Origin of the sequence: Leptolyngbya boryana PCC 6306, assembly GCF_000353285.1 — a bacterium.
Classification (GTDB): Bacteria; Cyanobacteriota; Cyanobacteriia; order Leptolyngbyales; family Leptolyngbyaceae; genus Leptolyngbya; species Leptolyngbya boryana.
Map to the genome: position 1 here is coordinate 4,652,057 of NZ_KB731324.1, position 452,835 is coordinate 5,104,891.

The following is a 452,835-nucleotide window of genomic DNA, read 5'->3' on the forward strand; positions in this document are numbered from 1 at the left end:
TCAAATCAGGAGATAAAGTTTTTAAAGAAGGCTTTGTTATCAGAACTGAGAGGAGAAATTATTGTTTCATGATGAATAAAGTTGAATTTTTTGTTCATCTTAGACACAATTTAACCTTCTAATTCTTTTGTCTCAGCCACTACTTTTTTCAACCAGCATTAATGAGATCAATAGGCATAAGATACAGCAAAGCAAAAGGCGCAGTTAGTAAATTCTTTCAAGCCACTTAGTCGTTCAACCGCTCGCAATTATAGGCATTTGTGTATGCTGAGTAGCTCTATTCCCGTTACGATCATTACAGGTTATCTTGGCTCAGGAAAAACGACACTGCTCAATCACATTCTTCACTATGAACATGGCAAAAAGGTTGCTGTGATTGTGAACGAATTTGGAGATGTGGGAATCGATGGTCAGCTTGTCTTGAATGCAGATGAAGAAATCTTAGAAATGAATAATGGCTGCATTTGTTGTACAGTCCGGGGGGATTTAATTCGCATTATCGGCAGCTTGATGGAGAAGCGCGAAAAGTTTGATCATTTGGTGATTGAAACAACTGGGTTAGCTGATCCAGCACCTGTGATTCAGTCATTTTTCGTCGATGAAACCATGCGATTTAAAACTCACTTAGACGCAGTGGTCACGGTTGTCGATGCTAAACACATTGAGGAACATTGGGACAGCAGTGAAGCTCAAGAACAAGTCGCTTTTGCAGATGTTATCTTACTCAACAAGATTGATCTCGTTTCTCCTCAACAAATCGAAACAATAGAAAACCGAATTCGATCGATGAATGCCTTTGCCAAGATCTATCGAACTCACAACTGCGATGTAGAAATTGACTCGATTTTAGGAGTCAAAGCCTTTGACCTCAAGAATGCTTTATCAATTGATCCAGAGTTTCTCAATGAAGCCGCGCATGAGCATGATGACACTGTTTTCTCGATTTCGATCGTTGAACCGGGGGTCGTCAATGGCGATAAGCTCACCACTTGGCTCAATCAACTCATTCAGATGCAAGGGCAAAATATTTTTCGGATGAAAGGCATCTTGAATGTAGACGATGAAGATCGACGGTTTGTGCTGCAAGGGGTTCATATGCTTCTAGAAGGAAGACCGGGACGCCCGTGGAAATTTGACGAACTGCGCCGAAATGAGATGGTTTTCATCGGGCGGGAGTTGCCGGAATCAGAACTGAAAAGTGGATTTCAATCATGTTTGTCCTAAGTTTCGCTTAGGCAAGGTTCTCTAAATCATTCACAAACAGGAAGTAAGGGTATGAAAAAGCTAGATGCGTATAGTGTCAGTATTGGTGCTTTAGGAGCATTGGATACTTATCTCACAGCAACGTTGATTCTTGTCCCCGTGTGGGTGACATTTATTGCTTGGGCATCCTTCTTTATCTTAGGGGGCAAATCTTCTGGCTTAAAGCAGAGCATTGCTTCTAACCTCACCGGAATCGCGATCGCATCTTTGACACTGCTCTCGATTTCAGCCTTGGGAAGCAATCCTTTGATCGCGGCGATCTGCGTTGGTATCGGCAGTGCGGCGATGGTGCAGGCTTCCAAAGTTCCTCTACTTAGGGCGATTCCTGCCATTGTTTGGGGATTTGCCTCGACCGTTGGAACTACGATTGCAACTGGGAAAGCGATTACAACTCCAGGACTAGAAAATCCAGCACTGGTCGCAGCAGCAGCAATGATTTTAGGCGGAATCTTCGGCTATCTCTCCGAAATGTGGGGAGATGCGATGACCACACAACCCATCTCCGCCAGAGAGCAGTCCCGCGTTTAGATAAATCGTGATTCACCTTTGCGTGTTCAATTAGGAGAAACGAAAAAATGAAGCTACAGCACTACCTGGGTGGACTTGAGGGACTTGAACCTTCTAGCTTTGAAAAGCGAGTCTTTGTGCAACCTTGGGAAGAGCGCATCTTTGGCATTCATGTGGCAATGATGGCGTTAAGTAATCATCTAGAAGCAGTCAAGACAGTTCCGACTCAGTTTAAGAGTTTCTGGACGTGGGGACATCTTCGCAAAGGTGCTGAAGGTTTAAACCCCTTCGACTATTTCAAGTACCGCTACTACGAAAAGTGGCTCGGTGGCATCTCTGGTTTCTTTGTTGAATCTGGCTATGTTTCTAAAGAAGAACTGGATTCAAAAACAGCAGCTTACCTAGAACAGCTAGATGCACCGCTCCCTCAAGCAGAAGAACCTGCGATCGACGATCAAGTGATGGAATACTTGCGGGTTGGAGATTCGCCGAAGTGTGACGTTGCCATTCAGCCGAAGTTCAAGGTTGGCGATGTGGTCACGGTCAGAAATCCACCTCCAACCGATCACTGCAAGCTACCAGGCTACCTCCGCACGAAGCAGGGAGTGATTGATGTGGTCTATGAAGGGGCTTATAACTATTACTTCCCAACAGGCGATGGAGTCGGCGATCCGATGCCCATCTACAACGTCAAATTTGATTCTCACGAAATTTGGGGCAATTTGACCGAGCCAAAAACATGGATTTACGTCCAAATTTTTGAAGGCTATCTAGAAGATCCGGCTTAATTTGGGTGCGCTTGATTTTGTTTGATTAAGGATGTGAGACATGGCTGATAGCATTGATCGCGAAACTTATAGTGCTGCTCGTGTGAGAGCGTTAGAGTCGTTGCTAATTGAGAAAGGGGTCATTACCAGTGCAACGGTTGACAAGGTAATCGAGTTTTTTGAGAAAGATATGGGACCGTTTAATGGTGCCAAAATTGTTGCAAAAGCCTGGGTTGATCCAGAGTTTAAGCAGCAATTGCTCGAAGATACGCCGTCTGCGATCGCAGTGATGAATTTTCCGCGTGGCATGGCAGGTGCAGAAGGTGAACACATGAAAGCAGTTGCGAATACTGATGACGTTCACAATCTCATTGTTTGTACGATGTGTTCCTGCTACCCTTGGCCTGTGTTAGGACTGCCGCCCTACTGGTTCAAAGATCCGACGTTTCGAGCGAGAGCAATTCGCGAACCTCGCAAAGTCTTGCAAGAGTTTGGGCTAGACATTCCCGAATCGACTGAAATTCGAGTCTGGGATACGAGCGCCCAAATCCGATGGTTTGTGGTTCCAGAACGCCCAGATGGAACCGAGGATTGGACAGAGGAGCAGCTTGCTGCCATCATTACCCCTGAATCAATGCAAGGGGCAGCTAAAGTTGTTGTTCCCGCTTAGAAAGCGGAGGGAGAGTTAAATGCAGGTCAAATTTGAGCAGTTTGCGGCTGCGAGTATGTTAGTTGATCCGAATGCTCCGCCTCGCAGCAATGGAGAACTTTTATTTGCAAGACCTTGGGAAGGGCGCGCGTTTGGCATGGCGATCGCGCTCTCTAAAAAAGGACACTATGAGTGGGAAGATTTTCGCCAAGGCTTAATTACTTCGATCGCAGAGTGGGAAGCAACACACTGTAAAGACGATCCGGATTGGGACTATTACATGCGTTGGCTATTGGCTTTAGAGCGATTAACGTTAGACTCTGATCTGATTTCGCCAGAAGAACTAGAGCAGCGAACGGCTGAAATGATTGCTCAAGAGAAGACTGCTCTCTCTGCAATTCAATAACATCCTAAGTACGATACATGAGGTCAGAATGATCAATCAAAGCAAGGTTTCTAGACTAGCTTCCTTCAGTCAACTTCTGCAACCAAAGCGAGTCCTTCTTCTAAGCATCGCCAGTGTTTTACTGATCGCATCTCCCGCAATGGCTCACCATGCGATGGACGGAAAAATGCCGAGGAACTTCTTTGAAGGCTTTCTGTCGGGGCTAGCACACCCTCTCATTGGCGTGGATCACTTTGCATTCGTCGTCGCGATCGCACTCTTAGCTGTCGCGAAACGACAGGGGATTATGATTCCAATCGCGTTTATCTTGTCGGCAATGCTAGGAGCAGGACTACACCTGATTGGACTGAGTTTGCCAGGGGTTGAACTCCTGATCGCTGCATCCATTCTCATTGTAGGCATCTTGCTGACTCGAAAAGACGACCTAAATAGTACAACAGTCTTTGGACTGAGTACGATCGCAGGAGTCTGTCATGGCTATGCTTATGGCGAGGCAATTTTTGGAGCACAGATGACTCCGATGCTCGCCTATTTGCTCGGCTTTACTTGTATTCAGTTGGGGGTAGTCCTGGTTGTCTTTAAGTTAGGGAAACGTTTGCTTGAGCAATCACAGGTTTCTGCTAGCTTACGCTCTACTGGATTTGTAATTTGTGGAATTGGTATCACGTTTCTGTTTTCCCAAATTATCGATGTCCTTGTCCCATTACCCAAAGGGTAACTCAGCGAAATCCTTGTAAAACGACTTTCAGAAATAAGAGCGCAGCACCTCCACTCAATCTCATCATTGAGTGGAGTATGATTGTTGACTAATCCGCTAGCAATTTCCGTTCAAGTTGCAGAGATAAAATCATGCGAATTGCCGATGATGTCACTGATCTTATTGGTCGGACTCCCCTCGTCCGACTCAAGCGCATTCCTCAAACAGAAGGGTGCATCGCACAGATTGTGGCGAAGCTAGAAGGGATGAATCCCGCCGCTTCTATCAAAGATCGCATTGGGATCAGCATGGTTGAAGCGGCAGAAGCCGCAGGTCTGATTGAACCCGGTAAAACGGTTTTAGTCGAGCCAACGACGGGCAATACTGGAATTGCGCTTGCAATGGTTGCCGCTGCTAAAGGATATCGCTTGATTGTTGCCATGCCAGACACAATGAGCATGGAACGGCGGGCAATGTTAAAAGCTTACGGAGCGGAGTTAGAACTTACACCCGGTCATCTATTTAGCCAGGGAGCCGTCGATCGAGCCATGGAATTAGTTGCGACGATTCCCAATGCGTTTATGTTGAATCAATTTAAAAACCCGGCGAATCCTAAAATTCATCGAGAAACAACTGCCGAGGAGATTTGGGCAGATACCGATGGACAGGTTGATATCGTGGTTGCAGGTGTCGGAACAGGCGGCACGATTACGGGATTAGCAGAAACCCTCAAACAGAAGAAACCAGAAATTCAAGCGATCGCAGTCGAGCCGCAAAATAGTCCTGTGCTATCCGGTGGGCAAGCAGGAATGCATAAGATTCAAGGCATTGGAGCAGGATTTGTGCCGGATGTGATGCGACTTGAACTGGTTGATGAAGTCATACAAATTAAGGATGAGGATGCAATCTACTATAGTCGTCGCTTAGCTCGCGAAGAAGGATTATTGTCAGGCATTTCTGCGGGGGCGAACTTGAGTGCAGCAATTCAGCTAGCAAAACGTCCGGAGAATGTTGGAAAGTTAATTGTCTTTATTCAGCCAAGCTTTGGAGAGCGATATCTGAGTACAGTGCTATTTCAGGAGGGGTAACTCATCGAACAGATCGCTCTAACCTAAAGTCATCAAAAGTAGGAAGGTGAGATAAATTGGAAGATTACCGCTCTGGTTTGCGTCCCGCCCCGGAATGAAATTCCAGAGCTAACTGTACGAAGTGGGTTGAAACCCACTGAAGAAGGTGTGATCATTGGCTGTTAGTCCCTTGAGTGGACTTCGTTCAACTAGCCCCGAATTCATTCCGGGGTGGGTCAGTAACGAAGCAAGAGAACTCACCGAACTGATGTTTAATTATGCCTATCTATTTATGGTGTCTAGAACAATGTACTTAAAACGAGATTTACATTCCCTAAAGCTGTTTTGGAATGGACTCGCTATCTTTTATACATTGAGCAGTTATAGTACAGGAATTGGGCTTCTCTTACTGCCTGCTAGTTGGCTGAACATTGTTGGCGTGTTACTTCTCACTCACAGTTTAACGTTAGCAACATATCTTGCACATGAGTTTATGCACGCTAACGTTTTCTCGCATCTGCGCTGGAATGCGTTTGGAGGCAATGTGATGCTGTGGCTGAATGGAAGTTGCTATGTGCGATTCTCTGAGTTAATGAAGATGCACATTGCTCATCATACCGATCGCATTGACTATTGCCGATTCAATCTCGTTGCGTTTCTTGACTCGCTACCATCGCTCCTCAGATTTACTTTTTTGGCAAGCGAGTGGCTCTACATTCCCTCGCTCGCATTCTTCTTGCGAATTCGTTTGATGCTTGCTCCTTTTAGGCAACTTGAGCGCAGACACGATCGCATTCGGGTTGTCTCGATTTTTTTGATTCGCAGCGCTCTCTTTGCTGTACTCGGGGCGATTTCTCTCAAAGCGCTACTTCTATATTTAGTTGCTTATATCAGCATGATTCACATCCTACGGTTAATGGATGCGTTTCAACATACTTATGAATCGCTACCTGTAGGAGTTCCCTTACCTCAAAAGTTTCAAAACATTTCTCGCGAGGAAGCCAATATCTATGAGCAAGCGAACACTTTTTCTAATATCATTTCTCATCAATATCCCTGGCTGAATTTAATTCTGCTCAATTTTGGGTATCACAATGCTCATCATGCAGATATGACGTGTCCCTGGTATTCTTTGCCCAAGCTCGATCGACAACTTTATCCAGATAGTCAGAGCCATTACCTCATTTTGCGATCGCTCCTCAGGAACTATCATCGCTTTCGCGTCTCGCGCATCTACAGTGGACAAGGAGAAGTCTTGACACAACACGGCAATCTTCAGTTCGACAAATTTTATGGAGCAACAGAAGTCTCTTTTTTAGTCGTTCCGTCCTAAGTTTGGATTTCAACAGCACAGTACTTTTTTACGGGATTTTATAACCTGTCACTCTTACAGTTAATTCTCCCAAACGCGGATCGCGCTGAAACACAAATGCGCCTTCTTCCTTCTCATCTTTCGACAAAAAATCAATCTGTTGATCCCCTGCTTCAACAATCTGATTGTTCACTCTCAATTCTGCAATCACTTGCAGCGACTCTACAGTTTCTCCACCTGTATTCGTCACCGCAAACGGAACATAGAACTTACCCTGAGTTTGCCGAATCTCTTGAGTCTGTTCGATTGAAATCGCAGGCGGCTCGTGGCGCTCAGAAGCCCAAACATAGATCACAAGTCCCGCGATCGCGCTCAATATCGAACTGGCAATCCCAAATGTCACCCACTCCGCGATCGTTCTAGGTTTCCGGTCTGTCATCTCATCCTCCTAAGCTGCTAACCGTCCTGCTGCTCCCCCCACCGCAGCAGGCAGTCCTAATAAGATCGTGTATCTCAACCAAAGCTGCCACGGATCATCGAAGTGCAGCTTTTGGAAAAATACTAGCATTAACATGGCAGCAAACAGAGAGACTAAATAAGCGGCGATCGTTTCTCCGAACGGGCGCTGAAACACCCCCTGATGCTGATATCGTTGAGCTTGCCGACCAAATCCTGCTGCGAACACAATGCAATAGGAAATCACCAAAGAAGCTGCCATCATTGCGAGTAACCAACCGCCTGTTGCTGCCGAAGCGAGCATCGGAATTTCATCGGTCGGCGCAATGTTAAATGCAATAATCAGCGCACCAATCAAAGTAGCTGAAATATCTGATAAAGTTGCACTGCCTTTTTTCGGGTTGGTATGGGTTTCCGATCGCGATTGATCTTTGCCCAAAAACTGATTTGCCAATGCGACCCCAAGCGTAAAAGGCACACTTTCATAAATCAGCTTTCCTAACGCTCCTGAAAGCGAGACATTGAAGGTAATTTCTTGCAAGAGAACTAGTGTCAAACCACTACACACAATCCCGATCGCCAAAGCTTCAACCGAATCTTTCAAAGCATCAGAAGTGCGTGTCGTCGTATCATTCCTGAATCCTGATGTTTGGTTGAGAAGAAAGACAATTAAAAAGGTGAATCCCAGCGCAAAGAGCATTCTCAAAGGGCTAACATATGAGCCAATCCACCAAACTTCCATCGTATAAAGTAATGGAATTCCGAATAAGAAGCCGCCCGATGCACCCCGTACTAAATCTGTAAGCTCGGTTTTCCACTGCTTCTCAACTTGCATCTTCAGCATGAGCCTTTTATCCGAAAGCGTTAGAATCTAAGCTAGTCGATTGAGCAGTTTAGTGTCATTCCTCTGCGGGTAGAACTATGGTGATTGAATGGTTGAAAGTGAAAGTTCCGATCGAGCTAAGAGAAACTTATATTCAAAAAGATGCCGAGATTTGGACAGCGACACTTTCAAAGTATCCAGGCTATGTTGGAAAAGAAATCTGGTTGAATCCGCAGGATGAATCGGAATTAACCATGGTCATTCATTGGGAAACAAAAGATGCGTGGAAGAATGTTCCGGCTTCGGTCTTAGAAGAGACTGAACAACGGTTTGTCAAAGCGATGGGACAAAGCTTCCCATTTTTAGAGCAAAAAGAATATCAGGTTCGTAAATTTAACGCACATTCCGTGAAGTAAAGCTACCGATAGTCATGCCAAATTGTCCTCGTTGTGGTCAATCGATGCCCTCTAACGCGATCGCCTGTTCACGCTGTCGCACACCGCTCAAAGCCTATGGACATCCCGGTATTGTCCTACACCGTGCTACCGGAACTGAATCGCTGTGTAAAACCTGCATTTATGACGCAGATGATTCTTGTAACTATCCACAGCGCCCAGAGGCACGGGAATGTACCATGTACCACAACATTACCGTGCCGCTCCTGAGTACACCCACTCGATATGAGATGCAGCCCGGAGTCTGGCTTCGTCGTAATGCGGGTTGGATCGCATTAATTGCGTTAATCGTTTTAAGTCTCGGTTTGGTTTTGGCAAAACGTTAGACAGGTTAGACAAAGTGATAAGGCGGTAACGCCTCACCTAAACCCAATTCCCAATGCGGATACTGCTGCTGCCATTCATCCAAATGCTGATATAACTCCATCTCTTCTTGCTTATTTACTAATAAATAGAGTTTCTCCACTCCATCAGACCCCGCCTTCAGCATCGTATCGGGATAAATCTGTTCGATCTCAGTCAGAATTCGTTGAAATTCCTGCCGCTGCAATTCCTGCTGATCGAGTTGTAACTGGAAATGCTGTCGCTTCGCCTCAAAATACTCTCGTCCCTTTAGTTTGCCGTTCATCTCTGGATCATTCGGTAACTCGATCTCGATCGGCGTTAATTTCAATCGATACTCTGCTTTTCCTTCAAGCTGATTCAGCTTGTCTAAATATTGGGTTGCATTCTTTGATAAGTGTTTGAGTAAGCGATCGCGCGATAAAAACTGCGTCCCAAATCGCAGCGGGAGAATTGTCACCTGCCAAAACAAATCGCAGATCACGCGATCGTGCGTCAAAACAGCTTGGACTAATTGCGTATCATCCTTCTCGATCGTCTCAAACTCGAAATCTGGTTCTACTAAAGCAGACAAACCCTGAATCGTAATGATTTCCAGTCTTCCGGCGATCCCTTCACTCAACTGTAGGGACGAACTTGGTGTTTTAAAGAAAGCGTAGGTATACATTGCGAGGCTTGATCGATGCTCCATCCTGAGTCTATGCGATCGACAAAGAATCCCACGGAAGTGCATACGAAAATTTGAAAATTAGGATGCGGCTTGAAATTTACAAAAGATGCTACAACTCTAAAATTAAAAATTCCGTAAAGATACGGATGTAGATCGGCAGAGCCACCCTTTCTCAGTGTTGAATGAATTGGATAAACAGGAAAATCGTACCTGTGGCAGATAAAGCGGGACGGAGAAATATGCGGTATGTTCTTTTGATCGGGCTAGCATCAGCTGTTTTTTTGCTCAGTGCACCATTTGCCGGAGCAAGTACCCGCTCTAACGCACCCATTGAGGATGAAACGCGTGATTATTGGCGAGAAGCGCATCGATTGACCCAAGACCAAGTCAGATTGCTCGATCGTGTGGAACGCTCTGCAGCGACTCCCGAAGCAACGCGTCTCAAAACGATCGGTGGACAAATTTTGCTCCATATTTCTGCGGTTGAGCGCTTTCTCAAATCCAATTATCCCAAGCCGGATTTCCTTTGCTCACCCCCTGCAGAACTTGGAGAAGTCGCAGGAACCGACGGCGCAAGCTTAGAACAAGTGCAAGTATATTGCGCGCTGCACCAATCGACGCATGACTTCACGACAATGCGATCGCAAGTCGATCGTCAAGCAAAGCTCATGAGCGCTCCCGTCGTCACCGCGAAAGTGACTCAACCTCTCAATCCTCGGACGATGAAGACCGGGCTATCTCCATCTGCACCCAGTCCTTCCACAGGATCAGTCACGACAAAGGGCGAAGTTCTCAGTCTAGTGCACTCGTCGCGGCAGCGATTAGCCCAAGTGCAGCCCGCATTCCCCGAGGCATTACAGTTCTCGATCGTGCCTAGCCCGGCAAATTTCTCCCCTCAATCTGCCGATTCGCGATCGCGCTAATGTTTCAGAATGTTTCAACCTGTGAAGCCAATCGCTGAACCGTTCAGATAGCGTAGTAAATTGGGGAAAATTGACCATCGTGTGGCAAATCTGGCATCATCCGCTCTTGCATTTGATCGCCACACTGAGTCCGTTAATTTTCAAAATAAAGGGAAAAGAACAATCATGGTTCAACGTGGTTCTAAAGTCCGCATTTTGCGCAAAGAGTCCTACTGGTATCGCGACATCGGCACAGTTGCGTCGATCGACCAAAGCGGTATCAAATATCCAGTGATCGTCCGTTTTGACAAGGTGAACTATACCGGATACAGCGGTACTGCCAGCGGTGTCAATACCAACAACTTCGCCCTTAGCGAACTTGAAGAAGTCGAAGCACCCAAGAAAGCTCCTAAAGCTGCGGCAAAATAAGCAAAGGGCGAGAAATCGCGGCTTTGTAATTGATACAATAAATCGGGCAAGAACGTTTCTTCTGTTTGTTCTTGCCCGATTTTTTATTCCCCGTGAGTTTTCTGTGCCAGAACTGCCTGAAGTCGAAACTGTGCGATTAGGACTCAATCAGGTGACGCTCCATCAACCGATCCAAGGCGGAGCCGTTTTACTCGATCGCACGATCGCTCATCCTTCATCGTCTGAATTCATCGACGGTCTGATCGGATTATCCATCCGAGAATGGCATCGCTACGGAAAATATCTGCTTGCCAAACTCGATCCGGTCGGTTGGTTAGGCGTGCATTTGCGAATGACCGGGCAGCTTTTGTGGATGAATCAAGCTGAACCGTTACAGAAACACACGCGCGTGAGATTCTTTTTTGAGCACGATCGAGAATTACGCTTTGTCGATCAGCGCACGTTTGGGCAAATCTGGCATGTCATCGGGGAACAAGACCCCAAAACCATCATCACAGGCTTGCAACGATTGGGTCACGAACCCTTTTCGGCGGAATTTTCAGACGAGTACTTTTACGCGCAGTTGCAGGGACGAAAACGCTCAATTAAAACAGCTCTACTCGATCAAATGCTTGTCGCAGGAGTCGGCAATATCTACGCCGATGAAGCCTTATTTTTAAGTGGAATTCACCCAGAAACGCTCTGTGCTGATCTCGATCCTGAGCAAGCCCAACGACTGCGAGCCAACGTGATCCGAGTGCTCACAGATAGCATTGCCGCGCGCGGCACGAGTTTTAGTGACTTTCGAGATGTATCGGGTGTGAATGGTAACTATGGCGGCATCGCTTGGGTATATGGGCGAGAGGGCGATCGCTGCCGAACCTGTGAAACCCCAATCGAGCGAGTCAAATTAGCCGGGAGATCGGCACATTTTTGTCCGAACTGCCAGCCGCCGTTTTCTCAGGCGGTTCGCAAACCGTAACGATGATTCACAAAAGCGGTAAATCTTTGTAGAGAAGCGATGTTGCTTTTTTGGCTTGCGCTATGCTGAAGCGATCGTAAAATCGGAAAGATTTTCTATTTTGCGATGAATTTAGAATTCGAGCTTAGAAAAATGCCGAATTCTGATATCCTATAAAACCTGTAATCGGCAAACTCCGTTCCTTTCAAAAGCTGATCTTAATTAATGGCGCGTATCATCGTAATTACCTCCGGAAAAGGTGGAGTCGGCAAAACCACCACAACTGCCAATCTCGGCATGGCACTTGCAAAACGGCGACGCAAAGTGGCGGTCATTGATGCTGACTTTGGGTTGAGAAATCTAGACTTGTTACTGGGACTGGAAAATCGGGTTGTCTATACTGCGGTCGAAGTTTTGGCAGGTCAATGCCGCCTCGAACAAGCCTTAGTCAAAGATAAACGCTTTCAGAATTTGGTCTTACTTCCGGCGGCTCAAAACCGCACCAAAGAAGCCGTGACTCCGGATCAAATGCGGCAACTGGTGAATGCATTAGCACGGGTGTATGAATATATCTTGATCGACTGTCCCGCTGGGATTGAAATGGGATTCCAAAACGCGATCGCGGCTGCGCGTGAAGCAATTATTGTTACGACCCCGGAAATTGCGGCGGTTCGAGATGGCGATCGCGTGATTGGACTGCTCGAAGCGAGTGGCATCAAACGGATTAACCTCATTGTCAACCGGATCAGACCAGGCATGGTACAAGCCAACGACATGATGTCAGTCGAAGACGTGCAGGAAATTCTGGCAGTGCAATTGTTAGGCGTCGTCCCAGATGATGAAAAAGTGATCGTCTCAACGAATAAAGGTGAGCCGCTGGTATTATCAGAAACACCCTCACAGGCAGCGACTGCTTTTGACAATATTGTGCGTCGTCTGGAGGGAGAACGAGTACCCTTGATGAGTCTCGAAGCTCCACCCGAAGGCTTCTTTTCACGTCTCTTCGGTAAATTTAAGAAAAAATAGTGCCTGTGTTTTGGGCCGTCCTTGTTCGCTTATCCCGTTTGCATCTTTAGCCAATGATCACCGAATTTCTAGAACGAATATTTCCTCGCGGGTTCGACAATAGCCGCAATGATGTCAAACGGCGATTGAAGCTAGTCCTCGCCCACGATCGAGCAGATTTGCCGCCGCATTTAGTTGAAGAATTACGTAAGGAAATTCTAGATGTCGTTTCGCGATATGTGGAATTGGATGAGGGTACGGAGTTCCAACTCGAAAATCATCAGCGATCGACTTCGCTAATCGCAAATTTGCCGATTCGTCGAATTCGTCCTATTCCAGATCCGACTCCCGAAGAAATGGCAATGGCTGTTCCAGATTTGACGCTGACTGAAGCAACGTTAACTGAAGAAGACTCTGATCATAAGCAACTCGATTTGCTCAAGCCTGAGAATGAAGCAAATAACGGGTAAAACGAAACTTCTGGGGGTGATTGGCGATCCGATCGAGCATTCTCTCTCCCCAATCATGCACAATGCTGCGATCGAGAAGATGGGCTTAGATTTTATCTATGTTCCATTTCGAGTTCGAGATTTGAAACCTGCGATCGCAGGTTTTGCCGCGATCGATTTGCAAGGGTTTAGTATTACGATTCCGCACAAGCAGGCAATCATTCCTCTGCTGTCTGAAATTACGGATGCAGCCAAAGCCATTGGTGCAGTCAATACCGTGTGGAAAGGGGAATCGGGCTGGATTGGAACGAATACCGATATCACGGGGTTTCTTGCGCCATTGCGATCTCACGCCCCCTCGGTTGCAGTTGTCCTAGGAAATGGAGGTGCGGCGCGGGCAGTTGTTGCCGGATGTGCTGAGTTAGGATGTTCTGAAATTCATGTAGTGGGACGCAGTAAACTTCAGGAATTTCAGGCAGCTTGGAACTTAAGCGCTTTGAAGACGCACACTTGGGATCAGCTTTCTGATCTGTTGCCTCATGCCGATTTGATTGTCAATACAACGCCGATCGGCATGTCGCCGAATTTTGATGATTCTCCCATCACGGATCACCAAGCAGAACGGATTCAAGAAAATGCGATCGCATATGATCTCATCTATGTGCCGAATCCGACGCGATTTTTAAAACAGGCACAGCAACAGGGAGCAACCGCGATCGACGGATTAGAGATGCTCGTTCAGCAAGGTGCAGCAGCATTGAAAATCTGGACTCAGCAAGAGGTTCCAGTCGAGGTGATGCGACAAGCTTTACAGAACCATTTGGGGTTAGCTCATTCAAGCTAGAGACTGCGATTAACGCGCTCAATCCGTGAATTGAGCGCAGTTGAATCCCCAACTAAGCTTCTTCTAGCTGGCTCACACGTCGCATATTCAGCACGTCTGTCATTTTCTTAATCTGAGCAAACGTGCGTTCAAGCTGAGCATGATCACAAATATCAATACCCAAATCAATTACCGCCGTTTGATCCGGGAAGGTTTTGACTTGGGCATTGCGGACGTTGATATTGTTATCCGTTAAGCGAGACAGAATATCTTTGAGGACTCCAACGCGATCGATGACTTCAATTTGAATATCAATCGGATAAGTTTGAGCGCGTCCTTTCGCAGGTTCGACTGGATTCCAACTCAGCGGCACTAAGCGATCACCCGGAATCGAATCCACGTTCGGACAGCCTTGACGGTGAATGGAAATCCCGCGATTACTACGAGTGACCACGCCAATAATCGGCTCTCCAGGAATTGGGTTACAACATCCCGCCATATGGTGCAGTAGATCTTCAACACCTGCGATCGGATGTTTTGTCGTGGGAGCCGGAAGCGATCGCGGCGCAGACGGGAGCGGAATCACACCACTATTCAAGCTATCCGAGGGGGCAGGAGCGGGATTAGCCAGAGACTGCTGAGCTTTGACGGCATCGCGAATCCGGTTGAGTGCCAGGTTGAGAGTGATTTCGCCATAACCGACTGCGGCAACGAAATCCTCAACATTGTGATAGTTACATCGCTCAGCCGCTGTCAGCATCGGAGCCGATTTCATTAAAGCTTCAAAGCCATTTTTGCCGAGTTCTTTCTCCAGCATTTCTCGACCGCGCAAGACATTCTCATCATGATGCGATCGCTTATAAGCCTGCCGAATTCGATTTCTTGCGCCTGCTGTCACGACAAAATTCAACCAATCCAAACTAGGACGGGCATTCTTTTGCGTGATGATTTCAACAATATCGCCCATTTGCAGCGGGGTATCGAGTTGAACCATCCGACCATTGACTCTTGCACCTGCACAGTGATTTCCCACTTCGGTGTGAATCCGATACGCAAAATCTACCGGAGTCGATCGTGGACTGAGTGAAACAACCTCACCTTTGGGCGTGAAGACAAAGACATCGCCATCAAATAAATTGTCTTTGATGCCATCGAGATATTCTTGAGCGTCTTTGAGGTCTTTTTGCCAATCGAGTAGCTGACGCAGCCAGGTAAACTTCTCGTCGGTTTTCGTCAGTTGGGACGTAGAGCCACCCGACTCTTTATATTTCCAGTGAGCCGCGATCCCATATTCCGCAACATGATGCATTTCTAGGGTGCGGATCTGAACTTCTAAAGGCTGACCCGTTTCACCAATCACAACCGTATGCAACGATTGATATCGGTTCGGTTTGGGTAGACCAATGTAATCTTTGAAGCGTCCAGGAATCGGACGAAATGTGTCATGTACGATCGCGAGGGCACGATAACATTCATCATTGCTCTCGACAATGATCCGAATTGCAGCGACATCATAAATTTCGTCATAGCCTTTTTGCTGACGCTGCATCTTTTGATAAATGCCGTACAAGTGTTTCGGTCGTCCGCTCACTTCGACACAGCGCACACCCACTTCTTCCAGTCGTTTCTTAAATGCGGCTGCAACTTCACTCAGGCGAGATTCACGATCGGCTCGTTTCTCGGATACTAATTGCTGGATTTCTCGATAGCCCTCAGTTTCAAGATACTTAAAGGCGAGATCTTCGAGTTCCCACTTGATGTTCCCAATCCCCAATCGATTCGCGAGCGGTGCAAAGATTTCGCGAGTTTCGAGGGAGATGCGGCGTTGCTTCTCCGGAGCAAGATGTTCGAGCGTCCGCATATTGTGTAAGCGATCGGCAAGCTTCACCACAATCACGCGAATGTCTTGCGCCATAGCTAAGAACATGCGGCGGAAATTTTCAGCTTGTCGCTCTGTTTTACTAGAAATATTGAGTTTTGAAAGCTTGGTTACGCCTTCGACCAAACATCGCACTTCTGAGCCAAAGCGTTCTTCAATTTCTTCGACGGTAACGTCTGTGTCTTCAACGACATCATGAAGAAAGCCCGCTGCAATCATGACGCCACTGCCACCGAGATCCCGGAGAATCCCTGCTACCGCAACTGGATGAGCAATATAAGGTTCTCCAGAAGCGCGGGTTTGCCCTTCGTGTAGTTTGTAGGCAAACTCGAACGCGCGGCAAACTAGACTCGGATCGTCGTCTGAAGGGTCGAGAAAACACTCCCGTAACCAATCCGGTAAAGCAAAATCAATGGTGGGTAGAGATGCCGCTACATTCATGTGTTTCGCGTGACTAGAGTGCAGTTTCAGATTGTGAATTTATGAAATTGAATAAAACGTATCGTCCTATACAAAGTTTAGAAGTAATAGAGAAAGAGTCTAGCATGAGGAACCTGCCCATCTGCTAGACAACAAAGTTAAAATGAGCAATCGATAAACTGTAAAACAGCCTGTTCAAGTCACTTGGACTTGAAGAAGTTGTTCAGAGATCGATGCCGGAGGAAGATTGAGAGTCTGCCTTAAACTTGGTTAAGACGATCGCACGTACCGTTCATTTTATCAATGGCGATACGTTTCTTCCCAAAGATCCTCGCTAGAATTGAAAATTTTTGATCGAATCTAACCCAGTGAATTCTCACGGTTATGAGTCTGTACTCTACACGATGTCTCCGGTTTTAGCTCGAATTTACACTGAGGTTTATCGCATTCTACGAAAACAAGATTTTGCGTAAGTCTTGTGGGGTCAGTGATCCCCGTTTTTATACTGAATTGAAAAAGTTTAGATATGTTAACAGAGAACCAAGTACATTTATTTCGTGCGTTTCACACTGGATTAGGATCGCTCAATCAATTGTTAAACTCTCCCGAATTCGATCGACAAATCTTTGCTCAAACGTGGCAGTCACTTCAAAAAATCTTTTCAGAAGAAATTCAATCCATCCAATCGGATGTCTACCGAATCCATTCAGTTTTGGTTGAAATCAATAAACAGATGAGGCTGTTAGGAATGGATGCGATGTTTCTCAAGACAGCACGACAGCCAGAGACGGTGCAAGGTCGGGTTGGACAGATTCGCGATCGAGTGACTTTACTAATGAACTACTGCACTGTACTTTTGGAGTCGGATGGAATTTGAGGTCGCGTGATGCAGTGTCCTAAAGAACGGAAAATTACGCTAAACGATGGGCGATTGGCTGAGTCGTTAGAGGTGAAGGAATGCCCAGAGTGTCAGGGAGCGTGGATTCCACTGGAAAATTATCAGGTGTGGCAAGCAGAACGCGAACGACCGAAAACGGTTGCAGACTTGATCCCAAAAACATTAGATGTCGAATTTACTCCATCGCCTCATGATGCGAAGGCGGCTTTTTGTCCTGAGTGTGGCTGTTATTTGGCGCGGGTCAAAGTGGGGATGAAAAATCCGTTTTATGTAGAGCGGTGTTTGAGTTGTGGAGGAATTTGGTGCGATCGCGGAGAATGGGCTGCACTGGAAACGATGGGCTTGAATATTGCGATCGAGCAACTATTTTCAAGCGAGTGGCAGGTTTTGTCGAGAGAGCGAGAGCATTTGGCGATCGAGAAGCAGGCGACTATCGATCGCTTGGGAGAGGATTTAGCACACCGAGTGTTTGCGTTGGCAGAAGAGTTGGAGAAGCATTCGCACGGGGATTTTGGGGTTGCATATTTGATGCGACGATTTGAGAATTTTACCCAGGAATTAGAGCGGGCGAAGAGAAAGAGTTGACCATAAGGGATGATGGCTCTAGTCGTCAATTGCATTTATGTTGTGGAGCGGGTAGAGAGGGGAGAGAGATGCTAGAAATGATAGTTCTTGCTCCCCTCATCTAAAACTTGAGAGAAATCTAAACTATGAGATCGACTACTTTAGATCGACATTAATTAGTGTTCTTACAATTAGCACTTGCATAGTTAGAATAAAGCATGCTTCTTTTCAAGCTAAAGCATATTAAAGTCGATTCAATTTGAAATTTCACAAGTTTTAGAAATTTAAAATTAAAGAATTTCATCTATTAACTCAAGTGAAAAGCCTCAAACAAAATCAAAGCAGGAAGTGCTACTAGCACTAAAAGAAATGCATCTTAATTAAGATAGTGGCATTTTACTTAATTAGCGCAGATTGTTAAGTAGAAAAAATGCATAAGTTGATCACTATCTTTAAGTCAGGCTCTGAATATTCGCTGAAAAGAAGACCTTGAATTATACAGATTCTTTAAGTATCAGCCTTGATTTTACCTAAGTGCTTCAATTATCCATGCGGTGTACCGTATCTCTGAGTTGAGCGTATCTTCCTCTGTCTGTTCAGTATTCTTAGCTGCCCTACTCAGCTTTGCTTCTGAGTACATTTCCTAATTTTAGATATCCCTGACTAATTATTCTATGGGCTGGGAAATATATAGTTTAGAGCCTATCCAAAATCTGCAGAGGCAGATTTTGACACAACCCAGTTTAATATCTCCCAGCCTCAAGTAAATTCCGGAAAACTGAGTGATTTTTATATTTTTTTGATCTATGACTTGATTCTATAAATCTCAAAGAGTTGAGTCTTTATTAATTTGAGTTCGGGAATTCTCGTTGTAGGAAAGATGCGATAGTCTCCCTACTTTCTTCAACTTTACAGAAAACATATGCGCACTGCTCTTCAAGATTGTCTCATTCACCAATTGGTTGAATCTCAAGTCATTCGATCTCCGCATGAGATCGCTGCCATCTTTGATGAAGAAACAATCACTTACCAAGAACTGAATCAGCGTGCCAACCAACTCGCACATTACTTAAGGTCAGTTGGGGTAGCGTCAGAAACATTCGTGGGTATTTGTGTTGAGCGATCGCTGAAAATGCTGATCGTCATGCTCGGCATTCTCAAGGCTGGCGGAACCTACATCCCCCTTGATCCGAACTATCCTGCTGAACGTCTGACGTTTATTGTAGAGAACTCAGAACTCTCGATCGTCATTACCCAATCTCATCTGGCATCTTTCTCAAACTGCCAAACTCTCGATATTGACGCAGACTGGGCAACTATCTCGCAGCAACCAACTCACAACCTAGAAATCACAGGTCATTCTGATCACCTTGCTTATGTGATCTATACTTCTGGCTCTACAGGCAAACCGAAAGGGGTACAGATTACTCATCGAGGAGTTGTAAATTTTCTGCTTTCGATGCAGCAAGAGCCAGGGATTTCATCTGACGATCGTTTGCTTGCGGTTACGACGATCTCCTTCGACATCGCAGTTTTAGAACTCTTTTTGCCGCTAATCGTTGGAGCTTGCGTCAATATTGTCCCGGCTCAGATCACAGCAGATGGGCAACGTCTGATTCAACTCCTCGATACTTTCGAGGCAACCATCATGCAGGCAACTCCAGCAACTTGGCGACTTCTCTTGCAATCCGGTTGGCAAGGTCGTCCAACCCTGAAGATGCTCTGTGGCGGCGAAGCAATGACTCGATCGCTTGCCAATCAACTCTTAGACAAAGGTGCGTCGCTTTGGAACCTGTACGGTCCAACTGAGACAACGATCTGGTCTGCACTACATCGAGTAGAACCTGGCACTGAGTCCGTTCCCATTGGACACCCCATTGCCAACACGCAAATCTATCTCATCGAGACGAAATCGCGACGAAAAACTGATCCAATTATTCCAGTCCCGGTCGGTGTGGCGGGCGAATTGTGTATCGGTGGTGAGGGAGTTGCAAGAGGTTACTATAAGCGTCCAGAACTCAATGACGAAAAATTCATTGCTGATCCATTTAGCACCAGAACCGGAGATCGATTGTATCGAACTGGAGACTTAGCGCGGTATCGAGCAGATGGCACAATCGAGTTTATTGGTCGCATTGACCATCAAGCAAAAATCCGGGGCTACCGAGTTGAACTCGGCGAGGTCGAAGCTGCCATTAGTCAATCCTCGATCGTGCAAGAAACAGCAGTCATCGCAAAAGAAGATAGTTCTGGAAATCAGCGCTTAATTGCTTACATCGTCTCAAAAGAAAGCGAAGAAAAAACACTGCAATTTCAGCAAGTTGAGCACTGGAAAACCGTATGGGATCATGCCTATCAACAGACGACTCCAGTCGAAGATAGTACGTTTAATCTCCAAGGCTGGATAGATAGCTACACGGGATTACGAACAGACGCACAAGTCATGCAGGAATGGCTTAATTTGACGATCGATCGCATTTTGGCACTCCGTCCAAAACGAATTCTAGAAATTGGGTGTGGAACAGGTCTACTTTTATTCCGCTTAGCTCAGCACTGCGATCGCTATCACGGAATTGATGTGACTTCAGAAGCCGTGAAGTATATTCAACGCCAAGAACTCAACCAATTGGGCAGACGGTCACATGTGACCGTTGCTCAATGTGCTGCTCATGAAATTGACGATTTAGAAAGCTTTGACACCATTATTATCAATTCTGTTGTGCAGTATTTTCCAAATGCACAATACTTGACAACAGTGATTGAGAAAGCAGTAAAACTTCTGCAACCTGGGGGACGCATCTTTATTGGCGATGTGCGTAGTTTGCCTTTACTCGAAACATTCCACACGTCAGTTCAGCTTAGGCAACCTGTTGACTCGGTGACGCAACTTCGATCGAGAGTATACGATCGCATCATTCAAGAAAAAGAATTAGTCATTGATCCTGCATTTTTCCAGAATCTTGTTCAGCGTATTCCCCACCTCAAGACTGCTGAAATCGAGCTAAAACGAGGTCGATCTGACTCTGAACTGAACCGATTTCGGTATGATGTCACCTTACACCTTGAGTCCGAACAGCCTAGTATCTCTCAATTTCATCAATTGGATTGGGTGCGAGATCGAGTCAGCTTAGCAACGCTGCGATCGCATTTTGGAAAAATGCCGCTCAGGATTACTGGAATTCCAGATGCTCGCCTACAAGCAGACTTACAAGCAGTAGAACTGCTCAAAAATGCACAGGATTCTGCCACGATTGAGCAGTTGCTTACAGCCCCCCAAACATATTCTGGGATTCATCCGGAAGACTTAATCAGCCGAGCATTCGGCTACAAAGTTAAGCTGATGTGTTCAGACCAGCCTGGATTCTACGAGGCTTGGATTTATCAATCTGAAGTCTGTCAATTTCCAAGTGCAGTATTTCCGATTCCAGAAGCTTATACGAATTCTCCACTTCAGGTCATTGAGAAACCTCAACTCACGCTACAACTTCGCCAATTTCTTCGCGATAAACTGCCCAGCTACATGATTCCGTCAGTATTTGTGTGGCTAGAAAAACTTCCACTCACGCCAAATGGAAAAATTGACCGTCGTGCGTTGCCAGAACCCAAAACTGTGCACGCAGAACGCAGTTCATCTGCTCCCAAAACTCCTCAAGAGCAGCAAATGGCAGCAATTTGGGCAGAGGTGCTAGAAACCGAAGCAATTGGCATTGAGGACAATTTCTTTGAAGTTGGTGGACATTCGCTGTTGGCAGTTCAGCTTCTAGCACAGGTCAAAGCAACTTTTGATGTTGAAATTCCGTTGTTTTATTTATTCAAAGATCCAACTATCAAAGGATTGCTCAATGCGATCGCCCAAATTCAGTCCTTGGATATCAGCCTGCCCCACAGTCTACTCGACTTAGAAGCTGAAACTCAGCTAGATCCCAAAATCAAGCCTGAAACAGAATTCATCCCAACGACTCCAACTGGAATCTTTCTCACAGGTGCAACAGGCTTTCTAGGCGCATTCTTGCTCTATGAACTCCTCCAGCAAACTTCTGCTAAGCTCTACTGTTTAGTTCGCGCTTCCAATGCCAGAGATGGATTCGCTCGAATTCAGGCGAATCTAGAACGGTACTTAATTTGGAATCAGGAACTCAGTGATCGCATTATTCCAGTCATCGGCGATTTGACCCAGCCCTATCTTGGACTCTCAGAATCTGAGTTTCTGACCCTAGCAAGTCAAACAGAAGTTATCTATCACAGCGGTGCGTTAATTAATCTTGCTTATCCATACTCTGCACTGCGAGCCAGCAATGTTGGAGGGACAGAAGAGATTTTGAGACTGGCAAGCTGGGTCAAACTCAAATCTGTTCACTTTGTTTCCACGTTGGATGTGTTCCAATCGCCAGCCTATTTCCAGGATCAGCCTATCTTTGAACAGACTCCCCTCACTCACGGTCATGAACTTTATCGCGGCTACGCTCAAACAAAATGGGTCGCAGAAAGACTGCTACAGACAGCCCGCGATCGCGGAATTCCAGTAAATATCTATCGTCCAGGAATGATCTCTGGACATAGCGAAACGGGCGTATCACCCGTCACTGATTTACTATGTCGGTTCTTAAAAGGCATCATTCAACTGAAAACTGCCCCGATTCTTGACCGACCCATTTCAATGGTTCCAGTCGATTATGTGAGTAAGGCGATCGTGCATCTCGCACAACAATCGACCGAATGCGGACAAGTTTTTCACCTGACCAATCCCAATTCTTCACAGCTTGGGCAACTCGTTCATGACCTCCAGCAATTCGGCTACGAGATTGAAGAAATCCCCTACGATCGCTGGCTGTCTCTTCTGAGAGATCTCTCAGAAGAGAATGCGCTAGCTCCACTCGCTGCCCTTTTCAATGAACGCTCAGACGTCCATCAAACTTATTTAGAAACGTCGCTGTTGAGTAACCAGCATTTCGATTGTCAATCTACTCTCCAAGGCTTGCGAGGGACTTCCATTGTCTGCCCTGCTAGTAACACTCAGTTGTTGAAAACTTACTTTGACTATTTCGATCGGACTAAATTCCTAACTCAAAACCAGTCCCACTCCTCAGTGCGCTGGATTCCAAACCTCGCAACTGAATCGCCATCATTTTCGAAAACACCTACTAGGTAGGTGTTCCCGACTCCGGAATGTTTATGAGTTGAATTAGGGAACATTGTGGTAAGCATTCTCACCTTGACTATGAAAAAAGCATTGCGACACTCAATTGGATCGAACTTATTTATCTATGTTTTGAGCGGTGCATTGATTGGACTGGGCGGCATGTCCTACTTCTTTTATAGGACTTTGGAGAAGAATGCTGAAAGCGAGATTCAAAGCCGTCTCAAAACACAAGTTCGATCGATTGAATCCCAGTTAGCCAAAGTTGAACAATCGACTGAAGATTTAGAAGCTAGTGTTCGCACGCTTCACAATCTTGGAGTAAAAGACGCAGATGCCTATAAGCAGCTTGTCTTTGAGCTCTTCCAACGACGTTCACCCTTAACAATGGCTTTCGGGTTTGGGCAACTTTCTAATCAGGTTGTGCCTGATCGTCAATGGTACTGGCCTTACTTCTACGTTGATCAGAAAGCACCCGGTCAAATTGGTCAATTACTTCCCGCTCCAAATCAACACATCCGGTTTGCCGATCTCTTTCAAGATGACGACTATCCCAACAAAGCTTACTACAAAGATGTCATTCGGGCTGGGCAGGACATTTGGCTAGAACCCTACCTTTGGTATGGTCAAACGCTAACGACATTTTCGAGCTTCATCTTTGATGACCAAAATCGGGCAATCGGGGTCACGGGGCTGGACATTAACGTATCTGTGCTGAGTGAACAGCTATATACTTCAGTCAAGAGTGGTGGAGGCTACTTCGCGATTTTAAGTGAGAAAGGTAATCTTCTGACTTATCCACCCGATCAAGCGAAAGCAAAAAAACTGGCATCCCATAAAGATGTGCCAGAACTCGATCGAGTCTGGCAACAAATTCAGGGGCAACAAGCTGGGATTTTACAAGCTGAAGGTTCGTATTGGGCGTATGAGCGGGTACGCGGCACAAACTGGACGATGCTCGCTTCTGTTCCTCGATCAATTATCTTACTGCCTGTTTTATCAATTACAGTCGGTGGGGCAGTCGGTGCAGGAACTGTTTTAGCGATCGTCGTTTTTCTGTTTGTGCGCCGTCTTAATTCCCGATTAGAACCCATTCTAGTAGGGTGTAACCAACTTGCAGAAGCCGATGCTCAGCGCCTTTCGCGCTTAAATAGAGAGCTGACAGAAACTGAGACTTCAACTTCGAGCATCCAGCATGCGGACGAACTGGAAGTTCTAGAATCTGCGTTTCAACGAATGGCGGCTCAGATCAACGAATCATTTGAAGAATTAGAACTCCGAGTTGAGGCAAGAACGTCTGAATTAAAGCACGCCAAAGAACTTGCAGATAGTGCGAATCGCGCCAAGAGCGAATTTTTGGCAAATATGAGCCACGAACTGCGAACGCCGCTCAACGGGATTTTGGGATATACCCAGATTTTGCAGCGATCAACGCGTCTCGATATTAAAGAGCAACGTGGAATTGGCGTGATTCACCAATGTGCAACTCATTTGCTCACCCTCATCAATGATGTGTTAGATCTGTCAAAGATCGAAGCGCGCAAAATGGAGTTGAACTCAGTTGACTTTTCACTCTCTTCTTTCTTGCAGAGTGTAGTCGAGATGTGCAGCATTCGGGCAGAACAACGTGGCATTGAGTTTCGATATCAGTTTCAAAGTACACTGCCCAAGTATGTTCATGCAGACGAAAAGCGACTTCGACAAGTCTTAATCAATTTATTAGGCAACGCGATCAAGTTTACCGAACAAGGGAAAGTGACATTTTCAGTCCTTACCTGCTCTGAAGGTAGCCCTTATAATTTGAGGTTTGAAGTAGAAGATACCGGATCAGGCATGACTCCTGAGCAATTGCAAAAAATCTTCCTGCCTTTCGAGCAGGTTGGAGGCGTTGAGAAACGCTCAGAAGGAACTGGGCTAGGTCTAACCATCAGTCAGACGATCGTGCAATTGATGGGCGGAACTATCCAAGTTGAAAGCCAATTGGGTCAGGGTAGCCGATTCTGGTTTGAAATTCCACTCGCCGCTGCGATCGACAATGTTCCACAGACTCCTGACTTTAACGCGAGTCGGATTATCGGTATGATTGGCAGCCGACGCAAAATTCTCATCGTTGACGATCGGGAAGAAAATCGATTGGTTCTGCGAAGTCTACTAGAACCGATTGGATTTGAGATTTTTGAGGCAGAGACCGGAAGAGCTGGACTCAATGAAGTACTGCGAATTCATCCTGATCTCCTCATTACAGACCTGATGATGCCTGAGATGCAAGGTGACGAACTGCTCATACAGATTCGGAAAATGTCAGAATTTCAGGATTTAAGAGCGATTATGTCTTCGGCCAGTGTGTTTGAAGAAGATCGCCAAATCAGCGTAGATGCAGGCGCAGATGCTTTTCTGCCGAAGCCGATCGAAGCTTATGTGCTGTTTGATTTACTTCAGCAACTGCTTCAGCTTGAATGGATTTACGACGACTCTAAATCAGAAAGTGAACTTGCTCAGCCGCCTGAATCACCGACTTCAGATGCAGTGGAACTGCCTGATCCATCTGTATTATCCGGACTCTACGACCTTGCTCGCAAGGGCTTGCTGAATGATCTCACTCAACAGCTTGAGACCTTAGAGAGCGCTAATCCAATGCTGAAACCGTTCTGTCACTTGATCAGCACTTGGGCAGAAGATTTCCAGTTAAAAAAGATTCGTACATTTTTAGAACAGCACTTAGTAGATAAGGAGAGATCATGAAGTCTGCCGATCAAAGTATTCTTATCGTGGATGATAATCCGACGAATCTCAAGGTACTATCCGAAGCGATCACCAGTGAGGGATTCCAAGTTTCGGTTGCTTTAGATGGCGAGAGTGCCTTAGAGCAAATGGCGTATCATCAACCTGCTTTAGTCTTATTAGATGTCATGATGCCGGGAATTGATGGGTTTGAAACTTGCCGCCGAATGCAGGCGAATCCGATTTTCCAAGATATTCCTGTGATTTTCATGACCGCTTTATCTGAGACTGAACATAAAGTAAAAGGGCTAGCCGTTGGAGCAGTCGATTATATTACCAAACCTTTTCAGCATGAGGAAGTATTGGCGCGCGTAAAAGTGCATCTACGATTGCGCCATCTGAGCCAACAACTCGAAGTTCAAAATGAGGTGCTGAAACAATTTAATGAAACACTAGAAGAGAAAGTTGAGCAGCGTACAGCTGAGCTACAGCAGGCTCAGATACAACTCATTCAACAAGAAAAACTATCATCTTTAGGGCAAATGGTTGCAGGTGTTGCGCATGAGATTAACAATCCTGTGAACTTTATTTATGGCAATGTTGTTCCGGCTCAACAGTATGTGGAAGACTTGCTAAGTCTTGTAAATCTCTATCGCTCTCAGTATCCTGAACCGAATTCTGTGATTCAGTCTGCACTCGAAGATCTCGATTTTGATTTCATTGCCGTGGATCTCCCGAAGCTGCTCAATTCGATGCAAGTTGGAGCAGATCGGATTCACGACATTGTGCGATCGCTCCGTAATTTTTCCCGACTAGATGAGGCAGAACGCAAATGCGTCGATCTGCATGAAGGAATCGAAAATACGTTAATGATTTTGAGCCATCGTTTGAAGGTTCAGACAACACAACCCGAGATTAAATTGTTGCGAGAATACGGTGAGATACCCAAAGTCGTTTGTTTTCCGGGACAGCTCAACCAAGTCGTAATGAATCTTCTAGCGAATGCGATCGATGAGTTAGAAAGTAAACGTATTGCCCAGCCTGAGATTCGGATTCAGACTGAACTTGCTGGTGCAGATTCGGTTAGAATTCGCATTATTGATAATGGTGCAGGTATTCCAGAAACAATTCAACAAAAGATTTTTAATCCATTTTTCACAACGAAAGAAGTTGGCAAAGGGACAGGATTAGGTTTATCGATTAGCCATCAGATTGTTGTTGGCAAGCATGGCGGAAATTTGTATTGTCGATCGAGTCTGGGGCAGGGAACTGAATTTGGGATTGAAATTCCGATCCATCAGCCCGAATCGGACTCCGAACGCTTATTGAGTTGTGGAATGCAGGATTCTGCCGCATAGAGCGGGAACACAGTGAGATTACAATGATCACAGGTGTTTTAATCGGTTGATGAATTTGTGTATGATTGGCTATGTCTGCTCGAAAGCTGCGAAAGTACGAATACTTGGGCATTAGAACAACTTTCTCAGTTAAAACATGGGGATGTAGTATTTACCCGTGAGCAGACCGCAGGACGGGGACAGTTTGATCGCGTCTGGCATTCACAGCCTGGAATACTCACAGCCAGCTTTGTACTAGATTTACCAGTCACGCAATTATCTGGATTCAGCCTCATTGCTGGTCTTGCTGTGATTCAAGCCATTGAATCCCTACTGCCCATTAAGCTTCAACTCAAATGGACAAATGATGTGTTTGCAGCAGGTCAAAAGCTAGCAGGAATTTTATGCGAATCACGCCTGCAAGCAGATCAAGCGCGCCTCGTCGTCGGAGTTGGATTAAATCGCATCAGTGTTCCAGAATTCGTCACTCAAGCCATTAGTCTCAGCCAGCTTTCAGCAACCGTGCCAGACGAGGAAGAATTACTCACTCACTTGCGCGACTCTCTCTTGCGATTCAGTCAGTACTCTTTAGCAGAATTACTTCCAGAACTTCGAGCTAAAGATTTTCTATATCGACAAATCATTGAATTTCAAACCTCAAGTGAAATCTTAATTGGAGAAGCAGCAGGAATTGATGAAGAAGGACGGCTCCTGATGCGATTACCAAACGGGATAGAAGCCTTTCGATCGGGGCGAGTTTTGAGAATTCACAAGTCCGAATGGGAAAACCAAAGGAAATAAAAAGCTCGCTGGAAAGACACAATGTCTAGGCACGTCAAAAGCTTCAGCCATAAGATTAACAGGACATTGATCACTCTCAATTCCCAGAGGGAACAGAATTCATCATTTACATCCCCTCACAACTGTAAGAATTGATAAGCCATCACTCAGGATTCTTCTCATTCCAAGGCGCAAAAAACGGGAGCAGCAACAACCCCGGAATCGCCGCCAAAATTGTAGCCAAGAAGAAATTGCTCCAGCCCATCGACTTCGAGAAAGCCCCCGCCGGAGAAGCCATAATATCGCGGCTCACTGCCATCAAACTCGACAACAGCGCAAATTGCGTCGCCGAAAACTGCGGATTACAAACCGTCATCATAAAACCAAGGAATCCTGCTGTCCCTAAGCCTGTACAGAAATTTTCAATAAAAATCGTCGCTAACAGCCCCAAATCCGTTTGATACCAACCGATCGACATTGACTGATCAAAAATCAACATCGGAATCCACACCATGATTCCACTCTTGCCCAACATTGCCAGCAGCCAATAAGCCACATTGCTCAACGCTTGCAGAATCCCAAAAATCCACAGCGACTTATTCACCCCAATCTTGCTAAAAATTCCACCCCCCACGATCGTCCCCCCGATCGTCGCCAAAATTCCCAAAAATCCCTGAATCGCTCCAATATCACTCTGGCTATACTTTGCTCCCAACAAAAACGGCACAACCATCACACTGAGTAAAGCATCGCCATACCGATACAGCACCACAAATGCCAAAACGGCCAACAACCGTCCCCAACCCAACCGCCGAATAAAATCCTGAAAAGGCTGAATAATGGCTGCCTGCATTGTTGTGGGTGGCGCGTAGTTTTTCGGTTCCGGCGCGAACACTGTAGCTATAATCCCGATCGCCATCAATCCTGCCATCAACAGATAAACCTGCGACCATGCCCAATGCCCAGGATTCTTCGGATCTGCAATCATCAGCGCAATCCCACCCGCAATCACCAGCGCAATCCGATACCCTGTCACAAAAAAAGCCGCACCGCTTCCCATCTGGGCTGGATTGAGCACATCCGTGCGGTACGCATCGGCACTAATATCCTGCGTTGCACTCAAAAACGCGACCAATAAAGCAATCTGAAAAAATGCACTGGGAATCAGCGTCTTAAACGATTGTCCAAACTCACACAAACCTTTGACCGCTGAACTTGCACAAACCTCAGTCGAAGCGACCCCCAGTTGTGTCAGGCTCATCGGATCTTGCCGACTCAACAGCAAAATCGCTGCCACCAGTGCAATCTGCGTCAAAATTAACCAACCCCGTCTTCTGCCGAACAGCGGTGGTATGGAGCGATCGAGAAACGGTGCCCAAAACACCTTCAATGAATAAGGCAATGCCGCCAGCCCGAACAGCCCAATCATCGTATCCGAAACCCCCGCCGTCTTTAGCCAAGCCTGCAACGCTCGTCCCGTCCCCGTCAACAGAAATGGCAGACCAGATGAGAAGCCCAACAAACTCAGAGCCGCCATTTTTCGACTCCGAAACACTTTAAGATACGGTTGAATATTCACAACATGCAGCGGATTGCGAGAACGTTAGTCATCATCTCACAGTCTTTCTTCTGCGTCATTTTCTGACTGTGCCAGTTCAAACTCAAAGAAATCGTTTGTGTAGTAAATCAACTTTTGTTAAGTTAAACTAATCTTTAAAGCAGCAATCCCCCAGCTATAGCTGAGGGATTGCTTGTAATCAAGGGTTATGCCGTGGGGTTGTTGATTCAACCCTACTTTTTTGATTAGCCGTTGATTGCAGGTGCTTGAACAGCAACCGGAGTTGCATCACTTGCAGCCAAGTCGAGCGGGAAGTTGTGAGCGTTACGCTCGTGCATCACTTCCATACCCAGGTTCGCACGGTTGATCAAGTCTGCCCAAGTCGAAACCACACGACCTTGAGAATCCAAGATCGATTGGTTGAAGTTGAATCCGTTCAGGTTGAACGCCATCGTGGACACGCCCAATGCGGTGAACCAGATACAAACGACCGGCCATGCACCCAAGAAGAAGTGCAGTGCGCGAGAGTTGTTGAACGATGCGTATTGGAAGATCAACCGTCCGAAGTAGCCGTGTGCTGCAACGATGTTGTAGGTCTCTTCTTCTTGTCCGAACTTGTAACCGTAGTTTTGGCTCTCAACTTCAGTGGTCTCACGTACCAACGAAGAAGTGACCAACGAACCGTGCATTGCCGAGAACAAGCTACCACCGAATACACCAGCTACGCCCAACATGTGGAAGGGGTGCATCAAGATGTTGTGCTCTGCTTGGAACACGATCATGAAGTTGAAGGTTCCAGAGATTCCGAGGGGCATACCGTCGGAGAACGATCCTTGCCCAATCGGGTAGATCAAGAAGACTGCGGTTGCTGCAGACACCGGAGCGCTATAAGCAACACAGATCCAAGGACGCATGCCGAGACGGTAGGAAAGTTCCCACTGACGTCCCAAGTAAGAGAAGACACCGATCAAGAAGTGGAATACAACGAGTTGGTAAGGACCACCGTTGTACAACCACTCATCTAAGGATGCTGCTTCCCAAATTGGGTAGAAGTGCAAGCCAATTGCGTTCGAGGAAGGAACAACTGCACCAGAGATGATGTTGTTGCCGTAGAGCAAGGAACCTGCAACAGGTTCACGGATGCCGTCGATGTCCACAGGAGGAGCAGCGACGAAGGCGATGATGTAGCAGATGGTTGCAGAGAGCAAGGTAGGGATCATCAATACGCCGAACCAACCTACATAAATGCGGTTGTCGGTCGAAGTGACCCAGTTACAGAAGCGCTCCCACACATTGCCGCTTTCGCGTCTTTGTAATGTTGTGGTCATGGTTTTAATAATTACTGGAGGTACAAGAAATGAATTTTGGTAAATTTTGAAATCCGCAATTTACCTGACCTCATCTTATGGAAATCTATCTTCATTTTTCTAGTGTTTAAGTGTGAAATTTTATGGCAAAAAATTTCATGTTTGTTCATGACTTAAAACAAAAGTTTGTTTAGTCAGGATTGTTGCCCTCGGATTTGATTAAGGAAAGTAAATCCGATGAGATTGATGCCTTTTAATCCGTTAGTCTAGTATTATTACAGCAGTGATAGAAATATAAATTTACAGATTTAGTTTAAATATCTTCATGAACCTCAAGTTACAGAAATTGGATCAAATTATTAAATTTAATTCGAGTAATACTGTTAGTTTGCTTAGGGTTTTTAAGCAAAGCTGATTTGTGAAGGGTTTTAAGGCTTATCCATAAAAAAGAAGGCAAGATTCTGCCTTCCAGTAGAACGTCACAATTCGTTTGAAAAGGGTTAGACAAGAGTCGGCACTGCTTTCAAAATTCCTTCAAACAATGCAAGTCCGTCTACTTGTCCTAATGCTTGGTCTGAAGCGCGCTCTGGGTGTGGCATCATGCCCAAAACGTTACCCTGCTGATTGCAAATGCCTGCAATATTATTCAGCGAACCATTTGGATTGCCCTCAGTTGTAATATTGCCCGTTGCATCCGAGTAACGGAATAGAACTTGCCCATTGTCTTCGAGTGCTTTCAGCGTATCGGGATCTGCATAGTAACTTCCTTCTCCATGCGCGATCGGCAATTCAATCACTTGCCCCGATTCATATCCCTGTGTCCAAGGTAAATCTGTTCGCTCGACTCGTACCGGAACGCGATCGCAAATAAAATGCAAATCCCGATTTCGCACTAATGCACCCGGCAGTAATCCCGCTTCGGTTAACACTTGAAATCCGTTACAAATCCCCAAGACGAGTTTTCCAGCCTTGGCATGATCGATCGTCGCTCGCATCACGGGAGAGAACCGAGCGATCGCGCCACATCTTAAATAGTCTCCGTAACTAAATCCACCCGGAACGACGACCACATCAATATCAGACAGATCACTTTCTTCATGCCAAATCATCCGAGTCGGCTGATTCAACAATCCTTGAGTCACCCAGAGAATATCGCGATCGCAATTCGATCCTGGGAACACCAAAACTCCAAACTTCATCGCTTTCTCCTAGACGGTTGCAAGAGCTTGCAATTCGATGCGGTAATTTTCGATTACCGGATTTGCCAATAGCTGGTCACAAATCGTATCGAGTTGCGATCGCGCTGCCGATTCACTTTCGGCAGTCAACGATAATTCGACATATTTACCAATTCGGATCTGCTCCACATTGGTATATCCCATGTGGGCGAGTCCTGACTGTACCGCTGTTCCCGCCGGATCTAAGACCGACGGACGGAGAGTAACATAGATCTGAGCCTGAAATTTTTGAGTCACAGTCGTTGTCCTGAACGTGAAGAAGGTTCCAAAGCTCATCTATTCTAAGACTGCGACGGCTCAAAACGTACAATGTTAAAGGTCTGATCTTCTTTCTTTGCTATGAAATCCCACCGAACCCGCAGCCAAGATCGCATTCTCGATATTTTGAAGCATTTAAACCGACCGATTTCTGCTCAGGATCTTTATGTTGAGTTGCGAAATCGCGATCAGAGTTTGGGTTTGGCAACGGTGTACCGAGCATTAGAGGCATTGAAACTCGAAGGAATGGTACAGGTGAGAACGTTGGCGAATGGAGAAGCGCTCTATAGCTTGATTCAAGAGGATCGCCATCATTTGACTTGTTTACAATGTGGCAACTCAATTGCGATCGACGAGTGTCCGGTTCACGATTTAGAAAAGCAGTTGAATCAATCACATCGGTTTAAGATTTACTATCACATGTTGGAATTTTTTGGCATGTGCGATCGCTGTCAGGCGAAAGAGAGTTGAACACTTGAATGAAATATGTGGAAATCGAGATTCAGGCTCAGTGCGATTTCTCAAAAACGATTAGCCATCTTCGAGGCATGTCTAATCGGATTAGTGTCAGGGGTGGCAGCGGTTGTTTTAAAACAAGGTGTGAACTGGCTCGGCAAGTGGCGACTGTCAGCCGCAACCGATCATCCAGATTGGATGGTACTCCCTTTTGTGGGACTCGTAGGCGGATTGCTCGCCGGATGGTTGATCGAGCAGTTTGCCCCAGAAGCAGCGGGCAGCGGCATTCCGCAAGTGAAGGCTGCCTTGGGTGGCGTTTCAAGCGCGCTGACAATAAGAGTTGCGATCGCGAAACTGGTTACAACCTTACTGTCATTAGGATCGGGATTAAATTTGGGACGGCAAGGTCCGACCGTTCAGATTGGAGCCGCGATCGCTGCCCAGTTGAGTGACTGGGTTCCGACTTCGCCTGTGCATCGTAGGCAATTAATTGCCGCCGGAGCCGCCGCGGGATTAGCCGCTGGATTTAATGCCCCGATCGCGGGTGTGTTATTTGTCGTCGAAGAATTGCTACAAGATGTGTCTGGACTGACGTTAGGGACTGCAATTTTAGCGTCATTTGTCGGGGCAGTGGTTTCGAGGTTGTTAGGAGGCAATGGATTTAATGGTGCATCTTCCTCGCTAGAGTTGATGACGAGCTTTAATGTTCAGGCAATTCCAATTCTGTTGATTGTTGGAATATCGGCAGGCGTGCTGGGATCGCTGTTTATGCGCGGCATTCTTTTGAGTGTAAGGATGAATCGCAAAGTGCTGAAGTGGAGTTTGCCGCTGCGGATTGCTTTTGCCGGAGGAGTGTCAGGACTTGTGATCGCCATCCTTCCTGATGCACTGCGGAGCACAGCCAGTCTTCAAGAAGTTTGGCTCACAAGCGAATTAGGCTGGAGGATTACGGCAGTTCTTTTTATGACTAAATTTGTGCTCACGTTATTGGCTTTTGGGTCAGGCGCACCCGGAGGACTATTTGCACCCTCACTCATTTTGGGATCTGCCTTGGGCTTTTTGATTAGCTTTGGCGCGCAAAGTCTAGAAACGATGGGAGTTCCACTCGGTTTAGATCTGACTCAAGCGTTTACAACAACGGCTGCTCTAACTGGGATGGCAGCATTTTTTAGTGCGGTCACTCGTGGACCCATTACGGCAATCGTCATTGTCTTTGAGATAACCACAGATTTTACGATTGTATTGCCGCTGATGATCGGCTCTGTGAGTGCGTATCTGGTCGCAGAAAGTCTTTTTAGTGGATCAATTTATAAACACTTACTGGCTTCTAATGGCATTCACCTGAGTGCAAATTTAGAAATCGAAAATCGATTATCCGGTTTGACAGCAAAAGATTTAATGCAGCCACGAGTCGAAACGTTGTCGAGCCAGATTAGTTTAGATGAAGCGATGCAAGCATTTTCGCGATCGCATCATCGCGGCTTTCCAGTGATCGAAGACGGCGTTTTAGTTGGAATTGTCACACAAACAGATTTAGCGAATATCGCAGATAAGCAGCAACGGCTGAGTGAGTTTATGACAGCGCGCCCGGTCACAGTTCATCCTGACGATCCACTCAGCCAAGTTCTCTATCTTCTCAATCGCTATAAAATTAGCCGCTTGCCTGTTGTTGATCGTAAAAAATTAGTCGGCATCATTACTCGCGCCGATATTATTCGAGCGGAGTCGGATAAGCTAACCAATCTCGGATCTCAAAAAGAGCGATCGTATGTGGTTTATCAAACCCGTGCGCCGGAAACCGGAAAGGGTCGAGTTTTAGTGCCGATCGCGAATCCTCAAACTGCCGGAAGTTTACTGCAAATGGCGGCTGCCATTGCTCAAGAGCGAGGATATGAATTGGAATGTTTACAGGCAATTCCGATCGCGCGTCATTACACACCTGCCGAAACGCCTGTCTCAACTGCAATCAGTCGAAAATTATTAAAGAAAGCAGGTCGGCTTGGCAAACAATGGAACATTCCCGTTCATACCCAAGTGCGGGTGACGCATGACATCTCAGAAGCAATTCTAGAAACAATTAAAGAACGTCATATCGACCTCTTAATCATGGGCTGGAATGGCGAAACTTCTACACCAGGTCGAATTTTTGGCAATGTTGTCGATACGATGATTCGCCAAGCGAGCTGCAATGTCGTTCTTGTCAAGTTTGGAAAACGCCCTGCCCTCGATCGCTGGTTAGTTCCGACTGCGGGTGGTCCAAATTCTCGGCAAGCCATTCGGCTGTTACCTGCGCTGACAAAACTAGCAGAACAGCCTGAAATTTGTTTATGCCAAGTGCATCACCCGCAACGCGAACTACCCGATCTCAATGTCTTGAATGAAGCGATGGAATTTTTGGGCGATCGCTTAACTTGCCCGATCGCATTAATGCCTGTCTGCGCCAATGCGGTTTCAACCGCACTAATCGATTTGGCACAGAAAGATCAGTGTGATGTGATTGTGCTGGGAGCAACGCGTGAAGGGCTATTACAGCAAGCGATCCAAGGAAATATTCCAGAAGCGATCGCCAAACGCTGTGACTGCACCGTCATTCTCGTCCGGGGGGCAAGCTCTTAAACAAAACGAGTGAGTTGTACTCGGTAACGGTCTTTCTTGGTGACCATTACATCTCCAACCTCAACACGCCCTTTCCCTCGAATCGCAATCAGATCCCCTGCTTTGACTGAGTAACTAGACGATGTGATTTCTTTCCAATTGACACGCACATCGCCTGCTGTGATCAAGTCTGCCATCTTACTGCGGGACATTCCAAAGCCAGCCGACGCGATCGCATCTAATCGCATCGAAGCTTCAACCGTTGTGATTTCTTTCTTTTTCGGCTCCCGGATCTTCAATTCCTCAAACGGAATGGGTTGAGTTTTCACCGGAACCGATCGCACTTGGGTTAAAGCAGTTTGCAAGAATTCTCCGAGTTCAGGAGTGACGATCGCTTGTGCTCCTCGTTCTCCGAGCACAATAATGTCCCCAACTTTATCGCGGACAATTCCGGTTCCTAAGATTGCACCGAGAAAGTCGCGATGCGTTGCCGGATCGAAGAGGAAGTTTCCAGCAATGTCTAGGGCAACCAGTTCAACTTGAGACGGATCTAAGGGAATTTCAGATCGAGCGATCGCGAGTCTTTGCCGTTCTGCCTGGGGATATCCACCCCATGCGAGAAGCTGAACTTCGGTCAGCCGACTAAACGATCGTTGAATCTCTGCGAGTTCTGGAGGCGAAAGAAAGTCACTGGTGACCACTTCCCAAGTCTTGATCGCTTGTTCAGCCTGATCAATCACTCGCGCGATCGCCTCTCGATTTTCTACCCCTTTCAGAAGGTCTTCCCTTGGTAACATAACAATATCGACTTAGAAAATCCCATTTTATCGAACTTAGACCTGACAATCAGACTCATGTAAATTTGGGCAATTGAGCGGAGTGACTCAAAATCCTTCGCCCATGATGTCAGTCTTAGAATGAACCGCAGAAGCAATCTTAAAAGGTAGAAAATGACTTATCTCGTTGCAGTTTTGAAAGATCGTATACAAGCCGAAGCAGCCTACTCAGCCTTAGAAACAGAAGGCTTACCGATGGACAAAGTGGCAATTTTGGGTCGAGGCTATCAGAGTGCTGATGAATATGGATTGATCGATCCAAATGAACAAGCAAGAAAGCAAGTTCGATTGATGGCATCTTGGCTTGTGCCGTTTGGGTTTGTCGGCGGGAGTGCATTCAATCTGATTACCGGATTAGATACATTTGCTTGGGCAGGTGAGATTGGTAGTCCTTTGATTGCTGGCGTTTTAGGTGCGCTGTCAGGACTGATGGGCAGTGTCTTTGTCGGAGGCGGAGTTGGTTTAGTCATCGGTGGCGGAGATGCTTTGCCGTATCGAAATCGCATCAATGCTGGAAAGTATCTGATTGTTGTGAATGGGTCAGATGTGTTAGTGCGGCAAGCTACTCGAAGTCTCAGAGCATTTGATCCTGAAAGTCTGCAAGGCTATGCAGAGCCGGGGGTTGTATGATGCATGGGTTTATCCCGAGCGATCGCTATTTTCCTTATCTCACTTGGACAGATATCCAAGCAATGCCTAATAAGGAGAATGTCGTGATTGTGCAGCCGATGGGTGCGATCGAACAACACGGGGCACATCTGCCTTTAGCCGTTGATTCTGCGATCAGTGTCGCCGTTCTTGGCAAAGCATTAGCGCAGTTAGATCCAAGCATTCCAGCCTATGCTTTGCCGCCGTTGTACTATGGCAAATCGAATGAGCATTGGCACTTTCCAGGAACGGTTACGCTGAGTACACAGACCTTACTCGCAATTTTGATGGAAGTTGCAGAAAGCATCTATCGAGCTGGATTTCGTAAGCTCGTGTTCATGAATTCTCATGGAGGACAGCCCCAAATTCTCGAAATTGCTGCACGGGATTTGCATCAGCAGTACGAGGATTTTGCAGTTTTCCCGTTGTTCACCTGGAAAGTTCCGACCATTAGCGCGATCGCGACCGAGCTGCTCACGCCGAAAGAATTAGAGCTAGGAATTCATGCGGGTGATGCCGAGACGAGCTTGCTGCTCTCGATTTTGCCGGATCAGGTCAAAATGGATCGCGCCGCCGCAGAATATCCGCTCGGTGAACCACAAAACGGTGTGCTGAGTATGGAGGGGGCGCTTCCGTTTGCTTGGATGACTCGCGATCTGAGTAAAAGTGGCGTTTTAGGAGATCCCACAACTGCATCTAAAGAAAAAGGCGATCGTCTTTTAGCGGCACTGGTAACGGGATGGATACAAGTCATCACGGATATTTATGAATTTTCGTTACCGAATGCGTACAAACTTCAATAAGTTGGAGAATTTGTAGCGCATGTCACATCGTTTTTTCTAAGACGAGTAAAATGGTGTCAAACCCAAATCTCTAGAACACATAGAGGTGTTGTATGGCAGATGCACAGGTCAGACCCGTTCTCCACACGCTACAGGAAGTCGATGAAGCGGTAAGACGCTACAACGCAACAGATTGGCAAACTGAAGAAGAATCCCTCCCCCTCTGGCAAGCGATTCGAGACGCTTCTCTCGAACAACTGCCCAGTCAGAAAGATCCCTTCAAAGTGCCCGGAGAAGATAGCTATTAAATCTACTCAACTACGTAAAGCGCGATCTTCTCAGTGAGAAGATCGCGCTTTCTCTCAATTGCATCGTGCTAGACTGCCATATCACCGGAGTCAGGAGAAGATCCGGTTGAAATGCCAAGCTGCTTACGGCTTTTCTTCAACTGTTTCCACAGCGATCGAATTTCTTGATAAGACTCTTCTGGCGTCATCTTACCGCCTGTCTCTAGACAGCAGATATACGACACTCGCTGAGAAAATTCTTGCAAGTTCGCATTAAACACCAAGTTCTCCGGTTTAACTTGACCCCGGTAGCGACTGCGGGGGTAAAAGAAATTGTGTTGGTCTGCCATCGTTCTTATCTCCAAATGCCAAAATTTAAACTTGCGCTTCAATGGGCGATTCAGCTCATTGGGTTGCACGGTGCGAGTAACTCCTACAACAGAGGAAGAAAGGATCTCTGAATCTATCAAGATTTTCAGTTTAACCTCTCTTAATCAGATGTTAACCTAATCATTTATGAAGATTCTGTAACTCAGATCACGACTGAGATTAATCCTAGTCAATCCCAGACTCGATTTACATCTGCCGTTTAGGTTAGCGTTGAGGTTAAGTAGAAGTTAACGAGGAATTTCGCGGACGGCAGCTTGTGCTTCTCGACGCAATCCTTCTGCAATCCGAAACAGTTCGCGCCCATTGCGAAGATGATGATCGTCATAATTATTCGTAAAGTAGAATAATTCATCAATACCATCGCTGAGTTGATTCAAGCAGTAATAGAGATTGGCTGCAGCAGCGGCGGCATTCGGGGGATTAGGAGTAGACTGAAATGTTTTTTGCGCTTTGCCTAGCAACTCTTGACATTCTTCTAAGTACGTTTGAAAGTTTTCCATCAACTCGTCATCAAATGGATCGGCTGCGAGTTCATTAATTTGAGACTTTAAAGGACGAATAATCTGATTCAGAACACGATTGATCGATGTGTGCGCTTTTAACCACAGTTTTAACTGATTGTCTTCGTGCTGCTCGGCTTGTCTTTGCTTGCGATAGTGAGCTTGCGCAGCTTCGGTGCGTTCTTTTCGCGATCGCACACCTGCTTCTGAGTAGCCGACCTCTGCATACTGAAGCTGCTGATCGTAAGAACGCCGTCTTTGGGGATCGCCTAAAACTTCGTAGGCTGCATTGATCCGAGAAATTTTTTCATGACTTGAACTGACCCGATTGGTATCGGGGTGAAATTCCTTTGCCAACCGCCGATAGGCTTGCTTAATCTCCGCTTGCGTCGCGGTTGGTTGGAGGTCAAGAACTTGGTAGTGAGTAAGAGTGATAGCCATATCGTTATTATGCGACACCGAGCTATCTCTCTAGCTGTCGATCACGAGATCGATTGAGATCAAAATTGCTGGAAATGCAATTGCCTCAATCGTTCCAGTTGTAGCTGCCATTCTCAGAAATCCGAAACTCCATTGGCAGTTACAGTTTTTACACTCATTTTGCGATCGCTAGACTCATAAGACTTGCAGCGATAATCTAAGACTCAAATTACAGCTTTTGGATTTTAATAGTAAACTCGTTCTTACTGCTCATGGATGGATGCAATGCCGCGATTTTTACATTTGGCTGATGTTCATTTGGGGTTCGATCGCTACGACAGCAAAGAACGCACGAAGGATTTTTACTTGGCGTTCGAGGATGCACTACAAAAATATGCGATCGACACTCAAGTTGATTTTGTGATCATTGCAGGCGATTTGTTTGAGCATCGGGTGATTCAGCCGAATATTCTCAATCAGGCGAAGATTTGTTTTCAGATGTTGAAAGCGGCTGGAATTCCAGCGATTGCGATCGAAGGAAATCACGATAATCGCCCCTATGGAACTGTGACCAGTTGGCTGAAATATCTAGCTGAAGATGAATTGGTCATTTTGCTAGAACCTGACCGAGTAGACGATCGCATTGTTTACGAACCGTGGGATGGCATTGCGGGTGGATATTATGATTTGCCTTGTGGCGTGAGAGTTTTAGGCTCGCGTTGGTATGGAGCATCTGCGCCGAGAGCAATTTTGCAATTGTCAGAAGCAATGCAAGCGCTTCCGCCGAGTCCAGGGCATACCGTAATGCTGTTTCATCAAGGGCTAGAAGGTCAGATTGCGCGATATCAAGGCGCATTAAAGTATAACGATTTGCTGCCGTTGAAAGAGGCAGGCGTAGATTATCTGGCTTTAGGACATATTCATAAAAGCTACATTGAGCAGGGATGGATTTTTAACCCTGGATCAACTGAGACAAATAGCGTCGAAGAAGCAAAATACGATCGCGGTGTTTTCCTTGTTGAACTGAGCGAACAAGGCATTGATGCTCAACTGAAACAAGATTATCAGCAGCGGCGATGGGTGCGATTGAAATTGAAAGCACGCGGGCAGGAAAGTTTAGAGCAGATTCAGGAAAATGCGATCGAACTCGTCCAATCGGCAATTCGATCCAAAGAACTGAATCCCGATGTGCGTCCAATGGTGGAATTGCGAATTGAAGGACAGGTTGGATTCGATCGCTTAGATCTCGATGTGCGTAAACTTCAGCAAGAGCTACAGCAACTGAGTAACGCACTCATTTTCTTATTGAAATATGAGGCAGAGTCCGTGGAGTTTGCTTCTCCGATTCCAGAAGATGCAAGTCGGACTCAGATCGAGCAAGAGATTTTCACAGATTTGCTGACAGCGCATAATCACTATAAAAATCGTGCGCCCGAATTAGCAAAGGGATTGATCGGACTGAAAGAAATGCAATTAGAAGAGCGATCGACCTCTGAACTGTATCAGTTTGTCGAAGAACTATTAGAGACTTCAAGCAATTCAGGGTAATAGCAGGGCAAGAGTGCAACTGCTCAAATCGAGATTTGCAAGAAATCTTCTGGCATCATTGCCGGAATGATACTTTGGCGAAAATCCTTCGTATTGCGAGTGACAATAATTTCAATCGATGCTGCCTGAGCCGCAGCATCAGTTACTGCATCTTCAAAATCAGAAATTGGACTCGCGATCGCAATCTGAATCACTTCGTGTGTTACTGAAGCTACTCTCACTTTCTCCAACAAGATCGAGAGTAATTCTCGGCTTCTCTCGCTTCCTAAAGGCTTCCTCATGAGGTAGAAGAGGTTCGTGATGGCATGTCCAGATACAAATCCTTCAACGTTTCCTCGCCCAACCCGATCTAATGCTGAAGCAGAATTTATGAAGAAGGGTTGTCGGTGTAGAAAGACATCCAGCAGCACATCACTATCAAAAATCACCCGCTTCACTTATATTTTTCCTCTAAATAGTCAAGGTACTGCTGCCGCAACGTTTCATCGTCCAGCACTTCAGTTTCCTTGCCAGAAGTCCCAACCAAGCTTTGAGTCCACGGAGACAGTTCTAGGGATGAATCTTGATTCGGAATCTGACCAATTAAAGCTGCGATCGCTTCATTCACAGACATTCCTCGACTCTCTGCCCAGCGATTCACTTTCTGGAGCAGTGCTGGATCTAATTGCAGTGTGAGTTCTGCCATATTTCTGTATCGATTGAATTGCTTCTATTTTAAGCGCGATCGACAAACACCCTCTCCAAAAAATCCGCCAATCTCAAACAACTCCATTACAATGATCTGACTCGAAAACCATCGGGACGGTGAATGATAAGCCTGTCTTTTTTGGAGTCAACATATGAGAAAGATTGGCGTAATCTTGAGTGGAATATTGCTGATGGCGGCTCCGGCTCAAGCCATTCCAGGACAAACCCTCGACGAAGCTGCCGTATGGATGAAATCAAATTCCACGGTGCGACCGAACCAAAATGAGAAATTTTTAGTGCGGCGCATTAATTCGTCCGCGCAGCAGTTTACATTTCATGCGTCGTTAAATCCTCCGGGACAATTGGCGCGCTTTGCCCCCGGAAGACGTATCATTCGCAGTGAAACTCTCTCTCTGTTTGATATGCGAAATGGCGTAACCCTAGCTCGACTCAGAGAATCCGTGCGATCGATCTACGGATTTGAAATCGCCCGTGACTTTGAGCAAGCAAAGATCGTCAAATCTTATCCCACAGACTCCCGAATTCAAGAAGCGGTGCAAAAACAAAACCCTCAAATTGCCGCTTTGCAAGGAGAATTACGGCAGGGAGAACAATTTGCCTACTGGCTTGAGATTGCTCAAACCGATGTCGGCAAAGCTTACTCAGGACAATTGACGGTGTTTCTACTCGATGACTTGGAAAAATTGCGATCGGAGTTAGCAAATCGATGAACTGGCGGCACTTCATTCCGTTTTTTGACACAACTGCAATGGACTGGGCAGTCACGCCTCGCTTGTTGCGCTGGCTGACCTTTGTGTGGTTGTTTGTAGGATTGGCGGTAATGTTTAGTGCCTCATATCCTGTCGGAGACGCGATCGGCGATGGGTTGTACTACTTCAAACGGCAACTAATCGCGATCGCGTTAGGTATGATTCTGTTTAACGTCCTAATTCACGCTCCCTTGCGCTACATTCAGGGCGTTTCAAGTTTAGGATTTATCTCGCTGCTCGGCGGAATTTTTCTGACAACTGTGATCGGGCGAGAAGTAAACGGAGGACAGCGTTGGTTTGAAGTCGGTCCATTTTTGATTCAGCCTTCGGAGTTGATTAAGCCATTTCTGGTCTTGCAGAGCGCTCGAATTTTTGGACAATGGGAACGACTGACTTGGCGAGTGCGACTGACTTGGATTGGACTGTTTGGACTGATGCTGATCGGAATTCTCCTTCAGCCGAATCTCAGTACTACTGCTCTTTGTGGAATGGCATTATGGCTCGTTGCTTTGGCTGCCGGATTACCCTATCTCTATTTAGGCGGAACAGCGGTTGGAGGGCTATTTTTGGCGACCTTGAGTATTAGTATTCGAGAGTATCAACGCCGCAGAGTCATGTCATTTCTCAATCCTTGGTCTGATCCCTTGCAAGATGGCTATCAGCTCATCCAAAGTTTGTTAGCGATCGGCTCAGGAGGATTCGCCGGAACAGGATTTGGGCTTTCTCAACAGAAATTATTTTATTTGCCGATTCAGTATACCGACTTCATTTTTGCAGTCTTTGCTGAGGAGTTTGGTTTAATCGGGTGTTTTGCATTTATGGTGATGCTAATTGCTTATGCGACCTTGGCATTAGTTGTGGCAAAACAGGCGCGAAATGCCATTCATCGATTGGTCGCGATCGGGGTCATGGTGATTATGGTTGGTCAGTCTTTGCTGAATATTGGTGTAGCAACAGGTGCATTGCCGACGACTGGATTACCTCTGCCGTTGTTTAGTTACGGTGGGAGTTCAATGATTTCTAGTCTCGTCTGTGCAGCATTGTTGATTCGGGTCGCACGAGAAAGCAGTGAAGCAAGCGTATCTCCGATCTCCGAAAATCCCAAAATTGTTTCATTTGCAGAAGCGAGAACCCGACGAATGAAACCCAGACCGTCGCGCTAAATCGGTAGAATGGGAAAGGCGCTTCGGATTGCTTAACCATGTTTGATACGTTCCAGACTCAACTTTATGAGCTTTCGCAATTTGCCGATCGCTTAGTTTCTAGCCAATTGACGCATATTACTCCGGTCAGTATTGGGGTAATTTTTGCGGCAGGATTGCTGACGAGTTTAACGCCTTGTACGCTGTCGATGTTGCCGATTACGGTGGGCTATATCGGCGGGTATGAAGCAAAATCTCGGGTACAGGCTGCGGCGCAATCCACCTGGTTTGCCCTAGGATTGGCGACGACCTTAGCAGGACTGGGCATTGCAGCAACGCTATTTGGCAGAGTGTATGGGCAGGTTGGGACAGGTTTACCGATCGTGATTAGCGTTGTCGCGATCATCATGGGATTGAATTTATTAGAAGCGTTGCCGTTACAGATGCCGACGATTGGAGGAACAGATTGGATCTCTGAAGAATTGCCGACAGGTGTGCGATCGTATCTATTAGGAGTGATGTTCGGTTTAGTCGCGTCGCCTTGTAGCACCCCGGTTTTGGCGACAATTTTAGCTTGGATTAGTACGACAAAAGATCCGATTCTGGGTGGATCGCTTTTACTGTGTTACACGGCTGGATATGTTGCGCCGTTGATTATTGCTGGAACGTTCACCGCAGCGATTAAGAAATTATTGGAGTTGCGGCGTTGGTCGGGTTGGATTACGCCAACAAGTGGTGTGTTGCTTGTGGGATTTGGTGTGTTTTCGTTAATGTCGCGATTTGTGTTTTAGAAGATGACTTTTACAGAATTAGTGAACGCTCCCAAGCGGTATTTGAAAAAAGAATTGCTGCCCGTTTTAGCCGATTTGAGATTAGCGATCGTGCTTTTACTCGCGATCGCGGTTTTTAGTATCGCTGGAACAATCATTGAGCAAGGACAATCCGTTCAGTTTTATCAAGCGAATTACCCTGAAAAGCCTGCTCTCTTCGGCTTTCTCACTTGGAAAGTTCTGCTGACAGCCGGACTTGATCATGTGTATCGAACTTGGTGGTATTTAGCGTTACTGATTCTGTTTGGAGCGAGTTTGACCGCTTGTACATTTACGCGCCAATTGCCTGCGCTGCGCTGGTTTTCGCGAACTTGGAATTTCTACAGTCAGCCGCGTCAGTTTCGCAAATTTGCGTTAAGTGCCGAGTTCCCCAAAGCTGGAATTGATCAGCTTTTACCGCTGCTGGAACAGCGCAAGTACAAAATTTTTCAAGACGGTGACAAGCTTTACGCGCACAAAGGAATTGTTGGGCGAATTGGTCCGATCGTGGTTCATGCCGCGATGTTGCTAATTCTGCTAGGCGGCATTATCGGTGCGATGACGGGCTTTATTGCTCAAGAAATGGTTCCCAGTGGAGCCACATTTCAGATTGACAACGTAACGGATGCGGGAATTTGGGCGGCTCCGCAGATTCCGAAAGATTGGTCTGTGAAAGTCAATCGATTTTGGATTGATTACTTGCCGACTGGAGAGATCGATCAGTTTTACTCGGATCTTTCTGTGCTCGATCAAAACGGAAAAGAAGTCGATCGTAAAACCATTCACGTCAATGAACCCCTGAAACACAAAGGGGTGACGCTCTATCAGGCAGATTGGTCGATCGCGGCAATTCAAGTGCGACTCAACAACAGCCCAGTCCTGCAATCGCCGATGGCAAGAATTGACCAGGGCAGCGGGCGAATTTGGGGAACCTGGCTGCCGTTGAAGCCCGATATGAGTGATGGCGTGTCTCTCGTTGCCAAAGATTTACAAGGCTTGCTACTGGTCTACGACATGGATGGCAAGCTGATCGCAACCGTGCGTAAAGGCATGGCGGTTGATGTGAAAGGGTTGAAATTATCGATCGTGGATCTGATCGGCAGTACTGGACTGCAAATCAAAGCTGATCCAGGAATTCCCATTGTCTATCTCGGCTTCGGCTTACTGATGCTCGGTGTGATTATGAGCTATGTTTCTCACTCGCAGATTTGGGGATTAGAGAAAGATGGAGCCATCTACATTGGAGGCAGAACCAATCGTGCTCAAGTCACCTTTGAACGAGAATTTTTGGGCATTCTGGAAGCGATCGATCAGGGTAAATCTGAATCGACTCCAACCCAACTCGCCCAAACTTAAACTTTATGCCTTACCGTCTTGCGGTGCTGCTGACCATTATCGTAATTGTTCCACTGGGGTACTTCGCGCGATTCACAGCGGCGTTGCCTGGGTGGATAACGGATATTGCAGGCAGTTTGGCTTATCAAATTTTTTGGATGGCGTTGGTGCAGTTTTGTTTTCCAAAACTCTCGATCGCCAAAACTGCGATCGCAGTGTTCTGTTTTTCTTGTGCGATTGAGTTTCTGCAACTTTGGCAACCTCCTTTTCTGCAAGCGATGCGTGCTACATTGCCAGGTCGTTTAGTCCTCGGAAATACCTTTGTGTGGTCGGATTTTCCGCCTTATGCGATCGGGTGTTTTTTAGGATGGCTTTTGCTGAGTGGAGTGCGGCAATTGCGATCAGAACCTGCGCGATCGCGAGTCTAGATTACGATCATCGCCACTCTGGGGAACTCTGGCTATGATGAACAGGTTCTAATGGAGCTTCCCCTATGCGCGATCGAATTGAGCAACTCACACAACACTTAGCAACCGCGATCGTCGGTAAAGAAGAAGCGATTCAACTCGTTTTAGTTGCGCTGCTTTCTGGAGGTCACGCGCTGCTTGAAGATGTGCCTGGAGTTGGAAAAACTTTACTGGCAAAGTCTTTAGCGAAATCGATTCAAGGCAAGTTCCAACGGTTGCAATGTACTCCCGATTTACTACCAACCGATGTGACTGGGACAAACGTTTGGAATCCGCGCACGGGCGAATTTGAATTCATGGCAGGTCCGATTTTTGCCAATGTTTTGTTAGCCGATGAAATTAACCGAGCCACGCCCAGAACTCAATCGGCATTGCTCGAAGTAATGGAAGAACATCAAGTGACGATCGATGGAACCTCGCGCAAAGTTCCAGAACCGTTTTTCGTCATTGCAACTCAGAATCCGGTGGAATATCAGGGCACGTTTCCGCTCCCCGAAGCGCAAATGGATCGATTTGCGTTGTCACTTTCTCTGGGTTATCCGACGGAAGCAGAAGAACTGAAAATGCTGGAGCGGTTGCAATCAGGACGGCGCGTTGAAGAGTTGCCGCCTTGCATTACGCTGGATGAGATTCGAGAACTGCAACAGCAGTGTGCTTTAGTTCGAGTGGAATCTTCGCTTCAGCAGTATTTATTGAACATTGTGCGATCGACGAGACACGATGAAGAAATCCTTCTCGGAGTCAGCCCCCGTGGAACAGTTGCGCTTCAGAAAGCAGTTCAAGCCTTTGCATTTCTAGAAGGCAGAGATTACGCCATTCCAGATGATGTCAAAGCGATCGCACCGCATGTGTTAGCCCATCGGATGATTGCAGCGAGCGGCAGACGATCACATGAGATTGTGGCGCGGCTGTTGGGGTCGATCGCGATCGGATAAGAGCCGTTTGGATTTGCTCAATGACTCGTGTCTCCAAGCACACGAAGCAGTGGTATGAGAGTTCAACACTCGTAGCCAAGAAAGTGTAGCCTGAAACATTTGGGATTGAGCGATCGCAATCTGCAACGAATCATTTGAACCGGGAAAGAGCATCTATGATAATGGTCATCACCTGATAGAGACAATGTGTGATTCATGGCGATGCTCCCCGGATTAAGCGATCGAGAAGTTCGAGATCAACAGTTAGCAGGCAATACGAACGACGTAAAACTGCCAACCAGTCGATCGTATGCACGCATCCTGCAAGAAAACCTGTTTACCTTTGTTAACGCCGTCTTTTTTGCGATTAGCGGCGTTTTCATTCTGCTACAACGCCCGAGTGATGCCGTCTTCGTAGCGGTGATTATTTTTAGCGGCGTTGTAATTGGAATCGTGCAAGAAATTTGGGCAAAGCAAAAGTTAGACGAAATCGCCTTGCTGAATCGACCTCATGCAACCGTGATTCGCAACGGGCAGGAGGTGAATATCGATCCCTGTGCAATCGTTCTCGGCGATGTACTGGTGCTGCGCCCAGGTGATCAAGTCCTCGTCGATGGACAAATTGTTGGAGAGGGGCGAGTCGAAATTGATGAATCTTTGTTGACTGGAGAATCAGATCTGATCGTAAAAGTCGCAGAGAAACCTGTCTATTCGGGCAGCTTTTGTGTCAGTGGAACGGCTTGCTATGAGGCGCAGAAAGTTGGAGCGGATACGGTTGCCTATCAGCTTACAGTGGGAGCGCGAGAATTTCGCCAAGTGTATACGCCGCTGCAAGCTGAGATTAATCTCATCATTCGGATTCTGCTACTCTTAGCATCGTTCTTATGGTTGCTCGTTGGCATTAGTTTTATTAGTCGATCGCAAACTCTCAATGAAGTTGTGCAGCGTGCTGCCGTGATCGCTGGATTGATTCCAGCCGGATTGTTATTAGCAATCACGCTTGCATATGCCATGGGTGCAATTCGGATGTTAGGACAAAATGTTTTGATTCAGCAAACGAATGCCGTCGAGTCACTCAGTAATATTGATGTCTTGTGTTTAGATAAGACGGGCACATTGACCACGAATCAGATTGAACTTCATTCTCTCCATCCATTAGGAATTCCTGAGGAAGAACTGAAATGGTTGATTGGGGATTTTGCGGCGAGTACTGCGTCTGGAAATCGGACGAGTGAAGCTGTTTTAATTGCCTGTTCTGGATATGCAAAGCCGATTCGGAATGAGATTCCCTTTTCATCAGCGCGGAAATGGAGCGCGATCGCATTTGAAAATCTCCCTGGAACCTACGTGATGGGCGCGCCAGAAATCCTCATGAAGTCGATCGCGGTCACAGATGAAATTCTGAACTATATCGATGAACAGGTAAATCAGGGATTTCGAGTCGTTTTGTTTGCCCATACGGAATTTGAAATCGAGACAACTCTTCCGCCGCTCAACCCGCTAGGAATTCTCTGTTTTTCGGATCAACTTCGCCCTTCTGCACAGGAAACTCTACAAGGCTTTGTCAAAGCAGGCATCACGCTCAAAATCATTTCAGGAGACAATCCCCAAACCGTTGCAGCATTAGCAAAACAGGCGGGCTTCACCGACGAGGTTCGAGTCATCTCCGGGGCAGAACTGGCTCAAATGGATGACGCTCAATTTGTGCAGGCGGCAAGAAATTACAACGTATTTGGGCGCATTACACCTCAGCAAAAAGCACAACTCGTTCGCAGCCTGAGACGCAGCGGTTCTTATGTCGCGATGACTGGAGACGGTGTGAATGATGTGCTGTCGCTGAAACAGGCAAATCTCGGAATCGCAATGGAGAGCGGGAGTAAAGCGACTCGCAGCATTGCGGACATTGTGTTGCTCAAAGATACATTTGAAGCGTTACCGCATACTTTTTTGGAAGGACAACGGATTCAGAATGGCATTCGAGATGTCGTTAAGCTCTTTATGGTGCGATTGAGTTGTGTCGCGTTGTTGATTTTTGCGATCGCGATTGTCTCAGATAGCTTCCCCTTATTAAACAAACATAGTGCGATCGTCACGTTGATTGGAGTTGGCATTCCAACCACTTTTATTCCAATCTGGGCGCAACCGGGAGAATGCCAGAAACGGAGTTTAGTCCGATCAATGCTCCATTTTGTGATTCCTGCGACAATTACCATCACTTTAGTGTCACTGACAGTGTATCTATTTTATTTAGTCAGCGCTGCTTTAGACTTACCTCCGAATATTGGTCTAACTAAGATCGAATTCAATATTCCTCGGACTGCACTTGTAACCATTTTAGTATTTTGTGAACTGCTGTTAATCCCATTCTTAAAACCACCGACAACCGCTTGGGTGGGAGGAGAACCGCTGAGCGGAGATTGGCGCTATACCTGGGTTGCGTTAGCGCTGCTGGTTGTTTATTTACTCATTTTATTTATTCCGCCGCTCCGAACGTTTTTTGAGCTTTCTCAAATTAGTGTGCAGGACTGTCTCTTCCTAGGATTAGTTGCGCTAGAGTGGGGATTGATCGTGCGACTCGCTTGGCGAACTCGGTTTCTCGATCGCTTTTTAGGCGTGGATTTGGAGTAGCCCTCATGAGAGAAGTACCATCTAGAATTCCGCAGTACAAAGTCTCGATTTGGGAAACGGTCGCGATCGTACTCGGCGCGATCGCCACATTAGGAGTTGGTTTAACAGGGTTAGCGCTCAAGTTTTTGAGCAATGCGGCAACCCCCCAACGGGCAGAAGCGATCGCCAGCAATATTATGAGTTATTCACTGCCAGGAGCATCACAGGGCTTATTGGGCGTGAATCTTGCAGGGGCGAAAGTGGCATTGATCGCCAGTGAAGGAGATGAACCGGACATTCAGCTCTTAGTCGCACGGGTTCCCATCGAACAAGAATCGGGACGCAAGCAAGTCGATCGCATTTTAGATAGCATTGCCTTGGGTGCGGATGAGGAAGAACTGAAGATTAAATCCGTGCGGGTGGAGAACAAAAATCTCTGTGGCACGTCTACCTCAGTTGTGATTCGCGAAGGGCAGTTGAAGTACCCCGATTCTCCTGAGCAAGCTACCGTGATTTATCGCGCTAGTGTGAATTTAGAAGATAGTCGGTATGTTGTGAATTTGCTGACGAATGGACAGGATCTCAAAACGGCAGCAGAAAAAGCCTCGACTGTATTTGATTCGCTTCAGTGTAAACAGTAGCGCGCTTAGATTTTAGAGGTTGATTTTAGATTGTGAAGATTATTCGTCGTGTCGTGCGAGTCTCACGTAAAACAGTGTTATGGTTGGCGATCGCGACTTTTGTCTTTGCGATCATGTCTCATTCGGTCGTTGATGCGATCGCATCTGCACAACCCGATTGGATCAAGCGTAGCAACGAGAATACAAATTTATTGACCGAAGCCGAATCAGCCAAACAATGTAGCGATTTAGCCCTGAGCAAATCCCTGCTGCAACTGGATTCAAACTATGGACAGTGCCGTGAGAAAGGCATCAATACTCTCCTTCAAAGGTTTCAGACGAAGCTCAAACAAGAACGCGATCCTGCCGTAAAACTCGATTTAGAAATTCTGATCCAGTCTGCAACTGAATCATTGAAATCAGATAAATTCCATCGCCAACTTCGCCTACCTTATGTCGATTTAGCTAAAGAGATTCACAATAGCTTAGATGATTTGAGCAGACCGGATCTCGTGAAACTATTGCAGCAATTGAATGGAGACGAAACGGGAAAACCAGCGATCGCGACTTTAGCCATTCAAAATCTGCGCGGATCTGTGTCTCGTCCCAATATTTTCTTTCCCTCTAAGTCGCAAATCGAGAAGGATTTATCGAATACATCCTTTCAACTAGAGCGAATTCAGAAACGCTTAGAGCAACAGAAAATCGATCAAGAAAGTTATACAAAGCTGAAAGCTCAAATCACAGAATATACAACTTTTGTCCGACAAGAAATTTTACCGAAATCAAGATTAGATTTTCGATTGTCACCAGAACTTTACGCACTGGAATTACAAGAACGAGGTGTTGAAATCTCGATCGATGAACTGCTCAAGCAAGCTCACACTGCATTTGAATCCATCCAACAAGAAATGGATGTCCTCGCGGCTAAAGTTGCGAAACAAAAAGGCTTACAAACCACAGGATATCGAGAAGTTATTCGCAGTTTGAAAAAAGAACAATTACCCGCAGACAAGATTCTGCCTCAATATGAACAACGCCAAAAGGATCTTGAAGCGATCATTCGACGAGAAAAGCTTGTCACATTGCCAAAACGAAATCTGACCATTCGCTTAACCAACGATCGAGAAAACACCAATTTCCCAGTTCCCCAATATTTCCCGCCCAAATCCTCGCAAAAAACTGCGGGTGTGTTCATTGTTCCACTGCTAAAACCTGACAAACAGCCGCGAGCTTACGATGACTTTACCTATCCCGCCGTTGCCTGGACACTGACCGCACATGAAGGTAGACCCGGACACGATTTACAATTCACGACGATTCAGGACAAAGGCACGTCAGAAGCGAGATCGCGCTTTGGTTACAATCCTGCAAATCATGAAGGATGGGCACTATATGCAGAAGCAATTACGTTGCCATTTATGCCGATCGAGGGGCAATTTATTTCGCTCCAGTTTCAGTTACTCCGAGCAGCACGAGCATTTCTGGAGCCAGAACTGCATCTCGGAAAAGTCTCGATCGACGAAGCCATGCGAATTCTGACTGAAGATGTTGGATTCTCAAAGTTCTTTGCTCAGCAAGAAATTAATCGTTACACGGTGAAACTTCCGGGTCATGCGCCTTCTTATTTCTACGGCTATCAGAGGCTCATGCAGCTTCGTCAAGAAGTCGAAAAACAGATGGGTCAGCAGTTTGATCAAACTGCTTTTCACGATTTTATTTTGGCTCAAGGTTTTATGCCGCAACAGTTACTCCGCCAAACCGTGTTAGAGCAATTTGTAGCCGCAAAAACCAAATCATTTCCTTCTTATCTCAGATAGTGAACTTTTCTGAAGCATTTGTCAGGATCAGCCCCCCGTCATACTTACAATGGTCTCGAATTCTTTTTGTTCTCTTCAGAATCATTAGGAAATATTAAGATATGGCTGACGAGCTTATTAAACCTTACAACGGCGATCCGTTCACAGGACATCTCTCGACCCCTATCAGTGATTCTGGCTTCACCCGCGCTTTCATCGGTAACCTCCCGGCTTACCGGAAAGGCTTATCGCCCCTGTTGCGCGGTCTTGAAATCGGAATGGCACATGGGTACTTTTTGGTCGGTCCTTGGACGCTCCTAGGTCCTCTGCGTGACTCTGATCATGCAGCAGTTGGCGGATTAATTTCTGCAATTGCTTTGATCTTGATCGCAACGGCTTGCCTATCAACCTATGGCTTAGCTACTTTCCAAGGAGATAATGACTCCGCTACAGATTCGCTACAAACCTCTGAAGGTTGGAGCCAATTTGCAGGTGGATTCTTCGTCGGAGCAACCGGTGGCGCAGCCGTTGCCTTCTTGCTGCTATCGAATTTCCCGATCATCGATAAAATCTTCACGGGCGCATTTAACTAGAGTTTAACTAGAGTTCTACCCGTACTGAAATATCTTGCCAATTTAGCTCGATCGCCTTTGTCGATCGAGCTTTTTTGTGCTGCCTTACCTACAGCCCTGAAAAGATAAGCGCTTGCTCTTTCTCCCCACTCCCCACTCTCTCACTTAAAATCAATGCAATAAATTCGCCAAAATCCGCCAGACATGGTATACCCTGTTAACTGCAAATTCTGGTGAACGCCTCTTTACCGACCTATGCCTGACATGCAACCCTGGGAATTTTTAATTCAGCAAGATGGCGATCGCGCTTGGCTACCGCTCGACACCGCCGATGTCGAGATTCTCGAAGGTCGGTATCGCATCGCCGCAAAATCTCCACTCAAAAACACCTCGGTTTCAGTCCGAGTCCGCTACGATGCGATCGACGAAATTCCTCCCAAACGCCGGACTCAGACTCGCACTCAGCAGACCAATCAGAAAGGACTGATGGTAGTCATTCCCTACACAACCCTCCTTCCCGGTTTCTGGGAGTTTCAATGCACCTCTGAAACAGGAACCGTGCAGTCAATGCAGTTGAAAGTTTTATCGATCGCGGCTGATCTCGTCGAAGATTGGAACCCTGACTGGGAAGACGCAGAGCACGCCACGCTCGAATTTGTCGCCCCTGCTTTAGAATCCGACCTGTTAGAACCCAAAGAAACGTCTGCTGATTTACTTTCTATCGATGATATTCTGCAGGATGCCGAATCCGAATCCGGCACGATCGCAGACGAGATTTTACGAGAATATGGCTTAGTTTCAGAATCGCCTTATGAAGATTTCAGAGTGCCACAGAATCCGATGTTGCCGGATTCTGTTGTGGCGATCGCGCTCGTGCAAGACACCTTTATTGCTAATCGCGGTGAACCGTTAACGATCTCGGGGCAAATTGCGTCTGAAGAATTGACCGAAATCGCTCATGCAGAACTGCGAATCTGTCTGCGTGATCCCCAAAGCTCGAAAATGCTTCTAGAAACCCGCGAAATGCTTCAAAACGAAGCTTTACCCTTTCAGTTGAAGTATCGCGTCACCTTGCCGATTGAACTCAAGACTCAGGTCATTTTGGGCGAGATCACCCTGCACGATCTCAGAGTGGAAGGTCATCCTGCGTTAGCAACCCAATCTTTTAGTTTGATGTCTGCTGTAGATGAGCTAGTCGATGCGATGCACGAAGCGAAGCGAAGCGATCGCAACATGGCAGAAGACATGCTCGATCTCCCGACAACTCGCCCCACTGCTGCACATCCCCCGCTCAATCTCACGTTTCTGAATTTCGTCACAACTGCCAAAGAATCTGAAGGCACAAACTTTACGGTCAAAGAATCTTCCAGTTTGCCGCCGCAACTGCGCCAACCCAATCCGTATGTCCGCCGCAAACTCGACCTTCCTACTTTTGGCATTCAGCCTGATGTCGCGAACCCGGAATACACCGATGGAACTCAGCTAGAAATTCCGCTCTCTGGCGCATTTGTCCCACTTGAAGTCACACCAGACCCAATTCAAGAGCCAGAACCGATTCAAGAGCCAGAACCGCCTAAGGTAGAAGATCTCTATCTCGCGCCGCTCGAAGAATCTGCACCTGCCAGCGACCTCAAAGTTCAAGCAGACGATCGAGATTCTATCCCCGAAACTGCCACACTCAATCTTCAGCCTAGTTCTGATGAGGTCGTCAATGAGTTTGTGGTTGATGACGAGCCGATTTTACCTCTGAATGATCTGATTATCTCGCGTCGTAATCACTCGATCGCATCTGAACGTGCCCGTAATCCACTGCTGCTGCCTGAAACGGAGCCTGTCCCCGATCCAATTGTTCTGATTGCTGAACCAGAACTCATCGGTGGAAAATCAACGACTGTCCGCCTCAAACTCCCAGACATTGTGCCGAAAATTTATGCCAAGCTCTGGGTGAGCGATCGCCAAAATCGCAGCTTAATCGAACCCTCACGCTGGATCATCGACTTCAAACCGGACGGACATGGCAACCTTGAAGCCACCACCGAAATCAAAGTCCCCTTTGAGTGTGTTGAAATTCAAATCGAAGCGATCGCCGTTGAAGTGATGACGAATCGAGAAAGCCACAAGGTTATTGTGACTCGCCAAGTTGTCCCGGAAGAACTGCCGGACTTATGGCTCGACGATCTCGATACGGACTCGATTTCCTTATAGCTCAGCCCAAGTCTGACAAACCTAACCTGAAACCATTGAGCTTTTCCAAAAGCAGTTGTCCCTGTCAGAACGTCTTCTAATGTTAAGAATTCTAAGAGCAACGCGCTCAGCGTTACCCAAGGCATGTAAATTCACAAATGGAATCATCTAACGAATAGGAAACTTTTCTTATGACAGGTTCATATGCAGCTTCATATCTGCCTTGGATTCTCATTCCCGTTGTGACCTGGTTACTTCCCACGGTTGTCATGGGCTTGTTGTTCTTGTACATCGAACGTGAAGATCCAAGCGGCATCTAAGCCTCTTGGTTCCAAACGCATTAGCAAAACAAAGCCGCCTAGTACTAGGCGGCTTTTTCTTATCTTTGAATGAACTTACAGCGAAGAGCCAATGCTGGTATAAGAACCATAGAAAAACAAGCTCATTACACCGATCACGCCCAAGCCTGCAACAGTTGCTACAAGCCACAGGGGAATTCTTCCACCAGTCTGCACGGTCTTACCTCCTAACTAAAACAGCAATCTGAACAATCAAACACTAATTGAAGAAATAGCTAGAGAACAAAATTCCCAGCGTAAAAATCAACAAAAGCCCCAAATACAGAGAAGTCCGGTTAAGTTCAACGGGCTGCTTGTTAGGGTTGGGAGCGCCTTTAATTCCTGCCACGGTTCAAACTCCTATCGTTGAATAAATTGCATCGACGCGATCGCGCCAATGAAGAAGATCGCTGGCACAGCCAAAGTATGAACTGCCAACCAGCGGACTGTAAAAATCGGATATGAAATAGGTTCGTTCGGGGTGTTGCCTGTCATAATTTTCTCAACCTTTTTGACTCAAAACTACTTTCCAACTTGCGAAGCAAATTTATCCACTTGCTGTTTTGCAGCCGAGCGGTTGCTGACGATCGGAAGCTGCTCTTGACGTGCAGTTGGATAGTATTCGTTCGGGCGAGGCGTGCCAAACACGTCATACGCCAATCCCGTACTGACAAACAACCATCCCGCAATGAACAATGCCGGAATCGTGATGCTGTGAATAATCCAGTAGCGAATGCTAGTTACAATGTCGCCAAACGGGCGCTCACCAGTAGTACCTGCCATGTTTGCTCTCTCCAGAAGTCAACGAACAAAAGCCTTATCTGTATCATACGGGACGGGAGATGCCCTCACAAGTCGATCGTTAAAATTTGATCCCGTGTTTCTCATAATTGGGGAGATAGGGAGTGGGGGAGTTTATAAAATAGTCACCCTTCACTCCTTCCCCTATTCCCCTAATTTCTAAGCCACCGGCTCATATTTCAACAACGTGCCGCGTTGCCCCATAATGAAACCTGTCTTCGAGTCAAAGAACATAATCCTGTAGAGGTTCGCTGGAATGTTCTCAACATCGCGATCCTTTTGCCAAGATTTACCGCCATCGAAGCTAGCTAACAGGTTGCCACTGCCACCGACGACCCAGAGTTCATTCGGTGTGCGATAGCCGAGATCCAATAAACCCCAACTGGTTGAGAATTCAGGATTCTGTGCTTCTGACCAGTCTTCAGGACTCGCTGAATTTGTGAATTGAATCTGCCCGCCTCTTGCCAACATCCACAGCCGACCATCTGGCGCAAATCCCATATTTTGTAATTTGCGTGAGCTATTCCGGTTGAAAGGCTGCCAAATGTCTTGACCGGGTTCCCAAGTTGAGAAGAAGTTTCCGGTCGAAGATACTGCAAGGTATTTTCCGTCGGGAGTGCGATCGATACTCCGCATCACCCCAAACGCTTCTTTCACCAAAGCTTTCCAGTTTTTACCACCGTCCGTTGTGCGATACACTGCTCCAACGTCCGTGGTCATCTCAGCCGTATCTTTGCCCAATGCAACGATCTTCTCAGGAGAGCCAGGAAGCTTGCTGCTCAATGGCAGACGTGCCCAAGACTTACCGCCATCACCCGTATGCAGCAGAATCGAAGGCTGTCCAGCAATCCAACCATCATCTCCAGAAAAATTTACTGAAGTCAGACGATAGGACTGCTCACCTAAATTCAGAATCTTTTGCTTCCAGGATTTTCCGCCATTTGTAGTTTCGAGCAATGCCGTATTGGTGCCGACCATCCAGCCATGCTGCTTGTCACCGGTGAAGCTAATATCGAGCATATTTTCTTCGATCGGTAACGGAACCACCTGCCAGGGATTATTCACAACCGCTGGCAAAAACCCTTTACATCCAGTCGCCAGGAAGACAACTGCCAATAATATTACAAACTGTTTCCAGGCTCTCAAAATCCGATACATTGCACTTGATCTCAATAAATAAAAGGGTTCGTTACTGTAAGCCATAAAGACTTAAAAAGAAAATAAATCCAACAATCAGCGCACCGAAAATTAGCAGGTTTTTCTGCCCCGGTGTTAAGGTATTCACCCCAAACCCATATCCCAAATTTTGCTTAAATCCAGACGGAGCATTGAGCGGACCAATATTCTGAAAGCGTTTCTTAGGAGCGCCACAGACTGGGCATTTCCAGGTAATTGGCAATTCCTCAAATGCAACACCTGCAGCGATGCCTGAGCGATCGTCGCCTTTGGTCGGCTGATAGATATATCCACAAGCCGCACACTCATGTTGATCCATATCTTTTGGCTCAAGCGGTGCAGGCGTTTCGACGGCATTCTCTTGGGGTTCAACAGATTCGGTACTCATGGCAAACGTCAGGGAGTTACCCAAACCTTAAAATGTACGTTAATTATTATGACATTTTGCGATCATTCTGAACGTCGATCGAGGGATTGCGTATCACATATACTGATCTGGGAGTTGAATCTGATTCTGATAGATTTTTCTTGATGGCTTCGATTTAGAAGCGATCTCTGAAAGTTCTTGATTTAGTAAGTATTTCAGCGCACCATGAGAAATTGCAGCACACTATAATAATGAGAGTGTAAAGCGCGAAGTCCATTTTTGTAGAACGAGAGGCGGCGAATACCTGTGTATGTCCTAAGTGGTTATGAATATCTTTTAGGCTTTTTGCTGATTTGCAGCTTAGTTCCGGTTCTGGCTCTTCTGGCTTCTAAGCTAGTTCGCCCTAGCCGTCGAGGTCCTGAACGCCGTACGACGTACGAATCCGGAATGGAGCCAATGGGCGGAGCCTGGATTCAGTTTAATATCCGTTATTACATGTTTGCCTTGGTCTTTGTGATCTTCGACGTGGAAACGGTGTTTTTGTATCCCTGGGCGGTCGCTTTCAATCGTTTAGGCTTGTTAGCGTTTATTGAAGCCCTAATTTTCATTGCAATTCTAGTTGTTGGACTCGTCTACGCTTGGCGCAAAGGAGCATTGGAATGGTCATGAATCCAGAAGCGGCTTCGCTCAATGGCGGGTCGATTATTAATCCGATCGAGCGTCCTAGTGTGACGCAAGAATTGTCGGAAAATGTCATTTTGACGACGGTAGACGATTTGTATAACTGGGCAAGACTTTCGAGTTTGTGGCCTTTGTTGTTTGGAACCGCTTGCTGCTTTATCGAATTTGCAGCTTTGATTGGTTCAAGATTTGACTTCGATCGCTTTGGATTGGTTCCGCGATCAACCCCTCGCCAAGCAGATTTGATTATTACGGCTGGCACGATCACGATGAAAATGGCTCCGGCGTTGGTTCGTCTTTATGAACAAATGCCTGAACCAAAGTATGTGATTGCAATGGGAGCTTGCACGATCACGGGTGGAATGTTCAGCGTAGACTCACCGACCGCAGTGCGAGGCGTTGACAAACTGATTCCGGTGGATATTTATTTACCGGGTTGTCCTCCTCGTCCTGAAGCGATCGTGGATGCGATCATCAAATTGCGCAAAAAAGTTTCTAACGAATCGATTCAAGAACGTGCCCAGTTGCGTCAAACTCATCGCTACTACAGCACGACTCACAGCATGATTCCTGCTGAGGTAATTCACGATGGGAAATATCTCCAAGCTGAAAGCCGGATTGCGCCGCCGCGTGAATTGGCTGAAGCAATGGGTCTAGAAGTCCCGGCAGTCTTGCAAGAAGCAAAGGAGGGTGTCGATCGTGGCTGAAGAACAACAATCAACGATCGTTGAAGCGGGTAAAACCTCAAAGTGGCTGACTGAGAACGGGTTTGATCATGAATTCATCGGCTTGGATGCAAGCGGTGTAGAAATGATCAAAGTTGAGCCAGAATTGCTGATTCCTTTTGCAACAGCACTTCAAGCGTATGGGTTTAACTGTCTTCAGTGTCAAGGTGCTTATGATGTCGGTCCTGGCGATCAGTTGGTGAGTTTCTACCATCTGATTAAGGTGAGCGACAATGTGGTCAAGCCGGATGAAGTTCGGTTGAAAGTCTTTTTGCCGCGTGAAGATCCGAAAGTGCCTTCGGTCTTCTGGATTTGGAAAGGAGCAGATTGGCAAGAACGTGAATCTTACGATATGTATGGGATTGTCTACGAAGGACATCCGAATCTGAAGCGATTGCTGATGCCAGAAGATTGGGTCGGCTATCCACTTCGCAAAGACTACATCGCGCACGATTTCTACGAACTTCAAGACGCCTACTAAGCTTCTCGAATTCGACTTTAAAAGCTCTCTTGAATACTCAGGAGAGCTTTTATGTTTCAGAAGTCTTCTACACAGATCAGGTTTTCACTCTCTGAAAACTCCTTCAAAATCCATTGAGGTGAAGTATTTATGATCCGATTTTTTTTAGCGTCAGGAGCGATTCTGGCAGGCTTGTCAGTGGCTTTCGGTGCTTTTGCAACTCATGCTTTACGAGCCAAATTAGACGATCGAGCTTTAAGCATTTTTGAAACTGGGGCGCGCTATCAGATGTATCACGCGATCGCACTGATTCTCATCGCCCTATTCATGAGCCGCGTTGAACTAAGTGAAACCCTCCTCACAACTTCAGGCATTGCATTTATCAGCGGCATTATTCTTTTTTCTGGCAGTCTTTACGCGCTTTCTTTGTCCGGTGTGAAAATTTTGGGAGCTGTTGCACCTTTGGGGGGAGCAGGATTTTTGATTGGATGGGCATGTCTTGTGATCGCGGCTTTTCAGTGGAAACCATAATTAAAAGGTTTGTGTCACCATGAGAAAGTTCGATCGATGAGTTTCATATGTGTCGATTACTTGGCTATTTCGGACAGCCTGTCTTGCTGGATCGCTTGATTTCTCAGCCTGATCATTCTCTCGTTGTCCAAAGCTATCAGCCCAAAGAAATGACCGCAGGATTGTTGAATGCGGATGGATTTGGAGTCGGTTGGTATCATGCGACGCGCAAAGCAGAGCCTTTTACTTACCGAAATACGCTACCCATTTGGAATGACTTGAATTTGCAGAGTTTGAGTCGATATGTCGAATCAGGCTGTGTCCTAGCAAATGTTCGTAGTGCAACCGCAGGATTAGCGACCGATTTGAGTAATTGCCAACCCTTTCAACATGCATCGCTTCTAGGCATTCACAACGGATTCATCAAAGACTTTCGGCAGACTCTATATCGTCCGATGCGCGATCGCTTAAGTGATCTGGCATATCAATTCATTCAGGGATTGACGGATTCAGAGCATATCTTTGCAACCGTAATTGATGAACTAGAAACCAGCGCAAATCTCACTGAAGCACTGCATCGCACTTTGAAGGTGTTGATGGAATTGGGTGAAGCCCATCAAACTCCGTTTTCTGCCAATCTGATTTTGAGCGATGGCAATCAGCTTGTCGCATCTCGATATGCTCAGGGTGTACCAACTCCAACGCTCTATTACTTGCAAGATTCTGGCTCAGTCTTAGTTGTTTCTGAACCAATGTTTGATGGAAACTGGAAAGCATTGCCCGATCGCTGTTTGTTGACTGTTCATCATGACCTCAAGCTTGATATCACTCCAATCTGAAATTCGTTCTGACATGCAGCAGTGTCGATCGCGAACCTTAGAGCGAATTCGATCAATTGATTACGACACGTTCTGCACCCAGGCACATGCTGATTTCAGCCCGATCGGATGGCATGTGGGACATATTGCTTATACGGAAGCACTTTGGATTTTGCAGCGTTTAGCAGGGTATCCGCCTTTGATGCCGGAATATCATCGCTTATTTGCTCAAGATGGATTGCCGAAATCTCAACGGGTGAAATTACCAGAGATTGCGACTGTTTTAGAGTATTTGGAACTTGTGAGATCGCAAGTATTTGAGTATTTAGCGATCGCGCCCCTCGAACAGCAAGAACGACTGTGGAAATGGTTGATCCAACATGAATGTCAACATGCAGAGACAATTGCGATCGTACTGGCGTTAATTGAGAGTTCCTCGCTGCGATTTGGGCAGATTCAGCCCCCTAAGTCCCCCATGTATGGGGGACTTCAAGCCGGATGCTCTAGTTTCAAAGTTCCCCAGAATGGGGGATTTAGGGGGCATTCCCAAGCGAGTCATACCTCAGAGAAATTCAACAACATGATCCTGATTCCAGCAGGAAATTTTATCCAGGGCAGTCATGAGATCGAAGCCCAAGACAATGAGCGTCCAGCACATTCAGTCTATTTAGATGACTATTGGATCGATCGCCATCCTGTCACCTATGGAGAATATCGAGCGTTCATTGAAGCGGGCGGATATCAGCAGCCCGAATATTGGACAGCAGAAGGGTGGGACTGGGTGAAATCCAACGAAATCACGCAGCCGCTTTACTCTGGCAAAGCAGACCAGCCCGTTTGTGGCGTAAGTTGGTACGAAGCAGACGCCTATGCGCGATTCGTCGGCAAGCGTTTGCCCAGCGAGGCAGAATGGGAAAAAGCAGCCAGATCTCAAAATATGCTAGGTGAAGTTTGGCAATGGACATCAACCTGGTTTGCGGGCTATGCCAACTTTGAGAGCTATCCTTACCCAGGCTATTCCCAGCAGTACTTTGATGGAAAACATCGAGTCTTAAAAGGAGGAAGTTGGGCAACTTTCCCTTGGGCGATGCGCAATTCCTTCCGAAACTGGTATTATCCCCAAGTTCGCGAAATTTTCGCTGGATTTCGCTGTGTTGTGGTGAAAGGAGCTTAGTTCGGATGTCTGCGTCTTATACGTCTCAATTGTCTGATCGGATTCATCTTGCTTATCTCGTCGATCGCTCAACCCCGTCTGAAGATGAATTACATCCGGGGAGTGATGTGGTTCGCGGACTCAGCCAGACTCCGAAAACACTACCACCTCGATATTTTTATGACGATCGCGGTTCTCTGCTGTTTGAACAAATTACTGAACTCCCCGAATATTATTTAACCCGCACCGAAACTGAGATTCTGAATACTTGTGCGCCCGAAATCGTTGACATTACAGGTGCGTGTGAGTTGATCGAATTAGGCAGCGGAAATTCAACCAAGACGAGAATTTTGCTTGATGCTTATCGATCTGCGGGACATCCTTTAATTTATTGTCCGATCGATATTAGTGCAGGAATTTTAGAAAGCAGTGCCCAAAGTCTTTTAATCGATTATCCAGACCTAGAAGTGTATGGATTAGTTGGAACTTATGAACTGGCATTGAAAAAGCTCCCTTATGCTCAACTGCCGACGAGACTGATCGGATTTATTGGCAGCACGCTTGGTAATTTGAGTCCTGCCGAATGTGATCTCTTTCTCAGCCAAATCACGGCGGCTTTAAATCCTAAAGAATATTTTCTGTTAGGAATTGATCTACACAAATCCAGCGCTCAATTAGAAGCGGCATATAACGATCGACAAAGCATCACTGCCGAATTCAACTTAAATATGTTGCGCCATTTGAATCAGCGATTTCAAGGAGATTTTGATCTCGCACAGTTTGCGCATGTGGCAATTTATAACGAGCGCGATCGCCAAATCGAAATGCATTTACAGAGTTTGAGCGCGCAAACTGTCCATCTCCAATCGTTAAATTTAACGGTAGAATTTCGCGAGGGTGAAACAATTTTGAGTGAAATCTCACGCAAATTCGATTTAGAAGAAATGAAAGAATTACTCTCTGCAAAAAACCTTGATTGTGTGCAAGTTTGGACTGATCCGAATCAGTGGTTTGCCGTTCTCCTCTGCCAACGGGCATAACTTCAAAAAGTAGAGTTTCTTCAATGAAAGGGCACTCTAGTCTCCAGCGAAAATGATGCAAATTCAATCAACCTAATCATTAAATTTGTTAGGAAATGCAACTTTTTATCGAGATCTGGATAAACTGATATAGACAAATTGGAGATTCTGTCCTTGAATAGGTAGAGGAATTACTGAATGAGGTGGCAAAGTCACCCATTAATTCATCCGAAAATCCTGGATTGAGTCACAATACGCAGAATACTGTTTAGGAGATCGCACCGGAGCATCGCAATCCAGTATGAGAAAGGTGAAGGGGAGATGAGTGAAACGACATCATTTTTAGGAGGAGCGGCACTCGCAGGTCTTGCGGCTGTCGTTTTGTTGAAAGGAGGCGTGAGTACAAACTCACCCACACTTGCCCCAACTCAACCCCTTCCCAATTACGGCTATCCAGGTGTTGCGCCAGGTGCGCCCGTTGGTGTAGCTCCAACTGCGCCGCCCGCTCCTGTGGATACTGAAAAGCAGCGAATTGAAACTGAGCAATTAAAGGCTTTGGTCGAGCAGCAACGAGTTCAGACTGAGCAACTGAAGACTCAACTTCAAAGCCAGCAAGCCCTGATCGATACGATGAATGCTCAAAGCAAGTCGAACTTGACTTTGCAAAAGCCTGGAGCTGCGAATCCAAATTCGTCGATCGAAGAGAACCCCGTGTTCTCGAATTTACTTTGGATGCTTGGGGGCGTGATTCTCGCATTTGGAGGCGGAATTGCTTTAGTGGGGATGTTCGTTTTATTTGCGAAACAGCAACGTCCGTCTCGAACGATCGAAGTGATTCACGATGAATATCCGGGATATTTGAATCGTCGCCGGACGCAAGTTTTACCAGCTCGACGGGCGATTAGACGAGTTGAAGCAGAAGAAATCGATTAGAGGTAAAGTGTGAGTTGGCTTTTCGCAAACTCATACCCGATGAATAAGATATTTCTCGAAAGCTGGTATCCGATTCAGAGGCGACTCACGCCTTATTTGTTTCTGTTGCCTGCTTTGATTGTGTTGGGGCTAACGGTTTTTTATCCAGCACTGCAAGCGTTTTATCTCAGTTTTACCCGGTACGATCTGATTGCGCCGCCGGAGTGGATCGGGTGGGAAAATTTTAAGCGGTTGAGTGGCGATCGAGTGTTTTGGCAAACGCTCCGCAATACGATTTTGTATTTGGTTTGTGTCGTTCCAGTTTTGGCGATCGCACCTTTAGCTTTAGCGATTTTAGTCAATCAGAAACTCAAAGGGATTCGCTGGTTTCGGGTGGCTTACTACACTCCGGTGATTATTTCGATGGTCGTCGCTGGAATCGCTTGGAAATGGCTCTATGCGGACAATGGCTTATTGAATCAATTTCTGCGATCGCTGGGGCTTTCTGGAGTTCCCTGGCTGACTGATCCAAATTTGGCACTTTTTAGCGTCATGGCAGTCACCATCTGGAAGGGATTGGGCTACTACATGGTGATCTATTTGGCAGGATTGCAGTCGATTCCAGAAGAACTCTATGAAGCGGGAGCGATCGACGGTTCGGATGGGATTCGGAAGCATTGGGATATCACTGTGCCATTGATGCAGCCTTACTTGCTCTTAGTTGCAGTGATCAGTGCGATTTCTGCAACGAAGGTCTTTGAAGAGATTTTTATCATGACCAAAGGAGGGCCGCTGAATAGCTCTAAGACGATCGTGTATTACGTTTATGATCAAGCCTTTGGGGAATTGCAGATTAGTTATGCTTGCACGATCGGACTGGTCATGTTTTTGATCATTTTAGTGTTGTCGATCGTGCGGCTTGCAGCACAGCGATTGACCGAAACAGAAAATTTCTAGCCAAAGCTGTCCGCTCCATAAACGCTGCTACTCGACGTATCCGTCATCAAGAAGAAATCGCCTCCAGAATCGCTTCCCAAATCGCTGCTCTGGCTGGTGGCAATTCCATGATTGAGAACTTGGAGCAATCGTTGAGGCATCAATGAGTCGAGTTCGACTAGATTGCCTGCTTCTAGCCACTGCACTTCTTGAGGTGCTAAAGATTGGCGTGCCTCACTAGAGAGGGTTTGAGAGGGAGAAGATTGGATGACTCGGAATCGTTTGCCTTTCAGTACTTGATAAGGTGAAAGTCCTAAATCAAAAATTTGAATTGGTTGATCCCCAAACCAATTCGGCTCAGTTCGCAGTTGATGGACTAAGTTCACGCCTTTTGCATCAGCATTGTGAATGGCATACACTTTTAGCTCCGGATTGCGTTTGAGCATTTCCATCACAGTTGAGAAAATATCTTGTGGATAGCCATCAATGCTAAGAACAGCACAGTTGTTTTCAAAGTGGAAATTGTTTGCAATGAGAAATTGAGCAATCTCATCGCGATCGCAGATCACGGCGCGATCGAAACTATAAGCACTGACATCGGGACTAATCGATCGCGGTTGAGCGGACTGTGCAAGAGGTGGTAAAAGCAACGTCGTATCGCCGTTAATCGTTTGCCAGCGACGCAGCCATTCTCGAACTTGAGGCAGCGTAATCAGTTCGGGGCGGGGGTTTCTTCTTTCTTGAAAGCTTTTCCAGGCTCCAGATAGTAGGGAAGCTGAAACGAATATTCCAATGATAGTAATCACCGGATTTGCGAGGAACAAAAAGATAGAAATAACAATAACAATGAAACTGAAAATGAGTAAAACAATGGGATGAAAGCTAGTCAGTTTGTTTAATCGTCGATCGAGTAAGTATTGAAGCTGTCTAGGGGTGAAATGGATCGTTCCGTTATTTGAGATATCTTGTAGTGCTTTTTGGAAGAAGGCATCGGTAAACTTTAAGCGGGGATTACTTTCGGCACTTGGCTCGAAGACAAATGGATGATTGCATTTTTTGCAGCGACCGGAGTTTCTTGTGCGATCGCGCAGATCATTATCGGTATTACATTGTATGCATTTCATGCCCATAGCTATTGCTCCTAGTATCGATCTCGCTTTGTTGTTAGCGGCTTGTGTTTCCTGAATCGCCCAAATTTAGGGGATTTGGAATGATTGACATACTTTGATTTGATGAAATCATCTGAAGCTAACCAAAACTATCTGCATAATAGGTAGAACTATTGCTCCAATCATTTTCTTCAAACTCAACTAGAGTATCAGAATTGTTTGGCTCGAAACTTTTTGCAATTCCTTGGGTGACAACTCGAATAATGCGGCGAGGTGAGAAAGATTCAAGTTCGACGTAATATCCTCGATCGAGCCATTCCAATTCTGCTTTTGATAAAGATTGGCGAACTGATTCCGGAAGTAATTCTGCTTCTTGAACAAAGACAGCTGATTGATTGACAATCATTTGTCGTTTTCCGATCGCTTGTCGAGGTAAAAGCCCTAATTCAAAATATCGTAGGGTCTGATTTTCAAACCATTCAGAACTGGTCTTTAAGGTATGAATTAAACTGATTCCTTGCGGTGTTGCGTCATGTAAAACATAAACTGTTAAATCTGAATTTCTTCTCAACATTTGCATCACTGTGTCAAAAATTGCAGCAGGATAACCATTTAGGCTGAGAATCGCACAGCTATTTTCAAAGTGGACATTATTTGCAATTAAAAGTTGTGCGATCGTAGCGCGATCACAAATAATCACTCGATCAAAGCTATACGCACTCACCTCGTCGCTGATTGTTGCTGCTGCTGCTGTAAGCTGAGGTGGATCTAAAAGCTTATCGATCGAATTGCCCACAAATTTCCAGCGTTCAATCCAGCCATGCAATTCTGCCTCCGTTACTGAAAATTGCTTCTGTCTTCTATTTCCAAACAATAAATCAGCAGCATATATCAAAGGTGAAGCAAATAGACTGAACACAAAAGATAAAACCAGAATTGCAATAAGATTATCAGAAAATGGAAGCTCACGAATTTCAGAACTTGTAAAACTAATAACACTTAAAATTATAAAAATTACTCCAAATGTATTGATTGAAGTCGGAATTTTATCTTCTGCGTCAGTGATTTTATAACGAGCTAATCTACGATTTATTGCATATAAAAACTGTTTCTCTGTAAAGAAAAGAATATCACCACTAGAGATTGAAGAAATTGTCTCCTTAAAATACTGATCTGTCATTTTCGAGCCTTCCATATGCACAGGCTCAAATGCAAATTGATGTTGACATTTTTTACAAAAACCTTGATTTTTTGTGCGATCGCTTAACCAATTATTTGTTCCACATTCAATACATTTCATCTCTGTCCCCCTAGCAAAACCGAATAATCTTCTCGATCTCGAATCAATCGATGTATCTGATTTTCCAGTAAAACTTCCGCAGGTCTAAACCGATGTAAGAAATGCGAAGACATTGCATAACCGTATGCTCCAGTGTCTAAAATCGCAACACAATCGCCAACGCTAAGTGCAGGCAATTGACAACTCTTTCCCAAATAGTCCCGCGAATAAGTTGTATTCCCACAAATATCGGTTAAGTAATACGCTCCCTCCTTCCAGCTCACAATCTCGCGATAGCCACCATGCACAGCTAAAACTGCTAAATTCGCGATCGACGTATCGACTCCAACAATCTGCTTTTCTCCCTGCCATTTCACTGAAACGACTTTTGCAAGAAGACAACCTGATTCCGCGATCGCGGCTCTCCCCGGTTCAATAATCAATTCCACATCGCTCAACTTCTCACTCAGCACTGTGCCAAATTCTTGCCAATCAAATCGCGCGCCGTCTTTGCGATAGGGATATCCAAATCCTCCGCCAAAATCTAGCACCCGCCAATCTGGAAGCTGTTGAGCCACATTAATGACAGTATCAATCACTTGAGTAAATGCCTCAGTCGCATTCGTGCCTGTGCCGCGATAGAAATGCAATCCGGTAATCGGAAATTTAGAAACTGCGATCGCATCTCGAAACTCATCAGGATGCACCCCAATCCGGCTTTCTCCCGTAATTTCAGGTAAATTCAAGCGGAGTCCTAGCTCGATCGGAACTTGAGCAAGCTCACAACAGTGCTGAACTTGCGAAACACTATCGAGATTAATCCGCCTTATCCCCCAGTCAAAAACCTGCTCAAAATCCTCACGGCTCAAGTTACTGCCGCTATACACAATCTGATGCGGCTCAAATCCAGCATGAAGCCCTAAATACACATCTCCAGGCGTATTTGCGTGTAGCCCCCAACCCGCTTTCAGAAATCGCTTGAGGAGCGCGAGATTTCCATTCGTAACGCTGGCAAAATGAAACTTTGTTTTTGGATAAGGAATCGCTTGGGTAATTTCAGCGATCGTCGTATCTAATCGCTCTGCCTGATAAACATATAACGGCGAACCATAAGTTTCTAATAATTCCTGCGCCAATGCGTTTGAGAATGGAATCGCCATTATCATTGCCTTCAATTGATGCGATCGACATTCTAACGGAGCGAATATGTTCTACTCTCAAATCTTTTTAATCTCTTTGGAGTTGCTTTTAGGGTTGATAGTCGTACTCTTGTTTCAACCTCGTTGGCTGTTGAGAATCATTGAGAAGCTGTCTCCAGGAGTGACCTACTTTTTTAAAACCCAGGAACGAATCGTAGCTTTATCGATCGATGATGGACTCGATCCAGCAACCACTCCGAAAATCCTCAGCGTGCTAGAAAAGTATCAAGTTCATGCCACATTTTTCTTGATTAGTAGCAGAGTCGAACCCAATCCAGAGTTGATAACTGAACTACTCGATCGAGGACATGAAGTTGGCAATCATCTCACCCAAGACGAACCGAGCGTTTTGCTGTCAGAAATAGAGTTTGAAGCAGCAGTCATCGAAGCTGAGAATATTCTGTCCAAGTATACACGCCCAAAGTGGCTTCGCCCGGGTGGAGGTTGGTACAAGAAATCTACGATCGACATCGCTCAGAAGCATGGATATCGGGTGGTTTTAGGTGATATCTTTCCCTACGACACGCATATCCCTTCCTCCTGGTTTGCAAGCTTGTTTATTCTCTGCAATATTCGTCCTGGGTCGATCATCATTTTGCACGATACCGGAATGTGGGGAAAAAGAACTGCTACGACTCTAGAAAAGATTTTACCGATGCTCGATCGTCAAGGCTATCGAGTTGTCCCACTTTCAGAACTCGCGCATTCTCCCTGAAAGTGCTGAGCCAAACTTGTTTGTATTGATGCTAGATGAATTGGCTGGAAGTAAAAAGGCAAGACTGATTCACCTCAGTGTCAGCGTCCGTAGAAAATAGAATATCTGAGTAATCTCTATCACTTCTCCTCACAACTTCCTCACAGTCTTATTCAAGAATGCAGTTGGATTGAAAGAGGAGGTTATATGAGCCACGATTTAGTGCGCGACTACTTAAAAACAATTGGCAAGGTGCCTCTGCTCAGTCGATCAGAAGAACAACAATTCGCCCAACAAATTCAGGTCATGCAGTCTTTGTCGGAGATTCCTGAAGACCAGCGGACTCATGAACAAAGGGAACTCATCCGAGTTGGCAATCGAGCAAAGCAAGCAATGATTAAGGCAAACCTACGATTGGTTGTGAGTATTGCAAAGCACTACACCTATCGCGGACTCGATATGATGGATTTGGTTCAAGAAGGCAGTCTGGGACTGACCCGAGCAACCGAGAAGTTTGATCCGACGCGAGGATATAAGTTTTCAACTTATGCTTACTGGTGGATTCGCCAAACAATTAGCCGAGCAATCGCAACTCAATCGCGATCGATTTGTCTGCCGACCTCGGTGATCGAACGCTTGAACTGCCTAAAAAAGACTTATCGATCGCTGAGCCAGACTTTAAAGCGGCAACCAACTCAGCAAGAAATAGCAGATGCGATGGACATAGACAGGAAAGCCTTCGAGGAACTGCTCGCTTACTCTCATCATGTTGCTTCGCTCGATCAACTGGTTGGATTTGAGGAAGATACATCGTTAGGGGATTTACTAGCCGATGATGTCGCTCCGCTCGAAGAGCAAGTCGAGGAGAGAATTTTTAATCAACAGCTCAAAGATTTGCTCTATTGTTTAACGCCTCGCGAGCGAGCAGTGATTCAGACTCGATATGGATTAGAAGATGGCAATCCCTTGAATCGTGCTGCTACTGCACGAAAATTAGGAGGACTCAGCCGGGAACGGGTACGTCAACTCGAAACCTCTGGACTGCGAAAACTCAAAGCCGCTTTAGCTCGGCATAATCCTCTCAAGAAAGCACGAGCAAGCTAACCTAATCAAGCCGCCTTCTAAGTTCAGAAGGCGGCTTGAGCATTTGCGCTTCAGATAACAGGTGCTCCTAGTACAACTAACCAAACAAGCAAGACTAAAATTAGCAGGATGATATTGCTCCAAACATGCACCTGCTCATGCGAGAGATGGAAAAATCGATGAAGCATACGTCACCTCCATTAGCACGGCTCACCTATGAACATCACCAGATTGGCACTTCAGTCCTCCCAAAATCAATTAGAACACAGTGAAGATGTTCTACCTTGAAGGTAACTGAAGCTTGTGAGGATTTCGTGAGTTTTTTACAGTGGACAGGTTTATTCGTAAGGTATGTCAGTACCTATCAACTACAACTGGCTAGACTTTAGCGATCGCTCAAAATTCCAATTGCACAATTGCTGAGGGGCAGTCATTTCAGGCTTGGGATAAAGATAAAATGACTGAAAATTTAAGGTTGCTTGCTGAAATAAAATCCAGTGTGCTTCAGATTGACCATCCTGCTCATGCCGAACTACTCTTCCTTGTGCAAGCTGAAGCTGTTGTTCCTCATCCCAGAAAAATGCTTTCTTTTCAGGAGTTCCCCATTGGCTCCCTTCCCAGGAGACGAGATAACCCTGTCCAACAATGCGGCGATCAAGATTCAGTTGCCCCCGCAGACAAACAAACGCATCCGAGTGCGGATAGCCATAATAGCCCTCAATCTGCTGGTTCTGCTTCCGAAACACAAAACAGACTCCTTCGCCTTGTTGCCACCCTTTAGGCGGCGGTTGAGTGCAAATCTGATAGTCTCCATCGCGGAGTTGCGCCAAAGTTGGGGATCGAGCTTGACTCATTTGAAGCATCGAAAATATAGCAATGCAGGAGAGTAATGCAACTGCACCGTTTAAGAATCCTTTCATTGTCTCGATTCCCGTATGAATCAAACTTCAGTCAAAGCGCGATCGCGAATCTCAGTCGATTCTTGTTTTTGCGCAGCAGACACCAAGAAGACTGAACAAGAGGCGTGTTGAGTCACATAAGCACTGACGCTTCCCATCATCCAGCCCGGAAGTTGGCTTTGTCCTTGTCGCCCCATCACAACGAGATCAGCCTTCCATGCCCAGACCCAATCGCAAATCACATGCCCAGGATTGCCATAGCTTTGGGATGCTTCAGCGGGGACACCAAGGGCGCTTGCTTGCTGTACGTAAGATTGCAATCGCGTTTCCCATTCAGTTTGATAGGTTTGCCACGCCTGCTGAAACTTTTGCCCTACTTGAAAGCTCATTGACTGATCAGCCTTCAAGAATTTTTCTAGTGGAAGCCCTGCTTCATCCACTGCTAGAACGTGAAGAATCATCAGGTGAGCATTCATCGCCCGTGCGATCGCCAACGCTTGTTCTAATACGATCGCGCTCATTGCAGAGTCATCTAAAGCAACTAAAATCTTTTTCAGCATTTGTCCACTCCTAGCTGTCAGTACTGCCGGATAAAAGCTGAAATTCGTAGTTATTCTGAAGGGTCGATTCAGCTCCTATAATTCTTGTTATACAGCGAAATGTTGAAGAAGGTGTGAGGGTGAAATATTACGTTTCAAAGTGTTTTACAACGCAGAGGGGATCAATCACAATCGATTAATCCCCTCTACCAACTGAACTATTCAAGATTAGGTTCCTCCGTAACCTTGGATGTCGGATCTCGTACTTCCCCTGAACCTTCGCAGTCAGAACTTGACTTTGGGCTAGCTAACACACCAATGCTCGCTATCAATGGTTGAGCTATTTGCTTTTAGGTTGGAGACTCTTTACGAGTCCACCTATATAATAGCACTTTGGATTGCAATGGATTTGTATTTTTGTTGCATGATTACTGGTTTAGGGATTGATTTCTAAAACGGCTGCACCTTGAATTTGTCCATTGCGTAATGCTTGTAGAGCTTCATTTGCCTGAATCAGTGGAAAAGCTTGCACTTGCGTCTGGATAGGGATTTTGGGAGCCAGTGCTAAAAATGCTTCTCCATCTCGGCGCGTTAGATTCGCAACCGATCGCAAGACTCGCTCTCCCCACAATAAGTCATAAGAAAAAGCAGGAATCTCGCTCATATGAATTCCGGCACAGACGACAACTCCGCCTTTTGCAACGGCTCGAAGTGCCGCTGGAACCAGAGAACCAGTCGGCGCAAAAATAATCGCTGCATCGAGTAATTCTGGAGGAACTTGATCAGAAGCACCAGCCCAAACTGCTCCTAGCTTCTTTGCGAACTGTTGACCTGCCTCATCGCCGCTACGGGTAAACGCGAAGACTTGACGACCTTCGTAGCGGGCTACTTGAATTAAAATGTGAGCCGCTGCTCCAAATCCATAGAATCCAATCCGCTGGGCATCTCCAATCATTTGATAAGCTCGATATCCAATCAATCCGGCACACAGCAATGGAGCAGCCTGTAAAGCAGGATAAGTGTCAGGAATCGCAAAGCAGAAGCGGTGATCTGCGACGGTGTACTCTGCATATCCACCATCAATCTGATAGCCAGTAAATTCAGCTGTATCACATAAATTTTCTCGTTGGCTTTGACAGTAGCGACAGTGATTGCAGGTATGACCAAGCCAAGGTACACCAATGCGATCGCCGACCCGAAACTGCGTCACCTGACTTCCCAGTGCTGCAATCGTTCCAACAATCTGATGCCCTGGAATCAGAGGTAGCTTAGGCTGCGTTAGCTCTCCATCTAGAATATGCAAGTCTGTGCGACAGATCCCACAAGCATTCACGTGAATGAGTACTTGCTCAGGATTAGGGGTTGGAATCGGGCAGTCGGTGAGCTTGAGCAAGGTATTAGGCGTATGTAAAACCATTGCACGCATAAGTTATCCTCAGATTTTTTTCACAGTTATGATTGACAGCAGAGAAGACAGAGATTAGAAGTTCACGATTAAGGAGTAGGCAAGAGCACCACTTCACACTTGGATTCTAGAGTTCTGAATAGCCTTGCTCACAAGTTCCTCAACTTTGTTATCTATAACTTGAAGTGTAGAAAATTCCTGAGACTCAAGACGAGTAAGTGAGATTAAACTATGTTTCGCAAAATTCTAGCCGCGATCGATGATTCTGACCTCAGCCAGGCGATTTTTGAGCAGGCTTTATCACTGGCAAAGACCAACCAGGCAGAATTGATGCTCCTGCATGTACTCGAACCCTTTATGGAGAGTTATCCGGGTGACCCATATGTGGGAGTCTCCGAGTCGGCAATGCAAGCGTATTGGAAACACTGGCATGAACGCGAGCAAGCAGGGTTGAACCGATTGAAGCTACTAGAAGAACAGGCGAGACCAGCAGAGGTTGCTCTAGAGTTCTCGCAAAATGTAGGCAATCCTGGCAAGGTCATTTGTGCTACTGCAAAAACTTGGAATGCCGATCTGATTATCGTCGGACGACGAGGATTCAGGGGTCTCCAAGAGTTTTGGATGGGGAGTGTCAGTAATTATGTATTGCATCATGCACCTTGTCACGTCCTGACGATTCAAGGCGTTCCTCAGTCTCAAAGCCAATCAGAAATGGCGAACGCTGTGAGTGCAACGTAGAAAAACCTGAATGTCGGATGAGTTTCGTGATTCGGCTGCTTTGAACATAGATTTTAATTGGGGTGTAGACGGCATGATTGAACCGTCTACACCATCAATGCTTTCCAAATGAGAGGTGAGGCGATACGATCCTAGTCCACTAAAGTGCACTAGAAATTTGAAAATGGTGAGGATTACGAATCCGCCTCTCTGCTCGTCATCCGTCCCGTCATTTCGGTCGGCTGAACCCGATAGACCTTAATGGCTTCAGCCCTACCTTGAGCATCGATCCAAGTGCGATTGATTGCAGGCGATAGGCTAGAATTCCGTGCCTTGGCGAGATGCATAACCTGATCGATATCGGATTGCTCTGTCAGACGCTCCGCTTCACCTGTGACGATCGCACTTCGCCAATGTTCTAGATCCTGAACTTCTTCAACCTGCAAACATAGCGCAGGATTGGCATCTAGATCATGCGTCTTCATACCTTCGGTTGTAAACAGGTAAATCGCTGAGTCTTTGAGATAATACTGCATCGGAAGAACGTAGGGTCTTCCTTCATGAATACAGCCTAAATGACCATATCCGACTTTTTCTAAAAGTTCAAAAATGTCTTTTGAATTCATTTCATCAATATCTATCATCGTAATTATCCTCGTGTAATCAACAAAGCTCCGTCTGAATCTTGAGGCGCTACTTTTAGAATTTGCGCACACTATTCAGACTAGATGGCAAACTTGAGGAACTTGTGAAGATGCTATGGCTTGGGCGGTGCAAGCATTTTTTCATCCTCGAAATTTTGTCGATTGGGTCGCTTGTTTCCCCCATTTTGCCTGACCTAGCTGTTAGCGCTCTAGGTTAGAGTTGATCTGCCAAATACGTTCTAGAAATTCTCGATCGGCTTCTAGCTGTTCTACTTCACGCTGATCTCGACGATGGACAACACTCGCAATTAAGAAAAACATGAAAAATACTAAGAAAAAGCTCCCTGCAACTGCGGTAGAATCAACCGGGGTAGGAAGTTGCGATACAAATCGAGCTTCTGCTTGGATAGTAGGGTAAAAATGAGTCATTGTATATACAGCCCCTTCTTGTTCTAGTTTAACGAATCGAGAAAAATAAGTCACCAATCGGGATCGAGGCAGAAGTCGCAGCTTGAGTGAGGAGAGCCAACAAAACGACAAATTGTCACGATTTTTGAACTTCTTCAAGCACAGATCAGATTCCTCGAAACACTTCTTTTCATCGAGCTTCTACAGAGTTCACTTTAATCCAGCAAGTTGAGGAACTCGTGAGGATGAATAATAAATCGTTTGCACAAGTTCCTCATTTTTTGAACCCTCGACATCCAGTTTTGCTGACTTCTTCCCAAGCCCGAGTGAGATGGATTGCTCAATTTATCTGCATTGCAAGCATCTAGAGGTTTTCTGATTCTGATGGTGCAGATGGTGCAGTTAAATGACTCGCTAAGGATTGGATCTCGGTTCGTAGCGCTGCAATCTCCACGTGTAAAGCTTGAATTGATTTTGTCCCGGCAATCTCGGCGGCATCATCTTCAGCATCTCGATCGACAAAAAAAGTTGCGATCGTAGCTGTGACATATCCAAACACTGCAAAACCATAGACTGCTAGGACAAAGCACAGAATTCGTCCTTCTGGCGATCGCGGAAAGTAATCTGATCCCATGGTCGTTAAGAGCATTGCCGTCCACCATAAGGCAGTTCCGTAATTCTGTAATCCATTTGGCACTTCTCGCTCAAATGCGTACATTCCCGCAGCACCTACTAAGATTACGATCGCGGTTGAAGCAATAACATAACCAAATCCGCGTCGTTGAAAGCTAGTACTCAGTGATTTCATGCCGCGATTAGTGCGTGTCATAATGCCTAGCAATCGGATTCCCCGCGCTGCTCGTACTACTCGAAAGACTCGCAAAATGCGTAGCGCTGGCAATGCGAGTGAGCAGACGGTTAACCAATTCTGTCGAAGATAGACGCGCTTATACGGTGCGATCGCAAACTCTAATAGAAAATTGAAGATAAAGAGCAGCCAAATCGTAGTCCCCGCGACATCTAGGAATGGATTCAGTCCCACAATAAGTTCTACAACAAACAAGGCTAGCCAAACAAAGCTCAGGACTAACATTGGAATATCGAGCCATTCTTCGAGTTGTTGTAAAATCTCGTTCCGGGCTTGAGAGAGGGAGTGTTGATGATGATTCATACGACTGCCAATGTTACTGGTACGCTGCTTGCAACTTTGCTCTCACTGATGAGAGAGGCTTACTACTCTATGTTGCAATGATAGGTCTTTCATCTGGCGTAGGCAGTAACATGCCAAACCACAAGAACACCCAAACTTTCTACAAAATAACTCCCGGCGGCAATGGCACAATCCCCGGTACTTCTCCTCCTAGCATTGCTGACTGATAATCAATCATCGTTGCCCCATGCTCTCGAAACACCGCTAACAACGATCGCTCAGCCCGGCGAGGTAACATCGTCCGCCAAGTTCTCAACGCTTCCAATACATTCCCCAGCCCATTAAAGCGATCGCGATCTTGCACTGCCACTCGATCATTCTCACCCCGCCAACTCCGAGGCACATATCCCATCGGAAATAGCACATTGTTTTCAACCCGTTCTAAGAGCGATCGCAACCCTGCAAACCGCCGCGCATGATAGTCATTCGGATTGGCAACGAGCCAAGCACTTACCGTCGGATCATTAACGACCTGATCGCGAAACTTGCGAATTGCACCAAACAACGCCTGATTAGAATCTCGCACACAAGAAGTCGAAGGAGTCACAACCGAAGCTCCGTTTCCATCTCCCGATCGATATCTTGCCTCCATATAAGCTAACTCTCGCTTAATCAAATTCAATGGATTAAACGTATAACTTCCCATCTTGTATGCAACCAATTCCGGCATTCTCACCAACACATCCGACACCGGAATCGTATACATCCAACCCCGCTGCAAACTGCCCATATAACAATGCCAACTCTGTGCTCCAGACACGATCGACAATGGACTATGTGCATAAACCTGTCGATAAATTAACCGAAACCGCAACGCCCCAGTAAACTCATCCGGCAGCAGCTTCGCAAACCCAAACGAGAAGTGCCCTGTCACGATCGGTATCTTATTCGCCCGCGCCCCTCCTCGCCACCCAAACGTATGCAGCACCAAAGCTTCATCCCCACGCTGCCATAACTCTCTCGTTCGCCGCTCAAGTAAACTCACTGTTCTCTGAGTCGGTGGAACGACCTGTCCATTATTGTCTACTAGCGTCGAATTCACTTGATGTAGTGGCATCTGCTTCCACTTGTCTCGATCGACATAGTTCTGTGTTTCCTCCCGTCCAATCACCATCTGCTCTGGTGGCAATCGCAGAATCTCAGCAGGTTCCAATGCCTGCACCATAAACTTTCCATCACGACCTCTTGCACCATAGATGTACCAGCCATTTGCATTCAGAGGCAACTTCTCAATATTCACGATCGAGCTTTGCTCCAAATTAAACTTCGGATTCAGAGTCCCGGATGCAGGCAAACTCACAATCTCTTCCGCACCTTCAAACCGACGACTCGTACGATCGTAATGTCGCACCCGATAGTCTTTCCCACCCACAGGCGCAACAAACTGCACAAACCCGCGTGCGATCCCCTCAATCTGAATCGGTTCATCATTAATCCGAATAATCCAACTTTCTGCTTCTCGATCGACAGACACCACATCCAGTTCGACCTGCATATCATCTTCTGCCCTTGCTCCAATCAGCGACTCCAAAGGGCTAACTTGCTGCCATCCATCTAATCGAACCGGATGGATATTGCCTTTCGCCTGACTATCGCGCGTAATTTGATCAAATCGCAGATCACGCGTTGCTTTCGCGAGCCAAGGCTGATGAATCGAATCTCGATGCCACGTCAACCAAACTTGCTGACCTTTCAGGTGAGCCTGGCTCGCTGGCACATTTTGAATTTCAATAAACACGCCTCCATCCTGCCGCCGTTGCTGAGTTTGCGGCAAAATCAGTCGTCCAGTCCAAGGCGCGATCGGCAAATAATAACCATCTAGATTCGAGATCGTGAGCTTTTCCATGTTGAGTTACTTCTGATTCTGAAATGATTCGGACAATTCAAGACAATGCAGCCTATCTCAACGTCTAAAAAGTTAGGCTATCAAATCGCCCAGAATTGCGACATCGGAAGCAACAAAGCGTTCTGACAAAACAAGAAAGCCCATCACGTCCAGGTTGGACAACAGCTTCACTCCTCTCAATTACGGCAACTGAGTTGCAATCGTCTCTCTTCTTCAACGCTAATTGGAACAGAAAGTCAATCGAGCAGTCTTCAGCTCTAGTACCTCTTAAACCCTGGACGCTTACATATTTCAAAATTTCCTCTCCGGAAAAATTAGATTAAATCTATAGGGAGATATCTCAATACTGGTCAATCATTAGCATTACAATGCTTTGGACATATACACAGATTGAATCGTGAGTGAATCGTGTCGATTCAGTCTCAATTGACGAATTTTTCCAGTCTTGAGCTTGCGCGATCGCATTGTCTAGCCTCTGCGATCGTGGCTAAGACGACCTGCTTATCTTTACAAGAGTATTGTGCCGAATGGAACCCGTGATCGAAAAGTCTGAATTTGTGCTGACCCCGTACATGAAAAGCAACGACTGGCGAGCAACCTTCCAGATTCTCAACACCGTTGTTCCTTATTGCCTGCTGTGGTTTCTCACGGTCAAAGCTGCTGCCATTTCCGTCTGGCTTCTTCCACCACTCATCATCCTGATGACGCTATTTTCGCTGCGCTGCTTCTCTTTGATGCACGACTGCGGACATTACTCACTGTTTCGATCGAAACAAATCAACCGCATTGTCGGATTCCTGCTGGGGATCATCAATGCGATCCCGCAATATGCCTGGTCAAGAGATCATGCCTACCATCACAAAACCAATGGCGATTGGGAACGCTACCGTGGCGTAGCAGACTTCCTCTCTACCACCGAATTCGCCCAACTCACGCCATCACAGCAAAAGACTTACGAAATTCTTCGCCATCCCCTCATGGCTTTGCCCGGCGGTTTCTTCTACCTGGCTCTCCAACCTCGCCTATCCCTAATCGCCGGAATCTACGGCTTTATTGTCCATGCTGCTACCTGCTTAAGCACAAATCCGCGCATCCATCTATCAGAGATTCTCTCAACTCATCAATCAAAGCATTGGAAGTCATCTACCGAATTTTGGGATCTCTTGCTGAACAATGTTTGTGTGATCAGCAGTTGGATCATTCTTAGCTCTCTACTCGGAGCAAGCTTCTTTTTTAGTATCTACTCCAGTGTTCTCACCTTATCGGCGATGATTTTCATCTGGATTTTCTTCATGCAGCACATCTTTGAAGGCTCCTATGCGCATACAACAGAAGGCTGGAACTATATTACTGGAGCGATCGAAGGCAGTAGCTACTTACAACTTCACCCCATTCTCAAATGGTTCACAGCCAATATTGGTTACCACAACATCCATCATCTTTCCGAGCGGATCCCAAACTATCATCTAGAAGCTTGCCACAATCAAAATATTCACCTGCTCTCCAAGGTCAAAACGCTAACCATCGGTAAGATGTTTACCTGTGCAAAGTTTATTCTCTGGGATCCCGATTCAAACTCTTTAGTTTCGATCGCATCTTTCCGCCAATCTCAGGCAATCCGCTTAGTCCAGACTGGCATCCCATCTCAACTCAAGTCTTAGTTCCAAGTCTCACTCCTCACACTCTATCTTCTAATTCTGCCGACGGGATCAAGCCACTGTAAAACCACCTGCTCTAACTGTCGTAACTCTCGATATACCTCTTGTCTCATCCACTGCCCGATCGCATCAATTGGCGTAAATGATCCCCCAACCTGCCACTTGACATCCGGTCCGAGCGGGGTCACATGCGTCCCTTTCAACCGCCGTGTCGCAATCATGCCTGGAAAACTCTCTTCTAACAACTGCGCCAACCCCAACGATTGATCGATCGAATCATCCGCAAACTTAATCAACAAATTTCGTCGAACTGCGTAGCGATCGCGAATCAGTGCATTCGTCTCGACAGGTGACGGAGTAAACTCGACGGCTACTCCTTGCGGCTTGAAAAACTGTGAAAACTGCTCAACCAAGGGCACTGCATCCCGTGCCGCATAGTTATTAAACGAAATCAGCACATTCCCTGCTCGTTCTACCGCAAACAGACTGCCAATCAACAGATGCAATTTGCACCCCATACTGTGCCCAATCCCATAAATGGGTAAATATCGCACTGAGACACGCGATCGCACATTTTCCATTGCCCGTTCAAAACTGACTAAAACTGACTTGGCAATCTCCGTATGATCAAACGTATTCACAAACGGAGTTGCCACGACCAAGTATCCCTGCTCGCCTAAAAACTCTAACAATCGCCGATACGTTAACTGCGGAGCCGTCGCCACAAACGCCCCACCTAAAAAATGAACGATCGCGATCGGACGATCCGGAATCAAAACCCAATTCCCCGAAATTTCCTGCCAATCCATGAGCAATCTGCACGCGCGAAGGGTATCTATAAGTCAATTCTATTGGATTCGTAGAGAGGAGGGAGCGAGGAATAAAGGAGTCTTCCCACTTCCTCAGCGGCAATTGCGTCCATTTAGGTTCGGTTCTACGATCTACCCTAAGTCCGAAAAACCGATACTCTCTAAATAAGTCGCCGTCAACAGTCGTGATATGTCTGAGTGGATCTTCCCAACGTTAAGCGAACTTCTGTCTCGTGAAGTTCCAGAATCGTCTCACCCTCCCAGTGCAGCCCTGCGACAAATCAAAGCAGAGCGCGAATGGTTTAGCGCGATCGCGGCTCTAGAATCCCTTCTCTCATCTACTGAAGGCGTACTCTTCTCCGCCCCTCTACCAATTCTCAGCCAGCCAGAAAGCTTTCCCAATATCACCACCTACTCCTTCACCCCGAACGCCCTATTTTCAGGTTTTTCCTTTCAGCTTCCCTCTGCAAACGGTGAAACTTCAGAGTGTGAAACCAATACCCTCGGTCTTTTCCCCGGCGATGCACTTGCCGCCGAAGCCTTTTGCCTTGCCCTGACCTCAAAATTCAGTCTTCTCATGGTGCTCGGCGAAGACCGTGCCAAAAATCCTGCCTTTTTCTTCTCATTTGACCCCGAAGAGATCACTAAAGCTTGGCAAGTTCTGCGCCTGCGTGTTGTCTTGATGAATCCTGGACATTTGCAAAAGCTCGATCGTCTTTACGCAACCTTCCCCCCGATCGCACCTAACTACAAACTGATTACTCAATTCAGCCATGCGTTGCTCAGTCATCTGCCTGACCCGATCGCTGAATCTGAGAAACGTACCATTCGCGATCCTAGACCCTTACAAACGCCGACTGCTGATGTCCTAAAAAGCGCGGATGTAGAACTGCTGCAAGCGATCGCGCATGAAGTCCGCACGCCTCTGACAACAATCCGGACGCTAACTCGCCTCCTGCTCAAACGCCGCGATCTGCCAGCGGATGCCGTCAAACGGCTTGAAATGATCGATCGCGAATGCAGTGAACAGATTGATCGCTTTGGCTTAATCTTTCGCGCCGTCGAGCTTGAAACCTCAGCTACAAAAGTCTCCTCGCTCGCCACAACTTCTCTCGAAGAAGTCTTAGAGCAGAGCATTCCACGCTGGCAAAAACAGGCAAACCAGCGCAACCTCACACTGGATGTCATCTTGCCGCAGCACATTCCATCGGTCATGAGCGATCCGACGATGCTCGATCAAGCATTATCGAGTCTGATTGAGCGATCGGCACGTAGTCTGCCCGCAGGCAGTTCAATTCAAGTCGAAGTTTCGCTCGCCGGACATCAACTCAAACTTCAACTTCAGGCGCAAAAAGATGATCTCCCCCATGACACGCACCAGATGCCACTGCTCAAATCTCTCGGTCAAGTGCTTGTCTTTCAACCTGAAACCGGAAGTCTCAGTCTCAATCTCAATGTAACTAAGAATATTTTTCAGGCATTAGGCGGAAAGCTGATCGTTCGAGAACGACCCGAACAAGGCGAAATTTACACGCTCTTTCTCCCGCTAGAACCGAGCAAAAATGCGTCTGGAATGATCGTTTAACTCAACCCGTTTGCGTTTCAAAATTGGTAATCTCGTTCTGAACAGCAGCGTTGAGTGACTAAGCTAAGCGATATCTTACGCTTCTCAATGCTTATGCTGCAACATCTTGTCAATTCAACGCTGCTTGGGTGTCTCATGCTGACGAGTTCTGGCGTTGCGATGCACTCCACAGTGGCATCAGCACCCATCATCGATTCATCATTCAATTCACCCGACCCGAAGACGATCGCCGAACAAGTTCGCCAAGATGCGATCGCGAAAGAGAAACTCGATCAAACTGCAAAAGCCAGGATTGAGCGAGTCGGACGAGAAATCTGGATGTACAATCCTGTGCCCTATTGGAAGGTGACGATCGCAGATCAGCGTCAAACGCTCGCTTATCTCACAACTCAGGAAGGTAGGTTCAGAGTCTTAATGTCTCGAAATGGACAACCCACCCATCCCGTTGGAAAACCGGCTCAAGAAATTGCTCCTGCTGAGATGAGGACTACAGCCTTAAACAGCGCGATCGCGCAGTGGGACTATCCAGCAAAACACCTACCTCAAATTCTTTCAGAGAAAGTGACTTGGACAAGTGGTTGTGAAAATGTTTCGGCTCCCTTTGCCTGTGATCCAGTCTTACACCAAGGCTGGAAAATCACGATGCTACGACAAAACGCTCGATGGGTGTTTCGGGGCGAAACTGCACAAGATCTGCAACTCATCGAACGCACGTCAGGAGTTGAACAACGCTTACCCGCTAACGTGCGGGATGAGATCAAGCGCATTGCAGGCAATCACTTTCAACTTTCACCCTCTGTCGTGTTGATTACAAACATTGATCTCCAAACTTTTTCAGATAGCTGCCTCGGTCTAGGAGATTTAGCAGAAACCTGTGTGCGTCAAGATCTCAAAGGATATCGCGTGACCGTCACAGGTCAAAAAAATCAACAGCAAATTTATCGCATTAGCAATAATGCAAAATTTCGCAGGACTGAAGCGATCGCAGGTTTGCCTACTCGCACCGATGAATTACCCACAGCGATCGCTCACAAAGTGTTCAGCACTGCTCAGAAAGACTTGCAGCGACCTATTGCAAGCCTCAAAATCACGCAAGTTGCTCCTACTTTCAACTGTTTCCGCTCTCCGACCGATCCCCCAAACACACCCTGCCTGCCCACAAAATCGATGAATGGCTGGAAAGTCACTGTGACAAACAACCAGAAATCACTCACCTACACGCTTAGTCTCAACGGCAGCATTCTCGGCAAGCACTAAATCTTTCTCGCTCGCTTAATCCATTTTTAATGAGAAGTATTTGCAAATAATATGCAATTCGGGTATGTTTGATTTCAGGAGCTATTGCATATTATTAGCAATAACCTAGGACGCATTCTCCGTAAAACCATGACTCAAGACCAGCGATCGACAGAATTTTGCTTTTCGGGTAAGTTTCTCGGCTACGTCTTCAAAGATGGCTACAAAATCAAGCGCCTCAACCTTGCCACTGAAAATGGTGAATATTCCATCAAAATGACTAAACTTGCCCGAGCAACCCTCGGTCAAACGCTCTTACCCGGTGATCAAATTCAAGTCGGCGGCTGGCAAAAATACGATCGCTCCGAAAACGCCTTCAAGTTCAAAGCCTATTGGATCAAACCTGTAAACTCGGTCGCTCAACTCGAACTTCCGGCTCCTCAAGCCTCAAGCCCCAAACCCAAAAAACAATCGATTCTCGTCTGCCAGAAATCAAGCTGTATGAAACGAGGCGGCAAAGCGATCTGCGGCGCGATCGAGCAAGCTTTAAGCGATCGAGGTCTCGAAGATCAAGTCACCCTCAAAGGGACGGGCTGCATGAAAGCCTGCGGCAAAGTCCCCGTCGTACTCGACAAAACTCGCTACACCAAACTCAATCCCAAAGATGTGGCGACGCTCATCGATGAACATTTCGCCCCGGCAATTGAACCCACACAGCCTGAAATTAACCCGATCGCTCCTCAACGAGAGATTGAAGTCCTGCCAATTTCAGCCTAAAAATACTCGTTTTATCTTTAACCGGATTCGCTGCCTCACATTTAGCGAATCCGGTTTTTTACAGATCTCAAGGCTCGACAATCACCGGAGTCCCGATCGACACTTTCTCAAACAGCGCAACCACATCTTTATTCTTCATCCGAATACATCCATGCGACACTGCCTGTCCAATCAACTCAGGCTGATTCGTTCCATGAAATCCTAGCTGCGTCTTGCCATCCGTCCAAAACCCAATCCATCTCACACCTAATGGATTGTCCGCACCCGGCCGAATCACATTTCCCGTCTTAAAGTTCTTAAAAACCGGATTCACTTCCTTAGAAAACACCTGATACTGTCCGGGCGGAGTCTCCCATCCTTTTTTGCCAACCGCGATCGCAAAACTCGCAGTAATCACATTTCCCTCATAGACATAAACCCGGCGCGCTTTCGTCCGCACGACCACTCGCATCAAACTCGGCTGCGGCTCAGACAGCACAATCTCTGCCGTCTCTCTCCAATCCGCCCGTACTGGAGTCATATCGGCAATTGCGCCACCGATTGTTAGGGAACTGACTAACACCAAAATCCATTTCATATCACACTACTTTCACGCTTCTTAAGATAATTCCTGCAAACTTCACTAAAATAATCAAGCTGCGATCGCACTGCATCTCATCATCAGCCGGAAACCCCGATGGATGAGTAGCAAGATAGAATAAATCCAGCAAACCTTCTTTTGCAGTGAAAGGTTAGAGAAACGAATGGGTAGAGTCGTTGGAATTGACCTCGGTACAACTAATTCAGTCGTGGCAGTCATGGAAGGCGGAAAACCCGTCGTCATTGCCAACGCCGAAGGAATGCGAACCACCCCCTCCGTTGTGGGTGTCAGCAAAGAAGGGGAACGCCTCGTCGGTCAACTTGCCCGTCGCCAAGCCGTTCTCGACCCCCAAAACACCTTTTTTGGGGTCAAACGCTTTATGGGACGAAGATATGCCGAACTCAACCCCGAATCCAAACGAGTTCCCTACACCATTCGCAAAGACGAATCGGGCAACATTAAGCTGAAATGTCCCAGACTGGAGCGCGATTTCGCCCCTGAAGAAATCTCTGCCCAAATCCTCAAAAAACTTGCCGACGAAGCAGGGCGCTACCTGGGCGAAAAAGTCACCGGCGCAGTCATCACCGTTCCCGCCTATTTCAACGACTCCCAACGTCAAGCGACCCGCGATGCCGGAAGAATTGCAGGCTTAGAAGTCAAACGAATTCTCAACGAACCGACCGCTGCTTCTCTCGCTTACGGTCTCGATCGCGTTCAAAGTGAAACGATTCTCGTCTTTGATCTCGGCGGCGGAACGTTTGACGTATCGATTCTCGATGTGGGCGATGGTGTATTTGAAGTCAAATCGACCAGTGGCGACACCGAACTCGGCGGCGGCGAATTCGACAAAAAGATCGTCGATTGGCTCGCCGAACAATTTTTAGAACAAGAAGGCATCGATCTCCGTAAAGAACGTCAATCCTTGCAGCGTCTGACTGAAGCAGCCGAAAAAGCAAAAATCGAGCTTTCGGGTGTAGGCGTCACAGAAATCAACCTCCCCTTCATTGCAGCCGATCAAAACGGACCCAAACACTTAGAAACTCGCTTAACGCGATCGCAATTTGAAAGCCTCTGCGGCGATCTGCTCTCTCGTCTGAGAGAACCGCTCCGCAATGCCTTCCGCGACGCAGGACTGTCTCCTCGCGACATTGATGAAGTCGTGCTGGTCGGTGGCGCAACGCGAATGCCGATGGTTCAAGAAGTTGTACGATCGCTGATTAACCTCGAACCGAATCAAAACGTCAACCCCGATGAAGTCGTTGCAGTTGGCGCAGCAATTCAAGCTGGAATTCTCGCAGGCGAACTCAAAGATATCCTGCTCTTAGATGTCACTCCGCTCTCGGTTGGTTTAGAAACGATCGGCGGAATTATGAAAAAACTCATTCCCCGTGGCACAACAATTCCGACTCGTCGATCGGATACGTTTTCAACCTCTGAGGACAATCAAACGGTCGTTGAAGTTCACGTGCTTCAAGGTGAACGCGACATGGCATCCGGCAATAAATCGCTGGGTCGCTTTAAACTCATGGGCATTCCCCCCGCACCTCGTGGGATACCGCAAATTCAAGTTGCTTTCGATATCGATGCCAACGGAATTCTTCAAGTGACTGCGATGGATCGCACCACTGGACGCGAACAAAGCATCACGATTCAAGGCGCTTCCACTTTAAGCGATGAAGAGATCAAGCAAATGATCCGCAACGCTGAAGAATTTGCCCAAGTTGATGAACTTCGCAAACAAAAAGTGGAAAAGCGCAACCGCGCCGAGGCGATGACTTTCCAAGCCGAGCGGCAACTGCGAGAAGCCACACTCGATTTCGGCTATCAATTTGTCACGCCATATCGCAACCGGATCGAACCCCTAGTGCAACGTCTACGGCAAGCTCTCGCCAATAATGACGATCGCGGAGTCGATATTGCAGAAGCCGATCTCAAAGATGCCATCTACGATCTCAACCGCGAAATTTACCAGCAAAACAAAATCGAAGAAGGCGAAGGCGGCATTCTGCAATCGATCAAAGACTTCTTCCTCGAAGACGATGACGACTATTACTACGACAATCGCCGCGACTACTACGATTCTTCTCGTCGAGATGACTATTGGAGCGGTGGACGCAGCGGCTATGCCCTAAATCCGTCGCGCGAACCTGAAATCTATCCCCGCCGAGACGATTATCGCGATCCGTACAGCGCAAATCCACCGCGCAACAATGCCGATTTCACCACTCCACCCCGTCGTAATCCTGACGCATATGGCAGTGGTTCTGATTACAATCCGCCACGCCGTAAACCAGATCCTTACAGCGGGTCTGACGATTACAACCCACCGCGTCGTAAACCAGATCCTTATGGCGGCTCCGACGATTACAATCCACCGCGCCGCAATCCAGATCCTTATAGCGATCGCACATCCACCCCGCCGCCGCGTCGTAACCCAGATCCTTACGGTAGCCCAAGCTCTGGCGATTCTGAGTATTACGATTATGGAACTCCGCCCCGACGCGAGAATTACGACAAACCAACGAATCCGCCGCGTCGTGATGATTACGAAGACGATTATTACAACGATCGTCAATCTCGTCGTGACGATACCCCGCGCAAACGTCCCAACCGCCCTGATTATCGCCAAGATAACTGGGACGATGAAGACGACTGGCTGTAAGAGAAAACTAGAGGAGAGCCAGACTGCTCTGATTTCTCAAAACAGTGTTACACTCTACTCCCTAAGCCGCTTTCCTAGCCGTTCTTTTCTATGCAAAGTTTCCGCAATTATTACGAGATTTTGGGCGTTAACAATAGCGCACCTGCTGAAGACATCAAACGTGCTTACCGTCGCTTAGCACGCCAGTATCACCCTGATCTCAATCCCGGAAACAAGACAGCAGAAGAGAAATTTAAAGCCCTCAGCGAAGCGTATGGTGTGCTTTCTGATCCTCAAAAGCGCGCCAAGTACGACGAGTTTGGCGGCTTCTGGAAACAGCGGGGGTTCCAAAACGGGCAAAAAGGACGGAGCAATGAATCGAGCTACAGCAAATGGAAAGATTTCCATGAATTCTTTGATGAAGTCTTGAGCCAGCGCACGCCAAACCCTGAACCGATGTTTGAGGAGATTCCCATTCAGCGACCTCCTCGTACGGCTTCTCCACCTCCCCGAAGAGAACCCGACCCATTCCGCCCGGGTACGGTGAAAGAAAGCTATACCGTTAAAAAACCAACTCCACGAGATGCAGAGGCGCGTTTGACAGTTCCGCTCGAAAAAGCCTATGCCGGAGGACGAGAGCGAATTCGACTCGAAGATGGTCGATCGTTAGAAGTCAACATGCCCAAACATATGGTGACCGGTCAAAAAATCCGCCTGCGTGACCAAGGCGTGAATGGCGGCGATCTGTATCTCAAAATCGAAGTGCTTCCCCATCCATTTTTCAAAATCGATGGCTCAGATATTAGTTGCCTTCTTCCCATTACGCCCAGTGAGGCGGTGTTAGGCGCACCTGTGGAAGTTCCAACCTTAGACGGCCTAGTGAAAATGAATATTCCTCCAGGAGTCCGCTCCGGTCAAAAACTTCGTTTAGCCAATAAAGGATATCCAGATTTGAACGGCGATCGCGGTGATCAGATCGTTGAACTCACGATCGTCATTCCCAAAGAACTCAGCGATCAAGAACGCGAACTCTACGAAAAGCTCCGTCAAATCGAGCAATTCAATCCTCGAAAAAATCTTCCTGTATAACTCAAGAACTCCGAGTTTTTTGAAAAACTCGGAGTTCTCACCTTACAACAATCTTGTTCTACTCTTCTGGAATAACCCATTGCGGCGGCGCAGACATCCGCTCCATCGCTTTTTTCCGTACTGCCTCTTCCGCAATTTCCAACATCTTATCCAACGGAGTATCACTAATAAACTGACTCGCTTGCTGTGTATACTCGCGATTCGGACATTTATCTCCTAAAACGCAGCCGTTTTGGCACATCTCGGCACAATTAATTTCTGTACTTTCCGTCATAGTCTCTCCAGAGTCTTGTTATATGAGTTCTCCTAGGACACATCTAGCCCTTTGTTATTCTAACGAGCATCTGCAACCTCTTCCTCTAACTCCCCAGCTTAAATGCCTCGAGAAATAGGCTATACATTACCCCAATCTTTAGGGAATTCAGAACATCCGCAATCAACGATCGCCGATACCGTTCACTCCCGCCATAAGCAAGCCAGCTAATCACTTCTATCACGAGCACAATAACAGCGGCTGCAACAATATCCAACTCAGCCTGCTGCCCTGCAGTCGTTGAGATTGCGCTTCCCAGAAAAAATCCCAACAGCCAACTAATCAACAGCAGCGAAATCCGTCGCCAAGGATTTTGAAAGGTTTGATTTAGCTGTGCGGCGGTTGTATTGACGATCGTACTAAGTCGAGTATTCTGCATCGCATCTGCCCAAAATTTAGCGTGAAAGATATTAGACCGATCTCCGAATCAAGCGATCGACCTCGATTTCTACATCCAAAAAAGCCAATGGTCGAATCTTGCCTGCAATCAATTTTTGCTCGGATCGATAATCACCCTCGACTGGATCGCGGTAAACAATCAATTCCATCTGCTGCAAGTTCACCACCCAATACTCTCGAATTTCGGCTGCTGCATAGATTTTCCGCTTGGATTCCGTATCTTTATTCAAGCTTGAATTTGAGTATTCAATCACCCAAAAGATATTTTCTGGATAGGGATGATGCTGAAAATAAATCTCTTCATCCGCATCTACGATCGCAATATCGGGTTCGGGTTCGGACGCACTTTCAGGAATTGTGATCGGCTTGCCTTCTCGAATAAAGGCGCGTTCTCCCAGCAGCTTTCTAATGTAGTTCGCTCCACTACTGCTCAAACTTGCATGAGGCAATCCCTCTGGCGACATCGTCACTAATTCTCCATTCAACAGCTCCACAGGCTGATCGTCGAAAATGCCTGCTTCTACGGCTTGATGATAGCGATCGAGCGTCCAGCGATAAGTAGTAACCGTCATCGAGATCAGTCTCCTGCCTTGACCTACTGCAATTTTACCGTCCAAACCCCGCAGATTCCCCACCTTCGACTTTCCCAACTTTCAAGGCTCACCGTAAACGCACGGAGGTACATCTAGATCTTGCAGGCATATTGGTTGAAGTTTTCAGCTTCAGTCGCATCCTAGGAGAACCACCAATGACGAGCAGCGCCGCATCCCCAGACCAACTTGAGAAGATTCGGCAGCAGTTTGAATTTGAACCTTATCCGCGCATCCCGATCGAAACTTCGCCCCAAGGCAATGCAAATCTGCTGTTTATTCACAATCTAATGACAGCATTCTATCGAAGAGATCGAATGATGATCGATCCCTCAACGGCTTGCATTTTAGATGCAGGATGTGGAAGTGGCAGTAAATGCCTGTCTCTAGCGTTAGCAAATCCAGGAGCAAAGATTGTTGGAGTCGATCTCTCTGAGAAATCGATCGAGCTTGCCCGGAAGCGCCTCGCGTATCACGGCATTGAAAACGCCGAATTTCATGTCCTCTCGATTGAGGAACTTCCCCAGCTTGGCATGGAATTTGATTACATCAACTGTGATGAAGTCCTCTACTTATTTCCAGATATTGCAGATGGACTCAGAGCAATGAAGTCTGTGCTGAAACCACGCGGCATCATTCGCAGCAATCTCCATAGCGAGCTTCAACGGTTTATGTACTTTCGAGCGCAAAAGCTATTTAAATTAATGGGGCTAATGGAAAACAACCCAGAAGATTTAGAGATTGAAATTGCACTCGAAACCCTAAAAGCTCTCAAACCAGAGGTTTCACTCAAGACAACGCTTCGCCATAACCCAGAGGGCGACGGGCGGAACGAATGGGTGTTAATGAATCTGCTTTTCCAAGAAGACAAGGGTTACACCATTCCAGACTTATTTGATGGATTGCAGCGCGCTGATCTCGGCTTCATTAGCATGGTGAACTGGCAGCAATGGAATTTGACCACTCTTTTTCAAGAACCAGATAATCTTCCCCCTTTCTTAGCAATGGGGTTGCCGGGATGCTCTATTGAACAACAACTTCATCTATATGAGCTTTTTCATGCAAGACATCGATTATTAGACTTCTGGTGTGGTCATTCCAATTCAACAACACCCAAACTTCCGATCGCAGAATGGGACATCACTCACTGGAAAGAATCGACCCTTCACCTTCACCCCCAACTCAAAACTTCAGAAGTTCGCGAAAGCTTAGAACAATGCATCGAGCAACAAGCTCCATTTTTAATCACACGCTACCTGACTGCCTCAGTACCCGACGGAGAGAGCTTATTTATTGATGGTGCGATCGTTGCTGCATTATTACCCCTTTGGGACAGCCCTCAGCCCTTTACAGCCGTGCTCGATCGCTATTTGAAAGTTAGACCCGTTCATCCTGTCACGCTAGAAGCAACTTCAGTAGAAACTGCAATTGAACAGCTGCAACAGATTATTCAGCAACTTGAATCCTATCTATACCTGCTATTGGACTCGCCCAATTGAAATAGAAGATCTTTTTGGCAGGTGATATGAAACTTGAAACTGTTGGGCAAGTTAGATTCAGGCGTTAGAAGTTCAAACAAACCGCACCTTAAAAGGAGAAACCTTTCTCATGAAATCCGAACTCAAAGCAAAATTCTTGACCCACTTGCTCTCCAAAAAGAAAGACGGTGGTTTCACCCTGATTGAATTGCTCGTTGTTATTATCATCATCGGCATTCTCTCAGCGATCGCGCTTCCTTCCTTCTTGAACCAAGCAAACAAAGGTAAGCAATCCGAAGCTAAAACCTACGTTGGTACTCTGGTTCGGACTCAGCAGGCATTCTACTTGGAGAAAAGCGCATTTGCAACTGACTTAACCAAGCTGTCGAAGCCCATTGCTTCCGAAACTGAAAACTATCTCTACGCAACTGGCGGCGGCACTACCACCACCAGCTTGAGCACTGGAACTTCCAAAAAAGATCCGCTCCGCTCCTATGGTGGCACCGTATTTGTAGAAACTGATGCTACCACCAGCGAAACTAACACGACCGCAGTACTCTGTGAAAGCGACGCGCCTACCAAAACCGCTTTGGCAGCCGCTACTAACGTAACAACTTGTGCAGCTGGCTCTTCCGTCATCAAGTAATTTAGCTTAGCGCTGAAATTACTCAAATGCAAAGTGGGTAGATTCTCTCTATCCACTTTGCATTTTTTAGATCATGATCTGCCTGATTCCCCATCACTGTTAAATAGACTGAGAGACAACTTATGACAATCTTTATGCCCCCCGCTAGTTTGTCGCAAGATTGGCAGCAGCAAGCCAAGTTTTACATTGAGCAAGGCAGATTTGCTCAAGCCGCAGAGCTGTATGAGAAAGCGATAGAAATAGAGCCTGCTCAATATTCATACTACTGGCAATTAGGATTGCTGCTGCTGCTACAAGAGCAAGAGCAAGAAGCACAAACGATTTGGTTATTCGCACTATCAGAGATCGATGCAAACCAAATCGATGCAGCGATTGCAGAATTAAGTGAGATTTTACACCTTGAAGCGGAGCGACGTGTAGAGAAGCAAGAACAGACTACAGCTTGGGCAATTCGACAGCACTTACGAGAAATCTGCCCAACCAATATCACTAACCTACTAAGCCTTGTTTCACTCTCGATCGATCTCGAACTTCTCACCGATTCAACCTTTGAGGAAATTGGACTGATTCAGCAACTGACAGATCCGACAGAAGAAATTCCACTTCAATATCTTCTCAATGTCTTTCAGAAGTTGCTACAGACTGCCCCTGCCTCTCCATCACTGATCAAATTTGCTGAGGTTGCGACCGTTCTTTTGCAAGATACGATTGGTCTAGTCGATGCTATCTTATCGGGAATACTCCGATTTGGCTTTAGTCATCGTAATAGTAAATTCGCGATCGAACTTGCCGAATGCGCGTTAAAAATTAATCCCGATCACACTGAAATTCTAGGATTAGTTGCCTCTCTACATCAAATCGCGGGCAATTATGACAAAGGAATTGAGATTGCACGGCGGCGATACGAGCTTTCCCACACTCTCCCTGAACAGATCTACTCCAACAACTTGCTTCTGCGGGGATTTCTTGAAACAGGAGGGCGATGGCAAGAAGCTGTAGAAACCGCTCAGCATCACAGAGAATTACTTGCAGCCATTGTCAAACAGCAGCCAGAAAACCTCGGATCAACTTATCTAACACGATTGCTGAATTCAGGATACTATCTTGTCTACCTTCAGGATCAACCGAAACAGTGGCGAACTCTCGAAAATCAAGTTCTAGAATTTGCCCAGACAGAACTTCAACGTCACGCAACGGAAAACGGAAAGCAATACATCCATCACAAACGAGATCGAACAAACAAGCCTCTCAAAATTGGTTATCTCTCTCACTGCATGGCAACCCACTCAGTCGGATGGCTAGCCCGCTGGCTATTTCAACATCATGATCATAACCAGTTTGAAATCTATGGCTATTTTCTCGGCTATCGAGAAGTATATGATCCATTACAAACCTGGTATGTTGATGCCGTTGACCACGCGTATAAATTCAATGCAGGCGGTGCTGATACTCATCTAGAAATTGCTGATCAGATTTACCGTGATGAGATTGACATTCTCATTGATCTCGATAGCATCACTCTAGATATTAGCTGCCAAGTCTTATGTCTCAAGCCTGCTCCTATTCAAGTCACTTGGCTCGGTTGGGATGCGTCTGGGCTTCCAGCGATCGATTATTTCATTGCTGACCCCTATGTCCTCCCGAATGATGCACAGAGCTACTACAGTGAGAAAATCTGGCGCTTACCTCAAACCTATATTGCAGTCGATGGCTTTGAAGTCGATCCCCCGACTTTGCGCCGCGAAGATTTAGATATTCCTGAAGATGCAATTGTCTATCTCAGTGCTCAACGCGGCTATAAACGGCATCAAGATCATGCTAGAACTCAGTTACAGATCATCAAGCAAGTTCCCAATAGCTATTTCTTAATCAAAGGAATCGCTGATACGGCTTCAGTTCAAGACTTTTTCTATAAACTTGCTGAAGAAGAGGGTGTATCGCGAGACCAGCTTCGGTTCTTAGAAGGTGATCCGTCTTGCCAATCGCATCGGGCGAATTTGCAAATCGCGGATATTGTTCTTGATACGTTTCCCTACAACGGCGCAACGACAACTCTAGAAACGCTTTGGATGGGCATTCCAATCGTAACTCGCGTGGGTGAGCAATTTGCCGCTCGCAATAGCTACGGCATGATGATGAATGTTGGAGTCACTGAAGGCATCGCTTTTAGCGATCGCGAGTATATTGAATGGGGAATTCGCTTAGGCACAGATGCCGCTTTGAGACAAAGTGTCATCTCTAAGCTACATCAAGCGAAACGAACTGCTCCTTTGTGGAATGGTAAGCAGTTTGCCCGCGAAATGGAAGGCGCTTATCAAGCGATGTGGAGAACTTATCTAGAAAGCTAGTCTTTCTGGATGAACCACTGGCAACGGAGCATCCCGTTCTTTGTTTTCCCACCCGAAAAAACAAGATACCGCTTGTTTACGTGACGAAACCTTTCAAGATTAGAAGGCAACGCTCAAATTGATAGCATAACGATTTGAGCGTTGCCTTCAGCTAAACGAAGGCTTCCGTTTAAATTACTAATTTTGCGCCTTGACACAAAACTATTTATAAACTCTGAACTTTTACAAAAGGCTTCAGTTCGGCAATCAGAGTTCTTGCCTCTTCCGTCTGCTCTAATCCTGAAATTTGCTCCAAGCTTTCAAGCATATCAGTTGCAAAGTTGTAGCCGCTGCCATGCTGCAAGGTTAGAGTTTTTAAAAGTTCCAATGAATAATCTACTAACTCAAGCGCATCCGCAATGCAAGCTAGCTTAAAAGCTTGTTCAGGAAATTGAAAGCTATCATCTGCATTTTGCTGAAGATCACGTAAATAGATTGCATCTCCCCAAAGCGGCTGTCCAGGGCGATTTACCGATTGAATCATCGATCGAGGACGACGAGCAACCGTGACATCAAATAGCGAAAATCCTTGTTCTCTAAGGTAGAGATCAACATCCGCGAACAGAGGTTGTCCAATGTACAAAGGCGCATACTCAATCTCAACCTGAATCGCTAAAACACTGCTGCTTAAAAGATGCTTCGCTCCTTTAAGAACCTGAAGATCTGCTCCTTGAACATCAATTTGTAAAAAATCAATGCCACCGATTTCTTCTGAAGCACAGAACTCGTCCAGGCTCACAGTTTCTACTTGAGCCGTGCGATTCAATGCCATCACCGATAAACTTGCGAATTTTTTTAGAAAAGCCTCGTTTGGTGGATAAAGCGAACTACACATTGGATGCTGAGTAATATACAAAGTTGCCGCTTCAGATTTTTCAGCGATCGCAACTGGGAGATGGAACTCGTTCCAATCCGCATTTTTCGCTTCAAATTGCTGATTCGCAGCATCACAAGCATCTGGATCTGCATCAAACCCATAGATCGTTAATTCTGGGGCAAAAATCTGCCAAGCCTCACCATAATCATCTGCCATGGAAATTTTACGCGAACCAACATTGCAGATCGTCATATCAAGGCGCGCTAAGTGACCGCTTTCTTTCAGTTTCGGTAGAAAAAATGGCATGTTGGACTCCTTCCGTATTTGTATCAGCCTTTTCAAAAAAGTGATTCTACTGGCTGACTTAGCGATATAAAGAATTAGCGTTTAGCGATTTCTCAAACTGAAACTGATTTACCGCGACATTCTTCGTTTTTATTAAAGCTTGCTTCCTCTAATTTGCACCACAAGTTTAAACAGAAGCAGAGAGACAATTGAAATAATGTGTAGGAGACCCATCGTATGGATTCGATTAAATTACATCTTGGCGGAAAAGAGGTTCATTCAGACTGGAAAATTTTTGATATCGAAGCTCGCCCAGAAGTTGATTTTATTGGAGACGCAGGCGATCTGAGCCAGTTTGCAGACAACTCGATCGAAGCAATTTATGCAAGCCACATCCTAGAGCATTTTCACCATAGCTTGAACAATGAATTGATTAGAACATTGACAGAATGGCATCGTGTGCTCAAACCCGGTGGACAACTGATGGTCAGTGTTCCGAACCTACAGATTCTTTGCTGGTTATATCTCAATCCAAATCTTTCTATCTACGATCGCCATCATCTGATGAGAATCATGTATGGTGGGCAGACCAATCCGTATGATATTCATCGAGCCGGATTTGATCCAGACACATTAGCAGCATTTCTACAAGAAGTCGGGTTTGTCGATTGTACTTGTGTTGAAGAGTTTGGCTTGTTCAATGACTGTAGTACGATACGTTTACTTGGCACTCTCATCAGTGTCAACATGATGGCAACGAAATCCGTTAAGCCAAATGAGCAGAGAGAAGCAATCTAAACTGTTTTGAAGCGATCTCACTACGTTAGATCGCTTCAAGCTTAACAACTACAAACTTGCTGTTTTCCCCGTTTCCGCTTGTGATTGTACCGGCTTCACATCGGTGTAACCCATCTCGCTTGCTAGCTCTCTCAATAGCGAGATCTGCTGCTCAAACTCAAACGATTCGAGTCGTCTCAACAAGTTTGTAATCTTGTCCGACGCAGAATACTCAGCAGGCATTCCCACAACAGATTCTCCCATCGCGACCGCCCACACATACCAAACGAGTAACTGATTATTCTCCTTCAGAGCACCATAAGCGCGCGAATATTCACTATCTGTACGATTAGCAATATCGCGCATCACTTGCAGTTGATCCTGATGGGACAAATTATAAAAATCTCCCAGCAGCATTGGTGCTAATTCAGGCTCAGCCGCTTGTGGAGCCGCAGGTGTAATTGAGTCACCCATCTTTTCATAAACGTAATAAAGCAACGCCAATTTATCATCCACTTGAAGCTGGTTAAAGTCTGAAATGGCGCTGGTAATTGCATCTCCTAAATACTCAGACGGATCAACGTTCTGACTTGCTGACTGAGGCATTCAATACTCTCCTATAGTAATTCGATCTACAACAAGAGGTATCAGGCTTTACGATTCCAAGTCTCCCCTCTAAAGACCGACTTTCAAGATCTGCCTTTCGATCGTTTAAGCGGTAGCCAAAATTGCGTAAGTTATCAGCATTGCAACTGCAATCCTGATAGGAGAATTTTTATGTCCGAACTCAATACAGAAAACCAAACACATGACGCTCAACTCGCAGCTGAAGAAGTTGCTAGCGGCGATCGTCCTGAGCCGAAAATTAATGTTTCTGCTGACTACGAAGCGGCTCAAGAATTTAGCACCAGCAGCATTGACGGCACTGAAGCAGGTAAAGAAGCTGCAGAAGAAGCAACTGCACCACAGTTTGAAGTTCATCGCCCCGAAGAAGTCGAAATCCCAACTTCAACGCTTGACTCAACAGGTGATCCAAACGATTTCAAAGACCTTGCAAAAGAAGTCAATCCGATGTCTGGAACCGCTGGAAACGTTGACGATGATCTCGTAAAGAAAGCGATCGAACTCGGCAAGCCCGGTGACAAATAGAGACTGCTAAAACAAATAGCGCTGGTTGTATTGAGGCAGATTTTCAGTCTTAACTGGAACAATCAGCGCCTTCAATTGCGATAAATTATGCTGACTAAACGCGATCGCAGTTTTCTCCCCCAAGTCAGTCCGTAAATCTAACGCCTGTTTCAGCAAATCATATCCGAGCGTCACTTGTTCTTGGCAAAACGCTAATGTTCCTAGCTGGTGTAGTGCCCAAGCTTCTGCCCCCTCATCTTCCAACGCCCAGGCAGCCTGTAATCCCAAGTTCAAGAGTTGCTCCCAGGCTCCCCAAAACTTCGCGATCGCAAACACCTTCTCCGTCGATTTCACCATTCTCAGCACTTCCGCCCATCGCTTCTGCTTCACATAGGCTTGCAAGGTTTCCCTCAGCAATCTGCTCTCTGCAAAAATCGCTTCAGGGTCACGATCAGCACGAATCTGCGGTTGGCATGATCCCTCATCCAGCCCGGAAACCTCGATCGCACAATCCGCCTGAAAAAATCTTCGTTTACTCGAAGCCACCACGAACAGACTTTCCGGCAAGATTTGATTGATTTGATTGAGTTGTTCAAGCTCAGATCCCGTTAAAGTTGGATGATTCAGCAAAACTAGAACCTGTCGGTCACGCAATCCCGCCCGAATCTCTGCTCTAGAAGCCTTGACATCGGCAGGAACTCGATACAACTGCTCAAATATCCACTGCAACACATCTTCGAGCACATCGGCTTGCTCAACATACAAAACAACATGTTCCATCTCAAACTGATGTGCCAGCGATCGTAATAAAAACGATGACTCAGCGTTGGAGCATCCAAAAATCTCGATCGACTGATGCGCGTCTAATGCCCCTAAAACCTGTTGTACGATAGCGTCATCCTGTCCAAAACTTGCATACACTTCCATTGTTGGCAGAATTGGCTCAAACGATCTGAGCGCCATCTGCAATGGCAACAAAATGACACCATAATCTGAACCAATCAGCAACTCGCCTTGCTCAAGAACGAATCGAGCAACAACTTTGCCTGCCAATGCCATCTCAATTGTGCTGGAAAGGGCAGAACTGGACATCAGTCGCAATAGATTTCAAAGCAACAGCATACTAAGCGAATCGCGAGAACCACGTCAACACTGAGACAAAAAACTTAGTTCAGTGACGGCGTTTGTGTCGCAGCCATTTCAGGATCTTCACGTTCCGGCAAACGATTGACCCGTTCTAGGGTTGCCAAAAATTCATGCACATTTTCAAATTCACAGTATACCGAGGCATAGCGAATGCAAGCCGCCTCACTCATTGCCCGTAGCTGCTGCAGCACCAACTCACTAATCTCACGACTAAAGATCTCACGATTCGTTCGCTGCTGCAACATTCCCTCGATCGAACTGACTAATGTTTCAATCTGCACTTCTGAAATTGCAGTCCGTTCGCAAACTCGCATCAGCGATCGCACTAACTTTTCTCGATCAAACGACTCGCGATTTCCGTTCTCCTTCACCACCACAAGCGGCGCAAACTCAACTCGCTCGTACGTCGTAAACCGATGATTACACTTCAAACATTCCCGCCGTCGTCGTACACTCTGACCACTTTCCGCAGAGCGCGACTCCAGCACCCGGTTTTCGAGATGATGACAAGCAGGACAACGCATAAATTTTGTCAATGGATGATCAGACACATCATACCGCTAGTGTAGCAAGTCTGATTATTTTTTTCAGATCCGCTACGGGCAGGGGGCAACTTTATTATTCGCGGATAGGACTCTTCACAATTCCTTTGTATTTCTGCTGATCACCAACACCACAAGCCCTGATCACGATCCCCATCTTTTGCGATTTAAATCACACGGATTATGAGCAAAGACGTTAGAAATTCCCTGATCGAGGGCAACTTTACTAAAGCGAACTGCGTTAGAACGTTCCCTGAACTGACGTAGTTCCAGCCCAATCGTAAAGTCTTTTACTGGGCGCACTCCATAGCAGGTTGGCAGCTGGCACATGAAATCTCGTGACATTCAAAAGCAGAAATTGCTCGTCGTCGATGATGAACCGGATAATCTCGATCTTCTCTACCGAACATTTTATCGAGAATTTAAAGTTTTGCGGGCAGAAAATGGTCCCACAGCACTTGATATTCTTGAGAAAGAAGGCGATGTCGCGGTGATCATTTCAGATCAACGAATGCCCATGATGAGTGGGACAGAGTTCCTGAGCCTCACTGCTACTAAGTATCCGGACATTATCCGGATTATTCTCACAGGCTATACCGATGTTGAAGATCTCGTCGAAGCCATCAACTCCGGCAAAGTCTTCAAATACGTCACGAAGCCTTGGAGCGATATGGAGCTGCGCGACGTTGTTAAAAGCGCGATCGATACGCATACCCTATTAAGAACCCGCACCGAAGAACTCCGGCGCACCCTTCAGCGTGAATCGCTACTCAATGCAGTCACTAGCACCATTCGGAGCGCATTGAGTTATGACGAAATTCTGCAAACGATCGTCGAGACCATTGGCAAAAATTTTGGTGTAAGTGGTGCGATCGTCTGTCCCTTTCAAGACGGCGAAATTCAGGAAAATAGCTTCACCTACTGGAATCATCCGGAACTGCCACAGCCCAATCTCGTCCCCACAATTTGGGAAACTTACGAAGTCGAAGTCATTCCAGATGTTCAAGTCTGCGATCGGATCGAGGAAGATCCCACTCGTCATGCAGCTTACGCAGACGCAGACATTCACTCAACTCTCATGGTTCCGCTGATCTGCCAACAGAAACTCATCGCCGTGCTCGCACTGCATGAATCTGGAAAAAGCCGCATTTGGCAACCTGAAGAAGTCGATCTAATTCACGCGGTTGCCGATCAAGCCGCACTCGCACTCTCGCAAGCCCATGCATACGAGCAAGTTCGCGCTTTAGCCAAGCGCGAAGCCTTGATCAATACCATTACAACCGCTATTCGATCGAGCCTCGATCCCCAAGAAATCTTTGCCGCCATTACTCAACAACTGGGGCAAGGCTTACAAGTCGATGGTTGCGCGCTTTCACTGTGGAAAGAAGGCGACGAATTTGTGCAATGTGTGGGACTCCATGATTCAAGTTGGGAACACAAGACTCCCCCAGAATCTCACCTGCCGCAATCTTCGGTTCCTATTGAAGGCAATCCCGTTCTGAAGCAATTGATCGTCACGCAGCAGCCGATCGTTCTCAGCGATTTGAAGCAGCATCCACAATTCAATATTTCAGAATTTCGGACTCCTGCCCGGGCCTTGCTCGTTGTGCCCTTAATTGCAGATGGCAAAATTATCGGCAGTATTTCACTCCGCCAAAACCATCGCACCCGCAACTGGCAATCCTCTGAAATTCAGCTCGCTCAATCCGTTGCATCACAAGCCGCGATCGCAGTTCAACAATCTCGGCTCTACCAAACCACACGTCAGCAAGCCGAAAAACTCCTGCAACTCGACCAGCAAAAGACCGAGTTTTTCCAAAACATTTCGCACGAATTTCGCACTCCTTTGACTTTAATGGTCGGTCCACTGGAAAGCGCAGTCGCCACAGGTCAAGGACTGTCTGCCGAACAATCGGCGATCGCATTGCGAAACTCTCGCCGACTCCTGCGATTGGTCAATCAACTGCTCGATCTCCAGCGCTTAGATGCAGGACGGATGCAGCCGAAATTCCAGGCATGTGACTTAGTAGAATTTGTCAGCCAAATCGTAGACACGTTCCGTCCTTACTGCGAAAAGAAAGGGCTGAGCCTGATCACTCAATTAGAGCCTTGTGCTCCTGTGTATCTCGATTTAGAGAAGTTTGACAAAGTGCTGTACAACCTGCTCTCGAATGCGATGAAATTTACGCCCGCAGGACAGAGCATTAGTGTATCGCTAGAAATGATCGACGATCGCTGTCGCTTAAAAGTGCGCGATACCGGCATCGGTATTCGAGAAGACCAAATCCCCCATCTATTTGAGCGATTCCGTCAGGCTGAAGGTTCAGAAAACCGCAGCTTTGAAGGGACAGGTCTAGGATTAGCTCTCGTCAAAGAATTAGTCGAACTGCATAGCGGTCAGATCAACGTGGATTCGACCTATGGACAAGGCACGACATTCACGATCGACTTACACTCCGGTGCAGAGCATTTGCCTCCAGAGCAAGTCAGCCATGCTCAGCACGAACTTCAGGCAAATCGAGCAGCGGTCGAACTAGCGGATATTGAAGTCGAACTTCAAGAAGATTACGAACCTGAACCCATTCTTGAGGTCGGTGAAAACCATGCGAGAGTGCTCGTTGTGGATGATAATCCAGATCTACGCTCGTATGTCTCTGGCATTCTCAGGGGTCAAGGCTATACCGTTTTGACTGCCCGGAATGGGGCAGAAGGATTTGAACAGGTCAAGACCCATCGTCCATCGTTGATTGTGACTGATTTAATGATGCCGATTGTGTCAGGTCTAGACATGATTCGGATGATCCGTGCTCAAGACGATCTCAAAGGCACTCCCATCGTTTTGCTAACTGCCAAAGCGGATGAAGACACGCGACTTGAAGGAGTCGAACGCGGTGCAGATGCCTATTTGTCGAAGCCATTCAACGATCGAGAATTGTTAGCGGAAGTGCGAAATTTACTAGCACTCAAAGAAAACGAGCAGCGCGTCTCGCGCATCAATTCTTATCTGACAGATTCGGTCTTGAGTCGTTTCTTGCCGCAAACCTTAGTCAAACGGGCGGCTCAGGGTGAATTAACCCTCGATTTGCGTCCTGAACCTCGCATGATCACGGTTCTATTTAGCGATATTGTCGGTTTCACGCAACTCTCGAACACATTGCGATCGCGGCGAGTTGCAGAACTCCTGAATGAGTATCTAACCGCAATGACTCGCTGCGTGTTTAACAACGGCGGGACAGTCGATAAATTTATGGGCGATGCAATTTTGGCGATTTTTGGTGCGCCAGAAGAACTCACCCCTAATGAACAGGTTCGACGTGCGATCGCAACGGCTCGAGAAATGTACAGTATTCTGGACAATCTGAATAACCAGTGGATGGCACAAGGGATCGATCGCGTTCAGTTCCGCTGTGGAATTCACCAAGGAACGGCTGTGGTGGGAATGTTTGGCGGCGAAGAGCGATCGGACTATACGGCAATTGGTCCAAGTGTCAATATTGCAGCTCGACTGCAAGAAGCAGCGGCTCCGGGTGCGATTCTCATTTCCGCAGCAGTAGCAGATTACGTTGATGAAGATAACATCACCAAAGAAAGTCCGCTCAAGCTGAAGGGAGTAGATGAAACAGTTCTAACCTTCTCGGTCAGCCCTTACCCTGACGCAGTTCCGACACATCACTAAAATCGCCGGAAAAATGAGCCATGTTCGGAACTAATTCCTCCCGATTCCAGACGAAAAGCTAGGATATTAGGAGTGATCCCCGTGGCTCTTTGTGTGGGTAAGTGTTCAGCATGGCGTTTTCTCTTTCCAATTCTCGATCGCGATCGCAAGAGTCTCCGATGCTATGGCTTTCGGTTTTAGCAGGTTCGCTTGCGCTGCATCTTGTTTTGCTTTTAGTCGGACGCTGGTATCTGAGCCAATCCGCAGAAAGCCGTGCGGGGGGTGGTTCTCAAGCACCTCTCGATTTTATTGAAATCGATCCGAATGCACCCCCTTTGAAACGAGCGATCTCACCTTCTACAACTGGCGCGGAAAATGGCACTGTTACGAAAGCTGCTCCTGACGCAGCAAATTCTGAGCAGTCTGGGTCATCTTCAATTCAGAATTTCACTCGTCAGACTGCGCCAACGCCAACACAACCCGAAAATTTACCCCAACCTGATCCAGTTCAATCAACACAGCTAGATCAGCGTCCTGCTGCTAATAATTCGTCCTTAAATTCACCCCGAGCGAATCGCAATCCTACAACACGCCCCAAGTCAAATTCTTCAAATCCCACATCTGGCTCCTCTAATCCTGAAACAAATCCAACTGCCCCTAACAACTCTCCTACGACCACAAGAAACGCTTCTGATCCAAACCCTCCAAACTCTTCAAATCCACAGCCTTCCAACCCAGCATTACCTGACAACAATCCTAAGCCTCCGTCTGATCCAGTCAGATCTAATAATCCTCTTCCTGCCCCTAATCCGGGAGACAATAGAAATGCGACTGGGGTAGAAGGTGCTATCTCTGGTGTGATATCAAATATTGAGCCTGATCGAAGTGAATTACAGGATGACAGTAAGAATAATGTTGTTACCTTTAGACAGTCACAGATTCCCCAAATCTCGCTAATACTAGAGCCTGAAATGAGGAGAGCGTTAAGCCCTGAGCTAGTTTTTACAGTCGCAGTCGAGATTCGCAATGTAGATGGTACAGTGCTGAATGCCAAGAATATGCCAGACAGTCCTGCTCTCGCAAAACTTCCACGGGAAGAAGCAGATGGTCTTGTTCTAGCGCTACTCACGTCTCCAGATCTTGTGAATCCGGACAAAGCAATTAGTCTATTTAATGTAGAGGTAAGACCCTCTGCTCCCGGTAAACCAACTACTGAAGGAACATCTAGAATAGTTACGCTTCGCATTGCAATTAATAATTAAAGCAGCAATACTTATCGCTTAGAGAAGAAAGGTGGCAATTTGCTCGCCATCTTTCTATCCCGAACAGCTACTCATTCTCTATTTTTGCTCTTCGAGTCCGTCTACGTCGCGGACGACCTGAATCTCTTTGGCTTAAAGCCAGGTAACGCTTCAATGTAGACGGACTGATCTCTATTCCTTGTTTTGCTAGGACTTCAGCAAGTTCTTCATAGCTATATCCTTTATCGAGTGAAGTCCGAAGATCGTCTTGTAAAAGTTCGATCGCTTGTCGGAGAGAAACTGTCGCTTCAGGTTTTTCGGGCAGTTCATCCAGTAAGGATGCCGCTTGATCAAGCATCGTTGTTTTTACTTTGACTGCCGCATTAGATTTTCTATCTACCATATGCGTCTCAAGATTATTACTTCGTTAATTCATTCATATTGTAAGGGCTGAGTTTCTGATTTATCGCTTAAATGTAACAAGTTCTGTTAATTATTTTGCGTATTGCTCAATCATTCAATGATGCTTCTAAGCTAATAGATACAAATGTGCGCAAATAATCACTCCGCAGAATGATGACAAAAAATTGCCCTAAACTTCAATCAAAGTTTAGGGCAGTATTCTTATTTGCAATTCAACAAGCGCAGTTCAGAAATTAATAGCTTACTAAGTGCAAAATATCGCGGACAACACTAAAACCTGCAATATCCCACAACAGATAAGCTAAAAATCCAATCATGGCAAGGCGACCATTCCAAAGTTCAGCTTGAGGATTCCAGCCAAATAGAAAGGCATTCCGGTCTTTGCCGTTGTACTCGGTAGCAACAGGCGGTAAATCAGTGCTATTTCGTGTTTGCATTGTAGTAGCTCCAAATTTCGTTTCTCTATACTTCTAAGATAAAGGCGCGATCGCAGTTTGCCTTACATCTATGGGTCGAAGCTAGTAGTCCGACCGATGATAGAGCTTTTCTAGAGCTACTCTGTACCTTGTGCTGACGCAGTAAGTTCTACACGCCTCGATTTGAACTGGGAAGTGCAGATTGCAAATTCTGAGTAGGAGCTTGAGCGTTGAGTTGACGCGCCTGCACTAATCGAACTCGTGCTGCTTCTAGTTGCCCACCTGGATCAACTGGAGTCCAGCCAGAATTGGTCTTCTGGCGTGCTTCATAATGCAGATGAGGTCCCGTAGAAAGCCCAGTACTTCCAACACGCCCAATCACAGTTCCAGCCTCAATCCGTTGACCTGGACGAACTAAGATTTGCGACATATGGGCGTAGAGCGTGTCTTGCGATCCGTTTGGCTGTTCCATCACCACAGCTAGCCCATAGCCCCCCATGCGATCGGCGGCTGTGACTCGTCCTGAATGCGAGGCAATAATCGGTGTTCCTTGACCTGCACCGAGATCGACTCCAGCATGGAAACGACGCACGCCTGTGACCGGATGCCGTCTCCATCCAAATCTAGAGGTGACAGAAACCGGGTCAGGCAGCGGATAAACCAGCTGATCGCGCGACGTAGGCTTCGGTAAATTGCGATTGAATGCTTGGAGATCTTTCGCAGTGTTCATTTGATCCACAGAACTGCTAGTTCGATCGACAGAGCTGCCAATTTGATCAATATAGGATGAGTCAGAACTCTCTTTGGCAATGGGCTTAGCAGGGAGATTGTTCGCTGCGATCGCGCGCCGCTGAACTGGCAAAGACTTAACAACTTGTGGAACTCGAATCGTAATCGTTTGTTGTGAAGGTCCAGTAATCGATGGAACTCCTCTAAAGATGGCGGGTGGTTTTTGTGCAGTCACAGTTCGAGCAGGCGGAACTGGCTTGGCGACTGTTGACGGTTTTACAGGCGGAAGACTAACTGCGCGGTTTGCAGCTTCTAACGCATTGATATTATTCAGAATCTGCGATCGCACATCTGCCGAAATCGTCGGATTTTGTAGCAGCTTTCTTGCTTGTGCATACTGGCGCTGCGCTGCATAGTCATAAGCACGCGAAACAAGCTTATCTCTTTGTTGAGTTTGTGCTTGCGCTTGTTGAGCTTGTTTTGCAGCTCGATCTTTTGCCACGATATCGGCAAGACGTTGTTCTAAGAGCTGGCGCTGAAGATTTGAGGCGGTAGATTTTGGAAACACTTTTGGAACGGGAATGTCGATCGCAGATGCCGCAGAAGAATTCGCTTCAGGTTGGGCTGATGTAGAATTCAGCGCTGAATTCTGCTGTGAGAGCTGCGGTAGTCCTGAAGGGGCTTTCGCGCTAGGTTTGTCAACTGGTTTTGGAGTTGTTGGTTTTTTAACGGCTGTAGATGGGGTTTGGATCTGAGAAATTGCAGGTTGGGGGGCAAGTTGTCGTTTGAGGGGAACTGGAGGGAGTGGAATCGGGGAAGTCGCAACTTGAGGAGCAGCAGAATCCGCTTGAACAGAACCAGAATTTGATGGGGCAGGTTGCGGAATCTCAAGCGGTTTCGGTGAAGTTACCAACGCAGCAGGAACAACGATAGGTTCTGGAGTCGCTACTGCAGGAGTCACCTCTACAGGAGCAGCAGAGGCAGCTTTTGTTTGCGTCTGAGCAGGGGTCTCGATCGGTTGTGCCGGGGGCGCTACTTGCTTTGATTGTTGAGCAAGTAGCGTAGGGATGAGTTCTAACATACAGAAATCAGCCGATGGAGGGACATCCAGCTAGTACGCATTTCTGCGGAGGTTTCAGGAAAAAAAGAACAATTTCGATGAAGAATGCGTATTTCTTCACTTCGTCTTCATACGATCTTTGACAAAATTACGGAAATTCATCATATGAATTGAGTAACCTTTGTTATCGGTTGCAAACTTATTCAGCCGATCGACGATGAGAATTAGTTTGGCTCACTGAGTCATAAACCGTATCGTGATTAGACGGAATACAGAAGTTATTCAAGTTTCAAAATTCATCATGGATCTCTGTCTGTAGCTAGAGCGATGTCTTCTAGAAAACCCATATATGTAAGATGGGTTCCCATCTATATCAACCACTTTTCTTTAAAAAGCCGCCTTTTAAGATCATGCTAACCAGTCACCACCGTATTCTTGTCGTAGACGATGTTGCAGATAATGTATTTCTGCTCCAGACTGTCTTGGAGTCTGAAGGATATACTGTTGAAACTGCTTTGAACGGCAAGAGTGCACTTGAGAAGATTAACGATACCGATCCTGATTTAGTTTTGCTAGATATTATGATGCCAGAGCTAAATGGGTATGAGGTGACGCAACGGGTTCGTCAAAATGAACGCTTTGCTGAATTGCCGATCGTGTTTTTGACAGCACACGATGAGTGTGAACAAATGCCGTATATAGAGATCGGTGCGAACGATTTAATTCGTAAGCCCGTTGACTTTGATGAGCTGTTAGATAAAGTTGCAAAATACACTCATGCTTATCCATCTTCAGCGCATTCCTACTCAAGTGTGAGTTAATCGAATCTCTGCAGGTTGATGAGCGATCGCACCAGCTTCTGCAAGTTGAGCAACCGCACTTCCACCCCAGGTCACACCGATTGAAAGCCGGGTCAACCGGACATCAGCAAGCGTGTCTCCAATCATTAGCGTCCTGTGAGGCTCAACTTTCAGCGATCGACAAGCAAGAGTCAGGAGGGCTGGATTCGGTTTACTGATTCCTACTTGCGCTCCGATGATCGTCTGGAAATAGTTGGAGAGTTTGTAGTGATCTACAAACTCTTGAATATTGTCGGTACTATCGCTGGAAAGAACTCCAAGTTTGAGTGATGTGAGCGATTCTAGTAATTCCACAATGCCTTCAAACGGGGGAGTTAGCGGTGCTTTTCGTGGAAGCTGCTGATCGGCAAGTTGAAAGCTCGATTGGGCGATCGCTTTTGCTGCGATCCAGTCATAGCCCGTTTGAGCAATCAGAGCCGCGATCCCGATTTCATTTTCTTCGCGAGTTCCGACGGCAAGTAGTCCCGAGGGATTGAGATTATGTTGCTCGAATCCGAAGGTAGTCAGGATTGAAGGCTTGAGATTGGGAACGATCGCTGTAATACAATCTGCGCGTTTTTCACCGAGATACTGTAGAAATTGGTAAGAATTTGACAGAGTGCCATCTTTGTCAAAGAGAATGGCATTGATTCCATCAAACTGCACACCATTACAGAAAATTGTCGCCATAACTGTGTAATAAAAAAGAGGGATTTCTCCCTCTCTACAGGTTTCAATTCAACTGAAATTATTCGACATCTTCCGTCGCGTCAGGAATTTCCTCGACTTCTTCCAGTGCAACCGGAACTTCTTCAGCGACTGGGAGTTCCAGCGCAGCCGGAGCGCCTTGCTGTTGCTGCTTCATGTTCTCGCGATACTTCGCTGCCATTTCTTCAGCCTTGTCATACACGACTTGCGGGTTCTTCACCATATCGCCGGGTTCTGGCTCAAGTTGCTTGGTCGAAAGCGAAATCCGACCGCGCTCAGCGTCCAGATCAATGATCATCACTTTCACTTCATCATTGACGTTAAACACGCTATGCGGCGTATCAATGTGATCGTGAGAGATTTCGGAAATGTGCAGCAGACCGCTGACTCCACCGATATCGATGAATGCACCATACGGCTTGATGCCGCGTACTGTTCCGATGACGACTTCGCCCACTTCTAGGCGGTTCATCTTGCGTTCAACTAACGCACGACGATGGCTGAGAACTAGACGGTTGCGCTCTTCGTCCACTTCTAAGAATTTCAGGGGCAATTCTTCACCCACTAAATCTTCTTTGGGTTTGCGGGTACTGATGTGAGATCCGGGAATAAATCCACGCAAGCCCTCAATCCGAACCAGCGCACCGCCTCGATTCGTGGCAAATACCAGCGATCGCACAGTCGCGTCTTCTGCTTGAAGTTGGCGAACCCGTTCCCATGCCCGCATATACTCTATGCGGCGGATCGAGAGGGTCAACTGCCCATCCTCATTTTCATCAGCCAAGATGAAAAACTCGCGAGTCTCGTTAGACTGTAAGACTTCTTCAGGAGCATCAATCCGGTTAATTGACATCTCCTGAATGGGAATATAAGCTGCCGTTTTCGCACCGATATCAATCAGAGCGCCTCTCGGCTCCAGACTGAATACGGTTCCTGCAACTACATCTCCAGGACTGAAGTGATAGTCATACTTATCCAGTAGAGCCGCAAAATCTTCGTGGGTAAAACCAACATCCATTGCTAAAGTGTTCTGATTGGTCATGCTAAACGTTTCCCAGTTGTCTCCGCTAAAATTTGCCTCCTCTCGATGCAACGCACATATCGAATGATGTGCAGCCTACACCTTCGACCAAGTTGCGACTTGATCGATTTAGACGCATTTACTAAGTGTACAGAAGCAACATCATAACTCAATTTGAGAACAACCGGATCGCTGTTTCTCAAGTTCTTGCCATCGATTTTTTGTGTGCTTTGGCAGTTGAAATCAGATTTTTTCGCAAAATTCCCCGAAAAGGTATGGACAATTTCATACTACGCTTGTAGTAGTTGAAGCAATTCTAAAACCCTTGATTTACCGGGCTTCTTGGAATCATCTTGCAGAATATAGACAAAATCTAGACAAGTTCCAAATCGGTCGCGCTGTCCGAAATTACGGGTGGAACCCGACATCAAGCCGCGTGTAACCGCTCGGAACTGGGAACACTTTCGTTTTCCGTGTTGAGGTGTCCCCCGACGGGAGCGATATTTTTGTTATCGTCGCTGTTTTTCCCTCGGTTAGGCAGGAATAGAGCGTGTCTTTGATAAATGTTGGCGCACCGAGCGGAAACGACTCCAAAAGCGGAACTTCCGTCTCAGTCGCGCCATCCCAAAAGAGAACCTGAATATCTAGTCCAATGGATCGGGTGTAAATCGCCGTACCAGCCTTGGGATCAACAAAATCGGGTCGCCCGTTGATGTAATTAAGCGGGCTTTCGCCGAGGCTACCGTAAACCTCCCCCGCATAAATAAAGGTAGTGTCATCGCCGCTACCGCTGAAGAGAGTCCACAATCCCGTCTGAGTCCACAAGACTGGTCGTGGACCAGCCAAGGAACTCAGTCGCGGATCATCCATCCAGATCTCCCAAAGCGTACCAACCCCGGATTGAAGAACCACGATCCCTGTGCGATCGTTACCGATTAAAACAAAAGTCACGATCCACTTATCCCCGTCCCCTTTGTTGACGATGCGACTCAGATCAAAATCAAGTCGCGCCCCTTCGGGAATCGTGTAGATGCGTTTCGGATTTGGACGATCGCCACCAATCCAAAGCCCTCCATCTTTAAAGCAGAGAATCTTCACTTTTCCGGGTTCGACCGGACTCGATTGGGTTCGCGTCTGAACATGCGGCATCGCGTCCGCAAATCCGCCCTGGTTGCGAACGCGATCGCCTTTTGCAATTCCCCCGTTCGTGATTGGGTCAACCGTTGTTTCTCCCTGTCCCACTGTCACAACGCGAATCTTTCCATCCTGGCTGCCCACAGCAAACGACGGCGGTGGCAGTAAATTGCGCTGCTCAGCTTCTTGAATCAGCTTGTCAATTCGGTCAGCACTCGCCTGGTTAATGCGTTGTTTGTTGCGGCTTTCTAGACTCATCTCGGCATGGTGTCAATTTGTGGAACTCCACCCGCTGTCAAACTCAGCCCGATCTTGTCGCCGATTGCGGTCGCTCCATTTGAGAGCGAAACGCCGTGATACACGTCGCCGGCGACGGTTTTAACGATGTGCCGACCATCCCGAAACCCCTGATAAAAGGCACTTGTGGGCGGCGGCTGTGTTTGGGAAACAGCGGCATCGTAATTCGCTTTATTCGTGAGGACGCGATCGCGATTTCGTTGCTGTAGACTCATGGGTTCGTCAAATTAGCGGTACTTCTGCCCAAGGTTGGGAATAGGGTGATTGTCCGGCTCTCACCGGGCAAGATTTGTTGAGCGGATAGCTGCTCAGCATAAACAAGCCGTCCTTGGCAGTTACGAACTCGGACGGGTAAAATTCCAGTTCCGCCGAAATCAATTACTCCGTCTTCATCGCTGAGCTGAAAATCATTCGTCGTCGCGTTCGTGACAGTCAGCAATAGTCCAACAAGTTCTGTGGGAACAGTCCCACCCGTGTCGGCGGTGAGGCTTACAAGATCCCCGTCGCTCAGCCCATGACTCGAGAGCGTAATTCGATTCATTGCCGCGTTCAGGCTGTCAATTAATTTGTTCGCCCAGGTTGAGGTGTCTGCCAGAAGTGCGATCGCGTTAAACGTCAAGGTCGGCTGGTTGCTTGCCACAGTAAATGTTGCGGATAGACCGGGAACTTCAGCGCGGTCTTGTCCTGAATCAAATGTCGCGGTTGGCGATGCGATCGTCTTGCGGCTATATGCCCCGGTTTCAGGTCTTTCGAGATTGACAATCTCTTGGACTCCGGGATTACTTTCGATCGACGGCGCATCGAGCAAAATCATGCGGCAGTCTTGCCCAATCATTGCTTCGAGTCCAATTTCTAAACTACTGCCAAAGAATTCGCCCATAAATTAATCCCTCACCGGATGTGTAACTGCAAAATTGCCTGATGGGATTGGATCACGCCACTCGATTCGCACATCGTCCCAATCAGAAAGCGTGAGCCTGAGTCGCTTTGCAACGTGACCTAAAACCGAATCCTCACAGTGGATTAGAGTCGAGTCGCGTTCCTCCCACGGAAACGCAAAATCCCGATATCGATAGTAACGATATCGGGAGTGTTTATAAGTCTCGTCTTCTAGGAAACCTGAGTCTAGGATTCGTCGAATCGTTTCGATGGGGAAGAACACGCAGCCGCCCCGAACGATCGGCAAACCTTGCCGATTCTGATAAGTGATCGTCCCAGCGATGTCGCCCTTTGGGAAACTCTGAAACGCCCGCCACATCCGCGCATCGGCATCGAATTTCACAATATGCGATGCCCCAGAGTCGATCGCCATCTGCATCCATCGCTGTGTCCAATAGGTTCCAGCTAAATGCTTGAGTCGTTCCCCTTCAAATGTCTGTATCCCGTTAATTTGCGGGACAGGGACACCATCCCCGATCGCTAAAATTGGCACTCGCGGGTAGAACGATCTGAGCGATCGGATTAATTGCTCGAATGCCAGATCATCCTTATAAAGGTGAGCCACGAAGAGTAGGTTAACTTCCCCCACCTGCGCCTCCCCCAATGGGATACCATTCCGTTGTGGTGTTACCCACGCGAGCGTAATAGAGCATATCGGTAACGGTATCAATACACTGATCGCCTGGGCAGCGCGAGGTTACGAACCCAGTTGGATCTCCTGAGTACAGGAACGGGACAAACGCAACGACGATAAATTCTGTTTCTGTCCCTACTCGGACGCAGCGACTAGCAGGGAGTCCGCCACTTTCGGGAGCATCTTCAAACCACGTCTCTCCCTCAAACTCAGGATCAACGGTTGGCGCAGCAGTGCGGTACTGCACTCTCGTATCTTCTAATGTTCTATGGCGGACTTCAGACATATCTACTCCGTTACGAAGTTATCAAGTTCATCGACGATCGCATTCCCCAGTTCGTCTATGACAGGGGCGCGATAAATCACAACGAAATTGCCGAATTCATCGACTACTGGATTGTCAAATTCATCGACAACCAAACCATCAGGGAAATTTGTATCAGAGATCGTAGTTCTTCCCCCTGATTTCGCGCCCCCACGATAAGAATTGCTGTAAGTTTGGGGACTGTAAGGCAACAGCGAGAAGGTTCCGCCGCCTCTCGCACCCCCGCGATAGTTGGTGTTAAGAATTGGCGGAGTCGAGATCGCTAAATCCCCTTCGACCGTGACTGAATAATAAGGAGCCTCAAATCGGTCAGGCTGTCCGATTTTCCCAGTGCCAAGCCAGATGCCCGTAAACCCGACGATCGCTTGATTGGGATCGTGACTGATTTGAATTCCGTTGGTCAGAACTCTCAGAGCCGTTCCATCTGGCTCAATCACGTCCAATACGATAAACGGACTCCAATTAGACAGGAATAAATCGAGCAGCGGGAGTTGCAATGTGATCCCCTGTGCCTGCCCAATCAGTTCAACTCCCTTGATTTGGGCGATTTCGCCTAACTGTTGTTTGGAGACAACACCCACATCAAGCTGAATCACTCGCTCACGCTCTTGGTGCAGCGCATCTAAAGGTGCGATCGCGAATCTTGTTTCAGCTTCGATTGGTTCTTCTTCCTCACTCCACCGCTCCGGTTTGCGTTCCGCTTGCGGCGGGTTGCATTGCCCCGAGTCTGATCCTCTGACCTTGCGCGATTTGGTGATCAGTGCCAACTTCTGAAAGAGTCTGTCGAGTGCCGATGCGCCTTCATCCGGCTCAAGATTGGGAAACGCCCGCGCAACGACCTGGATCAGCGTCTCAATAATCTTGCCGACACGGGGATTTTTGCGCTGATATTCAACGGTTTCGATTTCACTGATATCGAGATTAATCGGGAATTGAGTTTCTTCAGCTCCTACGATCGCGGATCGCGGCTCGCGAGTGGTGCGCGTCGTTTTCTCAACTAATTCATCCTTGGTGTATTTGTACTCAAATACAGCGGCGTTAGCGATAATGACTTCTCTCCGCCAGAACGCTTGGCTTGGAGCGCTGAGGGCTTCAAAGTATTCGGGTGCAGCCACCGAGAAAAAGCGCCGAATCGTTGTCAAAATCTGCCAGAGTTTCGGTGCGTCTTTATCCGAATCTTCGCCTGCTGGTCCATCGATTGGGGAAGTAGTGCGCTGTCCGAAATCCTCATAGCGGTGTTCTTCTTCGGTATAGCTATCGAGGACAATTTCAAGGCTTCTCGGAAATACATCGGGAGAAACAATGCCCGCAGGTGCAACAATTAACTCTGTTCGCTGCTTACCGTCCTCATTCCGGGTTTCTTTGGTTTCGACTCGTCTAAGTAGGATGATATCGCTTCCCGCACTGGGATTAACAACTGAGGCGGGTCCATACTCCTCAGAGAAGTTTTCCTCTGTTCCCCAGTTGTCGGTCAGTTTCTTTAGAACGCCGACGCACTTAATCACTTCGCAAGGAGTTTCACTTCCCTCACTCGCTTCGTAGCTGACTTCATCGTGACCAATCTCGATCGCAGTAGACGATCCCCCATAATTCAGCCGATTCGAGACAGCGCGAATGAGTCCGTTGCCGTCTTGGTACAAACTCTTCAGCCCACCAAACGCAATCTGCCCTGCCTGATCAACATAGGAGCCGCCCTGTTTTGGTTGTCGCGTCCTTAATGGGTAATCGTCGATCGCGTCCACACAGTTCGGGCATCCTGCTGCTGACAGTAATGAATTGACGATCGCGGTTCGATTCGTGACGTTCCCCGGCACAACTCCCGACTTATCATCATCCGGCTGAGCGAAATTTCTCAGGCTCAAAATACAGCCAAGCTCTAGCCTCAAGATTCCATTCTGCGGCGGTAGAGGGGCTTTGAGAATGTAGAGGTGTCCGTGTCGGTGCTTTACCTCGGTTCCCGTTGAATCCGTTACCCAAATCTCAACAAGTTGACCGCGCCACCAACGATTTCGCCCGTCTGCACTTCTAGGATTGAGAGATCCGGGAATTCCGATCACATTGCCAAGCTCTAATGTTCCTGTGGTCAGAATCAGCCCGCTATTGCTGCGCTGATCCTGGCCCGCGTCAAACGAAACAAGAGATCGGCTCCAATCTTCAGAGCCGATCTCAATTCGTAGTTTATGGGCCGAAGCATTAGCTGCCATATCAAACGGTCATGGGACAATCCGGGATTGACTCAGCACAAACAGGCTGACCCTCTGCGTCCGTGTGGAGCTGTGAGCCGCAGCGATCGCAATAAGGAATCCCGTTTTTCTTGAAGTACTCCGTCGCGTAAGTTCCTTGAGGTTGCTGATCCAAGACCTCGGAGACAACCTCAAGTAATTCAGGAAGCGTCTCCGTTGGCTCTGCGAGTTCAACTAACTCTGACAAGGCGGAACTATCCGAACTTTCAGGAGTAGATTCTGGCTCTGTAAGTAATTCAGGAAGCGTCTCCGTTGGCTCCGCAAGATCAGCTAACTCTGGCAGTGCAGAGCCTGAGCGATCCAAGCTTTCGGGGGTAGGTTCCGTCTCTGTCTCTTGCTTCTTTCTTGTTGCCATAAGATTCTCCGGATACTCCACCCGGCTTACGGGTGGAGGGTTCAAGGATTTACACCGCCGTCAATGTCGTCCGCAGTTTCATGATCTTCGCGGTTTCGCCAGAGTCAACCAAGGAGCCAAAGCCCTCATCCGAAGTCCAGATATAGCTCTCGCCCATATTGAAAGGGTTGACCCCAGACGGGCGAATCTCAACCGGAGAAGATATACCCCGACCGATCGCGCCCGGAGCAAGCAAGAATCCGTCGATCGTGCGAGTCGCACCCACACCTAAAGTTGAGTCCTGCACCGTTGGGTTAGACGCTCCCGGCGCGCCTTTGCCGAAGCTGTTACCCATGAAGACGTGAACATTCTCGATCATGCCGAGGTATGTACTAGCTCGAATTGCAGGCGTAATCCCCGTCGCAAGCCTCAGCATGTTGGTGATTTCCATCCGCTCGTCCGCAGTCGGAGTTGCAAGATCATCGCCCATCTCAGCCTTGAGCTGCTTAACCTGAACGGCGTTGAAGTAGCCGAGGTAGCAGCCATCCGGTAGAGACTGATGCCCAGCGTTTACAAACTCGGTATAAGCATCGCGCAAGAAAGCGCGAGACATTGTACCGTCATCGCCCGCATCCACATCACCAGCGGTTGCTGAAACGTTTCCATTGTCGTTATAGCGGATTGCGGTAGAAGCAATCATCAGACCGAGTAAGCGACGCTCCTCATAGCGGTAGTAACTCGCCATCAGGCGGGTTTCTAGTGCCGTCATCAAATCAACCAGCGCGTGAGCTTGATGGAACTCAGGAATCATCACTGGGCGAGAACCCTCGGACACCCCACGGCCCAAGCCACGACGCTCTACAGTCAGCGAAACAGTTTGCATTCTCAACGCTTGAGAATCACTGTTCGTTCCGATCGAATAGCCAATCGGATTGTAAACACCTGTTCCCGCAATCAAAAGCTCATCGTCGCTATCCGGATCAGGAAGGAAGTCGAAGCGAGGAACCAGAATGTTTTTCGAGGGGGCTGAGGTTGGATCAAAAACAGTCGTAGCAAACTGCCACGCAGCATTAAACTGGGCGGAAGTCGATCGCATCATGTCAGACAGAACATCCAAAAAGGCGTTCGGCGCTGATCCGGATGCTCCGGTTGTTGGCCCCGCCGCTTTGTTTGATCCGCCCAAAAATCCGAGGGATTTCCCGAATTCTTCAATCTGATAGTAAAGCTCAGTCTGCTCAAGCGCTTTGCCCTCAGCCTGAAGGTAAGAGCGAATCCAATCAATCGGACCTTGACGCACCAAGAAGGTTTGAGTGCTGTTATCGAAGTGGTAGCCGCCAGCTTTTGCAGAGTCGCGGATACCAAGCAGTTTTTGCAGTAAGTCTCCGGGTGAATCATTCGAGCGGGTTTGGGTGTTCACCATCGGCGCTTCAACAATTGATTTACCCATTAACCGCCCCAAGTCTTCTAGAGTTTTCGCGTCTTTCTGCGCTTTGGTCAGTTCCTGAGTGCTTTGCGCGGCTTGTTGAGCTAACTGCTCGTTCTGCGATCGCAGTTGCTCGTTCTCTTGCCGAATCTGCTCTGCCTCAGCGTCTTTTGCTTGTAGTTCCTGCTGATGCCGCTCATCAAGCACGGTGAACATTTCCTTCATCTGGTCAACCGGAATTAGCTCTTTCGCCTGAGCAATCGTAAATGTTGCGGGTTGTGGCAGGGTGATAGGCTCCGCAAGTTCCTGTAATTGTTCTGGGGACTTAACCTCTACCTGCTCTAGGGGTTCGTCCAAAGACTTTTCGACCTTGACCGTTGCGGTTGCGGTCTTTGCAAATCCAACAGGCGTTTTTTGCTTCTTCGCCTGCACCAATTCCTTGAGTTCGGCCTCACTGGTAATGCCAGCCGAAGTAAGTTCAACGATCGCCTTTTTCATTGCTTTTGTGAGTTCAAAATTCTCGTTTCAGCGTAGAAGCGATACTCGATTTCAGATAAAAAAAGCTGTTGCAAAAACAAGTAAAAACCCATTCTTGCAACAGCCTCCAAGCTACTCAGACCTCAAATCTAAAAACCGCGCATGACCCTCGCCGCAGGGAGGCAGCCTGCGTTAACGATGCTTAGCTCGATCGCGTCATACTGCCCATCGTTAATGATGTAATCGGCAAAGTTTGCGTCCTCATCATCACCGAGCCACATAAGCAAGAAGGGGTAAGGCGGTAAGTGCGGGCAAACATAGCGATCTTCTTTGTCCGTGTCCCAGAAACCAACCTCGTACCCCTTCTCACGGGAGCAGTTCGGGCAGATTTCCCGCCAGTTACGAATAATCCCGCCCGTTGAGCAGTTATCCAGCGATCTCTTTCTTAAGCCTTCAATCACTGGGCTGTCTGAGCTAATTGCTGTCCAAACAATCAGCCGAACTAATCCCATCTCGTCCACGATTTCTGCGTTGTAGTCCGCGTAGAGCGAATTGACAATTTCTGGATCGGGATTGTCTTCTAGAATTAGCGCAGTTTCAAACGCAAATCCAACCGCAGATTTAACTTCACGCTGATTGTGATCGGTCATCAAGACGCGCCCAGCCTGCCCCCGCGTCATCTGCTGCAAGATATTGAGATGCCAGCGCTCGCGAGAGCGATCGACTAAATTATCCGAAGCGTGCCACGCGCAAACAAACCATTCCGAAGCTTCCCAAGTTTCGCCCGTGTATTGATTAATCTTCTCAAGCTGCTGCGGAGTTGGCTCGCCCATGTGCAAATCAAGTCCGCTCGTATCTGTCGCCTGGGCGATTCTAAGCGGGATCTCTTTCTGAACAGGGGTTTGTTTTAGGTAGTTCCCGACGAGCGCTTTCACGTCCTCGAATAGTTGCTCTTCTGTGATGGCTTCCATAGTTACAGCTCTACTAAGTGAATTGAAATCGGACAGGCTGTCCGTTTTAGACGGGGACTTTGATTTGATTGCGGACAGAACGAAGCTCGACTGCTGCATCCCACAGCCGCCGAAAATCTTGATCTGATACTCCGTCTGACATTCTGAGATTGAGTGTGAGCAGTGCCGCATCGATCGCGGGTAAGTCCTCCACCGATGGATCTCTCAGGATCAGCGAAGCATTAAGCAGCGCCTGCTCTGTTGGAGTCGGTTGAGACGATTGCTGCATCTGCTCAAACCCTGTTACAAACCAATCGCCCCAAGCAATATCAAAGTACTGCCCATCAGATATGTAAAAATCCCATCCTTTTTTGAGGACGATTTCAACGCTAACCGACCATTTAATCTGCTCTGAAAGGTGCGATCGCAGATTGGCAATCATACGGGCGTAAGCAAGTGCGGGCTGATTCGCAATCTCCTTGCCTGAGTTTGACTCTAACCCCAGCCCAGGGAACAGATAGTGCGGCAATCCCGGCGGGAGCATTTGATAGCGCAGGCTCAAATAGTAATCAACTAAAGGCTTAAGAACATTCACCCCGCTCATTGCTTTGCGGACATCTGCCCCGCTCAGCAGATAGAGATTCGTAACAATTCCATCATTCAAAAGTGACTCATGGCGCTGCTGATACTGCTCTCGGTAACGCTCATCTTTATCGGGCGGCATGACGTGAAGCCACGGCGCGATCGCAACTTCTCGCGCCGCGTCTTCGAGATCTGGCGAAGCCGCCTTAATCTTGCGCCACGGTTCTGAGCTTTGGAAGCTAATCGGATTGCCATAGAGCCGATCTTTCTCGTAAGAGAACTGAAGCATTTTAACGGGGTGAATTAAACGATCTGTATCGCTCGGCGTTATTCTCTCCTGCTGGCGGTACATCCCAGGCTCCTCATGCTCGTCTTCATCGACAAACATCGAGAGCGAGGGTAGATAGAGCGATCTTGAAATTCCCCAGTCGTTCGGCCCGATCCCTTCCCGCTCGATCGCAAATTCTAAAAAGCCGTCCCCATAGCTCATCATGTCCCGCGCGGCCCGCTGTAAGCGATCTCCGCCAAGAACTAAGGTTTTCCCATTCCGCCGAGCAGCTATATCTCGCCCGATCGCAATCACATCCGGGTGGACCTTCCGCCCGTCTTCTAACGTCTCAGCAATTCGCCATGAAGCGGATCGCCCGTCGATTTGCTGAAAGCAGTCTCGCGACAGAATTGAAATCGAGTGGCGCATCTCATAGCTCCACGTCCGCATTTCAACTAATTCTTGGGAAATACTCAAATCACCATAAATCGGGCGAATTGGTTGCTCTGGTAGCGGCAGAGTTGATCGCCTGCGCTGCCGATTGCCGATCGGGTACTGTGATCCTTGCAGCGAACTGTTATCCGCTGATGTGAGTGTGCCTGCCGTAAAGAAGCTCCACAGGCGTTGAATAAGGTTGCGTCTAGTGGGTGTTGCCATCCCAGTATTTTGAGTTGGGATAATGAGATCGCATCTCTAACGCCCGTTGCAAAGATTTTTACAAAATTTCAGCCGCAACTGAAATTTCTTGGACGGATTTGGGTTTGATAGCAAAAGGCGAGATCGTGGAGCAAACACAAATGATCAGTTTTGTTCGCAATCTAATCTACTCAGTTCAAGTTGATCGCGAGTTCCAGCAGCTCGTAGAGTCGCAGCCCCAAGAAACCCAAGAGCGTCTTCGCATTCAGAATCAACTCATTCGGCAGGGTTACACGATCGTAGAAGCTCAGCATGCCTACGATGAAATGATGGGCAATGGAAAAATCTGGCAGTACTGGGCGGAAGACTAGCTTGCAACCTGACCACCGAGCAGGCATGAAACGATCATCCTTTGCCGATGTGCGATCGACGATTGCAATTCCGAAACCTTCCCCTGATACTCTTCGATCCGCTTCAAATCCGCCTCAATGCTGGCTAGCTCCGCGAGTACTTTCTGATTAAAGTCGGGGTCGATTTCAACCGGAGAAACAGAAAGGCTTTTCGCTACCTGAGCAATCGTGTAGCTACTGCACCTCGTTTTCCCCTGCTCTAATCGGCTGAGGGTAGAGGCATTAACAAAGGCGCTACCACCTAAGCGGCGGAGTGATAGACCCTGCTGAATCCGAAGCTCTTTAATGCGAGAACCGGGGAGTTGACTACGCTGCATAAGATCGCGGTCTGTACTGGTGAAAGAAGGTGAGTAGATTGTCGAGCTGAATACTGCCAGTCGTTCGCTGGTTTTCCAAATTTAGCAGGAGTACCGGATTTTGATACTCGACTTCGTATTCTCCATCCACCTTACGCCGCTTAACACCGTTTCCTGCGTCTGTTTGAGTCAGGATCAGAACCTGCCCGAACATCTGTTTAATCCGAATTACCTCGGCCTCTTCACTCGTAAAATCGAACCCCGCCCAGTAATCAATTTGAATTGCAGGAGTTTGGGGCCGCTGTGTGGGCCGGGTGCGACGTGGGCTTGAAGAATAAATCCCCGCTGGCGCGGCTGAGTAAAGCGAGGGCTGTAGTAACCCGTACCCTAAAATCTGCAGTTCCCCCGTCTTAGAATCAATCTCAGCTTGTTCAGGATCAAGGTCAACCCACCCAGCAACAGGCGCGTCTAGGCTGTAGCTCGGCAGTGTTCCGCCTCGAATCTTGACGCGGATCGGAGTCTCTTCAGCGATCGGTAAAATCGGCAGGTTTGCGAGGTACGCTCTGCCGTCACCGGAGAGATTTAGTGTTTCAGTAAACTTTGTAGGACTCAGAGGGCGATTCGCGCCAAGGACGCTTTCGATTAAGAACTGTGTTGAGACGATCGCGCTTTCGAGCGCCGCCCCGTATAGGCTCAGCGCAGGCGCGTAGGTTAATGCTTCCGATGCTTCAATAATTGTTTTCACAAGCTTCGCTGTCCTGCTCTCAAGTATTGCGCTGTGGCGCAAGCAATGGAATTCATATTACTCGCGGAAGCTTGAAATCGGTCACGCTGTCCGATTTGGGAAGATCAGCGATCATAGCTTTCACCGTTACTTCCCAAAGTACAGCAGGAACCCATTACGCCAGCTTTTACAGGGGCTTCCAAAGTAGCCACTAAGCGGTACAAGCCCAACGATTCCCCACCCCAAAAACTTGCCGCCGTCACTTTCATCACTTTGTACGCGGCACAGGCGGATGAACAGCCATTGCAAGACATAGAAGTTTAGAAAATGCATCACGTTACGCTTACCTCAAAAAAGCTCGAATACCCCGTGAATCAAGAATCGCCTTAGACGAATAACGTAAACCTTGCAAACCAAAGATAAGACCGATCGCTCCTAATCCAAAGCTCAGGCTCTTCTAACAAGAACTCATGGCCAGAGTCAGCCTTAATCCTGATGGGGGATAGCGCCTTGATTTCGCTCTCTAACTGAAGCCTGTCAGAAGTGTAACCGCCCATTGCTGGCAGCGCCTGCTTAGGATCAAAAGTGAGAGTGAATTTTGTCTCCGCCGAGGCATCAGCATCGCACAAAAGCAGGAAATCTTTAATAATCTGCTTGCGATCGTCGGGAACCGCCGCGTCACTAAACTCAACTTCTCTAATCTCGACGTAAGCCATAATTTCTCTAGTAAATCAGCAATCGGTGAGGAAAGCCCGGAAGCGTAGGGCTAAGAGTATTCTCGAAGATAAGCGCCCTAACTCGAACATCTATCGATCTATCCTCTATCGCATTCCGATCTCGCTCAACCCGCTCTTTGTTAATTGCTAGGCAAATCTGATCGAGGGTTGGCAACTCACTCCAGACTCCTAAAGTTACTCGATTAATGTGGTCATAAAGCTCGGCTTTTTGAATCACTGGAAGTTGCCTTCTGACCTCAGTTAGATGTCGATCGTAGTTTTCGGCAATCTCGATCACACTTTCCCCGCTAAACAGGACAGTGAGTTTAATTTCTTGACTCATAATGCGATCCTCCGGCTTTGGGAAGCGATAGCGCAAGTCGGACAGCGTGACCGATTTGCGCGGATTTGTAGACACCACAAAATTCAGTAATTACGCCCAACTATCTTGGAGCGGTGGACACTACAATAAAAGCATGAGGGAAAACAGTTTATCCCCCTCAAAGGAGAGGTTAACAACATAGTTCAGTCCAATGGAAACGGGAACGGTTCTCAAGACTACAACCCGTCGAAAACTTTCCACCACATCTACGAAGATACCTGGCTGGAAGATAACGACGAGGAACCGGGTCAAGAGAAAATCGTGAGTACAGACGACCTGTTAAAGGAAGTCGGTGACGACGATGACTCTGAAACGCGGGATCTTAAGAACCGTAACTAGACCGTAAACAAGGCTCCCCAACTCGCACTTGGGGGGCTTTCCTAACCGGAGAATACCTCAGATGACACGAATTATCTACCCTAGTTATTTTCGAGTTGTGAAGCGAGATCGAGAGGGGTGGCATTTTCGCCACGGCAAAGTGTTCTACGGCCCATCTGATCGATCTAGCGACTGGGTTGAAAATCGAGAGCAGCTTTTTGGGCTGAGTGACGAGACGATCGCGGTAGAGCTATTCCGCCTCAAGCTCGGCGCGGAAGGTTACTATCTCGCAAATTTGCGCGATCGACAGTATTACTACTGCGGCAGTGATCTCTCAGATGTTGCCGCCACTTTACGTCAATTTGGAATTGGTCGGGGTGAGCCGACGGGAGATACGCATGAGTGAGGAGCCAAAGCGGGGGCGTGGTAGACCTCGCAAATATGAGAACTCCAACGATCGCCAAGTGGAGTGGAAAAAGCGCACCGACTTTGAGAAGTCAGAGAAACGGCGCAAGTATAAAGCAGAATGGGCCGCTCGTAAGCGAAGGCAGCAAGCTGGGGAGCAGTGACTCAAATCGGTCAGCGTGACCGATTTCGAGATCTTACAGATCCAATCGGCGCGGACATCTCATGACTGACCTCAGAGATCGGCATCACCTTCGATATGAAATAGCCCGAAGAATCATTAAGGTGATCAAACCCCTGTGTCTTATCCGGCTGCCCATCTTTCCAAACCTGCTGCTCTAGGCACTGCACATACTCAGGACACCGCAGCGCGTTCACTCGATAGCGGCGCTGCCCCTTCGCATTGCAGAAGGCCGCGTTCATTGCATTAATGCGATCGCGCACTGACGGATTTGTCTTATCTACAATGACCTCGAAGCCCGCCTGCTTCAATAGCGCGATATCAGACTCAGAAGCGTTCTTAGTGCTGCGATTATTCCCGCTCGCGTCTGGATAAACCTTGATTAATCCTTGCTTCGCGTGGTCTGGGTAGCGCTCCTTAATCGCGACAATCATCGCAGGTGTGTCTTGAAGATTCACAAATTCATCCACGGCCCGCGGCTCCTGCATCCGAAAAACATGAACGACCGCCGCCATTTTGCCCACGTTGAAATCCATGCCGAGATGTAGGTATTCGAGATCCGGTTCATCCAGGCAATTGTTCAGCGCGCGATCGAAGCTGGTATAAATCGCGCCTTGGGTCAGGTTTACAAATTCCCCATTCAGGTAAGCGCGAATCAGTTGCGGCGGATAGTTTTCGAGCAGCGACTCGATAAAGTCCTCCGGCAGAAACGGATTATCGGTTGATTTGGCATGAATAAGTCTGCGATCGCTTTTTCCCGCCGCCTCTTTCACAAAGAACTCCCACAGCAGCCCGAAACCTTCGGGCGTACTGACGACAGCCACTTGCCGCACCTTACCGACGCGAATCCGCCCCATTAGCAACTTGAACGCGGGTTTACTAATACGCGGCTCAACCACGTCAATTTCATCAACACAAGCAAAGCTGAGGTTATTGGCCCGAATCCGCCGCCAGTTCTCAAAGCTGCGAACTAAAACGCGAGTTTTACCATTCGGGAAAAACAGGGTGTAGGACGGCAAGGGAGACGCACGAAATTTGTAGGGGATACCCAAAGCCTCAAGCTGATCATCCATCTCAGGAATCAGCGTGTCATTTGCGAGGGTATGCGTTGGACTGTAGAGCGCTCCATCCGTTCCGACATTTTTTGAGGCTAATAGAATCGTTTTCAGGATTAGGCTTTTGGTCTTTCCTGCTCCAAACCCTGCGACCAACGCGAGATATTTACTCGTGAAATCGTTGCAGAAACTAAGCTGATGCTTCAGAACTTGCGTCTTCGCTATCGTCATCGGGTGTAATTAGTTCTAACTCAATACCATCGGGGGCAGATTCTTCGACTTGTTCTTTGAATATTCCGAAGCGATCGGCAAGTTTTTCTAAAGCTCTCAATTTATCGTGCATCGCGATCGTCGTTGTTACTTTTTCGATTGGATTCCCGTCCTTTACTGGAATCGTCATCGTCGTTACGCTAATCGATTTAATCGCGGCAGTGACATCTTTACCAAGTGTTGCTGAGTCTTTCAGCTTGACCCCGCTTTCGTTAAAACTAATCACATCAGTGATGTCACACAAGGCAATGCGGATAAACTCTGTGAGGACACGATCGCTGTCAATTTGCAGTCTTTCCGCTTGTCTTGCCTGCAATTCGGCAAGATAAGCCTGAACGTTAACATTCGCCAACAGCCTAGAAGCCGCAGACCGCCCCGCTTTGTCGTTTTTGGGTTGGTATCCTGCCCGTCGATACGCAGCAGCGGCATTGAAATCGATCGCGAATTGTTCTGTAAATCGTTTCTGTCTCGGGGTCAGCATTACTAAAGGGTCTATTCTTCGGTGCTTCCGTTATACGTTAGATCATTGTTTTCTGAGACATGCAGCAAGCCATCTTCGATTAACTGGCGTTTTACTGCATTACGAATGTAGGTTTGTCGATCGTTGATCTTCGACTTATCCCTCAGAATTTGTGTGACTTCACTTGGAAACCGCACGGTAATAGGATCTTCCTTGCGAGAGGTTCCAACCCCGAAACCTTGGAACTGATGATCTTCGATCGGCATTTTTCAGGTCTATTAAACTTCTTGTCTAGGGTAGCGTGTATACACGTGGATAAGCTCAGTGTTTGTACGTTACTCAGCTTTGATTAAGTTCCGTAGTTCTATCGCTCTCATTTAGCGTGTGTACACGGCAAGATGGGCATATCAGCAACTAGGAAAAACGATATGTTCACCAAATCCGCAGCAAAAAGAATCCTCGCAAGCCTCGCTACTAAAATCGAAGCAGTTCGCGAACTGAAGAACGTCGTTCAAGTTACCTACAGAACCCGCAAAGGTCGCTGCTCTACCTTCATCAGCAAGAAAGCATTCGAGCGGGATTTCGTTGAGTTTCGCAAGGCTGGCGCAAAATCACTCATTGTTGAGACTGTTAAATTTCAGTCTGGCGTTTTCAATGTCTACAACACGGAAAAGAAATCCCAGTACGTTGTGAATACCCAGTTTGCTTGCACCTGCGAAGATTACCAGCAACATCAAAAGCCCTGCAAGCATGTGTATGCGGTTCTTGGAGTGGGTTCTCTTGCTGATGCGATCGCGGCTTAAGGAGTACAAATCATGACAACTAAGCAACAGCAACTTTTAGACTTACAAATCAGCATCGCTCGTGAAGAATGCCAAAAGCAATTACGGGAACTCGTCAAAGACGCAGTAGTTGAACCGGTTGAAAACGGCTTTGTGGTTCACAACTATCGCGATCGTAAAAAAGGAAAACCTAAAGATGCTTGGATTCCAAGTGCTCAAACATTGATTAGTCAGGATTTCTGGGTATGTCACCCCTTCCCTGAGAATCTTTACCAGTTTGTAGGCGAATGGCTTAAAGAGAATTGAAATCGGACAGGCTGACCGTTTTCAAATATCCAAACTCAGCACAACTCTGTGAAACCCTTCAGAAGATTCTGTGCTGCTCGACTTAGCTCAGGTTGCACCCAGACGGGAAGTTCTAGATTATTCGCGATCGCGTATTGCTTGGCTTCTTTCAACACTGCATATCGTTGCGACGGAACCGCGCCGCGAACATAACCTCTCAGGATTTCAGCCAATCTCTTCTTGACTTGTACTTGGGTTGGTTCGGGAGCAATCTGGCGAAGGTGGGGCAACATTTTTCGGTCTTGTTTTGTGAGGTTCTCTTATACCTCACGATTCTCTGTTCGGTTTGGATTTTGCAAAGCCGCACGAATCTCCAAGAACGGAACATTGTCCGAACTGCCCCAACCGTAGTTTCTATCCCAGTAAATGAAGCTTGACCAACCGCTTAGACGATCGACTAAAATCCAAGTCGGAACTTTCCGGCGCTTGCGAACACTCCATCCGCGCGATCGTAAATAGCTCATCACGCGCGGATCAAGTCCGTACTGTGGCAAGTAGCAGTAATTTGACATACTTTCGACTACACAATGACAACACAAACGAGGCGGGAAATTCAGCGCATCGCTGAACAAAACCTTAACTTGGTTCGCAAAATTGCCAGCAGGTTTAGCAGTGAGGCTGAGACGTTTGATGATTTTGTAAGTATTGGGACGATCGGCTTAATGAAAGCTGTCGAGCGATTCGATGAATCGAAAGGGTTTGCGTTTAGTACCTTTGCAGTCCCGTACATCAAAGGCGAAATCCTCCACTACATCAGAAGCGCTAAAGGAGAGTTGATCCGACATCGCCGAGGTGAACGACGGCAATATATTCAGAGCCTTGATGCTCCGCTTAGCTCGGATTCAGAAACAACTCGACTAGACATCGTTGCTGACGATCTTATTGTTGTAGAACCCGATGACGAGCAAGTTCAACTCAAGGCAATTCTGAATCAATTAACTTACCCGTCACGTGAAGTCCTTCTCCTAACTCAATTAAACGGACTCCGAAAGAAAGAAGCTGCTGCATGGTTTGAAGTTGATCCGACGACAATTCAGCGCTGGTTAAGCAAAGCACAGGTCGAAATTGAAGCAGCCAAACAAGATCATCGGTTCAAGACTCAGACCTACAAGCGAGAGCGTAATGCACTGCCTTATCGTGACGACATTAGCAAAGAACTTGTGTTCCCTGAATTCAAATCACGCTGTCAGGTTTGCGATCGCATATTTGCGCTCTGGAAGAAACCAAGTCGCATTCCCCAAACCTGCTCTAGTGTTTGCGCCCGCAAGCTCTCTGCACAAGCGAATTCTATAAACATATGGAGCGATGCCGAACTAGATTTTCTTAAATCAAGAATCGGCAAGATGCCCACAGCAAAAATCTATGAGTCATTCCACGTCGCGGCTGCTCACCACGGATGGACAGATCGCACTGATGTTGCTCTAAAAGTTAAAATTACGCGCCTTGCAAAATCCGTGAAGTGTGTTGATGACGGATGGAGCATGACCGATCTCGCTAAACGGTTAGATGTCCCAGTAGATCGTATTCGTGTCTGGAAAAAGCGCGGACTCAAAACAGAGATGGTTGCGCGAGGCATAACAGGTCAATGTGTCATTTATCGAGTTGCGCTACATGAATTCTGCACTGAGCATTTTTGGCGGTTCTCAGGCATTGATATCGATAGGTTGAGCGAGATTTTAGGAGATCGCGCTCTTGCTGAGAAATGCGCGGCTCAACCCCTGAAAAAGAAGCGTGTTGAGGTACAAGATCTTAGATCGAAGAAGATTTACCGGAGTGCCCGCGAAGCTGCGAGAGTATTAGGGGTTGAACGTCAGTTTGTGCTGCGTGAGATTAAGCGAGAGGAGAACGCACTGCTTAAACAAAGCCACGTCGAAACGATTGGTCATTCTGAGCTTGTTCCATCGATCGATGAACTGAAAAGGCGAACCTCGCTGATTGATCCATCTCTACCAATGAAAGTGCGCGTGTTCCGTTCTCCTGACGGCAAACTATACGAAACCAATAATCTCAACTGGTTTGCACAGGTACATGGTTTACAATCTCCTTTACTGTCATCGCTTGCAAACGGGTTTCAGGATTCTCATCTCGGTTGGACACGTCCTTTTGGTTCCTATCAACTGCGGCTAATTACTCCATCCAAACGAGAGGATGTGGTGGTGCAGGAAGGTACAACAATTTTTGATCTAAATGATCCGGGTGATCGGCTGCGAGCTTATCTTACTCCAGATGAAGGGATGCAAGTTTTCGTGATGCCAGAAAGTACGATCTTGAAAGATCCCGAAACCAAGCTACGGGAATACGCGAAGCTGCACAGACTTGAAATTATTTGTTGCAAAAAGAGAGGCTGAAATCGGTCACGCTGTCTGATTTGATGAGTTTCCAGGTTGCAAGCTCCAACCCTGCTTCCAATGGTTTTCGATTACGACACCTTTCGCTCTGAGTCGATAGATATATTGCTTTGCATCATCAATTGTCGAGACTCCTAGAAACTCGCGAATCTCTGAAGCAGTTAAAATTCGCTGTGAATTATCAACAAAGAATTGATACAACTGCCTTTGTCTCTCAGATCTGAAACGGTTCTTTTCTTCCGGGATTTCTTCGACTTCTAAAAGATGCCCTAATGCAGCGTTGATCCTGAGCATCACCTCACAAAAATCAAACGGCTTTTTGATATATTCGATCGCTCCATTACGAAACGCCTTTGCAATCTCGTAATCGCACTCATCACCAATTACAATTTTGGGGGTTTTCCGAGAAATACTTTTGATCTTTGGAGCATCTATTAACGCTGCAACGATCGAATCTTTATCGAATCTCGAATTCCAATCAACAAACTGAAAGTCAAGACAATATCGACTCAGATACTTCACCAGCTTGTTGTAATCCGTGAGAACAAGAATGTCTCCGCTCTTAGCCACGATCTCTTTCACTTGATAATCCATCGCCAGCGCTCCGAGTTTGGATTTCTCGGAGCCGCCGGACGCTGAAGAGATTTACTCTTGCTTTTCTATTCCTGGCAGCCCATTTACCGCCAGTACAACCTTGCTCAAGTCCAGTTCCTTCACCTGCTGAGTGAAAATCTCCCCAGTTTGAACTTTAACTTCTGTGCGGCGGGGCTGATAGCCGTAGTTCTTTTTCCCGTCCTCCTCGGACACTACTGCCCAGTCAGAGGTTTCATACTCGACTTCGCAGACCTCTTCGATCGTGACTTTGTAATGCAGTGTCTTTCTGTTCATTGTTGATATCCTTGATTCTTAATCCACACCCCGATCGCTTCCTTGTTCGCAATCCACCCGCGCAAAACAGTAGACATATCTAAGCCGTGTCGATCGCACCATTGCTCAAAGTCCTCTTTTCCAGCCTGCTCAATGTAAAAGCTCAGCTTAGCTTGATTTTCACGCTTCTGTGAGTTTGTGTTGCTCATTTCAGGAGCATTTCGGGATTAGTTCGTGAACATTTTGAACTATAGCCGCTAAATCGCCATTAGAAAGGGTCAACAACTTTTGAACCCCAACCTATTATGACGATTCGCAACTTTGAAGCAAAAGGCTTCTTTACCGACAACCCAGTCATCGGACCTGGTTCCACTCCAACACAGAAAGCATTAATCGACCTACCGATTATCAGTACTACCATCTCGAAAGAAGTCGAAGAAACCGAAGTCGAGGGAACCGTGGACGGAACCTGTGAGGTACAAATCCTCGATACCATCATCACGAGATCGACTTGGAACGTTTCGTTTGAAGTTCAGAAACTTCGCTCTGATGCGATCGCTCTATTGATGGGCGAAACTTGGGCGGCTGCTCCAAACAGCAAAATCTCTAACTTCAAAATGACCTCAGTGCCCGTGATCGGAGATCCTGAAATCACTGACACGAAGCTGGTAGACGCTGAAGTTGATGATGTCAAAGTCTCTGTTTATGCAGGTGGCACTTGGGGTTTACCTCGCTATTTAGAAGTCGTCACGACTGGAACTCCGACCGTCAATCAGGTTCTACTTGACGACACCGCTGGGACACTCACCTTTAACGCAGGACTCGCAGGCGCGCCGATTAAGTACTCGGTCGATGAAATTGTCGCATCGGGTCTAGAATCCCTCGGCATTGCTGATTCGCCACGGCGGTTGAATAACCTGTTATTCCGCGGTGTTCTTTGCTCGACTGAGCCTGAAATCGTCATGGTTGAGATGGACTTATCTCCCTCCGGTGGCTTCGAGCTTCCGATCGGTGGAGATCCCGGAGTGACACTCGAATATCGCGCTGTGGTCAAAGGCGCAAATCGTTCACCTGTCCGCATGTTCCGAAAGGCTGCATAATTCCTAGACGGTGGCGCACAGCATTCCTCGCCACCGCCTGAACTATGGCTATTCGAGAATTCTTTAAAGACGAAATCCACTGGCGCGATCGCACGGGTAAACTCCGCATTATTGAGGGTCTGTCTCTGCCCAACCGACTGCGGTTTTTAGAATACCGGGCGATCGCTTGGGGCATCATTCAAGCCAGCCCCGATTTACCAGGGTCAGTGCTGTATGACTCGAACCGTGAGTTTCGCGATCGCGCAAATTCAATGCTGTTACTTGCAGGCGTTGATCCGGAGTGGTGCAACTGGGAATTACTCGAAGGACTGCTATTTCGGCATGAGGGCAATGATGGTCTGATTGTTCAGATGGAGTTTCCCGCCACTGATCCAGAAGCAAAAATTGTCGAAGATCCCTCGAATCAGTATCACCGCGCGATCGCGGCTTTGATGCTGCTAGAGATGGACTTTGCCAAAGCGAAACAAACTGTTGATTCAACCCCGTGGAATGAATTGCAGGGCGTTTTAGAGCAATTCTCAGCAATGCGATCTGGAAAGCCGAAACAGGCAGAAATCAAAGATGAAGATGTCCTGAAAGCCTGGGGAATGACCAGACCAACCGAGCAGCAAGCAGAACCCATTACCTCATTCGAGCAGATGGGATTTCAAGAAATCACAATTTGAAAACGGACACGCTGTCCGATTTGAAGTATGGAGATTCGATACAGGCGGACGGACTATGTGGCAAATCGATTTAAATCGTTACTGCCGCAGATTCAAGACGCGATCGAAACTCGTTTTATTGATGCTGCGGCAACCCTGCAATCTGACACCCCGCAAGATACGGGGAAAGCGGCAGGGGCGTGGGATATCAACACGCGCTTAAAAGGCAAAGATATTGAACTCACGATCGTCAATGACGCTAAAACCGAAACCGGACAGCCTTACGGATTACTGGCTTTAGAGGGTCGCGCACCGGGTAAATTCCCGCCCTATGGCGACACTTCGCATTTAGCAAGGTGGGCAAAAGTTCGCGGGATTCCGCCTTTTCTCGTCGCTCGTAAAATTGCTCGCGAAGGAACTGAGCGTTTCAAAGATGGACCGCATCACTTTAGTCAGGATGGTCAGCCCGTTGAAGACGGGGCGATCTCAACCGCGATAAAACTGGTAAAACAGGACATTCAACGGATTAAGGAAAAATCATGACCGAGCATTTAGAGCAACTGACAACCATCAAAGCCTATCTTGCTGATGCCCTACTCACCGAGCGCCCAGCGATTCCGCCCAGTATTGATGAATCCCTCGCGATTTTGCAGCAAGCGCAGGAGCAGACCGATCCCAACATCGCGACCTTAATGACCACGATCGCTTCTTTACTATCTGCTAATGCGGTACTCAATGCGACAAACGCTTCCCTTCAGCAGCAGGTGAATCAAAAGGATTCATTCATCGCTCAAGGTCTGCAAATCCTGGAAGAGTTGGTTCCGACCGATGTTTGATGCAGAGTTCCCCAAGTTTCGATTCACCGATCGCGACGGGTGGAGCCGCATTATCCCAGGCATCAAAGCAACCCAATTCGATGAGTTCCGCGAACTCTATCGATTGTTCTGGCGGCGCTGTCCTCAAGGGGTGAACTTTATCGAAGCAATCTCGCGGGATGAAGAACTTTATAAAATCGCGCTCCATCTCTGTGAACTCGCAAACATTAAGCCCGAATGGTTAAGCCCACATATTGTGGCGGGCTTAGTTCACTCCTACACCGACTCAACTGGAGCGCAGCATTTCGGGGTGCTGCAAAAGCTCTATTTTCCGAACCCTGACGATGTGATCCCTAAAGGTTAAGAGCAATGGCAGTTTCAGAAGAAATTTTCGAGTTTAAGACCACTGGCTTAGGCGACATCATTAGCGCTTACCGCCAGATTGAGCAGGCTCAGAAATCAATTGAAACTGCCACAAAGCAGGCGACCGCAGTACTAGAGCGGCAGGAAGCGGCAATCTCGCAATTAGTTCGAGGCGGGCAGGAACTAACAAGGTCGAACAGCGCAGTTACACGATCGCTCAAAGATGTCCAGTCTGGATTATCTGACCAGCTTGCGCTTGAACGCCAACTGGCCCAACAAATTCGAGCCACGAATGGAGCCTACCGCGATCGCTCTGCCGCGTCAAACAATCCTGATCCGCTCGGAATTAGCGGGGCATTGACTGATTCGATTACCAGCTCGATTCAAAAGGGCTTTGAGAATCTAAAGCAGGGCAACATCTTAGGGACACTGGGCAATATTGCCGCCGCGCCGTTTAGCGCGATCGGATCAGTAGCCTCGACTGCTCTATCAGGGATTGGGTTTGGTCTAGTTCAGTCGATTACGAACCCAATCGGTGCTAAGTTCGGGCAGGGGTTATCGAACGCTTTAGAAAACTCACTTTCTCAGAGTGTGGGGAGTTCTGAACTACTGGCTGAGAAAGTAGGAGGCGCGATCGGATCAGCGATTACGGGCGCGGTTTCATCTCGGCTGCAAGGACTGCCGGATATTCTTGAGGCGCAAATTGCCAAAATTGACGACAAAGAACTTCGTAAAAAACTAGAGAACGTCTTAGCGCAAGTTCGGGAAGCGCCGGGGCAGTTACGGCAAAGTGTCACCGATACGATCGGGCAAGACAACATTTTGCGAGAAGGGCTTGCGGTGCGCGGCACTCAGCAGCAATCACGCGAAGCTCGAACCCCGCAAATTCGGGAGCAGGCGGTACAAGAATGGCGGCAAGCTATCGAGCAATTAAGCCGCATCGAAACCGCCGCAACTCAAAGACTCGCTGCGCTAGAACAGCAGATTCAAGAGCGCCAGTCTGAATTTAATCAGGCGCAGAAACGCTATCAGAAAATCAATCAGAAACTAGATGAGGCGCAGAAGTCCGGGCAGTCAACCGAGGCAATTAGCGCGATCGCAGAAGATCTGAGATTTGCCGGGGCTGATTTACAAAGCCTCTCGCAGACGATTACCGCGCTGTCTAAGTCTCGTCAAATTGCAACTCGCGCAGTTGAGGAGGCGCGCCAAGCGAGTATCACAGCGAGGGGACGCGTTGAGCAGGTTTTACCAGAGCGACAATCCCAAGCGTTTCTAGATGTTGCTCAAGCCACGCTTGGAAACATTAACCCTGAAAAGCTTCCCCGCTTAGTCGTGAATGATGCGTTACTGAAGCGCGAGAACGCAGCGTCACTCTACCAACCTGCGCTAAACGCGATCGTTGTTACTGGGGAGATGTTTGAGGCGATTCAAAAAAATAGCCTCACCGAAAAACAGATCCGGGTCTTATCCGAGGAACTCGCGCACGCTCAAGATTTTGACTTTGGCTCAGCCCGTGGAATTGATGCGGCAAGACAAAACCGTGTCGTTACAGAGCGTCAGGTGCAGGCGACTCAGCAAGAGCTTTCACAGATTGCGCCTGAGCTAGGAAGATACGCGGCGGAGCGGCGCGCAGTAGAACTTAACGCAAAAGTTCAGGCGAGTCGCGGAACTGAGCGGGTCTTGCAGCAACGTCAACAACAGCAGAATTTACAGGCAATCACCGATATTGCTGCGCAGCAAGATATCGCGCCCGTAAAACAGCAGTTTTTGACCGCGATTAAACTTCTACAAAGAACCGCGGCGGAGCAAGGAGCAGACTTAGGGCAAACAATCGCTCAGTACATCCAAATCTACGAACAGCAATTCTCAAAAGTTCGCGCAGTTTCAGAAAAAGCAGCTCAGCAGGCGGGAACCGCAACTGAGGCGGAGATCGCCCAGTTGCAGGCGGAGTTACAGCAGGCGAACACCGCCGTCAAAGCCGTCATCACTTCGATTATCGGCAAAATCGAGAAACTAAAAACCCCAGAACCCCTACAAATCCCTCTCGATCTCAAACAGAATGAGCGCGAACTTGTCCCAGTTGAGCCTCGCGCCCAGGCGGAGAAACGCACTCTCAGACAAGATCAGCCCACAATTCGAGAGCGGGCTGCATCCGTTGCGGAAGGGGCCGGGCAAGCTGCTCGCGCCGTAGCGGAGGGAGCGCAGAAAACCGTCTCTACAATTCGTCAGGTCGGGGAAACGCTTCAAGCTCCAGCAGCGGCTTTAGCTCAGGGCGCGGGGGCAGCGGCCAAGGCGACAGTTGCGATCGCGAAAACAGGGTACAAAGTCGCGGAAGCGATGGAAGGCTTGGCGCTGGATATTATCCCCGCTGGTCGCACCATTAAATCAGTCGGTAAAAATGTCGCCCTTCCCGCCGCCGCATTCGGAGCGGCAACCGCTCTTTTACCCGGCGGCGCTGCAACAGTCGGAGCAGCTACACAACTTGCATCATCCGCGCTAGTTCCGCTCGGAAACGCAGCAAGTGCGTCTGCCGCAAGTGCGATCGCGGGAGCAGTGCCGAATGTTCTCGGATTACAAGGCGCGATCGCGGGATCTGTTACCGCCGGGATTGATGTTGCCGTTGCAGGCGCATCCGTGGTTTTAGCAAAAACAGGTGTAGCTGTAGTGGGCGGGCGCACTGTTGCCGCTCTTGCAGGGCGAACAGCGCGAGTGATTACCGACGCGGTAAGTGATGCGATCGACAAAGCGGCGGTCGCAACTGATGCGGTTAAGGTCAAAGCTGATACCGCAGAATCAAGAGTGCAGAACCGCGGGGCGATTGATGTCGCCGCAACCTCTGTTCAAACCGGACAGGCTGACCGAATTGAGCCGAAAGCAACTCGCCGAGAAATTGACGGCGCGATCGCACAAGCGAAGAAGTTAGACCAAGAATTTGCCGCAGCCTATCAAAAACTGAAAGAAGCGATTAAGTCTGGAGACGCTCGATTAGTCAATGCTTACGAAGAAACGATTCAGAAACTTGCGCTCAACGCAAAGCGCGACATTGACGGGCTGATTGAGCAACTGAAATCAGCGGGGGATAACTCTGGGGCGATTGGTCAACTCGGGGGCGTGAAAGGTCGGCTCTCCCGAAAAGAAGGATTAGTCGCCAAAGAAGTTGGCAAGTTCCGCAAGGAACAGGCTGCAAGAGGCGAAGACCTCAACGCCCAGGCGTTAGATCTCTCGGTCGGACTGGGCAATCTAGATGAAGGGCTGTTGGTACTCAAACGGGCGGCGGCTCGAACCGCTGATGCCCTCAATAGCGCGATCGCATCTTTCGCAGAAATTGAGAAGCAGAGCAAGCTCAGCGACACCGTTAGAAACGCCGCTCAAACTCCCAAGGTTCAAGCCGTAGCCAAAGACTTAGCGGTGAATACAGCAGGCTTCGCCGCCTCATCACTTGCCGCGAATCAAGGGAGTGTTGCAGGGCTGGCAGCGGACGCGATCGGAGCATTAGCCGCTCGAACCGCAATCAACACCCTCAGCCCGCTCGCGCAGGCATACATAGAACTTCGCAAATCTGTCGAGTTTCGCGAGAAGTCGAACGCGGAAAAGATTGACGCGATTCGCAATTTAGTCGAAAAGTATCGCGTCTCAGAAAAACAGCAGGCGGATGAACTGTTCGGGGATATTGCCGGATTTGGAGTCGGGAATTTAGCGGCCCAGCTTCCGATCCCTGTTCCGCTCAAGGGCGCGATCGCAGCGTCTGCCGCTGTTCCCAAACTGCAGGCCCTTCGCGATCGCATCTCCGCCCAAACCCGACAACCGGATATCGCAAGAGGCGAGGATCTTAACGCTCAGGCTCTAGATCCGGGTCAGGTGTTTTCGTCGATTGATGGAAAACGTAGACGGCTGCTTGAGACACTGGAATTACAGCTTTCAATCGCGATCGACAAATTACAAGATCGCTTCAGAAAAGTAGGAGACACGCCGGAGCTAGACGAGAACCTAGTCAATGCGGCGGTTAATAATTACACGAAGCTGATCGATAAACTGACTAAAGCAAAAGTAGATCAAATCGATCGGATTGACGAGCAGCTCTTTAAGCGGTTTATCGAGGCAACGCAGAAGCAAATTACATCAACGCAAGGAGTCATCGATCGGCAAACGACACGGGGAACAGGCGGTGTCGATGTCACAAGCGTTCTCGACGATTTGGTTCAGAAAGAGTCTCAGGATTTAATTCGTCAGAACCAAGAAAACCTGAGAAAAGCGCAGCGCCAAGCCTTTGAAAATGAGCGCAAAGGTCTTGCCGCAGTCGAGGGAGATTTAGCACTGTTGCGGGTCGATGATCCGGTTGAAGGTCAAAGCCTCGTCAGGCAGTTGAAACTCTTCTACGGGCGGCTCACAGCGGACATTCAGGAGAACGTTCGTAAACGACTGGATTCGCTTCTCACTGAGTCGCAAACCCTTGGCGCTGATATCGGTACAAGTCAGGCTGTATTCACCCAAAGGGGTGATACAGCGCAAGCCCAAAAACTAGGGCAGGTACAGCAAAGATTGAGTGCGGCGCAATCTGAAGCGCAACAAATACTGATCAAGCCGAGAGTTGAAGTCACTGACAAAGATTTAAATCGGCTCAAAGATTTAGAGCGCGAGATTCGAGACGTTTACAAAGCGGTCAACCTTCCCCCGCCTCCGGGGGGTGGGTTCTTAGGCGGCATTGGTGAAGACGCGGCGCTTTCAGGCGGGAAACTGTCCGGTATTGCCGGGTTGGGCGCGGCGGCTGTGGGCTTGGGCGCGGGTCAGTTTGCTCAGCAGGCTCTCGGTGCTACCGCGCGACAGGCGACCGAAACGTTCAAGGAATTTGCGAATTTTGACCAACAGCTAAGAACGTTTGGGGTGGTTTCGCAGGCGAGTCAAGAGCAGGTTGGAAAATTAAGAGCAGAAGTTGATCGACTTGCTGGTTCGACCACCTTCGGGAACAAGGAAATAGCGGCGGCTTCGATTAATTTGGCAAAACAGGGTTTCAACGCAGATCAAACAACTAAAGCCTTGAAAGGCGTAACGCTGTCAGCAAGCGCGTCTGGTGAGTCCCTAGAAACTACGGCGCAGGTAATTGGCGTTGCTCTGAACCAGTTCCAGCTAAACGCCACTGAATCCACAAAGGTTGCTGACTTACTCACTCAGGCTTCTAACGCTTCCGCCACCGGAACCGCTCAAATTGGCGAATCACTGAAATACGTGGGTGGGCAAGCGAAAGCTTCCGGTCAAAGTATTGAAGAGACGATCACTGTCCTCGCGTTAATGGCGGCTTCTGGGTTAGACGCTTCCAGCGCGGGCACAGGGCTTGCAGAGGCGCTGAAACGAATTAACCTTGCCTCCGCAAGTGCGACAACCGAGATGGAGGAGCTGAAGTCTCGCGGGTCAAAACAAGCGATCGCCGCGTTCCAACTCCTAAACCAGGAAGTGCGCGGGGCTGACGGCAAACTCCTCCCGTTCACTCAGGTTCTACAAAAGCTAAAAGCGAATCTACAAAACTTCCCGAAACCAGAGCAGGAGTTAATTTTAAGCGCTTTGTTTGGCGTTCAAGGATCACGCGCTGTGCTTTCAGTGATTGGTCAAACCGACGAGAAAATCAAGTCTACGATCGGGACAATGCAGGAGTTTCAGGGAGCGTCCGAGAAAGCTGCGACCGCGTTAACCCAAGGGGCGCAAGGAGCGATCGAGAAATTCACGGGCGGTTTAGAAAAAGTAAGAATCCAAGCTGGTGAAACAGCGGCGATTGCGTTTGTCCCCCTATTAAACGCGGCTTCAGCCCTGATTGACGGATTTACGTCTCTTCCCGCCCCGGTTCAGCAAATTGTGATTGCGGTCGGCGGACTCGGAACCTCAATCACTGCTGCAACAATTGCGATCGCTGCATTCAACATTGCCAACAATTCAATTATCGGAACTGCGGTTAGATCTGCGGCAGCGTTAGTTGCTGACACGGCGGCGACAGTAACAAGTGCTGTTGCAACAAAAAGCTTAACGAGCGCGAAAACCGCACTCGCGATCGCGACCGGAACAGCAACTCAAGCCCAACTTGCGAGCGCCGCCGCGTTTGGAAAAATGGCACTGAGCGCTGGCCTAGCGGTTGCGGCAGTGGCGGCGGTTGCGGCAGTGGCCGACACCTACTCTTCGATTCGCAGCGGGGCGGAGGACGCGGTAAAAGGGCAAGAAAAGCTAACTGAAGCTCTCCGCGTATACAACTTGGAGAACGGCAAAACCAAGCCACCAAAGAACACAGTTACACCCCAAACTGAGCAGCAAGGTGTTGAGCAGGCAGGCAAGGAGTTAAACCCGTTCCAGCAGGGTTTAGATGCCGTTCGAGGCGGACTTCGCGATCTAACTGGAATTCAAGCAATTTCGACTGCCGCTCAAGAGCGCTACAACAATAAGTTGGTTGAGTTTGGAGATTTGCTAACTCAATCGGACTCGATTATCCGAACAGTTCAAGATTCACAGCGTAAGCTCGCAGCACTTCAGAAAAAAGTTGCTGAGGGGACAGCAACCCCAGAGGAGCAGAAACAGCTCAACGCTGAAATTGAGCGTAATAAGGAGCTTGTGAACGCTGCTGTAGAGTCTGTCAAAGGTGCTAAAGCTCCAAACGCTCAACTTGAAGCTATCCAGAAAAATCAGCTTGAAACACTGAAGGGTCTAAGCGAAAGCTTAGATAAGGCTGGGCAATCCACCCAGAAAGGGACAGTTGCTATTCAGGGGCAAACCAAGGCGAACAAAGACCTTGTGGACTCAATTAAAGACCGCCTGGACTTAGGTGAGCTAACGCAGCAGCAGGCTTTAGCAGAGCTTGAAGCGGTTCAGGCGAACACAAAGAACAGTCTTGACCAACGCCAGAAGGCTAAAGCCGCGATCGACAAAATTCGCAAGGACGAGGTTGAAGGGGCTAAGAAGGCTCAAGAAGAACAGCTAAAATCTCGACAGTCCGCAATTGAAGCTGAAATTACTGCTATTCAAGCAGGACAGGCTCAGATTGAAGCACAGCAAATCGCAGGGAACCTCTCGGAAGCCGAAGCGGACAAGCAGTTAACTGCGCTAAAAGTTCAAGAAATCCAGAAACGGATTGAGGCTGCTCGCGCAGTCCAAGAACTGGGAACCGACGAAGAAAGGCAGAAAGCTGTATCTGAAGAAATTAAGTTGCAAGCCGAAATCGCTAAGGTGCAAGCTGAGGCGCGTAAACGCGAGCAGGAACGCCGACTCAAAGATATCTTGGAGGCAAACGCCAAGGTTGAGGCTGCAATCAAACAGTCTCAAACCGCTCGAATTACGGCAACCCGCGAGGCTGAGTTAGCCGCACTTCGGCAAGGTGGGGCGAATCGCGAACAAATTGAGCGCGATACCCAGAAGCAAATTGCCGCGATTCAGCTCGAAGGAACAAGCCAAGAACTCGACGCGAAGAAGAACGCCCTCGCGCAGATTCAGAAAGCTCGCGCCGCTGGAACTGTTGACCAGAAAGCAGCTGCTGATCAGGAAAAACAACTGATTAATGAGATTTCGCAGCTCAATCTACAGCGGCTCGACGCTGAGAAAGCTGCATTGCAAGCGCTTATTGCTGAACGGGTTCGAGGAATTGAAGTTGAACTCCAGCGCGCCAAACTTCCACTCGAAGCTCAAGCCGCTGGACTTGGAAACGTCAACACACTACTTCAGCAGCAATCGAACCTATTGGCCGCGCAGCAAGGCTTAGAATCCGCAATTTCTAACTTGAGATTGCAGCGGTTAAACTACGCCTTAGAAGATGCGAAAGCCGCGGGTAAGTCCGCGGACGCGGCTGCAATTCAAGCCTCAATCTTTGCTGAACAAAACGCTCAATTAGAACTGCAATATCAGCAAAAACTCGCACAGTTAGAACTAAGTGAAAAAATTAAGGCGAACGAACTTGAAATCGCCAAACTTCAGGCGGATATCGCTGTTTTAGATGCGAAAGCGGCAGTTCAAAAAGCCGAGGCTGAAGGTAAATCTAGAGAGGAAATTGCGGCATTACAGCAGCAGCTAGATCTCAAGCAAAAGATTCAAAGTCTGAGTCAAAAAGCTATTGATAATCAATCAGAAATTAACGCCCAGGCTCGTGAGCAGTTAGCCGTTGAGCAGCAAGCGGCGAGAGAGCGCCAGTCTCGCGAGCAGCAGAAAGCGGCTCAGGAAGCACAGAAAGCCTCCATCTCTCAAGGCGGGGGAGGTTCAGCGGGTGGGGGATCTGTAAAACGGGCGTTCAATCTATCCGGAGAACAGGTTGGGCAGTACGATCGTGCTGGTCAAGCTTTCTCTCAAATCCTTGCGAACAATCAAGCCAGGGATGATCAGCAAATCGCGCTACTTAGACAACTGACAAGTGGAGCGCTAGGTAGTAACGAGAAGGCGTTTCTATCTGCGAGGGCAGAGGACGCTGGATTTAAGGGGGTTTCTGAGCTAGCTCAACAACTGCAAAAGATTGATCCGTTTAAACTGGATGCCACAATTCGGAAAACTCAAGAAGCGGGCGGCAATGTTATCGAGGCGCTGCAGGCTTTGACCAAAGGGGCAGACGAGGCTTCTGGAAAGTTGGGCGGGTTACCCAGTCTCAAAGCGCGCCGTGATGGCGGTTCAGTTCAGGCAGGGCAACCGTACCTTGTCGGTGAGGAAGGGCCAGAGCTGATCACTCCAACCCGTAGCGGCTGGGTTCACACCGCGCCTGAAACCTCTCGGCTACTGTCTGGATTTATGCCCCGCGACATTGCCGCGAGCCACAGCCTGCCTGTTGCGACGGTGGGGGATAAGTCGCTACTGAAAGAAATGCAGCGAATGAACGGTTTTATTGAATCGCTTGCGAATCGGGCCTCATACCCGCGCACGTTGGTTGTGCAGTCTGAAGCCGCTCCAATTAGCAGCGCCGCTAAAGTTTGGTCGGATATCTCTAAACACAACTTGCAACGGAAAGGGTTTTGATTTCGGACACGCTGACCGATTTCTATTTTCGAGTTTGACCTTGTCTGTCGATTTCATCACCAATTGCTTTGCAAGCACGGACATTTTCTACAGACATGCGGTTCGTCTCGCGCAAACCCTTTGTGCATTTATCGAAAGCCTCTTGCCCTGGTGTTGATTTGAAAACACCAAGACCATACAGCGCAAGGCAAAGTACCGTCGAAAAGCCAAATATGATCGCGATCGCCGAAAGAAAGTTTGGTTTTTGTTCCGAGGAGGAGTTGGTTGTCATTGAGTTTAAGAGATCTGGGTGATTTCAGAATTCCCGAGATCGCGCTAACCACAACTCCCGCAAAAGGGTGATCACCGCCCTGCCCTCAAAATCTGTCCAGCCGTCAGTTGCAGGCCCGGAAACACGGGAGACACAACCACCTCATCGCCTCGAAATTCTCTCGTTCGATAAGTTCCATCCTCAAGTTTCAGCACCGTCACCACTGCTCTAGTGGGGTCAACTTGCCAAAACTCAGGGATTCCCCGCGCGGCATACTCACGCGGTTTCTCGACATAATCACGATCGTAATTATCACTTCCAGGATTGCCCGGTGAAACGACCTCAACCACCAATGCTGGGGCGGGCATTTCTGGCATGATAATGTCGCTTCTGGCTCCCTCCAACGCGATCGCACACTCTTCGGTTAACACAACAAAGTCGGGTTCCCTTGCCGTTACCTTACGGCTTGTAATGGCAATTTGCGTTCCAATCGCAAGCAAATCCGTTGGAATGCCAAATCTGACGAATGCGCCAAATAGAAATGAGGCAATTCTGCGATTAATCGGTCTTTCTGGAGGCATCTCTACCAGCACCCCATCAACCAATTCATAGCGGGTGTCGGTTCCGTCTTCATAGTCAAGATATTCTTCGATGGTTCTGAATCGCGGCTTCGCTTGAGTCATGGCGTTTTATTTTTAGATTAGCGCGCTGTCAACTTGTGCGATCGGAAGTTGAGGAAACACATGAAAGAGCAAGAAGATTGACGATATCGATCAACCGTCAAATTTCACCCCAAAATCAGTGTCTAGCGCCCGTTCGATCCCCCTTAAAACGTCCTCCGTAATGTACTGGCGCTTACCTTTCTCGATCTCGTACCAATAGGCGGTTGAAATTCCCGCCTCAGTAGCCAACGCCTGAGCGGATCTACCACTAGCCTCTCTAAGCTCTTTGATCCGCTTCTCTAAGTCGGGAACCGTTACTCGAATCTGTCTCACAACATCCACTAGCATTTCTTGAATTCTCCTTGTTGATTCTACGCTTCTATTTTATATCATTTATCTACTGGTGTTGACAACTGTAGTATTAAACTCTAGTATAGAAGACAAGCAAAGAGAAAGCGCCCCGGTCTGGACAACTGAAAGCGCTTCCCTAAACCCCTATTAAGGATTTCAACTATTATGGCTCAACTAATTGGTAATCTCCAAACCCTGAATCGCGATCGCCGCGTCGAAGTCAGTCACACACTAGGCAAGATCACAGCCATCCAGCATGGTTACGCGACAACCTACACACTAGAGTGGAGCGGTCACTATCTCGGCGAAACAGTTCAAGGTGCTGACAAGCTCTTCTACGTTGGCACTGGTCAAGGCTACACGTTACCCGAAGTCGCTCACTATCTTCTGATTCAGTTCCTCGACAAAATTCGCCTCAGCAATGAGTGGGCGTTCAATCAGCTTATGCAGCAAGAATCTCTGCCTGTTGCTGCTTAACCTATCCGGGGCGATTAATCATCGCCCCGCACTCACCATACCAATTCGGACAGCGTGTCCGATTTCAAAAAGGAGCATCATGGCGAAATACAAGTTTTTGGAAGAACTAGAAGCGGTCGAAACGAAGTACAAGCGGTTAATCGAGATGCCGCCGAGCAAGCCTAAATATCGTTTGTGGCAGGTTGTTGAGCACGATCGCGGATACGGCAAAAATAAGGAAACGTCTCTCGGTCGAATTTGCGGGTTTCATTTTGTGCGAGTTGCGATCGCGCTTTTGGAAGGAGAAGGCTGCGAACCCGGCTGGCGCTATCACGTCGAGACTAACGAGGACATCCTAATTCTGCAAGAGTCCAATATCAAAAGAGTGGTGGAAGAACCGACTCAGCTTGAGAGGGAGGCTGAAGATGAGCAACCCGAATAATGCTGTCTACGTTTGGAACAATCCGATTTATCGATGGGGTTCCGGTTTTGTGTACCGAGGTTATTTCATTTGTCCTGTCGATAGTGGTTTTGATTGCCTACTTGGAGTTGCAGTGTTTGACCCTTTCGGGCAGGAGCTTGCTGACGAAACGACACATCAGCTTGTTTCTTCGATCGAAGAGGTTTGGCAAGTTGGGAAAACCTTTGTTGATTCAGAATTGCGGCGGCTCACTGAAGAGTCTCCCAATCTTGCCAAAACAATTTTGCTTGCATCTGAGAGGGAGGTTTGCTATGTCTAACTTTCCAGACTGCCGATTTCAGATTGGACAACGGGTGAGAGTGAGTGACCAGGGTGAAGAACTTTCCGGTGAAATCAAGGCGATTCTTTACGCTGAAACTGTTCCAAGTTGGAGTGAAGGTTGCGCGTGGTCGCGTCCTGGGTTCACTTACTTTGTTGAGTTTGATAGACCGAGGGCGATTCACGATATCGCGCATGAAAGCGAGTTAAACGAGGTGGAATGATGGCTCAAAGAACTGTCACAGTTACAACTGAATTACCTGTAGAACTGTGGCAGTTCGCGATCGACGTTTCTAAGCTAGTCGAACCAGCCAGAGTCGAGTATCTCAATCGGAAGCTAGCTGGTGACGACGAAAACAGTATTGTTCGAGAGCTACAACCAAAGTACGGAATTAACAAGCGCCAGGTAAACGCGATTCGCTCCGAGGTCAGAGGCGCGATTTCATGCGCAAAAGAAAGTCGGAAACTCCACATCAACACACTGGAGCTGCAAATTAAGTCTACAAAAGGGTGGCTAAAAACCGCGGCGAAATCACTTGCAAAACTGCCCGATGCTGTTGGGTTGCAGCATGGTCAACATCTTAGAGTTCAGAAGCGCTTCGCGATTCACCACAAGAAACGCCGGCTCCATCTGCTAGAGAAAAAGCTAGAACATTTGAAAAGCAAGCCGCTGCGTGTGTCGCTAGGTAACAAGGGTACGCAGTACCTTACGATTGGTACAACCAAGGAAAGCTTTGGTAATCATATTGCCCAGTACGACGGCGGCACAATCAAGTTTCGGGTTCCCTATGCGTTAGAAGCTAAGTACGGCAAAGCGATCTCATCCCCACTTAGATTTGAGCATGAACAAGGTCGGCGGTGGATTAATGATGCCATTCAAGCAAATCGCGCCCTGTCTTACCATATTTACTGTAAGGGCTTTCGTTGGTTCATCGCCTGTTGGATCAGTGTCCCAGAGCCACCCAGCCAATCACTTCCTCGGCAGTACGGCTGCATTGGAATTGATATCAATCCGGGCGTGATTGGTTGGGCTTACGTTGACTCGGATGGCAATCTCAAGCGCCACGGACAATTTAAGTTGAATCTACACAGCCGCAGGCGTGGTCAAATTGAGGCGGTACTTCATGACGTTACAAGGCGAATCGTGACAATCGCAAAATCACTCTCATGCCCCGTTGTCATCGAGGCCCTCGACTTTACTGCAAAGAGGTCACAGCTAAGAGAGCGAGGTAGGAAGTACGCTCGAATGCTTTCGGGGTTTGCCTACAGCAAGTTTGCTAAATTTCTTGATCAGAAGTGTCAACTAGCAGGTATTGAGTTAATCAGTGTAAAGCCCGCCTATAGCTCGACTATTGGACTCGTCAAGTTCATGCGGCAGTATGGGCTAAGCTCCGATACCGCCGCGGCCATCGTTCTAGCGCGTAGAGCGATGCGATTATCAGAGCGTATTCCTGACCACAACGCCTATCCGTCCGTGAAGGCTGGAAAGCACGTATGGTCCGCATGGAACGCGCTAAATAACACGCTGAAGTCTCTTCCAAGGCATCAGCACTTTACGCGACCTAACAGGTCACTAGAGGCCACGCCAGTTTGTGGGTCGCAAGACGGGCTTGCTGGCAAGCGAAATCGCACTTCTAGACGCGGTGAAACTCCGCAGCGGAATCGTAAAGCTGCCGTTAGCGATACGTGCCTAGACGTACACGGTTTTATCCAGCTACGTATAGGCTTTAATTAACGGAGTTAGTTTTTAGTCTTTGAAATCGGACACGCTGTCCGTTTTGACCCATGCCAGCAATTGTTCCGCCTCACTCTAAAACAGTCGCCTTTCAACTTGCGATCGCTGACTATCTCCAACAGCAAACCGGAATTGACTGGCGAGAGTTTAGCGATATTCTGCCTGTGCAGAAGTCAGGCGGACTGAACTACTCCGCGCTGGTTAGCTTTACTCAAAAAGAAAGCGATCGGGGGGATGAATATCTAACAAATAAATATCGCGTTCAAACGCGGTTCCGCTGCTCTGGTAACGATAAACGAGTGGTAGACGAGTCTTTGGGTGATTGGTGTGATTTTCTGGACGGTCTACTGCTTCGGTGCGTTGATATTCGCGGCACATTTCGCAGCGTCAATCTCTACGCAAAGATTCGGCTAGAGCCGCGATCTCCGTGGATTTTGAATATTAAAGAGAACCAAGACGAGGGAGCAGCGGGTACGATTTACCGCACTTGGGAACTAGAAATTTAGGAGTTGATCGTGGGCTATATTGCAATTTCTCTCGGAACCCGCACTGTTACTTTTCGCGGAATTATTGGCGGGTTTAAACCGCCGCGAGTCAGATCGGCTATGCCCGAAATCGAGAGATCGGCATCGGGGAATACGATTGTCAGAGGCGCTGTCACAGAGCTTCCGCACTTGTGGGAGTTTCAATCTGTGCTATCAAAACCTGACTGGCTGATCTTGGAAGCGATCGCGTTTGACTATGATGAGCGGCGGCGCAATTTCCAAGATTTCAAAATGCTGCTGACCGATACTTTTTTCGAGCATATTGAACGTGCCCCACGCACTCGCGCCACTGCTCCGGCTCCGCTAAATCAGGTTACAACGATCGGGGATTCTATCAGTTACTACGCTCAGTTCTACGCGCTGTTTGCGAAGATGCCTGAAGCTGTACAAACCGGGCGACTGTCTAACAGCGAAGAATGCGTGGTCGTCTCAGTAATCCTTGAGGAAGATGTCGAGAAAGTATCGCCAACCTAGCGCCCAGCTAACTTACTCTCAGCCTTGAATTATCCTGAGAAAATTAATTCCCAAATTACCCCAGATCCGTCTTGCTGAACCGGAGTCGCTTGCTCGATCGTATCTCCCTCATAAAGTTCAAACGCTCGATAGCCACCAGCGGAGCTATCACTATCGAGTCGAAAAGCAGCCATCTGAGGTGGAAGCTGCTTATCGAGATTTACAAAATCTAAGTTCAGCCCTTGAAAGTTTTCGCCTGCTTTTATCCAGTAAGTCTTATTAGTACTGGGGCGTTCCTCTGCCGCACAGCGGCAGTACCAAACCTGCGCGGGGACTTCACGACCTTGCGCTAGATACAACCCTTGAATTCGGGTATCGTTTTTCTGTTTAAGAATGGGGGCAACCATAGAGATCGCGAATACAATGCACTAAGATTTTGCACGATTGTTACTGTGACAGACCGAATTGTTTACGGCAAGCTTGAAAGATTGGACGGTTCCCCGTGGGGAAACGCCCCGCTTGTCTTTGAGCTGATTTCGGGGTCATACACTCTAGACGCGCTCCACCCCAGAGATCGCCGAAGTACTAAGACCAATACTAGCGGCGAGTTTGCAAAAGGACTGTGGTGTAGTGGTGAAGGAGTTGTACCCGCAGAGATTCGCTGCTATCTTCCTTCAGGCGAAACAGTTAGCTTTATCCTTCCTGCGGGTACAACCCCGATCAATATTTCAGCGCTGCTGGCGAATGGGCAACCTGTTCCGCCAGAGCGGCAACCAACGATCGTTGAATTAATTGACGATCGGATTGCTGCCCACAACTCAGATCCGAATGCGCATCCTAAGACTCGGCAAGTTTTATCGATCGATACTGACGGCGTGACAAGTTTCACGCTCAGCGAAGCGCCGAGCCTACCGCATCTTTCTGAGCTTTTCCTAAATGGCATCAAAGCGACTTACGGCGTTCACTACAACATCAACGCCGCTCAACTCAATTGGACTGATCCAATGCAACTTGAATCCACCGACTCTCTAGAGGTACTTTTCAGATGAGTTTTCTAACTCCCGCAAAGCACATTGACAAAATTATTGCGGCTTCGATTCGGCTATCCGGTGTTTCGGCGGCTGGTAACTCTACAGTTGTCACTTCTCAAATCACAACAGCGCTCAGCACGGCAGGCGATAAAGGGGTAAGTGTTCCACTCCAAATTTCAAGCAGTGGTGGACTAGGTGTCATTGTTACGCCGCCGAGCAACCGCTGCGAAATTTATAACGCTACCTCGAAGGACAAAATTAGCAGCGCGTCTGGGGAAGAGGTTTATGCACGGCTCACTCAAGCGAGTGGAGTCTACACGCTGAGTTTCTACACGCTGGAAAATAACGGCACTGAAACTGCGTATAGCTTCGGCTCATCTACACCAATCGACATTGAATTTAATTATCGCTTCGACTTTCGACGATTGCCCGCAGATGCAATTATCGGGATTCCGACTCGTAATATCTCCGAAGATCCGACTACTCCAACCGGGCAAACCCTGTTTCGAGAAAAGCTGAATGTGACGGGGACGAACACGATTGATCCTCTGAGCAAAACACCCGTCAATGCAACGGCAATCTTTTTAATCGTGAATCAGACCACGCTTGATGCGTTCGGCGGAAGCACCGCCGCTTTTGCCGTGAACCTAAGCACGAAGGAAGTGACATGGAACCCTGCAAACGCTGGCTACGATTTGGATACGACCGACCGAGTGATTGCTGTTTATTCAACAATTGAGTAATGCCAAAACCGAAGCAGATTAGCATCAAGGACGCAGTATTTCCGAACACGCAGATACTCACTGCAGCAAGCACGATCTCGGTTCGAGCAGGGTTTGCCGAAGACATTATCACGGTGAGTTCAGCGGCGAATGTCACACTGACGAGTAATCCGCGAATTCAGACGAGCGGGGTGAGCGATCGGCAGCAAATCACGATCGTTAACCTTGGTAACTTCAGTATCACCATTCCGAGCGGCGGCGCGGTGAGTTCGGCAGGATTGTCGATCGTCATTCGTAGCGGCAGAACTGCCACGTTTATCTATTCCGCGACACTGAGCCAATGGATTGCGATCTCTTCTGGATCAATGGCATTACAGCATGCGGATGCTGTAGACATCTCGGGCGGGAAGATAGCTGGAGGACTTGTTTATTCTGGGTCGGGCGTAAACTTTAATAATCGATCTCTGTTTCAAATTCTGTCGGGATTTGAAACAGCAGACAACATTACTAGCGATACATTTCAGGCTCTATCGAGCCAAGCGCAACTCAAAACAAACCTGTGGACAATTCAAGCAAGGCTCACAGCGTTTCCAACCGTTAGCCAGCTTCAGGCTTTAGTCCAGCCGTACCGCGCTACGACTCCCCTCGACTTCTTGCAGTCGTTCTTTACGGTCGGTAGGCTCGAAGACTGTATCGTTTTAGTGAACATCGGAACGCCGTCTGATGGACTCTATTATCTGTTCCAAAACTCAGCTAATAATCAGTTTTCGATTCTGCGCGTTCCTGACTCAGCTATCACTCTCAATGCGGGAGACTTAATTTACGCAAGAGCTGATAACAAGCTTTATCAAGTTGCCTCGATGAGTTATGGGGTAGATCCGCTTGACCCATTTGGGAACGAATATTTTTATCCAGTGGTTCAACCTGCGATCGACTTAACTGCGATTACGACTGAGCTAAGCAATCAATCGAACGCGATCACTGAATTGCAATCTCGATTGATTAAATTGGGCTACGTCTCTCCAACGTTTGATCACCCATCAACCAACGAGATCAAGAATTTGATGGCTGTCTCTGATGGAACAGATCCGGATGAATGGCTATTAATTCGGGCATCTGTTCCTACGTCAGGGCCAGGAAGCACTGTTGTTTGGACTCCAAACGGCATTTTTTATAAAAACGCTAGCAACAATCTGGTCAAAGTTCCGGCTTACGAATCGATCGGGTCGATTCCTGAAGGTACGCAGATCTTTTCTAGGCTTTCGTTCCGGTACTACGCAACAATCATCTTGACCGATAGTCCAACACGCTACTTTTTCGAGGAAGTCACCCCGATCGTTCAAATCAACGGCAGTGACGAAATCCTCGTCAACAATGACGGGGGAGATGTCACGGTTCAATTGGAGTCAGCATTCCTTGAGCGGATTGACACGATCGAGCAGGGTCTTGGAGAGAAGGCTAGTCTCGCGGATGTCGAATCTAGTTTTGCGGCTCCCCCTCCAATCGGATCAGAAACACCAAATACCGGAGCGTTTACAACAGTTGAAGCGGATTCGATTGATCTGAGATCGGGTACTTTCAAGTCAACGATCGACGCTGCAACACTCACTGCGGATCAATCGATCTTTGCTCCGGATGGCTCAGGTCAAATACAGTTGTTCCCGTCGGACTTCCCCCTACCCACGATATTCTCACACTTTATCGAGGGGGTAACTACGCCATGGGGAGCCTCCAACAGCGGAACGGGGTCGATCGTTGATCTTAATACGAGTGAGCCCGGGATTACGGGGGTTGCAGTGCTTAACGCTGGTAGCACCACCACGGGGCGGGCAACATTAACCAGCCGATTCTCGGGGACTTCAGTAATCCCGGTGTTTAGTTTCGCGGCTCACAAACAGTGGGAGTTTGCCTGTCGCTTCAAAATCTCAAACCTCAACGACGGCGTGAATGACTTTAATTTACGGTTAGGTTGTATGGATGTTCTGCCGGGAACTCCGACCAATGGGTTCGGGTTCTGGTATACGCCTGGTCAAGCGAGCTGGCAAATCTTCAGTGTTAACTCCGGCACTCTAACTCAAGTGAACACCAGCGTCGTAGTTAATACAAATTGGAATATTGTTAGAATTCGCAGATCTGGTCTGGGGGAAATCTCGTTTTATATGAATGATGTGTTAGTTGGAACAATATCAACCAACCTCCCAGCGTCAGCCGGAGCTGGAGCGATGCTAGTGAAAGCGAGTGGTACAACCCCTAGAACTGTTCCCCTAGACTGGATGTTTGCTGGCGCAAGAAGCTAGTTAGAGTACTATTGCGTTAGCTTTTTAATAAAAGGTAGTCATGGGAAATATTATGTACGACGGGGTTGAACTCCCTGAGTCTTTTCGATCGCAAGCGTGGCTCTTAGATCTGATCACAAGAGCGCGGGTTGGGGACAACTCAGCAACTCAAGTTTTAGGGGCGCTGCAAGTTGAGGTGCGCGACGTGAATAATGTAGTTTGGTTTACTTACACCGAACTGCCCGGATTCTAATCGTATCCAAGCTCTCCCGCGTACTCAGCTAGGGTATACAGGGAGAGTTTGGATAGACAGAAAATATTGCGGAATTCTACGAGATACGATCGCGAAAATGCAGCGCATAATTGAGGCACTGTTACTAACCCGTAACAATGAAACGTCACGCACCCGTCCGTAGTGTTCCCTTTAGCTTTATCGAAACTGCCATGAGAACCCTTTCTGATCTACTCGCGCTCATCCGTTCCGCTCTCTCTAGCAAAGACTCTGTTATTGCTGCAAAAGACGCTGTTATCGCGGCTCAAGCTGCTGAAATCGAGCGTCTGAAGTCTGAAGATGCAATCGAGGATGCAAATTACGAAAGTACGATCGCGACTTTAACCGATCGCGTTACTTCTCTTGAAGAGAAAGACGCGGCAACCCAAGCAGAAATTGACGCTGCTTACGACGAGTTCGACGGCGAACCTGTCGAGGAAACTTCCGGTGATGAAGTACCTGGTGATGAGGCTCCGGTAGACGAAGCACCTAGCGACGAAACGCCTGGTGATGAAGTACCTGGTGATGATGCCCCGGTAGACGAAACGCCCGAAGTGGAAGTTGAGGAAGTTCCTGCCGAGGAATCCCCAAGCTTCTAGATTTGTCACTCTGCAATCCGAAAGATCAGCCCGCCGAAAGGTGGGTTTTTTCTTGCCCAAATCGGTCAGCCTGTCCGAAATCAGGGTTGTATTTTCTCCGCTGCTTTTCTTAGTCGAGAGGCAACCACTTCCAATGCTTCCGCTACTAACTCATGCTCGTTGCGCGATCGAATCTTCCATTCAATCGCCAAATAATTATCAAGAATATCTGCAATCCTTTTCACAGAGACTGCTCTCTCTGATACCGGATCTTCCGTCTTAAGTGCGTCCGTTGCCATTAACTTGCCCGATCGTCTTGCTTTGATTCTAGCGATCGCTGAGTCATTAGTTTAGTATGCAAAGTTTTCATAAAGACAGTAAATGATCCGTAACCCTACTTGGTTCATTTTGTAATTCTTAAGAAACAATGAAGTCAGTTATAATAACCCCCGACACAAGCAATGAACGGTCCGAACAAGTCCTCTGAATATGCTGCTTTAGCTGAGGTTGTCAGCCAGTTAAAACAGTACTTTGACCGTTCGGATGCTAGATTCGACCGGTTGGAAATCACAATTCAAAGAAACAACGATGCCTTAATAATGCGAGTCAATTCTGTTGAGCAAGACCTGGAAGAAAAGATCGAGAAGCTTGAAGCGGAAGCAAAACAGCGAGATATCACGATCGCGAAACTAGAGACTCAACTCCACACCCTGAATCGAGTCTGCACCGCTGCCGCCGTTGCAATTTTTGGCGCGACTGTCGCGATCGTGGTTCCGAATTGGTTTCGACCCAGTAATGCTAAGACTCCAGCACTAGAACGCCCCAGCGAGAAGAAACAAACGGCACACTCGTATTTGTTTCTCTAGCACTTGATTAAGGTGCATGGGTTCACTAAGGTCCAGGCATCACCCATTCTTCGTCTGACTTCTATGTGCAAATGTGGCCCAGTCGAAAAACCAGTGCTGCCCACTTCCGCGATCGCATCTCCCGCTCGAACTTCTTGACCTTTGACTACAAGAATTCGATGAGCGTGAGCGTATAGTGTTTGGAAGTCTTCGCTTTCGACAATTACCGTGTTTCCAAAAGTGCCATAGCTCTGCGCGATTTTAACAATCCCGTCATGAGCTGCGAGAATCGTACTGCCTTGTGGAGCCGCGAAATCAGTTCCGCGATGAAAGCGCCTGCCGCCGTCGATTGGGTGAGTGCGTGGTCCGTATGGGGAAGATACGATCGCGCGTTTCGCTAACGGGTATTGCAATTCGGAAGCTTGAGCAACGATCGCCGGAATATCCAGGAACAACGGGAGCATCAAGGTGATGGTTTTACATCGGATTCGTTACTTTATATTTTGTTTATATTTATGAAGTAAGCTTGCGTGGTGTTGCGGAGAAATCGGTCAAGCTGACCGATTTGACTCCAAATGCCAGTTATCGAATTCATCTTTGATCTTGAAAGTACCGCCGTCTTTAGACTTGCGCGTTTCATCAAATAGAATTGAATCGCCATTGTGCACGATCGCTTGTGTTCCGCCTTTGTCTCGAAGTTCCTCCGGGAACAGAACGTCACTGTCATATCTGACAATTCTTATCTTCCCTAATGATTTACGTAGCCCAAAGCATTGATTCGCTAGCTGGCTGAACTCTTCAATCACAGCGCTGAATTTGTTGCCTGTTGGAGTGTAGAACTTTGCGGTTCCATGTTCGTAATCGATTTCGTAGCAGTAAAACGAGTAAGCCATAGTTTATCTCCTTGGACATTGAATAGAAATCGGTCACGCTGACCGATTTGGTTAACTGTCGTCCCCCACATCCAGATCGAGCAACCGATTCAGATCCTCAATGCTTGGAATTTGTTCACTTGGAGGATTCGCAGCGCCGATCGGATTCCCGTTATTGTCGAGTTCAGGAATGCTTGCCGCGAACCAGTCGCCATCGTGGTAGACCAACGCAGGGTATTTAATCCCTTTGAGTTGGCTAATTAAGCGATCGCGGATATGTTGATTGCTTCTCGCTCCTAACTTCAACATTTGAGTATCTTTCATCGCTTTGGCAATTCCCTGCGCGCCTGGGAAAATTAGCGTGATTTCGTCGCGAGTTTCAGCATTTAGACCGAGCACAGAGCTATTCATGTTTGTGGATACTAAGCAGAGCCGCCGCCTAATTTTGCGCGTGACTGACTCATAGTTCAGTTTCCAGTCTTGAACGATTTGCCCCGGTTTCTTCCCTGGAATTTTCAGCTTTTGCAATCGTCCGATCGTTGCTTTACCTTCTTCTAAAACAAAGAGCTGAGATCTAAAGTCACGCTTCCCGTTGCGGTATGCAGCAATATCTTGCTCAATCCCCTTATTGTCCTGCTCCATCCGCAGAACCATTTCCCCAAAATCAAACAGCACTTCGCAGCCCGACCAATCCTGTTGAGAGCCATAGATATCAAACACTGTGACCGAGCCGCCGAGGATATGCTTGCCCAGATATTTAGCTAAGAGTGATTTACCGCCGCCCATTTTGGCGATTAATCCTAGAATCGGATGTCGATCGGCATCCTTCAAACTATTCCAATCAAACAAAGCAGTTTCTGCGGTTGGATTGAGTCCAGTCGGGTCAGGAGAATTGGCGATCGTCTCAGGAGAACTGGCAGCACTCACCGGAACCGGAACCGGATAGAGCACCTGTCTCATTTTCTGAAGCTCGATTTGAGCGGGCAGAGTTCGGCGCAATGCTTCCGCTTCGATGTTGCAGCGCCGCTCATACGCCATCAGCTCGCGCTCAATGTCGTCTGATTCTTGAATTTCTTCGAGTGCATTTTCCCTTTCTGCCTCTAGGCAAGCTAATTCAGCAGCCCGATCCATTGCCTCGATCGTTGCAGGTTGGATACCCTTCTGAGCGCAGTACACCACACTACTTGCGAGTCCAAGCGTGATCGTGAGTGGAAGAATCCTAAAAGGTTTCGGAGTTGAAATCGATACCCCGATCCCAAGAATCGTGAAAATCATTAGCGCGGAAGACTGGATCAAGGATTTCCGAGACTGGCTCACAGTAGCAACCTCCAAAGCGCAACAACAACGATCGTCATAGCCACTCCGATCAGTACAGAATCAGCGCAAAAGTCGAGAACGTCTCGAATCGGATCTTTTCTCAGTGATTCAAGCTTGCGATTCAGTTCGGGTCGGTATCGCCGAATTTCAATCGCTTCGATTCGTAGTGCCTGGGATTCAGAAGAAGTCACGCGGTAATGCAGCCTCACTCCAAAACGCCGACTCAACTCAGCAAATTTATGGTGTTCACCCCATCGACGCGAGTTCCACCGCGCTTGGATGTTGCTACTCACGCCGATGTAAATCGGCTTGAAGGGATTCCACCACTGAATTGCATAGTAAACTCCGGGCTGGGCGGGAAGTCGGTTCTTATTGCGAAGGGCGACTGATGGGCGAAAAAATGGAGGGATTTCGAGTAGTCGCATATTAAAGACTCCAGACTACTATCCCGAGCACCATCACCCCGCAAAGTAAAAAACCGTAGGGCTGAAGATGGTCTTCGAGAATAAAGCTAACCAAAAACACAATGAACGCGATCGCGTGAAGCAGGAACGCCGCGCGATCTAGTTGGGCAAGGATGCCGTGTAGTAAAGCGAAGAGTGCTACACCTGCGAAAAAGGAACCTGCTAGGCGCAGGCTTGAAAGCAGATCAACCATATCAGCCTGCCTTGCGTCCGAACCTAATTACCCGTCCTGGAGTTGGCGCAAAGCTCGGCTCTTTCTGGGTTGGATTCGCGGCTTGCTCGCGTAATGCTCGATAGCGATCGACTAGAGAAGCCTTGCGAGCAGTGAGCCTAGCTGTTTCAAGTCCGGCTTGTTCCCCAAACTGTGCTTGCTCAAAATCACGATTGTTATTGTGCTTGTGATCTTCGAGCTTGATGCCCAACTCCATTTGCAAGCGGGCAAGATGCTCAGCGTTTGCGTTCCGCCGCTGTAGAATGCCCATTTGAGAATTGTGCTTGTACACTGCCTCAGACAGTTTCAAGTCATTCTGAGCGTCGTTATATCGAGCACTAAGAACTGATTTGCCAAGCTCTAATTTCTCTTTCTGAATTTCGGCAAATGTCTCTAAATTCTGCTCTTGAGTTCTGCGGTATTCCTTCCAGTACTCAAGCTGTGCTTGCAATGAAACGCGATCGCCCTTGGCATCATTAACGGTCTGTGCCGATAGCTCTCCCATTGGGAAATCCCACGGCAAGCCGTTGGCAAATTTCTCAACGTCTGACCATTTCGATCCCGACATTCCGAACGGCTCTGATTGCTCTCCGTTCAGTCCGACGACAGTTAGAGATTTAAACCGGTTAAACGCGCCTGCAAGACCCGCAAGTGACTTAAACATAATTTCCTCACTGTGAGCAGAATGCTAAACACTTCGAGCCAGATTGATTTTGCGCGGGAGCAGGAACAATAACGATCGACGGTTGAGGTTGTTGCTGCTGGACTTGCGGAACAGGCGCGGGCGGGCGAGCTAAAAGCATTCCAAGAATCACCAGCCCAATCGCACCCAAACAGCCACAAGCAATTACGAAGATCCGAACCGCTAGTGGATCGCCCATCACTACAGGCGGCTGGGTTGTGATGCTTGATTCCTCGATCGGAATCAGAGTGAGTGAGCGGTCTGGTTCTAGTTCGTCAATTTTTACGAGTTTGGGCGGGGAGACTCTGACGAGCATTGCATTTCTCCTGTAGTTGGTTGATTTGATACCCCTGAACAATCGAAGCGAGTGCAGCAAGCGCGGCTGTTCCTGTTACTGCTACCAATGCCAAGCAGCAGTAAGACTTCAAAGAAGCGATCGCTGATCTCAGCTCGGAAATCGTTTTTTCGGATTCCGCCTTCTGCTGCTGTCTCAGCTTACTGAGTCCGTTGAGATGCTCAATGATTTGAGCATTGGACTCAGTAAGTGTTTGAATCTGCGTTTCGTGGTCGATGATTGCAGCTTCAATTGAAAAGTCATGCAAGGACGATCGCGGCTGATTCAAATCGGTCGGGCTGTCCGGTTTGCGGTTGGTTGGTTTGGCGTAGGACCTCATAGCCACCTGAAACTTTTTTAATTGCGGTGTGTTCAGCCAAGAACTCTAGATAGAAATCGCCGTCGCTGGACGTGACCGTTTTCACCTTGCACCGAGATTCCGGCGCTTCCTCCTCGGAGTGCTGCGAAATCAGAGTTTCCCCTTCACCCATCAAGTCCTGAGTGAGAAAGCGAGTCTGAGTAAAGTCGTAATCCTCGACGGCGACAATTACGCCGTCTCGTCGATGCACGAACAGCAAGCGATGCTGACGGCTCCCCAGAGCCGCAGGCACAATCAGCAGGGACAGGGTTGAACGATCAGTTTTGACGAGTAATTTCTGAGTTGCGTTGATCATGGTTTGGCTCCTTGAGTGATCTGACATTTGGGCTGTACTGCAATCCAGGCGGTGCAGAGCGAAACCCCTAGCACTAAGCCCAGAACAAATGCAGCCAACACCCAAATTCTTGATTTCAGCGCAAAAATCGCACTCATGAACGCCAATCGCATCTGCCATTCGTGGCGAATCAAATCAAATTGAGTCGCTTGTTGCTGCTGCGCTTGCTCGATTTCTTGGCTGATTAGTTGCGATAGCTCATGGTCGGTCATGCCATTGAGATTTCGCAGAATACTAAACTCGATCGCGGCTTGTTGCTTCGCAAGTTGACCTGTGGACTCACAAACCTGCTGAGTCCGACTGGAAGAAACTTGCTGCAAATAGCGATCGTAATAGGTCATAGGTCGATGCCGTATTCCTTGAGAAATTCAGACGCGATTTGCCTGGAATCTTGAACCGCTTCTTTTACGGATGCTTTCGTAACTTGCAATCTTCGAGCGTTTTCGGCTTCGGTTAGAGGGAGTTGAGCTTCAACCTTGGTCGCAGCTTCTACCTCAATCATGGCGGGGACAGCGTTGTAAACACTAGCAACGATATCGGATGTCTCACCCACAATCGCGCGGGCATTCTCGATCGCGCTATCAATCTGCAATGCGCCCTGAGCAGCGAGCTTGCGACGGGCAGAATCTCCCTTTTTGCCGCGCTTGGGAGTATTCGGAACTGGGATGTTATTCTCTTGAATCGCGAGGTCGGACATCAAATTCCTCCAAAATTCGACGATGGACAAGTGGATAAAGCTCTTTGTAGCCTCTTCCCGTAAAACTTCGAGCGCCAAAGCGATGTAGTAAGGCGCAGGTGATTAGTCCTGACAGGATCGCCAGCGGCGCTGAATCTTCAGATTTTCCCGACACACAAAACCGAGCGCACCACCGCGAAAAGGTCGGGGCGGGGATGGGTTTACCTGCAACCGCATTACAGCGATCGCGGATGTAAGCGATCGAGATCTGAAGCTCGGTTGTCTCAGTTTCATGTGTGAAAGTTTGAACCATTTCCACCGATTTACTTGGGTTTGAGACTTTCATGTGTGAAAGTTCATTAAAAGACTAGCACATAATTTCCCTAAGAACGTACCTTAGTGAGTACTCAAAAGGTATATTTTGAATACAGTCTCAATGAGCGCGTATTATGACTAACGAAGCGATGCCCTTAGAAGCCCCTATCGACATGCCAGAAACCGACGCGCCTAAAATGGAAGTGGTTAAATTCTCTGTGCCAGCCCCTTTACTTGAAGAGGCGCGAGAACTCGCAAAGGCAGAGGGATGGAAACCCGCAGAGTTAGATCGAATTTTTTGGGAAAGAGGTTTCGCTGCGTATGCGGAAGGAAGCAACAAGCGCGGCGTAAACCGAAATTTACGGAAGCAACGATCCGAAGAATCGCCGTGACGCGATCGATAAATTATCAATGTCAGACAGAGAAACTAAATTCAGCTATTGGAGAAACACAGTGTCACAGCAAGCAAAAGTAGCGGGCGGTCTTCCTCCTGATCCTGATAACCCCGGCTGGGTGAAGGGGTGGGGAGTAGTCAGAAACAGTCCTTGGCATCTGTACGCAGTTTGTGTGACCGAGGGCGAGGCTAATCAAGCCTTGGAAGAAGCAGGGAGCGAATACCAAGTTATCTATGGATCGCATGAACTTGGCTACGACAGTTTTATGTCTGAGAGTTCTTCGATCGGGCGCTGAGCAAAAGTCGATCGACAAATTAACGGTCACGCCAAATCGGACAGCGTGACCGTTTTCTATTGGGAGCGCTATCGAACAGCTATCGAACAGCTATCGATAGCTAAATCACTGTTACAAGCTCAACTCTTTTCCCGCCCCGCCTAACCTCTGGCTGTCACAGTCCTCCCAAACCAGCGCCGCAGCTCGAAGTCGTCCTTCCAGGTGAATAGGCAGGCGCATTGTTTTAGTCGGCGTTTTAAACTTGTGACACGCCGCTGGAACTTCGACCCAATCGATCGGAAGAATTGCGAAGACATCATCGACTGAAATGCAGACCCCGCCGGATTCGTGCGCTCCAAGATACTCGGCAGTCTGACCAGCAAATTCGCCTTTGATTACTGTTACACTCATTTTTTGCTGAAGTGAGAGAAGCCTTTACAGGATATGCGTTGCGTTTAATTTTGGAACTGTGACAGGCGCTTTTGAAGTTGCCCAGAAAACGCATGGCGACTCTCCGATATTGGACTCAGATAGACAGCTCGAAGGTTTACAGCTTAGAGGTGTCCATCTAGTTCAAATTAACAAGATAAATAATGCGTAACTTTGCACCCCTCCTAATCGCCTTGGCGATACTCAGCTCTGATGTCCGCGATCGCATTTCGGACACTGCCGACACCGCAAGAGACATTTTGTTGATATGTATGTTGCTAGAACCACCGAAGCCACCGAAGCCACCGGTCGATCGCAATAAACGTAAGTAGTCTCGTCAAACACCCGTCCTCATTTTTGAGGACGGCTCTAACACAACTCAAGACCTAGATGAACGCCTTAGCAGTGAGTCTCTAGGTCTTTTTCATGAGAACCCTTTCATCGATCGCGCTAACCTTCCATCTTCTTGCTCCAGTCAACGATGCTTTTCAGGTCATCCCACCCCCGATCGTCGAAGTCGCGCAGTCTGCGATCGAGCTAACTGTCGAAGTGCAGGAAAGAAAACGTCAGCTCGACTACCTGTCAGATCAATAGCTTCGAGTTAAGGGGGATTCATCCTCCTTAAAATACTCTTAGTGAAAAATTTTAGTATTACGCTAAGCTGCTTGAGCGGGTTAACACTTTTGAATTCTTAATCCACTCAAAAATTAAACGGTTGATTAGCTATGAGTGATTTAGTCTCAGCAATGATAGGCGTAATGGGAACCCTTTTAGTAAAGGGTGAAGTATACAAATTTTTAGCAACTGTCTTCGGAGAGTCGGCAGAAAAAGTCTCTGAAACTATTGCCAATGAGATTAGATGTTTTAACATGCAAAGAACAGCAGAAACACTACTGAAAATCTGTGAAAGCTTCAATCAGGCCGGGATAGAAGCTCAATCAGTTCCACTCAAGAATTTAATTCCACTACTTGAAGGTATCTCTATAGAAGAAAACCCAACACTGCAAGAATGGTGGGCCAACTTACTAGAGTCAGCCATTGCAAAAGGTGGAATACATCCAAGCTATACATCAATTATGAAAGACCTAGATGCTTTAGATAGCAGGATCTTAGATCTGATGTTTTTGGAAAACAAAACGTTAGATCAGGTCAAGAAGCACGCGAAGGACGGTAGTCTTACAGCGTTAGGCAAAGCTATAGGCGTGGATCGCGAAACGCTTATTGAAAGAATTCAAGTCGATGAAAACTCGATAGAAGTCAGTATTGGTAACTTGGTTCGTCTCAACTTATGCACAGAAAAACACTTTTCAATAGATGGGGAGCTTGCCCCGCACCCCGCACTAGACAACAGAATTCTCTTGACTTCTTTAGGTGAAGCCTTCATCAAGGAAGCAACACGCGATCCGTAAGCTATAAGCGCGCAACTTCTTCTGAAAGCTCATTCGTTGCGAGGCTGGGATACAAGTGCACGTCATCATCCAGCCCGTAACCTGTCTCTAACCAGTACTCAGCCTGCGATCTCGCATCCGATAATTCATCCCGCGCGATCGCATTCTGTCTGATTTTCCAGCAAGGTTTTTGCTGGTAGTGTTCTAGATGTGTGGGCATAACGTTATACTGCTCGCCCGAACTCATGACGATTGATGAATAATCCAATCACAGTATCATGCATCTTCTCAGTCTTGGAAAAACAGATCGTCTTTCTGGCAAGCCGCTTGATCCGAGTTCTCAAAGTTAGATGTTTCCGCTCAATGCGCTGTGTGTTGGCTTTGCCAACCGTATGGTGCTGCTCATCTAGCAATCGCAAGTAAGCTCCCCAACTATCGGTGTAAAACCGTTGAATCGAAAAAGGAGCTAACAGTTGCTGAAGTTGCTTAAGAGCTGAGTCTTCATGGGTGGCTAGCACATAGGCAAGGACTTTTCCAGTTTGATGGTCAATCGCGTGCCACAACCATCGTTGATGCTGCTTTGACTCGACAAAACTCCACATCTCGTCCATCTCCGCCGCCTCGACTCTGACGACCATGACTGCCGTGTTATCCGGTTGGTGCTGTTCGAGCAGACTTATGTTTACTTGTTCAAGTTGACTTGACTTTTTTTCAGCGTTTCAATCACAGTCGTTGGGCTAATCTTCAACACTCTGGCGGTATCACGAATACCACTGCCGTTGATTGCCATGTCGCTGATTTGCGCTTTGACTTCAGGCAGTCGTCCTCGATAGCTAAAGTTCAAGATAAATGATCGTCTCGAACACTCTAAGTTACGGCAACAATACCGTTGTTTTCCAGCAGCACTGCGACCATGCTTAACGACATCCACACTCTGGCAATCGGGACATTGAACAGGTTCTAGGACCATCTCGACTCAGCCCTCTAACACATCGTTTTCATTCTGCCATATATCCACATATCTAGAACACTACCGTTTTTGCTCGTACTGGATGCGCCGAAGTCGAGCGATCGTTTGTCCAATGTGGTGCGGTTTTCTACTCATTGCTTTTGTTGGCGGTAGGAGTTTTAGCTCGAATCAAAAAGCGCGCTTGCCCTCCAAATTGTTAAAAGACAACTCCTCATAGCCGAGCGACCGCCGCAGCTATTCTGCCACTTGTTTGCACTTTTGATTGAAATGCAGACTCCGTTTGTATCGATCGCGCCAAGATACTCGGCGGACTGACCTGCGAATTCGCCTTTAGCAACTGTGACAGGCAAGATTTTTAGAACCAAAACAAACCCCCTCTAATTCACGCCAGAGGGGGTTTGTTTACTGCTTTCTCAAGGCGGCTGGAGACAAGCCAATCGATCGTGAGGTTCTATTGCTCTGGCTGATGTATTGGGATCTGAATCACAAATTCAGTACCCTTGCCCAACGTCGAGAAACACGTCAGTTTGCCACCATGTTTCTCTGTGATGATTTGATAGCTGATCGACATCCCCATGCCCGTTCCTTTCCCGATCGGCTTGGTGGTGAAAAACGGATCAAAAATTCGGCACTGAATCGCTTCAGGAATGCCTGTGCCATTGTCTGAGATCGCAATCTGCACCCATTTACTATCAATTACAGAAGTCCGAATCGTAATTTGGCTAGGATTTGCCTGGATTTCTGCAAACGTTCGTCCAGCATTGAATTCATCCAAAGCATCGATCGCGTTTACGAGAATGTTCATAAACACCTGATTGAGTTGTCCGGCATAGCACTCGACCACGGGTAAGGTGCTGTAGTCTTTGATTAATTCGATCTCCGGGCGTTCTGGACGAGCTTTGAGCCGATGTTGCAAAATCATCAATGTGCTATCGATTCCCTCATGCAAATCGACCGCTTTACAATCGGCTTCGTCTATCCGTGAGAAGTTTCGCAGGGACAAAACAATCTGGCGAATGCGATCAGTACCCATTCTCATCGAAGACACGAGCTTGGGAAGATCAGTGTACAAAAATTCTAAATCGATCTGCTCAGCCTCCGCCTGAATTTCGGGAACAGGATTAGGGTAATGCTGTTGATAGAGTTGGACAAAGTTTAACAAATCCTGGGTGTACTCCTGCACATGGAAGAGGTTCCCGTAGATGAAGTTGACTGGATTGTTTATTTCATGGGCAACCCCAGCGACGAGTTGCCCCAAGCTTGACATCTTTTCGCTCTGAGCCATTTGGGTCTGAGAGTGTTGCAGTTTCTGGAGGGTCTGTTCTAGTAACTGGTTTTTTTCTTTTAACTGCGTTTCAGACTGTTGCAGTGCCGTTTGCGATCGCTGCCGTTCTGCAATTTCTGCTTGAAGTTGAGCATTGAGACGCTTTTGTTCCTCGGTTTGCGCTTCCAGGTCTAAATTCTTCAGCAGGTTATCTGCCATTTGATTAAAGGTCGTGGCAAGTTGTCCAACTTCATCCGTTGCGAAGACTTCAGCTCGGATGTGCAAGTTCCCAGAACCAAGTATTTGCGCGGTTTGCTGCAAGCGTCGGATCGGTTCAACGACCGCACAACTGAGCAAGATCGCTAATCCCGACCCGCCGATCAGAATCAGCAGAGAGACGATGAGTTGAACGGACAGACTATTTTTGAGCAAAGCATTAAGGGCATCCTCTGGCGTTCCTCGAACCAGCACGGCGACTGGCTCTCCAGCAAAGTTGAGGAGCGCTTTCGCGGCGATCGTATAGGTCTGAGTGCCCATGCGATCGCGCCCGGTCACAATCTTGCCTTGAGCCGCAATTGCCGCTTGTAGCAAACGCTCATCCATCACAACAGGATTGAGCGGCTGAGTTGCCAATGCTGAAGGGGCGGGATCGCTAGCGGCTTCCAGTGCAGCGACCAAGTTAAATTGTCCCGAAGGCAACCGCAGATAAACTCCACTGTAGCCGCCGTTCAGCGTTTCTAACGTCCGTTGTACGATCGGGCGTTTTCCATTGACCACATCTCCAGAAATCAATACGCCTACGACCGTGTTGGTTTGACGATCGCGCACGGGAGTCGCCGTGTAACGAATCAGCGCATTTTCAGCCTTGATTTCAGAAAGAAGCGGTGGAGCCTCTTGCGTTAACTCTGCACGGCTAACGATTTCGCTCGTCTTAATTTGCTGAGGCTGTTTCAGCGCTTGACTGACGAGATTGTTGGGATTGAAGATTTGACCAGCGCGATCGACACCTGCATTAACGATAATTTTCAAATCCCGTCCTACAAGCGTGGCATACTCAATCTCTCTCGCTTTGATTTCATTTTGCAGAATTTGCTTAACTTGCTGCTGTAATGCTGGATCTAAAGGTTGTCCCTCGCTATATGATTTTGCGGCTGCGATGATTGCTGGATTATCTGACTGCCCCCGAAATCCAAAGCCCATTTGGTTGATTTTGATATCGTACTGAATGGCAGTGACCGCTAACTCGGATGTTGCCTGCTGAACCAGTTGTTTCTGTCCTCCGGTGACAATCAAGTAAGCCCCAATCCCCACTAGACCACCGATGGACAGTGCTTGTAGGGCAAACAATCCAATCAGTTGCTTTTGCCGAATGGGGCGATTATAAAACCACTTGAGAACGCCTAGCTTCTGTGGAAGTCTTGTCCCATCATTGCTTAACCGAACCGATTTAAGTTGACGAGAACTCACGTTACAACTCCTTTGCCATCTCTACCAAAAAATGCTCTTCCCGCAAGGTACCCCAATCTAGGCTCAAGCTGAACACTAGACATTGCGTGATGTCTTGACTATCAGCATTTTTGTTTCAAATCGGACACGCTGTCCGTTTTCAAAATCCTTCTGGGTATCCACCACAGCCTGCTTTCGTCCGGGAATTCGCAGAGAACAATAGCCGTTCCTAACTCTTTGACGATCGCCCGTCTGCCAGATGGGGTTATCACGTGATCGCCGATGCTAAGCTGCATTGTTTCTGATTCTGAGGTCGATCGCGTTACCTTGTTCGTCTGTCACAATCTCAATGTCTGAGCAACCCTTAGCCCACTTGATCGCAATCAGTCGGCGCTTAAGATCGTGAAACCGTTGAAGCATACCCTCTAGGATATCGTCCAAGGTCCTCTGATGTTTCGGTTCAGCTTCCGCTGCTACCTCCGGCAGCGTCGCAAAAAACTGCCTGCTTGCGGCTAACCACTCCGAATCGGTGATACCGATTGCAACTTCAGGTGATGGTGGTCTACTCAACGCTTCTCGATGCGAGATCGCGATCGCTTCTTCGATAAACACGATCGGAGCAGGAAATCTTTCTTCTGTCCAATCGCAGAAGATACTTTTGCAAACCTGGGTGAAGCGCTCAGCGGAAATGTCTTTCAGAAATTCGTAATAGGCATCAATCAGCTCAGCAGACACATCGGGGAAGCGGAGCGCGAGATATTGCATTTGATTGCGAAATTCTTCGATATTCATGATGTTTTTAAGAGGAGATATCGTTAGGGGTGGAAGAGTGGGAATCGCGGTGAAGGCTTCTTGTTCTTCTGAACTAAGCTGCATTTTGAGACTTGTCCAGTGCTCTTAACTCGATCGCGGTATTGATGAAATCTTTGGGAGAGGGGAAGTGCGCGATACAGAAGAAATAATCCGCAATCTCGATAAATTCTTCGGTCGTGATTGGCGTTGCCAAGGCTTCTGCTGCTCGATTTCCTGATAGCGACTCGTAGTAAGCAGCAAGGGTCTCGGCTTTCAACAGCGGTCTTTGATTCAGGTCGCAGAGCAGAGCCATTTTCTCGAAGAATACATCCTTGTCAATCCCTTGATGGTTATGCAGCATAGTCCTGCTCGTTCTGAGTTTTTAGGTTAGCTGCCGGGTCGATTTCGCTTAGTCTCTGCCCTTCGGAGTTCATATTCATACCAAGGCTAAGTCCCTTGATTTTTTCAAAGAATTTTTTACGCTCAGCCTGCCAAGCAGGATCATTCGTGTCAATTTCTGCTTCTGGTAGCGCTAGCAGCTCATTCTGGCGGCGATAAACGTGTCCTAGGTCAATTAGTTCCTTCACGGACGGGAACGCGGATCCATCGCGGAATATGCGGCGAGCAGCAAAAGTGAATTCTTCATCACTCAACCCGCTAAGTGCGGAGTAGTATTCCGCGATCGTAGGTTCGCTGAAATTCCGATTGAATCGCTCGGTCAGGATGAGAAAGTATTTTTGAAAAACGTGCGGTGTAATCATAGCGCTGTAAGTTCGGTTGAGTTGTTTACAGAGGCAATGGACGCAATCGCTCGTCCGATGTGGTTGTAAGTCTCCAAGCCTTTTCGGTTGGCAGTGTTCAATCCTTGGGTGAAGTCGCCGTTCTTCATCTCAAGAAAATCATCCCAGTCGAGTTGATTCTTCTTGATTCCTTTCTCGGTTTCCTCGTTGTTCAAGATGTGCCTTGCACCCTTCGAGCGAGCGGGCATATCACCAGGGGGGAATCGTCTTCCAACAAACTCAGCAAACTCTGGGTCAGGCTGCCCGTTAGGTTGCTGCCAAGGGTGCAAATTTCCTGAAATGCGCTGGTGAAAGCGAATCGTCGGCGAAATGTAATTCGATGATTTTTTTGGCGGCGCGGCGGAAATTTGGTCATCCCGAACTAATTCAGTTTCACAACGAGCGGACTGATGTGGGCTTGGAATCGAAGCGAATGTTTCGGGGTTGGTCTCAAGTTTGGTTTTGTCGATCGTTGGCAAACTTTCTTCCCCCTCTCTTTCCCCTTGGGGGGTTAGGGGGGAGTTATTTGTTATCTCAGTACTTGTTGGAATAGTACTTATTATGTGATCCGGTTTTCCGTCGATGGAAAACCCGGACACGGAAAACCGGGTTATGGCTTCCGGCTCCATAACCCGGTTTTCGGGTTGTGGCTCATCATCTTCGATTGACGCAGGTTGCTCCCTGACGATGGATTCCCAGTAAAACTGCTTTGTTTCAGGATCTTTCCTTCTTTCTCGTGAGATATACCCTGATTCTTCCAGTTCTTTCAGTGCCGACGCGATCGCGGTTTTCCCGTCACACTCTGATTCACTTTCGAGATGCTTAATGTTTACCTTCCAGTCGTCTGGATAGCTCAGTAAAAGGTGATGCAATCCTCTAGCCTTAAAGCTTAGTTTTTTGTCTCTGATTGCCCGATTTGATATGACCGTGTAAGATTTTTCGTGCTTGATCCGCAAGATACTCATACAGCGCCTCCATTGATTCTTGCGATCGCTTCTCTGCCCAAAGCCCGAAAAACAGGTATGATCTTGTGATCTCGATGGTGTCTCATGTTATTTTTTAAGTAATTGTGGTCTGCAAGTTGTGGTCTGCAAGTTGTGAACAGCAAGTTGTGCCTCGTGTCTCATGAACTAAGCATTGTGAATCGTGCTTTGCGAATCGTGAATCGTGATTAGCAATTAGCTGCTGAGTGATTGGTAACTGTTTCCGCGCTTCTGTACTTTTGGATTTCTAAGTTCCTGACCCGATCGTTCTAAGCGATCGGGTTTTTGATTTTTAGTCCTTCGATAGTTCGTAGTGCTAACCTGATTAGACAGATTAGCAAGAAATCTGATTGTCGATCGACAGTTAATCTTGCGGCTCAATCCCGAATACGGAAGTTCTAAACTGGGGCAGGTCAACTGCCCTTTTCTGTGGCTAGCTCCGACTCGTGAGCCACATCTTGAAAACGCTTCGCCCGATCGCTGAATTCCACAAAATAAGTGAAACCCGGATACTTCCAAAATGTATTGCTCACTGTTTCGGCATAGAGAATCGCTTGAACAATGCCTGATTCGCGATCGCTCGTTACAACCTGCTGTCCGACGGAGAACTGCGGCAGCAGAATCGAAGTACTACCCGCCTCAGCGATCCCGTCAATGTCGTCTTGGTGAATGATGCTGATTGAGTCTTTGCCTTCCAAGTGATAATGCCAGCCCGGATAGCTGCTCTCAGCAAAGGCAATTTCGGGGCGGGTGAAATACATCCCGCATATTCTGGCTGTTTTCTTGCCGAATCGAACGGTCTGCCAAAGGTGATATTTGGGCGCGGGAAAGGGATGATCCAGCAGGGCTTTGAGGTTTAACTCGAATTCGGTTAAGTTGGATTGAGACATAACGACCTCGGTTTGTTTTGTTGAGAAGGCGCGATCTTGTAGTTGACGCTAGATGCGATCGCGCCCATTTCGGACACGCTGTCCGATTTGATTGAGCAGCTAATCGTCGAAAACTTCTTCGGGTGGCTCCAAACCAATTTGCAAATCTTCTTCCTCGCTCTCGATCGTTGCTCCTTCAATCAGAATTGCTCCCGAAGATCTCGGATACACATCGCCAAACGGTTTTGAGGTTTTGGGATTGTGCAGTCGGATATCAGAAAGCTTTTTCCGAAACGGGCGCGGACTAGATTCGGAAACGATTAACACCTCTCCGATTCGGGGTCGTAATCGACTAGGAATTGAAATCGACTTGTTGCTTGGGTCGAAGATGGAATACCCACTGATCCAATGCTCTACAATTTCGCGGGTGTTTAAGTCAGAGACACAGTGACGGACATCGACCTTGGTTCCTGGGCTGAAATTTGACATAGAAAACTTACCCCTCGGTTGAGGGGTTCGATTGTGAGATTTAAGGGAGTTACGCGATCTCTTCTACGCGGCCGGATTGGCAGTGGTACAAGTCAATCCGGGTGTAACTGTTTTCAGGACTGTTAGGCGCGATCGACTGATAGCGATCAATCACCCATTCGTTCGGCGTGACCTTCATGACCTCGCTTTCAATGTCATCCACGACGATGTATTTCTGCCCGGTTCCCTCATAATCAGCCAATCGTTCACCAATACGATTCTCAGCCCAGTCCGCGTCACTGATTCCCCACTCCACAACGTGTAGGTCTGGGGTTAAGCAAAACGATAGAGCCGCTTCTGGGAAGAACTCTTTTCGGATTTCGGTACACCAAATTTCTGCGGGCGGGGTTGGCAGGCTGGCTAAAGCGATCCAAGCAACAGAGAGGATGCCGTATTGCTCAACACTGATCACTCTCCACGGTCTTAGACTGCCAATTAAAACTTCGTCTCCAACTTGAGGTGGGGACTGTTTCAGGAGTACGCCAGGTTCTTCATTCAGGCTCTCATCCCGCTGTTTCTCGACAAGCATCTCATAGAACACGAGGCTAGTTGTCTCGTCCATAACGATCATCTCCGTAGTAGTTATCTGTTGCATCCGACCCTTCAAAAACACACTTCCAGGAGAGTGGACCTCCAACACGCTCTGTTTTCCGTAGTCTGAGCTGTCTCCCTTCATTTTTAAATCTTCGTGCCATGTCTTGGCATCCTTGCTCGGTCGCGGCGTAATGCACCTCTCTTTGCCCTGGGATGTTGCCAGGATCTTCAGAGATATTGAAAGCTGGCGGGGCGATCGGCGCGGATCTTGATGGAGCATCCGAATAGCCGCTGCCCCCACCTCCGACCGGAACGGGTACGGTGAATTCGTTCTTCTCGCAGGCGGATAGCAGAAGAATTCCCGCTATTAAAAAAGCGGGCTTTGGTGCAAAAATAGACACAAGACCTCCTTAAGGTTGATGAAGGCGATCGCGACTCTTTGGACGGATGAGCGATCGCTTTTTGATTGGGCTAATTTTTGGGGCGCGACTTTCTAGTTGGCGGAAAATTCAACGCCGAAGTCTGTGTTTAAAACTTTTTCAATCAATCTCAATGTTTCAACAGACAGAGATTGTCGCTCATCCTCAATGCGATACCAGTTCTGAACAGACATGCCAGCGGCAGCGGCAATCTGCGTAACCGCTCTACCATCTGCTTTCCTGGCCGCCCTAATTCTTTTTCCAAGTTCAGGGACTTCAATCTCGACTGTTTTGTAAACAGTGGTAAAGCCCTTGGATTCGATAGATGCTCCGTTTAGTGGTGGGCTGAAATGTCCTATCAGAGCTTTTTCAACTTCAGGCAGTAATGAGGAGTCGCTAACAGACAGGTATGCGATTCTCGAACCCGAAGACTGATTTAGCTGGTCAAATCGGTGATGCTGCTGCCACCTGTGGCGAAGGTTTGACGCTCGCCCGATGTACTGCACTGCATCTTCACCGTCGATCGCGAAGTAGATGCACGGTGTTTCCGGCAACTGCGATCGCTGCTCTAGTGGAACGAAAGGTAAATCAAGAGGGTTGATTTCTGTGGGATTCATAACTTACTCTCTCGGAACTTTGATGAGAAGATCCCCTACTTCGATACCGAAAAAGTCGCAGATCACAACAAGCGTGTCCGCGTCAAAACGTTTTGTAGTGTTATCGCATAGTCCGCGAATTGCCGCGGGTGTTAAACCTGTCTGCTCTGACAGGGCAGAGCGTGTTATCTCCTGAGCATCCAAATACTCTTGGAGACGGCAATAAACCTTGTTCTTTGACTGGCGCACGGCTGGTCTATCGTCTCTTTTGGTGAATTTGGGAGGAACAGGAGGAGTCATTAGCGTCGAAACCATAAGCTTTTTTTCTCCTGTCTATTGTCGATTACTATATTAGCCTGATTATCGATTTGTCAATAAATGCTTTTATTCGTTTAACCACTTGACGATTAATCGACAAATCGCTTACTATTAAAAACAAGAGAGGGCAGTTGCTTCCACCGCCAAGTTTTAGCAACCACCCTCAAGTTCTGACCCCTAAACAGGAGTTATTCCAATAATGCCACAAACAACCGTTCTACTCGACAGACCCAAGCACATCGCCGCTGACGCGCAGTCAGCACCGACGAACCGTCTCGAAATCGACCACACGCTAGGCAAGATCGCAGCTATCAAACACGGCTCTGCGACGACTTACACGCTGGAATGGGGCGGTCACTATCTCGGAGAAACGGTTCAGGGCGCTGACAAGCTTTTCTACGTCGGTACGGGTCAAGGCTACACGCTACCCGAAGCCGCTCACTATCTTCTGATTCAGTTTCTCGACAAAATTCGCCTGAGCAATGAGTGGGCTTACAACCAACTTATACGGCAAGAATCTCCGGCGACCGATACCGAGATCGAGCAGTTCTGCAGGTAATGTCGCTCCACCCAGTCGGGCACTGGATCTCGTTATCTAGTGCCCTCACAGAACTCGAGTCCTGGGAACGCGAAGCAAAACTTCTCGGCTTCGGCTCCGCTTACCTCGGATTCAACCGCCGTCACTGGACAGTGTTAGCCACGCCAGATTTGATAAACGTCGTCTTACCCTTCTAAATCACTTCATTACTCAGACTTGTCATCATGTTGAACCCTAAAATTTTGCCGATCGCTCTCGCCGCCTTCTCGATTTTCGCTTCTGCTCCGGCCCTTGCTCAGGCTGCTCAACCTGCTAAAGTCACGGCTGACTGTAATGTGTCTCGCGATGGCACGATCGCGGTTTGTGTTCGCAAAGTGAACGGTGAGATTGTCCGTGTCCGCGCCATTGAAAACGGTAAGGAACGGATCATCTATCAGCGCGGAACTAAGCCCGCTAAATCCAAGCCCGTCCTGTTCAAGCCTATCGGTGCTCCCAAAGGCAATTAATCGCGGCTAGTTTAGCCTCCTCGTCGTGTGTTCCTGCCCCGGTCATCTACTTACAGGAAAGAAGTCATGCGATTGTCATTTGAGCCATTGATTGAAGAGCTTTCGGATGCCGCTCTCGAAGCAGTTGGACTAACTAAATCAGATGTCGAAGACGAAGACGAATAGCATTTCAGGTCAGTCGCTTTGTTCCCGCCCATCAACTACTCTCTACAGGAATTAGAAAATGAGCACGATCGCTGAACTTCAAGAACAAGTCGCTACACTCAAACAGACCTTAGAAAAGTATCGCGTCTGCCCTGTATACAATGTTTTGACTCGCCCCGCGCTCGAAGAAGCGTGGTCAGAGCAGAAAAAGATCCCTGGACTCGCGATAGGATTTCTCGACATCGATGATCTCAAGCGTATGAACGATGAGCTAGGTCAACACGAGTCGAGCCGTAGAATCGCAGAAGCCTTCGCAATGGCAAGAGAGAGCGAGGTTATTGGCAGGTTCTATAGCGGTGATGAAGTCGCGATTTTGGCTCCAGCTTCTGAAATTCTTAAGCCATGCGAACGCATTCTTTCTGCACTGAAGGAACGAGGGCTATCGGCAACTATCGTGATCGTCCCCTACAAAGGGGAAGAGTCTTTAGCGGACGCGACCAAAGAAGCGAACGACCTGAATCAAGCCTGCAAGGGAGTTCGCAAGGGCAAGATCTACAATTTCTTGTCTCAGATTGTTTAGTTCAAGTTAGCGCGATCGATAATCTTCGGATTTGTCGATCGCGCTCTATCCACATCAAACCAACCTCAAAAAACAATGCTGCACCCACAAGACTTTGAAAAACCAACTAAGCACCCTTTTGATATGCTGCGAGGCTACCGAAACGCATGTCAAAAGGAATCTCTACTCGCCTGGATGCTCTCTCAATGTGTTGAGGCTGGAGAGTGGATCGCGATTCCCTGCCAGTATCAACACGATGATTTAGTGAAAGACGAAATCCTGATTCCAACTGAACAGGAGTGTTGCTATCGTCTTAGCAAAAAAGCGAAAGGGCTGCTGTATAGCGTCTACGGCAAAGAAGATTGATTCAAAACAAGCGCGATCGATGATTTTTTGGAGTGCTAATTCATGGTAAGACGCAGAAAAAAGATTGAAGTCATCCACACTCCCTGTAAGCGTTGCGGATGCGATCTAGTAACGACTAGCAGATCAATCCATGGAGCAGACGTGCTGAAAGCCGAACTCGGCTCAATCTGTGAGCGGTGCATCACCCCAGAAGAACGTGAGCGCATTCTTCACGGGATTGCAAATCAAATTCTCAGCTAATCCCAAGCGCGATCGATAATCTTCGGATTTGTCGATCGCTTCCCCTCACTACAAACCGTTACAACCATGCAAAAAGTCACAATCAAAGCCTTGTTTCAACAGAGCCTTACAGAACTGGAAGAACAGTACAGACTGAAAGCGGACTTTCCATCAGAAGAGGGAGAAACTTGGAGTTTTGCTGCGATTTATCGCATAAAGGGCGGGCTGGATGTCTTGGTGGATCTCATAAGTTGTCCGCTGAACGCGGAAGAGATTAGTGAGGTCTATCACTGGCAGGCTGAGTTGTTTGAACTCGATCCCGCCTACCAGCGGGAAGCTGAAGCGTACAAATCCAGAAAGAAAATCTTGGAAGATTTTGTTTCTAAATTAGACGATCGATGATCTTCGGGTTCGTCGATCGCTTCCCACCTCAACAGCAAAATCAAGCTATGAGTATTAGAACCCAAGAACATTACGAAGCTCTTAGAAACTTAATCGGGTATATCGGCATGACAGAAGTTTTAGAAGCTCTGTCAGAAATCGCTCAGAGCCATGCCGATGTTCAGTCCAATACTGGTCAAAGCGTCGGAGCAAGCAAGCTGCTTGCCGCTGAACTGAGTAATCTTGCCGCACGATACGCTTACGAGCGTGGCTTTGAGATTCACTCCAGGTCGCAGGGTGGCGAAGACTAATTAGCGCGATCGATGATTGGATTTGTCGATCGCTTCCTCCAAATCGGTCACGCTGTCCGATTTCACCTGAGAGATTGAAACGTTAAACCCAATGCATCTAAGCGGGAGTGATGCCCCGCTCATCATGCCCACACTAAAGTTCTCTGAATCAACTGAAATCAAAGACCTTTATGCAGAACGCATTCCTGGTGGATATCAAATCGCATTCTTCACTTTTGAGCTAACCGAAGAGGAACAACTCATTGAGGAGACATATCGCAAGTATCCAGCTTTGCGCCCACTACCAGGGAAAAGAGTTGGCGCATCTAGTCAGAAGAAGAAACCTTCAACAATTCCACCCATTAGAACCGGGAAACGGTGGAAGCAGAACCGCAAGCAACATCGCAGGATTGTCAATCTAGTGAGACGTGCTTACCGGGATTATTCCATCCCCATCTTGCGATCCATCTACATCCAGAACAACTTAAGCGATCGCGATGATTACTACTTCAACGTGATTGAGATTCTGTAAACACTACCAGGGAGGCATGACCTCCCTTTGAGATTATGAGCAATGACCCGAAACCAAATGATTCCAAAAAGCCAGAAGGACGTACCCCGCAATGCTTAAGCTGCGGATGTCCCATGACTTGGACGTTCTACAAAGGCAAAATGCAGTGGTACTGTCACTGCTATCGATAGGTCAATCGCACGTAACCATGAAGCAACTTTCTCAAATCTTAGTAACTATGCCTACTATCAAACCTGGCGATCGCGTAACAGGAAATAAATCATGCATAAATTGCGCTCATCGCAGTCGGCTGATTAAAGAAGATTCTTCAGGCTATGAGGTCTACTGCGAGAAGAAAAACGAAGTCATCGCAGATCTAGAAAATGAAGCAGCGTTTGAAGCCGAAGCTATCACTTGCACCTTTTTTATTGATGAGGAATAGCAATGCCCACCATCAAACCTGGCGATCGCGTCACTCTAAAACGCACCCCTCTCTACAATCAGATTCCTGAGTGGGGAGACGATCGTAAAATTCCCGCCTTCCACCCTAACCAAATCTTCGAGGTCATCGACTTCGAGAAAACGAAGGTTACTTTGCAAGCGCTGGACACTGGGGAAACGCGCTTTTTCGAGTGGTTCAAGAATGCAGTCAAAGTGCTGCCAGCCGTTTCAGCGGATGATGATCCCGCCCATCCTTGTCCGAGTGCTGATATCTCGCACATAGACTTAGCGGAGTTAGAAAGCACTCGCCCTTCAGAAGCGGTCTTGGCGAATGCCGAGGCAATTTACGCAGGGTTAACTGATATCCCTAACGGTAAGCCTTACCGCCCGTCAAATGGAACAGAAGGGGAAATCTTCATGCGGCGCTGGTGTGAGCGCTGCGAGAAGGATGTTAACGAAGATTGTTCGATTCTTGCCCAGTCAATGCTTGGGGAGGTTGATGAGTGGCAGTACTGGGGCGACAAGCCACTCTGTACTGCCTGGGAAAAGCGAACCTCTGAAGTGATTGAGCAACCCACTCGGATCAATATCCACGCCAACGGGAAGATCTCGGTTCAGAGTGAGAAGCAAATTGTTCCAGTCGAGCTGCCTGAGCCGACCGGAGCACTGTTAGAGTTTCCAGACATTGCGGAAGAATTCAAGAGTGCAATCTGTCAGCACAAAGGAATTCGCTACTGGATTGCTGGAAAGTTCGAGCGGGACAAAAAGCCAGCCGAAATGTATTACTACATCGAGCGTGACGGAAAAGCCGTGAAATCCGAGCTTTCGTATTGCTCAACCGTTTTCGCTGGAAAGTGGGCAAGAGAAGCGATCGATAGATTAGTAGCACTTCAGGAGGTTGTTTAATGGTGTCAATCCACATGGGCGATCCTAACTGCCCAATCTGCAGCAATCCTACAGTTCGGTCTTATAGCTCTGTCGCTATCGGCGGAGTTGTTCTGCACTGCCAGCGGTGCGGTATGTCTGTCCCTCTCGCGGGACTCAAGAAATGGGGCACAACCCAGCAGGAGGCTGAATTTTGAAACTACTACTCATCGACTTAGACGGCACAATTCGATATGGGACAGATAACCCCAAAGGGTTCGTGAATAACCCAACACAACAGGCGATTTTCCCAGATGCCGCAAAACAACTCCAGAGCTATTACGATCGCGGTTGGCAAATCATTGGAATCAGTAATCAGGGTGGAATCGAGAAAGGCTACGTCTCCCTGGATGCTGTACTTCAAGGAATGCGGCAGACGATCAACCTTGCACCACAAATTTACGACATCTATTTCTGCCCTAGCTTCACGCCTCCAGGGACTGAGGTTTATCGATGTGGCTATCGAAGCGATACGGGCGCTTGGGGTTCTCTTCGGGTGAATTTACAGAACTATCCGGTTCGCTGTGGTTATCGCAAGCCTGAGCCTGGAATGCTGTTGATGGCGATCGAGGATTGTGTCTGCCGTCCAAGTGAAGTTCTCTACGTAGGAGATCGTCCAGAAGATGAGCAAGCTGCCGCCGCCGCAAATATTCCATTCATGTGGGCAGAGAATTGGCGGGCAGGGACTGATGACTATCGCGATATCAGTGCAGAGACTTTGTATCTAAGGCTGGAGGATGATCTGTGAGCCGTACTGACGAACTTCTGCAAGCGATTCTTGATGAACTGCGATCGCGCAATCAACTCCTCGGCTTCCACGCCCCATTCAAGAAAAAGGTGATTTATGCCAACCGAAGTTACACAGACTGTCTCTGGTACTTTTTCGATGGCGCAAGCAAAACTCACATCCCTATCGAGCATCACGCTCTGACCGGAATTATCGAAAAACTCGAAATCGAAGAGAAAGAATTTCGCGGCAAACCTGATTACAAGGTGAACCTACACATCCGCGCCGACCGCGCTTATGTCATTCAATCGGGGCATGACACCCTTTTTGCCCGTGGCTTAGTCTTTATGCTCTCAAAGCTCCCAGTCGCTGCATTTCGACAGCCAATTACAATTGCTGTCGAAGCTGGAGATACAGAACAAGTCCTGTTCTGCCGTATCTACAATCCTGCAACGGGCGAAGCCGTGTTTGCACCGTATCCGGATCAGGTCAACTGGGAACAAGTGACCGCAGTGGCGATCGACAAAATCCAACGCGCCCACGAAACCGAGAGTCAAACCCACGAAGCGCCTGAGCAGCCTGAGCCTGAGAAGTTGGATTTATCGGATGCGATCGCCGCCATTCCCGTTGAGATGGAGCGCATCGGCTGGACGAAGAAACAGGGATCAGAATATTTGCAAACCAAGTACGACAAAAAGACTCGCGCTGAGCTGGATGATCAGGAGATGTTCGAGTTTTTAAGACATCTGAGATCGTTGCCAACTCGAACTAAGGTTGCTTGAAATCGGTCAGCCTGTCCGAAATGCGCGATCGAGATCTTCAATTGTGCACTGATAAAGTTGAGTGAGTTTCAACGTCTGCCAAGGCTCCAACCTTGGCACTTCCGATCCCTCTTCCCACTGCTTTAATGTTGATTCTTCAACTTGGATCGCTTCCGCTACCTGCCGCTGCGACAGGTTGGCTTTTTGGCGTAGTGCGATCGCCGCGTTATTTGTTTGAACTTCCACAAAACACCCCCTGCTACTAGGAACTTTTCCAACCCCTAATTAATTTCGTCAGGATTAATCCGGTCAAAAGCAATACTTAAATCTTCTAGAGAGCATTGATAGAGCTTCATCAATAGGATCGTTTCACTAAATGTTAACTGGGGTCGTCGAGTGCCGCGCTCCCAGTCTGAAATCGTTTGAACTCGCTTGTTCAAACGTTCTGCAACCTGCCGCTGGGTTAGCCCCGCTCGTGTTCGTAATCCCGCAGGTGTAATTTCTTCGTTATTTTTCATACAATCACATGTATCCGCGAGAGCGATAGCGCTTAAGCGGAATACTCCTCAAAAAACGGCAATGGCTTCGAGTGATAGCGTCCCCAAAACGCCACTCGAAGCCGTTGTCATTTTCACGTAAATTTGCGTTTACGATAAGTCGTAAATTTGTGCGAGTTAGCGATACCGATTTGTCGGAAACATTTTTAAGATTTTGTTTGCGATTTTTGACAGCCCAAGCGTGTAATGATGGCTACAGCGCAGGGATCGCATAGGTCACTGTAGATCATTTCGCATCAGTCCCCAGAATGAGTCTTCAATCTGTTTTCACTGCTCGTTTTCAAGAAATCATCTGTCGAGATCGTCGTCTATCTCGCGCTTTGATTGGGTTTCACCAAGATCTGCAAGATAACGGTACGCGCATCATTTATCTCCGATGCAAACCTAATGATGTCTATGTTCTAACTTGCAGGCTACTTAAAATCACGCAGAGATTACTGGCATTAGGCACGTTTGAGAGAATTGTAATTACGGATGGATTTAGCGATCGCGTCTTTGAAGTCGCAGACCTGATTGCGCTTTGCCCCGCGATCGAAACACCCTACCTCGGTAGTCGAGATAGGGCATCGCAGATGGAGCGGCGGCGACCCGCACTTAGTGAGTGACGAGAAATTCCTGCGAGACGGTCTCACCTTGGAGCAGTCTCATCATGTCGTTGAATGAATAGGCTTCGCCGTCTGGGTGCTTTAACACCTTTGCGTTATGCAGGGCGAACAGTGTGTTGAATCCGAATTTATCAGTCCATTTAGCTGATTCGACCAAATTAATATGATGCTCTTTCGTCACAATATTTGTTCTCTCAGACAGTAGAGAAGCAAATTGCGCTTGTGTGAGATTCAGGTTTTCACGGCATCGCTTCACCGTGAGTCCAAAGGCGCGTTTACCTTGATCAGTCAATCCGCTCATGAGTTCGTGTTGTTTGGGTAGCTCTAAACAACGATCGGGCTAGAGCTACCAAAACCCGATCGCGTTAACCCTATTTAAGCAAATCTCGCCAAACTTAAATAGGGCTGTCGCGATTTTAGATGCAATCCAAAGAATTGCGGATTGAGGATTGCATTTTCAATCTAAGTACTCTAAGATCCTGTTAAAGCGGTATCGCTTGCGCGATACCTTTAGACCGTAAAACCCTAGATTTCTATGTCTTCAAGTCTCAAAACAGGTAGCCTCGCCACAGGCGTTTTCTACATTCCCCCAGAGCTTCGACCAATGGTGCAAAAGCTTTTACTGGAATACAAGCAGAAAAAAGCGATCGCACAGCTCGAAGCGATTCAGCAACAACAATCAGCTTTATCTAATTGAAAAATGCTCTTGAACTGGTTATGGCATCAAGGGGAGCAACTTTCCCGATTAAAGGAAGCCCCGCAAGAGTCCGAAGTTTCCCTTCCGTTACCGAAGTGCGAGTCTTCTCCAACCCGCACTTCGGTAATTCTCTCAATCCTCAGCCCTAGTAATCCGCGCACCCTTGGCGACATCTCTGACGCACTCAAAGAAGCGGACTTGCAAACTCCTAGAGTTTCGCTACTTGAACTGCTCGATCTCTTGGTTCAGCAAGAGCAAGTAATTCGAGACTGGGGTGAAACTGGTTGCCGCGTTTACTTCCTAAACAAAAAGCCGCCAGCGTAACTCTAGCGGCGCTCCCTTTATTTCTCAGTTGAAAGTATGACAACTTTAACACTGCCAAAAAAGAATGAAACAACTGATGAGGTTGTGATCTGCGTCAAAACACAGTTCGGAGAAGTCCACAAACGCACAACATTTGCGGAGGCTTGGACAATCAAATCGCTCGTCGTTGGGGTCGAAGCCAAATCGCTACCAAGTGAAAACGGCGTAGTAGAAAAAGACGCGATCGTCTACACGTACTGGAGCGACTTGCTCCCGAAACAAGCGCGCCGAAAGGTTCGCGAATCGACCCGCAGAAATCGACTCTATGACTTCGAGGTAAGTGCCCATCAGATCGTTCCATTGCAGCAGACAGAGGCGTTAACCCGACTCGAAACAGTTTTGCGGCGGTGGGAGTTCGGTAACTATGTCGGCACGATTTCCGAAATGTTTGAGGAAGCGAGCGTCGCCTTCGGGCTATCCCGCACTAAATATCACGATTTTGCAGTGTCCGAACGAGTGATTGCAGTGGTAAAGAGAGGTTGAACTGTGTCTAACTCTCTACCAGTTGAGTACTACGATTGCGTTGCTAATGAACTGCCCCGATCCGGAAGATTGCACCTTTCGGTACTTAGATTGATTTCGTTTCTTCCCATTAAGCACGAGATCCTATGGGGTGCTCGATGGGCATTTTGCTCAACCGACGTGCCCGATCCTCAAACCGAAATTACCTATCCTGGCTCGGCCGTAATTTGTCAGCCGGAAAACTTTCTTGAGTTGCAGAAATTAGTGATGGGGTTACAGGCTATCACCGGATTTGGAGTGGTGATTATCAAAGGTTCAGAGGGGAAGTGGCATATCTCTTACTCGCCGATTGAGCAGAGATGGTCTTACAAGTTTACGGAGAATGGATCATGCCAGAGAGGTTAGATCCCAAAATCGTCGATCGCGCATTTCAATTCATCGAACAAAAGCCCGGACTCTTCCCCTCACGACTGCGCGTCCTACTTGGATTAAAGCTCGTAAGAAACAGGACGCGGAAGAGTGGCTATCGGTACTCTAGCCTGCTCTGGATCATCATCAAACTGTTGCAGTCTCAAGGAAAGATTGAGGTCGTCAAAGATCCACTACATGACGAACCTCTGTTGTATACCAGGGGCACGGCTCCCCCGCCAAAACCCCTATTTCAGCCGAGTCGCCGCCAAGAACCAGATTGCAAAGTTTTCAAAGTTCCGCTCGATCAACTTTACCTCTACACAAAACCTGAGCCTATGACAACTCCAACGCAAGCCACACAAAAGACGATCGACCAAATTGGGAGCGCGATCGCTGAACTTCAACTATTAGGTCAGCCCTTCACGGTTGCGCGCGTCCTCGAAGTAGCGCGGGTTCACAGCTCTTTCTTAAAGAGATATCCCGAAGTTAAGCAGGACGTTGAAATCGCCGTTCGTCAGAGCGGTACAGAGTTGAAGCGAGAGAAAACGGACAGCGTGTCCGATTTGGATGAAGCTGAAGCCTTGGACGAAGTTGAGCAACTCAGACAAACGATCTCCGAGCTAGAGGAACGAAACCGCGAGCTACGACAACAGTTGAGCGGCGAAGGAGTTGACCTAGTAGCAGTTATATCGAACCAGAAATCTCAGGTTGAGGCGCAATTGAAGTCGCTGCAAGCTGAAGCTGAGGTGCTGAGTAATCAGCTTAGCAAGGCAAAGCAAAAGCTCGCTGCCCTTGACCAAATCTTGTCCATCCTCCCTCAAACCCAAAATGCCGAACCCGTTATCACTCAGAGATGAGCGCATTGAGATCTCCCCTGTAGAGACATTACAGTCTACTGTGAGCACTTCCTCGATCGAAGATAGAGCAGTCGAACTCAATGCTGAGTTAGACCAAACCGAAGCAACCTTTATCCAAGCCGGTAAAGCTGCTTTATCGCTCTATAAGCTACTCGGTGAGACGCTGACCCAGATCAAGGCTACTAAGCAGCATGGCGAATGGGGGAAGTGGCTTGCGTCGAAGTCAATTAATGAACGACGAGATCGACGGGCGCGGCAGATTGCGGCAAACTGGGAACGCCTCGAAGCGATTTCGGACAGCGTGACCGATTTGACTCTGACCGATGCACTCGAACTACTCAAAAAACCGCTCCCTGAAGCCGAGGAGCCAGAACTATCATTTGATGAAGTTCGTGAATCGTTTGCCCCGTGGGGAAGTTTTGAGCGAACCGATAGCAGTCGGTTTAAATACGTCCTCAACCGTCCCGGCGGCGCGCATTTCTTCCGGGGGTTGAATGAGGCAAGTAAATGGCGTGAGGAGCATTGCCACGAGGGGAACAGACTAGACGCGGTTAAGCCTGCGACAGGTGAACTTACAACATCCCCGTTTGTGCCTGAAATTGTGTCTCGCGCAGAATCAATCAAATCCGAAAGCCTCAAGCTTGGAGATCGCACAACGATTGACGATCGCGAATGTGTTGTTACCGAACTGCTCGAAACTGGTGACGTTGGTGTTACTGCACTTGACGGTAGCGCTGACCAAATCTACGTCAAAGCGGATGGTACAGCTACAAATGCCTTTGAAGTTGCGAGTCGATTACCTGAGACTCCCTCGGTTCGGGAACGCATGACCAGCGCTAAGACCGACGAGCATTACACGCCGCCAGAATTGCTGGAACTCGTCTATGAGTGTTTCTCCCCGCTCGGTATTGAGCTTGATCCATGTAGTAATGCTCATGGTGAAGAAGCCAATGTGAAAGCGAGTCAGTACTTCACGATCGAAGATGATGGCTTGGCTCAAGAATGGAATGCCAAAACGGTTTATATCAATCCCCCATACTCAGATGTCGCCGCATGGGTAGATAAGGTTGTTACTGAGCAAGATCGGAACAATATTGGAGATGTCTTGCTTCTGGTCAAAGCCGATACCTCTACCCAATGGTTTGCACAAATCTGGGAAAGCGCGACTGCGGTTTGCTTTCTCAAGAAACGAGTACGCTTCATCAATGCCGAGTCAGAAGGAAATGCAGCCCCCTTTGCTTCAGCGATCGCGTATTTTGGCTCAGAAATCGACAGGTTTTACTATGCCTTCGAGTCCGCTGGCTCGGTCGTTCAGTTGCTTAATCCAGAAATGTTTGGTTCCTAATCATGATCACCACATCTATCAGTACGATCGTAGAGGTGAAAGAGCCTCTGCACTCCGCTCTACAAAGATTCTTGGATACCCATTCTGACTGGGATCAAGACCGACTGCTAAACGCCGCACTCAGTTTGTTCCTGCTTCAAAATTCGCAGACCCGTGAACCCGATGCCGCGAGAATCTACCTTGATTCAATCTTCAAGCACCCCGCAGAAGACTTATAGCTTTCCTGAGCAGCGTCGTATCGGGCAGATTGGTGAAGAGATTTTAGATAGCTACTTAAAGCGATCGTACTTTCTCGAACCAGCAAATCGAACTTTACAGGACTATGAAATCGACAGAATCGCGACTCCCCTAAGTGGCGGTCGAAGCTGGTATCTGGAGTACAAGACAGATCTGAAAGCCGATACCACTGGCAATGCGTTCATCGAAACTATTGGGGCAGATGCCAACCGCAAAAATCAAGGATGGGTAACGAAAAGCAGGGCAGATATTCTTGTTTACTACCTACCGTTCTCAGGACGTGTTTACGTTCTACCAATGACGCGGATTCGCGGATTTCTCACGTATTGGACAAATCGCTACGAGGTAAAAACTGCCCAAAACGCAAAGTACCGAACTCACGGTTTGATTGTTCCACTATTCGAGTTAAATGCTGTTGGATTTCTCGCCCGCATTCGCTCGATTGATCACTCACGTTTTACCTAAATTAATCATGAAAAGAGAACAGCTTGTTTCACTCGAAACCATTGCTCGTGGCGCAGTTGCGGAGCAATTTGACTATGAACTTACAAAAGTTCTCGGCAACATCGTTGATCCGAATACGAACCCCTGCGAGGCGCGCACAATCACTATCAAGGTTGTGTTTAAGCCGGATATGCGGCGTGAGTCAGCAGCGATCAAAGCCTCTGCAAGCTCCTCGCTGGCGGCAAACATCCCAGTCACCACAACCTTGTTTATCGAGGAACGTGGTAACTCAGTGATTGCTACTGAGATGAGCGGTTACGACCAAGCCGAATTGCCGCTGAAGTAATTCTGAAAACCGCGATCGCACATTTAACTTAAGGAAAACTATGTCTGAACTTATTCCGTCCGATGCTGTCAAAGCTATTCAAGAGTCTGTTGAAACCCAGGTTGTGATGGTTGATGATCATGGATATCTCACGCGCCCGGTTCACCTTCCGCCGAAAGAGCCTGTCTGCTCCCCTGTTGCGCTGCACACGCTGACCGGATTGGTTGATTTTATCGAAAGCTCTGTCGAAGGAGATGCAATTATTCATGTGGTCAATCATTACCATGTTGAGGTGATTGGTCAGGTTCAGGGGCGTTATCAGCAACGACCGATTTACGCTGCGGCAAACTGTAAAGACATCATCGGCAACGGCTTCACCTTCGGGCAATATCAATCGCTTGAGCAGTTCGTTGTCAATGTGCAGGCTCAGTTTGTCGATACCGAGCAACGTGCTACCGTCTTGCGAGTGGTTGGAAACATTCGCCAAGAGCAGGTGAAAACTTCCACCGACGACGGCGTAACTCAGCAGGTTGTTACAAGTGCCGGAATTGCGCGAGTTGGTAATGCAGAGGTTCCAAACCCGGTGGCGCTGAAGCCTTATCGAACTTTCCCAGAAGTCGAGCAACCCGAATCGAATTTCGTCTTACGTCTAAAGCAGGCGGGTAAAGATGAACTGCCGTTATGTGCTTTGTTTGAAGCTGACGGTGGCGCGTGGAAGTTAGGTGCGATCGCAAAGATCAAAACCTTTTTGGATGAGAACTTGAACGACAGTTTTACGATCGTTGCCTAATTCGGTCACGCTGTCCGATTTGCTGTTCATGAGGTGTTATGGAAATTTGGTTTTGGATATTGGTGTTTGGCGGCTTTTCTTTCCTGTATGACCTGAGTTCGCGTTACTTCACGCATCGAGAGCGCATGGTGAAGCTGCAAATTGATCTCGAAAACAAGAAGCGTCTCGCAGCACAAGCGGAGATTGAAGCGACGCAAAGGACGATAGAAGTCGAAGATTTGCGGCTCCAGAAAAGAATCGAGCGCCTGCCCTAGAGATGAAAGAGCGACCTATCCTATTTTCGGGTGCGATGGTTTGCGCCATTCTCCGCAATGAAGATCCAAAGACTGAAACGCGTAGGTTGAACCAGCTAAAAGCTATCAATCAATCACCTGATAGCTACACACTGATTCACACCTCAATTGAGATGAAGCGCAACGGCGATATTGTAACGATCGCGAAATTCCAGCATAAGTCAAGCGGTGAAATCGTCTATGTTCCCTGCCCACACGGGAAGCCTCAAGACAGACTTTGGGTGAAAGAAACATTCTGGGTTGAGCAAGATTCCGAGTGGGATGAATGGAGTCATAAAACCTACTATTCATCTATAGACTTGAAAACTGACAATTGGGCGGATGTGAAATACGTTGCAACTAACCCTGATTTTTCAGGGCATGACGGGATAAGCACCCTGTACGAGAAGCGTCCTTCCATTTTCATGCCCAGATGGGCATCCCGCATCACGCTTGAAATCACAGATATTCGAGTAGAGCGATTGCAATCGATTTCTGAAGAGGATGCGATCGCGGAAGGTCTAACCGCGCTCTCGAAAGACGGTCAAACCGTCAAATATGGCATTCCCGATCGTGACGGTTTGCCAGGTGATGATGATTACGGCTGGCATTGGTCTAGATGGTGTATCGACCCTTGCAAAGCCTATCAGCATCTCTGGGACAGTATCAACGGTAAAACCTACCCTTGGGAGCGTGACCCCTGGGTTTGGGTTGTTCAATTCAAGAGAGTTTAGCTATGAGTACCTCCGAAATTATTCGAGAATCACTTCAAATTGAATATCTCACCCGTCAGCTCTTGATCAAAACAAACATCGCCCTTCCATTCCCTGATCCTCTGCCGCCTGGGGTGATCGTAATCGAGCATCACGACCTTGGGCGGGCCTACCGAATCGAGTCGGGTCAGGGCAAAGGAATGCTTGTACTTGCCGATGTCGCGGTCAAGGATGACGGAAAACTGTGGTATCACGTCAGCTTTAGCCGAGGCGACAGAATTCCAGACTACGAAGATAGAGCGCTAATTAAGCGCCTCTGGTTTGGTGACGATAAATGGGCATTCGAGCTGCTACCCGAAGCCTCGAACCATGTCAATATCCACCCGTATTGCTTGCACTTGTGGCACTGCCTCGAAGGTCGCCCGTTCCCAGAATTCTCTAAGTTTGGATCTATTTAGCTATGACAGAACTTGCCCAACACTATGCAATTAACTTTTGATCAAAGCACATCAACTGTGTGGCTGTTTGCCACCCCTAATGAACTGCTGCAAATAGCTGCTATGGCTCAACAGAGAATTACAGAAGCGCGACTAGGAGAATCTTTAACGATTTTTGAGGAAAGAATTAATCGATCAGACCTGGTTTTTAGAATTAGCACCAATAAAGACTCAGACAAAGATCAGCAGTAGATTTGGAGTTATTTAGTTATGACAGAAATCAGACAGGGGAAACCAACAACGCGGGATATCGAAGCTTTAAGTAATTTCATGGAATGGCTTGAAGATGAGTCTGAAGATCCCGGTGCGGTTGTACTCGCAACACTTCGCGATCGCTTTTCCGAAATCAAAGGTTGGCGCAGAGTGATTCATGGCTGCTCAACGCTCGTCGAGACTGTGTGCGATCCTAACCTCGACTACATTGACTACAAGCCCGAAATTAAGCGATGCCTAGAGCCGTCAGGGGCACAGCAAGATTTATTGAAGTTTATCAGCGATCGTAAAACTGAAATCAATCAGCGCCTCGCCAAGGATCTGGAATATTCAAATCAAGGCCCAGAGGAATTGCAAGAGAAACGAGTTAATATCGCGCACGATCAGGGAAAGCTTTTTGGTTATGCTTCGGTTGAGAGCTGGCTAAGATCCTACGGAATGAGTGATTCAAGCTGGCGAGTAACCGCAGAGGTAATACTAGAACGGATTAATCTACTTCCCAGGCTTTCGCCGGGGGAAGCGGTCACGCCTGACCGATTTCGAGAACTGATTACTCGCCAGCTTAATGCACTTGAATTCTGCCGCAACATGATTAAGCAGATGCTTGAGAAACTGGGGGTCAGCGTTAACGGGCAAGAGGATGAAGTTCTGCAGAACGCAATCGAGAAAATCGAGCATCTCAGAGACTGGAAGAAATTTGCTAAGACCTTTTGCGAGAAACTTAAAGTTCCCCGTACTGCCTTCGCAGTTCCCTCGACGGATGCGATCGATGATGCAATTGCTCGTCAAGTATCCCTAAGAAATGCGATCGCGCAGTGGGCAGGTGATTGCGCTCAGCATTGGGATTCTGACCGCATTGATATTGCCGCGACTTTAACTCAGGAGTTGCTAGTAGAAATTGCAGGCAATCCAGACGCAACCGCCGACACAATCAATATTCTGATTTCAGAAGATGAAAATCTACTGGAATACGCAATCAATGTTTGGGCGCACAACACATACGAAGAATCTTGGAGCGACGACCTAGTTGCCGCCGCTGAGAAATCAGTAATCCAGCTTCTTAAAAAGATTCGGGATATGGATGTCGAAAGCATCGGTGAGCTAAGCTTTGACACTCCACTAACAGATGCAACCGAGCCAAGCTTGAAAAGTGCGATCGCGCAGTGGGCAAAAGACGTAGGGTGGGAACACGCCGACATCAACGCAGCGGAAGATCATGTAAAGCTTTTGCTCACTGCGATTGCTGAAGGGCGAATCTCGGAAGATCCGGAAGAGGAAAGTCTTGCAGACGCGATCGCGCAGTGGGGAACGCAGCAAAATGCGGACTGGATGAAAGACGCTCGATTTGAGCAAGTTGTCTCAATTGTCGAGAAGGTTCTGCGGCAATACACGATCCGCAAGTTGGGTGTTTATGAAGCGCTTATTGGTGAGACTGGGATCTACCGTGTTCCTCACGCCGAAGAAGGAGTAAGCATTGAGCAAATCTGTCGGCTTCAGACTTGGAATCGATTTGCTGAGCATCTAACTGCTAGCGAGAAAGTGTTATCCCTCCGTCAACCTTCTGGAAACACGCTTGTCGATCGCGCAATATCTGTTCTCAACTCCTACGAGCAGCGGCACAACCAGCAATTGTCGGAGTTCCAAAACTTCCAATCGGATGTCATTAGCTATCTTCGCGCCCTGGCTCTAGTCGTTGAATCTGCCGCAAATGGTGGATCTCATGCTGAGAAGAATGCTCGATTCAGAGGAGTAATTGCACTGCTCGAAACCTCGATCGAAAAGGTTCGTGAATCCCGCAACACCTTTGTTTCCTCCTATTGGTGGAACAATCCCGATTTATTTCGCTCAGACTACCCCGTTCGCCCACTGCTCGACAAGTTGCGTGAGCAAGAGACTGAGCTTAAAAGACTGAAAGGCGAGCAACCAGCGCAGTCAAACCTAGAGGATATTTTCTAATGCTTACAGCTACTTTACCCACTGCACCCGCGATCGCGTTTCGCGCTGTCTTTCCCGGCAGGCGATTGACTGACAAGCAAGCTCGAATGCTCCTGCTCATCGCGCAGTTTAGCGCTATCCATCGCCACCCACCGAGCGTCCGAGAAATGATGACGATGCTTGGATACACTTCGCTTGCTCCTGTTCATGATATGGCACTTAGATTGCGCTCTATGGGCGCTTTGGATTGGCAGGACGGTAAGGCGCGAACCTTTAATCTATCGAAGCAGATTCAGTTTCAAGCCGTTGTACTCAAGTATCGAATCCGCTTTACATCGGGTTACTACTCCGAGCGTGAGCTTCGCACTGACGAGCCAGGGCAGGCGACATTGTTCAACAGTCAAGATGAGGCGCAAAGTTTTGCGCTTGATGAAAGAGAGTACTACTCGATCGAACAGGTTGAGTTGAGTTTGTCAGATGAATAAACCATCCTGGGCACATCTTCAGCGTACCTCCAAAGGTTTCATCGTTCGGCACTCTCACGGGCAAGTGATCCGAGGGATTGAACCTCAGCCTACCGAAGAACTAGCACTTGCTCAGCTTCAGAAGTTGCGTAGTGCGATCGATGAAGGAGTTAGGGCAGTGATAACCATTTGTGGAACATGTTGAGCGCATAAACATATTCCGCGAACGTGTCGATAAAATCGAGTTTTTTAAACATGACCCACGAAATCAAATCAGGACAAATTTATCGCCACCACAAAGGCAAGATTGCGATGGTTTTAGCGATCGCGAAATTTGTTCCAGAGCGCCGCTTCGTATTCGGCAACCCTCAACCCTATACGTACTGTCGCGCCAAAAGCACAGAAGAAGATTACGCGATCGATATCTTCTACGAAGCAGACGGGACACTTGCTCAAACTCACATCATGAGTTCCTTAGTTATCTATGCTTGCTCTGGTGAAATTTGGTTTCGCACTGTGGATGAATTTGGTGAGGTTTTAGGCGATACTCACGACCCTGTGGGTGGAACAATGTTTTACCGCTTTCAACTGATTCAAGAGTCGGAGGTGCGATCGACATGATGGACTGGCTTCAACCTTACTTACTTCGCATTGATCTCACTAAAGCTGAGTGTGACGGCGCGAGCTTGCTGGTTAGCGATTTGCTCACTTCTCGCAGAATCGAGCATGAAATTGGGTACGGCATTTGCAATCAAATATCAAGCCGACCCAAAACAACACTGCCGCACTTTTGGATCAACCTGCCAAATTTAGAGCGAATTGATATTCGATTGCGAATGCATTTTGGACAGGCGGTAGAAGTCCCGCATGGCATATTTTTGCCTGAAGATTATCCGACGATCGAGTATCAGAGTCGCGGATCTCTGAAGCCGAGAGAGCTGCGTTCGGATGAGGTGTCATGGCTAATGTCTGGGACTCGAATGCCTGAGTATCAAAGGTGGTTTGAGGCACTGAGAAAAGAACTGCTTGAGGAGTGGTTGAAAGCGAGGGTAGCCGCATCGTGAATAAATTACTAGAGCTTTGGCTGCAAAAGTGCGACCTATTTCTAATTAATGAGGAAGGCTTGCACTTTCACATCAATGAAACTATCGATTTAGGCTTCAGCACAAAAGAGGATTCCGCTGCTTTTGTCCCGAAGTATTACTACGATCGCCGTGATGACGAAAACGAGAAAATCTACATTTTCTTAGTTGCTCAGCCAAACGGAAGCTGTAAGGTTTGGTTTGATAACAAAGAGGATGGACCATGTATCGAGAAAATATTCTCGATTACCGAGGCGAATCCGACCGCGATCCTAAATTGGTTACGTCACCAAGCTGAAGCAGATGCTTTTGGGACAGCTAACAAAAGCAAGACTAATGGCAAAAAGATTTGTGAGCAATCTATATGACAAAACAAAGTGATGCGAGCCTAGCTCAGTTGAAAAAGATCCTCGAAGATGTTGTGGTGAATCACGAGTACAAGCCGCTTAACGAAAATATCAGGGCGAGGAATTAGCATGAAAATATCGATCGAGCTTCTCTATCATTACCTTAGCCATGCCTAGAACATACAGTGTCCTAAAACCCGTCACCCCGCTCAAAGTCGTAAAGCCAGTCGAGGCAATTCCGCCGGATGCCAAGCTCCATGATTTAGAAGAAACTTCTAAATTACTTACTGATCAATTCAGCGGCGGCTTCAGCGTGAAATCATTGAGGCGATTGATAAAAAGTGACTGGACTGAAGGGACTCACTATCTCTATGTTCGGAAGCGACTCAAGTTCTACCTACCCGCAATTCAAGACTGGGTTGTTTCCGGCGGCAGCGGTCGATCGGGATGATTCACCGCTCGATCGAAGACATCCAAATAAATCGCCTCATCCAACCACGCCCCGTAGACCAGCTCATGCACCTGCAAGGTGTGCCCCATCATTTTCGCCGCCGTCTTGGGTGGAACTCCACAGCGATCGCATCTCCCCGCGTAAGCATGGCGAAGGTTGTAAGCATTAAACGGCATATTGTTCTGAAACCATGCCGTTACACAGACCCCCATCTGGCGATTGCTGCTCTCAGCGGTAATCCGAACCTGCTTCGGATAGATCACTTCGCCAAGCTTCCACGCTTCCGCCCACTCTGGATAAAGTGGCTTCACCGGACGTTCCCCAGTCTTCGAGGTTTTGCGAGTTCGCAGGATTGGAAACTCTCGCAAATCGGGATAAAACACTTCATGATTGCGAAGCCCATAGACCGCAATCAATCCGTATAAATATTGCCAGCCCGGATCTTTAATTGACTCCCTCACCTGCGAGATCGTCTTATCGTCGGGAATGTCTCGCGGGTTCACTGGCTTAATTCCGATCTTCGGGGTGAGTGCTTTGATACGAGCGCTCGATATGCCCGCTGTCTCTGCCAGCAATTTACAGCAGGTCACATAATGCCGACGATTGACCGTGTGTGGGGAAGAATTCGCGGCGATGTACTGCACCAATAAATCTTCCGTGAGTTCCACATCTTTCGGCAATCCTTTCAAAACGCGCTGATAGCCAGAAAGCCACGTTGATTGGTTCGATTGATTTTTGCGATCGCGCGTGAGCCACCATTCTTTTTCAAATGCCTCAACCCAATCGCCGATCTTTTTTGTTGCTGGCGAATCCGGATCGTCAAAGTCTGAGAACTTGCGCCAGTCGAATTGCCCCAGGTTCAGATCCAACCCAACTTGAAGCGCAACTTTCTCTGCCGCATCAATTGCCGCTTTATCGATCGCCCGCATTTTCAGGGCGATTTTCGTCGAATAGGGCTTGCGGTTCTCGCCTGGTTTGGGTGGAAATGTGCCACGCAGATACAGCCAGTCGCCTTTCCCTTGTAGTACGAGCTTCACGCCAAACGCTTTTAAACGATCGTTGGCTTTCTGGAGATATTCAGCTAGATTGATCATGTGGAATTAATAGACGATCAGGGGGGAGTAGCAGGGCAGCGCTCCCCCTTTCCGTAGACAATTTATAGACAAATCGGCTGACTTGCAATGGGCGCGAACGCCTATTTTTGGTTATTCCTGACCTTGTTTGACCTTCAGGACAAAATCGCGAAATTGCTTGAAGTGTAACAATTTCAGCGATTTACTTGAAATTTCGCGATTACGCTTGTAGTATGTAAAAAGGAAATTTTTCATTGAGGAATATGATTCGTCCTACTTCGTTGCGCCACTGCCATGTCTCCAAACTGTGCCCACAGCTGTGGGGCAAATTGGGTGTGGTCATGCAACAGCCGTCAGGAGCGAATCCGGTCGCGACCTTGCTAGGACAAATCTTAGGCAATATCAGCGGCGGCTTGGGGACAGAGATTCTCCGGAGCGATCGCAGAGCTGAAATTTATATTAGCGACGAGAAATTTAATCTAGACCGAATCGACAGCGGGTGGCGTTGTAGTCGAACGCCAGTATGAGTTAGCACATCAGAGCTTTTCTGATTACCCCCGCTCAAGAGACTGAGACGGGGGTTTATTTTTTGCCAATTTCAAATGGAGCAACGCATGTTAAAGCTCACTTATACCGAATTTGGATTGCACTTGGAACGGGTGACGATTTCTCTGGAAACCTTAGTAGCTGGACGGGTAACTTTGGCGATGAGATTAGGTCAAACGCTGCATGTTGAGCCGAGCCGTGCGGCATTTTTGCTGTCAGTCCATGCACCAGGATTTGCAGAGTTAGAAAAAATGGTGCGCTTGGAACGGGCAGCAATGGTGTCGATCGTGCCCGTGGATGATGGGTTTGTGGAAGTGAGTGTTCAAGGAAGCTGGATCGCAGACACAGCAGACGCACATTCTGGAATGTTTGTAACTGCGTTAGGCGATCGAATCGAGTTCTTTGTCTACAAACTTTGGGAAGCGACTCAGTTGCAGGTTTCGCCATTAGTTTGACGAAATGGAGAGTGAAAGAACGAGGAGAAAACGGCTTTTCTCCTCGTTCCGCACTAGTTCCTGCGCAAAATCATCCAAATCGATAGCCAAATCCTCGCACTGTCATGATGTAGCGAGGTGAACTTGGATCAAGTTCTATTTTTTCTCGGAGCCATCGGATATGCACATCGACGGTTTTAGAATCTCCCAGATAGCTCATTCCCCAGATCTGTTCTAAGAGTTGTTCGCGAGAATAAACACGACGCGGATTGTTCATAAACAGTTCGAGCAACGAAAACTCTTTAGGAGAGAGATTAATTTCTCGCCCCTCGATCGTGACGCGATACTCCTGCAAATAGAGTGTGATTTCCCCATGCTGCAAGGTGGGCTGTTCTTCAGGTTGAAGATGCGATCGTCGTCTTAGCAATGCCCGACAGCGTGCAATTAATTCGCGAATGCCAAAAGGCTTGGTCAGATAATCATCTGCCCCTACCTCTAAGCCAACGACAATATCAGTCTCGCTTCCTCTCGCGCTCAGAATCAGGATCGGAATCGTGTTGCCTTCCTGCCGTAACATTCGACAGATATCTAGTCCACTGATTCCAGGGAGCATCAAATCTAAAACGAGTAGGTCGATCGCTGATTCCTCAGTTTTTGGAGCGCGCATCAATTCCAGGGCTTGTAGCCCATTATTCGCCGTTACTACCCCATAGCCTTCTTGTGTGAGAGTAGGAGTCAGAGCTTCAAGAATGGCTTCATCATCATCGACGACTAAAATACGCGCTTGAGACAAACTGAAAGAGAATCCGGAGCCGGACGATCGCATAAATAACCAAGTAACATCGGTTCTGCTGCAATCGATCAGACGATACGATGCACTGAACCAATTCTTACAATAAGCAACTTTATGGCTTTACAAGGTTAAGCGCGATTTAAAACCAAATTAATTTCTATTTATTAGGTTTCTTCAGAGGTTTTTGGAATGAGCGGTTGAACGCGATCGCGCGATTTGGAAGAGTGCCGTAATTTTCTGAGTTTGGGGGGAAACCCACCGATGAGATCATGTAACAGAACATAGAAGCACGGAATGATAAACAAGGTTAAAAGTGTCGCCAATGACAATCCAGAAAAGACGACAATCCCTAATGGTTGTAGAAATTCTCCACCTTGCCCGAGTCCCAATGCTAACGGAAACATCCCTAACACTGTTGTAATCGTCGTCATCAGAATCGGTCTTAAGCGTTGAGGAGCAGCACGCAGGATTGCTGATCGTCGATCGATGCCTTCTCGCTCTCGAATTTGATTGGCAAGTTCCACCATGACGATCGCATTATTCACGACAATCCCAACTAGCAGTACTGCACCAACAATCACCGTTGCTCCGATCGCAGTTTGCGTAACAAACAATCCTAAAATCCCACCTGCTAGCGCTAGCGGAATCGTGAACATAATCACCAGCGGATCGATCAGCGAATTGTACTGAACCGCCATGACTACAAAGACCAGAAAAGCAGCTAACCCGCCTAATAACGGCAAAGCAGATTGAATCTGTTGATTACTTTCAGCAGCCGAACTTGGCAAGCGACTGATTCCTTCAGGCATCTGAAATTGTTGCAGAATTTCGTCAACTTCTTTTAGAGCTTCCCCTAAGCTTGCCCCATCATTCAAAGTCCCCGCGATTTGATATACCTGTCGCTGATTGATGCGTTGAATTTGTCCGGGTGCTTGTCCGTTTTCGATCTGCGCTACATCGCTGAGTCGAACTAATTCATTGTTGTCAGTGAACAGAGGAATCTGCCCAATTTTAGAAGGTCGATCGATTAAGTTTTCATTCAGTTCGACTCGAACATCGACAAGCCGATTCCCCCGTTGGATTTGAGTTGGAGTTGTTCCTTCGATCGCAGTTTGAATTGTTTCTCCGATATCCTGTGTATTGAGTCCGAGAGCGGCGGCACGTTCGCGATCGCGGCGAATTTGGATTTCAGGTTGACGCTCATCGGTATCCGGGCGATATCTGGCAAATTTTGCTTGAGAAAGCTTGCCAACTAACTGTCGCCCTGTTTGTTCTAGTAATTCAGTGTTCTCACCTTGGAGAATGACATCTACTTCGGCACCTCGAACTGGAGAATTATTCAAAATCAAGCCCCGCACTTGCCCAGGACTAATTCGCAGCAAGATATCTACCAAATTGAGTTTGCGAAACTCCTGGTTCATCTTTTCTGCAAACTTTTCAACGTTCGTGTTCTGCTTTAGCGTAATGTTACTGGAAGCTCGGAGTGGATTTTCACTGGTATTACTTCCAAATAGAAAACCTCCCACTGTCGTAAACACGTATTCCGTCTCAGGTTGATTGAGCAGCAGTTCATCGACTGCTTTCATGACTCTGCGGCTCGTTTCGAGCGGAGTACCAGGAGGAAATTGAGCAAAAATATTTGCTTGTCCCGTGTTGATGCGAGGCAGGATCTCTTGGGGAATGCGGCTGACTGCAAATAAACTACTGCCACCAAAGATCAGAAAGGCAAATCCAATGACTAAAAAGCGATTGCGTAGGACTCGATCGAGCAATCGCCCATATCCCGCAGTTGCCGCTTCAAATCTTCGGTTGAATTCTCGAAGCAGCCAAAATCGCCCAACTCCGCTGGAGTAACGAATTGCTAGCAACCGCGAAGTTGCCATTGGGACAACTGTAACCGCAACTAAAATCGATGCGGCAACCGAGAAACTAATCGTCAAGATCAATTCATTGAACAATAGCGCAATGAATCCACCAATCAGCAGAAACGGTAACACCGCAACCAAGTTTGTACTCGTTGAAGCAACTAAAGCTGATTCGACAGATTGCCCACCTGCGATCGATTGCTCAATAATTTCTTCTTTCCCTAAATGACTGCGAGAACTCGTGCCAAAACCAGCTCCTAAATTATCAGAGATTGTTTCTAACATGACGATCGAGTTATCCACGACAATTCCCACCCCAAGCGCTAGACCGCCCAAGCTGAAAACGTTTAAGGATAATCCAAACAATCGCATTAAGATAATTGCAGCCAAAGTTGCCAGCGGAATCGACAACACGATGATCAAGGTCTGCCGCAATGAGCCAAGAAATAGTAATACTGCAACGGCTGCTAATGCTGCCCCGATCAAGCCTGAACTGGTCACATTGGAAATTGAATTTTGAATAAAAATAGATTCATCTAAAGTTGGTAAAAGTTGAGCATCTTGAGGAATGACATTTGACTGCCGTAATTCTTCAATTCTCTTTTTCACACCTTCGACCACTTGAATCGTATTGGCATCCGGTTGTTTCTGGATACTCACTTTCACAGCATCTTTGCCATTCAACACTGTAAAAACTCGTTGCTGCTGCGTTCCATCAATTATCTCTGCAAAGTCTCTCAGATAAACCCGTTGGGATATGCCTGGAGCTTGTGTTGTCGCTTGCGCGTCAGTTGTAGCAGGCTGAGAATCATTGACTTCAAAGGATAGATTGCGAATCTCTTGAGCATTGGCAAATCGACCAATCGTTCGAGTCAACGGCTCGGATCGATTACCTAAAATCCGTCCTCCTGAAATATCGCGATTCGTCTGCTCTAACTCATCTAAAACATCATTTAATCCAATTCCTAAAGCTTGCAGCCGATTGAGATCAACAATCACGCGTACTTCTTCTTCGACACCCCCCGAGACATCAACGGCTGCAACCCCCTGTACGACTCCTAATTCTCGCGCTAGTTCTTCATCCGCAAAAATCCGCAACTGAGAAGACTGAATTGAGTCAGAAGTCAGTGCTAATTCATAAACCGGAAGCTGAGAAGGATCGACTTTGAAAAGCCTGGGTTCTTCGATCGTATCGGGTAAGTTCCCTCGTGCCCGGTTAAATGAAGCCGTAGCATCATTTAAAGCCTGATCAATGTTGCCTCCCGGCTGAAAAAACAAATCCAAACTCACTTGCCCTTCACGAGTTTGAGAATAGATTTGAACCACACCCTCTGTTGTTGAGAGCGCTTCCTCTAGAGGTCTTGTCACTTCATCGACTGCAACATCAGGCGAAATGCCAGGAGCATTCACTCGCACACCAATTCTGGGATAGGTAATCGAGGGTAAAAGATCAACTTGAATCGAATTCAAAAAGAACACACCAATGACCACAACACACAACGTCAGCATCAATGTGCCAATGTGTTGCCGAATTGAAAGACCGCTAATACTAAAACTACTACGTTGAGGAAGGTGCTGCATGGACATGAATTCTATTCTCGTGATAAAAAGCTCAATCGTACTGGTGCGCCTGCTTTCAACTCGCCACTACTGCGAACGACAAAAGATTCACCCGGCTTTAATCCAGAGAGAACCTCAACCTGTCCATCTGCACGCTCGCCCAGTTGCACCTCTCTAGGGCTTACATTGGCTTGTTCCCCCGATCGAGTCACAACATAGATCGTCGCAGTCTTGGGTTGAGACTGATTTTGCCGATTCTGCTGCGGTTTTGTTCCAATCTGAGTTGCAGTTTCAGGCACAACAATTCTCTGACCTTGCTGCTGCTGAAAATTCACTCGCGCGAGCAATCCGCTGCTAATCTGCCCTGTCGTATTTGGAATCGTGACTTCAACCGGAATCAATCGAGCGCGGGACTGGGTTGCAGGCGCAATGCGGGTGACTCTCCCATTCAAAGTCTGATTTGGGAGTGCATCTAATCGCACCTGGGCTGCTTGTCCCACTCGAATCTGAGCGAGTTCCAATTCCGAAACCTGAACTTCGACTTTCACTTGACTAAAATCGCCCAATCTCACGACCTCGACTCCGGCTTGCGCTAAATTTCCGGGTTCAGTCGGACGTGCCAAAACAGATCCGGTCACCGGAGAAGTTAATACACTGTAAGATTGCCGCTCCCGCTCTTGCTCGACCACAGCTTGCTGAGCCGTAATCCGTCTCGCCGATGCCGCAACTGCCTGCTGGCGAGTCCCTACCTGTTTCTCTGCCGATCGCAAGGCTTGCTCGGCTGTGCCAACCCGAGTTCTTGCTGTTTCTGCCGTCTGCTCTGAGACTGCACCTTGTCGGAAGAGTTGGGCTTGCCGTTGATAATCCGATCGCGCTTGTGCTAACTCTAATCGCGCACGTTCCACTTGAGTTCGAGCCTCTTCAACATCCACTTGTAAGCTCGCAACCTCTGACTCTCTGGCTGCAACTTCTGCCTCTGCTTGGGCAACGGCTGAGTTCGCGATCGAGCCGTCTAATCTGGCAATGACTTGTCCCGCCTGCACGGCATCCCCAACATCAACTGTAATATCTGTAATTCGCCCTTCAGCTTGGGCGCGCAGAGAGACTTCTCTCGCAGGTCGAGTCGTTCCCGTATAAGTCTGTTCAGAGTTCAATGTGCCAACTTCGGCGATCGCAGCATCGACTGCAACTGCACCGCCTCGATTTTGTTGAACATTTGGCTGCTGCTGAGCATCCCCAGGTGGGATCAAGTTGCAGCTACTTAGTGCTAGCACTCCGGCAAGTCCGACATAGCTCAGAGTCAGGCGAGCAGGGAGCGGAAGTCTCATAGGTCTGAAAGATAAAAAAGCATGTTCACAATTTTTAATGATTTACACCCTAAATAAATCTTTCTAAAGGCTGAACTTGATGACTCGCCTTGGGGGTACGCAAATTCGCTTTCTTCCAAAAGAGTGACGAATTCTAAAGGAGGATTGCAAGAATCGAGGAGGTGTGGGCAAAACCTGTAAAACAATTTGATTTTAGGAAGAGAACCATGGCTGATTCACTGAGAACAATCGATGTTGATACGACGATCGCAGCCTTGCAGCAAGGTTTAACGGCGATCCCTGTTGAGCAAGCGATCGCAGTCATCGAAAGCTGGCAGCAGCAACTTCAAGGCACAGACTTAGCAGAAGACTTAGGGGATCTCAAACAAGCGTTAACCGAGGGCGATACGTCTACGATCGCTCAAATCCTGAGTGATTTAGGCGAGGATACTTCGGAAGCTGCATCTGAGGCAACAGGGAATGTCGCAGTTAAGGTCGAGCAGCTAGGCGAACTTCTATCACAAGCCGGGCAATCCCTGATGTAAGCCAACAAAAAGCGGATGTAGAAACCCACATCCGCTTTTTACTAGGGTTCTAACTCTAGAGAATATAGAGTAGCAAAAACAAAATAATCCAGATGACATCAACAAAGTGCCAGTAGATTTCTGCGGCTTCTACTCCGAAATGTTTTTCACTATTGTAGTGGTTGGGTTTGAGCGATCGCCAAAGCACCGCCAGAATCAAAATCAGCCCAAAACAAACGTGCAGCCCGTGGAACCCAGTCAGAACATAAAATGTACTTGCAAAAATGTTCGTCTTCAATCCGAACTCTAGATGAAAGTACTCATAAAGCTGACCCGCCAAAAACACAGCACCCATCGCTGCAGTAATCGCAAACCAGAGTCTTAAGCCTTTCACATCATTCTTCTTAATCGAAGAATCCGCATTATGAATCACAAAGCTACTGCCAATCAGAATCGCTGTGTTGATTCCAGGCAGTAACAGTTCCAGTTTCGGAGTTCCTTCTGGAGGCCAAACCGGGGTAACGGCTCGAAATGCCAAATACGCCATAAACAGCCCCAGAAAAATCATGCCTTCTGCCAGCAAAAACACAATCAGTCCTGGAATCCGCAGATCAGGATGCTCGTGATGTGCCTCTGCCGCAGCTTCGTGATGATAGTTGAGAGAAGTTTTTGCAGGATCGATAGTGGTCATAGCTTTGAGCAATTAAAGGGCAAAGGATGAAAAGCAAAGTTTCCATCCTGACAGAAGTTAGCGATTGTGACTTTCAGTGCCTCGATCACTCGGATCAGCGGCAACCACCGGATCAGGTTTCGCTCTCAAAGTTGAGCTTGGGCCAGCCGACAAGGCAGGATCACTCGCATCCGAAAATGGAACATCCACATCTTGCGATCGCGAACCCATGCCATAGTCATACGGACCTGTCGCTAAGACTGGATCAGCGTCAAAATTCTCAACCGGAGGGGGCGAGGTTGTCATCCATTCTAAGGTCAACCCCCGCCAAGGATTATCCCCCGCAGGCTCACCCCGCAACCAACTCCAAGTCGCATTGACAATAAACGGCAAGGTTGAAACTGCAAGCAAATAAGCCCCGATCGTACAAATCAAATTCAACGTCGCAAACTTGGGATCGTACTCAGCCACTCGGCGGTTCATGCCTTCGAGTCCCAATTTGTGCATCGGCATAAAGGCTAAGTTAAAGCCTACAAAGCTGAGCCAAAAATGCACCTTGCCCCAAGTCTCATTCATCATTCGTCCCGTGATTTTCGGGAACCAGTGGTAGAATCCGGCATATAGCCCAAACACACTGCCACCAAATAAAACGTAGTGCAGGTGAGCAACAATGAAGTAAGTATCATGGACGTGAATATCAAATGGAACAGAAGCGACCATTACGCCGCTAATACCACCCACCACGAACAGAGAAATAAATCCCATTGCAAACAGCAACGCTGAACTTCCGTCCAACTTGCCCCCCCAAAGCGTCGCCAACCAGCTAAAAATCTTAATCCCAGTTGGAACCGCAATAATCATGGTGGTGATCATAAAGAACATCCGCATCCAGGGCGGTGTTCCACTCGTAAACATGTGGTGAACCCAAACAATCAAGCCCAATCCACAAATTGCCAGACTAGAATACGCGATCGCTTTATAGCCAAAAATTGGTTTCCGAGCGTGAACCGAAATGATATCGGAGATCATGCCAAACACAGGCAAGATCATGATGTAAACAGCGGGATGAGAATAAAACCAGAATAAATGCTGATAAACGATCGGGTCTCCGCCACCCGTGGGATTAAAAAACGCCGTCCCAATCAGCACATCGAACGAAAGCAAAATCAGAGCGCCCGCTAGAACTGGAGTCGCAATCAACGCCAAAATCGAAGTCGCGAACATTGCCCAGCAAAAGAGCGGCATCTGATTCCAGCCCATGCCGGGAACCCGCATTTTCCAAATCGTGACAAGAAAATTAATTGCAGCCAGAATTGATGAAGTTCCCAGTAGAAGCACGCTGAGAATCCAGATCATTTCTCCCGCTTTGCCTGTAATCAAACTAAGCGGCGGATAGTTTGTCCAGCCTGCTTCCGGCGCACCGACGAGGAAGCTACTCATCAACATTAGCCCTGCCGGGGGAATGATCCAAAACGCCAGCGCATTCAGTCTAGGAAACGCCATATCTCGCGCCCCAATCATTAGGGGAACAAGATAGTTGCCAAAGCCACCTGTTCCTGCTGGCACAATCCATAAAAAGATCATCACCGTCGCGTGAACGGTAAACAAACTGTTATAAACTTCGCGGCTCACGAAATCCGAATCCGGAGTTGCTAATTCCGTTCGCACCATCGTTGCCAGCACACCGCCAATCAGGTAAAACGCAAACGTCGTGACCAGGTATTGAATCCCAATCACTTTATGATCGGTACTAAAGCTAAAGTAGCGTCGCCAGTTTCCGGGTTCTTGCCCGTGAGCAGGGCGATTCGCTTGTTCTTGAAATTCGGCTGCTTGTGTCATAACAAATTCTTAAGAGGAATACGCTTCTGAGCCTTCGCTCATCGGGTGAAGCTGGTGCAGCATTTCAGGAGTAACCCCTGCATCCTGAGCATAAGGAGCAAGATATTCCGCATCAGTCATCTGTGCTGGACTGAGCGCGATCGCTCGGTTTTGTTCATCTGCCTGCGCCACTTTCATACTTTGTAGCCAAGCGTCATAGCTTTCTTGCGATTCAACCAAAACATGTGTCTTCATCGCGCCATGATACGCCCCACAAAGCTCAGCACAAATGACTGGATAGTCTCCTTCGACAGTCGGCGTAAACCGAATCTCAGATTGGCGACCCGGCACCGCATCTTGTTTTAAGCGAAACTCAGGAACCCAAAACGCATGCAGCACATCGTTAGCGGTGATATTCATGACCACAGGACGACCCACGGGTAAATGTAACTCACCAGAAATAATTTCGTCTGGGTAAGTAAATAGCCAAGCATATTGCATGCCTGCTGCTGCAATCGTCAGCGGTTCTTTTCCGGCAGGAATCCTGCCAACCTTGGGAGATTCAATGCCCATCACCGGAGCATCACGACGAGCGGGAATGTCTTCTTCAACCGCATTTGTGACTGGATTTTGCTTCACGGCTGTATCTGTGGCTTGATTGGGATCAACGTCTGCGATTAAAGGAGCAGCGATTGCAGATCCCTTCATCTGATGATGTTGTCCATGCGCGACCGAATGATCCATCGGGTCGAAGCCACCTTCAGAATTGTAGATATCAAAGCTATAAATCGAAATACCTAACACAATGATGGCAGGAATCGCTGTCCAGACAATCTCGAGCGGAATATTTCCATGAACTGGATCACCATCGCTTTCATCACCTGACTTCCGACGAAAACGTAACAATGCGAACACCAATACAAAGTTAACGAGCAGGAAAATACCTGTCCCAATCGTTAACATGGCATTGAATAAATTATCGACCAGTGGCGCAGCTTCTGTCGCCGCCACGGGAAGCAGGTTATGGTTTTGACCATACCAGAGGCTGACAAGCGTCAAAACAATGCCTGCAAGAAGAGTTGAAATTTGACTAGGAATATTCACGGCTCACCCATCTTGCCTTTACGACTTCAAGAGTTCTAGATCCTGGTCTAGTCTCCTTCCACGGTAGGTCAGGTTGCCCAGAAAATGCCCACTTTCAACCTGAACTTTAAGATTTTCTTTGGGATCTAGCTGAAAGTATTACAGGATACCGATTTTGTTTTTCTCAAATCCGAAGAATTCCCAAAGGTCGCAGGCGTTCTAGGATTCCATGTCTAAAGTAGAGCTTAGAGCGGATGCTCTCGCAATTGATAAACTTTTATTTTGTTTTGGACAGTTTTAGTAACCTGCCCCGCGAAATACCTCTATGTCTGATTCATCGTTTAACCCCTCAACGCTCGTTCGACCCGCTGCGGCTCGCAGTTGGATTACGCGGCTCGTCTTTGCGCTCGCGATCTCAACGTTGTTCTTGATGGCACTGGGCAGCGCCACACGCGTCATGAACGCAGGATTGTCTTGCCCGGATTGGCCCTTGTGTTATGGCGAATTTGTCCCTCGTGCGCAAATGAATCTAGAAGTCTTTCTAGAATGGTTTCACCGATTGATTGCAACCTCGATCGGGTTTGGCGCGATCGCGCTAGTGGCAGTCGCTTGGTGGTTCCGGCAAGACCTGCCAAAATGGACACCCTGGGCAACCGTGTTTGCACTATTTCTCGTGGTTTTCCAAGGTGTTTTAGGAGGTCTAACTGTTACAGAATTGTTACGGTTTGACATTGTGACTGCACATCTTGGAACTGGCTTGTTGTTCTTTAGTACTTTGCTGGCGATCGCAACGTCTTTAATGCCCTATCAGGGAACCGGAACAGTCGGTAAGCTTCGCTGGTTCGGTGTTGCTGCAACTGGCTTTGTCTATTTTCAAAGCATTCTGGGCGGCTTAGTTTCTTCTCAGTGGGCATTGCATCAATGTTTTGGGCAATCGCAATTGTGCAGCGTGATGAATAGCCACATTGCGGGAATTGTTCCACCGACGATCGCAGTTTTATCTTTGGTGATTTTGGCTTGGCGAACTCCAGCGCTGCATCCTCTCCTCCGTCGTTTAATCAACGTAGCGGGATTGTTGCTTGTTCTTCAGTTAACTTTGGGCGTTGCAACATTCAAGCTACGGCTACAGGTTGAACCTTTGACGGTTGCCCATCAAGCTACTGGAGCCGCACTGCTTGGGACTTTACTGGTGTTTACGGTTTTAGCGCTGAGAGACTCGACTCCAGCCCTCGAAGCCGAAGCTTAAACCTATAGTTCTACTCTCTCGTTTGACCAGGTATGGAAATGCAAAATTCAGCGACAGGCGTAATTCGCCATAACCAAGATGTTCTGCAAGTGATTAAAAGCTATTGGCAGTTAACAAAGCCAAGAATTATCTTGCTGCTGCTCATCACGACTGCAGGCGGAATGTGGATCGCAGCTCAAGGTCAAGTTGATCCTGTGTTGTTGATCGTAACTTTGTTGAGTGGTACGTTTGCCGCAGGCTCAGCAAATACGATTAATTGTCTGTACGATCGCGATATCGATTACATCATGGAACGGACTCGCTCTCGTCCGCTCCCTTCTGGGCGGGTGAGTCCCCGAGATGCCTTGATTTTTGCGATTACGTTAGCGGTATTATCATTTGGCTTATTAACCTATTTCGCGAATCTTCTCAGTGCTTGCTTGGCAATGTCAGGCATTTTCTTCTACGTTGTCGTCTATACTCACTGGCTCAAGCGTCACAGCACCCAAAACATTGTAATCGGTGGTGCGGCGGGCGCGATTCCTCCGCTTGTGGGTTGGGCTGCGGTCACAGGGGATCTGAGTTGGGCAGCTTGGGTCTTATTTGCGATTATTTTTCTTTGGACACCGCCCCATTTCTGGGCGTTGGCGATTATGATTCGCGAAGATTATGCCAAAGTTGGCGTGCCAATGTTGCCCGTTGTTGATGGCAATGAACCAACCAGTAAGCAAATTTTTTACTACACGTTGTCTTTGATTCCGGTTTCGCTCTTGCTCGTTTATCCACTGCATGTGATGGGAGCAGTTTATGCGACGATCGCGCTTTTGTTGGGCGGAATTTTTGTTCAGAAAGCTTGGAAGTTGATGCAGGCTCCATCGGATTTGATGGTGGCTCGATCGACGTTCAAATATTCGATTCTGTACTTAATGCTGCTCTGTGCAGGCATGGGAATTGATTCGCTGCCGATGACGCATCAGATGGTCAGCGCGATCGCTCAACATATGCAAACGGTGATTGGCGCATTGCTTTAAAGACAGATCTCAAAACAGACACAATCCCGTCGAGTCGGAGTTTTTTTGGAAGCTCCGACTTTTGCATTTTTGCACATCGACAGAGTGCTGAATCAGGTTTTCCAGCTTCTATCCCACCATTTCCAGGATTGATTTCGCTGCTCGACGACAGGCACCAGGTTCACCTAATACTCGTCTCATTTCTTGATAATCGGCGATCGTTTTCTCCCGCTTCTCTGTCTGCAACAATTCCATTGCCGATCGCGCTAAATTCTCTGGGGTTGCTTCATCTTGCAGAAACTCCGGCACAATCTCCTTCATACCGACCAAATTCGGAGGCGATGCAAAGGGAATTTCCAATTTCAAAATATGCTCAGCCACCCAAGCCGTAAAAGGAGCTAATCGATACATCACAACTTGCGGAACATTGAGCAGCGCAATTTCAAGATTCACGGTTCCCGATTTTGTAATCGCTAAATCCGCAGCAGCGATCGCGTTCAAGGGTGAACCTTCTACAATCACCGCATTTAAGCCATATTGTGCGATCGCGCTTAAAATTTGCGATCGATACCGCTCCAACGACAAGGGAATCAGAAATTTCACATCGGGAAGTTTCGCCTGAATCTGCTGTGCCGCACCAAAAATTGCAGGCAGCATGTATTTAATTTCTTGCTGACGCGAAGCAGGAACAAGCACGATCGCCGTTTCATCGGACGAGATCCCTAACTTTTCGCGAGCAGAACTCCGATCAGGTGCATCTTTCATGCGATCGATTAAAGGATGTCCGACAAATTCAGTTTTCGCACCATGTTCGGCGTAGTATTCAGCCTCAGCAGGAAAGATCGAGAGAATGCGATCGCTGATCTGCACAATCCAATCCGTTTTCTTCTGATTAATTCTGACCACCCACTCTTGAGGCGCAATAAAGTAAACCGTTGGCACCGTCGGCAAGTGCTTGCGCACATGTAAACCAATGCTGATATTCGGATCGCTATAATCCATCATCACAACGAGATCGGGCGGATGCGCTTGGAGATATCGCTTGGCTTGTTTCTGAACTTTCAGCGTCGGCAGAAGGTAGGGTAGACCTTCAATAATCCCGATCGACCCAATTCCGACCGTATTGCCGAGAAGTTTTGCACCTGCTGCTGCCATACGATCGCCGCCGAGTGCCAGAATTTCGATATCGATTCCGAGTTCGCTGGCTTGTTCGTAGAGAGCTTTGACGAGTAATGAGCCTTGCAAATCGCCAGAGACTTCGCCCGTGCTAATAAAAATTCGCTTTTTCATAACTCCTTCTGTCTCGATCCTCTGATCCGCAAACACAGCGAATCAGTCCTTCAACGTCGCACTCGGAGTCAATCCTCTACGCCCTGGCAACATTGACAGTTGCAAAAATCGCTGAAAATGCTGGACATGCTCATTTTCGGGCAATAGATCCAATCGCTCTAACGCCTCATTCATCGCCAAGCCCGATCGAAATACAGTACGATACGCTTTTTTCAACAAACTCAAATCTTCTGACGAAAACCCCGATCGCTGCGGACCAACCTGGTGAAATGCCCGAATCCGAGACGGATTTCCCTCAACAATCACAAACGGCGGCACATCTCGATCGATGCGACTCATGCCTCCAATCATCGCATGTCGCCCAATCCAGACAAACTGATGAATGCCCATCACGCCACTCAATCTCGCCTTCGATTCAATATGCACATGTCCCGCCATCTGCACCGAATTGGCAATAATCACTTGATCCTCAATCACGCACTCATGCCCCACATGCACATAAGCCATGAGCAGATTGCCATTACCGATGAGCGTAATGCGATCGGCAAAGGTCGGGCGATGAATCGTGACATATTCTCGGATCTGGTTGCCGTTGCCGATTCTCACTAGCCCCCGCGATCCGTCGTATTTCAAATCTTGGGGTTCAAGCCCGATCGCAGCACCCGGAAAAATCTGATTCCGCTCCCCAATCTCAACCCACCCTTCAATCACCGCATGATGCCCAACACTTGACCCCGCACCAATCTTTACGTGTTCTCCAATCACAGCATATGCACCAACTTGGACGGTTGGGTGAAGTTGAGCATTCGGGTGAATTACAGCGGTCGGATGGATCAAGGTTGGGGCCATAGCGAAGGGTAGAAGGGTTAAAAGGAAGACATAGCCGCGATCGATACATAGGCTCAGATCGCACTAATCTTAATCGACTAGCGCAAACATTAAATCACCTTCACATGCAAGTTGTCCGTCAACTTCGGCACGACCGCGCATCTTTCCAAATCGACGACCCTTGACTGAAAGCAGTTCCACAGTCATAACCAGTTGATCACCTGGCACAACCGGACGACGGAATCTAACACCATCGATTCCAGCAAACATGAACAAGCCCTCTTGCACATCTGCCATTTGAGTTAAAACAACGCCACCAACCTGTGCCATCGCTTCAACAATCAGCACACCCGGCATAATCGGGCGACCTGGAAAGTGGCCTTGAAACTGAGGCTCATTAAACGAGACATTCTTAATTCCAACCGCCAATTTTCCAGGCACAAAATCGATAATGCGATCGACTAAAGCAAACGGATAGCGATGCGGCAGAAGCTGATGAATCTCCTCAGTGGTGAAGGTTTTCTTCACTTCAGGCTCAGCGGGAGTCTCAACATTTTCGAGCGGTGCAGTATGGGTTTCGATCACGGTTGTCATGGGCGGGTAAGGAGTATAGAACTAAAAATGTGCAGGTAAAATCTCAGACAGTTGACGCACGAGTTGAGTATGCAATTCATGACTCGCCTTGTACGCCAAAAAATGAGCCGTTGGCAACGTCCCCAATAAACTGAGATCTCCTATTAAGTCTAGAAGTTTATGGCGCGCTGGTTCATTTGAAAAGCGCAAAGGTGGATTTATCCATCCTTCACTACTGCAAACCAACGCATTTTCAAGTGATCCGCCTTTAATTAAACCATTCGCTCGTAACTGTTCGATCTGATGAGCTAATCCAAATGTTCTGGCTGGAGCAATTTCGGTGGCAAATGTCTCGGGATCAAATTTCCAACTGTGCCATTGATTTCCGATCGCGCTGAGATCAAAATCAATGCCATAAGAAAATCGCAGTTCGCTCGATGGCAATGCCGCCACAAATGCATCGCCATGACGCACGAATACAGGTTCGGAAATGACGATCGCAGATTTCTCTTCGGTCTGCTCGACAATTCCTGCTTGGGCGATCGCGCTTGTCCACGATCGCGCCGAACCGTCTAATAAGGGAATTTCCGCTCCATCGACTTCAATGCGAGCGTTATCAATGCCCATGCCTGTGAGAGATGCCAGCAAATGCTCGACTGTGCGAATTCTGGCATCTCCATTTACCAGTTCGGTTGACAGCATCGTTTCACGCACCGACTCAATTCGAGCCGGAATCTCAGGCGCACCAGGTAAGTCTGTCCGAACAAAATATCGTCCTCGTCCTGGCTCAGCCGGTAACACTCTCGCTGTCGTTTCTTCGCCGCTATGCAGTCCGACTCCATAACAAGAGAAGCTTTGACGAAGTGATCGTTGCACCTGTCGAGTCATGCGCCCCTGATTCTGCGTGCTGACCATGTTTAGAATCGCTCCCCGAAGCCGAAGCGAATGTTGTTGCCGCCTTGATCATTCCAACCAAAGTCGATCCGAATTGGACCTAAGGGCGATCGTACTCTCACACCGACTCCATAGCCCAAACCACTGCCAGGTTTACCCCGCACGCCTGCCGGATTTCCTGGAACCTTATCGCCTGAGCCGAGATCAGTCGCAGCATCGACAAATAGCGCGCCCGAAATAATCGAGAAGATCGGGAATCGATATTCTGCGGTCGCTTGCAAGTAGCTCTTACCGCTTCCAACATCGCCTTCATCGTAACCGCGTACCGAGTTGGTTCCACCCAATGGAAACGCTTCATACGGCGGCACATCTCCCAGGATTGTTCCACCTTGAATGTTGAACGCAAAGGCTTGGGCACAGCGCCCTTGAGGTTGGTTCTGCAAATCAACTCGACGGGTATCGCGATCGCGACATTCAGGCGTAAATTTCGTCAATCGAGTCGGAATGTAGAAGCTATAACTTCCCCGCAATCGGTTGAAGAAAATACTGCCTGACCCAATCGGTAGCGATTGTTCGGTACTAAATTGCAGAACGGAGCCGCCTGTCGGTTGCAGAAAATCATTTCTGCGATCGCGTCTCAGCACTAACTGCCCGGTGAACAAATCATCTTTACCCGAAGGATCAAAGGTCAGCGGATTACCCAATTCATCAACTCGGCGACGAATTCCATCCGCATCGGTTGCGGTGACTCGTTGATACTGTAATCCGAGTGAAGCTGTCCATTCGGCTCGCTCAAACACATTGCGCGACAGCGGACGGGCAAAGCTAATGCCGCCACCTGTACGATTAATTCTGGGTCGATCGCGATCTTCATTTCCCAGTCGAACTTCGGGATCACCCCCATCAAAAATCAGCGAAATCGTTCTGCGTCGGAACACGCTTAACGTGTAAGAAGTCCGGTACGGATCACCTGCAATCCAAGGATCAGTAAACGACAGTTCATACTGCTGATCTCGCTGACCAATTTGCACTTCAGCATTCAGCTTTTGGTTGTTCCCGCCAACGTTTTGCTGTCCATAGCTGAGACTTCCAAAGAAGCCACTAGCTGAACTAAAACCGCCCGCAAGCCCAATATTTCCGGTATTTTTCTCGACGGCATTTACGACAAGAACCACTTTTCGGCGATCTTCACCCACATCCAAAGACGGACGGAGATCTTCAAACAGTCCTAGTCCAAATAGTCGTTGGAAATCGCGCTCTAAAATTTGACGGTTAAAAACTTGTCCAGGCTTTAATTCGAGTTCGCGCGTAATAATAAAGTCCCGCGTTCTACCCCGAATCGGATTGCCTTTGGCATCGCGATCGCTGCCTTCTTTATTAATAAATCGAACCTGAATTCGCTCGATTTCGCCTTCTGCGACCTGCAAGACAACCGTTCCGTCTGGGTTAATCTGCGGCTGTTGGGCGTTAATCACCTGCGCCAAGACAAACCCACGATCTTGGTAGTATTTCGTCAGTTCTTGAATGCCACTCTGCAAATCTCGGAAGTTCGTAATCTTGCCGTACTGAGGGCTAAAGATTCGATTGACCACATCTGCGGGGACGACTTTGCTGCCTTCAAGCTGTACCGACTTCAACGGCGGATTCGCAGTTACTTCAAACGTGACCCGCACTCCAAGCGGTGTATCTTCCGGGGTCGCTCTCACATTCGAGAAAAATCCAGTCGCAAAGATGGCGTTGATATCGTTTTGCAACTGCGATCGCGTTGTTGTCCGTCCGGGCTGAGTTTGAATCACACGATAGACTTCTTGCTGCAATTCCCCGTCAACACCTGAGACAACGACTTCAGACACTAACACTCTTGGCTCAGCTTCAGCGGGAGGTTGGGTCGGTTGTCCGGGTTGGGAAGTTGGCTGCTCTGGTTGAGGAGTTGGCTGCCCTGGCTGTAAAGGCTGGGTTGGAACCGCTTCTGAAGGCGTTTCTGAAGGAGTCTGCTGTCCTTCAGGCGTAATCGGTGCGGTTTCTGGAACCGTTGGAAGAGTCGGCGTAGTTGGCGTGATGGGAGCCGTTGGATTAATTTGAATCCGATCGGGCGTTTCTTGCTCGATCGTTCCTGCCTGAGCGATTACTGGAGCCATTTTTCCGTTCAGTCGCGTCTCGACAGGCTGGCTCGTCTGCATCACAGGAGTCGTTTTCACAACGACATCTTTTGCAGAAGGTTTAGATTTGGAAACGGTCGATCGATCCGTCAATTTAGCTGGCTGAAGGGGCGATTTTGCCTCAGCAGAATGCGACAAGCCAAGCGTTGCCGTCAACGCAACCGCAGCCATCACAACAGGAGATAAGCGCATAGTATTCACAGTTTTTCGCACGTCCTCACACTCTTTCTGCTCAAAGCAGACACAACAACATCACAGAAGTTAGTCACGATCCCGCTAATCGGCAAGATTGTACCGCACCCTGAGTATCAATACCCATCCATGTGAAGGATTTTCAACTGGCTGATGCTGCATTTTTCAACATTTTGCAGATCATACCGTCTGACCTAGCACCCTTTCCATTACTTGCCGATAAGCACCTTCCACATTTCCCAAGTCCCGCCGGAAGCGATCTTTGTCTAAGACGCGACGATCGGGATCGGTTTCGGATTGATCCCACAGCCGACAAGTATCCGGGCTGATTTCGTCTGCCAGGATAATTTCTCCGCGCGAGTCGGTTCCAAATTCCAACTTAAAGTCCACTAATGTGATGCCACATTGCTGAAAGAAAGTTTGCAAGACCGAGTTAATCTGGTTTGCCATTTGAATCAGTTGCTCGATTTGCGCGGCTGATGCGAGATTGAGCACTCGCAATCGATCGGGAGTCAATAAGGGATCTCCGAGCGCGTCGTCTTTGAGGTAGAACTCGACGAGGGGGGGATTGAGGGTCGTGCCTAACTTCAGTCCTGTTTGTTGACAGAGACTTCCGGCTGCAATGTTCCTGACGACGACTTCTAAGGGGATAATTTTGACGGCTTTGACCCGCATTTCGTTGCCTGAAGTCTGCTCGATGAAATGAGTTGGGACTCCATTGGCAATCATGAGTTTGAAAAGATGGGTGGCGATCGCGCAATTCATTTCGCCTTTGCCCTGAATGCTGCCGCGTTTCTGAGCATTAAAAGCCGTCGCGTCGTCTTTGAAATATGTCAGCAAAACTTCTGGATCTTCTGTAGCGTAGAGAATCTTAGCTTTGCCTTCGTAGAGTTTTTGACCAACAGACATGGGACGACAAGAATTTTAGAACGCTCATCATTGTACAACTCCGGAACGTGGCATGAGTGAATGATGAATCTGTTCGTGCGATCGCACCCTCGATCATACGCAATAGATTTCTGCGGTTTCCGAAGTGCGATCGCGGTTCGACGTTCGGAAAACTCAAACCGATTACAATGACAGGTAACAACTTCCGTGTTTTTGAAGAGATGACACTTCAAGAGTTACAAAAACAAGTGCTGCAATTGTCAACTCACGATCGCTGGCAACTGGTACAAGAGCTTTTAGAGTCTTTGAAGCAAGAAACTGAACCGAAACCGAAACGGGGAAATCTGTCACGTCTGAAAGGGATTGCCAAAACTTCAGATGTCGAGAGCGATACTCAGGAAGAATATGTAGATTATCTGATCGGGAAATACAAGTAATGCGGGTTCTAGTTGATGGAACGATTAGAGGAATATCGGCAAGCAATTAGATCGCTGTTAGAACAGTATGCTGCTGAAGGGAATCAGGACGATCAATTAGAAACTCAGGTGATTTGCGATCGCGAAAACGATCATTACCAGTTGGTTAGCTTGGGTTGGCAGGGACAGCGGCGTTTTTATAGCTGTTTGATGCACCTGGATATTAAGAATGGCAAGATTTGGATTCAGCGCAATCAAACTGATCGATTGATTGCTCAAGAACTGGTTGAGATGGGTGTCACTAGAGAGGACATTGTCTTGGGTCTGCAACCTGCTTATGCAAGACCTGATACAGGGTATGGTGTGGCTTAGCGATCGCTGAGAGCAACGCTTCTAGAGCCGATCGATCGGCAACAGCAGATTATCTTCAATTTCCTGCCGCACCTCCTCGCTGACCTTACCCTCCTTTAGCAATTTGACTAGAAATTGATTGGCATTGTAGTACTGCCGTAAATCCTGATTCTGGGATTCGGCAAACTGCCAGTCGTGACCAATATTTCGATGTTCAATCATCGTTTGTCGCAATGCTTGAATCCACTGCTGCCCTTCGCTGTGCCACCACTGCTTGAAAGAATCAAAACGCTCTTTGGACAAGTTTTGGGGTAACTGTTCTCTAAGCTTTTGTAGCTTTTTCACTAATTCTGGATCAAGGGTACGGGCGAGGGCGAGGGCGAGGTCAAGGGCGAGAGCAAGGTCGCAGTCGAGGGCGCGAGCACGGGCGCGGGCAAGGTCGCAGTCGAGGGCACGGGCAAGGTCGAGAGCAAGGTCAAGAGCGCGGGCAAGGCCGAGAGCAAGGTCACGGGCAAGATCGAGGGCATGGGCAAGGTCGAGGACATGGGCAAGGTCACGGGCAAGGTCGAGAGCGCGGGCAAGGTCACGGGCAAGGTCGAGGGCATGGGCGCGGGCGAGATCGAGAGGAAAGTAAAGCGCTCGAAGTGCAGAAGATTTATATGGTGCGTTACTGGATTCAGCTTTCTGAGCAACCCACGCCAGAAACTTCTGGCATTTAGCATCTTGCGAGACAGATCCATCAATTGCCTGTTTAATCAGCTTGAGCAATTTGTCAGAGGGTTGAGATTTGAGGAGTTGCTCCACTACGTTTTGCCACTGACGATTGGCTATCTTGCTAGCAATTTGTTCAGGAGAAAGTTGAGTCAGCCATTGCACCGTGAAGTGTTCCTGAAAGGTGAGATGAGAAAACGACCATAGCTGATCAGCCCGTTCGACGAGTAATCCATGCTGTGCCTCGATCGCTCTCAATACCGCTTCTCCATCTCTTGAATTGTCAAGCTTGAGTATTTGGGCAATCTGCTGCGTCAAAACTTCTTGCTCAAACAACACAAAGTTCTCTGGATTCTCAAATTTCCACGCTGCAATCTCAGTAAGCAGTTGCTTTTTTTGCTTTAGATCAAGGGCACGATAGACTTCATTTCCCATCTCCCATCCAGGAATGTCTTTCCGCTCATTCCATCGTTCCAATAGTAAATTGATTCCCTGGTCATAGAGCGAAGCCTGTTGAGTCGGTAATTCTCCCGTATCTTCAAACACCCAGCACATCAAACTCAACAGCACTGGTGTTACGGTCAATTCTTTGAGAGCAGGATTTTGGTCGATTTCACCTTCAAAATTTCGCCATCGTTGATCAACTTCGTTGTCCTCCAATCCACTAGCCCGAAACCAATTCTCGACAAATCGCTGAACTTGCTCTGGATTGAAGTCTGCCACCTCAACAGCAGTAAAACCCTGCGGCATCTCTCCAGTAATAATCTGAGTCCGACAAGTCAGGATAAATCGATTTCTCGCATGTTCTGGCTTTTTAGCAAGGTCGCGCACCTGAGTTTGCACATTTGCTCGAAATGCGCTGCTTGGAACTTCATCTAGTCCATCCATCAACATGAGCAGATTCCCTTGCTTCAGAAGTTTTTCTGTTTGCTGAAGAGACAACTCTAGCTGCTCAGCGATCGCATCTAACAAGTTCCATTCTTTTGATCGAATCTGTCGCAATTCAATCAAAACAGGAATCAGATCTGATTGAAATTTCTCCTTGCTGCAATCTACTGCTAAATGCTTGAGAAACGTCGTTTTCCCTGCCCCTGGCTTTCCTAGAATCAGCAAGCGATTTCTTTGATTCGCAACTTCCATCCCGTCAGCCCGAATATCGCGATCGCCCAATCCCAAGCGATCGTTCCGCAGATCAAACAACTCCCACATCTTTGATCCGGGCTGTAATGTCTGAGTTGGACGCTTCAGCAACCAGACATCAACATAAAGCTGATCGACTGTAATCTCAGTTTGATTCAACAATCGAATCGAGTTGTACTGAGCGATCATCTTTTGGCGACAGCGCGATCGAATTTCTTCGATCGTCTCTTCCCTCTGAGATGTAGCTTTTGGAATCGAGCAAACCTCTTTCAGTTCCTTCGCTACTCTACGAATTTCTTGAGCGATAGCTAGAAATGCTTCGTCTCGATTCTCCCACTGAGTAACTGATTTTATGCCTTCACCCGGCTTGCTCGGAATTGCTTGAAGTTGATCTAAGGGAGGAAATTTCCATTCACAAGGGCGAACAATAATTGGAACAACGCGCGCTTTGCCTTGCTGATGTCGCTCGATCGCATGACTCAGTTCGGAATCGTAACAGTAGTCAGAAGCAATGAAATTTGGGCTAATCAGCAACAGAATAATTTCAGCAGTATGGAGATTACCAATCGCTTGTGCCCTATCCGTTCCGGCAGTAATATCCCTAGCGCTCCAAGTATCGATGAAGCCCTGACGTTTCAGCAAAGCAAGATGCGTATCGAGTTCATCGCAGAAGATTTCGTCTCTGGTCGCATAAGAAATGAAAAGCTTCAGGGTCATGGGGCAATACTCATCATCGATCGAAGAGAATGAGAGAATTCTTTCTTCTCAATGTAATCAATCCAAGGTCTTTCAGTCTAATTTGAAAAAATTACGATCGCGCACCACTAACCCCTGAATCTCTGCGATCACACTCATGAGTCAATTGAGCGAGCGCCATCAAAAAAGCCGCATCCTCATCAGATTGCGGCTTCTCATCACAAATCCATCCGTTGTTCTAACTCAGACCCGTTGGCTTACTGCCAAAATCTACAGAAACGGGATTGCAGCCCGGAAAATTGACCGCATCCTCATCAAGAAAACCAGCGATCGCCATTTCAATCACAGCCTCAACGGGAAAATTCACCTGCGCCGCATAAGTTAAAAGCCCCAACCGAATCTTCTCCGGCAGTCCATCTAGAAATGCTTGAGCTACCTCTGGGCTAAGATGTTCACGAGTTTGGGCTTGCATACTTATTCCTCCCGCTTCTTACGAACGTTATAGCGTGGCTGTGCAGATCGGATCATCAGTGTTTCGAGTCGATCGCCCTCTCGAAAAGACTGAATCGTGAGCAGTTCTACCGCAATACGGATATCAAAAGGACTGTAACAATCCAGAAACGCCCAAAAAAAAGCCTTATGCCCATTATCTCGAAATCGCCGCCGCAGACTCACCGCTAACCCAATATACAAGATTCCTTCTGCTCGATGGCGCACAGCATACAACCCACCGACAGCAGGCATATTTCTAAACTCACGACTTAGCGGATAGCACTCATCAAAAGGCATCAAGGATAGCCGATTTAGAATTGTTTGGGCTTCTTCCTCTAACTGCATCGTGGTAAAGCCGCCTCTTGAAATAGATGTTCGTAAGGCGCAATTTTACCACTGTAAGATTGTGGAAGAATAAACCACTTATAAAGTCACATCTACTAGCCAGATGAGAGATGAACCATGACTTCCAGCAGTATCGAATCCTTCAATCCAGAACCAGAAACCATCGAGCATTTAAGCCCAGTTGCAGCCCGAATGATGTTAGCCGCATTTCCGCCCCACATTCAGGCAGCATTTGAACGACGTGCTAAAGCCATTAATTATCCCGTAGAAGCCGTGTTAGAAATGGCGGACAGCTTCCCTGAGGAGGCAACGCAGGTTTCCTCGACGGAGAAGCTCTAAGTTTCGTCGATTGTAAACCTCGATATTAGAGTTTGCGATCGCACTCATTCGCCATTGCATCGATCGCTGAACCGTGATTTACGATCGCGAGAACGATCATTGCCAGTTGAACAGCTTGGGTTAGCAAGGATTCCAGATTAAGATGAAACTGCACGCCTATGTGACTCGATCAAATGAGCGCTCAAAACTATCCCTTTGCTCAGGAATTCATTACAGATGCGGAAGGACAAATTCGCAAGGTTGTGATTGATATTACGGATTATCGGAAGTTAATTGAAGCGATCGAAGATGAAGGACTTTATCGCGCCATGCTCGAAGCCCGTCGCGAGGAGCCTCTGAGTTTGGAAGAAGCCCGCAAGGAAATGGAAAAAGAGTGAACGTTGAATACTTGCCTAAATTTCTGAAAGACTTGAAGGCACTCAAAAGTAGCACAGGATTTGAATCTATAAATTCGCTCGTATTTGATGAGATTCCTAAATTTGAGCGATTGGAAGACATCAACAATCTGAGCAAACTTAAGGGATTTGATAATGCTTATCGAATTCGTGTAGGAGATTACCGCATTGGCTTCTTCTTTGAAGAGAACACTTTGACATTTGCTCGTGTTTTGCATCGGAGCGAGATTTATCGGTATTTTCCTTAGAAATGGCGGAAAGCTGGAAATCTATTTACCAAATCTTCGCCATCCGCAGCACAAATCCTGGTAGTTCTGGATCACCGCTCACCATCTCAGGTTGCTCCAAAATCTCAGGCGATTGACCCCGACGATAAACGTGAACCGTCGTGTTTTTGCGATCGATCAAAAACCCCAACACTGCCCCATTCTCGATGTACTCTTGCATCTTCGCTTGCAGTCTGCTCAGCGTATCACTCGAAGACCGAAGTTCAATCACAAAATCAGGACAAATCGGCGCAAACGAAGCTTTTTGCTCATCAGTTAACGCATTCCACCGCTCTGATCGAATCCAGGAAGCATCTGGCGAGCGTGTCGCCCCATTCGGCAACGTAAACCCTGCACTCGAATCAAACACCTCCCCCGTCCCATCCTGCTCAGCCCATACCTCGAGTTGCGCCGTAATCTTAGCATTTCGATTGCCCGTATCCGAGAAAGCAGGCGGCATAATAATCACTTCTCCCTTCGCCGTCCGCTCAATTCGCAAATCTCGATTCGCTAGGCAAAACTCATAAAACTGCTTGTCTGTCATCTGTACCAGCGCCGGAAAGCTAACGGTTAAAGGAATTGGCTCCGATTGAATCAGCAACGTCGTCATGATTCCTGCTCCCGACTCAGTACATTTACACTTCAAATGTAATCCTAATTCTAGACGAACTGATTCCGAACTCACGAGCCAATTGAGCGATCGCCCACCTTTCACCCAAATCCTCAGACCTTCTTGTGTAGAATCATCGCCATTACGAACCGAGAAAACTAATCATGAAAGTTTTACTTCGACTCCGGGATGCACTTCTCACCGTTCCAACGTGGAGAGATTGGCAAGAAGCGCTCGTACTCCTCACACTCTTCGGCGCAATTTATTTACCGATCGGTTTCAGCCTAAACTTCCTCAAGTTCCAACCCGAGTCAAACTGGCAAACGATCATTTCCGTTCTCTTCAGTTCGTTCTGGATGCCGGGAGTAAATGAAGAACTTTTATTTCGAGGCTTGCTGATTCCTCGGACTGGATCGCAAAAATGGGCGATCTCTTTTAGTTGGCTTTTATTTTTGGTCTATCACCTGCATCCCTTCGTGCCTGCATTCTTCCGAACACCTGCTTTTTTGATCGGCGCAGGACTTGTGGGAATAGTCTGTACGATTTCTTATCTCAGAAGCAAATCGGTCTGGACAGCGATCGTCTTGCATTGGTCGATCGTTGCTACTTGGCTGTTAGTGCTAGGTGGATTAGATTTATTTCGCTCGCAGAGGTAGCAAGCGTAGATTCATAAATTTGGCGACTTCGCGATCGCATCCAAAATATCCTGAAGATAGTCCTCCATATATCGTTGACTCACAGATAAACAACCTCTGCTAAAATCCGTTCCCCAATCCGAGGCTTCAAGCCAGATTTATGAACTAAATCCACTTTGATGCCGAGACTATCACTGAGGTAGTTCTCCAAAGTGACAAACTTCAATAAACTGGGTATCTCAGAAAACTCCACCAGCAAATCGACATCACTCGTCTCTGTCTGCTCTTGCCTCACATAAGAACCAAAAATGCCCAGTTCTTTCACTTGATAGCGCTCTTGCAGAATTGGCTTATGCTGCACCAGCCATTGTCGAATTTCCTCTAAATTTTTCATCGCATTTTATCTGGCTCATCTTCATAGATCCTAATTTATCGATCGATCGTCTACTGCGATCGACCCATTCACCCGGAAAATAGCGAATCGTAACCTGAGAGATCCTTAAGTTATGCTAGCAAAATGCTTTCACAACTTTTGATTACGTCGATCGCGCCTCAGATCACGGTATTGTGATCAATAGCGATCGAGAAAATTCTTTTTTAACAATGACCCTAGTTCCTCACAAGAAAGCAAAAGCGCTAAAACCGTCGAGCCGTCGTCCTGCGAAAGAACTGTGCAGCGAATGTGGATTGTGCGACACCTACTATATTCACTACGTTAAAGAAGCCTGCGCGTTTATCAATCAGCAGATCCCCGAACTCGAAACTCAAACGCACGGACGCAGCCGAGATCTAGAAAACGAAGACGATCTGTATTTCGGAGTCAGCCAAGACATGATGGCAGCCCGCAAAACAGAACCGATTCCCGGAGCGCAATGGACAGGAATTGTCAGCACGATCGCCATTGAAATGCTGACTCGCGGCATGGTCGAAGGGGTCGTCTGCGTTCAAAATACCGAAGAAGACCGATTCCAACCCAAACCCATCATCGCCACAACACCAGAAGAAATTCTCGCAGCTCGGGTCAATAAGCCAACACTTTCCCCGAATCTCTCAGTTTTAGAGCAGATCGAACAATCGGGAATGAAACGGCTTCTCGTCATCGGAGTCGGGTGTCAAATTCAAGCTTTGAGAGCCGTTGAGAAAAAACTGGGGCTTGAGAAGCTTTATGTTTTAGGCACACCTTGCACCGATAATGTCACCCGTGCCGGCTTGCAGAAATTCTTAGACACCACCAGTCGATCGCCCGAAACCGTAGTCTACTACGAATTCATGCAAGACTTCCAAGTGCATTTCAAACACGAAGACGGCTCAACTGAATTAGTCCCCTTCTTTGGCTTGAAAACAAACGAACTCAAAGACGTGTTTGCACCCTCTTGTCTCAGTTGCTTTGACTATGTAAATTCGTTAGCCGATTTAGTCGTTGGCTATATGGGTGCGCCGTTTGGGTGGCAGTGGATTGTCGTGAGAAACGATCGCGGACAAGAAATGCTCGATCTCGTTCAAGACCAGATTGAAACTCAACCCGTGATGTCAAAAGGCGATCGACGTCAAGCCGTCCAGCAAAGTATTCCGGCTTACGATAAAGCAGTCACATTGCCGATGTGGGCAGCAAAGCTCATGGGTGTTGTAATTGAGAAAATCGGGCCGAAAGGATTGGAATATGCGCGCTTCTCGATCGATTCTCATTTCACTCGCAATTATTTGTATGTGAAACGCAATCATCCTGAAAAACTAGAGCAACATGTTCCCGACTATGCAAAACGCATCGTCGAACAATATAAATTGCCGGATTGAAGCTGAAGCCGTTAGAAGTTGGAAGTGTTGAAGCACTCCAACTTCTAGCTCCACTGAACAAGAGCTACACCTCAACTTTTTGCGGTTGCTGTTGTTCCATGCCCAGCAGCGAAGTTGCCTCAGCTACCTGCTTCCCTTCATTCATCAAGTAGTCGTAGAAGGCTTTCGCGATCGCAGAAAGCTGCTTTCCAGACGGATGCACCACATACCAAGACCGCTCGATCGGAAATCCTTCAACATCCAAAATCGTCAGTTGATTATTTAACCCTTCCAGCGCCAGCGTATGCTTTGAGAGAACAGATAATCCCATTCCACCCGCGATCGCCTGCTTAATCGCCTCATTGCTGCCCAAATCGAGCTTCACCTTCAAGGGCAACCCGTGAGCATCAAACAACTTCTGCACCGCCTTGCGCGTCCCCGATCCGGGTTCCCGCATAATAAACGGCTCCTCACAAATCCGTGAAATCGGAATATTCTTCTCATGTGCGAGCGGATGCGTCCGGGGAGCAAGTACCACCAGCGGGTTCTCCATAAATGGCTCACAATGAGCATCCGAATCATCCGGCAACTGACTCAGAATGTACAAATCATCCCGATTATCTGCCAAGCTATCTAGCACGTACTGATGGTTCGTTACCGTCAGCGACACATCGATCCCTGGATACCGCTGACAAAACGGCCCCAAAATTCTCGGAATCACATACTTCGCAGTGGTAACGACCGCAAGGCGCAACGTCCCCTGCTTCAACCCTTTGAGATCAGCCACCGAAATCTGAAACTGATCCAGCCGTTCAAACACATCTCGACAAGTCGAGTACAACTCTTTGCCCGCTGCCGTCAGATACAGACGTTTACCTACTTGTTCAAAGAGCGGCAATCCAACTGTTTTCGACAGTTGTTTGACTTGCATCGAGACGGTTGGCTGAGTGAGAAACAATTCCTCAGCGGCGCGTGTAAAACTACTATGACGTGCGACCGCTTCAAAAACTTTTAGTTGGTGCAATGTAGCATTTTGCAAAGCGAACTCTCCTAATTCGAGAAATGGCAGATTGACAAGCGGAAAAAACTTTTAATCGGAGCATCAAAAAACCACTGTATAGAATCAAATCTATGTTTTTCATAGACAACAGTGATTTTTTCTTATAGGTTTTGTAGCTATGATAATGCATAAGAGCATATTGCTCCCTTCCAATCTGGCGTTGTACGATTCAAAGTTTTGTCGGAGCGAGTCGCAGATTGTAGTTTTTGCAGTCCGTTGCTTCCCTTCAGTCTATGGCGTGCAACGCTTTCCTTATGGCTGCTAACAGAGATTTTCTAACTGAACTGAATTAGCGTCCGGTTGGTATGTGATGCTAATGGTGTGAAAAATTCTAGCCTCCCTTTTGTCCTTTATTTTGCGATCGCACTATGGCAGACATTGTTGATATTGCAGTTGGCGCGGGTTCGTTTACGACATTAGTAACGGCAGTTCAAGCCGCGAATCTAGTCGATGCGCTGAAAAGCCCGGGACCATTTACGGTGTTTGCACCGAACGACGAAGCGTTTGCTAAGCTTCCTCCTGGAACCATTCAAACGTTAGTGCAAAACATCCCTCAATTAGCTCGCATCCTGACGTTTCATGTCGTAGCTGGTAAGTACATGAAAGCCGATTTAGAGAAACTCGGATCGCTGCCTTCGCTCGAAGGCTCACCGATTCCATTTCATTTTGAGGATGGGTTCGAGGTGAAGAATGCAACCGTCTTAGCAGCAGATATCGAGGCAGATAACGGCGTGATTCATGTGATTGATACCGTGATTCTGATGGGTTAGATATCGGGTGAGTTTGAAAGAACGATCGTCTAAATGACGATCGTTCTTTTTTGTGGAATGAAGCTACGTTGTCAGGCATATCGCCCTCTGCAATTCCTGACAACAGCGCGTCATTTTACCGATAATCCTGGCTTTGAATCTCCCGGATTCGGGATTCTGGGCGCAAGAATCGATCCAACTGAGATTCAAAGAACCGTCGATTCGCCATCAAGTGATTCGGATTTGTATCATCCAATGGATACAGCAATGCACAGCGTAATGCCTGAATCACGGCAGAGGTGACACAATACATCGATCGCTGAAAACTGACGGCAAGCTGCACCAGCATGTCATCCTCACCGCGACAATGCTGCTTGTAATAGTCCACCAAATAAGGCGGCAAGAAGTGCAACATATCCTGAGCTAAGAATGTCGGCGGAATTCCAGCCGTTCCCACTGGAAACTTGTCCGCATACAGAACACCGTAATGGAAGTCCTTTTGATCGTCAGGAACCTGTTTTGCCTGAGCGTTGTAGGACTTCGTCCCTCGGAACGGAGACGTTCTGTAAAAGACAGCTTCTACATAAGGCAACGCTGCCTCATATAACCAAGTGAATCCTTTTGACTTAGGAATAATTTCAAAGCATTCACCATCAATGTACACATGATGATAAATTGGACGACCTGCGATCGCGAAAATTCCATTCACAAGGAAGTCCATCGCTTGCGGGACAGTCGCTATCTTCCCTTCATCATACAAATCTGACATCTCGAAGAATACAGGAGCCATCACTTCCCAGAACAATCCGAGATTCGCATAGTACGATGCTTGACGGCACTGTTCCATAAACATATCTGGGAACAGCTTGTACAATCCTGCCATCACTGGATTCTTACGGAAATAAGCCTTGATGGCGCGATCGGCATTCGCCTTGTATTCATCGCTATCGAGATACGGATCGAACTGATTCACCGGAACATACATGCCACGATGCCACAACATCGATCGCATACATTCTTCCGCAAACTCCATGTTGATGCGATCGTGCCAAAGGTGATGCAACGCGCGCGGCAATTTCTGATTGAGTTCGCCCTTTTCCATAAACTCAATCAGTTCTGGATGCGCTTCTGCTGTGCCTCGCCAAATCCGCAGATCAGCGTCATCGCCTGCATAGTGATTGTGGCGCTTCATATACTCATCTGAGATGAAATATTTGAAGATGGGCAGCGGATTCAGAAACACTTGCTCACCGATATAGAGCAAATCGCGCCAGTAAAAATCCATTGGCACAGCATACGCTTTGTATAGCCCAATAATCTGCATCAGATTCTCAGGCGTATCGGGAAGCATTGCACCCCCTGCTTCCAAACGATGAATCACGTCAGCAAAAGGATGCTGTGATGGGGGCAGCTTCGTGCGAGGAGCGGGCATGTTCATGGTCAGTTCTCTCCTGGATCAAGAATGCAAATGAGCGATCGATGATGGGTATCTGACCGTACTAGGAACGATCAGCAGAATTAAAAGCAACTTGCTCGGCTTGAGGTAAAGCAGCCGTGACGAGAGCCTTGGTTGTCTGCTCACTCCAGCACACTAACCAAGTTGGCTGAATTCCAAGCCAAAAGATCAATGCAGTCAACGCTAAAGCCGGAACATACTCGACAAATCGCACCTTCGGGAAGTAAGCCGTCTTGTTGTCTAACTTTCCAAAACAAGTCCGATTCAGCAGAATCACAAAGTAAACCGCAGTCAGTCCTGTCCCCAGAATCGCGATCAAGGTTTGCCACGGGAACCGAGCAAAACTACCTTGGAACACCAAGAACTCAGCAACAAAGCCTGCTAATCCTGGAATCCCAGCACTCGCCATTGCAGCCAGAATCAACAAAGCACTGGTCAGCGGCAGCCCCCGAATCGGATTCAGCAGCCCGTTGAGAATATCGCGATCGCGCGTTCCAGTCTTCGCCTCAACTAATCCAACCAGATAGAACAAGAGCGCCAAGATCAACCCGTGAGCCACCATCTGCGACACTGCGCCCACCATTGCGAGCGGAGTCAAAGCAGCAGCACCGAGCAACACATAGCCCATATGCGCGATCGAGCTAAATGCGACCATTCGCTTAATATCATGCTGCGCGAGTGCAGACAAAGCACCATATAGAATCGAAACGGCTGCAATAATCGCTAATCCAGGACTGACAAGCTGCCACGAGTCTGGAAATAAGCCCAAGCAGAATCGAACTAAACCGTAAGTTCCAAGCTTCGCCAAAATTCCACCTAGCAAAATTGCAACGGGAGTCGAAGCTTCGACATACGTATCTGGTAGCCAAGTGTGCAGAGGCACGAGAGGCGTTTTGATTCCAAATCCAACCAGCAATAGGGTCAACAGAATTAACTGCGCGTTTTGTGGCAAAGCAGCAACATTGATATCTGCATAATCAAAGCTCGGTGCATGACTTAACCAGGTCACACCCAGGAATCCTGCCAAAATCAGCATCCCCGACATTGCGGTGTAAATCAGAAACTTCATTGCCGCATATTCGCGCTTCTGTCCACCCCAAATCAGAATCAGCAAGTAGAACGGCACTAATTCCAATTCGTAGAACAAGAAGAACAGCAGCAAATTTTGAGCTAGGAATGCCCCTGCAACACCCGCATTCACAATCAGGAGCATCGAATAAAACAAGCGAGGACGCTGTAAGACTTCCCCAGTCTTTAATCCGAACGTGCCACTAAATGCCACGAGCGCAGTAATCAAGCTGCCTAATGCCAGCAAAGGAAGAGACAACCCATCCACTGCCAAACTGTAGCTAATTCCCAACGTTGGAATCCAAGCGTGATATTCCTGCATTTGGAATCCGGGAACGCTGAGATTGAAATTGAACATTAGCACAATCGTCCAAAGCAAAATTGCGCTAGAGACTGCGATCGCACTGGTTCGAGCTTGTTTTTCAGACAAATTTGGGACTAACCCAATGACTAACGCCCCAATGAGCGGTAGCCAAATCAAAGGACTCAGCATCATAATGTTTTCCTTTCGCAGATCGGTTCTAGAGGGAATTTAGAGGCTTCTTAACGCTGAACATTCATCACAATGTCAGTCGCACTTTGAGGGAATAGCGAAATCGAAACCTGCGACAGAAAGGGCAAGCTCAACAACACGCTGATCAATGCAATTCCAAACAGAATGGTCAACATATAGAATTGCGATTGCCCAGAGTTGCTATACCGCAGATTGCGTCCACTAATCAGCGTCAGTACGCCAAATAAGTTCAATCCACCATCGACGAGATATTTATCAAACCAAGAGGTAATTTGAGAAACGAGCGCAACGAGGAAAACAACGGTGCTGCGATACAGATTTGGCGTGTAGAAGTCATACGCCAACAAATCTTGCACTCCTTTCCAAGGCAGAACCACAGGTTTCGCAATGTTCTTGTTGAGATAGACGATCGCGCTTGCGGCAATTCCTGTCACCGTTGACCAAATCAGCAGCAATGCCAAATCTGTATTCACTTCAGCCCAGCTTGGCAACAGATTCAAGGCTTGCATAATCAACGGCAGATGCAGGATAAAGCCCATCAACACGATCATCGGCAGTGCCATCCAGTAGTGAATTTCTGGCGATCGCTGAGCCATCTGTTTCGACTCGCCTTTGAACACGAGACAAAAGACTCGCGTCACACCAAATGCGGCAAAAGCATTCACTAATAGAACCACACCCACAAGCCAAGGCTGCGTTTCCCAGATTCCGGTCGTGATTTTGAGCAATGCCCAGAAACCGCCCAACGGAGGAAATGCAACTAAGCCCGCTAATCCAATTAAAAAGCTCAATCCAGAAACCGGACGACGCGACCACAATCCACCCAACTGCGTGACATCTTGCGTGATGCTATTCCAAACGACTGCACCACTGCCCATGATCAACAGCGCTGATGCCAAAGCGTGAGACAAGACCAACAGCAAAGCAGCATCCGGTTGCTGCGTTCCCACAGCAATGAACACCAAGCCCATGTATGCCGTCACGAGATAAGATTGCGTCCGTTTGATATCAATTTGCGCGATCGCGATCAACGAACCCCCGATCGCACTGACTGCACCAATAAAGATCGTCACGCCTAACACCGTCGGAGACAACGCCAAAACGGGTTCTAACTTAAACAGCACCCAAGCTCCGGTTGCAACCACGACCGAGTTCCGCAGAATTGAAGCGGGAACTGGTCCTTCCATCGCCTCATCGAGCCATAAGTGCAGAGGGAACTGCGCGCATTTACCCATTGGACCTGCAATTAGCGCTAATCCAACCAAAGTAATCACTTTCGGATCAACCTGAGCCGTTTTTGCCCATTCTGCCAGTTCATTAAAATCCCATGTTCCTGCTAGGGGTAAGAGTGCGACCACACCCATCAACAAGAACAAGTCGCCCAACCGCTTCGTTAAGAATGCATCTCTCGCACCCGTGACGACGAGCGATTGGTTAAACCAGACTCCGACCAGCAGATAAGTCGCGAGGGTCAGAATTTCCAGAATAAAGTAGGAGAAGAACAAAGAATTGCAGAGCACTAAAGCAGTCATTCCCGCTTCAAAGAAGGCAAGCAGCGAGAAGAATCGCGCCCATCCCCAATCCATCTCCATGTAGCCAAACGCATAAGTTTGTGCCAGCAGGTTAATCCCGGTTACGAGGACGATCGCACCAACGCTAAGAGTCGAAATTTCGATCGGAATCGTCAGATTTAATCCTGCGACATCGAGCCAAGGAATCAGAATTTCCTGGGGAGGTTGGTTCCAAGTTGCAGGCAGTGCAAAAGCAGCGTGCAAGAAGGAAGCAAAAGACATCAGACCGTTAAGGTAACCGGAAGGACGAGGACCTGTCCGCCGTGTGATACCCGGAAACCAAAGGGCGGACAAAATCGCGCCCAAAAGAGCATAACAAGGGATTAACCAAATGCTCTGGAGCAAAGGGTGAGCCATCGAAATTCACCTCTAGATAGCAAGCTGAACCAGTCAGAAATTTGAAATAGAAAAAATTGCGCCGAACTCTACGCGATCGCGCTGCAGAATTAAGGTTTAGATTCCCTTAATGATTTGTGTTCCCTTAATATTTACCACACCTAAACATTGAAAGAAACCTTGCTATCGCGAGCAATCGACCGCTGAAATTCAATGGCTGCAATACATATAGTATTTAGATTATGGTTTCAATTCACCGAATCAATTATTGTCGATACTGATTTCCGAGATTGATAGATTTCTATGGTTAATCCAGAAAATAGCTTGTAGCTCAATAAATGTTTTTTTGATCAAATTTTATTGAGAAAAATCTATCAGTCAAATATCTTAATCTGATTAGAATCCGCTCTGAAAATCACGCGATCGCCATACTTTAACCCTGAAATGAAAGGAGCAATCACTTCTACGATCGAGGGATTCTGAAAATGTCCAATCTTCGTTTCAGGATGCGGATAGTAAACGAAACTCTCAAAGCTTTGATGCTGATAGATAATCTGACAGGGGACAAACGAAAAATTCTCTGGAGCAAATCCTTCTGCCCACTCAACATCTCTAAAGACATAGGGAGCAGCAAGAATTTCAAATCGTTTCGGACTGATATCAATGTTCAACGTGCCCGGAAAGCACGCGGTCAAATCAAGTCCACGTGCCTTAAAAATCGGAGTCTGCATCTCGATCGTGCCTTTCGGGTAGGGGCTATGTTCAGCTTTACCTGATGCGACCCCGTACCCTGCTTGCACAGTTCCATCAATTTGTTCAAACATCACAAGACTGGAAAGTGAGTAGCCTCGACTCTAACAATTTATCCATCCAACCTTCTAGATACCTGCGATTGATTTCTTGTTCTTTCGGATCTTGAGTCTCAATTGGATGCGGAGCCAAGCCCAAAATTGCGGCAGTCGTCACACAGAACATTGATTTCTGGAAGCTGTAACAAATTTGAACTCTCAGATCCGTTTCGCCTCTGACCGAGTGCCGATAAATCTCATGCAGATATTCTGGCAAGTAATGCGTCATATCTTGCATCAGCAAGGTGGGCGGAATTCCGCCACCCCCGATCGGTAACGGATCAGCATAAAGCGCCCCGTAAGAGAATCGCTCTTGCTCTAGCGGAATTTGGCGCGCCTGAGCATTGTAAGAAACCGTTCCCATAAACGGAAAAGACTTAAAGAAAACTGCCTCAACATAAGGCACTGCCGTATCCATCAAGAAGGTCAGTCCCGCAGATTTCGGCATGAGGTCGTAAGTCTGACCCTCAATTTCAACGCTCAGCGTAATCGGCAAACTCGCATTGTTGACTAAGCCTGCTTTGACATGATTCACGACATCCTGAATCGTTTTGATTTCGCCACGATCATAGCGATCGCTCAATTCCAAGAACATCTCACTCATGACCGTCCAGAATTGCCCAATCCCGCTGTAGTAGCAAGATAAGCGAACTTGCTCTAGCAAAAAGTCTGGAAAGACTTTTGATACACCTTGAATAAAGAGATTCTTTTTGGTTTTGGCTGCGATCGCTTTTTTTGCTAGCTCAATGAATTCAGCGCTATCGAGGTAAGCATCTAATCCACCTCCCCCGTGCCACATCATGGCTTTCATACAGTACTCAGAGAACTCGTAATTAATGCGATCGTGCCACCAATGCTTGAAAAGCTTTTGAGTTGTAATCTCGCCATCAAAGTACTTGAAGAACGGAAATAAGACTAAAAATTGCTTCTCAGCAATAAAGTTGAGATTTTTCGAGTAAGCGCCTAAGACAACGCCATAGCTTTTCAGGACACCCACAACTTCAACTAAATTCTGAGGCGACTCTGGCAACAATGCGCCACCAGATTCGAGGCGCTCAATGATGTCAGCCAAGGGATGCGTGGATTTGATCGGGGCAGCAACCATAACTTCTCTCTACTCCATCGGTAAACTTGAAACTGGTTCGATCGAGGAATGGGTTTTCGCGATCGTCGAATATTCTTGCAACATGGCAGTCGTCGTACTTTCTGTCCACCGAATCATCCAACTCGGCTGCAACCCAAACACGACAATCAATGCCGCTAACACAAACGAAGGCGCACGCTCAGACCACTGTACCGGAGGCAAATTTGCAAACTGATCGGGCAAGCGTCCAAAGAACGTCCGATTCACCAACAGCAAGAAATAAACCGCAGTTAAGCCTGTCCCAATCATGCTGAGCAACGTTTGCAGTGGAAATGCATTAAAGCTCCCTCTAAAAATTAAAAACTCAGAGATAAATCCGACCATTCCAGGAATTCCAGCACTCGCCATCACGCCCACAATCATCAAACTTCCGATAATCGGCAAGCCTTTTTCAGGAGCAAGTAATCCTTTGAGAACGGTAATATCGCGAGTCCCGGTCTTGGTATACACCACACCTACTAATGCAAAGAGCAGCGCCGAAATCAATCCATGACTGATCATCTGGAAAACTGCGCCCAACATACTCAACGGTGTTGCTGCTGCTGCTGCCAGCAAGATGAATCCCATATGCCCGACAGAACTGTAAGCCACCATCTTTTTCATATCGGTTTGAGCGATCGCAGTGAATGCTCCAAATAGCACGCTTACCACTGCCCAAATCGCTAGACCCGGAGCCAAAGTTGCCCAAGCTTGCGGAAATAGCTGCAATCCAAACCGCAGCAATCCATAAGTTCCGAGCTTCAACAACACCCCAGCCAGTAAAACTGAAATCGGAGTCGAAGCTTCGACGTGAGCATCCGGCAACCAAGTATGCAGCGGAAACAGAGGAATCTTGATGCCAAATCCGATCAGAATTGCACCGAGCAAAATAATCTGAGTGGCTAACGGCAACGTCTGAGAGAGGGTTGGATTATATTCAAACGAACTAGCTCCACTTAACCAAGTCAGACCTAAAAACGCCATCAGAATCAAAATTCCTGAAACTGCGGTGTAGATCAAAAACTTGGTCGAAGCATATCCCCGTCTCGCTCCGCCCCAAATCGCAATCAGCAGATAGAGCGGAATCAGTTCCATCTCGTAGAACAAGAAGAACAACAGCAGATTATGAGAGAGAAATGCTCCCGCAACCGCCGCATTAATCACGAGCACGAGCGCATAGTATAAGCGCGATCGCTGAACCTTCAAATCCGTTGAAAACAGTGCAATCAGCGTCAAAAAGCTATTCAGCACAATCAACGGCAGCGACAATCCATCTAGCCCTAGGCGGTAGGTCAACCCCAAAGGTTCTAACCAGGGAATATTTTCACTAAATTGCAGTCCGATATTAATCACATCAAACTGGGTCGCCACCACGAGCGAAACGATAAGCGTGAGACTGATCACCGCGATCGCGCTTCTTCTCACCACCAAATCTGAGATCGATCCTGGCAACAGTCCAACCACGATCGCACCCAGTATGGGAATCCAAATCAATGCACTTAACATAAGCGATTCCGAAGTTTAGAAAGTTACCACATCGACCAAGTGAGCAAAGCTCCCAGCAATCCTACGACCAACGCGATCGTCAACATATAAGCTTGAGAGCGCCCAGAAGCACTATATTTCAGCGTCTCACCACTCAAAATAGAAGCAAGCCCAACTAAATTCACCACACCATCGACAATATAGCGATCGAACCATGCACTAAATTGCGAAATCGAACTGACTAACAGCACAACACTGAACCGATACAGCCGATCAATATAAAAGTCATACGCTAAGAAATCTTGCACAAACCGCAGTGGAGCCTGAATCGGGCGAGTCCAAGCATAGTTGAGCTTCAGTGAGGCTCCCAACGCACAGCCTGTAATTCCTGACATCAGCAACAACCCCGCGGCTGACCAATTCATAAACTCCCAACTGGGCAAAAGCTGCAACGAATTCAAGATGACCGGAACGAGTAAGGTCACCACACTCAGCGAAATCATCGGCACTGCCATGGTCCAAGGGACTTCTGGCGCACGTCGCGTTTTTGGCTGTGGATTGCCCATAAACACTAAGCGATACACTCTCGTCAAACTCAGCGCTGTCAAAGCATTCACGGCTAAGATCACAACAATCAACCAAGGCTCGCCATACCAAAAATCATCTAAGCCTCGCTGCAATGCCCAAAATCCGCCCAGTGGCAGCAAGCCAACTAATCCTGCGGCTCCGGTCAAAAATGCGGTCGTCGTTGCAGGCATTCTCGACCACAATCCGCCCATTTCTGTAATGTCTTGACCACTGGTCGTTAGAATGATCGAGCCAGTACTCATAAATAAAAGCGCTTTCGCGATCGCATGAGCAAACAGCAAAATCAACGCGAAATCTGTCCAACCAATTCCAACCGCAATAAAGACTAATCCTAAATAAGCACTCGTCGAATGGGATAACGCTCGTTTGATGTCAATCTGAGCAAGAGAAACTAATGAAGTCCCGATCGCCGTTACTGTCCCAAGCGCCACTAAAGCAGTCGAAGCGACCGGAGACAAACTAATAATCGGTTGCAGCTTAATCAAGACATAAGCTCCACACCCCACAACGACCGAATTTCTCAAAATCGAAGCTGGATTCGGTCCTTCCATTGCTTCATCAAGCCAGAGGTGCAGCGGAAACTGAGCACATTTCCCAATCGGGCCTGAAATCAAAGCCAATCCGAGCAAAGCCGAAACAGTAGGGGACAACTCTGCATGTTCCGCCCACTCATATAAATCTGGAAAATTCAAGCTACCAGAGAATGCTGAAAGGGCAACGACACCCATCAGAAGCAATACATCCCCAACTCGTTTTGTTAGAAACGCATCTCGTGCCGCCGTCACGACCAAAGGCTGTGCATACCAGAACCCAACTAATAAATAAGTTGAGAGCGTCAGCATTTCCAACAGCGCGTAGGTCAGAAATAGTGAATTACTGATCACTAGCCCGCTCATTGCGGCTTCAAAAAAGCCCATCAGCCCGAAAAACCGACCCAATGCCCAGTCTTTCTCCATGTAGCCGATCGCAAAGAATTGAGCCAGCAAACTCAACCCTGTAATGACCCCCATCGCCCCAACGCTGATTGGAGAAAGTTCCAGCGAAAACGTCAGATCCAAATCTGCCGCCTTCAACCAATGAATATCAAAATACTGGGGTTCCTGTCCCCAGACCGCACTAAATAGTGCCAATCCATGCACAAACGCCAGCACCGTCGTCAATATATTGAGATACGCCGCTGGACGCTGACCGGAAGACTGAATCAATCCCACCGACCAAGGTAGGGTTAGGATTGCACCCAGTAACCCATAACACGGAACCCACCAGCTTGTTTCAATTAGGAACTGCTGCATCTTTCTCCGCTCACAATCGTTAAGTTTGATAAAAATGCCCCCCGACCGCTCAAACCTGGGGAGCCTCAAAAGGTTGTCTTCAAATAGAACGCTTTAAAAATGCTTGAGATTCAGCTTAGCGTCTCGACTGTGGAAAAGTAAAATGCGATCGATAGACAGAACCAATCATTGTGATTCACTTGGACTTATATAGATTTATTTTATAATTTATTAATATTTTATACATTGCCTAGAAATCGTTCTATGGTTAAAAGTTGACGAACTGAGATGCCGTTTCTACATCAGCCCAACTTATGTCAGAAATTTGCAACTATCATTGGACTTTATATTGCCAAGGGTCAGGCTCGACTCTATTCTTTTAAGTATGGCACTGTGGAAGATTCAAAAAGGCTAAGGATGATGGGCGATCCCCGTCGCTTCTTTCAGTTTAAGATGATGAATTAGTTCCACCTAACTTTTGGAGAATCGAAAATGCCGATCGCTGTGGGAATGATTGAGACGCGGGGCTTCCCGGCTGTGGTGGAAGCCGCAGACGCGATGGTGAAAGCCGCTCGTGTCACCCTGGTTGGCTATGAAAAGATTGGTAGCGGTCGCGTGACTGTTATCGTTCGGGGCGATGTTTCTGAAGTACAAGCTTCTTTGGCAGCGGGATTGGAATCAATCAAGCGCGTCAACGGAGGCGAAACTGCTTCAAGTCACATCATCGCGCGTCCACATGAGAACTTAGAATATGTGTTGCCGATTCGATATACCGAAGCGGTTGAACAATTCCGAAGTTAGCGTTTGACGCAAGTTTGTCTGGTTTGAATTGACATCGTTTTTTGATTGGAAGGGAGAATTACAATGGCTATTGCAGTTGGCATGATCGAAACGTTAGGGTTTCCCGCAGTTGTGGAAGCCGCAGACGCAATGGTCAAAGCAGCTCGTGTCACCTTGGTTGGATACGAAAAGATCGGTAGCGGTCGCGTAACTGTGATCGTGCGAGGCGACGTTTCCGAAGTGCAAGCTTCAGTCGCGGCTGGAATTGAAAATGTGAAGCGCGTTAACGGCGGACAAGTTCTGTCAACTCACATCATCGCGCGCCCGCACGAAAACCTCGAATACGTGCTGCCGATCCGTTACACCGAGGCAGTTGAACCGTTCCGTGAAAGCGTGAGCGGCATCCGTCCGTTGAACCGTCCATAATCCCTGATGCAAATTGCGAAAGTTCGGGGAACCGTTGTTAGCACTCAGAAGGAGCCGAGCCTGAGAGGGGTAAAGTTTCTTCTGGTGGAATTCCTAGATGAGGAAGGGCAGCCACTTTCAGTCTACGAAGTGGCTGCGGACAACGTTGGCGCAGGGGTCGATGAATGGGTTTTAGTGAGTCGTGGCAGTGCGGCGAGACAGGTTCCCGGTAGCGAGAACCGTCCCGTCGATGCGGCTGTGATCGCCATTATTGATACAGTGAGCGTGGATAATCGCCCGCTGTACAACAAAGGAACTCAATACTAGAAGCTTCTCCCTGCACAGATTTAGCTTGCTGAATGTGCGGTTTTGTTAGGAGAAAAGATATGGCAGTCCGTAGCTATGCGGCTCCGCCTACCCCGTGGTCGCAAACCCTAGCTGAACCGAAAATTGATGAGTCAGCGCAAGTTCACTCATTCTCAAATCTGATCGGCGATGTGCGGATCGGGGCGAATGTGTTGATTGCGCCGGGGACATCAATTCGGGCAGATGAAGGGAATCCGTTTTTCATTGGACAAAATTCCAAAGTGCAAGACGGAGTTGTGATTCATGGATTAGAGCAGGGGAGAGTCGTTGGGGACGACGGAAATTCCTATTCGGTCTGGATTGGAAACAATACTTCGATCACCCACATGGCACTGATTCACGGACCTGCCTATGTGGGTGACGGTTGTTTTATTGGATTTCGATCGACGGTGTTTAACGCCCGAATCGGAGAGGGTTGCATTGTGATGATGCACGCACTGGTTCAAGATGTCGAAATTCCGGCTGGGAAGCTTGTGCCGTCCGGTGCAGTGATTACCACCCAGCAGCAAGCCGATCGATTACCAGAAGTGAGTGAGCGCGATCGCGCCTTTGCGACTTATATGGTCGGTGTGAATTCGGCATTGAATGTTCCCAGTGCGAGAAATGCGGCTGTTCCGAGTCGGGATGCCGCGAATCAGTCCACAGCAGATGTTAAAGCTAGCAGTAGCGCTACAGAAAATGGGTCAACTATGAGCGGCGAAGTTATTAACCACGTTCGGCAATTGCTGGCGCAAGGATATCGGATCGGGTCAGAACATGCAGATAAGCGGCAGTTCCAGACCAGTTCTTGGAAAAGTTGTGCGCCGATTCAAGCAACAAACGAGTCCGGTGTTTTGGCAGCATTACAAGCCTGCCTTGCAGAACACAGTGGCGAGTATGTTCGCTTGATCGGAATTGATACGAAGAATAAGCGACGAGTTTTAGAGGCAATTATTCAGCGTCCAGGAGACAAGCCTGTATCGTTGGGTGGCGGCTCAGGCTATGCGGCAGCTCCGTCTTATAGCAATTCGTCTTACAGCAGTCAGCCTGCTTCTAACGGCAATGGCTATAGTGCAGGCGGTTTAGATTCGGCAGTTTTGGCTCAAATCCGCCAAATCTTGTCGAGAGGCGGACGCATCGGAACCGAACATGCTGATAAGCGGCAGTTCCAAACTAGCTCTTGGAAAAGCTGTGCGCCGATTCAGTCTACGCAAGAATCTGCGGTGGTCAGTGAACTGCAGCGCTGTTTGGCAGAGCATAGCGGTGAATATGTTCGCTTAATCGGGATTGATACTCAGAATAAGCGTCGGATGTTGGAAACCATCATTCAACGTCCGGATGGTAAGCCTGTCGCTCAACCGACTTCGCATGTTGCGGCTCCGGCTTCTGCGCCTTCAGGTGGTAGCGGCGGTTCGACTTCGGGCGACGTTGCTGATCAAATCAATCAACTGCTAGCTCAAGGTGCAGTGATCGGTTTGGAATTTGCGGATGAGCGACGCTTTAAATATGGCTCTTGGAACAGTGCACCTCCGATTCAGGCGGGTTCTGCTTCGCAAGCCTTGGCTTCTCTCAATGCTTTCTTACACGAACACAGCCATGACTATGTTCGTTTAGTTGGCGTTGATCCGAGACAGAAAAAGCGTGTTGCTGAAGTCGTGATTCACCGTCCGGGAAAAGCTCATGCTTCTAACGGCAATGGTTACAGCGGTTCTGCTGCTTCTGAGCCTCCGATGTACAATGCACCTGCAAGCTACAAGTCTGAGCCTCCGCTTTATACGCCTTCTAGCAATGGTAACGGTCGTCTAAGTTCGGATACTGTGGATCAGATTCGTCAGTTTGTGCGTCAAGGCTACAAGATTGGGGTAGAGTTCGCGGATCAGCGACGCTACAAGACCAGTTCTTGGCAGACTGCGACTTCGATTCAGACGAGCCGCGATGCTGAGGCAATCTTAGAGGTTGAAGCTGCGATCGCGAACTATTCTGGTCTGTATGTTCGTTTAATCGGAATTGATCCGAAAGCAAAGCGACGTGTGGCTGAGTTAGTGATTCAACAGCCAGGTAAGTAGTAACTCCAATGCAATCGCCGCCCCTACAACTATTGCCCGTGAGTACGACCCACTATTATGTGAGTGGTGATGTCACGATCCATGCAGGGGCAGCGATCGCACCTGGAGTTTTGCTGCAAGCTGATCCGGGTTGCAGCATTGTCATCCATTCAAGCGTTTGTTTGGGTCTTGGATCGGTGATTCATGCCCATTCGGGAGCGATCGAAGTCGGTGAAGGAGTGATCGTTGGGGCCGGCGTGTTGCTGGTTGGCAGTTTGATTGTTGGCGATCGCGCTTGTGTCGGATCGGGAACGACGGTGATGAATCGATCGATTGAGAGTTTGTCGATCGTACCTCCGGGATCTTTGATGGTTCAGCAAGCGAATGTCGAGGAAGTTGCAGAGCCAACTGAAGAAGTATTTGAGCCTGGATTTTGCCCGCCTCCACCTGAGCAAAGCAGTGTGGAAGAGGCTCCAAAAGATAATAATGGTTCAGCACCAGCAGTAGAGACGGCTGAGACGAATGAATCGAAACCGGATGCTGAGATGAATGGATCGAAGCCGACACCAGAGCCGCAGGAGTCGGATGAGATTGACTCGCCTAGTTCGCAAAATGGGCAGGTGTATGGACAGGCGTATGTAAATCGGTTGTTAGGGAAGATGTTTCCGAATCAACAGCGATTGGATGGAAATGGTCGATCTTCTCAATGAGTCTAATTTTGTCTCTAGAGTCGTCTAATTCTAGTATTTCACAACTCTAATTCCCAGGATTGATGCATATCCAAAACTGAAAACCTTGATCGTTATGCATGTAAAAGCTAGTTTTTTAGACTACATTAATGTAAACAGAATCTGTTGCAACTACGGAATCTCTGTAGATCGCATAGCACTCTACATAGTGCTTCCCTTTATACAAAGTCCACTCAAACTTTACTCCATCGCCTTTATCGTTTTCGAGTTGCCCTCTCATAGCATTGTACCGTTTAGCCTCACTACCACTATTTTTAACTTTCCATTTGAAAAATATCCCTTGCGGTAAGTTACTTTTGTTCCTATTGACCATAAATGTAAGGCCTTCGTTTTTTCTATAAACATATGGTCGGAATCCTCCTGATGATCTGTCAGGTGACACTGCTATTTTCAAGCTCCACCGATCATCTAGATTCATTGGGAACTGTTCGCTGATAAATTCTTCCTGATTAATCCTTGAATCGTGTCGAGAAGCTTTTACATCAAAGCTTTGATAAGCAGAAAAGCTAGCCATTGTCTTCTGAATTTCGCCAAAGTCTTCTCCGAATATTTTTCTCCATTTCTTTACAGCTTCATTGATATCACTCTCTTCATATGCGTCGTTAATCCACGTGTTGTAGTTGCTAATCTTGTTTCTAAAATTCGAGTATCGATCTTGATTCCAATGTCTGTTAAAAAATTCTGTTGGCAAAACAGGATTGACTAATATTTCATCTGTTAGATTTGGTCTATTCTGCAAGTAGTCATTGAGCCTATTGAATAGAGTTTTCAAACTTGTAGACAGGTTCTTATAACACTCTGGATTAAAATAATTATCGTATTCGTTAACTTGTCGCCCTATCAGAGAGGTTAGAAGTACAGACTTAATTGAAAAGGTAAGCTTTGAATCTCGCAAATACTTCACCAATCTCACAACTTTCGTTAAATACTGGTTAGTAGTGATCAAGTTTTTCTTTTCAAACCACTGCGCGTAACTATCTCCGTCAGTGTCTTCAAACTCATTGCTATTTTTATTCATGACCTTGCCTACACCATAAATTGAAATAGATGGCACTAGGTCAATATGAAAATCGTTTGCATAATCAATAGTTACACATCGAGATTTACCTCTTCTATCCACTAAATCTGCGTATCTTATAGTACTCTTGAATTCTTGATGTAGATTGTTTAAATAGTCTTTAGGTTCCCATCCATCAAATTTACGAAGTGAGATTAACAAATCCACGTCAAAATCTGAATCACCAAATGGTTTGATAATTGTCTCCTGCCTGTATGATCCCTGCGGCGTTATGTCTATAATGCTGTCTTTAAATAGGTCATTTCTTCGTAGGAAGTTCTCCATAGTTTTGATACCCGCCTTAGCTACTTCAAGTCTAGTCGGATTGAGATTCACTTCGTCTTTAAGAAAATCTCTAAAGAAATCATTAATATTCTTCATCTATTTCCTCTGATTTAAAAAGTGGGAAGAAGTCTTTAAGTTTTAAGCGAGAAAGCTTTGAATATTATTAATTTGATATGTAAAAGTTTGATCTGCTTTACTTTTTAGAGAATCTAATATACTTAGACTGTCCATAGCTAGTTTCACATCGCTGTTGAAATTCAATCTGAGATATTGATCATCTCTCAAAACTAACTTGACCATGTTTTCAGAAGAAATCGATTGTAGATTTAGAATTGTGTCAACTAATTTACTGCCTTGCCAGCCGTTAGATAGCCCCCATTTTCGATCCTCAGCCCCATCAATCTCATAGTAGCGATGTCCAATTCCAGTCCCAACAGAAAGAATTTTTACTTGGTCTTTGTCAATTTTAAGTTTACCAATCGCTTCAATCAGACCAACTAAAGCGGGGTTATTAGCCCACAAGCCACCATCTACAAGTAAGTAATTATCTACTCTACTGGGATCAAAATATGTAGGGGCAGAGCAAGAAGCCAAAATGGCATCGACAATTTTAGTATTTTTATCTCTTATAAACTCATCTAAATATGATGATTTAAAGACGAAAACCTGACCGTTAGCTATGTCTGTCGCAGGGATAACTAATCGAGTATCTTGCACGTCAGAAAGCGTTTTATTTCCTAGCGCTTTATTCAGAATTTTCTCTAAATATCTTCTTGAGTATTTGCTTTTATAGAGTCCATTTAGACTAAAGCTATTAGGAGAAAAAATCTTCTTGCCCTCAACCTCGTAAAGCATTACTACCTTTTCAATTGGATAATTAATTGCGAGAGCGCTAGCAATTATTGATCCAGTGCTAGTACCAATAATCAGATCGAAATGTTTGGAGAAAACAATTCCCAATTCCTCATGAATTCTTTTAAGTATATAAGCAGCGTACAACCCTCTAATGCCACCACCATCGATAGCTAAGATCTTGAATGCCATTGATCACTTTGAACGAAAGAACAAATCTACTAAAGAATAGCACTTTTGTTCAGATACATGAACACTGTAATGCGTGAAAAGATAAAAACATCCTTAAGGTTAGTGAAGGTAGTGTTCTAGATGTGTGGATATATGGCAGAATGAAAACGATGTGTTAGAGGGCTGAGTCTAGAGATGGTCCTAGAACCTGTTCAATGTCCCGATTGCCAGAGTGTGGATGTCGTTAAGCATGGTCGCAGTGCTGCTGGAAAACAACGGTATTGTTGCCGTAACTTAGAGTGTTCGAGACGATCATTTATCTTGAACTTTAGCTATCGAGGACGACTGCCTGAAGTCAAAGCGCAAATCAGCGACATGGCAATCAACGGCAGTGGTATTCGTGATACCGCCAGAGTGTTGAAGATTAGCCCAACGACTGTGATTGAAACGCTGAAAAAAAGTCAAGTCAACTTGAACAAGTAAACATAAGTCTGCTCGAACAGCACCAACCGGATAACACTGCAGTCATGGTCGTCAGAGTCGAGGCGGCGGAGATGGACGAGATGTGGAGTTTTGTCGAGTCAAAGCAGCATCAACGATGGTTGTGGCACGCGATTGACCATCAAACTGGAAAAGTCCTTGCCTATGTGCTAGCCACCCATGAAGACTCAGCTCTTAAGCAACTTCAGCAACTGTTAGCTCCTTTTTCGATTCAACGGTTTTACACCGATAGTTGGGGAGCTTACTTGCGATTGCTAGATGAGCAGCACCATACGGTTGGCAAAGCCAACACACAGCGCATTGAGCGGAAACATCTAACTTTGAGAACTCGGATCAAGCGGCTTGCCAGAAAGACGATCTGTTTTTCCAAGACTGAGAAGATGCATGATACTGTGATTGGATTATTCATCAACCGTCATGAGTTCGGGCGAGCAGTATAACGTTATGCCCACACATCTAGAACACTACCGGTTAGTGAATTAAGACTTATTTTTCAAATACTCTTCAACATGAAATAAAAATCTAAGATTAGATGCCTATCTTGAAGAACCTGCGGTTTTTACGAAAGCATTCGCAGGAGGATGAGGCGAGTTTAGTGGAGAGGTATAAGGTGTGAAGTGCGAGGGTCCAGACATGAGGCAATTGTACGATTTACAATCGCAGATTGATCGATTTAACCGGTTGAGTTGTGATCGCAAACTAACCTGCTAGAGCATAAAACTTAAGAAACTACGGGGCGCAGGTGCGAGATGATCGCTCAATCAGCTAGACACCTTGACTTCTCAGTAACCAAAACCCCGTATAGGTCATGCCTGAATCATCAGGTTCAACTAACAAAAAATGTAATTGCTTACTTTCTTGCTTCCGTTGTTCAAACAATTGAGCAGCACTTCGCATTTCTGGATCATCAAAGGTCGCAAGAATCCAACGATCGAGTTCTCCCGCATACAAAACTAGCCCGTCTGGTGTTCCTGCGATCGCATTCATTGATCTCGGATCATTGGCTTGAATCCAACGGGCTAATTGCATCGATCGTCGTCCCCCGTCAATCACGACACCCGGAATTTGTGCCGTTGATGCAACTCCTAAATTCAAAGGATGCAAAGCTTCAGGCATATCTACGATCGGGATTGTCCGGTTGGAAATTGTTTCAACTAAATCACTCGATCGTAGAGAAGCAAATCGCCACTGTTCTCCCCAAAGATTATCGGGCAAGGGCTGAGGAGGATTACGCATAAACTAGCAAAGTGCAGAACAGAGCCTATTCTACCTGTTTCTTAGGGTTGCTAGGCGATCTATCAACTTTGCTCGATCTCAGATCGGCATAATCCACAGAATGAGTCTCGACTTTATCCCTAAGTTGAATAAAGTCGAAACCTACTATGAAACGGCTGGCTTCGGCTTGTAAGTAGAAGCAACTTGTAGTTCTTTTAACTGCTTCTCATCAACACTAGAAGGTGCACTGGTTAACAAACAACGAGCCTGCTGTGTTTTCGGGAAAGCAATCACATCGCGGATTGAGTCTTCACCTGAGAGCAACATGACCCAGCGATCGATACCATAGGCAATCCCACCATGAGGAGGTGCGCCGTATTCAAATGCTTCGAGTAAAAAGCCGAATTTGTTTTGTGCCTCTTCTTCAGAAATTCCGATCGTTTCAAACACTTTCGCTTGCAGATCCGGTTGGTGAATCCGAACACTGCCACCACCGACTTCAAAACCATTGAAAGCAAGGTCGTAAGCTTGAGCGCGCGCAGTGGTCAAATCATTTACATCATCGGGATGGGGAGCCGTAAACGGATGGTGCAATGCTTCATATCGCTTCTCGTCAGCATTCCACTCGAACATTGGAAAATCGACAATCCACAGTAAGCTGAGCTTGTCAGGATCGATCATGCCGAGTTCGTTGCCGAGGTATTGACGTAAGCGATCGAGGGTTTTATTCACCGTATTCGCATCGGCAGCAGCAAACAGTAGAAGATGTCCGGGTTTCGCATTTGTGCGTTTGAGGATTTCTTGCTTTTGTTCTTCGGTGAGATTGTCTTTGATTGCGCCGATCGTATCGATCTCGCCATCTTCACGCACTCGAATGTAAGCGAGTCCACGCGCACCCGCTTCGGACGCTTCTTTGAACACATCTCCGCCAGGCTTAATCCGAACATTGGAAATTGCATCGTTGCCATTCGGAATCGGGAGGATTTTTACTAATCCACCTTTTTTCACGGCATCCGCAAAGACTTTGAATCCGGAATCTTTCACGACATCGGAAACATCGACCAGCTCTAAGCCGAAACGAGTATCGGGCTTATCACTGCCATAGCGATCTATTGCTTCGGCATAGGTGAGACGCGGGAAAGGACGAGGAACTTCGATGCCTTTCATGGTTTTGAGAATGGTACAGACTAGGCGTTCGTTCAGATCCAAGATTTCCTCTTGGCTCATGAAGCTCATTTCCATGTCGAGCTGCGTGAATTCTGGCTGCCGCTCAGCCCGCAAATCCTCATCGCGGAAACAACGCGCAATTTGATAATAGCGATCGAGTCCTGAGACCATTAGCAATTGCTTAAATAGCTGAGGCGATTGCGGTAACGCATACCATTCGCCCGGATTAACGCGCGAAGGGACGAGATAGTCTCGCGCTCCCTCAGGTGTAGAACGAGTCAGAATCGGCGTTTCAACTTCGACAAAGCCTTCTTGATCTTCGAGGAAACGTCGCATCGTTTTGATCAATTGGTGGCGAAGTTGTAGATTGCGGCTCATGCGATCGCGGCGCAAATCGAGATAGCGATATTTCAAGCGCAATTCTTCGCGAACGGATTCTGTCTCAGCAGCAGAAACTTGGAAGGGCAATTGTTTGCGAACTGTGCTGAGAATTTCAATCTCATCTGCATAGATCTCGACTTCGCCCGTGGGAATCTTCGGATTCAGTGATTCATCAGGGCGCTTGGTCACACGTCCAACAATCTTGATCACATACTCATTTCGCAGATCGCCCGCAATTTTGTAGGAATTCGGCGTGCGTTCTGGATCGCTAACGACTTGAACAATGCCTTCGCGATCGCGCAAATCGATAAAGATCACGTACCCGTGGTCACGTCGCCGATCCACCCATCCGAAGAGGGTGACCGTTTCACCAATATGATTCGCTCGAAGTTGACCACAGTACTGGGTACGCATATCTCAGAAATAAGGGGTTTAAAAATTAGAAAACCTCCTAATTATGCCGTAATCGGGGAACGATCGCGAGTGATATTTAATCTTTAAGAATTTTCTTGAACGCTGAATAGATCAAACGGGAGATCTAATTGATCGATCAGCGAGAACAGGTTGGGAACCTCGAAGCTGATCTGATCGGTTGCATTCACTTGCATCGAAAATAATGGATAGAAGCTTTGGTTCTTGTCTTCTAAACGAGATTGCCGAGTCGGTGGAACTCTCTCCACAACACAAGCGGGATCTTTGAGCGGAATGGCAGCATTGAGAGCGTCGATCGCAGAACTTTGACGAGCCGCATCTGCACTATCAAATTTTTTAGACCAACTTAAGCCAAACTGATCCCGCTGGTTGCGTTTCGCCCAAACAGTATCTGCATTTTTGAGAATGAAAGCTTTGTACTGCGCTTTAGGAGACGTTTCTTGCAGGTAAGCTAGATTACGCATGAAGATGCCCTTGAACTGTGGACCATCATCTCCACACTCAGGTTCACAGTATTCGATCAAGATGCCCTTGCGAGAGAGGTGCTTGATCGTTGCAGTAGCGATCGCATGTGCCTGCTTCAAGTAAGTCTGATCTTTTGTACTTTTATAGAAATCAACTAATCCCCCCATCACAACGCCTTGGTTGTAAGTCCAAGTAACATCGCCATTGTTGCGACAGTGATCATTTAATCCATCATTGACCAAGTTCTGCTTGTTGATCATGCCGGACTTTTTGAACCAATTCCAGCCGTGTTTTGCCCAGTCGATGTAACTGCCTTTGCCATAGTCATTCACGGTGCGCTGATGCAGCCGAATCGCGATCGTAAAAAATAGTCCATTGGTAATCGCATTTTTATACTGGCGATCTTTGCGCCACCACATTCCACCCCCGCATTTAGAGTCCCAGCCTTTGGTCATGTCTTTGAAGATGGATTTTGCTGTGTCGAGATAGCGTTTCTCTCCAGTCAAATCGTAGGCTTTGATCCAAGTTAGTGCCCACCACCCCTGATCGTCATAGACATTTGCCTCCAGAAAGCCTTGTGACTTATGCTTTTCGTAAGTATTCACGATGATGGGATGATATTTTTTCTGCTTCGTGAGGCGAGAGTAATCAATCGTTGTCTCCAGTGCATTCGCTGCATTCCACCAACCCGTCGAGTTCCAAAGTCCGGTTGTAGAACTATAAAAGACTTGTAGTGCAGCCATTCCTGCTGCTGCGGTAGCGTGACAAGCTCCGGGCAATACCATGCGATCGCGTCTCCTTAGATTTCTATCTCAAGCGATCCAAGGTACTGCCTGGTTTTATTCGTTAAACACAACCTATTGATTTATTTCTAGTCGGTAACAGCATGTTGCTTTAAATCATTCAGAGAGACAAACTCTAATGCAGCCGCGTGAGTTGCGGCAAGAACGACCGGAGGTGCAACCCCTGCATCTAGGGCTTCTTTCCAGCGAGAGGCACAAAGACACCAGCGATCGCCGGGTTTAAGCCCAGGGAAGTCGTAAAGCGGCATGGGCGTGACTAAATCATTGCCTTGGGCTTTGCTAAATTCGAGAAATTCAGCCGTGACTTGGGCACAGACAACGTGAATGCCGACATCTCCGGCTCCCGTACTGCAAAATCCATCGCGGTAGTAGCCAGTCACCGGGGATCGACAACAGTTTTGCAGTTCGTCACCGAGGACATTTCTAGCGCGGCTCACCATAATCTAAAGTCTCCTTATTCGCTCAGGGCTTGCTGAATTTGATCTACTTTGAAGCCAACTGCGATCGCAGTTTGGTCTTTGACAAATAAAGGGCGCTTCAGCAACATTGCATCTTGGGCAAAGGCTTCAATCCATTCGGCATCTGTCCAAGTTTGCTTTTCGTCACCTAAGGCGCGGTAAGATTGCCCTGACGTATTTCGCATCGGTTTTGCTCCCAGTTCGGCGACCCATTTTTGGATGGTGGTTTTGGTGGGAGGATGTTCTTTAGTGTTGATGAATTCGTAGGCAATGTTCTGAGCATCGAGCCAGGAAATCGCTTTTTTGCAGGTTCCACAGGTCGGGATTCCGTAAACTTGAAGACTCATCAGGATTGTGTTCTAAACTGCAATGCTGTTTATCCCATGTTTTCGGAATCCTGTACAGCCTAGACAAACATATTGACTAAAACCCAGTACAGAACTAATACGCCGATCACCCCGATCCATAATTTTGCTTGGTTCATAACACTTAGGAGTAACTGTAGAGTTTACAACTAGCTTGTCACGATCAAGAAAATTCTGGCTCTATCTCAGGAGTTGATTTTCGCGATGTTGCTACTTCGCTTCCTCTAAATTAATAGACCTCCTCCTGCACGAATGCCCTCCGAATCGAATTCGCCAAGGCGCAATGATTCATCCAGGGAGTCTAATGTTCAACCAGTTCCCGAAATCGACGATCGCTCATAATCTGCTCAAATTCTGGATCGTTTTTCGCATCATCTCGATATCGAGGATTCAATCGAATTGCTTCTTCTAAATTCTCGATCGCAGCTTGGGTATGTCCCTGAAGGGCATAACAAATCGCTTTGTTGTAGTATGCCGGAGAATACTTGGGTTGAATGTCGATCGCGTTATCAAAACAGTCTAAAGCTTCGCGATCGCGCTCTAGCTGAATCAGCAAATAACCGCGATAATTCCAAACTTTGTAAGCTTCTGTGTTCAGCTTCAATGCCGCATCAAAGGATGCTAGAGCCTCCGAGTAGCGTCCTAACATCTGCAACGCCAAACCGCGATTTAACCAGGCAATTTCATTGTTTGCGCGAACTTTAACCGCTTGATCAAACGAGCGAAACGCTTCTTCATGCCGTTGCAGTTTTCCTAAGGCGACTCCGCGATCGCACCATGCTTCTGAGTAATCGGGGTCAAGCTGCGTTGCTCGATCGTAAGAGAAAATTGCTTCTTTATATTGTTTCAGACGTGCCAGTGCTAACCCGCGTTTGAGCCAAACTTCAGGATGGTTTGATTGGTGTTTGAGCGCTTGATCGTAATGTGCGATCGCGGCTTCAAATTGTCCGGCTTTAAATTGAGCTTCTGCTTGCTCCAGATCATTCGATTCAGGCGCTGTGATCGGTTCTGCGGGACGGCGATTTTGAGCTTGTTCACGCAAGCCAGACAACTGTGAAACAAATTCGATTTCTAAGCTCTGCAACTTGTTGAAAATCGCTTGTTTCTGTTGGGTTGCATCGGATTCGAGCAATCTTAGTTTGTCGAGGAAATTTGTTCGACCTTGGATTGCACTCGATTCAAGCTCCGAGAATTGTGACATGAGATCGGATTGTTTTGCTGTTATCGCATCTTTCGCCGATTGCTGATGTTGCTCTACATCAGATTGCTTGGCTGAGAGCGATGCTGCAAATTCAGTTTCTAAGTGCTCGATCCGTTCCCGCACTTGATCGCGTTGCTGTTGGGTATCTGCATGTAGAACAGAGAGTTGGGCTGCAAATTCAGTTTTAAGTTGTCCCAGGTTCTCTAAAATCTGAGTGCGCTGCTCGGCAGTTTGTGATTCGGATTCATTCAGTCGAGCGATGTACTCTTGCTCGAATTGTTCTAACCGTTCGAGGAGTTGCGCGTGTTGTTGCTCGAGGTGTGTAGCAATTTGGGCTTGCGATCGCGTTAAATGCTCTTGAGTCAACTGCTGCTGCTGAGTTGCAAACGTACCAATTTCATCGAGTTGTGACATTAATTGCTGATGCAGGTCACTGAAAGTAGTTTGAGCAGTCGCATTTTGCTCATCTACATCAGTTTGCAGCATGGATAGATGCGCCGCAAACTCTGAAGACAGTTTCTCTAATTCTCGCTTCGAGAGATTGACCTGAGTTTCTAACCCTGCCAGTAATTCGGATTGAGACTGAGAAAGCTGAGTCGTTAATCCGGTTAAACTTTCTGCATCTTCTGAAATTCTTCTTTGCAATTCTTGAACTTCAGTTTCAAGCTGCTGAATAATTTGGCGCGACTGTTGAATTTTACGTTCTGCTTCTTCCTGAACCTCGTGCAATTGATGTTCAACTTCTGACAAGTTCTGAAGCTGGTACATGCCGCGATCGACAATTTCTCGAATAATCACCTGCCGGAACCGCCACAGCGATGCCAAAATCGCGATCGGGAACAGCGTTAAGGTAATCAGCGCAACATTCAGCAGTAAGCTAGAGCGACTAAATGCCCGATCAATTTCAGATTGAACTTGAGATCGCAGTTGTTGCTCTTGGCGTAACTGGTTTAATTCTTCTTGCTGAGCGGTTTGAGCTTGTACACTTTCTGCGCCAACCGGAACAGAACAGACAAGCAAGCTACCCAATAAAAAGGCAAACACTGATTGATTCTGATGACGCATAGAAAATTGCCCGATCGCGTTGAGAGGTTGTACTATTCTCCAATTTACCAAGGCAATTGGAGAATCGACCGGAAATATCTTAACGTTGTGATCGAATTGCGCCGTTATACAGCACAGTGGTCTGAAAATCTGCCTTATCGACTCGAACTTCACTCTCGATCGAAGGTTCGATCACACCTGGAACATTCCCTTTGAACGTAAAGATCCAGTGATCCCCTTGATCCACAAACGGCGATTTTGCCGCGAATCCGTGCATTGAGAGTTCAGCACGATATTGCGATAAGCCTCCATTTTCGGTTTCAGCCGCTTGCCGCGCTAAATTTTTTGCCCGACTCAGCGCTTCGATTTCTTTGACTCTTGTTTCAAAGGTTGAGGTCTGAGCGACCGCAGGCAGACTCACAGCGCCTCCAAGCAATCCGGCAAGCAGAGCAATCGTGATCCAAGATTTCATAGTTCAGTATCAGCAAAGTGTTCAAAGATACTTGACTACAAACCTTGCCGAAAAGTTGCGATCGCTTCAAGCTCATTCGTCTCTGCCATCAACACGCATCGAGTCAGGAGATCAATATCCAAACCGGGTAGAATCCGACTCTGAACGAGACGCTGATAATTCCCATCGATAAATCCATAAAGTGCAAAGACCCCATCTTCCCAGAACCAAACTTCAGGGACTTCTAGCACTTGATACTTCGCAAGCTTCGTTTCACTGCCACTGGTAAAAACGACTTCAATCGAAAGATCAGGCGTGGATTTGCGATCGCCGATGCAATAAGATTCGTCTGCCTCGATCGCACATTCGCCTTTTTTCTCCTGTGTCATTGATCCAGTTGGAAGAAATCGAATTCCACGGTCAATGCAGAACAGCATGATCAAAAGACCGATAATGCGCGAGAAAATCTCATGATCCCGTCCAGGCATAAACAGTTCGATCTCGCCCTTGAAATAGGATAAATGCACACCAGATACACCTTCCAAGCTCTGCTGCATCAGCTTGAAATGTGCCCAAGTGCGATCGGAATAAGTGATACGCTGACCAGCTTCAATTCTTCGATTAAAAGTTGCTGTCATGGTTTGATCAGTAGCGACTTTCCACTATTGTAAACCTTCAATCTCAGCAACTCGATCTCACTTTTGTCACGAATTGAATCTCTGAATCACCGAGTTGACTGAGTGCGATTTCGATCAGGTTGGTGGGGAAATAGGAAAAGCAATTTTCAGATCACCAGAACGGGTCGCCATGACTCCCCACTCCCCACTCCCCACTTCTCTTAAATCACTCCACGAATCTCTTCCACAACGCCATCGCGCAAGAGAATCTCAACATTCATCATCTCAATCAAATTGTCACCGGGCTGAATCTGAAACACGCTGCCAATCTGACCCTGTTGCACTTCCTCATTCAATTCCAGCATTTGAATCTGCTGAAGCTGTTGTAAGCTTTGATTCTTTTGTTCTAATAGCTCACTCTTGCGCTGATTGAACTGCATCCGAATATTTTCGCTCTGCTGCAAAGCCTCTGGACTTCCAGGCTGGATCGTCTGACGTTGAACTTCCGTCAAAACCTGCTGCATCTGCATTTCAAGCTGCTGTAACTGCGTATCCGTCTGATTTAACTGTGCTTGCAGCGTTTGCTGTGCCTCTTCCTTCCAGCGAGGAGTGACGATCGCTTTCACATTAACATTGCGCTGAAGGAGCAAATGAGACTTAGAGATTTCCATACTGTGAGTTAGAAAGGGGAAACGTAAAAGTGGGCTAAACCTCGGCTGTGAACAGTTTAGCCCTGATGATTTCACACTACGGCAAAAACATCTCGTCAATCATACCTTGGTAGCGCTCCATCACAACATTGCGGCGAATTTTCAGCGTTTGCGTTAGCAATCCGTTCTCGATCGAGAATGGCTCACTCAATAATCTAAAACAGCCAATGCGATCATCCGGACGATAGGCAGGACGATCTTTGACCAATCGCGCCAATTCTCCCCGAAATAAATCCTGCACCGAGGAGCTATTTAAGTCAGTACTACCCCACTGTTCCAAAGCTTCCATGTTGGGAACTACTAACGCACCGAGAACTTTTTGATCCTGTCCCACCAACATAATCTGATCAATATAAACACTCCGCAGGCAAGCATCTTCGATCGGTTGTGGCTCAATATTTTCGCCATTGGTTAACACAATCGTATCTTTTGCCCGTCCTGTAATGATCAAATCATCGTGAGGCGTGACCATGCCCAAATCGCCCGTGTCAAACCAACCGTCTTTGTCGATCGCTTTTGCAGTTGCTTCGGGATTTTTGTAATACCCCTGCATAATCTGATGTCCGCGCAGCAAAATTAACCCTTTCTGCCCGATCGCTAAATCTTGGCGCGTCTCTGGATCAACAATTCGCGTTTCAGTCGTCGGTAAAGGTTCACCATCTGCCCCCCGAACATTCCGCCAAGGGCGACGAGCATGAGTAATCGGAGAAGTTTCGGTCAGTCCGTACCCTCCTAAAATGTTAATGCCGACAATCTCAAAAAAGTCCTCTAGGTGATCTGCGATCGAGCCACCGCCACTGACGACAAACTTGATTTGACCACCTGTGCCTGCTCTAACCTTTTGATAGACTAAGCGATCGCCCAACAGATGCAATGGAAATCGCAACGCTGCTTTCACACTTGCCGTTAACTTCTCAGTCGCAGACGGATTTAAATTATCCAAGTTCAGACTCTTAGCAGTACGTTGAGCCAAGATGTACTTCTGACTCTGTTCTAAAAAAATTTCACCAATTTTTGCTTCCGAGCAGGCTGATCGCGAAATTGTTTCTGAATCCCTTCATAAATCGACTCCCACAAGCGCGGTACACCGACCATGTAGTGCGGCTGGAATTCTTTTAAATCCTTTTTCACAAAGCGAATATTGGTATAAATCTGAGTACACCCATTCGAGAAAATAAAGTACTCAAAGGAGCGCTCATACGAGTGCCAAATCGGCAGAATGCTTAAGACTCGCTCTCCTGCTTCCGGTTGTGCCACCGCATAAGCGCCATTGATCTCATAGATTAAATTTCCATGACTGAGCATGACCCCTTTCGGCATTCCCGAAGTGCCAGAGGTATACATCAAAGTAGCCAGCGTACTGCGGTCTTGTTGAACGGGCTGAAGAGAATGCGATCGACCGAGTTCTAACACTTCCGAAAAGGTCATCACTTTGTAAGTTTCTGAAGTTACCGCTTCATCCGAGAGCAAAATCACAAACTGTAACGGAACTTCTGAGAGAATACCGCGCAATTTCTTCAAGAGTTCCGCATCTTGTAGCACGACTCCGACCGAGCCACTATGCTCCAAAATGTAGCGTAACTCGACCGGATCAGCCTGCGCTCCTCGAACCACATCCACAGCACCCGATCGCATAATGCCCTGGTCTGCCACTAACCATCTCGGACAGTTATCTGAGAACAAGGCAATCCGAGGCGGTACACTGTCTCCGTCCTCAACGCGAACCCCTAAAGCTTGAATCCCTGCTGCAAACGCCTGCATCTGATCGTAGAGTTGTGCATACGTTAATTTGACTTCTGGGCTACTGTGCGGATCATGGACGGCAAGAACATTGGCAAACTGTTTTGCCGCGATCGACCAGACCTCTGGCAGCGACTGTACGTTGGAATAGAGCGGATGAGAGGGATAGGCGAGGCTCATAGAGGGGACTCCTGTTCAAAAAAGCGGGATTGACTCTAACGATATGCCTCAGTCATTACGTTAAATCACTGAGAGCAGACAGAATTCATTTTGTCTGAGATTCGACGGAATGATTGAGAAATTGTCCGAAGTCGCTTCAAGATTTTCTAGGATAAGCATCAAGAAACTTTAAAGACTTGATAAGGCACGATTGGGTTTCTACGTAATCTCTCGGTGATTCCTGTTTAATGTAAAACCGTACATCTGAATTTCTTCAGTTCAATGGTTGCTACAATTTCTGGAATTGTCACACTTTGCCTAACGATCGGCGCAGTCGCATTTCATTTGAGTTCTTCTGTACCGGACGTGAATCGTTCAGAGTGTGAATCCTTTGAAGTCTACCGATTAAGCGATCACGCCTGTTACATTCCGCAAGGTGAGTAGAAATGTTAGGCTTTGAAGGTTGCATTGAGAGAAAACTGATGCCGAAAGCAGTTTGGAATGGAGCCGTTTTAGCAGAAAGCGAACAGACAGAAATCGTCGAAGGAAATCACTATTTTCCGCCCGACGCTCTCAAATCAGAGTATTTTCAAGACAGCAGTACGCACACCACCTGCCCTTGGAAAGGCGTTGCCAGCTATTACAGCATTGTTGTGGACGGACAAACCAATAAAGATGCGGCTTGGTATTACCCAACCCCTAAAGATGCGGCGAAAAACATTGCAGGCTACATTGCCTTCTGGAAAGGCGTAAAAGTTGAAGCCTGATCGGCTTCTTGAACGTAGCCCGGCTGGATGTTGCTTGAACTCTTCATCAAATCTGGACATACTTTGATAGCAAATTGGCGAAGCTGAGATTCATTCAGCTTCGCTTCATTGTTTTTCGCATTCGAGTCAACCACCTGTTTTTGCCAGATTTGTCTGCCCCGTTGCTCCGCGATCGTCAAGCAAATAGCGTCACGATGTCTGAGGTCAGAGGAAGATAGCGGTCAAACATCATTCCTGACAGCAGTTCGAGCAGATTGAATCTCAGCGTTTACTGGCTCCAGCAAAATCTGAGACAACACAGGAAAGTAAACGACTGGAGGATGCTCCGAGCCACCCTGCAGGATTGTCGTCATGAGAAATTCCCTGAGTGCAACCGGGAAAGGATTGAGAAGGATTAAACCTGTACTGGATTTAATCCCCACACCACTAAGCAACGATTTTGAAACGGCTAGGATTGTCTCCAACCTTCTCATACGCGCCTTTTCTCATACCGTGCGCCATCATCAAAGCAACCCGCTTGCGTGCTTCAGGCATTTTTTCGCTTTCGAGTGATCCGTAGAGAATTTGGATCATTTCGTCAGTGGTGAAGGTGTCTTTGGGGGAATCCGTCATCACTTTCAGCACAGCTTCAGCAGGAGTTAAGCCTTTGAAGTCGCGCTTCATGGTTGCATCAAAAGGAACCGAGGGTTTAACATTCCGTTTCGGCTTCTCTTCTTTGGGAGCCTTTGCAGCAGGTGCTTTCGTAGCTTTCGCAGCAGGTGCCTTCGCAGCTTTCGCAGCAGGTGCCTTCGCAGCTTTCGCAGCAGGAGCTTTCTTAGCAGGAGCGGGAGCAGGAGCGGGAGCAGCAGCAGCTTTCGCTTTGCCACGACCTTTCTTAGCAGCAGGAGCAGCAGCAGGAGCAGCAGCAACAACAGCCGTGCCATTGGGTTCAATCGTACCGCCGAGCAAACCGTTTAGATATTCCAGCGTTTTATCAATCTCAGAGGTTGCTGATGCAACAGCAGCTTCGATGATAGAAGCTCTATCTTTTTTCAAACGATCGCGTTCTTGTTCGAGATTGCTCCGAACTGATTTGTCGAGAATAGCGTAGGGCATTGTTGAAACCTCACTAGTAAATGTTTTTGATTGTAGTCCTACTTGGATCAATCAGAACACTAATTTTGCAATTTTGTATGTTTAAATTAGCAATTTCAAGGTAAAAGTCTGCGATGTTACTGAACTATCAGCAGGTACAATGCCCGATCTCTAAGTATTTCACCCACTTTTTCACCTTCTAGATAACATTGCCGCTGGCTTGAAGAAATTTGCCTGTAAGTCCAGCGGCAAGTGTTTCAGCGGATCGGAACTGTGATTATTTGGGTTCCCAATCAAAGCTGATCAACTGTAGGTGTTCAGGATGCGCGAGTAGTTCTTTGGCGAGTAGATAACCTGCGATCGTCCAAGTTTGATATCGCCGCGCTTCTTTGCCAATCAATCGCCCATCTGGCCCATCGTAGTATTCCGGAAATTGGTCTTCAACCAGACGACGTTCGGCAACTGCGATCGCATGGTGGGCAAGTTCTCCACGGTTCATCTTTTTCGCAGCGGCAGTCAGCATCCAAAGTAGAACGGGCCAGCTTCCGCCATTGTGGTACGACCAAGGGCGATTTTTCGGATCGGCTCCCGTGACAATTCGCCATTCAGCATCTTCGAGAGCAGGGTAGCAGAGCTTCATGGGCATCTGTCCGACTAAGTCCGTCCAGCGTAGTTCGATCAGGTTGAGAATCTTGTGGGATTGGCGTTCTGTGGCAAGCGCAGACACGATCGACATTAAGTTCCCCAGAGTGAAGAAGCGAACATCCATCTGAGACGGTCCTAAGTTGCCTGCCATGTATCCACCAGCTTCGGGGAGCCATTTTGCCAATCGATAGAACGGAATTGAATCTGAGTAGATATTGAACTGATTCAGAGCCTCTTCGCCGTATTCTTCGACTCGATAGCGGTAAATCACGTTCAAGCGGTCTGGATCGAGCCAATAATTCTCTCTCAGTTGCCGTCTGAGGGGGATGAGGCGGCTGTGAATCCCTTGAATCATTTTTTGATTGTCATCGTTCTCGACGAGCAGTTCTAGGCTCGCTCGCAAGGCTCCATAGAACAACGACTGAATATCGAGTGGATGACCATACATGCCCATGCGGCGATCGATCATGCTTGCACCATCGGGAACCAGTACCATCGGGTACATATCGAAGCGAGTCACGAGGCACAGTTCGAGGATGAAGCGAATGCCTTCTTGAAAGTCGGGTTGATGTGCCAAGCTGAAGTCTTGAGTCGAGATCGTATAAGCTCTCAGCAAGATAATCCACCAGAGTCCAGAATCGGCTGGGGCAACTCTGCCGATCGCATGATCTCCAAAGTCTGCTTTGAGGTATTCACCGCCTTCGTAGGCAATGATTTTGAAACTAGCAGGCATCAATCCCCGACTGGGCTTTGAGGAATCGAACTGTGTGGTTTTGGGCTGGAGTTTGAGGGTTTCTTCGAGAAAGTAGCGGACGATTTCAGTTCTGCCTCGCATCAAGAACAAGAGCGCGGATGAGATGAAATCCCGAACAAAACATTGGTCGTAGTTCAAGGCTACGACCTCTGGATCTTTTGCGGCGATCGTGCCAATTTCTCGACCTTGATAGGTCAAAATTGATTTTTCTAACAATTCCCAGGCTTGTGCTTCGATGCTCAATGTTCAAGTCCTCGTGCTCAGAACAAAGGTCTATCCTAGAGCAATTTTTCTCGATTCGAGTTGAGCATTTACGATCGATTCACATCCGCAAAATTGCTTTACTGGCTCAGCAGCTTCACTTTCGCGATCGCGAGGTCAGCATCGGGAAGTTTTCGTCCGTGTTTTTCTGCAGTTTCAATCCAGAGATTAGCCACGATTTGAAGTTCTTCCAGTGTTTCGATTAGAGTCTCTCCCTGAGCCAGGCAACCTCTAAATTCTAGAATCTCAGCAACATAACCGCCTTCATCATCAAGGTAAATTGAGATCGAATCACACATGAGTCAAGCGACAACACAAACTGTATTCGGTTCAGGCAGAAGTTCTCCAGTCGCCTGATAAGCAGCAACCAGAGATTCTAGTGCTTCGATGCCATTGTTTAGAGCATCTCGATAGGTATCGCCATGTATAAGCTTATTCAGCATTGTTCTAATTCTCTTCAATTCGGCAGCGCCCTGAAACCGAGCAATCCAAACGCTTTTGCCGTTCGGCGACGATCGCTGCTAAATCCGCTCTACCCGTCAGCTTCAATCGCCAATCTGCCCAAATCGCGTAAAGTTGATCTGCAATCCATCCGAACACTGGAATGCGCGTAATCGCATAAACCCATCCCATGCCTAACACTTCATACACTCGGCGAAAGACTTCAACATTCTTGATAGCAGTTCCATCTGGCAAGATGGCATGAATTCGACCCATTGCCGTTTCGTAGTCAATGCCACCATTGGCTTCAGACGAATAGTTCTCATCGGCAATATCTACAAATTCGACTAAGCCACGATCGCCATCTCGCTTTCTCAAGAAATTCACTTCTCGCATACATAGCGGACATTCACTGTCGTAGAGTAGCTTGATTTGCCAAGTTGATTGTGAGGAGTTGCTGACTGAATTCGACATTGTTCAAGCCTTTTTCTTCTATTTTAAGCTTTGTAACGCGCTCGATAGATTGTCAGAGCTAATTTTTAGGACTAATGTTGATCCGAAATTCTGATCAATCACCATGACTCAAGCTCGATTTCCGAAGCTGGCAATTTTGGCACTCCTCGCGATCGCAATTCTCTGGGGCTATAACTGGACGCAGATGAAGATTGCGGTTCAATATTCGTCGCCTTTCACTTTCGCAGCATTACGAACTCTCTGCGGTGGGCTGGCATTGTTTGGCGGCATGGTGATCCTACGTCAGCCTTTTCAGATCAAAGAACTCTCATTGACGTTCTGGTTGGGCGTATTTCAAACGGCTGGAGTGTATGGATTGGCATCTTGGGCATTGGTGAGCGGCGGAGCCGGAAAGACCTCAGTTCTGGTCTATACCATGCCATTTTGGACAGTCTTGCTGGCTGGATATTTTCTAGGAGAGCGGGTGAACCGAACACAATGGATCGCGATCGCCATTGCTTTCTCAGGATTGTTGATCATTCTTGACCCATTTCAGATGCAAGGCTCAGTGTTCAGTGGCATTTTAGCTGTGTTGGCAGGGTTGAGTTGGGCAGCTGGCTCGATTGTTGCGAAAAAAATTAATGCTAAAGCGCAGGTCAACTTGTTAGCGTTGACCGCTTGGCAGACCTTGTTTGGGGCTTTGCCATTGATCGCGATCGCGCTCTTGCTTCCACAACAACCGATTCAATGGACACCTGCTTTTATCGGTGCATTGTTGTATAACATTCTGCCCGGTACAGCCATTCCGATGGTGTTGTGGCTGTATGTCTTGACCCAGTTATCAGCAGGAATGTCAGGCTTAGGCATGTTGTTAACCCCTGTTCTGGGTGTGTTGTTTGCAGCCTTGCAGCTTGGAGAACAGCCCCAATTGACGGAATGGATTGGCATGAGCTGTGTGTTAGGGGGATTAGTTTTGATTTCGCTCAGCAATCGTAAATAGATTAGCGCCAGTTCGATCGATTCCAGTCATACAGACCTTGAATTTCAAATTCTTGCCCATTGTCAAATCGAACCACACAGCTTGTCTCTTGAGCATTGTCTGACTCATTCAATCCGATTACAGTACACGAGACCCATTCATTGTCATTCTCTTGTACCCATTCCCAGAGGGCACTCGAAACTTCAATGCGATCGCCGATTTTCAACACTGCTTCTGAATCTCGATAAGCAGCCAGATCATCGGCGGTAATTGAGTTTAACCATTCAATCCCGTACTCATCTCGAATGAATTGAACGGTGCCTGAATCTCGACTTTCGAGCCAATCATTCAAAATGACTGTTTTCCACTCCGCATTCTCTTGGGCGAATTGTAGGAAAGCTTGCCGCTGTTGCGGGGTTAATTGGTCGAGCGGATTGATGCGCGTGGCTTGCTTTAAGGTAGTGCGGAGTATCCATTTTTGCTCCTCACTTAAAGGATGTCCCAGCGACTCACATTGCTGGAAGGCTGTATCGAGTAGAGCATCCAGGTCAGATTCCTTCATGTCAGTTCAATCTGCAAAGCAAGTTGATAGAGGTGTCGCCGGGGGAGGTCTGTTTGTTGGGCTAACTGTCGGCTCGCTTGGGAGCGGGAAATTCCCTGCTGCATGAGTGCAAGTAATTCAGCTTTTAGAACATCCTCCGTCAGGGGCACATTGTTCGGTTCTGCACCAGAAACAATCAGTGTAAATTCTCCCTTGGGTTCAGTCGTGGTGTAATGTGCGATCGCAGCTTTGACGGTTCCTCGCCAAAATTCTTCATGCAGTTTTGTCAGTTCGCGCGCGAGAACAATCTGTCGATCCTCGCCTAAAACAGTGGCAATGTCTTGCAGGGTTTTCTGAATGCGGTGAGGAGCTTCGTAAAAAATCAGCGATCGCTCATCGGTGATTAAGGTTTCAAGATGAGTTCTGCGCTCTTGTTCTTTCGTGGGTAAAAAGCCCTCAAACGCAAATCGATCGCTCTTGAGACCCGATGCACTCAAAGCCGTCATCGCAGCCGTTGCGCCCGGAATTGGAACAATAGGAATGCCGGATTCGGCACAGGCCTTGACTAGTTCGTAACCTGGATCAGAAATTCCAGGCATTCCAGCATCGGTGACGAGCGCGATCGAGGTTCCTTGCTGGAGTCGATCGACGAGTTCTGCGGTTCGAGAATGGCGATTGTGATCGTGATAGCTAATTTTTGGCGTTTTGACTTGGAAATGTTGCAAGAGTTTTCCAGTGTGGCGCGTGTCTTCTGCGGCGATCAAATCGACTGATTGCAGCGTTTTAATCGCTCGGAAGGTCATGTCTTCTAAGTTGCCCAGTGGTGTGCCCACAATATATAGAGTTGCAGTCATGTGAGAATTATGGCAAATCGTGGGTTGTTTGTGGGTTTGGTGACGCTAGATATAATTTATCTTGCAGATGCGCCACCTCAACCAAATCAGAAAATTGTGGCACAAGAGACGACGATTGCAGCCGGAGGTCCAGCGACAAATGCAGCGATCGCGTTTCAGCATCTTGGCAATTCTTCTACATTATTCAGTGCGATCGGGTGTCATCCAATTTGTCATTTGATTGAAGCAGACTTGAAATCGATCAATGTGATGGATTTAGATCCTGATCGACAAGAGCCGCCACCCATTTCTTCGATCGTGGTCAGTCAATCGACAGGCGATCGAGCGGTGATTTCTTTGAATGCAGTTCGCACTCAGATTTCTCCAGATTGCATTCCGTCCAACCTTTTAGATGAAGTAGACATTATATTAATTGACGGTCATCAGATGGCAGTTGGAGCAGAGATTGCAAAAATGGCTGGAACTATTCCGGTGGTGATCGATGCCGGAAGTTGGAAGCCTGGATTTGAGCAAATTTTCCCGTACGTGGACTATGCGATCTGTTCTGCCAACTTTCAGCCTCCGACTGAACAATCTGTTTTTGACTATTTATATAGTTATGGAATTGAGAACATTGCGATCACTCAGGGTGAACATGCGATCGAGGTGTTCAATCATTCACAAATCACAGTACCTCAAGTGAATGTGAAGGATACATTAGGAGCCGGAGACATTTTTCACGGAGCATTTTGCCATTTCATTTTGCAGCATGACTTTGTCACAGCTTTAGCGGAAGCTGCGAAGGTTGCATCTTATTCGTGTGAATTCTTTGGCACAAGACAATGGATGCGATCAGCGCACTCTTATAATATTGAGGCTCGTTGACAACTCTGTGGACATGGAAAGTACTCAACCTCGTGTCGGTTTATCCTACAGACAGCATCTCTCGATCGCTGGTGCGATTTGGACATTTGTGGGAGCCGGATTGCTAGCAATGGGACTATTGTTCTGGTTTCATTTGCCATATCTCGGTTTTCTAGATGCTCAGCATTTAGGATTTGGCTCCCTTGCCTTGTCAGTCGGGCTAATCAAAGGAAAGTTCGTCCTCGATCGCACAGCAAACCGAGTCATTGAACGCGCCGAAACCTTACAGGAACCGAACCCAATCAAGAGTGTATTTCAACTGTTTGGCGGCAAGACGATCGCCTTAATTGCGACAATGATGCTGTTTGGCTTAGGTTTACGAATCGCAGGTGTGAGCTATGAGATCCGAGGACTGATCTACCTAGCAGTTGGAGCAGCATTGCTCTGGAGTTGTCGGCGCTATTGGAGTGCTGCGTTTCAGGGAGAGATAGGAGAATAGCCCCTCCCCACTCCCCCACTTTTCAACCCCTCTAGCATTCAGACCAATGGAACCAAACTTTGAAGGCATTTGTGCAATTGTTCGCTCAGTCGGCTGGGGCGCAGCAGAGATTCTCGCAAACCAGGCTCAGAGCTTTGAAGTTGAGAAGTCAGGGGACAGTCCTGTTACTTCGGCGGATTTAGCGGCAAATCGATATATTTTAGAAAAGCTGCAAGCAGTCTTTGATCCCCAGGTGTTTGCGTATTTAAGCGAAGAGACGTATCAATCTGAACCCCTCGAAAGTCGAATTGGGCGAGATTGGGTTTGGATTATTGATCCGTTAGATGGAACGAAGGACTTTATCAATCGCACGGGTGAGTATGCAATGCATATTGCACTGACTTATCGAGGTCGTCCGGTGGTTGCAGTTGTGGCTTGTCCAGGCTTTGGAAAACTCTATTCAGCCACCTTGAGAGGCGGAACTTGGGTAGAAAATCAGAATGGCGATCGACAACGCTTACAAGTTTCAAATAAAACTGAATTTTCTGATCTAACAGTCGTTGCCAGCCGCAGCCATCGCGATGCCAGATTTAATCAATTGATGGATCACTTTCCAGTCACGCAGCAAAAACAAATTGGCAGTGTCGGATGTAAGATTGCAGCGATCGTTGAGCAAAAAGCAGATTTATACGTGTCTCTTTCTGGCAAATCGGCTGCAAAAGATTGGGATTTTGCGGCTCCAGAGTTGATTTTGACCGAAGCGGGCGGACAGTTCACTTACTTCGATCAATCTCCAATTCAGTACAACCGCGAAGATGTCAGCCAGTGGGGCGGAATTTTAGCAAGTAACGGACAGGTGCATGGAGAATTGTGCCAAACCGCGATCGCGCTTTTGGAAGAAATCGATCGCGGTTAATGGATCGGTACTTAAAAGCATTGCGCTTCTGCTCAAATTTACAGAAGCGCAATGCTTTAAATTGAAACAAAATTCAGATTCGGCACGCGATACATGGGTTTCGTGGGTTTCTCCGTTGTGATGAACTCATCTACATTGCAAGAAAGTGCTGCTGCAATGTGCAAAGCATCGATACTGGCTAGACCGTAAGTAGAAGCGATTTGCCTCGCATCCTGAAGCAGTTTTTCGAGATTAACTGTCCAATGCGCAACTGTTGCAAAATAGGCTTCATAGAATTCAAGCTCTTGCCGTTTTTTGTGATAGGTCGCTTTCGGGAGAACTTCTAGCTGTATGAAAGGACCAGAGACAAACTCCCGATTCGTATCACTCAAGATATTCAACGCGAGAGCAGAATCCACTGTGTTACCTCGTGCTGCAATAATCAGAACTCCTGCATCTAGGAAGGTTCGTCTTATTCGTCCCAAGTGCTGATGCCTCCACGTCGTTCTGCGAGTTCTCGCTCAAGGTCTTCTCGACTAAGCAGTGGTTCACCCGATGCAACAATTTCAGCGCGAAGCTCACGCAGTCTCTTACCCAGTGGGCTAATTTCAGGCTCCTCTTTAGGTTCGGGAAGTGTGTTGATAAACTCCCAGACTTGCTGCTGCTGTTCTGGGTTGAGTCTGCGGATTTTTTCAATGACTAATTCTTCGGTGGTCATAGAAATGAGCCTCACTTTTCTCTATTTTATTCGACTCGACTCGCAATCACTGCATAAAACGGATCACCACCTCCCATCCCTAGCATTTGGAACACAGGCGGAATCTGGGATTGTTTGATAATGACTTCTGGCGCTGAGAAACCAGGTACAGCTTTGAAATAGTTTTTGACGAGTTCAACGCGATCGCGTTCTGATCCGTCTCGCCAAGCGGCGATCGCTTTTTGATAAAACATCCGATTTGAGAAGCTAATGATGACGATTCCGCCCGGTTTGAGCACTCGATGAATCTCAGTAAAAATGGCTTCAGGATATTGAACATACTGCACAGACACCGTATTCAAAACCGCATCGAAGGATTGATCCGGTAAAGGAAACTTCGGATCTAAATTCAAATTCTGCACAAAGTAATGATTTAACCGAGGATTGCGAGCGAGTTCTGCGGCATTCAATCCATGTCCTTCGATATGCTCAAACTGCACATCGTCCGGCAAATGCGACACCCAGCTACTCATCATGTCGAAAATCCGCGAATTTGGCTTTAAGCGATCGCGATACAAATCCGTCAATTGTTGAATAAACCCCGTATCGACATGCGTGACAAATCGAGGCTGGTCGTAAAACAATTTGTCATCGGTGGGATCTAATTTCTCGCGTTGATTCGGATTAAGCAGCATATTCATAAGAGGTAGAACTATAAACTTATGTTAACAAACAAGATTTGACTCGAATTGGGCAACAGGTCATGATGAGAACGGCAATGATCTAGGATGTTGGCGATATGCGTGTCCGTCAAAGCATTCCCGAACTATTCTCAACCTTTTTGCGATTTGAATCCGATCAAATCACAAGCTGGAGCACCGATTCGAGATTGCATCGCAGCATTCAGAAGCATTTGGCTCAAATGCCCGAAGAAACCGCCGATCGCTTTTGGGTAATGTATTGGCATCGCTGCTGGAGAAAAGAGGAAGCCTCTCCACGTCAGCAAATTTCAGCAGGGCATATTTCGGCTTATTTGCAAGAAGCGTGCTATTGGAGTGTGCAAAAGATTCAACCTAAAACTTCGTCGCAGCAATTTCAGCTTGCCGATTTGTTTCAAGTTGCGATCGCTGCCGTGCCTAAAATTCTCAAAGCCTGCGATCCCGACGAACGAGCCAGCCTGAAGACTTATGCCAGTTCCGCATTTGGCAACGTAGTTCGAGATTGGTTACGCCAGCGTCGAGAGATTGATCTGTGCAATCATTGGGGATTGCTCTTGAAGCTGAGCCGCAAACGCTTAATTGAAGCGCTGCAAGGATTAGATGCTTCAACGATCGAGCAATATCTCACAGCTTGGAAATGCTTTGAACTGTGTTATCTACCTGCAAAAACGCTAGGCATGAGACAGAGTGCGGCTCCCAGTGCAGAAGTTTGGAATGCGATCGTCACTCAATATAAAAAAGAAACAGGCGAAGCGGTGAGTCCAGCCACTTTGGAGCGTTGGCTAACCGATTGTGCAAATCGGGTGCGATCGCAGTCTTTTCCGACGGTCTCCTCTTTAAATATGCCAAGACCTGGACAAGACGATGGCGAATTACAAGATGAGGTTATAGATTCAAGAGATTCGCTATTAACTGAGTTGATTGAGCAAGAAGAACAGCGGGAAAGGCAGGATCAGCGATCGCAGCTCAATCAAGTCTTGGAAACTGCGATCGCCGAATTCGATGTGTCTGTCCAACAACTGTTACAGCTTTATTACCAGCAACAATTCACTCAGCAGCAGATTGCGAAACAGCTTGAGGTGCAACAGTACACAGTATCCCGAAAGTTATCGAAAGCACGGGAGGCATTACTGTTGAAATTAGTTCGGTGGAGTCAAGCGATCAATCCTGCAACTGACCCAGAAGTGATTAAGAGCATGGGTCTAGTTTTGGAAGAATGGTTACAGAAGCATTATTCGTGAACGATCTGTACTAACCTTCAGTATGGTCTAGGCTTCTAACTTCACAGAGAATAGTCTCTGCGATCGCAACTCATCACTTAATTTGAGCGAACTAGATCCACCAGTATCTCACATCCCCAAGCTCCTAACGTTTCTGAAGGGCAGGAGACAGAATTTCAGTGGAATAGACTGCACCACTTAACATCAGTTCTGTCACAACTGAATATGCTTCGCTCCATGCCTGTTCAGCGTTAGGAGTCCAAGCCTCTCCTAGACAAAGGGCAAGTGCTTTCAACAACGTGCTGCCCACCAGCGGATAATGTTCGGGCAGCACCCCGTATTGGATATGGCGAGTGCCTAAACCCTGAAGTGGGTGAGCCAAGCGATCAGGATGACGGAGACTTTCTACAACTAGGACAAGCGATTGAAAGAGCTTCTTGGCTTGGTCTTCCATATGGGTGTTTGCAAAAAGCGGCTTGACCTCTGGATAGTCGGCAAATAAATTTGTGTAGAAGTGATTCGTAAACTCAAGCTCCTGTGCTTTAATCTGCGCAAAACTGGACTCTAACAATTCAACATTTAAAGGCATACAGCGCTTCCTCTTGTTCACTTTTCACAAAGTATTAGACTCAGATGAATTAATCTATGAGGTAGCTCATTCAGGCAATAGATGAGCGATCTCGAGAAAAAATGCTGAGGAGAGTTTGACGGGCAAAATACAGCAAGACAATCTCTTCAAATTTCTCTTCAAATTTGAGTTGCTTAGGCAGGTTGAAGACCTGTCACAAATTAGATGCTTCAAACCACTAAGATCACGGCTTAATAGAAGAATAATCACGGGGATACGATCGATACAGACGCGCCCTGAAGCTTCCCCGATTCAGGCGGTGAGAAAAAACCTATGCTTTCAAGACTTCGGCGAATCATTCGGCAATTTTTTACTAGAACCAGAACGATCAATAAACAGCCCTTAAACCCGGCAAGCTTGATCGTGCTGATCTTGATCGACATCTTCATCCTTGTAAATGTCTTTACAGGACTCAATGATATTAGCAATTGGGTTCTCAGCCCCACTCAAGCCAATCCTTGCTACACGGCATGGCAAAACTATCGAGAGTCCAAAGACAAAAATAAAGATTTCAATATCGTCCGTGCTGCCGCAGATAAAGATTTCTACCCTCCAATTTCGAGCTTCCCGCCAAACTCAGCAAATCAGACCTTACAAGACAGTTATCGACAGAATTCAAGAGGACAATTGGGCGATGTATCGCCGACCTGTCAAGGGTTTGCCACCGCTGCCGATAAAGTCAATACGCCAGACAACGAAAAGCTCGTGAAATCGATTGCTCAAAAACAAGACGCGATCGCGAAACTTGAAAATAGCAATCGAAATATTCGCGCTCAATATGATTCAACTCTACTCGAAAAGATTGCAGGTCAGAATCGAGATCAATCAATCAACAATGTTGGCGCAGAAAAAGCAAAACAACAACTCGATAATAATAATCAGCAAATTGCTCAACTGAGACAAGAAATCGAGAAACTTAAAGCTGATTTGTTAGCAAAACCAGAAAGCACTGCATTTCTCAAACTTCTGAATGACGGCAACACCTTTAGTGAAGTTGAAAGAAGCTATAAACATGCTTCATTCTGGTATCCCAGCATTCAACTGACCTTACAAGCGCTCTTTCTCGTCCCGCTCTTGATTGGAGCCGCGATCGTCAATCGATTTGCCGAGCGCAAACGCTACGGATTAGTTGCACTGATTAGCTGGCACTTGCTGATCATTTTCTTCATTCCGTTGATTCTGAAAGTCTTTGAATTTCTCCAAGTCGGTGTCCTGTTCAAAGTTCTGTTTGATCTGATCAGTACAATTTTTGGAGGATTAGTCTTTCTGGTCAGTTATGCCTACATTTTGATTATCCCGATCGCAGGTTTCGCACTGATCAAACTGTTCCAGACCATTGTGAAAAAATCGAAACCTCAGCCTTCGATTTTAGTTCAACAATCTCGCTGTCTTAACTGCACCAGAGTTCTCAAAGGCGGAGAAGATTACTGTCCTCACTGTGGCTATCACCAACATCACGAGTGCCACAATTGTCACCAACCGACTTATCAGCATCTTCCCTACTGTCGCAACTGTGGTGCAGAACAAAATCCGAGTGAATCAATTTAAGAGAATTCATCTACGATCGATAAAAATCGGGTCAGCCTATGTATCCCATTCCTTCATTCTTCGATCGTACTTCTGTGAGTTCAGTGTGGCGTGTTCCTTATCAGCAACGCGCCACAGATGCAGAAGCCTGGGCAAAACAGCATCAGATCAAACCCGCTGCTGACGATCGCAAACGCATTTGTCTATTAGCGATCGATGTACAAAATACCTTCTGTCTTCCCGATTTTGAGTTGTTTGTGGGGGGTCGATCGGGTCAGGGTGCGATCGAAGACAATGTGCGGCTGTGTGAGTTTATCTATCGCAATTTAGGAACGATCACCGAGATTGCTCCCACAATGGATACTCACACAGCAATGCAAATCTTTCATCCGATTTTCTGGGTGAATGAAGCAGGAGAGCATCCGATTCCAGCGGCAACCTTAATTCAATTCGAGGATGTGCAAAATGGAGTCTGGCGGGTCAATCCCTCGGTTGCAGCAAGTTTGCAAGCAAGCTATGACAGGCTGAATCAGCACGCTTTGCATTATACGAAGCAACTCACCGACGCAGGGAAATATCCTCTAACGGTATGGCCCTATCACTCAATGCTAGGTGGAATTGGACATGCGTTAGTGTCAGCCGTTGAAGAAGCAATGTTCTTTCATTGCATTGCTCGCAGTAGTCAGACCAGTTTTGAAATCAAAGGCAATCACCCTTTAACTGAAAACTATTCTGTTCTGCGTCCTGAAGTGTTGACAACCACGGGTGGTGAATTGCTTGCACAGAAAAACAGCCGATTGATTGAGAAATTGTTGAAGTTCGATGCGGTGATTATTGCAGGTCAGGCAAAAAGTCATTGTGTCGCTTGGACGATCGATGATTTGCTCACGGAAATTCAAGTCTATGATCCTAACCTAGCTCAGAAAGTGTATCTGCTCGAAGATTGCACTTCCGCAGTCGTTGTACCGGGCGTTGTCGATTACACTGAGCAAGCAGATCAGGCGTATGAACGATTCGCAGCGGCTGGAATGAAGATTGTGAAATCGACAGATACGATCGCGGAGTGGATTTAGTGGGGAGTGGGGAGTAGGGACAAGCGCTATTGCTCCCCATTCCCTTATTTCGGTTCTGCACAACCCTCGCGGACTGTATTTCCCATCATCAAAGTTGCAGCGTAGGGATAGTTCTTATCTGACATGGTATCGCTACAGGAATCGACTTTCTTAAGAACTAAGATGTTATTGCCTTGTAAACGGTAGACTCGAACATTGTCGATCGGGCGACCCTGTGCCCCGATTGGAGCGACATACGGGAAGGTGCGCGGCTTTGTATCAGGAGTCGTATAAACAATGCCTTTTTTGCCGATCGTAATATTCCAGAATGGTTCATTTCCTCGAACGATAAACTCGCGTGCTGAATTTGCAGAAGTTGGAGCCGGAGTTTTTGCGATCGCGCTTAGAGAAACAACAGAAGCCATGCCAACAAAGGCAACACACCATAACCAAGATTTCATGATATTGAAAATACAATGAGTAAAGAATCGAGCAGCCCAAAATCGCTTGTGTGCTCAATCATTTACACAATTACCATCAACCTGATTCCGGATCTGCCTGCTCTGATCCATGGCTTGATCATAAATTAAGAGTTCAATCGCGATCGCGGATCAGGACTCATAGCTCAAAAGTTCACGAAGTTGATGATCATCGACAGGCTGTAATAGATTGAGCAAATGTCCGTCAGGAGTTCTCACCAAAGCAACTTTACCGAAAGATAGTTGGCGAACAATCCCTTCTAATCTTCCGCCCATCGCTTCGAGATCTTCGACCGTGGTATACACATCTGCCACATGAAAACTCAAAATCGGTGAACTTTCAGTTTGATATGAACGAGTTGTAGCATGTAGCGCAATCTCTGTTCCGTCTGCTTCTAGCTCTGCCCAAGTTTCCGTGACTACATTGACTTTTAGCCCCAATCCTTCCCGGTAAAACTCTACAGAAGCACTAACATTCTCAACCATGAGAATAATCTGTCTAAATTGTGTCGTCATTTTGATTGCTCCTCAAGCTGTCAACTCTAGCTCAGGCATTCGAGAAAGAGATTGCCAAAACTGCACCACTTCATTTCCAACTGGCTCTGGATGAAAAAAGTGAAAGAAATGCCTGCCCTCGGGGCATCGCCATAAGCGATCGCCTAATTTCAACATGCGGCTCCATTGAGCATGAGAGCGACGATCGATGACCGAATCATCATTGGCAGCACAGACTAATAATGGGATTTCGACTCCGCCTTTTGGCAATTGCACCAATCCGTACAGTGAATGGAGACTCGGCGATGTTTCTAAATCTCGATCGAGTAATGCCACAAACGCTTGAGTCTGGAAGGGCAGATGTGTGCCGAATAAGTTTCGTACCATTTGTCCCAAAACCTGCTGACGGCTACAGGGTAAAAGCTTCCGTTGAACGTAATAATGTGTATGCCAAGTAATTGCAGGTTGAGCAGCTACGCTGAAAAGCGTCAGTGACTTCACTTTTTCAGGATAGAGACGAGCATATAACAGTGCGACAATGCCACTGGTTCCATGTCCAAGTAGATGAACAGAATGGTGCTGAGTCTCTAAATACTGATGGAGAAGTTCAACGGCACTCGCTAAAGAACTTGCTTCGTCTAGATCTTGTTCGTACTGCCATAATGCGATCGTTGCTTGTCGAGAAAGATACTGTATCAAAGGACGATCTAAAGCTTTCACTCCAGCACTTGCACTAACCCAAACCGCATCTACCACCTGATCCATCGCCATCTCCTTAACAAATTGAATTCTAAATTGACCTGAGCTTCGACCAATCAACTCGCGCTCATGCTCATCCGCTCCGGAGTAGAATTCGAGGCAGATGAGCATCAGTGCGAGCGGCTTACCAAGCTTTAGGTCAAGTGAACTGCTCTAACCACAAACTCAGAATCAGGATTAATAATTTGTCCATCTTGGTCACTCCTAGACCTACTGTTGCAAAATCAGGCAATACAACTTAGATGCCAAATGCAGATTTGAGTTGAGTCGCCCAAGCTTTGATCCGTTCGTCTGTCAGATCGGATTGGTTATCTTCATCAATGGCAAGTCCGCAAAATTTATCTCCGCGAACTGCCTTCGATTCTTGATGCTCGTAGCCTGCGGTGGAAGTCATCCCCACCGTTTGTCCTCCGAGCCCAGAAATTTTTTCTTCCAAGATCCCCATTGCATCTTGGAAGTTATCGGCATAGCCAATCTGATCGCCACAGCCAAAGTAGGCAACCTTTTTGCCATTGAAATTGATATTGTCTAGCTCATCGTAAAAGCCTTCCCAATCGGCTTGAAGCTCTCCAATGTTCCAGGTGGGACAGCCGATGATGAGGTATTCATACGGTTCAAAATCTTCAGAACTTGCATTGGCAATATCGCTCAACTCAACGATCGAGTCTCCTCCCAGTTGAGCTTGAATTGCTTCTGCAATTGTCTCTGTGTTGCCAGTTTGCGTGCCGTAAAATAAGCCGACCGTTGCCATCGTTGATCCTTCATTCTGTGAGTTACTTAGCCAGCCTTATTGATTAAAAGTCTCAATAAGCTTCAAGACCAAGCTTACCATTTTTATTGAAATAAATTTGCATCTAAGGACTGTTAAAAAATATTAAAAAAACGAGCAAATAAGAAAAACCAGACTTTCTAAGGCTTTGAGAGCGCAAAGTCTGGTTTAAATTTGCTTGTTTAGAACTTAAGTTGTTGAGAAAAAGTCTAGGTTAAAGTGTGGCGCGATGGCAAGGTCGTTGAGACAAAGCTTTTCGGGGCCACCCAATATTCCAGCCTGATTTTGAATGCGAGGCGACTTTTTCAGGGCGTTGCATAACTGCTCATCTTCATTCGTGTAAATGAACACGATCGCTCGATGCAGTCTGATCTATTTCTTAATCTTTTTCCATCCCCTGAGCTTTGATGTTAAAAAGACTGAAACGCCCTAATTCTCAGCTTGTGATTCATTTGCTTTATTCAAATCCCTTGGTGAGAACGCTATGAAATATCCTCAATGGTTCCTACCCATTGTTCTGGTTGCCTTGCTGATTACAGTCGGATGTTCCCACTCCAATGTCACGATCTCGGCACAGGAGGATGTTCTTGCTCAAAGTCCGAGTTCTGTCCTCAAACCAGAACCCGATCGCGTGACCGAAGCGCTCGATCGTTCAGATGTGCCTGAAGCCATTCGACAAATCGAAATCCGCTGGAAAAACCAATACGAAGACTATTTTCAAGGAAAATTCAAAACCCAAATTGTGCCTGCTGCGGAAATTGCACGATCGCTGAATCAGATCAATCAACGCACGAAACGGAAATCGGCTCTATTCTATGCAATTCCAAGCGCGAACCATTTAGATTTGATGCTGGTCACTGCCAACGGTAAACCGATTCATCGCCGCATTACCGCCGCAAATCGATCTGTTCTAACTCAAACGCTGCAATCTTTTCGCATGGGAGTTGTGCGAGACGATTCTGACCCGGATGATTACTTAGTCCCCGGACAGCAACTTTATCGCTGGATCGTCGCACCCTTAGAAGCGCAACTTCGAGCCGAGGGGATCAATCAGATTATCTTCTGCTTGGGCAGTGGGCTAAGGAGCTTACCCCTTGCAGCATTACATGATGGGCAGAAATTTTTGATTGAGAAGTATAACTTAGCGATTATTCCGGCGTTTAATTTACTCGATCGACAATCGCGTACCTCTCCCAACACTGAAATTCTCGCGATGGGAGCCTCTACGTTTAGCAATAAACCGCCCCTGCCCGGTGTACCGATCGAGATTGCATCGATCACTCAAACTCCCTGGCAAGGCACATCTCTGTTGAATCAAGAATTTACGCTAAAAAACCTCAGAGCACATCGACAAAAAACTCCCTATGGCATTGTGCATTTAGCAACTCATGCTGAGTTCTCGTCTGGCGATGTGAATCGGTCTTATATTCAATTCTGGGATCAACAGTTGAAGTTGAGTCAGCTTCAAGAATTGGGCTTGCAAAATCCGCCTGTACAATTGTTAGTCCTCAGCGCTTGTCGGACTGCACTGGGAGATACGAGAGCAGAAATGGGATTTGCAGGATTGGCAGTGAAGGCAGGCAGTAAAGCTGCGATCGCGTCTTTGTGGTCAGTCAGTGATGCCAGTACATTAATGTTGATGAAAGAGTTTTATCGAGCCTTGAAATCGGCTCCTGTCAAAGCAGATGCCTTACGAGAAGCCCAGATTGAGATGATTCAAAACTCCGATCGCCTTCGGGCACAAATTCGCGATCGTCGATTGCCGGAAGAAATCAGAGCCTTGGCGGATCAGAATTTAGCGCATCCGTATCATTGGGCAGCCTTTACGCTGATTGGAAATCCTTGGTAGGTTGCATAAGTTCAGATCTTGCAACGTGAATACCGCTATGTCGCACACCCAAACGATCTTCCTATGACTTACTTAAACGCTCTAGCTCAACCTGTTCTAGAAATTCCGCCATCGATCAATGCTGCTGCTTGGCAAAATCGATCTCGCACTGCTCCGGCTCGCTGGAACACATACCTCAATCAGGTCTGTTCTCAAACCGTTTCAGATTGGCTTCAAGACGCTCGTGAAACTCTAGATCGAACTGCGTTGCAGAATCTCTGGCAATTAGTCAATGGAACATCGTTTCGGCTCAACGCGCACCGAATCATTGTGATTCCAGATAAAACAATGGATACGCGCGAATTTCGAGTGCCGCAAGAATGGGTGGATATTCCAAGTTGGGTGGGGGATTACTACTTTGCGGCTCAGGTCGATCCCGATGAGGCGACGATTTTAATTTGGGGATATACGACTCATGCTCAGTTGAAAGCTTTGGGTGAATATGATGCAAGCGATCGCATGTACAGCTTAGATGCAGAACAAATGTCTCAAGATTTTGCTGTCTTTGCACTGACGCGAGAACTGTATCCGCAAGCAGTTACTCGTGCTGAGATTGCGGCACTTGCCCCTGTTCCTGCGGTTCAAGCCGAGAATCTTGTGCAACGATTAGCAAATCCCGAAATTCTCCAACCTCGCTTAGAAATTCCCTTCCAACTCTGGGGAGCATTACTCGAGCAATCTGAATGGCAACAAAGATTAGGGCAATTGCGACAAGGCGTGAGAAGTGTATCGCTGCGCCAATGGTTGCAAAACACGATCGCAGAAGGCTGGCAAACCCTAGACAGCTTACTGGGTGATGAACCTGCTCTAGCTTATCGCTTCCGTCAAACGGCTGATGCAACTCGTCCCACGGTTCAATGTGTCAAAATTTTAGAACTCAGAGAACATACCTTCTGGTTGTCAGTGGTGATCGAGCAAGAAGAGGGCGATCGCTTATCGGTGCGGGTGCAACTGCGAGGTGCAGAACGCGATGAAATCCTACCGAGTGGAGTAATGCTAACGATGCTTTCGAGTGCAGGCGAGGTTGTGCAATCGGTGGAAGCCCGCGACCAAGATAATCTGATTCAACTCCGTCGTTTCCGATGCTCGGCGGGAACTGAATTCAGCTTACAGATTTCATTCGATCGAGTTCAAGTCACTGAAGACTTTATTGCATAGGTGCGAACAATGGATCATCTGATTGTTCTCAATCTAGGGCAAGGCAACTGGAAAGATGGATTTCCCACAGTTATTGCTCAACTGTGGGAGTCTGGACGATCGACCCCGATGCAGTTTACGGGCAGTCTGCCTGCGACTCCAACTTTAGTCGATCGCTTAACTCGCTGGCGGTCAATTTATACAGCCCTCTATGCTCACCTTGGGTTACGTCGCTCAGAATTTGAACTCGATGACGATGAACCGACTCATATCTCTGCGGCTGAATTTCATCAACTGACGCACGAAGTTCAAAGTCAATTTAATCTCTGGCTTAGTGCTAGTTCCTTTCGGGCGATCGATCGACAACTTCGCACCCGCCTTTCTCCAAAAGATTCAATTCGGCTGATGGTTGTAGCGCACGATCGACAGATTCTTCAGTTACCTTGGTGCTTATGGGATTTTCTATCAGATTATCCTTATGCAGAGGTCGCATTGAGCCTGCCGGAATTTGCGCGATCGCTGCAACTTCCGAATCCGAATCGCCGCAAGAAAGTACGAATTCTCAGCATTCTCGGCAATTCTCAAGGCATTGATGTCGAACGCGATCGCGCTTTGCTGCAAAAGCTTCCGAATGCAGAAGTTCATTGTTTAGTTGAACCAACCCCTCAAGCTTTACAAGAGACGCTCTGGCAATCGGCTTGGGATGTTTTATTTTTTGCGGGACATAGTTCGACAGATGTGAAAGGCTACATTCAAATTAATCGAACTGAAACGTTAACGATCGAGCAATTAAAGTACAGTTTGCGTCATGCGATCGCTCAAGGTCTGAAGCTTGCGATTTTTAACTCTTGTGATGGGTTGGGGCTAGCTCAGGACTTAGCTGATTTACAACTTCCGCAAGTGATTGTCATGCGCGAACCTGTGCCGGATCACATTGCTCAAGAATTCCTCAAATCGTTTCTCAGTTCATTTTCGAGTGGGCAGTCTCTCTATCAGTCAGTGCGAGAAGCGAGAGAGAAATTACAGGCATTAGAATCTGATTTTCCTTGTGCGACTTGGCTACCTGTGATTTGTCAGAATCCCTCTGAAGTGCCTCCAACTTGGCAGGATTGGTGTGGTCAAAAACGGCAGTTCTTACCCCCAATGTCGCGATCGCAGCTACAAACGATCGCACTCAGTACCCTTGCGATTACTGGATTAGTCTCAGGAATTCGCTGGTTTGGAGCAATGCAGTCGATCGAACTTCAAGCGTTTGATGTGTTGATGCAACATCGCCCAGTTGAACCACCTGACCCGCGAGTCTTGATTGTCAAAATTGAAGAAGAAGACATTCAGCGACAGCCTCAGAATGGCGGATCGATCTCTGATGAAACGCTCGATCGCGTTTTAGAAACGTTAGAACGTCATCAAGCGCGTGTAGTAGGGCTTGATCTCTATCGCGACTTTCCCACCCAACGTCCGAGCTTAAAAAAGCGCATGGCACAGATGGCACAAAATGCTCAACTCGTCGCCATCTGCAAACGTCGCGATCCTGACTCCAATGATCCGACAGGCATTGCACCGCCTGCTGAAATCAGTGCTGATGCCGTTGGGTTTAGTGACGTTGTGCAAGATCGCGATGGTGTCTTGCGGCGGCATCTTCTCTTTGCAAGTGCCGATGAGATTGGCACTTGTGCGACGGCTTATTCGCTTAGCGTTCAGCTTGCCTTTCGCTATCTCAGTACTCAACCGTCTCCGATCGCGCCAGAGTTTACTTCTGATCAGCATTTGAAGTTTGGCAGTACTGTATTTCCGGCTTTAACTGAACCGACGAGTGGCTATCAGCGCTTTGATGCACGCGGCAGTCAGATTTTACTGAACTATCGATCGACAAAATCCCCGATCGAGGTCGCGCAGCAAGTAACCGTTCGCCAATTGCTCAACGGTGAAATGAATCTTAATGCTATTCAAGATCGCATTGTGCTGATTGGCGTAACGGCTCCGAGCGCAAAAGACTATTTTGCAACGCCTTATGGCAGAGGCTTTTCGCAACAACTTCCAGGGGTGATCGTTCAGGCACATATGGTCAGCCAGATGATCAGTGCTGTTTTAGATAAACGACCTTTACTCTGGGTTTGGTCAACTGCGATCGAGGTGATTTGGATCGGAGCTTGGACAGTGTTCGGAGGCTTACTCATCTGGCGGTTTCGTCAGTTGAAATGGATCGCGATCGCAGGTGCAGGCTGCATTTTCCTCCTGATTGCTGGATGTTGGTTTGTGCTAACTCAAGCCGGATGGATTCCGCTCGTACCAGCATTGCTAGGATTTTTGCTCAATGGCGGCACAGTTGCCTACCGATTTCTTGCTTCATCTCAACCGAACTCACTCTAAACCGAATTTAAGAAGGATCAATTATGAAGTTCAAACCGTCTCAAATTGCCTTAAGCGTCTCATTGCTCAGCGTTGTCTCGATCTCTCAATTTACTTCTGCTCAGCAACGCATTCGATTTACTCCACCGCCTTCTCCGAGTACCAGTACTCCGTCCGATCGTGGCACAGGTGCAGGTGCTCGCGGATGTGATAAAGAATTTGCGGGCTTAAAAGCTTTAGTGCCATCGCCATCTCCGAATGATCAGTGGGGCTTAACGGTCAGCGATCGACCCACCATTTGGTTTAATATTCCAACCGGGGTCAAAGCAGGCACGCTTGTTGAATGGAAACTACGGAATGCTACGAATAAAGTGATTTACAGAACTACAACGCGCCTACCCAAAACAGATCCAGGCGTTGTGAGCTTTTCGATTCCTGAATCCGTTGCTCCGTTAGCAGTTTCGACCTATCAATGGGATTTTGCAATCTACTGTGAGAGTGGAACTCGTGACCCGAACAATCCGAGCGACGATATTATCGATCGACCTTTGGTGAAAAAAGGACGAGTTCAAAAAGTCTCTGTACCTCCAGCTTTGCAGCAAGAATTAGCAGAGGCTAAAACTCCATTAGATCAAGCAAAAGCTTATGCAAGATACGGCATTTGGTATGATGCTTTAACCGTCTTGGGCAAACAAATTCAAACGGCTCAAAAGCCGGATAAAGCAATCTTGGAAGCTTGGAATGAATTGCTCCGACAACAAAAACTAGAAGGCAAAGCCTCGGCAACGGTAACATCGTGCTGTAAGTTGTGAGGAGAAGAACCCAAGCAATGCGCCTGTCTACCTCATGAGTGATGCTGACGATGGAACTACGATCGATTCAAGCTACGAGATACGTCACCCCTTTACGCGAAGGTGGATCACTTCCTGCGATCGTAGAAGCTGATGATGATGGCATGTATGTCCTCAAATTTCGGGGTGCGGGACAGGGTGTAAAATCTCTGATTGCGGAACTAATCGCTGGCGAACTTGCGCGATCGCTCGGCTTACCTGTTCCAGAAATTGTATTCATTGAACTTGATCCAGACTTAGCCCGCACTGAGCCTGATCCAGAAATTCAAGATTTGATTCGAGCGAGTGCGGGTCTGAATCTTGCACTCGATTATCTACCTGGATCGATTACGTTCGACCCCGTTGCAGGCAAAGCCGAAGCTGAGCTTGCCTCTGACATTGTTTGGTTCGATGCCTATGTGACCAATATCGATCGCACGGCTAGAAACGCTAATATGCTCGTTTGGCATCGCAAACTTTGGCTGATTGATCATGGTGCTGCCTTGTACTTTCAGCATACTTGGACGCACTATCTCGATCGCAGTCTCGATCGCTTTCCTGCGATTAAAGATCATGTGCTTCTGCGCTTTGCCACTCACCTCGAAGCGGCTCATACTAAGATGACGGCGCGCCTGACACCTGATATCATCCGTCACATTATCAATCTCATCCCGGACAGTTGGCTGGTCGAAGGTTCTCCATTTACAGAGCCAGATCAGCATCGGGAAGCGTATGTTGAGTATCTACTCAAGCGCTTAGAGTCATCGCAGATATTTTTGGAGGAAGCGATTCGTGCCCAGTCACTTTACTTATGATTACGCTATTATTCGCGTTGTCCCCAAAGTTGAGCGCGAAGAATTTATCAATGTTGGGGTGATTGTTTCTTGTGGTGTGAAACGCTTTCTCGACGCTCGGATTGAGTTGGATGAATCGCGCTTACTCGTGCTTGACCCAACTCTAGATATCGAAATGATTCGCGATCATCTCGCGGTGATTCCCAAGATCTGTCAGGGTGGGGAGCAAGCAGGAGCGATCGGACAACTTCCTCATCGAGAGCGATTTCATTGGCTGGTTGCGCCCAGAAGTACGATTATTCAAACTTCTAAAGTTCATACCGGGCTTTGCCAAGATCTTCAGGCAGTGCTAGAACATTTGATGAACCGCATGGTTAGGAAAAATGCTCATGTTGAAACAGTTCACTCTTAGGACGCAGATCGGTAGGGTTGGCATAGCAATGATGCACGCATTTGCCATCGGCATTGCGGCATGTTCTTCCCCATCTGCAAATACTGCTGCGCCTGCACCTGTTGCTCAAACAACCCCAACCAATGGAACAACTCAGGGATTTCGGCAGACAAAGGTCTTAGAAGGATTAGAAAACCCTTGGAGTATGGCTTGGCTTCCTGATGGCACCATGCTCATTACTGAAAGACCCGGTCGGCTACGAATTGTTCGCGATGGCAAGCTAGATCCGACTGCGATCGCAGGTGTGCCCGAAGTCTTGGCAACAGGGCAAGGCGGATTGCTGGATGTCTCTGTTCATCCTCGATTTAGCGAGAATCGATGGATCTACCTCACCTATGCGCACGGTACACGCGACTCAAATCGTACCCGTCTTGCGAGAGCGACCTTTGACGGCAAAGCATTGCGCGATGTGCGAGTCATTTTTGAAGTCGCTCAAGCCAAATCGGGTGGACAGCATTTTGGATCGCGAATTCTTTGGTTGCCGGATAACACGATGCTCGTTGCGATCGGAGATGGTGGAAATCCTCCCGTTCAGCTAGGAAGTGAGCTAATTCGCGAGCAAGCTCAGAACTTACAGAGTCGTCTGGGCAAAATTGTGCGCTTGAATGATGATGGTTCCATTCCGTCGGATAACCCGTTTGCAGCAAATGCGAATGCAGATTCAGCGATTTGGAGCTATGGACATCGCAACATTCAAGGTCTGGCTTTTGATCCTGGCGCGAAAAGAGTTTGGTCAACTGAACACGGGTCGCGGGGCGGTGATGAATTGAATCTTATTGCAGCGGGTCAGAACTATGGCTGGCCTGTGGTTACGCATAGCCAAGAGTACTTTGGTGGTGAGATTTCACAGGAACGATCGCGACCTGGCATGGTTGATCCAAAAACGGTTTGGACTCCAGCCAAGGCTCCTTCTGGGCTTACATTTTATACGGGCGATCGCTTTCCTGGCTGGCAAGGAAATCTATTCGCAGGCGGTCTAGTATCTCAAGATGTGCGTCGAATTGAGTTAGATCAAGCTGGAAATGTCCGAAGTCAGCAATCGATCAAGATTGGGCAGCGGGTGCGAGATGTTCGGCAAAGTCCAGATGGATTGTTGTACATTCTCACGGATGCATCGAATGGTCAGTTGATTCGATTAGAGCCGACAGGTGGCTAACTTAGTAAAGCGCAGCAAGCGTGTACAGTGGTCGTGATGTGCCAATGTACCTTTAGAATGAGAAATCGTGCTTGCTGAAGCTGGACTGTGTATTTATGAGTTTGATCGAACTGAGCTTAGATGCGACTGAAGAGGCGATCGATTGGATTCGATCGCTTCTCGCAACTGTAAACTACACAGGAGAGCTTCAAATCGAGAAAGGTGAATCTCCTTGGGCGTTTCATGTTCGGTTTTATTTAAGCGATCGTACGAAATTAAATCAGATCGAACAGGCTCTTTCTTCGTTGTATCGAACCGGAATGACAACAGAATTAGAAACCGCGATCGTCGAACAAAAAATAGAATCGACTGCTGAATCTTATCGAATCGGGAATCGTTTCGTTATCGGTTCTGCCAATCAAACGGATGATATCGCGCTCAACATTCAAGAAAGTCTGGCATTTGGCAGTGGATTTCATCCCGCAACGATTCTCAGTTTGCGACTGATTGAACGGCATGTCACGCCTGGATTAGAAGTATTAGATCTAGGCTGTGGATCTGGAATTTTGAGTGTGGCGATCGCAAAGTTAGGCGCGAAAGTTTTAGCGATCGACAATGATGCGATCGCAGTTGAGGCAACTCAAACAGCAGTAGAACAAAATACAGTTCAAGATCTGGTCACGGTTCAATTGGCAAGTTTGGGAAAAGGAAGTGAGCTTGGACATTGGATGGGAGGCGAAACTGGGGAAGTGTCGGAGATCGAACCCAATGAAAATTTCGATCTGATTGTGGCAAATGTATTTGCGCGAATTTTGATTCGGTTGAGTGAGGATTTGAGAAAGGCAGTGCGATCGCCAGGGCGATTAATTTTGGCAGGATTTACGATCGAATACGAAGAGGAATTGACCGAAACATTGGGAGCGTTAGGGTTTGAGTTATGTGATCGACTTCAAGAAGGAGACTGGATCGCACTCGCTTATCAAACCTGAATTCACAACCTGAATTCCCGTTGAATACAAAAAACCCCCGACCAAATCGCCAGGGGTGAATCATCAGGGTGCATCTACCATTCCCCTATACCCAATAACCCCTCTCGATCCGGAAAATTGGCAAAAATTTTCCCCAATCAACGCTTCAATAATTCTGCCGCTTGCTTCACAGGCTCTAAGAGATCCAAAGAAACATGCAGGCTATTCAGCGATCGAAACTCATCCGTTTTCACGTCCGCAGGCATTCCGTGAAAATCACTGCCGCCCGTCATTAACAAGCCATACTTGGCGCACATCTCTTTTAACCGTTCTGCCTGCCACAACGTATGACTCGGATGAAAGACTTCCACGCCCATCAAACCCGCTTCGACTAATTCCGGCAGAATATCTTTCACAGGTCTACCTCGATACAGAAACGGATGCGCCCAAACTGGAACCGCCCCACAGTCGCGTAAAAGCTTAATGCCATCGACCGCACTAAATTTTTCATACTGCACAAATGCAGGTTGAGCATCGCCGAGAAATTCATCAAAGGCATCGCGCGTTGATTCTACATACCCCGCTTTTACCATTGCAGCCGCAATATGCGGGCGACCTGGAGCCATGCCTTCACCCATTTCGGGCAGTTCGATCGGATAGCCTAGTACTGCCAATTTATCGATCATTTCTTGAGCGCGACGTTTTCGACCTGCAAGGCGTTCGTTGAGCGGGGGAATTAAGCGATCGCGATCCGGATAAAATCCCAAAATGTGCATTGAGCGATCGCGATAAACAGTACTCAATTCCAAGCCAGGCACAATCTCCAACTCAGGAGGAGCCGCCGCGATAGCTTCATCCCAGCCTGAAACGGTATCATGATCGGTAATTGCAAGCGCCCGGACACCTGATACCAAAGCTGCTTCGACTAGCTCAGTCGGCGTGAGCATTCCGTCAGAGAAAGTTGTGTGGCAATGTAGTTCTAACATGCTTCTAAGTTAACGCATTTTACTTATGCCTGAAGGTCCCGAAATTCGCCAAGCTGCCGATCAACTCGCCGCCGCACTCGTCAATCAACGGGTGACAGAAATGTTCTTTGCGTTTGAGCATCTGAAGCCTTATGAAGCAGAATTTATCGGACATTGTGTGACGGCAGTGCGGACTCGTGGCAAAGGTATGGTGATGAGTTTTAGCAATCAGCTTTACATCTACAGTCATAATCAGCTTTATGGACGTTGGTATGTCCGCAAGTTGCATTCCTATCCACAGACAAATCGACAGCTTAGATTAGCGATTCATGCCAAAAAATCGGCATTGCTTTACAGTGCTTCTGATATCGAAGTACTCCAACATTCAGATCTGGCTACCCATCCCTTTCTGAGCCGAATTGAATTAGATGTACTCGATGAGGCAGTCACCGTAGAACAGATTGCACAACGGTTTCGAGACAAGCGGTTTTATCGACGACAGTTGCCGATTTTATTGTTAGATCAGCATTTTTTAGGTGGATTGGGTAACTATCTTCGCAGTGAAATTTTATTCGTTGCAAAGGTGTTTCCGACCTTACGCCCAGTGGACTGTTCAGACCAGCAAATTGAAGCTCTTTCGCAAGCAGTTCTATCCGTGACTCAGCAATCTTATCAGACGAAAGGAATTACGAATGATTTAGACATAGCAATGCGGCTCAAGACACAAGGCTACAAACGCGGCTACTATCGGCACTATGTTTTTAATCGAGACAATCAACCTTGTTTTGTGTGCGGAACCTCGATCGTCAAAGAAATTCTGGGCGGACGGCGACTATATTACTGTCCACATTGCCAAGCGAAGTAATCATACATCACAGCCTTCAAGGCTTAAGACTCTCTGTATTTCTCTGATTAGATCTTGGCATTTGATACAACGAATCGCTACTCTAGGGTTGCCCCTGAAATTTTCTGGAATTGATGAGCGAAACAAAAGATTTCTTTATCAGCTACAACCGGGCGGATAAACAATGGGCGGAATGGATTGCCTGGACGCTCGATGAAGCGGGATATTCGGTCTTGATTCAGGCATGGGATTTTCGTCCGGGTGGTAATTTTATTTTAGACATGCAGAGGGCAGCCGCAGACTCGAAAAAGACGATCGCGGTTTTGTCAGAGTCTTATCTTAAGTCGTCTTTTACTCAGCCAGAATGGGCGGCAGCATTTGCACAAGATCCGCAATCTCTGGAGCGTAAATTGATTCCGGTACGGGTGAAGGAATGTAAACCAGAAGGAATGCTGCGATCGATTGTTTACATTGATTTGGTGGGACTTGGGCAGGAAGAAGGTCGGCAAGCTTTATTAGATGGGCTGAAGCCAACGGGGAAACCTGCTCAAAAACCAAAATTTCCTGGAGAAGAATCACCAAAGCAAGAAGCTCCAAAAACGGTTGCATATCCAAGTGCATTGAGCCGAGTCCAGCAGGTTGTAGAAAAGGGCTTGCAGAAACGACTTGAAAGCTTAGCAGCAGACTATGAGGCAGTTGCAAATCAGATTAGCTATACCAATAATGCTGCGGATCAGAAAAGATTAGAGCGTCAATTAACTGAAATTGCAGAAAAGATGGAGAAAGTAGCAGCAGAACTTGATAGTTTGGGAAAGTAAGGTGAGCAATCTGTACCAAGTTAAGTTAGAACGATTGGCAAAGCAGAAACAACGCTTGGAGGATTTGACTGCTGATTATCAGGCGATTTCGGACGATATCAGTTCTAAAATTAGCAGTGTAGATCGTCAGCGACTTGAAAGAGATCTCAAGCAATGTGAAAAAGAGATGGAGCGAGTCGCAGAAGTTTGCGATCGACTCGAAGCAGAACTCCAGAAATTTCAGTCGAAAGTAGATGAAACGCAAACATTGATTGACCTTCTTAGCCCAATTCAGTTTGAGGTCGTCATCAAAATTTATCGAAACTGTCTCGCAGAAGGTCGCGCTCGATCGATTCCTGATACTTTAGAAGCGCTTGTTCAGCAGTTGACAGATCTTCCCAAAGACCTGCTTGTACGGTTTGTCGGTCTTCTGATTCGAGAGCCAATTGAACAAAATGCTCTAAAAGCTTGGGCGATTCAACAGGGGATGACTCTACCAGAAGCAGAAGTACGCACAGCCGAAATTTGTCTCATGATCAAGGTAAAGACGCGAGGCAATCCATCGCTTGGATATCTGGTTGAAGCTGCGATCGCTCATGATCCCGATCCCTGGGATTCCAAACTTGAACCGATTAAAACTCCAATCCCGATTCCATTCGCGCCCGACCCAAAACGCGCTCCCGGATATGCTCAAGAAGATTTGCCACAGATTTTAGATCAGCTCCTTGCAACCTGTGGAAGCCAATATCAAATTCCTTTGAGTGATTTGGTGATTCAATGGTTTCTACCGATCGAGCTAATGAGCTTACCGCTAGAGCATTGGCAAATTCAAATTGGCAGAATTCAGAAACAATGTAATGGGTTGAGGTGTAAGGCAGTGATTGTTCGGTCTTCTGATCGGCAGTATTACTTACCCGCATCAGGAGATTGGAAGAAGTATTGGCTGCGTTTGCTAGATTGTCGAGAGTCTCGCTGTGCTCAAACGCTTGAATCTTTAGACCCAATCAAAGGCAGAACGACAATCAACTGGATCAAGACGCAAGTCGTCGGCTGCAAGTTTGTCGAACATCATGAATTGCAGAAACAAGAAAGACTTTGGGATGCGCTATTGGGTCAGGGCTTGCCTGTTGCGCTTTGGATGCGTCAGTCAAAGGGCGATGCTGAGAAAGCTAAAAAAGTGATGCAATCGGTTATGAAATGCTCGATCGCTGAGTTGCCCGATTCTTTAGCAAGACATCGACAAAAGGCTTTATCTCATGACTGCGAGACTGATAGGCTAGAAGCTGCTTCGCTCTGCTTATTGCTGGATAATCCATTTCGCCCCTTTCCGACTATTGATTACCAAAGTGCCTAACTATGCCAAGCTCTAATCGACCCAATTGGAATATCTACCGGGGAGATGGTCAACCTCAAGACTCGATCCAGCTTCCTGCGCCTCCCAGTTGGCGACAGTTTAGAGATGATGCAGAAGGTGCGATCGAGCAGCAACAGAAAAAAGGCGAAACGTTTCAACCCCCTGACGTTGCGATCGAGATGGTGAATGCGGCGTTAGCCTTGCGGCGACCGCTTTTGATTACTGGAAATCCGGGGACTGGGAAATCTTCTTTAGCCTATGCGGTGGCGCGAGAGTTGGGATTAGGAACGGTTCTGAAATGGGCGATTACGACTCGAACAACGCTCAAAGATGGGCTGTATAGTTACGATGCGATCGCTCGGCTTCAAGATGCTCAAGCCAGCGGGCAAGACAATCGACAAGAAACGGGGAATTACATTACTTTGGGTGCTTTGGGAACGGCTTTTCTGGCGGCTGATCTACCGAGAGTATTGTTAATCGATGAAATTGATAAAAGCGATATTGATTTGCCGAATGATTTGCTGAATTTGTTTGAAGATGGGGAGTTTCCGATTCCAGAATTACAACGATTAGAGATGTCGGAGACTCCAGTGCGAACGCTCGATCGAGAAAATGGCAAGCAGCGCAAAGTGACGATTCGAGATGGGGTGGTGCGTTGTCGAGCTTTTCCTTTGGTGATTATGACGAGCAATGGGGAGCGAGATTTTCCGCCGCCTTTTCTGCGTCGGTGTTTGCGGTTGAGAATGCCAAATCCGAGTCCGAAAGAGCTTGAAGCGATCGTAGAAAAGCACTTAGGAGAACAAGCTGCACAGCAGTCGAAAGCTTTGATCGAATGGTTCTGTGAGCAGATTGATGCAGGCGCAATTTTAGCGACAGATCAACTGCTCAATGCGATTCATCTGAGAACTCAGGAGCGAACCAAAGCGACAAAAGAATTCAAGCTCAGCGATTTAGAGCAGCGATTGCTAAAAGATTTGAGTAGTCCAGAGGAGGTGTAAGGTTTGGACTATCCGATCGCACATCTCAAAGCGCTCTTAAGCGATCGTGTAGGACTTGAACTGAGTCCTATCGAATTAGCTGAGATTTTGTGGTTGGCATTGCAGCAAGGAGAGATTGAACCAGATGAATCGGAAACTCCAGCATTACAGACTCCAATAGAACAGAATCAAGAAGTCGAACCCGTTTCAGATCCAATTCGATCGAATTCTGAATCGGCTGCTGTGGTGACAGAACCACCAAAACCTTTGGAAGAAGAGGAAGCCGAGGAATCAGAACCGCGATCGCAAGAATCTGCTTTACCTGTGAAGATTCCAGAGTCAGTTGCATTACGAAATCGCCAAGCAATTGCTCGATCGATTCGTCCGTTGATGCGGAAAGTGGCATCGAAACAACGTAGGTCGATCGATGAAGAGGCAACCGCGATTCAAATTGCTGAAACGCAAACTTGGAGTCCGGTTGTGCAGCCTGATCCGGAGCGATGGTTAGAGTTAGCGATCGTGATTGAGGTGACGAATCTTTTGGAGGTTTGGCGGGATACGATCGCTGAATTTCAGCAATTGATGGAGCGGCATGGGGCATTTCGGACAGTACGAACTTGGCAATTGAAGCCGAATGAAGATGGAGAGCCGCAGCTATTTCTACAGACGGTAGCCGGGTTACGCAGTCGGGCGCGGAGTCCGAGAGAGCTACTGGATTCGGCTGGACGAAGGTTGATTTTATTGCTGAGTGATTGTACTTCGAGGGCTTGGCGTTCAGGAAAGATACCTGAACTCCTGGAATTATGGTCGCAGGAAAATCCAGTAACGATCGTGCAGCTTTTACCGGAGTCGTATTGGGAGCGAAGTGCATTGTCGGCAGGCTATCCGGTTGGGTTGAAGTCGAGATTACCGGGCGCGCTCAGTCGAGATTGGAGCATTGAAGGACTTTCAGCACGACAGCGACAACGATTGCCAGAGGGGTTGAATTTGCCTGTGGTGACGATGCAGCCTGAAGCTTTTCGGCAGTGGGCGAAAGCTCTCTCTGCGATGGATGAGCAGCAAACGATTGGAGTGGTTTTGAATTTACAAGCTTTTCCGATGCCGTCTCTGGCTCAAGCGGCTCCTTTAACGGCAAAACAGTTAGTTCAGCGATTTCGGTCTACTGCGTCTGCAAAGGCTCAAGAACTGGCAGATATGATGGCGGTTTTGCCTGTGAATTGGTCTGTGATTCGGCTGATTCAGAAGAATTTGCCTGCCGATGAGACAGAGAATGCATTGTATTTAGCAGAGATTTTCTTAAGTGGATTGCTGCATCCGATCGATGCTCACTACGATTTTGTCGAAGGAGTGCGGGAGGTCTTGCTGAAAACGATTCCGATTTCTGAGGCTCAGGCGGTTGGGGAAGAGGTGACGGAGGCGGTGTTTAAGCAGTTGCCGTCTGAGGTGCAAGAGCGGGTGAATGCGGATATTTCGCGCAGGTTTGGGGAGGGTTTGAGTTATTTTGAGGCGTTTTTGATTCCGGATTTGCCTTGGGGAGAGTCGGCTGCGAGTGAGATTTTTCCGTTTGCGCGGGTGGGACGGCAGGTGTTGGCACAGTGGGGGGAAGAGTATGCGGCTTGGGCAGAAGAGCTAGCAGGATCGAGTCAAGTTTCGGAAATTCCGCTGTTGCAAGAGTTTGATGAAGCAGCGATCGAGGAAGAGAATGCAGCGATCGCTTGGTTTCGAGAGCGACAATTTGAAGTTCAATCATTCCGATCGAATGAAATGGAAGTGTTCGATCGATTTGCGTTGGATCTGGGCGATCATTACGATGTGCTAGCGCCTGTTCTTATGCAGATGAGACGGGCTTTTTTGCGGAAGCAAAGAGATTTTCACTATGCTTTGGGTGAGATTTCGGAGGAGATGATTTCTCGCTGTGTTGGGTTTGGGCATAACCTTCTGAATGCAGAGTTGCTGACTGAATTTCACTACGATCGAGCAACTAAGATGATTCGAGGAACGATGGCAGATCAGCCTTATCTGGCTGAGTTTTTTATGGGCGAATGGTTTGAGCGATATATCTATCAGAAAGTTGCGAATCTGCTTCGAGAGCGAGATTTGAGGTTTAGCTCTCTGAGTCATGTAACTGTTACTTTGCCTCACCGCGATCGTTTTGAGCTGGATCTATTCTTTTTAGTAGAAGGTCAGCCACTTATGATCGAATGTTTCACTGGCAAAGAAATTGAAAATATCCTCCGCAACGCTTCTCCATATATTGGAATACTAGGATTTCCTAGTTCTCAATTCCTGTCTGTTGGACTAGATCTGACGCGATCGCAGGTTAATAATCCTCCATCTTTTTTAAGTGGGCTAATTATTGCAAATCGAGAAACTTATTTAGCTCAAATTCAAGTAATGCTGGGGATTTTGGGAATTTCTCCTGAGCCTTCACTGCCGACGTTTAGCTTTGAGGTGATTACAGTCAACGAGCGAGGAGAAGTAATCGATCGTCGTCCGGGTCAAGCCAGTTACTATCGAGAAGAACTTGCAAAAGGTGTATTTCTCGATATGGTTGAGATTCCCGGCGGAACCTTTTGGATGGGGGCAGCAGATGGGGAACTAGAAGCGAGAGATAATGAGAAACCTAGGCATCAAGTCACGATCGAGCCTTTCTTTATGGGTAAGTTTACGGTGACTCAGGCGCAATGGAGAGCGATCGCGGAATTGCCAAAAATTAATCGAGACCTTAACCCAGATCCATCGAAATTTAAGGGAAAGAATCGACCTGTTGAGCGGATTTCTTGGGAGGATGCGATCGAGTTTTGCGATCGCCTAAGTCGGAAAACAGGACAGCTTTACCGTCTACCAAGCGAGGCTGAATGGGAATACGCTTGTCGGGCTGGAACAACCACACCGTATCACTTTGGAGAGACGATTACACCTGAAATCGTGAATTATGACGGCAATTACATTTATGCAAATGCGCCAAAAGGGATTTATCGAGAACAAACGATCGAAGTAGGGAGTTTTCCACTGAATGCATTCGGACTATATGACATGCACGGCAATGTTTGGGAATGGTGTGCTGACCCATGGCATGGCAGCTATACGGATTCACCTACTGATGGTCGCGTTTGGAAAATGAGCAATGAAAATGGTTCTCGAATTTTACGCGGCGGCTCTTGGGACAACGATCCGGGGGTCTGCCGTGCTGCGATTCGTATCAGGGGCAGGCGCGGCTACTTCTACTACGGGTGGGGGTTTCGTCTTGCTCTTTCCCGCCCCAGAACTTCTTAACCTTTATTCTTTTACCCTTTTACCCTCTTCCCTTCTACACTCTTTCTTTCTTAAACTCTTCGCGCAAAGCGCGATCGAATTTTTTGGCTCGTTTCCATGTTTCGCACATCTACTTCTGGAAAGCAAATTGTTGGAGAGTTTCGATCGGCAATTTGAAATGTTGGGCAATTTCTTCGATCGTTATCCCTTTTTCTAAAAGCAATGACACTGTAATTTGTAACATTTCTTGCCGTACTTCTTCTCGTCCTGCTCTACGTCCTTCTTGTTCCGCTTCCTGATACGCGCGAGTTTTCTTCAAATCATCTCGTCCCCACATTTCGCACTCCTAATTTTGAGGAGTAAACTTTTGAATTGTTTCGATCGACAATTTGAAATGTTGGGCAATTTCTTCAACTGTCATTCCTTTTCCTAAAAGAAGAGGCACCGTCTTCTCAAGGATTTCTTCCTGACCTTCTTGATAAACGCGAGTTTTTCTAAGGTCATCTCGCCCCCACATTTCGCACTCCTAATTCTTAGAGACAAACTGCTCGATAGTTTCAACGGGCAGTTTGCAGTGTTGAGCAATCTCTTCTACTGTCATGCCCTTCTCCAGAAGTAAGGGAACAGTTACCTTTAAAACCTTTTCTTCACCCGCTTGCTCCGCTTCCTGATATGCGCGAGTCTGTTTTAGATCACCAAGTCCTAACATTTCGCCTATCTCCTGGAAATTTAGCTGTGGAAATTTATAAACAAAAATCGTCTCGATTAATTCTATGAGATTTCGCTGTGCTGTCACATCCGTAAGCTCTTGTCGAGTTCGAGCAATTAATGCCCGTCCTTTTGCTGGAGCCTGTTTTGGTTTCGTTGCGATCAGTTGCAGCAATCCTACACCTATCGATCGTTCTCCCACTTCTGACGACAACTTGTTCAAATAGATGCGCTGCACCCTTGGATTGTCTTCGTACTCTGAATAGTGTTCTGGAATTCCAGGGTCAAAACGTTTTTCAGTAAAGATCACCACTGCTCGCCAATTATGAAATGGTTTGTAGTCCTTCAGATACAGATGAATCTCCCCAAAGAAGCGATAGTAGAAGTTTTCTTCTTCTCTATAAGCCTGAGCTTCCACAAAATAGATGGGTGCTTGACGCATTCGGAGCGGCGGCATGAAAATACCATCAATAGTAAAGCTCGCTTGCTTCACTTCTTGAGAACTAAACCCATAAGTGCTAGTTCGAGGATCACCATCGCCAATCAACTCAAAGAAAGCACTCGGAGCAAGCTGAAAAATTCGATAAAAAATTGAATCCGTTTTCAAAGGTCTATCTCAAATGCAATGCAGCCACAATTAATCCTGCTTCCATAGTTTAATCGAAATTAGAACGGCAATACGATCGCAGCTCTCACTCAAATCCTCTATGTCTGCGGCACTGATGGCGTATTGAATCAAGATTTGTTCAACAAGCGATCGGAGATTCGTTATATTGGAGCCTATCGCGCAGTTTGACCCATTTGACGACCCATTTGACTATGTTGAGCAGTCCCAAAAGCCGAAGAGTTGCCGCAATCCTGGCATTAGCAGGAGCCGTTCCCATTGTGGGTGGCTTCCATCTGGTTGGATTGCATAAGCTGTATTTGGGGCAGCGCTGGTGGTGTTTGATCTATGTTGCACTGGCATTGACTGGGAGTAAAGCAGCTTGGATTGCAGGGCTGTTTGATGCAGCGTTTTATCTGATTCAAAATCCAGATGAGTTTGATGCGAACTTTAATGATCAGCCGCTCCCAGAGACGGGGACGATCGGGGGAACAAAGCCAAATGCGGTCGTTGCAGTTTCCGATAGTTTGCGAGAGCTTGATCAGCTTCGACAAGATGGTTTAATTTCAGAGTATGAATTTGAACAGAAACGGCGGAAATTGCTCGATCGAATCAAATAATCTGGTTCTCCTAAGCAAGGGGAACAGCGTTTAGGGTGTGTGAAAAGTATCAATGATTTCCTCGCTCCGTTCTATCTCGCCCTGGAATAGAATTCCGGGCTAACCGTGCGAAGTCCTTTGAAAAGGACTGAAGACCTGACCTTGATTGGCTGTTAGTCCCTTCAGTGGACTTCGTTCAACTAGCCCTGGACTTTCAGTCCGGGGGCGGGTGAATGCAATGAACGATACTTTTCAAACATCCTCTTAGGGTTTCCCCATGACCCTACCGCAGCGAATCCCTTCTGATGTGAGACAAAAATGCTAAGCTGGCTCTCTTCTTCTCTGCTCAAGTCTAAGATTCAAAACGATCCTTACTACCGCTTCCAGTCGATGGCTGAGATTAAAATCGCGGCAGATTTAGGGATACAAATTGATGTGAATCAAGCAGCAGTCGATGATTGGCTGAGGTTTCCGGGTTTGTCGATTCATCAAGCCAAAACGCTCACGCAAATGAGCGAATTCGGTGTGCAATTTCTTTGTATTGAAGATGTTGCAGCCGCATTAGGCTTATCGGTTCAGCGCTTGAAGCCGTTAGAACCGATTATGAAATTCTGTTATTACGATCCAGAAAGTTTACATCAGATTCAGCGCGTGAATTTGAACACAGCAACGGTGAATGACTTAACTCAAATTCCAGAAATTCGATCCGTATTAGCCAGAGCGATCGTCAGAAATCGACAAATTCGAGGCGAATACAAAAATCTCGTCGATCTTCAGCAACGATTGTCCCTTCCGAGTGAGATGATTGCCAATCTGATGCATTATTTACGGTTCTAAAATGCTCGAAGGCAAGGCAACATTTGAAGTCGGTTCCGCTTTTTATAATCCCAAAGCTGAAATGGTCAGAGATTTGGCAATTTTAGCGGCGGCAATCTATCGACGCGATCGCGGACATTTACGAGTGTTGGATGCGATGGCAGGGTGCGGAGTGCGATCGCTCAGATATGCCCTCGAAAGCCAAGCGGATTTTGTATGGGCAAATGATAGTAATTCTGACATTCAAGGCATTCTGCACCAGAACTTAGCGCAATTGAAATCGAAGCAGTATCGTATTAGCGATCGTGATGCAATTCGAGTCTTTTTTGATTGCTATAACCAGCAGGATTACTATGATTTAGTCGATGTGGATGGCTTTGGCTCTCCAGTTCCCTATGTTCATGCTTGCCTCAGTGCTTGCGCGATCGGGGGAATGATTTACTTAACCAGCACCGATGGGCGAACGGTGACAGGTCGTGCCGCAGACAATTGCCTTTCAGATTATGGCGCAGTAGCTCGAAGTCATCCTGCCATTCATGAACAAGGATTGAGGCTAATTCTCGGCAATGTTCAACAGCAAGCAGCCTCGCGAGGAATGGGGATTGAGCCTGTATTTTCCTACTTTACAGGGCAAACCTATCGAGTCATGGTGCGCTTAGTGTCATCGATTCAATTGAATGAAAAGAACTATGGATTTTTAGGATTTTGTCATGAATGCGGAACCTATCAAACCGTTGGATGGCGAAGTTTAGGTCGATCGCACTGTCCTCATGACCAGCGATGGCTCGTCGTTAGTGGAGCCATGTGGCTTGGAAAACTGCATGATGTTTTGCAGATTACACAAATGATTAAACTTGCAAAAGAATGGGGTTGGATCTCGCAAGTTCGCTTATTAGAACTGATGCAGGCTGAGGCAGAAATGCCGCCCTACTTTTATACCCTAGGGGAGATTGGAAGACGCGGAAAATTAGATATTCCAAAGTCAAATTATTTGATTCAAACGCTGAAAGAACTGGGATATCGAGCGAGTTTAACGCATGTCGATCGTGAAGCAATTAAAACCGATGCTGATTTAAAAACTTGTGTTCGGATAGCTCGAACATTTTCTAGTTGACTTAAATTTAGGAACGGATTACCCTGGGAGTATGGAATTGCAAAAGTTGAGATCTTTTGACAAGTCCTCGCGCTCTAAAGCTAGAGAAGCAATCAGTTAGTTTGAGATTGCTTCCGCGCCCAAAGGCAATAAACACGGTGATTTTATGTATTATCTAAAAGGAATTCCAGACATATAGCGGGCATTGTCAGGAAGCACAATTAGTTAATTGAAATTGGAATTTAAGCCATTTTGATCCCTATTCTTCGACCTGTTTTAAGGTATAGGTCGAAGGTGGAAGATTTTTACCTTTTTTCTAATTTATTAGGGTTTGATGCAAATCATTTTGCGTCCAACACTCGGTTGTGCGATCGAATATTTCACGTTTCAAGATTCGTAGCATTTGAGAAGGACAAAATTTGTATGCTGTCTATTGATGTAAACGTAGCTTATCGTGTCGCTACGTCGAAAGATATTGATGTTTTATTGCAACTGGTTGAAGAGTTTCACAAGTTAGAAAAATTGCCGTTTGATCCCGTACTCGATCGCGTTTCACTTCAGCAATTTTTGCTCAATCCAACCCTCGGAAAAATTTGGCTCATTTACGATCGTAAAAACGTGATTGGTTATGCAGCCGTTACGTTTAGCTACAGTATCGAATTTCGTGGGATCAGTGCAGTTCTAGATGAGTTGTATCTCCGTGCCGACTGTCGAGGGCAAGGAATTGGCACGAAGACGCTGAGATTTGTCGAGGAGTCGTGCCAGCAGATGGGAATTGATGTGATCTCGCTTCTCGTACATCGTGACAACGATCGCGCGAAACAGGTTTATCAAAAAGTAGGCTATGACGATCGCGGGTATCAATTGATGGTGAAAACGATCGCGTGATTAAACATGTATGAGGACTAGGAATTGGGCGGCAAAGTCGTGAAATAGAAAGTTGTCCCTCGATCGACCTCTGAGTCTACCCAAATTTGTCCTTGATGGCGTTGGATAATCCGTCGAACCGTCATTAATCCAATGCCATTACCCGGAAAGTCCTCATACGCATGCAATCTTTGAAACGCATTAAACAAGCGCCCTGATTGAGCCATGTCAAATCCAGCCCCATTGTCTCTGACGAAAAAAACCGGAGCTTTCGGCATGACTCCAAATTCAATTTCTGCGATCGCTCGGCGGCTCGTGTATTTCCAGGCATTGCCTAGTAAATTCTCTAGAGCAACTCTGAGTAGTCTTGCATCTCCATAGGCTGTTAAATCTGCCTGAATCGTAACCTCTACTTGGCGATTAGGCTGAGTCTGTTTTAGGTCTTGTACGATCGCACTGGCGATCTGGCTCAAATCGACTTGCTCGACCTGCATATCCAATCGAATGATGCGAGAGAGCTTAAGTAAATCTTCGATCAAATCTCCCATCCGCTGCACAGACGCTTGAATATAGTTCAAATAGCTTTTGGCCTCACCCTCAAGTTGCGTAACATGATCCTCAAGTAGCATGTCACTAAAACTTTTAATCCGTCTCAAGGGCGCACGTAGGTCATGAGAGACTGCAAAACTAAATGCTTCTAATTCTTGATTGATTTCAGTTAAGCGTTGATTCAATTGAGTTTGAGTATCTGCATAGTCCTGAAGCGCGATCGCCGTTTGCTTGCGGTCTGTAATCTCTTCTAGAATCAGCAACAGTCCGCTTGGAGATTGATCTTGAGGCTGATAAAACAATGGCTCAAATTTGAGTTCAAACCAGCGCTGCGATCGCTCTACTTCAAACGGAGTTAACTGCTGCAATTTTTCCTGCCATTGGTGCGGAGTGATCCAGTTGGGAACTAATTGTGATTGAAGTAGCATTCCAACTTTGACATTCAGCCAAGTTGCCGCCGCCGGATTGCAGAACCAGATAAAGCCATCTAAATCTGCGGCAAGTAACCCGATCGATAAATTTCGAGCGATCGCAGCTTGAGCCGAATGCGATCGTCCAAATTGTTCTGCAAGCGTCGCAAGTTGCTGCACTCGCTGCATCGAAACAGGTTGCTGAGAAAGTTGAGGAGAGACGAGCAAAGATTCATCAACTTGGCGAAGCACAATATCGCTATAGTAACGATTCCAGAGTTCTTGAACTTGGCGCTGTAGCATCGCATTTAAGCTGAGTCGCTCTTGGAGAATCGTAATACTGACAACTGCTAGAACAAATAAAATCGGAGTAGCAACACTGAACCAAACTGAACCGAACTTCAAAGCAAGGACACAGTAACCAAACCAAAAAATTACTAAACCTAACCCGATCCAAACTTGTGTCATCGTTTGCCAGCGATCGAGCCATCGACTCAACCCCAATCCGAAGAACACGAGCACCCCAAAGCTCCAACTCTTGGGCACAGGTTGCAGCACCTTATGCTGGAGTACATTATTGATCGCCGTTGCATGGAGATAGACCCCACTTGTTGGAGGCGCACGATTAAACGGGGTAATCAATTCGTCATAACCTGTTGCCGTCATTCCCACTAAAATAATCTTGTTCTCAAACGCTTGGATCGGCACTCGATCGCGCATCACATCGACAAAAGAATAGCTCGGAATATGCTGACTTGCTCTTGACCAGTTCAACCAGAGCGGTTGATTTGGCGGAGGCAGCGTTACATCCTTACCCATCATGAAATACCGTTCCAAAGTTGCAATTGCAAAAGATGGGCGATCCGGAGGCGAAGCCGGAATGCTGCGAGAAATCCCATCGGCATCAATCTGCTTGCGAATATGCCCCATTGCGCTAGCCTGAGACCGCAATGAATCCACTGGGAGCAACGGTACGCCAAGATTATCTTGAGCTGTTGCGAGCACTACGGCTTGATGCTGTGCGATCGCATCTGCGAGTTTTAAATCTTCTGCGCTCGGCTCTGACCAAATGATGTCAAACGCAACGATATTCTCTTCTGCTCTTGCTAGCACGTTTAAGAGTTGAGCAAAGCGATCGCGCTTCCAAGGAAACCGTCCTAATTCCGCCAAACTGCGATCGTCAATCTCCACAATTACAATTCTCGAATCCCAAGACTGCTCACCGCGAACCAGAAAAAGCACCTGATAAGCGAGATTCTCAAGCGGTTGTAAAACTCCGAGCCATGACAACGTCAAAATGAGCACGATTGAGATTAAGCCTGATCGCAATCGTCGTAAGTTATTGAAAAGCCAGCGCATAGTCACGTCGAAGTCCAAGCGGAGTCAACACCGTTACGCGCACCTGCGGAAACGATATTGCATCCAGTTCGACCCTAAATTTACCATTGCGGTCTGTGTTCTGCTCAATGTCGTTGACGAGAACGGTATTAACTGCATCGACTTGCCCGTCTAATCGCAGTCGTCTCACCCCATTCTTAAACGATTTGACAAATTCATACTTCAAAGTCGTATCGTTGCGGAGCGGAACCGGATCAGACGGAGGCTCGCCTGGAATCGTAAAATTTTGAAATCCAGCATTCACGAACACACTTTTACCTTGAGCGCTCGATTCTACACTCCCTGCGCCAGTTGCAATACTCATTTTGCCGTTCTGCTGGACATTTACCCCAAATTCAGTCCCACGCACCCCTGCAACTCCTGCTGGCGTTTCAATTTCAAGCTGCGACTCAGGGTTAGTAAATGGACGAACTTGCACTTGTACTCGTCCTGTCGTCACATTTAAGCGGGTGACTCGCCCACCATTGGAGGTAGCCTCTAGCTGACGCACATTGACTCTAGTGTTTTCGGAAAGATTGACTTGCCCAATGCCTAAATCAATCTGCAGGACTGCACTTGATTTTTTCCCAGTACTGGCTCCATCTCCAACAACTTGCAAGCGATCGCCCGATCGAGCAGGACGCGAGCCTGTATTCTGCCAATATGTGACTTGTCCTTTTAATTGTTGCAGACTCAACCATCGATTCACTCTGACGGTCACATCTCTTGCTTGAACAACTTTTATCCCAGTCAGCACCCCAATTCCACACAGCAATAAAACGCTGATTTTTGCTGATTTCTGAGCAAAAGTTAAATCCTGAAAATTCTTCATAGGGTCGTGTCAAGCTAGTGATTTCATCGTAAATTGTGCCAAAAGTACGAACGCTATACTTCTACAAGATTTACAAATGAAACGCTGATTTTATCTATCAGAAAGCATAGGATAATTAAGGTGAAAAACTGGTGAATTATGAATTTAGCGAAGTGACCAGCCTAAAGCATCAGCGACTTGATCAGAAAGCATTGCTGGATCAAAGGGCTTTTTAATCACTGCGATCGCACCAGAATTGATGGAAGATTGCAGATCTAAAACCTGAGTTTTAGCTGTTAAAAAAATAACCGGAATCTGAGAAGTTTTGGGATTTTCTTGCAGCTTTTTTAACGTCGTCAACCCATCCATATCCGGCAGCATCATATCGAGCAAAATCGCATCGGGCTGTTCAAATTCTGCGGTCTTGATTCCTTCTGCGCCAGAAGTTGCGACGCTCACTTGCATACCGCCGACCAGTTCTAATGTGGCTTTGACAACCATGCGAATATCCATTTCATCGTCAATCAGCAAAACGCGATGTGCAGCCATAGTCATAGAATTAAATCGGATCGATCGGGAGCGTAAAGAAGAATGTGCTACCCGCCCCTAATATACTCTCAACCCAAATTCTTCCACCATGCTGATTAACAATGCTTTTACAAATCGCAAGTCCTAACCCTGTGCCACCTTGCTGTCTTGAATCCGAAGCATCCACTTGCTGAAATCGCCCAAAAATTCGCTCGATCTTATCACTCGGAATTCCCCGCCCTTGGTCTTTCACAGCGATCCAAACTTCTCCAGGATGCAATGCTGCACTCAGTTCCACCACGCTCTGCGGCGCAGAAAACTTAATCGCATTGCTCAAAAGATTCGTTAAGGTTTGAATCATGCGATCGTGGTCAACACACACTGTGATGGACAGTGTGTTTGCTTTCAGTTGAACATTGGCAGCATTCGCACTCCCCTGCATTAATTGCAGCGATTGCATCATCAGATCGTTCAGGTTACAAAGCTGAGGGGAAATGTTGACTTCAGCCGCATTCAGGCGCTCAAGATCGAGAATGTCATTGATCAATCGAACTAAGCGATCGGTGTTATTCACGGCAACTTGCAGAAAAGGCTGACACGCTTCAGGTAATTCGCCCAGTCTGCCCATCAGCATCAAACCGAGCGAGGCGCGAATTGACGTTAAGGGAGTGCGCAGTTCATGGCTGACGACAGACACAAACTCATCTTTCATTTTTTCGACAGCTTGCAGTTCACTAATATCTCGAACAATCCACGATTGCCCAGTGACAATTCCTGCCGAGGATTTGACAGGTGAGATCGTTAGGAAGACATCGATCGCGGTTCCATCTTTGCGGTAGTGAACAGTCTTTTGGGTCTGCTGGTCTTTCTGTTCGTCAATGTATACGGGATTGTGCCGACAGACTAATGTTGTAATCGAGTGTCCTTGTGCTTCTTCTCGACAATAGCCATAGGTTTTTTCTGCACCCTTATTCCAACTCAGAATGATTCCATCTAACGTGGTGCTCATAATTGCATCATTGGAAGATTCGACGATCGCAGCTAACTGTTGCAACGATTCATTTGCAATTTGCAGTTCAGCAGTGCGTTGCTGGACTAGGCTTTCTAATCCTTCGTAAGCCTGACGAAGTGCGGCTTCTGCCTGTCGTTTCTGTCGTCGAACTTCCGCTTCGCGCAGTTCTCGCTCGATCGCGGGAACTAACCGACTCAGCGATTCTTTGAGGAGATAGTCATGTGCGCCCGCCCGCATGACTGCAACTGCTGTTTCTTCTCCCATGCTTCCCGACACCACGATGAACGGCAGATCTAAGTCGAAAGATTGAACGAGTTCTAGAACTTGGTGAGCCGTGAAACCAGGGAGCACATAGTCAGAGATGATCATGTCCCAAGTTTTGGAACTCAGCGCTGAGCGTACAGCTTCTAAGGAGAGAACGCGCTCAACCTCTAACTGATACCCTGCTTTGCGTAGGGGGTACAGCAGTAAAAGCGCATCCTCCTGCGAGTCCTCAACCAGTAGCAATCTGAGCGAATTTTCCATTTACAGTTGGGCGAGTTCCGAGACTGCATGTTGTTGGATCGTTTGCAGGCGAGCAAGGCGATTGAAGATTCGGGTCGCCAGGATAGACGGAACCACAGGTTTCATCAAATAGTCATCTGCACCGATTTCAAAACTTGTACTCTGAGTCTGAAAATCTTCGCAGACGGTGAGAAAAATAATGGGGAGCCAGCACCATTGCTCACTAGCACGAATCGCCTTGCACAACTCTAATCCGTTCATTTCGGGCATTTGCACATCGAGTAACACGAGATTCGGCTGTATCTCATCTAAGGTTTGCCACAGCTTCGATGGAGATGGCAGCGGAATGATCTCGACTCCTAAGGGACGCAGCACTTCTTGCAGCAGGTTCAGCAGCATTTCATCATCATCGATCGCTAAAACTTTCGCTTGAATGGGAACCGGAGTCGAATCAGAGGCAGAGAGAGGACTAGCTGCATTCTGGGAACTTGCCTCAGAAGAGGAGGCTTGATCTTTTATTCTTAAATACTGCTGTAAGTCATGAACCAAGTCTGCAATTCGCTGAATTACTTGAGGCTCATGCAACCGATCAGACTCAAACAGAATTTCGAGTTGTTGAGCAATCTGTGAACCTTCTGAGAACCCAAACATGCCTAAAGCACCTGTCAACTGATGGGCACTCTGCGTGGCGTTCGAGCGTAGCGTTTCGGAGCATTCGCCTGTCCTTAGAGCCGTTGCAGCTTGTTGTAAAACGGTCAAACGCTCAAAACTCAAGCCTTTGACCTGTTGCCAAATTTCAGCGACGAGCATTTGTGTTCGTTCCGCTTGCGGATTGGGCGGAATTTGAGGTGCATCGTTGATGGCTTCATTCGCACTTAGCCCGTAGCCTTGCCCGTATAGCGTTTGAATCAAATGCTCTGCACCGACTGGGCGCAACGCTCGGCGAATGCCTTTGATATGGGCTTTGATCGTTGATTCATCGGGCAGATCATCATCAAGTGCCCATAGTCGATCGAGGATTTCACGCCGACTGAAAATGCGCTGAGGATTGCGGAGAAATAGCTCTAGCAAGGCATATTCTTTGGGTCTTAAATTGATGGGTTGACCTGCAAAGGTGAATTTGCGATGGGCAGGTTCTAATCGCAATCTGCCCCATTCTAAAACGGGAGACGAACTGATGCCTCGACGCTGAAGTGCCCGCACCCGCGCCACCAATTCTTCTGGATCAAAAGGCTTAATCATATAATCATCTGCGCCCGCATCGAGTCCTAAAACGCGATCGGCTTGATTGCTGCGAGCTGTCAGCAGCATAATCAAGATATCGGGTTGATGCGTTCTTAATTTTCGGCAAAAGCTGATGCCATCTAGTTTGGGGAGCATGATGTCCAGGAGTACGAGGTCATAGGGAAAAAATTGCAGCATTTCCCATCCTTCCTGTCCATCTGTAGCAATATCGACAACGTGACTCTGACGAACTAATGTTGCTGCCAACACAGTAGATACTTGGGTATCATCTTCTACTAATAAAATTCTCATTGATTTATAGAGATTATCGGTGCAAGGGTCTAATCGTTGTCCTGGATCGAGTCTACATTCAAATCAATCTCATTGCTGCGTTCTTCCAAATCAATGATTGAATCTTCATCTCCTAGATTGTTGCGGCGAATCTGCTCAAATGCTTCTCGTGTAAGCTGATGTAGCTGAAGATTGTTCGCTTGAATTCCATCTAGTAATTCAATGATGATGTCGCTTTGATCAATCTTTTGATCAATCTCTAGTTCAGTTAAGGCAAAAATTTTAGATTGATAAGTCTCGCTGTCTGCGGCAGCGCGATCGCAGACCTGCTCGATTCTTTCAATCTGTTTTTGAATCCCATTCAGGCGATCGAATCGTCCCTGTCGGGTCAACATTTCACAACTGATTTTTAGTTTTGTCACCGTCTTGCGGAGCTTCTCACACGCATCATCGAGATCAGATAAGCGATCGCTTAAATCACTCTGCAAGCCGTCTAAAACCTCGATAGTCGGAAGCAATGCACGGTCAACTGGCTCCGTCCTAAAACTTGCTCCATGCTGTTCTAGGAAACGTCTTTGCGAATTGGATAGTCCTTGGTTTCCGCCAAATCGAGCTTGCTGCACGATCGCACTTTGCCAAGTCACACCGACTAAAGTTGATGCAAGTAAGTTGGCATTGTTGAGCATCGCTGCGGTGAAATCAGAATAGCTCAGATAAGTTCGGTTTAATCTTGCCCCGCGCAAGCTCGCATCCTTGAAGTGTGTTCTAAGCATAGCTGCACCACTGAGTTGAGCATTGGTCAGAATAGCATTTTCAAATGAAGCTCCGCTCAGATAAGCCCGGTTCAGCTTAATCTCAGTCAAGTCTGCTTCATGAAATGTACTATCGTTCAAGCTCGATCGTGTAGCAATCGCAGCTACTAACTTTGCACCATTCAGCGTTGCACCTGTGAAGTTTGCGCCCCGCATCATCGATCGACTTAAATCTGCGCGACTGAGATTCGCATTGCTAAAGTCAGCACCTCGCATGACCGTATCGGTCAAATCTGCGCCCCAGAGCTTTGCGGTGTTTAAATTTGCGCGGCTCAGACAAGCGCCAGCCATTTCTACTTTAAATCCGTCTGCTCCTTCTAATTCCGCCCCTTCGAGTATGGCTTCGTGCAATTTTGCTCGGCTCAATTGCACAAAGCACAGATTCGCATTCTCTAAAATCGTGCCGATTAAGCTTGCCCGATACAGGTTTGCGCCATAGAGCTTGGCACGGCGCAGATTAGCGCGATCGAGAATTGCCTCTTGCAGATTCGCTAACTTGAGATAAGCGCCTTGCAATTCTGCGCTGGTTAGATTCGCACGAGACAGACGAGCATTTTTGAAGTCTGCCCCTGCTAGAAAAGCACATGCTAGGTTTGCTTCATCGAGCAATGCGCGTCTGAAGTTAGCTTCATACATTCGTGCATCACGCAAATCTGTGCCTTTGAGGTTGGCTTCTCTCAAATAAGCATTTTGCAGATTTGCACTGCGCAGTGTAGCAGATTCGAGACAAGCAAAACTAAGATTGACGCGTTCGAGTGTCGCTTCGGCAAAGTTCGATCGCGTTAAATCTGCGCCTTCTAATTTTGCCCCTTTGAGATCGGCTCCGATAAAGACAGCGTGTCTCAAATCAGCTTGAAAAAAATTTGCCCCTCGAATCCAAGCATCACTCAAAATCGCTTGATAAAAAGTGGTTTCGCACAAGGCTGAGCCGCCTAGGTTCGCTTCTTGGAATTGTGCGTGACTAAAATTGGATTCGCAGAGGTTGGCATGGCGCAACGTTGCCTGAGAGAAATCTGCAAAGCAGCAATCAACTCGAATCATCCGAGCATGAGAAAGGTTTGCTCCTTGAAAATTGGTCACTCGCAGAATTGCGCCGCTGAAATCCGCGCCGATCAGCGCTGTTCCGGTAAAGTTTGCGCCGGTCAGATCGCAGTTTTGAAAGTTCGATCGCGTTAAATCTAACCCACTGAAATCCTGACCTCGAAGGCTTCGTCTTTCATAGTTTTCGCACACTCGCCCATTCCTCCGCTGAATTTCTCTGTGGAATTACGGAAGCAAATTGGCTTTATTCTACGAAAGATTTTCAGTCTGTGCCATGTACCAGGCTTGCAGCGCAATTCGATGCACCTCTCGCCAAGGCAACTGTGTCGCTTTCGCAAGTTTGGCGCAGTCTTCGTATTCGGGCTGCACATTGACGATCGCGCCATGCCGTGAGGCTACCTTGACCTGCACTGTCCCCAATTCGGTCTGCACCGGATCAAATCGTCGATCGAGCGCGGTTCTCTGTTGAACGGTTCGCCGAATTCCTAACGTCGTTGTTTCCTGAAACACGATCGTTTCACACCGTTCGACCTGTTCAGGCGCGCAAATCACCGTTAATAAAAGCCCAGGACGCGATTTTTTCATGCCGATCGCTTGAGTAAACACATCGAGTGCCCCCGCTTCTAGCAATTGCTCAAACAGATACCCGATCGCTTGGGGGTTGAGATCATCGACTTGAGTCTCAAGCACGGTAATCATTTCTGTATTCGTCTTTTGCTCAGGAGTCGAGTCGAGCCTGCCACTTTTGGAATCTTCCGCAGGAGAAACAGCGATGCTCTGGAATGCTTCCCGATGTTCTACTTCCCCAATCCAAATCCGTATCATATTGGGAATTTGTAAGTCGATCGATCCGGCTCCTAAGCCAATTTGTTTGACTCTCATGCGAGGAGCCGCGCCAAACTCATCTGCCAACGTCACTGCGATCGCGGCTCCGGTTGGCGTGACTAATTCTTTCTCAATGCCATTGCTATAAATCGGTACATTCCCCATCTCAAACAATTTCAGCACAGCGGGAACCGGAACGGGCAAGCGACCATGAGCCGCCCACACTGTCCCACCTCCTGTGGGCAAGGCTGAGCAAACGATGCGATCGACATCCAGCCAATCCAACCCCAAACAAGTACCCACAATATCGACAATCGCATCGATCGCCCCGACTTCGTGAAAATGCACTGCTTCGGGCGGAATTCCATGCACTGCCCCTTCCGAGACTGCCAACTGCCGAAACACTGCCAAACTCCAAGCTTCGGCTCTCGGTGGTAAGTTTGCACCCTTGATCATTTTTTCGATATCTGGCAGATTCCGTAATTCATTGTGATCATGTGCGTGATGATGCTCATGATGATGAGAATGCTCGTGCTCGTGATGATGGGAATGGTGATCGTGGTGATGATCAGAATGATGGTGCTGATTTTGATGATGAGAATGCTCGTGCTCGTGATGATGGGAATGGTGCTGCTCAGATTTCAGCATCACATGAACTTTCGTAGCGCGTTGCCCATTGCGTTGAACGGTTTCGGCTTTCAGTTGATATTCTTCTGAAATTCCTAAGCGATCGAGTCTCTCTGTCAGATAGGCTAGAGGAACACCCAAATCAACTAGTGCGCCGAGGCACATATCTCCAGCAATTCCAGTCGGACAATCTAGATACGCAATCTTGCTCATTACACTTTGAAAAGGGTGAATTGACATTTTCCACATTACACCCGCACTCGCTTATGGCAACGCTTTACCGACTCCATCCCGACAATCCCCAATCCCGCACGATCGACCAAATCGTGGCTGAACTCCGCAACGGCGCAGTCATGCTCTACCCAACCGATACCGTTTACGCGATCGGGTGCGATCTCAATTCAAAATCTGCCATTCAGCGCGTTCGGCAACTCAAACAACTCGCTAACGACAAACCGCTGACCTTCCTTTGCTCATCGCTATCGAATATTGCTCATTATGCGGTCGTGAGCGATCGTGCCTATCGCATCATGCGCAGTCTGATTCCTGGCAGTTACACGTTTCTTCTGCCTGCCACCAAACTCGTTCCAAAATTGGTGATGAGTCCGAAGCGCAGAACTACCGGGATTCGAGTTCCCGATCATCCGGTCTGTCAGGCATTGTTAAAAGCGATCGACAATCCGATTATTTCCACGTCTGCCCATATTCCTGTCGAAGATGAAACCATTCCGCTCAAAGTCCGTGATCCTGAAAATCTTTCTTTACCGGAACTTTTTGACAGTATGGATCGACTGGTGGATGTAATTGTCGATACGGGACAAGAACCGACTCAACTGGTTTCAACCATTTTGGATTTAACAAATGACGAGCCTGAAATTGTTCGCAAGGGATTAGGATGGGAAACTGCTGCAGACTGGGTGTTGGAATAACAGCCATCGCCCAACTCTCGCCACTTTGGTGACTGTCACGACTTGGGGGGTACACTCGATTCATCCTCTTATGCGATCGAATGCCCTTGAACTACGAACACTTGGAACTTTGCGACTCTCAAACGGGACAAACACTTTATACCAGCCTCACATCGTATGTAACCAGACCAGAAACTGACACACGATTTGGGAACTCTTCCCGAAGCGCTGCTGGATCTGCGTGTAGCGACTGATGTGCACTACCAAGTCAGGATTCTCATGAAAGCAAAGTCTACCCAATCTACTCCGCGCGATTCTTCTCTGCTGACAGTACCTATGCCAGAAACAGATATCGCTGCCAACGCAGTTCAAGCCCAACTCGATCGCACTGCACAGCTTGCGAGTTTGCTTAAAACCGAGATTGAAGCTGAGTTAAACATTCAATCGAATACGATCGCACAAGTCGCTCACCGCATTGCGACTGAAGTCGATCGCATTTGCAGTAAGAGCGATCGCATTCAGTCATCTGGACAGATCAGTTCATGGCGGCTGACGCTTGCCCGTTACCGTTCTCAGAAATGCGTGCATTACTATCAGCTTGGCTCTCAGCGCGGCAGAGTTGAGCTTCATAGCAACCTGAGTACCATGGTGTATCGTCCGATTGCACCTGCTCATTTGCAACTGACCTTTCAAGCTCGTTACACCCTAATTGAAGATTTCTTACAAGGGTTCTACACTGAGTCTTTAAGAGCTTTTCGGCGTGAGAATGAACTCGCAGAGACGTATCAGCCGCGAACAAAGCTAGAGCTAGCAGAATATATGGCGTTCACTGAGCAGTATGCAAAGCGCCGGATCACGCTGCCTTCTCAACATAATCAGCAGCTCATTATCTTACGCGCTCAGCGGTTTGCGAGCCGACAACCGCAAGAGATTGCAGTCGATATTGAAACTGCAATGGAAACTGCAAAAAACGATGAAGCAGACACGTACGGGCGATCTGCAGTGATGCAGATGATTCGAGAGCAGATGGTTTCGGACAAAGGCGATGGTTCCGAGTCGGTCTTGCGCGATCGAGTTGTGATGGAACTGATGCACTATCTAGAATCGCAAGATCAAAAGGACTGTGTAGACTATCTCACCTTGAAGCTACAAGACCTCTCTGTTCCAGAAATTGATGAGATTCTAGGGCTTACGCCTCGCAAGCGTGACTATCTCCAACAGCGCTTTAAGTACCACGTCGAAAAGTTCGTCACGTCTGGCAATTGGAAGCTGGTGCATGAATGGTTAGGCGCAGATTTAGATCAAAATTTGGGCTTGTCTCCGAATCAGTGGGAAATGTTTCTCGATACGCTTTCAGACGAGCAACAACAGTTGTTGCAATTAAAGCGATCGGGTGTGAGTGACCAAGAGATTGTGCAGGTCCTCAAATGCACAACCAAGCAGCTTCAGAAGCGATGGGGAGCATTGCTTGATGTCGCGAGACAACAACGCAATCAAGCCAAGTAAGCTGCTCGTTCAAGTTTGGTCTAGTTCAAGTTTGGTAGTGCGATGGGATGGAATGTCAACCATCCCATTTTTTTGCTTTAGCGACAGGTACTGGGTGCTTTGCGAGGTCCGATATTGATGCGATTGAACTCAGACAAGTTTAGGGTAGAAGAACTAAACGCATTTCCCGCATTTGACCAAGTGCCTAGTTTCAGATATCCTGGCGGATCAAACGGTTTATTTTGCCGCGATCGTCCCTCTGCATCTGAAAATCGCACAGGCAGATTTACCACTCCTGAGATGGTATTTCCTTTCACAGTTCCGGTCATACATATTGCTAGATCATCAGGGCGGGCAAAGATTCCAACAATTCGATTGCCTGCTTTAGTAAACAGAAAAGTAAAACTTCCGGGTCTGAGCTGCTTGTCAGTAACATTCATCGAAGGCGCACCGTTCCAGTATCGATATGAGCCATCGACGAGATCAGCGATCGCTGCACCTGGCTGAGGCGTGCTTGATTGAGGTGGACTTGATTGAGGCTTATCTGCTCCAACTGATCGGCAAACGAGCAAATCGTTAAACGGCTTAAACCCTTCGGGGTCAGAAAATCCGCGCAGTTCAGTAAAGAAGGTCGGATTACTCAACATTTGCTGCCGAACAGCGGGAATCGTAGAGTTGTAGAAAATCATTTTACGCGTTTGTTGGTAGTGTTCTAGATATGTGGATATATGGCAGAATGAAAACGATGTGTTAGAGGGCTGAGTCGAGATGGTCCTAGAACCTGTTCAATGTCCCGATTGCCAGAGTGTGGATGTCGTTAAGCATGGTCGCAGTGCTGCTGGAAAACAACGGTATTGTTGCCGTAACTTAGAGTGTTCGAGACGATCATTTATCTTGAACTTTAGCTATCGAGGACGACTGCCTGAAGTCAAAGCGCAAATCAGCGACATGGCAATCAACGGCAGTGGTATTCGTGATACCGCCAGAGTGTTGAAGATTAGCCCAACGACTGTGATTGAAACGCTGAAAAAAAGTCAAGTCAACTTGAACAAGTAAACATAAGTCTGCTCGAACAGCACCAACCGGATAACACTGCAGTCATGGTCGTCAGAGTCGAGGCGGCGGAGATGGACGAGATGTGGAGTTTTGTCGAGTCAAAGCAGCATCAACGATGGTTGTGGCACGCGATTGACCATCAAACTGGAAAAGTCCTTGCCTATGTGCTAGCCACCCATGAAGACTCAGCTCTTAAGCAACTTCAGCAACTGTTAGCTCCTTTTTCGATTCAACGGTTTTACACCGATAGTTGGGGAGCTTACTTGCGATTGCTAGATGAGCAGCACCATACGGTTGGCAAAGCCAACACACAGCGCATTGAGCGGAAACATCTAACTTTGAGAACTCGGATCAAGCGGCTTGCCAGAAAGACGATCTGTTTTTCCAAGACTGAGAAGATGCATGATACTGTGATTGGATTATTCATCAATCGTCATGAGTTCGGGCGAGCAGTATAACGTTATGCCCACACATCTAGAACACTACCCGTTTGTTCGATCGTCACGGGCTGACCTACACCTACTGGAGAGGGCAAATTCGTGTAAGTGACTGCTACATTTCCGTCTGAAGTAGACTCTAGTGTGAACAATGCCCGCATGGCTAACGGACTAGGCTGACCTTCGCGAGACTGAATTTGGCACTGAGTCGTGACAGCAGCTTGAGCCGGGGTAGATAGAGCGATCGCAATGATTCCTGAAAGGAAAACACTAACCTTGAAAAAATTTGACATGAATGATGATGGATGATCAAAAACCTCTGTGATAGTAAGAGATTCTAAGATCGATGTGTTGAAATTGATAAATCTCAACACATGCAATTCCAGCTTATCAATGTGCATGTCCAGCTTTTGGGGCTTGCTATCTATGCACCTAAATTAAGGCTTAGGCGTGCCTTTCAACGCTTCTTGAGCCGAGATGCCATCGCCTTGAAAGCCGAAATACGAGAGAACTGCAGCAGCTTCCGCACGGGTTACAGGGCGTTTCGGTTGAAACAGAGTCGTGTAAGCAAATGCTCGGCGGATATTCGCTTGATCGCCATTCTGAAAGTCAGCATAGACAGCTCTCAATGCTTTTGCATCAATTTTGTTCGCATCTTGGAAGCCCCAGGATTGCTTGACAGATTCGATCGTGGCATTGGGCAAAACTTGACGAGTATCGACCGGAATCTTCCACAAAATCAAATCCTCGCGCGTCAGTGGTGCATCGGGACGAAACAGACTTGCGGTTGAATCGCCAGACAAAGAGCTTGGAATCAATCCTGCTTCAGCTAAGCCTTGAATTGAAGCAAAGTCAGGATCTTTTGTGGGAACGTCTTTAAAAGCAGGCGTTGAGGATTCAACCGCTAACCGAATTTGACGAGCAGGACGAGTGCTGTAAATGCGGTTATTCGCAGCAACGAGCCATCGCGCATAGACCCGTCGAGTTACATTTTTGTTTGGTTCAAATACAGTTGATTCATTGGCTTTTGCTAAATTGCTATGCGTGAGAATCCCTAATTCAGCCGTCTCTTTGACCGCTTGGCGGAGAGCTTGCGGTGCTTTATCGAGATCTGAGAAGGAACTAGAAGAATCAACAGTCGGAGCCGGAGTGGCAGAGGGAGTCGGACTCGGCTCTGTCGTTGTTTCAGGAGAAGGAGTTGGAGAGTCAGAAGGCGAAGGACTCGGAGAAGCTTGTGGGCTAGGCGAACTGTTTGTCAGGCGCGGATCTGCGGACAACGCATCCCGAACTGAATTCGCAGCGGGTGTGTTAGAACAACTCGCGAACAAACATAAGCTTACAAGTCCAAGCGTAATCTTTTGCAACGACAGCACGATCGATTAAATCCATGACCACGTTTCAACACTAGCGCAAACTGCGATCGATGTGGGGATGATCTCTATTCGCGATCGTCATCCAAGATTTTTTGTAAGCGCGATCGCTCCAAAACGTAATAGTCTGAAAGTCCTGTGCGCGCTGCTTCGATCTCTTGAGATTCTTCAGAAAAGATCTCAAATTTTTTGATCCACCAATCGAATGCACTGGGAAATTTTACCTTTTCTTGAGCAGCTTGCAAGAGTTCTAACGCTCGCTCTCGAGTCGGGCTAGCATCGCGATCGCAGCCTGCTTCTTCAGGATGTAAGATTGCACAGGCTTGTTCTCTTAATTTCTGACGAATTTCGGAAGAAGAGAGTCTTAAACAATCCGGTGAGATATCACCGAGCAACAGTCCGCGATCGGTATAGAGGAAAATGCGAATATTGCCAACTTCAAATGCGGCATTGGTAACAGTACAGAGAAGCAGTTTGGGGCAAGAAGGCAGCTTCCGGTCTAGTCGAATTTTCATATAGAAGAGAAGGGCAAAACGATGAGAGGCTTCTAATTCTTTTAACTTAGCGGATTTAGTTTAGGAGATTGGATTTATTTTGCAAAACTCCATATTAAAAACTGTTCATTTAGATTCAGATTTTTTTATTTTCTGGCGTTTGTCTGACATTTTTGCCCTATGATCTCTCTGACGATCGATTAAAATTTCTGTCCAATTGCCCGATGCCTGACATAATACGTGACGGAATATCGTGTATTTAAGGATACTAAGTAGGTATGCAACCTGTCTCTCGATCGGATGTGCTTTATGTAATCGATCACTGCTGGATGGTCGAAGATCCAGTGATAGATGAATATGCGTATCGATTCCGATTGATTCAAGATCGGCATTGGGCAGAGTTTAATCAAGCGTTTGCCTGTACAGATGAAACTCAGTACGAAGATATGGCGCGGCATCTAGATCAAATTCGTGAAGAACGCGATCGAGCCGAAGAGATTTTGTATTGGTTATTTCTGGATTCAGAATTGCGTCGGCAGGGGAAGACTGTGCCGGATTTGTGGGAAGCACAGCAGGCGCAGGCGTAGGCGTTTTCGGGAAGTGGGGAGATTTTGAAAATTTAGTTGAGAATTAGGGCTGATTTGGGTGTAGCCTTTCTCGGATTTGATGGATGATCGGATGGTTGCCGTGCTGTTCTTCTAAGTGGTTGAGCAGTGAGATCAGGTCTATAGTGAGTGGAACTCCGAGTTTTAGGTGGTCTAAAATCGATTTCTGAGCGAAAACAGTTTGCGGAGTTCCTTCTAGGGCAAGCGTTCCTCGATCGAGCACAATCACCCAATCTGCCCAGCGATAAACCCACTCTAGATCATGCGTTGCCATCAGAATGGTTGTGCCATTGGCATGAATGGTTTCTAAAGTCTGCGCGAGCATTCGAGTGTGGAGTGGATCGAGATAAGCTGTTGGCTCATCTAGTAGCAATAACTCAGGCTTGAGAACCATGACATCTGCTAGGGAAACTCGCTTTTTCTGCCCTAGGCTCAAGTGATGAATCGGATGATGAGCGAGTTCAGTTAAACCAAATTCGGCTAGAGATTTCGCGATCGCAGGTTCGATCTCTGATTCTGTCCAGCCTAAGTTACACAATCCATACGAAATATCTTCTGCAACGGTTGATGCGATCAACTGCTGTTCGGGGTTTTGAAAGACTAAGCCTACTTTTTGCCGAAGTTCGATCAGCGATCGGCGATCGTAACTCAATGTCTGACCTTTCCAAGCAATCGTGCCGCGTTGTGGCTTGTATAAACCATTTGCCAGTAGAAACAATGTGGTTTTACCACAGCCATTTTGCCCAATCAAAGCCGTTCGTTTTGCGATCGGAATCTCTACCGTCAAGCCCTGAATCACAGGGTTTTTGGTTCCGGGATACGTATATTCGACTTGATCAAAGGCTAACGACATAGGCTGATAAGAAGCAATATGAGACATCCTAAACTAGCTTCGATCGCATAGCGTCGAGAAGGGCGATAGGTTCGTGGCGAATAGACTCGAAATTCCCCATTAAACCCTCTTGCTGCAGTGGATAAAACGAATTGTTGATAGTTCTCCATTGTTTTACGAAAAAGCTGACTGATCAGCAGACTCAAGCTATAAAACCAGCGTCGGACACTGCGATAACCATTGCGCGAATGTTGAGCAATCCAAAGTTCACGAGCAGTTGAGAGCAAAATAAAAATGAATCGGTACATCAGCATCAGCAGTTCTGTGAGTACCTCTGGACATCTGATTTGTTTGAGAACTTGTAATATTTCTGTAAATGGGGTTGTGAATAAGACGAAATATAAGCACGAGACTGTCGAAAGTGTCCGAGTCAAGATGACGACAGCTTGTAAAATCCCTTGCTGGCTCAAATAAAAGTAAGTCGATCCAATTGAGAAACCCAAAACTGCATCGCTTGCCGAGCGATCCGCAATCCCCAGGATCAAGGCTGGAATACTGATCAGCCAAAACCCGATCGCAAGACTAAGCAACCGTAAATAGATACGACAGGGAATTTGAGCATAGATGACAATCCAAATTCCTAGCCAGATTGCGATCGCGATCTGAATGATTGGAGTTGCAATCAGAGCAATCAACAGTACGATCGTTGCAAATAGTAATTTATGTTGCGGTGGTAGTTGTCGTAATCGATTGCGATGAGAAAGCGTATCCAGCCAAAGGTGCATGGTTTTATTTACCTTGCGATCGCCCTTTATACAGCCCGATAACATATCCAAGCATACCTGCCCCTAATGCCGCTTGCGATGCAAAGAGTAAACTTGCAACTTCTGTACTCGCAGGCTCAAACACGGGCTTAAACCAGGGTTCATAAGTCGGATGGCTCTCTTCGATCAGTTGTTGTGCCTGTCCATCTGCTCCATTAAACTCTGCTCGCACAAACACCAAAGGAGCCACAGTGAGGAGAATGACTGCGATCGCAAGGAACCAATTCTGTCGCGTCGATGATTGTCTCATGTCTTCATTAAGTTTAAGGTTTCCAATTCAGTCCGATTGTAGGTCTGTAGCCAATTCCAGACTAAGACCGTGAGTAAGCCCTCGCTAATGGCTAAGGGAATTTGAGTCAGCGCAAAAATTCCAGCAAACTTTAGAAATGCAGCCCATACTCCACCCGTTGCTGCCGGAAACGCCAATGCCAACTGGATCGAAGTTGTGACGTAGGTTAAAAGATTCGCGAATGCTGAAGCTAGGAAAATTGCAGCTTTTTGATTCCCAGTTCTCAGCACTAAATGATAAATACCGTATGCGACGAAAGGTCCCACGATCGCCATTGAAAACAAATTGGCTCCGAGCGTTGTCAAGCCTCCATGCGCTAACAAAACGGCTTGAAACAGCAGCACCAATCCCCCTAAAACGGTCATTACCGCAGGTCCAAATAAAATTGCGCCGAGTCCAGTTCCCGTGGGATGCGAGCAGCTTCCTGTCACGGAAGGAAGCTTTAACGCAGATAAGACAAATGTGAATGCGCCAGCTAATGCTAAGAGCAGTTTCAATTCAGGATTTTGGCGTGTAATCCGCGTCAGCGATCGCAGTCCAAACGCAAAGAACGGCAGCGAGATCGCCCACCAAAATGCTGCCCACTGAACAGGCAAAAAACCCTCTGCAATGTGCATTGCTTGGGCTGGAGTTGCTGATCCCAATACTAAATACAAACTCAGCCCTGCCATTGCAGCAAGGCTCATCCATTTCCGAGTCCTCATTCTGTACCTCGCAGAACTAACAACCGTAAAGCTGGTGGGCATTCTGGCTTAGCGAAATCTCGCTTTACAGTTGCGGGACAGCGGCAGCTTTGCACTACACTTTCCCCAATCCAACTTTATTTAAGGTGTGACTCACTGTATCACTATTAGTCGAGTTTTTTGGTAGAGTTTTGTCGAGATGTAGAAATCTTTTAATCTATGACTCCAGAGGTAGACCATCCTGTAACTGGGCTGATAATGTACAAGCACAGGAGTTGCCAGTCGCCTTATGTTAGAGCCATCTACCTTAAAATCGCCGCTGAAGCCCAATTGTTTACCTGTCTTTTTTGCATCCTCATCTTTATTTCCTGATCTTCCAACGTTCCAGCAAGCAAGTAGAACGCTCACGTTCGATCAAGCACGACTGACAACAGACTTACAACCCCCTTCGGGCAACACGCAAGTGACTAGTGCGATCGCTCAATTGCCCCCTGATTTCTCGAATTCCCTAAACCGAGAAATTGTCACGAGCGGTTTAACCGCTTCCAGCGGCGATCAAACAGATTCGGTTCAATCTGCTCAAGATATCGTTGTCTCCATCAGCAGGTTGGTCAAAGAGATCTCAGGCACAGTTCCATTCGCAGATGGCACAATCGACGTCGATCTTTCAACTTCAGCAGGAGCAGTCCAAGGCTCGATCGAGTTTGGTAATGGGGCGCTTGTGTCCAATTTAACAACGCCTTTTGGAAGTTATTTTTCATCGATCGACTTCAAATCCTCTGATCAATATCCATTCAATTTCAACGGCACTCCAGGCATTGTCAATCTAGACGATGGTTTAGTCATCTTGGATTTCCAGCCTGAAATTCAAGATGACGAAATCGCAATTCCAATTAATGCACTCAGCGGCAATGTCACCTTCAACGATGGACAAGCGATTCTGAATATTCCAACTCCTTTTGGAGCATTTGCAACAAATTTTGATCTATCAGCATTAGTCAAACCTAGCACCCTGCAAGCTTCAGGAACTGTGACTGTGCAAGATGGAACGCCTCCGATCGAGATGACGGGCGATTTCGGCATCATTCAGACCACGCTTGACGTTCCAAAATTAGTTCAAAACGCTGGCTCAATCTTTGCAACTGTAAGAGGCACGATTCAGATGACGAATGATGCGATCGTCTACGATTTCAAGACCTCCATTTCGTAAGGCATTGAATTTAGCAAATTCTATCAATAGAAAACGAGGAATGTTGTTTGTAGCTCTATTCGCTAAATTCTTAAAGAGAGATTAAAAACAGCGTAAATGATTATGGTGAATTTGAAAAAAACGATAGGAGTCTTCCTCGTGAGCGTTTCCCTCTTAATCGGAGGTGCTGCACTTACAAGTTGTGGCAGTGGACAATCTGAGACTGAGGCAAAAGAAGAGTCATCCAAGGAGCAAGAAGCCTCAAATCAATCTGAAGATGACGATGAAAAGCGCCAAGAAGACAAAGCTAAGGATAATGATAGCGATGATGAGAAAGATGGCGAGAAATCCAACGCTCGCAACAACAACGATCGAGAGAATGACCAAGAAGATCGCAAAGAGAGCAAAGACAAAGACGACGGTTAATCTATTGCTCACATGAATACAATAGTAGGAGTATAGAGCAATCAGTGATGATGCACGAACCCCTACTATTTTGCTTGGGTACAGTTGTCTGGATACAAATTGGATCGCATTCTCCTCAACCGTTGCTTATGAATCCGTATCCATTCCTAAGCGCTTCTGAATTTGCTTGATCGCTTTGTACATCTCAGACAAGTGGCTATAGACAGCAGACGATCGTAGAAAAATTCGATGATCGACCGCAGGATAACCCGATACTGTTTGTCCTGCCGCCACGCTGGCATGAACTCCAGTTTTTGCAGAGGCAACCGAACCATCGCCCATCCGGCTCTCATTGCCCACACCGACCTGACCTGCCAAAATCACGCGATTGCCCAGTACAGATCCCCCGGCGATCCCAACTTGAGCAGCAAATGCACAAGCCTCTCCAGTTTTGACTCCATGCCCAACCTGCACACAGTTATCAATCTTTGTATTACGCCCAATTCGAGTCTCACCGACAGAAGGGCGATCGATCGAAGAATTGCACCCTACTTCAACGCCATCTTCGAGCACGGTACAGCCTGATTGCTCCATTTTCAGCCAGCCTTCACGAGTCGGCACAAAGCCAAAGCCTTCTGAGCCAATCACTGCCCCTGCATGAATCACACAGTCTGCACCGATTTGAGCGCGTTCGTGAATCACACAATTGGCATGGAGAACTGTACGATCGCCAATTATCACGTCTGGGTAAATGACAACACCCGGATGAATAACAACATCATTGCCAATTGTCACGTTGGCTTCAATCACAACATGCGCGCCAATCGCAACGTTTTGACCAATCTGAGCAGACGGATCAATGATTGCAGACGGATGAATTGTTGCGGCAGGTTTGTAAGGTTGGTAGAAAAGCGCGATCGCTTGAGCAAACGCATAGCGCGGATTCGCTACAACGATCCAAGCTAAACCGCGTTCTTTCGCGATCGCTAGTAATTCCTCATTTGCAGGCAAAATCACCGCAGCAGCTTGGGTTTCGCGAAGCTGCTTTGCAAATTTCAGGCTTTCAGAATAGGTCAGCGTATTCGGCTTACTATCAAGTACTGCGGAAACTCCTGAAATTTCTAGATCAGGTGTTTCGCTACTACTCTTCACGGATTGCCCTAACTTTTCTACCAGATCCTTAAACAGCATTTACTCCTCCACTCGGTTTAAAAAAGCAGCACATTCAACATGAGCCGTCTGCGGGAAAAAGTCCGCAGGCTGAACCCGTATCAGTTGATAGGCATCATCTGCACATAACAATTTCAGATCTCGTGCTAATGTCGCAGCATTACAACTGACGTAAACAATTTGCTTAGGTTTCTGTTGTCGAAGCGTCTCCAAAACAGTTGCATTACATCCTTTACGAGGTGGATCGAGCATGACTAAATCCGGATGAATCTCAAGCGATTGTAAAACTTTTTCAACCGCTCCCACTTCAAATCTGACGTTCTCGATTCCATTCAAACTTGCGTTCTGTTGAGCTTGTTCAATCGCTTCCGGTTGAATTTCTAATCCGATCGCAGTTTTGACACGTTGTGCGATCGGTAAAGTCATTGTTCCAATTCCACAATAAGCATCAACAAATGTTTCGTCACCTTGTAAGTTTAACTGTTCCAAAACAATGTTTAACAAAGCTTCAGTTTGTTCAGTATGGACTTGAAAGAAAGTATCGGGTCGGATGTGGAACGTCAGATTTGCGAATCGTTCTGAGAGGAAAGGCTGACCTGCGATGCAATGTGTCTCTGAACCAAAAATGGCATTCGTGCGATCGCGCTGTACATTCAGCGACACACCGACTAAATTCTCATAGCGTTGCAGCCATTCCTGAGCCTGCTCTTCTAAATTCGGCAAGTCTGGATCAGCCGTAATCAACGTCAGCAAGATTTCACCTGTGCGCTGCCCAATTCTTAAGGCTAAATGCCGCAATTGACCGCGATGATATTTCTCATCATAGATTCGCCATCCCTGCTGCTGAATGTCCTGTTTGACTTCAGCCAGTAAAGGATTCAATCGCTCATCCTGAATCGGGCACTGATTCAGATTTACAATCTGATGCGTGCCTTTTTGATAGTATCCCGCTTGAACTTGTCGCGTGTTGGAACTTCCGAGTGGATAAGTCGATTTGTTGCGATAGTGCAGAGGTTCGCTCACATTCAGAACGGGATCAACTGCAATGTTACGAAATCCGCCAATTCGCTCTAATGCCTGAACGACCTGATTCCGTTTCGCTTCTCGTTGATAGTCATAATCGACATGCTGCCACTGACAGCCGCCGCACTTGTCAGCAACAATACAGCCGGGTCGAATCCGATGGGGCGAAGCTTCGAGGAGTTTGTATAACTTCGCATGAGCAAGATTCGGCTTGACGTGCATCAATCGGACTAAAGCGCGATCGCCGGTGACCGTATCGGGCACAAAGACGACCCGTGAGCCTGCGCGACCTACTCCATCACCGCGATCGCTCAAATCGGTAATCGTGACTTCCAGCAATTCACCTTGCCGCCATTCCGTAGTGTTATCGCTGAATGATGTGTCTAATTGTGTGGGCACAGTAATGTCTCGCTAATATTCTCTTAAGTGTCGCTTCTCTTTCTGTCCTATGACTGATTTCACAACCGTTCTTCAATTTATCAGCGATTTTGAACAATCTCACCCTGATGCCTCGACTTACGAGATTACAAATCGTTTACGCGGCTATACGAAGCCGAGCTATACGACGAAAGTCTGGACGGTTGTGACAGGGTTTGAGCAAGCATTTATTGAAGGTAAACTCAATCAAGATGTGATCTTAGCAGGTGCAACTATAGATTTTGGACATTTCATTGCGTCTTTGTCGGATCAAATCAATCAGCCAGGGCTGCAATGGTCAGATTTGACGCGCTGGACAGGAGATCATACTTCTTGGGCGGGTGATATTGGGTCTTCGATCGAGACGTATCGCGCCACTCCAGAAAAGTTCAAAGGCTTAGGGGATGCGCTCGATCGGTTTGCTTCAGAGTCAGATTATGCGGCAGATGTTGCTGCTTGGGTGGTTGGCGCAATGCTCAATGGAAATTCCAAGATGCTTTTATCTGAAGCGATGCAGAAATATCATGCTCAGCCTTATTCGGAGCATGTAAGAACATTTATTCAGCGCAGATTTAATGGCATCCTAGATGGTCAGAGAATTACGAATCCTGCCAAGATTGAAGCTGAAATTCGCAGTGCTACGTTTGCGTATTTAGAATTGTCTCAGAATGCAAGTTTTCTCAAGAAATTGATGAAATCGTTTACACAAAAACTGCGATCGACAAATTTAGAACGCGATTTACTCAGCGCAGATTTGCTACAAGGTTCGCTGCACTTTATGGCTCACCTCATTCGCAACGCTGATCTAGCACCTTTGAAGTTCAAACCTTATCAGCAACCTCAAGCTCCTTGGCTCGGAGTGGTGAACTATGAAGTGACGATCGACAATCCGAAATAGGTTACTCTCTAAAGCCACTAGCCCCAACTGTAGAGGTGCTAGAGGTGCGTTCATACAGGTTCCATCCGACCGAGACACTCTGTCATTAAATCCAGGCTCGTTCGTATTGCACGGGATAGACTTTTTCCTGACCTAGTTCTTTTGCTGCTTGAAGTGCCCAATAGGGATTCCGCAAGAATTCCCGCCCTATCAAGACAACATCTGCTTGACCTGCACGGATAATATAATCTGCTAGTTCAGCAGAGGTGATCAATCCCACTGCACCCGTTTGAATTTTGGCTTCTCGACGAATTCGTTCAGCAAAGGGCACTTGGTAGCCCGGAGATAGAGGGATTTTCACGCCAGGGATCGTGCCACCCGAAGAACAGTCAATCACATCAACGCCAAGAGATTTGATCTTATCGCTCAGAGAAATGCTTTGTTCAATGTCCCATCCTTGCTCTGCCCAATCGGTTGCTGAGATGCGAACCCAGAGCGAATCGCGTTCTGGTACAATCTCCCGCACTGCTCGAACGACCTCTTGGAGAAATCGAGTGCGATTTTCAAAGCTGCCACCATACTCATCTTGTCGTTGATTCACCAAAGGCGAGAGAAATTGATGCAGTAAATACCCATGTGCTGCGTGAATTTCAATGACTCGAAATCCAGCTTCTACTGATCGACGCGCGGCTTGAGCAAATGCCTCAGTCGTTTGCTGAATTTCTTCGACAGTCAAGGCTTCTGGGGTTGGATGCTTGGGACTAAATGCAACGGCACTACTCGATACAATCGGTCGCCATCCTCCCTGAGACTCGTCGATCGCATGTCCCCCTTCACTTGGTTTTGCAGTACTTGCTTTTCTGCCTGCATGGGCGAGTTGAATGCCTGCAACCGCACCACAGTTATGAATACTCGTGACAATTTTTGCTAAAGCTTCAATCTGATCATCTGACCAAATTCCTAAATCTTCAGGGCTAATGCGTCCCTGGGGTTCGATCGCGGCTGCTTCAGTAAACACTAATCCTGCTCCACCAACAGCACGACTTGTTAAATGAACCCAGTGCCAATCATTGGCATATCCATCAATGCTGGAGTATTGGCACATGGGGGAGACGACAATGCGATTGCGGAGAGTGACATCTCGAAGGGTAAGGGGTTCAAACAAATGCGACATTGAGATATTCCTAACGATCAACGCTGATCAAATCTTAGAAAATTTCCACGATCGTAGTGATCTAAGATTCTCAAAGTTCCCGAAAATGGGGAATTTAGGGGGCGGAGTTCTGCCCCTTTACAAATTGATTGGCTATGAGTTCTGTCTTTTCTTCAGGTATTGCCGAATCGAACTGACTACGCTTCTCAAGATTTCTTCTGGAGATGTCGAATTGCTTGACCGACTCGTAATTTTTAGTCCTGCGATCGACATCTCCCAACGCTGCACCTCGCAGCAGAACGCTCGATGGTCAGACATTGAGTGCAAACCGACTTAAGGAGCCGGATTGGGATATTGCGTGTAAACTTCCTCAATGTCTTTGAGAATGTCTGGAGTTAGATCAACCTTGATGCTATCGATATTTTCTCGAAGTTGGTCTAGGGTTGTTGCACCGATAATAGTACTGCTCACAAACCAACGACTCCGAACAAATGCTAACGCTAATGCTGTCGGACTAAGGTTGTGACGTTTTGCAACCTCAGCATAAGCCGCAACCGCTTCCTTGACTCTAGGTTTAAGATAACGCTGTCCAAACTGCTCAAATAGGGTAATTCGAGTCGTTCCAGGATCGCCTTGTAAATACTTTCCAGACAAAAATCCAAATGCTAAAGGACTATAAGCTAGTAAACCCACATTCTCGCGGTACGAAGCTTCTGCCAATGCAGAATCAAAGACCCGATTCAATAAGTTGTAAGCATTTTGAATTGACACCACTTTCGGTAATCCTAATTGTTGAGCAAGATAGCTAAACGTTGTAATGCCCCAAGGGGTTTCATTGCTCAGTCCCAAGTAGCGAATTTTTCCAGCCTTGATCAGATCTGCAAATACTTCCAACTGTTCAGCAATGGGAACTGTTTCCCGCTCTTGCTTGGGATCAAAAATGGTTTGTCCAAATTGCGGCACATAGCGATCGGGCCAATGAATTTGGTACAGATCGACATAATCAGTTTGGAGCCGCTTGAGGCTATCGTCGATCGCTTGTTGTACACTATTGCGATCGACTTTGTTCACCCCCTCACGTACCCATTTGAACCGTCGTCCTGCACCAATCACTTTCGTGGCGACAATCACTTTGTCTCTTTGCTGGTATTTTAGCCACTCACCAATGTAAGTTTCAGTCACGCCATGAGTTTCAGCACGTGGCGGAACAGGATACATTTCTGCGGCATCAATAAAATTAATGCCACGATCGAGAGCGTAATCAAGTTGTTGATGGGCTTCTTCGATTGTATTTTGCTGCCCAAAGGTCATCGTACCTAGGCAAATTTCAGAAACTTTGAGGTTACTTTCACCAAGGGAATTGTATTGCATAAATTCTAGTTGTGACTTGAAGGAATCATCAAATAAAGCTTGATCGGTTTGACCAAATTAACGGAATTTGCTCAGCAAAAACTAACATTTGGCGATTTTATGAAATACTACGGTGAGTTGGTCGATTCACCGTAGTATTATAGCGAAGAAATCACACAAAGATAGCATCTGCTCAAAAATAGACCTGATACCAAATTGAAGAATGTTTGCGACAAATGCCTTGCGAATGGAATTCGCGGCTACACAAACGAAGTCCGCGCAGCATTTAGCAACGCTAAAGAGCGAAGGTCTCCACAGGTTTTATATCTTCAGAGTTAAGCTGATAATGCTCTCTCTTACTATGCACGTGACATAGCACAAGTCTTTTCAAGCATTCATATCTATGTATATCTATGATCGACGCTCTAATCTGAGTTAGTTCGGTAATTGGCTATAATCCTAATTAGTTATAAAATTACCCTATTGATTGCTGAATTACCCTATGCCAAAAACTAAACCATCAAAAGCAGATCCAGCGATTCTTGCTGCTGTTGCCGACTATTTCAAAGTCTTGTCAGAGATGAGTCGGCTTCAGATTCTGACTTGTTTGCGATCGGGCGCGATGAATGTGATGGAAATCTCCGAAGCAACAGGTTTAGGGCAGGCGAATTTATCAAAGCATCTCAAAGTGCTCTATCAAGCCGGAATCTTATCGCGGGAGGCGAAAGGTACAAGTGCCTACTACGAAATCGCTGATCCAATGATTTTTGAGTTCTGCGAGCTAGCGTGCGATCGCATCAGTGAACGAGTCCAACAGCAAGCAGCAAGCTTAAAGAGTTTACGGAATAAAACCTCTATTTTTTAATCTGCAATTCACTGCTTGCAACAGCCTTCCATTCCTGAATAATCAAAGGTGAAACTGAGAGACGAACCGACTCGTCTTGAAGCGTTGGGATTGAAAGTTTGAGTGGGATTTCTGCCTGCATCTGAGGGAATACAGCCTGTAAATCGTATTGCCCAACATTCGGTTCGGGATGAATTTTATCGGTAAAAATTGCTTGATCATTTGCGTGAGCAGTCAAATTTGCGCCCAAAGAATTTGTGAGCATCAAAGGCTGAGAGTGATCAATGTTGGTAATTCCCGGAAACCCCACAAGCCTGAGATCAAAACTGGTTTGACCATTGGGATAACTGCGTTGAAATGCGATCGCTTGCCAGCGATTTCCATGCTGGTCTTGCAGCAATTGTCGAGATTGGATCACACTTTGTCCCGGTGCTTCTTCTAACTGCCGAATCTCTGCCCTTGCAGGTGAACTCATCAATACTCCTAATCCTAGTGAGATCACCATTACCCAGGTACTCAGCAATGACCAGAAAAAGAATTCTCGGATGGGGGATTTCATTCAGGCTCTCCTAAAAACTCTGGCAAGAAAGCGTCCTGGTTAGAGGACGCTCGTTGATGAAGGAAGATCAGACTAACTCTGGATGGTCGGGGCTATCAGTGCTAGCGGTTGAGCTGCACCTGATGCTAAATCAAGCGGAAAATTGTGAGCATTGCGCTCGTGCATCACTTCAATCCCAACATTTGCTCGATTGAGCAAATCTGCCCAAGTCTCGATCGTTCGCCCTTGACTATCGAGAATCGAACTATTGAAGTTAAACCCATTGAGATTAAATGCCATGGTGCTAATTCCCAGAGCAGCAAACCAAATTCCCATCACTGGAAAAGCAGCAAGCACGAAGTGTAGCCAGCGCGAATTGTTGAAGCTCGCATACTGGAAGATCAATCGCCCAAAGTACCCGTGTGCAGCGATGATATTGTAGGTTTCTTCTTCTTGTCCAAACTTATAGCCATAGTTCTGAGATTCTGTTTCTGCTGTTTCGCGAATCAAAGAAGATGTCACTAACGAACCATGCATTGCGCTAAATAATGCACCTCCAAAGACCCCGATCACCCCTAGCATGTGAAACGGGTGCATAAGAATGTTATGTTCAGCCGTGAACACAATCATAAAGTTGAACGTTCCTGAAATGCCGAGCATCAAACCATCAGAAAAGCTTCCTTGTCCGATCGGGTAAATCAGGAGTACAGAAGTTGCTGCTGCGACTGGAGCAGAGAATGCAACTGGAATCCAAGGACGCATTCCTAGGCGATAGCTCAATTCCCATTGCCGCCCCATGTAGGCAAAAATCGCAATCAGGAAGTGAAAGACAATCAATTCATAAGGACCACCATTGTAGAGCCATTCATCCAATGAAGCGGCTTCCCAAATGGGATAAAAATGTAAGCCAATTGCCGCAGAAGTTGGCACAACGGTCGCTGTAATAATGTTATTTCCGTAGAGCAATGACCCAGAAACGGGTTCTCGAATGCCATCAATATCTACCGGAGGAGCCGCAATCATCGCAAGAATAAATACGATCGCGGCGGTCAGCGCAGTCGGAATCAACAACACCCCAAACCAACCAATATAAAGCCGATTCTCGGTACTCGTAATCCAATCACAGAAGCGATCCCAGAGGGGGACACGATCACGTCTTTGCAATAGCGTTGTCATGAGTTGATAAATCCGTATGGATGAGTAAAATACAAAGTAGTCTGAATAATCAGCTATCTAACTTAATAGCTAGATAGTTATAAAATGTCAAGCCCATTTCTTGATTTTTTCGAGAGTATAGTCATGCTCGAAGAAACATCGTATCTGGGGTGGGCTGTATTCCAGCACTCACAGCATAAGATGAAGAATGAAACTACGATCGAGGAAGAGTGAACGCGATGAAAGTAGATGAGCTACTCAAACGATATAACACTGGAGAACGCAACTTTCAGCGCATTGCTTTACAAGATGCTGAGCTAACCAATGCGAACTTGAGCCGAGCCGATTTTAGTCATGCAGATCTACGTCAGACGCGACTCGGCAAAATTAACTTTCATCAAGCTTGTCTGCGCGAAGCAAACTTAAGTGAAGCAATTCTTTGGGGAACTGATTTAAGTGAAGCAGATTTATATCGAGTCAGTTTACGTGAGGCTGATCTCACGGGAGCCAAGTTAGTCCACGCTCGATTAGATGAAGCCAATTTAGTGAAAGCGAGTTTATGCGGTGCAAATCTCACTCATGCCAAGCTCTCACACGCATTGTTAATTGAAGCGGATCTTCGTCCTAGTTCTGACCAACGAACGGATCTCGGATTTGCAGTGTTGAGTGGTGCAGATTTGAGCTATGCCGATTTGGGGGCTGTGGTACTTCATCATGCGGATCTAGATGGTGCGAAGCTATGTCGAGCAAATTTGAGTCGCAGATTGCTCTGGGGAGATTTGATTACGGACTTGAGTGCATCAAGTTTGCGCGGGGCTGATTTAAGTTATGCGAACTTGAGCGGCGCAAACCTATGCAATGCGAATTTGCAAGGTGCAGATCTGACGGGAACCGATTTGACCGATGCAGATTTGCAAGGCGCAATTATGCCCGATGGAAGCGTGCATGATTAGAGCCTTTCTAGCTCGTTTGATGATTTAACGCTTTGTATTAAGTTTTGAAACGGTTTTGTAGTTAGTCAGTTTAATAACCATAGAGTGATTAAAGCAACTCACTACCCCTGCTATGGCTAGAAATACTCTTTTGCAATTCAATTCTTTGACAAACTCTCTGCCCCCTGTAGACTCACGGCAGAGAGCAAAACAATTTGTCCAGAACCTACAAGATGAAATTTGTGCTGCACTAGAGCAACTAGATGGAGAAGCAAAATTTCAAGAAGACCATTGGGAACGCACCGAAGGCGGCGAGGGAAGGACTCGCGTGATTCGCGATGGGCGAGTGTTTGAACAAGGTGGCGTGAACTTTTCTGAGGTTTGGGGTGAAAGTTTGCCCCCCTCTATTCTGGCACAGCGTCCAGAGGCTGCTGGACAGCCTTTCTTCGCCACTGGAATCTCAATGGTACTGCATCCTCGCAACCCTTATGTTCCGACTGTTCACCTCAACTATCGCTACTTTGAAGCAGGTTCGATTTGGTGGTTTGGCGGCGGTGCAGATTTAACACCGTACTATCCTTTCGCAGAAGATGCTATTCACTTCCATCAAACCCTAAAAAATGCCTGCGATGCCCATCATCCGGCTTACTATCCTGCCTTCAAATTGTGGTGTGACGAGTATTTTTACTTGCGTCATCGTCAAGAGCAGCGAGGTATTGGCGGCATCTTCTTCGATTACCAGGATGGGAATGGATCGCTTTATGTCGGATCACAATCAGAGTCACTCGCTGCACAATATAGTCAGCAAGTTGATTCTGTTCCTCGGACTTGGGAAGAACTTTTTGCCTTCGTTCAAAGCTGTGGGAATGCGTTTCTTCCTGCTTACTTACCGATCGCGCAAAAACGCCAATCAATGAACTATGGCGATCGCGAACGCAATTTCCAACTTTACCGCCGAGGACGCTATGCCGAATTTAATTTGGTCTACGATCGTGGCACTGTATTCGGCTTGCAAACGAATGGACGGACTGAATCGATTCTCATGTCATTGCCACCCCTGGCTCGATGGGAATATGCCTACGAGTCGGAACCGGGTAGCCCAGAAGCTGAACTGACCGAAGTCTTTCTCAAGCCGCAAGATTGGGCAAATCAAGCACCAGAATCGACGCTGGCACAAAAGCGACTCCAAGCCCAGCAACTTCGATTTAAGTTTGCTCATCAGCTTCGGGATGTTTATCATCAGTTTTTTGATGAGCTAGCACAAGCAGACTTACCAGACGGCGAAATTGCACATCTGAGCCAGGAACTTCTGCGATCGCGTCAAGAAGGACTGAAAAATCTGATTACTGTCGATGAACTCAATCGCTATAGCAATCTCTATCCAGAAGATGTCTAAGCGCTAAGCTTAATGCAAAAGATCATGGAGTGATGAGCATTCCATGATTCTGCTGCCATTCTTTACTGGCTAGTGATGCAGTGAATTAATGAGTTCTGAACGAGCTGTTCGCTATCCAGCGATCTCAGCACTGCGACAAGCTTCAGTAACGTCATAGGAATGGCTCTAATTGACTGATAGTGTGGTTGAGGAAGAACGTTATGTCATCTGAATCTTTATCGTCAAGGTCTAATCCGCCTTTGAATTGGGGAACCGTCGCATTTTTTGCACTGATTCATGCCCTTGCACTGCTAGCGCCTTGGTTCTTTTCATGGTCAGCTTTGGGGACAATGCTAGTGCTTCATTGGTTCTTTGGCAGCATTGGGATTTGTCTGGGGTATCATCGCTTATTGAGCCATCGAAGTTTTCAAGTTCCGAAAGGGTTGGAATATGCGATCGCACTGATTGGTGCTTTAGCTTTACAAGGCGGACCAATTTTTTGGGTAGCTGGGCATCGCTTACATCATGCTCATACAGAAGATGAAGAGAAAGATCCTTACTCTGCTCGGCGAGGCTTCTGGTGGAGCCATATGCTGTGGATCTTCTATCCTCATGCTGAGTTTTTTGACTATGAGCAATATAAACGCTTTGCGCCAGATCTCGCGCGCGATCCATTCTATCGCTGGTTGAATCGTTACTTTGTTCTCCTACAGTTTCCGCTCGGACTCTTGCTCTATATGATTGGCGGTTGGTCGTTCGTGATTTATGGCATGTTTGTCAGAGCGGTGCTGCTCTGGCATAGTACTTGGTTTATTAATTCTGTGACGCATGTTTGGGGATATCGATCGTTTGACATTCCCGATGGCTCTCGAAATTTATGGTGGGCAGCAATTCTGACCTATGGTGAAGGGTGGCATAACAATCATCATGCTTATCCTCATGTAGCGAAAGCAGGATGGCGCTGGTGGGAAATCGATGTAACGTGGTGGGCAATTTGGCTGCTTAGACAGGTTGGGTTAGCTCAAAAAGTTATCCTGCCCCCTTAGCTGCGGGAAATTCTTCCTCACAGGCTCCTTATGTCCCTCTTCTGTTCCTCTGGGAATGAAAAAATTGACGAAAATTAAATAGGTCTGCCGAGTCTGACTTTCGGGGGTGAGTTCTTACACGGATAGGGTTAGGCTATAGGTTCAGCCCATCGCGCCCTTTGATGCCTTGATTGATTGTCGATTTCAAGTCAGAATCAGTCAAAAAGATTAAGTAACCCGAAAGAATTGCCTTAACTAAAAACGCTACAACATCGGATGGATGTGAATCGGAAGTATTAAGAAGTGTTTTGATTGCGGGGCGTATGACAACAGGTAGACGCTTTTCGTAGTGAGAACCCATACACTCAAACTTTACAAAAGCCGAAGAAAGCGACATAAGAGGACTAGGAGGTTTGCGATGGTACAACCGATAGACGTTCAGCAACTACAGCAGCGGTATGAAAGTGGCGATCGCGACTTTAGTAACGTAGATCTCGCAGAAGCAGATTTATCAGGGGTGAATCTCAGTAATGCCGTGTTCGCAGGTGCTAACTTAGAAGGCGCGAGCCTAAGAAACGCGACCTTGATCAATGCTGACTTCAGCAGCACCGACCTGAGTGGGGCAGACCTAGCGGGAGCCGATTTGACAGGGGCAAATCTCAGCAATGCCATGCTAGGAGGCACGATTTTAGAAGGCGCATTGCTCGATCGTGCGGATTTGAGCAATGCCGATCTCGAAGTAGCAAATCTCATTCAAGCGACCTTAACCCAGGCAGATCTCAATCAAGCCATACTGAGTGGTGCAAACTTAGAGGCTGCGGATTTGAGTGAAGCAGACCTCGCCAATGCTGAACTAGAGCAAGCAAATCTAACAGATGCTTCTCTAGAGAATGCTAACCTGAGCGGCGCAGATCTCAAAGACACGACGCTCAAGGGCACGATGCTAGAAGGCGATGATCCTAGCCTCGCAACCTGAATGCAATTGTGATTTCAATGTGCTCTCTCTATCAGTTCTCGAAATGAGAATTCTTGAGGTAAGCCCTTGGGAGAAAGAGTGGCTTACCTCGGAGGATGAGTGATGCTTAGAAGCCCCTCGCAGCGCTTTTCGCCGAAACCGCACGAAGATCATAGCGATCGAGGTTCATCACCTTGTTCCACGCTGCCACGAAGTCCTGCACAAATTTCGGTTGCGAGTCCTCCGCGCCATAGACTTCTGCAAGCGCGCGAAGCTGAGAATTTGACCCAAAGATAAGGTCAACGCGGGTCGCAGTCCATTTGGGTTCACCCGTTTTGCGATCGCTCCCCTCGAACTCATACTCATCTTCAGAAGTCGCCTTCCATGTCGTGCCTAAGTCGAGCAGGTTGACGAAGAAGTCATTAGTCAACGTCTCGGGTCGATGGGTGAAGACACCCTGTTTGGCTCCTCCAAAGTTCGCCCCCAAGACGCGCAAGCCGCCCAAGAGAGCCGTCATCTGAGGGGCTGATAGAGACAACAATTGTGCTCGATCGACCAGCAACTCTTCGGGCGATTCGCTGTGGTTGCCGCTAGAGTAGTTGCGAAACCCGTCTGCCGTTGGCTCGAGCACAGCGAAGGACTCGACATCTGTTTTCTCTTGCACCGCATCCGTGCGTCCCGGCTGGAAGGGAACCGTTACGTCGTGACCCGCATTTTTTGCAGCTTGTTCAATGCCTGCACATCCGCCCAGAACGATCAAGTCAGCAAGCGAAACCCGCTTGCCGCCAGACTGCGAGGTGTTGAACTCCCGTTGGATCGCTTCTAACGTTTGGATTACTGTTGCCAATTGGGCGGGTTCATTGACTTCCCAATCCTTCTGCGGCGCGAGACGAATGCGCCCTCCGTTCGCTCCACCCCGCATATCAGAGCAGCGAAACGTTGATGCTGATGCCCAAGCCGTTGAAACCAGTTGGGAAACAGATAGTCCCGAAGCCAGAATCTTGCCTTTGAGAGTGGCAATGTCCGACTCATTGATCAATTCATGGTCAACTGTGGGAATGGGATCTTGCCACAAGAATTCTTCCTCAGGAACTTCTGAACCGAGATAACGCGATCGTGGTCCCATGTCGCGGTGTGTCAACTTGAACCATGCTTTGGCGAACGCATCTGCAAACTCATTCGGGTTCTCATAGTAACGCCGTGAAATCGGCTCATAGGTAGGATCCATCCTCATTGCCATGTCGGCTGTGGTCATCATGGGAGCATGCCGTTTTGATGGATCATGTGCATCCGGCACTGTATTTGCACCAGCACCATTCTTAGGCACCCATTGATGCGCGCCAGCAGGACTCTTTGTCAGCTCCCACTCATAGTTAAATAGGTTCTCAAAGTAGTTGTTGTCCCACTGAGTCGGATGAGTAGTCCATGCACCTTCGATCCCACTGGTGATTGCATCGACACCGATACCTGTGTTGAAGGTGCTCTTCCAGCCCAGTCCCTGATCGATGATAGTCGCACCTCCAGGTTCAGCACCAACATGCGATGGATCGCCCGCACCGTGACATTTGCCAAAGGTATGTCCGCCCGCCACCAGCGCGACTGTCTCTGCATCATTCATCGCCATCCGACCAAAGGTCTCGCGAATATCGCGACCTGAACCCACTGGATCAGGCTCGCCGTCTGGTCCTTCCGGGTTCACATAGATCAGACCCATCTGAACAGCGGCAAGGGGATTCAGCAGAACTCGATCGTCTTGGTAACGCTCATTGCCGAGCCAAGCTTTCTCAGACCCCCAGTAGATGTCTTCCTCGGGCTGCCAGACATCCACGCGCCCGCCAGCAAAGCCCAACGTTTTGAAGCCCATCGACTCCAGAGCGCAGTTGCCCGCAAAGACCATGAGATCAGCCCACGAGATTTTCTTGCCATATTTCTGCTTAATCGGCCAAAGCAACATGCGCGCCTTATCGAGGTTGGCGTTATCTGGCCAACTATTGAGCGGCTCAAAGCGCTGACTACCCGAGCCTGCGCCACCCCGACCATCGCCAATCCGATACGTACCTGCGCTGTGCCAAGCCATTCGGATGAAGAGCGGCCCATAATGACCGTAATCGGCTGGCCACCAGTCCTGAGAGGTCGTCATTAGCTCGTAGATATCTGCTCTAAGGGCAGCTAAATCAAGGCTCTTGAACTCCTCCGCGTAGTTGAATTCCTCACCCATAGGATTTGCCTGGGGGGGATGCTGATGGAGGATGCTCAGATTCAAATAATTCGGCCACCACTCTCGGTTTGTCGGTACATGACGAGGTTGAAGTTTCTGACCTCGACCCATAAATGGGCATCCACTTTCGCTGCTCATAGGGTTTTCCTTCTGAGGTGTGTGAATAGATTTTTTTGATGAATTGCCAGTGTTGTAGACAAATAGCACAGATGTAATTACTGGGATAATAGATGAGAAATATAATTGGAGAAGAATATAATTAACGTCATGATTCGAGACGATAGATAGTAATTTGAAGCCATTGTTTACATGAATAGCTAAAGAGCTAGCCTACCTGTGCTTTAGTTGCGCGCAGATACTACTCCGTTAAGTAGCGTGAAGACTTTCTACAATAGGAATAGAACTAAAGCGCGAGCAGAACATGACCTTCAAAGATGCAAAGAAGTTTGAAGATGGGACGATTCGGTATTACGTCTCTAATGCTTCTATCTCAACTTTTTGCCGCAACTCTTGGCTTGGGCACATCAAAAATGGACGATCGAGCAAGCTTATCAGCAACTGAAGGAAGAACTAGGGCTGGATCACTTTGCAGGGCGATCTTGGAGAAGGTTGAATCATCTAGTCCTGTGCTTCATGGCATATTGTTTTTTCAGCTTCGACGACGCACAAAAAGGCGATATTGACGCTTCATCAGTTCTTCCTCAACATACAAGCCGAAAATTTCATGGGTCAAGGCGCAGGGATTTACGCAAGAGGGCTATTTTTCTCCGCCTTAACACGCGCAGCATAGGCAGCGATGCGATCGACTAGCCCCGGCGCGATGAGTTTTACCCACGGAATTGCTTTGCCTTTCAAGGTCATCAAATGCTCTCGTTTCCGTTTTTCCATTGCACCCACAATTTGCCGCACACATTCCTCTACAGACATTGTGCCTTGTTCTTCATCGCGAGGACTCTGCCCTAGTAGTTGCCCCTTCCCATCGAAAGCACGTTCTCGAATGTCAGTTGCAACAAATCCCGGAGATACTACTAATACATCGACACCACTCCCTTGCAGTTCAATTCGGAGTGTATCGAAAAAACCTTGCATTGCATGTTTACTCGCCACATATCCTGTGCGTGTCGGAACTCCCGTTTTACCGCAAAGAGAAGAGATCGCAACTAAAAGCCCTTGACTGTGTTTGAGATGAGGTAAAGCAGAATGCGTACAATACACAGCTCCTAGATAGTTCACTCGCATAATCTGATCAAAAGTTGTCAGATCCGTGACTTCCTCAAACCGACAAATCATCGAGATGCCAGCATTGTTAATCAGACAATCAATCTGTCCAAATCTTGCGATCGCAGATTCAATCAGTTTTTGACAGGCTTCAGGGTAAGTCACATCTGTCGGGACTGCAATTGCTTGTCCTCCCTGTGCGATACACAACGCAACTGTTTCTTCTAAAGCGGTCGAATTTCGAGCAGCGAGCACTAAATTTGCGCCCTTTTGAGCGAGCACGATCGCGAGATTTTTCCCAATACCAGCCGATGCTCCTGTCAGAATGATCGTTTTATTCTGAAAATTCATGGCTTACATCCCAAAATCGTGCGATGTCGAGGATCACTTGCAACCGTTGTAACTTGCTCAAAGCCAACAGACTCTAGAGCCGTTTCAACATTAAACGTATAGTAGTCATCTGACCAAGGCTCCGTACTTTTCATCAGCGTGAAGAGTACGGGCGGTAGGTTCTGAATCACTGGCGACTGGGGATTGTTATCGACAATCCCCAGATGCCCGCCCGGACGCAGTAATCGCAGTGCTTCTTGAAAAATCGCGATCGTCGCATATCGCGGCAACTCATGCAGCACAAACTGGATCGTGATCAAATCCAATGAGCAATCGGGCAACTCGGTTGCTTCAGCATTGGCATGAATCCATTGACTGATCTCGCGATCGCCATCCCGATACTGAGCGACTGCCAGCATATAAGGGGATAAATCTAGCCCAACCGTGCGAACTTGCTGCTGCTGCCGATTCTGATAGAACCGATGTAGAGCTATAGTAGACAGTCCAATCGAGCAACCGATGTCGAGAATGTCTTGCACAGGCTGTTGAATATTTTGAGCAAGTACCTGATGGAAGCTCCCCCGCAGTCGAGCTTGAGCTTCCTCCCACGTCAGCGGTTCATCCTTCCAGACTCGGAGTGCCATCGCATGAGTCGCAGGTTCTGCCTCAAACGCAGCTTGCCAGCATAGATTCCCGTGCTCGTAAGCATGAAATGGCACTTGGTAATAATCGGGATAGCTGACTTTCTGATTGGTAAGCTGAGCAGCAGAATGTTCAATTTCAGCCGTCGCCAATTCTTCAACTCGTTTCCGCCAAGGCACACCATTTCGCTCAGCCGTTTTAATTAGGACTTGACGCGCCTGCTGTTTCATCACCGCGTAAACAGGCTGAGTCTGAATCAACAAATTGACACAGCGCGAGAGAAAATCATCGCCAGCCCAGGCAGGCTTACTTTGGAGAGTCATGGTCTTCGAGGTCGTAACGTCTACTCTCAATTAAACCGCAAAGCGCGATGCTGCAATATTAAGCCTCACAAACGAGCTTCAGATCCGGAGTGTCTACGGTCACAAAACGTTTACGGAGTTTATGAATTGCCGCGATCGCATGTTGATGTTTCGCCTGATCGCCTTGTACCGAAAACAACCAAGCGGCCTCTTTCAAATCCCGAATCGCTCCAGTTTTATCACTCACTTTACTGCGAGCTAGCCCTCGATGAAAGTAAGCCACAGCATTCATTGCATCAATACAAATCATGGCAGTAAAATCATCGATCGCACCGAGCGTATTCTCAAATTTCATCCGTGCCAAGCCTCTTTGAAAATAGGCATTCAGACAAGCTGGATCGACTTGAATGGCATAGCTAAAATCATCGATCGCGTTATTTTTCTCACCCATCTGTGCCCAAATGACACCCCGATTACAGTAAGCAATGCAGTTGCCCGAATGACTAATCACAGCCCGATTCAAATCTGCGATCGCTTCTGCGTAATTCCCCAATTCAAACTTAATCAGCGCCCGATTGTTATAAGCAATGTAATGGTTTGAATCGAGTTCAACGACTTTAGAATAGTCTTCGATCGCACCTTGAAAATCGCCCATCTCATACCGGGTGATCGCTCGATTCAAATGCGACGTTACATCTTTCGCATCGAGCATCGGCTTGTTAAAGCGATCGACTAATCCCTGAATCACCGTTTGATTTTCAGTCCGAATGCCAAATGCAACTTCAGGAAAGGCAACGCTAGCGGTCGGAATTGGTTGAATTCCAACCACGCCATAGCTGGAATCACAAACCAGGAAATTTTCATTCGTGCCTAAAATCTTAAAATGAAATTGCTCAGAATACTCGCGCTTGAGTTGGGTAAGCTGTTGCAGAATTTGCTTAATATAGCTCTTGGAGGTTGAAGGAGCTTCGCGATCGGAGATCAGTTTTGCTTGTTGCATCGCTTGCCGATCTCCCAAATGTCCCCAACCAATATCAAGCTGTCCTCCCCGATTGAGAAAGTCTTGAAAGCTTTGCATCAGTTCTGCATCTAGCGTTGCCTGGTCGGGGTAAGGGAATACCACAATCACACGAGACTGAGCCGAACTTAATGCTTCTTGTAGCACAGCGCGAGTATTTGCAAACGGATCAGATTGTGCCTGAGATAGGTTAAACATCAATTCATACTCAGATTTTGGCGTATTCACCAGGTCTGAAAGCTGAGCTTCAGTGACTTCTAAACGAGAAGTGAGATACTTCATCTGATTTTGCAATGCTTTTGCATCCAACATTTCAGGCAAACGACCCATCCATTCAGCAAGCTGTTTCTGTTGGCGATCGAGACTGCGGGTATGCTGCTGAACGCTTTCAAATTGCTCTTGCAAATGGCTCAAATGCCCATTGAGCATGGTTTCCATTTCGGTATGCATATCTTTGAGATTTGCACTTTCTTCTAACCGCGCTTCGAGTTGAGCGACGGTATTCTGCAACTGCTCAAGATTGATATTGCTCCCAGGCGAAGCCGGATGTCCGGTTGTCATCCAAGACGATAAAGTTTCCATCTGCTTTCGCATAATGGTATTTACCGATCGCATCGGAACGACTGTTTGCTCTAAAGCTTGATGTTGATGGCGGATTTTTTCAATTTCTGCCATCAGCTTTGCCATATCTCGCCGAGATACCAAATCTCCAACAATTTTGACGAGTCCATCTACTTCTTGCTTTAAAGCAGTCGCATCAAAAGGCGAGGGCAAGCTATTCAACCGCCGATGAATTTGATGAATTTCATCTTGCATCAGCCGCGGAATTACTTGCTTCTGACTGGTCGAAACCTCGCTGAGTTTCGACGCTAATTGCTCCACTTCGGTGCGTAATTCGGCAATCTCACTTTCGGCACTTTCGACGCGATTTGTGGTCACTAACCGATTCAAATACTGCGAAACGGTTGCCATCGATTCTGCTAGCTGAGAGTACTTCGTCTTCAGGTACTCTAATTCTTTTTCAAGCTGTTCATGATCCCGACTTTCGATCGCGCTCAATCGGCTGGAGACATTGTGCTGTAATTGAGCGATCGCGTTATCGTGCCGCTGCTGAATTGTTTTGCGAACGCTGGCGAGATCAACAAAGGTGGGCAGTGTTCGCACTTGCTGATCTAAAGCTTTGATATCATCGGAGAAGCGCTGGTCAAGATGAGCAATGTTACGATTTGCCGCGTTTAGGGTTTCTTTATCAAGACGACGGCGATTTGCAACGTTCAAAAGTAACAGAAAAGACACGGGAGCAGCAGTGAACGCTAATTGTTGAGATGCGATCGATGCGATCGCTCCAACTCCTGAGCCAACTAACGTTAAGGATTCAGCTAGGTTCAACCATTTTCCGTTCTTCATTGTTTTCGCCCCTGAACAAATCACTGAGTAATTAAAAGCACATCTTGATATTGTTCTCTACAGTCGCATCTTCGACGAATCAGGAAATTGATTACAAAATTCTTATGGCACTTAAGGCTCTAATTTTTGACGTGGACGGAACGCTGGCTGACACCGAACGGGATGGACATCGCATTGCGTTCAATCGTGCCTTCGCGGATTTTGGCTTGGATTGGAATTGGTCGATCGACCTGTATCACGATCTGCTCGAAGTTGCAGGAGGCAAAGAGCGCATTCAGCATTATGTGAAAACGTATGATGTGAAAACTTTTGGTGCAAAATCTCCTGAAACGGATCTAAAAGCGTTTGCGGCACAGCTTCATGCGGCGAAGACTGGGCATTATCAAACCCTAGTCAAAGAAGGGTTGATTCCATTACGTCCCGGTGTCCAGCGCTTGATTCAAGAGGCAAAAGACGCAGGCGTGAGATTAGCGATCGCGACAACGAGCCAATTTGAGAATGTGATTGCCCTGCTCGAAACAACGCTTGCGCCCGATAGCCCGAATTGGTTTGAAGTGATTGCAGCAGGAGACATTGTGCCTCAGAAGAAGCCTGCACCCGATATTTATCTGTATGCGTTGGAGCAATTAAATTTAGAGCCTGAAGACTGTATTGCGATCGAAGATTCCTATCCAGGACTGCAAGCTGCCCTGCAAGCCAATCTCAAAACGGTGATCACAATGAACGATTACACCCGCCAACACGATTTTTCTGGGGCTGCGCTCGTCGTTGATCAATTGGGAGAACCGGATCAGCCTTGTTCTCTCATTTCTGGAAGCGTGGACAAGTTCTCCTACTTATCTCTAAAGACTCTCCAAGCGATTTAGCACTCCAACGGATTGAAGCAGTGGGAGTGCTAAATCGCTGGTTGCTTTTACCAGTTTCGCCAGCCGCCGATCGCGGGTTTTTCTGACCGTTCACTGATTAACTTCTGATACTCTTGCGAACTCGCCCAGCGATCGATTTCCCGTGCTCGCAAAACTGGAACCGGATGCGATAGTTGCGCCGTCTGCAACTGCTTTAACATCTCTCCAATCTCCGTCTTGCTCACCTCGTCGTAAGCCCGCGCTTGAGCGATAAAGGCATCGAGATTCAACTGACTCGCCAACTTGGGCGATCCTCCCGTCAGCTTCATCATCACCGACATCGTAATTCTCGGATCTTGAGTCGCAAGCAAGGCTGCACGATCGCAAGTAAACTCCGCACAGCGCACCCAATTCATAATCTGCGCTTGCAATCCTTGGGTCAAAACGCCTCCCATCGGCAACTGACCTGCCGCCAAAATCAGCAGATTTGCCAACGTCAAATAAACGCTGTGATCGCACTTCAAATGCCCTAATTCATGTGCGATCACGGCTTGAATCTCTTCAAGTGTGAGCAGATCAATCAGCGATGTGTGCATCACAATAAACGGTTGCTTCCCTCTCATCGCGAAGGTATAAGCATTCGGTACAGGATGTTGACGCACATAAAGCTGCGGCACGTCTAAATCTAAAACTTTACAAGCTTCAACCAAAAGCTGGTGCAACTCAGGGAGTTGCTGCTCGCTCACCAAAATGCTGGAGGCAATATTTTCAAGATAAAAAAATTGTTCCGCCACATTCCCCAACAGAGCGCGAATTGCCAGATCCAATCCGGGCAACTGTTTCAACGCTTGGGTCGCCTCTAAATCTAGAGGGTGACGGAACTGATCAGCTTTTAGCCCAATCAGGGCTGACTTTGAGAATGACATGTTCAGGCGTACAGAATCTCTCAAAGCCAGTATAACGAAAACGCCTGAACTTAGAGGGCAGCTTTCATCGGAGCGCTGACAACTGAGGTATCGAGCGCACGCTGGATTTTTGCACCCAGTCCTCGCAGTTTCGCCTCAATGTTGTCATACCCACGATCGAGGTGATTCAACCCTTTTACAGTCGTCATGCCATTCGCTGCCAAGCCCGCAATCACTAAGGCGGCAGAAGCTCTCAGATCTGTACCTTGGACAGGCGCACCAGACAGTTGAGGCACACCGCGCACGATCGCAATATTGCCTTTTAAGCGAATATCTGCGCCCATGCGATTCAGTTCTGCCACATGCTGAAGCCGATTCTCAAACAGCGTCTCTGTAATCATGCTGTCTCCCTCGGCTAAGGTCAGCAATGACATAAACGGAGCTTGCAGATCTGTAGGAAATCCAGGGAAAGGCAAGGTTTCAATATCCGTACCCCGGAAAGTTTTGGCAGGCAACACTCGAACACAATCGGGAGCATCAATTGCCACATGAATTCCGATTTCGCTGAGTTTCGCGATCGCTGCACTCAAATGATCCGGCACAACAGGAGATAAGCTAATTTCCGATCGCGTAATTGCACCCGCCATCAAAAACGTTCCCGCTTCAATCCGATCCGGGACAACCGAATAATCAATTTCGTGCAATTTGGGAACGCCGTTGATCACAATCCGATTAGTTCCTGCACCTTGAATCTTTGCACCCATCGCATTACAGAAATTCGCCAAATCGACGACTTCCGGCTCTTGAGCGGCATTTTCAATAATTGTTTCGCCTTCTGCTAAGGTCGCTGCCATCATGATATTCTCGGTTGCACCCACGCTTGGGAAATCGAGATAAATCCGTGCGCCTGTCAAGCGTTTGCGATTTCCACGCACGTACGCATTGACAACCCCATGTTCGATGATGACTTCTGCACCTAGGGCTTGTAAGCCTTTTACGTGCAAATCAACGGGACGATCGCCGATCGAGCATCCACCCGGCAACGGCACTTGAGCAACGCCTAAACGCGCCAGCAAGGGACCAATGACAAAGAAGCTTGCCCGGAGTTTGCTAACGATTTCGTAAGGCGCTTTGGATTGGTTAATATCAGAGGCATCCAAATCAAGAATGCCAGCTTCTTGATCGTGGAGTACTTTAACGCCCAAGGCTGACAAGATCTCGCCAATGCGAGTGATATCGAGCAGCGAAGGGACATTTCGTAACCGACAAGTTCCTGAGCAAAGAATCGACCCAGCCATGAGGACAAGGGCGGAATTTTTAGCCCCGCTGATCTTGACGTGTCCACTCAGGGGTTGTTGTCCCCAAATGTGTAGTACAGAGTGACTTTCTTCAGGTGAAGAATCTTGAGACAAATTGGGCGCGAGAGTAATGGGTCTGTCCTCCTGGGTCGGCATGTTGAAATTTACGCTAAGATTTGGGACTTCAAAGTTGGTTTAGATTCTACCGGAAAGCAGGAAATTGTCCAGCATCACTCTGCACTGCCCGGCATTCCACGTCGCCCGTTTTGCGTAAACTCAGAAAAAATCAATTTCCAAAAAGATTGACAATTTCAATGCAATCCACGATACTTGGAGATCGCGACCGATAAATGCGGGACTGGCGGAATTGGTAGACGCGCTAGATTCAGGTTCTAGTGTTCGCAAGGACTTCCGGGTTCAAGTCCCGGGTTCCGCATCTAAGATAAGTGGGCTGCTCTCTTCGGAGGCAGCCCACTTTTGATATCATCCCAAGAATTTAATCTCCGGCAAATTACGGGAAATTGATCAATATATACTTATCAATTCACTGGAGTCTATGGATGAAATTTAATCGATCGAGCAGTCTATAACTGCCCCGAAATCGGTTGACAGGTATTACTTCCCATCGGCGATCGTACGGGAATCGGCTCGTCTCGTTGCAAGATCTGATTATCTGTCCCTAAAGCCCGGACATCGCAGATACCCGTTGCTCCAGATCCGACCAGCAGTAGCATTCCATTCGTGCCTGTATCTCGGAGAACCTTACCGTTATCAAAGACAACCTCGACGGCTGCAACATCGGGAGAAAAAATTTCACCATAGAACACCGTATGGCGCTCTTTAACGTTGGGATGAGTCCGTCCGACGTGGTATCGAATCAGTTTTTGCTGTTTTCCAGCAGTGGGTTTGTCAGGATTCTGATTGAAGGAACTGCCTGTCGATTTTAGGCTCCATTCCATGCCATTGCGTTTGACCACTCGATAACTGAGGGCAGGCTGAACTGAAGCTTCTTTTTGCAACGATTTGGCTTCACTCGGACAATTTCCACGCGACAAAGCTACAATGCCTTTTTCCCATTTTCGCACCGTCAAGACCTGAAAATCCTTTGCTTCAGCTTTGGATGAGCCAGGACAACTAAATGGGCGACGTAGCATTTCTTCAGGCGTTGCAGCCACGATCGAGACTGTGTATCCAACGGTTCCAAGACAAATCAGACCCACTATGCCCATCAGCCAGCGACGATTCATGTTCTTCGGTTCCTTGCGGTGACAAAAAGTTGATGAATTTCCTTTCGATAGTTTGCACTGTTTCTAAATGTTCAGACTCCCCCTACAGCGGGGTTTTTCAGCATGGTTACACTGTAGCTGCTAAAAGTTGATTTGCACGATCAATATTTTCTCGAATCGATTTTGCTGAAGTATGAAGTGCTGTTAACTCAGACTCTGTGAGATTGAGTTCGATGATTTTCTCGATGCCACCGCATCCTAATCGGCAAGGAACCCCAATGAAGACCTCGTTCAGTCCATATTCTCCTTGAAGGTACGCGGCGATCGGTAACAGGCGAGATTTGTTGTACAAAATTGCTTCAACCATCGCACAAGCTGAAGATGCAGGTGCGTAGAATGCGCTTCCGGTCTGCATTAACTCAACGATTTCTGCACCGCCATTACGGGTGCGTTCGATGAGTTTGTCGATCGTGGTTTCGGGTAAAAGTTCTGTAATTGGAATTCCATTGACAGTCGAATATCGAGGCAATGGAACCATGAGATCGCCATGCCCGCCTAGGACGGTGGCATTAATGTCTGACACTGAGACATTCAGTTCCATTGCGATAAAGGTTTGAAACCGAGCGGAATCGAGAACGCCTGCCATACCCATGACTTGATGAGGGGGCAGTTCGCTCACTGCCCAAGCGAGATGCGTCATGACATCTAGTGGGTTTGTGACGACGATGATGACGGCATGAGGAGAATGTGCGATCGCTTGTTTCACTACATCGCGCACGATTTTGGCATTGGTTAAAAGCAAATCGTCTCGGCTCATACCGGGCTTGCGCGGCAGTCCGGCTGTAATCACAATGACATCGGAATTCGCTGTGTCGAGATAGTCGTTGGTTCCAAAAATGTGGCGATCGTGCCGTTCTACCCCGCGCGCTTCCATCAAATCGAGCGCTAATCCCTGCGGACGACCCCGAACTACATCAAGTAGGACAACATCTGCTAAATTTTTCTCTGCAACTCGCTGAGCTAATGCACTCCCAACATTGCCTGAGCCAACGATCGAAACGCGGAATTGGGAGCAGGTTGGAAAAGAAGAAGACATGAAAATTGCCGCCAGTGCTTCTTGATTTCATCTTAGCGCTGTCGATCAAGAAACTAGCGGCACAATTGGAATCCTTTAAGAATCGCGCCTATTTGAAGGATTCAAGCTGGTCTTGACGCAGCCAAATATTGGGAGTGGGAACTTTGCCAAATTTGACAAAGGCATAATCGCCCTTCAAATCGACGACTTCACCCTGGGTTTCAAAGATATAGCTAGGGAAGCGCGGATCGCTTGCTTTTGCTTCGACGCTGTTTTCTAACTTCTCACGCACAACGCGTACCATCTCGCCTTTCTTAATTGGCATACCTTACCTCAGTGTTCTCTAACTGATCATTATGTTGCAAAAGCTGAATTGATTATGATGCAAGTTTGTAAGGATTTCCATAGAGAACCTTCGTATTCATCAAGTCGTTTTTTGTATAGAGCCGTCTCCCGCTTTAGGTAGACGAATTCTTACCGAGAAAATTTTTAGTTTTACGGGAGGTCATTCGCACGATCGAGGTCATGCATGAGTTCATCGAACAAGCTAGAGCCAGTCGAATCTTCTCCAGAATCTTCTCTTGAGTCACACCCGAAACGATTGCCAGTTCGCGCGATCGCGCTATTGCTAAGTTTGATCTTTTTTGGCTTTCTGGGGTATCAGGCTGAGCTTGTCTTACCGATGCGAACTCCAAATCTCAGCAGTACTTACACTCCAGTGACTCAAGCGCCGCCCAGTAGTCTCGGTTCCTACGATGTCTTGGGTCACGTGGTCAGCGCATCCGATGCGGAACAACTGCTGCAAACTGAAGCTGGAAAAGAACAACTCTCACCAGAACAAGGTGCAGTCGAGATTAATCAAGACTTGCTGACGCTCGGACGAGATAGCTTTTATCGCGAAACCTTTGGCAATGAGCGCTTTCTGACCGATGTAGTAGGAGCGTTGGATGGACCAATTAATTTAGCAAGTATTACAAAAGCGATCGTCAAACTCGCAGGACAACCCACCACGAATTTACAAGTTGCAGTTGATCGAGATGTCACTCTCGGTGGGCGAGAATTCAAAGCAGGAACCTTGTTGAATACTGGGTTAGATATTCCGGCTCGATCACTTTTACCGCTCGGAATGCGGACTGAATTATCTCAAGGTAAAGTCCGAGTTGGAATTACCTGTGCGTTTTGTCATGCAGCAGTCGATCGTCAAACAGGCAAAATTCTAGAAGGTGCGCCTAACAATGATTTGGACACGGGGCTAATTCTGGCATCTGCATCGAATTCAGCCGCGATGTTCCGACATACAGGGATCAATCCGACTCAATTGCAATTCGGCGATCGACGTTACATTGATGCCCAAGGCAACGAAGCTCAGCTACCCGATGCGAAAGCAGTAGAAGATGCGGTAGATGCAGATTTTCTCAGTTGGGCACCCGGTAACTTCGACTCAACGGGAACCATGACGAATAATCCTTCTCAAAATCCTTCGTCTTATACATTTGAGGCTTATCCTTACGGTTGGAGCGGACACTCAGCGATCGGCTGGTTTCACGGACTTACAACGCTCAATAGCAATGTTCATGCAACCAATTCTGATACGACGACTGGAGCAGATGGGAGTCAGGCATCACTTGGGATTGATAAAGAAACTTATCTCGGCATTCTGCTGCAAAATGCTTCAAATCCGAAATTTCGTCTACCCGATGGTGTGAATCCGGCTGAATTTTTCGATCAAATTGATCCAACTCCCGGCGAACCTGCAATCAATGAAGTGATTCGGATGCCTGGTTATCCGAAAGGCTCACCATTTATGTTAGATGGCTTAATGGCAAGTTCTCCAGGGTTGCCTGTAGGTCAACAACTGAATGCGATGTCTGCTTGGCAAAATACCTTAGCTCCACCTCCCTACTCTGAAGCTCAAAATTTACAGCAGTTGCAGCAAGGCGCAAAAGTCTTCGATCGAGCAGGCTGTGCAGAATGTCACAGTGGACGCACGTTTACGAATCACCACGTCATTTCGCAGCAAGAAGTCAAAACTCAGCCTTCGCGCGCGCCTGCTTTGAAAGTCTTTGCCAAAAGCTTCGTTGCACCTAAAACGTATCCCAATGGGGAATCCGTTCCCCTGCCTGAGAATCCATCTATTTTGCCTGTTCCAACGGATATTACGCCAAAGTCTGATCAACAAAGAGCGTTTGCGCTGAATGATTCATCTGGAGGGTATAAAGTTCCTAGCTTGATTGGCTTAGCAGTCACTGCTCCTTATCTGCATGATGGTGGAGTCGCAGCGAGTTCAGAAGCATTGCAGCCTGACGTGACCGGAGCTTATCAAATTACTCAAGCTGATCAAATTGGGATGGCAGGAACATTGATGCAGCATGTTTTGCCTGATCCAGCGGCAAGCTTGCGGATGTTAGTCGATCGCAATTTACGCAAACCGATGATTGAGGCAAATCGGGCAAATGCTGATTTAGTGCGATCGAACATAGATGGTAGTGGACATGAGTATTGGATTGATCAAGCTGCGGGATTCACCCCAGAGGAGCAGACTGCTGCGATTGAGTTCATGCTTTCGTTAGATGATGATCCCCAAGTCCTTCTTAACTGATGAGAATTCGATGCACCTCAAGTCAATTGGTTTAGTCCTAATCTTTCATTAGCAAGAGGAACGGTCTATTTTCGCTCGTTACAGTAAGCCTGCAAGAGTGGTTGAAACGCATCCACCGTGTCCTCGCTCTGTTTTATTCCGGGGGCGGGTGAATGCAAGGAACGATACGTTTCAAAAATCCTCTGAAATTCATCCTAATCCCGTTTCTCCTAACATTATGACTCCCAATCAAGTTACTCAAAGGAAGATTCGCTATGCTGTTGTCGGCTTGGGTTGGTTTGCTCAAGCTTCCGCACTTCCCGCTTTTGCTCATGCTGAAAATTCTGAACTCGTAGCTTTGGTTTCAGACGACCCAACAAAGCGAGAAGAAATTGCTAAACAGTATGGAGTTCAGCATACCTATGCTTATGATCAGTACGAAGACTGCCTAAACAGTGGTGAAGTGGATGCCGTCTATATCGCATTGCCCAATCATCTGCACTGTGAGTATACGGTGCGTGCTGCAAATGCAGGCATCCACGTCCTTTGTGAGAAGCCGATGGCAGTGACAGAAGACGAGTGTCAACAAATGATTGATGCGTGCGATCGCAATCAAGTCAAGCTGATGATTGCTTACCGTTTGCATCTCGAAGAAGCGAATATGCAGGCAGTCGAAATTCTCAAGTCTGGGCAAATTGGCGAACCACGCATCTTTAACTCTGTGTTTACTCAGCAAGTAAATGCGGGAAATATTCGCGTTCAGAAAGCAGTTGGTGGCGGCACGCTAGATGATATTGGCATCTACTGTATCAATGCGGCTCGCTATCTCTTTCAGGCAGATCCGATCGAGGTTTTTGCAACAGCAGCTAGTAAAGACGAACCTCGTTTTCGAGATGTTGCAGAGATGTCGAGTGCAATTTTGCGTTTCCCAGACGATCAACTCGCTTCGTTTACGGTCAGCTTTGGTGCAGCAAAAACTTCGAGTTATCAAGTGGTCGGGACAAAAGGCGATTTGCGAGTTGACCCAGGTTATTCAGGGCAAGGTGAGATTAAGCATATTTTGACGATCGACGACAAGACTCAAACTCAAACGTTTGAAGGTCACGATCAGCTTGCAGCTGAGTTTGTTTACTTCTCAGATTGCATCTTACAGAACAAAGAGCCAGAACCTTCAGGTCAAGAAGGGTTGATTGATATTCGGATCATTCAAGCGCTCTATGATTCGATTCAATCCGGTCGCTTTGTTCAGCTTCCCACCATGCAGCGAGAGTCCCGCCCTGGGCTACATCAATCGATTCAGCGCCCGCCGCTTGAGAAGCAACCTGAATTGGTCAATGCGGCTGATCCGTCGGGTCAATCTTAATTGCACAGGTTCGGAGTAGGGGGATAAGGAGCAATCTGAGTTTGGGTTCTCCTCATCTCCCAGAAGATTGACTAGAATTGCTTTTCTCAACCACTCAGCGAATCTGTCTAATTTGCCGAGTTTCCTCTAGAATGCCTTCTACATCTTCTTCACTCAATCGCCGTACATAGTTGACTTTGATCTCTTCGAGTAAATCAGTTGCTAGAGACTGAAGCTCTTGCAGCGATCGCTGATCTTGTAATTCTGTTGCTAGATTTTGACCAAAACTTTTCACGAGTTGACTGATCAATTCACCACCTTTTTTATCTTCTAGTGCCAGCACGATCGCATCATAAACCCCGCTTGTGACCTCTGCTACGAGTCTCTCATTGATCTGACGCGGTAGATCCCCTACTAATGGCATTGCTTTCAAGCCTTGATAAGCAGGCGACTGGCTGAGAATCATATCAATATTATGTCTCAGCACTGCTTCTAGCTCAGGCTTGATCTTTGGCAAAACATTGTAGACGGTCGTTTTGACTAAATGCGTTGCAAGCTCTTGAACCTCATCGCGCTGATTGAGATCAATGTAAGGACGATTCACAGATTGGATCAACCAGCGTGAAATCTCACCGCGCGCGATCGCATCTTGAAAGCGATCGATAACCTGTATGACAACGACTTCTGCCATATCTTCAGAAATGTTCGCGACAAAGCCTTGACTTGCTTGAGTCCGCACCCGCGCAAGGTTAACCATCCCGGACTGATCCAACCGAACCACAGTCGGGATCACCCGTAACCATCTGAGAAAAGGCAACAGCAAAAAGATGTCATACCATCGCCATAGCATTGCATCTAACCAAGACAAACTTTGATAGCGACGGCTGAGATAGAACGTTCGAGCAATGAATTCTAAAGCAAAAATTCCAACAAATGGTGCATCAACGAGCCAAAACCAATCAACAAATTCGCCATTCTCTCCAATGGGTCGATAGTAGTTCACAGCGATTAAAGGACGAATCTCTTGATTGAAAAACTTCTGTTCTGTGGCTACGCCTCGCTGTGCTAGATTTTCCTTGCTCCAAAAGGTTGCAAACGCTTGCTTTGCCGATTCTCCTCGACGCTGACCAAACACATGCTCTCGCATACGATTCTTGATTCGTTCAAGCGTGCCGCTTTTATTCGCAACGGCAAAAGGATTCGTGCTCACAAGTTCTGAACTGCGATCGCGCAAATCTTGCAATCGAGTCTGTACCTGCACACTTTCTAATCCAAACTGTTGAAGTTCTTGCTCTAAAGTGTCTACCGTACTTAGATAGGTTTCCGTATCGCGATGCGGCTCGATTCCCTTTATCGGATCGTAGAGGCGGGTGACGGCTGGAAAGTTGCGAAACCAGAAATCCCGCCAAGGAATATACGCAAAGTCAAAGGCAACAAGTCCCAAATTTACAAGTGTCAACCCTGCCATCGCTCTCTCAAACCAGAGATTTCGACGAGGTGGGAAACGAGAAGGAGACGATCGCATAAAATTCCAACCAGCATTCACCTTCTGAATTTTAAGCGCGATCGCTTCACAATGATAAAGACAGCAACATTTCCGTAAAAATACTCCCGCTGCTATTTCAACTTGGCTGATATTAGGTTTTAGTGTTGTGGAGACTTCAGCACGTTGAATCCCTTGAAAATCTTGAATAAAGGTAGAGCAACCTGACCTAAACGGCTCTGAGTAGAGATAATCTGTTTCGGTTTCTGTACATACTTTAGGGGACTTCCCCATAAGAAGCCAGTGTTATTACGGATAATTTATTAGTTCTTCACAGGTGGATTTGAAAAATACGGACGTATCTGACCACGTTTTCAGATAGTTCCGGCATTATTCATCACTCTGAAGAATGAAATATAGAGTGAAAATGGCTCAAACCCTCGAAAATTCGTTTTTTCTTTTCGATCAGCTTAAATCAGTACGGGTATTCGTATTTTCACGGAGATGCGACAGTCTTTACAGACTTGAATATAAAGCTTCAATGAAGTTTTATATTGTTTACGGATCGCAACGCTGCTTATCGAATATTTAAACCTCCTGAGTTTTAGCCGAAAGGCTTATCCTAGAAAAGGACTGTTGACGCGCGCTTTTTTCATATGACTGAACACTCTCCAATTCACGTTATCGGCGGTGGCTTAGCAGGCACAGAAGCTGCATGGCAAATTGCTCAAGCAGGCGTTCCGGTTGTGCTGCACGAAATGCGCCCGATGCGCCAAAGTCCGGCTCATCATTCTGAGCATTTGGCAGAATTGGTGTGCAGCAATTCGTTTGGAGCGCAGGCAACCGATCGCGCTTCGGGACTCTTACACGAAGAATTACGGAGATTGGGGTCGATCGTCATTCAGAAAGCCGATGCTCATCAAGTTCCGGCAGGTGGAGCGTTAGCGGTCGATCGCGGAATTTTTAGCCAAGATCTGACTGAAACACTCTCGGCTCATCCGCTGATCGAATTGCGGCGTGAGGAAATTACGGAGATTCCCAAAAACGGAATCGTGGTGCTGACGACTGGACCTTTAACAACCGATGCACTGGCTGAAGATTTGCGCCAATTTACAGGCATGGCGTACATGAGTTTCTTCGATGCCGCCAGTCCGATTGTGGTTGGCGAATCGATCGATTTTGAAAGGGCATTTTTGGCATCGCGCTACGATCGCGGCGAAGCTGCTTATCTAAACTGTCCGATGAGTAAAGAGCAATATCTGCACTTTTGGCAGGAGCTTTGTCAGGCAGAACAGGCAGAATTGAAAGATTTTGAGCGCGAAACGGCGAAGTTTTTTGAGGCATGTTTACCGATCGAGGAAATGGCGCGTCGAGGTGAAGATACGATGCGCTACGGCCCATTGAAACCTGTGGGATTGTTCGATGCGCGATTAGGTGACTTTCGAGATCCCGAAAATCGAGAAAAACGCCCGTATGCAGTGGTGCAACTGCGACAAGAAGATAAAGCGGGGCAACTCTGGAACATGGTCGGGTTTCAGACCAATCTGAAATGGGGCGAACAAAAGCGAGTATTTAAACTAATTCCTGGCTTAGAGAATGCAGAATTCGTTCGCATGGGTGTGATGCACCGCAATACGTTTATCAATTCGCCAGAATTGTTGTTGCCAACGTTGCAGTTTAAATCGCGATCGACGTTACTAGCAGCCGGACAAATCAGTGGAACCGAAGGCTATACTGCCGCTTGTGCAGGCGGTTGGCTCGCTGGAACCAATGCTGCTCGAATTGCGTTAGGGCTTTCTCCTCTAGCCTTGCCCGTGACAACCATGATGGGAGCGTTGTTTGATTTTATTAGTTCTGCTTCTCCCAAGCATTTCCAACCGATGCCGCCCAATTTTGGCATCTTACCGGAGCTTCCCAAGAAGATTCGCAACAAGCAAGAGCGATACGGGCAATATCGCGATCGCGCTTTTGCTGATCTCGATCAGTGGAGCGGAGTTGTGAACAACGTCAGTGCGATCGCAAGCTGATTACTCTTGTAAATTCAACCTATCACAGTGAAAGTGGGGAGTAGTTCCGTTGGTATCTCCCTACTCCCCACTCTTTTTGGCATTTATGACTCAAGCCGGATGCAATGCGGTACAAAAAATCCCAGGTACGATCGAACATGTACCTGGGATCTTCAGTTTTCAATTCAACTAGACAACTTCAACTTCGACTTGAGGCTGAGGTTGCTGAGGCTGGAATTGGAACAACGAGTAAACCACATCTCGACGGATGTTGATCATCATTTCCAGGAACAGCTCATATCCTTCGCTCTTGTACTCGATCAACGGGTCTTTCTGACCGTATCCTCGCAATCCGACCGACTCACGCAAGCCATCCATTGCTTGGAGGTGTTCACGCCAGAGGGTATCAATTCGATTCAGAATAAAGAACCGCTCTGCCTGACGCATCAATCCAGGCTGCACCGAATCTACTTCTGCCTCTTTCAAGTCATAAGCAATTCGTGCCTGCTCATGTAAGAATGCCTTCATTTCGCTCAAGGTCATGTCTGCCAAATCTTCTGGCTGCATGTCCTGAAGCAAGTAAACAAACTCTTGCACCTTGCTGACAAGCTTGTCTAGCTCCCATTCTTCCGGCGGTAGCTCTGGATTGATATAGGCTTCCACAATGTCATCCATTGTACGTTCAGCATATTCAATCACTTTCTCTTTCAGGTCTTGCCCTTCAAGAACCCGACGGCGTTCAGCGTAGATAGCACGACGCTGATTGTTCATCACTTCGTCATACTCAAAGACTTGCTTCCGAATGTCGTAGTAGTAAGTCTCGACTTTCTTCTGCGCGCCTTCAAGCGATCGCGTAAGCATCTTCGACTCGATCGGCATATCTTCTTCCACGCGGAAAGCATTCATCATGCCTGCAACGCGATCGCCGCCAAAAATCCGCAGCAAGTTATCTTGCAAACTTAGGAAGAACTTGGTCGAACCCGGGTCACCTTGCCGTCCTGCCCGTCCTCGCAACTGGTTGTCAATCCGGCGCGATTCATGACGTTCTGTCCCAATGACGTGCAATCCTCCGAGTTGAACCACTTCTTCGTGTTCGCGATCGGTAAAGGCATCGTACTCGGAGCGAATCAGCTTGTAGACTTCTCGCAGCTTTTGAATCACTAGATCAGTCGTCGGAGCTTTTTCCGCCGCCGTTGCGATCTTGTCTTCTGCTTCGAGTTCCGGCAAACTACGCTCACCATATTGCTGAACTGCAACATGCACTGCATCTTTCAGAGCTTGCTCGGTCTCTGCCGAAAGTTCGACCGGATAGATATCCGATTTGGCTTTCCAAGTTTTGATCTTGGTTGCCAGCCCAAATCCTTGACCGCCACCGCGCTGATCTTGAGCAAAACCCATGCCCGAAAAATCTTCGTCATCTTCAGGCTCAACAATGCGCGGCATGAAGTACTCACGAATCTTCAGACGTGCCATATAGTCTGAGTTTCCACCCAGAATGATGTCAGTTCCACGTCCTGCCATGTTGGTCGCGATCGTCACTTTGCCCTTGCGACCTGCTTGAGCAATGATTTCTGATTCTCGCTCGACGTTCTCAGGTTTCGCGTTCAGCAAGTTATGGGGCACATTCAACTCTTGCAGCAGTTGAGAGAGCAATTCAGATTTCTCAACGCTGGTCGTTCCGACCAGAACCGGACGACCTGTGCGGTGCATCTCATCACATTCGAGTGCGATCGCGCTCCACTTTCCGGTAATGCCCAAAACAAACAGCCCGTTTTCACCTTCTGGCACCCCTTGGCGAATCATCCGGTAAACTTCGTAGCTATTCGTCACGGTGATCATGCCGGGATGTTTTGCCTGCCGCAGAATTTCTTTGGCTTGCTCTTGGCTTTGGGGTAATCCTGGGCAAAGATTATGGGCAAGACCCTGTTTATCGAGCAGTTGAGACAAATTACTCAACGCTTCCAAGTTCATCACCCAAATCAAGACGGGGCGACCTTGCTCAGATTTCTCTGCGGCTTCGCGCGTAAAGACGGTTAAATCCCCGGCTTCGGTTTTGTACACCACATCTGATAAATCCACCCGACGGCGTTCCCGGTTGGTTGGAATTTGGGTGACTTCTAGCTTGTAAATCTTCTCAAGTTCAGCTTCTTCGGTCTTCGCCGTTCCGGTCATGCCTGCGAGTTTCGGATACAGCAGGAAGAAGTTTTGATAGGTAATCGTCGCGAGTGTTTGCGTTTCGTTTTGGATGTCCACGCCTTCTTTTGCTTCGATCGCTTGGTGCAAGCCATCACTCCAGCGCCGACCCGGCATGACGCGACCTGTGAATTCATCGACGATCACGATCTCGCCGCTACGGACGATGTAGTTCACATCATTGATAAACAGTTCTTTTGCTTTAATCGCATTAAAAACGTAGTGCGCCCAAGGATCATTCGGATCAAAGAGATCCGATACACCGAGCAGTTTTTCTGCTTCGATAAAGCCTTCATCGGTGAGAAGAATGTTGCGCTGTTTCTCATCAACTTCGTAATGATCATCGCGTTTGAGCGATCGCGCGACATCTGCCGCCTGCAAATATTTCTCAGTCGGACGTTCAACCTGACCAGAGATGATCAGCGGAGTCCGAGCTTCATCGATCAGCACCGAGTCCACTTCGTCAATCACGCAGAAGTTAAAGGGGCGCTGTACAACTTCTTCCATCGAAGTTGCCATGTTATCGCGCAAGTAATCGAAGCCCAATTCGCTGTTGGTGGCGTAGGTGACATCGCAGGCGTAGTTTTTCTGACGTTCCGCCGGAGCCATGTTTTGCTGAATCAGACCCACGCTCAAGCCCAAAAACCGGTGCACCTGCCCCATCCATTCCGCGTCTCGTTTTGCCAGGTAATCGTTCACCGTGACGACATGAACGCCTTTACCAGAGAGTGCATTCAGGTAAGCTGGCAGCGTCGAAACTAGAGTTTTTCCTTCACCCGTTTTCATTTCTGCGATTTGTCCATCATGCAGCACCATGCCGCCGATTAACTGCACATCGAAGTGCCGCATCCCCAAAACGCGCTTTCCAGCTTCCCGCACGACTGCAAAGGCTTCTGGCAGAATATCGTCGAGAATCTGCTTCTCCTCGTCGAGATTTCTTGCCTTGGCGAGTCGCGCTCTAAATTCAGCAGTCTTGCCTCTCAGTTCTTCATCTGAAAGTGGCTCAATCTCCTCTTCCAAAAGCTTGATGTCATTAACGAGTGGCTTATATTTTTTGAGCTTACGCGCATTGGGATCGCCCAGGATAGATTTAAACATGACGGGGGAAAATCAGAGATCGCTGAATGTGGGTATGGGTTCGTATCGAGACAAGAAACGCATTTTAGCGCTTCCGGATCGATTCTAATCAAAGGTATTCCAATCCTATCACCCAGAACGAAACCTGAACGGGCAAGGGGATCGGGGGAAAGCCGAACCAGTAGGTATTGTAATTCAATTCACTCGATCGACTCGATGTTACGGTGCATTTTCCCAGTCAGCGCTGAGCTTGCGGAAATTATATTGATTCGTTCCAGGATGGCAAGTGATGCAGGTTGAAAGATTGAGCGGTTTTGGGAGTTCGACTTTGGGGTGGAGGACTTTAAAGGCTTTGGATTCATTGACGCGGTAGGGAATGCGTTCATCTTCAAAGGCTTGACGCGAGAAGGTTCTCAGATATCGCCAGACGAGCGATCGCGTTGGATCGACAAGCGGAGTCAGCGTCGCGCCGTAATGCTGGGAATCTTGCAGCAAGTCGCGCCAGGTTTGAGTCGGGAAAATCGCAGGTGGAATGCCGATATGACAGGTGGCGCAATTTTGTAAATAAGCATCTTGTGCGAGTTTAAGATTGCCAGTCACAGCATCGACTGTGCCAATCTCGGCTGGCGCATTGGAGACAGGGGGGGATTCCATTGCTTGAGAAAAACCCCATCCTAAAATCAGACTCCAAATCAACAGAATTCCGATTAAAATCACAGGAGATCGTCTGCGAATCCGACGGCGCTTAGGTGAATTTGACATGCGAAGACCTTTACTGCATTGAGTCCGATGAAAGGGTGACTTAAAACAAGATTAAATTGTTTCTGAGTACTCACCTTTCACAGAATAGTTTTTAAAGTGACAAATTTGTGACTGTTACTTTTTGCCAATTCCGATACAACAAAGTTTCAACTCAGAATTTAGGACATCAGGATGGATTGCAGTCAGGTTCAGTTTTGCGATCGCAAAACTCAGATCGATCTCCAACAACTTCAAGAATTATTTCAACTTAGTGCGTTTTGGGCACGCGATCGCAAAGTCGAAGATTTAGCGATCGCCATTAAGCATAGCGACCCGGTGATTTCGGCTTGGGATGGCGATCGGTTGATTGGATTTGCCAGGGCGACTTCGGACGGAATTTATCGCGCTACGATTTGGGATGTGGTCGTACATCCGGACTATCAAGGCGCAGGATTGGGACGAAAATTAGTCCAGACGGTGCTAAGCCATCCGCAGGTGTCGAACGTAGAACGGCTTTATCTGATGACGACGAATCAGCAGGAATTTTATAAGCGCATCGGATTTGAGGTGAATCAGACAACAACAATGGTGTATTTCAATCAGCCCTTGTCGTTACCAAGTTCTGCCATTTCGGTTGAGGTCGAATGCGATATTGGGTGATTGAATCATTCAAGCCAAAAAAATTGCCCAACGGTTAGACTCGATCGTTGGGCAATTTTCTAGCATCAATTTACAATCCGTAGACTAGCTTGCGCTACCTTCAACACCTGCGCTGTAAACATTGTCATCGGGATGACCTTTGCGATGCCAGCTTCCATCTTCACCTTTCTCAAAACCTTGCTTGACACTGTTCCAAGCTACCTGCATCGCAGCCTCACGGCTCAAACCATCACTTTGAGAGTTCTTGAACGCTGCCATAAAGACTTGATCAGCACCGTCCAGTAACTTATCGGTTACTTCAGAGGGCAAGCTTTCGTTTTGCTCATCAACATCATCTCGCCCTGCTGCCATCTTATCCGCAGTTGATTTCGGTTCAGCAAGTGAGGCTTGATCTTCACCGCTACTGACCGTATTCACCTGCTCAAGCTGTTTATCTTCTGCATCGATTTGCGGATTGGCTTGAGTCCGTTCGCTTCCTGTTGGCATATGAATAACTCCTAGAATATTAAATCTGGAACTATCCTAGTCCTGTCCCACCGCTGAGGCATCTTTCAAAAGAAAGCTTCGGTGATCTATCGGGATGAGGATGCTAGCAGAATGTAGCCTGCGCGATCGCGCAATTCTACCTGTTCCCCAAGGGTGAGTTCTCCATATAGAACTTTCTCAATTTTAGGGAGCGCAACTTTCACGGGAACTGTGCCAACATTCACTGCAATGATCACGGTTTGATCCTCCAGCGATCGCTCAAACACATAAGCCGTTCCCTCGGCATGAAGCACTTGATAAGTTCCGGTTCTCAAGGCTGGATAGGCATGACGAATTGCAATCAATTGACGATGGACTTTATCAATATCTAAGTTCCAATTTTCCTCAGTTGGAAACCCCCGACGGGAATCTGGATCAATGCCACCCGGTAAGCCAACTTCATCCCCATAGTAAATACTAGGTGCGCCCGGAAAGGTCATCAGTAAGAGTGTACAAAGTTCAACACTTGCATGATCACCTCCTGCAATCGTGAGTAATCGTGCAGTGTCATGGCTCGCGAGTAGATTGAGTTGTGTAAGCTGAATTTCCCAGGGATAAAGTTCGAGTAAGCTCTGCATTTTCTGAGCGTACTCACCTGCGAATAGAGGCGGATACGGGTGATAATCGCGATCTTGAACTTGCTCTAAAACAACGCGATCACCCGCCGCGAATGCGATCGTTGGACCTGCAAACAAGTAATTCATCACGCCATCAAACTGAGTTCCATCGAGCCATTCGCGCGAATCACCCCACACTTCACCAACAATGTAAGCTTCTGGATTAATCGCTTTGACGCGATCGCGAAACTCCTGCCAAAATCCGGGAGCCTTAACCTCGAAGGGGACATCTAAACGCCAACCATCAATCCCGAATTCGATCCAATATTCAGCAATCTCCATGATGTATTCGCGCACGGCTGGATTGTCATGATTAAACACAGGCAGCGCCCGATTTCCTGCCCATCCTTCATAGTTTGCCGGAAACTCGCCCGTGTAAGGATGCAGCGGAAATTCGTGAATCTTGAACCAATCGAGCCAGGGAGAATTGCTCCCATTTTCTAGAACGTCATGAAAAAAGAAGAAGCCGCGACTGGAGTGATTAAACACACCATCTAGCACGACTTTAATATCGCGCTCGTGCGCTGCATCTAGTAAATCGCGAAACGCCTCATTGCCACCGAGCATCGGATCAACCCGATAGTAATCGTGCGTATGATAGCGATGATTACTAGCAGACTGAAAGATCGGCGTGAAGTAAATCGCATTCACGCCCAAGTCTTGAATGTAATCCAACCGTTCCATTACGCCCCATAAGTCTCCCCCTTTGTAACCTTGCAGTGTTGGGGTCGCATCCCAGTCTTCCCAGGGCATCTGCTTGAGGAGTTTCTTATACGGCTGAGTCGCCCGGGAAAAGCGATCGGGAAAAATTTGATAAAAAATTGCGTGCTTCACCCAATCCGGCGTTTGAATCTGCATAACTTCTATGGATCACATCACTTAGTAGCGTAATGATCCCCACGCAGATCGCGCTCTAACTATTGACAGAATATTACAATCCTCTTGCGGAAACCTGAAAACCGTAGTGTATAATACAAACATAAACGTTCATCTCTGGTAACTAGAGACGGAAGTAAGGAGTTCTCCTGAAGGAACGCGCCTCAAACTCACTTCATTCTTACTTTTCGAGGCGGTTATGAGACTGATTTACCGTGGTGTTGAATACGAATACGACCCAACCCAACCGCGAACCAATCCGGTCGATCGCGTTTTTAGTTCTCGCGAGCCGATCACATTGACCTATCGCGGCAATCGCTACCAAATGGATCCGACTCAACCTGCCCAACCTGCCGAAGCGCGCCGTCCGCATGAGTTAATTTATCGCGGCGTGCGATACTGGGTTGGCGCATCGGGGGATCGACCAGTGACCTCTAGGTTGAATACGATCGCCAACTTGGCTGCAACTCACCACGCGAACTTGCAACGCAATTTGCAGCACCGCATCGAAGTTGCACGTCAAAATGGCGATTACAATCTCCTCTCTCTGCTTGAAGCAGAACGCAATCAGCTTGTCTAGGTCGCTCGTTTTAACTTCGCTGAACGAGTGCTAGACGATTCACTTCAGGTGTTCACTTTTCACGCAGCCCGGAGTCTCATTGTTGAGACTCCTTTTTTATGAAAAAGCTGCATATGATACTGACACAATCTCACAATTGTGAATAAATCTACCCCAAAAAAAGCCCTGTGTGATTTACGCTAGAACTTCTAGCGTTTTTTGCGAGGGGCGTATGCCGAAATGGACAGTCACTACAGAATTTACGTTCAATGCCGCACATTGGATTCGGGATTATGACGGACCCTGTGGGCGTATGCATGGACATACTTACACGGTGAGAATTAGCGCGATCACATCTCAACTTCATGCCTCTGAATTCTGTCCCCATCCGGTCATGGTGGCTGACTTTAGAACCTTAAAATGGGCGAAAAAAGATGTGCTCAAAGGTGGCTTGGATCATTGTGTATTAAATGAAGTTTTGCCAGAAGGATACGAAACGACGGCTGAAATGATCGCCAAATACATTTACGACAAAACCAAGAAAGACCTTCCGGCTGAAATTAAGCTCAAAGTTGCAGTATCAGAAACCCCAAATTCTTGGGCAGAGTACGAAGATGATTAGGACAGAAGCACAGACTTTACCGATTGTGGAGACGTTTCACTCTGTCCAAGGAGAGGGCGCTTGGACAGGAACCAGTGCGTTGTTTATTCGATTAGGCGGTTGTGATGTTGGTTGCTGGTTCTGTGACACGAAAGAATCTTGGGTCGCAAAACGACATCCCCGTCAATCCATTCAAGAACTCGTGAACCTGGCGATCGAAGTGAACAGCGCGATCGTCGTGATTACCGGAGGCGAACCTTTAATGCACGACTTAACTGAATTAACCAAAGCATTAAAGGACGAGGGATTAAGGCTCCATCTCGAAACCTCTGGCGCACATCCATTCAGCGGGACGTTTGATTGGGTGACGCTTTCACCGAAGCAATTTAAGCCGCCGCATGAGAGCGTTTATGCTCATGTGGATGAGTTGAAAGTTGTGATTGCTCAGGCAGCAGATTTTGAATGGGCAGAACAGCAGTCTCAGCAAGTCAGCGATCGAGCAGTGCGTTACCTGCAACCCGAATGGAGCAGTCAAGAAAGCACAAGTTTAATTTTTGAATACGTAAAGCAGCAGCCAAAATGGCGAATGGGATTGCAGACTCATAAGTTACTCGGAGTCAATTAGCAAGGCGCGAAGATCCGAAAGATAAAATTGATTCACTTGTCACGTACTATCCAACATGCTATAAAAAATCCTGGATAGTACAAAATATATCCAGGATTAGTCATATAGTCTCCTAGTAGCTGTTGAACGACGATTTGACTTTTTTTCAGTCAAACAATACAAGCTACTAGGAGTATGCTTTACTCTACAGTGACACTTTTCGCTAAATTTCGGGGCTGATCCACATCTAAACCGCGTCGTGCTGCAATGTGATACGCCAATAACTGCAACGGAATCACCGTTAAGATCGGCGATAGGATCTCATCGACATGAGGCACTGGAATCAGTGTGTCAAATGTATCTGCTGCTTCCTGCTCATCCATTGGGGTAACACCAATCAAGCGAGCATCCCGCGCCCGTGCTTCCTGAGCATTCGACAACACTTTCTCAAACACAGTTCCTGGCATTGCGATCGTGACAACCGGAACCTTAGCATCTAATAATGCGATCGGTCCATGTTTCATCTCACCCGCTGGATAGCCTTCTGCGTGAATGTAGCTGATCTCTTTCAATTTCAGCGCCCCTTCTAACGCGATCGGGAAATTGATGCCTCGTCCGAGGAAAATGAAATCCTGTGTTTCTGCGAAATCATGCGCTAGTTCTTCGATATAGCGCTCTTGGCTTTCTAGAATCAATTCAATCTGAGCAGGGAGCTGCCGCAATCCGTCAAGCAACTGTTCTAAAGCTTCAGATGATCTTGCTTGGCGGCGGTACGTGAGATCGATCGCCAAACTATAAAATGCCATGACTTGTGCTACAAAAGTCTTTGTAGCAGCTACGCCAATCTCAATCCCTGCATGAGTTTCAATGATATTGGGAACGAGATGACCCAGTGAACTTTCAGGACGATTTGTAATCCCCAAGAGTCTCGCCTCAAAGCCTGAACTTAACGTCGATCGACGTTCCTGTTCCATTGCTAACGCTGCTAAGGTATCAGCCGTTTCGCCGGATTGAGTCACCCCGATCGTCAACGTATTTTTAGTTAACGGCGATGCCGAATAGCGGTACTCAGACGCATAGTGTACTGAGGTGGGAATGCCTGCTAATTGTTCGAGCAAGTATTTTCCGACTAAGCCTGCGTGCCAACTGGTTCCACAGGCAATGATCTGAACTTGTTGTAAATCATCCAACACAGCATCCGAAAGTCCAATCTTCGTTGGAGAAGAAGCTTTCGCCGCACTCCATTCTGTGTCAAAGTAAGCCTCTAAACAGGCTCGAACCACTCCAGGCTGTTCGTAAATTTCTTTCAGCATGTAGTGTTTGAAACCTTGCTTCTCCACCATGACGGGATTGACATCCAGGGTGCGGGGTTTCTTCTTCAAGCGTTGTCCTTCAAAGCTGTAAATTTCCACCCCGATCGGTGTCATTCTTGCTAATTCCCCGTTCTCCAGATTCAACACGGCACGGGTGTAGGGAATTAATGCAGGCGTATCAGACGCACAGTAGAATTCACCTTGCCCAAAGCCGAGAACGACGGGAGCCTGTTGACGGGCGACGATAATTTCATCGGGATAATCGGCGCAAATCACTGCGATCGCAAAGGCTCCTTGCAGCTTATTCACAACTGATCGAACGGCTTCGAGCAAGGGAAATTCGGCAGATTTTTCCGCTTTACTCAATTCTTCTGCGATGAGGTGCGGCACGACTTCGGTATCTGTTTCCGAGCGAAACTCACAGCCGCGTGCTTTTAGTTCTTCGCGCAATTCGCGATAATTTTCGATAATGCCATTTTGAATCACCGCAATCCGCTGTTGCATATCCATGTGTGGATGGGCGTTATATTCTTCGGGTTTCCCGTGAGTTGCCCAGCGGGTATGCGCGATTCCGGTACGAGCGGGATTGGTTTCGCCTGCTAATTTTTCTTCAAGATTGTGCAGTTTCCCTTTTGCCCGTACACAGTGAATTTCGCCTTCCAAAATCGTTGCGATTCCGGCAGAATCGTAGCCGCGATATTCTAATTTGCGAAGCCCTTCCAGCAGAATTCCACTGGCTTCTTGTGTCCCGATGTAGCCGACAATTCCGCACATATGACGTTCGCTCCTAAATGAATCGTGACGTTACCCGATAATTTATCCTGAGTTTTGTTAAGATACCAGCCAAATAACAGACTTTTCGCATTTCAGGGGTGATTTTATAAAGGCGGACGATCGCAACAGTTCAGTATATTCCGCAGAAAAAACGAATGTGTCCCAAGCAGTATTGGATGTCTGCATCAGGCTTCTGCCTATTTCACACCAAAGATTTGATCTGCGTAGCAAATTTCATCGCGAGCAAAGAATATTTCATCTGTTGGGGCAAGAGGATGCTGGAGCGATCGCGATCTACGGAGTGCTGAAGTCGGGCAAACCGTTCAGCTTGGACTATGGAAATCAGTCAGCGATTGTTTCAGCATTGCAATAAAATACACGTAATCGGAACATAAGCGTTCCGATTATTGATCACCCTAGTGTTGAGTCGTTGTTGTTCTCATCTACTTTTGACTGCTCATTTTGCTGCAAGCAAGGCATTGACGCTTGTTGAACTGTAAAATTTAAGCTGCTTGACTTTCAAGACGGTATCTGTGCTTAGAAGCTTATATTAAGCGATGAAACCCTTGATATCTCGATCGATCTAAAGGTCTGCAAAACCTCTACCCCCAGTTTGAATCTGGATGCTGCCTTTGACAATTTAAGGCTCCAGAAATAGATTCTAGAGCCTTATTGAATGTCTATCATCCTACGCTTGCAGAAGCGCTTTAGCGATCGTCAAATCGAGTTTGCGATCGAACCTTTTCAACTTGCCTCGTTGCTTGCATTTGTCCAAACAGCCGTAATGCCTGTTCTAAAGAGTTCTGGCATAGTTGCGATCGACCACTTGCTTGATAAGTTAATCCGAGTTGGAAATAGGCGTTTGCTAAATCACACATTGCTCCAATCGTTTCAAGTAGGGCAATTGCCTGCGTGTGGTACATCAGTGAAGCATCTAAAGCATTTTGGCAGCGACAAAGTTCTGCAAGTCCACTCAGCGTCTTTGCTTTGACTTGGGTGTAATGACTTTCCTCTGCAAATTCTAGGGCGCGATCGTACATTGCCTTGGCTCGCTCAAATTCTCCTAGATTCGTATAGGTTTGCCCTAACATTTGAATGAAATAAGCGAATCGTCCGCTTTGTTCGACTAATTTCTCAGTGACGATCGATTGATAAGCTGCTTCTGCTAAGTGATAAGCCGCCTCAAATCGTTCCAAATAGGAATAGGTCAGGGCTAAACAGACGGCTGCTTTTTCTGCCCAGGGATGATGAGCGGTGTTCTGCGCCAGATCAATCACTTGCTGGAAGGATTGAGCCGCCATTTCTAATTCCCAAAGATCCATTTGATACAGTCCAATGCTGAGCTGAGCATCAACTTTTAGCATTTGGAAGTAGTAAGCGGTGTGCTGACTGGATGGGGCAGCAGAACGTTTTTGCTCAGCAGTACCAATTAGAGCGATTGTTTTTTCCTGACAAGCGATCGCGTCTTGAATGCGACCCGTAATCCAGTACAAATCTCCCAGAATATTGTGAAGTTCGCTGAGTTTGGCAGGATTTTCAAGATTCGGAATCACTTGCACGATCGCGCTTAGAACAGGTTGTAACAATCCCATTCGGTAAAGCGTACTGCCGAGGGGTAAAAATTGCCGCCATTGATTGGTGCGGCTTTTGAGAATCACACCCGCTGCCGCTTCAAAGTCCTGGATCTCAATGTAGTGGTAGTGGGCTTGCAGGGCTTGTAGCGCGTCTTGAACAGTCTCGATCGTCAAAACCTGAGTCGTCCAAAATTCTGCGGCTTTGCGGTGGGCGATTTCCCAATCTGAACTTTTTCGCAGTCGAGCGATGGCTTCGGCTTGAATGGCAGGATGCAGCCAGTATTTGCCATGTTCGCACTCGACTAGCGATCGATTTCGCAGTGAGGTGAGTACCTGTCGTTGTTGATCCGGGGGCACATCCCAGAGCAAACAAAGCATTCCTTCGGAGGGAATGGCTGGGATTTCTTGGTATCGATAGCATCCCAATCGACAGAGCAACTGATAAGCAACCGGATCGAGAGCTTGCAGACGATTGATCTGACTAATCACAAGATTTTTGAGATCTCGTGTTGCGAGTAAGTCCTGCCGATGTTCCTGCCAGTAGGCTGCCATGTCTCGATCGAAGTCTTCACGAATTGCACCACATAAAATCCCCATTGCTTTGGCATTCCCGCCATAAGCTCGGTGCATCTGCTCAAGGGTCACAGCATCGATCGACATGGAGCGGCTGAAAAAAGTTTGCCATGCGGTGAGGTCGAGTCGAGGGAGACGATAGTGTTCGACTGCTAAATCAGGCTCACACAAACGATCGCGACTCGTGATCAGAGTAACTGCTTGCACTCCGGCATCGGTTAGAACTCGTAGCAATTCGACATAAGCTCGATGTGGTGGAATCAGTCGCCCTTCTGAATCGAGCGCAGGTTCGAGATTGTCAATCAAGATTCCGATGCGCCGTTGGTGCAGTTGGCGCTTTAAGCGTCCGAGCGAAATTCCGTATTCCGATCCGGCTTCTTGTTGAAAGTCTTGTTTTAACCACTCTTCGACAATTCGTTCAGCCGAAGTCATGTTCTGACTTTCTTTAGCGATTAACAATTCCAGCACTTGTTCAAACCCCTGAGTCTGGAGATAGTGCTGTGCTAGCGTTGTTTTGCCTAGACCGCCTTCACCTTGAATGACAATGACTTTGCAGCCTTGCTGAATCAGACGATCGAGATCTGCGATCGCACCTTCACGCCCTAGAAGATTGCTTGATCTGCGATCGTCGATCGGAGACGGTGCAGGTAGAAATGTTGCTGAAACCTCAAATAATGGCTGCGAATACTGCGCTAGCACTGCTCGACAGGTACTTTTAGTAATTCGCTCACCCAATAGCCCAGACAGCAATTTCCAGAGATGGGCACTCACATCTTTAATGTGTCCCTCTGTGTAACCCGAGTGCGCTGCAATCTCCAAATATTTTTGCCCGCGTAGCACCTTGCTCAGAATGTCTCTTTGTAAGACGCTAAGACGTTTCCCAGTTTTTCGAGCGAGTAGCTGATCCACCCACGCCAGTGCAGTTTCAGCTTCCATTGCGGAATCATTGATCAAGAGTTCTATCCATTCTAATCGGTCGGGCTAGTCTCTGTCTCTCCCTCCAACTTTCCGACTTTTCCGACTTCTGCACAGATTCAATTCCCGACTCTCACCGACTGACACGAAACAGCGGGATTGCTTAGGCTGTAGGCGACCGAAACTGAATCTACTACAAAATTACTTTATGACAATTGATTCTCCACTGCTGCATCACACTCCATCAAGTTCTGATCTTCAGCCGCATTTACGGGAACTGCTCAATCATTATTTTTCGATCGCCCACTTAAACGATCGGCTTCAGGACTTACCCCATCAGTTTCATCAGCCCCAACCTCGCCCTTGGAATTCGATCGATTGGCAGGCGATCTCTGTTAATCAAATTGTTGGCATCGATCCTGAGGTATTCCTGTCAATTTTGAGGGGTGCAATTAACACAGAAGCGCCGATTCGAGATTACACCCAAACCAGTCGCCAGTATTTAGAACCGATCGATGCTCGGATGGCTCGCTTTGTGGGCGGAGTTGTGTCGGCAGACGGGAAATTGCTCGAACCAGGTCTTTGGGAAAAAGAAGAGCGGCAGCACACGCCTGCATTGCTGAAAGTTTATACGCAACTTACGTCTGAAAAACCGATTGTCCAGCCTCACACGGTTCGAGCTTATCAATCGGTGAGTGATCCCGCGATCGCGCTTTACCGTCACGGATTGCATCGAGTGGCAACAGAGTATGGGGCAGCGTGTCTTTACCTTTGGTTGATGGCACAGACGACCGGAGCTTTACACGCTGTACTGCATGAACTGCTACTCGACGAAATCAACCATATGGCAAAGTTTTGGGGCTTTGGTGTTTGGGCATATCCTAACTCATCGTTACCGCGAGTGGGATGGAGTTTACTTCAAACCACAAAAGGACGAATGACGTATCAACGCGATCGCAGTAGTTTAGTCGGTACGCTCGATCGCATGACTCAGGTACTAGCCTGGCAAACTTGGTCTGCGAAAAATCGATGGACGTTTGCATTGACCTGCCTCCAAGCGCTCCATCTCTTGGGTCGTTGGAATCGAACGCTCACGCCCACATTCTTGCAAGATGTACTGGGTGAAAGCCCGTGTTACTAGGGAGATTGAACGATGAGTAGTCAAGACTTTTCAAGCTTACCTAAGAATTTAGATCCAACACGACTGCCTTCCCATATTGCAATCATTATGGATGGTAATGGGCGTTGGGCAACGCGACGGGGGTTGCCTCGCTTCGCTGGACACCGTAAGGGAGCGAATGCTCTAAAAGAACTACTACGCTGCTGCAAAGATTGGGGAATTCCCACTCTGACTGCTTATGCGTTTTCTACCGAAAACTGGAACCGTCCCCGCTCAGAAGTTCAGTTCCTCATGAATTTGTTTGAACAACTCCTCTGTCATGAACTGGCAGAAATGCAGCGCGAAGGAGTCAAAATTACCTTTATTGGGGATGTCTCCAGTCTTTCTGCCTCGCTCCGCCAGGAGATGCAACGGACTGTACAGGAAACGGCTTGTAATTCTGCGGTTCATCTCAATGTTGCAATCAATTATGGAAGTCGTCACGAACTGGTGACTGCCTGTCGTCAGCTTGCTCAACAGGTGCAGCAGGGAACGTTAGATGCTTCAGATATTGATGCTTCTCGACTAGAGGAACAGCTTTACACGGCAGGAATGCCTGATCCAGATTTACTGATTCGTACGAGCGGCGAAATGCGGCTTAGTAACTATCTGCTCTGGCAAATGGCTTACACGGAACTGTATTTTACTGATGTGCTGTTTCCCGACTTCGATCGATCAATGCTGCATGATGCTTTAGTACAGTATCAAAACCGCGATCGTCGATTTGGAAAGATTGCCTTGACTGTGCCGCAAACCCTGGTGAATGCGGTATCAAACTGAAGTTCGATCGCTGATGCTCACCTTTTCGTATCAGCCTCTGTCAACCTGTAGCCCCGTAAGGTCACAACACTCAACATCACAAGCACCGCAGCAACCAGAAATACAATCCGAACCCCTGTTGGATGCTCCAGAGAATAACCATATTGAGAAAAAATGAGCGGTATGATCAGAGTTGAGAACGAGAGTCCCATCCCGATCGAGAAAGAGAAAATACTGTAATGAAAAGCTTCTCGTCGCTGTCCTGTCACCTTAGCATCCTGCTCTACAACATCTCCCATCATGGCGTAAATTAAGACAAAATATCCGCCCAAAAAAGGTCCAAGAATACCAAAGACGATCGCAGCTTGGAGCGTACTGGAAACATTGATAAACCATCCTACTCCGGTCAGTAATGCGCTGGTGAGTGCGAACCCTAGCAGAGAGACTTGCAGCAATGCGCGATCGCGGTAAATTCGGCTCAACCGATTCCAAATCGGCGCAGCAATCAGCATCGCAATGACCACGATCGCTTGATATCGTCCTACTGCTGCCTCTGGCTCCCGCAGAATCAGAGTGACAAAGTAAGGTAGATTCGACAGCAACATTGCATACGCAGTCTGTACTAGAATCGTCGAGCTACAGAGAATCAGAAAGGGTCGATTTTGGAACATTGCGCGAAGACTTTGCCCAAAGCTCATCGTCACGGTGGCATTGTGTTTTGGATGCTCTGGGAGTACCTGCACCGTGAGTCCCGCCGTCACTAGCCCGATCACTCCAATGACCGCCCCCATTGCCACTGCACCCCAGCGACCATAAACCACACTTGCGATCACTGCACCCGCTAGCACACCAATAATCCCAAAAATGTTCTTCCACATACTGAGACGAACCCGCTCCGCTGCCGTTGTTGCGAGTTCAGCCAAGCTGCCATCGTACGGAACACCAACTAGACTAATCCCTGTATAAAAGACGATCGTCATCGTAAGAAAGTAGATCGCATTCAGCAGACTAGTACTACAGTTGTAGATATTGGGAACCCTAGAAATGTCGTGAACATTTTGGGGCTGGTGGTCGATGCTGAGTCATCCAGGTGCATTGCTACAAATGAGGACTGAGGTGCAGACATGGCTGCGTGAATTCGATGCACTGATTGCGCGAGTCGGGTATCAGTTCGGACGAGTCGAAGCCAGACAACGGATGCAGGAGTACGTTCAAGGGTTGCTGAGTCCAATTGAGCGCAAGAACGGTTGGCAGTTGTCAGAGCAATGTGGCGATGAGACACCTTATGGCATCCAACATCTGTTGAATCGGTCAAAATGGAGTGCAGATGAGTTGCGGGATGATGTTCGCAGCTATGTGGTGGAACAGATGGGAGATCGTGAAGCTGTGCTTGTGATTGATGAAACCGGATTTCTCAAAAAAGGCAAGCATTCCGTTGGGGTACAGCGGCAGTACTCTGGAACCGCAGGACGAGTCGAGAACTGTCAGATTGGCGTGTTCCTAGTCTATGCAACTCGTCAAGGACATACATTTCTTGACCGAGAATTGTACTTGCCGAAAAGTTGGACAGACGACGCGGCACGTTGTCGAGCGGCGCATATCCCCGTGGAGCGCAAGTTTGCTACCAAGCCAAAACTGGCACGTATGATGCTGGAGCGAACGTTTGAAGCACAAGTGCCCGTGGGCTGGGTGACAGGGGATAGTGTGTATGGCAGTGACTACCACTTGCGCGATTTGTTGGAACAACATCAGGTGCGCTATGTGCTGGAGGTCGCGTGTGATCACTCGGTCAGTTTCAAGTGGGAAAAACAGCGGATTGACCAAGTTATTGCTGAACTTGACTCCAGTGATTGGTCACGCCTGAGTGCAGGCAGCGGTGCAAAAGGACAACGCTGGTTCGATTGGACAGCGATTGCTATCCCGCATCCTGAGCGACCAAACTGGCAGCGTTGGGTGGTGGCACGCCGTTCTGTTGACCAACCCAATGAAGTTGCCTACTTCTTAGCATTTGTTCCGACGGAAACTCCCCTCGAAGCCGTCGTCAAGATCGCAGGCACGCGCTGGACAATCGAAATGTGCTTTCAAACTGCCAAAGGGGAAGTCGGCTTCGACCAGTATGAGGTCAGAACTTGGCAAGGCTGGTATCGTCATATCACCTTATCTTGCCTCGCTCATGCGTTTTTGACGATAGTCCGCTCACATGCATCTGAATTAGAAAAAGGGGGGCATCTATCGCGTCAGTTCTCCGCATTCAAGCGCAAGCGTGGTCTGTAATTCCAAACTCAATTGCTGAGATTCGCCGCTTGATCTGGCATTTAGGTTGGGAACTCAAACAGTCGATGTTGTTTCGATTGCATTGGTCGATGTGGCGACAACAGCATCAAACAGTGGCACAGTTCCATCACTACAAACGCCGTCAGGCTATATATTCCCAAGACTTATCACGATAGATCTACAACTGTAGTACTAGGCTGTGCAGTCGGAGGCATCCAAAGCAACAGCAGCGAGAATAGTGTGATGACGCTACCAACCATCAAAAAGGGTTTACGTCGCCCCCAACGACTGCGGGTGACATCGCTCCAATGTCCAATCCAAGGGTCAATGATGGCATTCCAAACTCGACCGATCGCAAGCAACGTGCCGACGACTGCAACTGAGAGATATTGCACCCCTGCGGTATCAGGTGGCGCGTAGTAATAGAGTAGCCAGGTAGAAACAGAGGTATTGATCAAATTGATGCCGATCGAAGTGCAACTATAGAGGAGAGTTTGCCGCAGCGTTAGAGTAGAGGGCATGAAAAAGCTCGCGAGAAACTAGAAGTTGTGTTGCCCAGCAGGAGCTAGGTTTCTCAATAGGATATATCGTTTTCTGGCGGCAGGGTGGCAATTCCTAGCTCTAGTAGCTTCGTTTCAATGCTTTTAATGAAGGCAACATCGGTTTCAGGCAACGTCACGAGATTGATTTCAGATGGCTCTAAAAAGGCGAAGGCTTGCCGGAACTGAGAGGGTGTTGCTGCAATGGGTGCATCAAAATGGCAAGGAATAATCTGGCAAAACTCCCAAGTAGCAATTTGATTTGCCCACTCAATCACCTGCTGCGGGGCTTGCGGCAAAATTAGCGTCTGTAAGATGGGAGCTACAAAGGGTCGTCCGTTGGCGCGGAGTGCCTGAAACGATCGCTGCCAATCGGCTTGCCATCGCCAGGGAAATAACCCAAAATAGACTTTTCTTGTGTGATTCGGTGCTTTCAGTGCCCCGCGAACTGCCTGCTTGAGTCCAATCGGTTCGAGTGTTGCGGGACGGAAATACACGGCAAATAAAGCAATGCGCTGCCATCCTTTGCACCGATTCGCTTCAGTATCTTCGATGGGTTCCGCCGCATCTTCTCTGGCATGAAAGAGTAAGGGATAGGGATCGAGTTGCGCGATCGTAGGTGGGTCTTCGGAGATTGAAAGAAGGGTATCGGTCAGCAACAGCGATCGTGATGCTTTGTGCAGTACTGCTACTTCTACAAACGATCCCCGACCGAGATCAATATCGAGGACTGCATAATCAAATTCGTCAGCAAACGGAGCAAGCTTGCTATCTTGCGGCAGAATCTGGGTGCGATCCTTGGGAAAGCCTAGCCAACTGAGGGGAAGATTTACCGGAAAGCTCCACTGGTGCGGCGCAACGAACACTTGAGCCGTTGGAAAACACCGCGCAAACGGGCCGACAAACACTTTATGCTCTAGCCCTGAAGCGGTCGGCAGCAGAATATACTTCACATCACCGTGCTCTGCGACCAAGGCTTTGACCAAACGCAAACATTCGGGCGTGGGAGCAACAGGCGCATAAACGAGTAACCCTCCAGCTTCGAGACGCACGACCGTCATCCGAATCGGAGTCACCGTGTAGAGAATGCCATGAAGTTGTTCAAAGCTCCAGATTGTGTTCTCCACAATTTCCCGACAAATGGTTCGGCGTTTGCTGTAGGGATAAAGTGGCAAGGTGAACCAGAAGAACCAAGACCAGTCGCGCTGATCCGGTGGTGAATGGTGGAGTAGTTTTTTTGATTTGGCTCCCCGACCGGGCATCATGCGATCGCTCCTGCAACACTTCCTTTTCTATTTTTACTGCCCTGATCGCAGCAATTGAATTTCTTTAGCTCTAAAGTTTAGACAACTTTGCGATTCTTTTGAAAAGCGTGCAGATAGTGCCTTGTGGCGGAGATCCCTCGCCATCTTCGCAAAGACGGGCAGGAGGCAAGTCTGATAGCGCAATGGGAGCCTGCGTCCACACAATTTGCGATGACGATCGAGCTTCAGACGATTTCAACTCGCACTTGCATAAGACAAAAAATAAATCGTAGAGAGCATTAGATACGCATTCTGAAAAGCTGCCTCACTCAACTCACTTAGGAGAACGAAAATGAAAATGTTGAAAGCTGGTGCTCTGTTGACACTGCTGATGGGTTTAGGTTTATCGTCGAGCCAAACTGTCATGGCTAGTAACCCTCGGCTTTGCCCGGTTGATCAACCCTGTTTCACAGAAAGTTATCAGTCAGGGAATCAGGTAATTTTCCGATTTGACGGAATTTCGGGGTGGGACTTTTACAATGTTCGCTACCGCGTGAAGGGAGGCGGTGAGAAACAAGTCGTTAACCGTTCTGGACGCTTCACGTTTAAGAATGTTCGACCCAACCGAATCTATACGATCAGTGTCCAAGGCTGTAATTCACGCTTTTTAGCTCGCTCGACCTGCTCACCTTGGGTTCAGGAATCCGTTGAGACGAGATGACCGTTGCAGTACGATCGCAAATTATCGCTGCATAATTCCCAAATTTGAATCGTACTGGTTGAGTAGAAACCACTGACACACATTCCCAAACATCCCCAAACTATGAAATCTCTACATCAGCTTTTCCAAAAACGCACGCTTGGTGTTGCTCTCTTACCGTTTACTGTTTTGCTGACTGTTGGAACGGCTCATGCCAGCCAAGTTGTTTCTGAATGGTACTTCGGTAAATGGAACTGTCGAATTGATGGACGACCTGCCCAAATGCAATGGAAAGTAGTAGATGCTCCAAACACACATTGCCAAGGCGGAGTCTGCTCCACGACTTCGGGAGTAAAAGTGGTCGGGTGGTTTAGCGACAGTGGGAGTGCTTGGGTTCCTTTAGCAAAGCGCTACAGTCGCGGCAATGATTTTGGCATTCGATATCAAGGGAAAGAGCAGGATAATTGGTTCCTTCGCTACGATCCGCAAACGCGATCGGCAACAGGTTGGACAACGTGGCGCGGGAATCGCTATCCCTTATCATGTCAGAAACGGTAGAAGCTCATCAATTTACTTGTTGGGCGAAGGTTTGAGACGCAGGCGAATCGAGTTGAATAGACTTTAGCAGGAAATCTCGCAGAATTGATTCCACCGCTGTTCTTGTGCTGGCATTTCCGCTCCCCAAACGCCTGTCTTGCAAGCCTAGTCAATTGGATGACAAGTATACGTCCACTGTCATCCCCGCACCTCGTAAGCGTTCTGCTAAAACTTCGCCCAGTCCAGTTGCGGGTGTGAGAATTCCTCCTCTTGCTGAACCTCCTGGGAGTTCATCTGCTTGAAGTGCTAGACACAAGGCAGACTCGCAGACGAATTTGACCGTTGCACGATTGCCCGGATCGCCCTGATCTCGAATCGTGGCTTGTACCTTTCGCCCGTCGCTCGCAGTTCCAATTAATTCACACGAGAACCAGCCATCATTCATGGTTTGCTCAGATGGACCACTACCAGGTTGCGGCAAGATGGGTTTTATCAGCGATCGCAATTGTGGTTGTTGGAGCACTCCGACCATCAATCCCAGTGCTGCCGTCAGTCCAAAAGCAGACAGTGGCTCGTTAAACTTCAGATACTCTTGATAGCTAAACTCTGCACCATATGACTCCTGCCAGTCTTCATACAGTCCAGCACTGCGGCGCACAATGCGAGTGTTGACTACACCCATGAAGAAAGGTGCTACCCAAGTTTTCAGGTCAGCATCAAAGAAGGGCACTTGCGGGTCATGGCTGCGCTCAATTTGGGTGGGAGACTGATTTGCGGATGGATTCAGCAAAAAAGGGCGATTCATCTGCGCCAATCCTTTTGAATCGTAGAGATTGAATGCCGATGCCAAAGTGCCCCCATTAAAACCGCCCGCCGCTTGAAAATAAGCCTTCACTTGCTGACAAGAGAGCTGGAATTCTTGTTGCAGATAGCGAACAATCAAGTAAGCGCCTAAGTCCGATGGAACCGAATCAAAGCCACAGCAGGGAATAATGCGAGTTCCGTCGAGGGCAGCTTGAGAATGATAGCGATCGATTAACGTTCTTACCCAAGGCGTTTCTCCTGTGATGTCTACATAATGCGTTTTGTATCGTATACAGGCATCGACTATTGCATCGCCATAAAGTGCAAATGGGCCTGCTGTGGTGAGAATCACTCTGGTTTGAGCCACGATCGCATCGATCGCCTGCTGATCCCGACTATCAGCAACCAGTACATCGACATTCACCCCGACTTGATCCCGAACTGCTTCTAACTTTTGCCGATTTCGTCCTGCGATCGCCCATCGTACGGTCTGAGATGCGGCATGTTTCGCAAAATACTGCACAGTCTGTTTGCCGACGAAACCGCTAGCACCGTAGAGAATGACATCATAAGACCGTTCAGACATAGGCGCAAAACTCTATCAATTTATAAAATTGCTCACTGAATCATAAGCAATCGAACTAAGACTGTGTCATAGGTACAAAGTCTCAGTTCGATCGCGACAGATTGCCAATCTGAAACTGATCTTAATGCGTGCGTCGATGTCCATCCCAAGAATTCGGCTTTCCTTAACAGACAATTTCAAATCGTATCAAACCAAATCTCGAAACGATCGCGCTACAATGATATGCTGCCTTGAATCAATTCCATTTCAAACATTATGTCATTGCCGATCGTTGCCATTATTGGTCGTCCGAATGTGGGTAAGTCTACCCTGGTAAACCGCTTAGCTCAGGTACAGGATGCGATCGTCTTTGACCAGCCTGGAGTGACCCGCGATCGCACTTACAAAAGGGCATTTTGGCGCGATCGAGAATTTCAGGTGGTCGATACAGGTGGATTAGTGTTTGATGACGACACTGAATTTTTGCCCTTGATTCGAGAGCAAGCCATGGCGGCACTTGCAGAATCGAAAGCAGCGATTTTCGTCGTCGATGGGCAGGCGGGATTGACCCAGGCAGATGAAGAAATTGCTCGATGGTTGAGACAGCAACCTGTTCCAGTCCTGATCGCTGTGAATAAGTGCGAGTCCGTGGATCAAGGATTAGTGCAGGCAGCAGAGTTTTGGGAGTTAGGACTGGGTGAGCCTTTCGCAGTTTCCAGCATTCATGGCAGCGGCACAGGGGATTTGCTCGATCGGGTGGTTGAACATTTTCCACCGACTGATGAGATCGAGGAAAGTCCTGAAATTAAAGTTGCGATCGCGGGTCGTCCGAATGTTGGTAAATCCAGTCTTTTGAATGCGTTTGTCGGTGAGAATCGCTCGATTGTCAGTCCGATTTCTGGCACGACACGAGATGCGATCGACATGCTCGTGGAACGCGATGACAAGATGTATCGATTGATTGATACAGCCGGGATTCGTAAGAAGAAGAATGTCGAATATGGCCCGGAATTTTTCGGGATCAATCGGGCATTTAAGGCAATTGATCGATCTGATGTCGTGTTGCTCGTCATTGATGCTTTGGATGGCGTGACCGAGCAGGATCAGAAATTGGCAGGGCGGATTGATGATGAAGGGCGTGCCTGCGTCGTAATTGTGAATAAGTGGGATGCGATCGAGAAAGACTCGCACACGATTTATGAATACGATCAGCAAATTCGCGATCGCTTGCATTTCGTCGAATGGGCGGAAAGCATTTTTATCAGTGCGAAAACCGGGCAGCGGGTCGAAAAGATTTTTGAACTCGTCGATCGCGCTGCTGAGCAGCATAAGCGACGCATTTCGACTTCTGTGATTAATGAAGTGCTAGAAGATGCGCTCTCCTGGCATACACCGCCCACGACTCGCCAAGGGCGACAAGGGAAGATCTACTACGGTACGCAGGTCAGCTCTGCGCCTCCAACGATCGCGCTATTTGTCAACGATCCGCATTTATTTAACGACAACTATCGGCGTTATATCGATCGTAAATTCCGCGAATCGTTAGGGTTCCAAGGCACTCCGTTGCGGCTATTATGGCGAGGTAAGAAACTGCGGGAAGTGGAACGGGGAAATAGCCCGAATCGTGCAACCAAAGTTTAAGACGGTGGTCTAAAGCATGGATTTACTGCGATCGTTGCCAATCGGGCTGTATTTGGAGCAGCCTATTACCTGGATGCACCGACTCGATCCCCGGGTAAAAATTGCCTGGTTGATGAGTTTTTTGGCAGCTCCAATTTTGGCGACAGCGGAATGGCGATTGGCGATCGTGGTCGTGCTGATTCTGCTGACGGTGGTAGCGCAGATTCCGATGCGCGTATGGCGGCAGCAGATGGGATGGTTGCTGGCTTTGGCGCTGTATGTGTTCTCGCTAGTGGCGATCGCTCCGGATGGGTTGAGTGTGGAACCGCGACCGAGATTGCCGGAGAATGAATTGGCGTTTGTGCAACAGCCTGCGACGATACCGGAACCCGCACCGCAAAAGCCCTGGTTTAACCCGTTTCAGCCGACTCCGAAGGCGCAAGAAGAGTTTGCGAAAAGCCAGAGACGACCGGAATTAAAGCAGCCGACAGATTATCGGTATGTCGTATTTCAACGCGGTCCAATTCGGGTGACTCGGCGATCGCTGGATTTGGCAATTCGAGTCAGTACTCTGCTGTTTACGCTGATTTATAGTACGAATTTATTTTTGCTGACGACTGCTCCAGAGGAAGTGACCGCAGGTTTGGAGGATTTGATGCGTCCGTTGCGACGGTTTAATCTGCCCGTGACCGAGGTTGCATTGACATTGACATTATCTTTGCGGTTCATTCCGTTGGTGCTAGAGGAATTTCAGAATTTAGTGCGATCGGTGCGAACCCGAGCGATTAACTGGAAGAAATTGGGCTTTAAGCGGACGGCGCAGGTGTGTTTGTCGGTGGCGGAGCGGTTGTTGCAGAATTTGCTGCTGCGGGCGGAACAGATGGCAAATGCAATGAAGGTGAGAGGATTTACTAGCCCAAATCAGCATCGGGTGCAGTGGCATCATTTGGTTTTGAAGCGATTTGATTGGGTGGCGCTGGTGTTGCTAGGTGGATTTTGGGTGGCGAGATTAGCGATCGGGTGAAGTTTCAGGATGATGAAGTATAAAATCATTCTTGACTGAAGCGAACTCCAAAAGATTTAAGCGACTCCATAACCTGTGTCAGGTCTAGCATAAGCAGGCTGTAACCCCAGGACGATATCCTCTCTTGGCACGCCCATCTCTACGAGTTCTTGAGCAATTAATCGATCGGTTTGATTACGTTGAATCCAGATCTTTCCACCCTTGATATCTAAGTGCATTAGACAGCTATAAAATCGTCGCTGTCCCTGCCAGCCTAAACTTACCAACTGATAATGATCATGCTCTTGATCAAAAATGACTTGAGTCTCTAAATCATCTTGATTTTCATTAGTGGCATACTCTTTGAGTAATGACCGAATTGCTTGCCGATACTGTTCTAATTTCTCCATTGCACAATCACCTCTGTCAGCACGTCATATATCAATAATTTAACTGCATACTTTTGTACCGAAGCGATCGCTAAAGGACGTTGAAAAAACTCTTCATATGCTTTTAGGGGAACTGCCAAGTAAAGTACTCGCTCAGGCTCCAACGTTTCCAGTACTAATCGATAATTGAGAAACTGCCCTAATGCCGCATGATAATCAAAAAGTGCTGACTCACTCAAAAAGCTCTTGATCTCAACTGCGATTTTCTGAGTTCCTTTCTGTGCTGCAAGAAGCTGTTCCGCACCTAAGTCAATCCTAACTTCATCCTTGTCTTCAAATTTTAATCTGAGTGGATCATCTGTAATTGTCCACTGCTCTTTAAGGAGAGCGACCTTTACAGCATTGTGATATCGATCTCTGGCAGACATCCTTTTTCTTTTGATACTGGTCTAATTGTATCAAAATCACTTGAACTGAGATTAATTCAACAGTTCAAGGATTCGGAGGAGAGCGATTTCGATTTTGTCCGATCGCTCATTTAATTCTTTACCTAAAGATGCGATCGCTTTTTCTAGTAAATAGTGATTGAGCAATCGCTTTAATTCATCACTGCTTTGAGGTAAAAATTTCCCCGACTGTGCCGTCTCAAAATATGACTTGAGGAAAGTTCCGCCTGCCCAATACTTCCAATGCTGTGCCCCTTGTTTCATCTTCTTGAGTTGGCTCGGTGAATGCTCAGCCGTGCTGATCTCATTGGCTAAAGCAATTTCAGCCGCAACATGAAACGATTGCATCATCCCCGCAGCATCTCTGAGCGGAGAACGTTTAATTCGTCGATCGCTTAAGCTCCGCAACGAATTCCCCTCGAAATCGATCAGAACAAAGTCTTTGCCCGTATAGAGCGCTTGACCCAGATGATAGTCGCCATGATATCGAGTCCGCAAAGCTGTAATCTTCTGATCTAAAATGCCGCGAAACTGTTCTAGACAAGGCTCGTATAGTTCTAAAACATCGCGCGCTAGTAACGGATCAGCAATGTGATGAAGTTGGTTTCTGAGTGCTAAAAAGACTCGTCCTGTGAGATTGCGAGCGTATTGGTAAATCGATCGCTGATACAACGACGTAAAAGGTTCTGGCTTGAAGTCAGGATGTTCAGACTCAGTAGCTAATGCAAGATGCAATTCAGCAGTTCGTTGTCCTAGGAGTTGAATATTCGCGAGATAAGTTCCGATCGCAGTTTGAATAAAATCAGGAATATCCTCTAGCGTCGCAACTTCAGGAACTTCATGATTGTTCAGCGACTCGAAGTAGGTGCGAAGACTGTCGAGAGTATAGTCCCAAGTGCTTTGCGCTCCTGCAATGAACTCTTGAAGAACCGCGATCGTCATCGGAGCGCGTCCAGGAATTTGATACTCGATCGAGCCTAGAATTCGGGGAATATGGTTGAACTTTGAATCGAGAAATCGACGGATTTCGAGATCCGGATTCATCCCCTCTTCAACGTGACGGAATATTTTTAGAAGAAGTTCAGCTTCTGCCCCAGTTTTGACAGATTCGCCGTAGAGAATCGAAGTATTGTTATGCTCGCCTTTAAGTAAACAAGCTTCAAAAGAATTGGGAAGATTGACAGTCGTTGACTTCAGTTGTCCAAACTCTCCCGTTGCTTGCACACCATGTCGCAAGAGACTGAGTAAGATAGTCAGAAAAGTTGGATCAGTCACCGCCTCAAATAAAACACCCTCCTCAAGCTGAGCAATCACAGAAGCATCGAGTTCGCGATCGCCATGCGCAATAAACATCACATACGTTTCGGGTTGCTCTTGAATGTAGCTTACTTGCAGCCAAATGAGTTGAACCTCAGGGGAGATCGGAATCATTTCAATAATTTGAGCCGATTGAACCGATTGCGTTCTCGCCTTGAACCAACGATATTGTTTAAAGTGATCAACTAGAATATTTTCTAGCTTTGCTCTGCTACTAGAACGAGCCAGCAATGTCTCCCAGGTGCTTCTAATTGTGGGAAGTTCTGTTTGAGTTGAAGAATCAACAGGCTTTAGACTGAACCAGTAGAAAGCGTAAGCTCCTAAGCTCAAGAAGTAAGGAGCCTCTTTCACCGCTGGAAACTCAGTCCGTCCAAACACTTCCACTGGAATCGAACCTGAGAAAGCAGAGAGATCTAGCTCAACCGTTTGCACAAATCGTGACAGATTTGCCACAACCAGAATACATTCATCTTTATACGTGCGAGTGAAAGCTAGAACTTTGCGATTTTCTGGGTGTAACAGTTGAAAGTCACCCCGTCCGAATGCCTGAAAGCGCTTACGAGTTGCAATGAGGCGGCGCATTGCACTGAGCAGAGAGTTCGGATTCGATCGCTGAGCTTCAACATTCACCGTCGTATAGTTGTACTCAGAATCCACAATGATTGGTAAGTATAGTTTATGAGGATTCGCGCGACTGAATCCGGCATTGCGATCGTCACTCCACTGCATCGGAGTTCTCACCCCATTGCGATCGCCCACATACACATTGTCCCCCATACCAATCTCATCGCCATAGTACAGCACAGGTGTACCCGGAAAAGTCAGTAAGAGACTGTTGAGCAGTTCGATCTGTCGTCGATCGTTACCGAGTAATGGTGCTAATCTCCGCCGAATTCCCAAATTCACCCGCATCTCTTTGTCTTGAGCATAGACCCGATACATATAATCTCGATCTTCATCCGTCACCATTTCCAGCGTCAGTTCATCATGATTCCGCAAGAAAATGCCCCACTGACAGTTTTCAGGAATTGGTGGAGTCTGTTGCAGAATGTCATTGATCGGAAAGCTATCTTCCATTCGCACAGACATAAACAAGCGCGGCATCAATGGAAAATGAAAGTTCATATGACATTCATCGCCATCGCCATAGTAGGCAGCAGCATCTTCAGCCCACTGATTGGCTTCTGCAAGCAACATGCACTCTGGATAGTTCGATTCCACATGCTTGCGTAGCTTCTTCAAGAAAGCATGGGTTTCAGGGAGATTCTCGCAGTTGGTTCCTTCTCGTTCGTATAAGTAAGGTACAGCATCCATGCGCAAGCCATCTACGCCCATCGCCAGCCAGAAATCGAGCACCTCAAAAACGGCTTGCTGAACAGCCAGATTGTCATAGTTCAAATCAGGCTGGTGAGAGTAGAAGCGATGCCAAAAGTAGGCGTTTGCGACGGAATCCCATGTCCAGTTAGAAGTCTCGAAATCTTGAAAAATAATTCGAGCTTCCTGGTACTTATCTGGGGTATCGCTCCATACATAAAAATCTCGTTCGGGTGAACCGACAGGCGCACGTCGCGCCCTTTGAAACCAGGGATGTTGATCAGACGTGTGGTTGATAATTAGTTCGATGATCACCCGAATTCCACGCGCATGAGCCGCTTCTAGAAACGCTTGAAAATCCTCGATCGTGCCATAAATGGGATTGACGCTCGTATAGTCCGAAATGTCATACCCATCATCTCGCAGAGGCGAAGGAAAGAAGGGCAGTATCCAAAGCGCAGTTACTCCTAAACTCTGGAGATAATCTAGCTTTCCAGTTAAGCCGACAAAATCTCCAATGCCATCATTATTACTATCTGAAAAAGCGCGGACGGGAACTTCGTAGATGATTGCGTCTTTGTACCATTGCGGATCGTAATTGAGTGTGGAGAACTGCATCATCGTCAAAGTTGCCTAAACTTTATCGTATAAAGCTAGTCGGTTTTGTCGGTCACTGTCTTCATCCTGAGAGAGGTTTTTAATTTCTGTCTGTGGGAGCATGACCAGTCCGCCAAAGTCGAATAGCGTTTCGATCAATGAACCAGTGATGATTTTATGTTTCAGCGATCGAGCGGTATCGTACTTCAGCCTACCAGTTTACCCAGCAAGTTTGGCATCGGAGATTTAGGACAATCCGCCTACGAATTTGTGGATTTCCTGGCAAAAAGTGGTCAGTCGCTTTGGCAAATTTTGCCTTTAGCGCCGACTGGATATGAGCATTCACCCTACACGATGAACTTCAGTGTGTTTGCCGGAAATCCGTTGCTCATTAGCTTAGAACAGCTTGCAGAAGAAGGATTGCTGAAGTTAGATGAGTTAGTTCCGCTCGAAGGCAGCGTTGAAAAAGTCGAGTTCGATCGCGTGATCCCGTATAAAACAAAGTTACTGCAATTGGCATTCAACCGCTTTGCTCCGACTCCTGAATTTGATCAGTTCTGTCAGCAGCAAGCAGCGTGGCTCGATGATTTTGCATTGTTCATGGCATTGTTAGAAGCGAATGATGGCAAGAACTGGAATCAATGGGATCGCTCGATCGCACAACGCGACCTGCAAGCGATGCGAAATGCTCAAGATGCCTTAAAACCAGCTATCCAATTTCAGCAATTTTTGCAATTCAAGTTCTTTCAGCAATGGATGAAGCTGCGCGAGTATACCAACTCGAAAAACATTCAGCTCATTGGAGATATCTCGATTTACGTTTGCTTCAATAGCGTCGATGTGTGGGCACATCCAGAGATTTTTAAGCTCGATCCTGAAACGTTTGAACCTACTTTCATCGCAGGTGTGCCACCCGATTATTTCAGTGCGACCGGGCAGCTTTGGGGCAATCCTGTTTACGACTGGGATCAACTCCAGAGTAGTCAGTATGAATGGTGGATTCAGCGCTTTCAAACCACGTTACAGTATGTCGATATTGTGCGAGTCGATCACTTCCGGGGATTTCAAGCTTACTGGCAAGTTCCGGCAGGCGAAGAGACTGCCATCAATGGCGAATGGATCGAAGCACCCGGAGCCGACTTTTTTGAAACCTTAGGGCAGCGATTAGGACAATTGCCCATCTTGGCGGAAGACTTAGGGATCATTACGCCTGAAGTGGAGGAATTGCGCGATCGCTTCAATTTTCCCGGCATGAAAATTCTCATGTTCGCATTCAGCGATGATGCGAGTAACACACACTTACCGCATCATTATGTTCACAATAGCGTGGTCTATCCTGGAACGCACGATAACGATACGGCGATCGGATGGTGGAATACCATATCTCAGTCGGAGAAAGATAGGTTAGCGGCTTATGTGGGTTACCCGATCGAAGAAATTCACTGGACATTGAATCGGATGGCATTAGCTTCTGTCGCAAATTGGGCGATCGTCGCTTTGCAAGATGTGCTTGGGTTAGATGGAAGTGCCAGGATGAACGATCCGAGTCAAAACGCTGGAAATTGGCGCTGGCGATATCGCAGTTCTGAATTGCTAACAGATGAACTGGCGGAGAAGCTACGATCGCTGACGATGCTGTATGGTCGAATTTAATGTTGAAGTGGCTGAGCCTAGCTCCTGGCTTCTGAGGCCCGATTAACGCGGTGATGTCGCGAGTGTGGAAAGAGTATTCACGATTTCATTCGGTGAGTCTAATTTGGACAGAAAACAATCAAATCCAGCCGCGAGAGCAGCATCAGCATGAACATCTCGATGGTAAGAGGTCACACCCACTGCTGGGAGAGAGCGAATCTCTGGACGTGGATGGTTGCGGATCTGTTGAATTAACCAAATTCCATCATGCGACGGTAATTTAATGTTGGCGACTAAAACGTCAGGCTGATAGGTTTCCAAGACCGCCAGTACAGATTCAGCTTCCATGCACAATCTGACCGTTGCACCTGCGCCCTGGAATATCACCAGGAGTAAATCGGCAATATCCAGCTCATCCTCGACCAGTAAAATTTGAATTCCCTTTAGCGGGTGTTGTGGGGGTGCTGCCATCGAGCGACTTTGGTGTGAAGGCATGATCACCATCCTTAGATGAGATTAATGGAATTAGTACAACACATTTTGTTTGTTGAGACATCAGACTAAATCGGTAACTCTGCTCGGTTGCTAATTTGATCTCACTAATTTCGCAAATAAAAGACTTCAAACCCAGAACTGATGCTGCTTCTAGTAGGTTGATTGTTTCCTATAGAAAGGTAGTGATTGCTATCGTCAAGCTGATGACACGATTAAGATTTTCTATTTCCCTAGTGGTTTTATTGAAAGTTGACTAGGCTGAAGAACAGCAGACGGCAATTGAATCATTGCCGTCTAGAAGAGTAAAATACGACCCCGATTTTCAAAGCACGCGTGTGATCTTCCAGCTTTTCAAATATCGAGTTCTGCGTCTGAAAGCTTTCTAGTTCATAAACTTAATCAAGTGTAGTTTCTTATTCATGCTCACTATTCATTCTGCGAGTGGTGCCTCTCCACCCCTAACAATGACCCAATTAGAAGACTTGCTGATTTATCTCAACCAATTTCATCAAGTTGATCTCACAGGCTACAAACGTTCTACTTTGATGCGTCGAATCCGGATACGAATACAGCAAATTGAGTTGGAGAATTATCAGAGCTATTTTGATTATTTGCAGCAGCACCCAGACGAGATCAAATGCCTCGTCGATACGGTTTACATCAACTACACTTATTTCTTTCGCGATCCTTTAGTGTGGCAGTACCTTGCAGATCAGGTCGTCTTACAGATGCTCGCAAATACAGCACCCAATGACCCAATTCGGGTCTGGAGTGTAGGATGCGCGTCAGGAGAAGAAACCTATGCCTTGGCAATGCTCTTCATCGAAGCTTTGGGCGTAGAAGCGTTTCAACAACGGGTGCAGATCTATGGAACGGATGTTGATTCCGATGCGATTCTGCAAGCTCGTCAAGGTCGTTATCTCGCTCATAAAATTGAACTCGTTCCGCCTGCCCTGCAAGAACAGTATTTTGAGCGCAGAGACGATGTTCACTACTGGCGACAGGATTTGTTCCCTTCGATCGACTTTCACGTTCATAATCTGATTCAAGACCCGCCTCTACCTCACATCGATCTACTAGTTTGCCGCAATTTGTTCATCTATTTCACAGAAGCAGCTCAACTTCAAGCATTGGTCAGGTTTTATCTGAGTTTGGAGGACAATGGATTTTTGTTGCTCGGTCATGTAGAGAACTTGATCACTGCTGCTGAACGATCGCTGTTCACGCCGCTGAATCGGCAACGCAAAGTATTTACGAAAGTGCCAGGTGCTCACCAAAAGAACCCCTTACTCTTGTGCCGTTTGCCATAGTTCATATCGCTGATTTCGTCGATCGAAGGCTGATGATCAACATGGCTTGGTTTACAGGAATTTGTAGCTTAATTCAGCACTTCTACTCTGTAAAGTGGACTTAGGATTGATGTGTATCCACGACAATGACAGTTACAGTCGCGATAATTCTGCCGTTGTTAACGGACAAAAATAGAAGGCGTTTTCTGTGCTTGGAACTTCTTCAGTAAGGACGACCAGTCGTTTGGCAACAGACAAGCATGATTATTAAGATTCATGATGAGTGACGAGCAAATCAGGCAGCATTTTCAAGTCATCCGACAGCAAATTGCGGCGCAACTAGGAGAAGATACGGCAGGTTGGAGGGAAGTTGATGCAGCGCTTGAGGATTTACAGGTGATCTATGAGCAGATGCAAGCGAGTTTGGAGGCAATCGAGGAAGTTGAAGCAGAACTGTTTCAGCGGCAGCAGGACTATCAAGATCTATTTCAGTTTTTCCCGATCGCTTCATTGATCACGAATGCTAACGGCTTGATTCTGGACGCAAATCAAGCGATCGCTCAACTCCTGAATGTGCCCTATAGCTACCTTGTTGGCAAGCCGTTGGCGGTGTTTGTAGCAGAGAAAGATCGCGCCCGTTTTCGGACTCATCTCAATCGGCTATCTCAAAGCGAGGGCATCCAAACTTGGCACACGCGCTTGTGTCCTCGGGATAGCGAACCCATTCTGACGGAGTTTCAGGTGGCAATCGCTCGTGATATCGAGGGGCGGATTGAACGGTTGAGAATTGGTGTGTACAACTTGAGCCAATCTCAGGCAGCGCTTGCCTCGTTGGTTGCGAGAACATCGGTTGCTTCGCAGATCCCTCAACCACTCGACGGCTTACAGGTGCTAGTCGTCGATGATGATATGGATGTCCGGGAATTTGTGACGATGGTATTGGAGACACACGGCATCGGAGTCAGGACAGTCGCAAGTGCAGCAGCAGCTTTAGAAGAATTAGAACGATTTCGCCCGGATGTGTTGATCAGTGACCTTCGGATGCCGGGTGAGGATGGTTATAGCTTAATTCGGCGAATTCGCGAACGAGAAGCCGAGCAAGGGGGGCATCTTCCTGCAGCTGCCATTACAGCTTATTTAGATGAGGATAAAGCAAAAGCGATCGCGGCTGGATTTGAAGCCCATTTACACAAATTGGTTCAACCGAGCGAGTGGGTGAAAATGGTGGCTCAACTTGCAAGACAAGCATCGAGTCCAGAGTAAGATTCTGTAGGACTCTGACATTTGCCTGCATTTTGCTGAGCGATGAATCTTGCAAGAAATCCAAAGAAGGCTGCTTTGAACTCACCTTGAAATTGCATCACGATCGAAGAGAATTAAGTATGGCGATCGCCCCTGACTGGTTCCGAGTTGTCATCTGGTCGAATTACACTACGGTACGATCGAGGGAACGAGTGAGGAAGAAGGGCAAGGAGCAACATTGACCGTCAGACTCCTACTCATCAGCCCCGCTCAAATGAAGTCAGATCCTCAAGTGCGGGAGTAACCAGCACCATGCAATGCTCCAATTCTGAAACCGCTTCTGAACCTGCTATGGCGAACCCTGTTTTGACGACTGAAGCGTTATCGCGTGCTTTGATCGCAAATCTTCCAGGGGGGGCGGCGTTTGTTGTCGATCGCGACTTGCGTTATTTGCTGGCAGAGGGAGAAGCTCTGGCAACTGCCGGATTCAAACCCGAAGATTTGGTTGGGCAAACGATTTTTGAGGCATTGCCGCCCGATCTCGCTGCAAGTTACGAGCCGCTGTACCGTCAAGCTCTAGCTGGTGAGCCGTTCGAGCATGAACATAACGCTCACAATCACACTTACATCTCGCGGGGAACACCGCTTCGGGCTGAAAATGACGAAATCTATGCGGTGCTGGTGGTTTCTTATGACATCAGCGAGCGCAAGCGCGTCGAAGACGAGCGCAAACATGCTGAAGTAGCCCTACGCGAATCGGAAGCCAAATATCGATCGCTGTTCGATTCGATCGACGCAGGCTTTTGCATCTTCGAGATGCTTTACAACGCGGTGGGCGAGGCGATCGATTTCCGCTACATCGAGACCAATCCAGCCTTCGAGCGACAGAGTGGGCGCAGACCGCAGCCGGGGCAAACGATGCGGGAACTCTTCCCGGAAGCAGAGGATATGTGGCTGAAGGACTACGCGGAGGTTGCCCGCACCGGACAGTCGAAGCGGTTCATCGACTATCACGTAGACCTCGATCGCTGGTTTGATGTCTTTGTCTTTTCCACCCACAACGGCGGAAACCAGCTTGCGGCACTCTTCAGCGATGTCACCGACGAGAAGCGGGCAGAGACTGCCCTGCGGGGGTCGGAAGCGAAATATCGATCGCTGTTCACATCGATCAACGAAGGCTTTAACCTGCTGGAAATGATTTCTGACGAGTCGGGTCATCCCTGTGATTTTCGGATTGTGGAAACGAATCCAGCCTGGGAACAACAAACTGGCTTAACTGATGCAGTTGGCAAGACGCTGCTGGAAATCGCCCCCAATTTTGAACAGCAGTTGCTTGATCTCTATGGTGATGTCGTGTTTTCTGGCAGAGGGAGGCGTACCGAATACTACACAGCATCCATTGACCGTTGGTATACCGTCTATGCCTCGCGGATCGGTGGTGAAGGAAGCCGTCAAGTTGCTGTAGTGTTCAACGATATCAGCGATCGCAAACGAACCGAAGAGCAGCAAGCGTTTCTGCTGAAATTTAGCGACGCGCTGCGGGCGGAACCCGATGCAGATGCCATCGCTAACCGTGCCATCCAAATGCTCATCGAGCATCTGCAACTCGATCGCAGTTACATCACATCGTACTATTTGGAAGATAACCGCGCCGACGTCAATTATCAAATTGGCAACGACAGCGTGCCACCGTTGCCCGATCACTTCGTTTTGTCCGACTTCTCCGAAGCTCTTAAAGCCACGTTTGAAGGAACCCTCGTTATTGAAGACGACTGGGAGAGACAGGGGTTGTCGGAAGCCGAGAAACGCAACAGCCATAATCTCGGAATGCGTGCAATGGTTGCGGCGACATTGCGTAGGGAAAACCATCCGCTTTGGTCAATGGTTGCGATCTCCTCACGCCCCCGGCGCTGGATGTTGGCTGAAATCGCTCTAGTCGAAGAAGTTGCCGAACGGACTTGGGTAGCCATCGAACGCGCCCGCGCTGAAGCAGCGTTACGGGAGTCGGAACTTCAGCGAGTGCGAGAACAATCTGAGCGTGAACAAGAACGCCAACGCGCCGAATCTCTGGCAGAACTCGATCGCGCCAAAACCCTCTTTTTCAGTAACATCAGTCACGAGTTCCGCACCCCGCTGACGTTGTTGTTAAATCCGTTGCAGGATGTATTGAGCGATCGCGCTCTGCCAACGCTTCACCGAGAACGCCTAGAACTCGCTCAGCGCAATAGTCTTCGTCTCTTAAAACTGGTGAATACCTTGCTCGATTTCTCTCGCATCGAAGCGGGTCGAATGGAAGCGAGTTATGAGCCAACTGATCTGTCTCAGTTTACGGCAGATCTTGCGAGTGTGTTCCGATCCGCGATCGAGCAAGCCGGACTCCGATTGACCGTCGATTGTCTACCGCTGCCGGAAGCAGTGTATGTCGATCGCGAGATGTGGGAAAAAATCGTGCTCAATCTGATCTCGAATGCGTTCAAGTTCACCCTAGCAGGCGAAATCATCGTCAGACTGCATCCGGTTAATCATCACGTCATTCTGGAGATTGAAGATACAGGAAGTGGCATTGCACCGGAAGAACTGCCGCATGTGTTTGAGCGATTTCATCAAGTCCGAGGGGTACAGGCACGATCGCAAGAAGGCTCCGGAATCGGTCTAGCCCTGGTGCATGAACTCGTCCAACTCCAAGGCGGAACGATTCACGTCAGCAGTACGCTCGGACAAGGCAGTTGTTTTACGATTTCTCTGCCGTTTGGTTCCGAGCATTTGCCGCTCGATCGCATCAAAGCCTCGCAATTTCTCCCCTCGATCACAATCGGGGCAACCCCTTATGTGCAAGAAGCTGAACTTTGGCGACCCTTGCGGTATCTGCGGAGCAGCGCGCATCCTCAACCGCTTCCAGATTCCTCGAATGCACGGGTTCTTTTAGTCGATGACAACGCAGACATGAGGGATTACCTGACGCGCATTTTGAGCGAATCGGTTCAAGTAGAAGCAGTTGCCGACGGCGCTTCTGCTCTGGTAGCGATTCAAAGGCAACTGCCTGATCTGGTCCTAACGGATGTAATGATGCCTGGATTGGATGGCTTTGGGTTGCTGCAAACGTTACGCGCAAATCCCCAAACTAGAGAAATTCCGATCCTTCTGCTCTCGGCGCGTGCAGGTGAAGAAGCGATCGTAGAAGGACTCGAAGCCGGAGCCGACGACTATCTGATCAAACCCTTCTCAGCACAAGAACTTATCTCTCGTGTCAATGCTCATCTGCAAATCGCCCAACTCCGCACTACAGCGCTGCGTGAGGCAAGAAGCACAATCCAAAGTCGGGATGAACTGCTCTCGACCGTTTCCCACGAACTCAACACGCCACTGGTCTCGATTCTAGGCTGGACGCGGCTCTTACGATCGACTCCACCCAGTCCAGCGATTTTGACCAAAGCCTTAGATACGATTGAGCGCAATGCGACTGTACAAGCTGCTTTAGTACAAGACTTGCTCGATATTTCCCGGATTACGGTTGGCAAACTGCGCCTCAATCCTCAGCCTGTCGAACTGAAGTCGATCTTAGAAACTGTGATTGCTACCGTTGTTCAAACGGCTGAAGCTAAAACCATCGATTTAGTTTGGCAATCTCAACCCGATTACGATGTGCAAGTGATGGGCGATCTTGATCGTCTCCAGCAAGTTTTCTGTAATCTGCTGACAAATGCGATTAAATTTACCCCCGAGGGTGGCAGCGTGACCGTCGAACTATCAACCCTGCTTGACCAAGCTGAAATTCGAGTCAGGGATACTGGAATTGGAATTGCGGCTGACTTTCTGCCCCATGTCTTCGATCGCTTTCGTCAAGCAAGACCTTCCGATGCAACAAAAGGCTTAGGGGTCGGGTTAGCGATCGCGCATCACATCGTTAACCTGCACGGGGGAACGATCCAGGCAGAAAGCGCTGGAGAGGAACAGGGAGCAACCTTTATCATTCACTTGCCACTTCTCGCGTCAATGACTGATGAGCAATTGACTCAATCAGAGGTGTAGCCCCTCACCACACACAGCACCTATTCATTGCCACGCAATTCCGTATCGCCCAGGTCAATGACCCAAAGCTGCTAACTGTGCCCGTGCCTTCTGCAACGATTCAAACCATTCTTTCTCCGGATCACTATCGGCAACAATTCCCGCCCCAACTTGTCCCCAAACTGTTGCGACTTCTCCTGACTTTGCATACAACAACGTGCGAATTAAAATATTCAAATCCAAATTTCCACGTCGATCGAGAAACCCACAAGATCCATAAAACAAACTACGCCGCACAGGTTCTAATGCTTCTACGATCTCCATACAGCGCACTTTCGGGCATCCCGTAATCGTTCCACCTGGAAACAAAGCGCGGATCACATCAATCGGTGTAAACTGCGATCGCACTGTGCCCACGACATTACTAACTAAGTGCATCACATGGCTGTATCGCTCAATCACAAGCAGCTCATCTACCTCTACCGTACCCCACTCACACACGCGACCTAAATCATTACGCTCCAGGTCAACGAGCATAATATGTTCGGCACGTTCTTTCGTGTTGTCTAACAGGTCTTGCTCAAATTGATGATCTTGTTCAATGCTCAGCCCTCGTGGACGAGTTCCAGCGATCGGGCGAGTTTCTGCAATGCGATCGCTCAACTTTACTAATCGCTCCGGAGAACAACTGATTACATCGCCCCAAGGCGTTTTCCAATAGCTTGAAAACGGGGAGGGATTAATCGATTGCAGCGCGCGATAAATGCTCCAACTCTCTGCTGTTGTTTTTGCCTCAAATCGCAAAGACAAATTTGCCTGAAAGATATCGCCTGCTTGAATGTGCTGTTTTGCTTTGAGGACGATCGCTTCGTACTCAGTCTGACTCATGCAAAACTCAGTCTGAAATGCAGTCCCCGTTTGTGCCATCTCACCCTGATTGGATGAATTAGATTGTTGCGTAGATTGTTCAAGCTGATCTAACTGAGCTTCACTCCGTGCTGCAAGCCAAAGGGTTTGTTGCTCATGATCTAGCACAGCAAAGCAGTCTGGCTCGTACCAAAACGCGACTGGAAACGGCAATTTGTCATCTTTTAAATGCGGTAGCTTTTCAATTTCCCAAGCTAAGTCGTACCCAAGCCAGCCGAGCCAACCCCCAGTAAACGGCAAATGCTCAGGTTCGGCTGAATTGGATTGTTGTTGAATCAGATCGCTGAGAAACGGCAGAATTTCACCAATGCTCGGAGTCCAAACTTGGCGAGGCGCACCTGCACAAATCGAAAATCGTCCTAGCTGCGGATAATCCGAGGAGGCAGGATAAGGACTTTCGAGCAGTGTCGCAATTTCGTGATTCAGAAAACCAGCGGCAAAGACTTCTGAGCCTGTGCGTTCGTTCAGGGGCAGCGATCGCCAAATCCAAGGAGCCAAAAAAGTCATAGGGCACAAATTAAACCAATCTGAGGATTTTAAGGCTTTATTCGGCTCGAATGGGTAAGCTCAAGGTCAAAGTTGTACTTCCGGATTGCTGGTCTAACTCGATTTTGGCATTTAGCTCGATCGCGAATCTTCTCAGCAACGCCAACCGCAAACTCGAAACATTCTGCTGGCGTTGAGAGACACCCTCCTCGGCTTGGCAGCTTGCCGACAGATGCAGTGCGGTTTCAGTTGCGGAAGTCTGCAGTTGGATCACTAATGCAGGATTGGCATGATGTAAGTGCGCCAACATCTGCGACAAGATTTTCTCCAACGTCGGTAAGTGAACCCAAATATTCGGAAGCATTTCTGAAGCGGGAACAAGCTGCACGGCAATTCCCGTTTGGCTGGCAAACCGATCGAGCACGATCGCGAGCCAATTTTGCAAATGAATCTCACTCATCGGCAGAGTATTGTTCGTAGCAGATGCAGTTTGAAACACCAGCAAATCGGTCACGAGATTATAACTTTCATGCCATTCTTGCTGGAGAATTTTCAAGTACTGTTCGAGTCGTTGATGCTGAGGATTGGGATTTTCTAGATTTTGCCCTTGTTCGACCATGCGCTGCATCAACTCGATCGCCATCCGCATATTCGTCAAAGGAGTGCGCAACTCGTGAGAAAGCGCCTCGATAAAGTCATCTTGCAGCGTTTTTAAATGCTCTAATTCCCGCACTTTTGCTTGGGCGGTTCGAGTTTGCTGTTCGGTTTGATACGCTTGGACAACTTGAGTAACAATCTCGCCGATCAAATCAGCTTTGTAATCTGTCCACAAAGTTCCTTCGGGTAAAACGAGTCCAATCTCGCCGATCGCAGTTGGCTTACCTTGAATCGGGCAGACGATCAAAGGATTCGTCGTGGCATAAACTGGAGGAATCACTTCAGGCGGTGGGCAAACCCAGCACTGCTGTCTGAACAGTTGCAAGTAAAACGCAGGAAATTCTGCAATCTCGATCGTCTCTTGCAGCCGTGAGCGCACATCGGTCTCTTGCAGATTAAATTCGCCAATGATCGTTGCCACAGTTGCGGCAGAATCGTAGAACGCGATCCAACCTCGCTCGGCTTTGAGAATGGTAACCACTTCTTGCAGCATCCATTGCAGAAAATCGCTGCGCTCTGTGTGGCACTGCTCCAGAAGATGCCGTCGCAATCGATCTGCCGCGATCGAGAAATGCAGTTGCTCCGTGCGAGATTTTAACTGCTGTGTCAGCAAACTCTGGGTTGCTTCTAAAATCTGCCGCTGGGCATCAAGTTTCGATTCGCGTTGGCGACGATCGCTCATATCTTGAAACACCATAACGCCACCGATAATCGCTCCATCTCGATCCCGAATCGGGGAGGCACTATCGCCAACGGGTCGTTCCGTTCCATCTCGCGATCGTAGAGCAGCACGACTCGGTAAGGTGATCGTATCACCCCGACACAGCGCTGCCAAAATCGGATTGTCGATCGCTTCACCTGTCTCTTCATGCACTAAGTTTAAAACACGACCTGCAAATTCCCCCAGGGCTTGTTCTTGTGTCCATCCTGTAAAAAATTCCGCCGCAGGATTCATAAAGGTAATAAATCCATCGACATCGGTCGCAATCGTTGCATCTCCGATACTGACTAAAGTTGTAGCATACCAGCGCTGAGTTGCTTTGATTGCCGCTTCCAAGCGATACCGCTGTAAAGCAACCTGAATCGCTAAATGTAGATCTGCGTCTTTGAAGGGCTTGACGAGATATCCAAAAGGAGAAGTCTTCATCGCATATCCGAGCGTCTGTTCATCAGAATGTGCGGTCAGAAAGACAACAGGAACATTCAGTTTCAGATAGAGTTCTTCGGCAGCGTATACCCCATCATTTTTTCCTTGTAAACAGATGTCCATTAACACCAGATCTGGGTGATGGGATCTGGCAATATCGATCGCTTGGCGAGCAGTTGTAGCGATCGCAATGACTTCATGACCCAAGCTCTGCAACGCTTCTTGCACATGCCAAGCCACTACGCTTTCATCTTCCACAACGAGAATTCTTGCTGCTTTCAATGTTCCACTCGCTCACTAAATTCCCATCATTGTAGGCTGTGGCGCATTTATTTCAGCAAATATTTAAGCCGCATTAAATTCTACTTTAAATCGGGTTTTCTGAGCATTTTCAACGCTAAGTTGTCCATCAATTTGATTGACAAGAGCATTCACAAGTCGCAGACCCATTGAACGAATTTTTTGCAATTGGAAACTTTCAGGTAGATTATTTCCGCTATTTTCTACCATTAGAAAAACTTGAGAAGAATGGGTTTCGAGTTTGACCGCCACCTCTCCGGTTTCCTCACCATTAAACCCATGCTTTAAGGCATTCGTCATCAGTTCATTCAGAATTAAACCGCAAGGAATCGCTTTTTCTAAGCTGACGATCACATCAGGATCGACTTGAACGATGAGATGAATTTCTTCAGGCTGCGTCCGGTAAGCATTAAATAGGCTCGATGTCAGGGTTTGCACATATTCAGAAAGATTAACTCGCGCAAAATCTTGAGACCGATACAAACTATCATGCACTAACGCCATTGAGCTAATTCGACTTTGGCTATCTTCAAAGATTTGTCGTACTTCTGGATCTTCGATGCGCTGTGCCTGCAAGTAAATCAAGCTGGAGATAATTTGAAGATTATTTTTGACCCGATGATGAATTTCTTTGAGTAGCGCTTCTTTCTCTCGTAGAGAGAGTTTGATTTGTTCTTCTGCTAATTTCTGTGCAGTAATATCTTCGATCGTTCCAAGATGTCCCTGTACGGTTCCGGCATCTGAAAAAGTGGGCGTGGTGCGAACCGAGAGCCAACACGTCTCTTTTTGTGGCGTGATCACTCTAAACTGATTTGTGTAGGGAATGCCCTTGGAAATTGCCTCTGTCCAAGCCAAGAGAACGCGATCGCAATCTTCAGGATGCAGAAAATCGCACCAGCCTTCTCCTAGCTTTTCTTCTAGCATGTAGCCGATCATTTCTTGGCAACGGGGATTGATGTAGGTACATCGTCCTTGCGCATCCGTGCTAAAGATGCCAAAAGGCAGACAAGTACTCAGGGTTGACCATTGTTCTTCAATGGTTCGCGAGATGTCTAGCGCGACAGGATTCGGCTCAACCAATGTATCCAACTGCGTCAAAATCTTGGTCAGCGATCGCTCAATCAACGGCTGATTTGCGTTGGAAACTGTATCTAAATAGTGCTGAAATTCTTGAATCTGTTGCTTGAAAGCTTGCACACGAGCTTCCAATTCAAGACCATGAGCCGCCATCTCGTCTAGTCCTACGTGAAGTCCAAAGTCTACAGCAAACTTTATCAATAATTTATTGCGTTTTCTGAAAAAGTTTTCGACTTTGGAATTCACTCAGGTTATACATGCATCGAGTTCGGAAGAATACGGCTCAGAATCACATAAAGAATTGCTGCTGAAATCACACCATTGATCGGTGCAACGCCCACTCCGGCTAAACCTGAGAAGTATGCGATCGCAGATGCAACGATGTAAGCAATGATGCCTGCCCAGTTAAAAGCTGGCAGTTGAGTATCGAGCGATGGAAATCTGCTGCCTCGACACAACCAGTAGTCTGCCATGATAATGCCGCCCACTGGAGGAATGACGGTTCCCAGAAAGAGCAGAAATGGAATTATTTTTCCATAGATGCCCCCTAATGCTAGGGCTAAAGCAAGAGTTGAGCCACCGAGAACAAACGCCGTGCGCTTTGAGGTGCGAAAAAAGTTACTTCCAGCGATCGAGAAGGCATAAATCGTGTTGTCTTGCGTTGTCCAAACATTCAGAATCAGCAAGACTAAGCCCCCAAGCAATAGCCCTTGTTTTGCCATCGCTTCAATTAAGTCGTTTGTGCCATAGACTAAGGTGCAGAATGCGCCTGTAAAGATGAGGAGTCCATTGATAAAGAAAAATGCAGCCCATGTACTCCAAACTGCATTCTTCGTTGAATCTGCGAATCGACTCCAGTTTGTTGCTTGGGTTCCACCTGAAATAAACGTGGCGATTACAATTGCGATCGCTTCATTCATCCCGAGCGACTTTGTGGGAGCTAGCGCAAATAAATCACCTGCATCCCGGAATCCCAGGGTCAAACTGAGCGCAATCAGCATCAACATCGCTGGCACTGCTAAGCGGCTCAGCCAATCCATTGCCGTATAGCCCATATACGCTGTGATACAGAAGGCATAGGTAAAAAAGATAATCCCTAGCCATTCCCAAGTCGGAGGTAAGTTCAGGAGTTTGAGTAATGCCTGTGCAATAAAGGCATTCGTCACTGCATACCAACCAATTTGAGTAAAGCCGAGGATGAAATCGACCCACCGTGACCCAATTGCTCCAAAGCTAAATCTCGCCATTAAGACGGTACTCAGACCACTTTTTGATGCAATATATGCCAATGCAGCACAATATGCACCCAGTACTGCATTCCCAATCAGCATGACCCAGATCATGTCTGCAAAGCGCAGAGAAGATCCTAATGTTCCTCCCGCCAGCAAAGTCGTTGAAGTGAGGGCGAATCCCATTAACAAGGGTGCTAGCGACCAGATAGGCTTACGATCGCTCAGGGGAACAGCAGCAAGCGGATAGTCCTGGCTTGCCTGAGTGCGATCGGCAACCTGTGATTCACCAAGAAGACTCATAGGAAAATTGCCTAGTAATTGATGCTGCTATTGTTCAATTGTTTTATGTTTTGGATAGTATTCTGGACTACGCTTAGCAAATTGGGGAGTGGAGGATTGGAACAGTAAGCTGTAGGATGCCATTGATCTCAAGTCTGGTTCTGCTGATTCCCATGACCTCAATGGAATGAACTAGAGGATGCTAGAACCTAGATTTGTTCGGCTCGATCGTCCAACACAGCGATCGATCACTTTCCGAAAGTGCAGAGTTCGTTGCCAAATACTCTTGTACCCAGCGACAAGCCGCAATCTCAGGATCAGTCTGTAACACTTGATTGAGATTCCACAAAATCACCGTATTATCGTTACTTGCAGACGCTAACAAGCCACCATCCGGATGAAACGCAACACTCCGAACTCCCTCCGTATGAGCGCTTAATGTTGCAATTAGAGCACCCTCTACCTTCCAAAGCCGCACGGTTTTATCCAGACTGGCAGAAGCAATAATCTTGCCATCGGGATTGAAAGCAAGACCGAGCACATTATCCTGATGCCCTTCTAAAGTCCGAATCAACGTTCCATCAAATCGCCACAGCTTAATGGTGCGATCGCTACTTCCTGTCGCAATCAGCGAATCCGAAAACGCGATCGCGCTAATATCTCCCTCATGCCCGACTAAGGTCGATCGCAATCTTCCACTCTTGACTTGCCACAACTTGACCGTTCCCTCAGCACCCGCTGTGGCAACCATCTGCTGATCGCGACTAAATGCCACCTTTTGAATCGGAGCTTCGTGAGCCTTCAGCGATCGCACCAACTTGCCATTCTTCTGCCAAATTCGCAGGTGCTTATCCTGTCCCCCTGCCGCGATCAAATCCCCTTTTGGACTATAAGCAATACTCTGAATCCCCTCTGCCGACGGTGTTAAAAGCGGCGCGCTCACTGTGCGATCCAAGCGCCAACGCTGCAAGGAGCCGCTTAAACCAGCCGATAGCACCTCTTCTCCATTCGGACTAAATTTCGCATCATATTTCCAGGCAAAATTCCGCACCAACTCTCGGATCAAACTGCCCCCCGGTGACCAAAGTTTAATCGACCGATCCTTACTCGCCGTCACAAGTTGCTGCCCATCGGGGCTAAATTCAACTTGATTCACATCGCTGGTATGCCCCTCTAACCGAGTCAGCAATCCATTGGCAATTCGCCAAAGCCGAGCCGTTTTATCGGCACTCCCTGTCAGGATCGAATCTCCATTCGGGCGGAATGCCACACTCCAAATCGTCTGCTCATGTCCCCGTAATGTTCTGAGCAAAATGCCATCGCGCCGCCACAATTTCAGAGCTTTATCAAATCCGACCGTCGCGATCGTTTGCCCATCTGGACTCCAAGCCAAACTCGTCAACCCATCACTCTGCGTCTGAATGGTGCGAATCAATTTTCCATCTCGTGTCCAGATTCGCATCGTATCGTCGAGGCTAACAGAGGCGAATTCTTCACCCTCTGGACTAAACGCAATGCTCAGCACTGGATCGCGATGTCCAGTCAGAGTTTTCAGTAATACCCCGTCTCTTGTCCAAAGTTTAATCGTTTGGTCATTACTCGCCGTGACCAGCCTTTCTCCATCTTGGCTGAACGCAACCGCATTCACGCCACTCTGATGCCCCATCAGCGTGCGAATCAAGGCTCCAGATCGTGTCCAGAGTTTAACCGTATGATCGGCACTTGCTGTCGCTAACACTGAACTATCTGGACTAAAAGCGACGCTTTGCACACTGCCATGATGCCCGAGCAATCGATCGACTTGCCACCCATCATGGCTCCATAATCTCACGGCATTGTCTGCGCTTCCCGTTGCAATCAGCTTGCCATCAGGGCTAAACGTCGCCGCTATAATGCCGCCTCTATGTCCTTTTAAGGTTGCCACTGGCGCACCATCGGTATGCCAAAGTCGGATCGTTTGATCCTCAGAACAGGTCGCAAAAAAATCTCCATCGGGACTAAAAGCGACACAGCGAACGCTGCCCGTATGAGCAGAAAATCGGTTCGACTCTGCGGCTGTATAAACGGCTTGTCGCAACACGCGATCGACTTCTCTGAGGGTAGTTTGATCCTGTAAGTTCAGAGCGTTGACTTTCTCACGCGCCCGCAATGCGACGACCATTGCATCTAACCCTTTGCCCATCATATAAAGCAGTTCGGCGTTACTGGTCAGGGTATTCACTTCGTTGCGCGAGGCTCTGCGATATTGCAAAAAAGCAACCGTTCCGAGCATCACTGAAGTCAAAAGTCCAGCGCTCAGGAGTGCGAGCAGTCGTCGCTGGAGTCGTGTGTTACGGTGTTCGAGCTGTAGACGGGCAGCGATCTCTTGAGCGCGATCGACTTCGAGACTGCGCCGCAACCGTTCTTCCTGAAAGGCTTGGCTCGCGGTCAGAAACCGATAATCTTCATCACTTAAACGCTTTCCGGTTGACCATTCTTTGGCATCAATCAAGGCTTGTCCATGCAACAACCGCGATGTATCCAGATACATGGATTGCTTCCACTGATTCAAAGCTTCTGAATAAGGACGCAGTTTGGCGAACTGACGGTCGATCCAGTTTGAATTAAAGACTGCCTCGTAAATTGGATTTTTGATGCGTAAATATCCATCTACTTTTTCTACTAATCCAGACAGCGTGAGGGCAATTTGCTCAGAACGATGATCGATCGCAATGCCTTGATGCCGCTGCTGAAACAGGGGATAGTCTTCCGTGTGGGGGATTTTTGGAGACTGTAAGATTTGCTGATATAGCTCAAGCAATCGCCCGGTTTGATCTTCGTTGCTCAAGAGGCGATCGCGAATCGTTCTTAAATGCTCAGGGCGATCCTGCGCTTCCCAATTCTCGATCACGCGCAGATGAAACAAATGCTCTAACGTGAGTTCTGAAATGTGGATCGGCTGAGCCACTTCGATCGCAAATGGATCGTGGTCTGTGACCTCTCGAACGACTAAATCGCACAGCTTTTGAGTCAGAAAAGGCTGTCCCCCCGTCCAGTTCAGAATATGTCGCAACACGGATTCTGGATTTTTTGCAACCCGGCTCAGTCCATCCAGCAATGGCGTTGCTTCTGCAAATTGAAACCCACTTAACTCGATCGCGCGCCCAATATTAAACGGTGTACGTTGTTTATTACTGATCAAATCTGCGGGGGTCGTCACTCCTAAGAGCGCAAAACTTAAGCGATTAAAAGCGGGCTTTTCCGATCGCTGGTCATAGCACGCCCGAATCAAGGCAAAAAAATCATCTGCCGGAAACTTCAGTGCCAGCACACTGTCGATCTCATCAATAAAAATCACAATGTTCTGCTGTACTTGCTTCAGTAACACCTCTTCAAACAAGAGTTCCAGCCGATTGACAAATGTGAGATGTGCTCGATCGCGCCACCACTGACCAAACTGAATCTGCAAATTAAAACTGCTGACAATCGAAGCCGCGATCGAGGCGTACCACTGTTCAGCACTCACCTGCTGCACTCCGATTCCGGTCATATCAACTGTACAGCACGCGATCCCTGCTTCTCGTAGTCGCTGCATCGATCGCACCCGCAGACTCGATTTGCCCATCTGTCGAGAATTGAACACATAGCAGAACTCTCCTGCTAAGAGCGCTTCATATAAGTCTTGGTCGGCTTGCCGTTGCACATAACAGGCTGAATCTGGAGGCAAACTGCCCCCGACTTGATAGCGCAAATTGAGAAGTTGAAGAGTCACGTTGTCGTGAGTGCTTGCTGAAAGTACGTCCGATACAGTTGGCAACTGGGCTGAATCATCGGGTCTTTGATCTTGACCAATCCCTTACTCTGCAATTTAAATGCCAGAATCGGCTCCAATTCAACCGCACTATCTGCCAAAACGATGCGCTTAAAGGCTGACATTAACTCTGGATACTTTTGTAAATCCCACAGTAAATTGCGCAGATGATTGGCATAAACGCCATCGCTCGTCGCAGCAGATTCGAGCAGTTCGTTAAGGCTGACAACCTGAGTACTGAGATGATGCAGTCCGACTTGTACCAGATAAGGATTGCCCCCAGTCAGGTTTAAGAGCGCTGCGGCGGTTTCTTCTGCCTGCTCGATTCCGTAGCGTTGAGCTAAATCAATCACATTTTCAAGCGTTAAGGTTGGAAGTTCGATCGCTAAACCGGCATTGAATGGAGATTGATTCAAGTTGAGCGGCACATAAACTTCGGTCGAATGCACCAGTACTAATCGCAGTTTCTGCCAAAGCTCGCTTTTCGCATCGCCGTAGCGCGATTTTTCATACCAAGCCCGTAACATCCCAAAGAAATCGGTGGCAATTTCTGGATGGTCAAACACCGCATCTACTTCATCGAGAGCCAGCACGATCGGGGCATTAATTTCTGCTAGCACGTAACTTTCAAAATAGTTCGTGCAGTTGTAGCTGTTCCCAAACAGATCATCCCAGTAGCGATCGAGCTGATTCGGCAGTCCCAAATTCTGCGTAACGATCGCACAAAACCACTGCAAAAACCGCTTCAAGTCCTGGAAAACCGACGCATCTGCCAACTGTAAACTCGTAATCGTAGTGAGAAACTGCTGTTGCTCTCTCAATTGAGTCAGTGTTCTTGCCGTTAGAGAAGTCTTCCCCATCTGCCGCGGGGCGCGAATCCGAACCAGTGCTCCAGGTTTGAGCAAAGACTCGTAGCAAATATTCTCGATCGGCGGACGATAGACGTAAAATGGTGAATCGACGGGAAGCTGTCCACTCAGTAGAATATGCTGGCGGTTACTGAGCGTTGCAGTTTCCGAATCCGTGTAGTCATCCGGCGTGAGCAACAAGTCAAACGCCCGAAAATAGTTTTCTAAAGTCTGTTGATCGACTGCCACTTTGCGGCTGCGAACCCGTGCTAGCGTATTCGGACTCAGCGCAGTGCGTTCGCTCAGGTCTTGCAGGGTATAAGACTTGCCAAAATTATCTTGAGTGACGGATCTCTGCTCAGCAGCTTGAAGGCGCTGCCAGCCTCGGGTGCTGAGGATAATTCCGCGCTTTCGCTTCACGGGAGGTCGAGGGGGCTGAGAGTGTGACATGGAGAACAACTGTGACATAGATACAGAAACCATCAAGTGAGCACCATTAGCGTAACTGTTGAGTCAACTTGACGCTTTGAGATCAATTTGCGATTGATTAAACTCAGCATTATACGCTAACTGATTTTAATTGCAGCATTTTATCCGTAAGACTTCGGAGGAGTTGATGGCTTAAACTCGCAGCTAATTTGTGAAACTGATGCGACTTTTGTCTCAAGAGTGAGAGATTGCAACATATTACAGCGTGATTCTACGGTAAATCCGGTCTCAGTTGAAATTCGTAACGAATCCGTAGAATTTCGCATTTAAATCTCTAGACTTCAAGATATTCTCGCAATCAATCGCTGTCTCAGAAAAAATCACAAATTGTGTGTTTCAAAAGGGATTAAAGGCTCGATTGGCAATTTCTGAGGACTTGGCTGAGTTCTATGACCATACAGGATCATCTGAAGATTAAATTGGTTGCTTAAGTTGTGATCTTTAGTAGTCAATTCTGGCTTTCGGGGGCAAACTAATCCAGTAGTGTCTAGTGAACTCTACTTCAGCGGTTTCATCAGCAACCTAGCGATGAACTAGAGGTGCAGAATCAGAAATATTTCTGAGCAAAAGTCAAATTTACGCTTTAATTCTGCTAGAGCAAGACACAAATAGAGTGACAACTTTCCTGAATTTTGGTGTAAATGAGTTCTATGTTATGGGGTGCAAAAAGCGTGAGTACAGTATCAAACAGGACTGCCGTGTATCGAGTGGAGCAATGGTATCAATTACACTCTCTTGATTCAGATTACAAGATAGATTAGATTCAGGGCTTTAGGCTCAGTAGGTATTGCACTTCATTCAGTTCTTGCGGAGCAGTTGAGTAACTACCTAATTGTATGATTGCCTACTTAATCTCTTTTAATTCCTTTTTAAGAAAGTTGCCGCGATGGACTTTCCTTCCCATTGATGATTCGCCAGGCTGCTCTGACCCATGAAGACCATTCTGATAATTGAAGATGATGAGTTGATTCGGAACAATCTGTTAGAGATTTTAGAGTTTGAAGGATTTCGAGCGATCGAAGCAGAAAACGGTCGAATCGGGGTACAAAAAGCTCGGGCTTACCATCCCGATTTAGTGCTTTGTGATGTCTGTATGCCGGAGTTAGATGGCTACGGCGTGCTTGAAGAGCTTCGCTCAAATGTCCAAACTGCGACGATGCCCGTGATTTTTCTCACCGCCAAGAGTGATAAAAGTGATGTGCGGCAAGGTATGAATTCAGGCGCAGATGATTATCTCATCAAGCCTTGCTCGGTCAGTGAATTGCTGGGAGCAATTTCGTCCCGATTAAAGAAACAGGCTGTTCTCATCGAACGCTACACAGAGCAGCAACAGCAGGCGACAGCGGCAATTCGGCGGGGAGCGATGTTAGATCCACTGACGCATCTACCGACCCGTGGCTTGTTATATCAGCACTTGCATCATTTAATGTCTTCATTCGCGCAGTTCCCGGATTCACGAGGGATTGCAATTCTTTGCTTAAATTTGCAGCGATTTCACTTGATTAATTCGGGGTTCGGGCATATTGCGGGCGATATTGTGTTGCAGATGGTCGCAAATCGGCTGAGTAAAGTCGTACAGGCGAATGGATTTTTAGCTCGACTGAATGGAGACCAGTTTGGGATTGTCCTGAAAGATGTGGCACAAGAGGAGCTAGGTGAGTTTGCTCAACTGTTGCTCGATCGCGTGACGCTGCCCTGCATGATTGATGGACATGAGATTCGATTTCACGCCAATGTCGGCATGACTTGGACGGATCAGCCGCAGGGGACACCGCAAGATTTACTGACGCAGGCTGAAACCGCGCAGCATTGGTGTCAGCAGCCTGGGCTGAATCGCTATCGCCTCTATGATACCGAGTTGGATGCGTTAGAGGTCGAGCGGCGCTTAATCGAGATGGATTTGACCAAAGCGATCGAACGGGCGGAGTTCCAGGTTCATTATCAGCCGCAAGTCGATCTGCAAACGGGGCGAGTTGTCGGCATGGAATCACTAGTGCGGTGGCACCATCCGGTGCGAGGGGTTGTCTCTCCCGCCAAATTTATTCCGATCGCGGAAGAGTTGGGGTTAATTGTGCCGTTGGGCGAGTGGATTTTGACAACAGCATGTCAGCATGCGAAACGTTGGCAAATTCTGTGTATGCAGCCGCTGCGTGTCTCTGTGAATCTGTCGATGCGGCAGTTTCAGCAGCCGAATTTACCGCAGAGAGTTGAAGCAATTTTGGCAGAGACGGGACTTGATCCGAAGCTATTAACGTTGGAGTTGACCGAGAGCTGCGTGATGCACGATGTCGAAGCAACAATCTTGACGTTAAAAGCGTTGAAAAAGCTCGGAATTGAGATTTCGATCGATGATTTTGGTACAGGATATTCGTCGTTGAATCATCTGTATCAACTGCCGATCGATGCTTTAAAGATCGATCGCAGTTTCGTCAAACAGATTCGCGTCAGCGCAGGTGCGATCGCAATTTCCGATGCCATTATCAGCATGGCAAAAGGCTTAAAGCTGCATATCGTCGCTGAAGGCATTGAAGACAAGGAACAGCTCGCATTTTTCCGTAAACGGGGCTGTGATGCGATTCAAGGCTTTCTGTACAGCCCACCCATTTCAGCGATTGAAATGGAGGCGTTGCTCCTGTCCGATCGCCGTCTTCATTTTGCGAGCGCTTGAGGCACAAATCCTCGATCTGTGCCTTTGTTCTGACCTCAAGTCGGTTCGATTTCAAGGCTCAGAGGTCTGACCTGCAGGAATTTCTGCGAGTTGGATATCACTCGACATAATAATTGCCGAATGCGGCGATCGCAAAGAGACCAAAATGCTTTTAATCACGACTGCAATGGGGACAGCGACAACCACTCCTAGCAGTCCTCCGACGCGTGCGCCCATCAGGATTGAAATAAACACCCAGACCGGATTTAAGCCTGTAAAGCTACCCAAAATTCTTGGCATAATCAGATTTTCAATAATCTGCTGCACAATTAAAGATGCAATCAACACTTCAACGCCTAAGCCAATATCGCGCAGCGCGACTAGGAGTGACACGATCGCAATTCCCACCGATCCACCAAATGGAATCAGTGCCATTGTTCCAATGGACAATCCAAACAGCAATCCGAATGGAACGCGCAACGTCAGAAAGATGACTGTCAACACAAAGCCCATCGACGTCGAAGAAATCAACTGGCTAAAAAAGAAATTCTGAAAACTCAGCCGTAAGGTATTGCTAAACGGATCGCGAATCTGATGCGGCAGCCATTCCACCAAACTTTGCCAAAGTCGATCGCTGTGTTGAAGTAAATAAAACGTCAGCACCAACGTCAGCAGTAAATCTAGAAGGCTCGTCACCGTAATCACTGCCAGTCCTAAAATGTCACCCGCCAATCGTTGGAGTTGATTTTTTAGGGGTGCAGTAATTTGATCGGCTAAAACGTCCAAGCTAATTGGAAATCCAGCTTTTTCGATCTGATCGTTGAGCAGAATCAATTGTCGCTGACCGGAGTCGATCCAGTCAGGCAACCGGGTCACTAACTGTTGCGCTTGTTGTAGGGCGAGCGGAACAAGCGTGACGCCGATCGCGAGTAAGACCGAGATCGTAAACAGAAAGACGATTATTGCCGCTCGTCCTCGTGTGGTTCCATGCTGCTGCATATAACTGACGGGATAGTTCAGTAAAAACGTCAGCAAAGACGCACCCACAATGATCGCTAACAGCGAATGGAAATATCCAAAAATCGAGGAAATTGCCCAGGCATTGAGAACGAGTAAGGGAGCAAACGACGCGAATGCGATCGCTTTTGACACGGGGGACAACGCATCCCACCAAATCCACAGCTTATTGCGATGAAGCATGATGCATCAATGAACAACAGTTAAATCACGAGACGATTTTGGGCAGTCTCTAGTTATTATTATCGCGTTTTGATTCGTGGTACATCTTCCTTCCCTGTGATTTAACCGATGAAAGAATTTGATGATCTCCAACTTGACGAGATTGAACCGGATGCAATTCGGCACGTGCGGCTATTTTTCTACCTTGTTCCGATTTTTGGATTTTTTCCAGCAGTTTGGACGCTTTATCGTCACGCCGGAAGTCGGCAAGAACGCGCCTTGAGTCGATTTGTGATCAAAATGGCGATGGGCTGGCTGCTGCTCTATGGTTTGCTCGGAGCCAGTGCCATCAATGCAGACTCGATTCCCCTACCGTTGCTGCTGACTGCTAGTTTTATGACTTCAGGCTATTTCGGCTTGAATGTGTTGCTCATGGTACGGCTATGGCAGCGTAAGGTGATTGCTCTACCTCTGCTTGGAAAGGTTGGTCGCTTACTGTGACATTCCCAACCCTTTCCATTCTCGCGGGAAGGATCACCTAAGCCTGCGTCAAAATTTCGTAGCCTGTGCTAGTAACGGCGATCGTATGTTCACATTGCGCTGACAGTTTGCGATCCTTCGTCAAAGCTGTCCACTTGTCGGACATCACCTCAACTTCCCAAGTGCCCTCATTGATCATCGGCTCGATCGTAAACACCATTCCCGGTCTTAACTTTTTCCCAGTTCCCCGCTTCCCATAGTGAGGAATCTGCGGTGCGGTATGGAAAATATGGCTAATCCCGTGCCCGACAAAATCTTGCACGACTGAGAACCCTTGCGATTCTGCATACTCTTGAATCGCCGCTCCAATGTCGCCAATTCTTGCCCCAGGTTTCACTTCATCCATGCCTAACTGGCGGCACTTGTCGGTGACTTCAACCAACCGACGCGCCAAAGGAGAAGGTTCACCCACGAAATACATTTTCGACGTGTCTCCGTGATACCCATCCACAATCAGAGTGACATCGATATTAATAATGTCGCCATCCTTCAGAATCTGCTTGGCATTGGGAATCCCATGACAAACGACTTCGTTCACACTCGTACAAATCGATTTTGGAAACCCGTTATATCCCAGGGGCGCACTTTTTGCGCCATGTGCCTGTGTCCATCGTTCTGCCTCGTCATTGAGTTCTAGGGTACTCACCCCAGGCTTAACAAACGGCTCTAAATGCTGCAATAACTGCGCTGCAAGCTTCCCAGCCCGACGCATTTTCTCAATTTCGCGACTCGAAAGGAGGGTAATAACTTCTTGTTCCATGTCTGTGAAGAGTGTGGCTAAGCGTTTCCGATTGTAGACGTTTTTCGGAGGCTCTTACCGAAAGCGATCAACCCAACACTGCAATTGTTCCGAAAGTTCGATTCGGGTTCTCGTCTTGGTCGCAATACAAACGTGCCGCGTCAAAGCCTTCCCAACCGACTTTGAATCCTGCATCAACTGATATCGGATCTCAAATTCACTCGGTTTGAGCAGGTGAGGAGTTAATTCGATCGTAATGAGATCCCCACAAAACATCGGACTAAAAAAATCGACTTCAGCATGAACAATCGGCACGGCAATGTTTTGCCCAGAAAAGAACGATCGCACTGAAATCCCGCTGGCAGCTAATGATGCCTCGTAAGCCTCATGGCAAAGCGTCAACACATTGGCAAAGTAGACGACTCCGGCTGCATCAGTTTCGGAGAAATGAATGGTTCGATCGTAAGTAAATCCCATAAAGGCTGCATTGTAAAAGAGAAAATCAACTCAGACGGGAATTTCTATACGGTCTGAATTCCATCCAAAATCAAACGGTAGTCTGTTTTGCTCGCCTAGAAAACCCTTGAGCGTCTGTAATGAACGTTGGGAATGGGTATGAACTGCTAGGGAAATAAGAACCACAATTATGTCCCTTGTTTTTCCTAATCTCCCCACTCCCTACTCCCCACTCTCCTACCGCACATACCAGTAATAGGTCGCCATCGGAATAATCGTTGCTGCAATCAACAATCCAATCACCCAGGGAACCGCATTACTTTGCGCTGTTTCTTCGCGCGATGCAAACGTGCCTTCTGTCTTCACGTTATCTACGATTTCTGGAGGACCTGGATCAGGCTCACCAGATAACACTGCCACTAAACGATCGCTCACATCCAAAAATGCCTGATTATAGCGATCGCCCTTTTGCAGAGGAGCCTGCATTGTTTCCTGAGCCACGCTTTTCGCAACTTCATCCGACATCAAGGCTTTTACCTCTTCGCCGGTTGCGATCGCAGAATTATTCGTCAAACTGTCTAAAACCACGATCGTCTGAGTTGCACCCGCTTCAGGCGTAGGAAACCACTGTTGGAACAGCTTTGTGGTAAAACTCTCGATCGTCTCGTCATAATCGAGGCGGCGAATCGTCACAAAATGCACTTCCTGACCTGTTTTATCTGCCAGATCATTCAGGGTATCCGTCAGCTTTCCTTCATTAAAACGGCTAATAATGTCACCTAAATCGACCACTCGTGTCTCTTCAGAGACTGGCGGCACTTCATACAAACTGGTAGCGTAGGCAGGAGCCGCAGATAGCGAGGTGAATAAAACCATTGCTAGCAGCAACCCTCTCAAAAAAGAATGGAGGAGCTTTTTCATGATTGCGATTTTTTGTTTTCTCTCAAAATACATCGCTTCTGAGAGCGATCTTCAATTCAAATTAAATCGCAGAACTAAAGAGATTACAATTTGTAAAGCAAATTAATTTTGTTCAGGAGTCAGACTCATGCCGTTAAATGTAGGCGATACAGCCCCCGATTTCACTGTCAAAGATACGAACGGCAATACCGTGAAACTCTCAGATTATGCGGGTCAAACGGTTGTGATGTATTTCTATCCGAAAGACGATACCCCAGGCTGCACCAAAGAAGCGTGCAGTTTCCGCGACAATTACGAGCAGTACACCAGCAAGGGAATTCCCGTGTTTGGAGTGAGCATGGACGATGAAGCCTCTCACCAACGCTTTACGGAGAAATTCAGCTTGCCGTTTCCCTTGTTGGCAGATACCGATGGGGCAATTACCAAGGCGTATGATGTCGATGGCGGCGGCTACTCGAAGCGCGTGACTTACGTGATTGGGTCAGATGGCAAGATTGCTCAGGTGTTTACGACGATTCAGACGGATACGCATGCGACGGATATTTTGCAGGCGATAGGGGCTTAGGGAGAGTGGGGAGTGAAGTGCTTGCTCCCCATGCTCCTATTCCCTCATTCCACCAATTTTAAGAAGAATCTGACGATCGAAAGATTTATCGATGGTCAGATTTTTTTCGCTTTCAAAAAGCATGAGTATATTAAGAGGCGAACTGGTCGGAACTAATTCAGGGATATCCACATGACTGACAGCACGATCGCGACAGAATCGCTTACATCCGGGGGCGGCAGTGCACCTCCAACTTATGCCGGACCACAAGAAGTTTTAGTGAATAAACCTGTTGTGCTTAAAGGCAGTTATGATGCCCGGCGCATCCGGCGTATCACCGTCATGGCAGAGGATAAATTCAATTTAGGCGTGACGCTGAATAATGGAACTTGGCAAGTTTCGATGCCGAGGGGATTTTCAACACCAGGCGCACGCTGGTTGAGGCTAAAAGGTTTCGATGGTAGTAATAAACTGGTTGAAAATCGAGTGTTTTACATTACCGTTAGTCGCGATCCGCTGACGGTTGGACAAGCTTTGACTGTGAAAGTGCTTCGAGATACGTTTTTCAAAGTCTCGACCGATGATTCGTCCCGGTTGAACAATCAGCAGAAAATTTTAGTCAAAGCGGGACAGACTTACACAGTCAATCGCTATGGATTTATTGATGGACATTTGAAGTTAGATCTAGCCAGTGCGATCGCACCGATCGGCAATTTCGGTTATTTCTATGAAGATCATGTCCAACTGAGCAAGGGATCGCAGATTTTCAGATTTTCGCTCGATGATGTCCCAGATATTCCCTTGGCTGCGCAGCTTTTAATTCGTCAAACAACCTTCTTAAAAACTTCTGCGGCTGATTCGTCGGCGTTAGCTGCGAATCAGAGAACCCAGGTGCTAGAAGGTCAAGTGTTCCAAATCATAGGCTATGCGTTTACGCAGGGACATTTCAGAGTGACGTTGAAAGATCCGATTCCAGGGTTTGGCAATCGAGGGTTTATCTTCTGGCAATATGCTCAGATCAAACGCAACGGAAAGGAAATTCCTTATGATTCGAGTTCTCTGACGGTGACAGCCTTGCGCGATACCATCATCAAGAAACGTCCTGTCGAGTCGTCACAACTTCAACCCGATGAGAGAGCGACCTTCAATGCGAATCAGTTCTACAGTGTCTCGAGCTACATGATCGAGGGTGGGCACATCAAAGTTTCGCTGAATGAGGAGCTTCCAGGATTTGGCAACACAGGCTATCTGTTTCCAGACTTTGTGCGAATGAGTCGAGGCAATCGATCGTTTAACCCGATCCCGGGAACGGTGGAGTTAAATGTGCCGTACTTTTCACAGCGAGACAATCCGCGTTTCTATTGGTCTACTTGTAATGTCACCTCGATCGCGATGTGCATGTACTATCTGGGAACTCGTGCGCGCTGGGGGAGCCAGCTAGAAGATGAGCTTTTGCAATGGTGCTTTAACAAAGACGGACAAGGGTCGCAGATCAATCACAATACGCTGACGAATTTGATTAATGCCTATGGATATGACGGGATCTTTAGTACGAGATGGACATTCCGAGACATTAGGGAAGAATTGATCAATGGTCGCCCCGTTGTCTTATGTGGAATGTTCACGTCCTACGGTCATATTGTGACTGTCATTGGGTACACACCCGATGGATTCATTGTGAATGATCCTTGGGGTGATGCTTTGACAGGTTACTCGAATACTGAGGGGCGTAAGTTACTTTATCCCTATGGCTACACGAATCGAGTGTGTGGCCCTGATGGAGAAGTTTGGGCGCATTTTATTCGACGGAGATAGGAGAAGACTCAGGATCATGAGTTCAACTTGCCCGACAATTTCCGGTTGATTAGCAAAATCTAGATGAATTGAATTCTTGATCCTAAGCTTCAATCTCTGAGAGTTCCATCCAGCGAATCGTTGCTGTTTCAATCTGCTCGTCGAGTTCAGCGAGTCGCTCAGAAAGTTTCTGAACTTCACTGAATCCGGCGGGTGGATTGTGATAGAGCTTTTGCTCGATCGTGGATTTTTCCTCTTCCATCTGCGGAATTTGCGCCTCTAAAGCTTCGAGTTCGCGCTTCTCTTTGAAAGAGAGCTTCCGAGGCTTGTTTGAAGCAGGCTTTGGCTCAGATTTTTTCTCGACTTGTGGTTTCTCAATGGGTACTTCTTCGTCTTTCTTGAAATCCAAGTACACAGAGTAATTGCCGGGATATTCTCGAACGGTTCCACCGGATTCGAGCGCAAAAATCTTATCTACAGTGCGATCGAGAAAATAGCGATCGTGCGAAACCACAATTACACAGCCATTGAAATCTTCCAAATATTCTTCTAAAACGGCTAACGTCTGCACATCTAAATCATTCGTCGGCTCGTCCAGAATCAAAACATTCGGCGCACTCATTAAAACGCGCAGTAAAAATAAACGCCGTCTTTCTCCACCGGAGAGCTTATTAATCGGCGCATATTGTTGATTGGGCGAGAAAAGAAACCGCTCCAACATCTGAGAAGCAGTAATGATTTCACCATCTGCCGTTTTAACTAACTCGGCTACGTCTTTGAGATATTCGATCACCCGCTGATTTTCATTAACGAGCAGATCATCCGAATGTTGATCGAAGTAGCCGAAATGAATCGTGCTGCCCGTCTCGATCGTGCCTGAATCGGGTTCGAGTCTGCCTGTAATCAAATTCAGTAAAGTCGATTTCCCCGCGCCATTTCCGCCAATAATGCCAACGCGATCTTCTGGGTTGAAATTGTAGGTGAACTCTTTGATCAGAGTACGATCGCCGAATCCCTTGGTCACTTTTTCGAGTTCAACAACTTTTTTGCCGATTCGTCGTCCGGCAGTCGAAATCTGCACTTTAGTTTGAGCTTGCTTAAACTCAGTCTCTTGCATCTCATGAACGCGATCGATTCGAGCTTTTTGCTTGGTACTGCGCGCTTTTGCTCCCCGTTTAAGCCATTCTAATTCTCGGCGCAATACCCCTTGGTGCTTGCGTTGCGAACTCGCTTCAGACGCTTCTTGCGCTGCTTTTTTCTCTAAATAGTACGAGTAATTGCCGCTATAGCTGAAGAGATCGCCGCGATCGAGTTCGATAATTCGATTCGTCACTTGATCGAGAAAATAGCGATCGTGAGTCACAAGCAACAATGCACCACGATAGCGACTGAGATAGCTTTGTAACCACTCGATCGACAATGCATCTAAATGGTTCGTTGGCTCGTCCATGAGTAACACATCAGGTTCAGCGAGCAATGCAGTTGCTAATGCGACTCGCTTACGATATCCACCTGAGAGCTTTTCAATCTTGGCTTCTAAATCTTGAATGCCTAGCTTAGACAGAATGATCTTTGCTTTTGTCTCGAGTTCCCAAGCATTGATGGCATCCATTTTTTGAGTGACCTGAGACAATCGCGCCATCACTGCATCTTGATTGCCATGCGCTAATTGTTCAGAGAGATGCTCATATTCTTTCACCAATGCCATCTGCTCGCCGCTGTCGGCAAACACTTGTTCTAAAACGGTGCGTTCTGGATCGAGGTCGGGTTGCTGCGGTAAATAAATCATCCGACTGCCAGAACTGGTGGTCAGTTGACCACTATCGATCGATTCCATTCCAGCGACCATCTTCAGCAAAGTCGATTTGCCTGATCCATTGGTTCCGATCAAACCGACCTTTTCACCAGCTTCTAGGGTGAAATTCGCATCTCGAACAATTTCTTTGATGCCGAAGTCTTTTTTAACGGATCTGAGCGCGAGTACGGGCATAGGGGGTTTGATCTAGGACTGAAGTTTGATTCTAACCTCCGGAAGCCAAAAACTCTGCTGCGCTCAGCATGAATTCTGCAAAGGCGACGGGGTGAGCATCTTTCGCTTAGCGGTTGAAACAGCAGCTACACAGACAAAACCCGCCTCCGCAAGTTCAAGAGATTTTGAGTGCTCTTAGTCTGCAACGACGGGCTTTGTTTACATTGCCGCGAATTCCATTCGCAAGGCGCAGAAACGGATCTGGATTTAATTCATGGCTCGAACAGCGGCTCTTTCATCTTTGAGCAAAACTTCTCGAATCAATCGAGCTGCCATGCGCTGCGTGAAATCTCCGACAATTTGCTGCCCCATTTTCTGAGTTTCCGGTTTTGTTAACAAGCGCGGAATCAAAGCCAGCATCTTAGTTTGATCAAAACCACGGCTCTGTCTCAAAATTTCCCAGACTTTTTTGAGGTGGTCTAAAGTGGCTTGATTCTCAGGCGCTAAAGCAGGACGTTCTACGGCTAAGCCAACTCGCTCCCGGAAACCATACGTCAAATTCTGCCAAGCCGCTTGAGACAGCGAATCTAAACTCTTGACGATTTCATTGACTAAATTGACGCGGATAAATTCACCACGATCGCTAAACAAAAATTCCGTCGCTTGATCCAATGCCTGATCCAAGTTGTAATCAGAATTGTCTTTGGCGTTTTTCAGCAAATTCTCTAAGCGATTCCAGCGGAAGCTGCCATCTTTGAACAGCAAATCGCGCAAAGATGCTCGTAATTCTGGAGCCGGATCGGTAAGCAATCGTTTAGAAACGTAAGGATAAGCCTTACTCAGTACCTTGAAGTCGGGATCAACGTTGATGGCAATCCCTTCTAGAGTGACCAGCGATCGAATAATCAAGGCAAAGAAGGCAGGCACTTGAAACGGATATTCGTACATCAATGCCGATAACTTATCCGTAATACTCTTGATATTAATTTCAGCAACGGAAGCGCCTAATGCTTCGTTAAACACTTCTGCAAATGCTGGAATGATCGGAGTGAGATCCATCGTGGGCGATAGAAATCCCAGATTGACGTAATCGTTGGCTAACCCTTCAAAATCGCGATTGACTAAATGCACGATCGCTTCAATTAATCCATATCGCTGATAGGGTTCTACCTGGCTCATCATGCCGAAATCCAGATAAGCTAAGCGTCCATCCGGCATCGCTAGCAAATTCCCTGGATGAGGATCAGCGTGAAAGAATCCGTGCTCTAGAAGCTGTCTGAGTGAACATTGCACCCCAACATCGATGAGGTGCGTTGCATCGATTCCTTGTTCACGAATCGCTTCTAGCTGAGTCAATTTTGTCCCTGTGATCCACTCCATCGTGAGTACGCGCCGCCCGGTGTACTCCCAATAGATCTTAGGCACATAGATTTCAGGCAGATGTCCGTAAAGTTCTTCAAACCGTTCAGCGTTGTGACCTTCTTGGGTGTAGTCCATCTCCTCGAAGATGCGGGTCGCTAGCTCATCAGCGATCGCGACTAAATTACTCCGTATGCGCTTAATATTCTTCATCGCCCATGCTGACAAGCGGCGCAGGATAAACATATCCAAGGCAATACTTTGCGCCAAACCGGGACGCTGAACCTTGACTGCAACCGTTTCTCCCGTTTTCAGCTTGCCTTTGTAAACCTGACCCAAAGACGCAGCCGCGATCGGCATCGGGCTAAGTTCTGCATAAATCTGATCAGGAGTTTTGCCTAATTCTTCTTGAATAAATTGAAAGGCGACTTCATTCGGAAATGGCGGCAACTGATCCTGAAGCTTTGTTAATTCTTCTAAATAAATCGGGGGCACCAGATCGGGTCGTGTCGAAAGCGCTTGACCGATTTTGATAAAGGCAGGACCCAGTTTGGTCAACATCTCTCGCAGATGTACTGCCTGTTGTTCCTGATGTGCCACACTTTGGCCCGTGATGCGATCCCACCATAACCGAGTCGCAAAAAATAAAAATGGCAAGAAAATTCCAGCCGTCCGTTGCCAAACCTTGAGCGTGCGAGTTCGGTAATAGGCTGCGATTAAATCTGGGTCATATCGCAAAGTTGTCATATCCGCCTGATTTGGGATCAGCGCGAGTTCTGACGTAATCATGCCGTTCTCTGTCCGAATAAACGGCAGAGCATCCGGGATCTGAGCTTCAGTAGAGATTGCGGGGCGTGTGGGAGTTCCATTCATCGATCGGCACCGGATACGGCAATGTAAACTATTGTAACAAGAAGCTTTGCGAGAGTTAATATTCTCAGTAAATCATCTTGTTCCAAGGATTGGGAGAAGTTTGATCGCCAGATTACCGTATCAAAACAGCAGAGAAATCCCGAAAAAGGGCGAGACCTTGAATTTTCTGCCTCATTCTCTTGACGCTTCATCAGAACGGATTTACTATTATCGAGATCAAATCTCTCTTGTACTCCTAGCCGTCCCCGCTAACATTAAAGGGTGTGGATCATCTTTTGTGAGCCTTCATGCTATTGTCTCTGCGGATCGAAAACTTTGCACTGATTGACCATCTTGACCTTACCTTTGGGTCAGGACTGCACGTTTTGACTGGCGAAACGGGCGCAGGGAAATCGATTATTTTAGACGCGATCGATGCCGCACTAGGTGGCAAGGTCACAGGTCGGGCTGTCCGAACGGGAGAGGAAAGAGCCTCGATCGAGGCAACGTTCCGCGTCAATGATCTCCTCAAATCCTGGTTTGAGCAGGAACAGATTGATTTACTCGATGAGGATATTGTAGTCTGTAGTCGCGAGATTGTGGCTCTGGGCAGTAGTCAGCGGAATCGATCGAGAATTAACGGGGTATTGGTCAACAAGCAACAAATGGAGGGATTGCGCGATCGTTTAGTCGAAATTACCGCGCAAGGGCAAACGGTGCAATTAGGTCAGCCTAGCCTTCAGCGAGATTGGCTCGATAGTTATGGGGGCGTTGCCCTGCTCAAGGCGCGTGAAGTTGTCAGTCAGGCATTTACAACTTATCAACAAGCATCTCAAGCGTTAGAGAAACGTCGCCATTCGGAACAGCAGCGTCTCCAGCAGCTTGATCTGTTTGAGTATCAGTTGCGGGAGTTGAATGCAGCGAATCTAATTGATCCTGATGAATTGGATCAATTAGAGCAAGAACGGAAGCGTTTGAGCCATAGTGTCGAATTGCAGCAGCAAAGCTATCAGGTTTATCAAGCGCTTTATCAGAATGAAAATGGCGAAGATGCTTGTGCAGATTTGCTCGGAAAAGCAGAAAACTTGCTGACGGATATGGCTCGATATGACGAGCAAATTCAGCCGATTTTGGAGATTGTCACTTCGGCGCTTGCTCTCGTTGAAGAAGCGGGACAGCAAATGAATGCTTACGGCGATGATCTCGAAACCGATCCACAACGGCTGCAAGAAGTAGAAGATCGCGTCCTCGAACTCAAGCAAATTTGTCGTAAATATGGACCAACTTTAACCGACGCGATCGCACTACAGCAATCCCTCCAATCCGAGCTGGAAGAACTAACTGGGGCAGGACAATCGATCGAAGAACTCGCTGAACTCACTGAAACTCGCAAAGCTGCATTGATCGAAGCATCTGAGCATCTGACTCAATTGCGCAAATCGACCGCACAAGGATTAGAAGCGCGATTAGTTGCCGAATTGAAGCCGTTAGCGATGGAAAAGGTGCAGTTTCAAGTTGGAATTACGCCTATTGCTCCGACTTCTGCCGGAAGCGATCGTATTACTTATCTCTTCAGTCCGAATCCTGGCGAACCGTTGCAGCCTCTAACCGAGATTGCTTCGGGTGGAGAAATGAGTCGATTCTTACTAGCGCTTCAAGCCTGTTTCTCCCAAGTCGATTCTGCGGAAACGTTAGTCTTTGACGAGATTGATGTGGGTGTATCGGGACGGGTGGCGCAAGCGATCGCTGAAAAGCTCTATCATCTTGGTCGCCATCACCAAGTTCTCTGTGTGACGCACCAGCCGATTGTGGCGGCAATGGCTGACCAGCATTTCAATGTTGCGAAGCAAGTGGTTGAACTGCACAAGTCACAGAATGGTAAGGGCGCAGATTTGCGAACGATCGTAAAAGTAACTCCCCTTGATCGAGAACAACGCCGTCAGGAACTAGCTCAGCTTGCCAGTGGTCAAGTGGGTTCGACTGAGAATGCAACCACTGAAGCAGCCGCGATCGCGTTTGCAGATTCGTTACTAGAGCAAGCTGCAAGTTTGCAAGCAGGTCAAGCTGGTTTGCCCCCAGCAGAGCAACCGAAGGCGAAGGCAAAACGGGCAAAATCGGCACGTCGATCGTAGATTGATATTGTTTCAGATCGATCATGGCGAGACTGGCTTCTATTTGGTCAATCTTAGACAGAAGCGCAATTACTACTATGGCAAGACAGGCGCGATTGTGTCGAGATATAACCATCGGAGGTCGTAATGAGTGAGGACAAGCCCAAGCGTGGTAGACCGCGTGTGCATGAAAATCGACAGCAGGAATGGAAAAAACGCACCAATTTTGAGCAGTCTGAAAAACGCCGCAAATACAAAGCGGAATGGGCAAAGCGTAAACGACAGGAAAAGAAACAAGCCGAATCTGAGTAGGTACAAAAAAGCGATCGAGGTTTTCTCGATCGCGCTCACTCAATCTGAATTACTTCTACTGAATCGCGTGGACATAGTTATGATTTGGGGCACAAGTGAAGCTGTGCGGAAACCATTCCGAGGTGCGCGGAGACCCGTAACCTCTACCCGTGTCGTCCCTGTACTCGATCGCAGTGGAGGTGACGACAACGCCAGTCGCTGCATTGTTTAGTGTTTGGCTTGACCAAGTCTCAGTTTCGTTCGGTGTCAGGACTTTGTTAAGCAGTCCTTCCGTGTAGACTGTGTTGCCACCGACTTTGTACAGCAATCGAAGCACTTTGATTGAGGCTCCCTTCTTATTTGTTACTTTCACAGTGGCTTGGCATTTGACCCCGGCTGCGGTAGCTGGCGACGTAGCGCCGAACGGCACGGTAGCGCCGAACGAGACAGCTAGTGCCATAGTAAGCGCGGCTAGTACACGGCGATGAGTAGCGTTGTGCAGCGGATCAACTCTGAATTGCGTGTTGCAGATAGCCATGAATATTTCTCCTTTTGGGACTAGATATTGTTGATAACTGGGTAGTGACCTAGGACGAGAAAACCTACCTAAAAAAGGTTTCAGCTAACAAAAGATTGAGCCTTAGATAGATCCTGTCTCGTCTGATGTTGCTACCCAACAACCTACACGGTGGACTTCTGACTTTTATGCAGCGCAGTCAGTTGCGATATCCGAAATCTTTTTAAGCAGCGATCAGGGAGATCGATATCTTGCAGCCGTTTCCTTCTCCTCATTTCCAACCGAATCCTGAAAGTTACGGCACTGAATTGAGCACAACGCCGTCAGGAGCTAGAACAGCGTGCAAGTCGTCAGATGGGTTCGCTGAGAATGCGACAACCGAGACAGCTACGATCGCGTTTGCGAATTCGCCGTGAGAGCAAGTTGCAAGTTTGCAAACAGGTTAAGCCGTTCCGCTCAAGGGGTGACAACGAAGCTAGAGAGCAGACTGGATCAAGGAAATGGCATTGAGACCTCGCTGAAAAAAGGGACGTTTTTGCGGCTTGAGTGCCATCAACTTGGTCGCCAGAGTTGACCACAATTGCAAGGGTTCAATCCACAACCTGCCATACAAGCCAATCCAGAAATTGCTATGTCGGTTTCGGGTTCGCTTCGGCTCCTTGACTCGACCGACGTAGCATTGCACTTGCTTTTGGCGAATGCGTCGTCCCTGAAGCGTTGAGAGCGAATAAGCAATGGCAATCAGAACCAGTAGTGCATTGAATCGGCGTGAATCGGCATGGCAATCTTCGAGATGATAGCCACCGGATTTGTAGTCTTTGAACAGCGGCTCAATGGAGAAGCGATTAGAGTAAGCTTTCAGAGTTTGTTCGGCACCGACGAGATTGGTCAGCAGATACCAAGCATCAGAATTCGATTGACGGTAGGCGCGTTTTTGGCGCAAGACTAAATTATGCTTGCCGAACCCGCGATTTTGCGTGACTTGAATGTGCAGATATTGCTCAGTGATTCCGGGCGTTTGTGGCAAATCGTCGAGGCGAGTAAACGCATCGCTGTCATTCGGTTTGATGGTCGTACTTTTCGGTAAACGGAACACGAATTTGACTTGTTTTTCCACACACCAAGCAGCAAGCTCGATACTGTGAAACTCACGGTCTCCGAGCAAAATGAAGCGATACTTTTTCAACAGATGAAATACCGGACATAACACTTTTCGTTGTTCAGCCAGCGAACTCTGTCCTTGCTTGTTCAGCCACATCCAGTGCAATGGGATTGCCCGCTTCTGGTATACAAGACTCACCATGATCAAGTTATGGTTTTGCCATTGCGTCCGGTCAACCACCAGGTGAAGCGGAGTTCTACCTGAGTAATGTCGTTTGATCCACTGCTTGACAATCGGAAACCAGATCGCTTGTGGAGTCAGTTGCGGCAGACTCAAGAATCGCTGAATATTCCGCCGTCTGCTCTCAAATAGAATCGGTTGCGGAAACAGGGTCGCTATCCGTTCAATCGTAATTCTTCGCTCTTTTTGCAACAGTTCGACCAAGATTTCTAGCGTCACAAATTGCGCTTCCGTTAATTGCGATTGTAAACAGGTTTGATAGAATGAGGGCAACATCTTTTAGATTGATGGGGTGAAACAAGTGGAATCACCTCATTTTTTCTGTCTCTCAATGCTGCTATCCGGCATCCTTTCTACCGTTCAGTCGTGTCGTCACCCCTTAAGGCCGTTCCGTCTTCAATAGAGCAACAGAAGAAGACAAAACGGGCAAAATCAGCACGTCGATCGTAGGGCAGCACTTAAACTTCAACAGAAATGCTGATCGATTATCAAGGTCTAAAACTCAAAATCCCCCAACTTTGGGGGACTTAGGAAGCGAATCACCTGCACACAAGGTAGGACGCGCTAAAACTGAATCGTTTCCGTCTCGGCATTTGCTGCTTCTAACCATTCCTGCATTGCTGGAAGTGCCAAAATCGCATCTGCATAAGCCTGACAAACCGCATCAAGCTTCACATCATACGTCCGAAATCTCAACACAACAGGCGCATAAACCGCATCCGCGATCGTAAACCTGCCAAACAAAAACGCTCCTCCTGCTCCATATGTTTCCCGGCAATACTTCCAAAGGGTTGTAATGCGATCGATATCTTTCTGAACTTCCGCCTGAATCTCATAGTTCGGAAAATGCTCTCGGCAATTCATCGACATTTGAGTTCGGAGCGGCAGAAATCCAGCATGCATCTCTGCACAAATCGATCGCGCCATTGCACGAGCGGAGCGATCGCCTGCCCACCACGATCGCTCAGGAAACATCTCGCTCAGATACTCGAAAATTGCCATTGAATCCCAAACCGTTCGAGATTCGTGAATCAAAATGGGAACTTTTCCATTTCCATTTGGGCAGTACTGGCGAATTTGCTCAGAAGCTTCCGGTGTATAAAGTGGAATCCGAACTTCATCAAAGGAAAAGCCAAACTGTTTCAAAGCGAGCCACGGACGCAATGACCAAGATGAATAGTTTTTATTGCCAATGATTAAAGTAAGAAAAGCCATAACTTTAGACAACTGGAGCGTTGACGGATTCGATCGAGGATTCTAATCTTTGTCGAGCTAGATAGTCAGCAAGCTGAGCTTCGATTTTAGTTCTGACCTCTTGCCGATACTCATAGAAATGCTCATTCAAAGCACAAACTGCTAGGTAATGTTCGACTACTTTGGGATTGTTTCTCAAAATGCTAAACAGATGATGCCAGAATATCCAGCGGGTTTCTCGAACGACCCCTTGTCGCCAGCAAATCGTAAGAAAAGCTTGAACTACTTTCCAGGTTACTTTTCTGAGCTTCGATCGATGTCTCGGTGCGCCTAATTTCATGAAATGCCGATACGCTCGATCGAGATAGTTCACCGGATCGTACAATCGCCAAAATCCATCAATGTATTCGCGCGTGACTTCTTCGAGCGGACGAGTCGGAACAAAGTTCATCAGTGTTGTCTGATTAATGTTCGCGACATCTTCAACCAAGCGCCCTTCCTTCTTCAAACGATGCCACAAAGCCGTATCAGGTAAAGCTTGCAACATTGAGAAAATTGCGATCGGAATTGTTGTCTGCTCCACAAATCGCACAATACGATCTCCCGCACCCGATGTTTCACCATCAAATCCAATAATGAAACCTGCCATCACCCGCAATCCTTTCCGAGCGATCGCATCGACTGCATCAGACAGAGAATCGCGTGTATTTTGATGCTTATTCGTTAAGGTTAAGCTAGACTCATCCGGGGTTTCAATCCCCAAAAACACACTGTTAAAGTTACACTCGACCATCATCTCCATCAGTTCTGGATCTTGTGCTAAATCAACAGAAGCTTCAGTACTCAAACTAAAAGGATGTTCATGCTCGATCATCCATTCTTTCAATGCCTTCAAAAGCAATTTAACGTTGCGCTTGTTGCCAATGAAATTATCATCGACCATAAAAATCGATCGTCGCCAGCCCAATTCGTATAAGCGATCGAGTTCTGCTAGCAGTTGTTCAGGACTTTTGGTTCGAGGTTTGCGCCCATAGAGCACAATGATGTCACAGAATTCACACTGGAACGGACAGCCTCGTGAGAACTGCACCGACATATTATCGTAAGCATCAAAATCTAATAGATCAAATCTGGGAATCGGTGTAGTGCTAACATCAGGTCGATCTCCACCTGCACGATAAATCCCGTGTGTCTCGCCTTTCTGCACAGCTTCGACAAACATCGGCAAGGTGATCTCACCCTCATCCAAAATTAAGTAATCTGCCTCGGCGACTTCATTCGGTAACGCCGTTGCATAAGGGCCGCCGACAGCGACCTTCTTCCCGCGACGTTTTGCTTCTCGGATTTGATCTAAAAGATCGCCTTTCTGAACAATCATGGCAGACATGATCACGAGATCTGCCCAATCCCATTCCGCTTCCGTTGCTTCGCGGAGATTGCGATCGACTAATTTAAACTCCCATTCTTGCGGTAAAATTGCAGCCACCGTAATCAATCCAAGCGGCGGTAACATTGCTTTGCGTCCGACAAGCTGTAACGCTTTTTCAAACGACCAAAAACTTTGTGGAAAGACTGGATAGAGCAACAAAACACGCATAGTTAATCCCGATAAACCTATACTATGAACTCAACGGCAAGCTTTCGCAAGCTTAACGTGATCTTCTAGCTGGCTTTCGAGACTTCGTATTTCGTAATTAAGATCCCGTAATTCGGTTAAGTTTTCTGACAAAAATTAATTTCGATTGCTGATGACCTGATTTTCAGATTGAGAATTGGTCGTAAATAACCACTCTTGCGCATCGTTCATCAGCGCATCTTCTGCAGCGCGAGGCAATTGTACATCAACGCCATTGGTGACTGCACCGAGTAGTCGCAGATTTGCATTTTCGGTGAGTTGATCGATCGCTTCTTCTAGCAAGCTCTGCTGAGTGACCCCCGGACGAGTCACTAAAATCATGCCGTCTGTATAAGGCTCCAAAATAAATGCATCGTTACACTTACTCAGACAAGGAGAATCCAGAACGACAAGATCAAAGCGCGCTCTCGCATCTTCGAGTAAGCGGCGGAGTTCGCTCGACTCCAGCAAGGAAGCCGCAGACGCTTGTGGGCCTGGACTTGCGACAATATAAAGGTTTTCGACATCAGGAGCAAGCCGAATACAGTCGCTAATTTGTCCAAAATATCGCAAGGGTTCGATCTGACTATCTGGATCAGCCGTGAGATTCACCCCCTGAGCCGATGAGGGAGAACGCAGATCAGTTTCAATTAATAAGGTACGTTTTCCAGCACGAGCCGATGCGATCGCCAAATTGTAAGCGGTCACAGTCTTACCTTCGCCGTCCACAATACTAATCATCATCAGCACTCGCAAGTTCTTCGTCTCGGTCAAGCGAAGATTACTCCGGAATCGCTCATAATATTCCGCATAAGGTGAATCGGGCTTGATCAAGATTGGCGAAGCATTTGGAATAAAAGACTTCACCTGTGGCAAAACTCCAAGAATTGCGACATCTCGCTGACGAATTGCTTCTCGTAAATCTTCTGCCGTGTAAATTGTGCCTTCGAGAGTATCGAGTAAGAAGATCAGTCCTGCCCCTGCGACTAAGCCCACGATTGCCCCGACTGCTAGCGTCATGGGAATACTTTTTGGAGCTTTGACCCCGGTTGGAGCGACACTGGGCGGCTTACTCATGCCTAAACTACTAACAATTTCGACTTCAGCCGCTTTCGCATCAACCAGCTTTTGCTGCATCTGATCATGGAGATTCTTTCTCAGTTTGACTTGATCTTCAAGCCGAGTTCGAGCCAGTTGCTTATTGGGAATGCTCGAAAACTGTTGTCGCAGTTCTTGCTCCGATCGCACACTAGAAACAATCTGCTGCTGAATGGATTCTTGCTGCGTTTTCAGATTCACCAAGGTGTTTGCGAGCTGCTGCCGTGCCGGATCGAGGCTGCTATCTTGCCGCACATTGGCGATAAAGGGAGCAGCATTTCCGTTGCCCCCGATAACTTCAACCGCTCGTTTCCGAATCTCTTCCTCATACGCTTGCTGTTGTTTCCTCAATGTTTCGACCTGCGGATGTTCAGGACGGAGATCTTTAAGTAAGACCGCCATTTGTGATTCGATTTGTTGAAGTTGTGCTCGGAGACTTGCAATGATTGGATCAGCACTCAAAGCGGAAGACACATAGGCTTGATCGGCACTGAGTCCTAGCTTTTGCTCAAGACTGGCAATTTGAGCATTAATCCCTTCTAGTTGTAATCGAAGCTGCTGTTGCTGCTGTTGGCTACCACTGATTGATTTAACAATATTGCCATCCTGCGCCGCAAAAAGCTGCGGACCTTCGATGCGATCGTATTGTTCTAAGGTTCGTTCAGCTTGGAAAAGTTCCTGCTTTACTTTAGGTAGGCGTTGTTCAATCTCAGCAATAATCGCTCGCAATCTCGCTGAATTATTCAATCGACTTTGTTCAATCAATTTTCGAGACAATAAGCTCAGAATGTCTCCAGCGCGTTGTGGATTGCTATCTGCAAAAGTTAGATTGACTTCCGCTTTTGCCGCAGCTGCATCTTTGGGATCACCTCCCCCTGTGATTTTGATGGTTAACCCTTTGACAAGGCTTTTTGGCTCAATCCCAATTTCTTTCGCGACTGCTTCTAGAACTGCATCTGTGAGTAAAGATTCTTTTGTAAAACTTTCGACCGGTTGGCGAACCTGTGCGCCGATCGTGGAAAACGTAATCGGAGGTGCATTGCCGACGAGTTGCGCTTCTCCTAGATAGCCAATGGGCGGTTCAGGCTGAACTGCAACCACTCCACTGGCTCCTAAACCCACGACACACCCTGCCGGAATCACCCATTTGTAGCGATTAACCGCGAGTAGATAACGTTTCACGATCGGTGGAACCATAAGAAGCCTTCACTAGAAAATAGGGGTAGATGATTTACTCTCGTCCAGTTGGACCAAACAAGTTCTCCGCTCCGTTTTGCAGTTCTCTGAAGAACAATAAGAAGCCCAAAACATCTCGGAATGGCTGTGTAAAGGTGTTGAGTGCGTAGGTGATTCTGCCAATCAGATTCCGTCCTACCACAATGACGTCATTGTCTTCGAGCGCAATGTTTTCTCCCATGTTGCCCTGCAAAATGCTCCGCGCATCGATGTTGCGAGTGACAGCTTTCTTCTGATTCGGGTCAAATCGAATCAAAGCGACTCGGCGCAGATTTGCGTTATCGGGACCAGGTCGCACTGCTGTGAGCGCATCGAGGAATGTACTGCCATTGGGTAAAGTCAGTGTGCCTAACCCATTGTTGGAATAGCTGAGAAATCGAACGGTAATTTGAGGTTTGACTAATGTCGATCGACCCATCAACAGTCGATCGTAATTTTGATCTTGCTCAGAAAGCTTCGGAATTACCATGACATCCCCATCTTGCAATTTCAGATCGGGCAATGGCGTTCCATCTTGTAGCGGTGTGACTAAATCTAGTTTTTCTTCTAAGACTGATCCATCTGCTAAAACTCGTTTGACTTGTACCGCTCTGAGATCCGCTCGTCCCGTTGCACCTCCGGCAAGCAGAAGCGCGGCTGAAGTTCTAGGGAGTTGCAACGTGTAGAGTCCGGGTTTAGCAATTTCGCCTGTCACGGTGACGAGAACGGGGCGCTGTCCGATTAGGGAGACGAATACAACTGGATCGATGACGATTCGATTCACAGCTTGGCGAATTTTTTCTTGCGCTTCGGAGATCGTTAAACCTTGCAGCGAGATTTTACCGAGGAGTGGAGCCGTAATATTGCCTTCTTGGTCGATCGCAGCTTGAAAATTCAAATCGGCAAATCGTTGCACTTGCACTGCGATCGTATCTCCTGCTCCTAAGCGATAGAGATTGAAGGATTTGATCGGTGGAACAGTGGGTGCGGTTGATGTAGCAGGCGCGGTCGGTGTTGCAGGAGTGTCGCGCAATTTCTGACGCGCTTGTTCGATCAGTTCTAGAGGAGTGGGGCGAGCTTGTGCGGTCGGTAAAGGTGCAGAAGCTTGAGCCGATGCCCGTTGGGTGTTGAGCCAGATTGAGAGTGTTGGCGTGAGCGTGTACACTCCTGCCATGAGAAGAGACGTAATCCATCCACGCGGAGCGGACTTAAAGAAATGGAGTTCAACTAAACGCATGGGGCAAGCTATCCAGTCAGAGCGGGGAATTTGGCTCACTACGATCGCTACATTGTATTGAGCTAACCTCAGATGGCATCCGAGATTTCCGCGCTTAGTATGCCCAGATTGGCTAATTTGAACGCAGAACTTGATTCGTCAAGGTGGATTGTACGGTTTGCACCAGGGGTTCGAGTCTGCTGCGATGCGGTTCGATGTCTTCTAAGGGTTCAATCGGTAAAATCACGCTCACGGCTACCCAAGCGGCTCGCTGATTTTGCCATTGAGCCAGTCGATCGCTGATAAACCACTGCATCGGTGCAGGATGTCCGCCGTTCGCCCAGGCATACCACCGCATCACGGCATAAGTTTGATTTTGCGTCCAGGCGCGATGAAATTCGACTGTGATGGAATCGATCTGAATCTGACGATAGGAATCAGTTTTCCACCCTTGAGAGCCTTCTAGGTCTGTCCATTCAACTTGGGGCTGGTCAATCGATCGAGCTTGCGGATAAAACAGAACTGAGGCTTTCGTTTGTGATGCGTCTTGGAGTTCTTGGTACATCCATTTGTGATCACCGATTTGGACGTTTTTTTTCTCGATCGTTTGCCAGCCTGAAATGTTCAGTCCCTCTTTTTTGAGCGATCGCAATTCCGATAAGACTTTTACCTCGGGTGGAGCTGTCCAACGCCATTTGCCGCCCGAGAGATATCCGGGGAGTGCGCCTAAAAGCACTAATCCACTCACAATCAGCAAGAGCACGACTTTCGATAAATTGACTCGTAGCGATTTAGAGAGTGAGGTGAGCATTTTAGGATTCAGGGCGATTGAACAGGTTTTCGAGCGGACTAATAAGCAGTACTAGTAAGCCCAACATTGCAGCTGAGTAGACATCTCCACCCCAACCGTCATGTAGCCATTTGAAAGCGGCATCTTGTCCGGTTCCGTGGAAAAAGGTGAGGATAGTATTGCGGATAATGTTTGCAATGACGCTGGTCAGCAGCGCGAGGCTGATGAAGGTGATGCAGAAATTGCGCGATCGTAAATTGTTTGTCCAGTACAACAGCATCAAGCTGACATAAAAACTGGTGAATAACATTTTGAGTCCAGCGCAATAGGGTGCGACTTCAACTAAGCGCTGATTGACGAAGATGTAAATGTTTTGAACCGTCACATCCATTCCCAACTGATTCAGGATAAAACCTGCAGTTCCAGCAATGAAACTTTGCAGCGGTAGGGTGTACGGGGCAAGTAAGTAAGGAATCTCGTTTGGCGTTGCGAGAAAAACGAGCAGTAGGGCGAACGATTGCAGTTTCAGACCTGGAAGACCTTTGAGCCACAAGCAAATTCCGGTCAGTAAAATCGGAAATGAAAGATTGACTGGATCAGGCAATCCTGAAAGATAAAGTACGCCTGCCAACATCATGAAGCCGAGACTGACAAAGCGAGCTGACCCAACTTCATCGGAGAGCCGTACCCAGCGTTTGCGGTTATACCAAGCAATGTAGGCAGCAAATGGGAGTCCGATTAAGCCGTGGCTGAAGTATTCGTGTTCGATGCTGATCGATTTCTTAATCCAGCCGTTGTACCAATGGATCAGAAGCGGGACATATAAAACGGCGAGAAGTCCGAGGAGAACGAATTCGCTCCAGTATCGATCGAGGAAAGATGAACGCCGGATTTGCATGATTTTGAGCAGCTAATAGAGCAGGATCGGGGTGTCAATATCAGGTTCAAGCTGACATTTTTACAGCAGCAGGAGTAGCGAGACTTTCCTCGATCGCACCGACAACTTGAATTACCTGAGCTTCACTCATACCTGGGTACATCGGGAGTGAAAGAATTTCTTTGCATAGATTTTCGGCAACTGGAAACGCTCCTTCTCGATAGCCCAGATGCTTGAATGCAGGCTGCAAATGGCAAGGGAGAGGATAGTGAATTCCAGTCTGAATTCCTTGTGCTTCGAGGCGATTTTGCAGGGTTTCTCGATCGATCGATTCTGCTTGGTCTTGCATGACTCGCATCACGTATAAATGATAGACATGCCCTTTCCCACTCAGGTTAGAAATTGGCATCAAACCGCGTGAAAGTAAGGGTTTCAACAGCGCATTATATTGTTCTGCGATTTGAGCGCGATCACGGTTCCAGCTTTTTAGGTGAGGAAGTTTTACATTCAAAATTGCTGCTTGAATTGAGTCAAGTCGGCTATTCGTGCCAAATTCGGTGTGAAAGTATTTGCGCGGCGCGCCGTAGTTTCTTAAGGTGCGGACTTTGTGCGCGATCGCTTCATCTTTGGTCACGACCATACCGCCATCACCCAATGCGCCTAAATTCTTGCTCGGATAGAAGCTAAAAGCTGCTGCTAACCCAATCGCTCCGGCTCGCACGCCTTCGCGTTCTGCCAAATGAGCTTGGGCTGCGTCCTCAAAAATAATCAGTTCATAAGTATGTGCTAAATCTCGCAAAAGGCTAGGCGAAACCATTTGTCCATAGAGATGCACAGGCACAATTGCTCTCGTTCGAGGCGTAATCGCTCGTTCTGCAGCAGCGAGATCGATCAGGGCCGTTTTCGGATCGCAATCGACTAAAACGGGGGTTGCTCCGCAACGCAATACTCCAATGAGTGTGGCAACAAAAGTATTGGCAGGCAAAAGCACTTCATCGCCTTGAGCAATTCCACAGGCTTGCAGACCGAGCGCGATCGCATCTGTGCCACAAGCGACACCGACACCATGACTCACGCTACAGGCTTTAGAAAATGCTTGCTCGAATTCCAGGACAGACTGTCCCATGACATAATCGCCACGTTGAAGTACGCCCTGAATTGCCTGTTCAATCTGGGATTGAATCGGTTGATGGAGAGGTGCGAGATCGACAAAAGGAATGGAAGGAGAGACGCTCTGCATACTTGAAGCCGCCACGAAAGATGAGCAAGCCGAGTGGAAACTCAGGGAAGTTGGAGAATGGTTTGTGATGGAGTAGGGGGTGGGGAGTGGGGGAGTAACGTTTTCGATTTCCCCACTCCCTACTCCCCACTTGAAGCTCTTAGGCTTCAAACCGGACGGTCACAAACGTCAACTGGCTCAGAGTACCCAATTTTAAAAATGGCGGTTTCAGTAAGTTCGCTAACACCAGCCTTCTTGATGGGCTTGGCGTTTGGATTGGATATTACCTAAATGTTTTTTCACAGTATCGATCGTAATAAAGAGACGTGATGCGATTTCTTTGCGCGAAAGATTACAGCGTTTTAGAAACCAGACTTCGGCTTCGCGCGGTGTTAAACCGAATTTCTTTGCCTCGGTGACAGCCAGACTTTGCAGCGATCTCTGTTGGTCTTCGAGCCGCACGAGGAGACAGGCTTGCTCAAGTTCGAGCCATTGAACCTGGATACGGTAGGTGTGATTGTCCTCGGTTTTGAGTTCGGACTCGATGACTAAAGGGCGATCGCCATACCACTGGCGGCTATCGATCAACGCTTCACAGGAACGCCAGACCTCGGTTGGATATTGCTCAGCCGGATTGAGTTGATAACAAAGCTCCGTTGCAGGTGTATTTGCGAATATGACTTCACCTTGCGGATTCAGAATTAAAATGCCATCAACTAAGCCTTCAAGCACAGACAATAAGAAATCATTGGGGGTAGTGTTAGCCATAATGTTCATCATCTTCAGGGGCAAATGAACTGTTGATAAGGCTGAATACGGTTGATGTTTTGGTTTTATGCACCCGACTCACCCTTGCCTAATCTGAAGGTACGCAATTTAAACGCGTTTGACCGTGAGAAAAAGTTAGGAGTTTAGGGTTATAAAACGTTATTTCGTGACACGGCAACTTAGCGGAAAATTAAGGTGTCCGTAATTTCCCTGACTTCGCTTGAAGCTGTCAATATCGCTCATAGCGAGAATAATCAGAAAGGGTGAACTACCGTGATTACGATCGAGAATGCACTCAGCGTGTTGGATCAGGTGTTCGAGCAGGATCGCTTGACGCATTTACAAGAGATAGTGTTTCGATCTGCCTGGGAAGGGCTGACCTATGAACAGATTGCAACCACTGAAGATTATGATCCGGATTATGTGAAGCTCGTTGGCTCACAATTGTGGCAAATCTTGTCCGATCGCTTAGGACAACGTGTCACGAAAAGTAATTTTCGGGTCGTGCTCCGGCAATGGGTAGAGGCAAAAATTCCAGCGATCCCAACCGTGATCGAATCATCGCTCGTCGATTGGGGTGAGGCAGTGGATGTGTCTAGCTTTTGTGGGCGGACACAAGAACTTAGCGCACTCGATCACATGTTGACAGCAGAGCAATGTCGATTTGTGACGATTCTCGGTATGGGCGGAATCGGCAAAACGGCTCTCTCGGTCAAGTTAGCCCAGCAGGTACAAGGGAAGTTTGAGGCGGTAATTTGGCGATCGCTGCAAGATGCGCCCCCTTTAGATGTCATCTTGTCAGACTGGATTCCATTTCTATCACGCCAACAGGAAACTGAGATCCCCGATACCGTCGATGGGAAATTAGGACGGCTGATGTACTATTTGCGATCGTCGCGCTGTCTGTTGATCCTCGATAATGTTGAATCTATTTTAGAGGGAGGAGATCGAACTGGACATTACCCGAGTGGGTATGAATCTTACGGAGAGTTATTTCGTCGGATTGGGGAAACGGTACATCAAAGCTGTCTCGTTTTGACGAGTCGCGAAAAGCCGAAAGAAGTCGCAGCATTAGAAGGTCAGTTTGTGCGATCGTTTCGCCTAGACGGATTGGATACGTCAGAAGCAGAAGAACTGCTGAAACCGAAACAGTTGAGAGTCGATTTTGCAATTTTTGCGCGATTGAACAATCTCTATGGTGGTAATCCACTCGCGCTAAAAATTGCGGCATCGACCATTCAAGACCTTTTTGATGGCAGTGTGGCGGAATTTCTGACCGAAGGAACGTCTGTATTTGGTGGAATTTCAGATTTGCTAGATGAACAGTTCGATCGCTTATCGCAGCTTGAGCAGCACATTATGTATTGGATTGCGATCAATCGCGATGGAACTGCTTTATCTGAGCTAGCAGAGGATATTGTTCCAGCGATTCCGAAGCGTTACTTAATTGAGGCTTTAGCTTCTTTAGCGCGTCGCCCGATCGTCGAAAAGCAAGGCTCGAAATTTACCTTGCAGCCTGTGGTGATGGAATATGTGATTGAGCGATTGAGCGATCGCATTTTTCAAGAGCTTTGTACCGAGAATGTTCAACTGTTGATGTCTCATGCGTTGATGAAGGCGAATGTGGAAGATCATATTCGCGATCGTCAAATTCGCATGATCCTACAGCCGTTACTCGATCGATTATTGGCTCCATTTCACTGTCAAACGGATGTCGAAGCAAAGCTCAAACGAATGCTCGGTAAGCTCCGAGAGCAAGTAGGCTGCGCGCCGGGATATGCAGCCGGAAATATTCTCAATATGCTGTGCTGTTTGAAAACGGATCTAACAGGCTACGACTTTTCAGAGCTAGCAGTTTGGCAAGCCTATTTGCAAGGTGTAGATTTACATCGCGTCAATTTTACTCAAGCTGATTTGAGAAAGTCTGTGTTCTCAGAAGTGTTGGGGAATGTTTGGTCGGTTGCTTTTAGTCCAGATGGCGAGATTTTGGCAGCGAGTGATACGGCTGGAGCCATTCATCTCTGGCGGGTTTCAGATTGGCAGAAATTACTCACGTGTGAAGGACACCAGCATTGGGTGTGTGAAGTTGCTTTCACGTCAGATAGTCAATGGCTCGTTTCAGCAAGTGGCGACAATACGGTGAAAGTTTGGCATGCAAAAACAGGCGAATGTTTGCGGACGTTCAGCGATCATCAAGACTGGGCAATTTCGATCGCGATTTCTCCTGACGATCGCATTCTTGCGAGTAGTAGTGCCGACCGCACGATTCGCCTGTGGAATCTACACACGAATCAGCCGATCCGAACACTCGAAGGTCACCAGCACTGGATTTGCAAAGTTACTTTTAGCCCGGATGGAAAATTCCTAGCCAGCGCAAGTGACGATCGCACCATGAAGCTTTGGGATGTGGAAACTGGAGCCTGTTTGAAAACGTTTGAAGGACATACGAACACCGTCCGAAGTGTTGCGTTTAGTCCTGATGGCTTGATGCTTGTTACTGGGAGTGAAGATGCCACAATCAAGCTTTGGGATATTGAAACCACTCACTGTGTAAAGACGCTTTCAGGGCATTTAGAACAAGTGAGATGCGTCACTTTTAGCCCAGATGGTCAGGCAATTCTCAGCAGTAGCTTTGATGAGACGATTAAGCTCTGGGATGCGGCGACTGGAAAGTGCCTCAAAACATTACAACAGCATCGAGGAGTCGTACGCTCTGCAACATTTAGCCCTTGTGGCAACATGATTGCGAGTGGGAGCGCAGATCAGTCTGTTCGACTTTGGCATACGCAAACTGGAGAATGTTGCAAGACGCTGCAAGGCTATACGAACTTCGTTTTATCCGTTGCATTTAGCTTTGATGATTCTCTACTGGCGAGTACTAGCACTGATCACACGGTTAATCTGTGGGATAGTTCGACTGGAACTTGTCTCAATAGTTTTTACGGTCACGAGAATTGGGTCTGGACAATTGCTTTTAGTCCTGACGATCGACTACTTGCGAGCGGCAGTTTTGATCACACGGTTCGGGTGTGGAATCGATCGACGAATCAATGCCTAAAAGTTTTACGCGGGCACACGAACTGGGTTTGGTCAGTTGCCTTTAGCCCGGATGGAGAAACGGTTGCGAGTGGCAGCTTTGATCAAACCATTCGAGTATGGAATCCTAGAACAGGTGAGTGTTTACAGATTCTTGCGGCTCAGAGTCGAATTTGGGCGATCGATTACAGTTCAGATGGACAGTTCCTTGCCAGTGGAGAAGAAAATCACAATATTCATCTCTGGAATCCCCAGACTGGGCAATGCATCAAAACCTTGCAAGGACATACGAATCGGGTAATGTCGATCGCGTTTCGAGCCGATGGCAAACAGTTAGTCAGTGGCAGTGAAGATGGAACTGTGAGAATTTGGGACATCAAATCTGGAGAATGTGTGATGGTCTTGCCAGCAGATGAGCGGATTGCTTCAGTGGCATTTTCTCCAAACGGCGATCGGGTTGCGAGTGGTGGAATTGATCAGCTTGTGAAAGTTTGGCATCTCAAAACGGGCGAATGTCGAATTTTGAGAGGACATCGCGATCGCATTTGGTCAGTTAAATTCAATAATGACGGTTCGATTCTTGCCAGTGGCAGCGAAGATCAAACGGTGCGTTTATGGAATGTAGAATCGGGGGACTGTATGAAAGTCCTGCAAAAACCACAACCTTATGATGGAATGAAGATTACTCAGGTGAGCGGGGTAACGAATGCACAAAAGACAACGTTGAAAGCTTTGGGTGCAGTTGAGTAGCGATCGTATGCTCAGAACTCTAAAATACTAAAGAGTTTGGAGTGCTGAGCATACAACATTATTCTGGATTCACGATCGAACCCATGAACAAAATTTCACCCGTTTGATTGTCTCGAATCGCGCAGAAGAATGGTCGATCGACAATCATCTTAAACGGCTCTTCTTGAATTTGAGCCGAAGTCGCAACAACTCCTACTGAGGTGACTGCCGCCGCTTCCGTTCCTTCTTCATTGACCTCAACGAACGTCTTATGTTTAACCTCATCGATTTTCGTTGTGGCTTTACTTAAATTCGAGAAATCTGCGGCATCTTGAAACGCAAGACCCATTCCTAAAGCGGACAACGCCGTTTTTAGATCCACCTCATAATCCATCTTGAATCGAGGCAGTTGAATCTGACCTTCACGACTCGAAAATTGCTTCATCCAGGTTTGCCAATTCTCAGCCGTCAAACTCTTTTGAAATGCAGTCAGATTTGACTTTGGCAAAAACACATACATGCTCATTCGCCCATTGCCATACGGCAAACTAATCGCTTGAAACTGGTCGGTTTCTGAGTAGCGATATTCTCCTTGCCGCTTCATCAGTGGAACTTGTTTCTTCGTGCCATTTGTTAGGGAAAATGGACGATTTTCTGTATTTTTCTGATCAAATTCATTCGACCATGCCCCTTTGAAATAAATGGCGTTGATCAAAAACATCATATGCTCAGGAGTAATACGATCGACAATTTTCTCAATTTTTCCATTCGTATTTTCTTTGACCCAACCGTTAATTTCATCAGATGCAGTGGGTCGTTTAAAATCTAAAGTTTTGACTTTAGCGTCATAGAATTTCTCATTTTGCTGTAAGAAGTTGAGATTAAATGCAATGCCTTCTTTTGCCCAGAGCGAATTTGCGATCGACAATTTCACTTTCGGATCAACTTGGGTCAAATTTGCCATCAAATTCCGCTGCGAATTATTGAGTTCTTCCAGCGTCATTCCCTGGAATTGCAGCGCATTTGCCATCGCTTGCTTCGTGTTGCCGTTTGCACCGTTGTAGGTCATCGAAAGCGCGATCGCAACACTAGAAGGTGAGACAAAGACATTCTTTTGACTGTCTTTTTTAAGAATTTCAGAAAATAACTTGAATCCAAACTTCGTATTCGCTGCAACTAGTTTTGGATTCACAGAAGGAACTTCAAGCGACGGTGGAACTTGCTGTTTTGGTAGGGCTTGCTTTGGATTCTGCGAATTTGCTGATGTCGAACAAGATAGCGCAGTCATTGCAAGAATTACAGCGCATGAATAGCCAATCCATTGAGATATTCTCATAGTTAATCACTCCACGAAAATTCGGAACTCAAGCGACTGAATCCCGAATAGTTTGACCTCAATCGTGTACAAATCGCCACGTTATTAATTGATACATTAGCTGCTCAATGAATTGCGTAGAGGTACCGTTACTATTTTTGCGACGGAACAGTCCACCATGCCAACGCATAAGATTGAATAGGTTCATTGGCTTTTTGACGGAAAACAACGCGAATCTTGTACCGCCCATTACTCGGAACGGGGAAAAAAATGTGCTCGACACTATCAATGCTGCTGACTGATGACCAGATACTTTTCTGAATATCGTTGTCTTCTGCGCGCATTAAGTAGATGTCTAAGTTATTCAATCCTCGATCGCGAAACGTTTCCCCTAAGTCATAAACTTTGTTGCGGTTCTTATCGTTCAATTCCACTAATCGATCCCAAGCGAGCGTTGCTGCAACATAGCTGCCTTGAAGTAACGGTCGATCGATCATGTAATCTTGTGCAGCTTTTCCGGCTTCAATCTTGCCGTAATTCCAGCCAATCACAGGTACAGGCTTATTCGGTGTCCATTGCCCTGCACTAAACTGCTGATAGGCGCGAAACGCATTCAGTTGTCCTGCACCCATCTGGATATTCAGAGGAATTTTCGGATTTTTATACGCATCAGAATCAATCCAGGTTTGATTATTTTTTTCAACGATGGTGCGCGTCATGCCCAAGGCGCGACCATCCCCTTTGTCTTTAATTTTGTCTGCGGAATTCATCAACACCGCTTTCATGACTTCGTGTCGTCGGGCATCTAATGTCCAAGGCAATTTACAACCGCCTTTACAACTTTGTCGAAGCTGTCGATCGCTAAATTCCTGCAACAATGCCACCGTTCCCGTCACATGAGGAGCCGCAAAACTTGACCCGATTGCGCTCGTCTGTTCACCTTTGAGATTTGCGACATTGATTTTACTACCGGGAGCCGTGAGAGACAGCGATCGCCGACCTCCCAAACTCGTTTCAATTCCATCATTGCGCTTCAAGAGTCGAGGATGCGTATCGCCAATATTGGAAAAATCGATCTTGGTATATTCTTCTCCGACTCGGCGGGTGAATGAAACAGTCATGCCATTAAAGTTATCCGTCGGAATCGGAATTCCCCCTTTGCCCTGATTTCCTGCCACAATAAACAGCGAATTATGGGTCTGTGAGAGCCAATCAATACATTGAGTTAAGAGCGCATTGCCGTCTAATCGCGCATTCGGGCGTGGGTCTTGCTGGAGTGCTTCTCCAAAACTGAAATTAACGGCACGGACATCCCCCCCATTCTGTAAAGCAATATGTTGAGCAGACAGACATTCCTCTGATTGTCCGCTGCGCTGTGGAGTGGCGGCAGCAGAAGAAAAGAGTCGCGCATTGGGAGCGACTCCTAAAACAGCCTTGCTATTTCCAACCATGACACTCGCAACTTGGGCGGCATGTGTATCTAAATTGGTGTTCGTCTTCGCGGGTTGATTGCGGAAAAAAGTGCGAGATAAATCAATTACTTGGTTATTCGCCCCTGCTTTATCGATGCCGAATTGCGGCGGACGACCGATTTCGACTTGTCCGATCGCGATTTTCTTTCCCGTCAAGCCATAAGGAGATTGCTGCAATCGGAGTGCGTCAATTCCTTCTTTCCCGATCGAGCTTTCCGAAACAGGCGTTGCCTGTGCCGCGATCGCGATCAAAACTCCGCCGAATCCAACCATCCACTTCATCTTTCAACCCTAATAAGTATTTATTCCTAAAAATTTGTGCAAACCCTGACCAAATTCTGAGAGAAAACCTTCACAATTTGTTAAACTGATCACACATTCTCAAGCTTTTCAAGGGGAACCAACCGTCATGTCCAATAAACCGATCGTAGTTGCACCATCGATTCTCTCTGCTGATTTTAGTCGGTTGGGCGATGAGATTCGCGCCGTTGACGCAGCCGGAGCCGATTGGATTCACGTTGATGTCATGGACGGACGTTTTGTCCCGAACATCACGATCGGTCCCTTGATCGTGGAAGCAATTCGCCCCGTGACTCAGAAGCCGCTCGATGTTCACTTGATGATTGTAGAGCCTGAAAAGTACGTCGGCGATTTTGCAAAAGCAGGTGCGGATCACATTTATGTTCACGCTGAGCACAACGCTTCGCCTCACTTGCACCGCACGCTCGGACAGATCAAGGAATATGGCAAAAAAGCGGGTGTTGTTCTGAACCCGGGTAGCCCCTTGGAGCTAATTGACTATGTGTTGGAACTGTGTGACCTCGTGTTGATCATGAGTGTCAACCCAGGATTTGGCGGTCAGAGCTTTATTCCTGGCGTATTGCCGAAAATTCGCAAATTGCGTCAGATGTGTGATGAGCGCGGACTCGATCCCTGGATCGAAGTCGATGGCGGTCTGAAAGGCAACAACACCTGGCAAGTGATCGAAGCAGGTGCAAATGCGATCGTTGCTGGTTCAGCCGTATTTAATGCCCCCGATTACGCAGCCGCGATCGAAGGCATCCGCAACAGCAAGCGCCCAACGCCTGAACTCGCAAAAGTCTAATCGTCTGAAGGAATAAGAAAAAGCCGATCGCATTGTGCGATCGGCTTTTTTTTAGGACTGATAGGAAGATAGGGAACAGTTGCTGTCTGAGTTCTCCCCACTCCCCACAACAAATTCGCTCAACGACTAGGCAGCCTCAACCAAACTAGCCAAATTACAACACCGCAACAACTCCGCGCTTTCCGGTATCAAATAGTCCTGCAACTTATAAACCTCTTGCAGCACTGCCAACTCCCGCGCGTATTCTCGTTGAACCGTTGCGATCGTCGATTCGTAGCCAATCCGTTCCGTTCTCAACAAATGCAGCGCCATGTTGATATTCGAGAGTGGATTCCGAAGTTCTTGGTAGAAATGATTGAGCAATCCGTCACGCGCCCCTGTGTCACTCGCCGAATCAGGAACTGCCTGATCCACAGGTTCTAAAGTCGCGTCAGCCTTCTGAGGTTGCGAGACTTCAGAGACCTGGCGATATCGCTCTGCCAAAGCCGCATACTTCGCCAAGCGCCCCGTCACAGCACCAAGCAAATCTGTTGCTGTACAAGGCTTTGTCAAATAATCATCCGCGCCTAGCTCCATCCCTTGACGCTGATCGGCTTTTGTTCCGCGAGCGGTCAGAAAAATGAACGGAATCCCTGCCGTATTCGGTGACTTGCGGAGTTGTGAGAGAACTGAGAAACCATCGAGATCGGGCATCGTCACATCACACAAAATCAAATCTGGATGATGTTCTTGAGCCAGTTGCACCCCGACGTTACCGTTTTCTCCCCCAATCCCATGAAATCCTTCGGCTTCCAGCAAATCTAAAATCGATTCCCGAACCGTCTGTTCGTCTTCAATAACGAGGATTGTTTTCATGCTTGGACTGTCTGTTTAACGGTAGCGTGACTGTAAACAGAGTTCCCTGATTCTCTTCGCTTTCTACAGTAATCGTTCCACCGTGTAGATCGACGCACTGTTTGACGATCGACAATCCTAAGCCCGTTCCTGGAATCGATCGCGCATTGCTCGCCCGATAAAATGACTGAAACAAGTCAGCTTGATCCCCACTGGGAATGCCAATTCCATAATCCTGAACCCAGAAAATTGCCGTTTGATGGTTCAAGCTCAGTTTAAATTCAACAATTTCTCCTTTTGGAGAATATTTCACCGCGTTCGAGAGCAAATTGGTCAAAATGTGGCGCAGTAAGCGATCGTCTACACAAAATAACGAATCGCTCGGCTCAGAGGATCGGTGTGAGAACTGAATCGATCGCTTTTCCTCGATATGAAACTCGTCTACTAATTCCTGGCAAAACTGAACTAAATTGATCGGTTGCGGAGAGAATTGCAGCTTTCCAGATTCGGTTTCGCCGACAGTCAGCACATTCGATAAAAGCTGATTCATGCGTTTGACCGACCCTTGAATGCGTTCGAGGTAGGTCTCTTTTTTTTGGTCGCTAAGTTGAGTTCCGTAGCGTTGAAGTAACTCAGTTGAAAACAGAATCGTATTTAACGGATTGCGAAATTCATGGGAAACCACTGAAACAAATCGAGACTTGAGTTCGCTCATTTCTCGCTCCTTTTCCAGGGCGGCTCGAACCGCTGTTTCAGCTTTATGTCGCGAGAGCGCAATCTCGATCGTGGTGACTAACTCTCGATCTTCAAAGGGCTTCAAGATATAACCAAAGGGTTGAGACTGTTTCGCGCGAGATAGCGTATTTTCGTCTGCATGAGCGGTTAAAAACACGACAGGGAGCCGCCACTTTTGGCGAATTTGTTCAGCCGTTTCAACCCCATCCATTTCGCCATGTAAGCGAATATCCATCAGCACAAGATCGGGTTGAAAATTTGCCGTATCATCTAGAGCCTCTTCTGAAGTCGCCGCGATCGACACCACTTGATACCCTGCTGATTGCAAACTCGTTTGAATATCCAGCGCAATAATACTCTCATCTTCTACAATTAACACCCTAGCAGTAGACATATCTAAACCCTGATCTTCTGTTCCATAAAGCACATCGTATACTGAACGCCCGAATTGCTTGTGAGGTCTATCTCCCCTCGAAGCTGTCGAATGAGAGAGCAGACAAGCTGCAAACCAAGCGATTTTGTATTACGGAAATCGAGGTCTGAAGGAAATCCTCGACCATTGTCACCGACGATAAGTTGATATCGGAGTGATTCGTGGGCATCAACTTCTTGCGCCTGAAGTTTGATATAGATCTCGCCAGGCTCACCAACTGGGAATGCATATTTCAGAGCATTGGAAACCAGCTCATTGATAATCAAACCGCAGGGAATCGCGGTATCGATACTTAGCCTGACATCCTGGACATCTAACCGGAGTTGAATGGCACGCGAATGTGCGGAATAAGACCGAAATAGAGCCGTCACCAGACTTTGAATATACTCTGAAAAATTAGTTTTCGCTAGATCTTCAGATTGATAAAGTTTTTCGTGAATCAGCGCCATTGCGCTCACCCGATTTTGGCTTTCCTTAAAGACTTCGACAATGCGTTTATCGTCAATGTAGCCTGCTTGTAACTTGAGTAAACTTGACACAACTTGCAGGTTATTTTTGACTCGATGATGAATTTCTTTCAGCATCACTTCTTTTTCTTGCAGCGATGCCCGAATTTGTTCTTCTGCCCGTTTGCGATCGCTAATATCCACGACCGACCCAATCACTTCGACCGATTGATCACTGAGTAATTTCATATCGTCTCGGAGCCAGCGATAAGACCCATCTTGATGCAAGAAACGATACTCGCACGTGGCTCCACCCGTTTCTGTGAGTCGATCGAGATGTTCTAAAACGTTAGGCAAGTCTTCAGGATGAATATGATCAATCCAAAAATGTGGATCTTTGAGATATTGCCAGATCTCATACCCCAATTGCCGCGTGATATTCTCACTCACGAAGGTACAAGCTCGATTCCGTTTCGGCTGGCAGGTATAGATCACAGAAGGACTTGAAGACAGTAGATACTTTAATCTTGCTTGAGTCGCGAGTAATGCTCTTTCTGACCATTTGCGATCGGTAATATCTCGCTGTAGCGCGACAAAGTGAGTCAAAGTCCCACGCGCATCTGAAATCGGCACAATGTTTAAATCTGCCCAGTATTCTGAACCATCTTTGCGATAGTTCATGATCTCAACTTGAATTGCTCTACCTTCGTGCATTGCTTCGCGAATTCGTGCCAATTGCGCCCGATCTGTTCGCTCTCCTTGCAGAATATGTGGCGTTTTTCCAATCACTTCTTCGGGGGTGTAGCCGGTTGATTCGATAAACGCTTCGTTGACATAGCTAATCTTGGGTTCATCAACGTCGGCATTTGTAATAATGACGGCATCATTGCCATTGATCACAACCGACTTAAATAACTTCAAGCGCTCTTCAGCTTTTTGGCGTTCTTCCTGGGCGCGGATTTTTTGCAGCACGATCGACAAATAATTCGATACTTCTGTCAGCGTCTGTGCTTCACAGAAAGACCATTGTTTTGGATAGGCAGCATTGAGTGACAAAATGGCAATCTGATCGGCGGTATGCTGCACTGCAATCATAGCGATCGCGCGTGTTCTGCGCTTGAGCATCTCAGTGGACATAGATGCAAGGGCAGGCTCTTGCAGTACATCTTCGATCAGCACCGGATTCCGTTCGGCAACCAGTGCTAAGTATTGAGGTGTGAGATAAAGTCCTTCTAAGATTCCAGTTAGAGCGGGCATCTCATCGCGCTGTGCAGAATGAAGTACCTTGATCTGCCGCGATTCGATCACGCCATAGAGCACGCGCACCTCTGGAAAGAGTTGTGCGGTTTCGTCGATCGCTAACTTGATCAATGCTTCTACCGACAATCCAGCTGTCGTTCCTTGTGAGAGGCGATTCAACAATTCCAGACAATTTTGCTTCTCGAGCAGGCTTTGCTCGATGCGTCTTCGCTGATTAATTTCTCTTTGTAAATTGATATTGGAGGCTTGAAGTTCGGCGGTACGGGCTGCCACGCGCACTTCTAAATCTTGTTTGGCTCGATACAAGGCTCGTTCAGCTTGGCGCTGAGCCGTGACATCTGTTGCCACTCCGATCATGCCGACGACCTGGTGTTGGGCATTGTAGAGGGGAGTCGCGCGGTTATCAAACGTTACGCCTCCGAAGTCTAAGACAGAACGGTGTTCTTCGCCGCTCAATACGTGATCGATATCCTGAATAATGTTGGGAAACTCTCGATAGAACTCGTAAATCGATTTGCCAACGAGATCGCTAGATTTTAGATTGATCGCGTCTAACCCTTTGCCTTCAGCCAATGTGTAAACGCCGTGTTGATCGATCGCATAGAGAATCGTTGGCGTATTGGTAACAACGGTGCGTAATAACCGTTCACTTTCAGTGAGCGCAAGTTGAGCACAGTATTGTTCTGTAATGTCTCGCGTACTAATGACTCGTCCAATCGTGATTTGATTCAGGCGTAACGGCTTCGAGAATCGCTCCAAAAATCGCCCATCCTTGAACTGGATTACCGCACGATTTTCGATTTCAAAATCTGCGTACTCAGCCTCAATTTGCTGATCTAACGCCTCTGGATTGACCAGCAGTTCACAGGATGCTTTGACAGAATCCCTATCGTTCTGCATGGGATGGTCTAAAAGCCCCCATTGTTGGCGAAATTTTTGATTGAGGCTGAGGATTTTACCGTCACAGTCGATCGCTAAAAGTCCATCGGTAATCGATTCAAGGACTGCTTGCGTCAATTCTAGAGAGTGTTTTAACCCAGTAGAGTCATTACGTTGGGTTGCATTTTGGAGGGCTGCTTCAGCTTGCTGCCGAGCGGCTCTCTCTTGGCGGAGTTCTTGCTGAAGGGCAACTATGGTCGATTCGAGTTGGGTAAAAGTCGAGTGGAGAAGCTCGATCGTAGAGGGTTCCGCGAGATTAGTATCTGAGCGGTTCAAAAGGTCGCGAAGTTGAGTCAGGGTTGGCGGCGCATCAATCTGGTGCATCGATCGTTCCAAAGAATAAAAAAAGGCAAACCAAGAATTTCAGAATTCACATGAAATTCAGACGAGTTTTCTCATGTTTGCCTTTTGCCTTGAACATAAGCGCATTATTCCCTAGATAATGGGATCTGAACCGAATTTTTCTCATAAAGCTCTCACTATTTTCCCGTACGGGCACTTACGTAAATTATCGGATGCAAGCAGTTCTTCAAACACTCGGCTCTATTTCAGAAATTCGGTCTTGGCAAGATTTGACCGAATGTCAGCAGACACAACTCTCGCGATCGCTGGTTCATCCAGATCGGATTTATTGGGTTTCTCCCGCGACAATCGAGGAATTGGGCGCGATTGTCGCCTGTGCCTATCAACATCAATGGCGAATTTTACCCTGTGGTCATGCGACCAAGTTGCATTGGGGCGGAGTGATCGATGAAGTGACCCTAGTTGTAAGTACCGAAAAGCTCGATCGCTTAGTCGAACATGCAGAAGGCGACCTGACGGTGACGACTGAAGTTGGAATTTCGTTTGCGCAATTGCAAGCGATCGTGGGAAAAGTCGGTCAATTTTGTGCGATCGATCCGCAATTTCGCGATCGGGCAACGCTCGGCGGAATTATTGCAACCGCAGATACTGGATCGCTCAGACATCGCTACAACAGCGTGCGCGACATGCTACTGGGCATTACATTTGTTCGCTACGATGGCGAAATTGTCAAAGCAGGCGGACGAGTCGTGAAAAATGTGGCAGGTTACGATCTGATGAAGCTCCTCACCGGGTCGTATGGCACGCTCGGAATTCTGGCGCAGGCGACGTTGCGAGTTTATCCCATCCCAGCAAATACCCGGTCAATTCTGGTTTATGGCGATTCAGATTCACTGGCACAAGCGGCTCAAACGCTGTTAAGTTCAGCGTTGACTCCGACCAGTGTTGATCTGCTCTCACACTCGCTCACAGAGAAATCTGCGGTGGGCTTACTCGTTCGGTTTCAGAGCATTCCTGAAAGCGTGAATTTACAGATTGAGCGGCTCACAGAAGTCGCAACTGCCCTAGGCTTATCCGTTTCAGATGCAGATCTATGGCAGACATTTCATGATCATATGGATGTCTCTGACCAAAGGAACACAATTGTTTGCAAAATAGGAGTTAGACCGTCGAGCGCAGTGACGGTTTTGGATCAACTCGCATCAATCTTGCCAGCTGCGGAAGTGGTGATTCATGCCGGAAGCGGCATTGGGCAGTTGAGTGTCACCGATGCGCGCTCTACGCAAATTCTCCAAGCGCGATCGATTTGTGCTGCGAGTGGAGGATATCTGTCTGTGTTGCAAGGCTCGATCGCGTTTAAGCAACAGCTTGATGTTTGGGGTTATTCTGGCAATGCTCTGAACGTGATGCAGCGCGTCAAAGCTCAATTTGATCCGCAAACCCTGTTTAGTCCTCATCGTTTTGTCGGCGGAATTTAAGAATGCAAACTTCTAATCCAGCTAAAAATTCTGGCGGCTTCGATGCCCAAAATCCTCCTGATCCGAAGCTGATCGATTCTTGTGTGCATTGTGGCTTTTGTCTATCAACCTGCCCCAGTTACCGGGTCATCGGTAAAGAAATGGATTCGCCCAGAGGACGAATTTATTTGATGGATGGGATCAACGAAGGTGAGATTCCACTGAACCCCGCAACGATTCAGCATTTTGATTCGTGTTTGGGCTGTTTGGCTTGCGTCACGACTTGTCCGTCGGGGGTGCAATATGACCAGCTCATTGCCGCGACTCGTCCGCAGGTGGAGCGACAAGATGCGCGATCGCTGCCGCAAAAGCTGTTACGCCAATTTATTTTCTCGGTCTTTCCTTATCCGAATCGGATGCGGGCGTTGCTGCGACCGTTGGGCATTTATCAGAAGTCGGGATTACAAAAAATCGTTAGATCGATGGGATTTTTGAGCGCGATCGCGCCTCAACTGTCTGCGATGGAAGCCATTCTGCCAGATATTCCAGCGAAAGCGTTTACCGATACCATTCCGGCTCTCATTCCTGCCCAAGGCGAAAAACGCTATCGAGTCGGAATGCTGCTCGGCTGTGTGCAGAGATTATTTAATCCAGAGGTCAACGATGCGACTGTGCGGGTTTTAACCGCAAACGGCTGTGAAGTCCTTGTGCCCCAAACTCAAGGCTGTTGTGGCGCGCTGTCTCATCACCAAGGGCAAGAAGAACAGGCGAAACACTTTGCCCGCCAGATGATTGATACCTTTGCCAACACTGAGGTTGATGCCGTTTTGGTCAATGCCTCCGGGTGCGGTCATACGCTGAAAGAATATGGTCACATTCTGCAAGACGATCCGAATTATGCAGAGCCAGCAAAGGCCTTTGTTAAAAAGGTGAAAGATGTGCAAGAATTTCTTGCCGAAGTCGGCTTAACGGCAAAGCTTTCTCCCCTACAAGCACAGCCGCTAACTCTGGTTTATCAGGATGCTTGCCACATGCTGCACGGTCAAAAGATCAGCGTTCAACCTCGACAACTGCTCAGAAAAATTCCGGGCGTACAATTGCGTGAACCCATCGATGCTGCACTCTGCTGTGGAAGTGCTGGCATCTACAATATTCTTCAGCCAGAAGTGGCGAATGAGTTAGGGCAGCAAAAGGTTGAGAATTTAACGAATACAGGTGCGAGTGTCATCGCATCGGCAAATATTGGCTGTTATGTGCAAATTTCTCGACATTTGAAACTGCAGGGCAAAGCAGTTCCGGTGCTGCATCCGATGCAATTGTTAGATTATTCAATTCGCGGCATTCAGCTATAAAAAAGGCTCCAAGATTTGAGAAATCTTGGAGCCTTAAAATCTTGACGCATGATGCTAAATCATGAGCCGTTCTAGAGCATGAGCATCGGGAATGCACAGCACATCTCGATCTCGCACGATCAGTCCTTTTTTCTCTAACTTGCTCAACACTCGCGTTACTGTCTCGCGTGCTAATCCACTCAAACTACTGAGTTCTCGATGCGGTAAGTTTGGAATCTCTGTTCCAGATGGACTGCGCTTCCCTTGACCATCCGCTAAGAACAACAGAATGTCCGCGACCCGCGATGTACTATCCGACTCGCGCAATCTCAAGCGTCGATTCACTTGGCGCAACCGTCGCGCCATTAATTGCGCCAACCGAATTCCGGCTTCTGGCTCAGACCCTAACAATTGCACAAAATCTTGAGCGGGCATATTGCCAATCACGGTGGGAGCCAGCGTAATCACATCGGTCGATCGCGGAACTTCATCGAGCGGAGCCATTTCGCCAAATAGCTCACCTTTGCCCAAAATATTCAGGGTGACTTCTTTGCCATCTAGGTTATAGGTGCGAATCTTCACCCAACCGCTGAGAATGAAGTAGACCGAGCTACCCCAATCATTCTCTAGCAGGATCACTTGATTCGCAGGATGGTTTCGCATGACGACATGGGCGATCGCTTTTTCGATCGCACTTTCAGGCAACCCCTCAAAGAACGGGGCTGAACGGATCGAAGCGTTAATCGTCGTGTCGCGGAGAGTTGTGAATCGGTCTTCCATTGAGGGTATAACCAGAGTGCGGCATGAAAATGAGCGCGAGATGACCCAAATGACATAATGAGGGACGAGGCTAGAATGCCCATTCACCTCAACGATTGCACAGCCGCGCTCCTCAGCAATTTAGACATATTTTAGATGGTTTGTAGAATTTGGCATGAATTTAGCCAAATTCGTCACCCGCCAAACCGCAAAATCTAAAATTCAACCTGAAAATTCTCCTGATTTTGGCGTAAAGCTTTGTTTCGTGAAATAGAACGATCGTGTAATTCCCTGTAACACTGGCAACAGATGACGCAGTTCGGGCAACCTTAAAGATAAGTTGAGAGTCAAGCCAAGTCCGGTCTTGCCGAATTTTTACTCAAGGGTTTTTTGTTGTGACTGCTAATCAAGATCAAATTCAGCGTTTGCTGACGGAAGTGCAAGATGTTCTCGCTCAGCGGAGTCCTCGATTGCCTTGGGGATCTGCGGCACAAATTGCCCGGCAGCGCCAAGTTCTCAAACAAGTTCGAGCTTATTTAGAAGCCGTATTATCGCACCTCAATCAAGCCGATCAGACGACGAAAACTGAGGCTCAAGCTCAGGATGTCATGCAATCTGTGATCCAAGAAATGAATGCTTTGCGATCGACCCTGCTACATCCACTGCACGCTGAAGTTGCAACCTTAATGCAGCAGCGAAACGCGCTCATCAAAGAAATTCGTCAACTCGAAGCACATCGCCAAATGCTAGAGCAACCCGCGCCGACTGAAGCAGTTTCGCAACCTGGTCTACCTGATGTGAATCAAGCTGATCAAGCGCTGACGACTTTAGATACAACTCTGCATGTCGTCTTTGAATCTCTGCAAAAAGACATTCAGGCGTATCAGGATTCTCTGTCCCAAGGTATCGATAAACTGCATAGTCTGGGACAGCAGAGTGAAGCGATGTTTTCTGGAATTGTCGGGCGATTGGCAGCCCAGATGGGGAGAGATGCCTCGACCTTTCTACAAGCCTCTGACCCGTCCATTTCACCAGAGGCTTTCAGGATGCCTTATGCCGGGACTGAATTCGTCCCGAATCAGATCAAGTCGGAACGATCGTCCTCGCTTGAAACCATTACTGTATTGACTCAACTCATCGATCAATTAGAAGTGGAAGTCGATGAATTTCCACTGTCGATTCCAGCGGCTCCGCCTCAAAACGGGATCAGCAGTGGTCGGGACATCCCATCTGACCTCAAAAGTCTGTTTCAGGCGGGTTCACCCAAGGTTGAACCGACGATCGATGCAATGGCTTATTCCGAGTTGAGCCAAGAAACCACGTTAGAACAGTTAAATCCGTCTGTCCCTCACTCGTCTCAGAGCACTCCGAGTGCTGAGGAACCCATTATTTTCACCTTGGAGGGCATCGAAAATTTATTTCTTGAGGAATCGAAAAATCCGCCTAATGGCTGAGTTGGAAGCGTTTCATCACTGAAAAGGCGGATTTTCCCTTATCAACATTCAAACTTCATACAATTGAGCGGCAGTTCAAAGTTTAGACAAACCCTTACGGGATGTCAGGTTCGGGATCAGTAGGCATGAATATAGTGACAGATGAGTTCTCCGAATCCTACTACCTGGCTATCTCCGTGATGACGTTTACTGAACTTCCTCCCTCCCACTTTCCTGCTTCTCGTCTCAATTCTCAAGAAGGTGCCTCAGCGCGCCATGCCCTCCGCCTAAGTCCTGAAGTCCGTCTACCTCATGCTTCAGTGCAGAGTAAACTCAAGCGTACGATCGACATCTTAGGCGCTGCGGTTGGCTTGTTAATCACAGGCTTGATTTTGATTCCGATTGCGATCGCGATCCAAATTGATAATCCGGGCAAAGTCTTCTACAGCCAAATTCGTTGCGGTGTAAATGGTCGTCCGTTCCGTATCTGGAAGTTTCGCTCGATGGTGACGAATGCCGAGAATTTGAAGCATCTGGTTCAGAATGAGGCGAAGGGCAATATCTTCAAGAGCAAAGACGATCCGAGAATTACTCGGGTAGGTAAGTTTTTACGTCGCACTAGCTTAGATGAGTTTCCGCAATTCTGGAATGTGTTGCGAGGTGAAATGAGTCTGGTTGGAACCCGTCCGCCGACCGTTGACGAAGTGAAAGCCTATGAAGCACATCACTGGAAACGCTTGAGAGTGAAACCCGGCATTACGGGAGAATGGCAGGCAAACGGGCGCTCTAATGTCAGCGATTTTGAAAGCATCGTCGAAATGGATTTGGAATATCAGCGCAAATGGTCAGTACTCTACGATTTGCAATTAATTTTCAAGACGGTTGCAGTTGTCCTCAAGAAGGATGGTGCTTGTTAAGGCTTGCCAGCGTTCGGTAACTCCTTTAGCTTGATAATTGGGAGAGTCCTGTTTGGATTCTTCCAATTTTTTTATGTCAATCGTTTTATGAATCTGCCAACTTGGATTACAGTGTCGCGCCTGCTCGGTGTGCCGATTTTGCTCTATGGCTTGCAGTCTCCGACGATCGAGACTCGCTGGATAATGGTCGGGGTTTTTCTCATTGCTGCTGGAACCGATTGGGTCGATGGCTATCTGGCACGAAAGCTCAATCAAGTGACGGATTTAGGTAAATTTCTTGATCCATTGGTGGATAAACTCTTGGTGCTGGCTCCTTTACTCTCGTTGGTAGAATTGCAGCAGATTCCGGCTTGGGGAGTGTTTATGATTTTGGCGCGGGAATTGACGATCGCAGGATGGCGCGTTGATCCGAATCTGCAAAAATCGGTGCAAGGAGCAAATTTCTGGGGCAAGCTCAAAACGGTGAGTCAGATTGCTGCGATCGCGCTGCTGATCGCCCCATTACCGCAGCAATGGCAACTCTTATCCGTAAGTCTGTTTTGGGTTTCGGTTGCGTTGACCTGGATCTCAGGTGCGATCTATTTATTTCCTCCGAAGACTACTTAGTGCGATTCTTCCAGAAATAATCTGCGATCTCTTTTTCTTGCAAAAATTCGACCGGAGGATTGAGCAAGATCGTAGATTGCTTGATTTTGGGCAGACGACGTGCGACTCGACTAGGAATTCCATCGCCATAAACAACATGCCCTTGACCCGCGAGGATGACCATTTGTCGATCGGGATTTTTTTTCAAAAATTGCGCGATCGCGTCTGCCATCGTTTCGTCCCATAAAACTTGAGCTTCAAAAAATCGTTCAAATCCGCGATTGTTGCCTTTTCGACTGTGAAAGCTATCGAATATTGTGCGGAGGCGATCGCGATATCGAGTTGGCTCAAGGCGAATTTCAGCAATGGGGGCAATGTAGCGCTGATCTTCAGGTGTCAGACTGTTCAGCCCTTGACGCGAAACTTTGCGAGTCACTTCAGTCGGCGCATTCAAAGCCACGATCGGGAGCTGGTTTTCTTTGGCGAAGGCAACGATCGGCGCATAAAACTCCCAGGGGAACCCCCATCGCTGATCGTATTCGGTGGATTCTCGCAGCGCTTCCTCGGTTATCGCTCCTGCAAGATAGCGATCTAAGCCTGATTGAAATGGGCGTTGAAACATTTCGAGACCGATCGCTAACTTAGGATTCTGCTGATGTAAAGCTTTCAGCAATTCTATTTGAGCTTGGTGATCTTCCTTGCTGTCATGAGTTTCGCCTAGATATATCACTCTCGACTTGGCGAGTTGCTGGATCACGGTTTGAGGGTCAAGCTGTGATTGAGTTGGGGTACTAACGGAAACCTCAGTAGAAATGGGTTGAGCACAAGCAGGTGCAATCCAGAGAACTAGCAAACTTAGGGATAAAGCGCACCCAGTTGTGAAAAAATTTCTTGCCATGAGCGATCGTAGACAAACTGCTCTCATCATGCCGTAGATTGCTCGTGCTTTTCTACCTTAAGGTACCGTCGGGCTACCTCGATCGAGGGAATTTTGCCGACCTTGATCGAGCTACTGTCAGAAACAGATAACATTTTTGGGGCGAATCGATATGGCAACCGATCCAAAAGCAGCAGAACCAGGAAAAGGGGCAGCAGGAAACGACCATTGGGCAGTTCAGACTGCACAGCCGACCGATGTCAATCCACCCGATGAGCGGATTCCGTCTGGAGTAGATGTAGAGCGGAATGTGCATGATCTTGAGGCAGCAGTCGAAGCTGAGGCGGAGACTGATTTGAAAACGACAGACGGCTATGTGATTACTGAATCGGGTCAAATCAACAATTTCGCAGTTGAGCCACCGATCTATTACGAAGATAACAGCGGCAATCGAGTAGACTTACCTGATTAATTCGTTTTTAGCCCAGTTGATGAAGAAACCGCGATCGCCTAAAGCGCGATCGCGGTTTCTTCAGGGTCTTCCCTTCCCATAAAATGGAAGATCTGTTGTAGTGGGAAAAAAGCTGTGGCGTTTAAAGTCGGTTTATTAGGATTGGGAACAGTCGGACTTGGAACAGTCGAAATTCTGGGCGATCCGGCTCAGCGTCACCCTTTAGTACAAGAATTAGTCATTCATAAAGTGGGCGTGCGATCGCTCGATAAGCCTCGTGATCCTCGGATTCCTAAAGAAATTCTCACAACGGATTTAGAGTCGATCGTCACTGATCCAGACATTGATATTGTGATCGAAGTGATGGGTGGGTTGGAGCCTGCTCGATCGTTAATGCTGAAAGCGATTCAGCATAAAAAGCATGTTGTGACGGCAAACAAAGCCGCGATCGCAAAATTTGGCGATGAGATTTTTACAGCAGCGACCGAAGCAGGAGTGCATGTCTTGTTAGAAGCCGCAGTTGGGGGCGGAATTCCTGTGATTGCTCCGATTAAACAGTCGCTTTGCTCGAATCGGATTCGCACGGTCACAGGCATCATCAATGGAACCACGAACTATATTCTGACGCGGATGCAGCTTGAGGGGGGTGATTTTGCTGAAATTCTCGCGGATGCCCAAAAGCTTGGATATGCTGAGGCTGATCCAACTGCCGATGTCGATGGATTAGATGCAGCGGATAAGATTGCGATTTTGGCATCTTTGGCGTTTGGCGGACGGATCAAATTGCCAGAGGTCTATTGTGAAGGGATTCGCCATGTGAGCGCGATCGAGATTGGCTATGCCGAGAAGTTAGGGTTTGTGATTAAACTGTTGGCGATCGCGAAACGGAAAGCGAGTGAAGAAGAGCTTGAGGTGAGAGTTCATCCAACGTTAGTTCCAAAAGCTCACCCCTTGGCAAGTGTAAATGATGTATATAACGCAATCTTGATCGAAGGCGATCCGGTTGGACAGGTGATGTTTTTCGGGCGGGGTGCGGGCGCAGGACCGACAGCAAGTGCTGTGGTTGCAGATGTCTTGAACATTGCTGCCTTGTTGAAGACTGATCTATCAGAGCTAGCAGGTCAGCCTCCCATTCTTGATCCTTTAATCGCTTGTGCGCATCAGCATTACTGTGCGATCGCACCCATGTCAGATCTTTATACGCGCTTTTATGCTCGTTTTCTAACTCGGGATTATCCAGGGGTAATTGGAAAGATTGGCACTTGCTTCGGCGATCACGAAGTCAGCCTGGAATCTGTGGTGCAAGCAGGCTTCCGAGATGGAGCCGCCGAAATTGTAGTTGTAACGCATGAAGTTCAAGAAGGAAATTTCCGCAATGCGCTGAAAGAGATTGAGGAGATGAAGGAGATCGAAAAAGTCGCTAGTGTTCTACGTGTTCTTTAGACAGCGTAATCAAACTGCCCAGGATGTTGCTCAAAATCTTTTATCTTTTGAGAAAGCTAGAGGAGTGCGATCGCGCTAAGAATCAAGTGGACTTCGCACCCCTTTTCCACCCCGATTAAGAACGTGAGTGTAAATCATCGTCGTCTTCACATCCTTGTGCCCTAGTAATTCTTGCACCGTGCGGATATCGTATCCCGCTTCCAGTAAATGAGTTGCAAAACTATGGCGAAAGGTATGACAGCCGACTCGTTTCTGAATTCTTGCAGCAAACACTGCTTGCTTGAGGGCTTTTTGCACTCCGCTTTCATGCAGATGGTAGCGATTGATTTGCGAGGTTCGAGGATCACGACAGCGACGATCTGATGGAAAAACAAACTGCCACACCCACGATCGTTCCGCATTGGGATACTTCCGGGCTAACGCATAGGGTAAATGCACAGCCCCATAACCTTGTGCTATGTCTTGCTGGTGCAATCGACGTACCCGTTGTAGATGCTCTCTCAGGGGTTCATTCAAGCTAGCGGGCAACATCGTGACTCGGCTCTCAACACCTTTTGGAGTGCGAACGATAATTTGCTGTTGAGCGAAGTCGAGATCTTTGATCCGGATGTTTAACCCTTCATTTAACCGCACCCCACTGCCATAGAGAACCTGCACCACAAGCTGATACACGCCAGACAAATTGCTAATCACAGCCCTGACTTCCTCCTTGGTCAGCACGGTCGGCAAGTAACGCGGTTGCTTAGCTCGAACGGCATCAATGGAAGCATCTAATTCTTGGCGTAACACCTCGCGGTAGAGAAACAAAATGGCGCTGAGAGCTTGATTTTGAGTAGAAGCTGCTACCTGTTCCTGTACTGCAAGATGCGTTAAAAATGCTTCAATTTCTGGACTTCCCATATCTTTGGGATGAGTCTTGTTATGAAATAGGATGTAGCGCCGAATCCATTGAATGTAAGTTTGTTCAGTGCGATATGAATAATGCTTCACCCGCAACAGGTCAGAGACTTGTTCGAGCAGTTTTCTGGGTCGTGGCTCCATCAGGGCAAATCCTAACTCCATAATTCTGTTATTCAGGATCTTAGGCAGACAGGAACAGGTTCTCTTTTGGAAGAAATACGGAAAGTTTCCGCCTAAGATCCCTGTCGAGGGGTATTATGCGGAAATCGTGTCGGGCTAAGTGGCTCAATCCGGACTTAGGCAGAAAAATTCAGGCTAAGTGCCTTAAATTGGGATCTTAGGCGGAAACTTTCAGTCCAAATAATAGTTCCACGAGAACTGGATATAAATGTTACCCATTGGGAACACTACATCCGCCCAGTTCCGTAGAACATTTCGTTGGAACCGACACGTTGAAAATAGTCGTGACGTTAACCGCACTACCAACTTTAGTTGGTGTTGCTTGATTAACTTGGTGCGGTTCAACTCAATCGTTAGCTGGCTTCGTTCTTGGTAAGAAAAAATAGTACTTAAAATTCATCTGTTTGTTTCATCACATCAAATTACGCTAATAAAACACACAGTCTCTAAACTATCAGACGCTTCAAAGGATTTGAGAAATGACAACTTTGATGATTAGGAAATATGTCCCAGAGTCGATTGATACAAGTGCAATTCAGAAGGCAATTGTAGATTTTAAAGCTCACTTTCCTAATGACCAAAAATTGCAGAACACTTCAAACGAGGAGATTGAGAGGCAGGTTTTTGATTTCATGGTTGATGAACGGCTCATCCAAGCTCCTCCAGTTCCAACCGCTAGTGCTACAGCCTATTACGAAACTGCACTCATTAGCATTCCACCTTGCGAAGAGGCAATGGCAGTCGTAATTGTTGATGTAATTTTTATGTTGCTCGGCTTCGTTGGGATACATGTAAGTGCCCAAGAAGCTGCTGATAAGGCTGTGTTAAGGCTTTTGGGATCTGAGGTTGTTGAACAGAGTTTTCTGAAATTATTTAATAGCCTAAATGCTGCAAAGGACATTTCTGCAAAAGCAAAAGCCATCTTTAGTATCGCCTCAGAAGCCTATAAAGCAGGAATGGTTAAGGCTGTAGTTGCCGCAATCCAAAGCAGCATGACTTGGTGGGATTGGACAGTTACAGGAGTGGCGGTTGTGGCTCAGGTAGCCGCACTTTTTTTGACCGATGGTTCTGCCTTCATTGCTGAAGTTGTACTAAATACAGCAGCGGTAGCCTATGTGGTTAGTGATTCAGTAAAAGCAACTCAAGCTTGTAGCAATCAGAGCGGTTCATCAGGCTCATCAAGTTCATCAGGTTTTGGATCTATACCTCCAAATGAACTCATACCTTTGATTGTTGAACGATTCAAAAAATATACTGAAATTGGTAAAGGTAATGAGCCGGGCGATCCAATGCCACCTCTTCCATTTGTTCCTAAATGTATTGGAGAAGAAGGGTTTGCCTGTATTGGGATTTCAAAACCAGATGGAAATTTGATTAGTGATTTATGGTCTAGAGAGAGCTTTGTACTAAATTTGGCTCAAATATCGACAGATGAGCAAAAGACCGTGGAGGAAGCTTCTCCACACATTACTGCCCTATTCGCAGAGCCAATTTCCTTCGATTCTGGAACGAAGTTGTGCGGCATTTCTAAGTCTTCTAAAGATCGACGATCTCGTCGTTTCTCATTACCTTGGATTGGGATCATAGATCATGTTTTATCTAAATATGAAATGTGTATTACAAAATGCCAAGTAGACACTTCAAATCCAATACTTACTCCACATACTAAAGAACCTGTTGTAGGTGGGCATGTTTGTTTATATTCCGATATTGAGGTGTATGGAAAAGCTCAACACTGGTTTCTTATGCCTATATGTAGAGATCATAATCTAGCTCACCCTTGGATTCCTAATTTTGACTTTCCTTATTGGATGAAATCAATACAGACAATGGCTGTTGAAATCTCTGTCTATCCCGAGCCTCTTGACCTTATGTCAAATGTTGCTAATATATTTCAGTTTGATAAAGAACTTGTCTATGGAAATAATCATGTTTGCTTTAATGAAACGTATACTAAAGCAGACTATAGAGGGCAAGCATTTGACGTAATCATCGCTAATCCGATGGTTTTTTTCCTCCGATTAAAATCATCATCTGATGAAACAGAAACAACGTATTTGTTTTTCAAAGGCTTTAAGGAAAATAAAGTTTATCGATTGGAATTCCAGCCATCTACACACTCCTCAGATATTTTTCCAGATAGTAGTAATAGTAGCGAAAACTCTTGTCAATGGGATGGAAAGTATCTCTGGGGAAACTCTGCCTCTTTTACAATTGACAGTGCTTGGAATGTTGAGTACAAGTACGAAAAACTCGAAGGTTCACCAGTGCCTATACCATTTGTCCCATCTGGCAAACTACTAGCTGCTAATCCATATGTAGGTGTAATGAAGTCGGGTGACTACCCTTGTTGTTTCTTTATTCAAGACATTGTACGAGGTAAAATAGTAACTTGGTATGAAAATGATTTATCTCTAGGTGGTCTTGGTTTTCGTCTTTGGCACAGAGGCTGATGCAGTTTCTCGTCTTTTTTCTATTTGAGTGCAATTACTAATCTTGTAGGTTAGTTTGAGGTTCTAAACCCAGTATCTACAGGTTTTAGCAGCAATAGATATCGAGGTTTTAATGTCTGAGCAATGCACTCACACACAGCAATCGCAAGCTAACAACGCCCATGCACGCCGACCGCCGAAAGATAATAGGTTTGATGCAAAGGTAATCTGCGGCGGGTGATGGGCAGCGTTACGTAGAAGCAAAATGGCTCTGCATCGATTGCTCAACCGCTTCACACAGCACACCTGTCTGCGACAAATCGAATTCATACCATTGGTCTTGCCAACAGAGGCGGAACTTCAATCTTGTCCAATGAGCAGGCAAACTCGGACAAGCGACAGGACCTAAGTCTGTTAAGCGAATTCCTGCAAATCCAAACACGATCGATTGCCAAAGCCCGCCCGCCGAAGCCGCATGAATTCCTTCTGAAGCATTGCCTCGCACATCTTCGAGATCCACTAATGCTGCTCGCATAAAATGCTGATACGCTTCATCCACGTAAGACAAACCACACGCTAAAATCGCATGGACGGCTGGTCCCAGAGATGAACCATAGGTATGGTCAGTACGCGGCACATAGTAATTCCAGTTTGCCTGCAACGTCTCATGATCAAACTGCTGCCGCAAGAGATACAACATCATCAACACATCAGGCTGCTTGAGAATCTGACGCTGATTGGTCGGTTCAATGCCTAATAATGCTTGCATCGATTGAGATCGCGGTTCGTACTCTTGAAGATTCACATCGATCAAATCGAAGAACCCGTCAAACTGCTCGATCAGCTTGGTTTCAGGGTCAGGATAAATTGTTAGAGATTGCGCGATCGTACCCCAAGTTTTAAGCTCCTCTAGAGTCAAATTTAACTTCTGACGCAATCGCAATGCTGTTTCCGGATACGATTTCGCGAGCCAATCCCACACGATTCGCGCAGAGCGTAAATTAAATTGCGCCATTGCATTCGTAAACGCATTATTGTTGCAATGCTCATGATTTTCATCAGGACCAATCACATCTAAAAGCTCATAGCGTCTCCCCGTCCATTTGACAGCACTTGCCCAGAACTTTGCCGTTTCAATGAGAATCTCTGCTCCACAGTTCCTCATCCAATCGTGATCGCCTGTGATCTGCCAGTATTGCCAAACCGCATAAGCAACATCCGCAGTAATGTGATGTTCAATGTCACCACACCAAATCCGAATCAATTCTCCTTTCGCACCCGGAACCCATCGCGGCGTCACTTCATCGCCTGTTGCTGCGCTCTCCCAGGCATACATTGCACCTTGATAGCCAGCTTCTCTCGCTTTCCGGCGTGCCCCTGCTAACGTGTTGTAGCGATAGGTCAGAAGATTTTCTGCGATCGCGGGCTGCGTCAAGGCAAAAAACGGCACGATAAAAATCTCTGTGTCCCAAAAAACGTGCCCTCGGTATGCAAAGCCCGACAGCGTTTTTGCAGGAATGCTCACACGATTATCGTGACGCGGAGCTGCAATCATGAGTTGAAAAAGATTGTAGCGAATACTAATCTGCGCTGTTAAATCGCCTTCAATGACCACATCACTGTTCTGCCAAGTGATTCCCCAAGCCAGCAGATGTGCTGCAAAGAGCGTTTGATAACTGGGCGACTTTGCTAGCCGTCGAAGTGCTACCGTCAGCGGAAATTCTATATCACGCGAGGTATAGATCGAAACGACTTTTTCAGCAATCACAGTTTGATTCGGTGCGATCGTCGTTGCAGCCATTAATGTGTTCGCGTGATCACGAACTGGAATCGTTTCATCAGCTTTCGTGACGGTTAGTTTTGCGGCTAGTCCTAATTGCAGCCCAGTATGCAACGTCTGGGTCGATAACCACATTAAATTGTTCAGACTGCCCGTTTTCAGGGTCATCCAATGCGGAATGGTCACCGTCGTCGGATGCGCTTCAAATCCAGCCTCGATTTCTACTGAACCGGAAAAGTCGATCGAGGTAACCTGCACCCGCATTGCCATGACATGTCGATCAGACAGACTACAAAACCGCTCAAATCGAAATGCAAAGTGATGACCGCTTGGACTACGCCATTGCACCGTGCGCGTCAGCAAGCCTGCTTTCAAATTCAAGCGTCGCTCGTAGTTGAGAATTGCTCCATGATCAAGTTGAAACTTTTCACCGTCTAACTTGATGACCAAAGGCAACCAATTTGGACAGTTGACTAATTCCGTTTGCACGATCGGAGCATTATCAAACATCCCGTGAATTAAAGTTGCGGACTGATCGCCAGGAAATCCTTCTTCAAAGCTCCCCCGTGTTCCTAAATATCCATTCCCGATCGTAAAGACAGTTTCCTGAGCATGAAGTTTTTCAGGATTGAGCGCTGTTTCGAGAATGTTCCAACTCTCTGTATCTGAAGTGACGTGATCAAACTGAGCTGTATTCAATTGCGACATTGAAACCGTAGGCATAACCGAAGACCTTTGAACTTGCAGGACAATAAATCGCACGTTTGGGGTAGATGGAGCGATCGAACAGATCACGAGTCGGTTATGCGGCTATCGATTCTAGGAGTGATTAACTCGCAAAATGTCTACCTTCATCTCTCCATTGATAGAGTTACGCAATGAATCTAAAAAATACGGACGAAGGTGTTATTCGATATAAAGCGAAATATTTTTAAATTTTGTGAACAAAACTAAATCAATGCAAAAAGCCCTCACCTGTTTGCACAAGCGAAGGCTTCGGATTCAGTTGAGCTTAATTACAGGACTTCAGCAATTTCACTATTTGGGCTGAATGCTTGGCTTCTAATCGCGCTCCAAGCAATTTGATGAGCTTTAGACTCTTCTCCATACCATTGAAGTGCAGAGTTAAATGCTACTCGATAAAAGTGTTGAGCCGGTTCAGAAAGGCGATCGCGAACACTATCCGGTAGTTCACGATTACTTTGGTACGACATTCAAGCCGCCTCCAGGAGATTGGATATCTTCGAGTATCCCCGCAATCTGGCAGTAAATCGCCTGCCCTGCGGAATATCTTTAGATTTTGGGTCAATTAGCACGCTTGCCGGGATCACTCGCTAGCTGCGGGTTCTTCTTGTTCTGCAACCGCTTTTAACTTGCTATGAAACTCAGTGCCCACCGCCGTTGGCATAAATTGATGAATGGGAGGATGCACTTCTTCTGGAAGTTCTAAAACAGATTCGGGTGCAGCTTGCCCATTTTCAATCGATTGTTCAGTTGGCTGTGTGTCATCCTGCCATTTGATTCTCATCGCTTCGTGGGATGCATTCAGGCTGGAGGTCGCTTGTTCGATTAAAGCATCTACACCTGCTTGCAGACGAGCCACTCGATTCAGCAGCATTTCAGGAGGAGCTAAGTGATCGAGTTCTAAGGGTGGAATCCCAGGCTCAGCGACTTCGGGTTCTTTTTGAATCTGCTCAGCAAGTTCTGCCCAAGCGGGGGGATCTTCGCTAACGGGGACGGGCGATCGACTGGGGGCTGGCAAAGCTGGAAGCGCGGCAACATCCACAGGCTCTTGAGGTCGGTTCGGTTGGGACAGATCGCGAGGGAATTTATTGCAGACTAGGCGTTCAAATTCGTAGTTGAAGTGATAGCAAGGTTGCTGCCGCCGCTGCCAGAGTTGCAAAATCTGCTCGACGGAGACCACTTTGTAGCGTCCCTGGTAAAGGGCTTCGATCACCGCCCAACGCACCCAACTGACAGAATAGGTAGTCTGCCAACGATCGACGAGTTGCCGCACCCGTTCTTCGCCCAAATCAAAACCGTAGTGAATTAATAAATCCACTACATGGGCTGCAGCTTCATGCCAGACGGAGCTGCCTTTATCCGAAGAATTCCTCGCTGGATCTGTTGACATAATCCGCTATTTTAGGGCAAAACCGGATTTAATTTCCTCTACTCGAACCATTCTTCTTTGCATTGTCGGAAGATTGACCAGATTGAACAGACTGTCTGCATGAATATCCTGGCGAATCGAATTCGGAAATATTCAGGCTTTGAGGCGGACTTTTAGAAGTCAGCGTCTTCGTTGAGCGTCAACGCGCCTTACCCAAATATCGCTCCAAATAAGGCGAAAACACCTCATAAATCAGCGTAAACGGTTTGCCATGATGCCAGAACAAATAATGCCGTCCCCACAGTGGAGCAGAAACCCCAAATGCTGCCTCTAATGCCGCTGACCGTCCGTAATGCAATCCTTTAATCTCGCGGTATAGCTCCATGCGCGATCGCGATAAATTCGACCAGATTGGCTGCGATCGATTCTGCAAATACTCATCGATATGGCTCGACTCCCACCACGAAGCCGCATAGCCTAACCGCTGACCTGAAGCTGTTCTTAACCAAATCTGTCGCCGCAACCGACTACCTGGAATTTGCTCGATCGCGCTCGGTGCATGATCTAACGAAAACCCGATCGACGACATATCGATGACATCTACCTCAGTCGGCTCGCCCGTTAAAAGCTGTAAATGCCGCGTCGGAGACCCATCTCCTAGTAACATCATTTGCCAAGCTGGAGAAAGCTGGCTGTGCGGTAGTCCTTGCTGAATCTCAAGTTCGCTTGCCTCCCAGATGGGGTCAAGACAGTGCCAGGTCGTTGGCAACGTTGCGCTATCGGAGGATCGAAAGGTCGCAGTCACGCTCGTTTACATAAGTTAACTTTCCTACATCATAACACCGCGCGAAGAATGAGGGGCAGAGCGAAAAATCGAGGATTTTGTATAAAAAATATGTATAATTTGTGGAAATGATAGTATAGATTTAGAAGCTACTCTGAGAGTTGTAGATTTCAACATCGGCACTCTCAAAGCCTCTGAGTTGTAATTCAGGAGATTTTTATATGTTTAGGTCAGAACAAAGTAATGAAGCCGATGACGAGATAGACAGTCGTTATCGAAAACAGTTGAACTTGGATTTGAGCCAGGAGGCTTACGCCCTCTTGCAAACCTTATCAGCAGAATCAGGGAAGAACATGGCTGAGGTGCTGCAGATGGGATTAGCACTGTACAGCGTTGCACAAGAAGCGAATAAAACAGGCTTGACGCTTGGAATTGTCCATCAAGAAAAAGTGATTCAAGAGATTACAACATCCTAATTTTTGACGATTGCAGGAGGGGCAACAATGGGTCAACAGCAGGGCTTGAACAATGAAGATGACAAAACGCCCCTCTCTCTCGATCGCTGGTTAGAACGTGAACATAACATTGGCAAAGGTAGCCTGAAAATTCAAGACATTGACGAGATCGTCGAACCGCCTCCACGCCGCAGAATCTCTACCCCTAAAAGATTTGCGCTCCCTAAAAGATTTGTGCTGCTCTATATCTGTGCCATGGTGCTCATGTTCTGGCTTGGCTATGCAACGGCTCGGATTCAGAGCACTTCGTGTCCTCCTCAGGCATCATCATCCAACGTAAACCAAATTCTATGAATCAACTTCGCATGTTTGAGAAGGTTTAGAATTTGTTCTTGGATATGGTCTAGAACAGCGTGAAATTCTTCTTGAATCCAGAGATCCCGCTGTTGTGCCGTCATATTTTCCAAAGACTGAAACATGTCTTCACGATAGGCTTGAATGTTTTTAGTAAACTGTTCTGCCTTGCGCTCAAGGACTAAATGCAGTTGATAAAAATTAGGCGAGCCAGAGGTGCGACCGATTTCTTGCTGCTCATCTAAGCCATCTTTGAAAATGTCGATCGCTTCTTGAAACAATCGCAGAGTTTCTTCCAAATCGGAAAATCGAAATTCTAAGTCTCCTCGAATTTCCTCCATGCGTTGCTGCCCATCTGCAAGTCCGTCTCGTTCTCCTCCAGCTTGACGCAGCACGATCGCAAGCTTTTCTTGTAATTCAGGAATCTGATCCGCGCTCAATCCCAAGTTGTGCTCAAATCTTGCATGGTCTACGATCGCACTGCTCAAATTAACACTCGATAAATCTGCACCTGCTAGCTCAGCCCTCGTCAAATCCGTTTCAGTCAGAATGGCATTACTCATGTAAGCTCGCCGCAGTAAAGCAGTATGGAGATTAGTTTGCTGTAAGCAAGCTCGCAGCAGATTCACACCGCTCATTTCAGCAAATGATACCTGCGCTGCTGTCAGATCGACTGCACAGCAGTAAGCTCGATTGAGCGTTGCGCCTGTGAGCGTACAATGTCGCAAGTCGGAATCTCGAAATGAGGCACGAGTTAAAGTTGCTCCAGTTAAATTAGCATCCGTTAAAGTTGCCATCATGACTCGCGCACTGCTGAGCCTAGCTCGAATTAAAGTTGCCTGCGTCAGATTTGCGCCGTTTAATTCAGCATTTCTAAGATTGGCATCGGTCAGTATAGCGCGGGACAGATTGGCAAAGGAGAAGTTCGAGCGACTCAGAGAAGCCTGCTCTAGATTAGCATTGCTCAGATCCGAGCCACGTAAACTTGCACCATCGAGCCTCGCTTTGTAGAGATTAGCAGAGACGAGCTTAGCACGACGAATCACAGCAGAATTGAGTTGAACTTGTTCTAGATTTGCATAACTGAGATCAGCTTGGCTTAACTGCGATCGCCGTAAAATTGCTTTTTTCAAAAATGCATGTTGCAAATTCGCCCCGGTTAAATCTGCTCCAAATAGCGAAGCATTCTTAAACTCTGCACCTTGCATCTTTGCGTATTTGAGCGAAGCGCCATTGAGAACGGTGCGATTTAACTTTGCCTGATGAAGAACCGCATCGGTGAGATCGCTGCCACTGAGATCGGCTTCCGTCAGATTAGCGTGACTCAGATCTGCCTTCCTTAACACTGCATTTTTCAGATCGGCTTTGAATAGCTCGATCGTATGTTGCATCTGAGCATTGCAGAGATCAACCCGTTCTAAGATGGCATGGCTCAGATCTGTGTTTTCAAAATGAGCTTCAGAGAGCTTCGAGCCTGTTAAGTCTGCTTCGGATAAACAGGCATGGCTTAAATTTGCTTTACTTAGGTTGGTTCTTCGCAGACAGGTACCTTTAAGGATTGCCCCACACAAAATGCCTTCTACTAGCCTTGCTCCTCCTAAATCAGCTTCTTCTAAGTCTGCATCGCTCAGATCGGCTCTGACAAGATCGGTACGTGGGAGATTCGCTCGACGTAAAATCGCTTTCTGAAGGTTAGCACTGCGCATCACTGCACCTCGCAAGTTTGCCTCAGCGAGATTCGCTCCTGCTAGATTCGCCCCAACCAAATTGGCTCCTGCTAGATTCACCCCAGCCAGATTCGCTCCTGCTAGATGGGCATAAGCAAGATCGAATGTATTACAGCCACTCGCAATCAATGGGAAATCTCTTCTCTCCTCTGTTGGATATTGCAGATCGCGTTCAGGGAACGTCGGTTGTCGAGGGTAATCACAGTAAAACTGAGGTGCAAAACAACTTTGATCAGAATCGCTTGCTAAATATTTCTTACTCGGCATCTCTCAGAAGCATGATTTAAAAGGACTAAATTGTGTGATTGTTAAAAAAAGATTCAATTCCAATTGTTAAAGTGCAAAAAAATATGTCTCCTCTGTATTTTCTAGGGATTTGAGTAAAACCATAACACCCTATTTTGGTTTACTGTAGGGAAATCCTAGATTAGATGAACGAAATTGATCGTTGCGCTTACGCAGGTGCTAGACCTCATCTTCTTCTCACCCCTTAGCTTTCGCTTGTTTATTTTTATGACTAAATCTAAGTTGAGTTAACTTATGCAGCATCGTTTATCTCAATCTTTTCGCCGATCGGAATTGATAGTCGGTGCGTTGATGGGTGCAGCAATTGTTCTAGGGACTGGATTTTACTGGCAACAACAACGGGCAAATCTGCATCAACTTCAAGACCAAATCAACGGATTGAGAAAGACGACACAAGCGAATCCAACCCTCCAGAAAGACTTACTAGCACTCGAAAAAGACCGCATTGTTTTAGAAAATGCGATTCATAGTAGCATCGTTCAGACTGGCGGTGGTTTTCTACTATTTTTAACTGCATTCATTTCTTGGAAGAATCTCAAAGCGACTCAAAAGAATGTTGCGATCGCGGCTGAAAAGCAAGTCGCAGAACGCTATAGCCAAGCGATTAATCACCTCGGTAGTTCAAGCTTAGAGACTCGATTTGGTGGCATCCATGTGCTCGAAAGAATCGCTCAAGAATCGCTGCAAGAACATTGGACAATCATGCAAGTGCTAACGTCTTATATTCAAGCGCGATCGCCCATAAATTCAGCTTCCTCGAAAATTGCAAGAGACATTCAAGCTTGCCTATCAGTCATCGCTCGTCGTCGCATCGAGTTCGATCCGCCTTACAATCCTTCTAGCTCTGCAACTCGCTTGAATTTAATTGAAACGCACTTGTGCAAGGCTGAATTAAGTGGGGCAAATCTGAGCAGAGCTTTACTGTTAAACTCCAATCTCAGCGGAGCCTATTTAACCCAAGTTGATTTTAGGGGTGCAAATCTGAGCTATGCAGTTCTAGTCGAAGCTTCTCTATATCAGGCGAACCTACAGCAGACCAGACTGATTGGGGCGGATTTAGAGAATGCTGACTTTCGAGGTGCGATCGGGCTAACTGTCGATCAAATCAAAGAAGCAAGAAATTGGCAGAGCGCAGAGTTTGATCCGGAATTTCAAGCCCAACTCTCAAAATAAAATCAGCCGAACAACTTCCTGAGCGAAATTTAAAACCGCAGCTATACTCATTTTCAGTTTGTAACGATCGTGTAGAAATTGCTTTACATGCGATCGCGGTGTGTCTTGAGACGGTGAATTCATGCTTCTAACCCAGACTCTTTCGGATCAATATGTGCAGGTTGGTTCTGTTAGAACTCGATTTTGGCAGGCGGGAGAAGGAAAACATACGATTCTGCTGTTACATGGGGCAGGAGGATCTGCGGAGTTCTGGTATTACAATCTCCCGGGTTTAGCTCGACAGCATCGTGTGATCGCGATCGATATGGTCGGATCAGGGCGCTCTGATAAACCCTCCGCTTCGTATTCGCTGACTTACCAGGCAGAATTTATTTTGGGGTTCATGGATGCGATGTCGATTTCATCGGCAGTTTTAGTAGGACATTCGATGTCCGGTGGAGCGGCTTTACAGCTTGCATTCATGGCTCCTAAGCGGGTTGAGAAATTAGTGCTCGTTGGCAGTTTTGGATTAGGGCAAGAAGTGACGCTTTCAGCCCGATTAGCAACCTTACCTTTTGCCGTGAGATCGCTCCAGCCAAGTCCGAAGGTCATGCGTCCGATGTTGAAGCAGAATGTCTTTGATGTCGATACGATTCCACAAGAGTGGATTGATTTGCGCTATCCAATTTTCGCGCTTCCAGGACGCAAGGAACCCTTGATCCAAATGGCGCGAACCAATCTATGTTTGCGAGGGGTTAGAGAAACTGTCTATCAGCCGATCGTTGAAAATCTGAAAAACATCATTGCGCCTGCACTGATTATCTGGGGAAAACAGGATCGCATTCTTCCGGTCGCTCATGCCCATGTTGCAGCGAAGCGACTGCCGAATGCAGAACAACCATTATTGCTCGATCGGTGTGGACACTATCCGCATTTAGAGCATCCAGCCCGGTTCAATCAAGCTGTACTCAATTTTCTGACTGGAACAAGTGGCAGTCACTGAAGTCATAGAACCAAGGTCTTTTAATCCGTTTTCCTATCGTGTTCAGACGACGATGTATTCTAGCAAAGGCTGAATTATCGATCGAGTAAAAGATTGGCAAGATATTCCAGCACCTAGCGCATTGCTAGGTGTAAATCGTGCTGTCCGAGCCAGTCAGGGTGTATTTGTTAACGCGGTTTCGTTTGATATGATGACTTGCGTATCTACCGAGGTGAAAAAATTATGCCTGCATCATAAAAGTTAGACCATGATCTTCGCATCGAATTGCTGCCCGGATTGCGGGGGTGTAGAAATCAAACCCTGCAAAAAATTGCTTGCTCAATCTAAAACTCAACTCAACGATCGTCGTAGTATCGCGCCAGAACGCCTGACCACTGTTTTATCTGATCGCTTAGAAACGATTCGACAAGACACGCAACAAGTCAAGCAAGTTTTTCTGGTCGCAAATCCAATTCAATTTGCCAATCAACCGATCTCAGCGGCATTGGTTAAGATTCGCAATCAAGCAGCCACAGAGCTAAAAACGCAAGGCTTTCCGGTTGTAATTGTACCAACCAATTTAGAACCCGCTGAAGCGATCGCTTGGATCAATCGCCGCGCCAAACCGGGAGACATCGCGTTATCGATCCGAACTGATGCTTTCTTGAACCCGAATACGAGAGGCGTGACTGCTTTTTATCGTGCAGGAGATGAGAACCGCCGACAGAAAGCACAACAACTGCTGGATCAAATTCTGGTCAATGTTCCCGCTTGGATGAGTCGGGGCACAAAGCCGGATACTGAAACAGCATTGGGGAGCCTTGATTTTATTCGCCAAATGAAGATTCCTGCGATCGTATTAACGGTCGGGTTTACTTCTAGCCCAGAAGATCGAGCTATTATTCTGAATCGCTCTCAAGCGATCGCACAAGGCATTGCCCAAGGGTTAGCACTCTGGAATCAAACGATCGTGCCGATGAGTATCAATTTGAATGGGCAAGCTTCTGATCAGCAAGGTGTGATTGTGGAAGGAAACTCATACATTCCTATTGATCTGTTAGATCAGCTTGCCATTCGAGTCAAACGTCCTCAAAATGCTCGATTGATTATTTACAACAATCAAACCTACATTAGAGCGATCGATCTCCGAAAAGTCGGCGTTTTTGTCGGCTGGAATTCCAGCGATCGAGGAGTGATTTTGCGAAACATGCTGCCTTTGAATCCAAATAAAATCAGCAGCATTATGGGACAGGGTTATCTTTCAAAAAATACGTTAGAAGCCTTTTTACAGCAGCACAATCCTCAAGCTCTCCAAACCTTCCCTAACATTGCCGAATTGTATTTAGAAGAAGCTGCGATCGAGGATGTCAACTCTGATATTGCGTTTACACAAGCCCTCATCGAAACCGATTTTTTTCGTTTTGGGAAAACCC

At 47.4% G+C, this 452,835-nt stretch carries 466 protein-coding genes, 1 tRNA gene and 2 riboswitches (1 of these 469 running past the window's edge); of the genes, 229 read left to right on the plus strand and 238 right to left on the minus strand.

The genetic code is table 11. The annotated features are described in order from the left end of the window. Positions 1 to 264 precede the first annotated feature (264 nt). The 8 genes from LEPBO_RS0123140 to LEPBO_RS0123175 all read left to right on the plus strand — a co-directional run bounded on the left by LEPBO_RS0123140 (position 265) and on the right by LEPBO_RS0123175 (position 6,689). Positions 265 to 1,224 (plus strand): CobW family GTP-binding protein, encoded by a 960-nt coding sequence (locus tag LEPBO_RS0123140; RefSeq protein ID WP_017289971.1) that lies wholly within the window; start codon positions 265 to 267, stop codon positions 1,222 to 1,224. Between the two features lie 51 nt (positions 1,225 to 1,275). Beyond that, on the plus strand, positions 1,276 to 1,791 hold the full coding sequence (locus tag LEPBO_RS0123145; RefSeq protein WP_017289972.1) for a DUF1097 domain-containing protein: 516 nt from the start codon (positions 1,276 to 1,278) through the stop codon (positions 1,789 to 1,791). Positions 1,792 to 1,838: 47 nt separating this feature from the next. Continuing rightward, positions 1,839 to 2,558 (plus strand): nitrile hydratase subunit beta, encoded by a 720-nt coding sequence (gene nthB, locus LEPBO_RS0123150; RefSeq protein WP_017289973.1) that lies wholly within the window; start codon positions 1,839 to 1,841, stop codon positions 2,556 to 2,558. Between the two features lie 40 nt (positions 2,559 to 2,598). Next, positions 2,599 to 3,207: a nitrile hydratase subunit alpha gene (nthA, locus tag LEPBO_RS0123155; protein ID WP_017289974.1), complete on the plus strand. Its 609-nt coding sequence runs from the start codon at positions 2,599 to 2,601 to the stop codon at positions 3,205 to 3,207. A 19-nt stretch (positions 3,208 to 3,226) separates the two neighbouring features. Continuing rightward, the gene (locus LEPBO_RS0123160; RefSeq protein WP_017289975.1) at positions 3,227 to 3,592 is read left to right on the plus strand and encodes a nitrile hydratase accessory protein; all 366 of its coding nucleotides are present in this window, start codon (positions 3,227 to 3,229) and stop codon (positions 3,590 to 3,592) included. 28 nt (positions 3,593 to 3,620) lie between these two features. Continuing rightward, complete coding sequence (locus LEPBO_RS0123165; protein WP_017289976.1) at positions 3,621 to 4,310, plus strand: HupE/UreJ family protein; 690 nt, start codon at positions 3,621 to 3,623, stop codon at positions 4,308 to 4,310. A 131-nt stretch (positions 4,311 to 4,441) separates the two neighbouring features. After that, a complete protein-coding gene (gene cysK / locus LEPBO_RS0123170) occupies positions 4,442 to 5,377 on the plus strand; it encodes a cysteine synthase A (RefSeq protein WP_017289977.1) in 936 nt (311 codons plus the stop codon). A 169-nt stretch (positions 5,378 to 5,546) separates the two neighbouring features. Continuing rightward, a complete protein-coding gene (locus LEPBO_RS0123175) occupies positions 5,547 to 6,689 on the plus strand; it encodes a fatty acid desaturase family protein (RefSeq protein ID WP_225903967.1) in 1,143 nt (380 codons plus the stop codon). Between the two features lie 28 nt (positions 6,690 to 6,717). On the opposite strand, the gene LEPBO_RS0123180 is transcribed toward LEPBO_RS0123175, so the two are convergent. Then, a complete protein-coding gene (locus LEPBO_RS0123180; RefSeq protein ID WP_017289979.1) occupies positions 6,718 to 7,107 on the minus strand; it encodes a TIGR02588 family protein in 390 nt (129 codons plus the stop codon). Between the two features lie 9 nt (positions 7,108 to 7,116). Next, positions 7,117 to 7,968, minus strand: a complete 852-nt coding sequence (locus LEPBO_RS0123185) for a TIGR02587 family membrane protein (RefSeq protein ID WP_017289980.1) — start codon at positions 7,966 to 7,968, stop codon at positions 7,117 to 7,119. 77 nt (positions 7,969 to 8,045) lie between these two features. On the opposite strand from LEPBO_RS0123185, the gene LEPBO_RS0123190 reads away from it, so the two are divergent. Then, positions 8,046 to 8,363, plus strand: coding sequence for a TIGR03792 family protein (locus LEPBO_RS0123190; RefSeq protein WP_017289981.1), 318 nt, complete (start codon positions 8,046 to 8,048; stop codon positions 8,361 to 8,363). Between the two features lie 14 nt (positions 8,364 to 8,377). Beyond that, positions 8,378 to 8,728, plus strand: a complete 351-nt coding sequence (locus tag LEPBO_RS41160) for a zinc ribbon domain-containing protein (protein WP_071596183.1) — start codon at positions 8,378 to 8,380, stop codon at positions 8,726 to 8,728. Positions 8,729 to 8,733: 5 nt separating this feature from the next. Here LEPBO_RS41160 and LEPBO_RS0123195 read toward each other — a convergent pair whose 3' ends face one another. After that, complete coding sequence (locus LEPBO_RS0123195; protein ID WP_051077820.1) at positions 8,734 to 9,411, minus strand: GvpL/GvpF family gas vesicle protein; 678 nt, start codon at positions 9,409 to 9,411, stop codon at positions 8,734 to 8,736. Positions 9,412 to 9,626: 215 nt separating this feature from the next. On the opposite strand from LEPBO_RS0123195, the gene LEPBO_RS0123200 reads away from it, so the two are divergent. From LEPBO_RS0123200 to LEPBO_RS0123225, 6 genes are all read left to right on the plus strand, one after another. Then, positions 9,627 to 10,337: a hypothetical protein gene (locus tag LEPBO_RS0123200; protein ID WP_144056251.1), complete on the plus strand. Its 711-nt coding sequence runs from the start codon at positions 9,627 to 9,629 to the stop codon at positions 10,335 to 10,337. Between the two features lie 81 nt (positions 10,338 to 10,418). Then, positions 10,419 to 10,745, plus strand: coding sequence for a photosystem I reaction center subunit IV (locus LEPBO_RS0123205; RefSeq protein WP_225885677.1), 327 nt, complete (start codon positions 10,419 to 10,421; stop codon positions 10,743 to 10,745). A 103-nt stretch (positions 10,746 to 10,848) separates the two neighbouring features. Further along, positions 10,849 to 11,706: a DNA-formamidopyrimidine glycosylase gene (locus LEPBO_RS0123210; protein WP_017289985.1), complete on the plus strand. Its 858-nt coding sequence runs from the start codon at positions 10,849 to 10,851 to the stop codon at positions 11,704 to 11,706. A gap of 204 nt (positions 11,707 to 11,910) precedes the next feature. Beyond that, positions 11,911 to 12,711 carry a septum site-determining protein MinD gene (minD, locus tag LEPBO_RS0123215; protein ID WP_017289986.1) on the plus strand — a complete coding sequence of 267 codons (801 nt, stop codon included), beginning with the start codon at positions 11,911 to 11,913 and terminating at the stop codon, positions 12,709 to 12,711. Between the two features lie 53 nt (positions 12,712 to 12,764). After that, a complete protein-coding gene (gene minE / locus LEPBO_RS40275; RefSeq protein ID WP_017289987.1) occupies positions 12,765 to 13,160 on the plus strand; it encodes a cell division topological specificity factor MinE in 396 nt (131 codons plus the stop codon). Then, positions 13,141 to 13,983, plus strand: a complete 843-nt coding sequence (locus LEPBO_RS0123225) for a shikimate dehydrogenase (protein WP_017289988.1) — start codon at positions 13,141 to 13,143, stop codon at positions 13,981 to 13,983. Before minE ends, LEPBO_RS0123225 begins: the two co-directional genes overlap by 20 nt. Before the next feature lie 52 nt (positions 13,984 to 14,035). Here LEPBO_RS0123225 and LEPBO_RS0123230 read toward each other — a convergent pair whose 3' ends face one another. Then, the gene (locus tag LEPBO_RS0123230) at positions 14,036 to 16,282 is read right to left on the minus strand and encodes a RelA/SpoT family protein (protein WP_017289989.1); all 2,247 of its coding nucleotides are present in this window, start codon (positions 16,280 to 16,282) and stop codon (positions 14,036 to 14,038) included. A 505-nt stretch (positions 16,283 to 16,787) separates the two neighbouring features. On the opposite strand from LEPBO_RS0123230, the gene patD reads away from it, so the two are divergent. The 6 genes from patD (at position 16,788) to LEPBO_RS38035 (ending at position 27,719) form a co-directional block, all read left to right on the plus strand. Beyond that, the gene (gene patD / locus LEPBO_RS38025; protein WP_017289990.1) at positions 16,788 to 17,138 is read left to right on the plus strand and encodes a heterocyst frequency control protein PatD; all 351 of its coding nucleotides are present in this window, start codon (positions 16,788 to 16,790) and stop codon (positions 17,136 to 17,138) included. Positions 17,139 to 17,147: 9 nt separating this feature from the next. Next, positions 17,148 to 17,744, plus strand: a complete 597-nt coding sequence (locus LEPBO_RS38030) for a TFIIB-type zinc ribbon-containing protein (protein WP_017289991.1) — start codon at positions 17,148 to 17,150, stop codon at positions 17,742 to 17,744. Positions 17,745 to 18,645: 901 nt separating this feature from the next. Continuing rightward, the gene (locus LEPBO_RS0123245) at positions 18,646 to 22,872 is read left to right on the plus strand and encodes a non-ribosomal peptide synthetase family protein (protein WP_017289992.1); all 4,227 of its coding nucleotides are present in this window, start codon (positions 18,646 to 18,648) and stop codon (positions 22,870 to 22,872) included. Between the two features lie 69 nt (positions 22,873 to 22,941). Then, positions 22,942 to 25,602, plus strand: a complete 2,661-nt coding sequence (locus LEPBO_RS0123250; protein WP_017289993.1) for a hybrid sensor histidine kinase/response regulator — start codon at positions 22,942 to 22,944, stop codon at positions 25,600 to 25,602. Beyond that, the gene (locus LEPBO_RS0123255; RefSeq protein ID WP_017289994.1) at positions 25,599 to 26,939 is read left to right on the plus strand and encodes a hybrid sensor histidine kinase/response regulator; all 1,341 of its coding nucleotides are present in this window, start codon (positions 25,599 to 25,601) and stop codon (positions 26,937 to 26,939) included. The genes LEPBO_RS0123250 and LEPBO_RS0123255 overlap by 4 nt, the downstream gene beginning before the upstream one ends. Before the next feature lie 57 nt (positions 26,940 to 26,996). Then, a complete protein-coding gene (locus tag LEPBO_RS38035) occupies positions 26,997 to 27,719 on the plus strand; it encodes a biotin--[acetyl-CoA-carboxylase] ligase (RefSeq protein ID WP_017289995.1) in 723 nt (240 codons plus the stop codon). Positions 27,720 to 27,861: 142 nt separating this feature from the next. On the opposite strand, the gene LEPBO_RS0123265 is transcribed toward LEPBO_RS38035, so the two are convergent. The 4 genes from LEPBO_RS0123265 to purS form a co-directional block, all read right to left on the minus strand. Next, complete coding sequence (locus tag LEPBO_RS0123265; protein ID WP_036044837.1) at positions 27,862 to 29,277, minus strand: MFS transporter; 1,416 nt, start codon at positions 29,275 to 29,277, stop codon at positions 27,862 to 27,864. Between the two features lie 224 nt (positions 29,278 to 29,501). After that, complete coding sequence (psbA, locus tag LEPBO_RS0123270; protein WP_017289997.1) at positions 29,502 to 30,584, minus strand: photosystem II q(b) protein; 1,083 nt, start codon at positions 30,582 to 30,584, stop codon at positions 29,502 to 29,504. Between the two features lie 479 nt (positions 30,585 to 31,063). Then, positions 31,064 to 31,762 (minus strand): phosphoribosylformylglycinamidine synthase subunit PurQ, encoded by a 699-nt coding sequence (purQ, locus tag LEPBO_RS0123275; protein ID WP_017289998.1) that lies wholly within the window; start codon positions 31,760 to 31,762, stop codon positions 31,064 to 31,066. A 9-nt stretch (positions 31,763 to 31,771) separates the two neighbouring features. After that, positions 31,772 to 32,038 (minus strand): phosphoribosylformylglycinamidine synthase subunit PurS, encoded by a 267-nt coding sequence (purS, locus tag LEPBO_RS0123280; RefSeq protein ID WP_026148867.1) that lies wholly within the window; start codon positions 32,036 to 32,038, stop codon positions 31,772 to 31,774. 102 nt (positions 32,039 to 32,140) lie between these two features. Between purS and LEPBO_RS0123285 the strand changes: the two genes are divergently transcribed. Beyond that, positions 32,141 to 32,530, plus strand: a complete 390-nt coding sequence (locus tag LEPBO_RS0123285; RefSeq protein WP_017290000.1) for a Fur family transcriptional regulator — start codon at positions 32,141 to 32,143, stop codon at positions 32,528 to 32,530. Positions 32,531 to 32,545: 15 nt separating this feature from the next. Further along, positions 32,546 to 35,131, plus strand: a complete 2,586-nt coding sequence (locus LEPBO_RS0123290) for a chloride channel protein (protein ID WP_017290001.1) — start codon at positions 32,546 to 32,548, stop codon at positions 35,129 to 35,131. Here LEPBO_RS0123290 and LEPBO_RS0123295 read toward each other — a convergent pair. Then, a complete protein-coding gene (locus LEPBO_RS0123295; protein WP_017290002.1) occupies positions 35,128 to 35,907 on the minus strand; it encodes a photosystem II S4 domain protein in 780 nt (259 codons plus the stop codon). The genes LEPBO_RS0123290 and LEPBO_RS0123295 overlap by 4 nt on opposite strands. Positions 35,908 to 36,060: 153 nt before the next feature. Here LEPBO_RS0123295 and LEPBO_RS0123300 point away from each other — a divergent pair, with 153 nt between their 5' ends. From LEPBO_RS0123300 to LEPBO_RS0123310, 3 genes are all read left to right on the plus strand, one after another. After that, positions 36,061 to 36,576 (plus strand): hypothetical protein, encoded by a 516-nt coding sequence (locus LEPBO_RS0123300; protein ID WP_017290003.1) that lies wholly within the window; start codon positions 36,061 to 36,063, stop codon positions 36,574 to 36,576. Further along, positions 36,573 to 37,397: a creatininase family protein gene (locus LEPBO_RS0123305; protein ID WP_017290004.1), complete on the plus strand. Its 825-nt coding sequence runs from the start codon at positions 36,573 to 36,575 to the stop codon at positions 37,395 to 37,397. Before LEPBO_RS0123300 ends, LEPBO_RS0123305 begins: the two co-directional genes overlap by 4 nt. Positions 37,398 to 37,489: 92 nt before the next feature. Beyond that, on the plus strand, positions 37,490 to 37,684 hold the full coding sequence (locus LEPBO_RS0123310) for a hypothetical protein (protein WP_017290005.1): 195 nt from the start codon (positions 37,490 to 37,492) through the stop codon (positions 37,682 to 37,684). A gap of 68 nt (positions 37,685 to 37,752) precedes the next feature. Here LEPBO_RS0123310 and LEPBO_RS0123315 read toward each other — a convergent pair whose 3' ends face one another. Both LEPBO_RS0123315 and LEPBO_RS0123320 read right to left on the minus strand, forming a co-directional pair. After that, on the minus strand, positions 37,753 to 38,013 hold the full coding sequence (locus LEPBO_RS0123315) for a DUF7219 family protein (protein WP_017290006.1): 261 nt from the start codon (positions 38,011 to 38,013) through the stop codon (positions 37,753 to 37,755). A gap of 267 nt (positions 38,014 to 38,280) precedes the next feature. Continuing rightward, positions 38,281 to 38,994 carry a J domain-containing protein gene (locus LEPBO_RS0123320; RefSeq protein WP_017290007.1) on the minus strand — a complete coding sequence of 238 codons (714 nt, stop codon included), beginning with the start codon at positions 38,992 to 38,994 and terminating at the stop codon, positions 38,281 to 38,283. 255 nt (positions 38,995 to 39,249) lie between these two features. Here LEPBO_RS0123320 and LEPBO_RS0123330 point away from each other — a divergent pair, with 255 nt between their 5' ends. After that, positions 39,250 to 40,521 carry a metallophosphoesterase family protein gene (locus LEPBO_RS0123330; RefSeq protein ID WP_017290008.1) on the plus strand — a complete coding sequence of 424 codons (1,272 nt, stop codon included), beginning with the start codon at positions 39,250 to 39,252 and terminating at the stop codon, positions 40,519 to 40,521. Between the two features lie 23 nt (positions 40,522 to 40,544). Here LEPBO_RS0123330 and LEPBO_RS0123335 read toward each other — a convergent pair whose 3' ends face one another. Both LEPBO_RS0123335 and LEPBO_RS0123340 read right to left on the minus strand, forming a co-directional pair. Then, positions 40,545 to 40,958, minus strand: coding sequence for a PIN domain-containing protein (locus LEPBO_RS0123335; RefSeq protein WP_017290009.1), 414 nt, complete (start codon positions 40,956 to 40,958; stop codon positions 40,545 to 40,547). Next, on the minus strand, positions 40,955 to 41,206 hold the full coding sequence (locus LEPBO_RS0123340; RefSeq protein WP_017290010.1) for a DUF6364 family protein: 252 nt from the start codon (positions 41,204 to 41,206) through the stop codon (positions 40,955 to 40,957). Before LEPBO_RS0123340 ends, LEPBO_RS0123335 begins: the two co-directional genes overlap by 4 nt. A 154-nt stretch (positions 41,207 to 41,360) precedes the next feature. Here LEPBO_RS0123340 and LEPBO_RS0123345 point away from each other — a divergent pair, with 154 nt between their 5' ends. The 12 genes from LEPBO_RS0123345 to LEPBO_RS0123400 all read left to right on the plus strand — a co-directional run bounded on the left by LEPBO_RS0123345 (position 41,361) and on the right by LEPBO_RS0123400 (position 54,747). After that, a complete protein-coding gene (locus tag LEPBO_RS0123345; RefSeq protein WP_026148868.1) occupies positions 41,361 to 41,939 on the plus strand; it encodes a hypothetical protein in 579 nt (192 codons plus the stop codon). Continuing rightward, complete coding sequence (locus LEPBO_RS38040) at positions 41,936 to 43,141, plus strand: FtsW/RodA/SpoVE family cell cycle protein (RefSeq protein WP_017290012.1); 1,206 nt, start codon at positions 41,936 to 41,938, stop codon at positions 43,139 to 43,141. Before LEPBO_RS0123345 ends, LEPBO_RS38040 begins: the two co-directional genes overlap by 4 nt. Before the next feature lie 38 nt (positions 43,142 to 43,179). Continuing rightward, positions 43,180 to 43,911: a cytochrome c biogenesis protein CcdA gene (locus LEPBO_RS0123355; protein WP_017290013.1), complete on the plus strand. Its 732-nt coding sequence runs from the start codon at positions 43,180 to 43,182 to the stop codon at positions 43,909 to 43,911. 3 nt (positions 43,912 to 43,914) lie between these two features. Next, the gene (locus LEPBO_RS0123360) at positions 43,915 to 45,285 is read left to right on the plus strand and encodes a cytochrome c biogenesis protein (protein WP_017290014.1); all 1,371 of its coding nucleotides are present in this window, start codon (positions 43,915 to 43,917) and stop codon (positions 45,283 to 45,285) included. 5 nt (positions 45,286 to 45,290) lie between these two features. Then, positions 45,291 to 45,692, plus strand: a complete 402-nt coding sequence (locus LEPBO_RS0123365; RefSeq protein WP_017290015.1) for a ribosomal maturation YjgA family protein — start codon at positions 45,291 to 45,293, stop codon at positions 45,690 to 45,692. Between the two features lie 65 nt (positions 45,693 to 45,757). Continuing rightward, positions 45,758 to 46,666: an AAA family ATPase gene (locus LEPBO_RS0123370; RefSeq protein ID WP_017290016.1), complete on the plus strand. Its 909-nt coding sequence runs from the start codon at positions 45,758 to 45,760 to the stop codon at positions 46,664 to 46,666. A 195-nt stretch (positions 46,667 to 46,861) separates the two neighbouring features. Beyond that, positions 46,862 to 49,273, plus strand: coding sequence for an HAD-IC family P-type ATPase (locus LEPBO_RS0123375; RefSeq protein ID WP_017290017.1), 2,412 nt, complete (start codon positions 46,862 to 46,864; stop codon positions 49,271 to 49,273). Between the two features lie 5 nt (positions 49,274 to 49,278). Beyond that, positions 49,279 to 49,893 carry a hypothetical protein gene (locus tag LEPBO_RS0123380; protein ID WP_017290018.1) on the plus strand — a complete coding sequence of 205 codons (615 nt, stop codon included), beginning with the start codon at positions 49,279 to 49,281 and terminating at the stop codon, positions 49,891 to 49,893. A 32-nt stretch (positions 49,894 to 49,925) separates the two neighbouring features. Beyond that, complete coding sequence (locus LEPBO_RS0123385) at positions 49,926 to 51,692, plus strand: DUF885 domain-containing protein (RefSeq protein ID WP_051077821.1); 1,767 nt, start codon at positions 49,926 to 49,928, stop codon at positions 51,690 to 51,692. A 101-nt stretch (positions 51,693 to 51,793) separates the two neighbouring features. Continuing rightward, positions 51,794 to 52,264, plus strand: a complete 471-nt coding sequence (locus tag LEPBO_RS0123390) for a photosystem I reaction center protein subunit XI (RefSeq protein ID WP_017290020.1) — start codon at positions 51,794 to 51,796, stop codon at positions 52,262 to 52,264. Between the two features lie 234 nt (positions 52,265 to 52,498). After that, entirely contained in the window at positions 52,499 to 54,448 is a 1,950-nt protein-coding gene (locus LEPBO_RS0123395) for a hypothetical protein (RefSeq protein ID WP_017290021.1), read from the plus strand. Positions 54,449 to 54,618: 170 nt separating this feature from the next. Continuing rightward, positions 54,619 to 54,747 carry a photosystem I reaction center subunit VIII gene (locus LEPBO_RS0123400; protein ID WP_017290022.1) on the plus strand — a complete coding sequence of 43 codons (129 nt, stop codon included), beginning with the start codon at positions 54,619 to 54,621 and terminating at the stop codon, positions 54,745 to 54,747. Between the two features lie 75 nt (positions 54,748 to 54,822). Here LEPBO_RS0123400 and LEPBO_RS41165 read toward each other — a convergent pair whose 3' ends face one another. The 6 genes from LEPBO_RS41165 to LEPBO_RS0123420 all read right to left on the minus strand — a co-directional run bounded on the left by LEPBO_RS41165 (position 54,823) and on the right by LEPBO_RS0123420 (position 57,130). Next, positions 54,823 to 54,942 (minus strand): photosystem II reaction center protein J, encoded by a 120-nt coding sequence (locus tag LEPBO_RS41165; RefSeq protein ID WP_071596184.1) that lies wholly within the window; start codon positions 54,940 to 54,942, stop codon positions 54,823 to 54,825. A gap of 43 nt (positions 54,943 to 54,985) precedes the next feature. Further along, positions 54,986 to 55,114 carry a photosystem II reaction center protein L gene (locus LEPBO_RS41170; RefSeq protein WP_431191177.1) on the minus strand — a complete coding sequence of 43 codons (129 nt, stop codon included), beginning with the start codon at positions 55,112 to 55,114 and terminating at the stop codon, positions 54,986 to 54,988. Positions 55,115 to 55,125: 11 nt separating this feature from the next. Beyond that, positions 55,126 to 55,260 carry a cytochrome b559 subunit beta gene (gene psbF / locus LEPBO_RS0123405; RefSeq protein ID WP_017290023.1) on the minus strand — a complete coding sequence of 45 codons (135 nt, stop codon included), beginning with the start codon at positions 55,258 to 55,260 and terminating at the stop codon, positions 55,126 to 55,128. Positions 55,261 to 55,287: 27 nt separating this feature from the next. Then, entirely contained in the window at positions 55,288 to 55,548 is a 261-nt protein-coding gene (psbE, locus tag LEPBO_RS0123410) for a cytochrome b559 subunit alpha (protein WP_017290024.1), read from the minus strand. Positions 55,549 to 55,725: 177 nt separating this feature from the next. Then, on the minus strand, positions 55,726 to 56,769 hold the full coding sequence (locus tag LEPBO_RS0123415) for a photosynthesis system II assembly factor Ycf48 (RefSeq protein ID WP_017290025.1): 1,044 nt from the start codon (positions 56,767 to 56,769) through the stop codon (positions 55,726 to 55,728). Next, positions 56,756 to 57,130 (minus strand): rubredoxin, encoded by a 375-nt coding sequence (locus tag LEPBO_RS0123420; RefSeq protein WP_017290026.1) that lies wholly within the window; start codon positions 57,128 to 57,130, stop codon positions 56,756 to 56,758. Before LEPBO_RS0123420 ends, LEPBO_RS0123415 begins: the two co-directional genes overlap by 14 nt. 285 nt (positions 57,131 to 57,415) lie before the next feature. Between LEPBO_RS0123420 and ndhC the strand changes: the two genes are divergently transcribed. From ndhC to LEPBO_RS0123465, 9 genes are all read left to right on the plus strand, one after another. After that, positions 57,416 to 57,778: a photosynthetic/respiratory NAD(P)H-quinone oxidoreductase subunit C gene (gene ndhC, locus LEPBO_RS0123425; protein ID WP_026148871.1), complete on the plus strand. Its 363-nt coding sequence runs from the start codon at positions 57,416 to 57,418 to the stop codon at positions 57,776 to 57,778. Then, the gene (ndhK, locus tag LEPBO_RS0123430) at positions 57,769 to 58,497 is read left to right on the plus strand and encodes a photosynthetic/respiratory NAD(P)H-quinone oxidoreductase subunit K (RefSeq protein ID WP_026148872.1); all 729 of its coding nucleotides are present in this window, start codon (positions 57,769 to 57,771) and stop codon (positions 58,495 to 58,497) included. The genes ndhC and ndhK overlap by 10 nt, the downstream gene beginning before the upstream one ends. Continuing rightward, positions 58,490 to 58,996 (plus strand): NAD(P)H-quinone oxidoreductase subunit J, encoded by a 507-nt coding sequence (locus tag LEPBO_RS0123435; protein ID WP_017290029.1) that lies wholly within the window; start codon positions 58,490 to 58,492, stop codon positions 58,994 to 58,996. Before ndhK ends, LEPBO_RS0123435 begins: the two co-directional genes overlap by 8 nt. A gap of 129 nt (positions 58,997 to 59,125) precedes the next feature. Then, positions 59,126 to 59,506 (plus strand): DUF423 domain-containing protein, encoded by a 381-nt coding sequence (locus LEPBO_RS0123440; protein ID WP_017290030.1) that lies wholly within the window; start codon positions 59,126 to 59,128, stop codon positions 59,504 to 59,506. A 47-nt stretch (positions 59,507 to 59,553) separates the two neighbouring features. Then, entirely contained in the window at positions 59,554 to 60,324 is a 771-nt protein-coding gene (egtC, locus tag LEPBO_RS0123445) for an ergothioneine biosynthesis protein EgtC (RefSeq protein ID WP_017290031.1), read from the plus strand. Next, positions 60,293 to 61,477 (plus strand): SUMF1/EgtB/PvdO family nonheme iron enzyme, encoded by a 1,185-nt coding sequence (locus LEPBO_RS0123450; RefSeq protein WP_026148873.1) that lies wholly within the window; start codon positions 60,293 to 60,295, stop codon positions 61,475 to 61,477. The genes egtC and LEPBO_RS0123450 overlap by 32 nt, the downstream gene beginning before the upstream one ends. 5 nt (positions 61,478 to 61,482) lie before the next feature. Next, on the plus strand, positions 61,483 to 62,496 hold the full coding sequence (gene egtD, locus LEPBO_RS0123455) for an L-histidine N(alpha)-methyltransferase (RefSeq protein WP_017290033.1): 1,014 nt from the start codon (positions 61,483 to 61,485) through the stop codon (positions 62,494 to 62,496). Between the two features lie 300 nt (positions 62,497 to 62,796). Further along, complete coding sequence (locus LEPBO_RS0123460; RefSeq protein WP_017290034.1) at positions 62,797 to 63,408, plus strand: hypothetical protein; 612 nt, start codon at positions 62,797 to 62,799, stop codon at positions 63,406 to 63,408. 39 nt (positions 63,409 to 63,447) lie between these two features. After that, positions 63,448 to 64,344 carry a carbohydrate ABC transporter permease gene (locus LEPBO_RS0123465; protein WP_017290035.1) on the plus strand — a complete coding sequence of 299 codons (897 nt, stop codon included), beginning with the start codon at positions 63,448 to 63,450 and terminating at the stop codon, positions 64,342 to 64,344. Here the strand turns inward: LEPBO_RS0123465 and LEPBO_RS0123470 are convergent. The 3 genes from LEPBO_RS0123470 to LEPBO_RS0123480 form a co-directional block, all read right to left on the minus strand. Continuing rightward, positions 64,341 to 65,453 (minus strand): hypothetical protein, encoded by a 1,113-nt coding sequence (locus LEPBO_RS0123470; RefSeq protein WP_017290036.1) that lies wholly within the window; start codon positions 65,451 to 65,453, stop codon positions 64,341 to 64,343. The genes LEPBO_RS0123465 and LEPBO_RS0123470 overlap by 4 nt on opposite strands. Before the next feature lie 118 nt (positions 65,454 to 65,571). Further along, positions 65,572 to 66,732 (minus strand): toprim domain-containing protein, encoded by a 1,161-nt coding sequence (locus tag LEPBO_RS0123475; RefSeq protein WP_017290037.1) that lies wholly within the window; start codon positions 66,730 to 66,732, stop codon positions 65,572 to 65,574. Next, positions 66,729 to 67,871, minus strand: coding sequence for a diaminopimelate decarboxylase family protein (locus tag LEPBO_RS0123480; protein ID WP_017290038.1), 1,143 nt, complete (start codon positions 67,869 to 67,871; stop codon positions 66,729 to 66,731). Before LEPBO_RS0123480 ends, LEPBO_RS0123475 begins: the two co-directional genes overlap by 4 nt. A 109-nt stretch (positions 67,872 to 67,980) precedes the next feature. Here LEPBO_RS0123480 and LEPBO_RS0123485 point away from each other — a divergent pair, with 109 nt between their 5' ends. Together LEPBO_RS0123485 and LEPBO_RS0123490 are read left to right on the plus strand one after the other, a co-directional pair. Continuing rightward, positions 67,981 to 68,625 carry a chitin deacetylase family protein gene (locus tag LEPBO_RS0123485; RefSeq protein WP_225885676.1) on the plus strand — a complete coding sequence of 215 codons (645 nt, stop codon included), beginning with the start codon at positions 67,981 to 67,983 and terminating at the stop codon, positions 68,623 to 68,625. Between the two features lie 186 nt (positions 68,626 to 68,811). After that, the gene (locus LEPBO_RS0123490; RefSeq protein WP_017290040.1) at positions 68,812 to 69,708 is read left to right on the plus strand and encodes a sigma-70 family RNA polymerase sigma factor; all 897 of its coding nucleotides are present in this window, start codon (positions 68,812 to 68,814) and stop codon (positions 69,706 to 69,708) included. 347 nt (positions 69,709 to 70,055) lie between these two features. Here LEPBO_RS0123490 and LEPBO_RS38045 read toward each other — a convergent pair whose 3' ends face one another. From LEPBO_RS38045 to LEPBO_RS0123505, 3 genes are all read right to left on the minus strand, one after another. Further along, complete coding sequence (locus LEPBO_RS38045; protein ID WP_017290041.1) at positions 70,056 to 70,607, minus strand: hypothetical protein; 552 nt, start codon at positions 70,605 to 70,607, stop codon at positions 70,056 to 70,058. Positions 70,608 to 70,627: 20 nt separating this feature from the next. After that, entirely contained in the window at positions 70,628 to 71,146 is a 519-nt protein-coding gene (locus LEPBO_RS0123500) for a universal stress protein (RefSeq protein ID WP_017290042.1), read from the minus strand. A gap of 415 nt (positions 71,147 to 71,561) precedes the next feature. Continuing rightward, positions 71,562 to 72,551, minus strand: a complete 990-nt coding sequence (locus tag LEPBO_RS0123505; protein WP_017290043.1) for a zinc-dependent alcohol dehydrogenase family protein — start codon at positions 72,549 to 72,551, stop codon at positions 71,562 to 71,564. A 210-nt stretch (positions 72,552 to 72,761) separates the two neighbouring features. Between LEPBO_RS0123505 and LEPBO_RS0123510 the strand changes: the two genes are divergently transcribed. Further along, on the plus strand, positions 72,762 to 73,268 hold the full coding sequence (locus LEPBO_RS0123510) for a universal stress protein (RefSeq protein WP_017290044.1): 507 nt from the start codon (positions 72,762 to 72,764) through the stop codon (positions 73,266 to 73,268). A 173-nt stretch (positions 73,269 to 73,441) separates the two neighbouring features. Here LEPBO_RS0123510 and LEPBO_RS0123515 read toward each other — a convergent pair whose 3' ends face one another. The 4 genes from LEPBO_RS0123515 to LEPBO_RS0123535 form a co-directional block, all read right to left on the minus strand. Continuing rightward, positions 73,442 to 73,891: a pyridoxamine 5'-phosphate oxidase family protein gene (locus LEPBO_RS0123515; RefSeq protein ID WP_017290045.1), complete on the minus strand. Its 450-nt coding sequence runs from the start codon at positions 73,889 to 73,891 to the stop codon at positions 73,442 to 73,444. Between the two features lie 201 nt (positions 73,892 to 74,092). Beyond that, positions 74,093 to 74,320: a hypothetical protein gene (locus tag LEPBO_RS42445; RefSeq protein ID WP_144056252.1), complete on the minus strand. Its 228-nt coding sequence runs from the start codon at positions 74,318 to 74,320 to the stop codon at positions 74,093 to 74,095. A gap of 343 nt (positions 74,321 to 74,663) precedes the next feature. Then, positions 74,664 to 75,470, minus strand: a complete 807-nt coding sequence (locus tag LEPBO_RS0123530) for a potassium channel family protein (RefSeq protein WP_017290048.1) — start codon at positions 75,468 to 75,470, stop codon at positions 74,664 to 74,666. 139 nt (positions 75,471 to 75,609) lie between these two features. Then, the gene (locus LEPBO_RS0123535) at positions 75,610 to 77,355 is read right to left on the minus strand and encodes a hypothetical protein (protein WP_017290049.1); all 1,746 of its coding nucleotides are present in this window, start codon (positions 77,353 to 77,355) and stop codon (positions 75,610 to 75,612) included. A 408-nt stretch (positions 77,356 to 77,763) separates the two neighbouring features. Here LEPBO_RS0123535 and LEPBO_RS44520 point away from each other — a divergent pair, with 408 nt between their 5' ends. Further along, positions 77,764 to 77,895 carry a hypothetical protein gene (locus LEPBO_RS44520; RefSeq protein ID WP_263970833.1) on the plus strand — a complete coding sequence of 44 codons (132 nt, stop codon included), beginning with the start codon at positions 77,764 to 77,766 and terminating at the stop codon, positions 77,893 to 77,895. Continuing rightward, entirely contained in the window at positions 77,883 to 79,016 is a 1,134-nt protein-coding gene (locus tag LEPBO_RS0123545) for a fatty acid desaturase (RefSeq protein ID WP_017290051.1), read from the plus strand. Before LEPBO_RS44520 ends, LEPBO_RS0123545 begins: the two co-directional genes overlap by 13 nt. A 23-nt stretch (positions 79,017 to 79,039) precedes the next feature. Here the strand turns inward: LEPBO_RS0123545 and LEPBO_RS0123550 are convergent, their stop codons facing one another. Then, complete coding sequence (locus LEPBO_RS0123550) at positions 79,040 to 79,822, minus strand: DUF1350 family protein (RefSeq protein WP_017290052.1); 783 nt, start codon at positions 79,820 to 79,822, stop codon at positions 79,040 to 79,042. A gap of 190 nt (positions 79,823 to 80,012) precedes the next feature. Here LEPBO_RS0123550 and LEPBO_RS0123555 point away from each other — a divergent pair, with 190 nt between their 5' ends. The 3 genes from LEPBO_RS0123555 (at position 80,013) to LEPBO_RS38050 (ending at position 83,420) form a co-directional block, all read left to right on the plus strand. Next, on the plus strand, positions 80,013 to 81,407 hold the full coding sequence (locus tag LEPBO_RS0123555; protein ID WP_017290053.1) for a sensor histidine kinase: 1,395 nt from the start codon (positions 80,013 to 80,015) through the stop codon (positions 81,405 to 81,407). Between the two features lie 93 nt (positions 81,408 to 81,500). Further along, positions 81,501 to 82,664 carry a hypothetical protein gene (locus tag LEPBO_RS0123560; protein WP_017290054.1) on the plus strand — a complete coding sequence of 388 codons (1,164 nt, stop codon included), beginning with the start codon at positions 81,501 to 81,503 and terminating at the stop codon, positions 82,662 to 82,664. 129 nt (positions 82,665 to 82,793) lie between these two features. Then, positions 82,794 to 83,420, plus strand: coding sequence for a (2Fe-2S) ferredoxin domain-containing protein (locus tag LEPBO_RS38050; RefSeq protein ID WP_017290055.1), 627 nt, complete (start codon positions 82,794 to 82,796; stop codon positions 83,418 to 83,420). A 67-nt stretch (positions 83,421 to 83,487) separates the two neighbouring features. Here the strand turns inward: LEPBO_RS38050 and LEPBO_RS38055 are convergent, their stop codons facing one another. Continuing rightward, positions 83,488 to 83,997 carry a L,D-transpeptidase gene (locus LEPBO_RS38055; protein ID WP_017290056.1) on the minus strand — a complete coding sequence of 170 codons (510 nt, stop codon included), beginning with the start codon at positions 83,995 to 83,997 and terminating at the stop codon, positions 83,488 to 83,490. Positions 83,998 to 84,163: 166 nt separating this feature from the next. On the opposite strand from LEPBO_RS38055, the gene dnaK reads away from it, so the two are divergent. After that, entirely contained in the window at positions 84,164 to 86,662 is a 2,499-nt protein-coding gene (dnaK, locus tag LEPBO_RS0123575) for a molecular chaperone DnaK (RefSeq protein WP_017290057.1), read from the plus strand. 90 nt (positions 86,663 to 86,752) lie between these two features. Continuing rightward, positions 86,753 to 87,730 (plus strand): DnaJ C-terminal domain-containing protein, encoded by a 978-nt coding sequence (locus LEPBO_RS0123580; protein ID WP_017290058.1) that lies wholly within the window; start codon positions 86,753 to 86,755, stop codon positions 87,728 to 87,730. 58 nt (positions 87,731 to 87,788) lie between these two features. Here LEPBO_RS0123580 and LEPBO_RS0123585 read toward each other — a convergent pair whose 3' ends face one another. The 3 genes from LEPBO_RS0123585 to LEPBO_RS0123595 all read right to left on the minus strand — a co-directional run bounded on the left by LEPBO_RS0123585 (position 87,789) and on the right by LEPBO_RS0123595 (position 89,014). Continuing rightward, entirely contained in the window at positions 87,789 to 88,004 is a 216-nt protein-coding gene (locus tag LEPBO_RS0123585; RefSeq protein WP_017290059.1) for a hypothetical protein, read from the minus strand. 85 nt (positions 88,005 to 88,089) lie between these two features. Then, complete coding sequence (locus LEPBO_RS0123590; protein ID WP_017290060.1) at positions 88,090 to 88,422, minus strand: DUF565 domain-containing protein; 333 nt, start codon at positions 88,420 to 88,422, stop codon at positions 88,090 to 88,092. A 31-nt stretch (positions 88,423 to 88,453) separates the two neighbouring features. Next, a complete protein-coding gene (locus tag LEPBO_RS0123595; RefSeq protein ID WP_017290061.1) occupies positions 88,454 to 89,014 on the minus strand; it encodes a Uma2 family endonuclease in 561 nt (186 codons plus the stop codon). Positions 89,015 to 89,190: 176 nt separating this feature from the next. Here LEPBO_RS0123595 and LEPBO_RS0123600 point away from each other — a divergent pair, with 176 nt between their 5' ends. The 3 genes from LEPBO_RS0123600 (at position 89,191) to LEPBO_RS0123610 (ending at position 93,504) form a co-directional block, all read left to right on the plus strand. Beyond that, positions 89,191 to 90,531 (plus strand): class I SAM-dependent methyltransferase, encoded by a 1,341-nt coding sequence (locus tag LEPBO_RS0123600; protein WP_017290062.1) that lies wholly within the window; start codon positions 89,191 to 89,193, stop codon positions 90,529 to 90,531. Between the two features lie 109 nt (positions 90,532 to 90,640). After that, positions 90,641 to 91,156 (plus strand): type IV pilin-like G/H family protein, encoded by a 516-nt coding sequence (locus tag LEPBO_RS0123605; RefSeq protein WP_017290063.1) that lies wholly within the window; start codon positions 90,641 to 90,643, stop codon positions 91,154 to 91,156. Positions 91,157 to 91,278: 122 nt separating this feature from the next. Further along, positions 91,279 to 93,504 (plus strand): O-linked N-acetylglucosamine transferase, SPINDLY family protein, encoded by a 2,226-nt coding sequence (locus LEPBO_RS0123610; RefSeq protein WP_036044846.1) that lies wholly within the window; start codon positions 91,279 to 91,281, stop codon positions 93,502 to 93,504. Positions 93,505 to 93,709: 205 nt separating this feature from the next. On the opposite strand, the gene LEPBO_RS0123615 is transcribed toward LEPBO_RS0123610, so the two are convergent. Beyond that, the gene (locus tag LEPBO_RS0123615; RefSeq protein WP_017290065.1) at positions 93,710 to 94,666 is read right to left on the minus strand and encodes an FkbM family methyltransferase; all 957 of its coding nucleotides are present in this window, start codon (positions 94,664 to 94,666) and stop codon (positions 93,710 to 93,712) included. A 216-nt stretch (positions 94,667 to 94,882) separates the two neighbouring features. On the opposite strand from LEPBO_RS0123615, the gene LEPBO_RS0123620 reads away from it, so the two are divergent. Then, the gene (locus LEPBO_RS0123620; RefSeq protein WP_017290066.1) at positions 94,883 to 95,443 is read left to right on the plus strand and encodes a class I SAM-dependent methyltransferase; all 561 of its coding nucleotides are present in this window, start codon (positions 94,883 to 94,885) and stop codon (positions 95,441 to 95,443) included. Between the two features lie 48 nt (positions 95,444 to 95,491). On the opposite strand, the gene LEPBO_RS0123625 is transcribed toward LEPBO_RS0123620, so the two are convergent. Beyond that, complete coding sequence (locus tag LEPBO_RS0123625) at positions 95,492 to 96,028, minus strand: orange carotenoid protein N-terminal domain-containing protein (protein WP_017290067.1); 537 nt, start codon at positions 96,026 to 96,028, stop codon at positions 95,492 to 95,494. A 171-nt stretch (positions 96,029 to 96,199) separates the two neighbouring features. On the opposite strand from LEPBO_RS0123625, the gene LEPBO_RS0123630 reads away from it, so the two are divergent. After that, positions 96,200 to 96,571 (plus strand): hypothetical protein, encoded by a 372-nt coding sequence (locus LEPBO_RS0123630; protein WP_017290068.1) that lies wholly within the window; start codon positions 96,200 to 96,202, stop codon positions 96,569 to 96,571. Between the two features lie 6 nt (positions 96,572 to 96,577). Here the strand turns inward: LEPBO_RS0123630 and LEPBO_RS0123635 are convergent, their stop codons facing one another. Together LEPBO_RS0123635 and nrdR are read right to left on the minus strand one after the other, a co-directional pair. After that, positions 96,578 to 97,642, minus strand: coding sequence for a hypothetical protein (locus tag LEPBO_RS0123635; RefSeq protein WP_026148878.1), 1,065 nt, complete (start codon positions 97,640 to 97,642; stop codon positions 96,578 to 96,580). A 74-nt stretch (positions 97,643 to 97,716) separates the two neighbouring features. After that, entirely contained in the window at positions 97,717 to 98,220 is a 504-nt protein-coding gene (gene nrdR, locus LEPBO_RS0123640; protein ID WP_017290070.1) for a transcriptional regulator NrdR, read from the minus strand. Between the two features lie 346 nt (positions 98,221 to 98,566). On the opposite strand from nrdR, the gene LEPBO_RS0123645 reads away from it, so the two are divergent. Then, positions 98,567 to 101,914 (plus strand): response regulator, encoded by a 3,348-nt coding sequence (locus LEPBO_RS0123645; protein ID WP_017290071.1) that lies wholly within the window; start codon positions 98,567 to 98,569, stop codon positions 101,912 to 101,914. 110 nt (positions 101,915 to 102,024) lie between these two features. Next, positions 102,025 to 103,155 carry a hypothetical protein gene (locus LEPBO_RS42450; protein WP_017290072.1) on the plus strand — a complete coding sequence of 377 codons (1,131 nt, stop codon included), beginning with the start codon at positions 102,025 to 102,027 and terminating at the stop codon, positions 103,153 to 103,155. A gap of 67 nt (positions 103,156 to 103,222) precedes the next feature. On the opposite strand, the gene LEPBO_RS0123655 is transcribed toward LEPBO_RS42450, so the two are convergent. The 3 genes from LEPBO_RS0123655 to LEPBO_RS40280 form a co-directional block, all read right to left on the minus strand. Further along, positions 103,223 to 103,537: a hypothetical protein gene (locus tag LEPBO_RS0123655; RefSeq protein ID WP_017290073.1), complete on the minus strand. Its 315-nt coding sequence runs from the start codon at positions 103,535 to 103,537 to the stop codon at positions 103,223 to 103,225. 253 nt (positions 103,538 to 103,790) lie between these two features. Further along, the gene (locus LEPBO_RS0123660; RefSeq protein ID WP_017290074.1) at positions 103,791 to 103,994 is read right to left on the minus strand and encodes a chlorophyll a/b-binding protein; all 204 of its coding nucleotides are present in this window, start codon (positions 103,992 to 103,994) and stop codon (positions 103,791 to 103,793) included. 148 nt (positions 103,995 to 104,142) lie between these two features. Further along, complete coding sequence (locus tag LEPBO_RS40280; protein WP_017290075.1) at positions 104,143 to 105,783, minus strand: peptidoglycan DD-metalloendopeptidase family protein; 1,641 nt, start codon at positions 105,781 to 105,783, stop codon at positions 104,143 to 104,145. A 389-nt stretch (positions 105,784 to 106,172) separates the two neighbouring features. Between LEPBO_RS40280 and LEPBO_RS38075 the strand changes: the two genes are divergently transcribed. After that, positions 106,173 to 106,583 (plus strand): response regulator, encoded by a 411-nt coding sequence (locus LEPBO_RS38075; protein WP_017290076.1) that lies wholly within the window; start codon positions 106,173 to 106,175, stop codon positions 106,581 to 106,583. Here LEPBO_RS38075 and LEPBO_RS0123675 read toward each other — a convergent pair. From LEPBO_RS0123675 to LEPBO_RS0123735, 12 genes are all read right to left on the minus strand, one after another. Beyond that, the gene (locus LEPBO_RS0123675) at positions 106,569 to 107,291 is read right to left on the minus strand and encodes an HAD family hydrolase (RefSeq protein WP_017290077.1); all 723 of its coding nucleotides are present in this window, start codon (positions 107,289 to 107,291) and stop codon (positions 106,569 to 106,571) included. The genes LEPBO_RS38075 and LEPBO_RS0123675 overlap by 15 nt on opposite strands. 58 nt (positions 107,292 to 107,349) lie before the next feature. After that, complete coding sequence (locus tag LEPBO_RS0123680) at positions 107,350 to 108,351, minus strand: 30S ribosomal protein S1 (protein ID WP_017290078.1); 1,002 nt, start codon at positions 108,349 to 108,351, stop codon at positions 107,350 to 107,352. Between the two features lie 387 nt (positions 108,352 to 108,738). Beyond that, positions 108,739 to 109,722, minus strand: a complete 984-nt coding sequence (locus LEPBO_RS0123685; protein WP_017290079.1) for a hypothetical protein — start codon at positions 109,720 to 109,722, stop codon at positions 108,739 to 108,741. Next, a complete protein-coding gene (locus LEPBO_RS0123690; protein WP_017290080.1) occupies positions 109,719 to 109,976 on the minus strand; it encodes a hypothetical protein in 258 nt (85 codons plus the stop codon). Before LEPBO_RS0123690 ends, LEPBO_RS0123685 begins: the two co-directional genes overlap by 4 nt. Further along, positions 109,973 to 110,641, minus strand: coding sequence for a hypothetical protein (locus LEPBO_RS0123695; protein ID WP_017290081.1), 669 nt, complete (start codon positions 110,639 to 110,641; stop codon positions 109,973 to 109,975). The genes LEPBO_RS0123690 and LEPBO_RS0123695 overlap by 4 nt, the downstream gene beginning before the upstream one ends. A 3-nt stretch (positions 110,642 to 110,644) precedes the next feature. Next, the gene (locus tag LEPBO_RS0123700; RefSeq protein ID WP_017290082.1) at positions 110,645 to 111,265 is read right to left on the minus strand and encodes a hypothetical protein; all 621 of its coding nucleotides are present in this window, start codon (positions 111,263 to 111,265) and stop codon (positions 110,645 to 110,647) included. A 10-nt stretch (positions 111,266 to 111,275) separates the two neighbouring features. Further along, the gene (locus tag LEPBO_RS0123705; RefSeq protein WP_017290083.1) at positions 111,276 to 111,620 is read right to left on the minus strand and encodes a hypothetical protein; all 345 of its coding nucleotides are present in this window, start codon (positions 111,618 to 111,620) and stop codon (positions 111,276 to 111,278) included. 2 nt (positions 111,621 to 111,622) lie between these two features. After that, positions 111,623 to 113,863: a hypothetical protein gene (locus tag LEPBO_RS0123710; protein ID WP_017290084.1), complete on the minus strand. Its 2,241-nt coding sequence runs from the start codon at positions 113,861 to 113,863 to the stop codon at positions 111,623 to 111,625. Between the two features lies 1 nt (position 113,864). After that, positions 113,865 to 114,257, minus strand: a complete 393-nt coding sequence (locus LEPBO_RS0123715; RefSeq protein WP_017290085.1) for a hypothetical protein — start codon at positions 114,255 to 114,257, stop codon at positions 113,865 to 113,867. Positions 114,258 to 114,306: 49 nt separating this feature from the next. Further along, on the minus strand, positions 114,307 to 116,157 hold the full coding sequence (locus tag LEPBO_RS0123720; protein WP_017290086.1) for a mitotic spindle assembly checkpoint protein MAD1: 1,851 nt from the start codon (positions 116,155 to 116,157) through the stop codon (positions 114,307 to 114,309). Between the two features lie 128 nt (positions 116,158 to 116,285). After that, positions 116,286 to 117,107, minus strand: coding sequence for a hypothetical protein (locus tag LEPBO_RS0123730; protein WP_017290088.1), 822 nt, complete (start codon positions 117,105 to 117,107; stop codon positions 116,286 to 116,288). 46 nt (positions 117,108 to 117,153) lie between these two features. After that, positions 117,154 to 118,593: a hypothetical protein gene (locus LEPBO_RS0123735; protein ID WP_017290089.1), complete on the minus strand. Its 1,440-nt coding sequence runs from the start codon at positions 118,591 to 118,593 to the stop codon at positions 117,154 to 117,156. Positions 118,594 to 118,733: 140 nt separating this feature from the next. Between LEPBO_RS0123735 and LEPBO_RS0123740 the strand changes: the two genes are divergently transcribed. Then, positions 118,734 to 118,943: a hypothetical protein gene (locus LEPBO_RS0123740; RefSeq protein ID WP_086371094.1), complete on the plus strand. Its 210-nt coding sequence runs from the start codon at positions 118,734 to 118,736 to the stop codon at positions 118,941 to 118,943. Here LEPBO_RS0123740 and LEPBO_RS0123745 read toward each other — a convergent pair. The 5 genes from LEPBO_RS0123745 to LEPBO_RS0123760 form a co-directional block, all read right to left on the minus strand. After that, on the minus strand, positions 118,940 to 119,299 hold the full coding sequence (locus tag LEPBO_RS0123745) for a helix-turn-helix domain-containing protein (protein WP_017290091.1): 360 nt from the start codon (positions 119,297 to 119,299) through the stop codon (positions 118,940 to 118,942). The two genes, LEPBO_RS0123740 and LEPBO_RS0123745, sit on opposite strands and share 4 nt — an antisense overlap. Next, positions 119,289 to 120,023, minus strand: coding sequence for a hypothetical protein (locus LEPBO_RS0123750; protein WP_017290092.1), 735 nt, complete (start codon positions 120,021 to 120,023; stop codon positions 119,289 to 119,291). Before LEPBO_RS0123750 ends, LEPBO_RS0123745 begins: the two co-directional genes overlap by 11 nt. A gap of 104 nt (positions 120,024 to 120,127) precedes the next feature. Next, positions 120,128 to 120,316: a hypothetical protein gene (locus tag LEPBO_RS43005; RefSeq protein ID WP_148664728.1), complete on the minus strand. Its 189-nt coding sequence runs from the start codon at positions 120,314 to 120,316 to the stop codon at positions 120,128 to 120,130. A 72-nt stretch (positions 120,317 to 120,388) separates the two neighbouring features. Continuing rightward, on the minus strand, positions 120,389 to 120,718 hold the full coding sequence (locus LEPBO_RS0123755) for a hypothetical protein (RefSeq protein ID WP_017290093.1): 330 nt from the start codon (positions 120,716 to 120,718) through the stop codon (positions 120,389 to 120,391). A gap of 7 nt (positions 120,719 to 120,725) precedes the next feature. Beyond that, entirely contained in the window at positions 120,726 to 121,139 is a 414-nt protein-coding gene (locus LEPBO_RS0123760) for a hypothetical protein (protein ID WP_225903968.1), read from the minus strand. Between the two features lie 361 nt (positions 121,140 to 121,500). Here LEPBO_RS0123760 and LEPBO_RS0123765 point away from each other — a divergent pair, with 361 nt between their 5' ends. Then, positions 121,501 to 121,824, plus strand: coding sequence for a hypothetical protein (locus tag LEPBO_RS0123765; RefSeq protein WP_017290095.1), 324 nt, complete (start codon positions 121,501 to 121,503; stop codon positions 121,822 to 121,824). Then, entirely contained in the window at positions 121,817 to 121,987 is a 171-nt protein-coding gene (locus LEPBO_RS43405) for a hypothetical protein (protein ID WP_017290096.1), read from the plus strand. Before LEPBO_RS0123765 ends, LEPBO_RS43405 begins: the two co-directional genes overlap by 8 nt. A gap of 10 nt (positions 121,988 to 121,997) precedes the next feature. On the opposite strand, the gene LEPBO_RS38080 is transcribed toward LEPBO_RS43405, so the two are convergent. From LEPBO_RS38080 to LEPBO_RS0123785, 3 genes are read right to left on the minus strand one after another with little or no spacing between them, the layout of a single operon-like run. Beyond that, the gene (locus LEPBO_RS38080; protein WP_017290097.1) at positions 121,998 to 123,290 is read right to left on the minus strand and encodes a phage terminase large subunit; all 1,293 of its coding nucleotides are present in this window, start codon (positions 123,288 to 123,290) and stop codon (positions 121,998 to 122,000) included. Continuing rightward, positions 123,250 to 123,810, minus strand: coding sequence for a terminase small subunit (locus LEPBO_RS0123780; protein ID WP_017290098.1), 561 nt, complete (start codon positions 123,808 to 123,810; stop codon positions 123,250 to 123,252). The genes LEPBO_RS38080 and LEPBO_RS0123780 overlap by 41 nt, the downstream gene beginning before the upstream one ends. Positions 123,811 to 123,821: 11 nt before the next feature. Further along, the gene (locus LEPBO_RS0123785; protein WP_017290099.1) at positions 123,822 to 124,055 is read right to left on the minus strand and encodes a hypothetical protein; all 234 of its coding nucleotides are present in this window, start codon (positions 124,053 to 124,055) and stop codon (positions 123,822 to 123,824) included. Positions 124,056 to 124,217: 162 nt separating this feature from the next. On the opposite strand from LEPBO_RS0123785, the gene LEPBO_RS0123790 reads away from it, so the two are divergent. Beyond that, the gene (locus LEPBO_RS0123790; RefSeq protein ID WP_017290100.1) at positions 124,218 to 124,592 is read left to right on the plus strand and encodes an SWIM zinc finger family protein; all 375 of its coding nucleotides are present in this window, start codon (positions 124,218 to 124,220) and stop codon (positions 124,590 to 124,592) included. 12 nt (positions 124,593 to 124,604) lie between these two features. Then, positions 124,605 to 124,877 (plus strand): hypothetical protein, encoded by a 273-nt coding sequence (locus LEPBO_RS0123795; RefSeq protein WP_017290101.1) that lies wholly within the window; start codon positions 124,605 to 124,607, stop codon positions 124,875 to 124,877. A 35-nt stretch (positions 124,878 to 124,912) separates the two neighbouring features. On the opposite strand, the gene LEPBO_RS0123800 is transcribed toward LEPBO_RS0123795, so the two are convergent. Together LEPBO_RS0123800 and LEPBO_RS0123805 are read right to left on the minus strand one after the other, a co-directional pair. Then, positions 124,913 to 125,149 (minus strand): hypothetical protein, encoded by a 237-nt coding sequence (locus LEPBO_RS0123800; RefSeq protein ID WP_017290102.1) that lies wholly within the window; start codon positions 125,147 to 125,149, stop codon positions 124,913 to 124,915. Between the two features lie 27 nt (positions 125,150 to 125,176). Beyond that, a complete protein-coding gene (locus tag LEPBO_RS0123805) occupies positions 125,177 to 125,428 on the minus strand; it encodes a hypothetical protein (protein WP_017290103.1) in 252 nt (83 codons plus the stop codon). Between the two features lie 15 nt (positions 125,429 to 125,443). Here LEPBO_RS0123805 and LEPBO_RS40285 point away from each other — a divergent pair, with 15 nt between their 5' ends. Continuing rightward, positions 125,444 to 127,264 carry a sigma-70 family RNA polymerase sigma factor gene (locus LEPBO_RS40285; protein ID WP_017290104.1) on the plus strand — a complete coding sequence of 607 codons (1,821 nt, stop codon included), beginning with the start codon at positions 125,444 to 125,446 and terminating at the stop codon, positions 127,262 to 127,264. Positions 127,265 to 127,270: 6 nt separating this feature from the next. On the opposite strand, the gene LEPBO_RS0123815 is transcribed toward LEPBO_RS40285, so the two are convergent. From LEPBO_RS0123815 to LEPBO_RS0123825, 3 genes are read right to left on the minus strand one after another with little or no spacing between them, the layout of a single operon-like run. Further along, positions 127,271 to 127,858: a response regulator transcription factor gene (locus tag LEPBO_RS0123815; protein WP_017290105.1), complete on the minus strand. Its 588-nt coding sequence runs from the start codon at positions 127,856 to 127,858 to the stop codon at positions 127,271 to 127,273. A 51-nt stretch (positions 127,859 to 127,909) separates the two neighbouring features. Then, positions 127,910 to 128,152, minus strand: a complete 243-nt coding sequence (locus tag LEPBO_RS0123820; protein WP_017290106.1) for a hypothetical protein — start codon at positions 128,150 to 128,152, stop codon at positions 127,910 to 127,912. After that, on the minus strand, positions 128,149 to 128,340 hold the full coding sequence (locus LEPBO_RS0123825; RefSeq protein ID WP_017290107.1) for a hypothetical protein: 192 nt from the start codon (positions 128,338 to 128,340) through the stop codon (positions 128,149 to 128,151). The genes LEPBO_RS0123820 and LEPBO_RS0123825 overlap by 4 nt, the downstream gene beginning before the upstream one ends. Before the next feature lie 96 nt (positions 128,341 to 128,436). On the opposite strand from LEPBO_RS0123825, the gene LEPBO_RS0123830 reads away from it, so the two are divergent. The 6 genes from LEPBO_RS0123830 to LEPBO_RS0123855 are packed head-to-tail and all read left to right on the plus strand — an operon-like array spanning position 128,437 to position 140,017. After that, positions 128,437 to 129,231 carry a hypothetical protein gene (locus tag LEPBO_RS0123830; protein WP_017290108.1) on the plus strand — a complete coding sequence of 265 codons (795 nt, stop codon included), beginning with the start codon at positions 128,437 to 128,439 and terminating at the stop codon, positions 129,229 to 129,231. Between the two features lie 44 nt (positions 129,232 to 129,275). Continuing rightward, a complete protein-coding gene (locus LEPBO_RS0123835; RefSeq protein ID WP_017290109.1) occupies positions 129,276 to 129,896 on the plus strand; it encodes a hypothetical protein in 621 nt (206 codons plus the stop codon). Between the two features lie 57 nt (positions 129,897 to 129,953). Continuing rightward, positions 129,954 to 130,418, plus strand: a complete 465-nt coding sequence (locus tag LEPBO_RS0123840) for a hypothetical protein (protein ID WP_144056253.1) — start codon at positions 129,954 to 129,956, stop codon at positions 130,416 to 130,418. Further along, positions 130,415 to 130,711, plus strand: coding sequence for a hypothetical protein (locus tag LEPBO_RS0123845; RefSeq protein WP_017290111.1), 297 nt, complete (start codon positions 130,415 to 130,417; stop codon positions 130,709 to 130,711). Before LEPBO_RS0123840 ends, LEPBO_RS0123845 begins: the two co-directional genes overlap by 4 nt. Beyond that, positions 130,704 to 131,054 carry a hypothetical protein gene (locus tag LEPBO_RS0123850; protein ID WP_017290112.1) on the plus strand — a complete coding sequence of 117 codons (351 nt, stop codon included), beginning with the start codon at positions 130,704 to 130,706 and terminating at the stop codon, positions 131,052 to 131,054. Before LEPBO_RS0123845 ends, LEPBO_RS0123850 begins: the two co-directional genes overlap by 8 nt. Positions 131,055 to 131,059: 5 nt before the next feature. Continuing rightward, on the plus strand, positions 131,060 to 140,017 hold the full coding sequence (locus tag LEPBO_RS0123855) for a phage tail tape measure protein (protein ID WP_017290113.1): 8,958 nt from the start codon (positions 131,060 to 131,062) through the stop codon (positions 140,015 to 140,017). A gap of 22 nt (positions 140,018 to 140,039) precedes the next feature. Here LEPBO_RS0123855 and LEPBO_RS0123860 read toward each other — a convergent pair whose 3' ends face one another. The 3 genes from LEPBO_RS0123860 to LEPBO_RS0123870 all read right to left on the minus strand — a co-directional run bounded on the left by LEPBO_RS0123860 (position 140,040) and on the right by LEPBO_RS0123870 (position 141,277). Next, positions 140,040 to 140,288: a hypothetical protein gene (locus LEPBO_RS0123860; protein ID WP_017290114.1), complete on the minus strand. Its 249-nt coding sequence runs from the start codon at positions 140,286 to 140,288 to the stop codon at positions 140,040 to 140,042. A 71-nt stretch (positions 140,289 to 140,359) separates the two neighbouring features. Next, positions 140,360 to 140,950, minus strand: a complete 591-nt coding sequence (locus LEPBO_RS0123865; RefSeq protein ID WP_017290115.1) for a Uma2 family endonuclease — start codon at positions 140,948 to 140,950, stop codon at positions 140,360 to 140,362. Positions 140,951 to 141,040: 90 nt separating this feature from the next. Next, positions 141,041 to 141,277: a helix-turn-helix domain-containing protein gene (locus tag LEPBO_RS0123870; protein WP_017290116.1), complete on the minus strand. Its 237-nt coding sequence runs from the start codon at positions 141,275 to 141,277 to the stop codon at positions 141,041 to 141,043. A gap of 168 nt (positions 141,278 to 141,445) precedes the next feature. On the opposite strand from LEPBO_RS0123870, the gene LEPBO_RS0123875 reads away from it, so the two are divergent. The 7 genes from LEPBO_RS0123875 to LEPBO_RS0123905 all read left to right on the plus strand — a co-directional run bounded on the left by LEPBO_RS0123875 (position 141,446) and on the right by LEPBO_RS0123905 (position 145,229). Continuing rightward, positions 141,446 to 141,757 carry a hypothetical protein gene (locus tag LEPBO_RS0123875; protein WP_017290117.1) on the plus strand — a complete coding sequence of 104 codons (312 nt, stop codon included), beginning with the start codon at positions 141,446 to 141,448 and terminating at the stop codon, positions 141,755 to 141,757. A gap of 79 nt (positions 141,758 to 141,836) precedes the next feature. Continuing rightward, complete coding sequence (locus LEPBO_RS0123880) at positions 141,837 to 142,178, plus strand: hypothetical protein (RefSeq protein ID WP_017290118.1); 342 nt, start codon at positions 141,837 to 141,839, stop codon at positions 142,176 to 142,178. Continuing rightward, complete coding sequence (locus LEPBO_RS0123885; protein ID WP_017290119.1) at positions 142,162 to 142,476, plus strand: hypothetical protein; 315 nt, start codon at positions 142,162 to 142,164, stop codon at positions 142,474 to 142,476. Before LEPBO_RS0123880 ends, LEPBO_RS0123885 begins: the two co-directional genes overlap by 17 nt. Beyond that, positions 142,469 to 142,699 carry a hypothetical protein gene (locus LEPBO_RS0123890; protein WP_017290120.1) on the plus strand — a complete coding sequence of 77 codons (231 nt, stop codon included), beginning with the start codon at positions 142,469 to 142,471 and terminating at the stop codon, positions 142,697 to 142,699. The genes LEPBO_RS0123885 and LEPBO_RS0123890 overlap by 8 nt, the downstream gene beginning before the upstream one ends. Further along, a complete protein-coding gene (locus tag LEPBO_RS38090) occupies positions 142,696 to 144,210 on the plus strand; it encodes an IS200/IS605 family accessory protein TnpB-related protein (protein WP_051077823.1) in 1,515 nt (504 codons plus the stop codon). Before LEPBO_RS0123890 ends, LEPBO_RS38090 begins: the two co-directional genes overlap by 4 nt. A gap of 50 nt (positions 144,211 to 144,260) precedes the next feature. Continuing rightward, positions 144,261 to 144,716, plus strand: a complete 456-nt coding sequence (locus LEPBO_RS0123900) for a hypothetical protein (protein ID WP_017290122.1) — start codon at positions 144,261 to 144,263, stop codon at positions 144,714 to 144,716. A 9-nt stretch (positions 144,717 to 144,725) separates the two neighbouring features. Further along, the gene (locus tag LEPBO_RS0123905; protein ID WP_017290123.1) at positions 144,726 to 145,229 is read left to right on the plus strand and encodes a hypothetical protein; all 504 of its coding nucleotides are present in this window, start codon (positions 144,726 to 144,728) and stop codon (positions 145,227 to 145,229) included. 29 nt (positions 145,230 to 145,258) lie between these two features. Here the strand turns inward: LEPBO_RS0123905 and LEPBO_RS0123910 are convergent, their stop codons facing one another. After that, complete coding sequence (locus LEPBO_RS0123910; protein WP_017290124.1) at positions 145,259 to 145,615, minus strand: hypothetical protein; 357 nt, start codon at positions 145,613 to 145,615, stop codon at positions 145,259 to 145,261. 45 nt (positions 145,616 to 145,660) lie between these two features. Here LEPBO_RS0123910 and LEPBO_RS0123915 point away from each other — a divergent pair, with 45 nt between their 5' ends. The 6 genes from LEPBO_RS0123915 to LEPBO_RS0123945 all read left to right on the plus strand — a co-directional run bounded on the left by LEPBO_RS0123915 (position 145,661) and on the right by LEPBO_RS0123945 (position 150,952). Further along, positions 145,661 to 146,257: a hypothetical protein gene (locus LEPBO_RS0123915; RefSeq protein WP_017290125.1), complete on the plus strand. Its 597-nt coding sequence runs from the start codon at positions 145,661 to 145,663 to the stop codon at positions 146,255 to 146,257. Beyond that, entirely contained in the window at positions 146,254 to 146,982 is a 729-nt protein-coding gene (locus LEPBO_RS0123920; protein WP_017290126.1) for a hypothetical protein, read from the plus strand. Before LEPBO_RS0123915 ends, LEPBO_RS0123920 begins: the two co-directional genes overlap by 4 nt. Continuing rightward, positions 146,982 to 149,258, plus strand: a complete 2,277-nt coding sequence (locus LEPBO_RS0123925; RefSeq protein WP_017290127.1) for a hypothetical protein — start codon at positions 146,982 to 146,984, stop codon at positions 149,256 to 149,258. The genes LEPBO_RS0123920 and LEPBO_RS0123925 overlap by 1 nt, the downstream gene beginning before the upstream one ends. Before the next feature lie 40 nt (positions 149,259 to 149,298). Beyond that, positions 149,299 to 149,490: a hypothetical protein gene (locus LEPBO_RS0123930; protein ID WP_144056254.1), complete on the plus strand. Its 192-nt coding sequence runs from the start codon at positions 149,299 to 149,301 to the stop codon at positions 149,488 to 149,490. A gap of 137 nt (positions 149,491 to 149,627) precedes the next feature. After that, positions 149,628 to 150,107, plus strand: coding sequence for a hypothetical protein (locus LEPBO_RS0123935; protein WP_026148880.1), 480 nt, complete (start codon positions 149,628 to 149,630; stop codon positions 150,105 to 150,107). Between the two features lie 440 nt (positions 150,108 to 150,547). Next, positions 150,548 to 150,952, plus strand: a complete 405-nt coding sequence (locus LEPBO_RS0123945; protein WP_017290131.1) for a hypothetical protein — start codon at positions 150,548 to 150,550, stop codon at positions 150,950 to 150,952. Here the strand turns inward: LEPBO_RS0123945 and LEPBO_RS38095 are convergent. The 12 genes from LEPBO_RS38095 to LEPBO_RS0124005 form a co-directional block, all read right to left on the minus strand. After that, positions 150,949 to 151,395 (minus strand): M23 family metallopeptidase, encoded by a 447-nt coding sequence (locus tag LEPBO_RS38095; protein ID WP_017290132.1) that lies wholly within the window; start codon positions 151,393 to 151,395, stop codon positions 150,949 to 150,951. The two genes, LEPBO_RS0123945 and LEPBO_RS38095, sit on opposite strands and share 4 nt — an antisense overlap. Before the next feature lie 87 nt (positions 151,396 to 151,482). After that, positions 151,483 to 151,824: a hypothetical protein gene (locus LEPBO_RS0123955; protein ID WP_017290133.1), complete on the minus strand. Its 342-nt coding sequence runs from the start codon at positions 151,822 to 151,824 to the stop codon at positions 151,483 to 151,485. A 51-nt stretch (positions 151,825 to 151,875) separates the two neighbouring features. Then, entirely contained in the window at positions 151,876 to 153,120 is a 1,245-nt protein-coding gene (locus tag LEPBO_RS0123960; protein WP_144056255.1) for a hypothetical protein, read from the minus strand. Next, positions 153,117 to 153,545, minus strand: coding sequence for a GIY-YIG nuclease family protein (locus LEPBO_RS0123965; protein ID WP_017290135.1), 429 nt, complete (start codon positions 153,543 to 153,545; stop codon positions 153,117 to 153,119). The genes LEPBO_RS0123960 and LEPBO_RS0123965 overlap by 4 nt, the downstream gene beginning before the upstream one ends. A gap of 1 nt (position 153,546) precedes the next feature. Beyond that, positions 153,547 to 153,777, minus strand: coding sequence for a hypothetical protein (locus LEPBO_RS0123970; RefSeq protein WP_017290136.1), 231 nt, complete (start codon positions 153,775 to 153,777; stop codon positions 153,547 to 153,549). Between the two features lies 1 nt (position 153,778). Then, positions 153,779 to 154,459 carry a hypothetical protein gene (locus LEPBO_RS0123975; RefSeq protein WP_017290137.1) on the minus strand — a complete coding sequence of 227 codons (681 nt, stop codon included), beginning with the start codon at positions 154,457 to 154,459 and terminating at the stop codon, positions 153,779 to 153,781. A 7-nt stretch (positions 154,460 to 154,466) separates the two neighbouring features. Next, on the minus strand, positions 154,467 to 154,793 hold the full coding sequence (locus LEPBO_RS0123980) for a hypothetical protein (protein WP_026148881.1): 327 nt from the start codon (positions 154,791 to 154,793) through the stop codon (positions 154,467 to 154,469). Beyond that, the gene (locus LEPBO_RS0123985; RefSeq protein ID WP_017290139.1) at positions 154,753 to 155,079 is read right to left on the minus strand and encodes a hypothetical protein; all 327 of its coding nucleotides are present in this window, start codon (positions 155,077 to 155,079) and stop codon (positions 154,753 to 154,755) included. Before LEPBO_RS0123985 ends, LEPBO_RS0123980 begins: the two co-directional genes overlap by 41 nt. After that, positions 155,072 to 155,485, minus strand: coding sequence for a hypothetical protein (locus LEPBO_RS0123990; RefSeq protein ID WP_017290140.1), 414 nt, complete (start codon positions 155,483 to 155,485; stop codon positions 155,072 to 155,074). The genes LEPBO_RS0123985 and LEPBO_RS0123990 overlap by 8 nt, the downstream gene beginning before the upstream one ends. Beyond that, positions 155,482 to 155,865 carry a hypothetical protein gene (locus LEPBO_RS0123995; RefSeq protein ID WP_017290141.1) on the minus strand — a complete coding sequence of 128 codons (384 nt, stop codon included), beginning with the start codon at positions 155,863 to 155,865 and terminating at the stop codon, positions 155,482 to 155,484. Before LEPBO_RS0123995 ends, LEPBO_RS0123990 begins: the two co-directional genes overlap by 4 nt. Further along, complete coding sequence (locus LEPBO_RS0124000) at positions 155,862 to 156,221, minus strand: hypothetical protein (RefSeq protein WP_017290142.1); 360 nt, start codon at positions 156,219 to 156,221, stop codon at positions 155,862 to 155,864. The genes LEPBO_RS0123995 and LEPBO_RS0124000 overlap by 4 nt, the downstream gene beginning before the upstream one ends. Continuing rightward, positions 156,193 to 156,546, minus strand: a complete 354-nt coding sequence (locus tag LEPBO_RS0124005) for a hypothetical protein (RefSeq protein ID WP_144056257.1) — start codon at positions 156,544 to 156,546, stop codon at positions 156,193 to 156,195. The genes LEPBO_RS0124000 and LEPBO_RS0124005 overlap by 29 nt, the downstream gene beginning before the upstream one ends. Positions 156,547 to 156,649: 103 nt before the next feature. Between LEPBO_RS0124005 and LEPBO_RS0124010 the strand changes: the two genes are divergently transcribed. Next, the gene (locus LEPBO_RS0124010; RefSeq protein ID WP_017290144.1) at positions 156,650 to 156,907 is read left to right on the plus strand and encodes a hypothetical protein; all 258 of its coding nucleotides are present in this window, start codon (positions 156,650 to 156,652) and stop codon (positions 156,905 to 156,907) included. Between the two features lie 61 nt (positions 156,908 to 156,968). Beyond that, positions 156,969 to 157,205, plus strand: a complete 237-nt coding sequence (locus LEPBO_RS0124015; RefSeq protein ID WP_026148882.1) for a hypothetical protein — start codon at positions 156,969 to 156,971, stop codon at positions 157,203 to 157,205. Positions 157,206 to 157,316: 111 nt separating this feature from the next. On the opposite strand, the gene LEPBO_RS0124020 is transcribed toward LEPBO_RS0124015, so the two are convergent. After that, positions 157,317 to 157,595, minus strand: a complete 279-nt coding sequence (locus tag LEPBO_RS0124020; RefSeq protein WP_017290146.1) for a hypothetical protein — start codon at positions 157,593 to 157,595, stop codon at positions 157,317 to 157,319. Positions 157,596 to 158,039: 444 nt separating this feature from the next. Between LEPBO_RS0124020 and LEPBO_RS43010 the strand changes: the two genes are divergently transcribed. Together LEPBO_RS43010 and LEPBO_RS0124030 are read left to right on the plus strand one after the other, a co-directional pair. Beyond that, a complete protein-coding gene (locus LEPBO_RS43010) occupies positions 158,040 to 158,207 on the plus strand; it encodes a hypothetical protein (protein ID WP_017290147.1) in 168 nt (55 codons plus the stop codon). A gap of 131 nt (positions 158,208 to 158,338) precedes the next feature. Then, positions 158,339 to 159,022, plus strand: coding sequence for an Abi-alpha family protein (locus LEPBO_RS0124030; protein WP_017290148.1), 684 nt, complete (start codon positions 158,339 to 158,341; stop codon positions 159,020 to 159,022). Between the two features lies 1 nt (position 159,023). Here the strand turns inward: LEPBO_RS0124030 and LEPBO_RS0124035 are convergent, their stop codons facing one another. From LEPBO_RS0124035 to LEPBO_RS45390, 12 genes are all read right to left on the minus strand, one after another. Next, complete coding sequence (locus LEPBO_RS0124035) at positions 159,024 to 159,221, minus strand: hypothetical protein (RefSeq protein WP_017290149.1); 198 nt, start codon at positions 159,219 to 159,221, stop codon at positions 159,024 to 159,026. 4 nt (positions 159,222 to 159,225) lie between these two features. Continuing rightward, a protein-coding gene (locus LEPBO_RS45635) for an IS1 family transposase (RefSeq protein ID WP_455565126.1) occupies positions 159,226 to 159,971 on the minus strand; the annotation gives its coding sequence in 2 pieces (ribosomal slippage) (positions 159,226 to 159,716 and positions 159,716 to 159,971; 747 coding nt in all). A 451-nt stretch (positions 159,972 to 160,422) separates the two neighbouring features. Continuing rightward, the gene (locus tag LEPBO_RS0124050; RefSeq protein WP_017290150.1) at positions 160,423 to 162,702 is read right to left on the minus strand and encodes a sensor histidine kinase; all 2,280 of its coding nucleotides are present in this window, start codon (positions 162,700 to 162,702) and stop codon (positions 160,423 to 160,425) included. A gap of 264 nt (positions 162,703 to 162,966) precedes the next feature. Beyond that, positions 162,967 to 163,557, minus strand: coding sequence for a hypothetical protein (locus LEPBO_RS0124055; RefSeq protein ID WP_017290151.1), 591 nt, complete (start codon positions 163,555 to 163,557; stop codon positions 162,967 to 162,969). Next, entirely contained in the window at positions 163,547 to 163,834 is a 288-nt protein-coding gene (locus tag LEPBO_RS0124060; protein WP_017290152.1) for a hypothetical protein, read from the minus strand. Before LEPBO_RS0124060 ends, LEPBO_RS0124055 begins: the two co-directional genes overlap by 11 nt. Further along, positions 163,824 to 164,234 carry a hypothetical protein gene (locus tag LEPBO_RS0124065; RefSeq protein ID WP_017290153.1) on the minus strand — a complete coding sequence of 137 codons (411 nt, stop codon included), beginning with the start codon at positions 164,232 to 164,234 and terminating at the stop codon, positions 163,824 to 163,826. Before LEPBO_RS0124065 ends, LEPBO_RS0124060 begins: the two co-directional genes overlap by 11 nt. Next, entirely contained in the window at positions 164,231 to 165,217 is a 987-nt protein-coding gene (locus LEPBO_RS40290) for a helix-turn-helix domain-containing protein (protein ID WP_017290154.1), read from the minus strand. Before LEPBO_RS40290 ends, LEPBO_RS0124065 begins: the two co-directional genes overlap by 4 nt. A gap of 431 nt (positions 165,218 to 165,648) precedes the next feature. After that, positions 165,649 to 166,125 carry a hypothetical protein gene (locus tag LEPBO_RS0124075; protein ID WP_017290155.1) on the minus strand — a complete coding sequence of 159 codons (477 nt, stop codon included), beginning with the start codon at positions 166,123 to 166,125 and terminating at the stop codon, positions 165,649 to 165,651. A gap of 99 nt (positions 166,126 to 166,224) precedes the next feature. After that, positions 166,225 to 166,593, minus strand: coding sequence for a hypothetical protein (locus tag LEPBO_RS0124080; protein ID WP_017290156.1), 369 nt, complete (start codon positions 166,591 to 166,593; stop codon positions 166,225 to 166,227). A gap of 49 nt (positions 166,594 to 166,642) precedes the next feature. Beyond that, on the minus strand, positions 166,643 to 167,194 hold the full coding sequence (locus LEPBO_RS0124085) for a hypothetical protein (protein WP_144056258.1): 552 nt from the start codon (positions 167,192 to 167,194) through the stop codon (positions 166,643 to 166,645). Between the two features lie 465 nt (positions 167,195 to 167,659). Beyond that, positions 167,660 to 168,202: a helix-turn-helix domain-containing protein gene (locus LEPBO_RS41870; protein ID WP_017290158.1), complete on the minus strand. Its 543-nt coding sequence runs from the start codon at positions 168,200 to 168,202 to the stop codon at positions 167,660 to 167,662. Between the two features lie 3 nt (positions 168,203 to 168,205). Further along, positions 168,206 to 168,496 carry a helix-turn-helix domain-containing protein gene (locus LEPBO_RS45390; RefSeq protein ID WP_017290159.1) on the minus strand — a complete coding sequence of 97 codons (291 nt, stop codon included), beginning with the start codon at positions 168,494 to 168,496 and terminating at the stop codon, positions 168,206 to 168,208. A gap of 202 nt (positions 168,497 to 168,698) precedes the next feature. Between LEPBO_RS45390 and LEPBO_RS0124105 the strand changes: the two genes are divergently transcribed. From LEPBO_RS0124105 to LEPBO_RS44045, 12 genes are all read left to right on the plus strand, one after another. Then, a complete protein-coding gene (locus LEPBO_RS0124105) occupies positions 168,699 to 169,058 on the plus strand; it encodes a hypothetical protein (RefSeq protein WP_017290160.1) in 360 nt (119 codons plus the stop codon). Between the two features lie 203 nt (positions 169,059 to 169,261). Continuing rightward, on the plus strand, positions 169,262 to 169,543 hold the full coding sequence (locus LEPBO_RS0124110; protein ID WP_017290161.1) for a hypothetical protein: 282 nt from the start codon (positions 169,262 to 169,264) through the stop codon (positions 169,541 to 169,543). A 223-nt stretch (positions 169,544 to 169,766) separates the two neighbouring features. Continuing rightward, a complete protein-coding gene (locus tag LEPBO_RS0124120; protein WP_017290163.1) occupies positions 169,767 to 170,267 on the plus strand; it encodes a nucleotidyl cyclase domain-containing protein in 501 nt (166 codons plus the stop codon). Between the two features lie 75 nt (positions 170,268 to 170,342). After that, positions 170,343 to 170,612 carry a hypothetical protein gene (locus LEPBO_RS0124125; protein WP_017290164.1) on the plus strand — a complete coding sequence of 90 codons (270 nt, stop codon included), beginning with the start codon at positions 170,343 to 170,345 and terminating at the stop codon, positions 170,610 to 170,612. 42 nt (positions 170,613 to 170,654) lie between these two features. Beyond that, positions 170,655 to 170,852 (plus strand): DUF2688 domain-containing protein, encoded by a 198-nt coding sequence (locus tag LEPBO_RS41175; RefSeq protein ID WP_071596185.1) that lies wholly within the window; start codon positions 170,655 to 170,657, stop codon positions 170,850 to 170,852. Between the two features lie 66 nt (positions 170,853 to 170,918). Further along, complete coding sequence (locus LEPBO_RS0124130) at positions 170,919 to 171,233, plus strand: hypothetical protein (RefSeq protein WP_017290165.1); 315 nt, start codon at positions 170,919 to 170,921, stop codon at positions 171,231 to 171,233. Between the two features lie 47 nt (positions 171,234 to 171,280). Then, a complete protein-coding gene (locus tag LEPBO_RS0124135; protein WP_144056259.1) occupies positions 171,281 to 171,523 on the plus strand; it encodes a hypothetical protein in 243 nt (80 codons plus the stop codon). Between the two features lie 124 nt (positions 171,524 to 171,647). Continuing rightward, positions 171,648 to 172,034 (plus strand): hypothetical protein, encoded by a 387-nt coding sequence (locus LEPBO_RS0124140; protein WP_144056260.1) that lies wholly within the window; start codon positions 171,648 to 171,650, stop codon positions 172,032 to 172,034. Positions 172,035 to 172,221: 187 nt separating this feature from the next. Beyond that, on the plus strand, positions 172,222 to 172,455 hold the full coding sequence (locus tag LEPBO_RS0124145) for a hypothetical protein (protein WP_017290168.1): 234 nt from the start codon (positions 172,222 to 172,224) through the stop codon (positions 172,453 to 172,455). A 2-nt stretch (positions 172,456 to 172,457) separates the two neighbouring features. Further along, a complete protein-coding gene (locus LEPBO_RS0124150) occupies positions 172,458 to 173,360 on the plus strand; it encodes a hypothetical protein (RefSeq protein WP_017290169.1) in 903 nt (300 codons plus the stop codon). Between the two features lie 172 nt (positions 173,361 to 173,532). Further along, entirely contained in the window at positions 173,533 to 174,126 is a 594-nt protein-coding gene (locus LEPBO_RS38110; protein ID WP_017290170.1) for an HAD-IIIA family hydrolase, read from the plus strand. Continuing rightward, on the plus strand, positions 174,123 to 174,887 hold the full coding sequence (locus LEPBO_RS44045; RefSeq protein WP_017290171.1) for a hypothetical protein: 765 nt from the start codon (positions 174,123 to 174,125) through the stop codon (positions 174,885 to 174,887). The genes LEPBO_RS38110 and LEPBO_RS44045 overlap by 4 nt, the downstream gene beginning before the upstream one ends. 6 nt (positions 174,888 to 174,893) lie before the next feature. On the opposite strand, the gene LEPBO_RS0124165 is transcribed toward LEPBO_RS44045, so the two are convergent. Both LEPBO_RS0124165 and LEPBO_RS0124170 read right to left on the minus strand, forming a co-directional pair. Then, positions 174,894 to 175,112, minus strand: a complete 219-nt coding sequence (locus LEPBO_RS0124165; RefSeq protein WP_017290172.1) for a helix-turn-helix transcriptional regulator — start codon at positions 175,110 to 175,112, stop codon at positions 174,894 to 174,896. 35 nt (positions 175,113 to 175,147) lie between these two features. After that, positions 175,148 to 175,384 (minus strand): helix-turn-helix domain-containing protein, encoded by a 237-nt coding sequence (locus tag LEPBO_RS0124170; RefSeq protein ID WP_017290173.1) that lies wholly within the window; start codon positions 175,382 to 175,384, stop codon positions 175,148 to 175,150. Between the two features lie 287 nt (positions 175,385 to 175,671). On the opposite strand from LEPBO_RS0124170, the gene LEPBO_RS0124175 reads away from it, so the two are divergent. Beyond that, a complete protein-coding gene (locus LEPBO_RS0124175) occupies positions 175,672 to 176,028 on the plus strand; it encodes a hypothetical protein (RefSeq protein ID WP_017290174.1) in 357 nt (118 codons plus the stop codon). On the opposite strand, the gene LEPBO_RS0124180 is transcribed toward LEPBO_RS0124175, so the two are convergent. After that, a complete protein-coding gene (locus LEPBO_RS0124180) occupies positions 176,018 to 176,329 on the minus strand; it encodes a helix-turn-helix domain-containing protein (protein ID WP_017290175.1) in 312 nt (103 codons plus the stop codon). The genes LEPBO_RS0124175 and LEPBO_RS0124180 overlap by 11 nt on opposite strands. A 234-nt stretch (positions 176,330 to 176,563) precedes the next feature. Here LEPBO_RS0124180 and LEPBO_RS43015 point away from each other — a divergent pair, with 234 nt between their 5' ends. The 20 genes from LEPBO_RS43015 (at position 176,564) to LEPBO_RS42455 (ending at position 187,933) form a co-directional block, all read left to right on the plus strand. Further along, positions 176,564 to 176,725, plus strand: a complete 162-nt coding sequence (locus tag LEPBO_RS43015) for a hypothetical protein (protein WP_017290176.1) — start codon at positions 176,564 to 176,566, stop codon at positions 176,723 to 176,725. 9 nt (positions 176,726 to 176,734) lie between these two features. Then, positions 176,735 to 177,049: a hypothetical protein gene (locus tag LEPBO_RS0124190; protein WP_172412515.1), complete on the plus strand. Its 315-nt coding sequence runs from the start codon at positions 176,735 to 176,737 to the stop codon at positions 177,047 to 177,049. A gap of 36 nt (positions 177,050 to 177,085) precedes the next feature. Beyond that, on the plus strand, positions 177,086 to 177,571 hold the full coding sequence (locus LEPBO_RS0124195; protein ID WP_017290178.1) for a hypothetical protein: 486 nt from the start codon (positions 177,086 to 177,088) through the stop codon (positions 177,569 to 177,571). Positions 177,572 to 177,909: 338 nt separating this feature from the next. After that, on the plus strand, positions 177,910 to 178,818 hold the full coding sequence (locus LEPBO_RS0124200) for a DUF6262 family protein (RefSeq protein WP_017290179.1): 909 nt from the start codon (positions 177,910 to 177,912) through the stop codon (positions 178,816 to 178,818). Further along, positions 178,790 to 180,163 carry a DNA N-6-adenine-methyltransferase gene (locus LEPBO_RS40295; protein ID WP_017290180.1) on the plus strand — a complete coding sequence of 458 codons (1,374 nt, stop codon included), beginning with the start codon at positions 178,790 to 178,792 and terminating at the stop codon, positions 180,161 to 180,163. Before LEPBO_RS0124200 ends, LEPBO_RS40295 begins: the two co-directional genes overlap by 29 nt. A 2-nt stretch (positions 180,164 to 180,165) precedes the next feature. Beyond that, positions 180,166 to 180,381: a DUF2811 domain-containing protein gene (locus LEPBO_RS41180; protein WP_071596186.1), complete on the plus strand. Its 216-nt coding sequence runs from the start codon at positions 180,166 to 180,168 to the stop codon at positions 180,379 to 180,381. Beyond that, entirely contained in the window at positions 180,326 to 180,865 is a 540-nt protein-coding gene (locus LEPBO_RS40300; RefSeq protein ID WP_017290181.1) for a hypothetical protein, read from the plus strand. Before LEPBO_RS41180 ends, LEPBO_RS40300 begins: the two co-directional genes overlap by 56 nt. Before the next feature lie 7 nt (positions 180,866 to 180,872). After that, on the plus strand, positions 180,873 to 181,190 hold the full coding sequence (locus LEPBO_RS38130) for a hypothetical protein (RefSeq protein WP_017290182.1): 318 nt from the start codon (positions 180,873 to 180,875) through the stop codon (positions 181,188 to 181,190). A 40-nt stretch (positions 181,191 to 181,230) separates the two neighbouring features. Then, a complete protein-coding gene (locus tag LEPBO_RS0124220) occupies positions 181,231 to 181,959 on the plus strand; it encodes a hypothetical protein (RefSeq protein WP_017290183.1) in 729 nt (242 codons plus the stop codon). Positions 181,960 to 181,997: 38 nt separating this feature from the next. After that, positions 181,998 to 182,213, plus strand: a complete 216-nt coding sequence (locus LEPBO_RS0124225; protein WP_017290184.1) for a hypothetical protein — start codon at positions 181,998 to 182,000, stop codon at positions 182,211 to 182,213. A 2-nt stretch (positions 182,214 to 182,215) separates the two neighbouring features. Next, positions 182,216 to 182,965 carry a hypothetical protein gene (locus tag LEPBO_RS0124230; RefSeq protein ID WP_017290185.1) on the plus strand — a complete coding sequence of 250 codons (750 nt, stop codon included), beginning with the start codon at positions 182,216 to 182,218 and terminating at the stop codon, positions 182,963 to 182,965. A gap of 2 nt (positions 182,966 to 182,967) precedes the next feature. Next, positions 182,968 to 183,402: a DUF7694 domain-containing protein gene (locus LEPBO_RS38135; RefSeq protein WP_017290186.1), complete on the plus strand. Its 435-nt coding sequence runs from the start codon at positions 182,968 to 182,970 to the stop codon at positions 183,400 to 183,402. Between the two features lie 24 nt (positions 183,403 to 183,426). Then, on the plus strand, positions 183,427 to 183,633 hold the full coding sequence (locus LEPBO_RS0124240) for a hypothetical protein (protein ID WP_017290187.1): 207 nt from the start codon (positions 183,427 to 183,429) through the stop codon (positions 183,631 to 183,633). 18 nt (positions 183,634 to 183,651) lie between these two features. Beyond that, the gene (locus tag LEPBO_RS0124245) at positions 183,652 to 185,610 is read left to right on the plus strand and encodes a hypothetical protein (protein ID WP_017290188.1); all 1,959 of its coding nucleotides are present in this window, start codon (positions 183,652 to 183,654) and stop codon (positions 185,608 to 185,610) included. After that, a complete protein-coding gene (locus LEPBO_RS0124250) occupies positions 185,610 to 186,074 on the plus strand; it encodes a LexA family protein (protein WP_017290189.1) in 465 nt (154 codons plus the stop codon). Before LEPBO_RS0124245 ends, LEPBO_RS0124250 begins: the two co-directional genes overlap by 1 nt. Further along, a complete protein-coding gene (locus tag LEPBO_RS0124255) occupies positions 186,067 to 186,258 on the plus strand; it encodes a hypothetical protein (protein WP_017290190.1) in 192 nt (63 codons plus the stop codon). Before LEPBO_RS0124250 ends, LEPBO_RS0124255 begins: the two co-directional genes overlap by 8 nt. A gap of 50 nt (positions 186,259 to 186,308) precedes the next feature. Continuing rightward, positions 186,309 to 186,674: a hypothetical protein gene (locus tag LEPBO_RS0124260; RefSeq protein WP_017290191.1), complete on the plus strand. Its 366-nt coding sequence runs from the start codon at positions 186,309 to 186,311 to the stop codon at positions 186,672 to 186,674. Beyond that, complete coding sequence (locus tag LEPBO_RS38140; protein WP_144056262.1) at positions 186,671 to 187,117, plus strand: hypothetical protein; 447 nt, start codon at positions 186,671 to 186,673, stop codon at positions 187,115 to 187,117. The genes LEPBO_RS0124260 and LEPBO_RS38140 overlap by 4 nt, the downstream gene beginning before the upstream one ends. Further along, positions 187,114 to 187,503 (plus strand): hypothetical protein, encoded by a 390-nt coding sequence (locus LEPBO_RS0124270; protein WP_017290193.1) that lies wholly within the window; start codon positions 187,114 to 187,116, stop codon positions 187,501 to 187,503. Before LEPBO_RS38140 ends, LEPBO_RS0124270 begins: the two co-directional genes overlap by 4 nt. A gap of 148 nt (positions 187,504 to 187,651) precedes the next feature. Further along, positions 187,652 to 187,933: a hypothetical protein gene (locus tag LEPBO_RS42455; protein ID WP_144056263.1), complete on the plus strand. Its 282-nt coding sequence runs from the start codon at positions 187,652 to 187,654 to the stop codon at positions 187,931 to 187,933. Here the strand turns inward: LEPBO_RS42455 and LEPBO_RS38145 are convergent. After that, positions 187,891 to 189,027 carry a site-specific integrase gene (locus tag LEPBO_RS38145; protein WP_017290195.1) on the minus strand — a complete coding sequence of 379 codons (1,137 nt, stop codon included), beginning with the start codon at positions 189,025 to 189,027 and terminating at the stop codon, positions 187,891 to 187,893. The genes LEPBO_RS42455 and LEPBO_RS38145 overlap by 43 nt on opposite strands. Before the next feature lie 242 nt (positions 189,028 to 189,269). On the opposite strand from LEPBO_RS38145, the gene LEPBO_RS0124285 reads away from it, so the two are divergent. Both LEPBO_RS0124285 and LEPBO_RS0124290 read left to right on the plus strand, forming a co-directional pair. Then, entirely contained in the window at positions 189,270 to 189,533 is a 264-nt protein-coding gene (locus LEPBO_RS0124285; RefSeq protein ID WP_144056264.1) for a hypothetical protein, read from the plus strand. 87 nt (positions 189,534 to 189,620) lie between these two features. Then, the gene (locus tag LEPBO_RS0124290) at positions 189,621 to 190,007 is read left to right on the plus strand and encodes an alr0857 family protein (protein ID WP_017290197.1); all 387 of its coding nucleotides are present in this window, start codon (positions 189,621 to 189,623) and stop codon (positions 190,005 to 190,007) included. A gap of 70 nt (positions 190,008 to 190,077) precedes the next feature. Here the strand turns inward: LEPBO_RS0124290 and LEPBO_RS0124295 are convergent, their stop codons facing one another. From LEPBO_RS0124295 to LEPBO_RS0124305, 3 genes are all read right to left on the minus strand, one after another. Beyond that, the gene (locus LEPBO_RS0124295; protein ID WP_316428379.1) at positions 190,078 to 190,779 is read right to left on the minus strand and encodes a response regulator transcription factor; all 702 of its coding nucleotides are present in this window, start codon (positions 190,777 to 190,779) and stop codon (positions 190,078 to 190,080) included. A gap of 164 nt (positions 190,780 to 190,943) precedes the next feature. Continuing rightward, a complete protein-coding gene (locus LEPBO_RS0124300) occupies positions 190,944 to 194,231 on the minus strand; it encodes an efflux RND transporter permease subunit (protein WP_239741219.1) in 3,288 nt (1,095 codons plus the stop codon). A 5-nt stretch (positions 194,232 to 194,236) separates the two neighbouring features. After that, the gene (locus LEPBO_RS0124305) at positions 194,237 to 195,532 is read right to left on the minus strand and encodes an efflux RND transporter periplasmic adaptor subunit (protein WP_017290200.1); all 1,296 of its coding nucleotides are present in this window, start codon (positions 195,530 to 195,532) and stop codon (positions 194,237 to 194,239) included. Positions 195,533 to 195,738: 206 nt separating this feature from the next. On the opposite strand from LEPBO_RS0124305, the gene LEPBO_RS0124310 reads away from it, so the two are divergent. Continuing rightward, positions 195,739 to 196,056, plus strand: a complete 318-nt coding sequence (locus LEPBO_RS0124310) for a hypothetical protein (protein ID WP_017290201.1) — start codon at positions 195,739 to 195,741, stop codon at positions 196,054 to 196,056. A 55-nt stretch (positions 196,057 to 196,111) separates the two neighbouring features. Here the strand turns inward: LEPBO_RS0124310 and LEPBO_RS0124315 are convergent, their stop codons facing one another. From LEPBO_RS0124315 to LEPBO_RS0124325, 3 genes are read right to left on the minus strand one after another with little or no spacing between them, the layout of a single operon-like run. Then, entirely contained in the window at positions 196,112 to 196,726 is a 615-nt protein-coding gene (locus tag LEPBO_RS0124315; RefSeq protein WP_017290202.1) for a cytochrome c oxidase subunit 3, read from the minus strand. Positions 196,727 to 196,783: 57 nt separating this feature from the next. After that, positions 196,784 to 198,544, minus strand: a complete 1,761-nt coding sequence (ctaD, locus tag LEPBO_RS0124320) for a cytochrome c oxidase subunit I (protein ID WP_017290203.1) — start codon at positions 198,542 to 198,544, stop codon at positions 196,784 to 196,786. 9 nt (positions 198,545 to 198,553) lie between these two features. Next, the gene (locus LEPBO_RS0124325; RefSeq protein WP_017290204.1) at positions 198,554 to 199,627 is read right to left on the minus strand and encodes a cytochrome c oxidase subunit II; all 1,074 of its coding nucleotides are present in this window, start codon (positions 199,625 to 199,627) and stop codon (positions 198,554 to 198,556) included. A gap of 304 nt (positions 199,628 to 199,931) precedes the next feature. On the opposite strand from LEPBO_RS0124325, the gene LEPBO_RS0124330 reads away from it, so the two are divergent. Together LEPBO_RS0124330 and LEPBO_RS0124335 are read left to right on the plus strand one after the other, a co-directional pair. After that, positions 199,932 to 200,852, plus strand: coding sequence for a COX15/CtaA family protein (locus LEPBO_RS0124330; RefSeq protein WP_017290205.1), 921 nt, complete (start codon positions 199,932 to 199,934; stop codon positions 200,850 to 200,852). Between the two features lie 38 nt (positions 200,853 to 200,890). Further along, positions 200,891 to 201,862, plus strand: a complete 972-nt coding sequence (locus tag LEPBO_RS0124335; protein ID WP_026148886.1) for a heme o synthase — start codon at positions 200,891 to 200,893, stop codon at positions 201,860 to 201,862. A gap of 108 nt (positions 201,863 to 201,970) precedes the next feature. Here the strand turns inward: LEPBO_RS0124335 and lpxB are convergent, their stop codons facing one another. The 6 genes from lpxB to purC all read right to left on the minus strand — a co-directional run bounded on the left by lpxB (position 201,971) and on the right by purC (position 208,686). Continuing rightward, complete coding sequence (lpxB, locus tag LEPBO_RS0124340) at positions 201,971 to 203,131, minus strand: lipid-A-disaccharide synthase (RefSeq protein ID WP_036046524.1); 1,161 nt, start codon at positions 203,129 to 203,131, stop codon at positions 201,971 to 201,973. A 42-nt stretch (positions 203,132 to 203,173) separates the two neighbouring features. Continuing rightward, positions 203,174 to 203,980, minus strand: coding sequence for an acyl-ACP--UDP-N-acetylglucosamine O-acyltransferase (gene lpxA, locus LEPBO_RS0124345; RefSeq protein ID WP_017290208.1), 807 nt, complete (start codon positions 203,978 to 203,980; stop codon positions 203,174 to 203,176). 69 nt (positions 203,981 to 204,049) lie between these two features. Continuing rightward, complete coding sequence (gene fabZ, locus LEPBO_RS0124350) at positions 204,050 to 204,553, minus strand: 3-hydroxyacyl-ACP dehydratase FabZ (RefSeq protein ID WP_017290209.1); 504 nt, start codon at positions 204,551 to 204,553, stop codon at positions 204,050 to 204,052. A 21-nt stretch (positions 204,554 to 204,574) separates the two neighbouring features. Beyond that, positions 204,575 to 205,447 carry a UDP-3-O-acyl-N-acetylglucosamine deacetylase gene (gene lpxC, locus LEPBO_RS0124355; protein WP_017290210.1) on the minus strand — a complete coding sequence of 291 codons (873 nt, stop codon included), beginning with the start codon at positions 205,445 to 205,447 and terminating at the stop codon, positions 204,575 to 204,577. A gap of 2 nt (positions 205,448 to 205,449) precedes the next feature. Further along, entirely contained in the window at positions 205,450 to 207,777 is a 2,328-nt protein-coding gene (locus tag LEPBO_RS0124360; RefSeq protein ID WP_017290211.1) for a BamA/TamA family outer membrane protein, read from the minus strand. A 180-nt stretch (positions 207,778 to 207,957) separates the two neighbouring features. Further along, positions 207,958 to 208,686 (minus strand): phosphoribosylaminoimidazolesuccinocarboxamide synthase, encoded by a 729-nt coding sequence (gene purC / locus LEPBO_RS0124365; protein WP_017290212.1) that lies wholly within the window; start codon positions 208,684 to 208,686, stop codon positions 207,958 to 207,960. Between the two features lie 56 nt (positions 208,687 to 208,742). Between purC and LEPBO_RS44525 the strand changes: the two genes are divergently transcribed. Both LEPBO_RS44525 and LEPBO_RS0124375 read left to right on the plus strand, forming a co-directional pair. Beyond that, the gene (locus LEPBO_RS44525; RefSeq protein WP_017290213.1) at positions 208,743 to 209,102 is read left to right on the plus strand and encodes a hypothetical protein; all 360 of its coding nucleotides are present in this window, start codon (positions 208,743 to 208,745) and stop codon (positions 209,100 to 209,102) included. 15 nt (positions 209,103 to 209,117) lie between these two features. After that, positions 209,118 to 209,453 (plus strand): XisI protein, encoded by a 336-nt coding sequence (locus LEPBO_RS0124375; RefSeq protein ID WP_017290214.1) that lies wholly within the window; start codon positions 209,118 to 209,120, stop codon positions 209,451 to 209,453. Between the two features lie 21 nt (positions 209,454 to 209,474). Here LEPBO_RS0124375 and LEPBO_RS41875 read toward each other — a convergent pair whose 3' ends face one another. From LEPBO_RS41875 to LEPBO_RS0124390, 3 genes are all read right to left on the minus strand, one after another. Further along, entirely contained in the window at positions 209,475 to 212,000 is a 2,526-nt protein-coding gene (locus tag LEPBO_RS41875) for a TIR domain-containing protein (protein ID WP_017290215.1), read from the minus strand. A gap of 217 nt (positions 212,001 to 212,217) precedes the next feature. Continuing rightward, complete coding sequence (locus LEPBO_RS0124385; RefSeq protein ID WP_017290216.1) at positions 212,218 to 212,451, minus strand: hypothetical protein; 234 nt, start codon at positions 212,449 to 212,451, stop codon at positions 212,218 to 212,220. A gap of 2 nt (positions 212,452 to 212,453) precedes the next feature. After that, positions 212,454 to 212,816 (minus strand): GIY-YIG nuclease family protein, encoded by a 363-nt coding sequence (locus tag LEPBO_RS0124390; RefSeq protein WP_017290217.1) that lies wholly within the window; start codon positions 212,814 to 212,816, stop codon positions 212,454 to 212,456. A gap of 117 nt (positions 212,817 to 212,933) precedes the next feature. Between LEPBO_RS0124390 and LEPBO_RS38150 the strand changes: the two genes are divergently transcribed. Continuing rightward, a complete protein-coding gene (locus LEPBO_RS38150; protein WP_017290218.1) occupies positions 212,934 to 213,155 on the plus strand; it encodes a hypothetical protein in 222 nt (73 codons plus the stop codon). A gap of 25 nt (positions 213,156 to 213,180) precedes the next feature. On the opposite strand, the gene LEPBO_RS44530 is transcribed toward LEPBO_RS38150, so the two are convergent. Then, positions 213,181 to 213,309 carry a hypothetical protein gene (locus LEPBO_RS44530; RefSeq protein ID WP_017290219.1) on the minus strand — a complete coding sequence of 43 codons (129 nt, stop codon included), beginning with the start codon at positions 213,307 to 213,309 and terminating at the stop codon, positions 213,181 to 213,183. Positions 213,310 to 213,328: 19 nt separating this feature from the next. On the opposite strand from LEPBO_RS44530, the gene LEPBO_RS0124405 reads away from it, so the two are divergent. Both LEPBO_RS0124405 and LEPBO_RS0124410 read left to right on the plus strand, forming a co-directional pair. Further along, complete coding sequence (locus LEPBO_RS0124405) at positions 213,329 to 213,532, plus strand: hypothetical protein (protein WP_017290220.1); 204 nt, start codon at positions 213,329 to 213,331, stop codon at positions 213,530 to 213,532. Beyond that, positions 213,529 to 213,798, plus strand: coding sequence for a type II toxin-antitoxin system RelE family toxin (locus tag LEPBO_RS0124410; RefSeq protein ID WP_017290221.1), 270 nt, complete (start codon positions 213,529 to 213,531; stop codon positions 213,796 to 213,798). Before LEPBO_RS0124405 ends, LEPBO_RS0124410 begins: the two co-directional genes overlap by 4 nt. Before the next feature lie 25 nt (positions 213,799 to 213,823). On the opposite strand, the gene LEPBO_RS0124415 is transcribed toward LEPBO_RS0124410, so the two are convergent. After that, positions 213,824 to 214,426, minus strand: coding sequence for a Uma2 family endonuclease (locus LEPBO_RS0124415; RefSeq protein ID WP_026148890.1), 603 nt, complete (start codon positions 214,424 to 214,426; stop codon positions 213,824 to 213,826). 164 nt (positions 214,427 to 214,590) lie between these two features. Between LEPBO_RS0124415 and LEPBO_RS0124420 the strand changes: the two genes are divergently transcribed. Beyond that, entirely contained in the window at positions 214,591 to 215,082 is a 492-nt protein-coding gene (locus tag LEPBO_RS0124420) for a CPBP family glutamic-type intramembrane protease (protein ID WP_017290223.1), read from the plus strand. A gap of 79 nt (positions 215,083 to 215,161) precedes the next feature. On the opposite strand, the gene LEPBO_RS0124425 is transcribed toward LEPBO_RS0124420, so the two are convergent. After that, positions 215,162 to 215,455, minus strand: a complete 294-nt coding sequence (locus LEPBO_RS0124425) for a nucleotidyltransferase family protein (RefSeq protein ID WP_017290224.1) — start codon at positions 215,453 to 215,455, stop codon at positions 215,162 to 215,164. A gap of 209 nt (positions 215,456 to 215,664) precedes the next feature. Here LEPBO_RS0124425 and LEPBO_RS0124430 point away from each other — a divergent pair, with 209 nt between their 5' ends. After that, positions 215,665 to 216,855 (plus strand): Coenzyme F420 hydrogenase/dehydrogenase, beta subunit C-terminal domain, encoded by a 1,191-nt coding sequence (locus tag LEPBO_RS0124430; protein ID WP_026148891.1) that lies wholly within the window; start codon positions 215,665 to 215,667, stop codon positions 216,853 to 216,855. Between the two features lie 64 nt (positions 216,856 to 216,919). Here LEPBO_RS0124430 and LEPBO_RS0124435 read toward each other — a convergent pair whose 3' ends face one another. After that, positions 216,920 to 217,873 (minus strand): LysR family transcriptional regulator, encoded by a 954-nt coding sequence (locus tag LEPBO_RS0124435; RefSeq protein WP_017290226.1) that lies wholly within the window; start codon positions 217,871 to 217,873, stop codon positions 216,920 to 216,922. 389 nt (positions 217,874 to 218,262) lie between these two features. Here LEPBO_RS0124435 and LEPBO_RS0124440 point away from each other — a divergent pair, with 389 nt between their 5' ends. Continuing rightward, a complete protein-coding gene (locus LEPBO_RS0124440; RefSeq protein WP_017290227.1) occupies positions 218,263 to 218,664 on the plus strand; it encodes a fasciclin domain-containing protein in 402 nt (133 codons plus the stop codon). A 115-nt stretch (positions 218,665 to 218,779) separates the two neighbouring features. On the opposite strand, the gene LEPBO_RS0124445 is transcribed toward LEPBO_RS0124440, so the two are convergent. From LEPBO_RS0124445 to LEPBO_RS0124475, 7 genes are all read right to left on the minus strand, one after another. Then, positions 218,780 to 220,081: a CO2 hydration protein gene (locus LEPBO_RS0124445; RefSeq protein WP_017290228.1), complete on the minus strand. Its 1,302-nt coding sequence runs from the start codon at positions 220,079 to 220,081 to the stop codon at positions 218,780 to 218,782. A 61-nt stretch (positions 220,082 to 220,142) separates the two neighbouring features. Continuing rightward, positions 220,143 to 221,663 (minus strand): NADH-quinone oxidoreductase subunit M, encoded by a 1,521-nt coding sequence (locus tag LEPBO_RS0124450; protein ID WP_017290229.1) that lies wholly within the window; start codon positions 221,661 to 221,663, stop codon positions 220,143 to 220,145. 47 nt (positions 221,664 to 221,710) lie between these two features. Beyond that, positions 221,711 to 223,609: an NAD(P)H-quinone oxidoreductase subunit F gene (locus LEPBO_RS0124455; protein ID WP_017290230.1), complete on the minus strand. Its 1,899-nt coding sequence runs from the start codon at positions 223,607 to 223,609 to the stop codon at positions 221,711 to 221,713. A gap of 353 nt (positions 223,610 to 223,962) precedes the next feature. Continuing rightward, on the minus strand, positions 223,963 to 224,412 hold the full coding sequence (locus LEPBO_RS0124460; RefSeq protein WP_017290231.1) for a hypothetical protein: 450 nt from the start codon (positions 224,410 to 224,412) through the stop codon (positions 223,963 to 223,965). Beyond that, positions 224,405 to 225,541, minus strand: a complete 1,137-nt coding sequence (locus tag LEPBO_RS0124465; RefSeq protein WP_017290232.1) for a CO2 hydration protein — start codon at positions 225,539 to 225,541, stop codon at positions 224,405 to 224,407. The genes LEPBO_RS0124460 and LEPBO_RS0124465 overlap by 8 nt, the downstream gene beginning before the upstream one ends. Before the next feature lie 9 nt (positions 225,542 to 225,550). Beyond that, complete coding sequence (locus LEPBO_RS0124470) at positions 225,551 to 227,065, minus strand: NADH-quinone oxidoreductase subunit M (protein ID WP_017290233.1); 1,515 nt, start codon at positions 227,063 to 227,065, stop codon at positions 225,551 to 225,553. A 23-nt stretch (positions 227,066 to 227,088) separates the two neighbouring features. After that, the gene (locus tag LEPBO_RS0124475) at positions 227,089 to 228,924 is read right to left on the minus strand and encodes an NAD(P)H-quinone oxidoreductase subunit F (RefSeq protein ID WP_017290234.1); all 1,836 of its coding nucleotides are present in this window, start codon (positions 228,922 to 228,924) and stop codon (positions 227,089 to 227,091) included. 471 nt (positions 228,925 to 229,395) lie between these two features. On the opposite strand from LEPBO_RS0124475, the gene LEPBO_RS0124485 reads away from it, so the two are divergent. The 5 genes from LEPBO_RS0124485 to LEPBO_RS0124505 all read left to right on the plus strand — a co-directional run bounded on the left by LEPBO_RS0124485 (position 229,396) and on the right by LEPBO_RS0124505 (position 233,188). Continuing rightward, positions 229,396 to 229,704 (plus strand): carbon dioxide-concentrating mechanism protein CcmK, encoded by a 309-nt coding sequence (locus LEPBO_RS0124485; protein ID WP_017290236.1) that lies wholly within the window; start codon positions 229,396 to 229,398, stop codon positions 229,702 to 229,704. A gap of 63 nt (positions 229,705 to 229,767) precedes the next feature. Next, positions 229,768 to 230,109, plus strand: coding sequence for a carbon dioxide-concentrating mechanism protein CcmK (locus LEPBO_RS0124490; protein ID WP_017290237.1), 342 nt, complete (start codon positions 229,768 to 229,770; stop codon positions 230,107 to 230,109). 6 nt (positions 230,110 to 230,115) lie between these two features. Next, complete coding sequence (locus LEPBO_RS0124495; protein ID WP_017290238.1) at positions 230,116 to 230,415, plus strand: EutN/CcmL family microcompartment protein; 300 nt, start codon at positions 230,116 to 230,118, stop codon at positions 230,413 to 230,415. Positions 230,416 to 230,474: 59 nt separating this feature from the next. Next, positions 230,475 to 232,499, plus strand: a complete 2,025-nt coding sequence (locus LEPBO_RS0124500) for a ribulose bisphosphate carboxylase small subunit (protein ID WP_017290239.1) — start codon at positions 230,475 to 230,477, stop codon at positions 232,497 to 232,499. 8 nt (positions 232,500 to 232,507) lie between these two features. Next, on the plus strand, positions 232,508 to 233,188 hold the full coding sequence (locus tag LEPBO_RS0124505; RefSeq protein ID WP_017290240.1) for a hypothetical protein: 681 nt from the start codon (positions 232,508 to 232,510) through the stop codon (positions 233,186 to 233,188). Positions 233,189 to 233,303: 115 nt separating this feature from the next. Here the strand turns inward: LEPBO_RS0124505 and LEPBO_RS0124510 are convergent, their stop codons facing one another. Both LEPBO_RS0124510 and LEPBO_RS0124515 read right to left on the minus strand, forming a co-directional pair. Continuing rightward, the gene (locus tag LEPBO_RS0124510) at positions 233,304 to 234,665 is read right to left on the minus strand and encodes an SMODS domain-containing nucleotidyltransferase (RefSeq protein ID WP_017290241.1); all 1,362 of its coding nucleotides are present in this window, start codon (positions 234,663 to 234,665) and stop codon (positions 233,304 to 233,306) included. 42 nt (positions 234,666 to 234,707) lie between these two features. Then, positions 234,708 to 235,613: a CBASS cGAMP-activated phospholipase gene (locus tag LEPBO_RS0124515; protein WP_017290242.1), complete on the minus strand. Its 906-nt coding sequence runs from the start codon at positions 235,611 to 235,613 to the stop codon at positions 234,708 to 234,710. A gap of 174 nt (positions 235,614 to 235,787) precedes the next feature. On the opposite strand from LEPBO_RS0124515, the gene LEPBO_RS45640 reads away from it, so the two are divergent. Then, a protein-coding gene (locus LEPBO_RS45640) for an IS1 family transposase (protein ID WP_455565126.1) occupies positions 235,788 to 236,533 on the plus strand; the annotation gives its coding sequence in 2 pieces (ribosomal slippage) (positions 235,788 to 236,043 and positions 236,043 to 236,533; 747 coding nt in all). 325 nt (positions 236,534 to 236,858) lie between these two features. Here LEPBO_RS45640 and LEPBO_RS0124530 read toward each other — a convergent pair. The 11 genes from LEPBO_RS0124530 to LEPBO_RS45110 form a co-directional block, all read right to left on the minus strand. Beyond that, positions 236,859 to 237,329, minus strand: a complete 471-nt coding sequence (locus LEPBO_RS0124530) for a Tab2 family RNA-binding protein (protein WP_017290243.1) — start codon at positions 237,327 to 237,329, stop codon at positions 236,859 to 236,861. Between the two features lie 144 nt (positions 237,330 to 237,473). Further along, complete coding sequence (aspS, locus tag LEPBO_RS0124535) at positions 237,474 to 239,270, minus strand: aspartate--tRNA ligase (protein ID WP_017290244.1); 1,797 nt, start codon at positions 239,268 to 239,270, stop codon at positions 237,474 to 237,476. 83 nt (positions 239,271 to 239,353) lie between these two features. Then, positions 239,354 to 240,538, minus strand: a complete 1,185-nt coding sequence (locus tag LEPBO_RS38155; protein WP_017290245.1) for a glycoside hydrolase family 76 protein — start codon at positions 240,536 to 240,538, stop codon at positions 239,354 to 239,356. Between the two features lie 86 nt (positions 240,539 to 240,624). Beyond that, positions 240,625 to 240,996: a DUF2237 family protein gene (locus LEPBO_RS0124545; RefSeq protein WP_017290246.1), complete on the minus strand. Its 372-nt coding sequence runs from the start codon at positions 240,994 to 240,996 to the stop codon at positions 240,625 to 240,627. Between the two features lie 14 nt (positions 240,997 to 241,010). Further along, positions 241,011 to 241,361: a Spx/MgsR family RNA polymerase-binding regulatory protein gene (locus LEPBO_RS0124550; RefSeq protein ID WP_017290247.1), complete on the minus strand. Its 351-nt coding sequence runs from the start codon at positions 241,359 to 241,361 to the stop codon at positions 241,011 to 241,013. A 319-nt stretch (positions 241,362 to 241,680) separates the two neighbouring features. Next, complete coding sequence (locus LEPBO_RS0124555) at positions 241,681 to 243,645, minus strand: tetratricopeptide repeat protein (protein WP_017290248.1); 1,965 nt, start codon at positions 243,643 to 243,645, stop codon at positions 241,681 to 241,683. 79 nt (positions 243,646 to 243,724) lie between these two features. Beyond that, positions 243,725 to 244,096 (minus strand): hypothetical protein, encoded by a 372-nt coding sequence (locus LEPBO_RS0124560; RefSeq protein WP_017290249.1) that lies wholly within the window; start codon positions 244,094 to 244,096, stop codon positions 243,725 to 243,727. Between the two features lie 35 nt (positions 244,097 to 244,131). Further along, positions 244,132 to 244,713 carry a Uma2 family endonuclease gene (locus LEPBO_RS0124565; protein WP_017290250.1) on the minus strand — a complete coding sequence of 194 codons (582 nt, stop codon included), beginning with the start codon at positions 244,711 to 244,713 and terminating at the stop codon, positions 244,132 to 244,134. A gap of 200 nt (positions 244,714 to 244,913) precedes the next feature. Continuing rightward, positions 244,914 to 245,363, minus strand: coding sequence for a YlqD family protein (locus LEPBO_RS0124570; RefSeq protein WP_026148894.1), 450 nt, complete (start codon positions 245,361 to 245,363; stop codon positions 244,914 to 244,916). Between the two features lie 76 nt (positions 245,364 to 245,439). Then, positions 245,440 to 246,375 (minus strand): AMP-binding protein, encoded by a 936-nt coding sequence (locus LEPBO_RS45105; protein WP_263970834.1) that lies wholly within the window; start codon positions 246,373 to 246,375, stop codon positions 245,440 to 245,442. A gap of 20 nt (positions 246,376 to 246,395) precedes the next feature. Continuing rightward, a complete protein-coding gene (locus LEPBO_RS45110) occupies positions 246,396 to 247,322 on the minus strand; it encodes an AMP-binding protein (protein WP_263970835.1) in 927 nt (308 codons plus the stop codon). Positions 247,323 to 247,583: 261 nt separating this feature from the next. Between LEPBO_RS45110 and LEPBO_RS43020 the strand changes: the two genes are divergently transcribed. Both LEPBO_RS43020 and LEPBO_RS0124580 read left to right on the plus strand, forming a co-directional pair. Then, positions 247,584 to 247,745: a hypothetical protein gene (locus tag LEPBO_RS43020; protein WP_154660839.1), complete on the plus strand. Its 162-nt coding sequence runs from the start codon at positions 247,584 to 247,586 to the stop codon at positions 247,743 to 247,745. Between the two features lie 38 nt (positions 247,746 to 247,783). Further along, positions 247,784 to 248,068 (plus strand): DUF427 domain-containing protein, encoded by a 285-nt coding sequence (locus LEPBO_RS0124580; RefSeq protein ID WP_026148895.1) that lies wholly within the window; start codon positions 247,784 to 247,786, stop codon positions 248,066 to 248,068. 221 nt (positions 248,069 to 248,289) lie between these two features. Here the strand turns inward: LEPBO_RS0124580 and LEPBO_RS44545 are convergent, their stop codons facing one another. The 6 genes from LEPBO_RS44545 to LEPBO_RS0124615 all read right to left on the minus strand — a co-directional run bounded on the left by LEPBO_RS44545 (position 248,290) and on the right by LEPBO_RS0124615 (position 251,717). Next, entirely contained in the window at positions 248,290 to 248,421 is a 132-nt protein-coding gene (locus LEPBO_RS44545; RefSeq protein ID WP_017290254.1) for a hypothetical protein, read from the minus strand. Between the two features lie 73 nt (positions 248,422 to 248,494). Then, positions 248,495 to 249,163, minus strand: coding sequence for a hypothetical protein (locus LEPBO_RS43410; RefSeq protein ID WP_017290255.1), 669 nt, complete (start codon positions 249,161 to 249,163; stop codon positions 248,495 to 248,497). Positions 249,164 to 249,419: 256 nt separating this feature from the next. Further along, positions 249,420 to 250,784, minus strand: a complete 1,365-nt coding sequence (locus LEPBO_RS0124600; protein ID WP_017290256.1) for a glycoside hydrolase 100 family protein — start codon at positions 250,782 to 250,784, stop codon at positions 249,420 to 249,422. Positions 250,785 to 250,882: 98 nt separating this feature from the next. Continuing rightward, positions 250,883 to 251,101, minus strand: a complete 219-nt coding sequence (locus LEPBO_RS0124605; protein ID WP_017290257.1) for a type II toxin-antitoxin system HicB family antitoxin — start codon at positions 251,099 to 251,101, stop codon at positions 250,883 to 250,885. A 3-nt stretch (positions 251,102 to 251,104) separates the two neighbouring features. Further along, the gene (locus LEPBO_RS42460) at positions 251,105 to 251,245 is read right to left on the minus strand and encodes a type II toxin-antitoxin system HicB family antitoxin (RefSeq protein ID WP_017290258.1); all 141 of its coding nucleotides are present in this window, start codon (positions 251,243 to 251,245) and stop codon (positions 251,105 to 251,107) included. 4 nt (positions 251,246 to 251,249) lie between these two features. Beyond that, on the minus strand, positions 251,250 to 251,717 hold the full coding sequence (locus tag LEPBO_RS0124615; RefSeq protein ID WP_026148896.1) for a thiol-disulfide oxidoreductase DCC family protein: 468 nt from the start codon (positions 251,715 to 251,717) through the stop codon (positions 251,250 to 251,252). A 103-nt stretch (positions 251,718 to 251,820) separates the two neighbouring features. Between LEPBO_RS0124615 and LEPBO_RS0124625 the strand changes: the two genes are divergently transcribed. Then, on the plus strand, positions 251,821 to 252,696 hold the full coding sequence (locus tag LEPBO_RS0124625) for a DMT family transporter (RefSeq protein WP_017290260.1): 876 nt from the start codon (positions 251,821 to 251,823) through the stop codon (positions 252,694 to 252,696). Position 252,697: 1 nt separating this feature from the next. On the opposite strand, the gene LEPBO_RS0124630 is transcribed toward LEPBO_RS0124625, so the two are convergent. Further along, positions 252,698 to 253,237, minus strand: coding sequence for a type 2 periplasmic-binding domain-containing protein (locus tag LEPBO_RS0124630; RefSeq protein ID WP_017290261.1), 540 nt, complete (start codon positions 253,235 to 253,237; stop codon positions 252,698 to 252,700). After that, positions 253,234 to 254,070, minus strand: coding sequence for a 16S rRNA (cytidine(1402)-2'-O)-methyltransferase (rsmI, locus tag LEPBO_RS0124635; protein ID WP_017290262.1), 837 nt, complete (start codon positions 254,068 to 254,070; stop codon positions 253,234 to 253,236). Before rsmI ends, LEPBO_RS0124630 begins: the two co-directional genes overlap by 4 nt. A 9-nt stretch (positions 254,071 to 254,079) precedes the next feature. Here rsmI and LEPBO_RS0124640 point away from each other — a divergent pair, with 9 nt between their 5' ends. The 3 genes from LEPBO_RS0124640 to LEPBO_RS0124650 are packed head-to-tail and all read left to right on the plus strand — an operon-like array spanning position 254,080 to position 256,307. Then, on the plus strand, positions 254,080 to 254,934 hold the full coding sequence (locus LEPBO_RS0124640; protein ID WP_017290263.1) for a sugar kinase: 855 nt from the start codon (positions 254,080 to 254,082) through the stop codon (positions 254,932 to 254,934). 13 nt (positions 254,935 to 254,947) lie between these two features. Further along, positions 254,948 to 255,412 carry a hypothetical protein gene (locus tag LEPBO_RS0124645; RefSeq protein ID WP_017290264.1) on the plus strand — a complete coding sequence of 155 codons (465 nt, stop codon included), beginning with the start codon at positions 254,948 to 254,950 and terminating at the stop codon, positions 255,410 to 255,412. 46 nt (positions 255,413 to 255,458) lie between these two features. Continuing rightward, a complete protein-coding gene (locus LEPBO_RS0124650; RefSeq protein WP_017290265.1) occupies positions 255,459 to 256,307 on the plus strand; it encodes a 3'(2'),5'-bisphosphate nucleotidase CysQ family protein in 849 nt (282 codons plus the stop codon). Between the two features lie 56 nt (positions 256,308 to 256,363). Here the strand turns inward: LEPBO_RS0124650 and LEPBO_RS0124655 are convergent, their stop codons facing one another. Genes LEPBO_RS0124655 through LEPBO_RS0124665 form a run of 3 tightly spaced genes read right to left on the minus strand, consistent with a single transcriptional unit; the run spans position 256,364 to position 257,684 of the window. Further along, positions 256,364 to 256,771, minus strand: coding sequence for a type II toxin-antitoxin system VapC family toxin (locus LEPBO_RS0124655; protein ID WP_197693243.1), 408 nt, complete (start codon positions 256,769 to 256,771; stop codon positions 256,364 to 256,366). Continuing rightward, complete coding sequence (locus tag LEPBO_RS0124660; RefSeq protein WP_017290267.1) at positions 256,759 to 257,004, minus strand: hypothetical protein; 246 nt, start codon at positions 257,002 to 257,004, stop codon at positions 256,759 to 256,761. The genes LEPBO_RS0124655 and LEPBO_RS0124660 overlap by 13 nt, the downstream gene beginning before the upstream one ends. A 26-nt stretch (positions 257,005 to 257,030) precedes the next feature. Continuing rightward, positions 257,031 to 257,684, minus strand: a complete 654-nt coding sequence (locus tag LEPBO_RS0124665) for a class I SAM-dependent methyltransferase (RefSeq protein ID WP_317135192.1) — start codon at positions 257,682 to 257,684, stop codon at positions 257,031 to 257,033. A 98-nt stretch (positions 257,685 to 257,782) separates the two neighbouring features. On the opposite strand from LEPBO_RS0124665, the gene LEPBO_RS0124670 reads away from it, so the two are divergent. Next, positions 257,783 to 258,943 carry a sigma-70 family RNA polymerase sigma factor gene (locus LEPBO_RS0124670; protein WP_017290269.1) on the plus strand — a complete coding sequence of 387 codons (1,161 nt, stop codon included), beginning with the start codon at positions 257,783 to 257,785 and terminating at the stop codon, positions 258,941 to 258,943. A 124-nt stretch (positions 258,944 to 259,067) separates the two neighbouring features. Here the strand turns inward: LEPBO_RS0124670 and LEPBO_RS0124675 are convergent, their stop codons facing one another. Beyond that, positions 259,068 to 259,511 (minus strand): globin family protein, encoded by a 444-nt coding sequence (locus tag LEPBO_RS0124675; protein ID WP_017290270.1) that lies wholly within the window; start codon positions 259,509 to 259,511, stop codon positions 259,068 to 259,070. A gap of 312 nt (positions 259,512 to 259,823) precedes the next feature. Here LEPBO_RS0124675 and LEPBO_RS0124680 point away from each other — a divergent pair, with 312 nt between their 5' ends. Next, entirely contained in the window at positions 259,824 to 261,098 is a 1,275-nt protein-coding gene (locus tag LEPBO_RS0124680; RefSeq protein WP_017290271.1) for a hypothetical protein, read from the plus strand. Positions 261,099 to 261,136: 38 nt separating this feature from the next. Continuing rightward, positions 261,137 to 262,150 carry a cysteine hydrolase family protein gene (locus LEPBO_RS0124685; protein WP_017290272.1) on the plus strand — a complete coding sequence of 338 codons (1,014 nt, stop codon included), beginning with the start codon at positions 261,137 to 261,139 and terminating at the stop codon, positions 262,148 to 262,150. A 44-nt stretch (positions 262,151 to 262,194) separates the two neighbouring features. On the opposite strand, the gene LEPBO_RS0124690 is transcribed toward LEPBO_RS0124685, so the two are convergent. From LEPBO_RS0124690 to fldA, 4 genes are all read right to left on the minus strand, one after another. Next, positions 262,195 to 262,590, minus strand: a complete 396-nt coding sequence (locus LEPBO_RS0124690; protein WP_017290273.1) for a COG3650 family protein — start codon at positions 262,588 to 262,590, stop codon at positions 262,195 to 262,197. Between the two features lie 150 nt (positions 262,591 to 262,740). Beyond that, the gene (locus LEPBO_RS0124695; RefSeq protein ID WP_017290274.1) at positions 262,741 to 263,124 is read right to left on the minus strand and encodes a VOC family protein; all 384 of its coding nucleotides are present in this window, start codon (positions 263,122 to 263,124) and stop codon (positions 262,741 to 262,743) included. A gap of 12 nt (positions 263,125 to 263,136) precedes the next feature. Then, on the minus strand, positions 263,137 to 263,868 hold the full coding sequence (locus LEPBO_RS0124700) for an alpha/beta fold hydrolase (RefSeq protein WP_026148898.1): 732 nt from the start codon (positions 263,866 to 263,868) through the stop codon (positions 263,137 to 263,139). A 232-nt stretch (positions 263,869 to 264,100) separates the two neighbouring features. After that, the gene (fldA, locus tag LEPBO_RS0124705) at positions 264,101 to 264,613 is read right to left on the minus strand and encodes a flavodoxin FldA (protein ID WP_017290276.1); all 513 of its coding nucleotides are present in this window, start codon (positions 264,611 to 264,613) and stop codon (positions 264,101 to 264,103) included. 502 nt (positions 264,614 to 265,115) lie between these two features. Between fldA and LEPBO_RS0124710 the strand changes: the two genes are divergently transcribed. The 8 genes from LEPBO_RS0124710 to LEPBO_RS0124745 all read left to right on the plus strand — a co-directional run bounded on the left by LEPBO_RS0124710 (position 265,116) and on the right by LEPBO_RS0124745 (position 274,204). After that, positions 265,116 to 266,480, plus strand: coding sequence for a CHAT domain-containing protein (locus LEPBO_RS0124710; protein ID WP_017290277.1), 1,365 nt, complete (start codon positions 265,116 to 265,118; stop codon positions 266,478 to 266,480). A 63-nt stretch (positions 266,481 to 266,543) separates the two neighbouring features. After that, complete coding sequence (locus tag LEPBO_RS0124715) at positions 266,544 to 267,677, plus strand: DUF1822 family protein (protein WP_017290278.1); 1,134 nt, start codon at positions 266,544 to 266,546, stop codon at positions 267,675 to 267,677. A gap of 9 nt (positions 267,678 to 267,686) precedes the next feature. Beyond that, positions 267,687 to 270,026 (plus strand): CHASE2 domain-containing protein, encoded by a 2,340-nt coding sequence (locus tag LEPBO_RS0124720; protein ID WP_017290279.1) that lies wholly within the window; start codon positions 267,687 to 267,689, stop codon positions 270,024 to 270,026. 23 nt (positions 270,027 to 270,049) lie between these two features. Beyond that, positions 270,050 to 270,817, plus strand: a complete 768-nt coding sequence (locus tag LEPBO_RS38165; RefSeq protein WP_017290280.1) for a DUF928 domain-containing protein — start codon at positions 270,050 to 270,052, stop codon at positions 270,815 to 270,817. Between the two features lie 41 nt (positions 270,818 to 270,858). Continuing rightward, positions 270,859 to 271,650: a HipA family kinase gene (locus tag LEPBO_RS0124730; protein WP_017290281.1), complete on the plus strand. Its 792-nt coding sequence runs from the start codon at positions 270,859 to 270,861 to the stop codon at positions 271,648 to 271,650. Beyond that, complete coding sequence (locus LEPBO_RS0124735) at positions 271,628 to 272,041, plus strand: DUF3037 domain-containing protein (protein WP_017290282.1); 414 nt, start codon at positions 271,628 to 271,630, stop codon at positions 272,039 to 272,041. Before LEPBO_RS0124730 ends, LEPBO_RS0124735 begins: the two co-directional genes overlap by 23 nt. Positions 272,042 to 272,069: 28 nt before the next feature. After that, positions 272,070 to 273,236, plus strand: a complete 1,167-nt coding sequence (locus LEPBO_RS0124740) for a PQQ-dependent sugar dehydrogenase (protein WP_036044875.1) — start codon at positions 272,070 to 272,072, stop codon at positions 273,234 to 273,236. Between the two features lie 95 nt (positions 273,237 to 273,331). Further along, entirely contained in the window at positions 273,332 to 274,204 is an 873-nt protein-coding gene (locus tag LEPBO_RS0124745) for a 50S ribosomal protein L11 methyltransferase (RefSeq protein ID WP_017290284.1), read from the plus strand. A 137-nt stretch (positions 274,205 to 274,341) separates the two neighbouring features. Here LEPBO_RS0124745 and LEPBO_RS0124750 read toward each other — a convergent pair whose 3' ends face one another. After that, on the minus strand, positions 274,342 to 275,169 hold the full coding sequence (locus LEPBO_RS0124750) for a PHP domain-containing protein (protein ID WP_026148901.1): 828 nt from the start codon (positions 275,167 to 275,169) through the stop codon (positions 274,342 to 274,344). A gap of 25 nt (positions 275,170 to 275,194) precedes the next feature. On the opposite strand from LEPBO_RS0124750, the gene nei reads away from it, so the two are divergent. The 5 genes from nei to LEPBO_RS44550 all read left to right on the plus strand — a co-directional run bounded on the left by nei (position 275,195) and on the right by LEPBO_RS44550 (position 282,396). Next, positions 275,195 to 276,013 carry an endonuclease VIII gene (gene nei, locus LEPBO_RS0124755; protein ID WP_017290286.1) on the plus strand — a complete coding sequence of 273 codons (819 nt, stop codon included), beginning with the start codon at positions 275,195 to 275,197 and terminating at the stop codon, positions 276,011 to 276,013. A gap of 113 nt (positions 276,014 to 276,126) precedes the next feature. After that, a complete protein-coding gene (locus LEPBO_RS40305) occupies positions 276,127 to 276,810 on the plus strand; it encodes a TIR domain-containing protein (protein WP_017290287.1) in 684 nt (227 codons plus the stop codon). Between the two features lies 1 nt (position 276,811). Continuing rightward, entirely contained in the window at positions 276,812 to 278,143 is a 1,332-nt protein-coding gene (locus LEPBO_RS0124765) for a VMAP-C domain-containing protein (RefSeq protein WP_017290288.1), read from the plus strand. 2 nt (positions 278,144 to 278,145) lie between these two features. Continuing rightward, positions 278,146 to 279,141, plus strand: coding sequence for an AAA family ATPase (locus LEPBO_RS0124770; RefSeq protein WP_017290289.1), 996 nt, complete (start codon positions 278,146 to 278,148; stop codon positions 279,139 to 279,141). 3 nt (positions 279,142 to 279,144) lie between these two features. Beyond that, the gene (locus tag LEPBO_RS44550; protein WP_017290290.1) at positions 279,145 to 282,396 is read left to right on the plus strand and encodes a formylglycine-generating enzyme family protein; all 3,252 of its coding nucleotides are present in this window, start codon (positions 279,145 to 279,147) and stop codon (positions 282,394 to 282,396) included. A 109-nt stretch (positions 282,397 to 282,505) separates the two neighbouring features. Here LEPBO_RS44550 and LEPBO_RS0124785 read toward each other — a convergent pair whose 3' ends face one another. The 3 genes from LEPBO_RS0124785 to LEPBO_RS0124795 are packed head-to-tail and all read right to left on the minus strand — an operon-like array spanning position 282,506 to position 283,690. Next, positions 282,506 to 282,712, minus strand: coding sequence for a hypothetical protein (locus LEPBO_RS0124785; RefSeq protein WP_017290291.1), 207 nt, complete (start codon positions 282,710 to 282,712; stop codon positions 282,506 to 282,508). Between the two features lie 9 nt (positions 282,713 to 282,721). Next, the gene (locus tag LEPBO_RS43415) at positions 282,722 to 282,892 is read right to left on the minus strand and encodes a helix-turn-helix domain-containing protein (RefSeq protein WP_017290292.1); all 171 of its coding nucleotides are present in this window, start codon (positions 282,890 to 282,892) and stop codon (positions 282,722 to 282,724) included. 9 nt (positions 282,893 to 282,901) lie between these two features. After that, positions 282,902 to 283,690 (minus strand): Rpn family recombination-promoting nuclease/putative transposase, encoded by a 789-nt coding sequence (locus LEPBO_RS0124795; RefSeq protein WP_017290293.1) that lies wholly within the window; start codon positions 283,688 to 283,690, stop codon positions 282,902 to 282,904. Positions 283,691 to 283,902: 212 nt separating this feature from the next. Between LEPBO_RS0124795 and LEPBO_RS0124800 the strand changes: the two genes are divergently transcribed. The 4 genes from LEPBO_RS0124800 to LEPBO_RS0124815 all read left to right on the plus strand — a co-directional run bounded on the left by LEPBO_RS0124800 (position 283,903) and on the right by LEPBO_RS0124815 (position 287,083). Continuing rightward, positions 283,903 to 284,307, plus strand: coding sequence for an SHOCT domain-containing protein (locus LEPBO_RS0124800; RefSeq protein WP_017290294.1), 405 nt, complete (start codon positions 283,903 to 283,905; stop codon positions 284,305 to 284,307). Between the two features lie 297 nt (positions 284,308 to 284,604). Beyond that, complete coding sequence (locus tag LEPBO_RS0124805) at positions 284,605 to 285,123, plus strand: ComEA family DNA-binding protein (protein ID WP_017290295.1); 519 nt, start codon at positions 284,605 to 284,607, stop codon at positions 285,121 to 285,123. Position 285,124: 1 nt separating this feature from the next. Next, on the plus strand, positions 285,125 to 286,216 hold the full coding sequence (locus LEPBO_RS0124810) for a hypothetical protein (RefSeq protein ID WP_017290296.1): 1,092 nt from the start codon (positions 285,125 to 285,127) through the stop codon (positions 286,214 to 286,216). 402 nt (positions 286,217 to 286,618) lie between these two features. Continuing rightward, positions 286,619 to 287,083 (plus strand): GNAT family N-acetyltransferase, encoded by a 465-nt coding sequence (locus tag LEPBO_RS0124815; protein ID WP_017290297.1) that lies wholly within the window; start codon positions 286,619 to 286,621, stop codon positions 287,081 to 287,083. 17 nt (positions 287,084 to 287,100) lie between these two features. Here LEPBO_RS0124815 and LEPBO_RS40315 read toward each other — a convergent pair whose 3' ends face one another. The 7 genes from LEPBO_RS40315 to larC form a co-directional block, all read right to left on the minus strand. After that, complete coding sequence (locus LEPBO_RS40315) at positions 287,101 to 289,380, minus strand: CHASE2 domain-containing protein (protein WP_017290298.1); 2,280 nt, start codon at positions 289,378 to 289,380, stop codon at positions 287,101 to 287,103. Beyond that, positions 289,361 to 290,230 carry a FecR family protein gene (locus tag LEPBO_RS0124830; RefSeq protein WP_017290299.1) on the minus strand — a complete coding sequence of 290 codons (870 nt, stop codon included), beginning with the start codon at positions 290,228 to 290,230 and terminating at the stop codon, positions 289,361 to 289,363. The genes LEPBO_RS40315 and LEPBO_RS0124830 overlap by 20 nt, the downstream gene beginning before the upstream one ends. Positions 290,231 to 290,374: 144 nt before the next feature. Further along, on the minus strand, positions 290,375 to 290,764 hold the full coding sequence (locus tag LEPBO_RS0124835; RefSeq protein WP_239741222.1) for a response regulator: 390 nt from the start codon (positions 290,762 to 290,764) through the stop codon (positions 290,375 to 290,377). A 4-nt stretch (positions 290,765 to 290,768) separates the two neighbouring features. Continuing rightward, positions 290,769 to 292,274: a sensor histidine kinase gene (locus LEPBO_RS38195; protein ID WP_017290301.1), complete on the minus strand. Its 1,506-nt coding sequence runs from the start codon at positions 292,272 to 292,274 to the stop codon at positions 290,769 to 290,771. Further along, positions 292,275 to 293,789: a response regulator gene (locus LEPBO_RS0124845; RefSeq protein ID WP_017290302.1), complete on the minus strand. Its 1,515-nt coding sequence runs from the start codon at positions 293,787 to 293,789 to the stop codon at positions 292,275 to 292,277. Between the two features lie 29 nt (positions 293,790 to 293,818). Then, complete coding sequence (locus tag LEPBO_RS0124850; protein WP_017290303.1) at positions 293,819 to 295,813, minus strand: pentapeptide repeat-containing protein; 1,995 nt, start codon at positions 295,811 to 295,813, stop codon at positions 293,819 to 293,821. Between the two features lie 57 nt (positions 295,814 to 295,870). Beyond that, complete coding sequence (larC, locus tag LEPBO_RS0124855) at positions 295,871 to 297,286, minus strand: nickel pincer cofactor biosynthesis protein LarC (RefSeq protein WP_017290304.1); 1,416 nt, start codon at positions 297,284 to 297,286, stop codon at positions 295,871 to 295,873. Positions 297,287 to 297,339: 53 nt separating this feature from the next. On the opposite strand from larC, the gene LEPBO_RS0124860 reads away from it, so the two are divergent. Both LEPBO_RS0124860 and LEPBO_RS0124865 read left to right on the plus strand, forming a co-directional pair. Beyond that, positions 297,340 to 298,002 carry an L-threonylcarbamoyladenylate synthase gene (locus LEPBO_RS0124860; protein WP_017290305.1) on the plus strand — a complete coding sequence of 221 codons (663 nt, stop codon included), beginning with the start codon at positions 297,340 to 297,342 and terminating at the stop codon, positions 298,000 to 298,002. A gap of 258 nt (positions 298,003 to 298,260) precedes the next feature. Further along, the gene (locus LEPBO_RS0124865; RefSeq protein WP_026148904.1) at positions 298,261 to 299,487 is read left to right on the plus strand and encodes a HetZ-related protein; all 1,227 of its coding nucleotides are present in this window, start codon (positions 298,261 to 298,263) and stop codon (positions 299,485 to 299,487) included. Between the two features lie 77 nt (positions 299,488 to 299,564). Here the strand turns inward: LEPBO_RS0124865 and LEPBO_RS0124870 are convergent, their stop codons facing one another. After that, positions 299,565 to 300,155, minus strand: a complete 591-nt coding sequence (locus tag LEPBO_RS0124870; RefSeq protein ID WP_017290307.1) for a hypothetical protein — start codon at positions 300,153 to 300,155, stop codon at positions 299,565 to 299,567. A gap of 79 nt (positions 300,156 to 300,234) precedes the next feature. On the opposite strand from LEPBO_RS0124870, the gene LEPBO_RS45645 reads away from it, so the two are divergent. Beyond that, positions 300,235 to 300,980 (plus strand): IS1 family transposase gene (locus LEPBO_RS45645; protein ID WP_455565126.1). Its coding sequence is split into 2 segments (ribosomal slippage): positions 300,235 to 300,490 and positions 300,490 to 300,980, totalling 747 coding nucleotides; the frame shifts between segments, so codons are not numbered across the junction. A 2-nt stretch (positions 300,981 to 300,982) separates the two neighbouring features. On the opposite strand, the gene LEPBO_RS0124885 is transcribed toward LEPBO_RS45645, so the two are convergent. The 3 genes from LEPBO_RS0124885 to LEPBO_RS0124895 all read right to left on the minus strand — a co-directional run bounded on the left by LEPBO_RS0124885 (position 300,983) and on the right by LEPBO_RS0124895 (position 302,844). Continuing rightward, positions 300,983 to 301,252: a hypothetical protein gene (locus LEPBO_RS0124885; protein WP_144056266.1), complete on the minus strand. Its 270-nt coding sequence runs from the start codon at positions 301,250 to 301,252 to the stop codon at positions 300,983 to 300,985. Between the two features lie 144 nt (positions 301,253 to 301,396). Further along, complete coding sequence (locus tag LEPBO_RS38200; RefSeq protein ID WP_017290309.1) at positions 301,397 to 302,332, minus strand: S-layer homology domain-containing protein; 936 nt, start codon at positions 302,330 to 302,332, stop codon at positions 301,397 to 301,399. 65 nt (positions 302,333 to 302,397) lie between these two features. Then, positions 302,398 to 302,844, minus strand: coding sequence for a hypothetical protein (locus LEPBO_RS0124895; RefSeq protein WP_017290310.1), 447 nt, complete (start codon positions 302,842 to 302,844; stop codon positions 302,398 to 302,400). Positions 302,845 to 303,101: 257 nt separating this feature from the next. Here LEPBO_RS0124895 and LEPBO_RS0124900 point away from each other — a divergent pair, with 257 nt between their 5' ends. Then, entirely contained in the window at positions 303,102 to 303,410 is a 309-nt protein-coding gene (locus LEPBO_RS0124900) for a hypothetical protein (protein WP_017290311.1), read from the plus strand. Between the two features lie 43 nt (positions 303,411 to 303,453). On the opposite strand, the gene LEPBO_RS0124905 is transcribed toward LEPBO_RS0124900, so the two are convergent. The 4 genes from LEPBO_RS0124905 to LEPBO_RS0124920 all read right to left on the minus strand — a co-directional run bounded on the left by LEPBO_RS0124905 (position 303,454) and on the right by LEPBO_RS0124920 (position 306,077). Continuing rightward, the gene (locus tag LEPBO_RS0124905; RefSeq protein WP_225903969.1) at positions 303,454 to 304,308 is read right to left on the minus strand and encodes an energy-coupling factor ABC transporter ATP-binding protein; all 855 of its coding nucleotides are present in this window, start codon (positions 304,306 to 304,308) and stop codon (positions 303,454 to 303,456) included. Beyond that, entirely contained in the window at positions 304,272 to 305,045 is a 774-nt protein-coding gene (gene cbiQ, locus LEPBO_RS0124910) for a cobalt ECF transporter T component CbiQ (protein WP_017290313.1), read from the minus strand. The genes LEPBO_RS0124905 and cbiQ overlap by 37 nt, the downstream gene beginning before the upstream one ends. 4 nt (positions 305,046 to 305,049) lie before the next feature. Continuing rightward, positions 305,050 to 305,334 (minus strand): energy-coupling factor ABC transporter substrate-binding protein, encoded by a 285-nt coding sequence (locus LEPBO_RS0124915; protein ID WP_017290314.1) that lies wholly within the window; start codon positions 305,332 to 305,334, stop codon positions 305,050 to 305,052. Then, positions 305,331 to 306,077 carry an energy-coupling factor ABC transporter permease gene (locus tag LEPBO_RS0124920; RefSeq protein WP_026148905.1) on the minus strand — a complete coding sequence of 249 codons (747 nt, stop codon included), beginning with the start codon at positions 306,075 to 306,077 and terminating at the stop codon, positions 305,331 to 305,333. Before LEPBO_RS0124920 ends, LEPBO_RS0124915 begins: the two co-directional genes overlap by 4 nt. Beyond that, positions 306,066 to 306,205: riboswitch (adenosylcobalamin (AdoCbl) riboswitch) on the minus strand. It overlaps the preceding gene by 12 nt. Positions 306,206 to 306,345: 140 nt before the next feature. Between LEPBO_RS0124920 and LEPBO_RS0124925 the strand changes: the two genes are divergently transcribed. Then, a complete protein-coding gene (locus LEPBO_RS0124925) occupies positions 306,346 to 307,266 on the plus strand; it encodes a hypothetical protein (RefSeq protein ID WP_017290316.1) in 921 nt (306 codons plus the stop codon). A 138-nt stretch (positions 307,267 to 307,404) separates the two neighbouring features. Beyond that, positions 307,405 to 307,671 carry a hypothetical protein gene (locus LEPBO_RS0124930; RefSeq protein ID WP_144056267.1) on the plus strand — a complete coding sequence of 89 codons (267 nt, stop codon included), beginning with the start codon at positions 307,405 to 307,407 and terminating at the stop codon, positions 307,669 to 307,671. 126 nt (positions 307,672 to 307,797) lie between these two features. On the opposite strand, the gene lpxD is transcribed toward LEPBO_RS0124930, so the two are convergent. Then, positions 307,798 to 308,841, minus strand: a complete 1,044-nt coding sequence (gene lpxD, locus LEPBO_RS0124935; protein WP_017290318.1) for a UDP-3-O-(3-hydroxymyristoyl)glucosamine N-acyltransferase — start codon at positions 308,839 to 308,841, stop codon at positions 307,798 to 307,800. After that, the gene (rlmD, locus tag LEPBO_RS0124940) at positions 308,842 to 310,242 is read right to left on the minus strand and encodes a 23S rRNA (uracil(1939)-C(5))-methyltransferase RlmD (RefSeq protein WP_017290319.1); all 1,401 of its coding nucleotides are present in this window, start codon (positions 310,240 to 310,242) and stop codon (positions 308,842 to 308,844) included. A 49-nt stretch (positions 310,243 to 310,291) separates the two neighbouring features. On the opposite strand from rlmD, the gene LEPBO_RS0124945 reads away from it, so the two are divergent. Then, entirely contained in the window at positions 310,292 to 311,158 is an 867-nt protein-coding gene (locus LEPBO_RS0124945; RefSeq protein WP_017290320.1) for a hypothetical protein, read from the plus strand. A gap of 85 nt (positions 311,159 to 311,243) precedes the next feature. Here the strand turns inward: LEPBO_RS0124945 and namA are convergent, their stop codons facing one another. Continuing rightward, positions 311,244 to 312,311, minus strand: a complete 1,068-nt coding sequence (gene namA, locus LEPBO_RS0124950; protein ID WP_026148907.1) for an NADPH dehydrogenase NamA — start codon at positions 312,309 to 312,311, stop codon at positions 311,244 to 311,246. Between the two features lie 85 nt (positions 312,312 to 312,396). On the opposite strand from namA, the gene LEPBO_RS0124955 reads away from it, so the two are divergent. Next, on the plus strand, positions 312,397 to 312,627 hold the full coding sequence (locus tag LEPBO_RS0124955; protein ID WP_026148908.1) for a hypothetical protein: 231 nt from the start codon (positions 312,397 to 312,399) through the stop codon (positions 312,625 to 312,627). Here LEPBO_RS0124955 and LEPBO_RS0124960 read toward each other — a convergent pair. Then, positions 312,624 to 313,661, minus strand: coding sequence for an NADP(H)-dependent aldo-keto reductase (locus LEPBO_RS0124960; protein ID WP_017290323.1), 1,038 nt, complete (start codon positions 313,659 to 313,661; stop codon positions 312,624 to 312,626). The genes LEPBO_RS0124955 and LEPBO_RS0124960 overlap by 4 nt on opposite strands. Positions 313,662 to 314,142: 481 nt before the next feature. Between LEPBO_RS0124960 and LEPBO_RS0124970 the strand changes: the two genes are divergently transcribed. Further along, positions 314,143 to 314,505 (plus strand): ArsR/SmtB family transcription factor, encoded by a 363-nt coding sequence (locus tag LEPBO_RS0124970; protein WP_017290325.1) that lies wholly within the window; start codon positions 314,143 to 314,145, stop codon positions 314,503 to 314,505. Here LEPBO_RS0124970 and LEPBO_RS0124975 read toward each other — a convergent pair. Both LEPBO_RS0124975 and psbA (LEPBO_RS0124980) read right to left on the minus strand, forming a co-directional pair. After that, on the minus strand, positions 314,495 to 315,043 hold the full coding sequence (locus LEPBO_RS0124975) for a DUF3122 domain-containing protein (RefSeq protein ID WP_036044882.1): 549 nt from the start codon (positions 315,041 to 315,043) through the stop codon (positions 314,495 to 314,497). The two genes, LEPBO_RS0124970 and LEPBO_RS0124975, sit on opposite strands and share 11 nt — an antisense overlap. A gap of 72 nt (positions 315,044 to 315,115) precedes the next feature. Next, entirely contained in the window at positions 315,116 to 316,198 is a 1,083-nt protein-coding gene (gene psbA, locus LEPBO_RS0124980; protein ID WP_017290327.1) for a photosystem II q(b) protein, read from the minus strand. Between the two features lie 218 nt (positions 316,199 to 316,416). Between psbA (LEPBO_RS0124980) and hetL the strand changes: the two genes are divergently transcribed. The 4 genes from hetL to LEPBO_RS0125010 all read left to right on the plus strand — a co-directional run bounded on the left by hetL (position 316,417) and on the right by LEPBO_RS0125010 (position 320,485). Continuing rightward, the gene (hetL, locus tag LEPBO_RS0124990) at positions 316,417 to 317,130 is read left to right on the plus strand and encodes a heterocyst differentiation pentapeptide repeat protein HetL (protein ID WP_017290328.1); all 714 of its coding nucleotides are present in this window, start codon (positions 316,417 to 316,419) and stop codon (positions 317,128 to 317,130) included. A gap of 112 nt (positions 317,131 to 317,242) precedes the next feature. Then, entirely contained in the window at positions 317,243 to 318,505 is a 1,263-nt protein-coding gene (gene hemF, locus LEPBO_RS38205; RefSeq protein ID WP_017290329.1) for an oxygen-dependent coproporphyrinogen oxidase, read from the plus strand. A gap of 200 nt (positions 318,506 to 318,705) precedes the next feature. Next, a complete protein-coding gene (locus tag LEPBO_RS0125000) occupies positions 318,706 to 319,530 on the plus strand; it encodes an acyl-CoA desaturase (RefSeq protein ID WP_026148909.1) in 825 nt (274 codons plus the stop codon). Between the two features lie 397 nt (positions 319,531 to 319,927). Continuing rightward, the gene (locus tag LEPBO_RS0125010; protein ID WP_017290332.1) at positions 319,928 to 320,485 is read left to right on the plus strand and encodes a pentapeptide repeat-containing protein; all 558 of its coding nucleotides are present in this window, start codon (positions 319,928 to 319,930) and stop codon (positions 320,483 to 320,485) included. Positions 320,486 to 320,591: 106 nt separating this feature from the next. Here LEPBO_RS0125010 and katG read toward each other — a convergent pair whose 3' ends face one another. From katG to LEPBO_RS38210, 4 genes are all read right to left on the minus strand, one after another. Beyond that, positions 320,592 to 322,820, minus strand: a complete 2,229-nt coding sequence (gene katG / locus LEPBO_RS0125015) for a catalase/peroxidase HPI (RefSeq protein WP_026148910.1) — start codon at positions 322,818 to 322,820, stop codon at positions 320,592 to 320,594. Between the two features lie 606 nt (positions 322,821 to 323,426). Continuing rightward, positions 323,427 to 324,251, minus strand: coding sequence for an SDR family oxidoreductase (locus LEPBO_RS0125020; protein WP_017290334.1), 825 nt, complete (start codon positions 324,249 to 324,251; stop codon positions 323,427 to 323,429). After that, positions 324,248 to 325,195: a class I SAM-dependent methyltransferase gene (locus LEPBO_RS0125025; RefSeq protein WP_017290335.1), complete on the minus strand. Its 948-nt coding sequence runs from the start codon at positions 325,193 to 325,195 to the stop codon at positions 324,248 to 324,250. Before LEPBO_RS0125025 ends, LEPBO_RS0125020 begins: the two co-directional genes overlap by 4 nt. Positions 325,196 to 325,253: 58 nt before the next feature. Then, entirely contained in the window at positions 325,254 to 327,599 is a 2,346-nt protein-coding gene (locus LEPBO_RS38210) for a tetratricopeptide repeat protein (protein WP_017290336.1), read from the minus strand. Positions 327,600 to 327,703: 104 nt separating this feature from the next. Here LEPBO_RS38210 and LEPBO_RS0125035 point away from each other — a divergent pair, with 104 nt between their 5' ends. Next, entirely contained in the window at positions 327,704 to 328,465 is a 762-nt protein-coding gene (locus tag LEPBO_RS0125035; protein WP_017290337.1) for an HAD family hydrolase, read from the plus strand. A gap of 47 nt (positions 328,466 to 328,512) precedes the next feature. Here LEPBO_RS0125035 and LEPBO_RS0125040 read toward each other — a convergent pair whose 3' ends face one another. Beyond that, entirely contained in the window at positions 328,513 to 329,370 is an 858-nt protein-coding gene (locus LEPBO_RS0125040; RefSeq protein WP_017290338.1) for a M48 family metallopeptidase, read from the minus strand. A 50-nt stretch (positions 329,371 to 329,420) separates the two neighbouring features. Next, positions 329,421 to 330,803, minus strand: a complete 1,383-nt coding sequence (gene murA, locus LEPBO_RS0125045; RefSeq protein ID WP_017290339.1) for a UDP-N-acetylglucosamine 1-carboxyvinyltransferase — start codon at positions 330,801 to 330,803, stop codon at positions 329,421 to 329,423. Between the two features lie 196 nt (positions 330,804 to 330,999). Here murA and LEPBO_RS0125050 point away from each other — a divergent pair. Continuing rightward, a tRNA-Leu gene (locus LEPBO_RS0125050) sits at positions 331,000 to 331,083 on the plus strand. Positions 331,084 to 331,231: 148 nt separating this feature from the next. Here LEPBO_RS0125050 and LEPBO_RS0125055 read toward each other — a convergent pair. The 3 genes from LEPBO_RS0125055 to ndhO form a co-directional block, all read right to left on the minus strand. Continuing rightward, positions 331,232 to 331,894, minus strand: coding sequence for a hypothetical protein (locus LEPBO_RS0125055; protein ID WP_017290340.1), 663 nt, complete (start codon positions 331,892 to 331,894; stop codon positions 331,232 to 331,234). 106 nt (positions 331,895 to 332,000) lie between these two features. Then, a complete protein-coding gene (mdh, locus tag LEPBO_RS0125060; RefSeq protein ID WP_017290341.1) occupies positions 332,001 to 332,969 on the minus strand; it encodes a malate dehydrogenase in 969 nt (322 codons plus the stop codon). Positions 332,970 to 333,057: 88 nt separating this feature from the next. Continuing rightward, entirely contained in the window at positions 333,058 to 333,273 is a 216-nt protein-coding gene (gene ndhO, locus LEPBO_RS0125065; protein WP_017290342.1) for an NAD(P)H-quinone oxidoreductase subunit O, read from the minus strand. A gap of 204 nt (positions 333,274 to 333,477) precedes the next feature. Here ndhO and LEPBO_RS0125070 point away from each other — a divergent pair, with 204 nt between their 5' ends. Then, the gene (locus LEPBO_RS0125070) at positions 333,478 to 335,547 is read left to right on the plus strand and encodes a hypothetical protein (protein ID WP_017290343.1); all 2,070 of its coding nucleotides are present in this window, start codon (positions 333,478 to 333,480) and stop codon (positions 335,545 to 335,547) included. Between the two features lie 97 nt (positions 335,548 to 335,644). After that, the gene (locus LEPBO_RS0125075; protein ID WP_263970836.1) at positions 335,645 to 336,889 is read left to right on the plus strand and encodes a Gfo/Idh/MocA family protein; all 1,245 of its coding nucleotides are present in this window, start codon (positions 335,645 to 335,647) and stop codon (positions 336,887 to 336,889) included. Between the two features lie 94 nt (positions 336,890 to 336,983). Here the strand turns inward: LEPBO_RS0125075 and LEPBO_RS0125080 are convergent, their stop codons facing one another. Then, a complete protein-coding gene (locus LEPBO_RS0125080) occupies positions 336,984 to 338,645 on the minus strand; it encodes a hypothetical protein (RefSeq protein WP_225885675.1) in 1,662 nt (553 codons plus the stop codon). A gap of 362 nt (positions 338,646 to 339,007) precedes the next feature. Between LEPBO_RS0125080 and trmFO the strand changes: the two genes are divergently transcribed. Continuing rightward, positions 339,008 to 340,378, plus strand: a complete 1,371-nt coding sequence (gene trmFO, locus LEPBO_RS38215; RefSeq protein WP_017290346.1) for an FADH(2)-oxidizing methylenetetrahydrofolate--tRNA-(uracil(54)-C(5))-methyltransferase TrmFO — start codon at positions 339,008 to 339,010, stop codon at positions 340,376 to 340,378. Between the two features lie 168 nt (positions 340,379 to 340,546). Here trmFO and secA read toward each other — a convergent pair whose 3' ends face one another. After that, on the minus strand, positions 340,547 to 343,648 hold the full coding sequence (gene secA / locus LEPBO_RS44050) for a preprotein translocase subunit SecA (protein WP_017290347.1): 3,102 nt from the start codon (positions 343,646 to 343,648) through the stop codon (positions 340,547 to 340,549). Positions 343,649 to 343,846: 198 nt separating this feature from the next. Beyond that, complete coding sequence (locus LEPBO_RS0125095; protein WP_017290348.1) at positions 343,847 to 344,389, minus strand: hypothetical protein; 543 nt, start codon at positions 344,387 to 344,389, stop codon at positions 343,847 to 343,849. Between the two features lie 171 nt (positions 344,390 to 344,560). On the opposite strand from LEPBO_RS0125095, the gene LEPBO_RS0125100 reads away from it, so the two are divergent. Continuing rightward, positions 344,561 to 345,028: a GNAT family N-acetyltransferase gene (locus LEPBO_RS0125100; RefSeq protein WP_017290349.1), complete on the plus strand. Its 468-nt coding sequence runs from the start codon at positions 344,561 to 344,563 to the stop codon at positions 345,026 to 345,028. Positions 345,029 to 345,112: 84 nt separating this feature from the next. Here LEPBO_RS0125100 and LEPBO_RS0125105 read toward each other — a convergent pair whose 3' ends face one another. Then, positions 345,113 to 345,514 (minus strand): ChaB family protein, encoded by a 402-nt coding sequence (locus LEPBO_RS0125105; RefSeq protein WP_017290350.1) that lies wholly within the window; start codon positions 345,512 to 345,514, stop codon positions 345,113 to 345,115. A gap of 86 nt (positions 345,515 to 345,600) precedes the next feature. Further along, positions 345,601 to 347,028, minus strand: a complete 1,428-nt coding sequence (locus LEPBO_RS0125110) for a glycoside hydrolase family 13 protein (protein WP_017290351.1) — start codon at positions 347,026 to 347,028, stop codon at positions 345,601 to 345,603. Between the two features lie 124 nt (positions 347,029 to 347,152). Next, positions 347,153 to 347,210: riboswitch (Glutamine riboswitch) on the plus strand. Between the two features lie 35 nt (positions 347,211 to 347,245). Here LEPBO_RS0125110 and pirA point away from each other — a divergent pair. From pirA to LEPBO_RS0125125, 3 genes are all read left to right on the plus strand, one after another. Further along, on the plus strand, positions 347,246 to 347,626 hold the full coding sequence (pirA, locus tag LEPBO_RS40325) for an arginine synthesis PII-interacting regulator PirA (protein WP_017290352.1): 381 nt from the start codon (positions 347,246 to 347,248) through the stop codon (positions 347,624 to 347,626). A gap of 211 nt (positions 347,627 to 347,837) precedes the next feature. Then, positions 347,838 to 348,227: a 6-pyruvoyl trahydropterin synthase family protein gene (locus LEPBO_RS0125120; protein ID WP_017290353.1), complete on the plus strand. Its 390-nt coding sequence runs from the start codon at positions 347,838 to 347,840 to the stop codon at positions 348,225 to 348,227. Further along, complete coding sequence (locus LEPBO_RS0125125; RefSeq protein ID WP_017290354.1) at positions 348,220 to 348,831, plus strand: 7-carboxy-7-deazaguanine synthase QueE; 612 nt, start codon at positions 348,220 to 348,222, stop codon at positions 348,829 to 348,831. The genes LEPBO_RS0125120 and LEPBO_RS0125125 overlap by 8 nt, the downstream gene beginning before the upstream one ends. Positions 348,832 to 349,010: 179 nt before the next feature. On the opposite strand, the gene glmS is transcribed toward LEPBO_RS0125125, so the two are convergent. Both glmS and LEPBO_RS0125140 read right to left on the minus strand, forming a co-directional pair. Next, on the minus strand, positions 349,011 to 350,897 hold the full coding sequence (gene glmS / locus LEPBO_RS0125130) for a glutamine--fructose-6-phosphate transaminase (isomerizing) (RefSeq protein WP_017290355.1): 1,887 nt from the start codon (positions 350,895 to 350,897) through the stop codon (positions 349,011 to 349,013). 707 nt (positions 350,898 to 351,604) lie between these two features. Further along, positions 351,605 to 353,980 (minus strand): tetratricopeptide repeat protein, encoded by a 2,376-nt coding sequence (locus LEPBO_RS0125140; protein WP_017290357.1) that lies wholly within the window; start codon positions 353,978 to 353,980, stop codon positions 351,605 to 351,607. Positions 353,981 to 354,167: 187 nt separating this feature from the next. Here LEPBO_RS0125140 and LEPBO_RS0125145 point away from each other — a divergent pair, with 187 nt between their 5' ends. After that, complete coding sequence (locus LEPBO_RS0125145; RefSeq protein ID WP_017290358.1) at positions 354,168 to 355,100, plus strand: ferritin-like domain-containing protein; 933 nt, start codon at positions 354,168 to 354,170, stop codon at positions 355,098 to 355,100. 12 nt (positions 355,101 to 355,112) lie between these two features. After that, positions 355,113 to 355,898: an isoprenyl transferase gene (locus LEPBO_RS0125150; RefSeq protein ID WP_017290359.1), complete on the plus strand. Its 786-nt coding sequence runs from the start codon at positions 355,113 to 355,115 to the stop codon at positions 355,896 to 355,898. A 17-nt stretch (positions 355,899 to 355,915) separates the two neighbouring features. Here LEPBO_RS0125150 and LEPBO_RS0125155 read toward each other — a convergent pair whose 3' ends face one another. Continuing rightward, positions 355,916 to 356,953: an MFS transporter gene (locus LEPBO_RS0125155; protein ID WP_315881774.1), complete on the minus strand. Its 1,038-nt coding sequence runs from the start codon at positions 356,951 to 356,953 to the stop codon at positions 355,916 to 355,918. Positions 356,954 to 356,981: 28 nt separating this feature from the next. On the opposite strand from LEPBO_RS0125155, the gene LEPBO_RS0125160 reads away from it, so the two are divergent. Beyond that, complete coding sequence (locus LEPBO_RS0125160; protein ID WP_036045471.1) at positions 356,982 to 358,151, plus strand: IS701 family transposase; 1,170 nt, start codon at positions 356,982 to 356,984, stop codon at positions 358,149 to 358,151. 167 nt (positions 358,152 to 358,318) lie between these two features. On the opposite strand, the gene LEPBO_RS0125165 is transcribed toward LEPBO_RS0125160, so the two are convergent. Both LEPBO_RS0125165 and LEPBO_RS0125170 read right to left on the minus strand, forming a co-directional pair. After that, positions 358,319 to 358,672: an MFS transporter gene (locus LEPBO_RS0125165; RefSeq protein ID WP_017290361.1), complete on the minus strand. Its 354-nt coding sequence runs from the start codon at positions 358,670 to 358,672 to the stop codon at positions 358,319 to 358,321. Between the two features lie 53 nt (positions 358,673 to 358,725). Continuing rightward, entirely contained in the window at positions 358,726 to 359,955 is a 1,230-nt protein-coding gene (locus tag LEPBO_RS0125170) for a DUF4336 domain-containing protein (RefSeq protein WP_144056268.1), read from the minus strand. Between the two features lie 331 nt (positions 359,956 to 360,286). Between LEPBO_RS0125170 and LEPBO_RS38230 the strand changes: the two genes are divergently transcribed. Beyond that, positions 360,287 to 360,655 (plus strand): fibronectin type III domain-containing protein, encoded by a 369-nt coding sequence (locus tag LEPBO_RS38230; RefSeq protein WP_051077824.1) that lies wholly within the window; start codon positions 360,287 to 360,289, stop codon positions 360,653 to 360,655. Positions 360,656 to 360,757: 102 nt separating this feature from the next. Beyond that, the gene (locus LEPBO_RS0125180; RefSeq protein ID WP_017290364.1) at positions 360,758 to 361,192 is read left to right on the plus strand and encodes a DUF6006 family protein; all 435 of its coding nucleotides are present in this window, start codon (positions 360,758 to 360,760) and stop codon (positions 361,190 to 361,192) included. A 148-nt stretch (positions 361,193 to 361,340) separates the two neighbouring features. Here LEPBO_RS0125180 and LEPBO_RS0125185 read toward each other — a convergent pair whose 3' ends face one another. Continuing rightward, positions 361,341 to 362,561, minus strand: a complete 1,221-nt coding sequence (locus tag LEPBO_RS0125185) for a saccharopine dehydrogenase family protein (protein WP_017290365.1) — start codon at positions 362,559 to 362,561, stop codon at positions 361,341 to 361,343. A gap of 255 nt (positions 362,562 to 362,816) precedes the next feature. Between LEPBO_RS0125185 and der the strand changes: the two genes are divergently transcribed. Next, positions 362,817 to 364,181, plus strand: a complete 1,365-nt coding sequence (der, locus tag LEPBO_RS0125190; RefSeq protein ID WP_017290366.1) for a ribosome biogenesis GTPase Der — start codon at positions 362,817 to 362,819, stop codon at positions 364,179 to 364,181. Between the two features lie 16 nt (positions 364,182 to 364,197). Beyond that, a complete protein-coding gene (locus LEPBO_RS0125195; protein ID WP_017290367.1) occupies positions 364,198 to 365,184 on the plus strand; it encodes an energy-coupling factor transporter transmembrane component T family protein in 987 nt (328 codons plus the stop codon). 56 nt (positions 365,185 to 365,240) lie between these two features. Here LEPBO_RS0125195 and LEPBO_RS0125200 read toward each other — a convergent pair whose 3' ends face one another. From LEPBO_RS0125200 to treS, 3 genes are read right to left on the minus strand one after another with little or no spacing between them, the layout of a single operon-like run. Further along, positions 365,241 to 365,573 carry a XisI protein gene (locus LEPBO_RS0125200; protein WP_017290368.1) on the minus strand — a complete coding sequence of 111 codons (333 nt, stop codon included), beginning with the start codon at positions 365,571 to 365,573 and terminating at the stop codon, positions 365,241 to 365,243. Further along, a complete protein-coding gene (locus tag LEPBO_RS0125205; RefSeq protein WP_017290369.1) occupies positions 365,561 to 365,980 on the minus strand; it encodes a XisH family protein in 420 nt (139 codons plus the stop codon). The genes LEPBO_RS0125200 and LEPBO_RS0125205 overlap by 13 nt, the downstream gene beginning before the upstream one ends. Before the next feature lie 51 nt (positions 365,981 to 366,031). Further along, positions 366,032 to 369,250, minus strand: a complete 3,219-nt coding sequence (gene treS, locus LEPBO_RS0125210) for a maltose alpha-D-glucosyltransferase (protein WP_017290370.1) — start codon at positions 369,248 to 369,250, stop codon at positions 366,032 to 366,034. 153 nt (positions 369,251 to 369,403) lie between these two features. Between treS and malQ the strand changes: the two genes are divergently transcribed. Beyond that, on the plus strand, positions 369,404 to 370,879 hold the full coding sequence (gene malQ / locus LEPBO_RS0125215; protein ID WP_017290371.1) for a 4-alpha-glucanotransferase: 1,476 nt from the start codon (positions 369,404 to 369,406) through the stop codon (positions 370,877 to 370,879). 42 nt (positions 370,880 to 370,921) lie between these two features. Here the strand turns inward: malQ and LEPBO_RS38235 are convergent, their stop codons facing one another. Next, complete coding sequence (locus LEPBO_RS38235; RefSeq protein WP_071596241.1) at positions 370,922 to 371,353, minus strand: response regulator; 432 nt, start codon at positions 371,351 to 371,353, stop codon at positions 370,922 to 370,924. Between the two features lie 464 nt (positions 371,354 to 371,817). On the opposite strand from LEPBO_RS38235, the gene LEPBO_RS38240 reads away from it, so the two are divergent. From LEPBO_RS38240 to LEPBO_RS38245, 3 genes are all read left to right on the plus strand, one after another. Then, a complete protein-coding gene (locus tag LEPBO_RS38240; RefSeq protein WP_017290373.1) occupies positions 371,818 to 372,663 on the plus strand; it encodes a CheR family methyltransferase in 846 nt (281 codons plus the stop codon). Between the two features lie 255 nt (positions 372,664 to 372,918). Next, positions 372,919 to 373,905 carry a response regulator gene (locus tag LEPBO_RS0125230; protein WP_017290374.1) on the plus strand — a complete coding sequence of 329 codons (987 nt, stop codon included), beginning with the start codon at positions 372,919 to 372,921 and terminating at the stop codon, positions 373,903 to 373,905. A gap of 330 nt (positions 373,906 to 374,235) precedes the next feature. Beyond that, a complete protein-coding gene (locus tag LEPBO_RS38245) occupies positions 374,236 to 377,913 on the plus strand; it encodes an ATP-binding protein (protein WP_197693240.1) in 3,678 nt (1,225 codons plus the stop codon). Positions 377,914 to 377,967: 54 nt separating this feature from the next. Here LEPBO_RS38245 and LEPBO_RS0125245 read toward each other — a convergent pair whose 3' ends face one another. From LEPBO_RS0125245 to LEPBO_RS0125270, 6 genes are all read right to left on the minus strand, one after another. Beyond that, the gene (locus LEPBO_RS0125245) at positions 377,968 to 379,326 is read right to left on the minus strand and encodes an anthranilate synthase component I (RefSeq protein ID WP_017290377.1); all 1,359 of its coding nucleotides are present in this window, start codon (positions 379,324 to 379,326) and stop codon (positions 377,968 to 377,970) included. Positions 379,327 to 379,363: 37 nt separating this feature from the next. Next, positions 379,364 to 381,391, minus strand: a complete 2,028-nt coding sequence (locus LEPBO_RS40330) for a response regulator (protein WP_017290378.1) — start codon at positions 381,389 to 381,391, stop codon at positions 379,364 to 379,366. A 63-nt stretch (positions 381,392 to 381,454) separates the two neighbouring features. Then, a complete protein-coding gene (locus tag LEPBO_RS0125255; protein ID WP_017290379.1) occupies positions 381,455 to 382,639 on the minus strand; it encodes a sensor histidine kinase in 1,185 nt (394 codons plus the stop codon). A gap of 98 nt (positions 382,640 to 382,737) precedes the next feature. After that, positions 382,738 to 384,018: a cytosine permease gene (codB, locus tag LEPBO_RS0125260; RefSeq protein WP_017290380.1), complete on the minus strand. Its 1,281-nt coding sequence runs from the start codon at positions 384,016 to 384,018 to the stop codon at positions 382,738 to 382,740. Positions 384,019 to 384,199: 181 nt separating this feature from the next. Next, positions 384,200 to 387,748 carry a WD40 domain-containing protein gene (locus LEPBO_RS0125265; protein WP_017290381.1) on the minus strand — a complete coding sequence of 1,183 codons (3,549 nt, stop codon included), beginning with the start codon at positions 387,746 to 387,748 and terminating at the stop codon, positions 384,200 to 384,202. Then, complete coding sequence (locus LEPBO_RS0125270) at positions 387,745 to 389,055, minus strand: AAA-like domain-containing protein (RefSeq protein WP_197693239.1); 1,311 nt, start codon at positions 389,053 to 389,055, stop codon at positions 387,745 to 387,747. The genes LEPBO_RS0125265 and LEPBO_RS0125270 overlap by 4 nt, the downstream gene beginning before the upstream one ends. Before the next feature lie 1,000 nt (positions 389,056 to 390,055). Between LEPBO_RS0125270 and LEPBO_RS0125275 the strand changes: the two genes are divergently transcribed. Beyond that, complete coding sequence (locus LEPBO_RS0125275) at positions 390,056 to 391,792, plus strand: EAL domain-containing response regulator (RefSeq protein ID WP_017290383.1); 1,737 nt, start codon at positions 390,056 to 390,058, stop codon at positions 391,790 to 391,792. A gap of 51 nt (positions 391,793 to 391,843) precedes the next feature. Here the strand turns inward: LEPBO_RS0125275 and LEPBO_RS0125280 are convergent, their stop codons facing one another. Continuing rightward, a complete protein-coding gene (locus tag LEPBO_RS0125280; protein ID WP_017290384.1) occupies positions 391,844 to 392,971 on the minus strand; it encodes an AI-2E family transporter in 1,128 nt (375 codons plus the stop codon). Between the two features lie 108 nt (positions 392,972 to 393,079). On the opposite strand from LEPBO_RS0125280, the gene LEPBO_RS0125285 reads away from it, so the two are divergent. Next, entirely contained in the window at positions 393,080 to 393,451 is a 372-nt protein-coding gene (locus LEPBO_RS0125285) for a hypothetical protein (RefSeq protein ID WP_017290385.1), read from the plus strand. 37 nt (positions 393,452 to 393,488) lie between these two features. On the opposite strand, the gene map is transcribed toward LEPBO_RS0125285, so the two are convergent. The 3 genes from map to psb32 all read right to left on the minus strand — a co-directional run bounded on the left by map (position 393,489) and on the right by psb32 (position 395,561). After that, on the minus strand, positions 393,489 to 394,250 hold the full coding sequence (map, locus tag LEPBO_RS0125290; protein WP_017290386.1) for a type I methionyl aminopeptidase: 762 nt from the start codon (positions 394,248 to 394,250) through the stop codon (positions 393,489 to 393,491). A 54-nt stretch (positions 394,251 to 394,304) separates the two neighbouring features. Next, complete coding sequence (locus LEPBO_RS0125295) at positions 394,305 to 394,706, minus strand: acyl-CoA thioesterase (RefSeq protein ID WP_017290387.1); 402 nt, start codon at positions 394,704 to 394,706, stop codon at positions 394,305 to 394,307. Positions 394,707 to 394,922: 216 nt separating this feature from the next. Next, the gene (gene psb32 / locus LEPBO_RS0125300; RefSeq protein ID WP_263970837.1) at positions 394,923 to 395,561 is read right to left on the minus strand and encodes a photosystem II repair protein Psb32; all 639 of its coding nucleotides are present in this window, start codon (positions 395,559 to 395,561) and stop codon (positions 394,923 to 394,925) included. Between the two features lie 172 nt (positions 395,562 to 395,733). On the opposite strand from psb32, the gene LEPBO_RS0125310 reads away from it, so the two are divergent. Together LEPBO_RS0125310 and LEPBO_RS0125315 are read left to right on the plus strand one after the other, a co-directional pair. Then, on the plus strand, positions 395,734 to 396,171 hold the full coding sequence (locus tag LEPBO_RS0125310) for a peroxiredoxin (protein ID WP_017290389.1): 438 nt from the start codon (positions 395,734 to 395,736) through the stop codon (positions 396,169 to 396,171). A 171-nt stretch (positions 396,172 to 396,342) separates the two neighbouring features. Beyond that, positions 396,343 to 397,965 (plus strand): C39 family peptidase, encoded by a 1,623-nt coding sequence (locus tag LEPBO_RS0125315; RefSeq protein ID WP_017290391.1) that lies wholly within the window; start codon positions 396,343 to 396,345, stop codon positions 397,963 to 397,965. Positions 397,966 to 398,047: 82 nt separating this feature from the next. Here the strand turns inward: LEPBO_RS0125315 and LEPBO_RS0125320 are convergent, their stop codons facing one another. Continuing rightward, positions 398,048 to 399,934 (minus strand): ABC-F family ATP-binding cassette domain-containing protein, encoded by a 1,887-nt coding sequence (locus LEPBO_RS0125320; protein WP_017290392.1) that lies wholly within the window; start codon positions 399,932 to 399,934, stop codon positions 398,048 to 398,050. A gap of 246 nt (positions 399,935 to 400,180) precedes the next feature. After that, positions 400,181 to 402,145, minus strand: a complete 1,965-nt coding sequence (locus tag LEPBO_RS0125325; RefSeq protein WP_017290393.1) for an ABC1 kinase family protein — start codon at positions 402,143 to 402,145, stop codon at positions 400,181 to 400,183. A gap of 287 nt (positions 402,146 to 402,432) precedes the next feature. Here LEPBO_RS0125325 and recN point away from each other — a divergent pair, with 287 nt between their 5' ends. Together recN and LEPBO_RS43420 are read left to right on the plus strand one after the other, a co-directional pair. Further along, positions 402,433 to 404,256 (plus strand): DNA repair protein RecN, encoded by a 1,824-nt coding sequence (gene recN, locus LEPBO_RS0125330; protein ID WP_017290394.1) that lies wholly within the window; start codon positions 402,433 to 402,435, stop codon positions 404,254 to 404,256. A gap of 126 nt (positions 404,257 to 404,382) precedes the next feature. Beyond that, complete coding sequence (locus LEPBO_RS43420) at positions 404,383 to 404,547, plus strand: hypothetical protein (RefSeq protein ID WP_017290395.1); 165 nt, start codon at positions 404,383 to 404,385, stop codon at positions 404,545 to 404,547. Between the two features lie 55 nt (positions 404,548 to 404,602). On the opposite strand, the gene LEPBO_RS0125340 is transcribed toward LEPBO_RS43420, so the two are convergent. Continuing rightward, positions 404,603 to 404,986, minus strand: a complete 384-nt coding sequence (locus LEPBO_RS0125340) for a hypothetical protein (RefSeq protein ID WP_144056269.1) — start codon at positions 404,984 to 404,986, stop codon at positions 404,603 to 404,605. Positions 404,987 to 405,294: 308 nt separating this feature from the next. Here LEPBO_RS0125340 and LEPBO_RS43425 point away from each other — a divergent pair, with 308 nt between their 5' ends. After that, positions 405,295 to 405,459, plus strand: coding sequence for a hypothetical protein (locus LEPBO_RS43425; RefSeq protein WP_190711102.1), 165 nt, complete (start codon positions 405,295 to 405,297; stop codon positions 405,457 to 405,459). A gap of 59 nt (positions 405,460 to 405,518) precedes the next feature. On the opposite strand, the gene LEPBO_RS0125345 is transcribed toward LEPBO_RS43425, so the two are convergent. The 9 genes from LEPBO_RS0125345 to LEPBO_RS38255 form a co-directional block, all read right to left on the minus strand. Continuing rightward, entirely contained in the window at positions 405,519 to 406,661 is a 1,143-nt protein-coding gene (locus LEPBO_RS0125345; RefSeq protein WP_017285525.1) for an IS4 family transposase, read from the minus strand. Positions 406,662 to 406,949: 288 nt separating this feature from the next. Then, positions 406,950 to 407,600, minus strand: coding sequence for a glutathione S-transferase family protein (locus LEPBO_RS0125350; RefSeq protein WP_017290397.1), 651 nt, complete (start codon positions 407,598 to 407,600; stop codon positions 406,950 to 406,952). Positions 407,601 to 407,604: 4 nt separating this feature from the next. Continuing rightward, on the minus strand, positions 407,605 to 409,176 hold the full coding sequence (locus LEPBO_RS0125355) for a B12-binding domain-containing radical SAM protein (protein WP_017290398.1): 1,572 nt from the start codon (positions 409,174 to 409,176) through the stop codon (positions 407,605 to 407,607). 135 nt (positions 409,177 to 409,311) lie between these two features. Then, positions 409,312 to 411,489 carry a GumC family protein gene (locus tag LEPBO_RS0125360; RefSeq protein ID WP_017290399.1) on the minus strand — a complete coding sequence of 726 codons (2,178 nt, stop codon included), beginning with the start codon at positions 411,487 to 411,489 and terminating at the stop codon, positions 409,312 to 409,314. Between the two features lie 34 nt (positions 411,490 to 411,523). Next, positions 411,524 to 412,744: a polysaccharide biosynthesis/export family protein gene (locus LEPBO_RS0125365; protein ID WP_144056270.1), complete on the minus strand. Its 1,221-nt coding sequence runs from the start codon at positions 412,742 to 412,744 to the stop codon at positions 411,524 to 411,526. 112 nt (positions 412,745 to 412,856) lie between these two features. Further along, on the minus strand, positions 412,857 to 413,534 hold the full coding sequence (locus LEPBO_RS0125370; protein WP_017290401.1) for a cyanoexosortase B system-associated protein: 678 nt from the start codon (positions 413,532 to 413,534) through the stop codon (positions 412,857 to 412,859). 1 nt (position 413,535) lies between these two features. Next, on the minus strand, positions 413,536 to 414,411 hold the full coding sequence (crtB, locus tag LEPBO_RS0125375) for a cyanoexosortase B (protein WP_017290402.1): 876 nt from the start codon (positions 414,409 to 414,411) through the stop codon (positions 413,536 to 413,538). Between the two features lie 46 nt (positions 414,412 to 414,457). After that, positions 414,458 to 415,630, minus strand: a complete 1,173-nt coding sequence (locus LEPBO_RS0125380) for a DegT/DnrJ/EryC1/StrS family aminotransferase (RefSeq protein WP_017290403.1) — start codon at positions 415,628 to 415,630, stop codon at positions 414,458 to 414,460. Positions 415,631 to 415,849: 219 nt separating this feature from the next. Continuing rightward, complete coding sequence (locus LEPBO_RS38255) at positions 415,850 to 416,377, minus strand: helix-turn-helix transcriptional regulator (RefSeq protein WP_017290404.1); 528 nt, start codon at positions 416,375 to 416,377, stop codon at positions 415,850 to 415,852. Positions 416,378 to 416,650: 273 nt separating this feature from the next. On the opposite strand from LEPBO_RS38255, the gene LEPBO_RS0125390 reads away from it, so the two are divergent. Next, positions 416,651 to 420,163 carry a WD40 domain-containing protein gene (locus LEPBO_RS0125390; protein ID WP_017290405.1) on the plus strand — a complete coding sequence of 1,171 codons (3,513 nt, stop codon included), beginning with the start codon at positions 416,651 to 416,653 and terminating at the stop codon, positions 420,161 to 420,163. Between the two features lie 58 nt (positions 420,164 to 420,221). Here LEPBO_RS0125390 and LEPBO_RS38260 read toward each other — a convergent pair whose 3' ends face one another. Next, positions 420,222 to 421,478 carry a serpin family protein gene (locus LEPBO_RS38260; protein WP_081614769.1) on the minus strand — a complete coding sequence of 419 codons (1,257 nt, stop codon included), beginning with the start codon at positions 421,476 to 421,478 and terminating at the stop codon, positions 420,222 to 420,224. 131 nt (positions 421,479 to 421,609) lie between these two features. After that, on the minus strand, positions 421,610 to 423,211 hold the full coding sequence (locus LEPBO_RS0125400; protein WP_144056271.1) for a S8 family serine peptidase: 1,602 nt from the start codon (positions 423,209 to 423,211) through the stop codon (positions 421,610 to 421,612). Positions 423,212 to 423,338: 127 nt separating this feature from the next. Here LEPBO_RS0125400 and rpe point away from each other — a divergent pair, with 127 nt between their 5' ends. After that, entirely contained in the window at positions 423,339 to 424,034 is a 696-nt protein-coding gene (gene rpe / locus LEPBO_RS0125405; protein WP_017290408.1) for a ribulose-phosphate 3-epimerase, read from the plus strand. A gap of 126 nt (positions 424,035 to 424,160) precedes the next feature. On the opposite strand, the gene LEPBO_RS0125410 is transcribed toward rpe, so the two are convergent. Genes LEPBO_RS0125410 through LEPBO_RS40335 form a run of 3 tightly spaced genes read right to left on the minus strand, consistent with a single transcriptional unit; the run spans position 424,161 to position 429,005 of the window. Next, a complete protein-coding gene (locus tag LEPBO_RS0125410) occupies positions 424,161 to 424,889 on the minus strand; it encodes a response regulator transcription factor (RefSeq protein WP_017290409.1) in 729 nt (242 codons plus the stop codon). Next, positions 424,867 to 425,997: a hybrid sensor histidine kinase/response regulator gene (locus tag LEPBO_RS0125415; RefSeq protein ID WP_026148917.1), complete on the minus strand. Its 1,131-nt coding sequence runs from the start codon at positions 425,995 to 425,997 to the stop codon at positions 424,867 to 424,869. Before LEPBO_RS0125415 ends, LEPBO_RS0125410 begins: the two co-directional genes overlap by 23 nt. 2 nt (positions 425,998 to 425,999) lie before the next feature. Next, positions 426,000 to 429,005, minus strand: coding sequence for a PAS domain S-box protein (locus tag LEPBO_RS40335; RefSeq protein ID WP_017290411.1), 3,006 nt, complete (start codon positions 429,003 to 429,005; stop codon positions 426,000 to 426,002). A 191-nt stretch (positions 429,006 to 429,196) separates the two neighbouring features. On the opposite strand from LEPBO_RS40335, the gene LEPBO_RS0125425 reads away from it, so the two are divergent. Beyond that, positions 429,197 to 430,462 carry an FAD-binding oxidoreductase gene (locus tag LEPBO_RS0125425; RefSeq protein WP_017290412.1) on the plus strand — a complete coding sequence of 422 codons (1,266 nt, stop codon included), beginning with the start codon at positions 429,197 to 429,199 and terminating at the stop codon, positions 430,460 to 430,462. Positions 430,463 to 430,464: 2 nt separating this feature from the next. Beyond that, positions 430,465 to 431,793 carry a glycolate oxidase subunit GlcF gene (gene glcF, locus LEPBO_RS0125430; RefSeq protein ID WP_017290413.1) on the plus strand — a complete coding sequence of 443 codons (1,329 nt, stop codon included), beginning with the start codon at positions 430,465 to 430,467 and terminating at the stop codon, positions 431,791 to 431,793. A 54-nt stretch (positions 431,794 to 431,847) separates the two neighbouring features. Here the strand turns inward: glcF and LEPBO_RS0125435 are convergent, their stop codons facing one another. Then, a complete protein-coding gene (locus tag LEPBO_RS0125435) occupies positions 431,848 to 432,552 on the minus strand; it encodes a Crp/Fnr family transcriptional regulator (protein ID WP_017290414.1) in 705 nt (234 codons plus the stop codon). Positions 432,553 to 432,926: 374 nt separating this feature from the next. Here LEPBO_RS0125435 and LEPBO_RS0125440 point away from each other — a divergent pair, with 374 nt between their 5' ends. From LEPBO_RS0125440 to pgsA, 3 genes are all read left to right on the plus strand, one after another. Further along, positions 432,927 to 433,985 carry a hypothetical protein gene (locus tag LEPBO_RS0125440; protein WP_017290415.1) on the plus strand — a complete coding sequence of 353 codons (1,059 nt, stop codon included), beginning with the start codon at positions 432,927 to 432,929 and terminating at the stop codon, positions 433,983 to 433,985. 125 nt (positions 433,986 to 434,110) lie between these two features. Continuing rightward, positions 434,111 to 434,881, plus strand: a complete 771-nt coding sequence (locus LEPBO_RS0125445; RefSeq protein WP_225885674.1) for a sugar transferase — start codon at positions 434,111 to 434,113, stop codon at positions 434,879 to 434,881. Positions 434,882 to 434,968: 87 nt separating this feature from the next. Next, the gene (pgsA, locus tag LEPBO_RS0125450; protein ID WP_017290417.1) at positions 434,969 to 435,487 is read left to right on the plus strand and encodes a CDP-diacylglycerol--glycerol-3-phosphate 3-phosphatidyltransferase; all 519 of its coding nucleotides are present in this window, start codon (positions 434,969 to 434,971) and stop codon (positions 435,485 to 435,487) included. Here pgsA and LEPBO_RS0125455 read toward each other — a convergent pair. Further along, positions 435,480 to 436,394 (minus strand): ChaN family lipoprotein, encoded by a 915-nt coding sequence (locus tag LEPBO_RS0125455; RefSeq protein ID WP_197693238.1) that lies wholly within the window; start codon positions 436,392 to 436,394, stop codon positions 435,480 to 435,482. The two genes, pgsA and LEPBO_RS0125455, sit on opposite strands and share 8 nt — an antisense overlap. 121 nt (positions 436,395 to 436,515) lie before the next feature. On the opposite strand from LEPBO_RS0125455, the gene LEPBO_RS0125460 reads away from it, so the two are divergent. Continuing rightward, positions 436,516 to 436,815: a hypothetical protein gene (locus LEPBO_RS0125460; RefSeq protein ID WP_017290419.1), complete on the plus strand. Its 300-nt coding sequence runs from the start codon at positions 436,516 to 436,518 to the stop codon at positions 436,813 to 436,815. Between the two features lie 114 nt (positions 436,816 to 436,929). Next, positions 436,930 to 438,237, plus strand: coding sequence for a homoserine dehydrogenase (locus LEPBO_RS0125465; RefSeq protein WP_017290420.1), 1,308 nt, complete (start codon positions 436,930 to 436,932; stop codon positions 438,235 to 438,237). Positions 438,238 to 438,312: 75 nt separating this feature from the next. Here the strand turns inward: LEPBO_RS0125465 and LEPBO_RS0125470 are convergent, their stop codons facing one another. After that, a complete protein-coding gene (locus LEPBO_RS0125470) occupies positions 438,313 to 439,299 on the minus strand; it encodes an integron integrase (RefSeq protein ID WP_017290421.1) in 987 nt (328 codons plus the stop codon). Positions 439,300 to 439,796: 497 nt separating this feature from the next. On the opposite strand from LEPBO_RS0125470, the gene LEPBO_RS0125475 reads away from it, so the two are divergent. Next, positions 439,797 to 441,770 (plus strand): hypothetical protein, encoded by a 1,974-nt coding sequence (locus tag LEPBO_RS0125475; protein ID WP_017290422.1) that lies wholly within the window; start codon positions 439,797 to 439,799, stop codon positions 441,768 to 441,770. A 229-nt stretch (positions 441,771 to 441,999) separates the two neighbouring features. Here LEPBO_RS0125475 and LEPBO_RS0125480 read toward each other — a convergent pair whose 3' ends face one another. The 4 genes from LEPBO_RS0125480 to LEPBO_RS0125495 all read right to left on the minus strand — a co-directional run bounded on the left by LEPBO_RS0125480 (position 442,000) and on the right by LEPBO_RS0125495 (position 446,447). Next, positions 442,000 to 444,252 (minus strand): glycoside hydrolase family 65 protein, encoded by a 2,253-nt coding sequence (locus LEPBO_RS0125480; RefSeq protein WP_197693237.1) that lies wholly within the window; start codon positions 444,250 to 444,252, stop codon positions 442,000 to 442,002. Positions 444,253 to 444,545: 293 nt separating this feature from the next. After that, positions 444,546 to 444,743: a ChaB family protein gene (locus LEPBO_RS0125485; RefSeq protein ID WP_017290424.1), complete on the minus strand. Its 198-nt coding sequence runs from the start codon at positions 444,741 to 444,743 to the stop codon at positions 444,546 to 444,548. A 113-nt stretch (positions 444,744 to 444,856) separates the two neighbouring features. Continuing rightward, on the minus strand, positions 444,857 to 445,663 hold the full coding sequence (locus tag LEPBO_RS40340) for a hypothetical protein (protein ID WP_017290425.1): 807 nt from the start codon (positions 445,661 to 445,663) through the stop codon (positions 444,857 to 444,859). A 178-nt stretch (positions 445,664 to 445,841) separates the two neighbouring features. After that, positions 445,842 to 446,447 carry a chorismate lyase gene (locus LEPBO_RS0125495; protein WP_017290426.1) on the minus strand — a complete coding sequence of 202 codons (606 nt, stop codon included), beginning with the start codon at positions 446,445 to 446,447 and terminating at the stop codon, positions 445,842 to 445,844. A 200-nt stretch (positions 446,448 to 446,647) separates the two neighbouring features. Between LEPBO_RS0125495 and LEPBO_RS38275 the strand changes: the two genes are divergently transcribed. Next, a complete protein-coding gene (locus tag LEPBO_RS38275; protein ID WP_017290427.1) occupies positions 446,648 to 446,902 on the plus strand; it encodes a hypothetical protein in 255 nt (84 codons plus the stop codon). Positions 446,903 to 446,929: 27 nt separating this feature from the next. Further along, entirely contained in the window at positions 446,930 to 447,235 is a 306-nt protein-coding gene (locus tag LEPBO_RS0125505) for a hypothetical protein (protein WP_017290428.1), read from the plus strand. Here LEPBO_RS0125505 and LEPBO_RS38280 read toward each other — a convergent pair. Continuing rightward, positions 447,199 to 449,229: a pentapeptide repeat-containing protein gene (locus LEPBO_RS38280; protein WP_017290429.1), complete on the minus strand. Its 2,031-nt coding sequence runs from the start codon at positions 449,227 to 449,229 to the stop codon at positions 447,199 to 447,201. The genes LEPBO_RS0125505 and LEPBO_RS38280 overlap by 37 nt on opposite strands. A gap of 273 nt (positions 449,230 to 449,502) precedes the next feature. On the opposite strand from LEPBO_RS38280, the gene LEPBO_RS44055 reads away from it, so the two are divergent. From LEPBO_RS44055 to LEPBO_RS38290, 3 genes are all read left to right on the plus strand, one after another. After that, complete coding sequence (locus tag LEPBO_RS44055) at positions 449,503 to 450,441, plus strand: pentapeptide repeat-containing protein (RefSeq protein ID WP_017290430.1); 939 nt, start codon at positions 449,503 to 449,505, stop codon at positions 450,439 to 450,441. A gap of 121 nt (positions 450,442 to 450,562) precedes the next feature. After that, the gene (locus LEPBO_RS0125520; protein ID WP_017290431.1) at positions 450,563 to 451,423 is read left to right on the plus strand and encodes an alpha/beta fold hydrolase; all 861 of its coding nucleotides are present in this window, start codon (positions 450,563 to 450,565) and stop codon (positions 451,421 to 451,423) included. A 247-nt stretch (positions 451,424 to 451,670) separates the two neighbouring features. Beyond that, positions 451,671 to 452,835: the 5' portion of an N-acetylmuramoyl-L-alanine amidase gene (locus LEPBO_RS38290; RefSeq protein ID WP_017290432.1), read on the plus strand. Its footprint extends 314 nt past the window's final position; only the first 1,165 of its 1,479 coding nucleotides appear in the window; its start codon is at positions 451,671 to 451,673; its stop codon lies off the right edge, out of view.

Excerpts from the sequence above, each read along its gene's own strand:
- psb32 (WP_263970837.1), bottom strand. The coding sequence starts at position 395,561 with ATGGTTTTATTCACCTCGCTATCTGCGGCTCCTGCCTACGCTACCAGT.
- LEPBO_RS0125185 (WP_017290365.1), bottom strand. The coding sequence starts at position 362,561 with ATGTCTGAACGGTCTTATGATGTCATTCTCTACGGTGCTAGCGGTTTC.
- LEPBO_RS0125080 (WP_225885675.1), bottom strand. The coding sequence starts at position 338,645 with ATGGGGAAGTCCCCTAAAGTATGTACAGAAACCGAAACAGATTATCTC.
- LEPBO_RS0124680 (WP_017290271.1), top strand. The coding sequence starts at position 259,824 with ATGCTTTCAAGACTTCGGCGAATCATTCGGCAATTTTTTACTAGAACC.
- LEPBO_RS0124555 (WP_017290248.1), bottom strand. The coding sequence starts at position 243,645 with ATGCGTCATCAGAATCAATCAGTGTTTGCCTTTTTATTGGGTAGCTTG.
- LEPBO_RS0124945 (WP_017290320.1), top strand. The coding sequence starts at position 310,292 with ATGACTGATTTCACAACCGTTCTTCAATTTATCAGCGATTTTGAACAA.
- LEPBO_RS38230 (WP_051077824.1), top strand. The coding sequence starts at position 360,287 with ATGAAAATGTTGAAAGCTGGTGCTCTGTTGACACTGCTGATGGGTTTA.
- LEPBO_RS0125485 (WP_017290424.1), bottom strand. The coding sequence starts at position 444,743 with ATGTCGTACCAAAGTAATCGTGAACTACCGGATAGTGTTCGCGATCGC.
- pgsA (WP_017290417.1), top strand. The coding sequence starts at position 434,969 with ATGAATCTGCCAACTTGGATTACAGTGTCGCGCCTGCTCGGTGTGCCG.
- LEPBO_RS0123690 (WP_017290080.1), bottom strand. The coding sequence starts at position 109,976 with ATGAGTCTACAGCAACGAAATCGCGATCGCGTCCTCACGAATAAAGCG.
- LEPBO_RS0123290 (WP_017290001.1), top strand. The coding sequence starts at position 32,546 with ATGTGGAAATCGAGATTCAGGCTCAGTGCGATTTCTCAAAAACGATTA.
- LEPBO_RS0124960 (WP_017290323.1), bottom strand. The coding sequence starts at position 313,661 with ATGCAATACAATTCCCTTGGTGAAAGTAACCTCAAAGTTTCTGAAATT.
- LEPBO_RS0123255 (WP_017289994.1), top strand. The coding sequence starts at position 25,599 with ATGAAGTCTGCCGATCAAAGTATTCTTATCGTGGATGATAATCCGACG.
- LEPBO_RS0124000 (WP_017290142.1), bottom strand. The coding sequence starts at position 156,221 with ATGTCCGACCTCGCGATTCAAGAGAATAACATCCCAGTTCCGAATACT.
- LEPBO_RS0124900 (WP_017290311.1), top strand. The coding sequence starts at position 303,102 with ATGCAACCTGTCTCTCGATCGGATGTGCTTTATGTAATCGATCACTGC.
- LEPBO_RS0123300 (WP_017290003.1), top strand. The coding sequence starts at position 36,061 with ATGACTTATCTCGTTGCAGTTTTGAAAGATCGTATACAAGCCGAAGCA.
- LEPBO_RS0125160 (WP_036045471.1), top strand. The coding sequence starts at position 356,982 with ATGAGGACTGAGGTGCAGACATGGCTGCGTGAATTCGATGCACTGATT.
- LEPBO_RS38140 (WP_144056262.1), top strand. The coding sequence starts at position 186,671 with ATGATGGACTGGCTTCAACCTTACTTACTTCGCATTGATCTCACTAAA.
- lpxC (WP_017290210.1), bottom strand. The coding sequence starts at position 205,447 with ATGGTCAGCACGCAGAATCAGGGGCGCATGACTCGACAGGTGCAACGA.
- LEPBO_RS0123910 (WP_017290124.1), bottom strand. The coding sequence starts at position 145,615 with ATGGTTGCCCCCATTCTTAAACAGAAAAACGATACCCGAATTCAAGGG.
- LEPBO_RS0124845 (WP_017290302.1), bottom strand. The coding sequence starts at position 293,789 with ATGAGAATTTTATTAGTAGAAGATGATACCCAAGTATCTACTGTGTTG.
- LEPBO_RS0125480 (WP_197693237.1), bottom strand. The coding sequence starts at position 444,252 with ATGCCTACGGTTTCAATGTCGCAATTGAATACAGCTCAGTTTGATCAC.
- LEPBO_RS0123390 (WP_017290020.1), top strand. The coding sequence starts at position 51,794 with ATGGCTGACGAGCTTATTAAACCTTACAACGGCGATCCGTTCACAGGA.
- LEPBO_RS0125275 (WP_017290383.1), top strand. The coding sequence starts at position 390,056 with ATGAAGACCATTCTGATAATTGAAGATGATGAGTTGATTCGGAACAAT.
- LEPBO_RS0124245 (WP_017290188.1), top strand. The coding sequence starts at position 183,652 with ATGACAGAAATCAGACAGGGGAAACCAACAACGCGGGATATCGAAGCT.
- LEPBO_RS0125150 (WP_017290359.1), top strand. The coding sequence starts at position 355,113 with ATGAGTAGTCAAGACTTTTCAAGCTTACCTAAGAATTTAGATCCAACA.
- LEPBO_RS0125205 (WP_017290369.1), bottom strand. The coding sequence starts at position 365,980 with ATGTCTGCCAGAGATCGATATCACAATGCTGTAAAGGTCGCTCTCCTT.
- LEPBO_RS0124485 (WP_017290236.1), top strand. The coding sequence starts at position 229,396 with ATGCCGATCGCTGTGGGAATGATTGAGACGCGGGGCTTCCCGGCTGTG.
- LEPBO_RS0124085 (WP_144056258.1), bottom strand. The coding sequence starts at position 167,194 with ATGGACGAGACAACTAGCCTCGTGTTCTATGAGATGCTTGTCGAGAAA.
- LEPBO_RS40315 (WP_017290298.1), bottom strand. The coding sequence starts at position 289,380 with ATGCGCTGGCTTTTCAATAACTTACGACGATTGCGATCAGGCTTAATC.
- psbE (WP_017290024.1), bottom strand. The coding sequence starts at position 55,548 with ATGGCAGGTACTACTGGTGAGCGCCCGTTTGGCGACATTGTAACTAGC.
- LEPBO_RS42450 (WP_017290072.1), top strand. The coding sequence starts at position 102,025 with ATGGCGTTTTCTCTTTCCAATTCTCGATCGCGATCGCAAGAGTCTCCG.
- fldA (WP_017290276.1), bottom strand. The coding sequence starts at position 264,613 with ATGGCAACGGTCGGCTTATTTTACGGCACGCAAACTGGCAACACAGAG.
- fabZ (WP_017290209.1), bottom strand. The coding sequence starts at position 204,553 with ATGACAACCGTGATCGAAACCCATACTGCACCGCTCGAAAATGTTGAG.
- LEPBO_RS42460 (WP_017290258.1), bottom strand. The coding sequence starts at position 251,245 with ATGCTGAATAAGCTTATACATGGCGATACCTATCGAGATGCTCTAAAC.
- LEPBO_RS0123355 (WP_017290013.1), top strand. The coding sequence starts at position 43,180 with ATGTTTGATACGTTCCAGACTCAACTTTATGAGCTTTCGCAATTTGCC.
- LEPBO_RS0123460 (WP_017290034.1), top strand. The coding sequence starts at position 62,797 with ATGAGTGAAACGACATCATTTTTAGGAGGAGCGGCACTCGCAGGTCTT.
- LEPBO_RS0123800 (WP_017290102.1), bottom strand. The coding sequence starts at position 125,149 with ATGTTGCCCCACCTTCGCCAGATTGCTCCCGAACCAACCCAAGTACAA.
- LEPBO_RS0124495 (WP_017290238.1), top strand. The coding sequence starts at position 230,116 with ATGCAAATTGCGAAAGTTCGGGGAACCGTTGTTAGCACTCAGAAGGAG.
- LEPBO_RS0124785 (WP_017290291.1), bottom strand. The coding sequence starts at position 282,712 with ATGTGGGGACGAGATGATTTGAAGAAAACTCGCGCGTATCAGGAAGCG.
- LEPBO_RS0124920 (WP_026148905.1), bottom strand. The coding sequence starts at position 306,077 with ATGAGGACTCGGAAATGGATGAGCCTTGCTGCAATGGCAGGGCTGAGT.
- LEPBO_RS0123380 (WP_017290018.1), top strand. The coding sequence starts at position 49,279 with ATGAGAGAAGTACCATCTAGAATTCCGCAGTACAAAGTCTCGATTTGG.
- LEPBO_RS45110 (WP_263970835.1), bottom strand. The coding sequence starts at position 247,322 with ATGAGCCTCGCCTATCCCTCTCATCCGCTCTATTCCAACGTACAGTCG.
- LEPBO_RS0123875 (WP_017290117.1), top strand. The coding sequence starts at position 141,446 with ATGGCTCAACTAATTGGTAATCTCCAAACCCTGAATCGCGATCGCCGC.
- LEPBO_RS0123660 (WP_017290074.1), bottom strand. The coding sequence starts at position 103,994 with ATGCAAACACGAAATAGCACTGATTTACCGCCTGTTGCTACCGAGTAC.
- LEPBO_RS0124230 (WP_017290185.1), top strand. The coding sequence starts at position 182,216 with ATGAAAGAGCGACCTATCCTATTTTCGGGTGCGATGGTTTGCGCCATT.
- LEPBO_RS0124310 (WP_017290201.1), top strand. The coding sequence starts at position 195,739 with ATGGCTGATTCACTGAGAACAATCGATGTTGATACGACGATCGCAGCC.
- LEPBO_RS0124560 (WP_017290249.1), bottom strand. The coding sequence starts at position 244,096 with ATGAAATCTTGGATCACGATTGCTCTGCTTGCCGGATTGCTTGGAGGC.
- LEPBO_RS0125435 (WP_017290414.1), bottom strand. The coding sequence starts at position 432,552 with ATGGAAGACCGATTCACAACTCTCCGCGACACGACGATTAACGCTTCG.
- LEPBO_RS40290 (WP_017290154.1), bottom strand. The coding sequence starts at position 165,217 with ATGAGTATCTTGCGGATCAAGCACGAAAAATCTTACACGGTCATATCA.
- LEPBO_RS0124425 (WP_017290224.1), bottom strand. The coding sequence starts at position 215,455 with ATGAAAAATTTAGAGGAAATTCGACAATGGCTGGTGCAGCATAAGCCA.
- LEPBO_RS0123890 (WP_017290120.1), top strand. The coding sequence starts at position 142,469 with ATGTCTAACTTTCCAGACTGCCGATTTCAGATTGGACAACGGGTGAGA.
- LEPBO_RS0124550 (WP_017290247.1), bottom strand. The coding sequence starts at position 241,361 with ATGAGTCTTCAAGTTTACGGAATCCCGACCTGTGGAACCTGCAAAAAA.
- LEPBO_RS0123185 (WP_017289980.1), bottom strand. The coding sequence starts at position 7,968 with ATGCTGAAGATGCAAGTTGAGAAGCAGTGGAAAACCGAGCTTACAGAT.
- LEPBO_RS0125000 (WP_026148909.1), top strand. The coding sequence starts at position 318,706 with ATGTCATCTGAATCTTTATCGTCAAGGTCTAATCCGCCTTTGAATTGG.
- LEPBO_RS0125365 (WP_144056270.1), bottom strand. The coding sequence starts at position 412,744 with ATGCGTTTAGTTGAACTCCATTTCTTTAAGTCCGCTCCGCGTGGATGG.
- purQ (WP_017289998.1), bottom strand. The coding sequence starts at position 31,762 with ATGAAGTTTGGAGTTTTGGTGTTCCCAGGATCGAATTGCGATCGCGAT.
- LEPBO_RS0124175 (WP_017290174.1), top strand. The coding sequence starts at position 175,672 with ATGAGTCTTCAATCTGTTTTCACTGCTCGTTTTCAAGAAATCATCTGT.
- der (WP_017290366.1), top strand. The coding sequence starts at position 362,817 with ATGTCATTGCCGATCGTTGCCATTATTGGTCGTCCGAATGTGGGTAAG.
- LEPBO_RS0123505 (WP_017290043.1), bottom strand. The coding sequence starts at position 72,551 with ATGCGTGCAATGGTTTTACATACGCCTAATACCTTGCTCAAGCTCACC.
- LEPBO_RS41175 (WP_071596185.1), top strand. The coding sequence starts at position 170,655 with ATGGTAAGACGCAGAAAAAAGATTGAAGTCATCCACACTCCCTGTAAG.
- LEPBO_RS0123420 (WP_017290026.1), bottom strand. The coding sequence starts at position 57,130 with ATGAGTACCGAATCTGTTGAACCCCAAGAGAATGCCGTCGAAACGCCT.
- LEPBO_RS45390 (WP_017290159.1), bottom strand. The coding sequence starts at position 168,496 with ATGGTTTCGACGCTAATGACTCCTCCTGTTCCTCCCAAATTCACCAAA.
- LEPBO_RS0124475 (WP_017290234.1), bottom strand. The coding sequence starts at position 228,924 with ATGCAGCAGTTCCTAATTGAAACAAGCTGGTGGGTTCCGTGTTATGGG.
- LEPBO_RS40280 (WP_017290075.1), bottom strand. The coding sequence starts at position 105,783 with ATGTTAGAACTCATCCCTACGCTACTTGCTCAACAATCAAAGCAAGTA.
- LEPBO_RS0123490 (WP_017290040.1), top strand. The coding sequence starts at position 68,812 with ATGAGCCACGATTTAGTGCGCGACTACTTAAAAACAATTGGCAAGGTG.
- LEPBO_RS0123885 (WP_017290119.1), top strand. The coding sequence starts at position 142,162 with ATGAGCAACCCGAATAATGCTGTCTACGTTTGGAACAATCCGATTTAT.
- LEPBO_RS0125095 (WP_017290348.1), bottom strand. The coding sequence starts at position 344,389 with ATGTCAAATTCACCTAAGCGCCGTCGGATTCGCAGACGATCTCCTGTG.
- LEPBO_RS0124105 (WP_017290160.1), top strand. The coding sequence starts at position 168,699 with ATGCCACAAACAACCGTTCTACTCGACAGACCCAAGCACATCGCCGCT.
- LEPBO_RS0124145 (WP_017290168.1), top strand. The coding sequence starts at position 172,222 with ATGAAGCAACTTTCTCAAATCTTAGTAACTATGCCTACTATCAAACCT.
- mdh (WP_017290341.1), bottom strand. The coding sequence starts at position 332,969 with ATGTCTTCTTCTTTTCCAACCTGCTCCCAATTCCGCGTTTCGATCGTT.
- LEPBO_RS0123755 (WP_017290093.1), bottom strand. The coding sequence starts at position 120,718 with ATGGCTTACGTCGAGATTAGAGAAGTTGAGTTTAGTGACGCGGCGGTT.
- LEPBO_RS38150 (WP_017290218.1), top strand. The coding sequence starts at position 212,934 with ATGACTTCCAGCAGTATCGAATCCTTCAATCCAGAACCAGAAACCATC.
- LEPBO_RS0123580 (WP_017290058.1), top strand. The coding sequence starts at position 86,753 with ATGCAAAGTTTCCGCAATTATTACGAGATTTTGGGCGTTAACAATAGC.
- LEPBO_RS0124420 (WP_017290223.1), top strand. The coding sequence starts at position 214,591 with ATGAAAGTTTTACTTCGACTCCGGGATGCACTTCTCACCGTTCCAACG.
- LEPBO_RS0124385 (WP_017290216.1), bottom strand. The coding sequence starts at position 212,451 with ATGCAAGCCCAAACTCGTGAACATCTTAGCCCAGAGGTAGCTCAAGCA.
- LEPBO_RS38135 (WP_017290186.1), top strand. The coding sequence starts at position 182,968 with ATGAGTACCTCCGAAATTATTCGAGAATCACTTCAAATTGAATATCTC.
- psbA (WP_017290327.1), bottom strand. The coding sequence starts at position 316,198 with ATGACAACGCTATTGCAAAGACGTGATCGTGTCCCCCTCTGGGATCGC.
- LEPBO_RS0124715 (WP_017290278.1), top strand. The coding sequence starts at position 266,544 with ATGACTTACTTAAACGCTCTAGCTCAACCTGTTCTAGAAATTCCGCCA.
- lpxD (WP_017290318.1), bottom strand. The coding sequence starts at position 308,841 with ATGCTGTTTAAGGATCTGGTAGAAAAGTTAGGGCAATCCGTGAAGAGT.
- LEPBO_RS0124885 (WP_144056266.1), bottom strand. The coding sequence starts at position 301,252 with ATGTCAAATTTTTTCAAGGTTAGTGTTTTCCTTTCAGGAATCATTGCG.
- LEPBO_RS0124975 (WP_036044882.1), bottom strand. The coding sequence starts at position 315,043 with ATGAAATCCCCCATCCGAGAATTCTTTTTCTGGTCATTGCTGAGTACC.
- LEPBO_RS0123765 (WP_017290095.1), top strand. The coding sequence starts at position 121,501 with ATGACACGAATTATCTACCCTAGTTATTTTCGAGTTGTGAAGCGAGAT.
- LEPBO_RS0123785 (WP_017290099.1), bottom strand. The coding sequence starts at position 124,055 with ATGCCGATCGAAGATCATCAGTTCCAAGGTTTCGGGGTTGGAACCTCT.
- LEPBO_RS0124650 (WP_017290265.1), top strand. The coding sequence starts at position 255,459 with ATGGAACCAAACTTTGAAGGCATTTGTGCAATTGTTCGCTCAGTCGGC.
- LEPBO_RS0124130 (WP_017290165.1), top strand. The coding sequence starts at position 170,919 with ATGCAAAAAGTCACAATCAAAGCCTTGTTTCAACAGAGCCTTACAGAA.
- LEPBO_RS0124195 (WP_017290178.1), top strand. The coding sequence starts at position 177,086 with ATGACAACTTTAACACTGCCAAAAAAGAATGAAACAACTGATGAGGTT.
- LEPBO_RS0123225 (WP_017289988.1), top strand. The coding sequence starts at position 13,141 with ATGAAGCAAATAACGGGTAAAACGAAACTTCTGGGGGTGATTGGCGAT.
- LEPBO_RS0123395 (WP_017290021.1), top strand. The coding sequence starts at position 52,499 with ATGCCTGACATGCAACCCTGGGAATTTTTAATTCAGCAAGATGGCGAT.
- LEPBO_RS0123295 (WP_017290002.1), bottom strand. The coding sequence starts at position 35,907 with ATGTTACCAAGGGAAGACCTTCTGAAAGGGGTAGAAAATCGAGAGGCG.
- treS (WP_017290370.1), bottom strand. The coding sequence starts at position 369,250 with ATGATGCAGTTCTCCACACTCAATTACGATCCGCAATGGTACAAAGAC.
- LEPBO_RS0125445 (WP_225885674.1), top strand. The coding sequence starts at position 434,111 with ATGAATATAGTGACAGATGAGTTCTCCGAATCCTACTACCTGGCTATC.
- LEPBO_RS0124905 (WP_225903969.1), bottom strand. The coding sequence starts at position 304,308 with ATGTCTCATATTGCTTCTTATCAGCCTATGTCGTTAGCCTTTGATCAA.
- LEPBO_RS38235 (WP_071596241.1), bottom strand. The coding sequence starts at position 371,353 with ATGCCTTCACACCAAAGTCGCTCGATGGCAGCACCCCCACAACACCCG.
- LEPBO_RS42445 (WP_144056252.1), bottom strand. The coding sequence starts at position 74,320 with ATGACTCATTTTTACCCTACTATCCAAGCAGAAGCTCGATTTGTATCG.
- LEPBO_RS0124390 (WP_017290217.1), bottom strand. The coding sequence starts at position 212,816 with ATGCAGTTAGAGGAAGAAGCCCAAACAATTCTAAATCGGCTATCCTTG.
- psbA (WP_017289997.1), bottom strand. The coding sequence starts at position 30,584 with ATGACCACAACATTACAAAGACGCGAAAGCGGCAATGTGTGGGAGCGC.
- LEPBO_RS0124740 (WP_036044875.1), top strand. The coding sequence starts at position 272,070 with ATGATGCACGCATTTGCCATCGGCATTGCGGCATGTTCTTCCCCATCT.
- LEPBO_RS0123980 (WP_026148881.1), bottom strand. The coding sequence starts at position 154,793 with ATGCTCGTCAGAGTCTCCCCGCCCAAACTCGTAAAAATTGACGAACTA.
- LEPBO_RS0123975 (WP_017290137.1), bottom strand. The coding sequence starts at position 154,459 with ATGTTTAAGTCACTTGCGGGTCTTGCAGGCGCGTTTAACCGGTTTAAA.
- LEPBO_RS38040 (WP_017290012.1), top strand. The coding sequence starts at position 41,936 with ATGAACTGGCGGCACTTCATTCCGTTTTTTGACACAACTGCAATGGAC.
- LEPBO_RS41875 (WP_017290215.1), bottom strand. The coding sequence starts at position 212,000 with ATGACCCTGAAGCTTTTCATTTCTTATGCGACCAGAGACGAAATCTTC.
- LEPBO_RS43420 (WP_017290395.1), top strand. The coding sequence starts at position 404,383 with ATGAGTGAGGACAAGCCCAAGCGTGGTAGACCGCGTGTGCATGAAAAT.
- LEPBO_RS38240 (WP_017290373.1), top strand. The coding sequence starts at position 371,818 with ATGACCCAATTAGAAGACTTGCTGATTTATCTCAACCAATTTCATCAA.
- nthA (WP_017289974.1), top strand. The coding sequence starts at position 2,599 with ATGGCTGATAGCATTGATCGCGAAACTTATAGTGCTGCTCGTGTGAGA.
- minD (WP_017289986.1), top strand. The coding sequence starts at position 11,911 with ATGGCGCGTATCATCGTAATTACCTCCGGAAAAGGTGGAGTCGGCAAA.
- map (WP_017290386.1), bottom strand. The coding sequence starts at position 394,250 with ATGGAACAAGAAGTTATTACCCTCCTTTCGAGTCGCGAAATTGAGAAA.
- LEPBO_RS0123610 (WP_036044846.1), top strand. The coding sequence starts at position 91,279 with ATGACAATCTTTATGCCCCCCGCTAGTTTGTCGCAAGATTGGCAGCAG.
- glcF (WP_017290413.1), top strand. The coding sequence starts at position 430,465 with ATGCAAACTTCTAATCCAGCTAAAAATTCTGGCGGCTTCGATGCCCAA.
- larC (WP_017290304.1), bottom strand. The coding sequence starts at position 297,286 with ATGAGCAAGATTGCGTATCTAGATTGTCCGACTGGAATTGCTGGAGAT.
- LEPBO_RS43020 (WP_154660839.1), top strand. The coding sequence starts at position 247,584 with ATGGTTGCTACAATTTCTGGAATTGTCACACTTTGCCTAACGATCGGC.
- LEPBO_RS0124300 (WP_239741219.1), bottom strand. The coding sequence starts at position 194,231 with ATGTCCATGCAGCACCTTCCTCAACGTAGTAGTTTTAGTATTAGCGGT.
- LEPBO_RS43410 (WP_017290255.1), bottom strand. The coding sequence starts at position 249,163 with ATGCCCTACGCTATTCTCGACAAATCAGTTCGGAGCAATCTCGAACAA.
- LEPBO_RS0124870 (WP_017290307.1), bottom strand. The coding sequence starts at position 300,155 with ATGATTTTCTACAACTCTACGATTCCCGCTGTTCGGCAGCAAATGTTG.
- LEPBO_RS0123900 (WP_017290122.1), top strand. The coding sequence starts at position 144,261 with ATGCCAGCAATTGTTCCGCCTCACTCTAAAACAGTCGCCTTTCAACTT.
- minE (WP_017289987.1), top strand. The coding sequence starts at position 12,765 with ATGATCACCGAATTTCTAGAACGAATATTTCCTCGCGGGTTCGACAAT.
- LEPBO_RS0124615 (WP_026148896.1), bottom strand. The coding sequence starts at position 251,717 with ATGTCGAATTCAGTCAGCAACTCCTCACAATCAACTTGGCAAATCAAG.
- LEPBO_RS0123320 (WP_017290007.1), bottom strand. The coding sequence starts at position 38,994 with ATGGCTATCACTCTTACTCACTACCAAGTTCTTGACCTCCAACCAACC.
- LEPBO_RS38210 (WP_017290336.1), bottom strand. The coding sequence starts at position 327,599 with ATGAAGAACGGAAAATGGTTGAACCTAGCTGAATCCTTAACGTTAGTT.
- LEPBO_RS0123585 (WP_017290059.1), bottom strand. The coding sequence starts at position 88,004 with ATGACGGAAAGTACAGAAATTAATTGTGCCGAGATGTGCCAAAACGGC.
- LEPBO_RS0124690 (WP_017290273.1), bottom strand. The coding sequence starts at position 262,590 with ATGAAATCTTGGTTATGGTGTGTTGCCTTTGTTGGCATGGCTTCTGTT.
- LEPBO_RS0123830 (WP_017290108.1), top strand. The coding sequence starts at position 128,437 with ATGACGATTCGCAACTTTGAAGCAAAAGGCTTCTTTACCGACAACCCA.
- LEPBO_RS0123635 (WP_026148878.1), bottom strand. The coding sequence starts at position 97,642 with ATGTCCAGTTCTGCCCTTTCCAGCACAATTGAGATGGCATTGGCAGGC.
- LEPBO_RS38080 (WP_017290097.1), bottom strand. The coding sequence starts at position 123,290 with ATGACGATAGCGAAGACGCAAGTTCTGAAGCATCAGCTTAGTTTCTGC.
- LEPBO_RS0124180 (WP_017290175.1), bottom strand. The coding sequence starts at position 176,329 with ATGAGCGGATTGACTGATCAAGGTAAACGCGCCTTTGGACTCACGGTG.
- LEPBO_RS0123365 (WP_017290015.1), top strand. The coding sequence starts at position 45,291 with ATGCCTTACCGTCTTGCGGTGCTGCTGACCATTATCGTAATTGTTCCA.
- codB (WP_017290380.1), bottom strand. The coding sequence starts at position 384,018 with ATGAGTCTTCTTGGTGAATCACAGGTTGCCGATCGCACTCAGGCAAGC.
- LEPBO_RS0123675 (WP_017290077.1), bottom strand. The coding sequence starts at position 107,291 with ATGGCGACAATTTTCTGTAATGGTGTGCAGTTTGATGGAATCAATGCC.
- LEPBO_RS0123475 (WP_017290037.1), bottom strand. The coding sequence starts at position 66,732 with ATGAAATGTATTGAATGTGGAACAAATAATTGGTTAAGCGATCGCACA.
- LEPBO_RS0123285 (WP_017290000.1), top strand. The coding sequence starts at position 32,141 with ATGAAATCCCACCGAACCCGCAGCCAAGATCGCATTCTCGATATTTTG.
- LEPBO_RS41180 (WP_071596186.1), top strand. The coding sequence starts at position 180,166 with ATGATCACCACATCTATCAGTACGATCGTAGAGGTGAAAGAGCCTCTG.
- psbF (WP_017290023.1), bottom strand. The coding sequence starts at position 55,260 with ATGACAGGCAACACCCCGAACGAACCTATTTCATATCCGATTTTTACA.
- LEPBO_RS0123970 (WP_017290136.1), bottom strand. The coding sequence starts at position 153,777 with ATGGTTGATCTGCTTTCAAGCCTGCGCCTAGCAGGTTCCTTTTTCGCA.
- LEPBO_RS0124075 (WP_017290155.1), bottom strand. The coding sequence starts at position 166,125 with ATGTCTCAATCCAACTTAACCGAATTCGAGTTAAACCTCAAAGCCCTG.
- LEPBO_RS0123560 (WP_017290054.1), top strand. The coding sequence starts at position 81,501 with ATGCTGCAACATCTTGTCAATTCAACGCTGCTTGGGTGTCTCATGCTG.
- LEPBO_RS0123780 (WP_017290098.1), bottom strand. The coding sequence starts at position 123,810 with ATGCTGACCCCGAGACAGAAACGATTTACAGAACAATTCGCGATCGAT.
- LEPBO_RS0124800 (WP_017290294.1), top strand. The coding sequence starts at position 283,903 with ATGTTGAGCAGTCCCAAAAGCCGAAGAGTTGCCGCAATCCTGGCATTA.
- LEPBO_RS0123165 (WP_017289976.1), top strand. The coding sequence starts at position 3,621 with ATGATCAATCAAAGCAAGGTTTCTAGACTAGCTTCCTTCAGTCAACTT.
- LEPBO_RS0124450 (WP_017290229.1), bottom strand. The coding sequence starts at position 221,663 with ATGATGCTGAGTCCTTTGATTTGGCTACCGCTCATTGGGGCGTTAGTC.
- LEPBO_RS0124675 (WP_017290270.1), bottom strand. The coding sequence starts at position 259,511 with ATGCCTTTAAATGTTGAATTGTTAGAGTCCAGTTTTGCGCAGATTAAA.
- nei (WP_017290286.1), top strand. The coding sequence starts at position 275,195 with ATGCCTGAAGGTCCCGAAATTCGCCAAGCTGCCGATCAACTCGCCGCC.
- LEPBO_RS0124570 (WP_026148894.1), bottom strand. The coding sequence starts at position 245,363 with ATGGAAATCTCTAAGTCTCATTTGCTCCTTCAGCGCAATGTTAATGTG.
- LEPBO_RS0124415 (WP_026148890.1), bottom strand. The coding sequence starts at position 214,426 with ATGACGACGTTGCTGATTCAATCGGAGCCAATTCCTTTAACCGTTAGC.
- LEPBO_RS0124545 (WP_017290246.1), bottom strand. The coding sequence starts at position 240,996 with ATGGTGAGCCGCGCTAGAAATGTCCTCGGTGACGAACTGCAAAACTGT.
- LEPBO_RS38095 (WP_017290132.1), bottom strand. The coding sequence starts at position 151,395 with ATGCTCCCGTTGTTCCTGGATATTCCGGCGATCGTTGCTCAAGCTTCC.
- LEPBO_RS0123630 (WP_017290068.1), top strand. The coding sequence starts at position 96,200 with ATGTCCGAACTCAATACAGAAAACCAAACACATGACGCTCAACTCGCA.
- trmFO (WP_017290346.1), top strand. The coding sequence starts at position 339,008 with ATGACTGAACACTCTCCAATTCACGTTATCGGCGGTGGCTTAGCAGGC.
- LEPBO_RS0125035 (WP_017290337.1), top strand. The coding sequence starts at position 327,704 with ATGGCACTTAAGGCTCTAATTTTTGACGTGGACGGAACGCTGGCTGAC.
- crtB (WP_017290402.1), bottom strand. The coding sequence starts at position 414,411 with ATGCAAATCCGGCGTTCATCTTTCCTCGATCGATACTGGAGCGAATTC.
- LEPBO_RS0123945 (WP_017290131.1), top strand. The coding sequence starts at position 150,548 with ATGAACGGTCCGAACAAGTCCTCTGAATATGCTGCTTTAGCTGAGGTT.
- LEPBO_RS0124955 (WP_026148908.1), top strand. The coding sequence starts at position 312,397 with ATGGGGAATTTAGGGGGCGGAGTTCTGCCCCTTTACAAATTGATTGGC.
- LEPBO_RS0125520 (WP_017290431.1), top strand. The coding sequence starts at position 450,563 with ATGCTTCTAACCCAGACTCTTTCGGATCAATATGTGCAGGTTGGTTCT.
- LEPBO_RS0124750 (WP_026148901.1), bottom strand. The coding sequence starts at position 275,169 with ATGTTAGAACTACATTGCCACACAACTTTCTCTGACGGAATGCTCACG.
- LEPBO_RS38090 (WP_051077823.1), top strand. The coding sequence starts at position 142,696 with ATGATGGCTCAAAGAACTGTCACAGTTACAACTGAATTACCTGTAGAA.
- LEPBO_RS0123965 (WP_017290135.1), bottom strand. The coding sequence starts at position 153,545 with ATGCGACTACTCGAAATCCCTCCATTTTTTCGCCCATCAGTCGCCCTT.
- LEPBO_RS0123680 (WP_017290078.1), bottom strand. The coding sequence starts at position 108,351 with ATGACCAATCAGAACACTTTAGCAATGGATGTTGGTTTTACCCACGAA.
- LEPBO_RS0123935 (WP_026148880.1), top strand. The coding sequence starts at position 149,628 with ATGAAACGTCACGCACCCGTCCGTAGTGTTCCCTTTAGCTTTATCGAA.
- LEPBO_RS0123865 (WP_017290115.1), bottom strand. The coding sequence starts at position 140,950 with ATGACTCAAGCGAAGCCGCGATTCAGAACCATCGAAGAATATCTTGAC.
- LEPBO_RS0123515 (WP_017290045.1), bottom strand. The coding sequence starts at position 73,891 with ATGATAGATATTGATGAAATGAATTCAAAAGACATTTTTGAACTTTTA.
- LEPBO_RS0124745 (WP_017290284.1), top strand. The coding sequence starts at position 273,332 with ATGAGTTTGATCGAACTGAGCTTAGATGCGACTGAAGAGGCGATCGAT.
- LEPBO_RS40340 (WP_017290425.1), bottom strand. The coding sequence starts at position 445,663 with ATGTCAACAGATCCAGCGAGGAATTCTTCGGATAAAGGCAGCTCCGTC.
- LEPBO_RS38280 (WP_017290429.1), bottom strand. The coding sequence starts at position 449,229 with ATGCCGAGTAAGAAATATTTAGCAAGCGATTCTGATCAAAGTTGTTTT.
- LEPBO_RS38260 (WP_081614769.1), bottom strand. The coding sequence starts at position 421,478 with ATGAGAATATCTCAATGGATTGGCTATTCATGCGCTGTAATTCTTGCA.
- LEPBO_RS0125470 (WP_017290421.1), bottom strand. The coding sequence starts at position 439,299 with ATGGAGTTAGGATTTGCCCTGATGGAGCCACGACCCAGAAAACTGCTC.
- rsmI (WP_017290262.1), bottom strand. The coding sequence starts at position 254,070 with ATGACTGCAACTCTATATATTGTGGGCACACCACTGGGCAACTTAGAA.
- LEPBO_RS0124315 (WP_017290202.1), bottom strand. The coding sequence starts at position 196,726 with ATGACCACTATCGATCCTGCAAAAACTTCTCTCAACTATCATCACGAA.
- LEPBO_RS0123375 (WP_017290017.1), top strand. The coding sequence starts at position 46,862 with ATGGCGATGCTCCCCGGATTAAGCGATCGAGAAGTTCGAGATCAACAG.
- LEPBO_RS0123855 (WP_017290113.1), top strand. The coding sequence starts at position 131,060 with ATGGCAGTTTCAGAAGAAATTTTCGAGTTTAAGACCACTGGCTTAGGC.
- LEPBO_RS44055 (WP_017290430.1), top strand. The coding sequence starts at position 449,503 with ATGCAGCATCGTTTATCTCAATCTTTTCGCCGATCGGAATTGATAGTC.
- LEPBO_RS0125010 (WP_017290332.1), top strand. The coding sequence starts at position 319,928 with ATGGTACAACCGATAGACGTTCAGCAACTACAGCAGCGGTATGAAAGT.
- LEPBO_RS0123845 (WP_017290111.1), top strand. The coding sequence starts at position 130,415 with ATGACCGAGCATTTAGAGCAACTGACAACCATCAAAGCCTATCTTGCT.
- LEPBO_RS0125345 (WP_017285525.1), bottom strand. The coding sequence starts at position 406,661 with ATGTTGCCCTCATTCTATCAAACCTGTTTACAATCGCAATTAACGGAA.
- LEPBO_RS0123715 (WP_017290085.1), bottom strand. The coding sequence starts at position 114,257 with ATGGCAACAAGAAAGAAGCAAGAGACAGAGACGGAACCTACCCCCGAA.
- LEPBO_RS0123180 (WP_017289979.1), bottom strand. The coding sequence starts at position 7,107 with ATGACAGACCGGAAACCTAGAACGATCGCGGAGTGGGTGACATTTGGG.
- LEPBO_RS0123655 (WP_017290073.1), bottom strand. The coding sequence starts at position 103,537 with ATGGTAGATAGAAAATCTAATGCGGCAGTCAAAGTAAAAACAACGATG.
- LEPBO_RS0125295 (WP_017290387.1), bottom strand. The coding sequence starts at position 394,706 with ATGGGATTTACTTACGATCGAACCATTCATTTCTCCGAAACTGATGCA.
- LEPBO_RS0125245 (WP_017290377.1), bottom strand. The coding sequence starts at position 379,326 with ATGACTTTTTTGGCTCCTTGGATTTGGCGATCGCTGCCCCTGAACGAA.
- LEPBO_RS0123600 (WP_017290062.1), top strand. The coding sequence starts at position 89,191 with ATGACGAGCAGCGCCGCATCCCCAGACCAACTTGAGAAGATTCGGCAG.
- LEPBO_RS0123140 (WP_017289971.1), top strand. The coding sequence starts at position 265 with ATGCTGAGTAGCTCTATTCCCGTTACGATCATTACAGGTTATCTTGGC.
- patD (WP_017289990.1), top strand. The coding sequence starts at position 16,788 with ATGTTAACAGAGAACCAAGTACATTTATTTCGTGCGTTTCACACTGGA.
- ctaD (WP_017290203.1), bottom strand. The coding sequence starts at position 198,544 with ATGACACAAGCAGCCGAATTTCAAGAACAAGCGAATCGCCCTGCTCAC.
- LEPBO_RS0123710 (WP_017290084.1), bottom strand. The coding sequence starts at position 113,863 with ATGGCAGCTAATGCTTCGGCCCATAAACTACGAATTGAGATCGGCTCT.
- LEPBO_RS0124305 (WP_017290200.1), bottom strand. The coding sequence starts at position 195,532 with ATGAGACTTCCGCTCCCTGCTCGCCTGACTCTGAGCTATGTCGGACTT.
- LEPBO_RS0124055 (WP_017290151.1), bottom strand. The coding sequence starts at position 163,557 with ATGCAGCTTAGTTCAGAAGAACAAGAAGCCTTCACCGCGATTCCCACT.
- rpe (WP_017290408.1), top strand. The coding sequence starts at position 423,339 with ATGTCCAATAAACCGATCGTAGTTGCACCATCGATTCTCTCTGCTGAT.
- LEPBO_RS0123250 (WP_017289993.1), top strand. The coding sequence starts at position 22,942 with ATGAAAAAAGCATTGCGACACTCAATTGGATCGAACTTATTTATCTAT.
- LEPBO_RS0124500 (WP_017290239.1), top strand. The coding sequence starts at position 230,475 with ATGGCAGTCCGTAGCTATGCGGCTCCGCCTACCCCGTGGTCGCAAACC.
- LEPBO_RS0124860 (WP_017290305.1), top strand. The coding sequence starts at position 297,340 with ATGGCAACGCTTTACCGACTCCATCCCGACAATCCCCAATCCCGCACG.
- LEPBO_RS40305 (WP_017290287.1), top strand. The coding sequence starts at position 276,127 with ATGAGCGAAACAAAAGATTTCTTTATCAGCTACAACCGGGCGGATAAA.
- LEPBO_RS0124830 (WP_017290299.1), bottom strand. The coding sequence starts at position 290,230 with ATGAAGAATTTTCAGGATTTAACTTTTGCTCAGAAATCAGCAAAAATC.
- LEPBO_RS0125025 (WP_017290335.1), bottom strand. The coding sequence starts at position 325,195 with ATGACTCTCCAAAGTAAGCCTGCCTGGGCTGGCGATGATTTTCTCTCG.
- LEPBO_RS0123615 (WP_017290065.1), bottom strand. The coding sequence starts at position 94,666 with ATGCCATTTTTTCTACCGAAACTGAAAGAAAGCGGTCACTTAGCGCGC.
- ndhK (WP_026148872.1), top strand. The coding sequence starts at position 57,769 with ATGGTCATGAATCCAGAAGCGGCTTCGCTCAATGGCGGGTCGATTATT.
- LEPBO_RS0124455 (WP_017290230.1), bottom strand. The coding sequence starts at position 223,609 with ATGGCTCACCCTTTGCTCCAGAGCATTTGGTTAATCCCTTGTTATGCT.
- LEPBO_RS0124460 (WP_017290231.1), bottom strand. The coding sequence starts at position 224,412 with ATGTTTGAACAAATTGATGGAACTGTGCAAGCAGGGTACGGGGTCGCA.
- LEPBO_RS0125355 (WP_017290398.1), bottom strand. The coding sequence starts at position 409,176 with ATGCGTGTTTTGTTGCTCTATCCAGTCTTTCCACAAAGTTTTTGGTCG.
- purC (WP_017290212.1), bottom strand. The coding sequence starts at position 208,686 with ATGTCTGTTGGTCAAAAACTCTACGAAGGCAAAGCTAAGATTCTCTAC.
- LEPBO_RS0123995 (WP_017290141.1), bottom strand. The coding sequence starts at position 155,865 with ATGACCTATTACGATCGCTATTTGCAGCAAGTTTCTTCCAGTCGGACT.
- hemF (WP_017290329.1), top strand. The coding sequence starts at position 317,243 with ATGGCTAGAAATACTCTTTTGCAATTCAATTCTTTGACAAACTCTCTG.
- aspS (WP_017290244.1), bottom strand. The coding sequence starts at position 239,270 with ATGCGTACCCAGTACTGTGGTCAACTTCGAGCGAATCATATTGGTGAA.
- LEPBO_RS0123595 (WP_017290061.1), bottom strand. The coding sequence starts at position 89,014 with ATGACGGTTACTACTTATCGCTGGACGCTCGATCGCTATCATCAAGCC.
- LEPBO_RS0123245 (WP_017289992.1), top strand. The coding sequence starts at position 18,646 with ATGCGCACTGCTCTTCAAGATTGTCTCATTCACCAATTGGTTGAATCT.
- LEPBO_RS0125200 (WP_017290368.1), bottom strand. The coding sequence starts at position 365,573 with ATGGAGAAATTAGAACAGTATCGGCAAGCAATTCGGTCATTACTCAAA.
- LEPBO_RS38145 (WP_017290195.1), bottom strand. The coding sequence starts at position 189,027 with ATGATCAATCTAGCTGAATATCTCCAGAAAGCCAACGATCGTTTAAAA.
- LEPBO_RS0123400 (WP_017290022.1), top strand. The coding sequence starts at position 54,619 with ATGACAGGTTCATATGCAGCTTCATATCTGCCTTGGATTCTCATTCCC.
- LEPBO_RS0124330 (WP_017290205.1), top strand. The coding sequence starts at position 199,932 with ATGTCTGATTCATCGTTTAACCCCTCAACGCTCGTTCGACCCGCTGCG.
- LEPBO_RS0123880 (WP_017290118.1), top strand. The coding sequence starts at position 141,837 with ATGGCGAAATACAAGTTTTTGGAAGAACTAGAAGCGGTCGAAACGAAG.
- lpxA (WP_017290208.1), bottom strand. The coding sequence starts at position 203,980 with ATGGCCCCAACCTTGATCCATCCGACCGCTGTAATTCACCCGAATGCT.
- LEPBO_RS0123545 (WP_017290051.1), top strand. The coding sequence starts at position 77,883 with ATGGAACCCGTGATCGAAAAGTCTGAATTTGTGCTGACCCCGTACATG.
- LEPBO_RS0124200 (WP_017290179.1), top strand. The coding sequence starts at position 177,910 with ATGGTCTTACAAGTTTACGGAGAATGGATCATGCCAGAGAGGTTAGAT.
- LEPBO_RS0123550 (WP_017290052.1), bottom strand. The coding sequence starts at position 79,822 with ATGGATTGGCAGGAAATTTCGGGGAATTGGGTTTTGATTCCGGATCGT.
- egtD (WP_017290033.1), top strand. The coding sequence starts at position 61,483 with ATGTCTGCGTCTTATACGTCTCAATTGTCTGATCGGATTCATCTTGCT.
- LEPBO_RS38045 (WP_017290041.1), bottom strand. The coding sequence starts at position 70,607 with ATGAAAGGATTCTTAAACGGTGCAGTTGCATTACTCTCCTGCATTGCT.
- LEPBO_RS0124510 (WP_017290241.1), bottom strand. The coding sequence starts at position 234,665 with ATGAAGAATATTAATGATTTCTTTAGAGATTTTCTTAAAGACGAAGTG.
- LEPBO_RS0124925 (WP_017290316.1), top strand. The coding sequence starts at position 306,346 with ATGTTAGAGCCATCTACCTTAAAATCGCCGCTGAAGCCCAATTGTTTA.
- LEPBO_RS0124250 (WP_017290189.1), top strand. The coding sequence starts at position 185,610 with ATGCTTACAGCTACTTTACCCACTGCACCCGCGATCGCGTTTCGCGCT.
- LEPBO_RS0123645 (WP_017290071.1), top strand. The coding sequence starts at position 98,567 with ATGAAATCTCGTGACATTCAAAAGCAGAAATTGCTCGTCGTCGATGAT.
- LEPBO_RS0124285 (WP_144056264.1), top strand. The coding sequence starts at position 189,270 with ATGATTCGTCCTACTTCGTTGCGCCACTGCCATGTCTCCAAACTGTGC.
- LEPBO_RS0123925 (WP_017290127.1), top strand. The coding sequence starts at position 146,982 with ATGCCAAAACCGAAGCAGATTAGCATCAAGGACGCAGTATTTCCGAAC.
- LEPBO_RS0123795 (WP_017290101.1), top strand. The coding sequence starts at position 124,605 with ATGACAACTAAGCAACAGCAACTTTTAGACTTACAAATCAGCATCGCT.
- LEPBO_RS0123230 (WP_017289989.1), bottom strand. The coding sequence starts at position 16,282 with ATGAATGTAGCGGCATCTCTACCCACCATTGATTTTGCTTTACCGGAT.
- LEPBO_RS0124865 (WP_026148904.1), top strand. The coding sequence starts at position 298,261 with ATGAAAGCAAAGTCTACCCAATCTACTCCGCGCGATTCTTCTCTGCTG.
- LEPBO_RS0124240 (WP_017290187.1), top strand. The coding sequence starts at position 183,427 with ATGCAATTAACTTTTGATCAAAGCACATCAACTGTGTGGCTGTTTGCC.
- LEPBO_RS0125070 (WP_017290343.1), top strand. The coding sequence starts at position 333,478 with ATGAGTTCATCGAACAAGCTAGAGCCAGTCGAATCTTCTCCAGAATCT.
- cysK (WP_017289977.1), top strand. The coding sequence starts at position 4,442 with ATGCGAATTGCCGATGATGTCACTGATCTTATTGGTCGGACTCCCCTC.
- LEPBO_RS0125325 (WP_017290393.1), bottom strand. The coding sequence starts at position 402,145 with ATGAATGGAACTCCCACACGCCCCGCAATCTCTACTGAAGCTCAGATC.
- LEPBO_RS0124375 (WP_017290214.1), top strand. The coding sequence starts at position 209,118 with ATGGAACGATTAGAGGAATATCGGCAAGCAATTAGATCGCTGTTAGAA.
- LEPBO_RS0125140 (WP_017290357.1), bottom strand. The coding sequence starts at position 353,980 with ATGGAAGCTGAAACTGCACTGGCGTGGGTGGATCAGCTACTCGCTCGA.
- LEPBO_RS0123480 (WP_017290038.1), bottom strand. The coding sequence starts at position 67,871 with ATGGCGATTCCATTCTCAAACGCATTGGCGCAGGAATTATTAGAAACT.
- LEPBO_RS0123815 (WP_017290105.1), bottom strand. The coding sequence starts at position 127,858 with ATGGATTATCAAGTGAAAGAGATCGTGGCTAAGAGCGGAGACATTCTT.
- LEPBO_RS0125230 (WP_017290374.1), top strand. The coding sequence starts at position 372,919 with ATGATGAGTGACGAGCAAATCAGGCAGCATTTTCAAGTCATCCGACAG.
- LEPBO_RS0124805 (WP_017290295.1), top strand. The coding sequence starts at position 284,605 with ATGCTAAGCTGGCTCTCTTCTTCTCTGCTCAAGTCTAAGATTCAAAAC.
- LEPBO_RS0124685 (WP_017290272.1), top strand. The coding sequence starts at position 261,137 with ATGTATCCCATTCCTTCATTCTTCGATCGTACTTCTGTGAGTTCAGTG.
- LEPBO_RS0124730 (WP_017290281.1), top strand. The coding sequence starts at position 270,859 with ATGCTGACGATGGAACTACGATCGATTCAAGCTACGAGATACGTCACC.
- LEPBO_RS0124515 (WP_017290242.1), bottom strand. The coding sequence starts at position 235,613 with ATGGCATTCAAGATCTTAGCTATCGATGGTGGTGGCATTAGAGGGTTG.
- LEPBO_RS0124260 (WP_017290191.1), top strand. The coding sequence starts at position 186,309 with ATGACCCACGAAATCAAATCAGGACAAATTTATCGCCACCACAAAGGC.
- LEPBO_RS38255 (WP_017290404.1), bottom strand. The coding sequence starts at position 416,377 with ATGGCTAACACTACCCCCAATGATTTCTTATTGTCTGTGCTTGAAGGC.
- LEPBO_RS0124290 (WP_017290197.1), top strand. The coding sequence starts at position 189,621 with ATGTTAAAGCTCACTTATACCGAATTTGGATTGCACTTGGAACGGGTG.
- LEPBO_RS0125425 (WP_017290412.1), top strand. The coding sequence starts at position 429,197 with ATGCAAGCAGTTCTTCAAACACTCGGCTCTATTTCAGAAATTCGGTCT.
- LEPBO_RS0123470 (WP_017290036.1), bottom strand. The coding sequence starts at position 65,453 with ATGGGCATGAAATGCATACAATGTAATACCGATAATGATCTGCGCGAT.
- nrdR (WP_017290070.1), bottom strand. The coding sequence starts at position 98,220 with ATGCGTTGTCCTGCTTGTCATCATCTCGAAAACCGGGTGCTGGAGTCG.
- LEPBO_RS0123500 (WP_017290042.1), bottom strand. The coding sequence starts at position 71,146 with ATGCTGAAAAAGATTTTAGTTGCTTTAGATGACTCTGCAATGAGCGCG.
- LEPBO_RS0124020 (WP_017290146.1), bottom strand. The coding sequence starts at position 157,595 with ATGAGTGTAACAGTAATCAAAGGCGAATTTGCTGGTCAGACTGCCGAG.
- LEPBO_RS0123555 (WP_017290053.1), top strand. The coding sequence starts at position 80,013 with ATGTCTGAGTGGATCTTCCCAACGTTAAGCGAACTTCTGTCTCGTGAA.
- dnaK (WP_017290057.1), top strand. The coding sequence starts at position 84,164 with ATGGGTAGAGTCGTTGGAATTGACCTCGGTACAACTAATTCAGTCGTG.
- LEPBO_RS40335 (WP_017290411.1), bottom strand. The coding sequence starts at position 429,005 with ATGCACCAGATTGATGCGCCGCCAACCCTGACTCAACTTCGCGACCTT.
- malQ (WP_017290371.1), top strand. The coding sequence starts at position 369,404 with ATGTTTCAGCGATCGAGCGGTATCGTACTTCAGCCTACCAGTTTACCC.
- LEPBO_RS0125100 (WP_017290349.1), top strand. The coding sequence starts at position 344,561 with ATGGATTGCAGTCAGGTTCAGTTTTGCGATCGCAAAACTCAGATCGAT.
- nthB (WP_017289973.1), top strand. The coding sequence starts at position 1,839 with ATGAAGCTACAGCACTACCTGGGTGGACTTGAGGGACTTGAACCTTCT.
- LEPBO_RS0123820 (WP_017290106.1), bottom strand. The coding sequence starts at position 128,152 with ATGAACAGAAAGACACTGCATTACAAAGTCACGATCGAAGAGGTCTGC.
- LEPBO_RS0123790 (WP_017290100.1), top strand. The coding sequence starts at position 124,218 with ATGTTCACCAAATCCGCAGCAAAAAGAATCCTCGCAAGCCTCGCTACT.
- LEPBO_RS0123195 (WP_051077820.1), bottom strand. The coding sequence starts at position 9,411 with ATGTATACCTACGCTTTCTTTAAAACACCAAGTTCGTCCCTACAGTTG.
- LEPBO_RS0124465 (WP_017290232.1), bottom strand. The coding sequence starts at position 225,541 with ATGGTTGCTGCCCCGATCAAATCCACGCATCCCTTGGCTGACATCATT.
- LEPBO_RS0124835 (WP_239741222.1), bottom strand. The coding sequence starts at position 290,764 with ATGACTATGGCTGCACATCGCGTTTTGCTGATTGACGATGAAATGGAT.
- LEPBO_RS0124605 (WP_017290257.1), bottom strand. The coding sequence starts at position 251,101 with ATGTGTGATTCGATCTCAATTTACCTTGATGATGAAGGCGGTTATGTT.
- LEPBO_RS0123305 (WP_017290004.1), top strand. The coding sequence starts at position 36,573 with ATGATGCATGGGTTTATCCCGAGCGATCGCTATTTTCCTTATCTCACT.
- LEPBO_RS0123340 (WP_017290010.1), bottom strand. The coding sequence starts at position 41,206 with ATGGCAGAACTCACACTGCAATTAGATCCAGCACTGCTCCAGAAAGTG.
- LEPBO_RS0124665 (WP_317135192.1), bottom strand. The coding sequence starts at position 257,684 with ATGAATATGCTGCTTAATCCGAATCAACGCGAGAAATTAGATCCCACC.
- LEPBO_RS0124405 (WP_017290220.1), top strand. The coding sequence starts at position 213,329 with ATGAGCGCTCAAAACTATCCCTTTGCTCAGGAATTCATTACAGATGCG.
- LEPBO_RS0125400 (WP_144056271.1), bottom strand. The coding sequence starts at position 423,211 with ATGAAGTGGATGGTTGGATTCGGCGGAGTTTTGATCGCGATCGCGGCA.
- LEPBO_RS0123740 (WP_086371094.1), top strand. The coding sequence starts at position 118,734 with ATGATCAGTTTTGTTCGCAATCTAATCTACTCAGTTCAAGTTGATCGC.
- LEPBO_RS0125105 (WP_017290350.1), bottom strand. The coding sequence starts at position 345,514 with ATGCCAACAGGAAGCGAACGGACTCAAGCCAATCCGCAAATCGATGCA.
- LEPBO_RS0123590 (WP_017290060.1), bottom strand. The coding sequence starts at position 88,422 with ATGCAGAATACTCGACTTAGTACGATCGTCAATACAACCGCCGCACAG.
- LEPBO_RS0124065 (WP_017290153.1), bottom strand. The coding sequence starts at position 164,234 with ATGATTACACCGCACGTTTTTCAAAAATACTTTCTCATCCTGACCGAG.
- LEPBO_RS0125350 (WP_017290397.1), bottom strand. The coding sequence starts at position 407,600 with ATGGCTTTTCTTACTTTAATCATTGGCAATAAAAACTATTCATCTTGG.
- pirA (WP_017290352.1), top strand. The coding sequence starts at position 347,246 with ATGAGACTGATTTACCGTGGTGTTGAATACGAATACGACCCAACCCAA.
- LEPBO_RS0123735 (WP_017290089.1), bottom strand. The coding sequence starts at position 118,593 with ATGGCAACACCCACTAGACGCAACCTTATTCAACGCCTGTGGAGCTTC.
- LEPBO_RS0123465 (WP_017290035.1), top strand. The coding sequence starts at position 63,448 with ATGAATAAGATATTTCTCGAAAGCTGGTATCCGATTCAGAGGCGACTC.
- recN (WP_017290394.1), top strand. The coding sequence starts at position 402,433 with ATGCTATTGTCTCTGCGGATCGAAAACTTTGCACTGATTGACCATCTT.
- LEPBO_RS0125120 (WP_017290353.1), top strand. The coding sequence starts at position 347,838 with ATGCCGAAATGGACAGTCACTACAGAATTTACGTTCAATGCCGCACAT.
- LEPBO_RS0125110 (WP_017290351.1), bottom strand. The coding sequence starts at position 347,028 with ATGCAGATTCAAACGCCGGATTGGGTGAAGCACGCAATTTTTTATCAA.
- namA (WP_026148907.1), bottom strand. The coding sequence starts at position 312,311 with ATGTCGCATTTGTTTGAACCCCTTACCCTTCGAGATGTCACTCTCCGC.
- LEPBO_RS0123510 (WP_017290044.1), top strand. The coding sequence starts at position 72,762 with ATGTTTCGCAAAATTCTAGCCGCGATCGATGATTCTGACCTCAGCCAG.
- LEPBO_RS0124645 (WP_017290264.1), top strand. The coding sequence starts at position 254,948 with ATGGAAAGTACTCAACCTCGTGTCGGTTTATCCTACAGACAGCATCTC.
- LEPBO_RS0124625 (WP_017290260.1), top strand. The coding sequence starts at position 251,821 with ATGACTCAAGCTCGATTTCCGAAGCTGGCAATTTTGGCACTCCTCGCG.
- LEPBO_RS0123930 (WP_144056254.1), top strand. The coding sequence starts at position 149,299 with ATGGGAAATATTATGTACGACGGGGTTGAACTCCCTGAGTCTTTTCGA.
- LEPBO_RS0124530 (WP_017290243.1), bottom strand. The coding sequence starts at position 237,329 with ATGCGTAATCCTCCTCAGCCCTTGCCCGATAATCTTTGGGGAGAACAG.
- cbiQ (WP_017290313.1), bottom strand. The coding sequence starts at position 305,045 with ATGCACCTTTGGCTGGATACGCTTTCTCATCGCAATCGATTACGACAA.
- LEPBO_RS0124490 (WP_017290237.1), top strand. The coding sequence starts at position 229,768 with ATGGCTATTGCAGTTGGCATGATCGAAACGTTAGGGTTTCCCGCAGTT.
- LEPBO_RS0123705 (WP_017290083.1), bottom strand. The coding sequence starts at position 111,620 with ATGTCTGAAGTCCGCCATAGAACATTAGAAGATACGAGAGTGCAGTAC.
- LEPBO_RS0124135 (WP_144056259.1), top strand. The coding sequence starts at position 171,281 with ATGAGTATTAGAACCCAAGAACATTACGAAGCTCTTAGAAACTTAATC.
- LEPBO_RS0123860 (WP_017290114.1), bottom strand. The coding sequence starts at position 140,288 with ATGACAACCAACTCCTCCTCGGAACAAAAACCAAACTTTCTTTCGGCG.
- LEPBO_RS0123850 (WP_017290112.1), top strand. The coding sequence starts at position 130,704 with ATGTTTGATGCAGAGTTCCCCAAGTTTCGATTCACCGATCGCGACGGG.
- LEPBO_RS0123685 (WP_017290079.1), bottom strand. The coding sequence starts at position 109,722 with ATGAGTCTAGAAAGCCGCAACAAACAACGCATTAACCAGGCGAGTGCT.
- LEPBO_RS44545 (WP_017290254.1), bottom strand. The coding sequence starts at position 248,421 with ATGACGACAATCCTGCAGGGTGGCTCGGAGCATCCTCCAGTCGTTTAC.
- LEPBO_RS0125475 (WP_017290422.1), top strand. The coding sequence starts at position 439,797 with ATGACAACTTTGATGATTAGGAAATATGTCCCAGAGTCGATTGATACA.
- LEPBO_RS0124505 (WP_017290240.1), top strand. The coding sequence starts at position 232,508 with ATGCAATCGCCGCCCCTACAACTATTGCCCGTGAGTACGACCCACTAT.
- LEPBO_RS0124060 (WP_017290152.1), bottom strand. The coding sequence starts at position 163,834 with ATGCTGCATAACCATCAAGGGATTGACAAGGATGTATTCTTCGAGAAA.
- LEPBO_RS0125020 (WP_017290334.1), bottom strand. The coding sequence starts at position 324,251 with ATGAATTTTCAGAATAAAACGATCATTCTGACAGGAGCATCGGCTGGT.
- LEPBO_RS0124895 (WP_017290310.1), bottom strand. The coding sequence starts at position 302,844 with ATGAAAATTCGACTAGACCGGAAGCTGCCTTCTTGCCCCAAACTGCTT.
- LEPBO_RS0124440 (WP_017290227.1), top strand. The coding sequence starts at position 218,263 with ATGGCAGACATTGTTGATATTGCAGTTGGCGCGGGTTCGTTTACGACA.
- LEPBO_RS0124660 (WP_017290267.1), bottom strand. The coding sequence starts at position 257,004 with ATGACCACCGAAGAATTAGTCATTGAAAAAATCCGCAGACTCAACCCA.
- LEPBO_RS0123145 (WP_017289972.1), top strand. The coding sequence starts at position 1,276 with ATGAAAAAGCTAGATGCGTATAGTGTCAGTATTGGTGCTTTAGGAGCA.
- LEPBO_RS38245 (WP_197693240.1), top strand. The coding sequence starts at position 374,236 with ATGGCGAACCCTGTTTTGACGACTGAAGCGTTATCGCGTGCTTTGATC.
- LEPBO_RS0123345 (WP_026148868.1), top strand. The coding sequence starts at position 41,361 with ATGAGAAAGATTGGCGTAATCTTGAGTGGAATATTGCTGATGGCGGCT.
- LEPBO_RS0124630 (WP_017290261.1), bottom strand. The coding sequence starts at position 253,237 with ATGAAGGAATCTGACCTGGATGCTCTACTCGATACAGCCTTCCAGCAA.
- LEPBO_RS0124140 (WP_144056260.1), top strand. The coding sequence starts at position 171,648 with ATGCCCACACTAAAGTTCTCTGAATCAACTGAAATCAAAGACCTTTAT.
- LEPBO_RS40295 (WP_017290180.1), top strand. The coding sequence starts at position 178,790 with ATGCCGAACCCGTTATCACTCAGAGATGAGCGCATTGAGATCTCCCCT.
- LEPBO_RS0124640 (WP_017290263.1), top strand. The coding sequence starts at position 254,080 with ATGGCAAATCGTGGGTTGTTTGTGGGTTTGGTGACGCTAGATATAATT.
- LEPBO_RS0123870 (WP_017290116.1), bottom strand. The coding sequence starts at position 141,277 with ATGCTAGTGGATGTTGTGAGACAGATTCGAGTAACGGTTCCCGACTTA.
- LEPBO_RS0123535 (WP_017290049.1), bottom strand. The coding sequence starts at position 77,355 with ATGGAAAAGCTCACGATCTCGAATCTAGATGGTTATTATTTGCCGATC.
- LEPBO_RS0124255 (WP_017290190.1), top strand. The coding sequence starts at position 186,067 with ATGAATAAACCATCCTGGGCACATCTTCAGCGTACCTCCAAAGGTTTC.
- LEPBO_RS0123330 (WP_017290008.1), top strand. The coding sequence starts at position 39,250 with ATGGATGCAATGCCGCGATTTTTACATTTGGCTGATGTTCATTTGGGG.
- LEPBO_RS0124220 (WP_017290183.1), top strand. The coding sequence starts at position 181,231 with ATGTCTGAACTTATTCCGTCCGATGCTGTCAAAGCTATTCAAGAGTCT.
- LEPBO_RS0125310 (WP_017290389.1), top strand. The coding sequence starts at position 395,734 with ATGCCGTTAAATGTAGGCGATACAGCCCCCGATTTCACTGTCAAAGAT.
- LEPBO_RS0124430 (WP_026148891.1), top strand. The coding sequence starts at position 215,665 with ATGACCCTAGTTCCTCACAAGAAAGCAAAAGCGCTAAAACCGTCGAGC.
- egtC (WP_017290031.1), top strand. The coding sequence starts at position 59,554 with ATGTGTCGATTACTTGGCTATTTCGGACAGCCTGTCTTGCTGGATCGC.
- LEPBO_RS0123990 (WP_017290140.1), bottom strand. The coding sequence starts at position 155,485 with ATGATCAACGCAACTCAGAAATTACTCGTCAAAACTGATCGTTCAACC.
- LEPBO_RS43415 (WP_017290292.1), bottom strand. The coding sequence starts at position 282,892 with ATGTGGGGGCGAGATGACCTTAGAAAAACTCGCGTTTATCAAGAAGGT.
- LEPBO_RS0125055 (WP_017290340.1), bottom strand. The coding sequence starts at position 331,894 with ATGAATCGTCGCTGGCTGATGGGCATAGTGGGTCTGATTTGTCTTGGA.
- LEPBO_RS0124360 (WP_017290211.1), bottom strand. The coding sequence starts at position 207,777 with ATGCGCTTATCTCCTGTTGTGATGGCTGCGGTTGCGTTGACGGCAACG.
- LEPBO_RS0124580 (WP_026148895.1), top strand. The coding sequence starts at position 247,784 with ATGCCGAAAGCAGTTTGGAATGGAGCCGTTTTAGCAGAAAGCGAACAG.
- LEPBO_RS0125170 (WP_144056268.1), bottom strand. The coding sequence starts at position 359,955 with ATGATGCCCGGTCGGGGAGCCAAATCAAAAAAACTACTCCACCATTCA.
- LEPBO_RS43015 (WP_017290176.1), top strand. The coding sequence starts at position 176,564 with ATGTCTTCAAGTCTCAAAACAGGTAGCCTCGCCACAGGCGTTTTCTAC.
- LEPBO_RS0123440 (WP_017290030.1), top strand. The coding sequence starts at position 59,126 with ATGATCCGATTTTTTTTAGCGTCAGGAGCGATTCTGGCAGGCTTGTCA.
- glmS (WP_017290355.1), bottom strand. The coding sequence starts at position 350,897 with ATGTGCGGAATTGTCGGCTACATCGGGACACAAGAAGCCAGTGGAATT.
- LEPBO_RS0124170 (WP_017290173.1), bottom strand. The coding sequence starts at position 175,384 with ATGAAAAATAACGAAGAAATTACACCTGCGGGATTACGAACACGAGCG.
- LEPBO_RS0123625 (WP_017290067.1), bottom strand. The coding sequence starts at position 96,028 with ATGCCTCAGTCAGCAAGTCAGAACGTTGATCCGTCTGAGTATTTAGGA.
- LEPBO_RS38155 (WP_017290245.1), bottom strand. The coding sequence starts at position 240,538 with ATGGTATTGCCCGGAGCTTGTCACGCTACCGCAGCAGCAGGAATGGCT.
- LEPBO_RS0123605 (WP_017290063.1), top strand. The coding sequence starts at position 90,641 with ATGAAATCCGAACTCAAAGCAAAATTCTTGACCCACTTGCTCTCCAAA.
- LEPBO_RS0125460 (WP_017290419.1), top strand. The coding sequence starts at position 436,516 with ATGGCAACCGATCCAAAAGCAGCAGAACCAGGAAAAGGGGCAGCAGGA.
- LEPBO_RS0123370 (WP_017290016.1), top strand. The coding sequence starts at position 45,758 with ATGCGCGATCGAATTGAGCAACTCACACAACACTTAGCAACCGCGATC.
- LEPBO_RS0123695 (WP_017290081.1), bottom strand. The coding sequence starts at position 110,641 with ATGGGCGAATTCTTTGGCAGTAGTTTAGAAATTGGACTCGAAGCAATG.
- LEPBO_RS38130 (WP_017290182.1), top strand. The coding sequence starts at position 180,873 with ATGAAAAGAGAACAGCTTGTTTCACTCGAAACCATTGCTCGTGGCGCA.
- LEPBO_RS0125180 (WP_017290364.1), top strand. The coding sequence starts at position 360,758 with ATGAAATCTCTACATCAGCTTTTCCAAAAACGCACGCTTGGTGTTGCT.
- LEPBO_RS0125145 (WP_017290358.1), top strand. The coding sequence starts at position 354,168 with ATGACAATTGATTCTCCACTGCTGCATCACACTCCATCAAGTTCTGAT.
- LEPBO_RS40300 (WP_017290181.1), top strand. The coding sequence starts at position 180,326 with ATGCCGCGAGAATCTACCTTGATTCAATCTTCAAGCACCCCGCAGAAG.
- LEPBO_RS38050 (WP_017290055.1), top strand. The coding sequence starts at position 82,794 with ATGACTCAAGACCAGCGATCGACAGAATTTTGCTTTTCGGGTAAGTTT.
- LEPBO_RS0125455 (WP_197693238.1), bottom strand. The coding sequence starts at position 436,394 with ATGATGAGAGCAGTTTGTCTACGATCGCTCATGGCAAGAAATTTTTTC.
- LEPBO_RS0125125 (WP_017290354.1), top strand. The coding sequence starts at position 348,220 with ATGATTAGGACAGAAGCACAGACTTTACCGATTGTGGAGACGTTTCAC.
- LEPBO_RS0125040 (WP_017290338.1), bottom strand. The coding sequence starts at position 329,370 with ATGTCATTCTCAAAGTCAGCCCTGATTGGGCTAAAAGCTGATCAGTTC.
- LEPBO_RS0125315 (WP_017290391.1), top strand. The coding sequence starts at position 396,343 with ATGACTGACAGCACGATCGCGACAGAATCGCTTACATCCGGGGGCGGC.
- LEPBO_RS43010 (WP_017290147.1), top strand. The coding sequence starts at position 158,040 with ATGAGAACCCTTTCATCGATCGCGCTAACCTTCCATCTTCTTGCTCCA.
- LEPBO_RS0124030 (WP_017290148.1), top strand. The coding sequence starts at position 158,339 with ATGAGTGATTTAGTCTCAGCAATGATAGGCGTAATGGGAACCCTTTTA.
- LEPBO_RS0124120 (WP_017290163.1), top strand. The coding sequence starts at position 169,767 with ATGAGCACGATCGCTGAACTTCAAGAACAAGTCGCTACACTCAAACAG.
- LEPBO_RS0124005 (WP_144056257.1), bottom strand. The coding sequence starts at position 156,546 with ATGAAAGTCTCAAACCCAAGTAAATCGGTGGAAATGGTTCAAACTTTC.
- LEPBO_RS0124810 (WP_017290296.1), top strand. The coding sequence starts at position 285,125 with ATGCTCGAAGGCAAGGCAACATTTGAAGTCGGTTCCGCTTTTTATAAT.
- LEPBO_RS43005 (WP_148664728.1), bottom strand. The coding sequence starts at position 120,316 with ATGTCTTGCAATGGCTGTTCATCCGCCTGTGCCGCGTACAAAGTGATG.
- LEPBO_RS0125320 (WP_017290392.1), bottom strand. The coding sequence starts at position 399,934 with ATGCCCGTACTCGCGCTCAGATCCGTTAAAAAAGACTTCGGCATCAAA.
- LEPBO_RS0123730 (WP_017290088.1), bottom strand. The coding sequence starts at position 117,107 with ATGGAAGCCATCACAGAAGAGCAACTATTCGAGGACGTGAAAGCGCTC.
- LEPBO_RS0123805 (WP_017290103.1), bottom strand. The coding sequence starts at position 125,428 with ATGTCAAATTACTGCTACTTGCCACAGTACGGACTTGATCCGCGCGTG.
- LEPBO_RS0123315 (WP_017290006.1), bottom strand. The coding sequence starts at position 38,013 with ATGGCAGACCAACACAATTTCTTTTACCCCCGCAGTCGCTACCGGGGT.
- hetL (WP_017290328.1), top strand. The coding sequence starts at position 316,417 with ATGAAAGTAGATGAGCTACTCAAACGATATAACACTGGAGAACGCAAC.
- LEPBO_RS0125415 (WP_026148917.1), bottom strand. The coding sequence starts at position 425,997 with ATGTCTACTGCTAGGGTGTTAATTGTAGAAGATGAGAGTATTATTGCG.
- LEPBO_RS0123620 (WP_017290066.1), top strand. The coding sequence starts at position 94,883 with ATGGATTCGATTAAATTACATCTTGGCGGAAAAGAGGTTCATTCAGAC.
- LEPBO_RS0123825 (WP_017290107.1), bottom strand. The coding sequence starts at position 128,340 with ATGAGCAACACAAACTCACAGAAGCGTGAAAATCAAGCTAAGCTGAGC.
- LEPBO_RS42455 (WP_144056263.1), top strand. The coding sequence starts at position 187,652 with ATGCCTAGAACATACAGTGTCCTAAAACCCGTCACCCCGCTCAAAGTC.
- secA (WP_017290347.1), bottom strand. The coding sequence starts at position 343,648 with ATGTTTAAATCTATCCTGGGCGATCCCAATGCGCGTAAGCTCAAAAAA.
- LEPBO_RS0123160 (WP_017289975.1), top strand. The coding sequence starts at position 3,227 with ATGCAGGTCAAATTTGAGCAGTTTGCGGCTGCGAGTATGTTAGTTGAT.
- LEPBO_RS38275 (WP_017290427.1), top strand. The coding sequence starts at position 446,648 with ATGTTTAGGTCAGAACAAAGTAATGAAGCCGATGACGAGATAGACAGT.
- LEPBO_RS0125410 (WP_017290409.1), bottom strand. The coding sequence starts at position 424,889 with ATGAAAACAATCCTCGTTATTGAAGACGAACAGACGGTTCGGGAATCG.
- LEPBO_RS0124565 (WP_017290250.1), bottom strand. The coding sequence starts at position 244,713 with ATGACAGCAACTTTTAATCGAAGAATTGAAGCTGGTCAGCGTATCACT.
- LEPBO_RS0124915 (WP_017290314.1), bottom strand. The coding sequence starts at position 305,334 with ATGAGACAATCATCGACGCGACAGAATTGGTTCCTTGCGATCGCAGTC.
- LEPBO_RS38030 (WP_017289991.1), top strand. The coding sequence starts at position 17,148 with ATGCAGTGTCCTAAAGAACGGAAAATTACGCTAAACGATGGGCGATTG.
- LEPBO_RS0125280 (WP_017290384.1), bottom strand. The coding sequence starts at position 392,971 with ATGCTTCATCGCAATAAGCTGTGGATTTGGTGGGATGCGTTGTCCCCC.
- LEPBO_RS0123920 (WP_017290126.1), top strand. The coding sequence starts at position 146,254 with ATGAGTTTTCTAACTCCCGCAAAGCACATTGACAAAATTATTGCGGCT.
- LEPBO_RS0124670 (WP_017290269.1), top strand. The coding sequence starts at position 257,783 with ATGCGTGTCCGTCAAAGCATTCCCGAACTATTCTCAACCTTTTTGCGA.
- LEPBO_RS0125505 (WP_017290428.1), top strand. The coding sequence starts at position 446,930 with ATGGGTCAACAGCAGGGCTTGAACAATGAAGATGACAAAACGCCCCTC.
- LEPBO_RS0124695 (WP_017290274.1), bottom strand. The coding sequence starts at position 263,124 with ATGACGACACAATTTAGACAGATTATTCTCATGGTTGAGAATGTTAGT.
- LEPBO_RS0125285 (WP_017290385.1), top strand. The coding sequence starts at position 393,080 with ATGAAAGAATTTGATGATCTCCAACTTGACGAGATTGAACCGGATGCA.
- LEPBO_RS0124150 (WP_017290169.1), top strand. The coding sequence starts at position 172,458 with ATGCCCACCATCAAACCTGGCGATCGCGTCACTCTAAAACGCACCCCT.
- LEPBO_RS43405 (WP_017290096.1), top strand. The coding sequence starts at position 121,817 with ATGAGTGAGGAGCCAAAGCGGGGGCGTGGTAGACCTCGCAAATATGAG.
- LEPBO_RS0124110 (WP_017290161.1), top strand. The coding sequence starts at position 169,262 with ATGTTGAACCCTAAAATTTTGCCGATCGCTCTCGCCGCCTTCTCGATT.
- LEPBO_RS0124445 (WP_017290228.1), bottom strand. The coding sequence starts at position 220,081 with ATGAACATGCCCGCTCCTCGCACGAAGCTGCCCCCATCACAGCATCCT.
- katG (WP_026148910.1), bottom strand. The coding sequence starts at position 322,820 with ATGAGCAGCGAAAGTGGATGCCCATTTATGGGTCGAGGTCAGAAACTT.
- LEPBO_RS0125340 (WP_144056269.1), bottom strand. The coding sequence starts at position 404,986 with ATGGCACTAGCTGTCTCGTTCGGCGCTACCGTGCCGTTCGGCGCTACG.
- LEPBO_RS0124010 (WP_017290144.1), top strand. The coding sequence starts at position 156,650 with ATGACTAACGAAGCGATGCCCTTAGAAGCCCCTATCGACATGCCAGAA.
- ndhO (WP_017290342.1), bottom strand. The coding sequence starts at position 333,273 with ATGCCAATTAAGAAAGGCGAGATGGTACGCGTTGTGCGTGAGAAGTTA.
- LEPBO_RS41160 (WP_071596183.1), top strand. The coding sequence starts at position 8,378 with ATGCCAAATTGTCCTCGTTGTGGTCAATCGATGCCCTCTAACGCGATC.
- LEPBO_RS0123720 (WP_017290086.1), bottom strand. The coding sequence starts at position 116,157 with ATGAAAAAGGCGATCGTTGAACTTACTTCGGCTGGCATTACCAGTGAG.
- LEPBO_RS0124335 (WP_026148886.1), top strand. The coding sequence starts at position 200,891 with ATGCAAAATTCAGCGACAGGCGTAATTCGCCATAACCAAGATGTTCTG.
- LEPBO_RS0123955 (WP_017290133.1), bottom strand. The coding sequence starts at position 151,824 with ATGGCTTACTCGTTTTACTGCTACGAAATCGATTACGAACATGGAACC.
- LEPBO_RS38165 (WP_017290280.1), top strand. The coding sequence starts at position 270,050 with ATGAAGTTCAAACCGTCTCAAATTGCCTTAAGCGTCTCATTGCTCAGC.
- murA (WP_017290339.1), bottom strand. The coding sequence starts at position 330,803 with ATGCCGACCCAGGAGGACAGACCCATTACTCTCGCGCCCAATTTGTCT.
- LEPBO_RS0123745 (WP_017290091.1), bottom strand. The coding sequence starts at position 119,299 with ATGCAGCGTAGTCAACTCCCCGGTTCTCGCATTAAAGAGCTTCGGATT.
- LEPBO_RS0125380 (WP_017290403.1), bottom strand. The coding sequence starts at position 415,630 with ATGCAGAGCGTCTCTCCTTCCATTCCTTTTGTCGATCTCGCACCTCTC.
- LEPBO_RS0124035 (WP_017290149.1), bottom strand. The coding sequence starts at position 159,221 with ATGCCCACACATCTAGAACACTACCAGCAAAAACCTTGCTGGAAAATC.
- LEPBO_RS38195 (WP_017290301.1), bottom strand. The coding sequence starts at position 292,274 with ATGGAAAATTCGCTCAGATTGCTACTGGTTGAGGACTCGCAGGAGGAT.
- LEPBO_RS0123835 (WP_017290109.1), top strand. The coding sequence starts at position 129,276 with ATGGCTATTCGAGAATTCTTTAAAGACGAAATCCACTGGCGCGATCGC.
- LEPBO_RS0125165 (WP_017290361.1), bottom strand. The coding sequence starts at position 358,672 with ATGCCCTCTACTCTAACGCTGCGGCAAACTCTCCTCTATAGTTGCACT.
- LEPBO_RS0124710 (WP_017290277.1), top strand. The coding sequence starts at position 265,116 with ATGAAATATCCTCAATGGTTCCTACCCATTGTTCTGGTTGCCTTGCTG.
- LEPBO_RS0125370 (WP_017290401.1), bottom strand. The coding sequence starts at position 413,534 with ATGCTCACCTCACTCTCTAAATCGCTACGAGTCAATTTATCGAAAGTC.
- LEPBO_RS0124225 (WP_017290184.1), top strand. The coding sequence starts at position 181,998 with ATGGAAATTTGGTTTTGGATATTGGTGTTTGGCGGCTTTTCTTTCCTG.
- LEPBO_RS0123360 (WP_017290014.1), top strand. The coding sequence starts at position 43,915 with ATGACTTTTACAGAATTAGTGAACGCTCCCAAGCGGTATTTGAAAAAA.
- LEPBO_RS0123450 (WP_026148873.1), top strand. The coding sequence starts at position 60,293 with ATGACCTCAAGCTTGATATCACTCCAATCTGAAATTCGTTCTGACATG.
- LEPBO_RS0123530 (WP_017290048.1), bottom strand. The coding sequence starts at position 75,470 with ATGAATCATCATCAACACTCCCTCTCTCAAGCCCGGAACGAGATTTTA.
- lpxB (WP_036046524.1), bottom strand. The coding sequence starts at position 203,131 with ATGAAAAAGCGAATTTTTATTAGCACGGGCGAAGTCTCTGGCGATTTG.
- LEPBO_RS0125195 (WP_017290367.1), top strand. The coding sequence starts at position 364,198 with ATGGATTTACTGCGATCGTTGCCAATCGGGCTGTATTTGGAGCAGCCT.
- LEPBO_RS0124700 (WP_026148898.1), bottom strand. The coding sequence starts at position 263,868 with ATGGATCAGGTGGTAGATGCGGTTTGGGTTAGTGCAAGTGCTGGAGTG.
- LEPBO_RS0123310 (WP_017290005.1), top strand. The coding sequence starts at position 37,490 with ATGGCAGATGCACAGGTCAGACCCGTTCTCCACACGCTACAGGAAGTC.
- LEPBO_RS38055 (WP_017290056.1), bottom strand. The coding sequence starts at position 83,997 with ATGAAATGGATTTTGGTGTTAGTCAGTTCCCTAACAATCGGTGGCGCA.
- LEPBO_RS0124470 (WP_017290233.1), bottom strand. The coding sequence starts at position 227,065 with ATGTTAAGTGCATTGATTTGGATTCCCATACTGGGTGCGATCGTGGTT.
- LEPBO_RS0125255 (WP_017290379.1), bottom strand. The coding sequence starts at position 382,639 with ATGGCGGCTCATGGTCTTGAATTGGAAGCTCGTGTGCAAGCTTTCAAG.
- LEPBO_RS0125360 (WP_017290399.1), bottom strand. The coding sequence starts at position 411,489 with ATGGTTCCACCGATCGTGAAACGTTATCTACTCGCGGTTAATCGCTAC.
- LEPBO_RS40285 (WP_017290104.1), top strand. The coding sequence starts at position 125,444 with ATGACAACACAAACGAGGCGGGAAATTCAGCGCATCGCTGAACAAAAC.
- LEPBO_RS41870 (WP_017290158.1), bottom strand. The coding sequence starts at position 168,202 with ATGAATCCCACAGAAATCAACCCTCTTGATTTACCTTTCGTTCCACTA.
- LEPBO_RS0123190 (WP_017289981.1), top strand. The coding sequence starts at position 8,046 with ATGGTGATTGAATGGTTGAAAGTGAAAGTTCCGATCGAGCTAAGAGAA.
- LEPBO_RS0124770 (WP_017290289.1), top strand. The coding sequence starts at position 278,146 with ATGCCAAGCTCTAATCGACCCAATTGGAATATCTACCGGGGAGATGGT.
- LEPBO_RS0123415 (WP_017290025.1), bottom strand. The coding sequence starts at position 56,769 with ATGGCTTACAGTAACGAACCCTTTTATTTATTGAGATCAAGTGCAATG.
- LEPBO_RS0124970 (WP_017290325.1), top strand. The coding sequence starts at position 314,143 with ATGCCAAAAACTAAACCATCAAAAGCAGATCCAGCGATTCTTGCTGCT.
- LEPBO_RS0124720 (WP_017290279.1), top strand. The coding sequence starts at position 267,687 with ATGGATCATCTGATTGTTCTCAATCTAGGGCAAGGCAACTGGAAAGAT.
- LEPBO_RS38075 (WP_017290076.1), top strand. The coding sequence starts at position 106,173 with ATGCTAACCAGTCACCACCGTATTCTTGTCGTAGACGATGTTGCAGAT.
- LEPBO_RS0124080 (WP_017290156.1), bottom strand. The coding sequence starts at position 166,593 with ATGTCAAATTTCAGCCCAGGAACCAAGGTCGATGTCCGTCACTGTGTC.
- LEPBO_RS0124125 (WP_017290164.1), top strand. The coding sequence starts at position 170,343 with ATGCTGCACCCACAAGACTTTGAAAAACCAACTAAGCACCCTTTTGAT.
- LEPBO_RS0124815 (WP_017290297.1), top strand. The coding sequence starts at position 286,619 with ATGCTGTCTATTGATGTAAACGTAGCTTATCGTGTCGCTACGTCGAAA.